We start from the raw sequence: 333,291 nt of genomic DNA, 5'->3' as shown, positions 1-333,291 counted from the left end.
GCGTTGCGGTACTTCGCGTTGAACGGGACCGACCACCGCAGCCACGCTGAGCAGGACGCTGCGATCGGTGACTACATCCGCTGGCGTAACCAGCACGCCGGACCTATCCGCGACTTCGCGGTCGGCTCGAAGATCCGGCGCCCGGATTACCTACCCAACGTTGCTTGACGCGGCACTAGGCAAATGCTGCCACGGCGTTCATCCAGTTGAACTTTGTATATGTCCAGGTGACAGCATTGGCTGGAAACCGTTGAAAGCTGGCATTCCAGCCTGTTCCAAGGCTGTGTGTGCGTCGTTAGCGTTAGTCCGTGATCAAAGACCTTCAACCGAATCAGGTTGAACCGCAGGCCATCGACTCGATACAGCCTGACCCGCGCCGCTGGATCGCGTTCGCGACAACGCTGGCGGCCGGCTTCATGGACCTACTCGATGTCACCATTGTCAATGTCGCGGTGCCGACCATTCAGGAAGATCTCGGTGCGCAGTACGCGCAGATCGAATGGATCATCGCCGCGTATGTTCTCGCCTTCGCCACGATCCTGATCACCGGTGGACGGCTGGGCGACCTCTACGGCCGCAAGCGGATCTTCATGGTCGGAATGGTGTTGTTCACGGTGGCGTCGGCCGCGTGCGGGCTCAGCTTCGGCCCGACGATGTTGATCGCATCCCGATTTCTTCAGGGCCTGGCCGCAGGTCTGATGGTGCCGCAGATTCTCGCGATTCTCCGGGAATCGTTCCCAAAGAAGGAGCGCGCCAAGGCGATTGCTGTGTACAGCGCAGTCTGCGGGTCGGCTACGGCGGTCGGCCTGGCGTTGGGCGCTGTGCTGGTGGAGTGGGATCTGTTCGGCCTCAGTTGGCGGCCGATCTTCCTGGCTAACATCCCGATCGGCATCATCACGCTCATCGCCGCCTGGCGATGGATGAACGAGTCCCGGTCAGTTGCCCCACCGCGCCTGGACCTGGTCGGGGTCGTGCTGGTCACCGCTGCCATCCTGCTGCTGACTTATCCGCTGACCGAGGGACGCCGACTCGGTTGGCCGGCATGGACTTTCGCCATGATGGGGGCGTCAGCGGTGGCGCTGGTGGCGCTGGTCAGCTACGAACGTCGACGTCAGCGCGGCGAGGGGTCGCCGCTGATCGACCTCAGCCTCTTCCAGTCGCGTCCGTTCACGCTCGGGCTTATCAGCTGGCTGTTGTTCTGGGTCTGTTTCGGCGGGTTCTTCCTCGTATGGACGTTACTCATGCAGGCGGGTCTGGGCTGGTCGCCGCTGCGAGCCGGGCTGACCTCGCTGTTCTTCGCGGTCGCCACCGGGGTCGGTGCGGGTACTTCGGCCAGTGTGTTGGCACCTCGGTTCGGACGACGCGTGCTGATCGTCGGCGGGCTTGTCACCTGCGCCGGATTCATCGGATACGGTGCGCTGGTTCAGCACTACGGCCAGGCGACCACGACGTGGCAGATGGTGATTCCGCTGGTGCTGATCGGCATCGGGTTCGGTTTCGTTGTCGCGCCGACCATCGACCTTGTGCTCGGCCAGGTACCCACCCGTGCCGCTGGCGCGGCCTCCGGATTGCTCAACACCGGGCAGCAACTCGGCATCGCGCTCGGTGTCGCGCTCGTTGGGATCGTCTTCTTCACGCAACTGGACAACGACTCCTCCCGCGGTGCCGAAGAGGCGGCCACACGAGTGCAGAGCGAACTCGCCGCAGCAGGTGTGTCCGAGTCGGCGCAGATCGAGATAGTCGACGGATTCCGGGCGTGCGTCCGTGATCGATCGGCGCAGGTCGATCCCACCGAAGAACCGGAAAGCTGTCGGGGTGCCGCCTCTGATCCCATCGTGACCCGAATGCTCGCCGAGGCTGGTGAACACGCCACTGCGATCAACTTCGCCAACACTTTCCATCACACGCTCAGGTACGGCGCGGGCATCATGCTGCTGCTGTCCTTCGGCTTCCTCGCGCTACCGCGGAACGCGAAACCTGTCCATGAGGGAACTGAAGATGCTGGTGCGTCAACGCAGTTGACGGTAGGAAACCTGTGAAACCAGGTCCGCCGGGCGAACGAACAGAGGAGACGGCGAAATGGTCGAGGCACGGGCGCAGCAGTTCATGCAATGCCTTCCGGAGGAATTTCTCGAATTTGCGATGGACGTGGAACGGTACGCCGAGGTCGATGACAAAATCGGCCGATTCGACTGGGTACGCCGCGAGGGAAATCTCGTTGAATTCAAATTCCGCCCAGCTATGCCGGGACTTCCCGCCCCTGCCCCGAAAATGATTGCGCAGGGGCGACTCATCCCCGGTCAGCGCGTCGATGTGGGACTCGCTCCTTTACCGGACAACAGACTGTGGAACAGGTTGATGAAGTTCACTGCGAGCTTTGTTTGTGAACCCACCCAAAACGGCACACTGGTGACCAGAACGATGACAGCAGAGCTCGTTCCGGCGGTGCGTTGGCTGATTGATCCGATCCTGCGCCGCAACCTCCCCGGAAACATCGAGATCGAGCTCGCGCAGGCCAAGGCCTATATCGAAAGGGTGCCGGGTCGCGACTGACGCCTGCTCGCGATCCGCTCAGCCGTTCAGGAATTCGAGACGGTTGCCGACCGGGTCGTTCGTGTGGACGCGGCGTCGTCCAGGAATTTCGGCCGGGTCGGCCCAATGGATTTCGTGACCGGCAGTGCTGACAGCGGTCGCGACGGCATCGACGTCGACGACAAAGCCAGGGTGAGCCTTGCGCGCGGGTCTGAACGGCTCCTCGATGCCGACGTGGAGTTCACCGTCCGGGCCGCCAACGCCGGGAACCGTGAACCAGCAGCCGCCACGTGCGGCAAGCGGCGGAGGCTTAGGGAGTTCGGCCCAGCCGAGGACTCCGGTGTAGAACGCACGCATGCGGCCTTCTGCTCCCGATGGGCAGGCAATCTGGACGTGGTGAATCATGGGCCCCCTCCTTGAATTACTCTGCAGGACAAGCGTACTGCGGGTCACCGCAGGGACCGCGGTCGATCCGTGTAGCGGTGGAAAGCCTGTAGGGGCTTGTCATTCGAAGTGGCGGTTCGACGAAAGATCCGCCCTACTCTGATACCGGCCTGGCCAGCACTTGGTCCAGAGCGACGGTGAGGAACCGCGCCGGTTCCGGGACCGGATCCATGACCCGCATCGCGACGATCGCGTCCGGTCGCACGAGCACTGCCCCATCATCGGATAGCCATGGTGCAGAAATCCGGTGCGTCGGTAGTCCAATGGCCGCTGTGGCGGCGAGCCAATGGTCGCCGGCGCCTACGAGCATGGTCCACCGGGACGCGACCAGGTCCAGCGTGGACACCCCGTCGACCCATGTGTGCGGAACCCGTGAACCTGGCGACCCGTCCAGCGCCAGCGAAAGGTCAACGGTGGACGGGAGATTCGGTTCGGGCTCGACAATCGCAGTCGAGCTGTAGCGCTGACCGATGTGAACGACCGACGCAGCCCATACTCCCGCCGACGTTCTGGCGGCGTCGGCCTCGGGTCCGCGCCCCCAGTGCAATTCGGGGTCGGCGAGCCTGCGCATCGCCTGGTCCAGCGTCGCCGCGGCGACCGGCTCGCGTTCCTGCGCGTATGTGTCGAGCAGGCCGACCCCGGCCTCACCGTGATGGACGGCGGCCAGCTTCCACGCGAGGTTGTGGGCGTCGGCGGCACCGGTGTTCAGGCCGAATGCGCCTAGGGGTGAGACGGTATGTGCGGCGTCGCCGACTAGGAATACTCGGCCTACGGCGAAGCTGTCGGCCAGGCAGCTGCGAGGTCGCCACGGGAGCACACTGCGCACCTCGACGTCCAGGTCCGGATCTCCGACCGCCGCGCGGACGATCGCGACACATCGTTCGGGCGTGAAGTCCTCGGGGCGCTCGCCCCCGTCGCAGGCGACGTGGAAGACCCAGCTCGTTTCGCCGTCCACGGTCGCCAGCAGGCCGGGCGCCGCCGGTGTGGTGATCGTGCAGGTGCCGAAGGACATCCCCCGCAGGTGGGGTCGAAGATCGGCGTGGAACAAGATGTTGATCATCGACTTGCCCAGGTCACCCGGACCGCAGATGCCTACGCCGAGGGCGGTCCGCACGGTACTGTGTGTGCCGTCTGCGGCCACCACGTACGCGCAGCGCAGCGAGTACCGCCCGTCGACCGTCTCCAGTTCGACGTCGACGCCGTCGCAGTCCTGCGCGATATCGACCAGGCGGGTCGACCAGCGCAGATCCACTCCGCGCCGCACCAACTCGGCCGTCACCACAGCATCGAGGCGGTCCTGCGCGCAGACACCGCGCAGCCTGAACGGCGTGCTGTCCAGTTCGGCGGTGGCAGGGGCAGGCATCGGGACGGTCACGACGTCGCCTGCGCCCAGATCTAGGACGGTGCTCGCCACCGCCTTGCCCGCAGCGCCCCGGAGGTCGACGGCGGCGGCATCGACGGCAGCGTCGAGACCGAGTTCGCGAAGGATCTCGACGGTACGAGGCCCGATGCCGGTGGCGCGCGGGTGTACCGACGGCCCGGACCGGCGTTCGACGAGCACGGCAGGGACTCCATGGTGGGCGAGTAGCGCTGCGGTGAGCAACCCGATGCTGCCACCGCCGACCACGAGTACCGGAAGTTGCGGATACGATGTATTCGTCATGGATACACCGTATCCAGAAGGTAGGATGTTGGTCAACGACGAAAGGAACCCACGCGATGAACCAGCCCGCTCCCTCGTCGGTGTGGACCAGGCCACGCCCTGAACCGCGCCGACAGGCGCCGGGGGTGGACCAGTACGTGGCCGCCGCGCTCGCCGTCGCCGACGCGGAGGGCTTGGACGCGGTATCGATGCGCCGGGTAGCGGGCGACCTCGGTTCCGGGACAGCCACCCTTTACCGCTACATCGTCAACCGCGACGAACTGGTGGACCTGATGGTCGACGCGGTGCAGGGGGAGGTCCGGCTTCCTGAGCCCGCACCCGACTGGCGCTCCGGACTGGGTGCCATCGCGCACGCGCTGCGCGCAATCATGCTGCGGCATCCGTGGTTGGCGGGCGAACTGGCGGGCAGGCCCTCTCTCGGGCCCAACTCGTTGCGATGGTCCGAATGCGCCCTGCGCGCCGCGGTCGCGCTCACCCCCGACATCACCCGTGCCTCGCAGGCACTCGGCACCGTGCACGCGTATGTGCTGGGCTCGGTGGCGACTCAGCAGGCTGCGCACCGTGCCGAGCAGCGCACCGGCCTGACCGTGGAGCAATGGCAGCGCAGTGTCGACCCATACATCAGCGATGTCATCGCGGCGGGTGAGCATCCGATGCTCGCGCGCCGCGTCCTCGAAGCGGAGGAACCCGACCCTGAGATCGAGTTCACGTTCGGCTTGGAGTGTGTGCTCGACGGTCTCGAGGCGCGGCTGGGTCGATGACCGAGCAGTACGTGCATCCGTATGATCAGCCACTGCCGCAACACGTTTCGTGCTGACGCCGTGTGTGTTCGACCACTTGGCGTCGTGTATCGCTGCAATCCCTACGCCGGCCCACATCACACAGGCATAGCGTCTCAGCATGACCGGCTCTTCGTCACCGAATCCGCACTACACGCTGCCCAACGAATGGGACTTCGCTGACGAACGCCTTGCGTTGCTCGGCGCGGCCTACGACCCGGACAGCATCGCGCTCGCTCAGCAACTGGGTGTGGGGGCGGGGTGGCGGTGTCTGGAAGCGGGGGCCGGCGGCGGGTCGTTCGCGCGGTGGCTGTGCAGTGTGGCAATGCCGGGTGGTCGAGTGGTTGCTGTGGACGCTGACCCGCGTCACCTGGCGGACCTCCCTGGCCGTGGCGGCGAAGTCGCCCAGATCGATCTTGTCACTGACGAAATACCCTCGGGCGACTTCGACTTCGATTTCGTGCACACGCGATTCGTGCTGCTGCATATTGCCCAACGGGACGTTGTCTTGGAGCGCCTGGTCCGGGCGTTGGCGCCAGGGGGTGTTCTCCTGCTCGAAGAAGGTGACGGGCTCGGTGTCCTGCGGGAGATGCCGGGCGCGTTCGGGGAGGTCTGGCGAGCTTTCGCGCGTGCGACCGAGGCGGCGGGTGCGAACCAAGCTTGGGCCCGGAACCTACCTGCGCAGCTGGAGGCGCTCGGGCTGGTCGACGTCCATGCCGAGGCGCAGATCCCGGTGTTTCGGGGCGCTTCGGCGATGGCGCGCATGTGGGAGCTGACGTGGGCTCAAGTCCACGAAAGCTTGATGGAGCAGGGGGTTTCACGCGAGGTCATTGCCACCGCGCGGGCCGAGTTGAGGAACGGGCAGCGATGGTTTTATGCCCCGCCGACGGTTCGGGTGTGGGCTCGGGCCCAGTCGTAAATAGTCGCGCGATCGCAGCGGTCGTGCTTAGGATCGTCGGCATGGCAACTCGGCTGGTTCAGGTGAATTTCAAGGCTCGTGATGATGCGGCGCTCGGGCAGTTTTGGGCGGAGGCGCTCGGGTGGGGGGTGTCCAGTGAGGGGCCTGGGGTGACCAACGTTGAGCCGGTGGGGTTTTCGTGGCCGGATCCTGCCGCTGTGTGCATCGATGTCGTTAGCGTGGCCGATCCTGAGACTGTGAAGTACCGGGTGCACCTCGATCTCGCGACTACTTCGGCGGAGCATCACGCGGAGTGGGTTGCGCGTCTGCGGGAGCTCGGGGCGACGTTTGCGGATATCGGGCAGGGGGATGTGCCGTGGACGGTGATGGCCGATCCGGAGGGCAATGTTTTCTGTGTGTTGGAGCCTCGGGAGATCTATCGGGATACGGGGCCGATTGCCGCGGTGGTGGTCGACTGTGCGAATCCTGGTGCGATGGCACAGTTTTGGAGCCACGCCACGGACTGGATCGTGTATGACGCGACCGACGATCTCGTGAAGTTGCGGTCCGCTCAGGGGGTCGGGCCCTATCTGGAGTTTGTTCGCAGGGAGGGGGAGCCGACCGTGTGGACTCGCGTGCATCTGGATGTTCTGCCGTATGCCGGGGACGATCAGGCGGCGGAGGTGGCCAGGATCGAGGCCTTGGGTGCGACGGTGGCCGATGTCGGTCAGGGTGATGTGTCGTGGAAAGTCATGGCCGACCCGGAAGGCAACCAGTTCTGCATCCTCGGTGGGGGCGCCTGATCGGTCACCGCTTGTCAGACTGTGCAGGCATGACCTATCTTCTCCGCGCCGAATAATCGTTTCGCCGAAACGAATAGTCGTGCACATGGAGGATAGATGTTCACACCGCCCACCCTGCGCGGCACAGATTTCGCGCGGCTGACCGTCGTGCTCGTCACCGTTGGTGCTCTGATGGTCGCCGCGGCCACCGCGACCGCGGATCCCCGGCTGGGGCCGTTGCCCGCACCCAACCCGGCCCTGGGTCCGGTGGGAACCGCGAGCCAACACGGTGACTCCGCGGCATCGGACGCGACACCCTTAGCTGGGCCGGGTGGGCGCCACGGCGACAACACCGTCACCGCGACCTTCAAACCTCTCGGCGGCAACTGCACGAATCTGCTGATCGGCGCGGACGGTATGCCGCAAGCCATGTGCAGCAAGACCGGCACCCTCGCGCCCGTCGTACATCTGCTCGACCCCGCGACCGGCGACAGCTTGGCGTCGCTCGAATTGCCAAGGGGTGGCATGTTTTCCGGTGTTTATGGCTACCTCGACAATGCCGATCGTGTCGTCGCGATCGATGGGGAACGCAACCTCGTGCGCGTGGCTCATGATCGACGCGACGGTGCGTGGCGGTTGTTCATCGCCGAAGCGACCCCGATCGGCCCCGCTGTCGACGCGCACTGTGGCGCGCCGGGCTGCGACACCGTCGTCGCGCCGATGGCCGACTACTCGGGCAAGGTGTGGTTCGCCACGCAGCGCGGCACCGTCGGCCTGGTCGACACCGGTTCGGGCCGAGCGCACAGCGTCGCCCTCGGTTCGGGCGAGGTCGTGACCAACAGCATCTCCACCTCGCCAGACGGTCTCGCCGTGGCCACCACGCACGCGCTGTACCTGGTGCGCGCCGGCGCCGACGGTACGCCGACTATTGCCTGGCGCAAGGACTATGACCGCGGGCCGGGTCGCAAACCAGGACAGCTCAGTTGGGGCACCGGATCAACACCGACCTTCTTCGGTCCCGGAACTGGCAGCGAGTACGTCGCCATCGTCGACAACGCCGCCCCGAAAGAGAACCTGCTCGTGTTCCACGCGGGCACCGGCGAACAGGTCTGCTCGATCCCGGTGGTCGACGGCACCGAGAACTCACCGATCGGCGTCGGCGACACTGTTTTCGTCGCCTCCACCTACGGCTACCCCTACCCGCCGCAAGCGACTCCGGGACCGAGCGTGCCATCGCAGGCCGATTTCGTGGGAGGGATCGTCCGCGTCGACGTCAAGCGCAACGGCACCTGCCAGCAGCGCTGGGCAGCCGACGTCCGCTCCGCCGCGGTGCCCAAAATTTCGCTCGCCGACGGTCACCTCTATACGGTCAGCCGAGTACCCGGCCAGGGCGGTGCCCCGGATCGATTCGATTACACCGTGATCAACGGCCAGAACGGGAAGGTCGAATCGACCCAAACCCTGGGCGCTGGACCACAATTCAACACCCTGCAGCTTCCGGGCAATATCGGCCCGAACGGGGTTCTGTATCAAGGCACTGTCGCGGGATACCTGCGCATCGCCGCAACCGGTCGATAGTGGAGGCCTTCCGCCCATGATGATTCGTACGATTCTGCCCGTGCTCGCGGTCGCCGCCGCGCTGACTCTCGCCACACCGAGCGCCACCGCCATGCCGGGCGACAATTCGCCGGGACAGCTTGTCGCCGTGGAGAATTTATCTCCGGTCGCATCTCTGCCGCAGACCGGGCGCTCCGGGAAACTGACCTATTGGACGCGAGGACCGCATGATTCGCCGATGATCAGCTCCGGTGCGGTCTACGTCCCCGCCGGCAACGCCCCGCCGGAAGGTTGGCCCGTGATCGCCTGGGCACACGGCACCGTCGGCGTCGCCGATCACTGCGCGCCCACCACCGCAGGCCGCTCCGAACGCGATATCGCCTACCTCGAACACTGGCTCGCACGCGGTTACGCCATCGTCGCGACCGACTACGTCGGCTTGGGCACGCCGGGCGTGCACCCGTACCTCGACGGAAAGTCGGCCGCGCACAGTGTGATCGACGCCGTGCGCGCCGCACGCGCGCAAGACGCGACGTTGAGTGCGCGCTGGGTGGCGATGGGGCAATCGCAAGGCGCACACGCCGCGCTGTTCACCTCGACCATGGCCACGCGCGAGGCGCCGGAGCTGGACTTTCGCGGAGCCGTCGCGACCGGACCGCCCTCACAGATGGAGAAGCTGCTGCCCACCGCGGGGCCCTGGTTTCCGCCCCTGCCCTTGCGCGGCACCGCGGCCTATTTCGCGTACATTCTCGATGGTCTCCGCGCGGCCAGACCCGAACTCGACATCGACTCCTACCTGACCCCGTTGGGGCGACAAGTACTCGACGGCATCGAAACCCTGTGCGTCCTAGAATCTTTCGACACCTACGCGGGGTTGTCGGTCGGTCAACTCCTGTCCCGCCCACTGGCCGACGCCGACCTGCTGGCCGCAGCAGGACAGACTCTCGCGGTCCCGACCGTCGGACACGACCGACCCATCTTCGTCGCCCAGGGCACCGCCGACCGCGACGTGCCCCCGCCGATGACCTACGCGCTGATCGGAGAACTCACCCTCGGCGGCGCCGACGTCCGCTTCCACCCCTACGGCACCGACCACAGCGGCACCATGGCCGCGTCCCTGCCCGACAGCACCCCGTTCGTCGCTGGGCTGTTCGCATCCTGAGCGTGGAAAAGGATTGGACGGGATTCGGATCCGGTTGCTACCGTGCTCGAGACCGTGAAAGCACGCAAGGAGGTGACACCCATGAACGCAGTAACCATGTGGGTGCTCCCGCTCGTGTTCACGGTTCGGCGATCGATGTAGGTGTCGCCGGGAGCGCCTGAATCAGGCAATCCCGAAAGGCAACACCATGCACTTCATCTCCCAGACATCGTCGAACGGTGTCATCGAACGTCACTTCCAGCTGGGCGACATCACCGGCGTGCTCTGGTCCCCGGAATCCGCAACGCCGGGCGCACCCCTGCTGCTGTCGGGGCACTCCGGCGGGATGCACAAGAAGGCACCCGGCCTGGTCGCCAGTGCGCTGCACAACGTGACCAACCACGGGTTCACCGTCGCCGCCATCGATGCCCCCGGACACGGTGACCGGCCGCGAAGTCCGGAGGATCAACACTGGGTCGAGGCGATTCATCGCGCTCGGGCCGCTCGCGAACCGATCGCCCCGCTCGTGGTCGAGTTCAACATGTCGGTGGCGCAACGGGCGGTGCCGGAATGGCAGGCCACAGTGGACGCCCTGCAGGCCTTGCCCGAGATCGGCACCGCAACGCCGATCGGCTACGGCGGTGTCTCGTTGGGAGTCGTGACCGGGCTGCTGCTGTCGCACGTCGAATCCCGCATCGCCGCACTGAGTTTCGGCGGGGTGTTCGTGGACGACACCCTGATCGAGGCGGCACGAAAGATCTCGGTCCCGGTCGAATGCTGGATTCCCTGGGACGAGAAGGAGTTCGACAACGCAGCAGGGGTCGCGTTCTTCGACGCACTCGGTTCGAAGGACAAGACGTTGCGCGCGTCGTCGGGCAGGCGCTACCCGGTGCCCGAATACGAGCGGGACAGTTCGGCTCAATTCTTCGCCCACCACCTCGGCAGCACGCCCTCGGCCTGACCGATCCGCACGCCCGGGCCGCGTCGACGGCCCGGGCGTGGGTGGTCAGCGGTGCAGGTCGAAACGGTCCAGGTTCATCACCTTGTCCCACGCGGCGATGAAGTCGGCCAGGAACTTCGGGGTGGCGTCGGCCGCGGCGTAGACCTCGGAGGTGGCGCGCAATTGCGCGTCCCAGCCGAACGCCAGGTCGACGCGGCTCGCGGTCCATCGCTGCTCACCGGTGCGGCGGTCGACCCCGATGAAGGTGCCGTCGTCGGCGGGGGCGGGCCGCCAGTCGGTGCTCATGTCGAGCAGGTTGCGGAAGAAGTCGGTGGTCAGCGCGCCCGGCGTCGTGGTCAACACGCCCAGCGGTGACTGCTTGTAGTTCACGTTCAACGTGCGCAGCCCGCCCACCAGCACCGTCATCTCCGGGGCGCTCAACGTCAGCTGGTATGCCTTGTCCAGCAGCAGGTACTCCGGCTGCATCGGTGCGCCCTTCTCGACGAAGTTGCGGAACCCGTCACCGAAGCCCAGCAGCGCGTCGAACGACTCGATCTCGGTCATTTCCTGGACGGCGTCGCCGCGCCCCGGCGTGAACGGCACCGTGACCTGGTGACCGGCAGCCTTGGCCGCGGCCTCGATCCCCGCGGCACCACCCAACACGACCAGGTCGGCGAACGACACCGCGACGTTCCCGGTCTGGGCCTGGTTGAAAGTGTTCTGCACCTGCTCGATCGCCGCGATCACCCGGGGCAGCTCGTCGGGCTCGTTGCGTTCCCAATTACGTTGCGGCGCAAGCCGAATCCGGCCGCCGTTCGCGCCGCCGCGCATATCGCTGTCGCGGTAACACGAAGCCGCCGACCAGGCGGTGTAGATCAGCTGCTGCGGTGTCAGGCCGGACGCGAGCAACGCGGTTTTGAGGGTTTCGATGTCGGCGGACCCGATCAGGCCGTGGGTGACCGGCTCGATCGGATCCTGGAACAACTGCGGTTGCTGCGGCACCATCGACCCGCGGTACCGGGTCAGCGGGCCCAGGTCGCGGTGGATGAGTTTGAACCACGCCTTGCGGAATTCCTCGGCCAGCTCGTGCGGGTTCTGCAACCAGCGGCGGGTGATCTGCTCGTACATGGGGTCGACCTTGAGCGCGATGTCGGAGGTCAACATGTTGGGCTGGTGGTGGCGGTGCTCGTCGAAGGGCAGCGGCACCGAGTCGGTGCCGGCGTTGTCCTTGGGACGCCACTGCCACAACCCGCCCGTGCCCACATACGCTTCCCAGTCGTAGCCGTACAGGTTCTCCAGGAACGTGTTGTCCCAGGTGGTCGGGGTTTGCGTCCACGTGACCTCGAGACCGCTGGACGTAGTATCGGCACCCACGCCGGTGCCGAACGAGTTCTTCCACCCCAGATCCTGCTGCTGCAACGGAGCCCCCGCGGGCGGCGGCCCGACCTTGTCCTGCGGGCCGGCACCGTGGGTCTTGCCGAAGGTGTGCCCGCCCACGATCAACGCCGCGGTCTCGATATCGTTCATCGCCATGCGTTTGAAGGTCTGCCGCACATCCACCGCGGACAACACCGGGTCAGGCACCCCGTTGGGACCTTCGGGATTGACATAGATCAACCCCATCTGCGTCACGGCAAGGGGCAGATCCAACTCCGAGGTGGGGGAGCGCCGCTGCTCGCTGGGCGCCATCCACACCCGCTCGGGACCCCACCAGGTGTCGTCACCCTGCCACCAATCCTCGCGCCCACCACCGAAACCCATCGTCTGGAAACCCATCGACTCCAACGCGCAATTGCCCGCGAACTCCATCAGATCCGCCCACGACAGCTTCTGCCCGTACTTCTGCTTCACCGGCCACAACAACCGCCGTGCCTTGTCGAGATTGGCGTTGTCGGGCCAGCTGTTGAGCGGGGTGAACCGCTGCATCGCGTGCCCGGCACCACCACGACCGTCCTCGGTGCGGTAGGTGCCCGCGGCGTGCCAGGCCATGCGGATGAAGAAAGGGGCGTAATTGCCGAAGTCGGCGGGCCACCAGTCCTGGGAGTCGGTGAACAGGGCGTTCAGGTCCGCCTGCACCGCCTTCAGATCCAAGGTGTCGAACTCTTTGCCGTAGTCGAAACCCTCGCCCATCGGGTCGATAGACGGCGGATTCTGTTGCAGCAGTTTGAGATTGAGCTGCCCGGGCCACCAATCGGGCACTCCGCCGACCGCTTCGGGCCGAGTGAACTCCGGCTTGTGAACCGGGCACCCGTCGCTGGTGGTGTTGCTGAAGTCGGTATTGCTGTGACTGTGTTCGGTGTCTGCCATCAGCTGTCCTTTCAGGGAACCGCACGGGGATCGCTGACAGCGATGACGCGGACACCGTCAGACGAGCCGAAGAGGGCAACGCGGTGGAGCTGTGTCCTGCCTGAACGGTTCCACCGTACTCAAGGTGTGCTGAAGGGGGTGTTCACCTGCGGTGATCGTGGGGAGTGTCGTGGGGTCGATGATTCGGGAAGGACCCGGGCTACCTTGTTGAACAATCCAGGATTCGACCGTCGTCTGTGCCGATGAGCAGTCGGCCGAGCTCCACGACGGTCAGCGCGGTGGGCACGACGGGCACCTCGGCGACAGCGAGATGTCTGCGCCACACTGCAGAGCCCGAACAAGGGTCGAGTGCCACTATCTCGCCGTCGTCGTAACTGACGTAGACGGTTTCCGCGTCGGAATCCAGCGCGGTGGCCTTGTGGTCCGTCCGGAAGACCCATGCCGTGTCCCCATTGGTGTTGCGCCGCACAACAAATGAGCCACCCGGCTGCAATCCTTGACCATCATGGACGGTGCCCGCATGGATGAGGTCACCCTCCGAGGTTTCCACGCCCGGACCGGCAAAGTGCGTTTCCCCCGGCGCCCACGAGAAGGGGAATAGCCGGGTAAATGCGGTGTCCATCGGCGCGCGCGGGTAGTCGCCAACCGGCATCGGTTCCAGGTCGGCCGCGGACAGCCACGCACCGGCTGGGTCGATGCAGGGTTCGTCATCCTCGGACATGACGTCGCAGAAATAGACGCGGCTGCCGCGCCGGATGCGCAGCTTGCTCCGCTCGTAGTTGGACCCCTCGGGGGCCAGCGCCCCGAGTCCGTCTGCGCATCGCACCAGAGACACTGGATGGGGGGAGCTCACGTGGTCGAGGCGCGTTCCGTCCGCGAGCGAAAGCCGGACTACCGACTGCGGCGCTTCCCGCCACGCCGGCGGCATCATCGTGATCCAGGCCGAACGCTCGTCGGTGGCGACCACGATGTCGCGACCGTCCACGTCACCCCTGACCGACCATTCCCGCTCGCCCGAGGGCAGCCACGACTCCAGTTGCCAACCTTCCAGTGTTGCCAATACCCGCCCATCGGACAGTTGCTCGACAGCGCGAATAGTGCGTCGCGGGTACCAGTTCGGGTTCAGATCTGAAATCCTTCGCCGGGCCGCCGCTCGGTTGTCGGGACGCGGTGCCGCCACTCGATCACCGGCCAGGTCATAGCCGGTGATCGAGTTGGGCGGTACGGATCGCCAGTCAGCCCGATGGACCACGGCGGTGTACCCCTCGACGAACGCATCCTTATCGTTGTCATCGTCGGGCGGCGCCATCAGTACACGCAGGTCGTGTTCGTCGATCCACTCCAGACCGAGGACCTGGCGACCGAAGTAGTTCTCGATGAGCGAGTTGGTCGCGCCTGTCTCCAGGTCCAACAGCAGCAGCTCGCCCTCGAAGAAGTAGCCGCCGTCATAGCGGCCCGACCCGATGACGAGCAGGGGCTGGTTGGGGTGAAAAGCCATGGCGTGCACGGGATAGCGTGCCCGGGCGAAGGCGCGGCAGACCAGGTTGTCGGTGCTGTACACGCCGATCGGCGCGGTCCGGGCTGCTTCGTCGTACGTACCGGCGACTGCCAGTAGATGGTGGCGCTCGTCGTCGACGGTGAGCACGGGATCGCCGACCTCGGCGAAGGGGCGATCTCCGATGATCCGGTCGATCTGGAATGTTGTGGGCACGGTGGCATCATGCCCGTTGAGGGGACCAACACCGAGGCTCCCAGCAATTTCCAGGGGCCTCGGCGCAGGGCGAACTACTTCCAGGACGGCAGGCAGCCGGCCGCGCGCAGGCGGGAGGCGAAGCTGGTGTCGACGCTGCTGCTGGATCCCGTGGCGGAGCCGGTGGTGGTTCCGGTGAACGCGGCGATGAGTTCGCCGCCCAGCCCGGCGCCGATGGAGCAGCCGAGCAGGTTGAGGTCGATGCTGATGATCTCGTTGGGCTCTGCGGGGTTGTCGGCGGCAGCGGCCGGTCCGGCGAGGCAGGCGATGGTGGCGGCGAATGCGGCCGCGACGGCACCGGCTTTGACAGAACGCATGTTTCTCCTGGCGGTTGGTTCGGCGAATTTCAGGGAGGTGCGGCCGACCGGGTCACGGTGGTGCAACTCCCCTGAACCACTTACCCACGACGAGAACCGTCGCAAACTTGCTCGACGCTTTCGGATCAGTCCAGGTAGGGCGTGAGGTGGGGGACAGCATCGGCGATGTGCTCTGCCGCGATGGGCTCGGCGATGGGGGTGAACTGCCAATCCCCTTGGGCGCGATGGAGTTTGCCGAACACGAAGCCGGTGTGGGCGCGGGCCACGGCCAGGTCTATGCGTGCGAGTTCGATGCCGGTGACGCTGTCGATGACACGGGTGAAGGCGTTCTCGATCTGCTCGAATCGCTGTCCGGTGTAGCAGGTGATCAGCAGCACGACGGTGGTGATGTCTCGGGCCAATCGGGTCAGATCGAGCACCATGATCTCGTCGTCACCGTCGCCGACGCCGTCCAGACTGTCACCCAGGAGGCGGATGGCACCGTCTCGCGAGGTCAGTTGTTCGTGAAAGGCGACGTCGGCGAAGCGGGTTCCGCAGAACGACAGTGCGGCCACGTTGAGATCGATGTCTTTCGGGCGCCGTCGAAACTTGCTCGCACGCACGGGATCCCAGCCCAGGCCCACGGTGATGTGGGTCAATGCGGTGTGGGGGACTGCTTCTGGCATGTGCGGCTCCTGGTCGAGTTGCTTTGCGCCAGTTGCCTTCCGGATCCCCGGCGGACCTACCCGCAAACATGCCCCACGCCTCCGAACTCCGCAACCGGGTGGCCTCTGCTACTCGCGGCGAGGGCGCAGGGCCACGACGAATGGCCACATTGACGCCACGACGCCGACAGTGGCGATCGTCCCCCACAGCATGATGAACGGCCCGTATTCCGCTACGCGGGACCAGTATCCGCAGGGGCCGACGTCTTGCGGGATGGTCGCGCATTCGGGGTGGCCGATGGCGGCGAAGGCCAGGGTCGCGAGGATCGGGATCGTGACGGCGATAGCGAGAACAAACGCCAGTTTTCGGGCTGGGCGGGGGAGAGCGGCCATGTGATCAGACCCTATGCTCAGCACCACCGAACACAGGAGGTTTTCATGGCTAAGGGCTACTGGGTGAGTGTCTACCCCGTCATTTCCGACCCGGAGCAGCTGACTGCCTACAACAAATTGGCCGGTCCGGCTGTCCAGGCGGCGGGCGGGCGCCTGCTGTCCCGGGGCGGTCGCGTCGTCGCGCACGAGGCGGGGATCACGCAACGTGTCGTGCTGATCGAGTTCGACAGCTTCGAGCAGGCCGTTGCGGCGTACGAGAGCGAGGCATACCAGCAGGCGCTGGCGGCGCTGCCCGACGGCTTCGAGCGTGATTTCCGCATCGTCGACGGACTCGACTGACCCGATGGTGGACTTGAAATCCATTCGCCCCCGGGCAGATTCGGTGCTGACGGCGCCGCGAGGACATGATCGCGGGCCCGACGAGGTCGGATGACCTTGTCGGGCGACCGCATTCTGTCCGGGTCAGGCGAGTGGTCGTCCCGTTGTGGTCGTGATGTGCTCGGGCAGTTGTTCGTGGTGATCACCGGTGTTGGGGGTCCCGGTGGGTTCGAACAAGAGGATGGATGCACCCTCGATGGACGACGGTTTGTGCTCGGTGCCGCGGGGAACGACGAACACCGACCCTGTCGGTAGCGTGACAGTGCGCTCACTATCGTTGTCGCGCAAGGCAATTCGTAGCTCTCCGTCGAGGACGAGGAAGAATTCGTCAGTGTCGTCGTGACGGTGCCAGGCAAATTCGCCGGCCACTTTGGCGATGCGGACGTCATAGTCGTTGACCTTGGCCGCAATTCGCGGAGACCACAGGTCGTCGAAGGCCGCCAGCGCGGTATGCAGGTCGACTGGGTTGTTGTTCACCTGATCCATCCTCGTAGAGGCGCCGCGGCCGGGGAAGTGCTATTAATTGCCCATGTCGCGTGGATCCTCGCATCGAGTGGTGGTGATCGTCGACGAGGGCTCCAACCCGTTCGAGCTGGGCATCGCGACCGAGTTGTTCGGACTGCGCCGCCCCGAGCTGGGCAGGCCGTGGTACGAGTTCACACTGTGCGCCGAAGGCGGCGCGGCGCGGATGCACGGCGGGATGTTCACACTGGGCGAGGTGGCCACGCTCGACGCGGTAGCCACGGCCGACACCGTGATCGTGCCCAACCGCCCCGATCCGGAAGCGGGCTGCTCGCCGGCCGTGGTGCTTGCCATTCAGCAGGCCGCGCGGCACGGAGCGCGGTTGGTGAGCTTCTGCACCGGAGCATTCACCCTGGCCGCGGCCGGGGTGCTCGACGGGCGGCGAGCCACCACCCATTGGCAGTGGGCCGAACGATTCGCCGCCCGCTACCCGAAGGTGCTGTTGGAGCCCGACGTGCTCTACGTCGACGACGGTGATGTGCTGACCGCCGCGGGCAGCGCCGCCGCGCTGGATCTCGGCTTGCACCTCATCCGCAGTGATCACGGCGCCGAGACCGCTAACACGGTCAGCCGCCGCCTGGTTTTCGCCGCGCACCGCGACGGTGGGCAACGCCAATTCGTCGAACGCCCCATCGCCGATGTCGCCGACGCTTCGCTGGCACCTGTACTCGCGTGGGCGCAGGCACATGTGGACCAGCCGCTGACCGTGGCCGACCTCGCAGCCCGCGCGGCGGTCAGCACCGCCACGCTGCACCGTCGTTTTCAGGCCGAGCTGGGAACTACTCCACTGGCATGGCTCACCACCGAACGCGTGGCGCTGGCATGTCGGCTGTTGGAGCGCGGCGAGCAGAACCTCGACCGCGTCGCTCGCGCCAGCGGACTGGGAACGCCCTCCAACCTCCGAGCATGCATGCGACGCCGAATCGGGTTGACCCCCACCGCATACCGCCGCAGATTCGGACCCGTAGTTACACCTTCGTCGGGGTGCGAGTCGGTCGAGGTCCTAGAAGAACTGCAACGAAGGTTCAGTCCGGCATCGGGCGTCGGTGGACGAGTTCCCATGCGTTGATCGCGACGTCCCACTGATCACCGGACAGGGCGGTCAGCGACATGGGGAACAGCCCGTCTTCTTCCTTTTCGATATGCGGCCGCAGCGCAGCCAGGGAGGCCAGTACCAGTTCCTGGCCTACCGCAGTGTTCAGGTCCGCCTCGGCCACTATCGCGGCCATCTCCCGATGCTCGAGCTCCAAGGCGTCGACATAGTCGGTGCACTCCGGCTCCGCTCGCATGACGGTGAACAGCCCTTGCTCCTCGCCTGCCCAGTGCTCGCGCAGTTCCTGCCGCAGTCGCAGCAGGTCGCGTTGCGCACCAGCGATCTCGCCACGCTCGAGTGCGCGCCGGATATCGCCGGCGAGGTTGACGATCGACTCGTGCTCGGCGATGAACTCCTTGATCAACGGAATATCGCGGCACCCGCAGTAGTGGCACATGGGGGGCAGTCCCTCACCGGGGCAGCGGGCTGTAGAACACCAGCGCGTTGCCTTTGTTGTCGTAGACCACGGCCCGGCGCTCGTGCGCGTCGTCGTAGGGGCCCCTGATAATGGCGCCGCCGCCGGACTCGACAGCCTTCGCGGCGGCGTCGACATCCGCGGTTTTGATGCCGACGACGATCTGGCCGGGCACCGGATGGTCCACCGCGGTGGCCAGCGCGAGGGTGACCGGGCCGCCGTCGAGAGCGGCGAAGTGCGCGCCGTCGCGGAACTTCAGCGGCATTCCGAGGGTCTCGCTGTAGAACTCGATCGACTCGTCCAGGTCGTCGGTCGACAAGATGATCATGCGTACGTCGTACTCAGACACGGTGTTCTCCTGTCACTGAACCGGATTCGCGCACCACGTTCGGGCGCACTCCATGATCGCTGCCCCGATAGTCGAGTTCCGCGACCGACACGATGTCGGCGACAGCGATGTGCCCTTACCGAGTCGACAAAGGCGAGCACAGTTTTCGAGTGGTTCCGTAGCGGTAACGTTGCGTTGGGTGCGACCAAACGTAAACGTAAATATATCAAGGTCATTCGGGACGGGCTGAGATCCTGACCGCCGATAATGTTCACTTATCGGGGGTCAGGATGGTGGGCTAGAGATTTGACTCTTCAAGGGGCGACACGGGTTTCGTTTCGTCTGATACGTAACCGAATGACGAAACCAACGCTACGATTCAGCGGTGTCGAGTGTATGCAACTACCCAGGGTGTGCCCGTCCTATTACTCGTGGGGGTGGGCCGGGGCGGCCGTCGGAATACTGTGATCACCCGGACCACACTCGGTGGCGGGCTTGGCGGGAAAGGCAACGGGAACAACAGGAGTCCGAGAGTGCGGCGGCTGCTGTCACTGTGACGACTCAGGGGCCGGTGACCGTGGCTCGGTTGCGGGCCGATGAGTTGCTCGGACAGTTTCGGGGGTTGGCTGAGCAGTTGGGGACTACGTTGACCGCGGCCGTGGCTGAGTTGCAGACGATCGGGGATCCATCAGTGGCTGAGGCGCAGGTCCAGGCTGTGCAGGCGGATGCTGCTCGGCGGATTGCCGAGGCGGAGATGGCTGCGGTGGCGGCGGAGCAGTCGCGGCGGGAGACCGAACAGGCTCGGGCGCTGGCGGAATCGGTGGCGGAGGAGGCGGTGGCTGCCGCGGAGAAGGCCGAGAAGGCGGTGGAGGAGGCACTCGCGGCCCGGGATGAGGTGGTGGCCTCGGTGGATGGGCTCACCCGGCAGGCCGCCGAGGATGTGTTCGCGGCGCGCAGCGAGGCCGAGGAACTGGTGCGGGCGGCGCAGCGGCGGGCCGCCGATGAGACAGAGAAGGCGAAACAGGAAGCCGACGACGCTGTTGCTCGCGCGCAGCAGCGGGCGGACGCGGAGGTCGCGCATCAGCGGCGAGAGGCCGAAGCGCGGATCGCCGCCGCCAATGCCGAACGTGACTTAGCGGTTCAGCGGGCCGCCGATGCCGATCGTGCGACCGAACGTGCCGAACAGGCCACCGCCGAACGTGTCGAGGCTGCGGCCGAAGCGCGCGAGGAATGGCGGCGGGCGCGCACCGAACTCGACACCGTGCGTGGCGAACTCGACCGCACCCGCGCTGAACTAGCGGAACTGCGCCGAACCACTACTGCCGAAACGCAGTTGCGTCGGGACGAAGCAGCGGCCGCGCTCGAACAGGTTCGTGCTGAAGCCGCGGAACGGTGGGCCGCGCTCGACGACGCCCGCCAGCAGACTCTGGCCCGTGCCGAACGGGCCGAAGCGCAACTGGACGAGCTTCTCGCCGTCGCGCGCACCCCGGTGTCGCAGACATGAGCGGGGTTGAGGGGGCGGGAAGCGACGGCCTGGACTACCGTACGCACATGACCGAGCAGCCCGGCCCTCTCGAATCCACGCGTGAGTTCGCCGCCATCGACATCGACGACATGCTCAATGCCGACGAGACCGACACCTACACCGGCCCGTCGTCGCGGATCCGGTTGATCGCGATCCTGGTGGTCGCGGCGCTGGTACTGGGCGCCGCCGCCACCACGCTCGCACTCCTGCTGGCCTGACCGCTCACGCGGGCCTAGCCAACGGAGTGTCGGGTTCACCGGAATTGCGCAGCGCCACGATCTGTTCGGGCACCCAGTAGATCCGGCCGAACTCGAACGCCTGGTAGACCCCGTCGTCGTGGGTGGTTTCGTCGGAGGTGGGCCAGCCGAGCTCGCCGTTCTCGTGCCCCGCTGCCGCCCACCGGTCACCGATCGCGCCGTGCACCCAGTACGCGGGTTGGTTCGCGCGCCGATACACGGTGCCGCCCTGGAAGGCCTGGGCCAGACCGGGACCAGCGCCTCGCGGGTCGGGCAATGCCGCATGTTCGGCGACGGGGTAACCCAAAGGGCCTGTCTCCCAGCCCAACTCGGCATATTTGGACATCACCGCGGTCGGGATCGCGTGAGCGTCGGTGGTCGGATGCCAATACACATAACCGTTCTCGAATTCGGCAAAGCGGCCCACCCCGTCCGGAGTGGCGAGCTCGCCGTCGGTGCGCCGCGCACCCAACCACGTCGATGCCGCCGCCCGCACATCGATCGCGGTCTGCACACCACCGCCACCACCGGCGAAGGACGCGACGTGCGCGGCGAACACATCCCACGGAAAGTTCGGGCCCACATCGGTATGCGAACCGATCCCCAACGCCCGAGTCACATACTGGTGATCGGAAATCCCGTCGGCGACGTGGTAATCCGGGGCGATCACCCGGGTCGAATGCCCGTGCCGCTGCGCGCTGCGCACCGCGATATACGCCGCGATCCGCAGATCACCGTCGATGGCCAGCCACTGCTGCCGCGACCACGCGACCCGACTACCCGCGAAACACAGATTCACCGTGAACGGATTCGCCGACAGCACCGACCACGCCGCCAGCTCCTCGGGCACCACCCGCACGACCACCGCGTCACGCAGCGTGTAGTGATAGGACACCCCGTTGGCCGGGTTGTTCAGATACGCGGCAAGGGATTCGGCGGTGCCGTTGCCTTCCTGGGTGTGCAGCAGGAAGTTGGTGACCCTGGCGCCGTCGCGGGGGGAATGCGAGGGTCCGAAGCGGTCGATTTCGGTGAACTGCGGGGCCACGGTCACCGGGCGGTCCAGGGCCCACTGCCCGAAATCGGCGGCGAGGATGTCGTTGACGTCCACCCGGGTGCCGTCGATCAACGGACCGGGATTACTCGGGGTGTCGATCACCCGCTGGTACAGCACCGCGCGCGGTTCTCGCTCGGTGCCCGACCACGCCCGCGTCTGCCACGCCCAACTGAAATCCCCACGCGCGCCGATCACCCCGTCTTCGATCGCCCACGCACACACTCGGGCATGCCCGTAGATCCCGGTCCATTCCCTGCCCAGTACCGAGTTCACGCCGCGGAAGAACTCCACGGCCGCGCCGTTCCACTGCGACAGGGTGATGTCCTCGTCGACCGCGAAGAAGATCGGCGCGTGCCGCGGTGCGCCCACGGCGAGATGCGTGGCCAAGGCCTGCTCGGCCATCCGGCGGCCGCCGTCGAAACCGGTGGTCCAGTCCGACGGGGTCGGGTCGCCGGGTTTGCCGTACTGCCAGATGGACACGATGTCCAGGCCCGCGGCGGTCAGCGCGCGAGCGTAGTCGGCGGTGATCGGCTTGGCACCGAAGTTCGCGCCGGGCCTGCTGGGTGAGATGTAGGCCAGCACCGCCGAATGACCGGCCGCGGCGATCGCGCGCGGATCGATGAGCCGCGCCGCGAAATCGACAGCTGTAGACATGATGGACCCCCTGTTGGACTTGCGTATCCGATGGAATTCCCGAGCTGGTGGAACGGTCACACTGTTTACGCTGGTACCCGAGGATCGGCACCTGGGTGATCGAGAAACTCACTGTGCACCATTCTAAATGGAACATTCAGTGTCGCACTGTGGTTCACCGACGAACAGGGTAGTACCCGAACCGCGGCCCGTTAGTCTTTCGCTATGGTGCCGCAGCTGATGTGGGGAATCCCGACGCACGGGTTCTTCGTCGCGCTCGGCGTGACCGTGGCCGCGGTGGTGTTCTTCGGCGAATGCCGGCGACGCGACGCGCTGCGGGAAGAGTCCCTGGTCGCGGTCACCGGGGCGTTGGTCGGCGGGGCGATCGGGATGCGGTTGACCAGCCTGGTCGAAACGTTGGATCCGTACGAGAGTTGGATGTTCGGGGCGCGCAGTGTGCTGGGCGGGCTGCTCGGGGCGTATGCGGGTGTGTTGATCGCGAAGAAGATCATCGGGTATCGGGAACGCACCGGTGATCTTTTCGCGCCCGCGGTGGCGTTGGGGATGGCGGTAGGGCGCATCGGGTGCTTGCTCACCGAGGCGCCGGGGCGGCCGACGGACCTGCCGTGGGGGATTCACGCGCCCGCGACGGTGCCGCAGTGTGCCGGGTGTGTGGCCGGTGTGGCGATGCACCCGAGTTTCGTCTACGAAATAGTGTTTCAGCTGGCCGCTTTCGGTGCGCTGTGGTGGTTGCGGGATCGGATCAGCGCACCGGGGGAGCTGTTCACGCTGTATGTCGGGGCGTATGCGATATTCCGGTTCCTGGTGGAATTCGCTCGGGCCAACGACACGGTGTGGCTGGATCTGACTCGGCCGCAATGGTTTCTGCTGCCGGGGTTGGTGTTGGTCGCGGTGCGGTGGACTGTCGGTTATCGGCGCGGGAATTACGATGAGGTACTTCGACGGAAGGTCGTGGCATGAATTTTCCTCCCGGACCACCTCCGAACATGCCACCACCGCCTCCGCATCAGGGCGGCAAGCCGCCGGGGCAGGGTGGTCAGGTCGCGGCGATGGCGTTGGCAGGCGCGATGGCGTTCATCGTGGTCAACGCGATAGCGGGATTCTTCGTGCTCATGGTGGCCAGTTCTATCAACGACAACACCGTGAGCAAGGTGCTGTTCGGGCTCATGGCGGTGGCCAGCGCGGCGTCAGCGTTCATCGGTGGCTGGTTGTTGATCCGGCGGAAGAAGGCGGCGCCCAAAGGGTTCGGGCTGGGATTGATGATCGGCTGGTCACTGGTCACCGTGTTCACCGCAGGGTTGTGCACCGCCCTCAACCCGGAGCTGTACACGGGCGTCCTCGGGATAGGGATCGGGTTATGAGCGGAATGCCGCTGCGGGGCGACCGGATCCTGCGCTATGTCACCGCGTTCTGCCCGCGCTGCCACGACGAACACCCCGACACCCCACTGCCCGAAGTCGCGCGGCTGTCGGGATGGTTGGCCGAACGTGACGGGAAGGTGTTCCTCGAAAGAGGCTGCGCGCAGCACGGCATGATCCGCACCCTCTACGACGAGGACCCCGAAATTCTGGCCTACCTCGAGGAATGGACCGCGCCCACCAAAGCCCACCTCCCCGACGTCGCGGGCAATTTCGATCCGGTGCCCTCGGCCTACCTGCGTGGACTGCCCGAGATGCAGACCCAGCACACCTGCATCCTCCTCGAAGACATCATCGACAGCTGTAACCTGCGCTGCCCCACCTGTTTCGCCGATTCCTCGCCCGAGCTGCGGGGTGTGGTGTCGGTGGACGACGTGCTCGCCAACGTCGATCAGCGACTGGCCCGCGAGAACGGGCGCCTGGACGTGCTGATGCTCAGCGGTGGCGAACCGACCCTGCATCCGCAGTTGGCGCGGCTGCTCGCGGAACTGACCGCGCGACCCATCACCCGAATCCTGCTCAACACCAACGGCTTACGCATCGCCATCGATGACGACCTGGTGGCGCTGTTGCGTGAACACCGCGACCGGGTCGAGGTGTATCTGCAGTATGACGGGGAGACCGCGCAGGCCTCCCGACATCACCGTGGCGGCGACCTACGGGTGCGCAAACAACAAGCACTGCACAGACTTTCCTCGAACGCCATCTTCACCACCTTGGTGATGACGGTGGCGCTGGGCGTGAACGACGACGAGATCGGTGCCGTACTGCGCACCGCCACGGACACACCGTTTGTGGGCGGTGTGTCGATCCAACCGCAATTCGGTTCCGGCCGTTCGGGAGTCATCGACCCGATGAACCGGCTCACCCACACCGGCGTGCTGCGCAGACTCGGCCCGCAAACCGACGGCCTGGTGACCTGGCGTGACCTGACCGCCCTGCCGTGCTCGCACCCGCACTGCTGCTCGGTGGGCTACCTGCTGCGTGATGATGCGGGGGACTGGCGGTCGCTGGTCTCGCTGATCGGCCACGACAGGTTGAAGCAACAACTGGGCCTGGTGTCGAACCGGATCGCGGACTCGTCGCTGCCGGCCGAACTGCGGTTGGCGGTGCGGGAATCGCTGCTGGGGTTGCTGTCGGAGCAGTCGTCGCTGTCGCACCCGGAGATCGGGAAGGTGTGGCAGAACATTTGCGAGAACTGCGATGTGGGGATGTCGACCCTGTTGACGTTGGCGTCCTCGGCGCTGCCGGGACGGCGTAAACGGTTGCGGACACTGTTGGGCGAACGGGTCGTGCGGGTGACGGTGAAACCGTTCATGGACATGTCGACCATGATCGAGGAACGGCTCACCCAGTGTTGCGTGCACGTGGGCACCCGCGCCGACGCCGATCAGTGCGCGCCGTTCTGCGCGGTGCAGGCGTGGCCGGCGTTGTCCGCGCAACGGTTGTCCGCGGCGGCGCCGTCGGGGCGGGCGTTGTTGCCTGTGGAGGTGCGGTGAGTCAGGGCGGGGTCTACTACGAGGAAGCGGTGCGCGGACAGCAACCGCATGACCCGTTGACGTTGTGTGTGGTGGCCACTGTCGCGTTGCTGACGTGGTTGATCGGGCCGTGGGCGGTGGTCGGGTTCGGCGCGCTGGCGTTCGTGGGATATTGGCGGGCGTGGCGTGCGGGGTTGCGGCGCAGTCGGTGCTGGTTGCGCGACACGCGGTTGGTGCTGGTGTATGTCGCGGCGATCGCGGGGGTGGGGGTTGTCGCCGCGCTGTGGTGACGGCGTGTCGTCAATGCTGGTGTGGCAGAACGGTGGCGGGCTGATCCGCGGCACGGTTGACTGATAGTCATGGCCTCCACTCGATCCAGCAGGCAGCCGCGATCACAGGTGCCCGCGCCCGCGACCCCGCCGGGCGAACTCGTCGTTGTCACGGTGCCGACGGGACCTGAGATCACGCCGATCGCGTTGCGGGAGAACCGTTCTGTGCGTGGGCATGTCGACGAAATGTTGCCTGCGTCAGCACATCTGGTGCCGATTTTCGGTCCGGACAACCGGCTCGCGGCTCGACTGGCCGACACCTCGCAGGCACCTGTCGCCGGCGAATATCTCAGCTACTACTCCGTGCGCGGCGAACTGGGCGACCTGGGCGAACTCGCGCATCGGCTACGCGAGGACGACACCGTCGCCGCCGCCTATGTGAAGCCCGCCGCCGAACCGCCGTTGGCACCGATGGCGGTGAATACTGTTGCCGCACAAGCCCCCTCGGTGACTCCCGACTACCGAGTCCGACAGGCCTACCTGGACGCGGCCCCGACCGGCATCGACGCGGTGTGGGCGCACGGCCGACCCGGCGGGCTGGGTACCGGCGTGCGGGTGATCGACGTGGAAGGCGCGTGGCGGTTCACCCATGAGGACCTGCGACACAACCAGGGCGGCATGATCGGCGGCACCGCGTCCGACGACGTGGGCTGGCGCAACCACGGCACCGCCGTCGCGGGGGAGATCAGCGGCGACCTGAACCCCTTCGGCATCACCGGCATCGCACCCGAAGCCCACATCCGCGCCATCTCGGTCTTCGGCATCGGCTCGGCCGCGGCGATCCGCTCCGCCGCGGACGCCCTGAACCCCGGCGACATCGTGCTGATCGAATTGCACCGTCCCGGACCACGATTGAACTACCAGGGCACCCCCGACCAACGCGGCTACATCGCCGTGGAATGGTGGCCCGACGACTTCGCCGCCATCCGCTACGCCGTCAGCCGCGGCATCATCGTCGTGGAAGCCGCGGGCAACGGCGCCGAAAACCTCGACGACCCTCTCTACAACACCCGCCCCGCCGACTTCCCCGCCACCTGGCGCAACCCGTTCCGCACGGTCGACTCCGGCGCCATCGTGGTCGGCGCGGGCGCCCCACCTCCCGGCCTGCACGGCCGCGACCACGGCCCCGCCCGCTCCCGCCTGGACTTCTCCAACCACGGCACCCGCCTGGACGCGCAAGGCTGGGGCCGCGAAGTCACCACCACCGGCTACGGCGACCTGCAGGGCGGCCCCGACGAAGACCTCTGGTACACCGACCAATTCAGCGGCACCTCCAGCGCCTCCCCGATCGTCGTGGGCGCCATCGCCGCCTACCAGGGCATGCGCACCACCCACCGCGCCACCCCCGACCAGATCCGAACCCTGCTGCGCACCACCGGTTCTCCCCAAACCCCCGCACCCGGCCGCCCCACCACCCAGCGCATCGGCACCTTGCCCGACCTGCGTGCCATGACCGCGAAAGGCTGATGCACGGAACACATGAATTACGCAGCGTAACAACGTAATTGGTATGCACCCTCGGTGTGCGCAGTGCATCACAACGTGATTTACTGTGCGGTTCGCTGGCACGGCCACGCGAACGACTCCCGGCGGGGATCCTTCCGTCGAGATGTCATGATCGAAGGGAATTTTCCTATGACACCGATGTCGCAGCGGGTACTGGCCACGTGGGGCGTCGCGGGCGCACTCGCCGCAGCCGTGGTCGCGGGAGCCGGCACCGCGCAGGCCGTCGAAGTACCCCAGTGGGGCAATGTCCGCTATGTGTTCTGCTCGAACACCCAGGACAACAACGACATCGTCTACTACGACGCGCTCGGCAAACGCGAGCAGATCGCCACTCTGGCGGACCAGACCGGCGACGTGTGGTGCAGCAACGTCGACGTGATGATGACCGAGGAATCGTTCGTGTGGTCGGCGATCTCGCACGACGACGCCAGTTACGTCTACACCGCGATCTATGTGAACGGCCGCATGATGGCTCGCGAGGAGAACCGATCGGACTACGGCTTCGTGTTCGCCCAAGCGATGTAGCCGAACAGCTCGCCCCCGCGCACCTGGATGTGATCGAAAAGCAGGTGTGCGGGGGCGGGGTGGCGTGGGAAGGTACGGGGATGGCATCGGCGAAGAGTTTTTCCGTTCGGTCGGCTACCGCAGGGGATTCGGCGGCGATCACGGAGTTGAAAGAGGCCGGGTTCGGGTTTCGGTTCGGGGGTGATGAGAGGGAATTCCAGGGGAAGGTTTTTCCGGTGGAGCGCGCGTTGGTTGCGGTGGATGACGGGCGGGTGGTGGGGCATACGGTGGATGTGACGATGACGGTGACCGTGCCGGGGGAGCGGGCGGTGCGCGCGTGTGGGGTGGCGGGGGTGGCGGTGGCGCCGACGCATCGGCGGCGGGGGATTTTGCGGGAGCTGTATCGGGCGCAGCACGAGCGGACCGAGGCGCAGGGGTTGCCGTTGACGATCTTCACCGCCAGTGAGGCCACGATCTACGGGCGGTTCGGGTATGAGGTGACCGTGGTCGATACTTCGGTGTCCATCGATACTCGGCGGGTCGAATTCCGGTCCACCACACCGGATCCCGGTGGGGTCACGTTGGAGACCCTGTCCGATGCCGCGCCGCGCATTCGCGAGATCTACCAGCGGTGGCAGCAGGTCACACCGGCGGCGCAGGAACGTCCGGAGGCGAAGTGGGACATGTTCTTCGCCGATATCGAACGCCATCGGCAGGGCACGACCTCGCTGTTCGTGCTGCTACATGCCGACGGGTACGCGCTGTATCGACGATCCTCGCGGGACGGTCGCGGGGTCGCGTCGGTGTGGGAATTCCGGGCCGTGACGTCCGACGCGCACGCCGCGCTGTGGCGGGTGCTGCTCGGCCTGGACCTGGTCGACATCGTCGAAGCCCCGATGGTCGAAGACGATCCGCTGCCGTACATGCTCACCGACCCGCGCGCGGTCCAGCTGACCAATCGCGGTGACGCCCTGTGGGCGCGGATCATGGACATCCCCGCCGCGCTGACCGCCCGCACGTACCGCGCCGACCTCGACACGGTCATCGCGGTGCACGACCCGTTCCGCGACGCGGGCGGCACGTTCGCCCTGCGTATCCGCGACGGCATCGCCGACTGCGAACCCACCACCCGAGAGCCCGCGCTGGCCTGCGATATCAACGTCCTGGGCGGGATCTACTTCGGTGGCCTGCGCGCGAACACCTTCGCCGCCGCCAACCGTCTGCGCGTGGACGACCCCGCGGTGCTGCCCGCGTTCGACTACGCGTTCACCGCCGACCGGTCACCGGAGCTGGGCTGGTTCTTCTGAAACGGGCGCATACATGTCGTTGTGGCACTGTCGGCGGGTAACGTAGGTAGCTGTGGATTCGCACGAGGTCGATTCTTCGGTTCGGGTGCGTGGCGCCCGGGTCCACAATCTGCGTGACGTCGACGCGGACATGCCCCGAAACGCCCTGGTCGCCTTCACCGGCGTCTCGGGTTCGGGCAAGTCGTCGCTGGCGTTCGGCACGCTGTACGCGGAATCGCAACGCCGCTATCTGGAGTCGGTGGCACCGTATGCCCGACGGTTGCTGCACCAGGTGGAAGCGCCCGATGTCGACACCGTGACCGGATTGCCGCCGACCGTCGCCCTGGCGCAACGCAGGTCGTCACCGTCGTCGCGCTCGACCGTGGGCACGGTGACCGCCATTTCGAACACGCTGCGGCTGCTCATGTCGCGCGAAGGCGACTACCCCGAAGGTCCGGCCAGAACAGGCCCCGGCCACTATCCCGAGGGCACCAACCGGCTGTATTCCGACGCGTTCTCACCCAACACCGTCGAAGGCGCATGCCCGCGCTGCCACGGCCAGGGCGTGGTCCACGAAGCCACCGAGGCGTCGATGGTGCCCGACCCGTCGCTGAGCATCCGCGAGGGCGCGATCGCCTCGTGGCCGGGCGCCTGGCAGGGCAAGAACCTGCGCGACGTGCTGGGCGCGCTGGGCTACGACATCGACATCCCGTGGCGCGAACTGTCGCCCGCGGCGCGCGAATGGATCCTGTTCACCGAGGACAAACCGGTGGTCACCGTCGACCCGATCCGCGAACCGCACCGCATCCACCGCACCTACCAGGGCACCTACACCGGCGCCAAACAGTTGCTGCTGCGCTCGCACGCCGAATCCAAGAGCGAGGCCACCAAGGCCCGCGCCGCGGAATACCTGCACACCGAGGTCTGCCCGCTGTGCGACGGACGCCGCCTCAAACCCGAAGCGCTCGCGGTGACCTTCGCCGGTCACAACATCACCGAACTGGCCGAAATGCCACTGAGCGACCTGGTCGAAGTGCTGCGGCCCTACACCCCCGGCACCGAAGCGTTGGGGGTGCTCACCCAGGACCTGACGTCGCGCATCGACGTGCTGATCGAACTCGGGCTGGGCTATCTCAGCGTCGACCGTGAGAGCCCGACCCTGTCGGGCGGTGAACTGCAACGATTACGGCTGGCCGGACAGCTGCGGTCGGGACTGTTCGGTGTGGTCTACATCCTCGACGAACCGTCCGCGGGTCTGCACCCCGCCGACACTGCCGCACTGACCAAAGTGCTGGGCCGACTGAAAGATTCGGGCAACAGTGTGTTCCTGGTCGAACACGATCTGGACGTGGTTCGCGAAGCCGACTGGCTCATCGACATCGGTCCCGGCGCGGGCGTGCACGGCGGCAAGGTGCTGTATTCCGGTGAAGTCGAGGGGTTGCGTGACGTCGCGGATTCGGTGACCAGGCCCTACCTGTTCGACGAGATCGTGCGCCCCCCGCGCGCCGCGCGCACCCCCAAAGGCGAACTGGAGTTGCGCGGGGTGACCAGCCACAACCTGGTCGACCTCGACGCCGACATTCCACTGGGCGTGTTCACCGCGATCACCGGCGTCTCCGGATCCGGCAAATCGACACTGCTGCACGCGGTGTCCACCGCCGCCGAAGCCGACCCGAACATCGTGCGCGTGGTCGACGTCGACCAGGCACCCATCGGACGCACCCCCCGCTCGAACCTGGCCACCTACACCGGCCTGTTCGACACCGTGCGCAAACTGTTCGCCGCCACCGACGCCGCCAAAGCCCGCGAGTACGGGGTGGGCCGGTTCTCGTTCAACGTCGCCGAAGGACGCTGCCCCACCTGCCAGGGCGAGGGGTACATCACCGTGGAACTGCTGTTTCTGCCCAGCACCTACAGCCCGTGCCCGTCGTGTCACGGCGCGCGCTACAACCCCGAAACCCTGGAAATCACCTACCGCGACACCACCATCGCCGAAGTGTTGGACATGACCGTGGACAAGGCCACCGAATTCCTCGCCGACGTGCCCGTGGTCGCGCGCGCCCTGCAGACCCTGCGCGACGTCGGCCTCGGCTACCTGCGCCTGGGCCAACCGGCCACCGAACTGTCCGGCGGCGAAGCACAACGGGTGAAGCTGGCCACCGAACTGCAGCGAGCACGACGCAACAACACGGTTTACCTACTCGACGAACCAACCACCGGACTACATCCCGCCGATACCGATATCCTGATGACACAACTGAATTCGCTCGTGGACAGCGGCGCCAGCGTGGTCGTGGTCGAACACGACATGACCGTAGTCGCGGGTGCCGACCATGTGATCGACATGGGGCCCGGTGGTGGCGGGCAGGGAGGTCAGATCGTGGCGCAGGGGACACCGGAACAGGTAGCGGCCGACGAATCCAGCCGGACCGCACCGTATTTGATGGAGCGGCTGGCATGAACCCCGGTGCGGATCGGGTCCGCACCGCGATGCTGGTCGCGGGCGGGTGCTCGTTCGCCCTGGGGGTGGCGTTGCTGCTGTGGCCGTCGCGCAACGAGTCGACGTTGGCCATGCTGTTCGGGATCTCGTTGGTGCTGAGCACCGCGGTGCAGGCGTATCTGGCGCTGATGGCGCGGTTGGCGTTCCTGCTTCGAGTGTTGGTGCTGGTCAGTGCCGCGCTCACCGGGCTGTTGGCGGCGTTGGTGTTCGGGGGCGGCAATATCGAACTGCTCGCGCTGTGGATCGGCATCGGGTGGGCGGTCCGCGGGATCGTGCAGGCGCTGGTGGCTGCGTGGGACACCAGCGTGGTCGACGGGTGGATGCACGAACTGTGCGGGCTGGCCACCCTCGCGATCGGGCTCATCGTCATCGGGGTCACGTTCCAGACGGTCACCGGACTCGCCACCATGGCCGGTGCGGGGCTGGTGCTGATCGGTGTCATGGAACTGCTCACCGGCGGGCTGGGGCGCGCGGCGGTGCGGGCGGCGCACGGGTCGGCCGCGACCGAAGAGCCGGTGCCCACGGGCCGGATCGCGACCGAGCTGTAGCGGATCACACACTGCCAGTTCGCCATTGGAGGTTTACGCGAACTGTCGGACAACGCGACATGGCGGGCAGTGAAGGCGGCGCTGAACTCTGCGCGCACCCCGCGTCGCGGCTGGGGTAACTGTGCTGGGCGCCGGTAGCGTGGCCCGCGGCGATGCGCACGGAACCGGCGCCGCCGCGTCCTCGAACCCGATGGTGAGCCCAGGAGAACAGTGGTGTCGCGCGTAATCCCCGGCGTAGCAGCCGATGCCGTCCAGCGCGAAACGCTGGCCATGCGGCGCATGACCGAGAGTTTGGTCGAAGATCTGTCCGAGGACGTGCCCGTGGATCAGGTGAAGTCCGCGGTCGGCGCCGCGCACGGCCGTTTCACCGGCAAACCGATTCGGGAGTTCGTGCCGATTCTGGTCGAGCGGATCGTGCGCCGGGAACTGGCCGATCCCGACCCGACGGTGCGGGTTCCCGCGCCCGCCACCACGGTGCGTCCCGCGGTGGTTGTCGCCGAAAGCGTTGTGGGGGAGTCGAATACGCGCGGGCGGCGGGTGAGCAGGCGTGCGGTGGTGCCGTTGTCGATCGGCGCTGTCGCGGTGGTGGCGGCGGTGGTCGCCGGTGTCGCGTTGCAGCCCGCCGACGCGCCGGCTGCTCCGGTTGCCGCGCCGGTGACGGTGGTGCGTGGGGTGATCGGGTCGGAGAAGATGTCGTTCTTCGCCGACGAGCGTGTGGTGAAAGTGTTGGCCGACAACGGTATTCGCGTGCAGGTCGAACCGGCGGGTTCGCGGCAGATCGCCACCACCGTGGACCTCGGTGCGTTCGATTTCGCGTTCCCGTCCAGCGTTCCCGCCGCGGAACGTATTCAGCGTCAACGCAACATCACCACCAAGTACACCCCGTTCTCCTCGCCGATTGCGATCGCTACCTACCGGCCCATCGCGGACCTGCTGACCGCCGCCGGGGTGATCGAGCCAGGCCCGGTCGCCACGTTCGACATGGACAAGTACCTGGAACTGGCCGCGGCCGGCGTGCAGTGGGACGACCTGCCCGACAACACCACCTACCCCGTGGCCAAGAACATCCTCGTGTCGACCACCGACCCGCGCAGCTCCAACTCCGCGGCGATGTACCTGTCGATCGCGGGCTACGTCGCCAACGACCACACCATCGTGCGCGGCGCCACCGCCGAACAGCACGTGCTGCCCACACTGTCGAAACTGTTCCTGGCTCAGGGTTACACCGACAACAGCAGCGAAGGCCCGTTCAACCAGTACCTCACCAACGGCATGGGCCCGACCCCGCTGGTCTGCATCTACGAAGCCCAGTACGTCGAAGCGGCGGGCAACGGCCGGATCACACCGGACATGGTGCTGACCTACCCGACTCCCACGGTCCTGTCCAGCCACACCCTGGTCCCACTGACCGACACCGGCGACCGGGTCGGCAAGCTGCTCACCGACAATGCCGATCTGCGTCGCCTGGCCGCCGAACACGGTTTTCGCACCGGCGACACCGCAGCGTTCACCTCGGTAGCCGCCGAGCGTTCGGTGCCGGTGGCCGCGGACCTGATCGACGTGGTCGATGTTCCTGCCTACGACACGCTCGAGCACCTACTCGACGGGGTTGCCAACTCCTACAACTGAAGTCGCGCGGCGTCGACGTTTCCACGGGTCAGCGTGCGAGCCGCGTCCAGAACTGTCCGCAGTCCGGCTTCGGCGTAGGTGGGCGAGTCGGCGCTGCAGAAACCATGCCCGAACGGCACGACCTCGACGCTGACCCGATCGATCGCCGCCAGTGACGGCGCGAGTTCGTGCGCGTCGAAGCTGGGCTCGTGTTCGGCGAAGACGAGGTGCGCGCGGCCCGCCGGGCGGATGTCGAGGTGGTCGCGAATGCGCGAGCCGTAGACCGGGAGTACAGCGTCGAACTGTTCGCTCGCCGACGCAATCCACGCGGCGGTGGCGCCGACGCTGACACCGACGCAGTACACGGCGTCGTAGTGCTTCGCGAGTCGGGCGGCGGTGTAGTCCAGGACGCGGGCCGCCAGGGCGGCGGGTCCGAGTGTGGTCATGAACCGTTCGTAGGCGATGGTCTGGTCCGCGCGGTCGAACGGATCGGTGTCCAGCAGGTGCGGTACGTAAATCGTGGCTTCGGTTGCCTCGCACAGGCGTTGGGCGAGGTCGACCATGCTGTCGGTCAGCCCGAAGACCTCGTGCACCAGCACCACCGCTGCGGTGTCGGCTTCCGACCGAATCACGGTGTCGTTCCACGCCCGCGCGCTGTCGCTCGCCATGGAGGAAATCGTAGCGGCCGGGGGTTGACACAGGTTCAGTGCACGACTGTACGCTCAGTGGTGTCAGGTATTCGAGCTGGCATGTACCGCGAATGGAGCTTCAGCAGATGGGCAAATACGAGCCCGGTCGGGAACTGATCAACGAGCTGTCGGTCGCGGCGCGGCGGACAGGCAGCGCGCTGGCGGGCATCCTGGGTGACGCCGGGCGCAAGAGCGCGCGGGAAGTGGTGGACCTGGCGCACGAGGGCAGTGAGCTGGTCATCGGGACATTGCGGGCTCGCGCGGACGAACTTCGTCGCCGTCAGTAGTGCCCTAGCCTAGGTGTGCCTGCTGCTCGATATCGCGCCGCATCAACGAAACCGGAGCACCGCCAACCGAACCGGCGAAGTACGAACCCGCCCATAAGCGCCGCCCCCGCCAATAGTGGTCGACCAGTTCAGGGAAGTCTTGGCGAATCCGTCGCGACGACACCCCTTTGAGGCTGTTCACCAGTCGCGATAACGCGACCTTGGGCGGGAAGTTCACCAGCAAGTGCACGTGATCGGACCCACCATTGAACTCGACCAGCTCGCATTCGAAGTCCGCGCACACCGCGCCCATGATCTCCTCCATCCGTTCCAGGTGGGTCGAATCGAACACGTCATGCCGATATTTGGTGACAAAAACCAAGTGAGCGTGGAGCATGAAAACACAGTGTCTGCCTGGTCTTATATCGCTCGATTGGGTCATAAGCCATTGATAGAGTGAGGTTGTGGAGCTTCGATACAACTTTCGCGTCTATCCGACGCCGGGCCAACAGGTAGCGTTGGCCCGCGCGTTTGGGTGTGCACGGGTGGTGTACAACGACGGGCTCCGTCTCCGCCAGGATGCGTTCGAGGCTGGGCTGCGGATCAGCGACGGCGAACTGTCCAAGCGACTCACGGCATCGAAGGCCACGCCGGAACGGGTGTGGCTGTCAGAAGTGTCGTCGGTGGTGTTGCAGCAGGCACTGGCTGATCTGAATACGGCCTTCCGCAACTTCTTTGCCTCGGCCACGGGTAAGCGCAAGGGTGCCAGGGTTGGCCGACCGAGATTTCGGTCGCGCAAGGACAATCGGCAGGCGATCCGGTTCACGAAGAACTCACGGTTCGCGGTCACGACCGGCGGTAAGTTGCGGTTGCCGAAGATCGGCGAACTCGCGGTTCGTTGGTCGCGGGTACTGCCGTGCGATCCTTCGAGCGTGTCGATCATCAAGGATGCGGCGGGCAGATACGTCGCGTCGTTTGTGGTTCGGGTCGACGATCAACCGTTGCCGCCTGTGGAGTCCGAGGTCGGTATTGACTTGGGGTTGACCACGTTCGCTGTGATGTCGAGCGGGAAGACGATCGAGAACCCAAGGTTTCTGCGGCGTGCTGAACGGAAGCTTCGCAAGGTGCAGCAGGGGCTGTCACGTAAGGAGAAGGGCTCGAAGAATCGACTGAAGGCCCGAATGAAGGTCGCTAGAGCGCACGCCCGAGTAGCTGATACACGCAAGGATTGGGCGCATAAGCATTCGACGCAGATCATCCGCGAAAACCAAGCGGTCTACGTCGAAGGCTTGAGCGTGAAGGGTCTCGCGCGTACTCGACTGGCGAAATCGGTCCACGATGCAGGTTGGGGCATGTTCACCCGCATGTTGGAGGAGAAGGCCAGTCGGTATGGCCGGACGGTGGTCAAGGTGGATCGCTGGTTCCCCTCGACCCGAATGTGTTCGGTCTGTGGGGTATTGGGCGAGAAGAAGCCGTTGCATGTGCGAATCTGGAAGTGTGGGTGCGGTGCGGTTCACGACCGTGATCTCAACGCGGCCATGAACATACTCGCGGCGGGACGCGCCGAGAGTCGAAACGCTTGCGGAGGGGTTGTCAGTCTCACCGCATAGCGGAGAGCGAGCCCCTGTGAAACAGGAACCCGCCGAGAGCGTCCGTCGTGGCGCTGGTAGGAACCCTGGTCTTCGGGCTGGGGAGGACGTCAACTGTAGCCGACATCCGGGAGAGAGGGCCTCATGACCGCCAGTTCCGCCGTCACCACCGGCACCCTCGAGGTGCCCGACGCCCGCCTGTACTACGAGGTCCGCGGGTCGGGGCCGCTGCTCGTGCTGGTCGGCGCCCCGATGAGCGCCGCCTCGTTCGCCGGGGCCGCCGAACAACTCGCCGCCACCAACACCGTGCTCACCACCGACCCGCGCGGCCACTTCGCCAGCCCCCTGAACGACCCGAACCAGGATTCCACGGTGCTCGCCCGCGCGGACGACCTCGCCCGGCTCATCACCCACCTGGACACGGGCCCCGCGGTGGTGTTCGGATCCAGCGGCGGCGCCGTCACCGGGTTGGCACTGGCTCAAACCCACCCCGACCTGGTCACCACCGTGGTCGCCCACGAACCGCCACTGCGCGAACTGCTGCCCGATGCCGACGCCCACCGCGCGCTGACCGAGGACATCATCGCCACCTACGACACCGGTGACGTGATCGGCGCCTGCCGAAAGTTCTTCGCCCAAGCCTCGATTCCCATCCCCGAACCGATGCTGACTCAGATCTTCGGCGGTGACCGCGACCCGCAGCAGGTGACCAGCGAACGCTTCTGGTTCGCCCACGAACTGCGCCACACCACCGGCTGGGTCCCGGACCCGCCGCTGCTGCGCGCGATCCCCACCCGCGTGATCGTGGGCATCGGCGCCGACTCGACCGGCCAGTTCTGCGACCACACCTCCCGCGAACTGGCTTCGGCACTGGGCGTGGAGCCGGTGCAGTTTCCCGGCGACCACACCGGATTCGCCCAGGACCCTGTCGCTTTCGCGGCTCGTCTGCAAGAGGTTCTCGACCTGCCGTGAGCGGGGTTGTTCGCTGCTGAGCGCGTCCGGCTCGACTGAGTTGGGCAGCTAACTATGGACAAGGAGCTGGTTCTTGGGTTACGGTTGAGTTAGTCAGGCAACTAACTCAGGAGTGAACGTGATTGTAGTGACCGGAGCAACCGGCAATGTTGGACGCGGCCTCGTGCAGGCCCTCGCCGCGGCGGGTGAGCAGGTGGTGGCGGTGTCGCGCGGCGCCACGGAGTTCGCGCTGCCCGATGGCGTGCGCCACCAACGGGCCGATCTCACCGCGGCCGACACACTCGCTGACGCGTTCGTCGGCGCGACCGCGTTGTTTCTGCACGACGGGGTTCCGGTAGTAATCGCGCGAAAAACAACGACAATGGCTGGACCTGCGGGTTTGCTGGCCAATCGGCTGTGTCCTGACTCACATTCCGTTGCATCGGTTCGGTGGCATGACACGCGGTCGCGGGTCGAGCACCAAGTCGGCTGGGGTGCGGATATCGAGGACCGCCAGCCATCCGGTCGACCCACCGGATGAATTCCAGTGCGCTGCGAGACACGTTCGCTCAGCGACTTCCGTCTAGGTCGGGTTACGAACGACCTCCCAGTCTGGTCCGATAGTGTCGCCAAAGGACCCTTTGACGACAGAGCTTGGAAGTGGTTTCAGAGCGGGCCGGACCCTGCGGAAACGCCCGATCGATCCAATGCAATCCGTTCCCGATTGGCGACAGGGTTTGACGACAGGCAGTACGGTGAATGGAAGCCAAATCGGTCGGCGAAAGGCGACAGTGCGATGGCCGAACTTGTCTACACGCGGGTGTCCACCGACGAGCAGAGCACCGACCGTCAGACCTATCTGCTCCGCGAGGCCGGCCTATCCGATGGCGCCGATGGCGTGAGGCTTTTCGCCGATCCGGCAACCTCGTCGAAGGTCTCCGCGCTCGAACGTGACGGATTCCGGCGGCTGGCCGGATTCGCGCGGCTCGGAGACCGGCTGACGGTTTCCGAGCTGTATGGGAGTCGGGGAGCAGATCCGCCCAATCCGGCGCTAAGCACGGAAACATCCAGCGGCGTTGACCTACAGGTGATTTCATGTCGTCGTGACCAATGAGGGCGACTACGGCCGGTTCGGGGCGCTGTCTCGTGTTGAGCTGGAACGGTTCTTCTACCTCGATGACGAAGACCGCAAGCTGATCGCGGGTCGACGCCGCGACTACAACCGATTGGGTTTCGCCCTTCAGGTCGTGACGGTCCGCCAGCTGGGCATGTTCCTGGCCGATCCGCTCGACGTGCCCGCTGAGCTGGTCGACTATCTCGCCGAGCAGTTGGGTATCGAGGACGCCTCGTGCGTGAAGCAGTACACCGAGCGGGACAAGACCAAACTCGAACACGCCTGGGAGATCCAGCACGAGTACGCATCGCCGAGACTGCGCCCCGACTGGCCGCGAACCTGTGCAGCGAAGACGACGGTGTCGCAGCCCAGACCGTGATCGACCTGGCCGGTGTCGCGTGGCCCGACGACGTCGAGCCCGCCTGGTGGCGCACACCCGTAGGCCGCGCGGTAGGGCGCAGTGTCGGCATGATCGACGAAGCCGACTCGGTCTCGCAGACCGTGGCCGCAGCGATGCTCGGTGTCGCACCGGGCACGGTCGCGTCGATGATGTCGCGCGGGTGCGACCTGGACCGGCATCCCGATGGTGGGATCACGCGTGCGTCAGTGATCGCCCGCATCCAACGCCTGGGCGACTAGCCCAATCAGTGTTCGAGCTTCACTAGGTCAGCGAGATCTCGCATCTCGTCAGTCAGGGTGCGGCGTCGGGTGATCACGTCGCTGACGATGTCGCGGGCGTACTGCTGCTGCGTGATCCACTCCGGAGCGATCTGCCCGAGGGTGCGCAGCTCGCCGACCGCGTCATCCCACCGGCCGAGCTGTGTGTGTGCGTTGGCCTTGTCCAGGCGGTGACGCAACCGGCCCGCTGCTGTCGGCAAGAAGGTGGCCGGCGGCGTGCGCTCGGCGATCGCCAGCGCCAGCGCGGGCTGTCCGGCGATGGCGGCGGACTCGGCTGCCGCGTGCTCCACGGTGATCGGTCCGAACTGGCGGGTGGTGCTGGCCTCGGTGAGCACCTCGCGTCCGATGCGCGCAGCAGCAGCGCGGGCCATGCCCATCGCGTCCTCGTGCTCACCGCCCCGGTTGTCCCGCACGCCGACGGTCGCGATGTAGAGCCACAGTCGACCCCATGCCGCCATCTGCCCGGTCGTGGCTCGCGAGAACCTGGGCTCGATCCGGTCGGCCCACTCGATCGCGAGCGCGCGCGCCGCCTCGAGGTGGCCCTGCCTCACCTCGCACCACACCCGAGTGGCGACCGCTGCGGCCGCGGTGGTCTCGTCGTCGGCGACATCGACCGCCCGATCGAGCACGAGTGCCGCGTCGCCCCACTGTCTGTTTTGGGTGAGCAGCCAGCCCGTCATGCCGAGCACGTGCGAGCGCAAGCCGCGGTCGCCCACGCCCGCCGAGTCGCGCAGCAGCGCAGGCAAGGCGGTGGCCATGGACGCGTAAGAGTGTGAGGCCATCTCGCCCTGCATCCGCCGCAGCTCCGCGCGCACCTCGCTGGCAGTGGCTGGCTCGGCGTCCGGATCAACCGCCGGGGGAGACGCGAGCGCGTGACGCACCGGGCCCCATAGGTCGACCGTGGCCTCATCGGCGGACGGGGCATCGCCCATCTCGCCCTGCACGGCCTGACCTCCTACTCCGAGGTCGAGGCGGAGTTGGCGGCCTGGGTCGCTGATCAGGCGTGGGTGAGCGGTGACGGACCGAAAGCGACGTTCGACGGCGCGCTCGACTGGTTACGCAAACGTCAGGCGCTGCTTCCCGGTCCCCGGACTTTGGAACGGTTGGTCACCGAGGGGCGCCAAGCCGCTGATCAACGGCTGTGGGCGCAACTGACCGATCAAGTATGCGCCGGTGCTGCTTCGGCGCTACTGGCATTGCTGGAACCGCCCGAGGGCAAACGCCGTGTCAGCGAGCTGGAACGGCTTCGCAAGGGCGTGTTCCGCAACAGCTCCAAGGGGATGGTGCAGGCACTGGACCGGTTGGCCGACCTCATCGCGCTGGGCGGGCAGTCCCTGGATGTGTCGATGGTTCCGCAGCGTCGGGTTATCGGGCTGGCCACCTACGGATTGTCGAGCAAGGCGCCTGCTCTGCGGCGTCTCGAACCCCGGATCCATCGGCTGGCGGTGATGGTCGCCACGGTGAAAACGCTGTCCGGCAGAGCAACTGACGATGTGCTCGAGTTGTTCGATTTGTTGATGGTCACCGACCTGATGTCGAAGGCTGAACGGGCCTCGCGTGAGGAGAAGCTGCACCGATACCCGCGGGTCTCGCGTAATGCGGGCAAGCTCGCTGCGGCGGTGAAGGTGCTGTTGGAGATGACCGAGGTGCAACCGGACCTCAGCTTGGACATGATGTGGGATCTGATCGAGAACACCGCGACCAAGAGCGAGCTCCGTGCCGCTGTCGCGGTGATCGATGAGCTCGTTCCGGTCGATGACGCCGAGCTCAACGAGCAACGCCTCGAAGAGCTGGCCGGTCGCCTGGCCACGGTCCGGGTATTCCTGCCACAGCTGATGCGCACCGTGGCGTTCGGGGCTACTGCGGACGGTGCGGCTGTGCTGGCAGCGATGACGACACTCGGTGAGCTGATGACGAAGAAGTCGAAACTGCCCGCGAGCTGGCTCGATGCCCGCCAGGTCGATCATGACCTCGTCGGCGGCGGGTGGAAGAGGCTGGTCTACCGCGAGGGTCGGCCACCGGAAACGGTCGACCGGGCTGCCTACAGCCTGTGCCTGCTGGAACAGTTCCATCGCCATCTCAAGCACCGCAACATCTTTGCCCCGCACTCCACGCGCTGGCGCGACCCGCGCGCCCAACTGCTCGTCGGTCCAACGTGGGAACGATCGCGCGAGGCCGGGATGAACGCGCTGAACCTGCCCGGCGATCCCGCGGCGTTGCTCGCCGAACATGCCGCCGCAGTGGACACCGCCTACCGTGAAGTCGCCGCCAGGTTGGACAGCGATGGTCCGGCGACCGTCGATGAGAACGGCCGTCTTCACCTTGCCGCGTTGAAGGCCGAACCGGACGCGCCGTCGCTGGTGGATCTGCGCCGGCGGGTCGAGGCCATGGTGCCCGAGGTCGACCTGCCCGAGCTGGTCCTGGAAGTCATGTCCTGGGTGCCCGGTTTCGCCGAGTCGTTCACCCACGCCTCCGGCAATGGTGCCCGTGTCGCTGATCTGGGCTTGTCGGTCGCGGCGGTGCTGTGCGCGAACGCGATGAACGTCGGTTTCAAGCCGGTGACCAGCCCCGGTGTGGACGCGCTGACGCGGGACCGTCTGCACCATGTCGAACAGAACTACGTTCGGTTGGAGACATTGACCGCCGCCAACTCCGAGCTGGTCAAGGCCCAGGCCGAGATCGAGTTGGCGCAGCTGTGGGGCGGCGGGCGGCTCGCCTCGGTCGATGGCATCCGGTTCGTGGTCCCGGTCCGCACCATCCACGCCAGACCGAACCCGAAATACTTCGGCCGCAAACGGGGCATCACCTGGTTGAACATGCTCAACGACCAGTCTGCCGGCCTGTCTGCCAAGGTGGTGTCCGGCACGCCACGCGACTCGCTGAACTTCATCGACGTCGTGCAACTCCAGCAGGGCGGCACGCGGCCAGACGACATCATCACCGACACCGGTTCCTACTCCGACATCGTGTTCGGTTTGGTGCATTTGATCGGCAAGAGGTACCGGCCGCAGTTGGCGAACCTGCCCGATCAGCGGCTGTGGCGGTTCGACCCCGGCGCCGACTACGGGCCGCTCAATCAGGCCGCGCGGGGCCGCATCGACAGCGACAAGATCGCCGCTCACTGGGAAGACATGTGCCGGGTCGCGGTGTCGATCAACGAGTGTGAGGTCTCCGCTCACGACGTCACCCGCATGATCTCCCGAGACGGGAACCCCACCCCGTTAGGGCAAGCCATCGCCCACTATGGGCGAATCTTCAAAACCCTGCACATCCTGCGCCTGGCCGACGACGAACCATACCGGCGGGAAGGCAAAGTTCAGGCCAATCTCGTCGAGGGCCGCCACGACTTGGGACGGCGGATCTACCACGGAAAGAAAGGGGAGATGACTCGCACCTATTACGAGGGCATGGAAGATCAGCTCTCCGCGCTCGGGTTGGTGCTCAACTGCACGGTGCTGTGGAATACGTTCTACACCAACCGTGCCCTGGAACAGCTACGCGCCCAAGGCTATCCGGTACTCGATGCCGACGCGCAACGGCTCTCGGCCTTCATCCGAAGCCACATCGGCATCGACGGCCACTACGCCTTCCACCTGCCCGATCTCGGCGGCACACACCGCAGGCTCCGTGATCCCGACGCCGCCCGTGACGACAAATGACGCGGGCGCGTTTGCCTGTCTCGTGAACGGCCGAACCCGGCTCCACGCTGGTGGCGTGAGGCCGGGTTCGTCATTCGTCGCCGATGTCAGCGTGGTGCTGCGATCGGCCAATCCGACGGGAGGTCCAGCGCTGCGCCGATGATCTGAATCGCGCTGATCAAGGCCTGAACTTCATCGAGCCCGGGTGCAGAGCCGCCCCGGCGACCTTCGATACCGAACGGGCAGACGAAGTTCCGGGGTCGTTCCGGATCCGGGCCGGGTCGGCCGATGACGACGCGCAGCGGTCCGTCGCCGGTGCGGACGGTGCGCGAAGCCACCGGGTCAGCGATATCGTCGATGTTCACCGGCTAACCTCCGACCCCGATGCCGCCACTGGAAATCCCAGATCGCTTTGCCCGAATACCGTGAAGTTCGCGCCAGCGGCGTTGGCACTCTTCAATTCGGCCCCGACCTCGATCAATGCCGAATACAGCGCCGCGAGCGCATCCGCGCCGGATGCCGAGGACGTGCGCACACCCTCGATGCGGAACCCACACCTGAAGCCGTCATCGGACGGCTTCGGCGCACCGAATTCGATCAGCACGGGTCGGTCACCGTCGGCAACAGTCCGGGATGCGATCACTTCACCGATCTCTTCACTCACCAGCATCTCCCTCGAAACGTCGTCGGGGCTCAGATGTTGCCCAAGCACTGTTGGTACACGATCCAGGCGTTCTCCCGGCAGAACTGCTTGAGCTGTTCGTCCGGAATGCCGTAGCAGTAGTTCATTTGGTCGTCGTAGAGGGCGTCGCAGTTCTCCTTCGGTCCCGCCGCCAGCACCAACAACACCCGAAGCGGGTCCGGTTCGGCAGCCGCGGCCGGAGCGGCCGACAATCCAGTCAGCGTCGCCGCAGCCACGGCGAGCGCACTGAATCCGACGAACAACCTGGTAATCATGAATCCCCCGATCATGTTGAGTTGCTATTGCCTCTGAATGTACGGGTCGCCGGGCCGTGGGGATTGCAGATTCCAGCGACTTCCCGGCATGTCCTCACTCCCCGTTCAAATCGGGATCAATGGCCACGGTGTCGGCGCGCTGCCGGGTCGCTGTCGGCTTGGAACTTCCGCAGCCCCGCGTCGGACACACGCGCATACTTGGCGAGGCTACGTACCGAACTATGTCCAGACAGCTTCATCAACACCGGCGTCGACGCACCGTCCTCCGCAGCGTGAGTGAGCCGGGAATGGCGAAACTGGTGCAGCGTATACGGACCGTCGCCGAAATGCTGAGTGTGGGCTTCGAACAACTCGGCCGCGCGCCGGTAGGACAGCCTTCCCCGCCCGGTCGACAGGTCGATGTCGTTGGTCGCGACCGAGGGCCGCGCTTTGCGGTCAGTTAGGAACAGTGGTCCGGTCTTGCGGCCGGCCAGCATCCGCGGCAACAACCTCGCGGTGCCGGTCTGCCACGCGATGACCTCCCGTGCACCGCCCTTGCGGGTCACCACTGCGCACCGGTTGCTGGTATCGAGTTCGGGTAGGTCGAGCATCAGTACCTCCTCGGCCCGCGCGGAGGATTCGTAGAGCAAATGCCACAGCACCCGTTCCCGCAAGGGCGCATCCGAACCCAGGAGCTCAGCGACGCGGTCGCGGCTCAACGCTTTGCTGGTATCAGGGGGTGCCGGTCGCGCTCGCAACCGCACCAGCGGATCACCCGCCAGCCAATCCTGTTCCCGCCAGTACCTGCAAGCCGAGCCCAGCGCGGTCAACCGGATGTTGAACGTCTTCGCCGACTTGGCGCCCCACACGAACGTGAACCAGCCACTCACCCGATCCGGCTCCGAACTCAGCACCGCGACATCGGTGTCCGCGCCGAAGTCGGTGACGAGGCGATCCAGCGCGGCGGCATAAGTCGCGCGGGTGTTCAGCGCGGGAATCGTCGCCAAATAGATCCGTACAGCGTCGGCCAGCCGAACCCCGCTCGCCGAACTCGGCAACCTGTGAACCCGCCCCATTTCGACCTCCAGTCGCACTACCGCACATAGTTTCCCGAGTCGACACGGCGCGGAAGGTGCATCGCGCCAGGACGACCGAGCAGTTATCGCACATAGTATGACACTATCTGCGGTAACTCCTTAGCGCCGGATTGGGCGGATTTGTTCCTCGACCCCCGAGTATCGCGATGGCGCCAGCATCGCCGCACTGGCTCGCCGACACCAGGTAAGTCGGGCCGCAATCCGCACCGCCGTCGCTGACCTGCTGCCCGACCGGCCCGAACAGTTGTCCCGAGCTGGTGACGACGAGCCGCGCCCGATCCGGATCGAGGTGCCCGGCAAGGTTGCCCACCACCTGAACGGCCACTTAGCCAGCCTCGGCGAACCCGAGCGCCAAGCCCTACAACAGGGCCGGGAGGTGCGGCGCGGTCAAGGATATAGCCTGCACGTCACAGCGCTGCCGCCCGTTCATCAGGCGCTGCTGGACGCCGCGCAATCCCTCGGCAGAAGCGGGTCGGCCGCCGACCGCAAGGCCATGAGGATCTATCGAGGCCGACTAGCCTCGATCACCTGATCAACGGAGACCGAATTGCCGGTCCACCAGCTCTGCGAGGCCGAGTCTTTGCATGAGCTCCGCCGCGACCTGCCATACCGTCGAGGAAGGCATAATCCGCGAAGTCGGAGTCGGCACAGGGTACCGAGCTGGCCTGGATGCGCAGCCGTCCGACTACCGGCCGCTCAAGGCGCACGACACTCTGTTCTGAGCCAAATTCACGGGCCTTGCGACTGGCGCGATTCCCTTGCAGTGGACGAGAACCCGCTCGCACTGGAGCGAAAGTAACTCGCAGACTACATGTTTCGATATGACAACCTCGCAGCCACATGCTGACCTGAGTCCAGTTCGTGACCGCGCCGGTATCCGATGCGCGACGTAGCGGAGCAACATCAGGGACTCTGGGATAGCCACACTGTTACTGAATTACGTACGGGGGGTAGGGAATTGTATCTTCACCATCTATTCAGATCCCATGTGCTGGGGCTGCTACGTGCGGTCATCGTCATCCTGGTAGGGGCTGTCATAGCTGCGCAGCTCGTGTCGGCGAACGCGCAGCCATCAACTTCTCCATCGCCTCCCGCTCCGGGCAAGTCCTGGAAAGCGACCGAAAACCCCAACACCACTGTTACCCCAGGCAAGATGCGTTCTGACCGAGAAGAGATCCCCGGCGGGTTCTCCAAAGCCGACGCGGACAAAGCCGAGACCATGGAGGCCGCAGCGGCGGGCAAAGCCGAAGCCCGCGCACTACTCACACCAGGATGTCAGGTCTATTGGCCATCGCCCTACGAGGTCTGCGGAGCGATCAAGGATAAATACAACTCCCTCGGCGGCCCCAACAGTTTCTTGCTATGGCCGACCACCAATGAGTTGACCCAGCCAGATGGGATAGGCCGCAGGTCGGTATTTACCAACGGCCCGATCTACTGGTCGCCAAACGGTGGCGCGCACCCGGTGGTGAACCATTTCTTCGCCGCTTGGCAACGCAACGGCTGGGAGGGCGGCGTACTGGGTTATCCAACCTCCGACGAGTTCGTGAACTCAGACGGCATCGGCCGTCGCCAGTACTTCGACGGCGGGACCATTTACTGGAAAGCGAACGAAGCGTATTACGTTACTGGCGCGATCCGCGATAAATGGGGCGAAGCTGGGTGGGAAGGTGGCTACCTCGGCTACCCGATCAGCGACGAGGCGGGCACGCCTGACGGGCTGAGTCGTTTCAATCGGTTCGAACACGGCGTGATCTACTGGACTGGAGCCTACGGCGCGCACCCTGTTAGCGGCGGACTGGTGGCCAAATGGCAGCAGTCGGGATTCGAACGTGGTCCTTACGGATACCCCACCGCCGATCAACAGCAAGTCGGCTCGTCGTGGCGTCAGGAATTCCAGTTCGCGACGATGGGCTACCCGACAGAGACTGCGGCTGGCGTCGTTCCAGAAGCCGGCGACGAGGAACCGGTCGTTCCGATGGGCCGTCCTACGACCTGGCAGGAGTTCGGCGACGATGCCGCGGCCGGCGCAGCAGGGAGTGCGGCCACAGGGGGCGCTGGGGCCACGTTCGTCTCGTGCGTGTCGGGACAATCGTGTCTGGTATCGGAGCCGGGCTCAACAATGCCGCCGGGTGCGGAGGACCCGACGCTGGATGGACCGGTGACGCCAGCTTCATTCATTCCGAGCGAATGTACGCTTCAGCCGTGGACCGGCACATGGCGGCTGACCCGTAAGAATGCTTGCATGGTTCTCAACGGTAGAGCTGAAGTCATCAATAAGGAGGGCGCCGTTGCTGGGGAAATTCCGTTTAATGTGAAGACGGGCATCCTGTCCTCACATCGAACTGGGGAGATGAACCAGGAGTTCAGGATTACGTTTGGAACATTTATTGGCAGCGTCGGCACTCCCACATTTAAATATCAACCGATCTATTCGGGGTTCGATCCTGGACAGTATAGTGTCGATGGCCCGTCCAGCGGTTCTTCGGTCAGCGCAGGACAGGTCAAGGTCATCGTCGTGAAGTGGAAGGAACACGACATGGCCGACTACGACGCGGTCGCACGTTCGATGTTGATAGACATATGGTTGGGAAATAATTCGCCAAATTTTACCGAGTCAACTTCTGGCAGGTTTCGAGCTGATATGTTCCGATGCGACACGACAATAAAAAATTCGCAGGGCAATTACCAGCAGGGTTGCGTTGTAGCGCCTTCGACTCCGCAGTTCAGCCTCGGTAGTAATACCGCCGAGCAGACCGGACACGTTCAAGCCGCTATCGCGTCTGGGCTTCCCGGTTCCGCCACGCCACTCCATCGCCAGGCGGATGCTGTCACCCGCGATATCAACCGCCAGACCGCATGTCCGGCCAAGGGCGCGATCCGTGACGGGCGTCGTCTCGACGGTCGATCATGCGATGAGTATCCGTTCGCATCGACCACAGAGGGGGCGGCGACCTCGGGTGGGGGCGGTCGAACTTTCAACCCCCAGTGTCATGTGCCTGATCTCGGGGCCGCCACCGGCTCAGCTGGTTTTAGCGTCTGCATGATCGACGCGCCGCAGAACTCGCTGGCGGGCAGCCTCCTGGGCGCCTTCTACGGCACGAATCGTGTCATCAACCAGGATCCGTTCCGAGTGCACGCTCAAGGAGGTTCTCTGCCACCGGCTCCGTGACGAGCTGTCTGTAAGGGCTAGAATTGTGGGCAATCGACTGGCTAGGAGTCAACGTGCAGGGGAAAGTGGTCGGCGCCACTGTGCTAGGCGCGGTGGTTGTGGGTGGCGTCGTTCTCGGCATCGTGCGTTCTGGCGAACACAGCAGCACACCCGCTATACCGACGACAGGACAGGACGTGAGCTCGGTGACTGATGCCCCGAAACCCGTTGACGATAACGAGGACGACTACGACGTCAACCTCGAGGAACCAGTGATCGAGCCGGGCAAACCCACCACCTTGGAGGAGTTCGCCCGAGACTCCCGAGAGGGAGTGACGCCCGGACACACCGAGGACGGCCCACAAGCAGTCGAAGGCCTACAAGCAAATGAGGGCCTGATCCTGCGGTCCCAGTCCAACCCCTAACAAGTGAATATCGGATGGGCCCAGACCGCGAAAGTGGTCTGGGCCCATCCGCGCTTGGTTGTGCTCCGATGTGACGGCGATGGAATGCCACGTCCACGCCGCTGCTTCAGAACAAGGTATCGCGGATCCTCAGCGGCCGGTACCCGGTCGGGCCGAGCTGCGCGAGCTCGGCGTCGATATCAACCTCGATGGCACCGAAGAAGTTGATGTTCTCGCTATGTGCCGGCGAGATGTGCGACAGCACGTCGTCGTCGATGCGGCGGCCCTCGCGGCGCATCTGGTCGACGGCGAGCCCATAATACTCTGTGGTCCACGCGATCACCGCGTTCGTGGCCAAAGTCAGGCACCACGCCTGTTCGGTCTGGGCTTCCAGGTGACGCGCCCGGAAGGCGCCTTCGTGGGCGTAGATCAGGTCACGCTTGAGCGCGTGGATCGACTCGCCCTTGTTGAGCTGGCGCGAGATCTTGCGCCGATAGTCCGGATCCGACAGGTATCGGGCCGCGTAGATCGTCCTCCGCATCGCGCCGTACTCCTTCAAAGCAGCGGCCAGCGCGTTCTGCCGGGTCGACGCGGACAACTTTCCCACCAGCAGCGACGCGGTCGCGTGCCCGAACTTCAACGACCCGGCCAGCCGTAGCAGGTCGTCGTAGTGCTCGGCGATCAAGTCCAGATTCAACTTTCGGGTCAGTAGGTGCCCCGCAGTAGGGAACCGGGCCTCGGCATCGGCACGTGAGCCCGGACGGTACAGAGTCACCCGCCCCAGATCCCGGATACGAGGAGAGAGCTGCATGCCCAGTAGATCGAACAACGCGAAGTTCACCAGCGTCACCCCGTGGGTGTCGGTGGCGTGTTCGGTGATCGGCAGATCCGTTGCGTTGCCTAGGATCTCGTCCAGCACGTAGTGCGCTTCGCGGCGAGTGGTGACGATCATCTTCGTCCCGTAGGTGGTGTGCTGATCGGTGACGTGGGTGTAGGTCGACAGGCCTTCATCGGCGAACCATTGATTCGCCACGCGAGCGGTGGTGGACTTGCCGCGCGTCGGGAACCGTTGGCCATCAGAGGAAGACAATGTGCCGGAACCGAAAGCGCTGGTCAACGACAGTCGTCGGTGGTAACCGATGATCGCCAGATTCGCCGCTCGCAGCGTCTCCTCCCGCACGTACCATTCCGCTGTCCAGGTCAGGATGTCGTAGGAGATGCCGGACGCTTCGGCCATGTTCGTCAGCCCGAGGTTGGTGGAGTAGGCCAGGAGGACAGCGATCAAGTTCCGTTTCAACTCCGGCGTGCGAGTCTGCTTACCGCCGGCGTGGGTGAAGCAGTCAAGGTAGCCGGTGCGCTTGTCCAGCTCGATCAGCAGCGACACGATCGGCGCGAACGGAAGCATCGCGGTCAGCTCTGCCTTGAGCGCTGTCGCCTCGGATGGAATGTCTTCCGCCGTCAAAGGCGAGATCACCAGGTCACCGTCTTCATCGAGGCGAACCGGGCCGTCGCCGGGCGCCAGGACCATCTCCAGCTCGCCCATCGCCTCGTGCCACTCCTCGACGATCGTTGCGAGCGCGCGGGCCGGATCATCGGATTTGTCGACCAGGCGGCAGAACTCGGCACGCTGGGGCTCCCACTGCTCGGGGGTGAGCAGATAGGCGGCCGGGTCGGCGTAGCGGCGTGACCCCGGCACGAACACGTCCCCGGTGCGAAGCCCGTCGCGCAGCCCGACAAGCACGCACAACTCCCAAAAGTGCCGGTAGGCAACGGCATTGCCCGTCTTACGGGCTTCGTCGAGATATCCGCGCCACTTCGTCGGCACGAACCCGGTCGGCGCCTCATCGAACACTTTTCGGCGGCCGGTGGCGTTCAGCTCGCGCAGCATGTCCACCGCGAGCAGCAGCTCGGTCGCTGAGGTGCCGCCAGCGAACCGCACCGCCGACAGCACCGCCGGGGTGAACCGTCGCAGATACGTGTACGACGAATCCAGGGCCGCGAGGTGCCCGTGATCGCGCGGCAGTCGCGGCCGGGCTTGCGCGATCGCGGCGCGCAGCCGCTCCCACCCGATACTCTCACCCCGGATCATGGCGCCGATGTCCTCGTCGGGGATCTGCGGGTCGGTCACGATCGTGAGCAGATCGTCTAGGAGCGCTTGCCGGTCCTCCCCGGTCTTTCCGCGTTCGGCGAGTTCTTCTTTCATCCGGTTCTCCGCGGCACTGAACTTCGCTGACAGCGCCTGATCGAACAGCGCCACCACCTCGTCGAGCACATCGACGGCTGACTGTGCCACCACCGTCAGCAAGATCGGATACCGACGCTCCGGTTCCCGACGCTCCAGCGCCTGCACGGTCAACCGCCGCCCCAGCGTGGCCAGAAACCGGCGTCGTTCGGCTGGCAACACCGACATGTCCAGGGTGTCCGCGCCCAGACCTCGCAGATACCCCAGCTTCTCCACCTCGTTGCGCACTGCGGCTGCCGACGCCTCTACCGGGCCGGTCGACAACCATCGCAGCCGCGACATCTTGATCGACGGCTCCATGACCAGCAGAGCATCCAGTTCCGCGCACCGCCGCGGCGTGAGTTCGTGCGACACCCGGTCGTAGGTTTCGCGCAGAGCCTGCTCGCGGGCGTGTACGACTCGGCGGACGACGGTGTCTGGGCTGGGACGGATCATCTTCGCCGACAGCAGATACTCACATCCCAGCCGGAACAGCAGTGTCGGTGAGTCGTGCTCCATCGCTCGTGCCAGAAGGAACTCGTCGAGTTCCTTCAGCTCCGCCGCGCTCGCCAGCCGCCACCCCAGATATTGCGCTACCAACCGTAAATGCTCGGTACGCGTCTGCGCCCGCTTGCCATACGAGCGGATCATCGACGCATCCACTTCCAACTGGTCCGCCAATCGCGCCACCGCAACCGGTGGCGCGTCGGCCACCCGATCCGGCACGAACCCCAGCCACGGCAGCGAACACAGCGCCACGGACAGTCCGAGTCGCTCCGCCGGGCCACGGCCCCGCCCCGGCGTCACGAACGCGACATCGGCCGGGGTCAGCGTGAAGAACCGGAACAATTCCTCGCGGCTGATATCGGGAAACTCCCGAAGACGCGCCAACTCCTCATCCGCGAACACCTGCGTTGCCACGAAACCTGACCTCCAGCACACCAATCGACGTCATCGGAAGCCAAGCCAAGCACCAACCGAGCCGACCCGCAGCCCGAGCTGTGACGGCACATATCTGCTGGTCAAGTCATTGTCGTTGTTTTTCGCGCGATTACTACCGGAACCCCACGACACCGGCATCAGCGCGCACCTGATGGACCCCCGAGCCATCCTCGCGCTCGCGAAAGCCGCCGGGATACAACGGGTTGTGCGGCTGTCGTCGCAGGGTGTGGTCACCCGGCCGGAGTCGGCCTCACATGGGCAGTTGGCGCATTCTTTCGAGGAAGCGGTTCGTGAGTCGGGGCTGGAATGGACCATCCTGCGGCCCGGCGGCTTCGCCTCCAACGCGTACGCCTGGGCGGAGTCGGTTCGCGACGAACGGGTTGTCGCGGCGCCGTTCGGGGACGTCGGGTTGCCGGTTGTTGATCCGTTCGATATCGCCGAGGTCGCCGCTGTGGCGTTGCGCGAAGACGGTCACGCGGGGCAGGTTTATACGTTGACCGGTCCCGCGCTGAGCACGCCACGTCAGCGCGCCGAAGACCTCGCCGCGGCGCTGGGTGAACCGGTCCGGTTCGTGGAACAGACTCGGGCACAAGCGAAGACGCAGATGCTGCACTTCATGCCAGAACCCGTCGTCGAGACCACCCTGGACATCCTCGGCAACCCGACACCCGAAGAACAGCTGATCTCGCCCGATATCGACAAGGTGCTGGGCCGTGCGCCGCACGCGTTTTCGGACTGGGCGCAACGAAACATGTTCGCGTTCAAGTAGAAGGGGAGTCTTACTCCGGTGCGGTGAAGACGCTGTGGGCGGCGCGGCGGACATCGGGGGCGGGGTGGGTGCGCAGGGTGGTGAGCAGGGCCGTCCATTCGGGTGTCCAACCGAACTTCGCACCGCATCGGGCGACGATGGTCAGGGCGGCCAGGGCAGTGGAAGGTGTTGGGCCGCCAGCTAGTTCGGTGCTGATCGTGTGGAAGGTCGAGGGGGCGGTGGTGTCGAGTTCGGTGCCCAGGCGTTGGCCTAGGTGGTGGGCGGGGCGGGTGATCAGGGTGCCGGTGGCGTAGGTGGCTGCTTCGTCGAGGGCAGTGATGATGCTGTCGGGGTCGGTCCAGCGGGTCGCTACGACGGTGAGTTCGATGACCTGGTCGGTCCAGAGTGGGTCGTCGGCCACGGTGGCGATGACCGGTGCGGCCAGCAGGCGGGCGTCGCCGGGGTGGTTGCGGACGATGGGCACGAATCGGTCGAGTACGACGGAAAGGCGTTGGTGAGCGGGCAGATCCCGGTCCGATGCGCGGAAGTCGTCGGTGCGTAGTCGACGCACGGCCGCCACCAACGCTGTCGGGTCGCTGTCGGCCTGGACTCCGGACAGCAATGCGCTCATCGCGGACTTCCAGGTGGCGACGGTGGACAGGTCGGTGACCAGGTCGACCAATACCTCCTGGGTGTCTGGAGCCCACCAACGCCGCCATGAAGCCAACGCCGTCAACGCCAGGGCGGCCGAACGGGGATCGGGACCCGCGGCCAGGTCGCGCACGAACGTCGCGAACCGTTGACGCTGCGGCACAGGCAGCATCCCCGGTCGAATGTCGAGAATCGCGCCGGCCACAGCGGGGTCAGTTGCTGCTCGACTCAGCAGTGCCCAGGTTTGTTCCTGGTCGAGCAGGAATCGGGTGGCGAACACCGCCGCTCGTCGGACGTCGCGATGGGCTTCGGGGCGGGCGGCCCGTTCGGCGATGATCGGCAACGCATCGGGGGCGCGAAGTTCCGCGAGCAGCCGGATGCCTTCCTTCACCGCGGTGATCTTGGGCGAATCGAGCAGCGGTGCAACAGCGTTGGACAGTCGATCCGGTGCGATCCACCGGGCGCAGGTGGACAGGCTGCTGACCGCGACTCGGGCACGATCGTCGCCCACGTGCTGTGCCAGCACAGCCATCGCGCGTTCGGGTTCGTCGCTGGTGCCCAGCGCGGTGAGCGCGGCCTCGGTGACCACGAGCTCGTCGTTGTCGACGAACCGCTGCAGCCTGGCGAAACTGTCGGGCAGGCGCCCGAGTTGGCGGACGGCGCGCGCCCGCTCGTGCGGAGTGGTTTTGGGGCCGCGGGCGTAGTCGTCCAGCAGGCGCGCGTACCGGTCGACGTGGTGCGGTGACCACCGGTGGAATCCGGTGAAGAACATCGGCACGAACACCACCTTCGCCGACAGGAACCGGCCCCCGGTCTTGGTGTTCAGCAGGGTGTCGAGCAGGTCGGTGCGCCGGTTGCCGATCAGGGCTTGGACCGACGACAACGTGAACAGGGAACGGTCGCGCGCGAGCAGTTCGTCCAGGTGGGCGTCGCGTGTGGTCGGCGCGGCGAGAGCGAGAGCAACGGCCGTGCGCACGGTCGAATCCGAGGACGTGCGACAGGCGCGCAGGACCAGACGTTGCAGGTCGGGCAGGTCGAACGCGCGGTGTTCCAGCCCGGCGGCCAAGCTCAGGCACAGTTCCCAGCGGTCACGATCCGCGTCGGCTCGAAGGCGGGGCAGCAGCGCCGCCAGGATCTGCTGTTCTGCTCCGCGCGGCAGATTGCGGTGCAGCCCCCACAGTTTCGGGTCTATCGACAGGTCGGCCAGCAGGGTCATGATCCGCAGTGCCGCGGCGGTGAACGCCGGTTCGGCGGTGGTGCCGCCGCGCACCAGCAGGGTGCGGGCGATCGTGCTCACGGTGTTGGACGTGGTCCAGGAGCGGTCGCGGGCGTGCAGCGCGTCGGAGGCCAGTTGTTCCAGACCTGGGAGGTGGTCGGTGGTCAGCAGTGACATGGGGATGCCGGCCACCGCGCGCAGGGCGGAACCGCGGACCGGGTCCTGTTCGTTGCGCAATCTGGTCAGCAATGCCAGCAGTTCGGTGATCACCAGCGGGTCGCGGCTTCCTACCGCCGCGGTGATCAGTCGTGGATAGGCAGCGGCACGCTCGTCGGCGGTGGGACGCCGAATCGCTTCGGCCAGTATCGGTTTCGCTTCCGCCCACGGCAGGCGGGCGGTCAGGCGGTCGGCGACGTCGGGCACGTCGGCTCCACCGGGACGCGACAGCAGTGTGCGGGCGATCTGCGCGCGAGCAGGGCCCGCGATCGCGTCGAGTAGATCCAAGTCGACAGCGGCGGGCGCGAGGCCGGGGCGGGCCAGGTCGGCGCCGGCGATCGCCGCACGTCGTGACGGGGGAAGCGTGCGCAGGAAAGCGAGTTTCGTGCGCGAGGCGAGATAGAGTTCGCGCAGTTGGTCGTCGGGCAGGAATTGGAAAGCCCGTCCCAGCGTCGGGCCTGCCAGTGCGCGACCATTGCCGCTGGGGTGCAGTATCAGGTGGCGCACGGCGTCGGGGTCGTGGCGAGCCAGCCGTCCTGCCACGGGATTCAGCGACGCGACCGGCACGTATTCGATCGCCGACGCGGCCAACGCGAGCAACCGGTCAGGGCTGTATTCCACCGCCGCGACGGGGTTGGCGGTCAGCCACGACCACAGTTCCGGCCACTCGGCCAGCCCTGCGCCCTGCGACCGGGCCTGCACGAAATCCATCACGACACCGATGTGCTTGCCCGACAACTTCGTCCAGTTGGACACCGCGTAGCCCAGCTCCGGCAGCCACTGCGCGACGACCGCGTCCGAACACGACGGCAGCACCCGTGCGGCCTCGACATCGCCGAACAACTCCCGCAGCACGGGTAGGAGCGCGTCGGCGATCTGCGTTCGATCCCCACGCCCCAGCGCCCGCCTGATGGTCTTCCTGGTTTGCTGCGATGCGCGGGGCAGTCGCCGCACGACCACCGCGGGATCGACCCCGAGCCGGATCAGCGAAGCCAAAGCCTGCCCTGCGATTTCCTGATCCGTCGAATCCAGTTGCGACAGCAGATAACCACGGTCCTGCCCGACGACAGCGAGATAGTGCGCGGTCCGCCGCCCCGACCGCCCTTGCTGCGCGACCTCGCCGAGCAACCGCGTCAACTCCGCGGTCCCCGCAAGCCGCCTCGCCGCCCCCGCCAGTGTCCGCATGCGCTGCGGCACCGACATTCGCGCAACGTCGTTCAGCAGTGTTGTCCCCGTACCCTTCATGCTGGCTACCGTATCGGTCAGGTCCGACAGGGTCGGCCTGGCATCGATTGCCGAGCACTGCGCAATGGTTCAGAGGTCGGTGGGTGGTGGTGCGGTCGGGCTGGAGACGTCGACGAGGTAACCGTTGGGGTCGGTGACCAGCATGCGGCGTTGGCCGTAGAACAGATCTCGGGGTGCCTCGACGATGGGGACGTCGAGGTCCTTGGCTCGGGCGTAGACGGGTTCCACATCGGCGACGACGATGGTGAGGTAGGAGCCGCCGAACGCGCCGCGGGCAGACTCGGGAACCAGTTCATGATCACGCGCGATGATGCCGATGGTTGCGTCCGATTCGGCGTCGCCGAGTTGCACGAACCAGTCGCTGTCGTAGGCGATTCGGAAACCCAGTAGGTCGACGTAGAAGTCACGCGTTGCGGGGAGGCGGTCACTGCAGATGTTCACGAAGCATCGTGAAATCGTCATATCGGCGACAGTAGCAAACGCCGAATTCCGGGGCGGTTCAATCGGACTCACCTGTTCAGTCTCCGACGGGCGGGAGACCGGCACGGGGCAGCGGCACTGACACTGTGCCAGTGCCGCTGCCCCATCGACTAGTGGCTCAGGTCGCGGAATCGACGTACTGCCAGTGGGAAGAACACCGCGATCAAAACCAGCGGCCACACCACCGCGAGGAACTCCGCGTGGGTTGCGGCCCACGAGGTGCCGTTCGTGCCGGGGTTGCCGAAGAGGGTGCGGACCGAGGTGGCTGTTGCCGACATCGGGTTCCATTCCACGATCGTGCCGAGCCAGGACGGCATCGAGTCGGGGGAGGCGATGGCGGTGGACAGGAAGCTGACCGGCCAGATCAGCATTTGCACCGCCTGCACCGATTCCGGCTTGCCGGCGACCATCGCCAGGTAGATGCCGATCCACAGCATGGCGAAGCGCAGCAGCAACAGCAGTCCCACCGCGGTCAGGAAGGAGGCGAGGCCGTCGTGCCAGCGCCAGCCCATCGCGTAACCCACCGCGATCATCACCGCCAGCCCGACAACCGATTGCAGCATGTCCGCGACGCTGCGGCCGACCAGTACGGCACCGGAGTTCATCGGCATCGACCGCAACCGATCGATGACACCTTTGCCGAGGTCCTGGGTGACCGACAGCATCGTCGCTTCGAGACCGAAGGCCATGGTCATCGTCAGCATGCCGGGCACCAGGTAGGACGTGAAGTCGCCGTCGACGCCACGTCCGCCACCGATCAGGTAGCTGAACATCAGCAGCAGCATCACCGGGAAGACCAGGCCGATCACCACCTGCGCGGGCTGGCGCACCCAATGTGCCAGTTCGCGTCTGGTCATCGTCGCCGAGTCGGTGATCGCCCAACGCAGCGTCGAACCGATGCCGTGCGTGGTGCTCACAGTCATGCCACGTTCTCCTTCGTCAGGTGCAGGAAGACCTCGTCGAGGGTCGGCTTGCGTAGTGCGATGTCCTCGGCCTCGATGCCCGCGGACTCCAAGGTCCGCACGGTTTCGGTGAGCGCCGCCATCCGGTCGGTGACCGCGACACTGATCTGGCGTCGGTCCTGATCCACCACCGCGTCGCCGGGTAGCAGTGCGGCTGTTCGGGCCAGGTGGGCGGGGTCGTGCAGGACCACGTCGATGCGGTCGCCGCCGATCTCGGATTTCAGCTGGTCCGCGGTGCCTTCGGCGATGACTTTTCCGTGGTTGATCACCGCGATCCGGTCGGCCAATTGGTCGGCCTCCTCCAGGTATTGGGTGGTCAGCAGGACGGTGGTACCGCCGCCGACCAAGGAGCGGACCGCGTTCCAGACCTCCGTGCGGCCGCGCGGGTCCAGGCCGGTGGTCGGTTCGTCCAGGAACAGAACCTGCGGCTGGGAGATGAGCGAGGCCGCGAGATCGAGACGTCGTCGCATGCCGCCGCTGTAGTTCTTGATGGCCTTCTTGCCGGTGTCGGCGAGCCCGAATCGGGTGAGGAGTTCGTCGGCTCGGGTTCGTGCTCGGCGCGCGCCGAGATGGTAGAGGCGACCGAACATCTCGAGGTTCTGTCGGCCGCTGAGTTCCTCGTCGACGGCGGCGTTCTGGCCGAGCAGGCCGATCCGTGAGCGCACCTCGTCCGCCCTGGTTCGCACGTCGATTCCGGCGACCTCGACACGCCCGGACTCCGGGCGAAGCAGGGTGGACATGATGCGCACGGCTGTGGTCTTTCCAGCACCGTTCGGGCCGAGAATTGCCTGGACGGTTCCGGCTCGGACCGTGAGATCGAGACCGTCGAGGGCCTGCTTGTCCCCGTATTTCTTGCGTAGGCCTTCGACGACGATCGCTTGATCGTGGTCATGCACGGTGTTCTCCTTCAGTCATTGATCAAACTTGACTAGAAGTCCACGGTACGAAGAATCGAGCGATTAGTCAAACTTGACTAATCACACCGACGATCCGGGGTTACGTGACTGGCTAAGCTGACCTCCGGGTTCCTAGTCAAAGTTGCCTAGAGGGAGATGTGCATGTCAGCGATCCGACTGCTGGTCCTGGGCGCGGTCCGTCAACATGGGCGGGCGCACGGTTACCAGGTGCGCAACGACCTCGAGTTCTGGGGAGCCCACGAGTGGTCCAACGCCAAACCGGGGTCGATTTATCACGCGCTCAAGCAGATGGCCAAGCAGGGACTGCTCGTCGCGCACGAGGTTGCGCCGAGCACCGTCGGCGGACCACCGCGCGTGGAGTACGAGATCACCGAAAAAGGCACCGAGGAATACTTCGCACTGCTTCGCCAGTCTCTGACCTCGTATGACCAGCAGATGGACATGCTCTCGGCCGGCATCGGGTTCATCGTCGACCTGCCACGGGACGAGGCCGTCGCGCTGCTGCGGGAGCGGATCGCGGGACTCGAGCGGTGGCGAAGCGGTGTGACCGAGTACTACACACCCGAACACGGCCCCGGACAGCTCGGGCACATCGGCGAGATCATGAATATGTGGGTGCACTCGTCCGACAGTGAGGCGGCCTGGACGAACGGACTGATCGAACGGATCGAGGGTGGTGCGTACACCTTTGCGGGAGAGGGTGAACCGTTCGTGGGGGTGCTCGCCGACGGCGATCCGAACCCGTTCACGACAGGTTCGCACCCGGGGGACCTCCAATAGCGGGGCAGCCGTTCACTAGCACAAAAGTGATCTGGACCACAAGATCCTCGAGGTCGGTTTTCGACCCTGTCAGTCCGGCCTTTGGGAGGGGGAGGTCGGGGGCAGCGGCTGGCAAGACTGGTCGTGGCCGCTGCACACCATCGGCCGTAGAGCACTTCGCGCACAACCAGTTCGGAGAAGGACAACATGGTGAAACTGTCGGGACAACGGGGGAAATGGCTGGCCGGCCTAGTCGTTGTCGGCGTCGCTGTCGGCGCCGGAACGGGCGGGGCGTTGCTGACGCGGGCTATGGACGATCGTAGCGCTGCTGCCGGTCTGCCCGAGGACCCCAACGTTCCGGTCGCGTGTGCGGACCGGCGACCGGCCGCGGTCGATCCGGGTAGTTACGGGATGCAGAAGGACGGGACTTTTCTGCACCCGTCGCAAACCTATGTGAACGAGGAAGAGCAGCATCCGTTCCCCGGTGGCGGTGAGGAGCTGTTTCCCGCGACCGACGGTTACGACCCGAACACGTACAAGAGCGACAACGTGACCGTCGAGGCGCACTACCCCGGCAAGAAGTTCACGCCGGATCCGTTCCATTCCTGGCAGAACATCGTGGACTTCGACGGTCGACGCTACATGTTCCAGTACGACCGCAGCGATGCCCGCGTCTACGACATCACCGACGTCAAGAACGTGCAGATCGTGGAGTCGCTGTCCCGCGAGGACGTGGGCGAGGTCGAAGGTAACCCCGAGGCCGTCGCAGGCAAGGACTGGGCCGCGCATGACATGTGGGGCGCCTCCACGATCCAGTGGAGCGCCAAGCACGGCGGCTACATCATGGTGCAGAGCTTCGAGATGAAGCGTCAGGTGCACTTCTGGATGGGTGACTCACCGGAGAACAGCAAGTACGCCAGCCCGGAAGGGGTGGCCGCGGCGCGCGCCGATACTCAGCTCAAAGGTTTCAAGGTCTACAAGCTGAACGGTCCGCGGAAGAAGGACTGGGAGCTGCTGTCCACGGTCAGTACCGACCAGACCCAGCAGAATCCGCTCGACTCGGACCTCACCAAGCCGCAGCAGGGTTCGGGCTCGCTCGACGTTCCGCACTGGGACGGTGGCCGCTACATGTTCATCTCGGCCGCGCCCAGCGACGACTGGTCGATGCAGGAGTACCCGACCTACCTATACGCCAACGGTTTCCAGGTCTGGGACATGGCCGACCCGGCCGCACCCAAGCTGCTGGACACCTGGCATCGCAATGGCATGGTTCGCGGTGAGGAAGAGGCCTATCGGTCCAATCCGCGCTGCGGCAACCGGACCTCGTGGATGGGTTCGCGTAACCCGCTCTACATCCCCACTCCCATCGAAAACGGTGGCAAGTACGGATTCGCGGCCATGGGTGGCTTCGGCATGTCGATCCTGGACATCTCCGACCCCACGAACCTGCGCGAAGTCGGGCACCTGGATATTCCCCCGTCAGTGGCGGGCACCGAGGCCGACAACATCGACGTGTCGCAGTTCGAGAAGACCGGCATGGTCTATCTGAGCGGTTACCCGCTGTCCGAGGACTGCTACGAGCCGTACAAGGACATCTTCCAGATCGACGCCTCCGATGCCACCAAGCCGCGCATCGTGGGCCGGCTGCCCCGTCCGACACCTCCGGGCGGCGCGACGGTGACCGACTACTGCCAGCGTGGCGGCAGCTTCGGCCCCAAGCGCAGCGGCTACTACACCTCGCCCGGTGAGCCCAAGGACGGGCTCATGATCTACGACTTCTACAACGCGGGTGCACAGTTCTTCGACGTCACCGATCCGAAGAAGCCGAAGATCGCGGGCTACTTCGCACCCCCGACCTTCGGTCCGGAAACCGAGGATTGGGCACGCAGCAACCCCACCCACGGCGTGTATGTCGAATACGACCGCAAGATCGTCTGGCTGATGACCAACGACGGGATCTACGCCCTGTCGTCGCCATCGCTGCTGGGCGCACCGAATCTCGCGGCACCGACGGAGCCTTTCCGTAACTCCGCGCGATAAGGCGGAACGTCTCGCAATAACGGCACGCCGCGCAGATTCACCGGTGGGTGATTCCGCGCGGCGTGCTGGTTCCATCGACGACACCGCTGTCGGGCTGCGGGGCGATCTTGCCCCGGCCGAGTAAGCTGCCCGCGGAGGCCGCTCCCAGCAGGCCGGTACCAGTGAGATCCGCGCGGGCGTGTCCACTCCGACCTGGGGGTACAACGGCGCGATCCTCGGCCCCACCGTCAGGGCGCGCCGCGGGGACACGGTGCGCATGGAGGTGACCAACAGTCTGCCCGACATGACCACCACGCACTGGCACGGGATGCATCTGCCCGCCCGAGCCGACGGTGGCCCGCACCAGCCGATCGAGCCCGGCACCACGTGGACCCCGGAATGGCAGATCGACCAGCAGGCCGCGACCCTGTGGTACCACCCCCATCCACACGGGTTCACCGGACCGCAAATCTATCGGGGCCTGGCTGGACTGTTCATCCTCGACGACGACGGTTCCGACGCCGCGCAGCTACCCGAGCAGTACGGGGTCGACGACATTCCGCTCATCATTCAGGACCGCCGATTCAACCCGGACGGAACCCTCGACGAGACCGACCGACCGGACATCGGCCTGCTCGGCGACACCACCATCGTCAACGGCATCACCGACCCCCAGTTCGCCGCTACCACCCGGCGGGTTCGGTTCCGCATCCTCAACGGTGCGACCATGCGCATGTTCAACCTGCGGTTCTCCGACGGTCGCGGCTTTCACCTGGTCGGCTCCGACGGCGGCCTGCTCAACGAGCCCACACCCGTGCACAACGTGTATCTCAGCCCCGGTGAACGGGTCGAGATCGTCGTCGACCTCGCCGTCGCCGACACTGTCACCTTGCAGGCAGTCAAGTTTCCGGACAATCTCGAGGTCGACAACAGCGACGCACCAGACTTCGGCCTCGACGACCAGTTCGACCTACTCGTGATCACCGGTCCCGGCCAAGGATCCGATCCGGCAGCATTGCCGAACGGACTCAACCCGACCCTGCTCGCGCTGCCCGACACCACCGGTGCGCGGACCCGGACTTTCGACATGGAATGGTTCCAGATCAACGGCAAACGCATGGATATGACCCGGATCGACGAGGTCGTCGACCACGACAACTGGGAAGTATGGATCGTGGCCAACAAGGACAACTGGCTACACAACTTCCACGTGCACGACACCCAGTTCCGGGTGCTGTCGCTGACCGACACCTCGACCACGCCGCTGACCGACGGCTGGAAAGACACCATCCTGCTCGCGCCCGGCGCGGTGGCTACCCTCGCGGTCCGGTTCACCGGCTACACCGATCCCCGCTGGCCCTACATGTTCCATTGCCATATGACTTACCACGAAGACCAAGGCATGATGGGCCAATTCGTCGTGGTGAAGCCGGGCCAGCAACCCGACCCCCAGATCGGATCCGGTCTGGACCGCCACCAGTACACGACCGAGACACTCGCGAGAACAGCCCCGGTGACAACACCGGCACTTCATCCACACCGCCCGTGCCCAGTACCCACGATCACGGCGGCGGGAACTGAGCGGCTGGGTGCGTAGCTGCTAACCGCGTGGGGCAGCGCGGGTTTTCGCGTTCGTGGGGTATCAGCGAATGAACAGGGCGCTGCGGTCGGCGAGGTCGAGGATGGGTTGGGGGAAGATGCCGAGCAGGACCGTGGCGCCTGCGGTGAAAGCGACGACCAGGGTGGTGGCGAAGGGGGCCGTGACGGTCGGGGCGTCTGCTGGGGGGTCGGTGAAGAACATCAGGACGATGACTCGGATGTAGAAGAAGGCGGCGATCGCGCTGCACAGGACGCCGAGGATGATCAGGGGGGTGTAGCCGGCTCCGGACGCGGCCGCGAAGACGGCGAATTTGCTGACGAAGCCGCTGGTCAGCGGCAGACCTGCGAAGGACAGGAGCAGGAGGGCGAAAACTGAAGCCAGCCACGGGGATCGGCGGCCCAGGCCTGCCCATTGCGACAGGGAGGTGGCTTCGTCGCCGGAAGAGTCGCGGACCAGGCTGACTACCGCGAACGCGCCGACGGTGCCCAGGCCGTAGGCCAGCAGGTAGAACAGGATCGCGGCGACGCCTGCGCGGTCGGCGGCGACGATGCCCACGAGCAGGAAACCGGCGTGGGCGATCGAGGAGTAGGCGAGCATCCGCTTGACGTCGGTCTGGGTGATCGCCATGACCGCACCCACGACCATGGTCGCGATCGCCACCGCCGCCAGCACCGGGCGCCAATCGTCGCTCAGCGCACCGGTTCCCACCATCAGCACGCGCATGGTCGCGCCGACGGCGGCGATCTTGGTGGCGGCGGCCATGAAGGCGGTGATCGGGGTGGGTGCGCCCTGGTAGACGTCGGGGACCCAGGCTTGGAACGGGACGGCGCCGATTTTGAACAGCAGGCCGACCGCGAGCATCGCGATGCCGAGCAGGGCCAGGGTGGCGTCTTCGGGTTGTTTGTCCAGTGCCGCACCGATTCCCGGCAGTGAGACCGTGCCGGTCTGCCCGTACAGCAGGGCAACGCCGTAGAGGAAGAAGGCCGAGGAGAACGCGCCGAGCAGGAAGTATTTCAGCGCTGCTTCTTGCGACAGCAGTCGCCTGCGTCGAGCCAGCCCGCACAGCAGGTACAGCGGCAGCGACAGCACTTCCAGTGCGACGAACATGGTGAGCAGATCGTTGGACGCGGGGAAAAGCAGCAGGCCACCGACCGCGATCATGGTCAGCGGGAACACCTCGGTGGTCGCGGCACCCGAGCGCACGGCGGCGAGTTCGTGTGCGCTGCCCGGCACCGCGGACGCCTGCGGGGTGAACGCGTCGACCCCTCGGTCCAGAGCGGCGGCCGCTCGACTCCAGGTGCCGGGTCCGCTGCGCGCGCGGGGCACGGCGCCGCGTTCGGCGATCAGCAGCAGTCCCAGCAGCGCGACCAACAGGATCGTGCCCTGCAGGAACAGGCTGACTCCGTCGATGGCGACCGAGCCCACCACCGCGGTGCCTTCGGACCCGCCAAGCAGCACCACGGCCACCAGCGCGCCGACGACACCGACCACTGCGAGGGTGAGCTGTGTCGGATACCGGTGGGGAAGTGGCACGAACGCTTCCACGAGCACGCCCACCACGCCGACCGCGAACACGATCAGCATCGGGGACAGCAGGTGGTATTCGATGCTGGGTGCGGGCGCGATGGCCGCCAGGTCGGTGATGGTCACGGAGTCCGTCCTCATTTGTGGCCGCCTGCGGGCGGGGTGGCCGCGCCTGCTTCGGGGGCGGGGACCGTCGGCGCGGGGTCGTGCTTACCGATCGTGGAAAGGGTGTGTCCCACTGCGGGATCCACCAGGTCCAGGATCGGTTTCGGGTAGAAGCCCAGGACCAGCAGCGCGACCAGCAGCGGCACCACCACGGCCAGTTCGCGCGGCACCAGGTCGCGCAGGTGCTCGTTGCCCTTTTTCAGTGGGCCGGTCATCACCCGCTGGTACAGCCACAGCACGTAGATCGCGGCCAATACCAGTGCGAAGGTCGCGATCACCGCGGCGACCTGGTACTTGGGGAAGGTGCCGATCAGGACCAGGAATTCGCTGACGAACGGTGCCAGGCCGGGCAGCGACAGGGTGGCCAGACCGGCGATGAAGAACGTGCCGGCCAGCACCGGTGCGACCTTCTGCACCCCACCGTATTCGGCGATCATTCTGGTGCCGCGTCGGGAGACCAGGAATCCGGCGATGAGAAACAGTGCGGCCGTGGACAATCCGTGGTTGACCATGTACAGGGTGGCCCCGGATTGGGATTGGGTGGTCATGGCGAAGATGCCCAGGATGATGAAACCGAAGTGCGAGATCGAGGTGTAGGCGATCAGGCGCATGATGTCGGTTTGGCCGATCGCCAGCAGCGCCCCGTAGAGGATGCCGATCACCGCCAGGGTGATGACCAGGGGCGCGAAGGTGTCCGAGGCCAGCGGGAACAGCAGCAGGCAGTAGCGCAACATGCCGAAGGTACCGACTTTGTCGACCACGGCCATCATCAGCACCGCGCTGGACGGGGTGGCCGAGACCGCCGCGTCGGGCAGCCACGTGTGCAACGGCCACAGGGGTGCTTTCACCGCGAAGGCGAACATGAAGCCCAGGAACAAGGCGTTGAGAACCGTTGTGCTGCCGCCGAGTTCACCGTTGTTGGCCGCGGCGACCACTATGCGCAGATCGAACGTCCCCGCCGACCCTTCGCCCAGTCCCGCTTGGGCGGTGAGCACGTACAGGCCGATCACCGCGGCGAGCATGATCAACCCGCCGAACAGGTTGTACAGCAAGAACTTCACCGCCGCGCGGGAGCGTTGGGCGCGGATCGCGTGGTCGGTGGTGCGGGTGCCGAAGCCGCCGATGAGGAAGTACATCGGGATCAGCATCGCTTCGAAGAAGATGTAGAACAGCAAGATGTCCAGCGACAGGAACGAGATCAGCACCATCGACTCGACCAGCAGCATCAACGCCATGTAGATGTGCGTGGTGCGGGGGCCTTCGCCGGTGGCGGTTTCGTCGTTCCAGCCTGCCAGGATCAGCAGGGGCACCAGGGCCGCGGTGAGCAGGATTAGCGCGGTGGCGATGCCGTCCAGGCCCAGGGTGTAGCCGACGCCGAACGCCGGGATCCATTCGTGGGATTCGACGAATTGGTACTGGTCACCGCCGGGTTGGAACCGTGCGGCCAGCACGACGGCCAGCGCGAGCACACCGAGCGAGACCGCGAAGGCCAGGCCGCGTGCGAGATTGCGGCGCGCGGCGGGCACCGCCAGGACCAGCCCTGCCCCGAGAGCGGGGGCGAGCCAGAGTGTCGTCAGCCAGGGAAACGAGTTCACCAGAACCTCACTGCCAGCAGGGCAGCGGCGAACAGGGCCGCGCCGGTGAACATGGACAGGGCGTAGGAGCGCACGAAACCGGTCTGCACCTTGCGGATTCGTGCCGACAGCCCACCGATCGAGGCGGCCAGTCCGTTGACGATGCCGTCCACGCCTTTCGCGTCGAGGAACACCAGCGCTCGCGTGAGATGGCGGCCGGGGCGTTCGAACACGGCTTCGTTGATCTTGTCGGCGTACAGGTCGTCGCGTGCGGCTTCGGTGAGCACGCTGACCGGTTCGGGCGCGACTTCGGGGATGGGGTTCTCGGCGTATTTGCGGTAGGCGATGGCGACACCGATCGCGACCGCGGTCAGGGCCAATCCGGTGACCACGGCCGGGGGGATGACGGGTTCGCCGTGGTGGGAGCCCACGACGGGGGTCAGCCAGTTGACCAGCGACGAACCCCACACGAACAGCCCACCGGCGAACACCGAGCCGAACGCGAGCAGGATCATCGGCCCGGTCATCACCGCGGGGGATTCGTGCGGGTGGGTGTCGGGCTTCCAGCGGCGTTCGCCGAAGAAGGTCATCAGCATCACGCGGGTCATGTAGAACGCCGTGAGCGCGGCACCGACCAGCGTGACCACGCCGAGCAGGATTCCGACCGCGCCGCCGTGGTCGAAGGCCGCTTCGATGATCTTGTCCTTGGAGAAGAACCCGGAGAACGGCGGCACGCCGATGATGGCGAGATAGCCCAGGCCGAAGGTGATGAACGTGATCGGCATCAGGGTGCGCAGGCCGCCGTAGCGGCGCATGTCGGTTTCGTCGTTCATCGCGTGCATCACCGAACCGGCACCAAGGAACAGGCCAGCTTTGAAGAAGCCGTGGGTGAGCAGGTGCATGATCGCGAACGCGTAGCCGGCGGGGCCGAGGCCCACGGCCAGGATCATGTAGCCGATCTGGCTCATGGTCGACGCGGCCAGTGCCTTCTTGATGTCGTCTTTGGCGCAGCCGATGATGGCGCCGAACAGCAGGGTGATCGCACCGACGGCCAGCACCGCGGCGCGGGCGGTGGGGGCCAGATCGTAGATCGGATTGCAGCGTGCGATCAGGTACACACCGGCGGTGACCATGGTGGCGGCGTGGATGAGCGCCGACACCGGGGTGGGGCCTTCCATCGCGTCACCCAGCCACGACTGCAGCGGCACCTGCGCGGATTTGCCGCACGCGGCCAGCAACAGCAGCAGCCCGATCGCGGTGAGGGTGCCTTCGCTGGCTCCGGGACTTGCCGCGAACACGGTGGCGAAGTCGAAGGAGCCGAAGGTCGCGAACATGACCATCATGGCAATCGCCAAGCCCATGTCACCGATCCGGTTGACCACGAAGGCCTTCTTGGCTGCTGTTGCTGCGGAAGGCTTGTGGTACCAGAAGCCGATCAGCAGATACGACGCCAGGCCCACGCCTTCCCAGCCCAGGTACAGCACCAGGAAGTTGCCCGCCATGACCAGCACGAGCATGGCGGCGAGGAACAGGTTGAGGTAGCCGAAGAATCGGCGTTTGCCGGGGTCGTGGCTCATGTAGCCCAGCGAGTAGATGTGGATCAGCGACCCGACACCGGTGATCAGCAGCGCGAAGCAGATCGACAGCTGGTCCAGTTGCAAGGTGAACCCGACTTGCAGGTCGCCCGCGGGGACCCAGTTGAACAGCTCCTTGTGGATGGCGCGGTCGGCGTCGGGGCGGGCGAGCATATCGGTGAACGCGACCACCGCGACACCGAAGGACGCCAGCGCCGCCGCGGTGCCCAGGTAGGGGCCCCACCGGTCGGTGCGGTGGCCGAACAGCAGCAGGATGATCGCGCCGACCAGCGGCAGGGCGGGCAGCAGCCACAACGTTGCGGTACCCATGTCAGAACTTCAGCAGGTTGGCGGCGTCGACCGAGGTCGACCGGCGGGCACGGAAGATCGTCATGATGATGGCAAGCCCGACCACGACTTCGGCGGCGGCGACCACCATGGTGAAGAACGCGATCACCTGACCGTCGAGGTTGCCGTGCAACCGGGAGAACGTCACGAACGCCAGGTTCACCGCGTTGAGCATCAGCTCCACGCACATGAACACCACAATCGCGTTGCGGCGCAACAACACTCCCGCGGCGCCGATGGTGAACAACAGCGCGGACAGGAACAGGTAGTTCTGGGGGTTCACCGCTTGCCTTCCTCGTCGGCCGCCGGATTGTCGATCTTGGTGTCACGCAGCGTGCCCACCGAGGCCACGGCGGCTTCGGTGTGGGCGCGGGTGCGACGGTGACGCAGGATCGTGGATACCGACAGTTCGGCGAAGGAACCGTCGGGCAGTTGGGCGGGGCTGTCCACGGCGTTGTGCCGTGCGTACACGCCCGGTGTCGGCAGCGGGGTCGCGCGTTCGCCCGCGGTGCGGAAGCGGTCGCGCGACATTTCGCGTTGCCCGCGCTTGGGGGTGAACTGGTCGCGGTGGGCCAGCACCATCGCGCCGATGGTGGCGGTGATCAGCAGTGCGCCGGTGAGTTCGAACGCCCACACGTAGCGCAGGAAGATCAACTCGGCCAGTTCCGCGATCACGTCCCGGTCGCCGAAACCGCGGCCGGGGAAACTGGTTCCGCTGTCGCGCAGGGCCGCGCCGATGCCGCCGATGAACAGCAACCCGAACCCGACCCCGACGATCGCGGCGGCAATACGCTGCCCGCGCAACGTCTCTCGCAACGACTCCGCGGAGTCCACGCCCACCAGCATCAGCACGAACAGGAACAGCATCATCACCGCGCCCGTGTACACCACGATCTGCACGACGCCGAGGAACAGTGCGCCCTGCGCGATGTAGAACACGGCCAGCGACAGCATGACCGCGGCCAAGCACAGCGCCGAGTACACGGCTTTGGCCGCGGTGACCATGCCCAGTGCGCCCAGCACCGCGATCGGGGCGAGCACCCAGAACAGCACGGCTTCGCCGGTGGAGGTGTTGGTGACTTCGGCGGCCACCAGCTGTGCGGTGCTCATCGCAGGACCTCCTCGTCCGAGGGTGCGGGACCGACGCGGCCCAGGTAGTAATCGGCGGCATCGGTGCCCGGTGCCATCGGGTGCGGCGCGGGAGTCATGCCCGGCTGCATCGGGGCCAGCAGCTGGTCTTTTTCGTAGATGAGGTCGGCGCGGTTGTCGTCGGTGAGTTCGTATTCGTTGGTCATGGTCAGCGCGCGCGTGGGGCAGGCCTCGATGCACAGGCCACAACCGATGCAGCGCAGGTAGTTGATCTGATAGACGCGGCCGTACCGTTCACCAGGGGAGAACCGTTCCTGCTCGGTGTTGTCGGCGCCCTCGACGAAGATGGCGTCGGCCGGGCACGCCCACGCGCACAGTTCGCAGCCGATGCACTTCTCGAGGCCGTCGTCGTACCGGTTGAGTTGGTGGCGGCCGTGATAGCGCGGCGCGGTGGGCACCTTCTGTTCGGGGTAGGACTCGGTATTGGGCTTTTTGAACATGGTCGCCGCGGTGACCGCGAAACCGGCGAGTGGTTCGAACAGGCTGATTTCGGCCTGGTCGTTCGCGGGCCGTGGTGGCATCGGCGGGACCGGGAAACCCAGGAACACCGATGAAGTCGACACGGGTTCCTCGGGCAGCGGGGGCAGACCCGCGGAACGGCCCGCGCGCAGGAACATCGCGATCATCGCCGCGGTGATCGCCAGACCGACGCCGACGAGGATGAAGTTCTGGCCGGGCAGACCTTCCAGGTCCAGCACGCGGGCGGCGGCCACGATCATCACCCAGACCAGCGAGGTGGGGATGAGCAGTTTCCAGCCCAGGTTCATGAACTGGTCGTAGCGCAGGCGGGGCAGGGTGCCGCGCAACCAGACGAACACGAACAGGAACGTCCACACCTTGAGGGTGAACCACAGCAGCGGCCACCAGCCGGAGTTGGCGCCCTCCCACAGGCTGATCGGGAACGGTGCGCGCCAGCCGCCCAGGAACAGCGTGGTCGCCAGCGCCGAGACCGTGGCCATGTTGACGTATTCGGCGAGCATGAACATCGCGAACTTCAGCGACGAGTACTCGGTGTGGAAACCGCCGACCAGCTCACCTTCGGCTTCGGGCAGATCGAAAGGCGCGCGGTTGGTTTCGCCGACCATGGACACGCAGTAGATCAGGAACGAGGGCAGCAGCAGGAACACATACCAGGTGCCCTCCTGTGCGGTGACGATCTCGGAGGTGGCCATGGTGCCCGACAGCAGGAACACCGTCGCGAATGTCAGCGCCATGGCGATTTCGTACGAGATCACCTGCGCGGTGGAACGCAGACCACCCAGCAGCGGATAGGTCGAACCCGAGGACCAACCGGCCAGCACGATGCCGTAGACGCCGATCGAGGTGATGGCCAGGATGTACAGCACCGCCACGGGCATGTCGGTGAGCTGCAAGGCGGTGTGGGTGCCGAAGATCGAGACCTCGGGGCCCATCGGGATCACCGCGAACGCCATGAACGCCGGGATCACCGAGATGATCGGGGCGAGCACGAAAATCGGCTTGTCCACGATCGCCGGGATGATGTCTTCCTTGAGCGCCATCTTCACGCCGTCGGCCACGGACTGGAGCATGCCGCCGGGGCCGATCCGGTTGGGGCCCACCCGCATCTGCATCCAGGCCACGACTTTGCGTTCGGCGTAGACCGCGATCAACGGCACCAGCATCAGGTAGACGAACACGCCCAGCGCTTTGACCACGACCAGCCACAGCGGGTCGGTGCCGAAAACAGTTCCGGCCGCCAGGTGCAGCACTGGATCACTCATGACGGTGTTCCTTCATCCTGTCGTCGGCGCGACGCAGGCGCACCACGGCGCCGGGTGTCACACCGAGTTCGGCGGCGACCGTGCAACCGGGCGAGTGCAGCGGCAGCCACACGACCCGGTCGGGCAGGTCCGTGATCATCAGCGGCACGCAGATCTCGCCGCGGTCGGTGTAGACGATGATGTGGTCGGCGTCGGCGGCTTCGATCTCGGCGGCGGTCGCGGCGGACAGGCGCGCCATGGGCGGGCGGGCGACACCGGCGAGGTTGGGTTCGCCGTCCTGTAGGCGGCCCGCGTCCAGCAGCATCCGCCACCCGGCCAGCACGGCGGTGCCGGGGCCGGGGACGGGGCGGGTTTGGCTGGTCAGTTCCGGGGCGGGGATGGGTTCGCCGGTCCAGGTGCCGAGCAGGTCGAGTTCGGTGCGCGCGGAGGTGGCGTCGGGCAGATTGATCGGGACACCCATCTGTGCTGCCAGGGAGTGCAAGACGCGCAGGTCCGACAGGGGGGCGGCGACGCGGCGGGTGGTGTCCAGCGAGGCGGCGGTGAAGGGGCGGGGGCGGCCTTCCCAGGTGCGGAAGGTGCCCGACTTCTCCATCGCGGTCGCTACGGGAAACACGACGTCGGCGCGTTCGGTGACGGCGCTGTGCCGCATTTCGAGGCTGACCACGAAGCGGGCGGCGTCGATGGCGGCCAGGGCGGCGGCGGGGTCGGGCAGGTCGGTGGGGTCGACGGCGCCGATGACCAGGGCGCCCAGTTGGGCGGCGCCGGCCAGGATGGCGGTGGCGTCGCGGCCCAGGGTGACCGGGAGTTCGCCGGATTGCCAGCGGTGTCGAACCTGTTGGCGCGCCGAGGGATCCACCACCGGTCGGCCGCCGGGCAGCAGGCCGGGCAGCGCGCCCGCTTCCAGTGCGCCGCGTTCGCCTGCTCGACGGGGCACCCAGGCCAGGGCGGCACCGGTGATGTCGGCCAGGCGGCACACGGCCGACAGGGCGCCGGGGCTGCCCGCGAGGCGTTCACCGGCCATGATGACCGCGCCGGGGGTGTGCAGCATGGCCAGCAGTTCTGTTGCGTCGGTGGAGGTTTCGGCCAGGATCGCGTTGATGATGTCGGCTTCGCCGCAGGGCGGTGTTTGGATGAGCGCACCCGACATGCGTTCCAGGCCGCGGGAGGCGAACGGGGCCAGGGCGATCACCTGCTGACCGCGGGTACGGGCGGCTTTGCGCAACCGCAGGTACACGATCGGCGATTCCTCTTCGGGTTCGAAACCGACCAGCAGAACCGCGGGGGCCCGATCCAGCGCGGCGAAGTCGACCTGCACGCCACGGCCGGCGACACGGGCGGCGAGGAAGCGTTCTTCTTCCTCGGAATGCACGCGGGCGCGGAAGTCGATGTCGTTGGTGGCCAACACCATTCGCGCGAACTTGCTGTACGCGTAGGCCTCTTCCTCGGTGACGCGGCCACCCACGAGCACCCCGGCATTGCCGATCGCGGCGCTCAGGCCAGCGGCGGCGGCGGTGAGGGCTTCGGGCCAGGAGGCGGGGGCCAGGACGCCGTCCCAGCCGCGCACCATCGGGGTGGTGAGGCGGTCGCGTTCGGTGGCGTAGGCGAAGGCCCAGCGGCCCTTGTCGCAGTTCCATTCCTCGTTGACCTGCGGGTCGTCACCGGCCAAGCGGCGCAACACTTTTCCGCGACGATGGTCGGTGCGTTGCGCGCAGCCCGACGCGCAGTGTTCGCAGACGCTGGGGGTGGACACCAGGTCGAACGGGCGGGCCCGGAAACGGTAGGAGGTGCCGGTGAGCGCGCCCACGGGGCAGATCTGCACGGTGTTGCCGGAGAAATAGGAGTCGAGCGGTTCGGCTTGGGCGGTGCCGACCTGTTGCAGCGCACCACGATCCATCAATTCGATGAACGGGTCACCGGCGACCTGCTGGGAGAACCTCGTGCACCGCGCGCACAGCACACACCGTTCGCGATCCAACAGCACCGCGGTGGACAGCGGGATCGGCTTCGGGTAGGTGCGTTTCACGCCGTCGAAGCGGGATTCGGCGCTGCCGGTGGACATCGCCTGGTTCTGCAGCGGGCATTCCCCGCCCTTGTCGCAGACCGGGCAGTCCAGGGGGTGGTTGATCAGCAGCAGTTCCATCACCCCGCGCTGCGCCTTTTCGGTGGCGGGGGAGGTGATCTGGGTGCGTACGACCATGCCGTCGGTGACCGGAATGGTGCAGGAGGCCATGGGCTTTCGTTGGCCTTCGATCTCGACCAGGCACTGGCGGCACGCGCCGACGGGGTCGAGCAGGGGGTGGTCGCAGAAGCGGGGGATCTGCACGCCGATCAGTTCGGCGGCGCGGATCAGCAGGGTGCCCGCGGGGACTTCGATGGTGGTGTCGTCGATGGTGACGCTGACCATGTCGGTGGGCACCACACCGCTGTTGTTCCCCGGCGCAATGGCAGTCATTGTTCCTCTTTCACTGGTGCCCACACGGTGGCGGCGGCCGGGTCGAAGGGGCAGCCGCCCAGTCGCTGATGTGCGAGGTATTCGTCGCGGAAGTACTTCAGCGAGGAGAAGATCGGGCTGGCCGCGCCGTCGCCCAGCGCGCAGAACGATTTGCCGTTGATGTTGTCGGCGATGTCGGCGAGTTTGTCCAGGTCGGCTTCGGTGCCCTGGCCTGCTTCCAGGCGACGCAGCAACTGCACCAGCCAGTAGGTGCCTTCGCGGCACGGGGTGCATTTGCCGCAGGATTCGTGGGCGTAGAACTCGGTCCAGCGCAGCACCGCGCGCACCACGCAGGTGGTGTCGTCGAAGATCTGTAATGCCTTGGTGCCCAACATGGATCCGGCGGCGGCGACACCTTCGTAGTCCAGGGGCACGTCGAGGTGTTCGTCGGTGAACATGGGGGTGGAGGAGCCGCCGGGGGTCCAGAATTTGAGGGTGTGGCCTGGGCGTACGCCGCCTGCGTAGTCCAGCAGTTCGCGCAGGGTGATGCCCAGGGGTGCTTCGTATTGGCCGGGGCGGGCGATGTGGCCCGACAGGGAGTACAGGGTGAAGCCGGGGGATTTCTCGGTGCCCATCGAGCGGAACCATTCGGTGCCGTTGCGCAGGATCGAGGGGACGCTGGCGATGGATTCGACGTTGTTGACCACGGTCGGGCACGCGTACAGGCCTGCGACGGCGGGGAACGGTGGGCGCAGGCGGGGTTGGCCGCGTCGGCCTTCCAGTGAGTCGAGCAGGGCGGTTTCCTCGCCGCAGATGTAGGCGCCGGCGCCGGCGTGCACGATCAGGTCCAGGTCGAAACCGGATCCGAGGATATCGTGGCCGAGCAGGCCCGCTTCGTACGCTTCGGCGACCGCGGCTTGCAGTCGACGCAGCACCGGGACCACTTCGCCGCGGACGTAGATGAACGCGGTCGCGGCGCGGATGGCGTAGGCGGCGATCACCACGCCTTCGATGAGGGTGTGCGGGGTGGCCAGCATCAACGGGATGTCTTTGCAGGTGCCGGGTTCGGATTCGTCGGCGTTCACGACCAGGTAGTGCGGTTTCGTCGTCCCGTCGGGGCCAGGGCCCTGGGGGATGAACGACCATTTCATGCCGGTGGGGAAACCGGCGCCGCCACGTCCGCGCAGGCCCGCGTCTTTGACGGTCTGGATGACCTCGTCGGGAGTTTTGCGCAGGGCTTCTCGCAGGCCTTCGTAGCCGCCGGTCGCGCGGTAGGTGTCCAGGGTCCACGACTGGGGGGTGGCCCAATGTTCGGACAGGACCGGGGTGAGGGTCGTCATCGCGGGTCCCCTTCTGCGGCAGCGCTTTCCAGTCCGGCCAGGGTGGGGGCGCCGGGTGCACCGTCGAGGGCGCCGGGGCGTTCGTCGGGGAAACCGGCCAGGATGCGGGCGGTTTCGCGGAACGTGCACAGGGGGGCGCCGCGGGTGGGGCGGACCTGGTGGCCTGCTTGCAGGGCGTCGGTGATCGCGATGGCCGATTCGGGGGTTTGGTTGTCGAAGAACTCCCAGTTCACCATCATGACCGGGGCGTAGTCGCAGGCGGCGTTGCATTCGATGTGTTCGAGGGTGACCGCGCCGTCGGGGGTGGTTTCGCCGTGCTTGACGCCCAGATGGTGTTGCAGCGCTTCGTAGATGGCGTCACCGCCCAGCACCGCGCACAGGGTGTTGGTGCACACGCCGACGTGGTAGTCGCCGGTGGGGGTGCGGCGGTACATCGAATAGAAGGTGGCCACGGCGGTGACTTCGGCGCCGGTGAGGTTCAGGTGGTCGGCGCAGAAATCGATGCCGGTGCCGGTGACGTAGCCTTCCTCGGCTTGCACCAGGTGCAGCAGGGGCAGCAGTGCGGAGCGGGGGTGTGGGTAGCGGGTGATGATTTCCTTGGCGTCCAGTTCCAGGCGTTCGCGCACGTGTGGTGGGTACGGTTCGGGACGGGTGGTGAGGCTCAGGAGAATCGGTGTGCTGGAAGGGGTTTCGTTGCTCATCTGTCCACTCCGCCCATTACTGGGTCGATGCTGGCGACTGCGGCGATGACGTCGGCGAGCATGCCGCCTTCGCACATCGCGGCCACGGCTTGCAGGTTGGTGAACGACGGGTCGCGGTAGTGCACCCGGTAGGGCTGGGTGCTGCCGTCGCTGACCATGTGCACGCCCAGTTCCCCGCGCGGGGACTCCACCGCCGTATACACCTGTCCCGCAGGCACTCTGATCCCTTCGGTGACGAGTTTGAAGTGGTGGATCAGTGACTCCATGGAGGTGCCCATGATCTTGCCGATGTGTTCGGGCGAGTTACCCAGACCGTCGGGACCCAGCTTCAGATCGGCGGGCCAGGCGATCTTCTTGTCGTCGATCATCACCGGGCCGGGGCGCAGCTTGTCCAGGCATTGTTCGACGATCTTGATCGACTCCGCCATCTCGGCGATGCGAATGACGTAGCGGCCGTAGCAGTCACAGCCCGTGGTGGTGGGGATGTCGAATTCGTAGTTCTCGTAACCGCAGTACGGGTCGGATTTGCGCAGGTCGTGCGGCAGACCGGTGGCGCGAAGGACCGGGCCGGTGATGCCGAGGGCCATGCAGCCGGTCAGGTCGAGGTAGCCGATGTCCTGGGTGCGTTTCTTCCAGATCGGGTTGGCGCTGAGCAGGTGTTCCATGTCGCGCAGGCGGCCGGGCAGGATGTCCAGGAGTTCACGGACTTTGGTGACGCCGTCGTCGGGCAGGTCTTGGGCCAGGCCGCCGGGGCGGATGTAAGCGTGGTTCATGCGCAGGCCGGTGATGGTTTCGAACACGTCCAGGATCAGTTCGCGTTCGCGGAAGCCGAACAGCATCGGGGTCAGCGCGCCCAGTTCCATGCCGCCGGTGGCCAGCGCGACCAGGTGCGAGGAGATGCGGTTGAGTTCCATCAGCAGCACCCGCACCACGGTGGCGCGTTCGGGGATCTGGTCGGTGATGTCGAGCAGTTTCTCCACGCCCAGGCAGTAGGCGGTCTCGTTGAAGAACGGGGACAGGTAGTCCATGCGGGTCACGAAGGTCACGCCCTGGGTCCAGTTGCGGAATTCCAGGTTCTTCTCGATGCCGGTGTGCAGGTAGCCGATGCCGCAGCGGGCCTCGGTGACGGTCTCGCCTTCGATTTCCAGGATCAGGCGCAGCACGCCGTGCGTGGAGGGGTGTTGGGGGCCCATGTTGACCACGATGCGTTCTTCGGCGCCGCCGTCGATCACCTCGCTGACCTGGTCCCAGTCCTGGCCCGCGACCGTCACCACGGTGGGTTCGTCGCGGCGAAAATCTGTGTCGGTCATCAGCTGTAGGTCCTCCGCTCGTCGGGCGGCGGTATGCGCGCGCCCTTGTACTCCACCGGGATCCCGCCCAGCGGGTAGTCCTTGCGTTGCGGGTGCCCGCGCCAGTCGTCGGGCATGGTGATGCGGGTCAGGGAGGGGTGGCCGTCGAACAGGATGCCGAAGAAGTCGTAGGTTTCGCGTTCGTGCCAGTCGTTGGTCGGATAGACCGAGAACAACGACGGGATGTGCGGGTCGGCGTCGGGGGCGGACACTTCCAGACGGATGCGGCGACCGTGCGTGATCGACATCAGCGGGTAGACCGCGTGCAGTTCACGGTCGGTGTCGTCGGGGTAGTGCACGCCGTTCACGCCAAGGCACAGTTCGAAACGCAGTGCGCTGTCGTCCCGCAACGCACCGGCCACCGCGACCAGGTGTTCGCGGTGCACGTGCAGGGTGAGTTCGCCGCGGAAGACCACGATCTTCTCGATCACGGTGTCGAAGGAGATCACTCGTTGCACCAGTGCCGCGCGCAAGGTGCCGACGAACGCGTCGAACCAGCCGCCGTACGGGGGTGGGGTGCCCGCGGGCAGGGCGACCGGGGTGACCAGGCCGCCGTAGCCGGAGGTGTCGCCGGTGCCGCTGACGCCGAACATGCCGCGACGGGTGCCGATCACCTCGTCTTCGGGCGGTTTCGGTTGGGGTGCGGCGGGTGATTCCTCCGGGATCTGTTGTCCCTGGGTGTTGTCGGTGTTGTCCGGGGAGTCGAAGGTCATCGCAGCAGGCCCTCCATCCGGATGGTGGGTGTGCTGGCCAGTGCGGCCTTTTCGGCGGCGCGGATCGCTTCTTCGCGGTTGACGCCCATCGGCATCTCGGCGATCTTCTCGTGCAACGCCAAGATGGCGTTGAGCAGCATTTCCGGGCGGGGTGGGCAGCCGGGCAGGTAGATGTCGACGGGCACGATGTGGTCCACGCCCTGCACGATGGCGTAGTTGTTGAACATGCCGCCCGAGGACGCGCAAACACCCATGGCCAGTACCCATTTGGGTTCGGTCATCTGGTCGTAGACCTGCCGCAGCACCGGGGCCATCTTCTGGCTCACCCGGCCCGCCACGATCATCAGGTCGGCTTGGCGAGGGGAGGCGCGGAACGCTTCCATGCCGAAGCGGGCGATATCGAATCGTCCTGCGCCGGTGGCCATCATCTCGATCGCGCAGCACGCCAACCCGAACGTGGCAGGCCACACCGAGCCTTTACGCAGGTAGCCGGCGAAATCCTCGACCGTGCTCAGCAGGAACCCGCTGGGCAGTTTTTCTTCCAGACCCATTATTTCCCACTCATTCCCAGCTGAGGCCGCCGCGACGCCACTCGTAGGCGTAGGCGACAGATACGTTGACGATGAACAGCGCCATCGCGGCGAGACCGAACAGCCCGAGCGTGTCGAAATGCACGGCCCAGGGGTACAGGAACACGATCTCGATGTCGAAGATGATGAACAGCATGGCGGTGAGGTAGTACTTCACCGGAAAGCGCTGTCCCCCAGTGTTTCCCGGGCCGCCTGCGATGGCGTGCGGGGTCGGCTCGATGCCGCATTCATAGGGTTCGAGTTTGGCCCGGTTGTAGCGTTTCGGGCCGATCAGCGACGCCATGATGACGGAGAACACCGCGAACGCACCGGCGATGGCGCCGAGTACGAGTGCGGGCACCTCGATATTCACGACTGCTTCCCCTCCTCGCTGGAGCAGGCCAAGGCATGGTGCCCGGCCGCGGACGGCAGCTTTCGGCGAGACGGGGCCGACAACGTTGTCCGCCGAACGGGGGCCCGCGCAAGGCTGTGCAGCGATGGCGGAGCGTTATACAAGAGCCCGTGCTCGTGTGAGCTAGAGCACAGACTACCGCCGTTTTGTGAGTCCGCCGCACGTTTCGGGGAGGGGGTTTGATCGATATCGGTACCGCGATTCATGAGCGATACGGGGGTAATCGGTTTCGGGCACGCGGGCAGGAACCACTGGCGTTACCAGTGGTAATAGACAAACCGGTGGTGCGGCGACTATCCGATGGTTCGGGACGATGCCCGGCGGGGTGCGGTCAGCGAGCGAGTAGGACGCCGGCGACCGCGTTGGTCAGCTGCATGGCGTCGATGGGATGCGAGACCGCGGCCTCGGCGCGCGACCAGTTGGCCAGCCACGCGTCGTCGGGGCGACCGGTGATCACGACCACGGGCGGGCACTGGTCGATCTCGTCCTTGAGCTGCTTGGCGATCCCGAGGCCACCTGTCGGCGCGGATTCGCCGTCCAGGATCGCCAGGTCGATGCCGCCCGCGTCCATCTGTTCGATGACCACCGGTGCGGTGGCGACTTCGAAGAAATCGAGCTCGGGGAGATCGGCTCGCGGCCTACGTCCTAACGCCAGCATGACCTGTTGGCGGGTGTCGGCATCGTTGCTGTAGACCAGCACACGCAGCGGGGTGGAACCATGGGATTCGGCCACGGTGGGATCGTACGTCCGGGTGTGGGTCGGCGGGGCGGGTTCGCCGGATTCGGCAGTTGGCCTGCGGCGCAAGCTCTCCGACGCAGGCCGTGCCAGGGGGACTACTTGTGATCGACGGATTTGTCTTCGGTGGCTGTGCCGTGTCCGTCGTAGCTGGCCAGCACGGAGTCGGATCCTGGGGTGGTCACGACCAGCGTGCGTAGGTGATCAGGCTGGGTCTTGGTCGCGTTGTTCTTTTTGGCGGCGGGCTTCGCGGCGTTGTTGTTCGGCGCGGTCGCGTAGGCCTCGCAGGAACGCTTCGTCGTCGTCGGGGTTGGTGGCTACTTGGCGGCCGGGGCGATCGTATTCGGTGAAGCGGGTGGTGGAGGCGGGGCGGGGGTCGGTGACGGGTCGGCCTGCGAACAGCCAGAGTAGGGCGCCGATGGTGGGGAGTAGGACTACCACGATGATCCAGCCCATTTTGGGGAGGTGGCGGATGCCGGTGTCGGGGCTGGTGACGATGTCGACCAGGCAGTAGACCCAGAGTGCAAGGGTCAGGAAGCCGATGACGGCGTAAGGCATCGCGGTTGTCCTCTTCGGGGGTTGGTGGCGGGGGTAGCTGTCGCCGGGACCCCCTGGTGTCAGGATGCCGCACTCTATGCTTTCGCGCGAATTCGGGGGCGCGGGTCAGTCGGGTAGCAGCGGGACGGAAATGCCTTCGCCGCTGCGTAACAGGGCGGCTCGGGTGACGGCGGTGGAGCCGAAGCGGCGGCGTAGGTCGTCGAGGGTGGCGTCGAGGGTGTTGTCGGCTCGGTGTTGCAGGGGCAGGGTCAGTTGCATGGTGTCGGCGTCGTCGAGGTTGGTCAGCGACAGGCCGATCAGGGTGATGCCGCGTTCGGTGATCAGGGGTTGGGCGGTGTGCAGTAGGAGTCGGGCGGCCTGGCGGATCGCGTCGGAGGAATCGGTGGCTTCGACCAGGGTGTGGGAGCGGGTGGCTCGGGTGAAGTCGTGGAAACGTAAGCGCAGCACCACTGTTCGGCACACGCGGTCGGCGGCGCGCAGGCGTCGACCCAGGCGGTCGGTGAGGCCGTCGAGGTAGGCGGCGATTTCGTCGGGGTCGCGGGGGCGGCTGCCCAGGGCGCGTTGGGCGCCGATCGAGCGGCGGCGGGTGCCGGTTTCCACGCGGCGGGGGTCGCGGGCCCAGGACAGGGCGAACAGGTGGCGGGCGGCGGCGGGGCCGAGGATGGCGCGCAGGTGCGGTTCGCCCAGTTCGGCGAGTTGGCCCACGCGGGTGATGCCGTTGGCGTGCAGGGTGGCGGAGGTGACTTTGCCGACGCCCCATAATCGTTCGACCGGTAGGGGGTGCAGGAAGTCGAGTTCTTTGTCGGGTTCGACCAGGCGTAATCCGTCGGGTTTGGCGACGGCGGAGGCGACCTTGGCCAGGAACTTGTTGCGGGCGATGCCCACGGAGATAGGCAGGCCGACTTCATCGGCGACCTGTGCGCGTAACCGTTGGGCGATCTCGATCGGTTCGCCGCTGATCCGGCGTAACCCGCTCACATCCAGGAACGCCTCGTCGATCGAGATGCCCTCCACGATCGGGGTGGTGTCGTGGAACACCGCGAACACCGCCTTGCTCGCCTCGGCGTAGGCGGCCATTCGCGGCGGGACGGAGATCGCGTGCGGGCACAGGCGCAGTGCCTGGCCCGCGTTCATCGGGGTGCGGATCCCGAACGCTTTGGCCTCATAACTGGCCGCCAACACCACCCCGCCGCCCACGATCACCGGTTTGCCGCGCAACCACGGCTGATCGCGCTGCTCGACCGAGGCGTAGAAGGAGTCCAGGTCGGCATGCAGGATCGAGGCGTGCGCGCGGGACTGGATGCGCGGGTGGCGTGGGGCGGCGGAGTCGGACACGAACATATGTTCGCATCGGGGTCTGACAGGTTACGGTTCGTCGATCGCCTGCCGGCCGAACCATCGGGGCAGGTGGGCTAGTAGGTCCTGTTGGTCGTGCCCGACCCAGACAACGTGCCCGTCGGGTCGAAGGAGGACCGCGGGGGCGTCGAGTTCTTCGGTGGTGTCGGTGATGTGGTCGATGCGGTCTGTCCAGCCGTCTAGCGAGAGGTGGCCGGTTCGGTCGAGGAGTAGACCTCGGCCTTGGCGCATGCGGTCGTAGAGGCGGCCTTGTTTCAGTGCGATGTCGCGGAGGCGGCGGCCCAGGAGCGGGTCGCCTTCGCCGAAGTCGTAGCGGATGCCGATGGCGGTCATTCGTTCGGTCAGGTAGCGGTTCACGTCGTCGAAGGTCATCAGGTGGGTCATCAGGGTGCGGACTGCTCGGGCTCCGGGGTCCAGGGACATCAGGTGCATCAGGGCGCGGGTGAGGTCGAGGACTTCGGCGCCGACGGGGTGGCGTTCGGCGTGGTAGGTGTCCAGGAGGTTGGGGGGTGCCCAGCCGTTGATGGTGGCGGCTAGTTTCCAGCCGAGGTTGACGGCGTCTTGGATGCCGAGGTTGAGGCCTTGGCCGCCGGCGGGTGGGTGGATGTGGGCGGCGTCGCCTGCGAGGAAGACTCGGCCGACGCGGTATTGGTCGGCTTGGCGGGTGCCGTCGCCGAAGCGGGACAGCCAGCGGGGGGAATGTGCGCCGAAGTCGGTGCCTGCGGTGGCGATAAGTTGTTGGGTGAATTCGTCGAAAGTGGGTGGGGTGATGCGGTTTTCGGCGACTTCGGCGGCGGGGGTGAGCACGCGGTAGAGGCCGTCGCCCAGGGGCATCGCGCCGAATCGTAGTTGGGTTTTGCGGACTTCGGTCATCACCTCGGTCAGGGTTTCCGGTGACGCGGTCAGTTCCATCTCGCCCAGCAGGGTGTCGGCCTGGCTGGGTTCGCCCGGGAAGGCGACGTCGAGGAGTGTGCGGACAGTGCTGCGGCCGCCGTCGCACCCGACGAGGTAGCGGGCGCGCAGGTGGGTGCCGTCGGCGAGGTCGACGGTGACCGCGTGGTCGTCCTGGCTCACGCCGACCACTTCGGTGCCGCGGCGGATGTCGGCGCCGAGTTCGGTGGCGTGGTCGGTGAGAATCTGGTCGGTGAGCGGTTGGGGGATGCCGAGGATGTACGGGTGGGCGGTGTCGAGGTGCTCGGGCACCGGTGCGGGGATGCCGGCGAATCCGCCGACCGGGTACGTCTGGCCGAGGGCGAGGAACCGGTCGAGCAGGCCGCGCTGGTCCATGATTTCGATACTGCGCGCGTGCAATCCGAGCGAGCGCACGACCTTGGTCGGCTCGATATCGCGCTCCAACACGACTGCTTGCACACCGTGCAGTCGCAGTTCCGCGGCCAACATCATGCCGGTCGGTCCGCCGCCTGCCACGATCACGTCGATCATCAAAGTTCTCCCCTTCGACCAAGTTTCCGCAGGTTGCGGGCTTGCCGCACGATTGTGCACCAGCACCGGGGCCTTGCCGCAAGGCCCGGGGTGCGCTATAAATTAGAGGTGGCAAGGAGTGGTTTTCCCTCCTTGCCATTGTCTTGCCCGGACAACGAGTTCCTCACCGCGGACCGGCCGGTACTGTGAAACCGGTTCGGGCAAGGTGTGAGGAGCGATCGGCGAGTGCGTGGTTTCGGGGATCTCGAGGCGGTGCTGATGGACCGGCTGTGGGATCGGGACGTCGATGCGACCACGGTGCGCGAACTGTTCGACGAACTGACCGTCGAACGCGAGATCGCCTACACCACGGTCATGTCGACCATGGACAACCTGCACCGCAAAGGTTGGCTGGCCAGGGAACGCGAAGGCCGCGCGTACCGGTACTGGCCCACGATCACCCGCGAGGAACACAGTGCGCGGCTGATGCACGAAGCGCTGCATGTGGGCGGGCGGGCCGATCTGGTGCTCAACCATTTCGTCGACCGGATCAGCGACGACGAATTCGCGGGCCTGCGTGCGGCGTTGCGGCAGGTCGCTGTTCGACGGACTGAGGCGAGCTGACCGAACTTGTCAGTGGGTTCTGATCTGATGGAGATGTCCAGGGGGTCGGCGACAAGGGGTCAGACATGGTGAGTGTCGGGTGGGATCAGGTGTTCGCGTGGCGGCTGGGCCGTCAGTTCGTGACGGAACCGGGCGGGGGTTCGGTCGGCGACATCGTGGGCCGGTTGGTGGGAGTGCAGGCGCAGGTGGCGTCGGCGGCGGAAATGGCTGTCGCGGTGCGCAGTTCCGATCCGCGCCCGTCAGGGGTGGCGCAGGGGTTGGAGGCGGGCGGGCTGGTGAAGACGTGGGCGATGCGCGGCACCTTGCACGCGATGGTGCCGCAGCTCGCGGCCGCGGCGTTGTCGCTGATCGGGTCGGCGCGCACGTGGGAGAAACCGTCGTGGCAGAAGGTTTTCGGGGCGACGCCGGAGCAGGTGGCGGCGTTGGTCGAGGTGGTGTCGGGTGTGCTCGCTGATCGGGTGCTGACGCGGGATGAGCTGGTCGAGGCTGTGCTGGCTGAACCGGGGTTCGATCATTTGGGTGAGCAGTTGCGGTCGGGGTGGGGTGCGGTGCTCAAACCGTTGGCGTGGCAGGGGGCGCTGTGTCACGGGCCTGCTCGTGGCACCAAGGTCACGTTCGCCTCGCCTGCTGATCAGGTTCCGGGGTGGTCGGGGGTGCCGGACCCCGACGAGGCCGCACCGGCGGTGATCTCCGCGTATCTGGGTGCGTACGGTCCGGCTACTCCGGAGGCGTTCGACGCGTGGCTCACTCGCAACAGTGTGCGAAAACCGGTGGTGCGTGGGTGGTTTGCTGCCATGGGTGACGCGGTGACCGAGGTCGATGTCGAGGGCAGGACCGGGTGGATCGGCAGCGAGTTCGTCGACGAGCTCGCTGCGGCGACGCTGGATGGCGCGATCCATCTGCTCGGGCCGTTCGACCAGTACGTGCTGGGTCCTGGCACCGGCGACACCGCGATGCTGCGGTCCGAACATCGCGCGAAAGTGAGCAGGACCGCGGGCTGGATCTCGCCGCTGGTGTTGGTCGACGGGCGGATCGCGGGGACGTGGGAGCGGGTCGATGACGAGGTGGTGGTGTCGATGTTCGAGAAAGGGAAGTTCCCGAAACGGGAGTTGACCGCGGCGGTGGAACGGTTGGCCGAGGCGATCGGCGCGCGGGGGCTGACTGTGCGCCGAGAATCCGGATAGTCCTCGCGCCTGACCAAGCGCTTGCTACGGTGGCTCGATGATCCCCACGATCGTTTGGGGCACCGGGAATGTCGGTCGCGCGGCTATTCGTGCCGTGGCCGCTCATCCGGCGCTGGTTCTCACGGGGGTGCTGGTGCACAACCCCGACAAGGTCGGCCGTGACGCGGGCATGCTCGCTGGTCTTGACACCGAGTTGGGAGTGCCGGCCAGCGATGACATCGACGCGCTACTCGCCACCGGTCCGCGGGCGGTGGTGTACGCGGCGTCCGGCGATATTCGGCCCGACGACGCGCTCGCCGACATCGTGCGGGCGATCCGGGCGGGGGCTGTTGTTGTGACCCCGGCGCTGTACGCGCTGTACGACCCGCGCAGTGCACCGGCGCAGATGCGGGAGCCGGTGTTGGAAGCCATTGCCGCCGGGGGTGGTTCGCTGTTCGTGTCCGGGGTGGATCCCGGGTGGGGAAATGATGTGTTGCCGCTGTTGATCAGCGGGTTGGCCGGCACGGTCGAGGTGGTGCGGTGTCAGGAGATCTTCGACTACTCCACCTACGACCAACCCGACTCGGTGCGCTACCTGGTCGGGATGGGTCAGCCGATGGAATATCAGCCGCCGATGTTGATGGCGACGGTACCGACGATGGTGTGGGGTGGGCAGATTCGGTTGATGGCGCGGGCGTTGGGGGTCGAACTCGACGAGATCGTGGAGACCGTGGATCGGCGGGCGCTGGATGCGACGGTGCAGACTACGCGGATGGGCGCGTTCGAGGCGGGCACGCAGGGGGCGGTGCGGTTCGAGGTGCAAGGGATCGTCGAGGGGCAGGCGCGCATCGTGATCGAGCATGTCACCCGGATTCATCCCAGTTGCGCACCGGATTGGCCGACACCCCCGGAGGGGGACGGTGCGCATCGGGTGATCATCGAAGGGTCCCCGCGGATCGAGGTCAGTGTCGAGGCCAGCGATGAGGGTGGCAATCGCGCGGCGGGTGGGAATGCCACGGCGGTGGGCAGATTGGTGAACGCGATCGACTGGTTGGTCGACGCGCAACCGGGTCTGTATGACGCGTTGGATGTGCCGCTGCGGGCCGCGGTGGGCAAACTCGGAAAGGCAGCACGATGATCATCGACATTCCCGAAGGCAAGGACCCGATCGGTTACGTGTGGGGTGAGATGGTGCCCGGGATCGGGGTTGCGGCGGCAGCGTTCTCGCTGTCGGTGTACGAGCACTCCACGCTGGGGCTGCGGGAATTCGAAGCGGCCAGGTTGCGGATCGCGCAGGTCAACGGGTGTCTGTTCTGTCAGGACTGGCGCACCGAACGCGACGGGCGCAAGGTCGAGGCGGAGTTCGCCGACGCGGTCTCGCAGTGGCGCACTACTGAACTGTTCGATGATCGGACCCGGTTGGCCGCCGAGTACGCCGAACGGTATGCCACCGACCATCACGGTCTCGACGAACAGTTCTGGAACAGGATGCTCGCGCAGTTCACGCAGGCCGAGGTGGTGGAGCTGAGTATGAGCATCGGGTCGTGGTTGGCGTTCGGGCGGCTGAATCGGGTGCTCGGGCTGGATACGGTGTGCGTGCTGCCCGGTCACTGATCGGCGGGTGCGGGCAGCATGCGCGAGCGGACCGGCGAACGGTTAGGCTGCGGGCCGTGGTGGAATCTACGGAACGGCCGCTTGTCGATACCGTGGCCTGGGTGCTGATCGAGAACGGTCGCATCCTGTGCGCTCGCCCGCGCGGCAAGGACGTGTTCTTCATTCCGGGTGGCAAACGTGAAGGCGCTGAGACCGACTTGCAGACGCTGGTGCGGGAGGTCGCCGAGGAACTGACCGTGGAACTGGCCCCCGAGAGCGCGGCGCACGTGGGCACCTATGAGGCCGCGGTCGCCGACGGGCACGACACCATTGTTCGGATGGCGTGTTACACCGCCGACTACCGGGGTGTGCTCACGGCCAGCAGTGAGATCGAGGCGCTGGCGTGGTTCGGGTTCGGGGACCGGGATCTGGTGCCGCCGGTGGACCAGTTGTTGTTCGACGACCTCGCGGCGGCCGGGTCGCTGCGGTGATCGGCGCGGTGGCACGCACAGCAGGATACGAGCTGCTGGGGTTGCCACTGGCGTTCACGCGGGTGCGCACTCGACTGCGGGTGCCGCGGCGGCTTTTGCGCGAACCTGTTGGCGGGCACCGTGTTTCGTTGGTGCGCTGTGTGATCCACTCGGTGCTGTCGGGGGGTGTGGGGTTGCTGGGGTGGTTTCTGGTGATGCTCAGCGTGCTGGCGTTGGTACGCGGGCTGGCCTATCCCCTGGTCACCTCCGGTGATTACGAGACCTCGTGGGGCGGGCCGACATTGGTGGGTGCGTGGGCGGTGCACGCCGGGCTCGCGGTGGTGATCGCGCCGGTATTCGTCGGCGTCATCGCGGCGTTGGGGCGGTTGCAACTGCGGTTGACCCGCACCGTGCTGGGTGGGCATCGATCGTGGTGGGCGATCCCGGTCGCGGTGGTGCTGGCCGCGGTGGGTGCGTTGTTTTTCGTGGCGTGGGTGCATCAGATCTGATCAGCGGGAGTTGGTTCCTGGGATTCGCACGCCCGCAGCGCGTAGCTTGGCTTCCACCAGCGCCGCCATGCGGGCCGGGGTGGATTCGGGCTCTTCGCCGTGGTGTCGGATCAGTTTGTAGCGTGTCGCGGCTTCGGTGCGGGCCTGTAGGCCGGTCACGATTTCCAGGTGGGCGGGGTTGGCCAGGTAGTGGTCGGCTACGGCGGTGGCGATCTCGTCCACGCGCGGGTCGTGTGGGGCCAGGGTCGCGGCTTCGGCGGCGCGGTGGTGCAGGGCGATGAACTCGGGGTCGTCGAGAGCGTTTTCGACGTTGGCGACGTAGTCGTCGAAGCCTTCGGGGACCAGGGCTTTGGCCAGCACCCACCCTTCCCTGGCCGCGGCCACGTCGGCGGGGGCGAACCCGAGTCCGGGCAGTCGGGCCAGCAGCGCCACCGCGCGGTCGGGCAGCAGGGTGCGGTCGCCGTCAGCGAGGCGGTGCAGGGTGTCGCGGCGGGCGATCAGCTCGTCGATGTGGTCGGACAGGCGCCGTTCGACGTCGGCCAGTTCGGTGGCGAACGTGGCCGCGTCGGCGTCGAGCAGGGCGCCGATCTCGGCCAGCGGAACCCCGGCCGCGGCCAGGGTTCGCACCTGCACCAGCCGCAACAGCTCGGCGGATCCGTATCGGCGGTAGCCGGAGCTGTCGCGGGCCGGTTCGGTGAGCAGACCGTTCTTCTCGTAGTGCCGCACGGTCTTGATCGTGACACCGGCGAACACCGCGGCCTGACCGATCGTGACGCCGTTGCTCTGCACTCTCAAAGTTGACCTTGATAACGGGTGTAGGTCAAGCGGCGGGGCCGCCGAAAACCTCCTCGATGAGTCGTTGGGTCGCCTGTTGAAACGGCTCGGACAGTGTCAGGTCGGCGTCGTCGACGTAGTTCAGCGCGGCGGTCATGGTCTTGCTGCCGTCGGCGGTGCTGTACATCAGCGCGGCGTGGCCGCCGTGGCCGCCGTTGTGGGTGATGACGGTGCCGCTGCGGGTGTGCTGCACGATCACGCCCAGGCCGTAGCCGACCTTGGATTCGGGGGTGAGCATGTCCGCCAGCAGCGGGGCGGGCAGCAGCTTGCCGGTGACCAGCGCGCGGATGAAGGTGTGGAGGTCTTTGCTGGTGGAGATCATGTCGCCGCCGCTGGAGATCCAGGAGGGGTCGGAGACGGTGACGTCGACGGTGCGCTGTTTGCCTGCGTCGTCGTAGCGGTAGTAGGCGTGGGCGTGCGGGCCGCCGAGTTCGGTCGAGTTCTCGGGAACCAGCGTGTCGGTCAGGCCGAGGGGTTCCAGGATCTGTCGCTGCATCACCTGCGCCAGCGGGTCCCCGGTGACCGCTTCGATCAGCAGCCTGGCGATCGCGTAGTTGGTGTTGGAGTAACTCCAGTCGGTACCGGGTTCGAACCGGGCGGGCAGGGCCAGAGCCTGTCGGACCAGGTCTAGTACGTCGCGGCCGCGGAGGCGGTTGTCGACCCAGTCCTTGCCGCTCCAGGCCACGACGCCGGGCACGATCGTGCCGTCCTCGAGCACTTCGCCGGTGAAGTTGAAGATTCCGCTGGTGTGCTGCAGCAGCATGCGCACGGTGATTCGCGGGTCGATGGCCAGGTGCGGCAGGTAGTGCGCGGCGGGGGTGTCCAGCGCGATCTGGCCTTCGGCCACGAGCTGCAGGACCGCGGTGGCCACGAAGGTTTTGGTGTTGCTGCCGATGCGGATTCGGCCGTTGCTGGGCGGTGGGGCGGTCTCGCCCAAGGCGGACAGGCCTGCGGTGCCGGCCCATTCGCGGTGTTCGTCGGTGACGCGCAGTTGGATTCCGACGAAACCGGTGTCGACGATCTCGTCGATGATTCGCTGGAAGTCCGGGTTGGCCTGTGCGGCATGGGAGTTGGTCTTGTTCGAAGTCATGACATGAGCGTGCACCTTGACCTCGAGTCAACCTCAACAGTGATCTGGGTCACATGGTCAGGCGTACTGCAGGTCGGCTCGGGTGATCAGGTTGTCGGCGATGTCGAAGCTGTAGTTGGCGTTGAATCCGCCGGTGCCGCCGGGCTGGAAGCGCACGAGCATGGTGGTGCCGCCGGGGCGGGGGGTGTTGCCCAGCAGGGTGTAGATGCCGCCGATGACCTCCGCGGCGGCCCAGGTGCGGATCGCGTCGCGGCCGCGGATCTGCCGGGAGACGTCGATGACCACGGCGTCGGGGGCGAAGGCGGCGGCGAGTGCGTCGGCGTCGCGGTTGGCTACGGCGTCGAGGTAGCGGCGGGCGGCGGGGTCCAGCGACTCGGTGCTGATCGAGGAGATCGGGGGCGCTGCCGGGGTCGTGGGAGACGGTTCGTCGGAGCAGGCGGCCAGCGGGCTGGCGCAGACAAAGGCGGCCGCGAGGGCTGCGCGGGTTCTCATGACAGCAAGTCCACCACAGGTTCCGCGCCGCCGCCCTCGCGACCGCGAAGTGTTCAATATGTTCGCGGGACAACAGGTTTCGGCATGCCGAGCTGCTCCCACCCGGTGACGGTGATCAGCCTGCTACCGGGGTGAGGGTGGCTTCGATGTAGTGGATGGTGCCGTCGGGGACCACGAACTTCTCGGTGATCTCCACGGTGGCCATGCGCACGCCCGCCAGGCCCGCTTCGAGGAAGTAGTGGGTGGTCACGGTGTCGCCGGCTTCGGTCATGGTGAGGTCGCGAATGTTCTGGATGGTCAGGTTGAACACGCTGGTGTTGAGTTCGTGGCTGAGTTGGGGGCCGGAGAAGCCGGTTTGCAGGCCCATCTCCACGCGGGTGGCGTGGGGGGCGAACGGGACCGCGCTGGCGTCGTGGGAGACCAGGGCGTCGAGGTAGGTGCGGGCGACTGCTTGGCGCGGGGTGTCGGAGGGGGTCACCTGGGCCGCGGCGGTGCTGGTGCCCAGTGTTAGCAGCAGTGCTGCGGTGGCGGTGAGGGGTAACAAACGCATGAGTGACGATAGTGCTTTGTGGTACGGCAGTACGCAACTCGCACAACGCAATCCGGGGCCGGGACCCCGGATTGCGTGCCGATTCTAGGGCGACTCCCGGAGGACCGCGGCGATCGTTGCCAGGGCGTGGTCTTCGGTCATTCGCCAATGTGTCGCTGCCACTGGGTGATTGCGCACGGGGGCGGTGGTGGCGTCGGTCCATGACGAGGCGCCGATCGTCGCGGTCGGGTCGTCTTCCGCGGCGGTGAAATAGGTGATGGTGCCGTCGAAACGGCGGGGGTGGTAGGCGGCGTCCAGAGCCACCGAGGTGATGGCCGCGTTGACGATGCGGTCGATGCGCGAGGGGTCCAGCGAGGCCTGAGGGGCCGACAGTTCGCACAGGGTGCGCGCGAGTTGGTGGGCGTCGAGGGGTTCGTCGGAATCCGCGCCGGCGAATCCGCCGAGCAGGTCGGCGGTGGTCACCGTGCTGTCGGTGGTGGACGCCGGTGCCGCCGAGGACAAGGTGCTGTCGAGCATGGCCAGCAGCGCTACCTCTTCGCCGTCTTCCTGCAGTTGCACGGCCATGGCGTGGGCGATGACGCCGCCCAGTGACCAGCCCAGCAGGTGGTACGGGCCCTCGGGTTGCACGGCGCGCAGGTGCTTGAGGTACAGCAGCGCCCACTGTTCGATCGAATCGGGCAGGGGGTCGGTCGAACTCAAAGCCGGGGACTGCAGGCCGTACAGGGGGCGGTCCAGGTAGGCGGCCAAGCCGCTGAAGGACCAGGCGATGCCGCTGATCGGGTGGATGCAGAACAGGGGTTCGCCGGTGCCGGTGGGGCGCAGCGGGAGCAGGATGTCGAACGCGGCGTCGGGGCCCGCGCTTTGGGCGCCGTTGGCACGCAGGGCTGCGATGATGCCCGCGGGGGTGGGGGCGGTGAAGATCCAGGTGACCGGGATGGTCGCGGCGGTGGCGGTGCCGAGTTGGGTGGACAGGCGGGTGGCGCTCAGGGACGTGCCGCCGAGTTCGAAGAAGTGGTCGTCCATGCCGACGCGGTCCAGGTGTAGGACGTCGGCGAAGATGTCGCAGACCGTGTGCTCGATGGCCGACTCCGGGGCGCGGTACGTGCGGGTGGCGAGTTCAGGGGTGGGCAGCGCGCCGCGGTCGAGTTTGCCGGAGCTGGTCAGCGGGATCTCGTCGATGACCATGATCGTGGTCGGGACCATGTAGTCGGGCAGCGCTTGGGCGGCCCACAGCCCCACCGTGTCCACGTTGACTTCGTGGCCGTGCTCGGCGAGCAAGTAGGACACCAAAATTGTTGTCCCCGACTCGAGTTCGTGGCCCATGGTGACTGCGAAGCCGACGTCGGGATGCGAGGTCAGCACGGAGTCGATCTCTTCGAGCTCGATGCGGTGGCCACGGATCTTGAGCTGGAAGTCGGTGCGACCCCGGTATTCGAGTTCACCGTTGTCGTTCCACACGGCAAGGTCGCCGGTGCGGTACATCCGGGTGCCGGGGGCGAAGGGGTTGGCGACGAAGCGGTCCGCGGTGAGTTCGGGGAGGGCGAGGTAGCCGGTGGCCAGCTGAACGCCTGCCAGGTACAGCTCGCCGGGAACCCCGACGGGGACCGGGCGCAGTCGCGCGTCCAGCACGTAGACCTGACTGTTCCAGACCGGGGCGCCGATCGGGATGGTCGTGGTGTCGGCGGCGTTCACCCGGTGGTTGGTGATCGAGACCGCGGCCTCGGTCGGGCCGTACACGTTGAACAGTGTGGTGTCGGGTGCGGCGGCTTCGAATCGGCGGGCGAGCGCGACCGGCAGCGCCTCGCCGATGGCCAGGACGCGACGCAACGACGGGGGCAGCTGATCGGTCAGCAGGGCGTCCAGCATCGAGGGCACCACGTTCGCGGTGGTGACTTCTTCGCGGCGGATCAGGTCGAGGAGGTAGGCGGGGTCGCGGTGGCCGTCGGGTGCGGCGATGACCAGGCGACCACCGCAGACTGCCGGTGACCAGAACTCCCAGACAGACACGTCGAAGGTGGCGGGTGTCTTCAGGACGACGGAATCGTCCGCGGTGAGCTCGAATTCAGCTGCCCACCAGCGCATTTGGTTGACGATCGCCGCGTGCGACACCGCCACACCCTTGGGCCGCCCGGTGGAACCCGACGTGAAGATCACGTAGGCGGTGTTCGCGGGGCGCAGGGGTGAGCGACGGTCGCGGTCGGTGATCGGGGCGGCACTGTGCGCCCACAGGTTCACCTGGTCGATGCACACCACGGGTGCGCTGTCGGTGGCGGTGAAACCGGTGTCGGTGTTGGACAGCACCAGCAGTGGTGCGGCGGTGTCGAGGATGTACTGGGTGCGTGCGGCGGGCTGGTCGGGGTCGATCGGGACGTAGGCGCCACCGGCGGTGCTGACCGCGTACATCGCGATGACCAGGTCCACCGAGCGTCGGATCGCCAGTGCCACCCGGGTTTCGGGGCCGACGCCTGCGGCGATCAGGTGGCGGGCCAGGCGGTTTACCCGGGCGTCGACGTCGGCGTAGGTCAGGCGGGCACCGTGCGCGACCAGCGCTTCGGCGTCGGGTGCCGCGGCGACGGTGGCGTCCAGCAGTGACACCAGGGTGGTGTTCGGATCTGCTTGGCGCGCAGTGTGATTCCAGGTGTGCAGGATCTGGGTTCGTTCGGCGGGGGCGAGCAGGTCGATGGTGTGCAGGGGTGCGCTGGGGTCGGTGATCACCGCGGTGAGCAGGCGGGTGAGGCGGTCCAGGAAGCCTGCGACGGTGGCGGCGTCGAACAGGTCGGTGGCGTAGGTGCAGTAGCCGGTGATGCCGGCGGGGGCGCCGTCGGCGGTGTACCGGTCGGCCAGGATCAGGTGCAGGTCGAACTGGGACAGTTCGCGGTCCAGTTCCACCGAGGACACGCTCATGCCGGGCAGATCCATGTTGACTTCGGCCAGGTTCTGGAACGACAGGCCGACCTGGAACAGGGGGTGGCGTGCGGTGGAGCGGGCGGGGTTGAGGACTTCCACCAGGCGTTCGAACGGGATGTCGGCGTGGGCGAAGGCCTGCAGGTCGGTGTCGCGCTGGCGGGCCAGCTGCTGGGCGAAGCTCGCGTCGCCGTCGACTCGGGTGCGGAACACCAGGGTGTTGACGAACATGCCGATCAGGTCGTCCAGGACCGCTTCGCCGCGGCCCGCGGTGGGGGTGCCGATGGCGATGTCGGTGGTGCCAGACAGTTGGGCCAGCACCACGGCCAGGGCGGTGTGCACGGCCATGAACAGGGTCGCGCCGTGGGTGCGCGACAGTTCGGTCAGCGCGGCGTGGGTGGGGGTGTCGATGGTGAACGGGACGCGGCCGCCCGCGTAGGACTGGATCGCGGGGCGGGGGCGGTCGCGGGGCAGTTCGAGCTGGTCGGGCAGGTCGGCCAGGGCGGTGCGCCAGTAGGCGAGTTGGGTGGCGGCCATGGAGGCCGGGTCGGTTTCGTCGCCCAGCAGGGTTTGCTGCCACAGGGCGTAGTCGGCGTACTGGACCGGCAGGGGCGCCCAGGTCGGGGTGTGTCCTTGGGCGCGGGCCGTGTACGCGATGACCAGGTCGCGGGTCAGGGGGCCGCCGGAGAAGCCGTCGCCTGCGATGTGGTGTACGGCCATGGCGAGGACGTATTCGTCGGGGGCCAGTTCGAACAGGGTCGCACGTAGCGGGACTTCGGCGGTGACGTCGAAGTCGGTCGACACCAGTTGCGCAACAGCGAGTTTCATCGCGTCGCTGGTGGCAGCTTGGGTGGGGTCGTCGGAGATGTCGTGCCACGTGACGGTTCGGCCGGAGTCCTCGGTGATGCCGTGGGCAGAGGCCACGTTCAGCACCGGGACGTCGGGGTGGTCAAGCGGCAGGACCACCTGTGCGGGTGCGTGGTCGACGGCCGGGTAGACCGTGCGCAGGATCTCGTGGCGGGCAACGAGATCGGTGAAGGCCTGCTGCATGGCGGTGGGGTTCAGGGCGCCGGACAGGCGCAGGACGACGGGGATGTTGTAGGCGGCGGTGCCGGTGTCGAAGCGGTTGAGGAACCACATGCGCTGCTGCGCGGGCGACAGCGGGATCTGGGCCGGGCGCGGTTGGGAGCGCAGGGCGGGGCGGCCGACGGCGCGGGTCAGACCGGCGATCTCGACCGCGCATTCGGCGACGGTGGGGGCGGCGAACAGGACTCGCACGGGGACTCGGATGTCGACTGCGGCGCTCAGGCGGGCGGTCAGGCGGGTGGCCAGCAGGGAGTTGCCGCCCAGGTCGAAGAAGTTGTCGTCGGCGCCCACGCGTTCGGCACCGAGAACCTCGGCGAACACGTCGGCGACCGCGCGTTCCAGGCCCGGCGCGGGTTCGCGGTAGGTGCGGGTGGCGAATTCCGGTGCGGGCAGGGCGTTTCGGTCGATCTTGCCCGCGGACGACAGGGGGATGCGGTCGAGCACGACGATCGCGGCGGGGACCATGTGCGGGGGCAGCATCGACGACGACCAGCGGGTCAGCGCGCCGGGGTCGATGTCGCGGCCGGTCACATACGACACCAGCGCGGTTTCCCCGGCGGGGTTCTGCGTGCCGACCGTGAGCGCGAAACTCACCTGCGGGTGGCGCGCCAGCACGGCGTCGATCTCGCCGGGTTCGATGCGGTAGCCGCGGATCTTGAGCTGGAAGTCGGTGCGGCCCAGGTATTCCAGCTCGTAGGTGTCGCCGTTGACCCAGCGCACGAGGTCGCCGGTGCGGTACATGCGTTCGCCGGGTGGTGCCCACGGGCAGGCGACGAAACGGTCAGCGGTGGCGGCACTGCGGCCACGGTAGCCGCGGGCCAACGCGGGGCCTGCCAGGTACAGCTCGCCCGACACACCCACGGGAACCGGGTGCAGGCGGGCGTCCAGGACGACCGCGCGCATACCGGGCACGGGGCGGCCGATGGTGACGCGGTCGCCTGCGCGCAGGGTGGCGTAGGTGGCGCCGATGGTGGCCTCGGTGGGGCCGTAGCCGTTGAGGAAGGCGCGGCCGGGCTGCCAGGTGGCCAGCAGGTCGGCGGTGGTGGCTTCGCCGCCCGCGGACACACACTGCAGGTCCGGCAGGGACTGCGGGTCCAGGGTGCTGAGCAGGGCGGGGGTGATGATCGTGTGGGTGACCTGCTCGGTGGTCAGCAGGTCGTGCAGGTCGGTGCCGCCCAGGGTGTCGGGCGGGGCGATGACCAGGGTGGCGCCGTGGTGGAAGGCGGTGCTGATCTCCTCGATGGACTGGTCGAAGCTGGGCGAGCACACGTGCAACATGCGGTGGTCGTGGCGCAGGCGCATCAGGGCCGCGGAGTGCGCGACCAGTGCGCCCAGGCCGGTGTGGGTGACCGTGACGCCCTTGGGGACGCCGGTGGTGCCGGAGGTGTAGATCATGTACGCGGTGTTGTCGCGGCGCAGCGGGGCGCGGCGGTCCCTGTCGTGCACCGGGGTCGAGGGGGTGGTGGCGATGCAGGCCTCGACAGCCGGGTCGTCCAGGATCAGCCAGCGCACGGATGCGGGCAGGTCGTTCGCTTGCGCGGTGACGGTGAGGCCGATGGTGGCGTCGGAGTCGGCGAGCATGTGGCGGACGCGGTCGGCGGGGTAGTTCGGGTCCACGGGCAGGTAGACGCCGCCCGCTTTGGCGATGGCCCACAGCGACAGGATCGATGCGTAGGAGCGGGGGGTGGCCGAGGCTACGACTGTTTCCGGGCCGATGCCCTCGGCGATCAGGACGCGGGCCAGTCGGGAGGAGTCGGCGTCGAGGGTGCCGTAGGTGTAGTCGATGCCGTTGTCGCGCACCGCGATTCGGTGCTGGCCGAAACCGGTGCCGCGGACCAGCAGGGCCGGAAGGGTGCCGATGGTCGTGGATTGCGGGGTGTCGCCCAGGTAGGTCAGGAAGGTGTGTTCGGCGTGGTCGCTCAGGGGCAGGTCGCCGGTAGGGGTGTGGGGATGTGCGGTGATGGTGGTGAGCAGGCGGACCAGGCGTTTGCCGAAGGTGTCGGCCGTGTGGTCGTCGAAAAGGGTTCGGGCGAAAGTCATTTCGATCGACATGGCCGATTTGGCCTCGAGCACCGACACGGTGAGGTCGCTGGAGTCGGTCGCTGGGTCGCGGTGTCCGAACTCGAGGCAGACCTGTGCCAGGGAGTCCACGCCGAGCAGGTGGGCCAGGTCGGTGAAGGGGATGCCCGCGTGGGCGACTGCCCGGGTTTCGGTGTGGTGTGCGTGCGCGAGCAGGTCGGCGAAGGGTTCGGTGGGGTCGATGGTGTTGCGTAGCACCAGGTCTGGGTTCGAGGTGGCGATCACGATGTCGTCGGAAGCGGTCAGTCGCGCCAGCAGCACCGACAGGGCGGCGCGGACCACGGTCGACAGGTGCACGTTCGCGGTGTCGGCGAGGTGGAGCAGGTCGCGGTGCAGGGTCGGCGAGATCGCGAACCGGGCGTGCCCGGACGTGGTGGCGTGGGGCTCGGTGGGCAGGGCCGGCGGGGCGGGCAGGTCGGCCAGGGTGGTGCGCCAGTAGCGGGATCGGGTGATCGGGTCGGTGGGGGCGGCGAGCTGGGCGGTGATGGTGCTCGCGGGGGTGGTCGGGGTGGCGGTGAGGGCGTCCAGGGCGGTGCGCAGGCGGTCGGTGATCGCTTGGGCGACGGTGTCGGAGACCAGGTCGCGGCGGTATTTGATCTGGACCTGGGTGCGGGCGCCGAGGAAGACCAGCACGGTGAGCGGGTAGTGGGTGTGGTCGGCGCCCTGCAGGTCGTCGATGGACAAACCGTCCAGGGCGCCGCCTGCCTGCTGCAGGCCTTCCACGTCGACGGGGTAGGACTCGAACGCCAGCATCGTGTCGAACAGTTCACCCAGGCCGGCCACGCGCTGGATCGCGCCCAGGCCTAGGTGGTGGTGATCCAGCAGCGACGCCTGTTCGGCTTGGACGGTGCGGATCAGGTCGCCGACGGTGTCGGTGGGTGTGAGGCGCACGCGCACCGGGACCGCGTCGACGAACAGGCCGATCATGTCGCCCACACCGTCCAACTGCGGCGGGCGGCCGGACACGGTGGCACCGAACACGATGTCGTCGCGGCCCGACGTCGCGGCCACGACCAGGCCCCAGGCGGTCTGGAACACGGTGTTGGGGGTGACCTCGGCGGCGGTGGCGAACGCGGTCAGTTGCGCGGTGTGGGCGGCGTCGAACTCGAACTCGCACAGGCCGAAACCGGTGTCGGTGGCGCGCGGCCAGGTCAGTTCGGGGGCCAGCACGGTCGGCTCCACGTCGGTCAAGAATTCGGACCAGGCCTGTTCGGCAGCGGTGCGGTCCTGGCGGGTGAGCCACTCGAGGTAGTCGCGGTACGGGCGCACCGGGGGCAGCACGGTCGCGTCGCCGTGGGTGGCGTACAGGACCAACATTTCCTTCATCAGCAACGGCATGGACCAGCCGTCGAGCAGGATGTGGTGGCCGGTCAGCACGAGATGGTTGCGGCCGGAACCGGTGGTGTACACGGTGAAACGCAGCAGCGGGGCGACGGTGGGGTCGAAGCCTGCTTGCTGGTCGGCGGCCAGCAGGGCGGGCAGGTCACTGTCGTCGGCTTCCACGATGTGGAAGGGGGCTTCGACGGCGTCGGCGACCAGTTGGACGGGGGTGCCGTCGGGGGCGGTGACGAAGGCCGAGCGCAGGTTGGCGTGGCGGTGCAGCACGGTGGCGGCGGCGCTGCGCAGGCGGTCGGTGTCCAGGTCACCGGTCATGTCGACCATGAGCTGGATGACGTAGGCGGCCACCGATTCGTCGAGCATGTCGCCCAGGGCCAGCAGGGAGTTCTGCAGCGGGGACAGCGGCAGGACATCGGACAGGCCGGGGTACTGCTGGCGCCAGGTGTTGAGGTCGTGTTGCGAAACCTGTACCAGCGCAACGTCGGACGGGGTCAGACCGCCCGCGCAGGGGTGTAGGGTGTGGTCGGCCAACGCGGTGAGCCAGGCGGTCCAGTCATCGGCCAGTTCCTGCACGTCGGACTCGGTGAGGATGCCGGTGGCGTAGCGGAAGTTGGCCTGCAGTTGCAGACCGGTGTCGGTGGTGACCGCGATCGCGTTGATGTCCAGCACGGTGTGCGCGGGCAGGTCGGGGTCGTAGTCGACCTCGATGTCACCCAGGTCCGCGGTGGGCAGCCACGCGGTGTCGTCGGTGGGTGCGGTGCCCGTGGTCGCGCGGCCCAGGTAGTTGAAGCCGATTTGACCGACATTGCCCGACAACAGGTTTCGGGTTTCATGGTTGCGGCGCAGCAGACCGAAACCGATGCCGCTATCGGGGACCGACAGCAGCTGTTCCTTGACGGTGCGCACCGTGGTGGCCAGGGCTTCGTCGTCGAAGGTCGCCGGGTTGATGGCCGACAGGTCCAGGGCTACGGGGTAGACGGTGGTGAACCAGCCCACCGTGCGGGTCAGGTCGGCGCCGGGGACGGCGTCTTCCTGACGGCCGTGGCCTTCCAGACGCAGGCGCAACGTGGGGGCGTCGATGCCGCGACGGGCCCGCCACACGCGCACCGCCAGGGCCAACGCGGCCAGCAGCGGGTGGTCCGCGCCTGCCCGGTACTGGGCGGGCAGGGTGGTGAGCAGCGGTTCGGTGAGGTCGGCGGGGATCTGCACCGTCAGCGACCGCATCGTCGCCTCGGTGTCGAGGGAACTGTCGACCCCGCGGGTGCCCAGCAGCGAGTCGGGGGTGGACAGGACCTGCTGCCAGTGGGCGAGTTCGGCGGTGCGGTCGGCGGTGGTCAGGCCGTGCGCCCAGCGACGGAACGAGGTGCCGGTCGGGGGCAGGGTGATCTGCTGGCCCGCGGCATGCTGGGACCAGGCGATGATCAAGTCGGGCAACAGGATTCGCCAGGACACACCGTCGATGACGTAGTGGTGCGCGGCTACGGCCAGGATGTCGCGGGCATTCTGCCTGCGGATCCAGGTGAAGGCGATCATGCGGGCTTGCGCGGGATCCAGGGCGGACAGGGCCGAATCCATGGCCGCGGTGCCGATTCGGGTCAGGTCATCGGCGTTGCCGGGGGACGCGTCGACTTCGGTGACCAGGGCGTTCACGTCGATCGCGTGCGGGGGCAGGACCTCGAGCTGCCAGTCGTCGCCGACTGCACGCAGGCGCGAGCGGAGCATGTCGTGGTGGCGCAGGACCGCGGTGAGAACGGTGATCAGGCCCGCGCGGTCGATGTCGTCGGGCAGGGCCAGGACCATGGTCTGTGCGAAGCGGTCGCTGGAACCGGTGGTCAGGAAATCGGCCAGGACCGGGGTCAGCGGGATTTCGCCGATGCCGCGGCCGGGCAGTTCCGCCAACACGGGGGTGTCCGGGCTGTCGATGGCGGCGATCTCGGAAAGCCTTGCCACAGTGCGATGTTCGAATACGTCGCGGGTGGTGAACACGATGCCCGCGGCGCGCGCGAGGGAGACCAGCTGGATCGACAGGATGCTGTCGCCACCGATCGCGAAGAAGGAGTCGTTCACGCCCACCGATTCCACGCCCAGGACTCGGGCGAACAGGTCGGCCAGGCGGGTTTGCATCGCGCCCGTGGGGGCGGCGGCGGGTGCGGTCACGGTGACCGGTTCGGGCAGGGCGTTGCGGTCGAGTTTGCCGTTGGAGGTCAGGGGCAGGGCGTACAGGACCACGATCGCGGACGGGACCGCGTGGGCGGCCAGACGTTGCGTGGCGTACTCGGTCAGCGCGGTGGGGTCGGGCGTATGGGGTTGCGCGGCAAGCACATACGACACCAGGGTGGTCGAACCGGCGGCGGTCTTGCGTCCCACCGTCACCGCGAAATCCACGGATTCGTGGCTTGCCAGTACGGCGTCGATCTCGCCGGGTTCGATGCGGAAGCCGCGGACCTTGAGCTGGGTGTCCGCGCGACCCAGGTAGTCGATCTCGCCGGTGCTGCGCACGCGCACGAGGTCGCCGGTGCGATACATGCGGGTGCCGGGGGCGCCCCACGGGTCGGGGAGGAAGCGGGCCGCGGTGGTGACGGGCTGGTTGCGGTAGCCGCGAGCCAGGGCGGTGCCGGTGAGGTAGAGCTCGCCGGTGACACCGTGCGGAACCGGGTTGAGGCGGGTGTCCAGGATCATGGCGTGCGTGCCCTGGACGGGGTTGCCGATCGTGATCGGTTGTCCGGCAGTCAGTTCGGCGTACGAGGAGATGATGGTGGTTTCGGTGGGGCCGTAACCGTTGAGGTAGCGGCGGCCGGGCTGCCACTTCGCCAGCAGTTCCGGGGTGGTCACGTCGCCGCCGACCGACAGCGATTCCAGGGCGTCCAGGCCGGTGGGGTCCAGAGTGCCCAGGACTGCGGGGGTGATGATGGCGTGGGTGACGGACTCCGCAGCTAGGAGGTCCGCGAGGTCGACGCCGCCTGCGATGTCGGCGGGGACCACGACCAGGGTGGCGCCGGTGGAGAACGCGCACAGCCACTCGAGCACGGACGGGTCGAACCACGGGGAGCAGATGTGCAGGAAGCGGTGGTCGGACTCGAGGTGGTAGCGGCGGACTGCCTCGTCTACCAGGGGTGCCAGGCCGGTGTGGGTCACGGTGACGCCCTTGGGCAGGCCCGTGGAACCGGAGGTGTAGATGGTGTAGGCCGGGTGGTCCGCCTTCAGCGGGGCGAGGCGGTCCGCGTCGGTGATCGGGGTGGTGGGGTGTGCGGTGCGGTCGAGGTCGGCCAGGGTCAGCCAGGTCAGGTCATCGGGCAGGTCTGCCAGGTGGGCGGGGGCGGTGATGCCCAGTGCCGCACCGGAATCGGTGACCAGGTGCTGGAGGCGGTGTGCGGGGTTGCGCGGGTCCATCGGCACGTACACGCCACCGGCTGCGGCGATGGCGAGGGCGGCGATGACCATGTCGGCCGAACGTGGAAGGGCAACCGCGACAGCGACTTCGGGGCCTACGCCGCGGGCGATGAGTTCGCGGGCGTAGCGGGCGGTCTGCTCGGAGAGTTCGCCGTAGGTGATCGAGTGGCCCTCGTGACGGAGGGCGATGCGGTCGGGGCCCAGTTCGGTGCCGCGGGCGACCAGGTCGGGGAACAGGGCGTGGTCAAGGTGGGGGTGCTCGGTGCGTGCGGTGAGGGTTTGTTGTTCGGTGGTGCTGAGGATCGGGAGGTCGCCGACGTGGGTGTGTGGGTGGTCGATGACGGCGGTGAGTACGCGGATCAGGCGCTGCGCGAAAACCGCGACCGTTTCTTCGTCGAAGAGGGCGCTGGCGTAAGTGAATTCGGCGTCGATACTCGTCGAAGATCGAGCACCGCGGTCATCGCTGTGGCGTTGTTGATCATCGGCGTTGCCCGACTCCTGAAGTGCGGCGATCTCTTCGCCGAACGGCGACGGAATACGCAGTGACAGAACGAGATCGCGGTCGACCGCGTCGGTGTTCGGGTATGTTCCGGTCGCCATCGCGAACCGCATCTGCTCAGGAGAGTCCACGGTGAAGATCGCGCGACGCGAACCATCACGCGCGAAAGCCTGACGTGCGCCTGCGGTGGCGTCGGCGATCAGGTCCTCGACACTGCCCGAAACACAGAGTCGCAGCATGAGATTCGTGTCCGGGAACTGGGGGCACGGAACGTCGATGGCGATGTCGTCGGTGCCCGACAGTCGGGCGATCAGCACCGCGAACGCCGTGTGCACCAGACTGAAAACGGTGGTGTCGCGGGTCTCGGCGAAGTCGCACATGCGCTGGTGGAGATCGGCGGGAATCTCGAAAGCGATTCCGGCGTCAGCCTTTACGGCCGTTGTGGGCCGGGGGCGGTCGGCCGGGAGGTTCAGGTCTTGGGGCAGGTCGGTGAGCACGGCGCGCCAGTAGGCGGACTCCGCGATCGGGTCGTTGCGCTGATCCAGGGTGCGCTGGAATTGGGCGGGGGTGTGGTCCGGTGTGTGGACCAGGGTGTCCAGGACGGTGCGCAGACGCTGGGCCAGCGCTTGCGCGATGCTCGGGTCGATCAGGTCGAGGCGGTACTGCACGCCGACGCGAATCCCCTCGCCCACCTCGACACCGACCGCCACCGGGTAATGCGTGGCGTTGGCCGCCTTCACGTCGACGATCTCGAGGCCGTCGATCGAACCGTGGGCGCGCTGCATTCCCTCGGTGTCCACGGGGTACGACTCGTACGCCATGAGCGTGTCGAACAGCTCGCCCGCGTTCGCGGCCCGCTGGATCTCGGCCAGACCCAAGTGGTGGCCGTCGAGCAGGGCGATCTGTTCGGACTGCAGCTGCGACAACAGGTTTCGCAACGGTGCGGACCGGTCGTAGTGCACTCGCACGGGAATGGTGTTGGCGAACAGCCCGACCATGCCATCGACACCGTCCAGTTGCGGCGGACGGCCCGACACCACGGCACCGAACACGACGTCGTCGCGGCCGACCGCGCCGGCCAACACCAGACCCCAGGCCGCTTGGAACAGGGTGTTGACGGTGACGTCGTTGGCGGCAGCGGCGGTTGCGAGCTCGTGGGCCTGCTCCGGGGACAGGTCGATCGCGCACATGCCGTGACCGTCGGCCAGCTCGGTCGGGGGTGTGACGGCGGCGGTGAGAACGGTGGGCTGGTGGCCCGACAGGGCTTCGCGCCACTTCCGCAACGCCGCGGAGCGGTCCTGGTCGGCCAGCCACGCGAGGTAGTCGCGGTAGGGGCGCACGCGCGGAAGGACCGCGGCCGCACCGTCGGTGGCGTAGCAGATGAGCAGTTCCTGCATCAGCAACGGCATCGACCAGCCGTCGACCAGCAGGTGGTGCGCGGTCAACACCAGGTGCATGCCGTCGGGGCGACGGAACAGGGTGAAGCGCAGCAGCGGCGGGGTGGTCAGGTCGAAACCGATGCGCGCTTCCGCGGCCAGGAATTCCATCGCGTCGCGGCCGTCGGTGTCCACGATCTGCCAAGGGACGGTGACCTTTTCGGCGACGAAGCCGACCGGGGTACCCGCGGCCGAGGTGCCGAAGGACGTGCGCAGGATCGCGTGGCGGTTCAGTACGGCCTGGGCTGCGCGGCGCAGACGGTCGGTGTCGACGTCGCCTGCCAGCTCGACGGCCAGTTGGACCAGGTACGGGTCGGCCGGGGAGACCTGGGCGAGGAACATCAGACCCAGCTGCAACGGCGCCAGCGGCAGCACATCGCTCAGGCTGGGGCGTTCGCTGTGCCAGGTGTCCAGTTCTTTCTGGGTGACCTGCACGAGGGGGACGTCGGCGGGGGACAGTCCGCCCGCTGCCGGGTCGCGCAGATGGTCGGCCAGGATCGTCAGAGCCGCGGTCCAGCAGTCGGCCAGTTCGCGTACCGACTGCTCGTCGATGATCTCCGACGCGTACGAGAACGACGCGCGCAGTTGCAGGCCGGCGTCGGTGCTGGTCGCCAAAGCGTTGATGTCGACGACGGCGGCAGCGGGCAGGGCCGGGTCCTGCTCGGCGGCCGGCTCGCCCCATTCGGCGGTGGGCAGCCAGCTGACGTCGGAATTCGCGACATCGCCCGCCGAGATGCGGCCGAGGTAGTTGAAGCCGACCTGGCCGAGCGGGCCCGCGAGCTGCGGGGCCGACTCCGGGTCCAGGTGGCGCAGCATGCCGAAGCCGATGCCCTTGTGCGGCACCGCGCGCAGCTGTTCCTTGACGGCCTTGACCGCGGCGGCCGTGGCCGAACCGCCGTGCCAGACGGCGTCGTTGTCGACTTCGCTCAGGTCCAGCGCGACGGGGTACATGCTGGTGAACCAGCCGACCGTGCGGGTCAGGTCGGCGCCGTCGAGCGCGGACTGTTCGCGGCCGTGGCCTTCCAGACGGACACGGGTCGCGGGGGCGTCGATGCCGCGACGCGACCGCCACGTGCGCACCGCCATGGCCAACGCGGCCAGCAGACCGTCTTCGGCGCCCGCGCGGTACAGCGCGGGCAGGTCGGTCAATACCGCCTCGGTGACGTCGGCGGGGACCTCGACGCTGATGGTGCGCACCGTCGACGCGGTGTCGGTGGCGTCGAGCGGGCGGTCACCCAGCAGCGGGTCGGGCACGGCCAAGGTGGCCTGCCAGTGGTCGAGCTCGTCGCGCCTGGCCGTCGCCTCGTCGGTCAGCCCGTGCGCCCAGCGCCGGAACGAGGTGCCCACCGGCGGCAGCACGACCCGTTGACCGTGCTGTGCCCACGCTGCGACCAAGTCCGACAACAGGATTCGCCAGGACACACCGTCGATCGCGGCGTGGTTGGCCGCCACGACCAGGCCGTGCGGGCCGTTCTCGCGGGCGAGCCAGGCGAAACCGATCATCCGGTAGGCCTGCGGGTCCAGCGAGGCCAGTACCGAATCCATTGCGGTGTCGGCGAATTCGTCGAGGTTGCTGTCGGCGGGGACGTCGATGCGGGTGAGCAGGGTGTTCACGTCCACCGCGCCCGGCGGCAGGGTGTGCAGCTGCCACTGTCCGTCGACCTGGCGCAGGCTCGCACGCAGCATGTCGTGGTGATCGATCACCGCGGTCAGGGTGTCCACCAACGCATTGCGGTCGATGTCGGCGGGCAGGGTCAGCACCATCTGCTGGGTGAATCGGCTGAACACGCGACCGCCGGCCACCGATGCCGCCAACACCGGCGTCAGCGGCATCTCGCCCACGCCACCGCCGGGCAGCTCGGCCAGGGTCGGAGCGGACTCCGCACCCAACACCGCCACCCGCGCCAAACCGGCGACGGTGCGGTGTTCGAACACCGCCTGCGGGGTGAACGAGATGCCGGCATTGCGCGCCCGCGACACCAGCTGGATCGACAAAATGCTGTCGCCACCGGCAGCGAAGAACGAATCCTCGGCACCGATCTGCTCCACACCCAGGATCTGCGTGAACAATTCGGCGATCGCGATCTCGACCGGACCCTCGGGCGCGCGCGAACCGACCGCACCGAAAACCGGTGTGGGCAGGGCGTTTCGGTCGAGTTTGCCGTTGGGGGTCAGCGGGATCTCGTCCAGGGTCATCAGGACGGTCGGGACCATGTGGGCGGGCAGGGACGTGCCCACGAAACGGGCGACGTCATCGGAGTCGACCGAAACACCGTCCCGGGCAAGCACATACGACACCAACACCGTCGCGCCCGAATCGGCTTTCGCCCCCAGGGTGACCGCGTACTCGATGTCGGGGTGAGTGGTGAGCACGGCGTCGATCTCGCCCAGTTCCACCCGGAAACCACGGATCTTCACCTGGAAATCGGAGCGGCCCAGGTACTCGAAATCGCCGTCGGGAGTGCGCCGAACCAGGTCACCGGTTCGATACATGCGCGACCCGGCACCTGCCAGCGGCGAGGCGACGAAACGTTCCGCGGTCAGACCGGGTCGACCCTGGTAACTCTGGGCCAGCGCGGGACCCGACAGATACAGCTCACCCGCCACACCCGTGGGAACCGGGCGCAAACGCGAATCCAGCACCGCCGCACCCACTCCGGTGAAGGCCGCACCGATGGTGATCGGCGCACCCGGCAGCAGTTCGGTGGTGCCGGTGGCCAAGATGGTGGCCTCGGTCGGACCGTAACCGTTGAAGAACGCGCGACCTTCCGCCCACCGGTCGACCAGGGTCGGGCCGAACGCGTCGCCCGCCACCACGACAACCCGCAGGTCGTCCAGGTCGTGCGCGTCCACCGACTCCAGCGCCGCCGGAGTGATCAACATGTGGGTCACGCGTTCGCGGCGCAACAGGTCGGCCAGTTCGTGGCCACCGAACACCGTCGACGGCGAAACCACCAGCGTGGCACCGGAATTGAACGTCAGCAGCAGCTCGAGCACGGACACGTCGAAGTTCGGGGAGCACACGTGCAGGACACGGTCGTCGGGGCCGACCGAATAGCGTTCCCTGGCCGCGGCGACCAGCGCGCCCAAGCCGGTGTGGGTGACGACCACGCCCTTGGGACGGCCCGTGGAGCCCGAGGTGTAGATGACATAGGCCGGATGCTGATCGGTCAGCGGGCGGACGCGATCGAGGTAGGAGATCGGGTGCGTGGGGTGCGTGGCGATGCGGTCGTGGTGGGCGTCGATTTCCAGCCACTCGACGGAATCGCCCAGCTTCTCGCGGTGCGCGGTGACCGTGAGTCCCAGGATCGTGCCGGAATCCTCGAGCAGGTACGCGATGCGCTCCGCGGGCAATGCCGGGTCGACGGGGACATACGCGGCACCGGTCTTGGCCACCGCCCAGATGGCGGCCACGGATTCGATCGAACGGGTGAAGCCCAGCGCGACGATGTCGCCGGGGCCGATCCCGCGCGCGAGCAGATCGCGAGCCAACTGGGACGAATACTCGTCGAGTTGGGTGTAGGTGAGCTCGCGACGGTCGCCGTCGACGGGGGAGAAGGACACGGCAATGGTGTCTGCCGCGGTGTCGACCGCGGCGGTGAGGAGTTGCGCGAAGAGGGGAGTGCTCGACTTCCGATTGCCTCGACTACGCGGCGTTCGGCGAACTTCACCCATTGCGGTACAACATCCTTCACGTGTCCTGCCCACAGCTCTGCGATTGACCCACGAACCCTGTCGGATTCGGTCTACCGGGGGCGGACCAGTGTCGAACAAGCACGAAAGAGTCGAATATCGGGGCGTTCGGCGACCATGACACCACAAGTCACCATCTTGTGACCACATGACCAGTTCGTTTTGCGACGTCAGGACCGATTCGACCAGAAATTTGTGCGGATGGCACAATCTTGTCAACGGTTTTTGTTCAACGGACGGAGATGGCCTTGGCGGCCTACGGATCGCTGGTGTGGGTCGGCCAGGCACTGGGGCCACTGACCGGCCCGATCACCGACGACCTCATCCGGGTCACCGAGCAGATGATCCCGCTCAACGACATCGCCGCGGACCTGGCCGACATGCGCGCCGCCAGCATCGCGGAAAACGTAGTCGCCGTGCAGTACGTCCTGGCCAACGGCATCGACCCCGCCACCGTCACCCCACCCGCCGGCGCCGCCGCCTACGCACAACGCCTGGCACGGCGCGGCGTGCCGCTCACGGTGCTGCTGCGCGCCTACGGGCTGGGCCAGTACCGGATCCTCGACGCGGCCATCGGACTGATCCTGGCCATCCCCGGCCCCGAACAACCCGCCCGCATCGCGGAACTGCTCCGATTCGCGGGCACCTACCTCGACCGACTCAACTCGTCGATGGGTCGCATCTACGAAACCGAACGCGACCGGTGGCTCAGCAGTCGCCAGGCGGCCCGGCAACAGTGGATCGCACGGTTGCTCGACGGCGGTGACGTCGACATCCAGGCCGCCGAAGAAGTGCTGGAATACCGCCTCGACCAGCACCATCGCGCCGCCGAAGTCTGGGCCACGGTCACCGGCACCGACGCCGGGCGCGCGCTCGAGCAGGCGCGACAACTACTGGCCGCGGCCATGCGGACCGGCGGCACCGAATTGGTGGCAGCGTCGGGCGATCGCGCCATGTGCCTCTGGTTTCCCACCGACCGGCCATTGGCCGTCGACGAACTCACCGAATACCTCGACGCCGCCGGACTGCCCGTGCGCGTCGCTGTCGGCCCCGCGGACCACGGCCTGCCAGGGTTTCGTCGATCCGCCCGCAGTGCGGCACGCGCCAAAGCACTGGCCGTCGCGGCGGGGGAGTCCGCGCCCACCGTCGTGGCCTACGACGCTGTCGCGCCGTTCGCCCTGCTCGCCGACGACCCGGACGAACTGGCGGCGCTGGTCCACCGCGTCCTGGGCCCACTGGCCGGCGACGGCGCCAAAGTCGCCCTCCTGCGCGACACGCTCGAGGTGTTCCTGGCCGAAGGCGGCAGCTACGCCCGCACCGCCCGCGTGCTCGACGTCCACCGCAACACCGTCCAATACCGCATCCAACAGGTCACCGGCCGCTACGGAATCGCGGCCGACACCGACACGTTCGAACTGCGGTTCGCGCTGGGTGTGTGCCGCTGGCACGCGGTGACTCGGGCAATCTGAATCCGCGCGGTTTGTGCTTTTCGCACAGCGACGCCAGGGTCCCCGCTACCCGACTGGCAGTCGATTACCCGTCGGCATTCGTCCAAAACCCATGCAACTCATCGACTTCAGTGACGCCTGCAACACTCGGTCCGAAACCTGACAGGCCGGGGGAGTCGGACTACAGCGGGTCCAGACGGGTGCGCAGCAGGCAGAACTCATTGCCCTCGGGATCGGTCAGGACGTGCCAGTGCGCCGTGCCGGGTTGGCCTACGTCGGCAGGCTTCGCGCCCAGCGCGAGCAGGCGTTCCAGTTCGGCGTCCTGGTCGCGGTCGGTGGGGTTCACGTCGATGTGCAAACGGACCTTGCCCTCGCGGGGGTCGGTGGTCGGGGCGAACAGCAGAGTGGGTTGTGGGCCGCCGAAACCTGTTCCGGCCGGACCTATTTCGATGTAGCCCTCGTCGTCCCGATCGAGTTCGACATAGCCCAGAACCTGACACCAGAAGGCGGCCAGCAGATCGGGGTCGGCGCAGTTGATGACGAGTTCGCTGAATCGGCAAGCCATGGGTCGCGAGTATGCCAGCAGATCTATCCCGCGCGCAGGGGGACGGTCGGGCGTAGAGTTGATAAATCGAGGCGACAGGAGTTGACGATGTCCGTACGCGTCAGACCAGCGATAGTTCGGACTGCCGCAATCGCGGCGGTCCTGGGTGCAGGCACGCTGTTCGGCGCCGCCGGTCAAGCAGCCGCCGAGGTCGAACCCGGCACTTATACGTCCACGACACTGTCGTCCGGCGTCGTGCTCCTGCAACGCGAGGGGCGCGTCGAGGGTGGGGAACTGGTCCTGATCGGGCGTTACCCGATCCATTCGACGCCCACCGGCGGTTACGTCGATCTGTTTCCCGGCCACCGAGTCGAACTGATCAGCGACGGACACGGCGGGTACACAGGCCCGGCGTATCTGGGTGGAGTGGTGATCGGCTCCATCGCACTGACACCCCGCTGACCGCTCGATACATCCGCACAGTCAGCGCGGTTGAGTGAACATGCCGTCGAGCACCGCACGCAGCTCGGTGTGGGCGGCTGCCAGGGCCTTCTCGCGTGAACGTGACGCGGCCACGAACATCGCGAGCTCGTTGAGCCCACCCAGCAGCAGATGCGCGAGCACCTTCGGGTTGTGTGCCGGGAGCAGTTCGCCCTGCTCGTGTGCCGCGACCAGCAAGTTCTTGACCAAGCCGAGCGAGCGTCCACCATCGATCTCGCGCCAGCGTGCCCAGCCCAGAGCGGCGGGAGCTTCCACGAACAGGATCTGACGGGTGCGCTCGTCGGCCAGCTGATCGACGAAAGCGTGGCTGACCGCCCGCACCCGTTCCACCGGTGAGCCTGTCAGCGCATGGGCCGAGAGAATGTCGACCAGGCCGTGATCGACTTCGCCGAAACAGGCCTCCATCAACCCGACCATGCCGCCGAAGTGGTGATATAGCGCTCCCCGGGTGACACCGGCGGCCTCGCAGACTTGCGCGGTCGTCACCTCGGCGAAGCCGCGCTCGGCGAACAACGCGGTGCCGACCGCGATCAGCTTCGCCCGAGTCTGTGCTGCGCCTGCTTCGCGAACCGTGGGCATCTTGCCTTCTCTCGATTGATGACATACACATTGTATGTGACATACAGTTTGTGTGTGCGAGCGAGGGAGTACCGGCAATGCTGAAGATGAAGTCCACCTGCGAAACGTGTACGGCGCCGTTGCGTGACGACGCCGAAGTGTTCATCTGCAGTTACGAGTGCACGTACTGTTCGACCTGCTCGGCGGGTCATGGGGTGTGCCCGAATTGTGCGGGGGAGCTGGTCCGGCGGCCGCGACGGACCACCGGCGTCGCTGAGATCGCACGGCGGGCACCGGCCCGACTGCGCCGCAAGGTCTGGGGGACCGGCCGATGAAGGTGATGTCGTTGCCCAACGGTGCAGATTTCAGCCGACCGCCGGTGGGCTGATCTGCCACTCGGCGGGCACCGAGGTGATCATCGGAGACGCTTACGGCGGGTGCCCGATGGTGGTGCGGTTCGCGCCGAGCGAGCGGCAGTGGCTGTTCTCGAATCCGGACCTGATCGAATTGCAAAGGGTGCTGGGCAAATACGTCTACCGATGAACAGTGCCGGACTACTTGACATAATGTGCATTATCGGCGTTTGAAGGCGGCCTGTCGGGAGGGGTTTTGCGTGTTTTGCGGTGTGTGCCGCGTTGCATGGTCTGCTGAAACGGCTCCCGGATCGCTGCCTGCGCGAGTTCGTTCGTGCGAGAACTTCTTCGCGGTGTGCGATTGTTGGCGTTTCACGATGCGGGACGGATTCGAGGAATTCCGGCAGATTCGCGGGTTTGACGATTACTCGACGATTACTGGCGATTCCTACTGAATGTCATTAGTCGCTGATTCGAGCCCGCACTCAGGGCCGATTGTGTTTTCGATACTCCGCAGTGGCACTCCCCTCCACTTCCCCCAGTACCTACTTTCGTCACAGTGACGAAAGTATTGATAGTGCCTGGATGCACGGAATCGCCGGATATGCGGCGATTCCGTGCCAGCGGAGGAATCAGGCGGGAACGGGAATGAGGCGACGGGATTCGTCGGCCTTTTCCGAACTGGTTTCGGGTGCGTTGTCCGCGTCGGCGGTGAGGTATTTGTCGGGCAGGGACAGTTTCGCGATGGTGCGCAGGGTCAGGCCGTATTGGCGGACCAAGCTGCCCGTGGTGTAGGGCAGGCGGTATTCGGCTGCCAGTTTACGGACCTCGCGTTGAATTTCGGGGAGGCGATTGCTGGGCAGGTCCGGGAACAGGTGGTGTTCGATCTGGTGGCTGAGGGTGCCGGTGAGAATACGCATGACCGGACCGACGTCGATATTGGCGCTGCCCAGGTACTGGCGCAGATACCATTCGCCGCGGGTTTCGCCTTCGAGATCGCGTTTGGTGAACTTCTCCGCACCGTCGGGGAAATGCCCGCAGAACGTGACGATCTGCTCCCACACGTTCTTGGTGAGATTGGCGGTGATGTTGGCGCGCATCGTCGATTTCCAGTTCCGCCTGGACAGCGCCGGGAACACGACATAATCCTTGAGCAGTTGCTTGCCGGCCTTCTCGACGATTTCGTCACGGGCGCGCAGGAACTCTTTCTTGTCCTTCTTGCCTGCCAGCACCCGCGGGATCTCCAGGTGATACACGCACATTCCCAACTCGTACAACAACGACACCGGGACCAGGTACACGAAATTGCCCAGGTGGTACGGGCGCCAGCGACGGTCACGGGTGATGCGCAGCAGTCCGTAACCTTCGTCGGGATCCATACCGAGCACGTTGGTGAATACGTGGTGCCGGTAGTTGTGCGCTTCTTTCCAGTGCGCAGCGGGCATGGAATGGTCCCATTCCCAGGTGGTGGAATGGATTTCCGGGTCGTTCATCCAATCCCACTGGCCGTGCATGACATTGTGCCCGATTTCCATGTTCTCGAGCACCTTGGACAGGGTGAGCAGGCCTGTCCCCCACCACCAACTGCTTTTGCGGCCGGAGTCCAGCAGCACCAGTCGAGCGGCGATCTCGCACGCGCGCTGCACGCGGATCATTGTCTTGATGTATTTCGCGTCGCGCTCGCCCAAGCTGGATTCGATCTGTTCGCGCAGCGCGTCCAGGCGCTTCCCGAACTCTTCGATGTCGGCGGGCGAGAGGTGCGTGTACGCCTCGACGTCAGATATAGCCATGTGCTGTGTTCAACCCCTGTTCTGGTGCCGCGCGCCGGGCGCGGTCCTGGTGAGGATACGAACCAGGGGGTTTGGTGCGGTGCTGAGTGCGGAAATTCGTGAGACGTAACAGGTGGGGTCCAGGATTACGGTATAAAGTCCAGACTTTCCGGGCCCGGACGGCTACGGGGCGGGTGCCGAATGCTTCGCGCCGAGGCGGTCCATCCCGCGCAGATCGTAGGCGTTGGTGGCGGCCGCGCCGAGGGTCAGGCCGATCGCCAGGCCTGCCAGGGTCATCCACAGGCCCTGCGCCATTCCTGCCTCGAGATGGCCGTCGAAGAACAGGATCGCGCGCACGGCCAGGTAGATCTGGTGCATGGGTTCGAAGGAGGCCATGTCCGCGATCCAGCGCGGGGTGGCTTCCAGGGGGATGGTGCCCGACGAGGACGGGATGCCGAGCACCACGAACACGATGAGGTTGATCATCAGGCCCGCAGTGCCGAAGGCGGCCATCACCGACAGGCCGGTGATCGCGATGGCGGCGATGGCCAACGCGCCGTAGAGGAACAGCATCAGCGGGCGTTCGATCGACATGTTCAGCAGCAGTCCGATGCCGAGGAACACCGCCGACGCGATCGGTGCGCTGATCGCGGCGATCGCCCACTTGATGAGCAGGGTGCGTGCCCGGCTGATCGGGGCGCGGGCGGTGTTCTTGTGCCAGGGGCCGTATTCGGCGGGGATGAAACCCAGCGAGGCGTCGACCAGCGAGTTGATCATCATCGCGCCGCTGAAGCCGACGATCAGCAGGACCAGGGTGTAGAAGAACGCGGCCAAGCCTTGGCCGGTGCCTTCGGGTAGCGGGTGGTACGGGGTGACCACGACGTCGATCGGCTGAGTGAGCTGCAGTTGGGCCGCCCCGCTGAGTGGGGTGGTGCCGATCGCGGCTTCGACCTGGTCGGTGAGTTGGGTGCCCACGGTGGTGTTGACCTGCGTCATGGCCTGGTCTGCGATGGTGCTCATGATCTGTGCGGCAAGGGTTCCCGCGCGGGGGTTGGTCAGCACGGAGATGATCGGCTGTTCGATCTGGCCGGGTACCACCGACGCGGTGCCGAGGATGGCCACGCGTTTGGTGAAGTCGCCGGGGATGACGATGGCGCCGTACACCTCACCGTTGCGCAGCTGCCGTTGGGCTTCGTTGAGGCCGACTTCGCGCAGGTCGATCTTGTCGGCGGGGATGTTGTCGTGCAGCGCGGCGGTGATCTGTCCGCCGATATCGGCGGGTTTGCCTGCGACGGTGTCGCCGACGTCCTGGTTGACCAGTGCGATCGGGAAGTCGTGCAGGTGTTTCTCGGGGTCGGCGGTGTAGCCGAGGTACATGGTGCCCAGCAGTGCGGCGAGGACGGCGACCAGGGTGATCGGGGCCAGCCACTCTCGCAGGGGCATGGTGCGGGTGCGCGCGGTGTTGTCAGTCATGGCGTTCGCCAATGTAGTCAGTGACTACAAAGTAGTCAACGCAAACATTTGCGGCGGCGTCGGATATCCTGCTCTCACCATGTCCCTGCACACGCCCTACCACCACGGAGACCTGCGCGCCGCCCTGCTGACCAGCGCCGAGGCGACGCTGCGCGAGGTCGGTGTGGACGGGCTGTCATTGCGTCAGCTGGCCCGCGACACCGGTGTGAGCCACGCGGCACCGAGCCGGCACTTCCGGGACAAACAGGCATTACTGGACGCGCTGGCTGTCACTGGGCTGTATCGCCTCGGCGCCTGCTTCGAGCAGACCGTGATCGAAGGACCGATCACCACACGCCTGCGCACCGTGGCCCGCGCCTACCTGCGTTTCGCCGTCGACAACCTCGAGCTGCTGCCCCTGATGTTCGCGCGCAGGAACTCCCCTTCGGCCGACATCCAGGCAGCGGTCGACCGGGCCTTCGCGGTCCCGATCGCGTTGATCGCGGATGGCCAAGCGGCGGGCGAGATCGTTTCGGGCGACCCTCGACGCCTCGGTGTCACCGCGCTCGCGGCACTGCAGGGCCTGGCCACGTTCGTGGGCTCCGGTTACACCGCCGACTACGACTCCGAACAACTACTGGACGACCTGGTCGACCACCTGACGCTGGGCCTACTCCCCCGCTGACTACTCCCCCGCGCGTGTACTCGCCCGTCTCCCACACCCGCAAGCTCGGTGACGTTGCAACCGCACGTCGCTCGAGCGCCAGTTCGCTCACGCGCGGCACGTCTTCGCGCTGGTGGGTACGGTGGGGATCGTTCGGGCCGAACGTTTGTCATGTGTACCAATCCGAAAGTCGACAGACGAAAGGAACCACTCCATGGCGCAGAGCACTCCGATTCAGGTGGAGAAGTATCTCGGGGGAGTCAACTATCCCGTCGGCCGCGACACCCTGGTCGCCACCGCCGAACAGCATTCGGCACCCGGCCCGGTCATCAGCGCCCTGCAGAGCTTGCCTGACGAGCAGTTCGCAAGCCCCATCCAAGTGAGTGAAGCCATCGGCTGATAGCCGAGCTGTCCCGCGCCGTAGTGGATCTTGCGCTACGGCGCGGGTGCTGGGGAACATTCACGAAGGGTTGTCGGGCCAGTTCTTTTCCATCCACTGGTCCGGTTTGGGGTGCGGGGCGAAGCCGTAGGGGCGGTATAGGTCGTGGGCGTCGCCGGTGGCCAGGGCCATGCGGCGTAGGCCCCAGGTATCCGCGTCGGCCATGATGCGGTCGAGTAGAAGTTTTCCGACACCTTTTCCGCGGTGGGCGCGGTCGACGTAGACGTCGGACAGCCACGCGAAGGTGGTGCGGTCGGTGACCAGGCGGGCGAACGCGATCTGGGTGCCGTTGTCGAAAACGCTGTAGGGCAGGGAGTTCTCGACCAGGCGTTGGACGCGTTCGCGGCTGCGGCCCATGGCCCAGTAGGCGTCGGTGGACAGGCGGTGGTGCAGCCAGTCGAGGTCGACGGTGGTGGGGTCGGTGGAGATTTCTGGCATCGGTTCAGAGTAGTCAGCCGAGAAACCCGAGCAGGGCCTCGACTACCGCGTGGGGCTGTTCTTCGGGGAGGTAGTGGCCGCAGTCGGCGATCTCGACGACGGTGACGTCGGTTCCTTTGGCGGGCATGAGGCTTCGCAGGTAGTCGTAGTTGCTCTTGTCTCCGCCGAGGGCCAGGATCGGTGCCGCGACACGGGCGTAGCCGCGTTGGTCGGCGATGTCTCGACCGAAGGTGCGGTACCAGCTGTTGCCGGCGCGGATCGCGTCGGCGCCGGAGTAGGCGTTGGCGTAGACCTGGCGTGAGCGTTCGTCGATGGCGGTCGGGACCTCGGCTTGGCGGTCGAACAGCCAGTCGACCAGCAGGCGCATGCGGCCGTCGCCGAGCAGCAGTTCCGGCAGGCTTTGAACCTGGTTGAACGCGAACCACCACAGATACGAGCGGGCACCGGCTTCGATCATCGAATTCACGTGCTGGTCCGGTTCGGGAAGCAGGCCGAACTGTTGCCAGCCTTCGTCGGGGTGCGGCACGTCGAGCAGCGCGATCTTGTCGGTGGCGTCGGAGTGGTTGGCCGCGTACGCGTACGCCACCATCGCGCCGATGTCGTGTCCGACGATGCTCGCCGATTCCCAGCCCAGATGGGCGACCAGTGCGCGGATGTCGGCGGCCATGGTCTTCTTGTCGTAGCCATCGACCGGCTTGTCCGACCCGCCCATGCCGCGCAGGTCGACAGCGATCACCCGGTACCGGCGGGCCAGTGCGGGCATCACCTTGTGCCACTGCCACCACGTCTGCGGCCAGCCGCCCAGCAACAGCAGCGGCGCCCCCGCACCACCGGCGACATAGTGCAGCCGGACACCGTTGACTTCGGCGGAATGACTGGTGAATCCGGCCTCGAGCGAGGCAGCCAAGGCGGCGTCGGACAATGTTTCGGTTGCGGTGGTGTCGGTCATGATGACGTCCTCACTCAATCGTTCGACCGTACGAATAATTCGTACCATCGTCGATACGAGATACTCGTACAATCACACCGCGGATGTCAAATGACCGTACGAAGACCACGTACAGTGAGGGGATGGCCGATCTGTACCACCCCGAGACCCGCGCCATCCAGCTCGTCGACGTGCTCGGCGCACTCGGACATCCGGTGCGGATGGAGATCATCCGCGCGCTGGCCGATGGCGAGGAACGTTTCTGCGGCGAAATCCTGCCCGCCGAACCGAAATCCAGCCTCACCCACCACTGGCGGGCGTTGCGCGAAGCGGGTGTCATCCACCAACGGCGAGCAGGCCGCAAGTTCTACATCACCCTGCGCCGCGCCGACCTCGACACCAGGTTCCCCGGCCTGCTCGACCTCACTTTCGCCGAACCGACCGGGTTCGACAAGCCTGACTCGAAGTAGATCGACTCAGTGATGAGGCGGCCGGGCTCAATTCGGGCCCGGCCGCGCTGCACTCAGGCGCCCACGTACTCGGCGAGGTGCTGACCGGTGAGGGTGGAGCGGGCCTTGACGAGGTCGGCGGGGGTGCCTTCAAAGACGATCTGGCCGCCGTCGTGGCCTGCACCGGGGCCCAGGTCGATGATCCAGTCGGCGTGGGCCATCACGGCCTGGTGGTGTTCGACGACGATGACGGATTTGCCTGCTTCGACGAGGCGGTCGAGCAGGCCCAGCAGTTGTTCGACGTCGGCCAGGTGCAGGCCGGTGGTGGGTTCGTCGAGGATGTAGGTGCCGCCCTTGTCGGACATGTGGGTGGCCAGTTTCAGGCGTTGGCGTTCGCCGCCGGACAGGGTGGTCAGTGGCTGGCCGATGGTGAGGTAGCCAAGGCCGACTTCGCTGAGGTGGGTGAGGATCTTGTGGGCGGCGGGGGTGCGGGCTTCGCCTTCGCCGAAGAAGTCGCGGGCCTCCTCCACCGGCATGGACAGCACGTCGCTGATGTTCTTGCCCGCGAAGCGCAGTTCGAGCACGTCGGCTTGGAAGCGTTTGCCCTCACATACTTCGCAGCGGGTTTCCACGCCGGCCATCATGGCCAGGTCGGTGTAGACCACGCCTGCACCGTTGCAGTTGGGGCAGGCGCCTTCGGAGTTGGCGCTGAACAGGGCGGGTTTGGCGCCGGTGGCCTTGGCGAAGGCTTTGCGGATGTGGTCGAGCAGGCCGGTGTAGGTGGCGGGGTTGGAGCGGCGGGAGCCCTTGATGGGGGCCTGGTCGATGGAGATGACCCCCTCGTCGATGGGGATCGAGCCGTGCACCAGCGAGCTCTTGCCCGAACCCGCGACGCCGGTGATCGCGACGAGCACACCCAGCGGGATGTCGACGTCGACCTTGTTCAGGTTGTTGGCGACCGCGCCGCGAATCTTCAACGCGCCATTGGGCTTTCGCACGGAGTCCTTGACCGCCGCACGGTCGTCGAAGTGGCGGCCGGTCACGGTGTCGCTGTTGCGCAAACCGTCGACGGTGCCTTCGAAGCAGATGGTGCCGCCCTTGGAACCCGCGGCGGGGCCGATGTCGACGATGTGGTCGGCGATGGCGATGGTCTCGGGCTTGTGTTCGACCACCAGCACCGTGTTGCCCTTGTCGCGCAACCGCAGCAGCAGGCCGTTCATCCGCTGGATGTCGTGCGGGTGCAGGCCTGCGGTCGGCTCGTCGAACACGTAGGTGACGTCGGTGAGCGAGGAGCCCAGGTGGCGAATCATCTTCACGCGCTGGGCTTCACCGCCGGACAGCGTGCCCGAGGGGCGCGACAGCGACAGGTACCCCAGGCCGATCTCGACGAAGGAATCCAGGGTTTGGCGCAGGGACTCGAGCAGCGGGGCGACCGACGGGTCGTTGACGTCTTTGACCCATTCGGCCAGGTCGGTGATCTGCATGGCGCACGCGTCGGCGATGCTGAGGCCCTTGATCTTCGACGAGCGCGCGGCCTCGGACAGGCGGGTGCCGTCGCAGTCCGGGCAGGTGCCGAAGGTGACCGCTCGCTCGACGAACGCGCGCACGTGCGGCTGCAAGGACTCGATGTCCTTGGACAGCATCGACTTTCGCAGTTTCGGGATCAGGCCTTCGTAGGTGAGGTTGATGCCTTCGACCTTGACCTTGGTCGGCTCTTTGTACAGCAGGTCCGCGAGCTGCTTTTTGGTGTACTTCTTGATCGGCTTGGCCGGGTCGAAGAAGCCGGAACCTTTGAAGATGCGGCCCATCCAGCCGTCCATGCTGTAGCCGGGGATCTTGAACGGTCCGTCGTCCAGGGACAGGTTCTCGTCGTAGAGCTCGGTGAGGTCGATGTCGTTGATCTGCCCCTTGCCCTCGCAGGTGGGACACATGCCGCCGGTGATGGCGAAGCTGCGGCGTTCCTTGACCGTGACCCCGTTCTTCTCGATCTCGACCGCGCCCGCCCCGCTGACGGAGGCGACGTTGAACGAGAACGCCTGCGAGGACCCGATGTGCGGGTCGCCCAGGCGGCTGAACAGGATCCGCAGCATGGCGTTGGCGTCGGTGACGGTGCCCACGGTGGAGCGCGGGTTGGCACCCAGACGCGACTGGTCGACCAGGATCGCTGTGGTCAGTCCTTCGAGCACGTCGACGTCGGGACGGGCCTGGCTGGGCATGAAACCCTGCACGAACGCGCTGTAGGTTTCGTTGATCAGCCGCTGCGATTCCGCGGCGATGGTGCCGAACACCAGCGAGCTCTTCCCGGACCCCGACACCCCGGTGAAGACCGTGAGCCTGCGCTTGGGGATCTCGATGCTGACATCGCGCAGGTTGTTCACGCGCGCACCGTGCACGCGGATCAGATCATGGCTGTCCGCGGGCTCGATGGTCTTCTTGGCCGTGCTCATGGCTCTCCTTCGATGAGTCGACATCGCCGAATGTCGAATCTACCGCCGCAGCGGCTTACGTAGCCTGCCCGAAGTCGACTTCGGCGGTCGGCGTGACCGCGGCGGTGCGGCCGGGCGCCTGTTGGAACTGCCAGTACAGGTTGGTGTGGGCGATGACTTCCTCGGGTTTCGGTGCGCCCCACCGGGTTTTGTCGCCCGCGGTATGGGCATCGGCGACCAGCGTGACGTCGTAACCACGCGTGAAGGCACCGTGGATGGTGGAACGGACACACGCGTCGGACTCGGCGCCGGTGACGACCAGGTGCCCGGCCCCCACTGCGGCGAGCAGGCCCTCGAGCGGGGTGTCCTCGAACGAATCGCCGTAGCGCTTGGGGACCAGCGGTTCGGTGTCGGCGCGGACGAGCTCGGGGACGTAGCGCCACGGGTCGGTGCCTTCCACGAGTTCCTCGTCGGAATGCTGGATCCAGAGGACGGGGACATCGGCGGCGCGCGCCCGTCCGACCAGGGTGGCGATATTGGCCACGACCTCGTCGCGGCGCGGCGCTTCGTCGACGACACCGTTTTGGACGTCGACGACGAGCAGTGCGGTGTGGGGACGATCGGGCAGTGTGGTCATGGCGAATCCTCGGGGACGGTCAGAGCGGGCGCAGGACGACGATGCCGGGAACGGTGTGCAGGTAGTCGGTCAACGGGGTGTCGACAACCTGGTTGTTCGCGGCCAGCGACGAGGCGTTGCGGAAGACGGGGCCGGTGGGGGTTTGGACGATGATGCCGACGTGGGTGACGTCCAGGCCGGCATCGGGGGTGTAGGCGCCCAAGAAGTCGCCGGTGCGTAATGCTGCGCGCACTCCCCCGTCGACTGCTGCCGAGGGAATGTGCGTGACCGCGCGGTCGACCACGGGTACTCCCGGCAGGTACAGCCCGCCGTCCGCTTTCGCGTTGAGTTGTTTGGTGGTGGTGACCGCGGCGGGGCTCAGGCTCGCGGTGATGTCGGTGGCGGTACGCCGTTCCCTGGTGGCCCAGTCGGTGAAGAAGTGTTTGCGCTGGGCGAATTCGACGCGCCCGTCGATGTACCGGTCGGCGACGAGCTCGGTGACGAACTGGTCGCGGGTGCCGGCGCGGGAGGCGGCGTCGATGTAGTCGAGGAAGGTGAAGCAGTCCACCCGGCGCAGGTCGACGACGAGTTGTTCGGGTTGTGTCGCGGAGCCGACCAGCATGTTCGCGCCGTAGGGGGTGCCCAGTAACCGGGCCGACAGTCGGTCGATCAGTTCGGGTCTGCTCAGTCCCGCCGATTCCGCGCGCACGGCGAGTAATTCGTCGATCTTGCGGGCGGAGGTCTCGTCGATGAGAGCCGGGTTGGCCAGGGCGGGCGCACTCGCGCACAGCAGCGCGGCGAACACGAGCAAGATCCGGACGATGTTGCGCAAGACGCCTCCAGCTGGCCACGGTGGATCGGGTGCGAGTGAGGTCCACCGTAGCCGAGGCCTCCGACACGAAACGCTTGTCACCGCACGGCCTGCCCGGCGATCGCCACCAGGTGCGTCGGCAGTGGCAGCGTCGAAACGGTGATGCGCAATGTTCGCGAACGGTCTCGGAACGACCGATCGGGGCATTGTTCGCGTATCGTTTTCGCAGGTAGTCCGTGTTCGCGGCGAGTTCGCGAAGGGGTTGCTCCCCGGGTGTCGTGGATGTGGTGGCGTACAGACAACAAACCGTGGCCCGTCCGGCGGAAGGGAAGCCGAAATGCGTGCGTTGACAGTGATTCCCATGCAGAAGCAGACATTGCGGGTGGAGGATGTACCCGATCCGGTCGTTGGTCCCGACGAGTTGCTCGTCGACGGGATCTCGCTGGGGATCTGTGGCACCGACCGCGATATCGCGGAGGGCAACTACGGCTGGCTGCCGCCGGGCAAGTCGCGGATGGTGCTGGGGCACGAGTCGTTGGGGCGGGTGAAGACGGCGCCTGCGGGTAGCAAGTTCGCGCCGGGCGATCTGGTGGTGGGGATCGTGCGCAGGCCCGACCCGGTGCCGTGTGGTGCGTGTGCGCGCGGGGAATGGGACATGTGCCGCAACGGCATGTATGTCGAGCGCGGGATCAAGGAGATCGACGGGTACGGGTCGACGCAGTGGTCGGTGCGGCAGGATTTCGCGGTGAAGCTGGACCCGTCGTTGGAGAAGGTCGGGGTGTTGTTGGAGCCGACCACGGTGGTGGCCAAGGCGTGGGATCAGATCGAGAAGATCAACCAGCGGGCCTGGTTCGAACCGCGCAAGGTGCTGGTCACCGGTGCGGGGCCGATCGGTTTGCTGGCGGCGTTGCTGGGTCAGCTGCGCGGGATGGACGTGCATGTTCTCGACCGCACCACCGGCGGGATCAAGGAGGAACTGGTCCAGTCGCTGGGCGCCACCTTCCATACCGGTACCGCGGCTGCGGTGGCCACCGCGATCAGCCCCGACATCGTGATCGAGGCGACCGGTGCGCCCGCGGTGGCGTTGCAGGCGATGGAGATCAACAATCCCGCCGTGATCATCTGTTTGACCGGGGTGTCCACGCCCGGTGTCGACAGTGAGGTCGATGTGGGCGGGCTCAACCGCAATATCGTGCTCGACAACGCGGTGGTGTTCGGTTCGGTGAACGCCAACCGCCACCACTACGAGCAGGGCGCGGCGGCGCTGGCCAAAGCCGATGAGACCTGGCTGGAACGGTTGATCACCCGGCGGCTGCCGTTGGAGCGGGCCCTGGAAGCGTTCGATCCCGGTACCGGCTCCGATATCAAGGTCGTTATCGACCTGGCCTGAGTGGGAAGTGGTTGTCCGCGACGGTCATTGCGCCGTCGCGGACCCCGGGACCGCGCACCCGTCGGGGCCGCAGGTGTCGCCGTCGGCGAGCAGTTGCGGGCCGGGCCGGTCGTTCCAGGCGGTGGTGAGAGCCTGGGTGAACATTTCTGGCGGTTGCGCGCCTGAAACAGCGTATTTGCCGTCGAACACGAAGAACGGGACACCGTTGGCGCCCAGCGCGGCAGCTTCGGCTTCATCGCGGCGGACCGCGTCGGCGTAGGCATCGGGGTCGGCCAGCACCGCCCGCACGGAGTTCTCGTCCAGGCCGGCGCGCACGGCCAGCGCGACAAGACGTTCGGTGTCGCCGAATACCGGTTCGGGTTCGGCGAAGTTGCCCTCGTAGAGCGCGTCGAGCATGGCTTCCTGTTTGCCCTGGTCCAGGGCGTAGTGCAGGAGTCGGTGCATGTCGAAACTGTTGCCCATGTCGCGACCGGACGTCTGATACGGCAGCCCCATCGCGGCGGCCTGCGCGCCGATCCCGCGTTCGTTGGCCGCGGCCTGGTCGACGGTGATGCCGTATTTCGCGGCGATCGCCGGGACGACCGGGCCCGAGGAGCCCGGCGGCAGGGTCGGATCGAGTTCGAACGACTTGTGCACCACCTGCACGTCGTCACGGTGTGGGAAGTCGGCCAGCGCCTCTTCGAAGCGGGCTTTGCCCAGGTAGCAGAAGGGGCAATTGATGTCGGTCCAAACCTCTACTGTCGTCATGCTGGCCTCTTTCGACGGGAGACGCCGGATTCGAGCTGATCATGGGCAACCATGGGCAATGTTACCGGGGACAGGAGTGGGGCGGGTGGAGCGCGAACGAGCGCGGGGGTGGGTGGCGATGCATGAAGGGTTGGCCGGGCCACGGTCACTGGGTGGATTGTGGGCGGTTCGGCACGCGCAGAGCGAAGCCAACGCGTGGTACGCCGATCCGGCCACCGAACAGCGGCCGATGCGCGGCACCGATTCCGCGGTGGAACTGACCGCGCACGGGCAGTGGCAAGCGGAATGCCTGGGCGACTGGTTAGCGGGGTTGGCCAGTGCGCAGCGGCCGACGCTGGTCGTGTGCTCCCCCTACTTACGCACCAGGGTCACCTGGGCGGTGATGGCCGAAACCGCCGCGGCACGCAACCGGCACCTGCACCCCATTCGCACGCTGGTCGACGAACGACTACGCGACCGCGAGATGGGCGTGTTCGAACTGCACCCCTACCGGGCGATCCGACGGCGCGCACCCGAGGAGGCCGCTCGCCGTGAACAGGTCGGAAACTGGGTGTATCGCCCGCCCGGTGGCGAATCGCTGGCCGACGTGGCGATGCGCGTGCGCAGTTTCGTCGACGAGCTGGATGTGGTGGCCGCGGGTGAACAGGTGCTGGTGGTGACCCATGACGCGGTGGTGGTGTCGTTGCGGTACATCCTCGACGGACTCGGTGCGCCGGTACCGGATTCGCTCGAGCCGGTGCCCAACGCGTCGGTGTCGCAGTGGCGGCGCGAGGGTCCGCGGTTGGCGTTGAGGGTGTGGGGGTCGGTGGACCATCTGGGGTGAACACCCCCGGTGACGTGGGCGCGCGTGTCTCCCGGCAGGCCGCACACGGCCCACTACATTGGCGCTATGTCGAACCAAGGCGGGTCGAACCAGAGCGGGTCCGAACGTGGCGAAACGGACCTCAGCGGGTTGAAACCCAGCGGATCGCAGGAGATCGACTGCGCACGGAGTTGCGATGACCGGCATATCGAAGCCGCGCTCACCTTCCTGACCGAATTGGGCACCTCGACACTGGAATCCGGTTACGCCACCGAGGCCACCCTGCTGATCGTGGGTTCGTGCGCCGCGGCATGGGGGCTGCGGGATGTGTCGGTGTGCGGGGTCGGCCGGGTGGTGATCGTGCAGTGCAGCGACAACAACGGCAACACGATGTCGCGGCTGGCGGAAGCATCGACGTTGGACGCGTTCGACTGTGACCGGATGCGCCGCATCAAAGACGTCGCCCGCCAGACCGTGGTGGAGCAGCTGCATCCGAATACCGCGTGCGAGCGGTTGAAGGCGGCTAATGCTGGGCCGCAACCGTTTCCGTGGTGGTCGGTGCAGGCAGGCGGGGTGCTGTTGGCGTTCTGCATCTGCCTGCAGATCGGCGGCCACGCACTGGCCGCGGTACTGGCGGCGGGCACTCAGCTGGTGGTGAACCTGAGCGGCCGCTGGTTCGGAAAGCATGGTGTGCCAACGTTTTTCACCGTCGCGGTCCAAGCGGCGGGGGCGGGCGCGTTCGGTGGCTTGTTCCACGGCCTGGGTTGGCTGACGGTGGCGCAAGCGGCGACGGTGGTAGCCACCGCGTGGGTGCTCATCGCCCCACTGCCGCAACTGATGTCGACCGCGATCGACGTGGTCAGCTCCGACAGTCTGACCGCGCTGGCCAGAGCGCTGGGCGCGGCGTTGATCATCGGCGGGATCACGCTGGGCGGGTTGCTGATGTTGGCGCTGTCGTGGCGTTTCGATCTGGGCATCGCCGGTGATCCGACTCTGCCGCAGCTGCCGGTGTGGTTGGGCATCATTTTCGCGATCCTGGGCGCGATCGGCAACGCACTGTTCAATGTGGGCGGACGAAATCTGCTGGTGCCCGCGGCGGTGGCCGGTTTGGTGACCGCGTCGGTGAACCAGACCCTGATCCATGTCGGACACCTCCCGTCGGTGTGGGCGGGCCCGCTCGCGGCCGTGGTGCTGGGCTTCCTCGCCGCCGCGACCGCGAACTGGTTGCGGTTGCCGATGTCGGCATTGGCGCTGGTCGGGATCACCGGTGCGCTGCTGCCGGGTCTGATCGTGTGCCAGGGATTGATCCTGTCGGTGTACCAGGTGTCGGGGATCGGGTACTTCGTGCAGGCGGGCGCGGTGTGTGTGGCGTTGGGGATCGGCGCGAGCTTCGGGGTGTACCTGTGGTCGGTGCTGGCGCGCAGCCCGTGGGCGGCGTCCACGGACTAACTGGTCCGCGGGTGGGACAATGCCCCGGTGGATGTCGCGATCGGTTTGGTTGTCCTCATCGGCTCGGCGACCGCGTTGGCGGCGCTGGCACGACGCTTCGGGGTGTCGGAACCGCTGGTGCTGACGTTGGCCGGGGTGGCCGCGTCGTACCTGCCGATGGTCCCGCAGGTGCACCTCGAACCCGAGGTGGTGTTGCTGGGCCTACTCCCCCCGCTGCTGTACACCGCCGCCCTGCGCACCTCCCTGGTCGACTTCAAGGACAACCTGCGCACCATCGCGTCACTGTCGGTGGGATTGGTGCTGTTCAGCACGTTCGCGGTGGCCCTGGTGGTCTGGTGGCTGCTGCCGGTGCCGTTCGCCGCGGCGGTGGCCCTGGGCGCGGTGGTCGCTCCCCCGGACGCCGTCGCCGCGACCGCGGTGGCCCGGCGCACCGGCATGCCGCGCAGCATCGTGACCGTGCTCGAAGACGAGTCCCTGTTCAACGACGCGACCGCACTGGTGGCGCTGCGCAGTGCGATCGCGGCCATGGCCGGCGCGGTCACGGTGTGGCAGATCGGCGGCGATTTCCTGCTCGCCGCGGTCGGCGGCGCGGTGATCGGAGCCGTGATCGCCACGGCGTTGGCGTTGCTGCGCAGACGGATCACCGACCCGGTGCTGGACACCTCGGTGTCGCTGCTGGCCCCATTCGTGGCCTACCTGCCCGCCGAGCACTTCCACGCATCGGGCGTGATCGCGGTGGTGACGTGCGGGATGATCCTGGGCCACGGCGCGCAACGCTGGCAGGGGGCGGCGTCGCGGGTCGCGGAATCCACCAATTGGCGCACCATCCAGTTCATTCTGGAAAGCGCGGTGTTCTTGATCATCGGATTGCAGGTGCGCTGGATCGTCGAAGGTGCCTGGCACAGCGGGCTGGACCACCGCACACTGATCGTCACCGCGCTGGCCGTGCTGGCCGCGGTGATGGTGGCACGACCGATCTGGGTGTTCACACCGGTGTTGGTAGCGAGGATGTTCGGACGCACCACCGAACCGTTGAGTCATGCCGCGGTGGTGTCGTGGGCGGGGATGCGCGGGGTGGTGACCCTGGCCGCGGTGCTGTTGCTGCCCGATTCGACCCCGCAACTGCCGGTTTTGGAACTGCTGGCGTTGGTCGTGGTGGGTGGCACCCTGCTGGTGCAGGGCAGTTCGTTGCCTTGGCTGGTGCGGTTGCTGCGCTTGCGTGGGCCAAGCCGCGAGGAGGACGCGCTCGCGAAAGCCGATCTGCTGCAACAGGCTTCGACCGCGGGACTGGCCGAACTGGACCGGCAGATCGGTCCCGACACCCCCGAACCGGTGATCGCGTCGCTACGTCAACGGCTGATCTGGCGGTCCAACGCCGCCTGGGAACGCCTGGGCAGGCCCGAAGCGGAACTGGTGACACCGACCGCGGAGTACCGGCGGTTGCGGCTGGCGATGCTGGCCGCCGAACGCGACGCGGTGCTGAAAGTGCGGGACGCGGGTGCGGTGGATTACGAAGTGCTGCAGCATGTTCTGGCCCGTCTGGACCTCGAGGAGTCGATGATCGACCGCTTCGACGAAAACGACGACCAGCGTCGCACCGAACCGCTGTCGACCGCCGCCGGCGCGCAGGGGTGCGTGCATTTGGACGAGGCGCCGCTGGTGACGCCACCCGCTGGCGAGCTGGTGTGCCAGGCGTGCCTGGACGAGGGCTTGCGCTGGGTGCATCTGCGCATGTGCACCGCCTGCGGCAATATCGGCTGCTGCGAATCCTCGATCGGCGACCACGCCAGCGTCCACTACCGCGCCTCACAGCACCCGGTGATGCGCAGCGTGGAACCCGGCGAAGCGTGGCGCTGGTGCTACGTGGACCAACTACTGGGCTAGCGACCAGCGCTAACTGCGGTGCGAGTAGATCAACCGGGCGTACTCGGCGAGCAGGTGATCCAGCTCGGTGGACTCGCCCGCGGCGGCCAACTGCTGGTACCCGATGATCATCGCCATCCCGAATTCGGTGACCACCGTGGCGGTATCGGTATCGCCGACCACCCCGTCGATCACCCGATGCACCGTGCGCCGACGTGACTCGTCCACCCGCTTCACCGTCACGTGCACCGACTCGTCGTTGGCCGCCCACGCGCGCAGTGCCGCTTCGGCACCGTGCTCCAAACCGCTGGCCAACACCGACATCGCGCGCACATCGGCATCGGCGTCACCGTGACCCACATCCAGGGCACGCAACTCGACCATCTGCCGGTTCTCCCAATGCTCCAGCAGCGTGTCGACGAAGCCTTGCCAGGAACCGAAGTGGTGGTAGAACGAGCCGCTGGTCACGCCCAATCGGCGGCACAGCACACCGATGTTCAGACCTTTGAAGCCGAACTCGGCGAGCACCACCACCGCGGTGTCGTAGTACTGCTCCTTGGTGACCACTCGGGACATCGCGATGCCGTTCTGTTCGTGCGGGCAGGGGCCGAAGAATGCGAACAGTACCCCATCGTATCGAGCCTTCGCGCGAACGTAACATCGTCCACTCTGTGCCCGAACCGGCAACGCGGCTATCGAATTGTCAAGTGGCGGAACGAAATACGTGACCAGAGACCCGAAAGTGTGTCCGAATGGAATAACAGAGCGTGCGCTCTGTAAACTATTGTTCATGCCCAGACCGCGCACTCACGACCCGCAGACGGTCCTGGACGCCGCCGAGACCCTCGCCGCGCGTTCGGGACCCGCCGCTGTCACCGTGCGCGCGGTGGCCGCCGCTACCGGAGTATCCAATGGCGCGCTCTATCACACATTCGCGTCCCGACAGGAGGTGCTGGCACGCACCTGGTTACGCGCCGCGCACCGCTTTCTCGCCCTGCAGAGCGCCGACATCGACCGCGCCGTGCACGCCACCGACCACCCCGCCCGCGTCGACGCGGTCCTGGACGCCGCCGAAGCCCCCGCACGACTGGCCCGACACCACCCCGACTCCGCGCGGTTACTGCTGCAGATCGACCGCGCCGAACTGCTCGACGGCGACATCGCACCCGCGCTGGCCCAGGAGATCGCCGACACCGAAAAGGCCCTGCTCGCCGCGATCAACCGGCTCGCGCGCGCCCTGTGGGGTCGCGCGGACAAGCGCGGCGTCGCCACCGTCACCACCTGCCTGGTAGACCTGCCCACCGCGCTGCTGCTGCGCCGCGACCGCCTCACCGACCCCCTGGCCCGAGCCCAGCTGCGCGCCGCGGTGCGCGCCGTCCTCGACCTCGGTCCCCACTGAAGACCTCGGTCCCCACTGAAAAGGAAACCCCGTGCCCACACTGCGTCACCACGACACGATCGCCGTTCTCGACCTCGGCGACGGCGAGAACCGCTTCTCCCCCGACTACCTCACCGAACTACACACCCACCTGGACACCGTCGTCGAGGAAGGCGCGCACGCGCTGGTGACCACCGCTACCGGCAAGATCTGGTCCAACGGTTTGGACCTGGACTGGTTGCAGGCCAACAACGATCGCGCCGCGGAATACGTCGAAGCCGTGCACACCCTGTTCGCCCGCGTGCTGACCCTGCCCATGCCCACGGTCGCCGCGATCGGCGGCCACGCGTTCGGCGCCGGTGCGATGGTGGCCATGGCTCACGACTACCGGGTGATGCGCGCGGACCGCGGCTACTTCTGCTTCCCCGAGGCCGATATCCGCATCCCGTTCACCAACGGCATGGCCGCGCTCATCCAGGCCAAGGTGACCCCGAAAACCGCCATCGCGAGCATGACCACGGGCCGCCGCTTCGGTGGTGCGGACGCGTTGGCCGTGGATCTGGTCGACGCCATCGCCGGCGAAGGCGAAGTCGTCGACACCGCACTGGCTTTGGTGGCCCCGCTGGGCGGCAAGGATCAGCCGACGATGACCGCGATCAAATCGGTGATGTTCGCCGATGTCCTGGACGCCCTGCGCCGCGGCCGGGGCTGACACACTTCACGGCAACCGCGGACCCTTACCGAGGTAGATATCGCCCCGATCATCCCCTGCCCACCCACCCCCGGTGTAGTCCCCGAGCACGAAACACGCGTCGCAGAACTGCTTCCCGAACACCGTGAGGTAGATGCTGCGATACGAACTGATCGCACGCATCTTCACCGACTTGTACGCCGTCTGCGCCACCGGTTGCGCTTCGAGGAAGGCGTAACGGCGGAAGTCCGCGACCGGTTCGGTGGAGAACCGCACCAACCCCAGTCGACTCAGGTTGCCCAGGTAGTGGTGGTCGCGTTCGGGCAGTGCGCATCCGGCCATCGCGGCGATCATGTTGATCCCGTCGGCCAACCGCTGTGACCCGATCCCGAACAGGGCCTTGGTGCGAATGTCGATGGCGGGCTGGGGTCCTGCCACGGCGAGGAATCGCAGGATGCGGGCTTCGTCGGGGGTCAGGTCGTGCAGGATCGGCACGAACGACGGGTGCAGTTCGCGCGGTTGTTGGGCGCTGTCCCACCCTTCGGTGATCATCGCGTCGCCCATGGCTTTGAGGTCGGCGGCGTCGACGGTGATTTCGACCGGGCCGTAGACCCCGGTGGCGGTGCTGGTCAGGCCCAGTGCGCTCAGCGCGGTGCGGCGGATCAGGTCGACGCGTTCGTCGAAGATCTGCGACATCGGTTCGCCGGCGCGGATGTCGTGCACCAGGTCGGTGGCGGTGTGCACGGCGCCTTTGGTCAGCGATTCCACGATGTGTCGCACCGACGATCCGGCGATGCGCGCCAATCCGAGCAGGTCGGTGGGGATGCCGGGTTCGCGGTCGGGTGGCTGCTGCGACATGCGATCACGCTCCGAAGATCAGCAGATGCAGTGCGCCGATGAAGGCGCCGAGGATGCCGCCGTGCAGGTACAGCAGCCAGGCGTCCTGTTCGATGGCGGTGTACAGCATCTCGACGAATTCCTCGGGTGGCAGTTCGCGCAGTTTCTCGGTGGCCAGCCGGTCGACGCTGGCGGCGGTGGTCTGCGAGAACTCGACGTCGTCGACCAGCCACGGTTTCATCTCCGTGGCCAGGTTGGCGCCCGCGGTGGCCTGGATGGCGTCGAATTGTCGCGCGCCCACCGCGAGTCGGGTGACCGACCGCAACGGGCCGAGCACCCGGTCGATCTCGACTTTGAGGAAGTGCGCGATCACCGCCCTGGTCTTGTCACCGCTGGGCCCGTCGAGCAGTTGCTCGGTGACCACGTCCAGGGTGACGATCTGATAGCCGATCGCGTGCCCCAGATCGGCGGCGGCCTGGTGCTGGCGTTTGGCGAATTTCGCGACCCGCCACGGGTATTTGTAGCGCGGCTGCGGCACGGCGGGTTCGAACACGACCTTGATCGCGATGATGTTGACCAGCACCCCCACCGCGGCCCCACCGGCCAGCACCCACGCCCACGCGGGCAGGAAATGCAGGATGCCGTACAGCCAGCCGGGCAGGTGGATCAGTGCGGGAGTATCGCCGTGCGGGGTGCTGTAGTGCAGCAGCGACAACCACAGCGCCACGATCACCCCGAACGGAAAGCCCAGCACGCCACTGCGTGTCATGAACCGCAGTTCCGGCGCGCCGAGCCCGTAGATGACGTCTTTGAGCAGTTCGGGCCGTCGCCGCAGATAGCCGACCACCATCAGCTTCACGTCAAGGAGCTGGTCGATGTTCTCGCCGATGAAGTCGAACGCGCGGTCGGTGATCGCGGGCAGTTCGGATTCGACTCGGGTGTAGACGGCTTCGCGGGCGCGCGGGGGCATGTCGGCCCACAGTTGCGGGTGCTCGGTGGTCATGATCGAGTCGACCATCGACCGCACGTTCGGCAGCGCCGCGTGCGCCACCTGGGCGGAGATCTTGCGCGGATCCATCTGGTCGAAGAAGTCCTTGGCGGTGCCGATCTTGGCCACCGCGTTGTCGACCATGAGACTGGCCATTTTCTCCGAACGGGCCGGAATGAAACCTTGGAAGCCGAGAATGCCGCCGGGGGCGAAGGTGGGCAGGATCTGCACTTTGCGGGGCAGCAGCGGGAAGATCGCTTTCAGCCCGGGCACGTAGAAGCCGGTGAAACGGACCGGCGCGAACAGCATGATCACCCCGGTCCAGTTGGTGATCAGCCCGGCCAGGGCGCTGAAGATCGGGATGGTGATCATGTCGACCCAGAACTTGCTCAGACCGGTGGTTTTCTCCCAGTCCAGCAGGCCGAAGAAGCCCGCCGCGGTGATCTCAGCATTCATCCGGCGTCCACTCCGTTGTGTCCGAAAACGCGCGTAACGGTCATCATAGGGCAGTGATCAGGCAGGTTCCTTCGTTCGCGGCTAAACCGGAGCAACCGCTGGAATCAGGTCCACACGCGCCGTTCGCGCCAGGCTCGTTCGAACGGCAACCGCCACGAGCGCGGTGTCACCAGTTGGTGGATGGCGTTGGGGCCCCAGGACCCGGTGTCATAGTTGCGCACCGGTGGCGGGTCCTGCAGCAGCGGCGCGGAGATCTCCCACAGGCGTTCGATGCCCTCGGCGGTGGTGAACAGGGTGTGGTCGTTGCGCATCGCGTCGAGAATGAGACGTTCGTAGGCTTCCAACACGTCGCCGGCGCGGTCGGTTTCCTCGAGCGCGAACTGCAGGCTGAGCTTGTCCAGTTTCATGCCCACGCCGGGGCGTTTGCCGTAGAACGACAGCGACACCTTCGACGAATCGGCCAGGTCGAAGGTGAGATGGTCGGGTCCGTGCGCGCCGACTCCCGAGCCCGGCGGGAACATGCTCTGCGGCGGTTCCCGGAACGCGATGGAGATGATGCGCTGCCCCTGCGCCAGGTACTTGCCGGTGCGCAGGTAGAACGGCACGTCCGCCCACCGCCAGTTGTCGATCCCGCAGGCCAACGCCACGAAGGTCTCGGTGTCGGAGTCTGGGTCGACACCGGGTTCGTCGTGGTAGCCGCGCACCTGCCCGCGCACCACTTTGCGCGGGTCCAGCGGCAGCATCGACCGGAAGACCTTGTTCTTCTCGATGGTGATCGCTTCGGAGTCCAGTGCCGTGGGTGGTTCCATGGCCACGAACGCCAGGATCTGGAACAGGTGGGTCACCACCATGTCGCGGAAGGCGCCGGTGGCGTCGTAGAACTCCGAACGTCCTTCGAGACTGAGCTTTTCGGGGACGTCGATCTGGATGTGGTCGATGAAGTTGCGGTTCCAGATCGGTTCGAACAGCCCGTTCGCGAACCGGAACGCCAAGATGTTGAGCGCGGATTCCTTGCCCAGGAAATGGTCGATGCGGAAGATCTGCGATTCGTCGAAGACTTCGTGGATGGCGGCGTTGAGGGTGCGGGCACTGTCGAGGTCCACGCCGAACGGTTTCTCCATCACCACCCTGGCGTCCTCGGTCAGGCCCGCCTCGGCCAGCAACGCAATCACCGCGGGGGCGGCTTTGGGCGGCACCGACAAGTAGGCCAGCACTTGCGTGTCGGGGCCCAGTGCGGCGCGTTGGGTGTCGACGGCTTTGCGCAGCGCTTCGGGGCCCGCGGTGAGCGGGACGTAGCTCAGGGTGTCGGCGAACTTGTCCCAGTCCGCGAGCACCCCACGGCGCGAGGACGCTTCGCAGGCGGTGTGAGCCAGCGCGCGAAACGACGCGTCGTCCAGGTCGTCCAGGGACACGCCGATGACGCGCAGTTCCGGGGCCAGGTGCGAGCGGGACAGGTGCAGCAGGCCCGGTAACAGTTTGCGGCGAGCGAGATCGCCGGTGGCGCCGAACAAGACGACGACGTGCGGGGCGGTTTCCGAACCTGTGGCCGACACCTTCTCCAGGGTACGGCGCAACCGACGGCAGGGTGGGCGTTCTCGACGGCCTGCTCAGTGGGTGGTGTTCACCAGCAGCAAGTTGGTGTCGATGTCATGGGTGACCTTGTTCGCCACCGACCCCAGAAGCCTTGCGGGCCCGCTCATTCCACGATTACCGATGACCACGAGATCGTATTTCCAGGCCGCGTTGCAGATCGCCTCCGCGGCGGGCACACCGGTGAGCACGTCACGACCGAACAGTTCCGGGTCGCTGACCGCGATTTCGCCTTCCACGTCGATCAGCGTGTTCCCGCCGTCTTCGTCGGTCTTGGCCGAGGTCACCAGGAACGGGCGCGCCCCGATCGCCAGCGACAGTTCGTACCCGCGTCGCACGGCGGTCAGCGAACTGGGCGAACCGTCGGTGGTCAGGCCGACCGTGGTCCACCGTTTGGGCAGTTTGCGGGTGAACACCACATCGGTCTGGCTGTGATGCGACACGTGATTGGCGGTGGAGCCCAGCAGTCGCGCCTTGGAACTGCCCAGACTGCCCCCGCCGATGACCAGCAACGTGTCGGGTTCGCGTTCGGCGGCATCCAGCAGCAACGCCCCCGCGGCACCGTCGAGTTCGGTGCGAAACACCTGCGATACCCCCGCGGCGGTCAGCGCTTGCGCGGCTTCGGCGGTGGTTTCCTCGGCCCACCCGGCGTCGGTGCCCGATTTGCGGCCCGCTTCCTTCCACACGGTCATCGCGGTCACCGGGATGCCGAGCCGGACCGCGAAATCGCCCGCGACCGCTACCGCCGTGCGCGCGGACTCCGACCCGTTGGTTCCCACGATGATGCGCTGGTAGCAACCCATGTGGCGCTCTCCGATCGACGGCAGGTCAGCTGCGCTGTGGCCCACAGTATAAGCGCAGCACACCGCGAGCAACCGGGACGAGCAGGGCGGATCACCGGTGGTGCGGCGCGGTGGGCAGGGGCAACTTTTTCAGGTGCAGGGCGTTGAGAGCCACGATCAAACTGGACCCCGACATGGCCATGGCCGCGATCTCGGGGCGCATGGTCAGCCCCCAGTGCGCGAACACACCGGCCGCGATCGGCAACGCGGTGCCGTTGTAACCCACTGCCCAGCCCAGGTTCTGGTGTTCTTTGTGCACGGTGCCGCGGCCGATCCGCAACGCGGTGGACACCGCGAACGGGTCCGAACGCATGAGCACCACGTCCGCGGTCTGGATGGCGACATCGGTGCCCGCGCCGATCGCGATGCCGAGGTCTGCGCGGGCCAGTGCTGGTGCGTCGTTGACACCGTCGCCGACCATGGCGACCTTTTTGCCGGTGCGTTGCAGGTCAGCGATCCTGTCGGCCTTGTCCTCGGGCAGCACGTCCGCGATCACGGTGTCGATGCCCAGGTCGTGCGCGATGCGTTCGGCGGTGCCCTTGTTGTCACCGGTCAGCATGACCACCCCGACACCGAGCTCGTGCAGGGCTTTCACGGCGTCGGCGGAGGTCGGGCGCGGGGCGTCGGCCAGTGCGATCACCGCTTGCGCGTGCCCGTCCACGGCGACCAGCACGGCGGTGTGGCCCGAGGCGGCCAGTTCGTCACGGTGCTTCGCGAGTTCACCCAGCGCGATGTGGTCGGCATCAAGCAAACCCTTATTGCCGATGATCACGTGATGCCCGTCGACGGTGGCTTTCGCGCCACGGCCCGTCACGTTCTGGAAGTCGGAGGCCGAAAGAGTCTGGGCGCCATGCCTTTTCGCGTAGTCGACAATGGCTTTGGCCAGGGGATGTTCGGAGTCGACTTCGACCGCGGCCGCCAGCGCCAGCACGCGTTCGGTATCGACACCCTGCGCGGTAACCACATCGGTGACCTCGGGTTTGCCCTTGGTCAACGTGCCGGTCTTGTCCATCACCACCACATCGATACGCGCCGCATCTTCCAGCGCGGTCGCGTTCTTGAACAGCACACCCCGTTTGGCCCCCAGCCCCGTGCCCACCATGATCGCGGTCGGTGTCGCCAACCCCAACGCGTCCGGACACGTCACCACCACCACGGTGATCGCGAACAGCAGCGCCTTGCTCAGCGGCGCCCCCACCAGCAACCACACCACCAACGTGGTCGCACTACCGAGCAGCGCCACCAGGGTCAACCAGAACGCCGCCCGGTCGGCCAATCGTTGACCGGGCGCCTTCGAACTCTGCGCCTGCTTCACCAATTTCACGATCTGCGCCAGCGCCGTATCCGACCCGACCTTGGTGGCGCGCACCCGCAGACTGCCCGTGGTGTTGATGGTCGCGCCGATCACCGGATCGCCGGGCTTCTTGTGCACCGGCAAACTCTCACCGGTCACCATCGACTCGTCGACCTCGCTGGAACCGTGCAGCACCGTCCCGTCCACGGCGATCTTCGCACCCGGGCGCACCAGCAGCACATCACCGACCCGCACGTCCGCGGTCGGCACCTCGGATTCCTTACCGTCGTGCAGCACAACGGCTTTGGGTGGCGACAGGTCCAGCAGGCTGGTCACCGCGTCACCGGCACCGCTGCGCGCCCGCATCTCGAACCAGTGGCCGAGCAGCACGAACGTGGCCAACATGGTCGAGGCCTCGTAGAACACTTCCCCGCCGCCGGTGCACGTGACATACAGCGAATACAGCCAACCCGTCCCGATGCCCACCGCGACCAACACCATCATGTCCAGGGTGTGGGCCTTCAACGCCGCCCACGCCCCGGTGAAGAAGATCGTGGAGGAGTAGAAGATCACCGGCAGGCTCAGGATCAGCATCCAGATGTCGGCGCGCATCCCGAACGGGACGGGCAGGTGCAGGCCGAACATGTGGGTGGCCATGGGCGACCACAGCATCACCAGCGTGGAGAACACCAACGCGACCAGAAACCGGTTGCGCATATCTCGGGCCATGCCGGCCATGGACATCGCCGGGTGGTCGCTGTGCATGTGCTGGTCATGCTTGGCATGGCAGACCGTGCGGTGCTCGTCGGCGGTGTGGTCTGTGTTGCCGCGCATCGCCGCTCCCGTCGCCGGTGGTGCGCGGCACGCCCCGCGCCTGCATTCCGCCGGACTCTACCGGGTGGCGGTCACGAATCAGCGCAGGTCGCGGGGGTGGTCAGCTAGAGGGTGATGCCCAGAAGCGCGTCGACCGCGTCGCGGATCAAGGCGGGCGCGTCGGTGTCGGCGCCGCCGTAGGCGATGGCCTGTTCGGCCCAGTTGTCGATCGCGTCCAGGGCTTTCGGGGTATCCAGATCGTCGGCCAGGTGCTGTCGCAACCGCGCGACCGTGTCCACCGCGGACGGTCCCGCGCTCAGCGACACCGCTTCACGCCACCGGTCCAGACGCGTCTGCGCGGCAGTGAGCACCTCATCGGTCCACATGCGATCGGACCGGTAGTGCCCCGCGAGCAGACCGAGACGGATCGCGGCCGGATCCACTCCGGCGCGGCGCAGCTTCGACACCAGCACCAGATTGCCCTTGGACTTGGACATCTTCTCGCCGTCCAAGCCGATCAGCCCGGCGTGCACGTAATGGCGGGCGAACCGGCGCGTGCCGGTGATCGCCTCGGCATGCGCGGCGGAGTATTCGTGGTGCGGGTACATCAGGTCCGAGCCGCCGCCCTGCACGTCGAACTCGGCGCCGATGCGATTGAGCGCGATCGCCGCACACTCGATGTGCCAACCGGGCCGACCGGCACCGAACGGCGCGGGCCACGACGGCTCACCCGGGCGCTGTGCCCGCCACAGCAGCGCGTCGATGACGTCCCGCTTACCCGCACGGTCGGGGTCACCGCCACGTTCGGCGAACAACGTCTCCATGGTGGCCCGGTCGTACCCGGACTCGTACCCGAACTGTTCGGTGGCGTCGGTGCGGAAGTAGATATCGGGGTACTCGGCATCGTCGACCTGGTAGGCCGCGCCCGCGGCGAGCAACTTCTGCACCAGCTCGACCACCTCGTCGACGGACTCGATGGCACCGATGTAGTCGCGCGGCGGCAGCACCTGCAGTGCGGTCATGTCCTCACGGAACAGCTCGATCTCACGGGTGCCCAGGTCGCGCCAGTCGATGCCGTCGCGGTCGGCGCGTTCGAACAGCGGGTCGTCGACGTCGGTGACGTTCTGCACGTAGTGCACGGTGTGGCCCGCGTCGCGCCAGATCCGGTTGACCAGGTCGAACGTCAGATAGGTGGCGGCGTGCCCGAGGTGGGTGGCGTCGTAGGGGGTGATGCCGCAGACGTACATTTTCGCGGTCTTGCCGGGAGTGACCGGACGGATCTGACCATCGGCGGTGTCGAACAACCGCAACGGCGGCCCTGTTCCGGGGACGGTCGGCACGGCGATATCAGACCAGGACTGCATGTGTTCGAGGGTAGAGCCCCCGTCGTCGCGCTGCGTTCGCGGGCCGGGTCATGGGGTACTCACGGTGCCGAATGGTGGCCCGCTACCTGCACACAAACGTGTTCGCGGCCCCGCGTCAAGGGTTGCGCTCAGGCAGATTCGCTGGTCGGGCGGGTAGCGGTGCGCGCTGTCGGAAACTGCCCGTGTTCCGCGACACACAACTACGCGAAGCGGACATCCCGGTCGTGATAATCGACGCCGATCGTGACTCTCGGCGCCACCGCTCCCCGACGTGCGGCGGACACCGAATCGATCAGATCACTGCTGGCGGCACTGCATGTGCGCCGAGTGCGGGCCCAGCGGACCCAGTTCCTGCAGCGCGAAGTAGGCGGCGCCGACCTCGTTGCTGGCCTTCACGGTCACGTCGGGCAGCGGCTGCCCGGCATGGTCGACCGACGAACACACGAACGTCTTGCCCGACCACCAACCGCCGGGAAGTGCCTGTGCGGGTGCGGCGACAGCGGCGACGGCACCGGTGAGCAGCAGGGCGGCAGCGGAAGTGGTCACGATGGAACGGGTCGACATAGGACTCCTCAGATCTCGCGGGGATAACGAAAGTGCTTGGAGCACACTAACACCAGCGCTGACCAGGTAACAGAGCGTCGGCACCCGCGCGGGTCCTGCCGTCAGAACGCGGGCCAGGGGATCGGGCGAGAGGAGTTGGGCACCGGCATCGTCGGCTGGTCCAGCAGCGCTGTCGCACGTTCGGTGAGCGCGGTGATCTCGGCGTCGGTGATGTGCGGGGCCAGCGAATCAGCCACGGCGCCAGGAAGATTCGCGGCGAAGGTGCTGATGTCGGCGATCAGTGACTCGTGCACCGGGCGGCCTGCCCAACCCCACAGCACCGTGCGCAGTTTGGGTTCGGTGTGCAAGCAGATGCCGTGGTCCACGCCGTAGACCTGACCGTCGACGCCTTCCAGCGCGTGTCCGCCTTTGCGGTCGGCGTTGTTGAGCAACAGGTCCAGCACGGCCATGCGTTGCAGGCGTGGGTCGTCGGCGTGGATGAGCGACACCTCGTTGCCCTGTTCGTCCAACGCGCGCAACACTTCACAGAACCCGTCGGGCACGGTTCCCGGCGTGCACAGGTCGACCAGGTCGGGACGTTGACGCAGGTCGGTGCGGTTGTCGACCGAGGTGACCCACCGTTGCACCATGCCCGGCCCGAAAGGCCCGTCGCGCAGCACGGTTTCGGGGATGACACCCCAACCCAGGTGTTGCGAGATCAGGTACGACGCGACTTCACGCCCGGCGAGGGTGCCGTCGGGGAAGTCCCACAGCGGGCGTTCGCCGCGCACCGGCTTGTACACCACCCGCAGTGGCGCACCGTCGGGTTCGGGTGCGGCGATCTCGCACACCAGCGTGAGATTGCTGGCCACTCCGATCCGCCCGACGATGTCGAGGTCGCCCTCGCCGATCACCTCACTCCTCTTCGAGCTCGGCCGCGCCGAAGATCTCGCCGCGCTTGTACCCGTTGGTGCGCACGCACATGTGCCCGCGCTGCGACAGCGGTTCCCCGCACAGCGGGCACGGTGGCCGCCCGGCCGCGATCACCCGCGCCGACCGCAACGCGAACTCGCGCGCCTGAATCGGCGTGAGGAACACCCGCACCGCGTCGGGTCCCTCCTCGGTGTCGTCCAGGACCACCGATTCGTCGACCTCGGTTTCGGTGATCGCCAGCAGTTCCACCACCACGGCGTTGGCGTCGGAGTCCCAGCCCAGTCCCATGGTGCCGACCCGGAATTCGGTGTCGATGGGGGTGACCAGCGGCGCGACATCGCGCACGTCGTCGCCCTCGGGCGGCACTTCGGCGCCGAACCGACGCGCGACCTCGTCCAGCAGCAGACCCATCCGGTCGGCGAGCACCTTGACCTGCTGCTTTTCCAACAGCACGCTCACCACCAGCGGATCCTGCACGGCCTGCAGGTAGAACGAACGATCGCCCGGTTCACCGACGGTCCCGGCGACGAAACGATCGGGGGTGCGAAATACATGGATTGCGCGTGACACATGCACCTCCTGATACGTGACCCTGATCGACACTCACGAACACACTCTCCGTCACGGAGAATCGCGGTGCCCCGCATTCCCATTATCCGCGCTCGCGGCCGCGGGCACCTCTCCACCGGGAGTCGGTGTGGCCGACGCTCCCGCGGCCAGCGCGGAAAGATCACCGCCGGTGTCGTTGAACTTCCATACCGAGGGCCCGTGCGGTGCGTACCGGACCACGCTGATCGAGGCCGGTTCGACCGCGATCCGCTGAAAACTGTCCAGGTGCAGGCCCAACGCGTCGGCCAGGATCGACTTGATGACGTCGCCGTGCGCGCACGCCACCCACAGCACATCCCGGCCCGCCTTCTCGGCCAAGGTGCGTTCGATATCGCGAATCGCGGCGACCGCGCGCTGCTGCACCTGCGCCAACCCTTCCCCACCGGGGAACACCGCCCCCGAGGCGTGCCCCTGGACGACCCGCCACAGCGGTTCGGTGACCAGTTCCGCGATCGGGCGCCCGGTCCAGTCGCCGTAATCGACCTCGATCAGCCGCTCGTCATGATCGGGTTCCAGCCCCAGCTTCTCCGCCAACGGCGCCACGGTCCGCTGACACCGCAGCAGCGGTGAACTGGCGATATGTTCGATCGGCAACATCGCCAACCGGTCCGCGACCGCAGCCGCCTGCTCGACACCGCGGTCGGTCAGTTCGACACCGGGGGCGCGCCCGGCCAGGGTGCGCGCGGTGTTGGAGGTGGACACTCCGTGCCGCAGCAGGATCACCGTCATGGGACCAGCCTAACCATCAGGGGCATTTCGCTCAGGTCGCGGAGACGACGCCCGCGGCGAGCAGGCCCATCACCGTGAGGCCGACGATGATCCGGTACCCCACGAACCAGTACAGCGAATGGTTGCTCACGAACTTCAACAGCCAGGCCACCGAGGCGTACCCGACGAAGAACGCCAGGATCGTGGCGACCAGCAACTGCGGCCCACTGGCATTGAGTCCTTCGCCCGCGGGTTCGAACGCGTCAGGCAGGCTGAACAGCCCCGACGCGGTCACCGCCGGGATGGCCAGCAGGAACGAGAACCGCACCGCCGCCTCACGCTTCAAACCCAGGAACAGGCCCGCGGTCGAGGTCGCGCCGGACCGGGAAACACCGGGAATCAGTGCCAGACACTGCGACAGACCCATGATGATGCCGTCGCGGGTGGTCAACTGCTCGATCGAGCGTTCCTTCTTACCGAAGTGCTCACCCGCGGCGATGACCAGCGCGAACGCGATCAACATGAACGACACCAGCCACAAATTCCTGGCCCCGGTACGGATTTCGTCCTTGAACAGGAACCCCAGCACCCCGATCGGGATGGTGGCGATGATCACGTACCAGCCGATGCGGTAGTCGAGTTCACGTTGGGTGTCACGTTCGTGCGCCTCGCGCGCACTGCGGTCCATCACCGGCAGTTTCGTGGTCACCCGGTCCCCCACCGCGACTTCGCGCTGCGACCGTTCCCGCCACCGCAGACCGAGGGTGGTGAACCAGGCCACCAGGATTCGCCAGATGTCCTTGGCGAAATACACCAGCACCGCCAGCTCGGTACCCAACTGGGTGACCGCGGTGAACGACGCGCCCGCGTCCTGGCCGAAGAACACGCCCGACACGATCCGCAGGTGTCCTGAGGAGGAGATCGGCAGGAACTCGGTGAGCCCCTGCACCAATCCGAGTACCAATGCCTGGAACCAGGTCATCGCCTCGCCCACCACGTCCTCCTGCTGACTCGCGCCCGAAAGACCGCGTCCTCCTGGGCTTTTGCACTGCGCGCGGCCCGCACGGCCGCGATCTCGCAGCGACCCTACCCGTCACCGCGCCGGGTCGCCGCCCGCGCACCCGCCCTGCACGGCACCGGCGACGCCCGCGCGGGTCGGTGAACGGGGCAGCGGCGGTGCGCGCATTAGGCTGTGGCCGTGACGAATGCGCGGGCGCGGTGATGGAACAGCGAACGGTGGGACGCAGCGGACTTCGGGTGTCGCGAATCGGGTTGGCGACCCATACCTGGGGAACACATACCGATGCCGACGAGGCGTCGGTGCAGTTGGCGGCGTTCACCGAAGCCGGTGGGACGCTGGTCGACCTGTCCCCGGTGTATGGCGAGGGCGCGGCGCAGGCGATCCTGGCGGACCTGCTGGGCGAGGTGGTGTCGCGTGACGAATTGGTGCTCAGTGGCAGTGCCGGGGTGGTGATGCGCGCACCCGGTGCCGGCGTCGGCGATTCGGTGCCCGCCCCCGCGGCGATGGGCCCGGTGGTGGATGCGTCGCGACGCACGCTGCTGGCACAACTGGACAAGACCCTGCTGGAACTGGGCACCGACCACCTCGACATCTGGAGCATCGCGGCCTGGGACCCGTACACCCCACTCGACGAGGTCGCGGCCACCCTGGACACCGCGGTGCGTACCGGCCGCACCCGGTACGCGGGGGTGCGCGGGTTCGCGGCGTGGCAGTTGGCCAGTCTGGCCGCGATCGCGCCGATCACCGCCGCGCAGTCGCCGTATTCGCTGCTCGCGCGCGGCACCGAGAACGAGGTGATTCCCGCCGCCCGTCATCACGGGGTCGGCGTCATCGCGTCGGCGCCGCTGGCGGGCGGGATCCTGACCGGCAAGTACCGCGACGGGGTGCCCGCGGATTCGCGCGGTGCCGACGAGGCCACCGCGGCGGAGATCCGGCGCAGGCTCGACGACGATCGAGCGACCAGGGTGGTCGACGCGCTGGTCACCGCCGCCGACGGTCTGGGCACGTCACCCCTAGCGGTGGCGCTGGCCTGGATTCGGGATCGGCCCGGGATCGCGAGCATGATCGTGGGTGCCCGTGACATCGGTCAGCTCACCGGCGTGCTGGCCGCGGAAACCCTCGAGTTGCCGCGTGCGATCGCGGCGGCCCTGGACGATGTGAGCGCCCGTTCCGAATGATGGCTAGCCTTACCTACATGAAACTGCGTGGCGTGCTGACGGTGATGCTCGCGGCGACCGTGCTCACCGGCACTGTTGCTTGCACCTCGAGCAATTCTGCATCGACTGCCAATTCCGGTGGTCCGGTGACCGCTCAGCTCGCCGACCTGGACCCCGTCCCGATCGGTGCCGCGCCCACCCCCGTATTGCCGGTCACCGTGAAGTCCTACGACGGCACCGACGTGACCGTCACCGATGTGTCGCGCATCGTCGCGGTCGACCGATACGGAACCCTGGCTCAAACCGTCTGGGCGCTGGGGTTGGGCGGCAATCTCGTCGGCCGCAGCACCTCCGCCTCGTTCCCGGCCGTCGCCGCGGTGCCCAATGTGGCCGGTGGCAACGGCAGCCTCAGCGTCGAAGCGGTGCTGAACCTGCGTCCGTCGGTGTTTCTCACCGACACCACCAGCGCGGCCCCCGCTGTACGCGAACAATTACGCGCGGCCGGGGTGAACGTGGTCTATTTCGACCCCGAGCGCAGCATGGACGGCGTCGTCCCGCAGATCGAAGCCGTGGCCACCGCGCTGGGCGTGCCCGACGCGGGCAAACAGCTGGGCGCACGCACTGCCGACGAGATCGCCACCGCGACCGCCCGCGTGCCACACCAGGATCCGCGACCCAAGATCGCGTTCCTGTACCTGCGCAGCACCGCGATCACCATGATGGCGGGCCGCGGCTCGGGCGCGGACTCGCTGATCACCGCGATCGGCGGGGTCGACGCGGGCACCGCCGCCGGGGTGAACGAACCGTTCGTGACCATCACCAGCGAGGCCATGATCGCCGCCGCCCCCGACGTGCTGTTGGTGATGTCGGACGGTCTGAAATCGGTCGGCGGGGTCGACGGGCTGTCGAAGGTCCCCGGTATCGCCCAAACCCCCGCGGGCCGCAACCGGCGCGTGGTCGACATGTCCGACGCGGTCGTGCTGAGCTTCGGCCCCAACACCGGCCGCGTGGTCTCCGCCCTGTCCGACGCGGTCTACGGCACACCGGCATGAGTGACGCTCCCGACCTGACGAAACCGCGCATCACCGATTCCACCCCGGACCCGCTGCCGAGCCCACGCCACCGAGGCACCCGGGTGACCGTGGTCTTCGCCGTAGCGCTGCTGGCATTGTTGGTGCTGGCGCTGGTGTCGGCAGTTCTCGGGCAGGTGCCGACCACCGCCGCGGAAGTGCTCGGCGGCGTCGCGCACCGAATCGGCCTGGACATCGGCCCCATGCCCGCCCATCCCGCCGGTGAAGTCACGCTCTGGGAGGTCCGTTTCCCGCGAGTCGTGCTGGCCATCCTGGTCGGAGCCTCGCTGGCCACCGCAGGCGCCTTGCTGCAGGGCGTGTTCGCCAATCCCCTGGCCGAACCCGGCATCATCGGCGTCTCCGCCGGTGCCGCGGTCGGAGCAGGCACCGTCATCGTGGTCGGTGGCGCGTTCGTGGCCGCCTGGTCGGTAGCCGCCGCCGCCTTCGTCGCGGGTTTGATCACCACCGCGCTGGTCTACGTGCTGTCCAGATCCAACGGCCGCACCGAAGTGGTGACCCTGATCCTCACCGGTGTCGCCATCAACGCCTTCGCCGGCGGGCTGATCGCGTTGCTGCTGTTCGTGGCCACCCCCGCCGCCCGCGATCAGATCGTGTTCTGGCAACTGGGCAGCCTCAACGGCGCCACCTGGCCGTCGGTCGCGATCGTGGCGGTCCTGGCCGGGGTCGGAATACTGGCCGCGATCCTGATCGCCCCACGCCTGGACCTGCTCGCCCTGGGCGATTCCGCCGCCCGTCACCTCGGCGTCGACGTGGAACGCCTACGCAGGCAGGTGATCGTGGTGGTCGCCCTGCTCACCGCCGCGGGCGTGGCGTTCAGCGGCATCATCTTGTTCGTCGGCCTGATCGTGCCGCACCTGGTCCGCATGATGGTCGGCCCCGGCCACCGCGTACTCGTGCCTCTGAGCGCGATCGTGGGCGCGGTGGTCCTGCTCGGCGCCGACGTCGTCGCCCGCACCCTGGTCCACAACGCCGACCTGCCGCTGGGCATGCTCACCTCCCTGATCGGCGGCCCGTTCTTCTTCTGGCTGCTGCGCCGCACCCGAGCCCGTGCGGGAGGCTGGGGATGACCCGTCGAAACTCCTGGCAAGCGATGTTCACCCGCACCCCGGACCTGCCCGCACGCCCCGAACCCGGCACCGTGACCCTGCGCGCTACCGGGCTCACCGTGCAGCGCGGCTCCCGCACCGTCCTCGAAGCCGTCGACTTCCAGGTGGCGGCAGGCGAAATCGTCGCCCTGGTCGGCCCCAACGGTGCGGGCAAATCCAGCCTGCTCGCCGCGCTGGCCGGTGAACTGGAACCGAGCACGGGCACCGTGAAACTCGAAGGCCACGCCCTGTCGCACTGGACCCCCGCCGACATGGCCCGCCGCCGCGCGGTCCTGCCGCAATCGCACACCCTGGGCTTCCCGTTCACCGCCCGCGAAGTCGTCGCCATGGGCCGGGCCCCCTGGTTGCACACCCCCGCCGCCGACAACGACGACGCCCTCATCACCGCCGCTCTGGCCGCCACCGACGTCACCCACCTGGCTTCTCGGGTGTTCCCGTCCCTGTCCGGCGGCGAACGGGCCCGCGTGGCGCTGGCCCGCGTGCTGGCCCAAGACACCGCCACCCTGCTGCTGGACGAACCGACCGCCGCACTGGACCTGGGCCACCAGGAGGCCGTGCTGCGCCTGGCCGCCGCCCGCGCGGCGCAGGGCGCAGCGGTGGTCGTGGTCGTCCACGACCTCGGCGTAGCCGCCGCGTACGCCGACCGCGTCACCGTCCTCGACGATGGCCGCGTCGCCGCCGACGGCCCCCCACGCGAGATCCTCACCCGCACATTGCTGACCACCGTCTACCGCCACCCCGTCGACGTGTTCGACCACCCGACCACCGGCGCCCAACTCGTCCTGCCCGAACGCGGCCACCGCTGACCCGTCCTGGTCGAACACCTTCACCGCAGCAAAAACACCGGGCGACACGCACATTCACGGCGACGGACGAGCCGAGCACCCCTGAGTAGGCTGACCGGCGAGGTCATTCGTCCACCGCGGTCACCATCGCCCGGCGATCGGTCTACTCATCGCTGACGAAGATGGCTCGCCGCATCGCAGAGGAGATCCGATGAGCCCCACCATCGCCAGTGTCGTCATCCCCGTATCCGACCTGGCCGCGACCAAAGCCGTCTACACCACCCTGTACGGCACGCCGCACACCGACGAGTCCTACTACGTGGGCTGGGCGGTCGGCGACGTCCAGATCGGCCTGGACCCCAGCGGTGACATCGCCGCGGGACCGGTCGCCTACACCGCGGTAGACGATGTCGACACCGCCCGTTCCGCCGCGATCGACGCCGGCGCCACCGAGCGCACCGCCCCGCGCGAGGTCAGCCCCGGCACCCGCATCTGCGTGCTGGAAGACCCCAACGGCAACCCGTTCGGCCTGATCGGAAAATAGCCCGCTGGATCGTGGCACGTCCACGGTCCTTCACCCGAGTTATTGACCTATAGGTTCAAAACAGCTACGGTTCGAGCATGGCCAGGCCTCAGAACTTCGACACCGACACGGTCCTCGACCGCGCGATGGACCAGTTCTGGACCCACGGCTACGCCAACACCTCCCCCGCCCAACTCGCCGACGCCGCCGGCATCGGAAAAGGCAGCCTGTACAACACCTTTGGCAGCAAACGTGCCCTGTTCGACATGGTTCTCGACCGCTACGGCCGACTCGGAGTCGAGATGGCGCGTGACTACATGTCCCGCCCGGGTTCCACCCGCGACTGCCTGCGTGAATACCTGCGCGCCTCAGTCGATCTCGACATGGCCTCCCCCACTCGACGCGGCTGCCTCGCCGTCAACACCGCCGCGGAACTGGGTGGCAACGACACCGCGGCCACCGATGCCTTACGTGGCATCGAGCAACGCATCGTCGCCACCCTGGCCGCGCGTATCGATCAGGGCCGCCGCGACGGCGACGTCCACCGCGACGTCGACCCGAATTCGGTTGCGGCCCTGCTATTCACGACCAGCGGAGGCTTGCGCCTGATGGCCAAGACCACTGACGCCACCCAGCTCTACCGCATCATCGACGTAGCGCTGACCACACTCTGAAACCCTCACGCCCACACTCCTTTTCGCATGTCCTAGTTATTGACCTGTAGTTCAAGAAAGGTACGAGAATGGATCTCGAACTCACCGGAAAGACCGCCGTCGTCACCGGAGCCTCCCGCGGCATCGGCCTCGCCGTCGCCGAAACCCTCGCCGCGGCAGGCGTGCGCGTGGTCGGTGCCGCCCGCACGATCACTCCCGAACTCGACAAGGTCGCGGCCGCAACGGTCGCCGCCGATCTGAGCACCGAACACGGCGTCACCACGGTCTTCGACACTGCGCTAGAGGAACTCGGCGGCATCGACATCCTCGTCAACAATGTCGGCGGTGGCGACCCCGAAGCACTCACCATGGGTGGTTTCCTCGACACCACCGACGACCAGTGGCACCACTACTTCGACCTCAACCTGTTCAGCGCCATCTGGTCCACCCGCGCCGCCCTGCCGAGCCTGCTCGACCGCCGCGGCACCATCATCAACGTCTCCTCGATCAACGCCCACCTGCCTGCGGCCGGCCCCGTCGGCTACAGCGAAGCCAAAGCCGCCCTCACCTCCCTCGGTAAACGCCTCAGCGAGGAATTCGGACCGCAGGGCGTGCGCGTCAACACGGTCTCCCCCGGCCCCGTCGGCACCAGGATCTGGCGCGACGAACACCGTGTCGGCGCGAAAATGGCTGCCGCCCATGGTATTTCCCAAGACCAGTTCCTGGCGGCGCTACCTGATCAGTTCGGCATCGCCTCGCGGCGCATCTCCGAACCCGACGAGGTAGCCGCCCTGATTGCCTTCCTCGCCTCGGGCCGCGCCGCCAACATTCTCGGCGCGGACCTGGTGATCGACGGCGGCACCATCAAGACGACCTGACTACTTCCAGATGATCTTCAGCAGTGCCGGTGTGAGGATCATGCGGATGATCGTGGCGTCGATGATCAGCGCCACGATCATTCCGTAGGCGATGTATTTCATCAGCACCAGATCCGAGAACCCGAACGCGCCGGTGACCACGATCAAAATGGCCGCCGCGGAAGTGATCACCCCGCCGGTGTGGGCCACGCCGTAGCGAATCGACTCCTGCGCGTCGGCCCCGGCCGCGCGCTTCTCCGCGATGCGCGACAGCAGGAACACCTCGTAGTCGGTGGACAAACCGAAGATCACCGTCACGATCAACGCCACCACCGCGAACATCAACGGCCCCGGCGTGAAGTGGAATATCCCGGCACCGTGTCCTTCCACGAAGATCCAGGTCAGCACGCCCAGCGTGGAGAACAAGCTCAGCGCGCTCATCGCCACGGCTTTGACCGCCAGGATCACCGACCGGAACGCCGCGATCATCAACGCCAGCGCCGCGGCGATCAGGATCGCCAACAGCAGCGGCAGCCCGTCGATCAACCCGTTGATGCTGTCGCGTTCCAGCGCGGGAATGCCGGCGACCATCACCTGCACGCCCGGCGGTGCGGGTAGCGATCGCAGCGCATCGATCACCCGGTCGGCGTCGCGTTTGTCACCCAGCCCCGCCGACAGCACGTTGACGTTGTCCTTGGTCGCCGCGGCGGGTTCGAATCGTCCGGTCAGCCCGGGAATCTGATTGGCTTCGAACCGGATATCGCCCAGCTGCTCAGGTGAGGCACCCACCACGATCAGTTTCAACGGCTCGGTGCGGAACCCGGGAAACAGGTGGTCGAAGTCCTCTTGGGCCACTCGCGCGGGGTTGTCCACGGCCAGGTATTTCTCGCTGATCCCCCCGAATTCGATGTGCCGCAACGGAATACTCAACGCCAGCAACCCGAGCACGATCGGAATGACCACCGCCCACGGTTTGCGCATCGCCCATCGTGCCAACCGGGAGAAGAACCCGGCGTCGATCTGGGCCTCGGTCTTGCTGCGGGAGAAGCGTTTCCAGCCCAACCAGTCCACACGGTGCCCGACGATGCTCAGCGCGGCGGGCAATGCCGTCACCGACAACAACGCCGCCAACATCACCGCGGAGATGCCACCGTAGGGCACCGACCGCAACACCCCGTTGGGGAAGATGAACAGCGCGCCCAGACTCACCGCGATGATCGCCGCGGAGAACAGCACGGTGCGGCCCGCGGTGGCCACGGTGCGCGCGGTCGCGTCCTCGACCGAGCGTCCGGCGGCCAGTTCCTCCCGGAACCGGGTCACCGTGAACAGCCCGTAGTCGATCGCCAATCCCAATGCCACCAGGGTCATCACCGCCGCGGCGAACACGTTGACCTCGATGTGGGCGGTGAGCACCCGCAAAATCCCGGACGTGCCCAAAATCGTGAGCCCGCCGATCAACACCGGCAGCAGCGCGCCGATCACCCCGCCGAACACGAAGTACAGCAGGATCGCCACGATCGGCAACGCGATGATCTCCGCGCGCTTGATGTCGTGCTGCATCCCGATATTGATGCCCTCGACCACCGGCTGCAGCCCGGCCAGCTGCACGGTCGTGCCCCCGGGACCCCCGCCCGGCACGCCCGCGTCCAGGTGCGGTTTCAGCGCCAGATAGTTGTTCACCGTGACCGTGCCGCCACCACCGGCCAACCCGATGCTGGCGAACGCGTGCTGTTTGGTCGGATCGGAGGCATTCGCGGAAAACGGGCTGTCCCAATAACTGTCGATCTTGTGGATCTGAGCGCCGTGCGTCTTGCGCAGATCAGCAAGCGCCGCGGTGACCGGTCCGCGCACTCCCGGGTCGTCCACGGTGGTGCCCGGGGGTGCGGTGTAGATGACGATCAGGTCGCCGTCGGTGTCGCGGCCGAACGTGTCGTCGGCCAGTTTCGACGCCGCCACCGACTGGCTGGACTCGTCGAACCAACCCTCCTGGGTGTACCGGTCGGTCAGGTCGCGACCGAACCACCCCGACACCAGCACCGCCGCCACGAAGAATCCGAGCACGAGAAAACGGTGGCGGTGCACGAAACGGCCCCACCGCAGGGATCGAGATTCACGCATGTCAGCCGCAGGCTGCTGTGCGGTAATCGGCCGAGCGCAGAATCCCGCACAGGTCGGTGCGCGAGATCTTCCACTTACCGTCCAACAGCACGAAATGCACGATGGTGGTGCGAACGTTGGAGCCCGACCCGTCCTTGTCCAGGCGCATGGTCGCGGTGAGCGTGCCGTCGCGGTTGTCGAACACCGGGTCGACCACGCCGTAGATCGCGTGCGGGTTGTCGCGCAACGCCTTGTACATGTCGGGGATGGCGTCGGAGAACGCGGCACCGTCCTCGATCAGTTCGGTGCGCTCGACATCGGGCAGGGCCGGGTCCAGCGCACGTTTGATCTGCGCGTCGAGTTCGGGGGCGCCGGGCAACGGCACGGTGGCCTTGCTGACCGAGACCGCGACGGAGGAAGACAGGGAGGCGTTGGCCGAGGACCGTGCGGCGTCGACCGAGGCCTCGTCGGAGCTCGACGCGCAGGCGGCGAGGGTGACGAGAGCCGTGAGGCAGGCGGTGGCCGCAGCGGCCCTGGCGAGAAGTGTGGATGACATCACCATCTACATACCATCAATGACGGCACTGATCCGCCCCAGGATGCCCCGAACTGTGGAGATGTCACCGGTGTCGGGGCTCGCGACCGGGGTGGCGGCGGGCAGCAGATCGCGCACGAAGGCACTGATGCTGCGAGCATCGCCGAGGTCGATATCGGTGACCTGAGCTGCGGCTTTGGCGACCACGTCGGCGGAGCCGGGCACGGTATCGCCCAGGTCGGCGCGGTAGATCTGCACCGACAGCGTCGCGCCGCGGGTGCGGAAGGCGAAGGGGTGGCCGTCGTCGGTGGTGCCGAAACCGTGCGCGAACGGGCCGACGGAGATGTCATCGATGCCGAAACCCGCGGGTGTCGCGTCGGTCATCGTGGGGATCTCCTGCCCTACCTGGCGCTCAATGTTGTCGACACGTCAACAGTAACGCGGGTCACTGACAGCTCCCACGCGCGCTACCCGGTCGAAGCTACTGGTGAGTCATCATGGTCAGATGGTGATCAAGCGTTCACCTCGTGCGGAATGAAGGAGTTCGGTGTATGCGCCCTCGCGGCTCGGTCGCCCCTGCGTTGTTCGGCGCGGTGGTTGTAGTGGCGTTGACCGGGTGCGGTAACAGCGGACCGGACGTGGCGACCAGGCCACCGGCCACCGCGGCGGTCTCCCCCGCCACGGTGAATCCCGCGGGCCAGGTCTACCCCGCCGCCGCCACCAAAGCCCTACTCGCCGAACGCGGCACCGCGCGACTCGCCGCCCTCGACACCGCGGGCACCACCCTGACGCTGATCGACCCCGCCACCGCGACCACCACCCGCACGGTGCCGCTGCCCGCCGCGGGCGTCTCGCTATCACAGGGCAATCCCGGAGAAGTGCTGATCGCCGCCCCCCACCGGGTGTTGCGGGTCGACGCGACCACGGGCGCCATCACCGAACTCCCCATCGACGGTGACGTGCACAGCGTGCAAACACGCACAGACGGCACCTTGGTAGTGGGCACCGCCGACGGCACCGTCCGCGAGATCGCCGCCGACGGCACCGTCACCCGCACCATCACGGGCCTGATCTCCGCCGACTACATCGCCGCGACCGGCGACAACATCACCGTGCTGGACCGCAAGCAAACCGCTGTGGTCGCGGTGGGCAAAGAAGCGCTGGGCCTGATGTTGCGCGCGGGCGACGGCGCCACCAACGCCGTCACCGACCCCCACGGCCGCATCATCGTCGCCGACACCGCGGGCGGTGAACTGCTGGTCTATTCGGCCGGTCCGCTCGTGCTGCGGCAGCGTTTCCCGGTATTATCGTCGCCTTACGCGCTCGCATACGACCCGCGCTCGGAACTGGTGTGGGTCAGTTGCACACAGAGCAACGAGGTCGTGGGCTACGACCTGTCGACCGGGATCGGTGTCGAAGTGGCCAGGTTCGCGACACTGCGTCAACCCGACGCGATCACCGTCGACCCCGCCACCGGCGACCTGTTCGTGGCCTCGGCCACCGGCGACGGTCTGCAGCGGATCGGCGCGACCGAGCGGAAGGCAGGGCAGTGATGGCAGCACCGCATCGCAACGCACGCTCGGCGGTCCCGCCGAGCTGGGAAACCAGCAACGACGACTACGAATACGTGCCGCTGCGCCTGCCGCCGGACGTCAACCGGGTCACCGCCTCGATGCGACTGACCATCTCGGCCGAATTCGGCGGGTGGGAACTGTCGCGGGTGCGCGCCTACACCGACGGCAGTCGCCGGGTGTTGTTGCGCCGCCGCCGAAATGCCGTCCTGCCTGTGCCCGAACCCGGATTGTGAGCCGACCATGTACGCCCTGCTGTTACGCCTGATGTTCCTGATCCCGCCCGAGCGGGTTCATCACCTGGTGTTCGCCTCGCTGCGTTTCGCCACCTGGTTCCCGCCCACCCGTTGGCTGGCCCGCAAGTTCACCGTGGTGCCCGACCCGATCCTGGCCACCACCGCGTTCGGTGTCGACTTCCCCGCACCGCTGGGTCTGGCCGCCGGTTTCGACAAGAACGCCGACGGCGTGAACGCTTGGGGCGCACTGGGTTTCGGTTTCGCCGAGATCGGCACCGTCACCGCGCACGCCCAGCCGGGCAACCCCGCACCGCGCCTGTTCCGGCTGCCCGCCGATCACGCCCTGATCAACCGGATGGGTTTCAACAACCACGGTGCCGCCGCCGCGGCCGCCCGCCTGCACGGCGCGCACCCCACTGTCCCGATCGGCGCCAACATCGGCAAGACCAAGGTCACCGAACCTGAGGCCGCGGCGGGCGATTACGCGACCAGCGCTCGATTACTCGGCCCGCTCGCGGACTTCGTCGTGGTCAACGTGTCCTCTCCCAACACCCCCGGCCTGCGTGACCTGCAAGCCGTGGAGTCGCTGCGCCCGATCCTGCAGGCCGTGCTCGACAGCGTCTCGGTGCCGGTCCTGGTGAAAATCGCCCCGGATCTGTCCGACGACGACATCGACGCCGTGGCCGACCTCGCGGTCGAACTGGGCCTGGCCGGCATCGTGGCCACCAACACCACCATCCGCCGCGACGGCCTGCGCACCCCCGTCGCCGAAGTCGAGGCCATGGGCGCGGGCGGCCTGTCCGGCGCCCCGGTCGCCGACCGCTCCCTGGAAGTCCTGCGCCGCCTCTACGCCCGCGTCGGCGACCAGGTCGTGTTGATCTCGGTAGGCGGCATCGAAACCCCCGATCAAGCCTGGGCCCGCATCCTCGCAGGCGCCACCCTGCTGCAGGGCTACACCGGCTTCATCTACGGCGGCCCCTTCTGGACCACCCGCATCCACCGCACCATCGCCGCGAAGCTGCGCGCCGGTGGCTACGCCAGCCTGTCCGACGCGGTCGGCGCCGAACACCGCGCCCACTCGGTGTGAGCTACCCGAAGTAGACCCGGCGCTGCGCGTTACCGTGCCCGAACAACTGCGGCGCGGTACGCGGGCCCCGGACCGACACCCACTGGGCCGCCTCCTCGGGGTCGCCGTTGTCCAACCGTCCGATCATGCGCTTGAACAGCCGAATGGCGGCTTGTTGCCACACGATCCCCAGTTCGTCGGCGTAGGCACTGATCTGCGCGTGCACCAACCGGTCGTGGGCGACGGCCAGATCGCTGATCAACTCGTCGAGTTTCATTCCCGCGTAAGCCTGTTCGCGGGTGAGCTTGCGTTCGGGCAGCCAGCTCAACTGCCAGATATCCGGGTCGGTGACCATACGCACGGCGTACTCGGGGCTGCGGGTGCTGCGCATGTCGTCCGGGGTCAGGTGAATGGTCATCGGATTCTCCGATTCCAACTGGGGAGCTCCAGGCTCCCGATTCCTCCAGATGCGCGAACGCGACCGACATGTCACGTCCGGCACGTGCATCAGCGGTGGCGCCGACTGCACCTCGAGCCCGCCATATCCTGCGTGAACTCGCTGTATCGCCAATTCCAGTGTGGCATTTGCCCTTCACTGCGGTCAATTGCCGTTGTACGTTGGTAATTGCCGGATTTCGGTGGTGGCAAACCCCGAATTCTGGCGATCGCAGTTCGGCGTCCGCCCCGAACCGGACACTGGTTTCCATCGAGAAGTTCACGGGAGGCAACGTGCCCACGGTTCCCCAGGATGCTCGCGTCGCCGCGATCCGCTCCATCCTGGCGCGACTGGGAAAGTACGCGGGCCTGAGCGCAGAACGCTTGCGCCACACCGAAATCGACGCTGCGCCCCTGCTAGAGCTGGTATCGGTACGACGCCATGCCCGCCGCACCGGGGCCACCGTCGAGGAGTCGATCCTGCCGGTGGTGTGCGAGGTAGCGCAGTGGCTGCCACCCACAGAACGCCTGATCGTGGACGCGGTGCTGTCGCTGGGCCTGTTCCGCGACCGGTCCGGCGTCGGTATCGATGTCGAACGCCTTTATGCAGATAACCTCGGGGAACGTCGAGAGGCATTGACAGAACAGTGGATTGCGCTGCACACCCTGCTCGATGTCGACCCTGTTCCCGAGGTGCCCACGGTCAAACGGTTGCGCACGTTCTCCGAGCACACCGCGTTCACCGCCCTGGCCGGACTGCTGGCCACCGACTCGGGCTATCCCATGGCGGGACCGTCGAGCGCGCAACCGACCACGGTGCCCGAGCGCCGCGGCACCGTCACGGTTTTCGGCGACGCCGTCATCGATCACCTGTATCGCGTCGACAACTTTCCCGCGGCCGATGACGCGGCCAGCGGCACCTTCGTCGGCCATCCCGGCGGCAAAGGACTCAACCGGGCCGTGGCCGCAGCACGTCTTGGAATCAACGTGCACTTGGCTTGCGCAGTCGGCGGCGACGAATATGGCCGCCGCATTCTCGAATTCATCAAGGACGAGGGCGTGAACCTGGACCTGGTCAAGGTCGTGCCGTTCGCGCCGTCGCTTGTCACCGCGGTGGTCATCGCCCCCAACGGTGAATCCCACATCATCGGCTGTCGGGACAGCAGTGTCCAACTTCAGGACGAGGACCTGCACCGTCCGGGATTGCGTGCGGCGTTGGAAGCCTCGGACGTGGTGGTCCTGAGCTTCGAGCAACCACCCTCGGTGATCGAACAGGTGCTGTCGATGGTGTCGCAGATGGACCCCAAACCACCGGTCATCGTGTGTCCGACGCCGGCGATGGCAGTTCCGCAAGGCCTGTACCAGTATCTGAGCGCGGTCGACTATCTCGTCGGCGCGGGCGCGGATCTGGCAGCCCTGCTGCCCGACGCGCCTGCCGAATCCACCGACGACGTCCCCCGATTGCTGAGGGGTCTGGGTGTGGGCACTGTCTGCACGGTGGAGAACTTTCACTGCGTCGTCGCCTCTGACACAGTCGAGGCCGTCATTGATCACTTTCCGCAGGTTCTCAAGGCCTCCGTCGGTGCTGCCGCAGCCTTCACCGGCGCACTGGCCTATCGACTCGTGAACTGCGAAACACCGCTGGCCGCACACGATTTCGTGTGGGCCACTGCGGCGATGATGCCCACCCAGAATTTGGGTGCGGTGGCGGTGTCGATGCCACCTGTGCACGAGATCGATCGGATCGTGCGCCTGTACGCACCCGTCGACGATGACACTCTTAATGCTGATGTGACACCCGGCTAACGTGTCGCACGCCACATACCGAGTACAGTCGCGCCGTTGCCATGATCATGCCGTCCACGCAGCGGGTTTCCCGCTGTCGGAACAGCCTCGGAGGAGCGCTTGACGATCACCGGTCCCGTCCGCAGCACGCCGATAACGGCGAACGGATGGTTCGCTGACACTGTGCCACCGGTGCATCAATTCAGCCGCAACGGCGCCCAGATGCCGGTGCAGGTACACACCATCGATAGCCCGTCCGACGGCGGCTACGTGCTCGTGTTCGGACAGCTGGGCGAAAAGCCCCTCGTCCGTGTGCATTCCCGCTGCCTCTACGGTGACGCGCTGGGGTCCGATGACTGCGACTGCGGCCCGGAGCTGGCGCTGTCGATGAACAAGATCCAAGCCGAAGGTGCCGGGGTGCTGGTCTACCTCGAACAAGAGGGTCGCGGCGCGGGCCTGATCTGGAAGGCCATCGGCTACCAGACAAGCGAAATGCTCCAGATCGACACCTTCGATAGCTACGAGCACCTCGGCTTGAACCCGGACACCCGCCGCTACGAGTTGGTGGCGAAGTCGCTGCTGAATCTGGGCCTGCACCAGGTACGCCTGCTGACCAACAATCCGGACAAGGTACGGGCGTTGACCGACGCGGGAATCGCGGTCGAGGTTCTACCCCTGGCGATCCAGCTCCACACCGAACGCGGACGTCGCTACCTCGACGCCAAAGTCCGCCGCCGCAAGCACATGATCCCGGGCGATTTCGCGCCATGGGCACCGCTTCCGGCCGCATCGACCGAGGTCGCCGATCCGCAGGTGGCCCAGGACCGGCCGCGATGGTGGCAGCGATCGCGTTTCGGCCGTCGGCGGTAACCCCCATCACAATCCCGTATGTCCGGTTACGATAAGTGAGCCACGCCACTGTCGATGTCCCTGTCTCGAGATAACGAGGCAGTTTCACTCGCATTGGCTCGGCGTCCAAGCTCGGCCTATGGGAACAGGGATATGACAGACATCGGTTTCGCGCACGCTTCGGGCGTCACGGTGCACACCGTGCCCGCCGCCTTCCAGCAGACTGCCGCTTTGCGGCCCGATCAGATCGCTTTGCGCACGGTCGGTGGTACTCAGGAGATCACCTGGTCCGAGTACGCGTCGCGGGTGCAAGCGTTGGCGGCCGGGTTGGCGAAACTCGGTGTGCGACATGGGGATGCGGTGGGCATCATGCTCACCAACCGGCCCGAGTTCAACCTGATCGACACCGCCGCACTGCATCTGGGCGCGGTCCCGTTCTCGGTGTACAACACCAGTTCGCCCGAGCAGATCGCGCATGTGTTCGCCAATGCGGGCAACAAGGTGGTCGTCACCGAGCAGGCGTTCCTCGATCTGATTCGTTCTTCCGGTGCGCAGGTCGAGCACACCGTGCTCGTGGACGGCACCGCCGAGGGCACGATCGCTCTGGCGACTCTGGAGACCGATCCGGCCCCGGATTTCGATTTCGACGCGGCCTGGAAAGCGGTGCAGCCCACCGATCTGGCCACGTTGATCTACACCTCCGGCACCACCGGCCCCTCCAAGGGTGTCGAGCTCACCCAGAAGAATGTGATCGCCCAGGTCATCGGCCTGGTCGCGGGTCCGCTGAAGGTCGGTTTCGATGACCGTGCGGTGTCGTACCTGCCCGCCGCGCATGTCGCGGACCGTATTTCCGCGCATGCGATGAGCCTGCTCACCGGCATCCAGCTGACCACGGTGCCCGATCCTCGCGAGATCGCCGCGGCGCTGCCCGATGCCCGGCCGACGGTGTTCTTCGGGGTGCCGCGGGTGTGGCAGAAGATCAAGACCGGGATCGAGAACAAGCTCGCGGTCGAGCCGAGCCCGGTCAAGAAGTTGTTGGCCAATTGGGCGATCGGTGTCGGTGTCGCGCAGGCGAAGGCGAATCTGGCGGGGCAGAGTCCGCTGCTGCTGGGCGTTCAGCACAAGATCGCGGATGCGCTGGTGTTGTCGAAGTTGCGTGCGGCGTTGGGTTTGCAGGAGTTGAAGTGCGCGGCGTCGGGTGCCGCGCCGGTGCCGCCGGAGACCCTGGAGTACTTCTTGGGCTTGGGTTTCGCGGTCAGCGAGGTGTGGGGGATGTCGGAGACCTCGGGTGTCGGCACCTTCACCGACCTGGACTCGCCGCGTCCCGGTTCGGTCGGGCGGGTGATGGACGGGGTGGAGTTGCGTTTGGATGCCGACGGTGAGGTGTTGATCCGCGGCCCGATCATCACGCCCGGTTACCGGAATATGCCCGACAAGACCGCGGAGGCGATCGACGACGACGGCTGGTTGCACACCGGCGACATCGGCACCCTGGACGCTGACGGTTACCTGCGGATCGTGGACCGTAAGAAGGAACTGATCATCAGCGAGGCGGGTAAGAACATCGCTCCGTCCAATATCGAGAACGCGATGAAGGCGGCGTCGTCGATGATCGGTCAGGCCGTGGCCATCGGTGAGGCGCGCGCTTACATCACCGCGCTGATCATGCTCGATCCCGACGTTGCGGCGTTGCGCGCCAAGGACTTCGGTGCCACCGATGCTACGCACGCGGAGTTGGCGCGTCGCAAGGAGATCGTCGACGAGGTCAGAGAAGCGGTGCTGGAGGGCAACCGGAAGCTGTCGCGGGTGGAGCAGATCAAGCGTTTCGTGATCGTGGACAATCTGTGGGAGCCCGGCGGTGACGAGCTGACTCCGAAGATGTCGCTCAAGCGCACCCCGATCTCGAACAAGTACGCCGAGACCATTGCCGAGCTCTACGCCGAGGCACCGCCCGAACACGTCATCAACGTGAAGTAACCACCGAAAACAGCGGTGGCCCTGGGGTTTTCCCCGGGGCCACCGCTGTTTTGTCAGTTCTGTTCGTACGTGCCGATCAGGGTGGCCCTGGCCAATGTGTGGAAGAACAGGTTGAACCCGAGGTAGGCCGGCGTGGAGTCGGGTCCGATCTCGAGTTCGGGCACGTCGACCGCGTGCACGACCACGTAATACCGGTGCGGCCCATGACCTTTGGGCGGGGACGCGCCGACGAAGCCGGGGAAGCCGCCGTCGTTGCGCAAGCTCACCGCGCCGGCGGGCAGTGTCCCGCCCTCGCTACCGGCACCGACGTCCAGCGACGTCACCGAGACCGGAATATTGGCCACTGCCCAGTGCCAGAACCCGGATGCGGTCGGTGCGTCGGGGTCGAACACGGTCACCGCGAAACTCTGTGTGTCGGAAGGGAATCCGGACCAGCTCAGCTGCGGTGAGATGTCTTTGCCGCCGGATCCGAACACCCCCGACACCTGATCGTTGGCCAACGGCTGACCATCGGAGATGTCGGCGGAAGTGACAGTGAACGACGGCACCGTGGGCAGCGCGTCATAGGGGTTGTAGCTCATAGAAAGACCTTTCCAGTCGAGGTCAGCTGTGCAAAAGGAAATGTTCCAGCACCCGAGTGCCGAATTCCAGCGACGCCACCGGCACTCGTTCATCCACCCCGTGGAACAGTGCGGTGAAGTCCAAGTCCGGCGGCAGTTGCAGTGGCGCGAACCCGAAGCAGCGAATTCCCAAGCGCGCGAACGCTTTCGCGTCGGTGCCCCCGGACAGCATGTAGGGCACGGTGCGCCCGTTGGCGTCGTGGGCCAGGACCGCGTCGTTCATGGCGTCGACCAGGTGACCGTCGAAGGTGGTCTCGTAGGAGTCCAGCTTGGTGATCCACTCCCGTTCCACATCGGGTCCGATCAGCTCGTCGACTTCGCGTTCGAACGCCGCCTGCCGTCCCGGCACCACCCGGCAGTCGATCACGGCTTCGGCGGTCTGTGGGATGACGTTGGCCTTGTATCCGGCCTGCAGCATCGTCGGGTTGGCGGTGTCGCGCAGGGTCGCGCCGATGATCCGCGAAATGGTGCCCAGTTTGGCCAGTTGGCCTTCGATGTCGGGTCCGTGCGGGTCGAATGCCAGCCCGCTCTCCTCGCTGACCGCGGCCAGGAACTCGGCCACCGAGTCCGACAGCACGATCGGGAAGGTGTGCCTGCCCAGTCGGGCGACAGCTTCGGCGAGGATGGTGACCGCGTTGTCGTCGTGCAGGAAAGACCCGTGCCCGGCGCGCGCCTTGGCCCGCAACCGCATCCAGCCCAGGCCCTTTTCGGCGGTTTCCACCAGGTAGAGCCTGCGTTCGGTGCCGTCGGGTCGCGGCACGGTCAGCGAGAACCCGCCGACCTCACCGACCGCCTCGGTGACGCCTTCGAACAGGTCGGGCCGGTTGTCTGCCAGCCACTGCGACCCCCATTTGCCGCCGTTCTCCTCGTCGGCCAGGAACGCGAACACCAGATCCCGTGGCGGCACCGTGCCTTCGGCTTTGAACTGGCGGGCCAGGGCCAGCGTCATGCCGACCATGTCTTTCATGTCGATGGCGCCGCGCCCCCACACGTACCCGTCGCGCACCGCGCCCGAGAACGGGTGCACGCTCCAGTCGGCGGCCTCGGCGGGCACCACGTCCAGGTGCCCGTGGATCATCAACGCGCCGCGATTCGGGTCGGCACCTTTCAACCGCGCGAACACATTCGCGCGTCCGGGGGCTCCCGATTCCACGATCTCGGTCTCGTACCCGACCTCGTGCAATTGCTGGGCCACCCAGTGCGCGCATTCCTGCTCGCCCTTGGTGGTGGCCAGGTCGCCGGTGTTGGAGGTGTCGAACTGGATCAGCTTGCTGACCAGCTCCACCACCTCGTCCTCCGCGCGCGACCGACCGTGGGAACCAGAATTCTCGCCAGATGCCGACACGCCCCCTTTCCTACCACCATTGGCACCTCCCCCGCGCCATCCGCCGGTCTTCGGGCCCTTGCGCCCCTGCTCGCGACCGTGGACTCGACGTGAGCGAAACTGCGCCGACCGGTGAGCGCCCATTCGCGCGAACTTCCGACCCGTGCTTGGCTGGCGAGATGACACCGCAGGTAATCCGGACCGGTATCCGCCTGCTGGCCGGTGCCGCAACGCTCGCAGCAGCGGTCGGCGTGGCACTGCATTTCATCCGGTGGCCGCTGGAACCGTTGGTGCTGGCCGCATCCGGGGCGCCCTATCTGATGTGCGGCGCGGTGATCGGCGCTGTCGGATTCGCCGCAACTCGCCAGTGGGTCGCGACCGGTGTGGCCGTAATCGTCGCAGGCGCGGGCATCGCCACCCAGGCACCGCTGTACTTCGCCGACCCCGGCGGCAACGGCCACCCGATCATGGCGATGCAAGCCAACCTGCTCTTCGACGGCGCCGACCCCGCCGTACTCGTCGACCAGGTCCGCACCCGCGACATCGCGATCCTCACCGTCAACGAACTCACCCGCCCCGCCGTCGACGCCCTGTCCCGCGCAGGCCTGGACCACCTCCTTCCCCACCGCTATCTGGCCCCCGGTCAGACAGCCAGCGGCACCGGCATCTGGAGCCGATTCCCCTTGTCGCACACCACCGAATACGACGGCTACGTCCTCAACCAGATCTCCGCCACCGCCACCATCCCCGACGTAGGCCCGGTCAACATCTACGCCTTCCACCCCGTCCCACCCGTCTACGACACCGCCGTCTGGGCCGACGAACTGACCCGCCTCAACGAAATCCTGCGCAACGCCCCCACCGACCGCCCCGCCATAGTGGGCGGCGACTTCAACGCCACCCACGACCACGCCCTGTTCCGTGCCATGACCACCGCCCCCTTCGCCGACGCCGCCACCCAAGCAGGCGCAGGCCACCTCCCCACCTACCCCACCGACAAACCGTTCCCCCCACTGATCGGCATAGACCACTTCCTCCTAGCCAACGCCCACGCCACCACCGTCGAAACCCTCCCCCTCCCCGGCGCCGACCACCGAGCCCTGATCGCCCGAATCGTCCTCACCCCGACCGGTTAGCCGGTCGAAACACCCTGCAGCAGAATAGATTTCGTAGAGGCGGGGCCTGCCTATCCACACGCATCGCAGTGGGTCCGCGCGCGGAACAAGGTCTTCAGAGTTCTGGATCTGCCAGCAGCACCACACGGTCAGCTGCCGGGTCGAACCCGAGCACCGGGTAGCCGTGCTGGCGGCCTTCGGCACACAGGAACACCGGCTTGCCGAGTAAGCGGCCCAGCGCACACAACAAGCCACACAGGGTATCCACGCCTTCCTGGCCTTGCAGCTCACGGAGGTTCACGTCGAAATCGATCTCGGTGGCCGACATCGGCCAAAAGATCACCTCCACGCCCGGCACGGGCCTGACCCGCAGCGTGACCGACTCCGCATCAACAGGACGCGGCAGCACGTCCGCCGCAGGCGGTAGCGGTCGCACGGTGCCGTCCTCCGCGTACTCCCATGCCCACCCGCTGGAACGGATCAGTTCGAAAACCGCCTGCCAGTCCTCGACCGAGGTGTCGGGCACCCACAGATCCGGCAGATCACCCATCAAGTTGGGGTCGAAGAAGTTCTTGACCTCGCTCCACAGCAGATCCGGCATCCGGCCATGCTGCCAGAGCGCCGATCGGACCGCATTCCGATTTCGTCACCTACCCGAGGCAAGGACCTGCACCCGGACCATTTGCCATGATCCTCACGTGCCCGATACCACCAGCAGCCCGATCTGCCGTCGCTGCGGCCGACCCGTTCGAGTGGGTCGCGACAACTACACAGTGTTCGAAGGGATGCATTACGTGTGCTTCCACTACGAGTTCGAGCACGACCTGTCCAACCCGGACGGCGACCCGGACGAAGACTGTGGTCTGCCTGGCTGTCCGTCGGCGGTGGCGGCAGGGTCGAATGACCGGATGGTCTCCGCAGTGCGTGCGTTGGTTGCGGACTGGTCAGCTGGTCCCCCCGCGCACTGGGACAATCATTCGTTGCCGGACTACCTGGAGGCGCTGGCCGGTTGGCTTGCCGATGCTGAGGGCTTTTACGCCAACCGTGGTGTCCCGATCCCGTGGAGCAGCTGGGAGGTCATGCAGACTGCCCTGCGCGCAGCGACGATCTATGAGTAGCGCGCACGCTCGGCCAGCCGCTGCTGCCACTGCTCCATGGCCTGTCGTAGTGCCGCACCGACGATGAGCACGAATTCCCCCGATAGTTCGAAGCGGGCGCCTGCGGGAGTATCGGGGCCTAAGACTTCGACTCCGCGTCGGGTGATGGCGGCGAGGGCGTTTTGCATGTGGACCGAGGCGGCGAGGTTGCGTAGCCAGATGTCGTCGTCGATGACGTAGCGTTCGCGGCGCTGTCCGGGGACCAGTTCACGACGCAACATGCCCTGCTGTTCGAGGAAGGCGACCGCGTTGGAGATCGATGCGGGGCTCACGCGCAGGCGTTCGACCAGTTCGGCGGCGGTGAGGGCGCCGGCGTCGGTGATCTGCAGGCAGGCAAGCACTCTGGCTTCCATGCGCGGCAGGCCCTGTTCGATGAGCAGGGCGGTGAACGATTCGGCGAAGTCCGCGACGGCCTGGGGGTCGCGTCCGTAGCCGTTGTCGGGGATCGGGGGTGGGTCCGGTTGGGGTTGTTTGTGTCGGCGGGCGCGTTGCTGGGTGGCCTGGTGTGCGCGGTGGGCGCGGTAGTCGTCGGGTCCGCCGTTGCGGGTGACTTCGCGCATCACGGTCGAGGCGGGTCGGCCCAGTGTCCGGCCGATTTCGGCGTAGCCGAGTCCTTGGGCCAGGCCCGCGGCGATGTGCTGGCGGTCCGCGTCGGTGAGTCTGCCTCCTGGCATCGCTGCTGGTCACCTCTCTGTTCACCGGTACTAGGCGTGGTCGCCTGTCCCACGCCCAGTATGCATTCACTCTCATCTCATTGCAATACGCAACGCGGTTACTCATTGCATTCACTGTCATATCCATTGCAATGCCAACACCTTTACGCACTCCCACATGGGTTTTGATTGAAATCAAGTGTTGACAGAACAGTGAACGCAACTTACTCTTCAATCATCAGTAAAGCCCGAACATCGCAACGCAAGGACATGGCAATGACTTCCTCGAACTCCACCGCCACCACCACCGCCTGGACCGGCATGGTCCCCATCGACGACACCGAACTCGCGGTCACCGACACCGGCGGCACCGGCACCCCGGTGATCTACCTCAACGGCCAGTTCGGCACCCAGGGCTACTGGCGCAAGGTCATCGCCGAACTGGGCCCCGGCTACCGTCACATCACCTTCGACGAGCGGGCCCGCGGCAAGTCCAAGAAGTCCGCCGACTACTCCTTCGACACCTGCGTGCGCGACATCCACGCGATCCTGGCCGCACGCGGCATCACCGAGAAGCCGATCCTGGTCGGCTGGTCCTACGGCGCCTACCTGGGCGCGCACTGGACCAGCCGCAACCCCGGCGCCGCGCTGGGTGCGGTGTTGGTCGACGGCGCCTTCCCCTACGACTGGCTCGACGAGGCCATGGAACTGCGCATCCGCAAACTGTTCAAGCGGCTGAGCTGGGTCCTTCCGCTGGCCCGCCCCACCGGCCTGGCGCCCCGTTTGACCGCGAAGCAGCAGGCCGACAGCAATATCGAACTGGGCAAGCTGTCCAGCGTGAAAAACCTGACCCCGGTCCTGAACGCCATCACCGACCCGGTGCGGTACGTGGTCGCGTCGGGAACCTCGTTCGGCAGCAAGGGCGACGAGCAGGAAAAGATCCGCACCGGCCTGGATGCCGTGCTGGCCACCAACCCCAATATCCGCATCAGCGCGAAGGTCCCCAGCAACCACGGCGCGATCCTGAAAAAGGACTTCCGCGCCATCGCCGACGCCGTGCGCGAAGTCGAGGCGACCTCGTCGGCAAGCAGCTGAATCTTCCAATCCCCGTACCGCACAACAACACACAAGGAGAACACCATCATGTCTGTCACCCTCACCACCCAGGAAAAGACCACCCTGCGGACCGCCGCGTACGGCGCCGTCTCCCTCCTCGCCGCAGCCGGCGGGGCCACCAGTAAGCCGCACAAGATCGCCACGGCCGGCAGCATCGCGCTGTCGTCGGCGACCGGCCTGGTCGGACATGTCCTGGCCGAGAAGTCCGGACGCATCGCCCTGAGCGGGTCGTCGGTCGCCGAACTGGCTGATCAGGTACTGCCCGCTCTCACGGCGGCGGTGGCCCTGCTCGGCGAGCACGACCCGGTCGAGGCCGAGAACTTCCGCAACACCATCGGCGTGGCCATCGACACCACCGCGCTGTTCCAGCCGCAGCCCAACCCGACGATGGCCGACATGACCGGCAAGATCACCGCAGCGCTCGCCGCCGCGTAAATGAACCATCCACTCGCACAACCACAACCGTGTCACAGGGCCCGTGACACGGTCATTGTGGTGTGAGCACGATGTCCACCCGCGCCGCCATCGCCTGACCGGCCGCCCGCAACGGCTGGGCGCAACGCAGCGTGCGGCCCAGAATGAAAGCTCCTTCCAGCGCGGACAGCATCGCCAGAATCAACTCGCGCGCCGCGGATTCCGCGACTCCGCGTCGGACGAAATATGTTGCGCCCTGGTCGATCCAGTCCCGCATCACCTCGGCGGCGACCTCGCGCAGGACCGGCTCGCTGTCGGCGACCTCCCCCGCGACGGTGCCGACCGGGCACATGTTCATCCACCCGGATTCCTCGAGTGCGCGAGCAGCGTCGGAGAACGCGGCGGGCACGGCCACCCGCAGATCTTCGTGCGGGTCCATCAACAACGGCAGCAACTGGATGTAGGCAGCACCGGTGCTGCGTAACGCCTCGGCCGCGATCTGCACCTTCCCCTGCGGAAAGTGGTGATACAGCGACCCCATCGGAGCACCGGCGGCGGCGGTGATCTGTTTGACGGTGATCGCGCTGTACCCGTGCACGCGCATCAGTTCGGCGACCGCGGTCACCAAGCGGTCGCGGGTGGTCGTTGACATCTGCTCGCTCACTCCTCCAGACTAGAGCAAACGCACTAGAGTGAATGCTCTAGTCGAAACGGAGGATGTCATGCCGACCGTCGAACTCGATGCGGGCCGTATCCACTACCGCGAACGCGGCGAAGGTCCCCCGGTGGTCCTGCTGCACGGACTGCTGATGAACCACACGGTCTGGGACGCGATCATCGACGACCTCCCCACCGGCTTCCGGTATGTGCTGCCCGACCTGCCGCTGGGCGCCCACCCCGAACCGATGAACCCCGGCACCGACCTGAGCCTGCGCGGGCTCAACCACCTCGTCGCCGATTTCCTCGCCGCCCTGGACCTGCACGACGTGACCCTGGTGCACTCCGACTGGGGTGGCGCCCTGTTCCTCACCGCCTACGGCCTCGACCGGCGCGTCAGCCGCCTGATCATCTTCCCCAGCGAAGCCTTCGACAACTTCCCACCGGGCCTCCCGGGCAAAACCGCCATCCTCGCCTCGACCCTGCCCGGCGGCATCACCCTGGCGCTGCGCCAACTGCGCATCGGCTGGCTGCGCCGCACACCCCTGATGTTCGGCTGGATGGCCAAATCCGACATCCCCGACGCCCTCGTCCACGCCTGGACCGAACCAGGATTGCGCAACCCACGCATTCGCGAAGACCTACTCGCCTACACCCGAGCCGGTTTCGACAAGCGTGAACTCATCACCAATACCGAAGCGCTACAACACTTCTCCGGCGAAGCCCTGATCCTGTGGTCCTCAGCGGGCAAGGTCATGCCTCGCGACCACGGCCCCCGCTTGGCCGCCCTGCTCCCGAACTCGCGCCTGGTGGAAATCGACGACGCCTACGTCCTGTCCATGCTCGACCAACCCGCCGCGGTCACCACCGCCATCACCGAATTCCTCACCACCTCCCCCATCAGACGGCAGTGACCCACATCACATAACGAACCTGTCAGGAAATCGTGAGCTGTCTCGTTCAGGGTGCACGCGAACCAGACAGGAGCGAATCATGAAGCACCGCATCGTCGTCCTCGGGGCCGGATACGCCGGAGCATTCTCCGCCGGGGCCCTGGCCCGCCGACTCCATTCCGACGACTTCGAGATCTCGATCGTCAACGCCGAACCCGATTTCGCCGAACGGTTGCGCAATCATCAGCTCGCCGCCGGTCAGGATCTGCGGCATCTGCCGTTGGCGGAGATGTTCGCGGGAACCGGCATCCGGCTTCATGTGGCGCGGGTGACCGGTGTCGACGTCGAGGACCGAACCGTCACGATCACCGACGGAAACAGAATTGACCGACTCGACTACGACACCCTGCTCTACACACTCGGCAGCACCGCGAACGACCACGATGTCCCCGGCGTCGACGAGCACGCTTTTCACGTGGCATCGCGCCCGGCCGCATTGCGACTGCGCGCCCACCTGAACGCCCTCGGCGCGGGCGCGAAGGTACTGATCGTCGGCGGCAACCTGACCGCGATCGAGGCCGCCACCGAGATCGCCGAATCCCATCCGGAACTGCGCGTCAGCCTGACCACCCGCGGCGAACTCGGCGGCTGGCTGGGCACCAAAGCCCGCACCCACCTGCTCGACGCCTTCGACCGGCTCGGCATCACCGTCCACCAGAACACCGCCATCGAGCGGGTCGAAGCCGAACGCGCGGTGGCCACAGACGGCACCGTGTTCACCACCGACGCGACGGTGTGGGCCGCAGGTTTCGCCGCCCATCCGATCGCCGCAGCCACCGGTCTCACCGTGGAACCCAACGGTCAGATCACCGTCGACCGTCAGATGCGCTCGGTCTCGCACCCCGACGTCTACGTCGCCGGTGACAGCGCCTTCGTCATCGGCGACAACGGACAACCGCTGCCGATGTCGTGCGCGTCCGCGGGATTCACCGGCATGCAGGCCACCGCCACGATCGTCGGAGACCTGACCGGGCGCACGATCTCGACGAAATCGCTTCCCTACGTGGGCAATCACATCAGTCTGGGTCGCAAGGACGGGTTGTTCCAGGTGGTCGGCGGTGACGCGCGATCCAAGTCGTGGGCTTTGCGAGGCCGGGCGGCCGCACGAGTCAAAGCGGCGGTTCTCGGAGTGAACCCCTGGAGCCTGAGCCATCCGACTTTCGGACTGCCCAGTCGCCGGTACCGCGCGGTCACCACCGTCGAACACGACGTGATCCCCGCCTAGAGTCGTGCTCATGGACACCGCCACCGTGGCGCATTTCGAGGCCAGCCGCCACCGGCTGGCCTCGATCGCCTACCGCCTACTCGGCTCGGCCGCCGACGCCGAAGACACGGTGCAGGACGCGTTCCTGCGGTGGCAGGCCGCCGACCGGACCTACGTCGACGTACCGGAGGCCTGGCTGACCAAGATCGTCACCAACCTCGCACTCGACCGACTCCGGTCGGCCAAAGCACGCCACGAACGCGCCGTCGGCACCTGGATGCCCGAACCGCTGCTGGACGGCGACCCGATGCTGGGCCCCGCCGACACCGTCGAACAGCGCGAATCGGTGACCCTGGCCGTACTCGCGATGATGGAACGACTGTCACCGGTCGAACGCGCCGTCTACGTGCTACACGAAGCCTTCGCCTACCGGCATGCCGAAATCGCCGACATCCTCGACCTCACCGTCTCCGCGAGCCAGCAACACCTGCACCGCGCCCGCACACGAATCACCGTGGCCCGCAACAACACCGGCACCGATCCCGGGTCCGCCCGCCGCATCGTCGAAGCCTTCGTCGACGCCGCCTCCTCGGGCCGCACCGAACGCCTGATCGCGCTGCTGACCGACGACGCGACCGGCATCTCCGACGGCTTCGGCGGCCGCGCAGCGAAACTGATCAGCTACGCCACCCCACAACGCCTCGCCCGCGCCATACAGGCCGGTTTCACCCCGACACCGGCCAAACGCCGACTCGCAGGCGGCACACCCTCGATCCACGCCGCCGTGGTCAACGGCTGCCCAGCCATCGTGTTCACCACCGACGACCGCGTCCTGGGCGTGGCGATCCTGGAAATCCGCGACAACAAGATCGCGACCACCCGCAGCATCGCCGCCCCCCACCGCCTCACCCGCCTCGCGCAACACTGGCACCGCGGCGACCACGAGACCACACTGATCAGCTCCTGGTAGGGATCACCGAGTAGCAGCGGACCCGGCAGCTGTTACTCATAGATCCGATACATCGCTCGCAGCGTTCGGGTGATTTCCGTCCGAAGTTCTTCGGGCGCGACAACTTCGACATCTGCACCGAACTTCAGCAGTTCGGGTACGGCCGTTTCGACCGACTCGATCGGCAGCTCGACCTCAGTCCAACCCGCGGCATCCGGTCCCACAGCTGTGCGCTGGGCGGCCGCGACCATGGCGGGCTCGAGTAGACCCGGCAACCGCTCGATACCGCGGCGAGACAGGCGCAGGGTGGCGGTGTCACGGTGGCGGCGCTGGTCGAATCGGATCAGGTAGTCGTTCCAGTGGGCGGCCAGGTCGAAACCTTCGGATCGGTCGAAAGACTCGGCGAGAACTTTCACCTCGAGGATGCGGGAGATCCGGTAGGTGCGCAACCGTCCCTGATTGCGGGCTACGAGATACCAGACGCCGACCTTGAGGACCAGTCCGTGCGGCTCGACGATGCGGGTGATCTCCCGCGGTACCGCCCAGCGCAGGTAGTGGATCCGCACGCATTGCTGATTCCAGGTGGCGTCGGCGATCGGTGACAGATGGGGTGTGTGGTCGGCGTCGCTGTACCAGGTCGACGAGTCGAGGTGGAACCGATCGGCGCTGCGGCGCGCACGATCGCGCACGTCGGCGGGCAACGCGGCCTCGATCTTGAGCTGTGCGGTGGTCGCCTCGGCAGCTAGACCCAACTGGGCGGCGGCCTTGGGCAGCCCCGTGAGAAACAGCGCCTCGGCCTCAGTGGCGGTGAGACCGGTCAGTCGGGTCCGATAACCGTCTAGAAGGCGGTAACCGCCCTCATGTCCGGGTTCTCCGTACACCGGGACTCCCGCGATGCCCAGCGATTCCACATCCCGGTAGATCGTGCGGACCGAGACCTCGAGGGTGTCTGCCAGTTCCTGAGCGGTCATCCGCTCGCGGGCTTGCAGCAGTAACAGCAGGGTCACCAGACGAGCCGCGCGCATACGGCGATTCTGTCAAAGTTCACTGACAGAAGATGTCAGTGCAGCTTGCTTACAGTTGCGACTATGACCTCTACACCAGACTCGGACGCCCGCGCTGTCGTGACCGAATTTCTCCACCGGCTGGCACAGGCAGACCCGAACCGGATCGCCGAGCTGTTCGCGGAAAATGTCGACTGGCAACTCGATTGGCCCGATGCGGGGCATCCTGCGGTGCCCTGGATCCGACAGCGGTCGACTCGCGCGGACGTCGCCGACCATTTCAGGGCACTGCACGACTTCCACGTTCCCGGCCAGGGTGGCGGGACAATCACCAAAATCCTGGTCGACGGTCCGGACGCCGTCGTGCTCGGCGAGATCAATCAGACGGTGAGGGCAACCGGCAAGAAATACACCGCCCGGTGCGCACTGCACTTCACCGTCGAAAGCGGTGTGATCACCCGCTACCACGTCTACGAAGACAGCCTCACCGTCGCGCAAGCATTTGCCGAAACCAGTCAGCGGGCAACCCCAAGTGACAACGCCGCCAACGCTTTCGGGGCTCCCGGCAGGTAGAACCGGTCCAGTTCGGTGAACTCGAAGCCCGCGTCGCCGATCAGCGCGGCGATGTCGCGGTTGAGGTGGCAGCCACCGGCGACGCGCTGCTGGATCGGGTTGAGGCGGTGCTGCCAGGTCTGCACCCATTCGTCGGGTGCGAGACCGTGTTCCACGAAATGCAGGGTGCCGCCCGGTTTGAGCACCCGGCGGATCTCGGCGAGCGCGGCCGACACGTCGGGGATGGTGCACAGGGTGAAGGTGGACAGCGCCGTGTCGAAGGTGTTGTCGGGAAACGGCAGCGACTGACCGTCCAGGCCTGCCTGTTCGATCGGAATCGGGCTGGCCGCAACACGTTTGGCGGCGATATCCCACGCCACCGACGCAGGCTCGACCCCGCTGACCTTGTCGACCGCGGCGGGATAGAACCCGATGTTGTTGCCCGAACCGAACCCGATCTCGACAACGTGCCCGTGTAATCCGGCGCAGGTGCGCTCGCGCAGTGGCCCGTTCTGGGCGGTCCCGCAGACTTTGTCGACGAGGTGCGGCAGGATCCGATCGGTGTAGAAACCCATGTTCCGATCATCCCCTGTCGGCGGCGTTTCAGCCCAGTCGTCGGTCGAAAACCTCGGTGCTCGCGCCGGTAGCCGGGTCGACCGTGACCACTTTCAGGTTCGCCGAGTTCGCGGTCAGGTCCATGACCATGAACCCCAGTTCGTTCTGGGTCTCGAACAGCGACGCGTTAGGGCCGGTGCGCGGGTGGCCGCTGGACGTTTTACCCGCCGCGCCCGACACGATCTGGCGGGTGCCCACGGTGGCCGGGGTCGGTTCCAGCACCTGCAGGGTGTGGTCGTGGCCCGACAGCAGGAACGACACCTTGCCCAGGACATGGTCTTCGAAGAAGCGTTTGGCGTGCACGCCGTTGATCGGTTCGATGGGCAGGCCCTCGTAGTTGCCCGCGTCGCCGTGTGGGCCGTTGCTCAGGTAGGGCTGGTGGGTGCAGGCGATCTTCCACTGCGCGGTGGATTCGGCCAGCGCGGTGTCCAGCCAGACGCGTTGCTGGTTCATGTACGGCCCGTCCACCGCCCAGTACGGGTCCAGGAACGGCGGGATGTAGGCGGCGAGGGGGTTGATGTCCAGGACGAAGAACTCCACGACCGGGTTCTGTTCGGGCACGCGCAGCGAGTAGTAGCGGCTGGGCATCCACCAGCGCTGCGACTTCGCGTGATAGGCCACTTCGTGGTTGCCGCGCGCGAGCCAGCCGCCGTCGCCGGGGAAGACCCCGCTGGTGTCGTGGTTGCCCAGCACCATGGCCCACGGGAAGTCCAGGCCCGCGTTGGGGTTTTCGAATTTGGTGGCGAACTGTTCGTCGTCGGGACCGTCGGGGCCGGTCTCGTAGATGTTGTCACCCAGGCCTACCGCGAGCGAAAACGGTTGGCGCGCATGGTATTCGCGTGCCGCGTCGGCCACGGCCCACTGGGTGCGGCTGCCGGTGCCGGCATCACCGGTGACCAGCACACGCACGTTGCGCCCGCCTGCCGGTGCGAACTTGGGCACGTCGGCGGGTACCGCGGACGCGGGGGTCAGGCCCACCAGCGACAGGCCCGCCATAACACCGGCCGCACCGGCCAGCACTTCGCGACGGCCGATTCCGGACGAGAACTGATCGGGCATGGCCACCTTCTGGCTGGGAGCTGTTGGACAATCGCGACGCAGCCTAGACGTTCCTCGACGGTGACAACGCGAATCGTGCGATCCGAATCTAGCGGTGTCGTTCGACGTCGACGTGAACACCCAGCAAACTTGGACGATTGTTCAGTTGGACGGTCGGTGCGACCCTACCGCGCCCGTGCACCCTCACACCAACAATTCCCCCAGGTCGGCCACCACCTCGTCCGCGCCGGCGTCACGCAACGCCGTCACCCCGGTCCCCCGATCCACGCCGATGACCCAGAACCCACCCCGATGCCCCGCCTGCACTCCCGACACCGCGTCCTCGATCACCACCGTGCGCGCGGGTTCCACGCCCAAAGTCGTTGCCGCGGACAGGAACATGTCCGGTGCGGGCTTGCCTGCCAGGTGTTCACGCCCGGCCACCACCCCGTCGACCACCACCTGGAACCGGTCGAGCAGTCCGGCGGTTTCCAGCACCAATACCGCGTTGCGGGAGCTGGACACCACCGCCATCGGAATTCCCGCCGCGGCCACCGCGTCGACCACTCGCAGCGACCCCGCGAACACTTCGACGCCGTCGCTTTCGATGATGTCGGTGAACCGCACGTTCTTCCGGTTGCCCAGCCCGTGCACGGTCGCGGCCTCGGGCGGGTCGTCCATCGCCCCGTCGGGCACGCGCACCCCGCGCGAGTCCAGCACGCACCGCACTCCCGCCGCCCGTTCCTTCCCGTCCACCAGTGCGAAATAGTCGGCGTCGGTATAGGGCGCGGCGGCGGGAGCCACGGTGGGCAGGAACTCGGTGAACAGCGCCGACCAGGCCCGTCGATGCACCGCCGCGGTGTCGGTGAGCACCCCGTCGAGGTCGAAAAGCACTGCCTGCGAGGCCAAGACGCGGGTCACGTAGCCGCGACCTCGACGGGAATGCCGGGTGTCAGTGTCACCGGGCGACCCCAGACGGTGATCTGTTCTGCGGGTCCTTCCCCGACCAATTCGAACCGCGCGTCACCGTGTCCCAGATCCGCGCGCACGGTGCGTCCACGCCAGTGCACCGAGAACCGCAACCGTTCCCAGGAGGACGGCAGCGCGGGCGAGAAATGCAACCCGTCCACCGACGCCCGGAATCCACCGAAGCCGTGCGTGGCGACCTGCCAGGTCCCCGCCGCCGACGCGATGTGAATGCCTTCTTCGGTATTGCCCTGGTTGTCATCGAGGTCCACGAACGCCGACCGTCCGAAATACCGTTCCGCGGTGCGCGAATCCCCCACCTGCAATCCCACGATCGCGTGGATCGACGGGCTCAGCGAGGATTTGTGCACCGTGCGCTGCTCGTAGAACTCGTAATTGTCCCGCCGGGTGGCCAGGGAGTATTCGTCGGGCAGCAAATGCATCAACATCACCACATCGGGCTGTTTGAGCAGTGAGGTGGTTTCGCAGTTGAAATGGTTGTAGCCCACCGGGTACAACGGCATGTCGTTGTCGTCCCATTCCACGATGGGCACGACCGTGCGCTCGAAGTAGCCGTCGAATTGTTCGATGACCCCGCAGTCGGGATCCACCGGTGCCCGCAGCCGGTCCGCGGCGGCCAGCCATCCCGCCGGTTCGCCCGGATCCAGCCCGATCGATGCCATCAGGGCGTCGAGCTGTTCGGGCCGTTCCCGTGACATTCGGTCGAACACCGCCGCCGCTTGCAGCAGATGCCAGTGCACCAGTTTGTTGGTGAAGGCGTTGTTGTCGACGTGGGAGTGGAATTCGTCGGGCCCCATGACCGTCCGGATGACCAGCGAATCGCCGTCTTCCACGCACCGCTGCACCCAGAATCGGGCACCTTCGAACAGGATCTCCGCGCCTTCGCCGAACAGATAATCGTCATCGCCGGTGACCTCGGCGTAGCGCATGATCGCGTAGGCGATATCGGCGGTGACGTGCAGTTCTTCTTCGCGCGTATAGAAACGGTCTTTCCCGTCAGGGGTGAATTGCGGGCATTCTTCGCGCCCGGTGTCCGCGGATTCCCACGGAAAGCGCGCACCGCCGGTCCCGTTGTCGGCGGCGACTTCGCGCGCACCGGGCAACGTGTGATGCCGGTATCCCAGCAACGCACGGGCCGCGCGCGGCTGGGTGAACAGGAAGAACGGCAGCAGCATCACCTCGGTGTCCCAGAACACATGCCCCCGATACCCTTCGCCCGACAGCGATTTCGCCCCGATACTCACGGTCGGGTCGTCGGGGTCCGCGGCGATGAGCAGGTGGTAGATCGCGAACCGCAACGCCTGCGTCACCCGATCATTGCCGACCACTTCGCAATCGGCGTCGGCCCACACCAGATCCCACGCCGCCCGGTTCGCCGCTGCCGCATCGTCGAAGGTGCCCGCGCGCGCCACGGTGTCCACGGCGCGTTCGCGCACCGGTTCCACGGCCTGATAGTCGCGACTGGTGGCGATCCCGACCAGCTTGTCCACCCGTACGGATTCGCCTGCACCGCAGTCGAATTGCCACTCGAAGGAGATGGCGTCATGGCGGCACCGTTGCTGCTGCTGCCGCCCGCCGTCCGCGGTACAGGTGAACGCGTAGGCGAGGTCGATACCACTGTCGATCGTGCGGCTTGCGATCACCCCGATGTCCCCGTCGAACCCCGCACCGGCCGACTTCAGGTGCGTGGACTTGGCCCACTTGTCCCACTTGCGTTCGTATCCGAACGAGGTCTGCTCGCGATAGGTAGGCAGACGTTCCAGATTGCGCCGGTTCGCGTCGACCCCGGTACGCACCGTCACCGCACCTGCCCGATCCAGACAGCTCACCTCGATCCGCAGACAACACAGATCACGATCGGCGGTACTGGCGAACCGCTGCGTGCGCAACCGAACCCGCGCACCGTCGGGCAGCGCGAACACGGTGTCGCGGTGCAGAACTCCGCACCGCAAGTCCAGTTCGCGTCGATGTTCGACAACGCGCACCGTCTCGGTGTCCAACCGCACACCATCGACGAAGACTTCACTGTCCAGCCAGTCCGGTGCGTTCACCAGATCGATCACCGGCGAGTCATACGCGTCGTACACGCCGGCGATGAACGTAACCGACAACGCCCCGGTGTGCCGTTCTTCGAGCGACCCCCGAGTGCCAAGACGCCCGTTGCCGACGGTGAAGATCGTCTCGAAGTAGTTGGCGCGCTGCGGATTCCACCCGTTCTCGACCACGGACCAGGTCGTGTCGGTCTGCGCCGGCGCGTTCACTGCCCCACCGCCTCGGCGCCGTAGGCCTCGCGCAACTGCTGGTTGGTTTCCAGCAGCGACCGGTACACCGACAGGTCCTTGCCCGAACACCGTTGCGCCCCCATCGCATTGCCGTACCGGGCGGCGGTGACGAAATCGCCCGCGGCCAGGTACCCGAAGGCCATCCCGGAGGCGAACGAGTCACCGCAACCGGTGGTGTCGATGACGTTCTCCACGTGGATGCGGGGCACGATCTCCTCCCGTAACTCCCCGTCGGGGTCGAGAAAATACATCGCGCAGCCTTCCTCGTCGAGGGTCACACACACCGCCTTCACCCCGCGGCGCAAACAGTGCAGGGCGAACTCGGGCAACTGCTCTTTGGGCAGCGGTTTGCCGAATTCGTCGGGGTCACCGCCGGGCGGCGGGAACCAGGCCCGGCCCGCCTCCTCCAGGTTCATCTTCATGATGTCGATGGTGGGCAGCCACGCGTCACGGTCGATCCACAGCCTGCTCACCCGGTACCCGGCGGCGGTGAGCGCGACGGTGGGGCCGTGACAGTCCAGCAGGATCAGGCCGTCGCTGTTGGCCCGAATGTAGGCCAGCGTGGGTTGAGCGACTTCGTAGTCGGTGATCGGTACGCACACGAAAGCGTCGGAATCCAAAGCGAATTCGACATCAGCGGGGGATATCGGGTGCATGAAACCGGTTTGGCGTTCGTCACGGAAATTCTGGTCACGGAACGTCAGTTCCACGACGTCGCCGCGGTCGCTGCCCGCGCGAATGCCGGTGAGGTCGACATTGCTGAACCGCGACAGCTGTTCGGTGATGGGGCCCAGATCGCGTTCGCGCACGTGCACGATCGGCCGCACCACATCGTCGGGGCCAAGCAACGAGGCCAGCGCGGCCACGGTGTAGAGCGCGCACCCGTATTTGTCGATGACCTCGCCGCGGTGCGTGACGACGTGGTCGAGCGGAATAGGACCGAGAACAGCGATTTTGAGGCCGGAAGAGGGCACAGAAGCAGACATGGTGGAGCTCCGAGACTGGTGAAGCGGGAGAGGTCAGGCGGTGGTAGCGGGACGGTCGAAACCGGCGGCTTCGTCCATGTCTTCCAACGTCATGCCCTTGGTCTCGGGCACGAACTTGGCCACGAACGCCAACGACAGCAGGGCGAACACCGCGTACATGCCGTAGGCGAAGCCCAGCGAGAAGGTCTTCAGGCTGGGGAACGACACGGTGATCGCCCAGTTGGCCGCCCACTGCCCGGCCGCGGCCAGCGACAGCGCCGCGCCACGGATCCGGTTGGGGAACATCTCGCCCAGCAGCACCCACACCACCGGGCCCCAGCTCATGCCGAAGAACACCACGAACAGGTTCGCCGCGACCAACGCGACCGGACCCCACGCACCGCTCAGATGCGGTTCCAGCACACCTTCGGCGTTGGCGACCTGGTCGGCGGCACCGAAGCAGACGGCCATGGTGGCCAAGGTGATGGTCATGCCGATCGAGCCGACCAGCAGCAGCGGCCTGCGCCCGACCTTGTCGATGAGCATGATCGCCACGATCGTGGTCGCGATATTGACCACCGAGGTGAACACGCTGATCTGGAACGACTGCGATTCCTCGAAGCCGACGGCCTCCCACAGCACGTTCGAGTAGTAGAAGATCACGTTGATGCCCACGGCCTGCTGGAACACCGACAGCATCAAACCCACCCAGACCACCGGGTACAGCCCGCCGCCGGGACGACGCAGGTCCTTCCACGACGGCTTGGTGTCGCTTTTGAGGCTGTCTTCGATGCGGTGGATGGTGATCTCGAGGTTCTTCTCACCGAACAGCATCGACAGCACGCGCCGCGCCTCGGGGATCTTGTGCGTGGCCACCAGGTAGCGCGGCGACTCCGGGATCGTGGACGCCAGCACCCCGTACACCACGGCCGGGATCGCCATCGACAGGAACATCCAGCGCCAGGCTTCCAGCCCGAACCACAGCGTTTCGCTCGCACCGCCGGCCAGTTCGGCGAGCAGGTAGTCCACCAGCAGGGCCAAGAAGATACCGAGCACGATGGCCAGCTGCTGCAGCGAGCCCAGGCGACCGCGGATGCGCGCGGGTGAGGTTTCGGCGATGTAGGCGGGCGCGATCACCGAGGCGACGCCGACACCGATGCCGCCGATGATGCGACCCAGCACCAGCGTCCACACGTCGGGGGCGAACGCGGTCACGATCGCGCTGAGGAAGAACAGGACCGCGGCGATCTTCATCACCTTGAGCCTGCCGATGCGGTCGGCGATGCGACCCGCGGTCATCGCGCCCGCCGCGGCACCCAGCAGCGCCGAGGCGACAGCGAAGCCCAGCACCGCGTCGGCGACGTCGAATTCGGTTTGGATTGCCGAGACCGCGCCGTTGATCACGGCACTGTCGAAGCCGAACAGCAACCCGCCCAGCGCCGCGACGGACGCGATCAGCACGACGCGGTTACTGGAACCCTCGCCGTCTGGTAGGGCGGATTTGTCGAAGGAGACTCCATCGTGCATCGGCCTCGTCCTCTCCACGGCGGGCATCATTGCCTCGCGAGTAGCAGTGTGAATCAGATCACAGTGTGCCCCGAATTGCATGACACCTGCAGGAATTCGCGCAATTGAGCCCAAATCGCCGTGTTGCCGTTCAGGACATGAACACCGAGCGGTCTGCATCGGCGATCGCCCGCGCTATCGCACCCAGTAAATGGGTCTGTGGGCCCAGCAGTGCGGGTCGGATGCGCAACGCGGCGGCAGCCGAGGGCACCCCGCACCGGTCGACCACCTGCTGGATCGAGGGGATCAGGATCTGGGCGGCCTGCGCGAGTTCGCCGCCCAACACCAGCAGTTCGGGGTTCAGGATGCTGCACAGCCCCGCCACCGCGGCCCCGACCTGCCTGCCGACATCGTCGAGCACCCGCACGAACGCCCGATCACCGGCGATCGCGCGGCGCACGACCTCCTCGATCGTCAACTCCCCCTCGGTCGGTGCCAGCAGCGACACCACATACCGCGCCGACACCAGCGTTTCCAGACACCCCCGGTTACCGCACCGGCACACCGCCCCGAATTCGTCGACGGTGGTATGCCCGATCTCGCCCGCGGTGCCCGCGACCCCCGCATACAGGCGCCCGCCCACGATCAGCCCCGCGCCCACGCCTTCGGACAGTTTCAGGTACACCATGTCGGTCGTGCCGGTCCCGGCGCCCCATTGGTGTTCGGCCAGGGCACCCAGGTTCGCGTCGTTGTCCACGATCACGCACGTCGGCAGGCCCAATGCGGTGGTGGCCAAACTGCTGGCGTCGATGCCGACCCAGCCGGGCAGGATCGACGGTGAGCCCACGCGGCCTGTGGTGCGGTCGATGGGTGCGGGCAGGCCCATGGCGGCACCGACCACCTCCGCGCGTTCGATGCCCGCGTCGACCAGCGTCTTGTCCAGCAGTCGCGCGGCATGATCCATCGACTGCGCCGCCGACAGGCCGACAGGCAGTTCGGTGCGGGTCTGCGCGACCACCTGGTGGGCCAGGTCGCTGATACCGACGGTGACGTGACGGTGCCCGTGATCCACCCCGACAACGAACCCCGTTCCACCGGTCAGTCGCACGGAATTGCGTTTGCCACTGCGCTTTTCGATGCGAAGACTGCCCGCGCCCGCGAGATCGCGCACGATGTTCGAAATCGTGGCGGGAGCCAAACCGGTCGCCCTGGCCAGATCAGCCTGGGTCGCCTGGCCCTGCCTGCGCAGCTCTTCGACCACCCGCGCCCGGTTCTGGTCCCGCAGCGCCGTCGGCGACCCCGGCCGGCCTTCGACGCGCCCGCTCATCGGGAACCGCGCTCGGGATAGATCGCCGTACGGAACATCTTTCGATTGTGCACCCGCGCCACGCGTGCCTGGGCACCGTGCGTTCATCTCGGTGTCACGCACACCCTTTAACGTCCCAACGATGACCGATGTCCAGACGAGTCCGATGCCCCGTGACGTCAGCGAGGTCGCCGATCTCGCCGATGTGGTGAACCTGGCCGACACCACCGGATTCACCGTCGACGACAGCGACGACGACGACCCGATCCTGCTCACCGCGCCCGGCGGGCTGGTCGTGGACACCTGGCGCGAGGGCTACCCGTACGACGAGCGTCTCTCGCGCCTGGAATACGACCTGGACAAACGGCTGCTGCAGATCGAACTGCTGAAACTGCAGAACTGGGTCAAGGCCACCGGTCGGCGCATCGTGATCGTGTTCGAAGGGCGCGACGCCGCGGGCAAGGGCGGCACCATCAAACGGTTCATGGAACACCTGAATCCGCGCGGCGCTCGGGTGGTCGCGTTGGAGAAGCCGTCCGCGCGCGAATCGACCCAGTGGTACTTCCAGCGGTACGTGCAGCACCTGCCCGCCGCGGGCGAGATCGTGCTGTTCGATCGTTCCTGGTACAACCGGGCGGGGGTGGAGCGGGTGATGAATTTCTGTACGCCCGAACAACATCGGCGGTTTCTGTCGCAGGTACCGCTGTTCGAGCAGATGCTGGTCGACGACGGCATCGACCTGATCAAATTCTGGTTCTCGGTGTCGCCGCTGGAACAGCGCACCCGGTTCGCGATCCGCCAGGTCGACCCGGTGCGGCACTGGAAACTGTCGCCGATGGACCTCGCGTCGCTGGACAAATGGGATTCCTACACCGCGGCCAAAGAGGAGAACTTCGAGCACACCGACACCGACCAGGCACCGTGGATCGTGGTCAAGAGCAACGACAAGAAACGCGCGCGCCTGAACGCGATGCGGCATGTGCTGAGCGGGTTCGAGTACGACAACAAAGATGTCGAGATCGTCGGCACCGCGGACCCACTGATCGTGGGGCGCGGGCGCGACGTCATCGGGTCGTGAAAACGCTAGCGAGTCAACGCGACTCGGTGCGCTTCGTGCATCAGCGTGATGAGCTCGTCGCGCTCTGACTCATCGAGAACGTCGAAGCAGGGCGCGATCAGTTCATCGGTCACCTTCTCCGCGGCCTCCCACCGCGTGCGCACGTCGTCGGTGACCGTCTCGAACGGCTCGGTCCAGCCCAGGAACTTCGCGTGAGCGGGCCCGTCGTGGATCGGTGAGCCCGCGACCAAGATCGCCTGCAACGGGGTGAGCCCGTTGGCCAACACCGCCACCAGGTGCAAGCCACCGCGCAGTTCGCGCAGCACATGCATCAACTGCAGCACCGCGGCCCGCCCGTCGGTGGGTACCGGCAGCGCCCGCCACCCGGCGAACAACGGCAACCCGGCCGACGGCGCGGCATCCACCACCCGCTGCAGCAGTGCGGCCAGCCGATCAGCGTGCTCGAACCCGGCAAGCTTGCGCTGCCCGAATTCCCGACACGCCACCATGTACCCCGCCGCGGCCTCCGCAGCAGGCATCGACACCGATTCCCAAGCGGCACGCACACACTCAGGCTCGAAGAACCCGAACGCCGCGGTCACCACATCGGCATCCACATCACCGAGCACCCCACCACGCCCCCGCATGTACGGCCCGTGAAACCCCGCCACCCCGGTCGTCTCCCCGAACGCCCTGACCTCACGCGAGATCATGAACGCCCCACCGAGTTCGAGCACCTGCTGCTTAACCGCCGCTGCCGTCATTGGCCTGCCACCTTCCGCTGTAGTTCACTCCAGGCAGACTTTATCGCCCAATAGCCAGATGTGACAGCCCTTCGCGACCGAAATCCCGGCGCCGCAACGACTACGGTGCTTGCATCAGGGTCAGCATCGACCTCTTCCGCACAGTGAAACCCAACGTCTCGTACAAACTGATCGCCGAGGTGTTGTGCGCGATCGCATGCAGAAACGGCGTCTCCCCCCGCGCCCGAATCCCCGCCCCGACCGCCCGAATCAACCGCGACGCGATCCCACGCCCCCGAAATTCGGCATCGGTACACACCGCGCTGATCTCGGTCCACCCCGGCGGATGCAACCGCTCCCCCGCCATCGCCACCAATCGACCGTCGACCCGCAACCCCACATAGGTCCCCATCTCGATGGTCCGCGGCGCGAACGGCCCCGGCTCGGTCCTGGCGATCAACGCCAACATCTCGGGAACATCAGCGGCAGTGAGCCTTTCGAGCCCGGAATCCACCGCCACCCGCAACCCCGACCCCTCCATCTGCACCGTGTCGAACTCCGCCGACACCGTCCACCCCGCCGGCGGCACAAGCCCTACCCCGCGAATCCCGGCACTGCCACCCGACCCGAGCGCCACCCCCAGATCAACCCAATCCTGGTCGTCCAAAACCGCCGGATGCCCGACGAACTGAGCCACCTCCGGGTCATACCGCCCGATCCGCCCCGTCCACCGCGCAAACCGCCGATGCTGCCCCCGCAACGAAGCCCGCACCGGATCATCCAACGGATGCACCGCGATCTCGACCGTCAACCCAACACTCCTCACCACCGAACCCGACCCCGAAAACGTTAGCCGACCACACCACCTCCGGCACCGATTGCGCTCACAACGATTCCCCCGCGAGGTGATCGACACCGTCACCCAGCAGCACCGCCCCGACCTGCGAAACAAGGCATTGGACGGTCCGGATCTGGCCTCAGCGCTCGCCGGTGTCCGACTCGGTGGGTTCGGGGGCTCCGCGCCGTCGGTCCCGCAACACCAGCACCGCCGCCGCGATCGCCCAGATCACCGCGAACGCCACCGCACGCATCAGACTCCAGTTGACCAACAGCATCACGATGGCCACGCCGCCGAAAATCGTCAACAGGCGGGATGTACTCGTCTGACCTTTCATCGCCCGATCATCCCACGGGCCGACCACCCCGACGGACCACGGTCAACCGGCCGCGACCTCGTCGTGAATGCGTGGTCGGCGAGCGGACCAGGCCAGCGCGGGCACGATCAACAACGCGATCCCCGCACCCAGGAACGCCAACCCCGGGTAGTCGGAGAAGGCCACGATGACCCCGGACCCGAGCCCGCCGCCGGCACCCGCGATCGCGATCCCCACGTCGACAGTGCCCTGCGTGCGAGCGCGGGTCGCCACCGGCGTCGCGTCCGCGATCATCGTGGTGCCCGCGACCAACCCCAGGTTCCAACCGACGCCGAGCAATCCCAGCGCCACCGCCAGCGCCCCCACCGAACTCGGCGGAGCCAACGCCGCAGCCAACCCGGCACCCACCAGCGTGGCCGCGGCCGCCACCGCGACCAGCCCCGCCCCGAACCGGTCCACCAGCATCCCCGACAGCAACGACGGCAGATACATCCCCGCCACGTGCACCGCGATCACGAACCCCGCCGCGCCCACGCCGTGCCCGTGATGCTGCATGTGGATCGGTGTCATGGTCATGATCGCGGCCATGACCAACTGGGTCACCACCATCACCGTCGTCCCGGCCACAATCGGCGCGGACCACCGCGGCGTCGCGGTCGTGTCGACAACGTCGGCGGGCTTCTCGGCGATCGCCTTGGCGAGCACGAGCGGATCCGGTCGCAACAACACCCACAACACCAGTCCCGCAAGCAGATACGCCACCCCGGACAGCACGAACGGCCCCGACAAACTCGGAATGCCCCACCGCACAGCAAGATCCGACATCGGCGTGGTCAGGTTCGGCCCGACCACCGCACCCACTGTCGTGGCCACCAGCACCGTGCTGATCGCGCGCGCCCGATGCGCGGGTCGGGCCAGATCGGCACCGGCGTAGCGCGCCTGCAGACTGGTCGCGGTGCCCGCCCCGTAGACGACCATCGACGCGAACAACAGCAGCAGACTCCCGGTCACCGCGCCCGCCACCACCCCGAAACTGCCCAGCGCACCGGTCAGATACCCGAACGTCAGCCCCGCCCGCCGCCCGGCTCGCTGCGAAATCCGGCCCACCGCGACCGCCGCACCCGCGGACCCCACCGTGAACATCGCCGCGGGCAACCCCGCCCACCCGGTGGACCCGAGCATGTCCTGCGCCAGCAGCGCCCCGACGGTGATGCCCGCGGCAAGCCCCGCCCCACTGAAGATCTGCGCCGCGACCAACACGGCCAGCGTGCGCCGTTGCGCGGGATGCTCGCTCATGAATCAACACTGCGGCATAGGTGGACGCCGGTCCAGCTGATGGGCACAGAAAGGTCCAGCTAGCGCGAACCGGCCTGGTTCACCGCCGCTAGCGCACGAAGGCCCCCAGTTTGATAGTCACCCCGGACTCGGCATCCTCGATCGACGTGATCGGCCACATCCGCCCGGGCAGCATCGTCCCCGCGGCCGTCGCGTACCCGACCACGTCCAAGGCCGAACCCCCGTTGTTGTCGTGCACGATCCCCGCCTCGGTGCGCACGCCGTCGGAGAACACCACATCGAAATCGTCCGCCATACGGTCGGCGTGCACCACCACGCCGGGAAACAGATGCGAATAGCCCACGGTGATCAGCGCGGGTTCGGCCATCAGTGCCCACACGGATCGGTCAGGTGCAGCCCCTCACCGACCTTGATCCGGCGATGCTCGGCGAGCACGATCCCCACCCCGAGCAGCAAGCACACCCCGCTGACGATCCCGGCGATCACCGCCCACCCGACAAAACCGGAACCGGCGGCGGTCAACGTGGCCGCGACCATCACGATGCCGATGCCCACGAGCAACAGCCCCGGCCAATTGAGGGAGTCCTGGACCAACTCCCCCGCGTGCGAACGCGTCGTGCGCTCGGTATCGGGGAACTTGTGTTGATGCGGATCATGGTAGGTAGTCATGGCACGCGTCCTTCCGTCGAAGGTCCTCCCCATCCGGCGCGTACCCCGCAATCACCGCGGCAAACAGGCTCAGCTCGGCAAACGCAACGCGCCGGGCGCGGAAGCGGGAACAGCGGGCCGAACCGGGACGACCGGATCGATCCGCTGGTACGTGGAACCGAGGTCGGGTCGCGGATCCGGCTCACCCTTGTTCGGCCAGAACGCCATCGCACGCTCGGCCTGCGCGGTGATGGTCAGCGACGGATTCACCCCGAGGTTGGCGGTGATCGCGCTGCCGTCGGCGACGTGCAGGCCGGGGTAGCCGTAGACCCGCTGGTACGGATCGATCACGCCGGTATCGCGGGAGTCGCCGATCGTGCACCCGCCGATGTAGTGCGCGGTGGCGGGGATGTTGAAGATGTCGGTGGCGATATTGCCGGTGTCGCCGTCGCATTCCGCCGCGTACCGGCGCGCGATGTCATGACCCAGTGGAATCCAGTCCGGATTCGCCTGCCCGCTGCCCTGCGCGGTCACCAACCTGCCGCGCTTGAGCGACGACGTCAGTGAGTTGTCCAGCGACTGCATCACCAACAGGATCACCGACCGCTCCGACGCCCGGTGCGCGTTCTGCGAGCGCGCGAACTTCAGCGGATGCAACAGCATCGTCAGCAGTAACCGCAGGAACCGGAACGCCCCACCGTCGACCATCGGCACCGTCTGCACGAACAGCGCGTTCTGCCCCTTGCCGTACGTGCACACCTCCACATGGGTCTGCGGCTCCGGATGAAACGACGACGTGATCGCCACACCCTGCGCGAAATCAGTGCGCGACTTGCTCTGCACGCCGATGATCGCCTCGGAGTTACTGCGGGTGAGCTGCCCGACTCGCGGCGACAGCTCGGGCAGCGTGCCGTCAGCGCGCAACCGGTGCAGCAGTTTCTGTGTGCCCAGCGCCGCTGCTGAGAAGACCACCTGCTCGGCAGTGAAGGTGCGCCGCTTTCTGCGCAACCAGCCGTTGGACTGCACCGTGTCCACGCGATAACCACCGTTGCCGTCGGGTGCTACCGACGTGACCGTGGTCAGCGAATGCACTTGCGCGCCATTGCTTTCGGCCAGGTGCAGGTAGTTCAGCGTGGTGGTGTTCTTGGCATTGTGCTTGCAGCCGGTGAAGCACTCCGAGCAGTGGATACAACCGGCTCGACGAGGCCCCGCACCACCGAAGTACGGGTCATCGACCTCGACGCCTTCGGATCCTTCGTTGAAGAACACGCCGACCTGGGTGCGATGAAAGGTATCGGCCACCTGCATATCGCGCGCAATCTGCAGCAGCACTTCGTCTTTCGGCCCGAGCTGTGGGTTCTCCACCACGCCCAACATGCGCTTGGCCTGGTCGTAATACGGGGCCAGCTCGGACTTCCAGTCGGTGATGTGCGCCCACGCCCGGTCGCGATAGAACTCCGGCAGCGGTTCGTACAGGGTGTTGCCGTAGATCAGCGAACCGCCACCGACACCCGCACCGCTGAACACCAGGCACTTGCCCAGCGCGCTGATCCGCTGCGGACCGGTCAGACCCAGCCGTGGCGCCCAGATGGACTTGGCGATGTTCCAGTTCGTCTTCGGATAGTCGTCGACGTTCCAGCGTCGCCCCGATTCGAGAACGCCTACGCGATAACCCTTTTCGGTCAAACGCAGCGCGGTCACGCTGCCGCCGAAACCGGAGCCGACGACGATCACGTCGTAGTCATATGTCACGGGACCACCTCATAATCGGCGGGATCGAACCGCGCCTGCTGCTTGTACTGAATCCCCAGCAGCGGCCAGTTGGTCGTGATCCGACCGTCCGCCTGGCGGTACCACGACGAGCACTTGCTCCACACACTGTCGGCCAGCCGCGCCTGAACACGTTCGTCATAGGCCCGCTCGACCTCGGGCCGCACCGTCAACGGCCGACCAGCCTGCGCGAGATGTTCGACATACCGGGCCAGGTAGGCGGCCTGCGCTTCGAGGAAGAAGATGATCGAACCGCCGCCGCTGTTGGTGTTGGGGCCGTACATCACCAGCAGATTCGGGAACCGGGGCACAGTCATGCCGAAGTAGGCGCGCGCGCCGTCGCGCCATTCCTCGGCCAGCGGGTGCCCGCCCGTGCCGGTGATCGTCATCGGGGCCAGGAACTCGGTGGTCGCGAAACCGGTCCCCCAGATGATCACGTCGATCTCGTGATCGCGCCCGTCGACCGTGCGCACACCCGTCGAGGTGATCTCGGCGATTGCCGCGGTGGTGACCTCGACGTTGGGTTCGGTCAGCGCGGGAAGATAGTTGTCGGAGAACAGGATTCGCTTGCACCCCACCGGATAGTCCGGCCACACCTTCTCGAACAGGCCCGGCGCGGTCTTGGTCTGCCTGCGCATGTGCCACTTCGACACCGCCTTGATCGCGGCGGCCAACGGTTTCGCATACACCCACGCGACGCTGAGCCCTTCGACCACGCCGTACCAGGTGCCACGCTCGGCGAGTTCGGTCACCGGCAGCTTCTCGAACATGCGCTGATGTCGCGATGAGAACTCGCGGTCCATGCGCGGGATGATGTAGGGCGCGCTGCGCTGGAACACCGTCAGCTTCTCGACGTGCGGTTGGATCTCCGGCACGAACTGGATGGCGCTCGCTCCCGTGCCGATCACCGCGACCCGTTTGCCCGTCAGGTCCACCTCATGGTCCCACTCGGCGGAGTGAAAACTCGTGCCGCCGTATGAGTCCCGTCCCTCGATCGCAGGTATGGAGGGTCGCGAGAGTTGACCGACCGCCGACACCAGCACATCGACCACCACCGATTCGCCCGTGCTCACACGGACCGTCCACTTCCCGGTCACCTCGTCGAACGCGGCACTCACGACCTCGGTGCCGAAACGGATGTGGCGGGCAACGTCGTACTTTTCGGCGACCTGCCTGATGTAGTCCAGAATCGCGGGCTGCCGCGAATAGCGGTGCGGCCAATGCGGATTCGGCTCGAAAGAGTACGAGTAGAACGGCGACGGCACATCGCAGGCGGCACCGGGATAGGTGTTCTCCCGCCAGACACCGCCGACCTCGTCGGCCTTCTCGAACACGACGATATCGTCGAAGCCGCGCTTCTTCAGTTCGATCACGGCCGCCAGGCCGCCGAACCCGCTGCCGATCACTGCAATGGACGGGGTCATGAGTCCAGATAAGCAGTTACGGCGTACGTTTTTCCGATTTCTGCCCATTCTGCACTGCGGACAGGCCGCTCCAACACAGCGCGACCACGGTCTCGACTGCGTCCTCCTTCGGAATCGGACGACCCGCGTCGAGCCACTGCCTCGCCGCGTTGTGGCTGGCGCCGACCACCCCGAACGCGCACGTGTACGCGCGAACGTCGTCCATGCCCGCCGCACGCAACTGCGCACTGACCAGCACCGCGCATTCACTCATCGCTTTGCGCACCCGCCACCGCACAGCCGGTTCGCTGGGCACGGGCGACTCGAAGACCAGGGTGTGCCCGCCCGCGTCCTCGTCGACGAAGTCGAAATAGGCCAGCACGGCGCGACGCACCTTGTCCTCTTGCCCGCTGGCGTCGGCCAGCGCATCACGGATGCCGTCGACCATCCGGTCCAGATAGCCTTGCAGCACAGCCAGATACAGGTCGAGCTTGCTCGCGTAGTGGGTGTACAGCACGGGCTTGCTCATGCCGGCCCGGTCACTGATGTCGTCCATGCTCGCACCGTGATAGCCCTGAACCACGAAGACCGCACGCGCGGCACTCAACGCCGTGAGTCGTCGTCGGGTTCGGGTCGGTGTCTCGGTGTCGGTGAGGTCGTTGTAGGTCAGTGTCATGACGCGACCCGTTCCAGCAGGAAATAGAAGTACTCGCCGTGCGCGAGCACCAGGTCGGGGCGCCCGTTCATGATGCCCATCAGGGTGCAGTCGTCGAGCCACTTGAAGTGGTCGAAGACCGCGCGGCCGTCGTAGACCATGGTCGCGGTGACCTCGCCGCGGAACTCGATGTTCCACAGGGTCGCCTCCCCCTGTCCCAGTTCGATGTTCGAGAACAGGGTGCCGTCGTCGCGTCGACAGATCAGTGGCTGCGCGTCGTCTAGGGCGAGGAAGTTCTTGCCGTACCAGCCGCTGGCGGGCAGCGCGCCGCACAGGGGGTGCCCGGTTTGGAAGGCGTCACCACGCCATTGCCCGAGAATGTCCTCAGCGCGAGCTGGGCGTAGCCGGGTCCACAGTTGGTCCAGATCAGCGGTCGCGACGTCGCGCTGCTCGCGCAGCTGCTGCCACCGTGGTTTGTCCGCGCTCATCCAGCCCTCATCTCACAAATTCCAGAACTGTTCAGTTCCGCATTCGACCATAGTTCCGAACGTGTTGGTCGACTACTTCTGCGGGCAGCCTGGCCCCCTCCCGTCTATGCGTCTTTAGTGTCTTGGTTTGTGGGCGGCGCGCCGTTTGATCGGATCGGCGAACACATTAGTAGATACATATATGTACGTATCACGATTTATTTTCTGCTTTTTGAGAGGCCTCGACTGAGTGCCACCGGCTTGCCCGAGAACACGACCGGCGTCACTACCCGGACATTTCAAACCTCTACTGCCCCTTGGCATCCCCTGCCCTGCAGCAGCTGTCCGACCGGTGACACCCCTCCCCCACTGCCAGCTATCTCAGGAGGCCGAGGTGGGTCAAGTCACGGACGTACTTGGCGATGAGATCCGTTGGTAGGTGTGGGATGTCGGTGCCTAGTTGCGCCTCGCGGACCGCCGCACGGAAGTTGTCTGCGGGCAGGGCTGAGCCCGGTAGGGGGCGGGCCGGGTGGCGGTAGGCCTGCAGGACGGGGAGGAGGGTGCTCTTGCGTTGGGGTTCGGGGAGGGTGCGCAGGGCGGTTTCGAAGCGGGCGAACCATTCGGCGTAGTTGTCGATGCGGTCGATGTGGTGGCCTGCTTCGGTCAGCCAGTCGATGAAGGTGTCGAGGGAGATGTTGTCGTCGTGGGGGTTGAGGACGTCGTAGGTGCGGTAGCCGGTGGTGGCGGTGGCACCTAGCTCCGTGATCGCGGTGGCGACGAAGTCGGCGGGTAGGCCGTCGTAGTGAGCGCGTTGTCGGTGGCCGTGGGAGTCGGTGCGGTAGAACGACTTCGGGGCCAGGCCGGTGACGAGCACGCTCAGTAGCAGGCGGGTGAAGACGTCGGGGACGTTGAGTTGGCCGCGGAAGTGGCTGTGCGCCAGGATCATGTCGGAGCGGAACACCGCGACGGGTAGACCGAAACGCTCAGAGGCCTCGCGCAGCAGCACTTCGCCGGCCCATTTGCTGTTGCCGTAGCCGTTGGCGTAGGAATCGTCGAGTCGGCGGACCGGGCTCATGGTTCGTACGTCGCCGTCTTCGGCGAAGGACTCCCCCTGTGCGGCGACGGCCACTGTCGACAGGTAGGTGACCGGTTTGCGGATGGTTGTCAGTGCCAGGCGGATGATCTCGGCGGTACCGACCACGTTCGGGCCGAACAGCTGGGTGTACGGGAGCATGTGGTTCACCAGCGCCGCGGAGTGCACGATCAGGTCGACGTCGGCAGCAAGGCGATCCCACACCGGTTGCGGCAGGCCGAGATTCGGTTCGCCGATATCGCCGGGCAGAACCTCGAGGGTGTCCTTCGCGAGAGTCTGGAAGTGGTCGCTGAGTTCGGTGTCGCCGGAGTCGAATGCCGCGTCGAGACGTTCACGCGCTGCGGTTGCGTCACCGCCACGGACCACGCAGATCACCGTGCCGCCCACAGGGGCGAGGCGTTCGAGCCAGGTCAGGAGGAGGAATCGTCCGAGATAGCCGTTCGCGCCGGTGATCAGCACCGTCTTCGCCGGGGCGGCTGCCGGTACCTGCGCGGCGGTGGTGACGTCGAGGAACTTCTCGAGCGTCAGGTCTGCCGCGCGAATCTCGGTGGCCGCCGGGCCGTGTACCGCATCGGAATCTGTTCTGCGCGTGCCGGGTTCGCGTTCCCGCTGCACGTAGTCGGCGATGCGCGCCAAGTCGCTGTCCGGTCCGAGCACGACGTTCACCGGCACGTCCACGCCGAGCAGTTCACGCAGCAAGTTCGAATATGTCAGTGCGGCAAGCGAATCCCCGCCCAGATCGCCGAATCTAGCGTCCGGGCGCAGGTCTGCGGAATCGCCGCCGAGCACAGCGCGCGCTGCACGGGCGACGGTGTCGTACACCGGCAGGACGGGGGCCTCGTGCCGCAGGCGCTCGAGTTCGTCTTCCTGACCGCGCGCTAGGTCGGAGTAGAGCTGTTCGAGGCGGTCGCCGTATCGCTGTTTCAGCTTGGGCCGCAACAGTTTCGCTATGCCCGACAACATTCCGTTGGCCGTGGAGAACGGTTCGGTTTCGATGAGGAAGTCACGCGGAATCTCATACGGCTCGAGCCCGGCCGACATCGCGGCACGCTGCAACGACGCGCTCACCGCGGCACGCAACTCCTCGCGAGGTCCTGCCAACGCAGCCTCGGTCGGCACCACGACTGCCAGCAGATACGACCGTTCACTGCTGCCGTACACGTAGATCTGGCGCACCAGATCGGCACCCTCGAACACCGCTTCCAGCCGCGACACCGTCACGAACTCGCCCTGGGACAGTTTCAAGACGTTGTTGCGACGGTCGACATAGACCAACCGATCCGGCGCCAACTCCGACACCACATCGCCTGTGCGACAAAACCCTTCGGCATCGAACACCTCGGCGGTCACCTCGGGACGACGGTAGTACCCCGCGATCATGGTGGTCGTCTTGAGCAGCAACTCACCGCGCGGATACGGCTTGTCGGTGCCGAAATACCCCAGCTCCGGCACGTCGACGAGCTTGTAGTCCAGCACGGGCGGCCGCATCACCTTCGTATCGAAGATGACCCCGCCGCCGGTCTCGGTGGAGCCGTAACCGTCGTGCAGACGCAGGTCCGACACCGACTCGATGAAGGCCCGCAGTTCGGGTGCGATCGGTGCGCTGCCGCAGGACGCCGACATCAAGCGTCCACCCAGGAACTGTTCGCGCAGTTCGGTTTTCATCGAGCCCTGCTCGGCTACCTCACGGCGGTAGCGCTGCGCGATCATGTCGCACACCCTCGGCACCAGGAAGATCTCGGTCGGTCGTGCCAGCGCGATGTCTTCGAACAAGGTCGAAAGGTCCGGCGCCGCAGCGAAATACGCGATACCGCCACGGGCGAGCACGCTGTTGAGGGTCAGCCGCGCCGCTATGTGGCTCATCGGCAGGAAGTTCACCGTGATCGCGGTCAGCGGCCGTCGCGGCTGCCAGCCCACCGCGACCAGGCGCTGGGTATACATCGCGCCCTTGGGTGTGCCTGTGCTGCCCGATGTGTAGATCAGCAGCGCGAGAGGGTCCGCGCCGTCGTCGGGCACGTGCAGTGGTGCCGGTTCGGCCAGACGGCCCTGGGCGATGGTGTCGTCGAGCGTGCTGAGCACAACGGCCGATCCCCCGGCGCACAGACGGGTCCGTGCCCGAGCGAGGGCATCTCGGTGATTGTCGTCGTCGGCGTGATGGTCGAACACGATCAGCGAACGCGGCGTGGCCCCGGCCAGCACAGCGTCGACCGCGACGTCCAGGTGCGCGGTGTCGACCGCGAACACCGTCGGCTCGGTCTCGGCCAGAATCGACCGCAACTGTTCCAGGCCCGCGCCGCCCTGCAACGGCACCGCGACCCCACCGAGGTGGATCGTGGCCAGATCCAGCACCGCGTAGTCGGCACTGGTGAACCCCAGCACTGCGACGAAGTCCCCCGCGACGATGCCGTCACGCTGCCAGGCCGCGGCGAGCGCGCGTGTGCGCTCCCATACTTCGCCGTAGGTCAGGAATTCGAACTCCGGCAACAGCTTTCGGAAACAGCGCCCGCCCGACTCGACCAGCTCGGTTCGCCGGGTACCCAGCGCCGGACGATCCACGTAGGCCGTCATGGCGGTCTCGACGATGCGCGAGATCGGCAGTCCGGGTGTTGTCACCCGGGCGTGCACGTTCTCGTCGGGCCGCGCCGCACGCAGCTGCTCGTCTTCGGCGTAGAGCGTTTTGATGCGATCCGCCAGTTGCCCGGCGTCGAGCTCCACAGTCACGCTTCACACTTTCGAATGCCTTGCCAGGCGGCACGTCGCGCGGCGTCCGGGTCGACGAGCACGCGCGGTGGATTGTCGATGATGCAGGTGGTTCGCTGCTCGGCCGTGTACTGCGTCCAGGGCGCCAACGGTTGCCCGGTGCGGGCGAAATTCAACCAGTTGTCCTGGATGTAGTCCTGCACGGCGAGGAACGCACGCCGGCCACCTGCCGCTGTCATCGCGCGGCCGACCGGGCCGTCGACCCAGCCGAAGACCGGAACGAGGTCGAGGGCGTGGGTCGCGCCGAAGCCGGCGAGATGCAGTGCGCGCGGCGCATAGTCGTAGCGATACGCGAAAGTCGGGGCGTACGCGCTGTGTCCCTCGAGCACGGCCAGTGTGGGGCGAAGGAACAGGTGGTCGCCGCCGATGCGCACCGCGGTCCGAGGGGCTGGATAGCCGCGGTAACTGCCGGTCACGAGCTGTTCCGCGCCGGGCTCGTAGCGTTCGAAGATGGTGGTGAGCTGTTCGGGAGTGTGCGGGATCGCCTTGGCGAAACGCTGGAACAGCGTGGCCTCGTCGCGGTTGGTGCCGATGATCAACGGCACCGGATGTGCCCGGCCCGCCGCGATCGCGTCCAGGGGCGCCTCGGGCAGGAATTCGCCGTCGGCAACGGGGGCGAAGGGGAAGTTGCCGGGCTCCTCGCGCAGGGATCTGGCCAGCGCACGGTCGCCCGCGCGGCCGAGCTCCTTCGCGGGCACGGTGCTCAGGACCGTCGCCGCGTCGGCCGCAGTGGCGCCCAACCGTTCCAGGCAGCGGCGGGCGAACCGGCGGGCCTGCTCGGGTGTCGATGTCCAGTCCGCGGGGGCGCTCTGCGCGATCGCCCGGTGGAACAGGCCGACCGCCGACGGCGTGGCCAGCAGGCTGACCACCGCGTGCGCGCCGGCCGACTCCCCGAAGATGGTGACGCTTTCCGGGTCGCCGCCGAACGCCGCGATATTGCGCTGCACCCATTCCAGCGCCGCGACCTGATCCCGAAGACCCAGGTTCGACTCGAAAGGTCGTTCCGGCGTGGAGAATTCGCTGAAGTCCACGTAGCCCAGCGCGCCGAGCCGGTAGTTCACCGACACCACGATCACGTCACCGCGGGCGGCCAACCGCGCACCCGAATACATGCTGGACGTGCCGAGCAGGTACCCGCCACCGTGGAAGAACACCATGACCGGGCGCGGTGTCGTCGACGTCGTGGCCGGGGCGGTGACGTTGAGCGTGAGGCAGTTCTCGCCGGTCGGTTGCCAGGTGCGCGGGCCGACACGGGCGCCCTGGGGGTTCTGCACCGCGGCGAAGCCGAACTCGGTCGCCGCCCGCACCCCTGACCACGGCCGAACGGGCTGGGGCGCGCGCAACCGCAACGGTCCGGTGGGCGGGGCGGCATAGGGCAGGGCACGCCATCGGGCGATCCGACGGCCCACGCGACCGCGCACGACTCCGTCGGCGCTCACGATCTCAGGGGACAGCATTCCCCGAATGTACGTGGTACTGGCGGTACCGCGCAGGTGGTTCGTCCAGCGAACTGTCTCGAAGTCGCATCGACACCGCCGATTAGACTGTGCTGATGACCGGCCCAGACCCGGAAACTGCCCCGCAACAGGCGAAACACACCCGCAGCATCGTCGCGCTCGACCACCTCGTTTCCACCTGCCGGGCCTGCCCGCGCTTGGTCGCCTGGCGTGAGGAAGTCGCCACCGTCAAACGCGCGTCCTTCCGCGACGAACACTATTGGGGTCGACCGGTGCCCGGCTTCGGGCCCGCCGACGCGGCCATCCTGGTGGTCGGGCTCGCCCCCGCGGCCAACGGCGGGAACCGGACCGGCCGCATGTTCACCGGTGACCCCAGCGGCACTGTGCTGTTCGGCGCCCTGCACGCGGTCGGTCTCGCGACCGGCGCGCACCCGGTCAGCCGCGACGACGGCATCGAGCTGATCAACACCCGGCTCACCTCGCCCGTGCACTGCGCCCCGCCACAGAACAAACCCACACCGCAGGAACGACACACCTGTGCCCCGTTCCTGAGCCGGGAACTGGAGCTGCTCAGCGGCACGCTGCGGGTACTGGTCGTGCTCGGCGCCTTCGGATGGCAGGCCCTGTTCGCGGTGCTGCTCGAGGGCGGCTGGAACGTTCCCCGCCCACGCCCCCGTTTCACGCACGGCGCGGAAGTCGTGATCACCCATCCCGACGGGCGCGCGGTCACCATTCTCGGCAGCTATCACGTGAGCCAACGCAATACCGCCACCGGCCGGGTCACTCCCGCCATGGTCGAAGACGTCCTCCTGCGCGCCAAGACAATCGCCGAGTCGTGACCGGAATCGGCGAGATCGTGACCTAGGATCGAGCAGTGCTGACTGTGTACACGATCGGCCATTCCACGCGGACCGCGGACGAATTCGTCGGTCTGCTCAACGATTATGGCGTCACCCAACTGGTCGATATCCGCACCGTTCCCCGGTCACGCCACAATCCACAGTTCGGCCGCGAAGTTCTCCCTGAAACGCTACAGGCGGCAGGCATTCGCTATGTGTATCTCGCGGCGCTGGGTGGGCTGCGGCACGGTCAAAGCAGTGATACCAATGCCGGCTGGCGCAACGCGTCGTTTCGCCAGTACGCGAATTACATGCAGACACCGGAATTCGCCGCGGGCATCGACGAACTCATCGACCTCGCGGGCGAGGCGACCACGGCCATCATGTGCGCTGAAGCCGTGCCGTGGCGGTGCCACCGCTCGCTGGTCGGCGACGCGCTGCTGGTCCGGGGCGTGCAGGTGCGCGACATCATGTCCGCCACCCGCGCACCCGACCACCAGCTCACCGACTTCGCCCACGTGGCGGGCACGACCATCACCTATCCCCCGCCGCCGGAAAATTGATATGCATCCATTTCATCTCGATATCCGCATCAGACGTTAGACACAGACGACAATCACCAAGCGCACGCGGTTCGGCCACAGTTCACTGCGATGGCAGGAGATCCGAAGATGAGTTCGCTGGCAATGAGCACCCTGGACGTCTCCCGGTGGCAGTTCGGTATCACCACGGTCTACCACTTCATCTTCGTTCCCCTCACCATCGGCCTGGCCCCACTGGTGGCCGGTATGCAGACGGCCTGGGTGATCACCGGGAAAGAGCACTGGTACCGCCTGACCAAGTTCTTCGGGAAACTGTTCCTGATCAACTTCGCCATCGGCGTGGCCACCGGCATCGTGCAGGAGTTCCAATTCGGCATGAACTGGAGTGAATACTCCCGGTTCGTCGGCGATGTCTTCGGTGCGCCACTGGCATTCGAGGCGCTGATCGCGTTCTTCATGGAGTCGACATTCCTGGGATTGTGGATCTTCGGTTGGACCAGACTGCCCAAACTGGTTCACCTGGCCACGATTTGGATCGTCGCGTTCGGTGTCAACGCCTCCGCGTTCTTCATCATCGCAGGCAACTCGTTCATGCAGCACCCGGTGGGCGCGAAATACAATCCCGAAACCAAACGTGCTGAGCTGGATAGTATTTGGGCGCTGCTCACCAACAACACCACCCTGGCCGCGTTCCCCCACGTGGTCGCGGGCGCGTTCTTGACCGCGGCCACGTTCGTCGTGGGTATCGCGGGTTGGTTCATGGTGCGCAATATGCGCAGCGGCGACGCCACGAAACAGGAAGAGGCCAAGACCATGTGGCGGCCGGTGGCCCGAGCCGGCATGTGGGTGGTGGCCGCGTCGATCGTGGTGGTGGGGATGACCGGCGATATCCAGGGCAAACTGATGTTCGATCAGCAGCCGATGAAGATGGCCTCGGCGGAATCGTTGTGCCACACCCAGACCGACCCGAAGTTCTCCATCCTCACCGTCGGCACGCACAACAACTGTGAAAGCGTTGACCACCTGTTCCAGGTGCCGTATGTGCTGCCGTTCCTGGCCAAGGACAAGTTCACCGGTGTGACCTTGCAGGGCGTGGAAGATCTACAGAAGTCCTACGTCGAGGACTACGGGCCCGGCAATTACCGGCCCAACCTGTTCGTCACCTATTGGGGCTTCCGCGGCATGGTCGGTCTGCTGGCGGGGCCGGTGCTGTTGCTGCTGGCCGGGCTGTGGATGACGCGCGGCGGTCGGGTGCCCGACAAGAAATGGTTCTCGTGGCTGTCGATCCTGGCCATTCCGACCCCGTTCCTGGCCAACAGCGCGGGCTGGATCTTCACCGAGATGGGCCGTCAGCCCTGGGTGGTGGTGCCTAATCTCACCGGCGACAAGACCATTCGCATGACCGTGGCGCAAGGCGTCTCCGATCACGCGCCGGGCACCGTCATCTTCTCCCTGGCCGTGTTCACGCTGCTGTACGGCGCGCTGGCGGTGGTCTGGTACTACCTGATGCACCGCTACACCGTGGTCGGGCCCGAACCGGGACCCACGGCCGCCGATGATCAGTCCGGTCCCGATGACGACGGTGGCGGCGGTAAACACCGCGCCGATCCTGTCGAACCGCTGTCCTTCGCGTACTAGGAGACCACGATGAGTCTGCAGCAATTCTGGTTCGTGCTGGTCAGCGTCCTGTTCACCGGCTACTTCATTCTCGAGGGCTTCGACTTCGGGGTCGGCATGCTGATGCCGATCCTGGGCAAGGGCTCCGACACGCGCAGGCGCGTGCTGCTCAACACCATCGGCCCGGTCTGGGACGGCAACGAGGTTTGGCTGATCACCGCGGGCGGTGCGATGTTCGCGGCGTTCCCCGAGTGGTACGCCAGCCTGTTCTCCGGGTTCTACCTGGCCCTGCTGCTGCTACTGGTGGCGTTGATCGTGCGCGTGTGCGCCATCGAATGGCGATCCAAGATCAACTCGCCGAAGTGGCGGTGGTGGTGTGACGTCGGTATCGGGATCGGTTCGTGGATTCCGGCGCTAGCGTGGGGTTGGGTGTTCGCCAATCTGGTGCGTGGGGTGCCGCTGAACGAGAAGCGACAGGTCGTGGGGTCGGTGTGGGACCTGCTCAGCCCGTACGCCCTGCTCGGCGCCGCCACCACCGCCATCCTGTTCGCGTTGCACGGCGCGATCTTCTTGGCGCTGAAAACCGGTGGCGATGTTCGCGAGGACGCTCGCAAGTGCGTGCGGATCCTGTTCATTCCGACCGTGGTGATCGTGGGCGGTTTCGGTCTGTGGACCCAGCTCGCCTACGGCAACGGCTGGACCTGGGCGGCCCTGGGCGCGGCAGTGGTCGGGCTGGTGCTGGCGGGCGGGGCCACCGCGGCGGGCCGTGACGGCTGGGCCTTCGTCGGCACCGCCGTCACCATCGCGTCGGCCACGATCCTGCTGGTGGGCTCGCTGTACCCGAACGTGATGCCGTCCACCATCAGCCCGGCGTTCGACCTCGACATCCACAACGCCGCCTCCGGCGCCTACACCCTGAAGGTGATGACCTGGGCCGCGCTGCTGTGCATGCCGGTCGTGCTGATCTACCAGGGCTGGACGTACTGGGTGTTCCGCAAGCGCCTCACCGTCGAACAGATCCCGGCCCCGACCGGGTTGCCGCTGTCGAAGTAGACGTCGGAAACAGAAACACCGCGCGCGTCACAGCGAAAAGCTGTGACGCGCGCGGTGTTTCGCGGGGAAGTTAGTTCGCGGGCTTCGGGTGGTCGGTCGGGGTGTGGACGATGTCGTAGTACTTCGACTTATCCACCGAGTCGGGATGCACGCGGTAGGTGAAATCCTGGTCGGTCAGCGTGACGATCTCTACTTCGCGGCGCGATTGTTCTTTGCCGTCAGCGTCTTTCGCGACCAAGGTGCGGGTTTTGCCGTCGGGTGAGACCGACCAATCGCCCTGCATCTTCGGCTTGTCGTCGAGGGTGAACATGGTGAAGGTGCCGTCGGGCGCGTAATAGGCGTAGCCGACATAGTTTTTGACCTTGTCGTCGTCCAGCGGTACCGCGCCGCCTTTCTCGTCCTTGGCCGAGGTCGTTTCCCACGGGGTGGCGGCCAAAATCGCCGAGGGGGTGCCGGGGGCGACGCTGGTGGCGACGCTGGTGGCGATGGAGCCCGAGGACGTGGCCGCCGCCGAACTGGTGGTGGTGGAACTCGAGGTCTGCACTGTCGTCGAGGACGCTTTGGAATCGGACTTGTCGTCCGAATCGCTGCACGCTCCGGTGAATGCGGCCGCCGCAAGAGCAAGAATCACGGGCGCAATCTTGTGGGTGAGTTTTCGCTGCTCCGTCATAGTTGCGACTTTATTCGGGAAGCACGCCGAATTACCGCAGGTGCGATGCCGCCGCGCTGCGTTCGGTGGCCGTCCACTGGTCGAACCGGGCTTGTGCCGCTTCGGCCGACGGCGCGCTGATCACGCGGGCGACCGCTTCCCAGGAGGCTCCCGCCGAGCGCACGAAACGGACGGCTTCCACGAGTCGTTGCTGGGCCGAGGCGGTGTCTTCGAAGGCCAGCCGCACCGGGATCAGGGCCTGCATCTCGAGCTGGTGGTAGTCCCATTCGGCCAGGACCAGCCCGGCGAGGTCGGGGTCGAGACGGCCGGTCGAACAGTGCAGCACGCGCGCGGACGGTGCGTGGTCGGCGACCTGGTCGGTGCGCAGCCAGGTGCGGCCGTGCCAGCTGTCACAGGAACACAGCGCGCGCCACCCGATCACCTCGTCGGGTCGACGTCGGCGCCGGGCGTCTGATGGCAGTGGTTGCGCGTCGATCGAGACGGTCGCGCGGGGTCTGCGGGCGTCGCTGTGGCCGCACAATCCGTCGGCGAAGATGTCGGCGACCCATCCACGGTGGCTGTCGAGCAAGCTGTTCATCCCTGACTCCGATGTCGAATCCGAAAAGCTCGATGCGTATGGGACTGCTACTCCCACACATTGACCATCGGCCAGTGCGACACCCTCGGCAATCACTTCGCCACATCCTTGTTGCGAGTCACATAATGCCTGGTCGCGGGCTGTGTCGCGAGTGCTACGCCCTGGTCGCCAGATAGATCGTGGCGGTGGATTCGCCTCGGGTCAGCGGGTTGGCGAAGGTGATGCGCTGCGCTTCGACGTCGACGAAGGCCGATTCGAGGGCCGCGCGGAAATCGTCGTCGGGGGCGTCGTCGGACCACATGGCGAAGGTGCCGCCCGCGACCACATGGTTCGCCACCGCGCGCAGGCCCGCACCGGTGTAGAAGTCGGCGTTCGGGCCGTGCAGCACGTGCTTCGGGGAGTGGTCGATGTCCAGCAGGAGCGCGTCGTAGGTGCGGCCCGGACGTGTGGGGTCGAAGCCGACCGATCCTGTTGCGGCGGCGAAGAAGTCCGCGCACACGAGTTCGACGCGGCTGTCGGCGGCCAAGCCGGTGGTGTCGGGCAGCAGGTCTCGCACGTGCCAATCGATCACCGCGTCGGAGTACTCGATGACAGTCAACTCTCGAATTCGCGGATCCACCAGGGCTTCTCGCGCGGTGTACCCCAAGCCGAGCCCACCCACGACCACGTCCAGCTGGTCGCCGGGCGTTCGCGCCAACCCCAGCCGCGACAGCTCCCGCTCGGCCACGGTGAACAGGCTCGACATCAGGTACTCGTCACCGAGTTTCACCTCGTACACGTCCGCGCGCACCGTCGGGTCGAATCTGCGCCGCAAACTGATCTCCCCGATCGGGGTCTGCCGCCAACCGAGTTCTTCGAACCGTGCGCTCATCGCCGTCACGGTAGTCCCCGCTGAGCCGATCCCCGACCAGCGACGCCGCGAGGTGTTTATCTGGTGGTGTGCGGGGCAGTCCCGTAGGTAGCGACAAGGAGCACCGCATGACCGAATCACTGACCCACGTCACCATGGGCTTGGGCTGGGACCCCGCGGGCGACACCGCGGCAACGGCCTTGGCGCGCAAGGACATCGACCTCAACGCCGCCGCGGTGGCATTCGCCGGTGACCGTTTCGTCGACGTGGCCTTCCACGAACAGTTGACCTCGCGCGACGGGGCGCTGCGGCACTACGGGGACAGTGTCACCGGGGACGGCGACGGGGAGAACGAGGTCATCATGGTGGATCTCACCCTGGTCGATCCCGAGATCACCACCATCGTGTTCCTGGTGACCAGCTACTCCGGGCAGCGGTTCGGTCAGATCGACAACGGGTTCTGTCGCGTGGTCGACAACGCGACCGGGATCGAAATGGTGCGCGTGAATTTGATGGAAGCCGGCGGGCATACGGGGCTGGTGTTCGGCAAACTGCATCGCGTGCAACAAGATTGGGCGTTCACGATGATCGGCGCGCCGATCGTGGCGCAACATGTCGTCAACGCTGTCCCGCAGCTGGGCCCCTACCTCTGAACCATTCCCTCACTCCGACAGGCGTTCTCGCGCGCGCAACCGGATCTCGAGCGCGTCGTAGACCTGGGCCACGTTGGCGTCGAATTCCTCGGCCAGCATCTCGATCAGGGCCGCGCCGATCAGCAGGACCGTGGTGAACACCACGGGCGCGATGGGGCGGGTCGCCTCGAGCAGCGGGCGGGTGCGGCAGGCGCCGCCGGTATGCCAGGCCTCGAGCAGCGCCAGCGCGCCCTGCAGGTAGATCGGCGGTTCCGGGCGCGAACTCAGCGCGGGTACGGCACGGTCGGCGGCGCGGCGCAGGATTCCCGGTGCGTCGCCGGGGCTCATCGCGTCCACCGCGCAGCAGGCCAACCGCAGGGCGCCGTCCAGCCGCTGCGGGGTGTACTGGGCCGATTCGGGGATGTGATCCCACGGTTGGCGCAGCACCTGCAGCAGGTCGGTGGTGATCACGGTCGGGCGCTGCACGGTTTCCGGGGCCGAGCTCGAGGTGTGATCCACGCCGAGCATGATCTCCAGACCGATCACCGAAGCCATGAGATCGTCCCGGCTGCACCGGGTTTCGCGCCGGTAGCGGCGGTCCTCGACCAGCAACCAGCCCACCGTTTGCGCGTCGGCGGGTCGCAGCATCTGCGCGTCGGCCTGCCAGCCGTTGATGGTGTCGCAGCGCGACAGCGCGCACACCAGGTCGGCCATGACGTGATTGCCGGTGACCAGCGTGGGCTGATGCCGCGTGCGCCGCGAGACCACCGGCAGCGCACCGAGCCGAGCCGACGGGGACACGAACGACATCGCCGTCAGCGCCGCGGCGGCGGTGCGCGCGGCGGACACCGCGTCGGCAGCATTGGTGCGCAGCAGCGCGCGATGGATCGAATCCGCCACCGGGTCGACGCCGAACTCCGCGTAGTGCAGCAGCAGCCACGCCAGCGGCATCTCACCCAGCACCGGTGCCAAGCGGGTGTTCAGCTCGTAGAGCAGGGCGGTGGACCGTTCCGGCGGACGCGAACGCGGCTCTTCGCCGGTGAGATCTCGCCATTCCAGCAGGGTCAGGTAATTCGGCAGCAACAGCCCGTCCACCAGTTCACTGACCTGTGCGATGACGAATTCGAAATCCAACTCCGACATCATGCACGGCGCGACCATCTGCTCGACAGGATTGCCGGAGAACGGGTCGATACCCGACTCCCCCAGCGCGATATCGAACAATAACTCCGCGTGCCCGAGCCTGCTCACCACCCGCCCGACAAAGGGAACGGCCCCGCTGTCATCCACCGCGGTGGCCGCACCGAGCAGGCAATTCACCATTGCCCCTTCGGCTTTCGCGTGTGCGCAGAATCGACGCAAGCGCTGATGGGCGGAATCCTGCGCGTCGAAACCGGTTTGCACGATTTGCTCGGCAACGGTGACAATGGCGGCATCCACCACATATTCGGCTCTGCCCAGCGCTTCGGCCGAGGTGGGCGCGGGGCCCGCGAAAAATAGTTGTTCACTGAACGCGTCGTCCATTCGGTGCCGCCTCATCACAACCTCCACTGAAGATGCGTTCTGTGCTGTCTGACACCTTTCCAGCAAATTGCCCGCAAGTCGCGGCTCACACCTTCACAAGGCGGTAACGGGATGAGCACCGACCGCGCGCCGCCATCCGGAAGATCCCGCTTCGGTCACCTTTGTGCCCGAAATCGGGCAGGAATGTTGGCGAACCGGGTCGCGCCGGGCATGATCGTCCGAGTGAATGACGGGGTACCCACCGACCTGGTGCGCTACGTAGTGGCGTCCACCGGTTTGCCGGAACGTGTGGCCGCCCGGGTGGTCGCCGATATCGTCGGCTACTTCGACGAGACGGCCGAGCAGTTCGTGCGGCGCAGGCACGCCGAGCTGCAGGCCCGCGAGGTGCGCAATGCCGAGATCTGGCAGCTGCTGGCCGGCGAGCTCGCGCAGCGTCCGGTCGCGGCGCCGACATTCACCGAACGGCAACTGCGTCGCATCGTCTACGGCTAGATCGTCTACAGATAAGGGGTAGTTCACGCCATGTGTGGAATCGTCGGCTATATCGGTCATCGGCAAGCTGTTCCCGTGCTGCTCGAGGGGCTGCACCGGCTCGAGTACCGCGGCTACGACTCGGCGGGTCTGGCTCTGCCGCATCGCGGGAAGTTGCGCGTGTCCAAGACCAAGGGGCGCGTGCAGGAGCTGCGCGACAAGCTCGACGCCGCTCCCCTGCGCGGCACGGTCGGTATCGCCCACACGCGCTGGGCCACCCACGGTGAGCCCAGCGACACCAACGCGCACCCGCACACCGACACCAGCGGTCGCATTGCCGTGGTGCACAACGGCATCGTCGAGAACGCCGAGCAGCTGCGGTCGGAACTGACCGCGCTGGGTATCGCGCTGATCTCCGATACCGACACCGAGGTTATCGCCCACCTGATCGCCCGCGAGCTCGACGGCACCGAGTCCCTCGAAGACGCCGTTCGTGTTGCGCTGCACCGGATTCGCGGCACCTACGGCCTGCTGGTGCTCGACGCGCGCCGCCCCACCGAACTGGTGGTGGCGCGCAACGGCAGCCCCATCGTGCTCGGCGTGGGCGATGGTGAGATGTTCGTGGCCTCCGATGTCGCCGCGCTGGTGCACCACACCCAGCGCGTGGTGTTCCTCGACGACGGCGAACTCGCCACGGTCCGCGAAGGCGAATTTCGTACCAGCACACTGGCGGTGGATCACGAGCGGACCGACAAGACCCCGACCACCATCGACATGGTCGCCGAGGACTATGCGCTGGGCGGGTTCCCCGACTACATGCGCAAGGAGATCGCCGAGCAGAGCGACGCCGTGCGCCGGGCCTTGCGTGGTCGCCTCGACGACCGTTTCGCCACCGCGCATCTGGGCGGGTTGAACATGGATGCGCGCGAATTGCGCAGCATCAGCAAGGTCGTGTTCCTCGGCTGCGGCTCGGCCTACTACGCCGGCCAACTCGGCGCGCAGCTGGTCGAAGAACTCGCCCGCATCCCCGCCGTCGCCGAACCCGCCTCGGAATTCCGCTACCGCAACCCGGTCGTCGACCCGGACGCGCTGTACGTGGCGATCAGCCAGTCCGGCGAAACCCTGGACACCCTCGCCGCGGTGCAGGAACTGCAGCGCAAGGGCGGCCGGGTGATCGGCGCGGTCAATGCGGTGGGCAGCGCGATCGCCCGCCAGTGCGGTGCGGGCGTGTTCCTGCACGCGGGCCCGGAGATCTCGGTCGCCTCCACCAAGGCACTGACCAACATGACCGTGTCCTTCACCATGCTGGCCCTACTGCTGGGCCGCGTCCGCGACCTGTCCGCCGCCGACGGCAACCGCATCGTGGAAGGCCTGCGCGCCCTGCCCGACGCCATCGACCAGGTCCTCACCGACGAAGACGCCATCGCCGAGATCGCCCACCGCTACGCCAAGGCCCGCAGCATGTTCTTCATCGGCCGCGTGCGCGCCTGGCCGGTAGCCCGCGAAGGCGCCCAAAAGCTCAAAGAGGTCTCCTACGTGCACGCCGAGGCGTACCAGGCCTCGGAACTCAAACACGGCCCCCTGGCCCTGATCGACCCCGAAATGCCCAGCGTCGTCATCGTCCCCGACGACGAACTCCTCTCCAAGAACCTGAGCACCATCGAACAGATCAAGGCCAGAGGCGGCCCCGTCATCGCCATCACCAACGCCGACCTCCCCGCGAACGTGGCCGACGAAGTAATCCGAGTCCCCAGGGTCGCACCAGAATTGGACCCGATGCTGCTCACCATCCCCCTCCAACTCCTGGCCTACCACACCGCCCTGGCCCTGGGCCGCGACGTAGACAAGCCCCGCAACCTCGCCAAAAGCGTCACCGTGGAATAGGAATTACTCGAATCATCTTGGTCCGCAGTCGCAACTCACGGCGGTATGCCCGCGCCGATTCGGCGGTGATAGACGCCGACGCCGAGCATCGTCGTGAGTGCGATGGTGGCCAGTGCTCCGAATATGACCGCCAGATGTACTGATTCCCCTACGGCGGCGATGGCAATGGGGGCTACGGCGCCGGGCACGCCAACGAGTAGCCGCCAGAATCCGAGGATGCGACCTGCCGCATGCTGTGGAATTTCCTCGAACACTGTCAGGTTCGAGGCCACGATCAGGGCGTTGTTGCACGCGAAGAAGATCGCCATCAGAGCCGTCATGGCGAGTGCGGACGAGGTGAAACCCAGCATCGCAAGGCTGGCAGCGACGCCCGACATGCACAGGTAACCGAGGGGTCTGATATTCCATTTCGGGAGTTCGGAGGTGGCTATGCTGGCGGCGACTCCGAATCCGTTTGCCAGGGCGAGCATCAGTCCGACCTGTGCCGCCGACGAGTGTGCGTTGGTCGTGGCGGCAAATACGAACAGAGCGGTTGTGCCAGGCGAGAATACGAGTGCCAGCGGCACCATCATGAACATGGTCGTTCTGGCGATGCCGTCCATTTTCCACAGCTCGCGAGCACCAGCGCGCATGGATTCGACGACGGACGAGGGCGTCGGCGCGTGGACCGCTTGAGCGGCGGCCGGGTTGATACCGACGAACCAAACGATCAGCGGCGCAAGGAATGTTGCCGAGTTCAACCACAGCAGGCCGGGAAATCCGAGCGATCCGACGAGCACAGCGGCGAGAGCAGGGCCCGCCATCAGCGAAATTTGGAACAGTGTGGTCAGCGTCGCACGTGATCGACCAGCGTTGTCAGGGAACATCGCACGAACGCCGGCCATCCATCCGGCGCGATAACAGTTGGAGCCGAACTGCACCAGGATTTCCGCGAGGAAAAGGACGCCGAGTGCAGAAACTCCGTTCAGTAGAACAATGTTGAGCGCGACCGAGGCTCCCAGCTGCAGCAACAGTCCGGGCACGACCAAGACTTTGGAGCCCCACTTATCGACTATATGGCCGAGTATCGGACTCGCCGCTGCGAAGATTATCGGCGAGACGGCGATGAGGGCCGCCATCTGAGTCAACGATCCCGAGATGCTGAGGACGAGAAGCGGAAGGGCGAACGCATACATCGTTTCGCCGATGTTGTTCAGCAGATTGCCCGCTGCGAAATATCGGAATCTCCGCGACCGCCAGGGAGAGGGCGCCCTCGTCGCCAATCCAGCTCACCCCCTTCGAGCAATCAGCTCGATAACAACACTAACTACTCGCCCGGCGACCCACTCCGCAAGCACGAGAACATGATTCAGATCACAGACCGAGCTGCGCACGTAATCTCGACGGACAGGTCCGCGCAACCTCGCGAACAACGTGACCGTGATCCCGGACCGGCTGGCAGGATCAGCGGTGTGAATACCGCGAACCTGACCCGTACCGAGACCGCCGCGCGATCCGCGGCGGTCACTGTCCATGACTACCGTGTCGAGCTCGATCTGTCGCAAGCCCCTGATCCTGATCGGGCGGGGTTTGCCACGACTACCACTGTTGCGTTCGATGCCACGGTCGAGGAAACGTGGCTGGATTTCATCGGGATGTCGGTGGAGTCGGTGACGGTGAACGGGACCGATGTCGCGGTCGTGTACGACGGGGCTCGGATTGCCCTGGGTGGGTTGGACGCGGCGAATGTGGTGGTTGTTCGGGGTACGGGTGCGTACAGCCGGTCGGGTGAGGGGTTGCATCGGTTCGTCGATCCGGTGGATGGGCAGACGTATCTGTACACGCAGTACGAGCCCGCTGATGCGCGACGGGTTTTCGCGTGCTTCGAACAGCCGGATATGAAGGCGCCGTTCACGTTTGCGGTGCGTGCGCCTTCGGGGTGGGAGGTGATGTCGAATCGGCCGTACGCGGCGATTCAGGACAACGGGGTGGTTCAGGACGTCGTGTTCTCGCCTACGTTGCCGATCTCGACCTATATCACTGCGGTAGCCGCCGGTCCGTATCACCGGGTCGAATCCCTGTGGGCGCGTGGTGAACTCACCATTCCGCTCGGGGTCTACTGCCGCGCGTCGCTGGCGAAGTACCTGGACTCCGACACCATCTTCGAGGAGACGTTGCAGGGGCTGGACTTCTTCGCCGAACACTTCGACTACCCGTACCCGTGGGGCAAGTACGACCAGGTCTTCGTGCCCGAATACAACCTCGGCGCGATGGAAAACCCTGGACTGGTCACGTTCACCGAGGCGTACGTGTTCCGTGGTGCCGCCACCGCCGCACAGTACGAGGGTCGAGCGAACACGATCCTGCACGAGATGGCGCACATGTGGTTCGGCGACCTGGTCACCATGGTGTGGTGGGACGACCTGTGGCTCAAGGAATCCTTCGCCGACTACATGGGCGCGCTGGCCAGTGCCGAGGCCACGCAGTGGTCCGACGCCTGGGTGGCGTTCGCGAATCGGCGCAAAGCCTGGGCGTACCTGCAGGATCAGTTGCCGACCACGCACCCGATCGTCGCCGACATCACCGATCTCGAGGCCGCCAAACTCAACTTCGACGGCATCACCTACGCCAAGGGTGCCAGCGTACTCAAACAGCTGGTCGCCTATGTGGGCCGCGACGAGTTCTTCGCCGGGGTGCGCCGATACTTCCGCTCGCACGCGTTCGGCAATACGACCCTGGCCGACCTGCTGACCGAGCTGTCGGCGGAGTCCGGCCGCGATCTGGCGGGTTGGGCGCAGTCCTGGTTGCAGACCACCGGGGTGTCCACGCTGACCCTGGAAGACGGCGAGATCGTGCAGACCGACCCGCGCCCGCACCGACTCGCCGTGGGGCTCTACGACTTCGACGCCGCGGGCGACCTGGTTCGGCGCGACCGCGTGGAGCTCGACATCGTCGACGCACGCACCCCGGTCACCCTCGCCCCCGCACCGCTGCGCCTGCTCAACGACGGCGACCTCACCTACGCCAAGGTTCGCCTCGACCCGGATTCGCTTGCCACCGTGGAACATTCACTGAACCGTGTCACCGACCCGCTGGCGCGCGGACTGATCTGGTCGGCGCTGTGGAACGCCACCCGCGACGGCGAACTCGCCGCACACCGCTACCTATCCATGGCCCGCGATTTCGCGCCCACCGAAACGAACATGGCGCTGCTGACCGCGGTGCTGGCCAACGCGTCGTTCACCATCGGCCACTATCTGCCCGAGAAGGCGCAGGACACGTGGCGCGCGGACTGGCTCGAATCCTGCTGGGCGGCAATGCTTTCCGCTGAACCGGGTTCGGGCGCGCAACTGGCGTGGGCGCGTGCGACAGCAGCAGCCGCCTCGGTCGACGGCCGCCGTGCCGCCGACATCCGCACGATGCTGCTCGATCGCGCCCCCGAGGGTCTGGCCATGGACCCCGACCTGCGCTGGTCGCTGTGGACGGCACTGTCGGCCACCGGCGAAGCCACGGCCACCGAGCTCGACGCCGAACTCGAACGAGACGACACGGCCTCGGGTGCCACCGCGCACCGTCGAGCACTCGCGGCGCGACCAGTAGCGGAAGTCAAAGCCGCGGCGTGGGATTCGGCGCTGAGCGACACCACCCTGACCAACGACCACCTCGACGCCACCATCGACGGATTCCGCGCCGGCCACCACCGCGACCTGATCGCGGGCTACGACACCGAGTACTTCGCGGTCCTGCGCTCGATCTGGGAGCAGCGCAGCATCGAGATCGCCCGCCGCATCGTCGTGGGACTGTTCCCTGCCGCGGATTCGCTTGCGGGCGTGGACGAGTGGCTCGCGGCCAACTCCGACGCCCCGAATGCCCTGCGGCGCCTGGTGATCGAGCAGCGCGACCACCTCGCCAGGGACCTGCGGGTACGTTCCACGAATTGACGAAACGTAATGAATTCCCGAGCCGATAATTCCCAATCATCGCCCGGTTAAACATCGCAATGACGTGCGTTACATTCGCCCATTCACCCCGAGTGGGCGAATATACCGCTCCCACCTGCACGGATACGTCCGTTCACACGATCGCAAACTGCTGTGGAACTCGCCCACGTCAACCCCTGTCGACCAATAACGGTTTAATAACCCTCACCGCGGTGAACTCTACTTACATGACCGCCTCACGTAATCGGACAACGAGTACGCCGAGCATGGATCTGACCAGCACCACCATCATGTTGGGCACCTGCGTGTTCTTCCTGGTCGGACTGACAGCACTGACCGGATCGCTGCCCGTAGCGATCCTGGGCGCCGCAGGCCTGGCCGCCGCGATGCTGACCATTCTCACCATGCTGGGCCCGAACGAGCTCTAGTTCACCAGGAGTGCAGCACATGTCCCGAAACACCGACAAAAGGACCTACGAACACGCCGAACCCCTGTTCGTACACCTCTCACTCACCGATCCCCGCAGCCCCGAGCACGACGCCGTGCGGGCCGACATCATCGAACTGTGCCTGCCGCTTGCCGAGCACATCGCCCGCAAATACGCCGGTCGCGGCGAGGCTTTCGACGACCTGCTGCAGACCGCGCGACTGGGCATGGTCATGGCCGTCGACCGCTACGACGTGACCACCGGGTCACCGTTTCTAGGCTTCGCCGTGCCCACGATCATGGGCGAGGTCCGCAGGCATTTCCGCGACCACATCTGGCCCGTGCACGTGCCGCGCCGCGAGAAGGAGCTGCAGAGCAAAGTACGGGTGGCCACCGATGACCTCAGCCGTCGCCTGCACCGCTCCCCCACCGCGCACGAACTGGCCGCCGAACTCGACGTGACCGTCACCGACATCACCCGAACCCTGGTCGCGGCCAACGCTTTCCACACCCGCAGCCTCGACACCCCCGCGCGCGACAGCGACGGCGAACCCGGCATGACCATCGCCGATTCCTTCGGCGCCGAGGACCCCCGATACCAGCTCACCGAAGACACCATCACCGTCGCGCCGCTGCTGTCGCAATTGTCCCCCGACGACCAGCAGTTGCTGATCTGGCGGTTCTACGACACCTTGTCGCAGGGCGAGATCGCGCAGCGCCTCGGTGTGTCCCAGATGAGCGTGTCGCGCAAACTCACCAAGTTGCTGAGCGGGCTGCGTGCGCAAACCGTCGACGAACAGCCGGTTCCCGCCGCCTGAACGCCCCGCTCACAGCGTCACCCATTGACTGCGACGCCGCCGACCTGCACTGTTGATATCGCAGTTCTTCGCGTGTCGTGGCGGCGCCCGCCCAGTAGGCGCTGATCACAAGGTGTATCAGCGTGACACTTGTCGGTGGGAAGGGTGCGATGACGATGCGCGGTGGACGGAATCGACGAGATCGGCAGATTCGCGAAGTACGGGAGATCCGCGGCACCCCCACCCACCAGACCGCCAAGTTCCTGCTGTCGGTACTGATGCTCGTGTGGTTCGGCGCGGGCCTGATCGCGGCGATGCAGCGCGACTATTTCACCAACACCCCCACCAACTGCGGTGACCTGGGCACGATCGGGCTCACGGTACTGGCGGGCCCGCTCAACTACCTCGGGGTGAACCCGAAGGTCTCCGAATGCCAACTGCCCGAACCGAGCCAGTAGGCGCCTGGATAGGCTGGTGTCGGTGGGCATACCGACGCGAGGAGACCGCACTATGTGGCCGAACGACTGGCCTTCATCCGCTGCCGCGATCGCGACCTCGGTCGACGTCGCGGTGACCGCCGCGCACGCCGCCGACGAGCCCGGATTCGTCGCCGCGACCGCGGATCTGGCGGAACTGCCGGCCGATCAGGTCATGGCGGTGCTGGCGGCGATCGTGCGCGAGTTGCTCGAGACCGCGCATCCGGACGGGCTCACCGGCGACGATGTGCGGGCGGTGTTGGAAGCGGTGGTGCGGCGCGCGGCGGGTTGGCATTCCAGTCTCGACGCGACAGCAGTGGTCAGCGTGCTGACCGGGGCGCTCGGGATCGACGATCCCGACGAGCCGGAGACTTCCCGCACGAACCCGCAGCCTGCGGCAGTGCTGCTGATCGAATACCTCGCCGACCTGAGCAAGACCCCGCCTCGCCAACCCATTCAGCGCGCGATCAACGAAATCGCCCGAGCCGAAACCGTCGAAATGCCCTGAGCTGTCTCAGGATTGGCGTCGACGCTGATGAACTGTCAGCAGCAGGTGATCGAAACGGGTTCGACAACCGGGCAGGTGCGGATTCAGCGACCTCACGTCTTCGACGATCTGCGCCGCGACCTCACGCAACTTGATATTGGTTTCCTGCGAACGCCACCGCAGCACCTTGAACGCCTGCTCGGCACTGATCCCATACATAAGAATCAGCGCGCCTTTCGCCTGCTCGATCTCCGCGCGCGCCTCGACAAGTTCGGGCACGGTCTCGTCGAGTACATCTTGGCGCTCTTCCTCGAGCCGGTCGGTGACGTCGATGTAGTGGCCCGTGGTCCCGATCACCTGGCCGTCGTCATCGACAAGATGATCGCCGACGATGAACACCTCGTGCGTCTCACCCGCGGCATCCACGATCCGATGCCGACCACAGACCGGGGCACCGGCATTGATCGCGGCGGTCACCGCCGAACCCAGGTCCTCCAGGTCATCGGGGTGCTTGTGCGACAGCAGCAACTCGGTAGTCGGCTCGACCTCCCCCGGCTCGTACCCGTAAATGGCCGCGAGCTCATCGGACCACTCCCACCGGCTGTCAGCAAACCAGAACCGAAACGACCCCACCCCCGAGCATGCCTGGGTACCGATCACCGTACTGATCACGGCCACTGCATCAGGCGCTGCCTGGTCACTCGAGTTCACCACCGAAGTATTCCCTACCCCCACCCCCCGCGATGCAATAGCCCACCCAATGGTGACCCCGACCACGCGTTTCAAGATCACCACGCTCCCAGCGTGGTCAATGTCCGATTTGGCCACGCTGAGAGCGTGGTGATCACTGGTCCAGTTAGGTGGCGGCGAATTGTCGGCGAATGGGGGTCACATGCCGGCGGCGGTGAGGCGGTGGTCGGCTTCCAGGAGCATCCAGGCGCTCAGCTGGACTGAGAGGTCGCGGCTGACGTTCGCCGCTGCGGCGGTGGGTTCGTCGGCGAGGTGAAGGAAGGTGCCCGAGTGGGCGGTGACTTCGCGGTTCCAGTCCGCGCCGAACAGGGGCAGGCCGTCTACCTCGGCGCGGTTGGACCAGGCGGCGCGCGCGCAGGTGTGCACGATGTGGGCGGCGGTCGAATTGTTCAGTGACAGTGCGGCTTCGGCGAGGTAGCGGGCGAGGATTCCCATGAACAGGCCGGAGTCGTCGTCAGCGGCCGCGATGATCACACCAGCGTTGGTGAGCCCGGTTCCGGCCGCAGCGACTAGCGCTTCGACTCGACGTCGGTGCATGAGATCGCCTGTGCGCGCGGCCAATTCGGTTTCGAGTCCGATGGCCACTCCCTGGCAGTAGGTGTGCACGGTCCGATCCACGCTGCCGCCGGGCTCGTGGACACCGTCGTAGATCAGCCCATTGTCGTTGTTGCGCAGTCGGTTATGCAGGAATTCGGCGAGCTGCCCCGCCATCGAAACCTCGCCGAGGCGAGCCAACGCAATACCGGTCGGACCGATCGCGGGAGTGTTGAAGTAGTTGTCACCCTCGCGCCACGGCACGGCACCGACGTCGGGATTCCACCCGTCGACCAGGTCTGCCCGCAGCTCCCCGATGGCGTTGTCGAAGCGAACGCCCAACAGCCGATCGGCACGGTCCAACGCGATGGCCAGCCACCCCATGTCGTCGTAGTACCGGTTGGTCCACCCGGTGATATTGCGGGTGCGAATACCACGCGCCAACGCGACAACCCGGTCGACCCGAGCAGGGGTGCGTTCGCGATGCGCGGCGTCCACCGCACAGTCCAGCAGCTGCGCCTGCCACCAGTAACACCACCGCCCGAACGACCGCTCCACCAGATCCGCAGGCCACACCAGCGCCCCGAGCTCCCGCTGCGGCAATCCCCACAGCGACCGAACATGCCGCGCCACGATCGCCCGCTCCGCCAGCTCAGCACGCTTCGCACACTCCAACGGACCCGCCGAAACGTCCCTTGTGATCGACCCCGCCCGCGTCGGCTGAGCGAACGCGGTGAGCACAACCCCGGCCCCACCCGCGAGCAACAGACGCCGCCGACTGATCTCCATCCTCGGCGACCTCCGCTCCGACTGCCCGACCGCGATATCGCCGACGCGCCGCCAGCCTCTCGCGCCGGAATGACCGGAGCTTGAAGCCCCGGTTACAGACGAAAACGTTCATCGAACCGTCAGGAATTCCCCGACACCCGTTCGAACCATCGCCGCGGGTTGTCGACCAGCATGGCGGTGATATCACTGTGGTCCACGCCGTGCTGTTCCAGCGCCGGGACGACGTCGTCGAGGACGTGCTGGTAGTGCCAGTTGGGCAGCATTTCCAGCAGTTCGGGAGCGATCCAGTCGGTGTGGCAGGCGGCATCCTGCGACAGCACCATGCTGGCGGCGTACCCGCGCCGACACAGCTGCGCGACGGTGTCCACGCGTTCATCGAAACCCACGATCACATCGACACCGAACCGGTCCATGCCGAGCAGGTACCCGGCCTCGGCCAGTGCGCTGAGGTGATCGAGGTCGGTGGTGTCGCCGCAGTGGGCCAGTTGCACGGCAGCAGGCGCCACACCCTCGCTGTCGAGGACCCGCTGCACGTCGAGTGCGGTGTGGGCGCCGGGGTGGGTGTGCACCATGATCGGCGTGCCGGTTTCGTGATGCGCCGCCGCCACCGCCCGCCGCCACCGCCCGCAGCACCCGCTCGACGCCGGGAGTCATGCCGTGCTGGTCGATCGCACACTTGAGCAGGCACGCTTTGACGTCGGTGCCCTGGATGCCTTCCCGGATATCGCGGACGAAGAACTCGACCATGGGTTCGGGCAGGTCTCCGAACTGGTTCGGGCCACGAAACGTGAAGTAGGACGGCACATCTCCGTAGGTATAGACCCCGGTGGCGACCAAGATGTTGAGGTCGGGGACCTGCTCGGCCACGGTGATGATGCGGTGGATGTCGCGGCCGAGACCGTCCACCGTCGGATCGACGATCGTACGAACTCCACTGGCCCGCAACCGTTGCAACCGACTGACCGCGTTGGCGATCTGCTGGCGTTCATCCCAATCCCGGACCCAATTGATCCGACTGTCGGGACTGAGAATGAACAAATGTTCGTGCATCAACGTGGTACCCAGCTCACTGATGGCGATATCGCCGAGCACACTGGGCACGGAATTCATGGCGTGCATAGCTGTTCCTTGTTCGGAGTTCAACAGTTGCCCACATTCGCGAAAACGGCGCTGGCCCGCACGATGCGTTTGTCCGCCACCGACAAATAGCAATTGGCGAAAGCCAAGCGGCCCCCGACCTTCTGCACATCGGTGGTACTGACCACGACATCACCGCGCGTGGCCACCCCGACGAAGTCGACGGTGAGGTTCGCGGTGATCAACTGGGCAGGCGGCTGCACAGACGAGGCGCTGGCGTAGCCGAGAGCGACGTCGGCGAGGCCCGCGAGCACACCTCCGTGGGCCAGTCCACGCCCGTTCACATGGCGGTCATCGATGGTCAGCGCGAACTCGAGTCCGTGCTCGCCCTCCCGCGACCACAGGGGGCCGATCAACTCCAAGAACGGGCTCGTTCGGTCATGCACGGCGAAACCAGGAAGTGGCGGCTCCATCATGCCTCCCATGGGTCGTTGGGCACGGAATTCATGGCGTGCATGGTTGTTCCTTGGTCGAAGTTCGGCGGAGCGGTTCGCGGACGATGGCGCGTTTGAGGATTTTGCCGGTGGCGCCTTTGGGGAGGGCGTCGACGAATTCGATGATGCGGGGGGTTTTGTAGGCGGACAGGCGGGCGCGGGACCACGTGGAAATGTCGTCGGCGGTCAGGGGAGATCGGGGGTGGCGGACGATGATGGCGGCTACTTCTTCGCCGTAGTGGTCGTCGGGGACGCCGATCACGGCTACCTCGATGATGTCGGGGTGGGCGAACAGGACCTGTTCGACTTCGCTGGGGTAGACGTTGTAGCCGCCGCGGATGATCAGGTCTTTGAGCCGGTCCACGATGTACAGGTCGCCGTCGGTGTCGGTGGTGCCCAGGTCGCCGGTGCGGAACCAGCCGTCGTCGGCGAGGACGGCTGCGGTGTCGGAGGGACGTTGCCAATAGCCTTTCATCACCGTTTCGCCGCGGATGTAGATCTCGCCGATTTCCGTCGGTGCGCACGGGTGGCCGGTGTCGTCGCGAACCTGGATTTGGGTGAAGGGCGTTGCGCCGCCGACGGATCCGACCTTCGGGGTGCGGTCGAGGTCGTTGAAGGTGCCGAAGGCCGTGGTTTCGGTGAGGCCGTAGCCCTCGAGGATGGTGCAGCCGAAGCGGGCTTCGAACTGTTCGATGACCGCGGCCGGCAGGCACGCGCCGCCGGAGATGGCGATGCGCAGTTGGGCGAAATCCGTGGGGTCGGCGTCGGATGCGCTGTGCAACATCGCATTCCACATGGTCGGGACACCGGCCATGACGGTGAGCTGGTCGCGACGCAACATCGCGATCATGGCCGCGGGGTCGAATCGCGACAGCAACGACAGCGAGCCACCGGCGGTGAAGGTGGTCATCATCACCGACGCTTGGCCGAACACGTGGAACAGCGGCAGTGCGGTGCCGGTGCGGTCCGCGCGCGTGGCCCGACTGCACGCGACGCCGATCTCTCCGGCCGACAACAGGTTTGACACGGTGAGCTGCGCGCCTTTGGGACGGCCGGTGGTGCCGGAGGTGTAGAGGATCGCCGCGGTGTCATCGAGGTCGCGGTCGCGGATCTCGGTGGATGCGGGACCGGAGTCCGCGCCGGGACGCAACGTCCGCACCGGCACGCCGCGCGCCTGTGCGGCGGCGGAGGCAGCGGGTTCCAGTGTGTGCCAAGCGATCACGAGCACGCACCCCGCATCCTCGAGCACATAGTCGATTTCGTGCTGAGTCGACATGGTGTTCACGGGCACGACCACCGCACCGGCCACCTGAATGCCCAGGTAGGCGACCACGAACTCGGGAACCGACGGTGCCACGAGCAACACCCGATCACCGACCGCAATGCCGGACTCCACCAGGATGGCGGCGTAATTGACACTGGCCGAACGCAATTGGTGATACGTCCAGGCGGTCACCTCACCGGGGGTATCGCTTTCACCGCGCAGCGCCACCGAGTCGGGGTGGGTGTCCGCGTGTCGGCGGACGGGGTCGAAGAGGTTAGCCATGTGTGGGTCCTGTCGTCATGGTCGGCGGCTCGCGCGCTCATCGGCGCGCGGATTGTCGACCAGCTCCGAGTGTGGCTCGTCGAACGTCATCACCTGCTGGTTTTCGGCGTAACAGGGCCAGCCGGGGTCACCGGTGGTGGCGAATGCGACCCAGGCACGGTGCATGTCGTCGGCGAGGCGTTGCGGCGGGTTCGGACCGGTGAGGCTGGTGGCTTCGGCCAGGGTGTCGAACACGAAGGGGATCTCGAGCGCGTGCATCGCACCCAGATGTTCTCGCCGCCACGCGAATTCGTAGAGGTAGGCGGGAGTATCCACGGCAGCTTGCAGCTGCGCGAGTTCTGTTGTCGGGCCGCGGAATACGGCGTCGGAGACCATGACTGCGAGCAGGTCGCCGGGGGTGGCTGTCGGGCGGTTGGCGGCATACGGTGCGATCGCCGAGGCGGAGATCCCGAAACGGGCCAGCGCGAACGGCAGCGCCAGTTCGGTGATCACGTCACCGAGCCCGGTCGGCACGGTGAACAGCCGGAACTCCTCGGCGGTGTAGCCGGCGAGCAACGGGATCCCCCGCGCGGATCCAGCCGCGATCGCCTCCACCGGCACCGTGGGAAGCATGACGCCGTCCACGACCGGGAAGAAGCTCATGCCCGCACCCGCGGTCAAAACCGACAGACCCCAGCGGGCCGGGTTCGGGTCACCGGCGAAGTCCGCGCGCACCGCCTCTTGCGCGGCCAGCAGCGTCGAAGGTGCCACTGCCGCAAAGGCTTCCGCGGTGGCGGCCACGCCGAGCACCTTGGCGAGTTCGCCACTGAGCAAACGGGCGTCGTCGACCGTTGCCGCCACTGCGGGGTTGCCGCTCTGCATGATCGCGCGAGCGAACAGCCCTTGCGCCGCAGGCGAACCCATCAACGAGGCGACACTCATCGCCCCCGCGGACTGGCCGAAGATCGTGACCCGGTCGGGATCACCACCGAACGCGCGCACATTGTCGCGCACCCAGGCCAATGCGAACAGCTGATCGAGCAGCCCACGGTTGTCCGGCGCCCCCTCGAGCACCGCGAAACCCGCAGCACCCAACCGATAATTGATCGACACGAGCACCACCCCGTCACGGGCGAACGCTGAACCGTCATAGGCGGGCACCGCGTTGGAGCCGTGCGCGAAGGCACCACCGTGAATCCACACCATCACCGGCAAACCGGCAGCACCGAGGTCGGGTGTCCACACGTTCACGTTCAGCGATTCACTGCCCGACACCAGGTTGTTGCCGAGAATCTGGTCGATTCCGGGCGTGTACGGACCCTGCAGGCACGTGGCGCCCACGGTGTCCGCATCCCGGATTCCGTCCCAGCCCACCGCGGGTTCGGGAGCACGGAACCGCGCCGCGCCCACCGGTGGTGCCGCATAGGGCACGCCGAGAAACGCACTCACGCCGTCGACGGTCCGCCCACGCACCGTGCCACCGCTGACCCGCACCACCGGCCGATCGGCGCCCATCACAGGTCGACCATGTCGTACTCGGCGACCCGGTCGGTCAGATAACGCAGGTGATCCTCACAATTGCCTAGCGTCTGGTCGATGGCGGTGAGCCGCGCGAAATAGCGCGAGATCGGAAACTCCGTGGTCATCCCGATGCCGCCGTGCAGCTGGACCGCCTCCTGCCCGACGAAGCGCGCCGACCGGCCCACCCGCAGTTTCGCGCGAGAGGCCACCGTCTGATCGATCATCCCGTCGGCCAACGCCGTCGACGCGTACACGGACATGCCGCGCGCCAACGTGACCGCGATATACATGTCGGCCGCGCGGTGCGTCAGCGACTGGAACGACCGCAGCGGTGCCCCGAATTGCTTTCGGGTACACAGATATTCGGCAGTGCTCCGCAAAGACTCGGTCATCGCACCGACCGCTTCAGCGCACAACGCGGCCTGCGCCCCGACGTGAGCGGCTTCGATCGCGTCCTCGACCCGGCGCGACGCAAGCGGTTGCGCCACAGCATGTTCGAACACGATGTCCGCCACGCGACCACCATCATGCGTCGCTCTGCCACGCACCTCGGCGTCGGCCGGGTCGACCAGAAACAGGCCGATCCCGTCGGGCCCGGTCGCACTGACCACGAGCAGATCCGCGACATCACCGAACAGAACCGGCGACTTATGCCCCGTGATCCGCCACGAATCACCCTGTCGCACAGCCGATGTGCTCGGCGTGCGCAACGGCCAGCGCGACCGCGGTTCCTCGTGCGCGAACGCCAGCCGAAGATCCCCCGTCGCGACCTTCGGTAGCAGTTCACGCCGTTGCGCGGGACTGGCCGCCTCGACCAGCAAGCTCCCCGGCAGGTACGCGCACTCCAACACCGGCACCCGCGCGGGACTTGCACCCAGTTCGGTCATCACGATCATCGCCTCGATCGGACCCGCCCCCTGACCGCCGTCGGCCTCGGGAATGGTCAGTCCGAGCAGTCCTAAGTCGGCGAAGGTGGACCACAGGTCGGTGGTGTTTCCCAGTGTCTGGTCGGCCAGGACGTTGTTCACGGTGTCGCGCAACATCGTTTGTTCCGCGGTCGGTTCGAAGTTCATGAGTTCACAATCCGAGAATCGTCGAGGCGATGATGCTGCGCTGCACCTGCGTCGATCCCCCGTAGATGGATGTCTTGCGACAGTTGAGGTAGGCGGCGGTGCTGCGGCCGGCCCACTGGTCGATGTCGGTGTGCAGGGCGCCGGGGCCCGCGACCTCCATCATCAGTTCGGTGGCGGCCTGCTGCAGTTCGCTGCCGCGCAGTTTCAGCACCGACGAGGTGGGCGCCTTCACCGCGGCCGTCGCCCCGATCTGCACCAATTCCAGTGCTAGTGCCTCGTTTTCGAGTTCGGCCAGTCGGGCGGCGAACAGCGGGTCGTCCAGCAGCGTGCCCTCGCCGGTTCGGGTGTGCTTGGCGCGCGCTTTGATCGTGGACAGCGCGACCTTGGTGCGGCCCACCGCGGCCATGCCGGTGCGTTCGTTGCCGAGCAGGAACTTCGCATAGGTCCAGCCCTGATTCTCCTGTCCCACAAGCTGTTCGGCCGGCACTCGCACCTCGTCGAGGAACACCTCGTTGACCTCGCGGCTGCCACCGATGAGCTCGATCGGCCGCACGGTCACACCGGGTGAGTCCATCGGGATCAACAACAGCGAGATCCCCGCCTGCTTTTTGGCCGCGCCGGGATCGGTGCGCACCAGGCAGAACATCCAGTCCGCGTACTGGGCCGCGCTGGTCCAGATCTTCTGCCCGGTCACCACATAGGTGTCGCCGTCGCGCGTGGCGGTGGTGCGCAGCGACGCCAGGTCCGAGCCGGCCTCGGGCTCGGAAAACCCTTGGCACCACCAGATATCGAGGTTGGCCGTCGCAGGCAGGAATCGGGCCTTCTGCTCCTCGGTGCCGAAGCGCGCGATGACCGGGCCGATCATGTCGACGTTGAACGTCAACGGTTCGGGCACCGACGCCAGCGCCATCTCGTCGTGCCACAGGTGACGCTGGATCGGCGTCCAGTCCCTGCCACCCCACTGCAGCGGCCAGTTCGGCACGGCGAGGTCGTGGGCGTTGAGGATGCGCTGGGTGGTGATCAGCGCTTCGCGGCTGAGCTCGCGGCCTTCGCGCACACCGTCGCGGATTTCGGGCGGGATCTCGCTGCGATACAGGCTCCGCAGATGGTTGCGGAAGGCGATCTCGTCGCCGGTCAGTGCCAATTGCATGGTCGATGTTCACTCTCTGAACTGGAACGAATGTCTCTTGACGTTCCATCAAAATCCAGTCTGTGTCAATCAGGTGACCGATATCCGCAGAGAATCATCCGTTTCAGCTTAACGGCTAGTAAAGCTGTGCTAGAACTTGTCGCAGTACAACGATGTTCTAGGAGCGCACATGTCTTCCCTGCCCCGAATCCGCCACCTCGGCCCCCTGAAACGCCTGGTCCTCGCCGCGACGCTGACCGGCCTCGCCGCCGCGGGCACCCCCGCCACCGCGCACGCCGCACCGCACTACCCCGTCCCCTACGGGCTGGTTCCGGCCGTCGCCAACTACCTCGACCGGGAATCCTCCCCACCCGGCGCCAACGACTGGAACTGCCGCCCCAGCGCGGAACATCCGGAACCGGTGGTGCTGGTGAACGGCATCACCGCCACCATGGCGGGCAACTGGCAGACCATGTCGCCGCTGCTGGCCAACAACGGCTACTGCGTGTTCGCCCTGAACTACGGCTTCGACCCCGCCGCACCGGCGCCGTTGAACCTGATCCCTGGCACGAAGACCATGCGGGAATCCTCGATCAACGAGCTCGCGCCGTTCGTGGATCGCGTGCTGGCCGCCACCGGGGCGCAAAAGGTCGACCTTGTCGGACACTCGCAGGGCACCGTGATGCCGCGCTGGTACATCAAGTTCGGCGGCGGAGCGGACAAGGTCGCCAAGTCGGTGAACCTGACCCCGCTCAATCACGGCACCCAAGCCGGTGGGCAAGGCTTGCTCGCGATCGCGTTGAAGGCGCTGGGCGTGTGGGACGACCTCGAATTGCGTTCGCAGGCTTTCGGTTTCGGCGCCAGCCTGCAGATGACGACCGGGTCGGAATACCTCGAACAGGTCAACTCCGGCGACGCCTACCCGGCCGCGATCGACTACACCTTCATCATGACCCGCTGGGATCAGGTGGTGGTCCCGCACACCAGCGGCATGGGGCCGATCGCCCCGAACGTCACCAATATCGTCCTGCAGGACCAGTGCCCGCTCACCCTGGTCGAACACGCGGGCGTCGGCGGCGATGCTGTTGCCGCACAACACATTCTCAACGCGCTCGACCCCGCGAACCGGGTCCCGGTCAATTGCTTCGGCCGCCCCCGCAACGGCTGACCCGCGACCATGACCGTACTGACGCTGTGGAATCGCCAAGTGGACCGGTACCCCACCAACGGAAAGCGGGCGACCTATCTGGCGATCACCGTCGCCGCCACCGTGGTGCTGTACTACCAACTCTATGTCCAGGGCGCGGTGGTGACGAAAGTCCTTGCCGACCTCGATATGTCGCTGAGCTACTTCATTCTCGGACAGGTCGTCGGCGGCCTGGTCGGGGTCGTCGGCTCGCTGGCGGCCGGCCTGGCCGATCGGTGGGGTCGCGCGAACCTGGTCGTCTACGGGTTGGTGGTGGTGTCGCTGCTGGTCGGCCTGGCCGCGCCCGCCGTCGACAGCGCGCTGGCCTACTTCGTGGTCTTCGGGCTGATCGCCGGGGTGGAAGGAGTCGTGCTGGTAGCCACTCCGGCGCTCATCCGTGACTTCTCGCCCCAGCTCAATCGGGCCTCGGCCATGGGGTTCTGGACGTTGGGGCCGGTGCTGGGCAGCCTGCTGGTCACCGTGATCTCGAGCAACACCCTCGACACCCATCCCCGATGGCAGTTCCAGTTCCAGGTGGCAGGCGTGGTCGGAGCGATCGTGTCGGTGATCGCGTTCGTCGGACTGCGCGAACTCGCACCGCGACTGCGCGATCAGCGCATGGTCAGCCTGCGCGACCGCGCACTGCTCGAGGCCCGCGCTCGCGCTATCGATCCCGATCAGCTCGCGCGTGGGCACTGGCGGCAGATGATGACCGCCCGCATCCTGATTCCCGCCTGGGCGATCAGTTCCTACCTGCTGTTCTACTACGTCGCGGTCGGCTTCCTGGTGCTGTTCCTGGTCACCACCTTCGGGTACAGCGATGCCCGCGCGAACGGGCTGGCCACCTGGTACTGGATCGTGAACGCCGTCAGCCTGCTGGTGTTCGGGATGCTGTCGGACCTGCTGGGCGTGCGCAAACCGTTCATGATCGTGGGCGGGTTGATCAGCGCGTTCGGTGTCGGCTGGTTCGCGGTGGCCACCGGCGACAGCGACACCGGCTACTACCGGTTCGCCGCGATCATCGTGGTGATCGCGGTCGGGTCCGGGATGACGTTCGCCACCTGGATGGCGGCGTTCACCGAAACGGTGGAGGCACGCAATCCGGCGGCCACGGTCACCGGGCTGGCGGTGTGGGGTGCGTGTGTGCGGGTGATCGTGGCGGTGTCGTTCTCCGCGCTGGTGTTCGCGATTCCGGCCGCAGGGGTGCTCGCGCACGCCGGGCCGCACTCCGATCCGGCCGAATTACACCGTGCCGCAATGGAATCACCGGGCCAGTGGCAGCGACTGTGGTGGGTGTGTCTGGCCGCGCAGCTGGTGTTCTTGCCTTCGGTGTGGCTGCTGACCGGTCGGTGGCGGCCGGCGTCGGCGCGTGCGGACACGCTGCGGCATCGGGCCGCGGTCGAGGAAGAACTGTTCAAGCTGTCGGTGCACCAGTGAACCCCGACGCCGTCGAAGTGAAACGGTAGTCTGCTGCATCATGACCAGGTCCGATTCGGAACCGGCGCTCGCCCGGCCGCGCCGTCGCTCCACGGCGGTGCGGCCGTCCGACGACACGCTGCTCGACGGGGTGCTGTCGGTGTTCGCCGCCCACGGTTTCGACAACGTCACCATGGATCAACTGGCCACCGCGGCCGAGACATCCAAGCCGACGCTGTACGCGCACTTCGGGAACAAGGATCAAGTGTTCGACGCGTGTGTGCGACGGGAAGCCGCCCGGCTGTTGGAGTGGATGCGCGAAAGCTACCGGCGCGCACAGGGTTTCGACCTGGATCGACATGTTGCGACCACCACGCGGGCACTGTTCGATTTCGCTGCCACGCACGGTGAGGGTTTTCATGTGCTGTTCGGGGCGGCGACCGCGGGACGGTCGCACGAGGTGCGCGCGGCCACCATCCAGTCGGTGACCGACACCGTGGCGGAGCTGATCCGGCACGAATACGGTGGTGCGGATCTGACGTGGGGTGCCAGTGCTGATTTCTGTGCGGCGGCGATCACCGATATCGGGGTGCGAGGGGTGCAGCAGGCGCTGGCACAGGAGCTGGATTTCACGGCGGCCGCGAATCTGACGGTCTCGATCATTGTCGCGGCCATGCGCCACTTGGACCCGGCCGCTGTGCGTGCGGTCGATGCGAGTGCGAGGACGCGTCCGGTCGATGCCGACCCGAGTATGCGTGCAGTCGAGTCCGGTGCGACGCCCGCTGAACCGTCGCCCCCTGGTACACGGGCCCTATCCCCCGCACCGCCACAAAATGACGTGCTCGACACCGCGATCAGCATCTTCCTACGCGGTGAACGACTCGAACTACACGCGGTGGCAACCGAACTCGGCATCAGCCGCACCACCATCTACCGCCGATTCGGCACCAGAGAAGACCTGCTCGGTGCCGCCATCGCCCGCCTGTTCGAGCGCGTGATCACCGCCGTCGACAACCGCTGCACCAGTCGCGGCGCACACCGCATCTCCGAGGTGTTCGACCAGGTGCTGCGCCGGTTGGCCGCGGACCCGGCGCTGCGCACCTACCTGCAGAACGAATCCCCGGCAGCACATCGGCTGGTCACCCAAGCCGACGGGGCCGTGCACCGCTGCAGTGTCACGCTGGTCGAACGGCTCATCCAACGCGCCCAAGAACACGACGACTACCGACCCCCGATCGACCGAACAACCCTGGCCTACGCCCTGGTTCGCCTGGGCGAAAGCTTCCTGTACAGCAACGCCGTCGATTCCGACGGCGACATCGACCACCTACTGCAGGTTCAAACAACCTTGCTCGGCGTGGCCCCGGTCTGATCCGAGGCCGAGTCGCGGCGACCGCGATCGAGCGCGGTGAACGCCGCCGCGGCCAGGATCATGATGGCCGAGACCAGCAGTGCCACGTCCAGGCCGTGATGGAATGCCGCCTTGCCCGCGGCGAGCACCTCGTTGACCTTCGACAGGTACTTCAGATAGGGGATGATGTCGACGCCTTCGGGGATCTTCCCCAGTTCCACGGCCTGGATGGCGTCGGGTTGCAGCGCGGTCGGCAACCCGAGTTCGTCCATGCGGGCCTTCAGGTCCGCCGACAGAAACCCGCTCACCAGCGCGCCGAGCACCGCGACACCGAACGCCGACCCGACCTGACGCATCGTATTGGTCACTGCCGCAGCCATTCCCGAGTGTTCCGCCGGCACGCCCGACATCACCGCCGAGGTCAGCGGCACCACCGCGACGCCGAAACCCAAGCCCGCCAACGCCATCGCCGCAGCCAGCGACGGATCGTGGAGTTCGCCCGACAGCATCTGCCGGGTCAGCAGAATGCCCGCCGCACCGACCACGCAACCGATGATCATCGGCATTCGCGCGCCCCGTTTGGCCACCCAGTAGCCCGCCACCAGCGAACCGATCACGATCGTGACAGCCATCGGCGCGAACACCCCCGCGGTGCGCGCACCCGAATACGACTGCATCACTTGTAGATACAGCGCCGTGAAGAAGAAGATCGAGAAGATGCCGAAGTAGACCGCGAACGCGACCACCAACGCACTGCGCACCGCGGGCAGTCGCAGGTAGCGAAAGTCCAACATCGGTGCGCGAGCCCGGGTTTCGACGAAGATGAACGCGGCCAACGCCAGACCGCCGACGGCGAACCATGCCAGCACCGACGGCGCGGTATACCCACGATCCTGCCCGGCGATCGCGGCATAGATCACCGACCCGAAAGCCGTTGCGCCCAACAGTGCTCCGGCCCAGTCGATGGGTTCGGGACGCGGGTCGGCGCTCTCGGGAACCGACCACAGCGCGGCGACCAGTGCCACCGCCGCGATCACCAGGTTGAACCAGAAGATCGACCGCCACCCGTACGCGTGCACCAGCACACCACCCAGCACCGGCCCCGCCGCCAACGCCAGACCCGACACCGCCGCCCACACACCAATTGCCTTGGCGCGCGCCCGATCATCGGGGAACACGTGCCGCAACACCGACAATGTCCCCGGTTCCGACGCCGCCGCCCCCAACCCCATGATCGCCCGCCCCGCAATCAGCACCGCGACACTGCTGGCCAACGCGGACACCACCGAACCGGCGCAGAAGATCACCAGCCCGACGATCATCACCCGCTTACGCCCCCACCGATCCCCCAGCGACCCGCCCGCCAACATCAGCCCGGCGAACACCACGGTGTAGGCGTTGACCACCCACTGCAACATCGTCACATCGGCACTGAGATCGCTGCGGATCTCCCCCAACGCCACACTCACCACCGTGGTGTCGAGAAAGGTCACGAATACCACTACAGCGACTGCGGTCAGGGCAACGCGCGGCCGCGCCACCCCGCCCCCCGCTTTACCCATCGGTCTCACGGGCACAGGGTACTGGGTGCGATCCCGCAGGTGCGAGCCGAAGTCGGTTTGCTTTGCGCGCTAGAGGTTTCGAGTGAACACGACCTGAAACAGTCGCGTCACGCGCGCAGACGTCGAACGTACAGTGTCTGGCTCGCGCGGGCGACGAGTTCGCCGTCGGCATCACGGATTTCGGTGCGATGCCCGGTGATCGACTTCTCGCCGTCGCCGGTGGCGGTTCTGATCGCGTCGACTTCTTCGGCCGACAGTTCCATGGTGCAGGTGACGGTTCCCCTACCGGGAGCGACGAATTCGATGCTGCCCGTGGTGTTCCAGATTCGGTAGCCGCGGCCGAGTTGGCCGTACGCCATGATGGCGAAGAACGGGTCCGTCATCGAATACAGGGTGCCGCCGAAGGCCGCGCGGTTGGGGCTGTTGCGGTTCCACCAGCGGACGGTGTAGGCCACGCGCACCGAAGTCCAGTCCGCCGCAAGATGTTTCACCCGCACCCCGCCGAACAGGTACGGCGGGAAGGCGTTGAACAGCGCGCGGTACAGGCGCGGTGATTCGCCGGGATACAGCACGCCCGCCGAAGGGTCCTCGGATTTCGATACGCCTGTGCTGGACATCTGTTGCGGATCCCCTCTCGAAGAGCGGGCCGAACACCCCCTGCTCGGCGACGATCATCGCACGGCCACAGCACCTGCGGTAGACGTTGCTTTCCGACCAGAAGGCCCCGGTGGTGGAAAAATCCACCACCGGGGCCCGAGGCGCAACGGTCAGTCGCGGAAGGCGTCCTTGACCTTTTCGCCCGCGTCCTTCAGGTTCGCCTTCGACTGGTCGGCGCGGCCTTCGCGCTCGAGGCGCCGGTCGTCGGTGGTCTTGCCGGTGGCTTCCTTGGCCTTGCCGGCGAGCTCTTCGGCCTTGTTTTTCGCCTTGTCCACAAAACTCATGTGTTCGTTCCTTCCAGACAGATCGCTCGACCACCTGTGTGGTCGTGGGCCGTCCGCGGGACCCATAGACGGCCTACCCGGGATCTCGAGAGGCAATCAGCGGATCGGTTCAGATTTCGACGGCCGCTCACGGAAGCAGTCGGCGACCAGTGCCTATGCGAAACTGGGGCAGTGAATGATGCGGGAGCGGGCAGCTATGTCGAACCGGGCGAATTCCGGCGCGACACCAACTACATCACCACGCGGATCACCGCCGACGGCCGTGACGGCTATCCGGTGGAACCCGGTCGGTATCGGCTGGTTGCGGCCAGGGCCTGTCCGTGGGCCAACCGCACGTTGATCGTGCGCCGCCTGCTCGGGCTGGAACCGGTGCTGTCGCTGGGTCTGTGCGGACCCACCCACGACAAACTGAGCTGGACCTTCGATCTGGACCCCGGCGAAGTCGACCCGGTCCTGGGCATTCACCACCTGCGCGACGCCTACCTGGCCCGATTCCCCGACTATCCGCGCGGGATCACCGTGCCCGCGGTCGTGGACATCGCGACCGGGCAGGTCGTCACCAACGACTACGCGCAGATGACCCTGGACTTCTCCACCGAATGGACCGAGTTCCACCGCCCCGGCGCCCCACAGCTGTATCCCGAACATCTGCGCGCACAGATCGACGAGATCAACCGAGAAGTGTTCCGCGACATCAACAATGGCGTGTACCGCTGCGGTTTCGCCGGCGACCAAGACGCCTACGACACCGCCTACACCCGACTGTTCACCGCCCTGGACCGCGTCTCCGAACGGTTGAGCACCCAGCGCTACCTGGTCGGCGACACGATCACCGAAGCCGACGTGCGCCTGTTCACCACCCTGGTCCGCTTCGATCCGGTCTACCGCGGCCATTTCAAGTGCAACCGCACCAAACTGACCGAGATGCCGGTGCTGTGGGCGTACGCGCGCGACCTGTTCCAGACCCCCGGCTTCGGCGACACTGTCGACTTCGGGCAGATCAAGGAGCACTACCACGCGGTGCACCGCGACATCAACCCCACCGGAATCATCCCCGCGGGACCTGACCTGTCGAACTGGTTGACCCCGCATCACCGCGAGGAACTGGGCGGAAGGCCGTTCGGCGACGGCACCCCGCCAGCCCCTCCCGTTCCGGCCGAACAGGTCCCCGCGATCGTCTGACGTTCAGCGCCCGGCGGGCTCCAACACGCGCAGGATCGGGTCGTAGGCCCAGTCCAACATGCGCACGGCGTCGTCTTTCGCGGCGGCGCTGCTGTGATCGGAACTGTGCAGCACGACGCCGATCAGCGGGATGCCCGCGCGGACCGTTTCGAACAGCAGGCAGTGACCGGCGGCATTGGTGTTGCCGGTTTTGATGCCGATCGTGCCCGGGTATTCCTGCAGCAGGCGGTTCGTTGTCTCCCAGTAGTGTTCGCGATTGCCGGGACCGGCGGGAACGTGAAAGTTCCTCGCGGCCACGATCTCTCGGAACAGCGGCAGGTTCATCGCACGCACAGCCAACGCGACCAGGTTGGCCGGGGTGGAGTGGGTGGAATTGTCGGTGGGGTTCGGCAGACCGCTGGGGTCGGTGAAATGCGTTCCCCCCAAACCCATTACGCGTGCGGTGTCATTCATCCGATCGAGAAAGCCCTGCTGGCCCGGCCCGAACGACTCGGCAACGGCGAAGGCGGCGTCGCACCCCGACGGCAACAGCAACGCGTACAGCAGCTGCCGCGCGGTCAGCACCTCGCCGGGCACCAAACCCGCGGTGCTTCCGTTGTGTTCGGCGCAGTACCCGGACGCCTCGTGCGGCACAGTCACCGGCCGCTCGAGATCACCACTGATGATCACCACCACCGCGGTCATCACCTTCGCGATACTGGCGATCGGCACCGGCGTGTTCGCCTCCCGCGACCACAACACCGTCCCGGTCAACCCATCCGCCAACGCCGCCCCCGACGCCTGCAACCCGCCGGGACCACTGGCCGCCCACGGCAGCAGCCCGTCAGCACTTCCCGTGGGCTGAGCGGCCGCAACCCCGTGACCAGCGGCAACGATCACAACGGAGGCAGTGACGGCGTGCAACACCTTGGCGAATGTCCGCATGGCGACATTCTGGCGCACATCCGCGCCCACCTGTGGGATTTCCGCTACGGCAGGATCGCGTCGATATACCCACCGTCGACCCGCAACGCGCCGCCGGTGGTCGCCGAGGCCTGCGTCGAGCTCAGGTAGACCACCATGTTCGCGATCTCCGACGGCTCGATCATGCGCTGGATCAACGATTGCGGACGGTGCTCGCGCATGAACTCGCGCTGCGCCTGGTCCCACGGCAACGACTTGTCGACCAGCCCGTAGACGAACTCCTCCACCCCGGCCGTGCGCGTCGGACCCGCGATGACCGAATTGACCGTGACGCCCGTTCCGGCGGCGTCCTTGGCGAATCCACGGGTCACCGCCAGCAGGGCGGTCTTGGACACCCCGTAGTGGATCATTTCCGCCGGCGTGACCACCGCGGAGTCACTGGCGATCTGAATCGCGCGACCCCAGCCCTGGTCGATCATGCCGGGCAGGTAGGTCCGGATGAGGCGGACCGCCGACAGGACATTGACCTCGAAATAGGTGCGCCATTGCGCGTCGGTGATCTCGCGCGCCGGTACTGATTCGAAAATGCCCAGATTGTTGATCAGAATGTCCACGGCGGGTAGCTCCCGCAGCAGGCGCTCGACGCCCTCCTCGGTGGTGACATCGGTGGCAACGCCGATGACATCGCCACCCGCACTACGCAATTGCGCAACAGCGGCATCCACGCGTTCACCGTTGCGCCCATTGACCACCACCCGCGCCCCACTACCGGCAAGGCCCTGCGCGATCGCCAACCCGATTCCTTGCGTGGACCCGGTCACCAACGCTGTTTTTCCGGTCAGATCGATAATCACCAGTCCACTCCTCCAGTGCGACATCGCGGCAAATAAGAACGCCTGACCTGCGCCACCCTAGTCGGCACCGGATCCCCGCCGCGAAATTCGGTTTCACCGAGCATTCGCTGGATAACCGAGAGAGAAGGTCGGTTCCCTACCGACACCGAACGAACATCACCTCGGAAGGACCCATCCATGCTGATGCTCACTCCCACCGCCATCGAAGTCGTTCGCAACATCACCTCCGGGGACGGCATCCCCGACGACGCCGGCCTGCGCATCTTCTCCGACGACGGCGCCGAGTCCTTGCAGATCGCCGTTGCCGCCGCACCCGCCGACAACGACAAGATCCTGGCCACCGACGGCTCCCGGGTCTTCCTGGACCAGCAGGCCGCGGCTTTCCTCGACGACAAGGTCCTGGACGCGGGCATCGACCCCGACAACGGCCAGAGCACCTTCATCGTCGCCACCCAGGACGAGGACACCCCCGAAAGCTGACCGGAGCGTTTCGATCGGAAACGTAGGCTTGCGGCATGACTGATGACGCCGACCGGTCGATCGACATCAAGCCACGCTCCCGTGACGTCACCGACGGGCTCGAGAAGACCGCTGCGCGCGGGATGCTGCGGGCGGTGGGGATGGGGGACGACGATTGGGTGAAGCCGCAGATCGGGGTCGCGTCCAGTTGGAACGAGATCACGCCGTGCAACCTGTCGTTGGATCGGCTGGCCAAGGCGGTCAAGGAAGGCGTGCACGCGGGGGGTGGGTTTCCGCTCGAGTTCGGGACGATCTCGGTGTCGGACGGGATCTCCATGGGGCACGAGGGGATGCATTTTTCGCTGGTCAGCCGGGAGATCATCGCTGATTCCGTCGAGACGGTGATGATGGCCGAGCGGCTGGACGGGTCGGTGCTGCTGGCCGGTTGCGACAAGAGTTTGCCGGGGATGCTGATGGCGGCCGCGCGGCTGGATCTGGCCAGTGTTTTCCTCTACGCGGGATCGACGCTGCCGGGCAATGTCGACGGCAAGGACGTCACGATCATCGACGCTTTCGAGGCGGTCGGCGCGTGCATCAAAGGGTTGATCACGCGCGACGAGGTCGATCGGATCGAGCGGGCGATCTGTCCGGGCGAAGGTGCGTGCGGTGGCATGTACACCGCCAACACGATGGCATCGGCTGCCGAGGCGCTGGGAATGAGCCTGCCCGGTTCGGCGGCACCGCCCGCACCGGATCGTCGCCGCGACGACTACGCCCGCAAGTCCGGCGAAGCGGTGGTTGCGTTGTTGCGCAAGGGAATTACCGCGCGCGACATCATGACCATGGAGGCATTCGAGAACGCGATCACCGTGGTCATGGCGCTGGGCGGGTCGACCAACGCGGTGTTGCACCTGCTGGCCATCGCGCGCGAAGCCGGTGTCGATCTCACCCTCGCCGACTTCAACCGCGTCGGCGACAAGGTGCCGCTGCTGGGCGATCTCAAGCCGTTCGGCCGCTATGTCATGAACGATATCGACAAGGTCGGCGGCATTCCGGTGGTGATGAAGGCCCTGTTGGACGCGGGCCTGCTGCACGGCGACGTCATGACGGTCACCGGCAAGACCATGGCCGAGAACCTCGCCGACATCGAACTCGGGCTCGACGGTGATGTCATCCGCGGCCTCGATCGGCCACTGCACAAAACCGGCGGACTCACCATCCTGCACGGCTCCCTGGCCCCCGAAGGCGCCGTGGTGAAAAGCGCCGGGTTCGACTCCGACGTGTTCCGTGGCACCGCACGGGTTTTCGACGGTGAACGCGCCGCCATGGACGCGCTCGAGAACGGCACGATCGTGGCCGGTGACGTGGTCGTCATCCGCAACGAAGGCCCCAAGGGCGGACCCGGTATGCGCGAAATGCTCGCCATCACCGGCGCGATCAAAGGCGCGGGCCTGGGCAAGGACGTGCTGCTGCTCACCGACGGCCGATTCTCCGGTGGCACAACAGGATTGTGCGTGGGACACGTCGCGCCCGAAGCCGTCGACGGCGGGCCGATCGCGTTCGTGCGCGACGGTGACCCGATCGTGCTCGACGTGGCCAACCGCACCCTCGACGTCGAGATCGACGACCTCGACGCCCGCAAGGTCGGTTGGCAACCGCTGCCACCCAAGTACACGACCGGTGTGCTGGCCAAGTACCGCAAGCTCGTCAGCTCCGCCGCACACGGAGCCGTCACGTCCTGATCAGCGCTGGTACATGCCCTCGATCTCGTCGGCGAAGCGTTCGGCGACCACGTGCCGCTTGACCTTCATCGTGGCGGTGAGCTCGCCGGATTCCTCGGTGAGATCACGCTCGAGCACGGTGAACTTCTTGATCGATTCGGCGTGGGAGACAGTGCTGTTGGCGTCGTCGATCGCCGACTGCACCTCGGCCAGCAGCGCCGGATCGGTGCGTAGATCGGCGGCCGACTTACCGTTGGCCGCCGCCCACGCCGACAGCGCTTCCGGGTCGAGGGTGATCAGCGCGGTGATGAACGAGCGCCCGTCGCCGACCACCACGGCCTGGGAGATCAGCGTGTGCGAGCGGATGCGGTCTTCCATCGGGCCGGGCGAAACGTTCTTGCCGCCCGCGGTGACCAGCAGGTCCTTCTTGCGGCCGGTGATCCACACGAAACCGTCCTCGTCGAGTTCACCGAGGTCGCCGGTGCGCAACCAGCCGTCGGACATCGCCGCGGCGGTGGCTTCGGTGCTGCGCCAGTAGCCGTCGAACACCACCCCGCCCGACAGCTCGATCTCGCCGTCGTCAGCGATGCGAACGGCGTTGCCGCCCAACGGTTGTCCCACCGACCCGACCTTCACCGCGCCCGGCACATTCACGCAGTGCGCGGCGGTGGACTCGGTCATGCCGTAGCCCTCGTAGATCGCGACGCCGACGCCGCGGAAAAAATGTCCCAGTCGTGGCGTCAGCGCGCCGCCGCCGGAGATGACGAACTCGCAGTCGCCACCCAGGGCCGCGCGCAGTGGCGAATAGACCAACCGGTCACACAGCGCGTGCTTGCCACGCAGCACCAGTGACGGCTTCCGCACGAATTGACCTGTGCGATCGATGTTTTCGCTCCACTGGATCGCGGTGTTCTCGGCGAATCGGAACATCGCGCCCTTGATCTTGCCGCCCTCCCGGGCCTTCTGATCGGCACCGTCGCGCACCTTTTCGAACACTCGCGGCACGCCCAGAATCGTGTGCGGGCGGAAGCGGGTGAACTGGCCGGTGATCGTTTTGAATTCCGACCAGTGCGCCTGGGTCATTCCGCCTTCGAACGCGGCCAGGGACACGGCGCGGGCCAGTACGTGGGCCAGCGGCAGGAAGGTCAGCATCCGCTGTCCCGGACGGGCGACTTCACCGATGGACGCGGTCAGGATGCCGCGCACCTCGGACAGGAAGTTGCGGTGGGTGAGCATGCAGCCCTTGGGGCGGCCGGTGGTGCCGGAGGTGTAGACCAGCGAGGCGAGGCCGTCCGCGCGCAGGCCGTCGAGGCGCTGCTGCAAGCTCTGGTCGGCAACGTCGGCGCCGTCGGCGATCAAGCGGGCTTCGGCACCCTCATCGATAACGAACGTTTCGCGCAGAGTTTCCGGTGCGCCGACGAGCAGTTTCTCGTGGCGGGGTGTTTCCACGATGGCCACCGCGGCGCCGGAATCCTCGAGGATCCACCGCACCTGATCCGCCGACGACGAGTCGTAGACCGGGACGGTGACCGCGCCCGCGGCCCAGATCGCGAAGTCCAACAGCGTCCATTCGAAACGGGTCGCCGACAGCAGCACCACCCGGTCACCGGGCTGAATTCCGTTGGCGATCAAGCCCTTTGCGACCGCGGAAACCAGTCGCGCGAACTCTTCCGCGGTGACGTCGACCCAGGTGTTCCCGGACGGACGCGAGAACAACACCCGATCCGGTGCGTTCTCGGCCTGGGTGAACACCGAGTCGACGATGGTCTCGTCGTCGGCGATGGTGAACGCGGGTGCCGCGGTGAACTCACGCATGCTGGTCTCCAGTGCTGTCATCGGGATGATGGAACCGCCGCAGCGCAGCGGCGAAGTCGGCGATTTCCTGGGTGGTCCAGTCCTGCATACGCTCGCCCAGCCGAGCCAGATCCTGCTCGATCGACGCCGCGTGCGCCCGACGCCCCAACTCGGTCAACGTCAGCGGATACCCGGCACGCACACTGCCCTCCCCCGCCATTACCCAGCCCGCGTCGATACAGGCCCGCAACTGCCGCGACACCGTCGACCGATGCACACCGAACGCCTCGGCCAACTCGGTGCCCCGACAGCCAGGATTGCGCTCGATATACGCCAGCGCCGACTGCTGCGCGAACGACGGAATCCCCGCCGAAACAGGCCGCCCCGCCACGACCTCGCGAACGATCCCCGTGAGCGCGTCATGAACCGCGACGAGCTGCGGAGACCTCCCTGCCGGATCCTGTTGCATGACGCAACTATAACCCCGAGGATTGTTGGGGTTGCGCCGAGGGGCGCCTGTCAGACCCGTCGCATGAAAGCCATGGTGTAGCAGGCGTTGTCGATTTTCCGGTCGATCACGCTCACCAACTGCCATCCCTGCGATTCCAGCATCTCCACACCATTGAGCAGGTGCACGACCGGCTCGACGACCGCCCGCTGATAATCACCCGAACCGAACAAGAAACCACCCGTTTGCGGCGAGCTCAACACCAGGTTGCGGCGCGGATAGGCCCGCAGGTCCACCGCACCGTTCAGCACGGCGATCACGTCGAAAACAGGTCCGGGCGCGGGGGCGGTCACACCATCATCGTGCTACACATCGCGAACTCGCGATACCGACGCTCCATCCTCAAGCCACCAGAGTGCATCGTCGGGACGACCCCGAGTCGGTAGCAGCCCTTCACTGGACCTCTGCGGCGTTTACGGCGGCGGATTCGGGATTCCACAGACTGCCGACCACGCCCCGGATCAGGTCCCGCAGGGTAGTTGCATGCGACGGGGCCGGAAGCGACTCCTCTGCCGCGACCTGCCGTCCCGCCACCAGTGCATTGATCACCCATGCAATAACCGCCCCGCCGAGGAGAAACGGGATCGTGAACAACACCAGCAACCGCAAAAGCCACAAATTTCCGGGTTCCAGTGACCATAGAACGGCGACTCGGACCGTCGCGCAGACGAACACAACCATCGCAGTCAACGACGCGACGACGACGAGAACAACGCCGACGTTGCTGAGATAGTTGACCCAGTTCGCTCCAGCACCGAGGGTCTCGAGCAGGATCACCCCACCAACGAACAGCCCACCCGCTACGGCTGCCCGCTTGACCAGAAACGACGAGTGCTCGGAGCGCGCAACGCGACTCAGTCGTGCGTTGACCGAGGCCGCTAGTTCTGCTCGGTTGGAAAATTCCGAGTCAGGCATGTCCTTGATGAGTTCCCAATCTCGCTTCAGATTCTCACGTCGATCGCGAGATGAGTACCGGTAGGCAACGAGCGGCGCGACCAACGAAGCGATCGCCGCCACGATTCCAACGATCAGGGTCACAGTCGGGTTAGCGGTCATAGACGGAGGGTAGATCGCCCCTCCGACATAGGTATTCGGTCAGGGTCGGCGCAAACGTCCAGTTACGCCGACCCTGTTCGTCGCGGATTCAGGGTAGGACCACGCAGCCTGAGCCGGTGTTGATGCCTGTTCCGACGGTCACGATCGTGGCCGCGGGGCCGCCACCGGAGAAGTGCACCGCTCTGATGGTGTGGATGCCTGGCGTTGCGGGGGTCCAGGTGGTTTCGGCGATTCCGGAGTTCGACGTCACGTAGTTGGGGTTGAAGCTGGCGCCGCCGCCTTCGTCGGTGAAGTAGACGATGTTGTCCAGGCCGCTCACCGCCGCGGTGACCTTGTAGCTGCAGCCCATGCCGAAACTCGTGGTGAGGCCGATGCTGAAACCCGGATCGACGGTGACGCTGATGGCGTCCGCCGACGCGGGCGGTGCGGCCAGTCCCACGGTCGCGGCGAGGGCCCCTATCGTGCTGACACCGGCTCCGATTACTCGCTGCCGACGTGTGGTGCGTGTGCGCGTGAACATTTCGGTCCCTTCTGGTTGGTGCGCCGCTGGACAGCGCCTCGCCTATCGATCCTGTGGCGAGGGCAGCACCGCGGCACGGGTAGTCCGCTACCCCACTGCGGCGACGGGCGGCGCCGACTACGTCAGCGGCAGGGTTCGGCCGAGCAGCATGTGACCGAGTTCCTCGCGGCTGACCGCTCCGGTGCGTTGCGATGCCCGGTACAGGTGGCCTTCGACGGTGCGCACGGAAACCGTAAGGCGTTGGGCTATTTCACGATTCGATAAACCTTGGGCTGCCAGGGCTACTATTTCGCGCTGTCTGCCGGTCAGCGGTTCCGGACACGACAGCGCACGGATCGCGGGGGTGAGCGCGGTCCGGCATTGTTCGGCGAGGCGGTGGGAGGTGGCCTGGGCGGTCAAGGCGGAGCCGCGCCGCTGAGCGTGGGTGAAGGCCGTGGATGCCTGGGCAGCGGCGTCCGCGGCGGCGACGGCATCGCCCATGGCTTCGTAGGAGCGGGATGCCTGTGCCAGTGCCTCGCCGTCCGCGGTCGCGAGGGCGGCGGCGTGCGCGGCTGCGGCTCGCGCGCGCGGTCCCTGCACGAGCGCGGCCAGTTCGGCCAGGCGTGCGGCCCGTGCGCAGTCGCCGAATTGGGTGGCGACCTGCAGGCACATCACCTCGTTGGCCAGCTGACCTCGCTCGCGCGCCGCGTCGGCCGCGTCGTGCAGCACCGCCACCGCGTGACTGGTCGCGCCCTCGGCGCCCACGGTCCACGCCCGCGCGACCGCTATCGCGGTGTCGGTGAATACGAAGTCCTGGTAGCGAACCGTCTCGCATTCGGCCAGCGCCGCTGCGGCGGCAGCGCTGTCGCCGGTTTCGGCGAGGGCTTCCGCCAGCCACATCAGACATGCCGCGCGCAGTCCGTCGGTGGTGTCGTAGGCGGTGGCCCCGGCCAGGGCCTCCCGTAAGGACCGGATCGCGGCATCGAGTCGGCCCAGCGCCAGGTGAGAGTGCCCGATCAGCAACGCCGTCTGCACGCGGGCCAGTCCGGGCGCGTCCAGCGCATCGGATCGAAGTTGCTGCGCACCGACCGAGGTGTCGGTGAGCAGACCTGCCAGTCGCAGTGCCCGCGCGTACAGGGCACCGATCCAGAACCGGAAGTGCGCTGTCTCGCCCGAACGGGCCGCCAGTTCGAATCCGCGGTCGGCCGCGGCGCCTGCTTCGGCGATCGCGCCGGTCGCCCCGAACGACAGCACCTGCGCGCCCAACGCCATCATCATGTGGAAATCGGGCAGTCCCGGCGTCCGAAGCGCGGTGCGGGCGGCCTCGATGGCGGCGTGTGGGCGACCCAGCACGGAGTCCGCCGACGCCCGGATGGCGGTCACGGTGGCCGCCGGTGGCACGTCTGCCGCGTCGAGGACCGCGCTGGCGTCGCGTGGTCTGCCCAGCATCCAGACCAGGTTGGCGGCGCGCAGACTGGCCACTTCGACGCGGTCGGGCTCGGGCAGCTCGGACCCGGCCAGTCGCGCGAATGCTGTTTCGGCACAACGACCTCGGGAGACCAGCATCAGCAGCTTCGCGTGCAGGATCTGGTAATCGACGCGCTCGCCCGCCTGCCAGGCCGCTTCGGCGAAGTGCACCGCCAGCGACGGGTCCAGCATTTCCAGTGCGGCGGCAGCGGCGGCGGCGAACAACTCGGGATCTGGCGGCAGGTCCGATTCCAGAGTCAGATCCGCCCTCGCGACGATCGCCTGCGGCGTGGCGCGCCCGTGCGAGGGTCCCAGTTGCGCGGCGAGCAGGCCGGCGAGTCTGCGAAAGCGCAGCGTGCTGCCTTCGGACCTGCGCACTTCACCGAACAGTGGGTGCGCCAACCTGATTCGCGGCGGATCGTCATCGGTGACGATGATCAGCCCCTGCGTTTCCGCGGCTTCGATCGCGGCGGAATTCGTCAACCGACTCAGCACCGTGGCATCCAGTGGCTCGCCCAGTGCCACGATGTCGACCACGTCGGCCACCTCGGCCGACAACGTTCCCATTCGCGAGTCGATGAGCTCACGCAACGTGCGCGACACCGTCGGTTGTCCGTGCCAGATCCACACCCCGGCACTGCGGTGCAACCGATTCGCGGTGAGTTCGCTGTCGATCAGTTCTCGCGTGTACAGCGCGTTTCCCTGGGTGAACGACCAGATCCTTCGTGCGCTGTCGGCCTCGACGGGCCCCGCGAGCACCGCTTCCAGCAGCGCCTGCAGTTCCTCGTCGCCCAGTGGCTGCAGTTCCAGCAGCGGCAGGGCTCGGTCCTTCCACAGGGCGGTGATCGCGTCCGGGGCGGGCATCCCGGTGCGCACGGTCAGCAGCACGGTGGCCAGGCGTCGAACCACGAGTTGGTGGACCAGAAACGCGGACAGGTCGTCGAGCAGGTGGGCATCGTCGACGGCCACCACGACCGCACCTGGATCGTCGGGGACGGTCAGTGCGGCGATGGCCCCGTGCACCAGTTGCATCGGGTCCGAACCCAGGTGGTGGCAGACGTCGGCGAAACATCCCAGCGGCAGCCCGCGCGCGGAAGCCGTCGCCACCGCCCAGTGCACCCGTGCATCGGTGGCGCCCAGCGCGTCGCGCGCCAAACGGGTTTTGCCCACCCCCGCGGCACCCGCGAGCACGAGCCCGGCAGTGCCGCCGTTCCCGCGGATCGCGGCCGCGGTAGTGCGCAGTTCTTCGTCGCGACCCACCAGCGGCCACGCGCTGATCATCACCGAATTATACGCGCGCGACCACGGCAGTTCCTAGCCTTTCGGATCCGCCTGCGGGCGTTGCGCGGCGGCAAGTTTGGCCTGGGCGATGGCCAGAAAAGTGGCCCAGGCCTGCGGTTCGATACCCACTTCCTGCGCGATCGCTTCGTCGTCGACACCCGCGTCTCGCAATGTCAGCGCCAGCGCGTACGGCACCGGCAACCGGTTGATCGCCGCACGCCGAGTCTGGTTGTCGCCCACGTTTCCAGGATGCGCGCGGATTCCGACGGTGGCGCGAGTGGTGCGCTACTCCTGAATGGGGTAGCGCACTACTCGTGCTCCGAGCACCGCCACGGACCAGGATCGAAGGATGAGCACAGCCACGACCGATCTGAGCACGCCGCCGACCGCATCCGGATCCTGGTTGCTGGGGTCGACCAGGGAGTTCTTTCGCGATCCGCTGGACAAATCCCTGCGTGGTTTCGACGAAGGCGGCGACGTGGTTCGGTACGTGTTCGGACTGCCCGGTCTTCGCCGCGAATATTTCATCGTCAGCGACCCCGACGGCGCCGCGCAGCTGTTGAACGCGCCGACCAACCAGAACTACCGCAAAGACAGCGGTTTCTATCAGCCGATGCGGGACATGTTCGGCAATGGGATACTCACCAGCCAGGACGACACCTGGAAACGGCAGCGACGGTTCATTCAGCCGCTGTTCACCGCCCGCAGCGTCGACGGCTATGCCGCCGTGATGGCCGAGGAAGTCGATCGCGTCGTCGCACAGTGGCGGCAGCGGCCCGACGGGGTCGTCGACGTGAGCAAGGAGATGACGCGGCTGACCCTGGCCATCGTGGCGCGCGTGCTGTTCGGTGAGGACTCCACCCGGATGGTGCCGATCGTGCGGTCGACGTTTCCGGTGCTGTGTCGCGCGGTGAAATGGCGGGGCATGTCGCCGGCACCGACGCCGTTGACCTGGCCCACGCCTGCCAACCGGCGAATTGCCCGCGCCCAGAAGCACATTCGTGCTGTCTGCGAGGAGATCATCGCGCACCGTCGCGCGGCCGACGTCGCGGGATCGGACCTGATCGGGCGCCTGGTTTCCGCTCGCGACGGCGATGATGCGCTGTCGGACAACGAAATTCGCGACCAGGTCAAGATCTTCCTGTTCGCCGGGCACGACACCACCGCGACCGCACTCACTTTCGCGCTGCATCTGCTGGGCAGCGCGCCCGAGGCCCAGGCACGAGTGCGCGAGGAAGCCGATCGGGTCCTGACCGGTTCACCCCCGACTGCCGCCGACATCCACGAGCTGACCTACACCACGATGGTGCTCAAAGAAGCCACCCGCCTCTACCCCTCGGCACCGTTTCTGTCCCGGCGCGCAGTGCGCGACAGCGACATCTGCGGCTACCACATTCCCGCCGGCGCCGACGTCACGATCTCACCGTGGGTCGTGCACCACCGCGCCGACCTGTGGCCCGACCCCTACCGTTTCGACCCGGACCGATTCGACCCCGACCTGGACAAACAACGTCACAAGTTCGCCTGGTTCCCCTTCGGGCACGGTCCCCGCGGGTGTATCGGCCAGCACTTCGCCATGCTCGAAGCCGCCCTGACCCTGGCCACCTTGGTCCGCGACTTCGAGTTCACCACCCCGCCCGGCGAGGTCGCGGTGACCTCCGATGTCGTGCTGCACCCGGTCGGCGAGGTGCCCTGTCAGGTCAGGATGAGAACACGAGTCGAGTAGCCCGCACGCGCAGGGAGTTCCGTGCCACAGTCACGCCCGAGCCGTCGATGTACTGGCCGCGTCGTACCCCGGCGTGCGTGCTCGCCACCACGAAACCAGCACAACGATGCCGACAATCGCCAGCACAATCGTGAGGAGAAACCGTGGGGCCGCGGGTAATACGGTGATGGCGAGGTCGCCGAGGATGTGGGCGATCACGAGGGGCCATACCAGTTTCACTCGGGTGTAGACGTAGTAGAGCAGCGCCATCCAGACCAGGCATTCGGCGATCTCCGCGGAGCCTTGGTAGAGGTGGAACGGGGTGCGCAGGGCGGCCAACACGAGGATCTGGGCCCACCATGGTGTGCGGAGGCGGTGCATGATTGCCAGCGGTAATGCCAGCAGCATCGTTTCCTCGATCACGCCCATGCGCAGGCTCCATTCCACCTCCTGCCAGACGCTCACCGGGGTGTCGCCGGTGGCGGAGACGCCGTGCCAGCCGGGGAGTACGCCGGTGGTCACTTTCGCGATCCATTGCGCTGCGAATGCCGCCGCGATCGCGCCGGGCCAACCCCATCGCACCGGGCGCGGGTCACGCCAGCCCAGTTCGGAGGGGCTCAGGCGCAGCCAGCGCCAGGCCAGTACCAGCGTCACGGCCGCTACCGGCCACATCAGCCATTGCGACCACTGGTACAGGGTGGAGATCGCGGCGTCGGGGTGCGGGATCCGGCGGTTCACCAAGGCGATCACGGCCACCGCGATCGAGGCACCGAAGGCGCACACGTAGCCGATCAGCTGCAAGGTCCAGGCGCGGACTGCCCAGCTTCTCGACGCGGGCGCGGGCGCGGGGGGCGTGGTGGCGGACATGGCCGACTCCGATCTCGTGTGCCCGGCGAACCGGCATAGTCACTGATTGTTTGCTGGAATCTTGACATGGATGTGCGTTCGGGGCGCGGTGGCACCTGCGGGCCCACGCGGTGACGTGCGGTCCGTGCGACAATCGCCGGGTGCACCTGTCGGAGGCCGCGGAGTTCGCCGAACGTCAGGTTGCCGGTGTTCGAGACGACCCGGATGGGCGTTTGCTGTCGCTGCGCCAGCTCTACGACGATGCCGAAACTCGTTCGTGGCGACTGCCTTTCCGCCGTGCGGCGACGGCATTCATGCAGTGGCAGTTGAATCGGGGACTGCTGCGACCGATGACCGATCCGCTGCCGGGAAGTCCGTGGTGGCGGGCGGTCAATGAGCAGCTGTTGCGCGACGGGTGGGAGGCGCGGGCGTTGGCTCGGGGCGTGGGTGGGGCGCCGTCCACGGTCAGTGTCGAACTGTGCACGCGGTTCATCGCCGAACCGACCTCGGCGAACTGGTATCGGGCGCACAATTCCAGCATCGTGGCCGGGTATCTCGCGAACCGGGCGTTGGCGCGGGACGAGAGTCGCACCGAACGGTTCTTCATGAATCTGGTGCTGGTTCGGGTGTTGTACGCCCACGCGCTGGTGTCGGCGCCGCGGCTGGCGTTGGGTTGGCTGTCGCCGGTGGCACCGGTGCTGGGCGATCCGCGGCTGGGGATGACCGGTTTGTTCCTGTCGATGTCGCGGATTCTGCCCGACCGGTATCCACTGCCCGACGACGTCGAGACCTACATCGATGACGAGCACGGCTTCGGACGCTTCCTCGATATCGGCATCATCGCGCCCCGCGTTCACCAGCTGTACGCGTGGTCGGCCACCGATCTCGGCCAACCCGAACTCGGCGCGCTGCTGTCGGGCGATGTGCCCGTGTATGCCTGGCCCGCAGAGGATTTCGCCCCCTGGTACCCGCCGCCGTCACGTGCGGCCAGAGCGGTTCGACAGTTCGTGCCTCCGGTTCGCGGCGCGCATCGGGCACGATGGTGATCATGGACCTCCGCATCTTCACCGAGCCCCAGCAGGGCGCCGATTACGACACGTTGTTGGCGGTGGCGCGTGCCACCGAAGAGCTCGGATTCGACGCGTTCTTCCGATCCGACCACTACCTCGCCATGGGCGATGCTTCAGGTCTGCCGGGGCCCACCGACGCCTGGATCACCCTGGCCGGGCTGGCCAGGGATACCTCGCGGATCCGATTGGGCACGCTGGTCACCGCTGCGACCTTCCGGCTGCCTGGGCCGTTGGCCATTCAGGTCGCGCAGGTGGATCAGATGTCGGGCGGGCGAGCCGAGTTGGGGCTTGGCAGCGGGTGGTTCGCGGCCGAACATGCCGCGTACGGAATTCCGTTCCCGGACAACAGGTTCGGGATTCTCGAAGAACAACTAGCGGTGATCACCGGGCTGTGGGAGACCAAGCCGGGCGAGACGTTCAGTTTCGACGGCACCCACTATCAGCTCACCGACTCCCCCGCCCTGCCCAAGCCCGTGCAGAATCCGGTGCCGGTGATCATCGGCGGCACCGGCAAGGTGCGCACCCCGCGTTTGGCGGCTCGGTACGCCACCGAGTTCAACATGCCGTTCGCGTCGGTTGCTGACAGCGCGGCGCAGTTCGACCGGGTGCGGGCCGCGGTGCGGGCTGCCGGACGCACCGACGAACTGATCTACTCCAATGCGCTGGTTATCTGCGTCGGACGCACCGACGCCGAGGTCGCGCGTCGGGCCGCCGCGATCGGGCGCGATGTCGACGAACTGAAAGAGAACGGGCTGGCCGGCACACCCGACGAGGTCCTGGACAAGATCGGCCGCTATCGCGAGATCGGTTCGAGTCGGATCTACCTGCAGACCCTGGATCTCACCGATCTGGATCAGCTGGAACTTATTGCCGCACAGGTGCTGTCGCAACTCTGAGGTCGGTGGCCGTTCGGTCCGTGACCTAACGGACCGTCGGCGCCTCGCTCAATGTCTCGCGCAGCACCGCCGCCTCCTGATCGAGGTGGTGCAGCAACGCTTGCAGTGCGGGGGTGCGCGTGCGGTGGGCCGCTTCGGTAGTGCCCACCGTGCGACCCACCGACGGCAACTCCACCGGCAACGCGGCCAGATGCTCGTCCCCGCGCAACACCAACTCGGGCAGCAACGCCACCATGTCGGTCTGCAACAGCAGCGCCCGCATGGTCAGAATCGACGTGCACTCCACCCGGTCCGCGGGCAGCGACAACCCCCGCTCAGCGAACAGCACACCGACCTCCCGACGCAGCGCGGTCTGCTCGACCGGCAGAATCCACGGGTACCCGAGCGTGTCGGTGAGGCTGATTTCGTCGGCCCCCGACAGCGGGTGCCCGGCGCGAACAGCGAGCCGAATGGGCTCCCGATACAGCTTCCGCTGACGCAACCCGTCCCCCTCGCCCGGAGCGGGCCCGACCCTGCCGACGATGACGTCGAGCTCACCGGCCAGCAGCGCGGGATGCAGAACGTCCAGGGTCCCCTCACGCACGATCACCGTGACCCGGGGCCGCTCCCGCTTGAGCCGCGCCACCGCACGTGGCAGTAGCACGTTCGCACCGGCCAATAAAGTGCCCACCGTCACCGTGCCGTCACGCCCCTGCCGCAGATCAGCGAGATGCTCTCCCGCCCTTCGCATTTCAGCGACCACCGCCCGGGCGTGCTCGGCCATCGCTTCGCCGTAGACGGTGGGTTGCATCCCGCGCGGCACCCGCACGAACAGCGGCACGTCAGCGATGTTCTCCAACTCGCGCAACGTCCGCGTCGCGGCAGGCTGGGTCAGGTGCAGAGTTTCCGCGGCCCGCACCACACTGCCGTGCTCGACGATCGCGACCAGCAACGTCAGGTGCCGAAACTTCAAGCGACCGTCCAGCAGGTCCATCGCAGCACTCCTTCCAGGTAAGTCCGAGCAGGTCCAGCCACAACATACCCACTTCGATATAGCAATGACGTCGATTGGCATTGGCTCGGCATATGTTGTTGGGCGCATGCTACCCACACGCTTCGGGACATCAGAGGTCCCGACCCAGCAACGGAGGTCTACAAGGTGAACTCACCCGTGCGGCATTACGTGGGAGGCAGGTTCGACACGTCGGGCGTGCCGTTCCCGCTGATCGATCCGGTCTCCGGGGCCGCTACGGGCGAGGTTCCAGCCGCACCCCGCGAGCTGGTCGACCAGGCGGTGCAGGCCGCGAAGGACGCGCTGCACGGCCCGTGGTCCACCTGGAGCCCGGCGCAGCGGTCTGCCGTGCTGCACCGGATCGCCGACGGCATCGAACAGCGCTTCGAGGAGTTCGTCGCCGCCGAATGCGCCGACACCGGCAAGCCGCGCGAGCTCGCCTCCACCATCGACATCCCGCGCGCGATCGCCAACTTCCGCGCGTACGCCGACCTCACCGCGGGTCGCAGCGAACAGTCCTGGCACACCCCCACCCCGGACGGTCGCGGCGCGCTGAACTACACCGTGCGCAAGCCACTGGGCGTGGTCGCGGTGATCTCGCCGTGGAACCTGCCGCTGCTGCTGCTCACCTGGAAGGTGGCCCCGGCGCTGGCCATGGGAAACACGGTGGTGGCCAAGCCTTCTGAGCTCACACCGAGCACGGCCTGCCTGCTGGCCGAGGTCATCGCCGACGCCGAACTGCCCGCGGGTGTGTTCAACCTGGTGCACGGTGGCGGCGCGGGCGAGGCCGGGCAGTGGCTCACCGAGCACCCGAGTGTCGACGCGATCGCGTTCACCGGGGAGTCGCGCACCGGCAGCACGATCATGCGGGCCGCGGCCGCGCACCTGACGCCGGTGTCGTTCGAACTGGGTGGCAAGAACGCCGGCCTGGTCTTCGCCGATGCGGACTTCGAGCAGGCCGTCCAAGGCACCCTGCGTTCGGCGTTCACCCACAGCGGGCAGGTGTGCCTGTGCACCGAACGCCTGTACGTGGAACGGTCGATCTTCGACGCGTTCGCGCAAGCGCTGGCCGAGGGCGCGAAGCAGCTGAGTGGTTACGGCCCCATGGTTTCCGCCGCACACCGCGACAAGGTTCTGGGCTTCCTCGACAAGGCCGCAGCCGACGGCCAGGTGCTCGCCGGTGGCAAGGCGCCGAAGTTCGAAGACGAACGGGACGGCGGTTTCTGGGTCGAGCCCACCGTGCTCACCAGCCTGCCGGAAGACCATCCCGCGGTCCGCGACGAGATCTTCGGACCCGTTGTGCACCTGGCACCCTTCGACACCGAAGAGGAGGCCCTGAACCTGGTCAACGCCAGCCCGTACGGCCTCGCCGCCACCGTGTGGACCGGCGATCTGAGCCGCGCGCACCGCGTGGCCCCCGCCCTGGACGTCGGCATCGCCTGGGTCAACACCTGGAATCTGCGCGACCTGCGCACGCCGTTCGGCGGCGTGAAGGCGTCCGGGATCGGCCGTGAGGGCGGCGACCACTCCCTCGATTTCTTCTCCGAGCCGATGAATGTGTGTGTGAAGTTGTGAGTGCCGTGACCCGAGCCGCCGAGCGCATCGACCAGGCGCGCCACAGCGGAATCCCGTGCGACCCCGTTCGCGACATCCTCCCGGCCGGAGACCTGGACGCCGCTTACGCCGTCCAGTCCATCCTGACCGATCGCCGCCTGGCCGAAGGCCGCCGCATCACCGGCTGGAAGATCGGACTCACCTCGAAGGCCGTGCAGGCCCAATTGGGTGTGGACACACCGGATTTCGGCCCGCTGCTCGATGACACGGCCGTGGCCGACGGCGCCGAGATCCCCTGGGGTTCGGTGCTGCAGCCCAAGGCCGAGGCCGAGGTCGCCCTGGTGCTCGAGCACGACCTCACCCACGAGCGCCACACCGTGGCCGACGTGATCCGCGCGACCGCCTTCGCGCTGCCCGCCATCGAGGTGGTCGGCAGCCGTATCCGCGACTGGGACATCACCGTCGTGGACACCATCGCCGACAACGCCTCGAGCGGCCTCTACGTGCTGGGCAACCGGCCCGTGCTGCTGCGCGACATCGACCTGCGGACCGCGGGCATGGTCCTGGAACGCCGCGGCGAGCCCGTGTCCACCGGTGCGGGCGCGGCCTGCCTGGGCAATCCGCTGCACGCCGCGGTCTGGCTGGCCGACACGCTCGTGCGACTGGGCCGACCGCTGCGCGCCGGGGACACCGTCCTCACCGGCGCGCTCGGCCCCATGGTCAGCGTCGAGCCCGGCGATGTCCTCGAAGCTCGCATCGACAATCTCGGCTCGGTGCGCGCGGCCTTCGGTCGCCCGGCAGAAGAAGGAGACGCCTGATGAACACCGCGGAACTGGCGCAGACTCTCGACGACGCGGCCCTGCACGCGCGCCCGCTGCCCGGCGGCGGCAGCGGACTGTCCGACACCGACCAGGCATACGCCGTCCAAGCCGCCCTGGTGGCGCGCAAGCTCGCTCGCGGCGAACAGATCACCGGCTTCAAGCTCGGTTTCACCAGCCTGGCGAAGATGCGGCAGATGGGCGTGTCCGACCTGATCCACGGCCGACTCACGGACCGGATGCACATCGCCGACGGCGGAAAGTTCGACGTCTCCGGGCTGATCCATCCCCGGGTCGAGCCCGAAGTGGCGTTCCTGCTCGGCGACACACTGCGCGCCGGCGGCGATCCCGCGGCGGCTGTCGCGGCGGTGGCACCCGCGCTGGAAGTGATCGACTCGCGCTACGACGGGTTCCGGTTCTCCCTGCCCGAAGTGATCGCCGACAACACCTCCGCAGCAGGCTATGTCGTGGGCGCGTGGAGCGACATGACCGACCTCGGCAACCTCGGTGTCCTGCTCGAGCTGGACGGACGCCTCGTCCAAACCGGTTCCACCGCAGCGATTCTCGGCCATCCACTGCGCGCCCTCGCCGCCGCCGCCCGCCTCGCCGGTGAGCTGGCACCCGGCACAGTGATCCTGGCCGGCGCGGCGACCGCCGCCGTGGCGCTATCGCCCGGCACCCACGTCCGAGCCACTGTCGCGGGCCTGGGCACGGTCGGTTTCACCACCGAGGAGGCCGCGTGATCGTCCCCGGTGCCGCCCCACCGCGCGGCCGTTTCCCGCACCTGCGCCGAGCGGGCGACCTGGTCTTCGTGTCGGGCACCAGTTCCCGCCGCCCCGACGGCAGTTTCGTCGGTGCCAGCGTGGACCCGATGGGCGTGACCGACCTGGACATCCGGGCCCAGACCCGCGCGGTGCTGGACAACATCGCGAGCCTGCTGGGCGCGGTCGGCGGCAGCCTCGACAATCTGGTGTCGGTCACCACGTACCTGGTGAGCATGAACGACTTCGGCGGCTACAACGACGTGTACGCCGAGTATTTCGACGAGACGGGCCCCAGCCGCACTACGGTCGCGGTCCATCAACTTCCCCACCCGCATCTGCTGATCGAGATCAGCGCCGTAGCCCACCTCCCGCAGACCAAGGAGTTGCGATGACCATGAACCCGTTCAATCTCCAGGCTTGGATCGAAGAACACCGCCACCTGCTGCAGCCGCCGGTCGGCAATGTGCAGATCTGGCAGGACGCCGATCTGATGGTGACGATCGTGGGCGGCCCCAACCGCCGCACCGACTTCCACGACGACCCGATCGAAGAGTTCTTCTACCAGTTGAAGGGCGACATGGTCCTGCGCGTGATGGAGGAGGAAGGGCAGCCGCCCCGCGACATCCACATCCGCGAAGGAGACGTGTTCCTCGCCCCGGCGCACCTGCGGCACTCCCCGCAGCGCCCAGAGGAAGGCAGCATCGGCCTGGTCGTGGAGTTCGCCCGCCCGCAAGGCCACCGCGACGCGTTCGAGTGGTACTGCATGAACTGCCACCACCTGGTGCACCGCAGCGAACTGCAGCTCACCTCGATCGTGGACGACCTGCCGCCGGTGTTCAGCGCGTTCTACGCCGACGAAGCCGCCCGCACCTGCGGACACTGCGGGACCGTGCACCCGGGCAAGGACTGGCCCGAGCAGCTGCGTCCGCGCACCCGTCGCGACGAGGTGGACAGCGAATGACGCTGGTAGACATCCACGCTCACGTCTTCCCGGAGATCAGCCGCGCCGAGTCGCGGACGCTGACCGGCTCCGAGGACGGCCCCTGGCTGCGCACCGGCGACGGCGATGCGGGAATGATGATGGCCGGGTCCGCCGAATACCGGCCCGTGCGCCGCACCCTGTGGGACCCCTCCGAGCGGGTGGCCGATCTGGACCGGCTCGGCGTCGACATCCAGGTGCTGTCCAGCACCCCGCTGATGTTCGGCTACGACCTCGAGTCGCAGCGTGCCACCGACTGGTGCCACACGGTCAATTCCCGGCTGCTGCACTACAGTTCGTACGCACCGAACCGGCTGGCCCCGCTGTGCCAGGTCCCGCTGCAAGACACCGAAGCGGCCTGCGCCGTGCTCACCGAGGCGATGGCCCAGGGCTTCCACGGTGTGCACATCGGCAACCACATCGGCGACCGCGACCTCGACCACGGTGCACTGCAGGAATTCCTCACGCACTGCGCCCACGAGAACGCGGCCGTGCTGGTGCACCCCTGGGACATGCCCACGGGCCCCCGTTTCGAGCGGTACATGCTCGCGTGGCTGGCTGGCATGGCCGCGGAAACCCACCTCACGATCCTGTCGCTGATCCTGTCCGGCTCGTTCGAACGCCTCCCGGCCTCGCTGCGACTGCTGTTCGCCCACGGCGGCGGCAGCTTCCCGTACATGCTGGGCCGCGCCGACAACGCCTGGCACCGCCGCGACATCGTCCGCGCCGACAGCCCGCACCCGCCCTCGCACTACACCGACCGCTTCGCCGTGGACTCGGCCGTGTTCGACCAGAGCGCGCTGCGCTTGCTGGTGGACGTGATGAGCGCGGAACGCGTGATGCTGGGCTCGGACCACCCCTTCCCGCTCGGCGAGGAGAACATCGGCGCCCTGGTGCGCGAGAGCACCCTCACCCCTGACGAACAGGCAGCAGTGTTGGGCGGCAACGCCATTCGCTTCTTCGGCCTGACCCCGCTGTTGAAGGAGGCCGTCCGATGAAGGCAGCTGTGATCGGATCGGGCAATATCGGCACCGATCTCCTCATCAAGATCATTCGCGGATCGGGGACGATCTCCGCCGGCGCGATGATCGGCATCGACGCGGACTCCGAAGGTCTGGCGCGGGCCCGACGTCTGGGCGTACCCACCAGTTCCGACGGTGTGGCCGGGCTGCTGGCCATGGACGGCTTCGACGACATCGACATCGTCTTCGACGCCACTTCCGCAGGCGCGCACCACCACAACGCGGCCGCGCTGGCACCGTTCGGCAAGACGATCGTGGACCTCACCCCGGCCGCGATCGGCCCGTATGTGGTGCCGTCGGTCAACCTCGACGAGCACCTGGACGCCCGCAACGTCAACATGGTCACCTGCGGTGGCCAGGCCACCATCCCGATCGTGGCCGCCGTGTCCGCGGTCGCACCGGTGCACTACGCGGAGATCGTCGCCTCGATCGCCTCGCGGTCGGCCGGACCCGGCACCCGCGCCAACATCGACGAGTTCACCGAAACCACTTCTCGCGCACTGGAACAGGTCGGCGGCGCGACCCGCGGCAAGGCCATCATCGTGCTCAACCCCGCAGAACCGCCGTTGCTGATGCGCGACACCGTGCACTGCATCGTCGACGACTGCGACACCGACCAGGTCGCCGCCTCCGTGCACGCGATGGCCGCCACCGTGGCCGCGTACGTGCCCGGCTACCGGCTCAAGCAGCAGCCACAGTTCCGCGCACTGGCCGCCGACGACCCCCTGGTCCGCCTGGCAGGCGGTGGGCGCCTGCTGGTTTCGGTCTACCTCGAAGTCGAAGGTGCCGCCCACTATCTCCCGGCCTATGCCGGAAACCTCGACATCATGACCTCCGCCGCGCTGCGCACCGCGCAGCGTCTGGCTGAACGGAGCCCGGCCCGATGAACAAGGTCTACGTCCAAGACGTCACCCTGCGCGACGGAATGCACGCGGTATCGCACCGCTACACCCTCGACCAGGTCCGCTCGATCGCGGCCGCACTGGAAGCCGCGGGCGTGGACGCCATCGAAGTGGCCCACGGCGACGGCCTTTCCGGGTCCTCGATCACGTACGGCCCTGGCGCACACACTGATTGGGAGTGGCTGGAGGTGGCGGCCGAAGTACTCACCAAGGCTCGCCTGACCACCCTGCTGCTGCCCGGCATCGGCACCTCCGAGGACCTGCGCCGCGCACACGCGTTGGGTGTCACGTCGGTTCGCGTGGCCACCCACTGCACCGAGGCCGACATCTCCGCCCAGCACATCACCCTGGCCCGCGAGCTGGGCATGGACGTGTCGGGCTTCCTGATGATGTCGCACATGGCCCCGCCGGCGGAACTGGCCGCCCAGGCCCGCCTGATGGAGTCCTACGGCGCGCACTGCGTCTACGTCACCGACTCCGGCGGTCGACTGACCATGGACGGCGTGCGCGAACGGGTCCGCGCCTACCGCGAGGTCCTCGACCCGAACACCGAGATCGGCATCCACGCCCACCACAACCTCGGTCTGGGCGTGGCCAACAGCATCGCGGCAGTCGAGGAGGGCGCCTACCGCGTGGACGCCTCGCTGGCCGGACAGGGCGCGGGCGCCGGAAACGCCCCGCTGGAACCGACCATCGCGGTCCTGGACCTGATGGGCTTCGAACACGGCTGCGCCCTGTTCCCGCTGATGGACGCCGCCGAGGACCTCGTCCGGCCGACACAGGACCGGCCCGTGCGGGTCGACCGGGAAACGCTGACGCTGGGCTACGCCGGGGTGTACTCGAGCTTCCTGCGGCACGCGGAAACAGCGGCCGCGCGCCACGGACTCGACACGCGCGACCTGCTCGTCGAGGCAGGACAGCGGCGACTGGTCGGCGGGCAGGAAGACTTGCTCACCGACATCGCCCTGGATCTCGTCCGAGCCGGCACCCCTACACACCACGACGGAGACACCTCATGTTGACCGAACGCGCCACTGCGCTGGACGCCGCCGACCCGCTCGCCCACGTCCGTGACCGCTTCCTGCTCCCCGACGGCGTCACCTACCTCGACGGCAACTCCCTGGGCGCCCTGCCCGCCGCCGTGCCCGCGGTGATCGAGGACGCGGTGCGTCGCCAGTGGGGCACCGACCTGATCCGCTCCTGGAACGGCAACGGCTGGTGGGAAGCCCCGCTGCGCACCGGCGACACCCTCGGCCGACTGATCGGCGCCGCGCCCGGCCAGGTCGTGGTCGGTGACTCCACCAGCGTCCAGCTGTTCAACACCCTGGTCGCCGCCGCCCGCCTGCGCCCCGACCGCCGACTGCTGCTCACCGACCCCGATCACTTCCCCACCGACCAGTACATCGCCGACTCGGTGGGCAGAATGCTCGACCTCGAAGTTCGACGGGTGCCCGCCCGTGAGGCCGCCGCGGTGCTGGCCGCCGAGGGTGCGAACGTCGCGGTCGCGGCCTACGCACCGGTGGACTACCGCACCGGCGAGCTGTACGACATGGCCGCGCTCACCGAGGCCGCGCACGCCGCGGGCGCGGTGATGCACTGGGATCTGTGCCACGCCGCGGGCGCGCTGCCGGTCGAACTCGATGCCATCGCAGCGGATTTCGCGGTCGGCTGCGGGTACAAGTACCTGTCCGGTGGTCCCGGCGCGCCGGCGTTCGCCTACGTCGCGCAGCGTCATCAGCAGGACTTCGACCAGCCCATCACCGGCTGGCACGGCCACGCGGAACCGTTCGCGATGTCGGGCACCTACACCCCCGGACCGGGCATCTCCCGCGCCCGGATCAGCACGCCTCCGCTGTTGTCGCTGCTTGCCCTGGAAGCCGCGCTCACCGCCTTCGACGGCGTGGAGATGAAAGACGTACGCGCCAAAGGGATTTCGCTGACCGGGTTCTTCCAGGAATGCGTCGACACGCTGCTGGACGGTCTCGGCTTCACCATGGCCACCCCGCGCGACCCCGCCCACCGCGGCAGCCAGGTCGCCCTGCGCCATCCCGAGGCGTACCCGCTGGTCGCCGCGCTCACCGCGCGCGGCGTGATCGGCGACATGCGCGCCCCCGACCTGCTGCGCTTCGGGTTCAACCCGCTGTACGTGTCGCACGCCGACGTGCTGCACGCCGTGCGGGAACTACACGACATCGTCACCTCCGGCGCTCACCGAACCCCCGAGTTCACCCAGCGCCCCACTGTCACCTGACCCTTCGAGTTCCCCGCCCCACCCCTGCAGAAGGACACCGCCGTCATGGCTGCACCACACAAAGCCCCCGCCTCCAACGATATTCGCCCACCGGAAGGTGAGGGGGCCACGCTGGTCCGCTCCCTCACCCACCGACAAACCACCATGATCGGCCTCGGCTCCGCACTGGGCACCGGCCTGTTCCTCGGCTCCGGATCGGCCATCTCGGCCGCCGGACCCGCGGTGATCGTGTCCTATGTACTCGGCGCCCTGCTGGTCGGCGTCATCGCCGTGCTCCTGGGCGAGATGTGTGCCGCGCACCCGGTCCAGGGTTCGTTCGGCACCATCGCCCAGACCTATCTGGGCCCGTGGGCCGGCTTCCTGAGCCGGTGGCTGTACTGGTTCAGCGCCGTGGTGGTCATCGGCACCGAAGTTGTCGCCGCAGCGCTGTATATCCGATGGTGGTGGCCCGCGGTACCGATGTCGGCGGCCATCCTGGCGATCGCCGCGGTGGTGCTCGCGGTCAACATCATCAGCGTGAAATCGTTCGGCACCACCGAGTTCTGGCTGTCCACGATCAAGGTGGTGGCGCTGTGCGCGTTCATCCTGTGCGCGGCACTGCTGGTGTTCTTCGGCATGCCCGACACGCAGGCCACCGGGCTTGCGCATCTCACCGATGACGGCGGTTTCATGCCCCACGGTGCGAGTTCGATCTGGTTGGCCATGTCGGTGGTGATGTTCGCCTACGCGGGCTTCGAGGTCGTGGCCATCGCCTCGGCCGAAGCCGCGGACCCGCAGCGCACCATCCGCACCGCGATGCGTCAGCTCGCCTGGCGACTGAGCTTCTTCTACATCCTGTCGATCATCCTGGTGATGGCGCTGATTCCGTGGCGTCAACTGGCCGACAGCGACGGCAGCGTCGAAACCAGCCCGTTCGTGCAGGTGTTCTCCGTGGTCGGCGTGCCCGCCGCGGCGACACTGACCAACGCCGTGGTGCTCATCGCCGCCATCTCCGCCGCCAACGCCCACCTCTACGGCGCGTCCCGCCTGCTGCACTCGCTGGGCGCCGACAAACTGGCCCCGGCCCCGACGGCCAAGCTCAGCCGCCGCGGCGTGCCCGCCATCGCGCTGGCCGCCTCGACCATGGGCATCGCCGCCGCGGCGCTGCTGGCCTTCTACGACGTGAGCGGGCTGTTCGGCATCATGATGTCGATCGCGATCTTCGCGCTCATGCTGGTGTGGCTGCTGATCCTGGCCTCGTACGTGGCCTTCCGTCGCCACCGCAACGCCAACCCGGAGGAGTTCACCGGGTTCAGCATTCCGGGCGGCAGCGTCCTCGCGGTGCTGGCCGCGGCCGGCGTGCTCGCCGTCGCCGCCACCGCGGTGAAGATCCCCGACATGCGCCAAGCGGCGATCACCGGCCTGGTCTTCGCCGCCGTGCTGGCCGTCTGCTACGGCCTGACCACGCTGCGCCGGTCACGGGTGAAAGAAACTGCCGCAGAGTAAGTTCCGCTGATACCGCAGGGCGCCGCTGTTTCGCAGCGGCGCCCTTCGGCGTATCCGGTCCGATCTCGTCGTGGCGAGGTCGCCGTTTCGCGAGGACACTGGGGATCCAGACGTCCGACTCGTCCCCAGGAGCACACGCGATGGCAACCGATGGACCTTTCGGCATCGACCCCGACGATGTCGAACGCGCACTGCGCGAAGCGGGAACAGAATTCCTCGACCTGCTCGGAAAGGCCGGCGGCTACCTCGACCGCGTCGACCAAGTCGACCTCGGTGCCCTGGTCGGCCAGTTCTTCGGACCCCAGCAACCACCCACGCCGAAACCTGAACCCGAGACCGCGGGCGAAACCGGCAGCGGAGTGTGGGCGATCTACACCATCGACGACACCGGCCAGGCCAACGTCGACCAGGTATTCCCCACCGAACTCGAAGCATTACGAGCCCACCGCGACAACACCGACGACCGCCGACGAGTCCGCTTCCTGCCCTACGGGGTTCCAGCCAGCGTGTTGGACGTGCCCTGAGCGCACCCGCCCGACGGACCGGTGTTTCCCCTTGCGACGGGCGCGTCAGACCGTGAAGACCGAGGCGCCGACACTGGTGCCCGCTTCGAGGTCGCGGTGCGCGCGCACGGCGTCTGAGAGTTCGTAGCGCTGGTTGATGTCGACCCGCAGGCGTCCCGCGGTGAGGTGGTCGTGCAGTTCGCCCGCCAGTTCCGCGCGTTCGGCCGAGTCGGCGATGTAGTCGGCCAGGGCGGGTCTGGTGACGAACAGCGAGCCCTTCACCGCCAGTTGCCTCGCCTCGATCGGCGGCACCGGACCCGACGCGGTGCCGAAGCACACGAGCAGGCCGCGCCGGGCCAGCGAGTCGATCGAGGATTGGTAGGTGCTCTTGCCGATGCTGTCGTACACCACGGGAACACCTGCGCCGTCGGTGATTTCACGCACCCGCGTCGCGACGTCCTCACGGGTGTAGATCACCACGTGATCGCAGCCGTTGGCACGCGCGACCGCGGCCTTCTCCTCGCTGGACACCGTGCCGATCACGTGCACGCCCAGCAACTTCGCCCATTGCGTGAACAGCTGGCCGACCCCGCCCGCCGCCGCGTGCAGCAGCACCGTGTCTCCCGCGCGCAACGGGTGGATGCGGCGCAACAGGTAGGCGGTGGTAAGGCCGCGCATGGTGGTCGCGGCGGCGGTGTCGAACGCGATGCCGTCGGGCAGGGCGATCAGGTGCTCGGCGGGCATGACCCGTTCGGTGCTGTACGCGCCGAGCGGGCTGCCGGTGTAGGTGACACGATCACCGGCCGCGAACTCGACGCCGGGGCCGACGGCTTCGATCACACCCGCCCCCTCCACGCCCAGTCCCGCGGGCAGCGCCGCCGGGTACAGCCCCGTGCGAAAATACGTGTCGGCGAAGTTGAGTCCGACCGCGGTGTGCCGGATCCTGACCTGCCCCGGCCCTGGTTGCCCGACCTCGGTGGATTCCCACCGCAACACGTCGGGACCACCGGTTTCAGCGAATCGAATAGCGTGTGCCACTGTGTGTTTCCTCCTCGAGGATGCACCTAACTGGGTGCTGCGGCACAGCGCAATCCTTTGGCTCACAAGGCAGAAAAACCTTGCTCTCGGGACACTGTCAGAGGTGTCGGAGGAAGCCGCCGTCCAGGCAGCCTGAGATCACCTGTCCGATGATCCACCCGCCGAACCGCTGCCCAGGATGCACAGCGGGTTCGCGACCATGGCCGCCTGGGCCGAGCCCGACGATGAACCGGTGATGCCGGAACCGACCGGTGGGGTGTTCGGCACCGGTGCTGCCGGGTTGCCCGAGCCGCCTGTCAGCATCGACTCGCCGTCGAGGTTCGCGGGGGCCGAGATATCGAGCAGGTCCAGCACGGTCGGCGTGATGTCGGCGAGGGTGTAGCCGTTGTTCTGAGTGCCCGCGGCGAAGCCCGGGCCGCGCGCGACAACGAAACTGGCTGTCTCGTCGGCACTTTGACCGCCGTGGCCGCCGTCGGGCTTGTGGCCGTGGTCGGTGGTGACCAGAATCGTCCACTGCTCGTCGGTGTGCGCGGCCGCCCGCGCGTCGACCGCGGCGGCGATCTTTCCGATCAGTGCGTCCGCACGGCCGATGGCGTCGCGGTATGCCTGCGGCCAGACTCCGCGCAGCGTGTGTCCGACGATGTCCACCTGGTCCAGGTGGGTGAACAGCAGGTCGGTGCCGTCCTCGATGGCGGAGACGGCCTGTGCGGTGGCGCTGGCGTCGGCGGTGCTCTCACACACGCCCGAACCGGTCGGGTCGATCTGCGTGACGGTGACCCGGTCCGCCGCCGGGCTGCCCGTGCGCGCGATCATGCCGATCGTGTCCCAGGTCCCGATCGACGCCGTCGACAATGCCGGACGCTGCCGCTCCGCCTGCGTGAACACCGTCGGATACGGCGCGAAAGCCCCTGCGTTGCAGGTGGATTCATTGTCCTGGATGCCGTGCTTGGTATCCCACACACCGGTCAGCGCCGTCGCCCATGACACGCACGACATCGTGGTGTGCGGAGCGATGGAGGTGCGCGCCAGGGTGCCCTGCGCCGCCAGGCGGTCGAGGTTGGGCGCATCGGCCGCGGCCACCTCACTCCACAGCGTGCCATCGATGCCGATGACCACGACTTTGTTCACCACCGGAGCGGCCGGGGCGGGCGCTGCGGCGGTGAGCGGGACAGCGGCCAGGGCGGCGGCCGCGAGGATGCGGTGTGTACGAGACATGCGCGGCACCGTAATCGCCTCGCGGCCCCGACACCCTACAAATTGGACAATTGACCGAGAACTTCTCGCCAACTGGGAATCCCGCTAGGCGACAATTCTCAGCGGGTTCTCCAGCAACTCCTTCACCTGTGCCAGGAACTGGGCCGCGACCGCGCCGTCGATGGCCCGGTGGTCCGCGGACAGGGTCACGCGCAGGATCTTGCGCACGACCACCTCGTCGCCGTCCAAGCGCAGCTCGTCGGCCGCCGCGCCCACGGCCAGGATCGCGGCTTCGGGCGCGTTGATGACCGCGGTGAACTGCTCGATGCCGAACATGCCGAGGTTGGAGATGGTGAAGGTGCCGCCCGACATCTCCGGCGCACGCAGCTTGCGGTCGCGGGCGCGGGTCGCTTTGTCACGGCTGTCGGTGGCGATCTCGGACACACTGAGCCGGTCCGCGTCACGAATCACCGGAACGAGCAGCCCGACCGGGGTCGCGACCGCGATGCCGATGTGAATTCCCTTGTGGCGCAACACCTTGTCACCCGCGAAACTGACGTTGATCGCGCGATTCTTCGCCAGCGCGACCGCCACCGCCTTGACCAGCAGATCGTTCACACTGACCTTGCCGTCGCCCGCCGCAGTCAGCGTCGCGTTGATCCGCTCGCGGAACGCGAACAGTTCGGTCACGTCGATCGCGATGGTCACGTAGAAGTGCGGCGCCTGCTGCTTGCTCTCGGTGAGGCGGGTCGCCGACACGCGCTGAATGTTGGTCAGCGCAACTTCCTCGAAGTCCCCTGACACGGGAACCTCTTGCGGCGCAACAGCACTCACATCACCTGATGGCGCAACGACACTCACGTCACCTGATGGCACCGCGGGAGTCACGACAGCGCCGGCACTGTGCGCGGCCTGCACATCCACTTTGGTAATCCGCCCACCCGGACCGGTCCCCACCACGGCATCGATATCCACGTCCAACTCGCGCGCGATCTTACGAGCCAGCGGCGAGGCCTTGACCACCTGCGTGCGCGGCACTCCTTCGTCGCGTCGGGTCTCGACAACCGCGGTGGTCGAGCCGAGGTCGGACACAGCCGGTGTCGACGGAACAGACTGTGCCGCAACGGGTGTGGTGCCGTCACCCACGACCGCGATCGGCTCACCGATCGGCACGCGAACCCCCGCTTCGGCGATGATCCGTTCGAGGACGCCGTCGTCGTAGGCTTCCAGTTCCATCAACGCTTTATCGGTCTCGATCTCGGCGACGATCTCGCCGCGGGCGATGGGATCACCCACCTTCTTGAGCCATACGGAAACGACGCCGTCTTCCATGGTGTCGGACAGCCGGGGCATGATGATGTCGGGCATAGCGTGTTCCTCAGTTTCTCAGCGCCGCCGGCCGACGGCCGCCAGGGTTTCCGTCACCGCGGTGTACAGCGATTCCGCGGACGGCAGGGCGAGCTTCTCCAGTGGCTTGGCATAGGGCAGCGGCACCTCGGCCATCGCCACCCGACGCACGGGGGCGTCGAGATAGTCGAAGGCGCCATCGGAGATCGAGGCCGCGATCTCCGCGCCGATGCCGTAGGTGAGCCAGTCGTCTTCGCCGATCACCGCGCACCCGGTCTTGCGGACCGACGCCACAATGGTGTCGCGGTCCAGCGGGCGCAAGCTGCGCAGGTCGATGACCTCGACCGAAATACCTTCGCCCGCAAGCCGTTCGGCGACCTCGGTGGCCACGGTGGCCATCCGGGAGTAGCCGATCACGGTGATATCGGTGCCCTCGCGGGTGACCGCGGCCTTGCCGATCTGGACGGGCGGCAGGTCGTCGGGCACCTCGCCCTTGGTGTTGTACAGCGACAGGTTCTCCAGGAACAGCACCGGATCGTTGTCGGCGATAGCGGCTTTGAGCAATGCCCTGGCATCGGCGGGCGTACTGGGCGCCACGACCTTCAGGCCGGGCACGAAGGCGTAGTACAGCTCGATGTTCTGCGAGTGCGTCGCACCCAGTTGCTGGCCGCCGCCGCCCGGAGTCCGGATGACGATGGGCACATTGGTCTGCCCGCCGAACATGCCGTAGATCTTCGCGGCGTGGTTGACGATCTGATCCAGCGCCAGCAGCGAGAAGTTGATCGTCATGAGCTCCACGACCGGGCGCAGACCCAGCATCGCGGCGCCGATCGCCGCACCGACGAAACCTTCTTCGGCGATGGGGGTGTCGCGCACCCGTTTCTCGCCGAACTCCGCGAGCAGACCGGCGGTGATCTTGTAGGAGCCTTCGAACACGCCGATCTCCTCACCGATCAGGAAGACGTCGTCGTCGCGGCGCATTTCCTCGGCAAGGGTGTCGCGCAGCGCTTCGCGATAGGTCATGACAGGCACAGTGGGGTCCTCAGTGGGTGAAGAGCGGATCGGCGGGCAGGCGACGGGAATCGCCGGGCACCGGGGTGGCGTAGGTGTAGTCGAACAGGCTCGACGGCTCCGGATGCGGACTGGCGTCGGCGAATTCGACCGCGGCGGCGACACCCGCGGCCACTTCGCCTTCGAGATCGGTCAGCGCCTGTTCGGTCAGCACCCCGGCCGCGAGCAACCGCCGCTGCCACAGCACGATCGGATCGTGCTCGCGGGCGGTGGCGACGGTGTCGGGACTGCGGTACTTGCCGGGATCCACCACCGAGTGGCCCTTGAGTCGATAGCTCACCGCTTCCAGCAGTGCGGGTGCGCGATTGCGGCGGGCGTCTTCGATGAGTTCGCTTGCCATGTCGCGCACGGCCAGCACATCGGTGCCGTCGACCCGTTCGCCACGCATGCGGTAGGCGGCCGCGCGCTTCCACAGATCCGGTTCAGCCGACGACTTCTCGACCGTGGTGCCCATGCCGGTCTGGTTGTTGATCACCAGGAACACCACCGGCAGCCGCCACAGCGCGGCGATATTGAGCGACTCGTGGAAGGCGCCGATGTTGGTGGTGCCCTCCCCCATCTGACACACCACGACGTCGTCGCCGTCGCGGTAATCGATGGCCAGCGCCGCACCGATGGCCAGCGGAACCTGACCACCCACGATGGCGTAACCGCCCAGCAGTCGGGTCGCGGTGTCGTACATGTGCATCGACCCGCCCCAGCCCTTCGAGGTGCCGGTGGAGCGGCCGTAGAGTTCGGCCATCACGCGACCCGGTTCGATGCCCTTGGCCAGCGCGTATCCGTGTTCGCGGTAGTTGGTGAACAGGTAGTCGGTGGGACGCATCGCGGCGCCCAGGCCCACGACGGTGGCCTCTTCACCGAGGTTCAGGTGGCAGTAGCCGCCGATCTTGGCCTGCTGGTAACTCTGGGCGGTGCGCTCCTCGAACCGTCGAATGAACAGCATGTCGCGGTAGAGGCCACGCAGGGTCTCTGGATCTTCCACTGCGACAGCGGAATCGATGTCGGTGGCCGCGGGTGCGGAGGTTTTCGTGCGCCTGCGAGTGGGTGTGCTCCGCGCGGTGGTCGTTGTCATGGTCGTGCTCCTCAACGCTTGCGTGGCGCGACGTGGACCGGCAGGCCGAGTCCGGCCATGGCCGCCTCCATGCCGATCTCGCCGAAGGTGGGGTGGGCGTGAATGGTGTCGGCCAACTCGTCGAGCGTGGCTTCCAGCGACATCGCCAGTGCGCCCTCGGTGATCAGGTCGCTGGCAGACGGGCCGATGATGTGCACGCCGAGCACTTCCCGATGCTGCTGCCCCGCAATGATTTTGACGAACCCCTCGGTCTCCCCGAAGGTCTTCGCCCGGCCCAACGCCGCGAACGGGAACTTGGCGGCGACGATCTCATGACCGGCGGCGCGAGCGGCCTCTTCGGTGAGACCGACGCTGGCGATCTCCGGGTGGGTGAACGTCGCGGCCGGGATCACCGCGTAGTCGATGTGAGCGTCGTGCCCGGCGATGACGTCGGCGGCGGTGATGCCCTGATGTGATGCCACGTGAGCCAGCAGCGCGCGCCCGGTGACATCCCCGATGGCGTACACGTGCTCGACCCCGGTCCGTAGTCGGTCGTCGACCTCGATGAATCCGCGTGTGTCCGTGGCGATTCCGGCGACCTCGAGCCCGAGTTCGGACGTATTCGGACGTCGCCCGACGCCGACCAGGACCACGTCGGCGTCCAGCTCCTGCGCCGCCGGGCCGCCGACCGACACCCGCAGGGCGTCACCCTCGGTGATGGCGGTGACCGTGGCGCCGGTCAGGACGGTGATCCCGCGCTTGCGGAACGAGCGACCTAACGCGTCACCGATCTCCTTGTCCTCCAACGGAACCAGACGATCACGCATTTCCACGACCGTGACCTGACTGCCGAAGGTGGCGAACAGGCTGGCCCATTCCGCACCGACAGCGCTGCCGCCGATGATCACCAACCGTCGCGGCACCTCGGTGAGGCCGAACGCGCCATCGGAGGTGACCACACCGGGCAACCCGGCACCGGGGATCGGCAGCTGCGCGGGCACCGAACCGGTCGCCACGATCACATCGCGCGCGCTCACCCGGCGAATCGGCGCGCCAGGGGCGGCGGCATAGCGGGGGCCGCCGTCGAAGATCGGCGAGCCACCGACCTCGTGAACCTCCACGGTGGTCGGCGCGACGAACCGGGCGTGGCCGTCGATCACGGTGACCCCGTTGGCCTTCAGCAGGCCCGCGACACCGTTGGTCAGCTCCGTGACGATGGCGTCTTTGCGGTTCCGCACCGCGGCGAAGTCGTAGCGCACATTATCGGCGTGAACACCGAATTCCGCTGCGGTGGACAGTGTCTGGAAAACCTCCGCCGACCGCAACATCGCCTTGGTCGGGATGCAGCCCCAGTTCAGGCACACGCCGCCAGGGCGCTCCTTCTCCACAACGCAGACCTTCAGGCCGCGTTGCGCGGCGCGAATGGCGGCCACATATCCGCCCGGTCCGCCACCGATCACCAAAAGATCGAAATCCGGCACTCGTGGTGCTCCTCAGCTCGAACGATCAACCCGTCCACGGTTCGGCTCGGGTCGTCCGATGAGTCTCACGGTCCACTGATGCACAAACAATCGACCGACAGCCCAGAGTTCAGGGCCTGCGGTTGGGCGCGTTGCCCAATCAGGCCCGGTTCGTGGGCCCGGTCATCGTCGGCGATCGAGGCGACCTACATTATCCAGAACGCCTCGCTCGAGGCCCTGGTGCGAACCCGGGCTCGGCGAGCACCGAAGCAGAGGAGTGTCCGTGCCAACCGACGACAGCGGCGATATTCGCGCGCTGGCCGAAGCGTGCCGCGCCGACCTTCCCGCGCTGACCGACAAGTTGATCACCGCCGTGTTCACCGACAACCCCGAGTGGAACGACTACACCTCGGTCCCGCGCGCGGAGTTACGCGACGCGTGCGGGCGCTACCTCGCGCGCATCCTCGACCGCCTCAGCACAGCGGCACCCGTCCCCGAGCCCGACGCCGTCGCGGCCGAAATCGGCGAACACCGTGCCGCACAAGGTGTTCCGCTCGAGGCGATGCTGCGAACCTTCCGGCTAGGCGGCCGCATCGTGTGGGAGGCGCTGCTCGACTGTGCCGAGACCGTCGCGGTCACCCCCCGCGAGATCCGCGCCGCGGGCACCGCCATGTGGACCGTCATCGACGGCCTGTCGTCGGCACTGTCCACGGCCTACCGCAACACCGAACTCGACATGGTCCGGCGCGACGAACGCCGCAAGCACGCCCTCATCGAGGACCTGCTCGCAGGCCGCGCCCACGACGCGACGTTCGCCGCGCGCACAGGCCGAGAACTCAACATTCCGCTGCACACCGCCTACCTGGTGATCGTGGCCGCCCCGCTACCGGATGGTCGCGCCGCCCTGTCGGACCCCGAAACGGTATTGCGGGCAGTGGGCATCCGCTCGATCTGGCACAGCCGCGCCGACACCGTGATCGGCCTGGTCTCCTTGGCCGACCGCGACGCCGACACGGTCCTGCACCACCTGCGACCCCTGACCCGCGGACGTGCCGCGGCCTCCCCCGCCGTGCCCGGCCTCGCCGACGTCGACTCCGCGCACACACTCGCCCGCGTCGCCCTCGACACCGTGCCCGCGGGCACCGTCGGCCTGGTCTCACTCAACGACCGCTACCCCGAAGCGCTGCTACTGCGGTCACCAGATCTGGCCGACCTATTGGTTGCCCGGGTGTTGGGCCCGGTCCTGGCCTTGCCCGCCCGAGACCGAGACGCGCTGATCGCAACCCTGTCGGAATGGCTGGCGCACAACTGCTCAGCAGCCAACGCGGCGGTGCGGTTGCACTGCCATCGCAACACCGTGCTCAACCGCCTACAGCGGATCTCGACCCTGCTCGACCGTCCACTGGAAGGCCAGCGCACCTATCTGGAGCTGTCCCTCGCCCTGACAGCGCTCGAGTCCGCACGCGGCGCGGCCTGATCACCTCAGGAAGCGGGCGCGCACCGCATTCAGCCTGGTGAGGGTGGTAACCAGGTATACGCTGTGAACCGGGCTAGACGCGCCAACAGGTGCATATTCTCGGGAGAGGACAGCGGCATGACGGAGGGCACCATCGACCTGGACGGCGCGGTCCAGCGGCTGTCTACCTTGCTACAGATTCCTACCGTCACCACGCAGGACGCCAACGACACCGACTGGACGCAATTCACACTCTTCCGCGAGACGCTCGAGACCCTCTACCCCGTGATGACCGCGAAATTGCGTCGGCAGATCTTCGCCGACCACACCCTGGTCTACCACTGGGATACCGGCTCGAGCGCGGACCCGATCGTGCTCATGGCCCACCAGGACGTCGTCGCCCCCGGCGACCCGGCCAACTGGACGTTCCCGGCGTTCTCGGGCGAGGTCGCCGACGGGGTGATCTGGGGCCGCGGGGCCATCGACGACAAAGGCCCGCTCGTGTGCATTTGCGAGGCCGTGGAAATCCTTCTCGCCCAAGGGTTCACACCCGACCGCGACGTCTACCTGTTGTTCGGCCACGACGAGGAAGTCGCGGGCATCGGCGTCCCCACCGTGGTGGAGTACTTCCGTGCGCACAACATCGTGCCCGGCCTGGTCATCGACGAGGGCGGCGGCGTGGCCGGGGACCTGTTCCCGATCCCCGAGAAGGTCGCCGTCATCGGCACCGCCGAAAAAGGGTTGCTCGACCTGCAACTCACCGCGGTCGACCCCGGTGGCCACGCCTCCATGCCCGGCAAGAACCCGGCCACCACCCGCATCGCGCGCGCCCTGGTGAAAATGGGCGACTACAACTTTCCGGCCCAGATCACCCCGCCGATCATGGAAATGCTCACCATCATCGGTGAACACTCCACCGGCCCGCTCGCCGCGGTCCTGTCGCGCGCCGACAGGTTCCAGCGCCTGATCGCCGCCCTGATGCCCCGATCCGGGCCGCTGATGAACGCGATGATCCGCACCACCGCGGTGCCGACGATGCTCGAAGGCAGCCAGGGCACCAACATCATGGCCGAATCCGCGTCGGCGGTGCTCAACATCCGCATCCTCACCGGCGAAACCGTCGCCGGCACCGTCGAGCGCATCCGCAAGGTCATCGACGACCCGCACGTCGAGCTCACGATCATCAACGCCTCCGAACCCACCCCGGCCGCGCGCACCGACGGTCCCGCGTTCGACCGCGTCAAAGACGCTGTCGCCGAAACCTTTCCCGGCGCGGTGATCTCCCCGTTCCTCGTCGTCGGCGCCAGCGACGCACGCCACCTCGCCCAGATCAGCGATTACGTCTACCGCTTCTACCCGTTCGAGCTCGACGAGCAGGCTCGCGGTTTGCTGCATTCGGTCAACGAACGACTATCGGTGGCATCCCTCGAACACGGGATCCGTTTCTACGAGGCAGTTCTGCGTCGCAGCCACTGAGCCGTCGCGTTCAGCCTTCGCCGCGCAGAATTCCGCGAAGCCGTTCGGTATCGGCCGGAGTCCAGCCCTGCGGTTGCAGGATCGCCGCCCAGGAATCGGCGATAGCCGCGTGGAAGGTGTGCCCGTGACCGTCGGGGACGTCGACCGACACGGCCATGTCCGCCGAGACCTGCAGGAATGTCACCACGGGGATCCAGCGGGTGCTGGGCAGGACGTCGCTGCCGCGTTGTTCGGACAGCCAGTCCGGCTTCTGGAACAGCAACTTCGGTGACCACCACGTGATGGGGTCGGAGGCATGTTGCAGGTACACCACCCGAGGCGACGGCCACGGGGCTGCCGGGCGTGCCAGATCGGCGGCGTCGGCGACGAATCGAACGGTGTCTCCATCGCGGTAGATCGGCAGCGTTTCCGGCGAACCCGGGTCGCGTCGCGCGGTGGTGTCGCCCCAGATGGAGTTGAGACCGGTAGGACCGACGAACAGGGCACCGTCGGTGCGCGCGGCGATGTCCTGCACACTGGCGAACGCGGCCTCACCGCCGAATGATCCGAGGCTCTCGCCGAACACGACCAGTTTCGGCCGGTGCTCGGCGGGCATGGTGTCCCACACCGCGTGCACGGCTTCGAACAGGGCTTGACCGGCCTGGCGTGCGCGTTCCTGATCGACGAGGAACGACAGCGCACTGGGCAGGAACGAGTACTGCATACTCACCAGCGCACTGTCGCCGTTGGCCAGGTATTCCAGCGCGGACGCGGTCGACTCGTTGATCCACCCAGTGCCGGTGGTGGTGGCCACACCGAGCACCGCCCGGTCGAATCCCCCGGCGCGCCGCAACTCCGCGACCGCGAGATCGGCTTCGGCACGCACGTTCTCCGCGGAATCCAGACCCGTGTAGACGCGGATCGGTTCGGGGGCGGGTCGGCCGCTGAACGCGGTCAAGTCGACGGGCGTGGGACCGTTGGTGACGAAAATGCGGCCCTGCCTGCCCAGGGAGTCCCAGCTCACCAACGAGCCGGGCCCGCCGGAGCGCTGCGGCAGCGTCGGCGCGGAAGTGTCGTCCGGGGACTGCTCGTTGGCGGCCTTGAACGACCGATTCAGCACCGACATCCCGGCCTCGGCCACCACACCGTTGACCGCGGCGACCAGCAGCAGTGCCACCACCACCGCGCCCACCACTACGGAAACGCGCGCGGGCAGTACCCGTTCCACGTGCCGCCCGACCCACCGAACCGCCGCCGCACACACACGCACGATCGCGAGCAGTATCGCGAACACGACCACGGCGACCACCACGATGATCGGATAGGCGTGCCACGGCAGGTCCTCCACGCCCATCAGCGCACGCAGTTCGCTCTGCCAGTCGGCATACCAGAGCAGCACGCCGATCGTGCCGACGACCGCCACGACCGCCAAACCCCAGCGCAATGCCTTCGGCGCCGACCCGATCCGACGTTCCAGCATCCAGCCGATCGCGGCGGTGACCGCCAGCCCGAGTCCGTAACCGAGCACGGCCGCCGCACCGGTGACCACGCCCTGGAACAGCGGCCCGCGCGGCAACAACGACGGCGTCAACGACAGCCAGGTCAACACCAGCACCCCGACTACACCACCGAAAGACAATCCCCGACGCGGAGACTCGGACACACGACTGCTTGCGACGTCATTCATGGTGTTCCCTTGTGAGTCACGGATGCCACATCGTTGCCGAGGATGAGCCTGTCGAACGAAAGCCGATCAGACGGGCTCGGACGAAATCATTCCTGACCGTAACACCAGACCCCCTGCTCAACACGCGTGTCAGAGCGGGCAGTCGCGTCGTGACTACCGCTGAACAGGGCGCGCCGCGTGTCTGCGGTCCACGCCGAAGCCGCGATCGGATCCGCTAGCATCGCGATCGAAGCGCTGGTCGAACCTCCCCGCGATGCCGATTGCCCTGCGGTCGCTGCGAAGACCGACGCGGCCTGTCCGCGACGCTGACCGAAGCTGCTCGACAGCGAGGAGAAGTGCGGTGAACTCGACGACCGGCCGACGTGACCAACACACACTGCTGGTGATCATCACCGCGACGGCACTGGCGTTCGTGCTGTTCGGTTTCGCAGTCGACACACCCGCACAGGTGGTGCGCGGCATCGGCGACATCGTGTTCGCGCGTGACCTGGTGGTCACCGACTTCGTCGGGGTCGGGGGCCTGGGCGGCGCGTTCGCCCAGGCGGGCTTGGTCACCTTGGTGGCATGCCTGGCGTTTCGGCTGACCGGTGCGCCGGTGAACGGGGACGCGGTGGCGTGCCTGCTGCTGCTGCTCGGTACTTCCCTGTACGGCAAGACGCTGCTCAATATCTGGCCGATCATCGCGGGTGTCGCACTGTATGCCGTGGTTCGCGGTGACCGGTTGGCCGACTATGTGTCGACGGCGTTCTTCGCCACCGCGTTGTCGCCGATCTTCTCGGTGCTGGTCTTCACCACAGCGCTGCCCGCGTGGGCCGGCATCGCGCTGGGCGTGTCGACGTCGGTGCTCATCGGGTTCGTGGTGCCGCCGGTGGCGCGGCGACTGTTCCACACCCATGCTGGATACAGCCTGTACAACATGGGATTCGTCGCCGGAGTTGTCGGCGCGGTGATCGTGGCGGTCTATCAGGCCTTCGGACTCGGCCCGCAACCGGAGATGGCGTGGACCTCCGGGCACAACACCGCGATCCTCGTTCTGTTGACGATCTGTCTGGTGGCCATGCTGGTCGCGGCGTTCGTCTGCGACCGCTCGCCGTGGCGGGCCTACGCACGCCTGCTGCGCAATGACGGCCGGGCACCGTCGGACTTTCTCGCCGACTACGGTGCGGGCGCGGTCTTGCTCAACATCGCCGTGATCGGTGCGCTGGCGGTCGGGTATGTGCTCGTCATCGGCGCACCCCTCAACGGTCCGGTCGTGGCGGGGATCCTCAGCGTGATCGGGTTCGGTGCCTGCGGCAAGCACGCGCTCAATATCGTGCCGATCGTGGTCGGTGTGGTGTTGGCCGGGTTGCTCAAACCGCTCGAGCTGACCGATCCGGGCATGATCTGGGCCGCACTGTTCGGCACGTGCCTGGCGCCGATCGCGGGACGGTTCGGCCCGCAGTGGGGTGTGGTCGCCGGATTCCTGCACGCCTCGACCGCGCAGGTGACCGGTGTGTTAGTGGTGGGGCTGAACCTCTACGGCAACGGGTTCGCCGCCGGTCTGGTCGCGGCGGTGGTGGCACCGGTCGCGGCGTTCCTGGCCCACCCGCGCCGCACGCCCGGCACTGTCGACAAACCAGTACCGGCGGCCTGAGCCGCGTTGGTTCATTCACCAGCGGCAGTCGCGCACGCACTACCGATGCCAGGCCTGCCACCACTGGTCCATCTCGTGCTCGATCGTGTGCGCCGCGTGGCTCAGTACCCTGGCCAGCGCACCCGGTCCGGCGAGGTAGGTGGCGGTCGGGCTCGGCAGCGTGTCGGGCCGATGCCCGAAAATCGCGACGGTGCCGATCACGCGGTAATCGCCCAGAATGCCAGGGCACGAACGCAATTCGGGGTCGGCGAGGTATAGTTCCTCGACCAGCAGCGGTGCCGCGGCGTAGGTGACGCGCTGGCTGGAACGCAGCGCCCCACCGCGCTCGCCACTTCGACCCAACACCACGACCTCCGACAACACCGCCCTCGCCCCCTCGGCCAGATCGATGGTGATGCAGCGGGTCAGATCCGCACCCTTGGAGATGACCAAAGGCGCTGCCTGCCAACGCAATACCCCGCCGCACGCTACTGTCACTCGGGCTGTCCAGCTCGCATTCCCGCCGCGGGCGTTGTAGGCGACGGTGCCCGAGGGCTCGACGAGTTCGAGTTCGACACCGGCGCCGACCGCGATGTCGAGCTCGAGGCGGTCTCCCGCGACGAGCATCGCACAGCACCCGACCAGCGCGATCCGCACCCGCGCACCATCGATACTCAACAGCCGCGGCGCCAGAAAATCCCCCCGATCCAGCATCTCGACGACCACTCCGGTCGCACTGGGCTGCACCGAGATTCGCGTCGGCAGCACCGGCGCGACGTCGGGCTCAGTGCTGGTGAGCGTGCTGATGGTCATGGACGTGTCCGTGCTCGTCATCGGCGTGGAAATGCGGCGCCATCGGACCCGGATCAGCCGGTACCAAAGCACCACCGCGGTGCGCGTTCAGCACCGTGCGCACCCAGTCGACGAGTTCGTCGATGCTGGCCGGATCGCGCTGACTCAACGCCACCACCGGCAGCCCGCCGCGCACGGCGCTGGCGTCACGCACCATCTGATCAGGGTCAACGCCCACGTGCGGGCCCAGGTCGGTCTTGTTGACCACGAGCAGATCCGCCCGTTCGATACCGGGACCGCCCTTCCGGGCGACGTCTCCCCCACCGGCGACGTCGATGCAGAACACCTGCGCGTCGACCAGGGCCGGGCTGAACGTCGCGGTGAGGTTGTCGCCACCGCTTTCGACCAGCACCAGATCCAAAGGCGCGAACTGCCTTTCGAGATCCTCGACTGCGAGGAGGTTGGGTGTCACGTCGTCGCGGATCGCGGTGTGCGGGCACGCGCCGGTCTCCACCGCGACGATCCGCTCCACCGGCAACACCCCCGCGGCCCGCAGCAGCCGGGCATCCTCGTCGGTGTAGATGTCGTTGGTGACCACGGCCATCTCGAGCTCTGACGCCAACCGACGGCACAGGGTGGCGATGAGCGTGCTCTTGCCGGTACCCACGGGCCCCGCCACACCCAAACGCAAGGGACGTGTTGACGGGTCAGACTTTTCAAGCATGGAAAATCCTCCTGTGTCGGTTCGCATGTTCGAGGGACCACTGCTCGATCTGTGGTGCGGTCGGCGCGGGCAGATCGGCACACCCGGTGACGGTCACGGCCAGGTCGGCGATGCGTTCCACGGTGTCTGCCAGCGCGAGCACCCAGCGCACGGGCTCGACCGGGTCCACGGCGATCAGTTTCGGTGCGGCGCAGGCGGCGGTCTGCAGATCGTCGTAGAGCGCGGTGCGGGCGGTCCGGATGTCGTCGAGTCCGGCGACCGCCGCGACCACCCCGAAGGCGACCGGGCGATACGGTGCCGCCATCGCGGCGAGTGCGGTTATGCACGGTTCCGCGGGCCACAACTGCTGTGCGAGCCGGGAGATTCCCCGGCCCAGTTGCACCGAGGCCGCGCGCAGAGCAGAACTGGAAGTCCTTGCCGCATAAGCACTGTGAATCTGATCGAGGTCGGTGAATTCGCTGAGTGCTGCCCGCCGAGCAAGCACTGCCGTAGCCGCCTCCACGCGCCCGACCGTGTGCAAGCGCGCGGTCAGGTACCGCGAGATCTGCGTCGGGGGCATCGCCGCGCGCAATGCCGGTTCGAGCCCCGCGGAATGGGCGTGACCACCCACCGGCAGGCGCCCATCCGCCAGCAGCAGATCGACAACGCTGCTCAAAACATCAGATAGCGTTGGGCGAGCGGAAGCTCCACCGCGGGCTGCGGCGGCACCGGAACTCCGTCGATCGACACGATGAAGGTCTCCGGGTCGATCTCGATGCGTGGCAGTGCGTTGTTTCGCGGCAGGTCCTTCTTCCCGATGTCGCGAGTCGGACGCACCGCCGCCAGCCTGCGAGTGAGACCGAGCCGCTGCTCGAGCCCGGTATCCAAGGCGATCGGCGCCACGAACGTCGTCGACAGGTGCGCCGCCGCCACACCGTGAGCCGCCAAACCGGGCCGCATCAACACCGGCTGCGGTGTGGTGATCGAAGCGGCCGGATCGCCCAACGGCGCGGCCACCACCGCACCGGATTTGATCACCGCCTCCGGCCGAATCCCGAAGAACGCCGGCTTCCACAGCACCAGATCAGCCATCTTGCCCGCCTCCACCGACCCGACCTCGTGATCGATGCCGTGCGCCACCGCCGGACAGATCGTGTACTTGGCGACATAGCGGCGAGCGCGCTCGTTATCGGCCGGCAACGTCGAATCACCGCGTCCGAAGCGCGATTTCATCACGTGCGCGGTCTGCCAGGTACGGCAGATCATCTCCCCGATGCGGCCCATGGCCTGGCCGTCGGTGGACATGATCGAGATCGCGCCGAGGTCGTGCAGGATGTCCTCCGCGGCCATGGTCGTGGCGCGGATGCGTGATTCGGCGAAGGCCAGATCCTCGGGCACTTTCGGATTGAGCGCGTGACACACGATCAGCATGTCCAGGTGCTCCACGACAGTGTTGACGCTGAACGGCATCGTCGGATTCGTCGACGCGGGAAGCACATTCGGCTGACCGGCCAACACCATGATGTCGGGCGCGTGCCCACCACCCGCACCCTCGGAGTGGAACGCGTGGATCCCGCGCCCCGCGATCGCATCGATCGTCTCCTGGACATACCCGGTTTCGTTGAGGCTGTCGCTGTGCAGGGCCACCTGCAGACCGAACTCGTCAGCCGCGCGCAACGCCGCATCGATCACCGGCGGCGCCGAACCCCAGTCCTCGTGGATCTTGTAGCCACCGGCCCCCGCGAGCGCGTCCTCCCGCAGTGCCTCAACGCTGGTGGTGCTGCCCTTGCCGAAAAGCAGGACGTTGACCGGCAATTCGTCCAGCGCGCGGTGCACCATCGCCAACGACCACGCACCCGGTGTCACCGAGGTCGCCTTCGTGCCCTTCGTCGGCCCGGCGCCACCACCGATCATGGTGGTCGTGCCCGCCGCGATGCCCTCGCGAATCTCGATCTCGGACAGGAAGTGCACGTGCGTGTCGACCGCACCCGCGGTCAGAATGCAGCCCTCCCCGGCGATGACATCGGTGCTGGGCCCGATCTCCATCCCCGCGTCGATGCCGTCCATGATCTCGCTGTTGCCCGCGCGCCCGACCGCGACGATGCGCCCGTCCCGGATCCCGACATCGGCTTTGACAATGCCCCCATGGTCCAGCACCACAACGTTGGTGACCACCACATCCAGGGCGCCCTGATCCCGACTGACCCGCCCCTGACCCATCCCGTCGCGAATGGTCTTGCCACCACCGAACACGACCGCGTCATACCGGTTGGTGCGATCGGATTCGACCTCGATCCACACATCGGTGTCACCGAGCCTGATCTGATCACCGGTGGTCGGCCCGAACAACTCCGCGGACCGATGCCGTGAAATCGCGTTCACCGCGTCATCTCCCGACCCACCCGGCCACCGAACCGGGTGCACGCCACGTTGCGGCTCACGCCCGGCTCGAACCGGATCGAAGTGCCCGCCTGGATATCGAGATGGAAACCGACCGTGACGGTGCGGTCGAACTCCAGCGCGGCGTTCGCCTCGGGCAGATGCAGATGCGAACCGACCTGAATCGGCCGATCCCCGGTGTTCACCATCACCACGTCGAGTTGGTCGCGACCGCTCTCGTCCGGCAAGGGAACCTCACCGAACCGGTACTCACCGGGGATCATCGAATCGGCTCGGTGATGGTGACCAACTTGCGACCGTCACGAAACGTCGCTTCGACCTGCACGTCCCCCAACATCTCCGGGATACCGTCCATCACATCCCCGCGCGTGAGCACCTGCCGACCCGCGCTCATCACCTCGGCCACCGACCGACCGTCGCGAGCACGCTCGATCGCCCAGCACGACAGCAACGCCACCGCCTCGGGATAATTGAGTTTCACACCACGCTCATGCCGGTCGCGCGCCACCATCCCCGCAACGCTGAGCAGCAGCTTTTCCGTATCCGAAGGATTCAGTCGCATATCGAGCTGTTCCGATCTCTGGAGTCCGACACCGAGATTCACACAACACACGAAACGTTCGAGCCACGCACACTGGCGTTTCGCCCACACTATCAATCAGCGGGCCTACAGCTGATCCCCTTCGCGCGAGGCGCCGGACCTTCGAGCAAACCGCCCGGTCCTGTCGTTTTGGCCAGATCACCCAACATCGTTGTGGCACATGTGATTTCGTTGACTCACCTCAGCGACGAGGGTTGACCGTGATTCACCGCAGCGCGTTCCACCGGGAGGTTCGGCATGGGTTACAACCTGACTGTTCAGACGGGAAATGTGTCAGGAGGGGGAACCGACGGCACAGTCAAGGTTCGCTTCAATCGCGACAATTATGGACTGACCGACTGGTTCACACTGGATCACGCAGGCAACGACTTCGAGGCCGGAAGCCGCGACACCTACCACATCGACGCGAGTGTCAACATACAGCCGGGGACCGCACTCGAAGTCGAGCTCGACCCCACGGGCCTGGGGTCGGACTGGCACCTGGAATGGATCACCGTCGTCGAAGACGGCACCAACAAGACCTGGCACATCGCCGCCAATACCTGGTTTCAGCGCAGCAAAGAGGTCACCACCACCAACACCGGTGGCGATCAGGCCACCCACGACGTGGCGGGGATTCTCAACCAACTCTTTCCGCTCACACCCGTCAACCCCGGCGACCAGCGAATCTATCTGTCCAGCTTCGACGGTCGAGCATGGAGCCCCTACCAGGCCTTGTCCGCCGTCACCGACAAACAGCCGACCCTGGCCGCGGTGGACACCACACTGTTCCTCGCTTGGAAGGGCCGCGGTGACCAGACCCTGTGGTGGACCAGCACCACCGATGGGCAGAACTGGCGCGAGGACCAGCAGCAACCGGAGGGATCGTCGTGGAGTCGGCCGTCTCTGGCGCCCAACCCCGCCAAGAACGGCGTCGTACAGATCGCACGCGGCGGCGATGGCAACACCACACTGTGGTCGTCCACTTTCGGCGACGGGGCTTGGCAGCCCAGCCGCAACCTCGGCATCGGGTCCTCCTCCGATGACGGCCCCACAGCGGCACAGCATCACGACGGGCTGTTCCTGGCGTGGCAGGGATCAGGAGGCGACCAGCAGATCTGGTGGTCTGCCTCGGCGGACGGCCTCACCTGACAGGAGCAACACAAGGTTCCCGACGCCACTTCGTCGGCGAGCCCGGCACTGTCCACCTTCAATGATCAGGTCCATCTGGCGTGGAAGAGCAGTTCCGACACCAAGATCTATTGGTCGATCTGCGATGGCAAGAATTGGAGCAAGCCGCTGTCGATCGCCAACGCGGCAACCCACGTCAGTCCCGCACTCGCCACCTACGACGGCCGGCTGTACCTGGCGTGGAAGGCGGCCGACGCCCCCGCGATCTGGTGGGCGTCCTATGACGGCAAAGCCTGGAGCAAGCCCGAACAGAACGCGAATGTGAATACCGGCGTCGGCCCCGCACTCGCGGCCTTCGACGGGAAGTTGTACATGGCCTGGACTCCGGTCCCGCCGCCGCCACCGGAACGGTCGTTCTTCGAGAAACTGGGTGACGCGGGCAGGGCGTTCGGCCCATTCCTCTGATCCTGAACAGGTCTCGGCCACTGATCCCGCGGCTCGAATTCTGAACGAAGAAGGCCCCGATCGTTTTGATCGGGGCCTTCTGTATGGCCGGTCAGCCGGTTCCGTAGAGCTCGGCATGCCACATCTTGGCGACTACTCGCTCGATCCCCTGGGTCAGGTGGCGCCGGTAGGTGGAGAACGGTAGCCCGAGTTGTTCGGCGGCCCGCTCCTGTGTCGGCGCCGGCCGCAGGTAGGTGCGGTCGAGAACGCGATAGAGCTTCTCGCCGCGCGAGTCCTCGCGCACCGACTCGACGATCGCGATGAGCAACTCACGCAGGGCGGCGCCGGTGTTCGGGCCCGCGTGATCAGCAACCACCTTCGACCGAAGCAGCGGATTTCGTTCGAGACCGCCGCCGCGGCCGAGCTCGCGCAACGCTGAGCGGACCGCGTCGGCGAACTCGGGCTGAGACAGCACCAGTAGCGGGTTGGGCAGTGCGAGTCGCGCGGGGACCGCGCCGATGACACGATCACTGGTCCGATCGAGCCACTCGGGAATGCCCACCCTCCGCCAGTCATGGGCGTACACCGCGTATCGACGGCCACCGACCTCGAATTCAGCCTCGTGCGCACGATGGAAATCGATATGGGACATGAAGGGCTCCCATGCCTGCGATGCCTCGAAAGCGCCGATGAAATCCCAGGTCAGATCCGGGCGGGACAACCAGAACTGCGTCGAGCAGGCCGTCACCACATTGATGGTCGATGACGGGAGTTGGTTCAGTTCCGCGTCGACGAGGAAGCGCCCCGCGTGCACCGGCTCGCCCGGTCGGGGCCCGCCATATCTGGTCGCGTAATCCCACATGGTGTGAGTGCCGGGGTCGGCGGCCAGCTCGGCCTCGGTCGCCTCGTGCAGGGCCAGCCGACAGAAATAGCCGATCGGCGCGCTGCCCGAAGCCCGGACCACGACGAACTGTTCGGGCTGGCGAGCCAACCAGAAGTCCACCAACTCGGCCTGCTCGGGGCCCTGATGCCGCTTCGTCATCGCCAGGATCGACTCCCGGTACTCGGCGCGGTACCGGTCGGGAAAGGCCCGACCGAAGCTCGACCAATCCCAATACGCCGAAATGGACGGGTTGTGGCGGTGCAGGAAGACCAGGTCGGCGACGGGCCAGCGCGCTTGCTGCGCGGTGGCGTCGAGCACCTCGATGAGGTGCGCGCGCACCCGTCGATGCACATCGAGGTAGGACTCAGGATCACGCCACCGCAGGTCGGCGTCGAGGACGTCGCGGGCGATCTCGTGCGGTGCCAGTCCGAGCGGCCCCGGTTCGATGATCGCCAGCCCGCGCAACCAGTCGAAGACATCGGCGCAATCGGATTCGCCGAGCGCGGCCCGCAGCAGCGCCTCGGTGGTGAACCGGACGTGCGCGCACACCTCGAGCGCGGCCCGATGACGCCGGCTCGGCACCGAATCGACGAACCGGGCGAGCAGCGCGCGGACCGCGTCGGGGGCCTGCACCAGCGCGGCGGGCAGTTCACCGGCGGTCTGCGCGAGCACGTCGACCAGCAACGACAACGCCAGCGGGTGGCCATGGGTGAGCGCCAGCAGCCGGTCGTGTTTGTCCGCGGGCACGGCGGCGACCCGCAGGTAGGCGCGGGCGTCGTCGGGTGCGAGGTTGCGCAACGAGATCGTCCGCAGCAGATCCCGCCAACCGGGGTCGTCTGACCACGCGCGGGCAGGTGGATGACGGCTGGCGATCACCACAACGACGTTCGTCGCCAGCGTGGGGAGCAAGGACTCGCGCAACCAATCCTCCAGTGGCGCAAGACGTTCGAAAGTGTCGATGAATACGACCGACGACGCGCTCGGCGACGGAGCCAACGCCGCGCGAAGCGCCGAGGGAGACGGCTCGACGGTGCGTCCGTCCACCCGTGTGGTCGCCGCGCCCGCGAGTTCGGCCAGCTCGACCATTTCCGCCAGCAGCGCGGACTTGCCGATCCCGCCCGGCCCGTGCAGGAACAGCACCGTGAACGGAGGTTCGTCCGCGTCCAGCGCCGCGCGGAACAATTCCACTTCGCCTGCCCGCCCGACGAACCGCCGCCGACGCGCTGATCGGAGCCGATCAGCCACGGTCATCGTGTCCTCGATCATGGCCTATATCTACCAGGTCCGATCATCGACGGGGCCCGCTCGCCGCAGCCGATTCTCACCGTGCGAACGCCGCCGGTCGCGCTGACGCCGTGTCCACCCGCTTGTGCATTCCGACCGACACCCGCGCCAGGGTGCCAGGGCGCAACAACCGCGCGGGATGGTCGAGCAGGGCCGAGACCCGCAGGAATCGCGCGGCGACGATCGGGTCGTGCCTGCCCACTTCCAGCAGCCGCCGGACATAGGCGTTGACCAGCCGGATCTGGAGTGTCCGGGTCCCTTCCACCAGGGGTTGGGTCAGGTCGGCGCCCACCGCGAGCCGCCAGGCGACATCCACCGCGGCGATCGCCTTGCGAAAGTACCGGCGTTCCACGTCGTCGCCGCCCGTGCGCAGGCACTCCCGCAACGCCATCACCTGCAGCGCGGCCGCCGACATGCCCTGTGCGTAGATGGGGTTGAAACCGCACAGCGCATCACCGGCGACGATCAGCGCGCGCGGCAGTCGGCGCGCCCGGTCGTAGCGGCGGCGACGGTTGGCGTCGTACCGGTAGGTCGCCACTGGGGACAGCGCCTGCGCGGCGCGCAATGCGTCGAGCACATGCGGTGGGGCGAACGCTGCCACGAACTCGACCAGTTCGTCGAAACTCGTGCCGGGGTGATGATCTCGATACCCGGTCGCGGTGAACAACCAGGTGCCGTCCTCGTTGGCGAGCAACGCCATCCCGATGGGCCGGTCGGGAGCAGGACCGATCAAGACCAGATTCTCCGGTTCGGTCCCCGGACGCAGCCGCAGCGACACACTCGAGTACCCGATGTGGACGGAAACCTCGTCCTCGGCGGGCATTTCGTAGCCGAGCTCGCTCAGCCAGGCCGGGGTCCGGGTACCTCGGCCCATGGCGTCCACAATGAGGTCGGCCGCGAGAACTTCCTCCGCGCTGCCCGCCGTGCGGGCGATGATCCTGACACCGGTGACCCGGTCGCGCGACTCGTTCGCGACTAGGCCGACCACATCGCGGCCGTCGGCGAACCGCAGTGCCGTCAGCGCCCGAACACGTTCGCGCACTCGGCCTTCCAGATGCGGCCTGGTCGGCAGATAGGTCCGCACACCGGGCTTCGCGTGCGCCGACAGACGGTTGCCCGCGATCGAGAAATAGAACCCGGTGTAGTCATCGATCACCTCGGTCCCGGCGGCCTCTAGCTCGTCGAGCAGCCCGGGAAACAGCTGCTCCAGCGCCTGTGATCCGCTGGGCAGCAACGCGTGCACGTGCTTGCCCTGCGGAACCCCGCGCCGTGTTTCGAACCCACCGTCGAGGCGATCTCGTTCCACCACGGTGACCCGGTCGTAGGAATCGGACAGCACTCGGGCGGCGAGCAGACCTGCCATGCTCGCACCGAGTACCACTGCGTGTTCACCTCTGCGAACCATCGCGCACCTCCTGCAGTCTCAGCGATGGTGCGAGCGTGCGACATTCAACTGCTCGGTTACCAGTCCATTTCGCTACCCAACTTCAACGGCCGAGCAGCTCGATGTCCCACATCGCGAGGTGTTGATGACGTGCCGACGGCCAACCTTGTTGTTGGGATCGGTCTCCAGACCCGAGCGCACGCCGAGCTAGAGCAGATTGGTGCTAGTCTTATTAGCACCATGTTGTGGCGCATCGATCAGAACTCAAAGGCAACGCTGCAAGACCAGATCGCAGCGTGCGTCCGCCGGGCGGTCAGCGCCGGCGAGTTGGCTGTCAACGAACAGCTACCGCCGGCGAAGGAGTTGGCTGCGGCATTGTCGGTCGACCGCAACACCGTCCTGGCCGCCTACCGGCATCTACGCGAGGAAGGGGTGGTGGACTTCCGGCGCGGACGTGGAGTTCGGGTGACCTCGACCGCCGCCAGTTCGGCGCCGGTCGAACAGGCCGCTCGACAACTGATCGAGGTCGCGCTGGCGCAGGGATACCGCAAAGCCGAGGTGCTCGGCTTGATCGAGGAGTTGATGTAATGCCCGAGTCGACGGTGTACACCTGCCGCGTCACCAACTGGCCGATGCTGTGGCTCGCTATTGCCGCCACAGTCCCGGTGTTGGCGATCGGCGCCTCGTCCAATGGGCCGTGGACTGGCGCCGCTGTCCCGGTCGCGGCCGGAGTCGTGCTCGTGATCGCCATGATCGCGACCGCGACCAGCCTGCGTGTGAGTACCGGCCCCACCGGTTTGACCGCCAGCTTCGGCGTCCTCGGTCTGCCTCGATTCGCCTATGCCGCAGCGACTATCGCCCACGTCGAGGTCATCGACATTCCCTGGTGGAGTCCGTGGAGTTGGGGGATGTTCTGGCTGCCGACGCGGGGCTGGCTACTGACATTGCGCAGTGGTCCCGCGCTGCGGTTGCGCCTGTCCGACGGCCGCGATGTCACCGTGTCGGTGACTGACCCCCAGAAGGCCATGTCGACGCTCGGCACTACCGCGACTCAGTGAAAGCCCATCTGCCGTGGCCAGAAAGGTCGGCATGCAGGCCGGAGCTCGGGTTGATGTTCGGATGGGCCGCAGTCGGACCTTTGGGATGCACCTCGATCGGAGCCTGAGGGGATCAGCTCAAGGTCTTCAACGCCGCCGCGTCGTAAGGCTTCAGCTCGTCGACCCGACCTGCGAGGACCTTGGCCGCCCACTCCGGATCCTGGAGCAGGGCGCGGCCGACCGCCACCATGTCGAACTCATCGCGTTCCATGCGATCGAGCAGGTTGTCGAGATTGCCCAGTTCGGCGCCCTGCCCGCGGAAGGCGTGGAGGAAGTCGCCGTCGAGGCCGACCGAGCCGACGGTGATGGTGGGCTTGCCCGTGAGTTTCTTGGTCCAACCGGCCAGGTTCAGGTCGGAGCCGTCGAATTCGGGCAGCCAGTAGCGGCGGGTGGAGGCGTGGAAGGCGTCGACGCCGGCAGTCACGAGCGGCGCGAGGATGGCCTCCAGTTCCTGCGGGGTCTGGGCCAGGCGCGCGTCGTAGGCTTCCTGCTTCCACTGGGAGTACCGGAAGATCACCGGGAAGTCGGGCGAGACGACCGCCCGCACCGCAGCCACGATCTCCGCGGCGAACCGCGTGCGGGCCACCGAGTCACCGCCGTACAGATCGTCGCGGCGGTTCGTGCGCTCCCACAGGAACTGGTCGAGGAGATAGCCGTGCGCGCCGTGCAGTTCGACGCCGTCGAAGCCGATGCGTTCAGCCGCCGCGGCAGCCTCGGCGAAAGCGCTGATCACGTCGTCCAGGTCACGCCGGGTCATCGCCTTGCCTGCACCCTCGGTGCCGTCGACGCGAATGCCGGAAGGGCCGACCGCGGGAGCATCGACGAACGGCGGTTCTCCCTGATTGCGGACCATGCCGATATGCCACAGCTGCGGCACGATCTTGCCTCCCGCGGCGTGCACGTCCTGCACGACCTTCGCCCATCCCGCGAGCTGCTCCGCACCGTGGAAACGCGGCACCCGGTCGCTCTGCCCGGCCGAATCGTGGCCGACGTACGTCCCCTCGGTGATGATCAGGCCGACACCGGCGGCGGCGCGACGGGCGTAATACGACCGCACATCGTCACCGGGAATGCCCTCCGGCGAGAACATGCGCGTCATCGGCGCCATCGCGATGCGGTTGGGCACGGTCAGGCCGTTCAGCATGACGGGCCGCGACAGGACCTGGGCCGTACGAGAGACGTCGGTGACGATCACTGGATACTCCTTGACAACATCGAAGGTTGAGAACTTCAAGCAATACCCCCACGCTAGAGGTAACTATTTGAGATAGTCAAGTTTCTGCGGCTAGGCTGGTCGGTATGGAAGAAGCACCCCACGTCGATACGGCCCAGCTCATGGAGCTGCTCTCGGTGTCACTGGGCGCCTACTACGGCGACTTCACCACCGCCGCGGCCAGCGAAAACCTCACCGCGAGCCAAGGCAAAACCCTGACCGTCCTACGCCGAGGCCCCGTCGCGATGCGCGCCCTGGCCCACACCCTGGCCTGTGACGCCTCCAACATCACCGGGATCATCAACCGCCTGGAAAAGCGCGACCTGGTCCGCCGCGAAACCAACCCCACCGACCGACGTGTCACAAATCTCGTCATCACAACCGAGGGTGAACGTGTGGTCGACGCCATTCGCGCGAAAATGCGTGTCACGCAGGACGGGCTGGACCGACTCAGCAACCAGGACCGGGACCGTCTGCGGGCGCTACTGGAGCAGGTTTTCGCTCCGCGACCCGTGTGACGTCACGAAGTAAAGCCGCAGGTCAGCTAGGCGATTTGGTTTACGACAGTGTGTCGGATAATCTTTTGGCACACCAACAAGTCCGGGTGGCGGAATGGCAGACGCGCTAGCTTGAGGTGCTAGTGTCCTTTAACGGACGTGGGGGTTCAAGTCCCCCTCCGGACACGTACAGAAGGCCCCGATCGTATAGATCGGGGCCTTCTTCGTTCAGAATTTGCTGTGGCCGGATCGAATACTCACGTCCACGCCCGACGTGCGAAGTCGGCGCGCGAGGATTTCCATCTCGACTCGTGTGCCCTCGAGCCCCGCCTCGCACAACTCCTCGGCCATGATCCGGGCCTGCACCAACGACAGCGACCTCGCGGAGCGCAATGCTCGCATCACCGTCACCAAAGACGCACCGCCAGTCTGGCTTTCGAGGACTGTCGGCCCATTCGCGGCCAGGATCGTGTCACGAAAGCCCGCGAGTGGCTGCTGGTAACCGCAGTCCGCCCACACGCACCCGCATTCCGAGCATTGGCCGTCTACGTCCCACCGGTGGTCTGCGCCCACCAGCGCCTCAGTGACGGTGGACTCTGAGGGCTTTCCGCACTCGATACACGGCATCGTGTGTGAGGCCGATTCGGTGATGGTCTCCATTGTCCTATCAGCTGATCCAGTACCGGCGAATGTCGCCACCATCGGTCCATGGTTCGACCGATTCCAGTGTGCCACAACAGGGTTCGATTACCCGCCGCGATCCGCGGTTGTTGTTGTCGCATGTGACCAGGATTCGGTCTATGCCGATAGATCAGGCAACAACGACACCGTGCTGAAGGATGGCGGTGCCGAGCCCGCGACGCGGTACTCCGGCAGACCCCCGTACCCGACGTGCCCATCTCGTAAGCGCAGTCTCTGGTTGAGGGCATGCCTGATCGAGTTTCCGCTTCGCGAAGCTTTCGCGTACGCCAGCGCCGACACCGCCTACCGGTGCTACGTCCACCTGCGCGACGGCTGGTACTACTGACTTCCGACCGGCATGGGCCAAGCCTGAGCCCTCACCGCCGACGAGGGCGAGCACCTCCGCACAGTCAGCGTCTTCGAGTACGACGACCACAACCCACGCGGCTGAGCGACCCAGCCCGCCCGATGTGCATGGCAACCGGAATCCGAGGCCTCAAACCGCACTGCGACGTTCAGGTCTGCCCCGAACGCAGATCGCCGCACCCCACGCTTGGACCACCGCCACAGCCAGCGAAAGCGCGAGTCTGTACTAGAATCGTGTCCATGAGCACCCTTGGGGGGACGGCCAGTCGCTGACGGTTGTTCCCGAAAAAGTCCGCGACGTAGGTACTTTCGTGTATGGCCTCGCTGATACACTACGCCAGGCTCTCGACATTGCATCTCGCGAGGTAGATGCGTGCGCTGGAGGGAGCTGGACCGGCGACTACGCTGAGTCGTTCGCGACCGCCTGGTCCGAGACTCGTTCGGGTGGTGTCGCCGTAATCAGTGCTCTCACAGAAATGGCAGAAAAACTAGGCGTGTCTGCCGATACGTATAGCCAGGCTGACCAATCGTTCAGTGCAGACCTCGGTGCATTCAGTCTAGATCTGCCGGGTCTGTGATGGGGTCGGAATTCTCGCTCGACCTCGACCATCTCGAAGACATTGTCGCCAAGGTGGCTGGACTGGCCAGCTTTGTCGCAGAGCACCTCGATGAGATCGACGACAGAGTTGCGACACTCGTCGGCACCGGGTGGGAAAGTGTCGCCGCGGATGCCTACCAAGTCGCACACCAGCAATGGGCAACTGGCGCACGGGAATTCGCGGAGGGCATTCGCGAGATGAGTGCGTCAGCTAAATCTGCTCACACTCAATATTCCGCAGCGATCGATACCAACCGGCGCATGCTTTCAGGTGAGTGAGTGAGCGATGTACGTCGATTGGGTATCTTATTATGCGGCTGGCAAGGAATGTCACGATCTAGCCACAGAATTGCGTGCAGCTGATAAACCCGTTCACGATTGTATGCGGTCCAAAGGTGCTGGCATGGCAGGAGACGCGCCCGGCTGCACCGAATGGGCAAGAGCATATGATGACCAAGCTCGTAAGGGTTTGCAGGCGTGTACGAACTTGGCCGATGCGCTGACAAACTTCGGCAATATCCTGTTTGCATCCGGCTATAATTATGGGATCAGCAACAACAGCGACCCTGCACCACCACGCCCGACGATCGTTTCGATGACGGAGTACAAGGTCGACCTCCCGTCGGCTACGACGGCAATCTCCGGAAACGGCGTCCACCGTAATGATGACGGCGGAGAATTCTTCGACCGGTTCATGGAGAACATCACTAACGAATTCAAGAAGCTGCCCAATGCTGATGTTGATGCACTTGGTGAGGTTTCCGCGACGTGGAGTGCGTTCGCGAACAGCGAAGCGTTAGCGGGTCTGAAATCCCGTGTTGAGGCTATCTCGCAGCGATTCGACAACCTCGATGCAGTCGAAAACCGAGCCCTGATACAGCAACATCTCAACACGATTGGGACGTCGGCTGATACGATGACGTTGGCTGCCAGCAATATCGCAGCGCCGTTGGGAGAATTCAAAACTAGCATCGTCGATGCCAACCAAGCTGTGCGTAGCGCTATCATTTCGTTTGAGTGGGCAGTCGCGCTATCTGTCGGCGTCGCTGTGGTTGGAGCGCTCTTCTCTCTGGGTGGATCCGTAGCGGTCGGCGCAGGCACCGCCGCTCTGGCCGCCACTCAGGCGACATCCGCGATCCGAACTGCGTTGAACGCCCAGAAACTTCTGAGAATTCTCGGATTCTCGGCCGCATTCGGTAGCGCGGTCGGCGCAATCACTGCTTTTGACGGGGTGCCCGACACCGGCGCAGTAATTACGTCGCTCGCAACTATCATCACAACAAAAGTACTCCTACTCGAAGTCTCCGATGATATCAATGGCGGTGCGGGCGCCTTCACGGTCGGCTCGCTGACCACCAGTGTCGGGAAGTTGGCAAAGGAATACGATGTAACTGAACGTGAAATCAGAGAGGCAATTCACAAGGTGAAAGCAGGTGGGGCGTGGCGCGGCAACGGCGCAGCTAAGAATCCCGACGTGGTGATCGACACCAAGACCGGTGAGGCGTATCCGAAAAATGCCGATGGTACGGTTTCAGAGGATAGCATCGGAAATATCACAGACTTCTTGCCCGAAGAATGATCAGCCATGCATTTCCGATATCGAAGGATTCTATATTGACTGAACTCGAGGACCGCTGGATACTGCCGCTTCGCGGCCAGGCGGTCATGTCGACCACGTGGCGAGACAATGCTATTGAACTGACTACCAACGAAGGTAGTGTTATTACCGTGGGTATCACTGCACTACTTTCACCTGGGCACGCAACCAAGAACGATCCTGACCGTAGGCCATTGATCACGTGGGATCGCTCTGTGGTGGAAGAGATGGTCTGCGCTCGTATCATTTCCTCGGTCGGATTCAAGTCCGGGACGCTCCGGGTAAAATTTGAGAATGGCTGGACGTTGCTCGCTCGGAGGGATGATGCAGTTGCCACTGCCAAGTTCGGCGATGGCAGGTCCTGGCGTCAAACGCCTTCCGGGGGGGTGCTGGATTAATCAATCGACAGCGCGCTCGGTGCTTGTCGCCAACTGTTCGCCACCATCGTCTCGCTCGCACGCGCATCAGCAACGCGCACGCGCGCAACAGGTCCGACTCGGCGGGGCCGGTGTGACGGATTCCCTTGGGGGAAGAGCGTCCGGATCGGCCAGGCGATCGGCGATGATCCGGACGGTCGCGGTGAACTTGATCTTGCCGGGATCGATACCCGGCACAATGGCGCGATTCGTCTGCTCGGTTACGGTCCGATGCGACACAGACGACGTACCCACACCGGAAAGGCTCTCGACATCGTGAGATGGAAGTGGCGTTCGGCCCCCGCCATCGATCGCGTCGCACTGATGCTCGATTCGCTCGACGGGTTGTCGGTCGGCGACGCGCTGGGCGCGCAGTTCTTCATTATGGGACGATCGCTGTCCGGCCTTCGTGCGGGTAATCCCCCACTGGGACAGTGGGATTGGACCGATGACACCGAGATGGCCTGCAGCGTGGTCGCCGAACTGCAACGGCGCCAACAGATCGACCAGGATCGACTGGCCGCGGGCTTCGCGCGCCGGTTCTCACCAGAACGCGACTACGGACACGCGACGGTCACCACGCTTCGGCGAATCCGCGACGGCAAACCGTGGAGGGAAACCGCGAGCGCGGCATTCGAGGGCCAGGGTTCCTGCGGCAACGGTGCCGCCATGCGGGTCGCCCCGCTGGGCGCGTACTACGCCGACGATCCAAAACGGGCCGTCGCCGAAGCGATCCGATCGGCACAAGTCACCCACATGAACCCCGAAGGCGTGACCGGTGCCGTCGCGGTCGCGGTCGCCGCAGCACAGGCCGCTCATGCCCGCAGCGCCCAAACCCCGACCGCCCCAACGGAATTCCTCAGCTGCGTCCTAGACCGTCTCGAACCTGGTGAGACAACACAAGGAATCCGTCGCGCTCGCACCTTGCTCGGCACAACTATCGCCGAGGCCGCACACGAGTTGGGCAACGGATCCAGGGTGAAAGCGCAGGACACTGTACCGTTCGCATTGTGGGCCGCCGCAACACATCTCGACAACTACCCGGCAGCCATCGCCGCGTGCATCGAAGCAGACGGCGATATCGACACCACCTGCGCGATCACCGGCGGCATCGTCGCGTCCTACACCGGCACCACTACCGAAAACGGCGTACCCCAGAAGTGGCTGTCGGCCCGCGAACCGCTACCGTCCTGGCTCACCATGATCGACCGCTCACGCCGCTGACCTCGAGTCCGACAGGATCGGGCTCGTCGAGCCGGTCGAGATCGCGACGCAGTCGCGGAAATGCCCACTCAGCGAACACCTTTACCGCAGTTCCCGCGCGATCGCCTCGGCCGCGCGGGACGCCTGTTTGGCCGCGAAGCCGATCTGCGACGGCCTGGGCACGAACCCGATGAAACGCAGACCCTCAGCCGCCGGCTTCTCACCGGTGACATGCGGTCGGCCTCGGTCGTCCAGCACGCCGAGATGACCGACGAGCTTGTCGAGTTCGCGGCGAAACCCCGTCGCGCAGACCATCGCGTCCGGGACGATCCGCGCACCATCCGCCAGTCGCACACCGTCCGCATCGAACGACTCGACCCCCGGAACCACCTCGATGGACCTGTCTCGGATCGCGGCAATGACGTCGAGGTCGACGATCGCCGGCGCCACGCCGAGCCGAGCGCTGCGGGCGAATATGCCCTCGTCGGGGATCGGTAGACCGAACTCACGCAGGTCGCCGATGGTCCGCTTACGGCCGAACCGGGCGATGGCGTCCGCGATCCGGACCGGGGCGTGGTAGAGCGGCGTGGCGATGAAGTCCCCCGCGAGGCCACCGGGGCCCTGGCGGAGCATGATGTTGGGCGGCGTGCGCGCCGAAAGCCAGACCTTCGCCGCGCCTCCGGTGGCGAGATCGTAGGCGATTTCCATTCCTGAGCAGCCCGCTCCCACCACGAGCACACGTTTCCCGTTGTACCGCACCGGGTTCCGGTACTGCGAGGAATGAATCAGCGCACCCTTCCAGTCAAGGCGTCCGGGCCAGTCGGGGATGAAGGGCTCGTGATCGAAGCCGGTCGCAATCACCACCTCGGTGGCGTCGATCGCACCGGTCGAGGTGGTCAGGCGCCAGTGCCCGTCCGTGCGGTCGAGCCGTTCTACGAGGCAGCCCAAGCGTAGCTCGATCCCGGCCGCGTGTGCGTGCCGCTCGAGATGCTCGATCACCTGGTCGCGTGTGGGAAAGGTCGGAGTGCCTTCGGGGTAGGCGCGGTTGGGCAGGTGCGAGAACTGCTTGCCGGTGTTCAGTCGCAGCCGTTCATACCGACTGTGCCAGGAAGAACCGACGCGATCCGCTCCGTCGATCACCAACGGCTCGAGGCCACGGTCTGCCAGCGCCACCGCGGCCGAGACGCCGGAGGTGCCGGCGCCGACGATGGCGACTTGATACCGGCTCATCGTGTCCTCCTAGAATGTCGGCTTGAACCGGGCAGCTCGCGCGGTCAACGTCATGACACCAGCATCGTCGCGGTTGCCCCTGCGTCCTATCCCAGAATTCTGGGGTAGGCGGCCCGTAACCTGCTGCGATACGCTTCGGACATGTCGCAGAGCAAGCTGCCACGCGTCCGCGATCACATCGCGCGGGCCGCCGCCGAGCAGCTGGACTGGGTGAGCTACAGCGCGCGAGTCAGCGACGCCCTGCGCACGGTGATCCCGCATGAGCGCTGCTGCTGGCACACCGTCGATCCGGGCACCATCCTGTTCACCGGCAGCGTCAACTACAACATCGGGTGCTCTGGATCCTGGTTGGCGCGCTACGAGTACGAGGTCGAGGACGTCAACAAGTGGTCGATTCTTGCCCACAGTGGCCGTTTGGCGGGGGCGCTGAGCCTGGACACCGACGGCGATATGTCCCGCAGTGCGCGGCACCGTTCGCAGGAGGCGTACGGGGTCGGTGACGAGCTGCGCGTCTCGCTGGTCTCGGACGGGATCTATTGGGGCGCAGCGGCATTCCTGCGCAATGCGGACGAGCCGTGCTACACCGCCGAGCACGTCGCCGCGATCGCCGCACTGGCGCCCGCGCTGGCGACCGGTCTGCGGCAGTCGATGCTGCACGAGGTCCAGGCCGCTGTGACGAGCCTGGACTACGGCCCTGGTCTGGTGATCTTCGATGCCGCGGGCAACCCGGAATCGGTGTCACCCGCCGCACAACGGTGGATCGACGAAATTGTCGAGGTCCCGGCGCCGTCGACGCCGTACGAGTCCAAGGTTGTGCAGGCCATCGCGGCCAGGGCGCGCGCGATCGCACCGGGCACCGATCCGCTCGAGCTTGCCGCGCGCTCGCGGGTCCGCACCCGATCCGGGGCTTGGCTATTGCTTTACGGGACAAGCCTTTCCGGCGCCGAGCACGGACGCACCGCCGTCATCATCCAGCCCGCGACACCACACGAAGTCGCGCCCGTCATCGCGATGGCCTACGGCCTGTCACCACGCGAATGCCATCTCACCACGCTGTGCATTCAAGGGCGCTCAACCAAGGAGATGGCGCACGCGATGTCGTTGTCGGCCTTCACAATTCAAGACCACATGAAGTCGATCTTCGACAAGACCGGGGTGCGCAGCCGCGGGGAACTGGTGGGGCAGATATTTCTCGAGCACTACGCGCCACGTTGGGAACCTGCGGCCTCCCCACCCTCGGGATGGTTCGCAACGGGCATCAGCTGAGTTCACGATGGTCGACCTCGGCTGACCCGGAGTCCGTCGAGCCGCAATCGCCTCGGGAAATCGCGCCCGAGTTCGGGTCGGTGTCGGCGCACTGAGTCGGTCGGCTGCCGCCTCGGCGAGAGTGCGAGGCGGCAGCCGATGTGTTCAGTTCAGGACCCGGCCGAGGAAGTCGCGGATCAGCGCGGCGATCTCGGGACCGTGTGTCTCCAAGGCGAAATGGCCGGCGTCGAGCAGGTGCAGTTCGGCGTCGGGTAGGTCACCCAGGAAGGCGCGGGCGCCGTCGGCACCGAAGATTTCGTCGTGTTCGCCCCAGGTGATCAGCGTCGGGGGGCGGTGTTCGGCGAAGTACTTCTGAAAACCGGGGTATCCGTCGAGGTTGTTCTTGTAGTCGAAGAACAGCTGCAGCTGGATCTCCTTGTTTCCGGGACGATCCAGGTAGGCCTGGTCCAGCGTCCACGTGTCGGGGCTGACCAGCGCCAGCCGGTCGGCCGGAACACCGTGCGTGTATTGCCATTTCGTGGCGTCGAGCTCGAGTAGCTTGCGGACTGCGGGTTCGTGGGTGACGCGATCGCCTGCGTGCGCGAACAGCACCTCCCAGAACGGAGTGAAGCCTTCCATGTAGGCGTTGCCGCTCTGGGTGATGATCGCGGTGATCCGTTCGGGGTGACGCGAGGCGATGCGCAGGCCGATGGGGGCGCCGTAGTCCTGGATGTAGATCGCGAACCGGTCGATGCCGAGGGTGTCGAGCAGTTCGAGGGTGATGTCGGTGAGCGAGTCGAAGGTGTAATCGAATTCGTCGACGCCCGGCGCGGCCGACTGGCCGAAGCCCAGGTGGTCGGGTGCGATCACGTGGTAGTCGTCGGCGAGGGCGGGGATCAGGTTGCGGAACATGGCCGAACTGGTCGGAAAGCCGTGCAGCAGAAGGACAGTGGGCTTGCTCGGGTCTCCCGCTTCTCGGTAGAAGATGGTCTGTCCCTGGATCTGGACGGTGTGGTGGCGGGTCTGGCTCATGATGGATCTCTCTTTCTAGACAGTCACCGGCTCGCGGTGGCGAACCGGGGTGATCAACAGGGCGGCGGCGATGGTGAACATCGCGCCGAGGGCGAAATAGCCGCGGTAGCTGTCGGTGAGGGCATGCACGACGGTGGCCACGCCGAGGCCGGCGGCGGCCGCGAGCTGGTGGGTCACCCAGGCGGGGGCCAGCGTGCGGCCCATTCGGGCGGGGTCGAGGCCTCGCGACAGGATCGCCATGGTGAGCGGGATGACCGGAAACGAAGCGATGCCGAACAGCACTGCCACCACGACCAAGACCTGCGGTCCTGGCACGAACATCGCGGCCAGCAGCGCCACCAGGCGCACCGAATACAGTGCTCGCAGTAGGGTTTCCGGTGAATGCTGCCGCAGCAGGCGCACCATCGCCGCCGAGGTCACCCCCGCCGCCAACGCCGCGAGCGCGACGAGCCTGCCGGCGCCGGTGACCGTCCAGCCCTGCTCCACCGCGTGTTTGGGCAGCATCAAGACCACCGCGTACAGGGTCGCCGCGTGTAACCCCAAGCCCACCAGCACTTTCCACTGATCGGCCAGCGACTGAGCCGCACCCGCGCTGGTAGCAACGCGCTGGTCGGCAGGCAGCACCACCGCGAGCACTGCGGTCACGGCCAGACCGATCGCACCCAATATCGCGAAGGTGCCGCGCACCCCGACCGGACCGAACAGCGTGGTGGCCAACCAGGGTGCGATCAGCTGTCCGACATTGATGCCGATGGCCGCTCGCGCCATGGCGGGCCCGGCGTTGCTGCCGTGGGCACGACCCAGCAGCGTGGTCACGGTCAGCGTCGCCGAGGACGCGAACCCCAGTCCGCCCAACACCATGTAGGCGGCCACGAACTGCCAGGTCCGCGTGACATCGGCCAGCACGAGATAGCTGCTCGAGATCAGCGTGAGCCCGCCGATCAGCACGAGCTTGGGCCCGAACCGATCGAGCAGGCTGCCGATGCCGTGCTGGGCCAGGCCGGTGATCGCGGTGCCCGCGGCAGCGGCGACAGCCAGCGCGGTGGCGGAGATGCCGTATTCGGCGACGGTCGGAGCGAAGAACACGCCCATCGTGAAATTCAGGCCGAACGACACGGTCATGGCCGCCAGGCCGGCCCAGGCGAGATGCTCACGCGGCATCCCTGTCATGCCGCCGTTCACGACTGCCCCTGTGCGCGTTCGATTTTCACGCTCAGCACCGCGAGTAGATCCTCGAGCAGCTCAATGGTGGCCTCGTCGACGAGGTTGCCCGCGTCGTCGAAACGTTCGTGCGAGCGGAAGGCGATGACCTCCGGCTTCGCCACGACGTCGCTGTTGGTCCAGACGAAAACCTGCCGCAACGCGAGTTGCGCACGGACCGAACCGAATTGGGTCGGCGCGGCACCCAGGATCGCGATCGGCTTACGCAGCAGCGGCAGCCCTTCGATCTTGGTCCAGTCGGTGCTCACCCAGTCCAGGGCGTTCTCGAGCACGCCGGGGATCGAGTAGTTGTACTCGGGCGTTGCGATCAGCAGCCCGTCGGCGGCGGTGATGCGGCGGCGCAGGTCGGCCACCGCCCCTGGCCGCCGGTCCGGAGTGTCGAAATCCCTGTCGTAGGGCGGGATCTCGCGCAGGCCGTCATAGATCTCGATATCGAGCCCGCCGCTGTACTTCTGGGCGGCGCGCAGCAGGGCGGTGTTGTGCGAGTCGGCGCGCAAGCTGCCGGACAGGGCAAGGACGGTGTGGTTGCTCATCGAACTTCTTCCGGGGAAGGTGCCGGGTCCGCTCGGGACCCGGCACCGGATGATCAGTGGGAGTGGTGCCGCACGACCGGCCAGTCGATCTCGGTGTCGGCGACCTTGTTGACGTAGTTGGTGAACACATTCAGTGCGACACCGGCCACGACCTCGACGATCTCGCCATCGGTGAGACCCGCGGCGCGCGCCTGGGCCAGATCCGAGTCGGCGACGCCGCCACGCGACTCGAGCACCGCGACGGTGAAGGCGAGCACAGCCTTGGCGTGATCGTCGGCCGAGCCGGCGTGCCGACTGCTCGCGATCTCCTCATGGTCGAGCTCGGCGACGTTCTCGCCGATGTAGCTGTGCGCGGACAGGCAGTAGTCGCAGCCGTTCTCCTCGGCGACCAGCAGCGCGATGCGCTCACGGGTGCCCGCCGACAGCGCGCCGCCCGCCAGCGCGGACGTGAGGGCGAGGTAGCCGGCGAGCACGGCGGGGCTGTTGACCATCACCTTGGTCATGTTGGGTGTGACGCCGAAACCCTTTTGCACGTCGGCGAGCAGTTGCGCGGCGCGGCCGGTGGCGGTTTCGGGCTGGACAAGGGGCAGACGAGACATCGGAGACCTCACTGATTCGGTGTGTACTAACCGTTGATAGAGCTTTCAACAGTTAGAGACGGCGTATTGATTCCCCACTCCGGTGAAAAGTTCGGGATTCGGGGGAAGCGCTGTAGGGGCGCACTGATAACGCTACGGCGCGGCACTGTCGCCACCACCGGACTCCAGCCGCCGAGCTGCGGACTATCCGCGCCACCACGTCCAATCGAAACGTTGTGGCCGAGTGGGGGTTTCCGACCTAATATCTGCTGGTGATCGACGGCACCATCCCGGTTCGCACCGCCCGCCTGATTCGGGCGACAGCACGCAGCGTCGGCGTCGCCGAGGGCGAACTTCGGCACCTGCCGGGCCCCGACCCCGCGGGCATCCCCGACGATCTGGCCCGTGTGCCGACCGAATCGACCTGGCGCATCTGGGAACTCATCGACGCGATCGGCGGACCCGGCGCCGGCCTGCACGCGGGCGCGGCAGCCGAGCACGGCCATCTGCCCGAATGGGACTATCTGTTCACCAGCGCGTCATCGCTGGCCGACAGCGTCCGCGCGGCCTTCGAACTACGGGCGCTGGTCACCGATCCCGGCGTCGAGTGGACCGTGCAGTCCGACGGTGGACTGTTGGTCATCCGGGTCGGTGCGATCGAGCCCGGTCCGGTGATCGCGCCGGTGGAGGAATTCGTGCTGTCGACCGTGCTGCGGCGGATGCGTGAGGCGACCGACACGCCGATCACTCCCGTCCACGTTGCGCTGCGTCAACCCGCACCACCGACCCGTCGGCACTTGATCGACGTCTTCGGCACCCGCCGTATCGATTTCGACGCACCGCACGCCCAGCTGACCTTCCTCGACATCGGCGCGCTGCCCACCGGCACCGACCCGCATCTGGGCGCACTGGTACGCAGGCACGCCGAGCTCACCATCGCGAACAGCCACCCGGTCCCTACGTTCCCGCAGGCGTTGCGCACGGCTGTTCTGGACGACCTCGCCGCAGGTGACCTCGACTTGGCAACTGTGGCAACCCGTTTCGCCGCCAGCTCACGCACATTCCAGCGCAGGCTCGCCGAGGCGGGCACCACGTGGCGCGACGAGGTCGACGCTGCTCGCCGAGAACGCGCGCAGCACCTACTGCGCACCTCCGACCTGCCGGTGCGGGCGATCGCCGCGCGACTGGGCTACACCGACGCCCGGACGCTACGCCGCGCGTTCCGGCGCTGGACCGGGCAGAACCCGGAGACCTACCGCCGCGACGCCCGGTCCTGAACAGCGGAAGCTCCGCCGCGCGTGGGCAATCCGGCTGGCTTGGTATTCGCCGCGCTGGGCGAGTCGATCGTCGCCCTGGGCGTCGGTCTGGCCGATGAGCCGATCACCGTCGCACTGGTGGCGATGGTCGCGCTGGGCCTTCGCTTGGCGTATGTGATGTGGTGGGCCTACTTCGGTTTCGATGACGAACGTGGTGAACACGCGCTGGCCGCGAGACCCACAACAGACCGGGTCAGGCCCGCGCTGGTCGCCCTCACCTACGCGGTCGTGATCTTCGACGACATGCGCATTCTTCGAGGGGGTCAGCACAGCGCGTATGCGTAGAGCTCGCCGACCTGGCTACCGTCGCGTGTCCAGAATGAGGTATCTCAGGTGCTTCGTGGCGAAGATGAGTTCGTCCTCGTAGTGCGGGTCATCCACGGCGGCCCTGCGGTAGATGCGAATTGACTTCTTGCCCAGCCTGATCGCCTTGCGTCGCCGACCGGCACGCGCCCAGGTCGCGCTCATACTGAGCATCGCCCCGGCGAGCGCGATGACCTCTGTCCGATCAGCGGCAACGGCCTGCCAATGCAGGCGATAGGACCGTTTACCGATCGCGAGCGCACCGGGTATGTCGCCGGTGTCGCGCAACGTGCCGCTGTGCCACAACGTCAACTCGGCGAGCAGGGTGAGCGTCGACTGGGTCCGCGGCGCTGCGTCCAGTAACTCGATCGCTTCGCGAGTCGCCTCGATGGAATCCGCCCACCGGCCCCGGTCGGAATCACAACGGCTGCGCTGAGTCAATGCCTCCGCAAACGCCGGGACGTGCTTCGGGTCCTCGGCGACGAGGGTGCGATACAACGCCACCGATTCCTCGCCGAACTGCGCGGCCGACGGGTCCTTGCAGGAGCTCAGGCCCATGCTCAACGAGGTCAACGCACGTGCCAGCTGTGGCCGATAGGCGGGTGTGGCAGCGGCGATGCGGCGGCACAGTTCGACGCATTCCGCCGCGGGTTCGCGTGCCAGCGACCAGGATTCGGTCCGGTAGTGGTCCCAGACCAACTGGTCCAGCATCGCGGCAAGGTCGGGTTCGTGGTCGGGGTTCTCCTCTGCCAGCACGCGGTACGCGCCGATTACCCGTTGCGTGATCGCGGTCGCTTGCACACACAGTCCGCAGGCGCGGAAGTCGTCGGCGAGCTGTCGGGCTTCGCGCAGGTCCCAGGGCATGAGCCGTTCACACAGTTCGACGACCTCGTCGGCCGCCGACCCGGCATCGAACGTGAGACCGTCGCGCATCGCGTACGTGGCGAAGGCGCCCAGCGCCACGGCGAGTTCGAACGGCCGGGCCTTGTCGACCTCGATCAGGATCCGTCTTCCGACGACCACGTCCATCGCGAAACGGTGCGCCTTCGACCACTTCTTCCGCTGCGCGCAGCGTTGCGCCTCGCTGTTGGACTGGGCGATGAACTGCTCGAGTTGCTCGGGCATGACCGCAGCCATGGCGCGCAGTTGGCGAGCCTCATCCGTGTTCGGCAGCCGTCGGTCCACCATGCACCTCCCCCGGGTGTGGTCGCTGCTTGTCATGGTAGTCCGAGTGGCCGTAATGCACTGGCCGACAATGCCGTTCGCACTCTGCTCAGGGATGCGACCACAGCTTGCCGCTGAAGACGCCCGCTACCGGAATCGGGTCGTTACCTATCCGGCTCCACAATGCGACGCCCTAATTCATTGGCGGACTTACCCTTTGAGTATGAGTCCGCCACCAGCGGGGCCGGCATTCGGTGTCGGTGAGCCGATCTTTCGAGTGGGTTGCACGCCGAGCACGGTGTTGATGCCCCTTGGCAACGCGGTCGGGATCGCCGCCGCGGTCGGCTGGCTCGATGACGCGCGGCTCGTCATGCCCGCGGGTTGGCAATGGTGGGGTGCCACGGCGATTTTCGGGTTCGAGGGGCTGGTGTACGCGCTGCTCGGGCTCGCGCTGCTGATCGTGGTCGGGGTGTCGCCGATCCGGCTGTACATCGGCGGGCTCAGTGAGATCGCGTCGAACGTCCTGAAGTTCTGGCTGCTCACCATGTTCAGCGACTGGGCGGGTTTCGGAGTGAGCGCACACGGCTGGTGGACGTTCGTCTGGGCCGGGGTGATCATCGCGGCCGTTCGCTTCGCGTTCGGCGCGCGCACCAGTTTCGACGAATAGGCACGGCCCGAGCCCACCCACTGCCCCACCCGCTACGGAAGGCCGTGACCGCTCAAGGCTGCGACATGGCGTGGGTGAGCAGGGCGACCAGCACCTGTTTGGTCGACTCGAGGTCGCGCACATCGCACAGCAGGATCGGTACCGTCGCAGTCAAATCCAGTGCGGTGCGCACAGCGTCGACGGTGTAGAGCTGCACGCCGTCGAAGCAGTTCACGCCGACGATGAACGGGATGCCGCGACGTTCGAAGAAGTCGATGGCGGCGAAGCAACCGTCGAGGCGGCGGGTGTCAGCGAGCACGACCGCGCCCAGCGCACCTTCGGTCATCTCGTTCCACATGAACCAGAACCGTTGCTGCCCCGGCATTCCGAACAGATACAGCACCAGATCGTCGGCGATGGTGATGCGGCCGAAGTCCAGGGCCACGGTGGTCGTGGACTTCTCGCCGACGCCGGACAGGTCGTCCACGCCCACGCCGGCCGCGGTCATGGTCTCCTCGGTGCGCAGCGGCGTGACCTCGCTGATCGTGCCCACCAAGGTCGTCTTGCCGACACCGAAGCCACCGGAGATCAGGATCTTCAACGTGGTGGCGTCCAGGGACACCTCGGGTGGGTCCGCCTTGGTGTCAGAGAGCCCGGATACCATCGATCACCCTTTGCATTGTGTGGACGTCGGGTCGGCCGGCCCGCGATGTGCCGGTGCGGTAGAGCATCAACTGTTGGTGGATCAGATCGCCGAGCAGCACCTTGACCACCCGCAACGGCAGGTGAACTCCCGCGGCGGCCTCGGCGACCGACAGCGGGTGTTCGCAGAATCTCAGCAGTTGCGCCGAGGCGGAGTCGACCCGTTGCCAACTCGACGGGTCCGACGCGGTGACCACCAGCGTCACCAGATCCAGTTCGATGCCCGAGTTGCTGCGGGTGCGTCCACCGGTGAAGGTGTAGGGCCGCGCGACCGGGCCTGCCTCGTCGTCGAACCACCACCGCTCGTGGTCGTTGTCCACCGTCATCGCTACCCTTGCCGACGTCGTCCGCCACCGACCGGTGCGGTCCGCGCCTCCACGGTCAGATGCGGACCCGCTTGCAGCACAACATGATTCATCTCGTAGGCGACCAGTCCGAGGTCGGCGTCCTCGTCGGCGATCAACACCAGACTCGCCCGCGGGCCCGCCTCGGTGACCAGCAGATACGCCCGACCCAGTTCGACCACGGTCTGCCGTGCCGGTCCCAGATCGAAATGGTTACCGACACCGCCGGCCAGGCTGCGGTAGGCCGAACCGATCGCCGACAGGTGCTCGGCATCGGCGCGCGTCAAGTCGGCACTGCCCGCGATCAGCAGGCCGTCGGTGGCCAACAGCACTGCGCTGCGCACGCCCGCGACACGGTTGACCAGGTCGTCTATCAGCCAGTCCAGGCCTGCGTTCGTTGCGTTGCGCACTGCTACTCCACTCCGTTGATCGAGAATTCGCCCGTGTTCGCCTCGAACCTCGCCTGCGCTGTGCCCCGCTGAAAGGCGGACAGGGCCGCGCTGGAACGCTCCACGTTCGGCGCGATGCCCCCACCGGGCGCGGGCCGCTGCCGCAATTGCGGGGCGATATCGCTTTGACGAACGCGGGTCGGCAGCGGCGGGGGTTCGGCGGCGACCGCGGGTGGCGGCGCGCGGTAACTGTCCGGTTCGGCGCGGTAGGTGACGGGATCGGGTGCGGTAGGCGGCGTGGACGCACCGGGCATGAACGCTTCGTACCCGTTCGGGGCGTACTCGGGAACAGCCGCCGGCGCGGGTTGCTCGGGTTGCGCGGGTTCGGCGAGCAACGCCGAGGGCAACAGCACGATCGCGTGGATGCCACCGTAGGCGGACTCCCGAAGTGTCACCCGCGCACCATGTTTGGCTGCCAGCGTGGCCACCACATACAGGCCGACCCTGGTCTCCCCGACCAGCGACAGCACACCGAGATCGCCCGGCTCGCTGAGCAATGCGTTGAGTTCGGCGCACCGCTTCGCGGGCATCCCCAAGCCTTGGTCCTCGACTTCGACGACAACGCCGCGGCCCGTGATCGCGCAGCGCACAGAGACTTTGGCCTGCGGCGGCGAGAACGCGGTGCCGTTGTCCACCAGCTCAGCCAGCAGGTGACCGATGTCGGCGACACACGAACCATGCAGGGCGACATCGGGAACGGGGCCGGTGTCGACCCGGGTGTAGTCCTTGGTCTCCGACACCGCGCCGCGCAACACATCCGCCAGCGGCACCGGTCGACGCCACTGCCTGCCCACCGATTCGCCACCCAGAATGATCAGATTCTCGGCGTTGCGGCGGGCACGGGTGGTCAGGTGATCGAGCTGGAACAGCCGGTCGACCAGTTCGGGATTGTCCTCGGACCGTTCGATCTGGTCGAGCAACTGCAGTTGACGGTGCACCAGCGCCTGACTGCGGTGCGCGATATTCGAGAACACCGTGCGCGCGGCACGTCTGGTCTGCACCTCGGCCACCGCCGCCGCGGTCGCGCTGCTTTGCGCCTTGTCGAACGCGCGCGCCACCTCGCCGAGCTCGTCGTCACCGAAATCGATACGGGGAACCGGGTTTTCGAGTTCGGCCGGTCCGCCCGCGTCGACTTGTGCCAGCACCTGCGGCAATTCGCGTTCGGTGATCTCGAGGGTCTGGGTGCGCAGCGCGGTGATGCGGCGAACGAGCCGGTTCGCGCCGAGGTAGGCGGCAAGCGCGGCACCCAGCGCGGCCAGCGCGACCACGACAGCGGCCGCGAGCGACCACCGCAGCGCGTCGCGTCCCTCCGCGCGGGCGACAGCGGAACTGTGGTCGGCTTGGCCGACGTAGATCGCGGACAGCACCGCGCTGACCTTCTCCGCGGCCTCGGCGCGCGCGGCGAAGTCGAACCGCTGGTCGGCGATGAGCGCGTCGTCGCCCGCGATCAGGGTCGTCCACTGCGGCGACCCGCGCAGTTGCGTGAACGCCGCGCGCGAGGCCTCGGTCCAGTTCGCCATCAACTCGTGCTGACCGACGCGATACAGACCCACCATCGCACCGAATTGGGTGCGCAGTTCCTGGTCGTCATGGGTGAATACGTAACCGGCCAGCGCGTTGGCCCGGTTGACCGCCTCGAGCAGGACGAACGTGTCGGAGGTGACGACCTGTTCGAACGCGGCCGCCGCGCTGTTGGACGCGTACGACAGCCGCTTCGAACTCACCGCGATGGTGTCGAAGATGTTGTTGTACAGCGCGACGTAGCGCCCCACATCAGCGTGACCCGCGTCGACCTGCGCGCGGGCGTCCTGCCACTGCGGGATGAACCCCATCGCGAGTTCGACCTGCGGCTGGATCTGGGGAACCGCGGCCAGAATCTGGTCGGTGTAGGCCATGAAATCGACGGTGGTCTTGTCGACCGCGGCCCGTGCGGCGATCATCGCGGGCCGCAGATCCTCGCGGCCTGCGAGATAACCCAGCGTGGTCGCCCGTTCCACCGACAGCGCCTTGATGTGCGCACTGGTCGCGCCCATCCCCGTGTCACGCTGATCGGCGTAGGACAGCGACGCCAGACCGCTTCGCACCAGGTAACCGCTGACCAGCGCACCGAGCACGAGCGCGACCAGACACGGAAGGAAAGCGATCCGGAGCAAACGCCCTGTGATCGAGTTCGATCGGGCGCGCGAAAACCGTCTCGTCATGCGCAGCACCGCGCCTTTCCACTCCGCGCGGCCCCCAACGTCGGCCGCCTACCGCACAACCCGCCAGTGACCCGGCGAGGCTGAACGTGACTTCGCCAGACGGTAGCCGACCACGTCGCGGCGCAGAATCGGTAAAATTACGTATCTGATGTGCGGACAACTAATTACCCCAGATACTGGGACCCGTGATGCGTGACAAGGTCGCCGATGTCGGCGACGTAACTTCCTTCGTGGGTCGAAGTTCCGAGACCGCGCAGATCACGCGATTGCTCGACCGTGCCCGACTGGTCACGCTGACCGGGCCCGGCGGGGTCGGGAAGACGCGCCTTGCCCTGCGAATCGCGGCAACGCTGGACCAGCGATTCCCCGACGGGGTAATACCTATCGAACTGGCCGAACTGCGCGACGCGGAGCTGCTGGACGAAGTGCTGATCGAGTCGCTCGGTCTGCACCGCCGGTCCCTCGAATCCGCGACGAACCTGCTGGTCGAGCACCTGCGGGAGCGGAAGATCTTGTTGGTGTTCGACAATTGCGAACACCTCGCGCACGGCTGCGCCGAACTGTTGTCCACCCTGCTCAGCCGGTGCGCCACCCTCACGGTGCTGGCCACCAGCCGCCAGGCATTGTCGGTGCGGGGCGAACATGTCTACCCCGTGCCACCGTTGGGACCATCCGACGCGCACCGGCTGTTCACCGATCGGGCCACGGCCGTGGTGCCGGGTTTCGCCGAATCCGGCGATGACGTCGCGCAGGTGTGCGAACGCCTGGACGGTCTGCCGCTGGCCATCGAACTGGCGGCCGCACGGATCAAGGCCTTGACCCCGGCGCAGTTGCGAGATCGGCTCACGATGTCGATGCTGACCGACCGCGTCGCCGACACCACACAGCGACACCGCACCCTGCGCGACACCATCGAGTGGAGCTTTCGGCTGTGCTCACCGAGCGAGCAGAAACTGTGGGCACTGTCCACGGTGTTCCATGGTTCTTTCGACCTGGAGGCAGCCGAATACGTTTGGGGTGGCCCGGTACTGGACCTGATCGAGGGATTGCTCGACAAATCGGTGCTGGTGCGCGGCGATTCGCACGGCATCGTGCGGTACCGGATGTTGGAAACGCTGCGCGAGTACGGGCGCGAAATGCTCGTCGGGTCCGGCGAGGAGGCGACAGTGCTACGCCGCCACCGTGATTGGTTCGACCAACTCACCTTGTCGGCCGACACCGAAGCCCTCGGTCAGAATCAACGACAGTGGTACGGACGGCTACGCGACGAGCACGCCAATATTCGTGAGGCCATCGCGTGGTCGCTGACCGTGCCCGGCGAAGCGGGCGTCGCCGTGCGGATGGCGTCGCGTTTCGAGGAGTACTGGGTCCTGCGTGGCGCTCTCGGCGAGGCACGGGATCGGCTGCGCCGCGCCGGCGCCGCCGCGCGTGCCGAACACGTCGACGGCCCCACGATCGCGTTCGCGTTGCGCACCGAGGCGATGTTCGCGATCTGGCAGGCCGATCTGGACGCGGCGCGACAACTGTTGATCCAGGCACGCGCCCTCGCGGGCGACGACGAGATTCTGGGCGCCCAGATCGGGCACGCGCAAGGATTCCTGGAACTACTGTCGCTCAACGTCGATGGTGCGGCCACGCTGATCTCCGACGCGGTGGCCACGTTCGACCGACATGCCCGCACGCCCGAACCGCACCTGCTGTTCCTCGACGGGGTCACCAAGTCGTTCAGCAGCGACCTCGACACCGCACGTGCCGCGGTGCAGCGGAACCTCGATGTGTGCACGCACGCTTGCGCCGAGTTCAGCCTCATCGGGGCACTGTTCGGCCAAGCGTTGGTGGAGGTGCAGTTCGGCGACGTGGAGGTGGCGTCGCGCGCGGCGACCACGGGTTTGCGGCTGGCCGACGGTTTCGGGTTCGAGCGGGTGGCGATGGCCGCCTACCTGATCGAGGCGCTGGCCTGGATCACGCACCGGCAGGGCGATCTCCCGCGCGCCGCGACGATCTTCGGCATCGCGGCAGGCGGCTGGCAGGACCTGGGCGCGTCACCCGATATCGCGGTCACGTTCATCCACCAGTCCCATCGCGACGCGACCCGAAAGACATTGGGCAGCAAACGCTTCGATGAACTGTGGCAGCGCGGCAAGAAGATGTCGATCGACCACGCCTGGAAGTACATGCTCGAACCTCGCGACGAGCCGGGACCACTGACCCGACGCGAGAACGAGATCGCGGCATTGGTCGCACAGGGCAAGAGCAATCGCGATATCGCCACAGAGTTGGTGGTCTCGGTGCGCACCATCGACACCCACATCCAGCACATTCTGGACAAGCTGGCCGCGAAAAGTCGTGTGCAGATTGCCAATTGGATGAATGAGGCTCAGATGTGAGGTCGGCAAGGGTCTCCATCGTCGGACGCCGTGCGACCCCGGCTCACAGGGGCTGGTGCGCGCCGCTGACATCATCGAAGCCTGCCAGCGCGACTGCCAGGTCGAGATTGTCGACATCTCGGAGTGTGCCGGTGCCGGGCGGACGCAGGCCTTGCTCGCGGCAAGCGCTCAGGATCCTGATGTGCACGGCCCAGGTCACCAAGGGTGATTCGGTCAGCACGGGCAAGACCGGTTCGATGCGATGGGCCAGTTGGGATACGGCCTCGGCACGGATGCTCTCGCGAAAATCCGCGCGCGCCAACTCGATCAGTCGGTCATCGAGTTCGCCCGGTGGTGTGTGTGCGGCGCAGGTGGCCAGCGCCTCGTAGCCGCGAGTACCGGCAACCTCGCCTGAGGCGACGAGATCCCAAGTGATCGTGGCAATTTCGTGTGATCGCGGCACGAACCGTAGGTAGTACACGGCGGATTTACGGACGCTCATGTCCGGATCGTGGGCGAGCGCGAGCAGCAGGTCCGCCTCGTGCCAGGTCGACAGCGCCCGGCAGCTCAATGCTCGCACCTGCGGGTCCGGATGGCCGGACAGGAAAGTGGCGAGGCCGACGCGGCCGGCAGTAGGCACACCGATCCAGTGGTAGCTGTGCAGTGCGTCCAGTCTCGGTGCCCACGCGCCGTCGGGGTCGGAGTAGGTGGAGAAGATCTGCGCCGCCACCGGCACGATCAGTTCGCGCGTGTCAGGTACCGACGCACCACCCGAAGTCGCAGCATCGAATTCGGGCGGTCCCAACAGGTCTGCCACGGGTGCGAGCCAGCTCGGAATCGACCGCTGCTCGCACTGGAAGCTGCCGAGCAGGTCATCCTTGGAATCCCTGGCGGCGTCGGCTCTTTCATCGACACCCTGGGCGATCTCGTGGAGCAGGCGCAGCGTGGCCCTGCTCTGGTAGCAGCGCAGCGTCTCTATCGCGGCGCAGGCGACACCGGTGTCGCGGTCGTCGGCGGCGCGATGCAGTGCCTGTTCCGCTGCCACCGGTTCCTCCCAGTACAGAACCTCGGCCGCAGTCCGTCGCACCCCCGGATCGGGATGGTCCAAGCCCTGAATCTTGTACTGCTGCCAACGCGGTTCCTCGAAGCCGAATTCGATTCCCGTCAACGCGTGCCGGTACAGCGGGTGGTGCGGATCGCGCGCCACCGGTTCGAGCAGATCGGCTTCGGTGCGCTCGGCCTGCCGCAACAGACACCCGCGGACCAGGTCGTCACCGGCGTTCCACCAGGCGCGCCACCGCGCACCTTCCGGGCACATCGCCGAGTTCTCCAACACCCGCAACGCGACCTGCCGCACCTCGGCGGGCCGGTCCCGATCGAGCCCGATCGCGGCCAACGGCGCAGCCGCCCGCACATCGCCCAACCGCTCGAGCACATCGCCGACTTCATCCCGGGCCGCCGCCGAAACAGCAGGATCGGACAACACCCGAATCAGCTCGAAGGTCGCCGACCGATCCTGCTGCTGCGCAACGCGCCCGTACTCCCCCACCACGCTCACCCGCCCATCATGCCTGCCACCCAGCCGGAGCCGTGGTGTCGAGGGCGGAACCCGCTCGACCCGAGTGCGGTGCGTGTATACCAACACACCCGCGGCGATGAATGCGGCGACGACGGCGACGAACACAACTTGGGGTTGGCCGAGGGTGTTGTCGCCGGCTACCAGGTTGACTGCGATATTGATCAGCCAGTGGCCGATCGACGCGGTCAGTACGCGCTGGCGGAAACTGCCGTTGCTCAGGTAGCCGAGGACGATGGCGAAGGCCATGGCCGAGATGAGGAAGCAGGCCGCGGCTACTGGTCCCGCTGCTAACGCTTGGACGTGCCACAGGGCCCAGGTCGCGCCGGTCATCGAGATCGCGGTGAACCTGGCCATTCGGGATTCCAGGATCGGTTGCATCAGGCCGCGCCAGCCGATCTCCTCGCCTCCCGCACCGAGGAGTTGGAGCAGCACGAACACAGCGAAGGGGAGGCCGCCGACTGTTGCCGGACCTGCGATGGCGGTGCCGGAGATCAGGGCGGCCATGGTGATCAGCAGCCACAGCGTTGCGCAGAGAACGACCATCGTCAGGATGTTCGTGCGAACTCGCCGGGCGGAAATCGCTGCGGGCCGCAGTCCGGCGATCGTCTTCCTGAACATCAGCCAGGTTGTCAGAGCGCCGAGGGCCGGGGCGAACTGGACCAGCGACAGCGCCGCGGGGTCGATTCCTGAATGAGGTTGTACCGCAAGGAGAACGGCCGACGCGGCCAGCGTGGACAGTACGTAGACCCCCACGGCTGACCAGACCCTCGCCGTCGTCGGGATGGCGACGCCGGGTCGCAAAGAACCAAAGTCGTTGGAACGCATGGGAATTACCGTGGCAGGCGATCGTCGCCCGCGAATCACCCTGACGTCGTATTCACCTGTCGTACTCAGGGACTAGCCGCGATCAACCGACCCGACCCGCAGTCAGCGATTCTTGCGGCTGGCTGTTTGGTCGATGCGGGGGTCTTCGGTGACCGCGTACCGCGTGATGTATTCGCTGAGAAACGCCTGCACAGTCGCGGTGGCCGGGATGGCGAGCAGGGCGCCGACCGCACCGAGCAGCGCACCGCCTGCCAGCACCGCGATCAGCGCGACCGCCGCGTTGACGTCGACGGTGCGAGACGTGATGCGCGGCTGCAGGATGTAGTCCTGGAAGAACTGGTAGAACACCGCGAACAGCGCGATCCACAGCACGTCGATGGGGTCGATGGTGAGCGCGACCAGGATCGGTAGCACCGCGGCGAGGTAGGTGCCGATCGTGGGGACGAAGGAGGCGATGACGCCGAACCACACGCCCAGCGCGATGGCGTTGGGCAGGCCCAGCAGTGCCAGGAACACCCCGTGCACGACGGCAGAGATGATGGCCAGCAGCACCCGCGAGTACAGGTAGCCACCGGTTTTGACGATGGCGAGGTCCCAGGCGTGCAGGACGGTGACCTGACGTTGCGGTGGCAGTACCGAGCAGACCGCGCGTCGCAGCTTCGGGCCGCCTGCGGTGAAATAGACGCTGAACAGTGCGATCACCAGCACCTGCGCGACCCCGCCCAGCACCGTCGTCGACACACCCCACGCGTTGTTGGCCGCGTCCTGCGCGTAGTTGCCGACCGTCTCGGATTCGTGCAGCAGGCGTTGGCTCAGGTCGTGAAGGGTGAAATGCTGGCTGAAGCGACGGTTGACCCACTCCACCCCCGAATCCAACAGCCGCGGCGCCTCTTTGACCAGGTTCGTCACGGTGTGCACCAGCAGCGTGACCAACGCGGCCAGGAACCCGAGCACGCACGCGAAGGTCACCACGAACACCACACCGGTGGCCAGCCCCCGATTCATGCCGCGCCGCGCCAGCACCCCGACGGCCGGTTCCATGGCCAGCGAGATGAAGAACGCGACGAGCAGAATGATCAAGATCCCGGTGAGCCGGTGAAAAGCCCAGTCCCCCAACAGGAACAGCCCGAACAGCGCCAACGCGAGCACCATCGCGCGCGGCAACCATCCGGGCATCCGCGCACGAGTGGGCGGCGAGGGCGTCTGGGTTTCCACGCGTTCAGTGTGGACCGTGTTTGTCGGCGAGTGCTGTAGCGACGTGGCCCGATCTTCGGGTGAGTCCAGCCGACCTCGACGACTGCTGGTTCGAGTTCGCCCTGCGCGAGCCGTCCCCAGTTCAGTTCGGCTGGTCGATTCCGAGCCTGATCGATGCGGGCCGACACACCTGCGCAATGGCGTCCCGTTCGGCGGCCGACAAGTTCGAGGCCGCTCCCGCATAGGAGGGATCGAATACCGTTGCGCCGTAACGCAACCAGTCCGGGTCTCGGTCGATGCCGAGGAAGTCGGCGAGTTCACCCAGCGCGCGTTCGGGTTCGGCGATCAGGTCCGCGTAGGACAGCGGGAGTACTCGTTGCACGGGATGCTGGTCCAGTGCGTCCAGTCCGGTGTCGATCAGGTCGGACCACATCCGGGCGAAGCGGGTGATCGGCAGGTTCAGCGACATCAGGTGGTCGCGGTCGTAGGCGTCGCCGAGGATCGGCAGTAGCTCCGACGGCAACGTGCTCGGGTCGAAACGCCAGGTGTCACGGTGCGATTCGTCGACATCGAGCAGTTCCAAGGCGTCTTGGATCAAGGCCATCAACCGGAAGCCGGTGTGCCTGCTCATCGACACCGCGGTGTCGGCGGCGTCACGATACAGGTGGACGAACTTCGCTTCGGGGAACGTTGCGCGCAGCCAGGGCACCCAACCCAGCGACATCCCGGACCGCTCGACCACGACCGTTCCGCCGAAGCGATGTGCCAGCCACCCGAACAGCTGACGGAAATGCTGGTCGACCGACTGGGTCGGCCAGGTGGCGATTTCGGTCTGCAGTTGGTCGTATACCGCGTCGGGATCGTGGGACAGGTGCGGCAGCGTCATCAGGCTGATGGCGGGAATACCGGTGGTGTCAGCGGCGAAACGGGTGTCGGGCAGCCGCGGGTAGATCAGTTCGGGCATGCCGGCGCCGCCACGCACCATCGGATCGAACAGCGGATGCGGGTCGGCGATCGCGCGCCAGAACGTCTCGGGCGACACCTTCTCACCGCGCGGCAGCGTGGTTCGCACGGCGAGGAAGAACTCGTTGAGGCTCAACACTTCTCGGTGTCGGCGCAGCACCTCGGACAGGGCGGTGGAGCCGCTGCGTCCGGTGGTCACGACGAAGGCCAGGCCGGCGATGGGCGCGACTTCGGATTCGAGCCGGTGCGGGAGAGGGTCGGTCACCGGCGAAACGACCGAGTGTGGTCGACGCGGCGGCTCGGATGAGGGCATTGCGGAGGTTTCGGGTTCCGGATCGGCCCCACTGCAACCGACTCCGGCGAGCAGATAGTCCAGGTCGACGACGATCTCACTGGTGAACCCGCCCAGCAGTTCCCGTGCGCGGGAATTGTCGAACAGCCGAGTGTGGATCAGGTAGGGGACGAATCCGCGGGCGGAGCGGGTCGCGCTGCGTTCGATCAGGTTCAGGTCGGTCGGCGGTTCGGCGACCAGTGTGACGTCCACCGGCGACAGAGCCCGCAGCATATCCAGCAGCACGGCATTGGGAACGTCCTCGTGATGCACCACGTGATAGGTGCTCAACCCGGTCGGCGCTGCCGCGGCCAGCCGGACCATCTGCACGGCCGCGTCATCGACCGGGATGAAGTTCAGGTGTCCGTCCGGATCGCCCACCAGCCGGGTCGGCGGCAACGTGGTGGTCCGACGGCGAGTGGACAGTCCGCGCAGCCGCGACCAGGATTCGACGTTGCCACCGATGGTGGAAATGGTGTGCGAGGGCAGCCCCGCCTGTTGTGGCCGGTCGGAGATCACAATGCTGGGCCGCAACACCACGGTGCGCCGTCCGGTGCGCTGCGCCCACTCGCGCACGAGTATCTCGGCCTCGTACTTGGCCTGCTCGTAGGGCACCTCGAAACCCGAGTCGTGGTGCAGGTCGTGCTCGTACCAGACGTCCACTCGTGTTCGGCCTGCGATGTAAGCGGTGCTGATGTGGAACAGATCCGGTTGCCGCGCACCGGTTTCGGTGAACTCGAGGACGCGTTGCGTGCCCACGACGTTGGGCTGTCGGATGACATCGAGTTCGGCGAGGAAGTTGGTGCTGGCCGCCACATGCCACACCGCGTCGACCTCGTCGGCGAGCTCGCGAAACCGTTGCTCAGTGAACCCGAATCGGGGCTGCTCCAGCTCCACCGGGACCGCGATACATCGTCGGTGCAGCTGCTCGATCATCGATGCGGGTGTGCCGAGCAACTCCCACGCCGTCGCGATCCGCTGCAACGGATCACTGCCGCCCTGCCGGGTGAGCAAGGTGAACTCGTCGGCGCTGTCGCGCAGCAACTCCCGCAGCAGATACGTTCCCAGAAAGCCCGTAGCACCAGTGATCGCATGCCTCATGAGACAACCCCCTTGCCCGCCCGGCAGCTGCCGGTAAGTGCCGAAATGCCAACCAGGACAAGATAACTGACGCGTGCAGGCCTGTCCTGACACGAGCGGCGTCAACGCGGTGGGTGCTCTGGGCACGGTTCGATCGGGCAGATCCGGGTCTACGCGCCCAGCTGACGGGACTACCCGAAATCGAAACCGAGTTCGGGGGGCGGGGATAGAATTGCCCTGATCAAGGGGGTGCACGATGAGGAAACGCCTGCTGCTCATTTCGGCTTTGCTCGGTCTCACTGCTATTCCGGGCACCGCCGACGGCTCGCCCATTCGCTATGTCGCGCTGGGTGATTCGTACACGTCCGCGCCCGGAATGTTCACCCCGGTTCCCGGTAGCCCGCCACTGTGCACGCGCTCGATCTTCAATTATCCGAATGCGCTGGCCGCGGCCACCGGGTGGGAGTTGATCGATCGCAGTTGCGCGTCGGCGATGACCGAGCACATGACCGTGGCCCAGTATGCGGACCAGCCACCGCAATTCGATGCACTCGATGCGAGTACGCAGATTGTCACCTATCAGGCCGGTGGTGACGACAATGGGATGTTCCAGACGTTGGTGCTGTCGTGTGTGGGGCTGAATGTGACCAACGCGTTCAATGTCGGTGCGCCCTGTCGGGATATGTTCGGTAGCCGGTTCGATGACGAGATCACCGCGGGCGCGCCGAAGATCGGGGCCACGATCGCGGAGATCCATACCAGGGCGCCCAATGCCGAGGTCTATGTTCTCGGCTATCCAGCGGTGCTCCCGGAGGTCGGCAGTTGCTGGCCGCAGGTGCCGCTCAGTGACGGCGATGTGGCGTACACCCGCGATATCGAGAAGCACCTCAACGCGGTGTTGCGCGAGCAGGCCGAAGCCAACGGCGCCACCTATGTGGACCTGTACACGCCAACCATCGGGCACGACACCTGTCGCGACGCGGCAACCCGCTGGGTCGAGCCGCCGATCCCCGGCCATCTCAACGCCAACCCGGTGCACCCCAATGCGGTCGGTCAGGTAGTCACCGCGCAGATCGTGCGCGACGCCATCGGCCGCTAGCGCTTACGTGCTGTGCGCGGGCTCCTCGACCACGGCGGTCGCCTTCGCGGGGGCCTTCGACCGGCGGGAAGTGACCAGGAACAGCACCACCAGTCCCACTGCCAACCACACATACGTGTCGCCGATGATGTGCTGATCCCACGTCCACGAGGTCTCGCGGTGTTCGCCGTCGGGCAGGAAACTGTGCGGTGCGATCACGAAGACCGCGGCGACCACCACGGAGGTGGCGTACCAGCCGCGAGCACTGCGCGCGGGCAGGGTGCGGGCGTGGCAGACCATGGCCAGCAGCGCGGGCGCGATCCAGACCCAGTGGTGCGACCACGAGATCGGCGACAGCAGCAGGGTGAACACGGCGTTCAGCGACAGCGCGATGGCCGGTGCGTCGGCGGCCTTGCGCATCGCGGCCACCACCAACACCAGCAGCAGCGCGCCCAGCACCAGCCAGAGAACATCGAACGGCAGCCCGGTGATGTGCAGACGGGCCATCACAGCCTGGATCGACTGGTTCGTATGGAAGGCCGAACCGCTCAGGCCGGATACATTGCCCAGTCCGCCGAACCAGTAGTTGGTGGATTCCTTGGGCAGGAACGCGAACGAGGCGACGGTCGCGATCGCACCGGTGGCCGCGGCGGTGGCGGCGGCCTTGTAGTCCTTGCGGACCAGGAAGTAGAGCACGAACGCGGCCGGGGTGAGCTTGATGGCCGCGGCCAGGCCGATCAGCATGCCGCGCGGGTAGCGGGTTTTGGGCAGCAGGCAGTCGGTGGCGACCAGGACCATCAGCAGCAGGTTGACCTGGCCGAAGTCGATGGTCGCGCGGACCGGTTCCAGCAGCATCGCCGCGGGGACCGCGCAGGCGGTCACCAGCAGGGCGGCCTGCTTGCGGTCGGGGTGGTAGCGGCGCGCGACCAGGTACAGGGTCCACGCCAGTGCGGCGACCGACACCACCACGTACAGGATCTTCGCCGTGGCCCAGGGCAGCAACGCGAACGGTGCCAGCGCGATGGCCGCGAACGGCGGATAGATGAACGGCAGGCCGATGCCGATCGAGGTCTTGGGCAGCTGCCCGTACATGTCGGCGCCGTCACGCATCGCCTCGATGCCCAGGCGATAGACCTGGAGGTCGATGAAGCTGCCGGAATACCGTTCGAAGGGCCAGATCGGCGTTTTCACGCACACGACCGAGATCACGGTGAGCAACACCGGCACCAGCCACCATGCTCGATTGATCGGGCGAGGGGCATGCTGCTGCGCGGGGTGGGTGGTGTCACTACTCATCCGCGGCGACTATACCGACTCGGGTGGGCCACCGGGCAATCGCCCGCGGCTGGCTGTGACGTGCGCAATAGCTGCGCGGATGCTCACTGCGCGAGGTTGTAGCGGATCAGATAGTCGGCCAACGCGGCGACGTCGTCGTCGGTCCAGTCCGCGAAACGGGACTGGAAGGCCTCGCGACGACGGCTTTCGGCCTTGCGCGCCACGGCCTCGCCCTCGGCGGTGGCGCGCAGGATGTGGTTGCGCCGGTTGCCGGGGTCGACCTCGCGTTCGAGGTAGCCGAGTTTCTCCAGCGCCCCCACCTGCCTGCTGACGGTGGACTTGTCGAGCAGGAACTGTTCGGCGAGGTCGGTGGCCAGGCAGCCGCCGCGTTCGCGCACCAGATCCAAGATGCTGTAGGCGACCAGACTCAACTCGGGGTGCAGCTCGGCGGCGCGCCCGCGGGCCCGGCGCGAGAAGGCGGTCAGTTCGCGCTGGATCGTGTCGACGGCCTGGGCTCTTGCGTTCTTCGCGTTCATAGTTGTACTATACAACTATACTTAGTTGCATTTACCAACTGTTTGGAGATTTCCTTCGATGACTCGCGCACAGTTCCGGCACATCGCCGGGCACCTTCTCACTCCCCTGCTGATGTGCCTGGGCATGGCGTTCGCCTACCTCGGCGCGTTCCACCAGCCTGCCCCGAACAATCTCGAGCTGGCCGTGGTCGGCGACTCCCCGCAGTCGATGGTTCTCGCGCAGACGATGAAGGACAAGGGCGGCCCCGGCCTCGATGTGATCACCGTGCCCAACCGTGCGGCCGCGATCAATGGGCTCAACAACCGCGAACTGACCGGCGCCTACGTGCCCGACGCGACGAAGCCGGAACTGCTGGTCGCCACGGCCAGCTCCGATACCAGCGCGATGGCCGCGGAGGTCGTGTTCCGGTCGGTGGCAGATCATCAGGGCGTGCCGCTGGTGGTCACCGATGTGACGACCAAGGCCGGCGGTGACCCGACGGGTCAGGGGCTGTTCTTCATGCTGGTCGCGTTGAGCGTGGGTGCTTACGGCAGCGTTGCCGTGATCGGCGCGGCCGGTGCGGCGCTGCGGATGCGCGTGCGTGCCGCGGTGGGTGTGGTGACGGCGGCGATCGTGGCGATGATCGCCGTGCTGGTCGCGGGCCCGGTATTCCACGTGATCGACTCCGACTACCTGAGCGTGTTCGGGATCGCCTGGCTGTACGCCTCGGGCATCATCTTGATCGGCGTCGGGCTGCACACATTCCTCAAGCGTTGGACCACGCTGGCGCTGATCACCCTGTTCGTGATGCTGAACTTCACCACGTCCGGTGGCGTGTACGGGCCCGAGCTGCAGAACGGCTTCTTCGGTGCGTTGCACTCGTTCTGGAACGGTGCGGACTTCCTCGAAAGCTTGCGCAACCTGCTGTACTTCGACGGTGGTGCCGGGTTCGGTGCGCGCCTGTTCGGGCTGTTCGCGTGGTTGGCCGTCGGTCTGGTGCTCGTGGTGGTGGCAGGTCGGTACGAAGCGCGTCACGCGCCGAAGCCGGTCGCGCCTGCCGCGGTCGAGGAGGAGATCGGCGAGTCGGTCGCTGTCTGACCGTTGATCTGTCGGGGGATGCCCCGGTGAAACCTGTTGCTTGTCGACGGGATTCGCCGGGGCTTTCTCGTTTCTCGCGGGGGCATCGCCATTGTGCGAATCGCCCACGTCCGCGCGTAGACGCGAGTACGGTGTAGCGCGAAACCGCGGACGTTCTGGTGCCGCGAGGGGGTTGCGAACAGTGTAGAGAGTGGGGCGTCACCGATGAATGATCCCGGCGTGCGACGCGGCGACCATGTCCCGCTCGACCAGCGTTATCACGGTGCCGATCCCATCGAATGGTGCGGTGCGGCGGTCTATCCCATGTACACCGAGGCGCTACCGGTCGGCACGACCGCGGTGCATCTTCGCGCACTGTCGGTGATGGCACCCGAGGACGTGACCGGGTTGGGTCTGGGTCTGTCGGTGCACGACGGGCACGTGAACCTGAACGGCAAAGCCCTGCCCGGAGTCGACATCTGGTACGAAGCGCTGGTCACCGGGATCGACATCACCGTGACCGCCGACGCCCCCGATGCCCTGTTCACCCTCACCCCCGTCTGGGTCGCCGAATCGGGCACCCACCAATCGTGGACCGGCAACTACGGCATGGTCGTGGACCTGCTCCCCGACGGCGCCTCGACCCTGTGGTGCAGCACCGGCCCCGGCACCCCCGACTTCAACGAACTGGTCGTCGAACTCACCACCGGCCCCGCCACCCGCGTGGACCCCGTCCCCGCAGCCGAACTCACCGCACCCCTGTCCCCCATCACCGCCGCCCCCCAATCCCCCGACGTCGGCACCGCCCTCTACGACCTGGGCACCGCCATGCACGAACGCGGTGAACACGATTCAGCCCGCCTGCTGTGGACCCAAGCCGCCCGAGCAGGCCACCCCGGCGCCGCCTACGACCTGGGCACCCTGTTCTACCAGGCAGGCGACGACGAAGCCGCACAACAATGGTGGCAAACCGCCGCCCACGAAGACCCGCGAGCGGCGGCCTCCCTCACCGCATTATTGGAACGACCGTGATGCCACGAATTCCAGCCAAGATCATCACCAGACATGCTGCGGTGCAGTAGGATTCGCGATGCGATAGACCGTTGCGCCTAGGCATGGGGGATTCGAATTGCCCGAGTTGACGATCTCGATTGCGGACACCACGGACCCCCAACAGCTACTGCGGTCCCTGTATGACGAAATTCTCGTCGATGACGAACTGCGGCCCGCCGAGAAGGCACTGGTCAGCGCGCAGCCCGACCCGTCGAAAATGGGTGCGGGGGAAATCATTCAGATGGTGCTGACCGACCCGGTGTTCATCGGCGGCCTCACCACCTGCATCACGGCATGGCTGGCGACCCACCGAACCAAGCTCAGCCTCGTTTTCCACGGACCCGCGGGAAAGACAGAAGTGTCAGTGGACGCGGGAACCTCGCTGGGCAAGAAGACTATTCGCGAAGCACTGGAGCGAGCACTTGACGGCAATGCGCCTGCCGGACAGTGAGCGATCGCGGGCCGTTTTGGTCGGAATGTCCGCGTATAAGAAGGCACAGGATTTCGGTGTTCTCGAGTCGGTGACGACCAATCTCAAACGACTGGAGAGCTTCCTGCGGGAACACTCCGCGCTGCAGCACGTTTCGACAGTTCCCGATCCGGAGAACAGTGTCACGGTGCTGGACGCGTTGCATAGTGCCGGCAGTGAGGCCACCGATCTGCTGCTGTTCTACTACGCCGGTCACGCGGTGCCGTTGGACAAGGATCTGGGCCTGACCACCGACAGTTCGCATCGGCGGTGGCCGGACGCCACGACCATCGCGTTCGACCTGATCCGGCGAGAGATCAGTGCCTCCCCTGCGGTGGTAAAGGTGGTCATTCTCGATTGCTGCTACAGCGGACGCGCGGTTGCCCGACGCCCGATGGGCAACGCCGATCTGCCCCTATTGGACTCCAACACCTTCGATATTCAGGGCGCGCTCGTGCTCGCGGCCACCGACGGCAAAACCGAAGCCGAGGCCGAAGGTCGGGACGGGTGCACCGCCTTCACCGGCGAACTGCTCGACGTGCTGCGCACCGGCCACCGGTCGTCCGATGAATTCCTGACCTTGGACCAGACCTATCAGCTGCTCGACAAGCGCCTGCGGCAACGCAATCTGCCGAAACCAGCTGCCGCAGTGAGCAATTCCGCCGCGCACCTGGCCTTGACGATCAACCACGGCAGGATCCTGGGAACCGCAGTCGATGCCGATACGGAGGGATTCACCCCGTCGCGCACTCTGGTGCGGGATTCGTCGATCCTGCACGATGTCGTCCAGCACGTGATCGACGGACGGCTGCCGATCCTGCGCTCGCTGAATCCGTACACGCTCGGCGTCACTCCATCGCCGGTGGGCAACACCGAAACGCACGGTGACACCGACTGGTACCTGGACCGTACCTGCAACAACGTCGACCAGCGGCTTCTCACAGCGATCCGCGCGGGCGCTGCGGCCACGGCGAAGAACACCGGCGAGAATCAGCTCGTTCTGGTCACCGGACCGTCCAAATCCGGAAAGACCCGCACCGCGTTCGAAATGCTGCGCAAAGCCATCCCCGACGCCCTGCTGGTGGAGCCCGTGCCCGGCCGGGTCGACGCGGTGGCTCATCATCCCGCCGTTCGCGATTCGATGACCCCGGTCGCGGTCTGGCTCGACGATCTGCACCGTTACCTCACCCACGACAACCCGATCACCAACGCCCAGATCCACGCCATCGCGCGGCGGCTGGGACCCACCGTGTTCATCGCGACCATCCGCACCGAGCGGTATGCCGAATTGCTGTCGGGGATCACCGAACCCACGCGCGAGACCCGATTGCTGCTCGAGCGCGCTCGCACGATCGAGTTGCGTCCCACGTGTGACGACGCCGCCGAGGATCAGCGCGCGCGGCTCCTGTATCCGAAACGGGACCTGTCGCGTGGGCTCGCCGCCCACCTCGCGGGCGCTCCCGCACTGCTGACCTGGTACCGCAGCGCCGAACCCATCGAAACCACGCTGGTTCGCGTCGCCATCGACTGGGTGCGCGTCGGCCGCCCCGACCCCATTCCGGAATCGGTGTTGATCGAGCTCACGGTCGAGGCGCTCGCCCAGGACTACGCGGAACTGGAACCGACGGCGCAGGAGATCAGGGATGGTCTGCGCAAAGTCCGCAACGCGCCCGCCGCGAACGGCCGGGTCGCCGCCCTGACCACCCACCCGCAGCCGGGCCAGAACCGCGCGTACACGCCGTTCGACTACCTCGTGGCGGCGGACGACGGGCAAGAGGGCGAACCACGCCGTATTCCGGAAGCGTTCTGGGACAGCGCCATTCAGGATGCCAGCCCCGAGCAGGCGCATGCCGTCGGCCTCGCTGCCGAGTCACGCCGGAATCCGCAGGCGGCGGTCGCGGCCTGGCTGGTCGCCGCGCAAGGCAACCATCGTGATGCCATGTTCGCGTTGGCCTACTACCTGGCCAACAAGATCGACCCGCCCGATCACGAGCTCGCCGATTACTGGGACGAGCAGGCCGCCGCGCATCCCGACCAGCACGGTGGGTCGCGGCGGCACCGCCGACGGGGGCCCGACCAGGGCGACAGGTTCCGCTGAACGCAGAACGGTCGGGAGCACACGAAAAAGCCGCCACTCGCGATGATTCGCGAGCGGCGGCTTATCGGCGTGCAGATCAGAGTGTCTGATCCGCTAGTGCCCCAACGCTTTCCGGTACGTCACGCACGGGCGTGAAATCGCGGGCAGCGATGTGTTGCGGGCGACGCTGGGGGGCCGCGAACGGTTCGACCAGGGCGTTTTCCACGCTGTTGAACACCAGGAAGATGTTCGAGCGGGGGAACGGGGTGATGTTGTTCGAGGATCCGTGCATCAAGTTGGAGTCGAACAGCAACGCCGAACCGGCTCGGCCGGTGAACTGGGTGATGCCGTAGCGGGCCGCGAGGAACGTGATGTCGTCGGGGGTGGGGATTCCGATTCGCTGCTCGCGCAACGACTCCCGGTAGTGCCCGGTGGGTGTTTCGCCCAGGCAGGGCACGAAGGTGCGGTGGGAGCCGGGCATCATCATCAGGCTGCCGTTGAACGGGTAGTTGTCGGTCAACGCGATCGACAAGCTCACCGCGCGCGGGGCGGGCATACCGTCTTCGGCGTGCCAGGTTTCGAAATCGGAGTGCCAGGCGAAACCGCTACCACCGAAACCGGGCATGTAGTTCACCCGAGTCTGGTGCAGGTACACCGGGGAGCCGAGGATCTGTTCGGCCAGGCCGACGATCCGCGATTCGGTCAGCAGTTCCGCGATCGGGTTGCTGAGCTGGTGCACCTGAAACACCGAACGGACCTGTCCCGCAACAGGTTCCACCACGACACGTTCGTCGCCGTAGAGCACGGGGTCGGCCGCGAGGTGTCCGATCTCGGCGCCGAACGCGGCCACTTCGTCGGGGGTGAGCAGGTCGGGGATCGTCGCGAAACCGTTCGCGTGGAACCCGGCCAGCTCCGGCGAGGTGACCTGCCCCCACACCGACGCGTCGGTGCGTTCGATGTGGGGGGCCGGTTCGGACAACCGCGTCGGGTAGCGGTCGCGCTGATCAGACACTGGCAGCGTCCTCCTCCTCGACGATCAACGGATACACCCCGTTCTCATCGTGTACTTCGCGGCCGGTGACCGGCGGATTGAACACACACAGCATCCGCAACTGGGTGCGGGCGGTGACCTGATGACGTTCGTGCCCGTCCAGCAGGTACATCGAGCCGGGCCCCAGCGGGTACTCCGTGTTGTTGTCGAGGTCGAGCAGACTGCCCTCACCCTCGACCAACCAGACCGCCTCGACGTGGTTCTGGTAGTGGAACTTGTGCACGGTCCCGGCTTCGATCGTTGTCTCGTGGAAGGAGAACCCGACCTTGTCGCCGCCGAGCACGATGCGCTTGCTGCGCCAACCCGGCCCTGCCACATCGCGTTCGGTGCCGGTGATCTCCGAGGTGGTGCGCACGATCATGCGGCACCACCACACACGGTGTCGATCGAGGAGACCAGCACCGACAGGCCCTGGTCGAGCTCGTCGCTGCCCAGCGTCAACGGCGGCAACAGTTTCACGACCTCGTCCATGGAACCCGAGGTTTCCACCAGCAGCCCCTGTTCGAACGCGGTGCGGCACACCTTGCCCGCCTGCGACGGATCGTCGAACACGATGCCGTGCACCATGCCGCGACCGCGGGTGGACACCCCGGAGTGGCGTGCGGCGACCGCGCTCAGCGTGCGGCCCACGTAGAGGCCGTTCTCGGCGGTGCGCTGAGCCAGCTTGTCATCGGCCCAGTACTCGCGCAGAGCGGCGGTGGCGGTGACGAAGGCGGGGTTGTTGCCGCGGAAGGTGCCGTTGTGCTCGCCCGGCGACCACACGTCGTGTTCGGGCTTGAGCAGCACCAACGCCATCGGCAGGCCGTAACCGCTGATCGACTTCGACAGGGTGACGATGTCGGGCGTGATGCCCGCGATCTCGAACGAGAAGAACGGACCGGTACGCCCGCAACCCATCTGCACGTCGTCGACGATGAGCAGGATGTCGCGCGCGGCGCACAGTCCGGCCAGGTGCCGCAGCCATTCGGCGCGGGCCAGGTTGACGCCACCTTCACCCTGCACGGTCTCCACGATCACCGCGGCGGGGCGATCGAAACCCGAGGAGCTGTCGTCGAGGACGCGCTGCATCCAGCCGAAGTCCTCGATGGTGTTGTCGAAGTAGCCGTCATACGGCATGGGGGTCGAATGCTCCAGCGGCACACCGGCACCCGCACGCTTGGCGGCGTTGCCGGTAACGGCCAGCGCGCCCAGGGTCATCCCGTGGAAAGCGTTGGTGAAGCTCAAGACCGTCTTGCGACCGGTCACCTTGCGCGCCAGTTTCAACGCGGCTTCAACGGCATTCGCGCCCGTCGGCCCGGGGAACTGCACCTTGTAGTCCAGCCCACGCGGCGACAGAATCGTGTCGCGGAAAGTCTCGAGCAATTCGCGTTTGGCCACGGTCGACATATCCAAACCGTGGGTGATGCCGTTGCTGCCGATGTATTCCAGCAGTGCCTTCTTCAGAATCGGGTTGTTGTGCCCGTAGTTCAATGCGCCTGCACCGGCGAAGAAGTCGAGGTATTCGCGGCCTTGTTCGTCGCGCAACCATGCGCCTTCGGCGGTGCTGAAGATGGCCGGCCAGTCACGGCAGTATCCGCGCACATTCGATTCCATGGCCTCGAAAATGCTGGTGTCGGTGGTCGTGATCATCGTCGTTCCTCCTGGCGCTGAGCGGGTGAGATGACATACAGCTGCTCGGCCTCGTGTGAATCGGGGAAATCGTTTTCGTCGAACAGGTCCTCGGTGCGCAAGTCCGCACCGCGTTCCCTTGCCACCGCGGCGAACAACGCCTGCGAGGCGGTGTTGTCGGGTGAGATCGTGGTTTCCAGCGTGGTGATGCCTGCTTCGGCGACCGAATCCAGCAGTGCGTGCAGGATTCCCGCCGCCAGGCCGCGGCCACGGAACTGCGCGTCCACGGCGATCTGCCAGACGAACAGCGTGTCCGGGGCTTCGGGGCGCATGTAGCCGATGACGAAACCGACCGGCTGGCCGTCGGCTTCGGCGACCAGCGAGGTCGCGGCGAAATCGCGACACCACAGCAGATAGGCGTAACTGGAATTGACGTCGAGTACCTGCGAATCGCGCGCGATCCGCCACAGCTGCGCTCCGTCTCCCAGCCGTGGATGACGCAATCTCGGTTCCGAACCAGGGGCCGCCGCGCTGGCGGCCGGCTCGATGGACATGGTGGACGTTGTCATATCTCTACTGTTTCCAAACGACTTTGCGGTCTATGTGTCGAACTCTTTGCGGTTGTATGACGAATCGTTTACTGCGTTTGCATATCGAGGCGATACCCCAAGCCGCGCACGGTAACCACGATGCGCGGGTCGGACGGGTCGCGTTCGATCTTGGTGCGCAGTCGGCGCACATGGACGTCGACGATGCGTTCGTCACCGAAAAAGCCCTGGTCCCAGACTCTTTCGAGCAGGACAGAGCGGCTGAGCACCCGGCCCGGCGTTTCCGCGAGCTCACACAGCAACCGGAATTCGGTGACCGTGAGATGAATCTCCTCGGTGCCGCGACGCACCGCTCCGGCATCGGCGGCCAAGATCAACGGGGCCTGCGGATCGGCGTCGAGCACGACCTCGGGCGTGCTGTCGCGGTCGGCGGTGATGCGGGCGCGACGGCGGAGCGCACGCATCCTGGCGGTGATCTCCTTGATTTCGAACGGTTTGCTCACGAAGTCGTCGGCCCCCGCCTCCAGGGCCGCGACCACATCGTGGGTGTCGTACCGGGTGCTGATCACGATGATCGGCACGTCATGGTCGCGACGGATCTCCCTGATGCAGTCGAAGCCATCTGCCTCGCCGCGCATCAGGTCGACGATCATCAGATCGGGTGGCCCGTCGTTTCGCAGCCGATCGAGGGCGTCCGCGGGCACGCCTGCCTCGGCGACGGCATACCCTTCGTCCTCCATCGCGCGGCGCAGATCGCCACGCATCTGGACGTCATCGTCCACGATCATGAGGTTCGCGCTCATTGTGCACATCCTTTGCTGACACGCCGGAGCGGCAGCCGGTACACCTGGGGAATTCGTGTCCCCAGACCGACACGCCATCCCGCCTTCGAGCTTGTTACCGATTTGTTATGTACCCAGTCTCTTCGCGGCGTAAACCCGTCGTAACAATCCGCCCGGTCAACAGGGGGTTCAGCGCGGCCGCCGCGATGGCATAGTCGAAGGCGTGACCCCGACTTTCGACGACATCGAAGCCGCCGCCGCCCGCATCGACGGACTGGTTCGCCCGATCACCGTCGCACCGGCTGGACCAGGGGCGGACCCGCTGTGGTTCGCACTGGAATTTCTGCAGTTCACCGGCTCTTTCAAGGCCCGCGGAGCCCAGAATTTCGTGCGCGCGCACGCCGCTGCGGGAACGTTGCCCGACGCGGGTGTGACGATCGCCTCAGGGGGCAATGCCGGGTTGGCGTGTGCGTGGGCGGCGCGTGAGGCCGGGGTGCCCGCGACAGTGTTTCTGCCCGAGACCGCTCCCCCGGTCAAAATCCGTCGACTTCGTGACTACGGTGCGCAGGTACGACTGATCGGTCCTGAGTACAAGCAGGCCCTGGCCGCGTGCCGAGAGTTCGCCGAGACCAGCGGGGCACTGGCCGCCCACGCTTACGACCATCCGCTCATCGCCGCGGGCGCCGGGACGTTGATGCGTGAGATCCATGCCCAAGTACCCGATCTGGACACGGTGCTCGTCGCCGTCGGCGGAGGTGGGTTGTTCACCGGAACAGCAATCGCCGCACAGCATTACGGAATCCGCACGATCGCGGTCGAACCGCAGGGCTGCCGATCCTTGAACGCCGCACTCGAAGCCGGCCACCCGGTAGACGTCACCGTCGACTCGATCGCCTCCGATTCCCTCGGCGCACCGAACGTGTCAACGATGGCTGTGGAAGCAGCCCAAAACCCCAGTGTGCGTTCGATTCTGGTACCCGACGACGCGATCCACGCAGCCCGCCGACAACTCTGGGACGAACACCGCATCGCCGTCGAAAACGGCGCAGCCACAGCCCTCGCCGCCCTACTCGACACCGGATCCGGCCCGGCCTACCAGCCCGAACCGGGCGAACGGGTGTGCGTGATCTTGTGCGGGGCCAACACCGACCCGAGTGATCTGGTCTAACGGACCAAGGCACGCAGCCTTGTGACCGGCTGATCAGCAGCGAAGCGGCCCTGCTCGGCCAATGCTTCCGAGCAGATCCAGGCCTAGGTCAACCGCCCGAACAACGTCAGATTCGATCCTCAGCAAAGCGAGCGCTACTGACGAGCACATGCGGTACCGCGCAGAGCCGACCTGTATGCTCGCTGAAAATTGGCTGATCAGGGGGGGAATAATGGCGTTCGAAGTCAATCCGGATAGCCTTCGAAGTGCGGCGGGCGCGGTAGCTATGGTTCCTGCTGAAGTCGACCGGGCACCCTATCTCGGCGCGGCGCCGAATGTGGGAAAGTTGCGCGGGTCCGTGATCGGGGGTGCGTTGAATCAGTCGGATCCGGCGAGCAAGCGCGCCAAGGACGTCGTGAAGGCGCGTTTCAACCAGTTCTCCAGTGTGCTGGCGATTTCGGCGGAGACCTTCCGCGATACCGATCTGGACGCTGCCGCACGGATCGCAGCAATAGGCGATATCAACTCCGGCGACCCGCACGCGGGGCGATGAACGGATGAGTACACCTGCCGAAGTGTTGAGTTGGGACGTCTCTGGACTGCAGTCGCTGTCCGACCGTGCCACCGGTATCGCCGACGCGCTCATCACCGTGTCGAACACCATGTACACCACGATCACCGAACTCGCGTGGCAGGGCGCTGCCATGCAGGCAGCGGAGACCAAGGCCGAACGGGAGCGGACTCAAATGCGCGCCATCGCGACGGCCTACGACGACCTCAGCGCCGCATGTGGAGGGGCGGCCCGCAGTATGGCGCACCCGCTCGCCGAGATCAGGACCATATTCCACCATTACGTCGTGCCACCCGTCGCCGTCGCCGACGATTGGTCTATCAGCGGCGTCAAGGATTGGAATTCTGAAGCAGGAGTGCAACTTTCGCGACTGGCGGGGTTGGTCTCCACTCTGAACACCGCTGATGCACAGTGGGGTGCGAAAGTCGCAGAAGCGAACGCCGAACTCGAGGTCATGGCTCCGCAGTCAGCGCTGAACGACGCAACGAAAGCAATTGAAGACACCAAGAAACAGGATTCACGCACGGATCCGGATCGCATCCGGACATCAGCGGCGGCGTTCCAACAGATGTTCGGTCGCGCCCCTACGAGCCCTACGGACTGGAAGACGGCTGAGGCGCTCAATCCGAGCAGTTACGATCCGAAATACCAGGGCGTGCCGCCGAGTATCAAGGTTGCCCGAATCGAGCCGGTTCCTGGCCAGGGAGTTGTCCGTGCCGCTGCATTCATTCCGGCGGCCGAGGTATTCAACGCGGATATGGGTGGACTCAACTACGACAAGGGCGACAACCGCGACGAAGATCCCAACTTCGATCCCGAACACGCGCGCGTCACCACGTACGTCGACTACGAAAATGGACTGATAATCACTCGACAAAACCCGTCGGTCGACAGCAATGGCGAAGTGCGAGTCGGCGTACCGGAAGTTCAGGCCCAGCAACTCCCCAACGGGGCGGTGATGATCCAATATGATGCGGGAAATCCATTTCGCACCACCTGGAGCAGGCCTGACCGGCCACACTGTAAACGGCGATTTGGTCATTTCCCCGAGTAGCGGAAACCCGGGGACGCCCAGGGTCGTTGCCGGTGGCGAGATAACCAACTACCCGTCTATCGAGATCTATCAGGACAACTCGACGGGCACCTCCCGTCCTGTACTGATAGACCCGGCCAATTCTGGTAGCCAGTGGGGGCCGGTCGGGAACCTGCCCTCATATCATGAGGTCGGCGGAGGTAAGGCCATGTTCGAGCCCTTCAAGGCTGATTTCGATGATCCGAATTGGGAGCGGAACACGCCGACACCGCTCGGCGATCCGAGCAACGTGCCAACGACCGTGGTGGTGCGGTAGTGGGCGACACCGACAACACGGGCCGCGGACTGGTCGCAGACTCCGCGTTCTGGCAGGCGGCGACCATTGCGGTGCCCGCGGCATCGGTGATGATCGTGACCCTGTTCGGATTTCTGGCTCGCTTGGCCGACGCCGCGTATCCGTCGCTCGACGTATCACAGCATCTGGTATACGGAATTCTCACTGCGGTCGTGGTCGTGGTTGCCGGTTGCCTCATCGTGCGTAGGACCGCACGGACGTTGGGCGCCGCGGTCGGCACAGCGGTTCCCGGCATACTCCTGACGCTGTCGTGGGTGGCGAGCATATGAGCGGGATTCCAGACAAGTACTTTCGCGCAGACTGGTTCGGCCCTGAGGGTTTTGCCGCAGCGGTCCTCGCGATGCTGTCAATCTCTCTGCCGTACGCCGAGTTGGTACCCAGAGACGCGACCTGGTTTATCGCTGGACCGCCCGTCACCGGGTTGCTGCTCATCGCACTCAGCGCCGCGGGTTTCCCTTTCAGCACCAGCCTTCGACGGCTAGGCGTGGGATCATTGGCCGCGTTCGCCGGATTCGTCTGCTCGATTCCCGGATTCTTGCTCGGGCTCGCCGTCGGTGGCATCTTCACGTAGGGGCGCATGGAACTGCAATTGGAAATTGTTGGCCAACCCATCTCAGAGGTCGAGTTGGGTTTTACGGCGACGATTCGAATCGGTTCGCCGATTGAGTTCGAACTGCAGATAGAGGGAGAGATCGCTTTCTCTACCGGCGACGGGAAGGTCATGAGCGCGCCGTCCAACAACTACGGTGGCATCAGCAAGGAGTTGCAGGCCACTGTCGGTTCGACGGTTACGCGGGCCGATGTCAGCGAAATCGATGGCTTGTCAATCGAATTGAGTTCTGGTGCTGTGCTCGAGGTTCCCGTCGACGAACGTTATGAAGCGTGGGGCATAGTCGGGCTGAGCGGATATCGCGTTATCTGCTTGCCCGGCGGGGAGCTTGCCCTCTGGTCCGCGCGCGACGGTGGTTGAACACCAATTCGAGTGGGCTGGTCTAGCGGACCAGTTCGTTCTTGACGGCGTAGTTGGTCATGGCGGAGTTGAGGCCGCGCATGGCGAGGGTGTAGCCGTAGGGGACGTAGCGTTGGCCCCAGTGGGCTAGGTGGATGTCTCGGGAGGTGTAGACCCAGAAGCGGTTGCGTTCTACGCCTTTGATGACCGAGGTGGCGGCTTGGTCGGGGGTGACTGCGTGGCGCATGAACAGGCCGATTGCCTTGTCGAGGGCGGCGTTGTCGCGGTCTACGCCGGCGATGTCGATGGTGTCGGCCATGGGGGTGGCCATGGCGCCGGGGACTACCAGGCTGACGCCGATCTTGTGGCGGCGTAGGTCGAAGCGCAGGACTTCGGAGATGCCGCGTAGGCCGAATTTGGTGGCGCTGTAGGGGGCGTGCCAGGGCAGGCCGAAGATGCCTGCGGCGGAGGAGACGTTGACCAGGTGGCCGCCGCGGCCTGCGGTGATCATCGGGGTGATGAATTCCTCGATGATGTGGATGGGGCCCATCAGGTTGATGTCGATGGTGCGGCGCCACTGCTGGTGGGTGAGTTTGTCCACGGTGCCCCAGGTGGCGATGCCTGCCACGTTCATGACGATGTCGACGTGGCTCACGGCGTCGAAGGTGTGCGCGGCCAGGCCGACGACCGCGGAGTGGTCGCTGACGTCGGCGGCGTGGGCCAGGTGCACGGTGGCGCCCGCGGCGCGCAGTTCCTCGGCGGTGGTGGCCAGTGCGTCCGCGGTGATGTCGGTCAGAACGAGCGACGCCCCTTTGGCGGCGGCCGCGAAAGCGGTGGCACGGCCCAGGCCGCTGGCGGCGCCGGTGATCAGGCAGGTCTTCCCGTCGAACTTCGTCATGGCCCCGACCCTACGTTTGGTGAACAGATGCGTCTACGGTGGCGATCGCGATGGTGGTCCAGCCGCCGACGTGGATTCGACTGCCTTCGCGCAAGGCGACCGCGTGTTGCGGGTCGATCGGGGTTTCGGCGCCGTCGAGGCTGGTTCCGTTCGTGGAACCGAGGTCGGTGATGGTGAGCGCACCGCCCTGATCGACCTGGATCATCGCATGTGCGCGCGACACTCCGATATCCGCGGGGGCGATGCCGAGGTCGATCTCGGGCGTGATTCCCTGCGAGACCGACCGTTTTCCGATCAGGAACCGGTTGCCCCGCAAGATGATTCGGCGTTCGGGGTAGAAATCGGGGAAGGCGACGCGTTCGACATCGGGGCCTTTGCGGGCTTGCACGCGCGTGTAGAACTCGCGGTCGGCGAAGACTCGGGCGACCCACACCGGCGCGCGTTCGCCGTCCTGGACCTCACCGGGCGCTTGCACTGGGGGATCGAGCCCAGGTTGTGAAGGGTCGGCTGGTCGTGGGGCGGGCGGCGGAAGCTCCCAGTCGTACCCACACCCTTCACAGAACCGTCCGCTGCTCGGCGTCGCACAGTTCGGGCACAGTCGCAGCTGCACCGGGTCGGGAATCGCGCCCAGCGCCGACCCGCACACATCGCAGTAGTCGGTGGACTGCGACTGGTGTCCGTCCGCGCACATCGCCATGTCAGTCGCCCTCTGGCCGCACTCGAACGGTTTTGGTCGAGTGGATGTCCAGTGCGAGGTCGTCGGCGGGGGCGACCTGGCCGCGCAGTTTCACCGTGCCGTCGGGCTCGACTTCCACGACGTTGCGCAGCAGTTTCGCGGTCTGCTCGTGGCCCGAAGCGGTGGCCAGTTCGACCGCGCGCCGCAGTTTGGCGGTGGCGGTGGTGACGTCGCCGTTGCGTCGGGCTTCCAGACCTTCCTGCACGGCCTGCGCCAGTTCGACCTGGCCGGTGTAGTGGGCCACGCGGGTGTTGATCCGGGTCGACAGAGTCGAATCGGTGGTCCAGATCGCGCGCACCAGACCCTGGCCGAGCACGTCGTCACCGGCGACCACGCTCAATCGCGCGGCCAGTTTCTCGCGTCCGGGCGCGGCGGGTTCCAGTTCGATCTGCAGGTGGTATTCGCGTTCCTCGGCCGCCCACGACGACAGCGGGTACTCCCCCAGCTGCGCGCCGACGTCGGTCCGTCGCCCGGTCAGGTCTTCCAACACCGGCGCGACCTGTTTGACCATGCGCACCCGCGCCCCGGCCGGCGTCCACACCTTCAGGGTCAGTTCCGGGATCACCCGCGCCGCCGACGAGCGCATCATCGCCGCGAAGTCCGCGGCCAGGTCTTTCGGATCGGCGACGATATCGGCGTCGCCGGACAGTTTCGACGCGATCGTGCGCAGCTCCTGTGCCACCCAGTCGTCGCCGACCCCGCGGCAGTCGCACACGAAAAGTCCTTCGGCGCGGTCGAGTTCGGTGGCCAGGGCCTGCGGGGTCTCGTGTTCGTTCTTGCCGTCGGTGAGCAGGATCGCGTGCGCCTGCGCGCCGGGGTGCGCGGCGGCCACGGTGCGGGCCAGCGCCAGCCACGAACCCATCGCGGTGCCGCCGTCGGGGCGCAGCTTATCCAGTGCGCGTTTGGCCGCGGCGCGGTGCGCGGAATCGGCGGGCGCGGAGGTGCTGCCGGTGGGGTAGACCAGGCGCGCGGATTCGGTGCCCTCGATGATGGCGAAGGCGGTGCCGTCGGGGATTTCGTCCAGGGCGGTGCGGGTGGCGGTGCGCGCGTTCTCGAATTTGCGTTTGTTGCCCATCGAGCCGGAGCAGTCGATGATCAGGATCTCCAGGCGCGGCGGCGGGGTCGCGGCGGCGGCCAGTTCGGGGCCGGTGGTCACGGTCAGCACCGCGTCGACCACCGACGCGCCTTCGGCGAGGAACTCGTTCTGGTCGACAGCGATCGAAATACCGGCGGTTTCAGCAGAACTCATGACTCTCCAGGGTGAGGCAGGGCTAGCACCGGAGCCAGCGCGACGGTGATGTTGTCGCTGCCTCCGCTGTTGAGAGCGAAATCGGCCAGGGCACGCGCGGCGGCCTGCGGGGAAGTTTCGACGGTGAAACCGGCCAGGGCGATCGCCTCGGGCAGGTAGTTCCACATGCCGTCGCTGCACAGCAGCAGGGTGCCGGCTTCGGTGGCGGTCATGCGCTGCAGGCAGCGTTCGGACCACGGTGCTTCGCCGCCGTCGGCACCGAGCCAGCGCATCAGGGTGTGGGCGCGCGGGTCGTTCATGGCCGCGGTTTCGTCGAGGGCGCCGGCGTCGACCAGGGCTTGGGCCCACGAGTCGTCGACGCTGAGTCGGCGTGAGGCGGTGGGATCGGCGGCGGCGAGCCAAAAGGCCCGGCTGTCACCGACATTGGCGACGGTGATGTCGGTGCCCACCGGGGTGGTCCGCACGATCGCGGACACGTAGGTGCACGACGGGGCGTATTCGGGGGTGCGTGACATGCCGCGCACCGCGGCGGTGGCGGCGGCCAGGCCTGCCATCACCGCGTCGGAGTCGCAGCGGCCCTCGGCCAACGCGGCCAGGGCGGCGTCGACACCGGCGCGGGCGGCGTTGCCGGAGGCGGCCTGGGGGTCCTGGGAGGTGGACACGCCGTCGCTGACCACGATCACCCGGATGCCGTCGCCTTCGCGCACGGCCGCGGCGACCGCGTCTTCGTTGCGGGAGTGGCTGATTCCGCGATCGGTGAGCACATACACCGAGCCCAGGTCTTCCTCGAACCGGTCCGGGACGGGCTTGGGGCTACCGCATTTGACGCAGACGCCACCCTCGTATCGACGTTCCCCGCAGGTGGAACACTGCGGCACCGCGACCGGATCATGCACGGGCAGTGCGACTTTGCGCACCCCGAGCTCGCGACCGCAGCCTTCGCAGAAGCGGAAGCCCGCCTGCGCAGATCCCGCGCAGTCCGCGCAACCCGGCGCGCTCACAGCGTGGTCCTGGGGCGCACCGAGTTCGCCTGGTCCACCAGGTCGAACCGGGTCCACATGTCCTGCGCTTCGCGCGCCAGTGTCCGCAAGCATTGTTCCATCCCCGTCCGCACGCCCTGCTCGGTGAATTCCACGTCCAACAGCTTGCCTGGTGTGGTCGGTGCGTGTCCCGACCGGATCCAGTTCAAGGCCGCCTCCAACACATACATGCGCACCTGCGCGGTGCGTTTGCGCGAGTCCAGGCGTAGTTGCTGGACCCGTTCGCCGGTGGTGCGCAGCAGTTGTTCGTCGAGGTCGGCCGGGTCTCGGTGCGTCAGTAGGGTTTCCACGGCAGAGACGCGCGCCTGGGTGAACATCGAGGAGGTGCGGTCGACCTGGTCCAGTACTGCGACCGCGCCGGTGCGGTCACCGGTGGTGTGGCGCAGGCGGGCGGCACCGAAGGCGGCGGACAGGTAGGTGTGGTCGGTGCGCCAGACCAGTTCGTACAGGGCCAGGGCCGCGGCGTCAGGGTTGTCGGTGCGCGCGGTTTCGAGTTCGAGAGCGGCGGCCATGGCGAGTTTGGGGGCTGGTTCGCCGGGCAGTGCCGCGTAGACGGATTCGAAATCCAGTGCCGCGGTAGCGAAGTCGCCGGTCAACAGGGCGGCTTGGGCGCGGTACCAGACAGGGCGCCAGTCGAATTCGAGGTCGGCGTCCAGGGCGGCCAGGCGGGTCAGCGCGGCTGCCGCGTCGCCTGCTTCGAGTTCGGCGCGGACCAGGCGCAGCGGGATCTCGATCGACTCCCCCGCCGCGGTGACCACCGCGCGTAGTCCTGCGGTCAGGGCCTGTTCGAGTTCGGCGGGGGTGGCGGCGTCGGTGGTGGCCAGCAGGGCCGCGCCGCTGTCGCCGGGGTCGACCAGGGGGGCGGGCAGTCCCGCAATGATCGCGGCGGGTTCGGGTGTGGCACTGTCGATTCCGAATACCGCGCGGGCGGGGCCGAACTGGGTCGACATGCCGGGGCGTGGCCGGCCGTCGCCGGTGGCGAGCACCTCGCGCAGCACACCGGTGAGCTGGTCGGCCATCTCGCTCATCGAGGCGAAGCGGGCCAGTGGGTCGGGGTCGGTGGCCCGTTGTAGGAATCGGTGCAGCGAATCGTGTTCGGCCAGTAGCGGTTCGGTGTCGGGGCCGGGGAGCGGGCCGAGGCGGCCGTTCACCGAGGGCACGCGCATCATCAGCACGGCCAGTGTGCGGCCCGCGGTGTAGATCTCGGTGGCCACGGTGGGCCCGGTTTCGGCGATCTCGGGGGCCTGGTAGCCCAGGGTGCCGTAGATGGGGCTGGTGCGGTCGTCCATCGCGATGACGGCGCCCAGGTCGATGAGCTCGAGGCGTTCCTCGGTCTGCATCACGTTGTCGGGCTTGAAATCGCAGTACGCCCAGCCGCGCGCGTGCAGATAACCAAGGGCGGGAAGCATTTCCAGCACATACGCGATTGCCTGCGCGGGCGGTAGGTAGCGCTGGTGTTCGGTGCGGTAGGCGCGCAGGATCTGCTTCAGTGAGGTGCCACCGACGTAGGCCATGACGATGTAGCCGGCCGCTTCACCGTCGGCGTCGATGTGTTCGGTGAAGTTGTGGATCTTGACGATGTTGGGGTGGTCGACCTCGGCCAGGAAGCGGCGTTCGGCTTGGGCGGCGGCCAGTGCGTCGGCGTCGCCGGTGTCGATGAGGCCTTTGAGGACCACCCAGCGTTTGTTGACAGCGCTGTCGGTCGCCAGGTAGATCCAGCCCAGGCCGCCGTGGGCTAGCGCGCCCGCGACTTGGTACTGGCCGCCGACGAGATCGCCTGCCCTTAGGCGGGGTACGAAAGAGTAGCGGGTGCCGCAGTGCGGGCAGAACCCGGAGGTGCGGCCGGGGGCACCGGCTTGTCCGCGGCCTACCGGCTTCTCGCATTTGCCACAGAACCGGTCGGATTCGGGGACCTGGGGGTCGTCCAGCACCGCCGTGGCGGGGTCGACGCGTGGGACCGGCGGGACCTCGACCAGGCCTGCGCCGAGTCTGCCGCGGGCCGCGGAACGTGCTGAGCCCGAACGACTTCGGACCGAACGACCCGATGCGCGGCCGCTGGCGCTGACTGTGGACGCGGACGGGCTGTGCTGCGGACCGGTCGCGCTGACCGTGGAGGCGGAAGAACTGTGCAGCGGACCGGTCAGCGTGGCCGGGGCGATGCCGCAAGTGTCGCAGTAGCCGTCGAGAATGGTTCCGGCACAGTCGGGTTCGCCGCAGGCGCCCGGATCCGACGGTTGACTACCGTTGTCTCCCGACACAGGCAGAGAGTTGACCGGCGTCACCGCGCGGTTCCCACTACGTGGTTGCGCGGTCGTGCGCCCCGACCGTGCGCCGACCGACCTGACCTGTGCCGCCGGCGTTGCGGTCGCGACGGGCGCGGTACCGCACACAGCGCAGTAACCGTCCTCGATCGTGCCGCCGCACCCCGCTTCACTACATGTCATGCTGTCCGCCCCGCTTTCTCCCCGATAATCGAACGATAGTCCGCGACGGCTCTGGTGACCGCGGCAAGATCACACGGCAGCCGGGCGAGCAGGCCGGTGGCGATCCGGTCGGCGGCGAGCACGTCACGGTCCTCGCTCACGCCGAGCCGGGACGCCTTGGCGCGGTAGGAGGTGAGTCGGCCGCGCAGTTCGGCGCGGCGATCGAGCAGGCCGCGCGCCAATTCCCTGCGCTGCGTTGCCTTTTCGACGGCTTGCTCAGTGCGCACGCGCAGTGCCAGGAGGTGTTCCACGGTCGGGCGGTCCGGTGTGTGGTCGAGGTTGTCGAGTTCGTCGCGCAGCCTGTCGGCCGGTTCGCCGCCGTCGGGGAGCTGCCCGGTGGTGACTTTGCGCTGGGCCTGGGTGGCGGCGTCGTCGGCGTGGTGTTGCAGTTCTTGAAGCACGGCGAGGTCGGTCCGCAGCTGCGCCACGGCGGCGGGCAGGTCGGCCGCGACGGCGAGATGTGCGCTGTGGCGGGCGGATTCGGTGTCGATCAGCGCCGTCAGGGCGGCCAGTGACGTGGCGATCTCGCCCGGTCCGAAGCCCAGTGGGTCGGTGCCCGCGCGTCGCAGCAGCGTCGTCAAAGGATCCGATGCCGCGTCCAAGGCACCGGGGGCCTGTTCGACGCGCTGTTGCAGCGGAGCGAGCGCGCCCAGCACCTGCCGGTCAACAGCCTCGACCTCGTCGGCGAACGCGGCGACGAAGGCGAACGCCGCACGCATCCGGTCCAGGCAATCGGCGATGCCCACCGTCACGATGGTCTCGCCAGGGCCGGTAAGTCCACGCTGCGCCAACGGAATCGGGATCCGCGACACTTCGTGCGGTCGACCGCGCAGCAACTCCGTGAGCTGCCCACGGACGCGATCGTCGACTTTGCGCCCGGCGCGCACCGCCTCGGCTTCGCCGACAATGGCGCGCACCCGCCCCAGGTCCTCCCAGAGTTCGCCCAGCGCCTTCTCCACCGGCGCCCAGCGCCGCGCGGTCTCCCCTGTCGGCGGGTAGCGGCGGACCAGCGCCAGGCCGGGGTGACGGTCGAGTTCGAGAAGGGTCGTGGTCACCTTCGCCAATTCCGCTGTGCGCGCGGCTAATTCGCGGTCGATCTCGGGAAGGCCGAGCAGTGGCCAGGTCATCGGACGTAACGGGCCGCGGGCGGGCCGGGTGACGGGCCGAGCGGGGCCAGGTGTTGGGCATACAGTCGCTGCCAGGTGCCGTCGGTGCGGGTGCGGTCCAGCACGCCGTTGACGAAACGCACCAGATCCTCGCGGCCTTTGGGCACGCCCACCCCGTAGGCCTCCGAGCCCAGCGGCGGGCCGACCACCTCGAGGTTGCGGTCTTGCGCGACCAAGCCCGCCACGATCGACTCGTCGCTGCTGATCGCGTCTACGGTTCCCTGCTGTAGCGCGACCAGGCAATCGGTCCAGGTGTTCACGCCGAGCACCGACGGCGGCGGCACCAAGGCGAGTAGCCGCGCGGCCGACGTCGCACCGTGCGCCACGCACACGCGCTTGCCCGCCAGGTCCTCGGCCGCGCGCATTCCGCTGTTGCGCGGCACCGCGATTCGTTGTCCGGTGCGGAAGTACGTGCTGGAGAAGTCGATGTCGTTGCGCCGCCCGCAGGTGATGGAGAACGCGTGCACGACGATGTCGACCTTCTTGTCCTTCAGCCACGAAATCCGGTCGGCGGCGGTGATCGGGACCAGCTCGATACGGTCGGGGTCGCCGAACAGGTCGCGGGCGATCTCGCGCGCGAGGTCGATGTCGAAACCTTCGAGGCGACCGGTGGTCGGATTGCGGAAACCGAACATGTAGTTGTGTTGATCGACGCCGATGCGCACCCGCCCGTTGGCCACGATCGCGGCCATCGAGGAGCCCGGGGGCATGGCGCCGGGCCGGGGCTGAACACCGGGTGCCACGGTCGCTTCGGCGTCACAATCGGTGGGGCCCTGCACAACTGGGACTTGGGTGACCGGCGCCGATCCGGGCAGTGGCGGGGAAATGGCGGTGGCCGGGATCGTCGACGGTTCGGGCGCGTCCGCGCATCCCGCGACGAGTACCAGCGGCATGAGTGCGATCAACAGTAGACGTCTCACAAGAACTCCTGCACTCGTGGCCAGAGCCCGCTGATGATCGCCGCGACCGCAGCGAACAGCAGGGCAAGCGTGCCGTACGGGCTCAGCAGCAGCGAGTTCCCGGCGGCGGCGACGCCGTCCCGCAGGTCGTCGCGCGCTTGGGCGAGGGCGTCGCGCAGTTCCTGATCGAGGCGGGCGAAGCTGGTGGCGCTGCTCTCGGGGTCGGTTCCGATCGACTGGGCGACCGCGCCGGGATAGTCGGCCTTGTCGTAGGCGGTGCGTTGGGCGTTGTGGCCGGCGTTCCAATTGGTCAGTGCGCGTTCGGCTTCGGAGTCGCCCACGCCTGCCGCCACGAGACGTTCGCGCAACAGGCCGAGGTGGGTTTGGTAGGCCTGTTCCTTGGTGGTGATGTCGCCACGGGTGATCAGAGCCAGGGTTTCGTCGGTGCGGGCCTGCTGGGCCAGGATGCGCGCGCCTGCCAGGTTTTCCACTCGGGCCCCGGCACCGGAACTGCCGGTGTCGAGCAGTTGCGCGGCGGTCAGGGTGCCGCCGACGGTCCACAGCAGGGCCAACAGGGCGGCGGCTCCCGCGAACGCCATTCCGGTGTTCACCAGGCGGTTCGTCCGCCGTAGCAGTACCACCGATCCCACCGAACACGCGATCAGGACCAGCAGGATGAGCACGATGCTCGTCCACGGCAGTGCGCCGACGCGCTGCTGTTCTTCGCGCACGGCAGTGAAGCGGGCTTTGCTCAATTGTTCTGCGTTGGGCAGCAATTGGGTCTGCATCAGGTTCGAGGCTTGACTCAGATACGCCGACCCGACCGGGAAACCTTGACGGTTGTTCGCGCGCGCGGTCTCGACCAGGCCGGTGTAAGTCGGCAGGTCCGCGGCGATACGGGCCACGATCGTCCGCGTTTGCGCGTCGGTGGCACCCACGGTCGCTTCGGCGAGTGCGGCAGCGGCTTCGGCGAGTGCCTGCTCGTAAGTGTCTCGTACCTGCGGTGATTCGATGCCGCCGGACAGGAACGCGGTCGCCGCGCCCGCATCCGCCGCCGACAACGACACATACAGGCTCTGCGCGGCGAAGGCCAGCGGCTCGGTCCGTTCCAGCACGTGGTCGGTGCGCGCGATCTTCGCGTCGAGTTGTTGTCCCACAGTCGATCCGGCGACGACGCAGGCCACCGTGGTCACCACGAGCACTACCCCGATCGCGCCTGGTGTTGTCGCGGCGAATCTCCGCAACCACGTCCCCGCGTCACGGAACGTCGCCGGTACGCGATATCCCACACCGTCCTCCTTCATCTCCCCGGGCGGTGTCTTCGATCGCGATGGTACGGCAGATGCTGAAAGTTCGCCTGGGGTAAGGAAATCGGCTGATCACAGGCAGCGAAAAGGCCCGCCACACCGGGGGTGTGACGGGCCTGATTCGAACGACTATGCGCTGACGGACTTCTCGCCGGGCTTGACGGCGGTGCCCGTCTTGCTGAACCGCAGCACACCATCTTCGATGGGTGCCTTGTGCATCAGCGTGCGGTCGCGGTAGTAGTTGTTGACCATCTTCCACGCGCCGCGCGTGCCCTGACGCGGCATTTCGCTGTTGCCACGCTGCACATAACCCGACGACAGGGCGCCGCCCATCAGCGAATCCTCGGCGATGTCCTCGGGGTTGGCGTGCACCTCGAAGGTGGTGTAGCCGCGGTCGCGCATGATGTTGAGCACCCGGCACAGGTACGCGGCGGCGAGGTCGGCCTTCAGCGTCCAGGACGCGTTGGTGTAGCCGATGATCATCAGGAAGTTCGGGATGTCGGAGTACAGCACGCTCTTGTAGGCGACCGTCTCGTTGAACTTCATCTGCTTGCCGTCGACGCTGACCGCGACCCCGCCCACCATCTGCACGTTCAGGCCGGTGGCGGTGACGATGATGTCGGCCTCGAGTTCCTGACCCGACTCGGTCAGAATGCCCTTCTCGGTGAACTTCGCGATCTTGTCGGTGACGATGTCGGCCTTGCCGCTCTTGAGCACCTTGAACAGATCACCGTTGGGCACCACGCACAGGCGCTGATCCCACGGGTTGTAGCTGGGGGTGAAGTGGCGCAGGTCCACCTTCTTGCCCAGCTGCAACCGGATCTGGGCCAGGAACAGCTTCTTGGCCAGCTCGGGGTTGGAGCGCGAGAGCTGGTAGCTGGCGCGCTGCAGGGCGATATTGCGGGCGCGGCCGATCTTGTACGCGATCTGGTCGGGCACGCGCGACTTCTTGAAACCGATCGCGACCGGGTCGTCGGACGGCAGCGCCTGGATCCAGGTGGGCGAACGCTGCAGCATGGTGACGTGCGCGGCGGTGTCGGCCATCGACGGGATCAGCGTGATCGCGGTGGCACCGGAACCGATGACCACGACCTTCTTGCCGGTGTAGTCCAGGTCCTCCGGCCAGTGCTGCGGGTGCACGATCTGGCCCTTGAAGTCGTCCTGACCGGGGAATTCGGGCTGGTAGCCCTTGTCGTAGTTGTAGTAGCCGCTGGCGCCGACCAGGAAGTTGGCGGTCCAGACCTCGGTCTCACCGGTGGCCTCGGACACGGCAGTGACGGTCCACAGGGCGTTCGCGCGATCGAAGTCCGCGGACACGACCTTGCGGCCGAAGGTGATGTGGTCGGTGACGCCGTATTCCTTGGCGGTGTCCTCGACGTACTGGCGGATGCTGGCGCCGTCGGCCAGGACCTTGGTGCCGATCCACGGACGGAAGCCGAAGCCGAAGGTGAGCATGTCCGAGTCGGAGCGGATGCCGGGGTACTTGAACAGGTCCCAGGTGCCACCGATGTTCTCGCGGCGCTCCAGGATCGCGTAAGTGCGTCCGGTCTGCTCGCGGAGAAGGTGACAGGCCGTGCCGATTCCGGACAGGCCAGCGCCGATGATCAGTACGTCGACATGCCGCGTCATTGAGGAAACTCGTTTCGTAGGGTCCGTCGACCCGAGCACCGTCGCCCGAGCCTGTCTTCGAGGTTACGTGTTTCGCATGGTTACGTCTAGTTCGGTCCGGCTGAGTCATGGCGTGTCGGGGGTTGCGCGCACGGTGAGCGGAATCCGTGACGTTCACGGTTGGGCAGGTCAGCATCGTGGCATGACTTCGCACGGACTGTCGTTCCACTGGTTCCTTCCCACCTACGGCGACTCACGCGGGCTGATGGCGGGCGGGCACGGGAGCTTCATGTCCGGTGATCGTCCGGCCACGCTGCGCTACCTCAACCAACTCACCGCCGCCGCCGAGGACAACGGTTTCGACGGGGTGCTCACGCCCACCGGTGCGTGGTGCGAGGACGCGTGGTTGACCACGGCGATGCTCGTGCAGACCAGCGAGACGTTGAAGTTCCTGGTCGCGCTGCGGCCCGGCCTGACCAGCCCCACGCTGGCCGCGCAGATGGCCGCCACGTTCCAGCGTCATTCGGGCGGCCGCCTGCTGCTCAATGTGGTCACCGGTGGTGAGCAGCGCGAACAGGAGGCTTATGGCGACTTCCTCGACAAGACGCAGCGCTATGCGCGTACGGGTGAGTTCCTGCACATCGTTCGCAGCCTCTGGGAATCCACCGAACCGTTCAGCTTCACCGGCGAACACCTGCGCGTGAAAGACGCCATCCTCAGCGCCCGCCCCGACCCGATCCCGCCGGTCTTCTTCGGCGGTTCGTCAGCCCCCGCGGGCCCGATCGCCGCCCGCTATTCCGACACCTACCTCACCTGGGGCGAACCCGTCGACGCCGTCGCCAAAAAGCTCGACTGGATCCGAAGCCTGGCCGCGATCGAGGGCCGCACCGTCGACTTCGGCCTGCGCATCCACGTGATCACCCGCGACACCGCCGCTGAAGCCTGGGCCGAAGCCGACCGCCTCCTCGCCGGCATCGCCCCCGGCGAAATCGAACGCGTCCAAGCCAACCTGGCCCGCAGCGACTCCGAAGGCCAACGCCGCATGGCCCAACTCCACAACGGCCGCACCGACGGACTCGAAATCGCCCCCAACCTGTGGGCAGGTGTCGGTCTGGTCCGTGGTGGCGCGGGCACGGCACTGGTCGGTTCACACGCCGAGGTCGCCGACCGCCTGCTCGAATACGCGGCCATCGGGATCGACCACTTCGTCCTGTCCGGGTATCCGCATCTCGAGGAGGCGTATTGGTTCGGGGAGGGTGTGCTGCCGATTCTGGAACGCAAGGGGGTGTGGACACATCCTTCGCGGCCCGCTTCGACGCCTACGGTTGCGCCGTTCACGGTGGCAGCCAGCAGCTGAATTCTCAGGCTGCGACGCACGATTCGGCGGCGAGTGAGGGAGCACGGTCCGATGGTGAACTCGCCGCCGAATGTCGCTAACCGTCGGCAGCCAGCGGACCCGTGCCAACTCGCAGTTCTGGTCAACGAGGCATCCGTCGTAGTCTCTGACGAGATTGTGGGGCATGTCCGAATGCTCATTGGCCATAGGGAGAGGGCATACGGTTGGCTGACAGACGTAGTTCGATCGGCGTCGCACAACTCATCTGGGTCGTTGTAGCGGGGCTGTCGGCGGTGCTGTTCGTCGTAGCGGTGGTCAACCTCAGCATCTGGCTTGCGACGCGGACGGATCACGACGTCGCCGTGACGTTGGCGCTGCCGACGGGCGTGCTACTGGGGCTAGTCCTGTGGATCCAGATACTAGGCGTGGTCTGGCGGTGGCGACGGTCATCCCTACAGCGGTCCGCTGTGAGAATCGCAGCGTCGATAGTTGATTCGAGTTACCGGCGGCTGAACAGGACCAACGGATTCGGCCAACACCGCGTCCAGATCGAGGCTCAGTACACACACCCAGAAACCGGCACTGAACATCGACTTCGACAGGAGTACATGTTCTCCGCCTTCGAGCGCCACCGTGCAAGAGAGTTCCACGAGCGGTTTCCTCGGGGCTCCCACCTGCCAATGCTTATGGTCGGGCGCCATGCCAGGTTTGATCTACGGGAGCGCCCAACCTGGACCGACATCTGGTGAGAAGCGGCACTGTGAACTAGACATCCGAACTATCGAGATGGCCACTGACACCGAATAATTCCGCGTCAGTGGCCGGACATCACGTCCCTTGGGTGAACGGGTTCACAGCTATTCAAGCCAGCTGTCAGGAGCTTGGTCCTCCTCGTCATAGTCGTCGTACACGTACTGAGAGCTCTGTGGTCGCGCGGGCGGCGTATCGACCTGCATCGGCGATGGTGCCGGGAAAAGCCGCCAGTCAAACAGTGGGGAGGTCTTCAGCTCGTACACCTCCGGCGGCAAAGGCTGCGCAAGTTCGATCTCTGACCACTGGCATTCTCCGCGCTGTACCCGGGCCGCGTACGCCTGCAGTTCGGACGACGCATCCGACATCATCGATAGGCTGAGCATGTAGCTGTCGTTCACCTCGGTCGGTTGGTCGAGGATCGCCTGGATATCGAGATTCTGGGCCCTGATCACGGCTGTATCCAGGTCGGCAATCGCTGCCATGACCCCCCGAACTGCTTCTTCAACCGCCGGATCGAGGTTCGGTTCCCGATCGGATGACCATTCCGGTTTCATGCATCCGCCCATGGATCTTTGCCGGAACCGGCCTCAAAGTCGGACTTTGGTCGATCCAAAGTGCTGTTCAGATCTGCAATCTTGGCGGTATCGGTTGCCACAGCCGCCGCCTTCAAATGCGGCTGAATCTTCTGTTCCAGCACCTCGGTAATCTTGGCTTTACCTGCTGCGGCCGGATCTTTGATTACATCCAACAAATGGATGACTTGATCCCTGAGGTTAACAATCTCTAGAACCATGTTCACTGTGCCCTTAATAATTTCATAAAGACGGGTCCCGATTTCGCGAATCTCATTCGCCGTACCAACAACTGGAATTTTATTGGCGACAAATTTGATGAGCCCTTCTACGCTGGTGATCTTGATGCGGGACTCAAGAAGTTCCCAAATCTTTTGAAGGACCCATTTCACGGCCTCGCGAATCTTATCTGCAACAACACCGAGAATTTCGCAGATAATTCTACCGACAGGACCTTCCCATTTCATTGCTGCAGCCTGGGCGACTGCCCAATCACCAAACGAAAGCCTGGCCTTGCCGTCCCAATGCGGATCCACCCTGGAGAGGCCGGCATCGAGATTTTTCCCCGATGCCTCCATGGCGTTTCCTGCGATCTTATACGCCTCGCCAATGCGCCTCACTTCATTCCAGTTTCCTGGAATAGGTTCCAGCGCCTTTCCCATGACATCAATCTCATTGCCCGCCATTCGAGTAATGCTCTTGATCGAGTCATTAACGTTTCCAAGAACAGGAAACACTTCGCCTATCAGTGTGGCAGTATCTTCCTTGTTTGCGGCCGGCTCTCCAAGATCGACCTTTTCTGGCTTTGCGTACGAAACAGAACCTTCGTACTCCAGCGTATAACCCGCAGATTCGGTCTCAATCGAAACAGGCACCGACTCCCTGGTATCCAGGCTAATCTTGTGCCTATTGAGAGCCTCGTAGGTCTGCTGGTCCTGATTATGGTACATCCATGCGGCGGACTTCAACTCGCTCGCCGTTTCGCCGGTGATGATGCCAATATCGCCCATCCGTTGGGACGTCGCTGCTGCGGCACCCGCGATGTGTGACAATAGTTCATCGATAATTGGTCCAGATAGCCAATCGGCGGCTGGACCATTCTTGGCGATGAAGTTGGACGCAGCCGTACAGTCTTCGCCGATCTCCTTGACAAGAACACCTAGTCCGCCGATTTCACCTGGAACGGCCTTGAACGTTTCGCCCATTGAGGCTTATTCAGCTGCGGCATAAGCACTTTCGCTGAGGAGCTCGTCGCCTCGATTCGCGAGCGACGGTCCTTGTCTGCCAAAATCGTTTTACCA

At 66.5% G+C, this 333,291-nt stretch carries 309 protein-coding genes, 1 tRNA gene and 3 pseudogenes; 141 read left to right on the top strand and 172 right to left on the bottom strand.

From position 1 onward, the window contains the following. The first annotated feature begins 308 nt into the window (after positions 1 to 308). Together ACFWU5_RS07915 and ACFWU5_RS07910 are read left to right on the top strand one after the other, a co-directional pair. Positions 309 to 2,039: an MFS transporter gene (locus tag ACFWU5_RS07915; protein WP_379266530.1), complete on the top strand. Its 1,731-nt coding sequence runs from the start codon at positions 309 to 311 to the stop codon at positions 2,037 to 2,039. Between the two features lie 40 nt (positions 2,040 to 2,079). After that, complete coding sequence (locus tag ACFWU5_RS07910) at positions 2,080 to 2,553, top strand: hypothetical protein (RefSeq protein ID WP_379266529.1); 474 nt, start codon at positions 2,080 to 2,082, stop codon at positions 2,551 to 2,553. A gap of 18 nt (positions 2,554 to 2,571) precedes the next feature. Here ACFWU5_RS07910 and ACFWU5_RS07905 read toward each other — a convergent pair whose 3' ends face one another. Both ACFWU5_RS07905 and ACFWU5_RS07900 read right to left on the bottom strand, forming a co-directional pair. Continuing rightward, positions 2,572 to 2,937: a glyoxalase gene (locus ACFWU5_RS07905; RefSeq protein ID WP_379266528.1), complete on the bottom strand. Its 366-nt coding sequence runs from the start codon at positions 2,935 to 2,937 to the stop codon at positions 2,572 to 2,574. Positions 2,938 to 3,070: 133 nt separating this feature from the next. Next, entirely contained in the window at positions 3,071 to 4,639 is a 1,569-nt protein-coding gene (locus ACFWU5_RS07900; RefSeq protein WP_379266527.1) for an FAD-dependent monooxygenase, read from the bottom strand. A 56-nt stretch (positions 4,640 to 4,695) separates the two neighbouring features. Here ACFWU5_RS07900 and ACFWU5_RS07895 point away from each other — a divergent pair, with 56 nt between their 5' ends. The 6 genes from ACFWU5_RS07895 to ACFWU5_RS07870 all read left to right on the top strand — a co-directional run bounded on the left by ACFWU5_RS07895 (position 4,696) and on the right by ACFWU5_RS07870 (position 10,757). Beyond that, positions 4,696 to 5,400 carry a TetR/AcrR family transcriptional regulator gene (locus ACFWU5_RS07895; protein ID WP_379266525.1) on the top strand — a complete coding sequence of 235 codons (705 nt, stop codon included), beginning with the start codon at positions 4,696 to 4,698 and terminating at the stop codon, positions 5,398 to 5,400. Between the two features lie 139 nt (positions 5,401 to 5,539). Then, positions 5,540 to 6,337 (top strand): class I SAM-dependent methyltransferase, encoded by a 798-nt coding sequence (locus ACFWU5_RS07890; protein ID WP_379266524.1) that lies wholly within the window; start codon positions 5,540 to 5,542, stop codon positions 6,335 to 6,337. A gap of 41 nt (positions 6,338 to 6,378) precedes the next feature. Further along, positions 6,379 to 7,119, top strand: coding sequence for a VOC family protein (locus ACFWU5_RS07885; RefSeq protein WP_379266523.1), 741 nt, complete (start codon positions 6,379 to 6,381; stop codon positions 7,117 to 7,119). Between the two features lie 96 nt (positions 7,120 to 7,215). Continuing rightward, positions 7,216 to 8,676: a hypothetical protein gene (locus ACFWU5_RS07880; protein WP_379266522.1), complete on the top strand. Its 1,461-nt coding sequence runs from the start codon at positions 7,216 to 7,218 to the stop codon at positions 8,674 to 8,676. Positions 8,677 to 8,692: 16 nt separating this feature from the next. Then, entirely contained in the window at positions 8,693 to 9,817 is a 1,125-nt protein-coding gene (locus ACFWU5_RS07875) for a lipase family protein (RefSeq protein WP_379266521.1), read from the top strand. 187 nt (positions 9,818 to 10,004) lie between these two features. After that, positions 10,005 to 10,757, top strand: a complete 753-nt coding sequence (locus ACFWU5_RS07870; protein WP_379266520.1) for an alpha/beta hydrolase — start codon at positions 10,005 to 10,007, stop codon at positions 10,755 to 10,757. A 45-nt stretch (positions 10,758 to 10,802) separates the two neighbouring features. On the opposite strand, the gene katG is transcribed toward ACFWU5_RS07870, so the two are convergent. The 5 genes from katG to ACFWU5_RS07845 all read right to left on the bottom strand — a co-directional run bounded on the left by katG (position 10,803) and on the right by ACFWU5_RS07845 (position 16,147). Next, positions 10,803 to 13,043 (bottom strand): catalase/peroxidase HPI, encoded by a 2,241-nt coding sequence (gene katG / locus ACFWU5_RS07865; protein ID WP_379266519.1) that lies wholly within the window; start codon positions 13,041 to 13,043, stop codon positions 10,803 to 10,805. Between the two features lie 199 nt (positions 13,044 to 13,242). Next, positions 13,243 to 14,754 (bottom strand): hypothetical protein, encoded by a 1,512-nt coding sequence (locus ACFWU5_RS07860; protein ID WP_379266518.1) that lies wholly within the window; start codon positions 14,752 to 14,754, stop codon positions 13,243 to 13,245. A 74-nt stretch (positions 14,755 to 14,828) separates the two neighbouring features. Next, positions 14,829 to 15,110 carry a hypothetical protein gene (locus ACFWU5_RS07855; RefSeq protein WP_379266517.1) on the bottom strand — a complete coding sequence of 94 codons (282 nt, stop codon included), beginning with the start codon at positions 15,108 to 15,110 and terminating at the stop codon, positions 14,829 to 14,831. Positions 15,111 to 15,235: 125 nt separating this feature from the next. Continuing rightward, a complete protein-coding gene (locus tag ACFWU5_RS07850) occupies positions 15,236 to 15,775 on the bottom strand; it encodes a TerD family protein (RefSeq protein WP_379266516.1) in 540 nt (179 codons plus the stop codon). Between the two features lie 108 nt (positions 15,776 to 15,883). Beyond that, complete coding sequence (locus ACFWU5_RS07845; RefSeq protein ID WP_379266515.1) at positions 15,884 to 16,147, bottom strand: hypothetical protein; 264 nt, start codon at positions 16,145 to 16,147, stop codon at positions 15,884 to 15,886. Between the two features lie 45 nt (positions 16,148 to 16,192). Here ACFWU5_RS07845 and ACFWU5_RS07840 point away from each other — a divergent pair, with 45 nt between their 5' ends. After that, positions 16,193 to 16,486, top strand: a complete 294-nt coding sequence (locus ACFWU5_RS07840; RefSeq protein ID WP_379266514.1) for a DUF1330 domain-containing protein — start codon at positions 16,193 to 16,195, stop codon at positions 16,484 to 16,486. Between the two features lie 123 nt (positions 16,487 to 16,609). On the opposite strand, the gene ACFWU5_RS07835 is transcribed toward ACFWU5_RS07840, so the two are convergent. Beyond that, on the bottom strand, positions 16,610 to 17,011 hold the full coding sequence (locus ACFWU5_RS07835) for a cupin domain-containing protein (protein ID WP_379266513.1): 402 nt from the start codon (positions 17,009 to 17,011) through the stop codon (positions 16,610 to 16,612). 43 nt (positions 17,012 to 17,054) lie between these two features. Between ACFWU5_RS07835 and ACFWU5_RS07830 the strand changes: the two genes are divergently transcribed. Beyond that, on the top strand, positions 17,055 to 18,116 hold the full coding sequence (locus ACFWU5_RS07830; protein ID WP_379266512.1) for a GlxA family transcriptional regulator: 1,062 nt from the start codon (positions 17,055 to 17,057) through the stop codon (positions 18,114 to 18,116). On the opposite strand, the gene ACFWU5_RS07825 is transcribed toward ACFWU5_RS07830, so the two are convergent. Together ACFWU5_RS07825 and ACFWU5_RS07820 are read right to left on the bottom strand one after the other, a co-directional pair. Beyond that, positions 18,073 to 18,537, bottom strand: coding sequence for a hemerythrin domain-containing protein (locus ACFWU5_RS07825; protein WP_379266511.1), 465 nt, complete (start codon positions 18,535 to 18,537; stop codon positions 18,073 to 18,075). The genes ACFWU5_RS07830 and ACFWU5_RS07825 overlap by 44 nt on opposite strands. A gap of 13 nt (positions 18,538 to 18,550) precedes the next feature. Further along, positions 18,551 to 18,883, bottom strand: coding sequence for a VOC family protein (locus ACFWU5_RS07820; RefSeq protein WP_379241991.1), 333 nt, complete (start codon positions 18,881 to 18,883; stop codon positions 18,551 to 18,553). A gap of 553 nt (positions 18,884 to 19,436) precedes the next feature. Here ACFWU5_RS07820 and ACFWU5_RS07815 point away from each other — a divergent pair. Both ACFWU5_RS07815 and ACFWU5_RS07810 read left to right on the top strand, forming a co-directional pair. Beyond that, positions 19,437 to 20,387, top strand: a complete 951-nt coding sequence (locus tag ACFWU5_RS07815; RefSeq protein ID WP_379266510.1) for a hypothetical protein — start codon at positions 19,437 to 19,439, stop codon at positions 20,385 to 20,387. Between the two features lie 47 nt (positions 20,388 to 20,434). Further along, positions 20,435 to 20,626 carry a hypothetical protein gene (locus ACFWU5_RS07810; RefSeq protein ID WP_379266509.1) on the top strand — a complete coding sequence of 64 codons (192 nt, stop codon included), beginning with the start codon at positions 20,435 to 20,437 and terminating at the stop codon, positions 20,624 to 20,626. A 4-nt stretch (positions 20,627 to 20,630) separates the two neighbouring features. On the opposite strand, the gene ACFWU5_RS07805 is transcribed toward ACFWU5_RS07810, so the two are convergent. Both ACFWU5_RS07805 and ACFWU5_RS07800 read right to left on the bottom strand, forming a co-directional pair. Continuing rightward, entirely contained in the window at positions 20,631 to 21,689 is a 1,059-nt protein-coding gene (locus tag ACFWU5_RS07805; RefSeq protein WP_379266541.1) for an N-acetylmuramoyl-L-alanine amidase, read from the bottom strand. Between the two features lie 9 nt (positions 21,690 to 21,698). After that, positions 21,699 to 22,352 (bottom strand): annotated as a pseudogene (locus ACFWU5_RS07800) (DUF1906 domain-containing protein); the annotation flags it as partial. Between the two features lie 204 nt (positions 22,353 to 22,556). Between ACFWU5_RS07800 and ACFWU5_RS07795 the strand changes: the two are divergent. The 10 genes from ACFWU5_RS07795 to ACFWU5_RS07750 all read left to right on the top strand — a co-directional run bounded on the left by ACFWU5_RS07795 (position 22,557) and on the right by ACFWU5_RS07750 (position 33,550). Continuing rightward, the gene (locus ACFWU5_RS07795; protein ID WP_379266508.1) at positions 22,557 to 23,312 is read left to right on the top strand and encodes a prolipoprotein diacylglyceryl transferase; all 756 of its coding nucleotides are present in this window, start codon (positions 22,557 to 22,559) and stop codon (positions 23,310 to 23,312) included. Between the two features lie 26 nt (positions 23,313 to 23,338). Then, on the top strand, positions 23,339 to 23,713 hold the full coding sequence (locus ACFWU5_RS07790; RefSeq protein WP_379266507.1) for a hypothetical protein: 375 nt from the start codon (positions 23,339 to 23,341) through the stop codon (positions 23,711 to 23,713). Positions 23,714 to 23,718: 5 nt separating this feature from the next. Continuing rightward, on the top strand, positions 23,719 to 25,269 hold the full coding sequence (locus tag ACFWU5_RS07785) for a radical SAM protein (RefSeq protein WP_379266540.1): 1,551 nt from the start codon (positions 23,719 to 23,721) through the stop codon (positions 25,267 to 25,269). Further along, positions 25,266 to 25,538, top strand: coding sequence for a hypothetical protein (locus tag ACFWU5_RS07780; protein WP_379241964.1), 273 nt, complete (start codon positions 25,266 to 25,268; stop codon positions 25,536 to 25,538). The genes ACFWU5_RS07785 and ACFWU5_RS07780 overlap by 4 nt, the downstream gene beginning before the upstream one ends. A 69-nt stretch (positions 25,539 to 25,607) precedes the next feature. Further along, positions 25,608 to 27,044 carry a S8 family serine peptidase gene (locus tag ACFWU5_RS07775; RefSeq protein WP_379266506.1) on the top strand — a complete coding sequence of 479 codons (1,437 nt, stop codon included), beginning with the start codon at positions 25,608 to 25,610 and terminating at the stop codon, positions 27,042 to 27,044. A 177-nt stretch (positions 27,045 to 27,221) separates the two neighbouring features. Next, positions 27,222 to 27,608: a hypothetical protein gene (locus ACFWU5_RS07770; RefSeq protein WP_379266505.1), complete on the top strand. Its 387-nt coding sequence runs from the start codon at positions 27,222 to 27,224 to the stop codon at positions 27,606 to 27,608. A gap of 80 nt (positions 27,609 to 27,688) precedes the next feature. Then, complete coding sequence (locus tag ACFWU5_RS07765) at positions 27,689 to 28,894, top strand: GNAT family N-acetyltransferase (RefSeq protein WP_379266504.1); 1,206 nt, start codon at positions 27,689 to 27,691, stop codon at positions 28,892 to 28,894. Positions 28,895 to 29,024: 130 nt separating this feature from the next. Then, positions 29,025 to 31,334 (top strand): ATP-binding cassette domain-containing protein, encoded by a 2,310-nt coding sequence (locus ACFWU5_RS07760; protein WP_379266539.1) that lies wholly within the window; start codon positions 29,025 to 29,027, stop codon positions 31,332 to 31,334. Next, positions 31,331 to 31,921, top strand: a complete 591-nt coding sequence (locus ACFWU5_RS07755) for a DUF308 domain-containing protein (protein WP_379266503.1) — start codon at positions 31,331 to 31,333, stop codon at positions 31,919 to 31,921. Before ACFWU5_RS07760 ends, ACFWU5_RS07755 begins: the two co-directional genes overlap by 4 nt. 213 nt (positions 31,922 to 32,134) lie before the next feature. Next, positions 32,135 to 33,550, top strand: a complete 1,416-nt coding sequence (locus ACFWU5_RS07750; RefSeq protein WP_379266502.1) for a three-helix bundle dimerization domain-containing protein — start codon at positions 32,135 to 32,137, stop codon at positions 33,548 to 33,550. On the opposite strand, the gene ACFWU5_RS07745 is transcribed toward ACFWU5_RS07750, so the two are convergent. Continuing rightward, positions 33,541 to 34,197, bottom strand: a complete 657-nt coding sequence (locus ACFWU5_RS07745; RefSeq protein ID WP_379266501.1) for a dienelactone hydrolase family protein — start codon at positions 34,195 to 34,197, stop codon at positions 33,541 to 33,543. The two genes, ACFWU5_RS07750 and ACFWU5_RS07745, sit on opposite strands and share 10 nt — an antisense overlap. A 107-nt stretch (positions 34,198 to 34,304) precedes the next feature. Here ACFWU5_RS07745 and ACFWU5_RS07740 point away from each other — a divergent pair, with 107 nt between their 5' ends. Beyond that, positions 34,305 to 34,505, top strand: coding sequence for a hypothetical protein (locus tag ACFWU5_RS07740; protein WP_379241970.1), 201 nt, complete (start codon positions 34,305 to 34,307; stop codon positions 34,503 to 34,505). 4 nt (positions 34,506 to 34,509) lie between these two features. Here ACFWU5_RS07740 and tnpA read toward each other — a convergent pair whose 3' ends face one another. Further along, positions 34,510 to 34,926: an IS200/IS605 family transposase gene (gene tnpA, locus ACFWU5_RS07735; protein WP_379241971.1), complete on the bottom strand. Its 417-nt coding sequence runs from the start codon at positions 34,924 to 34,926 to the stop codon at positions 34,510 to 34,512. A 22-nt stretch (positions 34,927 to 34,948) separates the two neighbouring features. Here tnpA and ACFWU5_RS07730 point away from each other — a divergent pair, with 22 nt between their 5' ends. The 6 genes and pseudogenes from ACFWU5_RS07730 to ACFWU5_RS07705 all read left to right on the top strand — a co-directional run bounded on the left by ACFWU5_RS07730 (position 34,949) and on the right by ACFWU5_RS07705 (position 38,777). Continuing rightward, positions 34,949 to 36,094, top strand: a complete 1,146-nt coding sequence (locus tag ACFWU5_RS07730) for an RNA-guided endonuclease InsQ/TnpB family protein (RefSeq protein WP_379241972.1) — start codon at positions 34,949 to 34,951, stop codon at positions 36,092 to 36,094. A 123-nt stretch (positions 36,095 to 36,217) separates the two neighbouring features. Continuing rightward, positions 36,218 to 37,045, top strand: coding sequence for an alpha/beta fold hydrolase (locus ACFWU5_RS07725; RefSeq protein ID WP_379266500.1), 828 nt, complete (start codon positions 36,218 to 36,220; stop codon positions 37,043 to 37,045). 112 nt (positions 37,046 to 37,157) lie between these two features. Next, a complete protein-coding gene (locus ACFWU5_RS07720) occupies positions 37,158 to 37,565 on the top strand; it encodes an SDR family oxidoreductase (protein ID WP_379266499.1) in 408 nt (135 codons plus the stop codon). 255 nt (positions 37,566 to 37,820) lie between these two features. Next, a complete protein-coding gene (locus ACFWU5_RS07715) occupies positions 37,821 to 38,138 on the top strand; it encodes a recombinase family protein (RefSeq protein ID WP_379241974.1) in 318 nt (105 codons plus the stop codon). Beyond that, positions 38,128 to 38,442 (top strand): annotated as a pseudogene (locus ACFWU5_RS07710) (DUF4158 domain-containing protein); the annotation flags it as partial. The gene ACFWU5_RS07715 and the pseudogene ACFWU5_RS07710, both read left to right, overlap by 11 nt. A 71-nt stretch (positions 38,443 to 38,513) precedes the next feature. Continuing rightward, on the top strand, positions 38,514 to 38,777 hold the full coding sequence (locus ACFWU5_RS07705; protein ID WP_379266498.1) for a hypothetical protein: 264 nt from the start codon (positions 38,514 to 38,516) through the stop codon (positions 38,775 to 38,777). 5 nt (positions 38,778 to 38,782) lie between these two features. On the opposite strand, the gene ACFWU5_RS07700 is transcribed toward ACFWU5_RS07705, so the two are convergent. Then, positions 38,783 to 39,760: a transcriptional regulator gene (locus ACFWU5_RS07700; protein ID WP_379266497.1), complete on the bottom strand. Its 978-nt coding sequence runs from the start codon at positions 39,758 to 39,760 to the stop codon at positions 38,783 to 38,785. 33 nt (positions 39,761 to 39,793) lie between these two features. On the opposite strand from ACFWU5_RS07700, the gene ACFWU5_RS07695 reads away from it, so the two are divergent. Next, complete coding sequence (locus tag ACFWU5_RS07695) at positions 39,794 to 42,475, top strand: Tn3 family transposase (protein ID WP_379266496.1); 2,682 nt, start codon at positions 39,794 to 39,796, stop codon at positions 42,473 to 42,475. An 86-nt stretch (positions 42,476 to 42,561) separates the two neighbouring features. Here ACFWU5_RS07695 and ACFWU5_RS07690 read toward each other — a convergent pair whose 3' ends face one another. From ACFWU5_RS07690 to ACFWU5_RS07675, 4 genes are all read right to left on the bottom strand, one after another. Continuing rightward, the gene (locus tag ACFWU5_RS07690; protein WP_379241976.1) at positions 42,562 to 42,819 is read right to left on the bottom strand and encodes a DUF6968 family protein; all 258 of its coding nucleotides are present in this window, start codon (positions 42,817 to 42,819) and stop codon (positions 42,562 to 42,564) included. Further along, positions 42,816 to 43,118, bottom strand: a complete 303-nt coding sequence (locus tag ACFWU5_RS07685) for a DUF6968 family protein (protein WP_379241977.1) — start codon at positions 43,116 to 43,118, stop codon at positions 42,816 to 42,818. The genes ACFWU5_RS07690 and ACFWU5_RS07685 overlap by 4 nt, the downstream gene beginning before the upstream one ends. Positions 43,119 to 43,147: 29 nt before the next feature. Next, positions 43,148 to 43,411: a hypothetical protein gene (locus ACFWU5_RS07680; protein WP_379266495.1), complete on the bottom strand. Its 264-nt coding sequence runs from the start codon at positions 43,409 to 43,411 to the stop codon at positions 43,148 to 43,150. Positions 43,412 to 43,527: 116 nt separating this feature from the next. Further along, positions 43,528 to 44,466 carry a tyrosine-type recombinase/integrase gene (locus ACFWU5_RS07675; RefSeq protein WP_379242524.1) on the bottom strand — a complete coding sequence of 313 codons (939 nt, stop codon included), beginning with the start codon at positions 44,464 to 44,466 and terminating at the stop codon, positions 43,528 to 43,530. A gap of 265 nt (positions 44,467 to 44,731) precedes the next feature. On the opposite strand from ACFWU5_RS07675, the gene ACFWU5_RS07670 reads away from it, so the two are divergent. From ACFWU5_RS07670 to ACFWU5_RS07660, 3 genes are all read left to right on the top strand, one after another. Continuing rightward, on the top strand, positions 44,732 to 45,019 hold the full coding sequence (locus ACFWU5_RS07670) for a hypothetical protein (protein ID WP_379242526.1): 288 nt from the start codon (positions 44,732 to 44,734) through the stop codon (positions 45,017 to 45,019). Between the two features lie 456 nt (positions 45,020 to 45,475). Further along, positions 45,476 to 47,659: a hypothetical protein gene (locus ACFWU5_RS07665; RefSeq protein WP_379266494.1), complete on the top strand. Its 2,184-nt coding sequence runs from the start codon at positions 45,476 to 45,478 to the stop codon at positions 47,657 to 47,659. A gap of 176 nt (positions 47,660 to 47,835) precedes the next feature. After that, positions 47,836 to 48,063, top strand: a complete 228-nt coding sequence (locus ACFWU5_RS07660; protein ID WP_379242534.1) for a hypothetical protein — start codon at positions 47,836 to 47,838, stop codon at positions 48,061 to 48,063. A 106-nt stretch (positions 48,064 to 48,169) separates the two neighbouring features. Here ACFWU5_RS07660 and ACFWU5_RS07655 read toward each other — a convergent pair whose 3' ends face one another. Beyond that, on the bottom strand, positions 48,170 to 51,184 hold the full coding sequence (locus ACFWU5_RS07655; RefSeq protein ID WP_379266493.1) for a Tn3 family transposase: 3,015 nt from the start codon (positions 51,182 to 51,184) through the stop codon (positions 48,170 to 48,172). Between the two features lie 109 nt (positions 51,185 to 51,293). On the opposite strand from ACFWU5_RS07655, the gene ACFWU5_RS07650 reads away from it, so the two are divergent. Further along, the gene (locus tag ACFWU5_RS07650; RefSeq protein ID WP_379266492.1) at positions 51,294 to 51,974 is read left to right on the top strand and encodes an NAD(P)H-binding protein; all 681 of its coding nucleotides are present in this window, start codon (positions 51,294 to 51,296) and stop codon (positions 51,972 to 51,974) included. A 10-nt stretch (positions 51,975 to 51,984) separates the two neighbouring features. Here the strand turns inward: ACFWU5_RS07650 and ACFWU5_RS07645 are convergent, their stop codons facing one another. The 4 genes from ACFWU5_RS07645 to ACFWU5_RS07630 form a co-directional block, all read right to left on the bottom strand. Next, on the bottom strand, positions 51,985 to 55,281 hold the full coding sequence (locus ACFWU5_RS07645) for a hypothetical protein (protein WP_379266491.1): 3,297 nt from the start codon (positions 55,279 to 55,281) through the stop codon (positions 51,985 to 51,987). A 69-nt stretch (positions 55,282 to 55,350) separates the two neighbouring features. Beyond that, a complete protein-coding gene (locus tag ACFWU5_RS07640; RefSeq protein ID WP_379242544.1) occupies positions 55,351 to 55,743 on the bottom strand; it encodes a VOC family protein in 393 nt (130 codons plus the stop codon). Positions 55,744 to 55,871: 128 nt separating this feature from the next. Continuing rightward, the gene (locus ACFWU5_RS07635; RefSeq protein WP_379242546.1) at positions 55,872 to 56,684 is read right to left on the bottom strand and encodes an ABC transporter permease; all 813 of its coding nucleotides are present in this window, start codon (positions 56,682 to 56,684) and stop codon (positions 55,872 to 55,874) included. After that, a complete protein-coding gene (locus ACFWU5_RS07630; protein ID WP_379242548.1) occupies positions 56,681 to 57,619 on the bottom strand; it encodes an ATP-binding cassette domain-containing protein in 939 nt (312 codons plus the stop codon). The genes ACFWU5_RS07635 and ACFWU5_RS07630 overlap by 4 nt, the downstream gene beginning before the upstream one ends. Positions 57,620 to 57,781: 162 nt before the next feature. Here ACFWU5_RS07630 and ACFWU5_RS07625 point away from each other — a divergent pair, with 162 nt between their 5' ends. From ACFWU5_RS07625 to ACFWU5_RS07615, 3 genes are all read left to right on the top strand, one after another. Beyond that, positions 57,782 to 58,420: a PadR family transcriptional regulator gene (locus tag ACFWU5_RS07625; protein WP_379242550.1), complete on the top strand. Its 639-nt coding sequence runs from the start codon at positions 57,782 to 57,784 to the stop codon at positions 58,418 to 58,420. Between the two features lie 186 nt (positions 58,421 to 58,606). Further along, complete coding sequence (locus ACFWU5_RS07620; RefSeq protein WP_379266490.1) at positions 58,607 to 60,439, top strand: hypothetical protein; 1,833 nt, start codon at positions 58,607 to 58,609, stop codon at positions 60,437 to 60,439. A gap of 166 nt (positions 60,440 to 60,605) precedes the next feature. After that, positions 60,606 to 62,015: a multicopper oxidase family protein gene (locus ACFWU5_RS07615; RefSeq protein ID WP_379266538.1), complete on the top strand. Its 1,410-nt coding sequence runs from the start codon at positions 60,606 to 60,608 to the stop codon at positions 62,013 to 62,015. A gap of 45 nt (positions 62,016 to 62,060) precedes the next feature. Here the strand turns inward: ACFWU5_RS07615 and nuoN are convergent, their stop codons facing one another. From nuoN to rox, 17 genes are all read right to left on the bottom strand, one after another. Continuing rightward, positions 62,061 to 63,683: an NADH-quinone oxidoreductase subunit NuoN gene (gene nuoN, locus ACFWU5_RS07610; RefSeq protein ID WP_379266489.1), complete on the bottom strand. Its 1,623-nt coding sequence runs from the start codon at positions 63,681 to 63,683 to the stop codon at positions 62,061 to 62,063. Continuing rightward, on the bottom strand, positions 63,680 to 65,302 hold the full coding sequence (locus ACFWU5_RS07605) for an NADH-quinone oxidoreductase subunit M (RefSeq protein ID WP_379266488.1): 1,623 nt from the start codon (positions 65,300 to 65,302) through the stop codon (positions 63,680 to 63,682). Before ACFWU5_RS07605 ends, nuoN begins: the two co-directional genes overlap by 4 nt. Beyond that, a complete protein-coding gene (gene nuoL, locus ACFWU5_RS07600; RefSeq protein WP_379266487.1) occupies positions 65,299 to 67,185 on the bottom strand; it encodes an NADH-quinone oxidoreductase subunit L in 1,887 nt (628 codons plus the stop codon). Before nuoL ends, ACFWU5_RS07605 begins: the two co-directional genes overlap by 4 nt. Before the next feature lies 1 nt (position 67,186). Then, positions 67,187 to 67,486, bottom strand: coding sequence for an NADH-quinone oxidoreductase subunit NuoK (gene nuoK / locus ACFWU5_RS07595; protein ID WP_379242562.1), 300 nt, complete (start codon positions 67,484 to 67,486; stop codon positions 67,187 to 67,189). Continuing rightward, positions 67,483 to 68,313: an NADH-quinone oxidoreductase subunit J gene (locus tag ACFWU5_RS07590; RefSeq protein WP_379266486.1), complete on the bottom strand. Its 831-nt coding sequence runs from the start codon at positions 68,311 to 68,313 to the stop codon at positions 67,483 to 67,485. The genes nuoK and ACFWU5_RS07590 overlap by 4 nt, the downstream gene beginning before the upstream one ends. After that, a complete protein-coding gene (gene nuoH / locus ACFWU5_RS07585; protein ID WP_379266485.1) occupies positions 68,310 to 70,094 on the bottom strand; it encodes an NADH-quinone oxidoreductase subunit NuoH in 1,785 nt (594 codons plus the stop codon). Before nuoH ends, ACFWU5_RS07590 begins: the two co-directional genes overlap by 4 nt. Then, positions 70,087 to 72,546: an NADH-quinone oxidoreductase subunit G gene (locus ACFWU5_RS07580; RefSeq protein WP_379266484.1), complete on the bottom strand. Its 2,460-nt coding sequence runs from the start codon at positions 72,544 to 72,546 to the stop codon at positions 70,087 to 70,089. The genes nuoH and ACFWU5_RS07580 overlap by 8 nt, the downstream gene beginning before the upstream one ends. Beyond that, the gene (nuoF, locus tag ACFWU5_RS07575) at positions 72,543 to 73,865 is read right to left on the bottom strand and encodes an NADH-quinone oxidoreductase subunit NuoF (protein WP_379242570.1); all 1,323 of its coding nucleotides are present in this window, start codon (positions 73,863 to 73,865) and stop codon (positions 72,543 to 72,545) included. The genes ACFWU5_RS07580 and nuoF overlap by 4 nt, the downstream gene beginning before the upstream one ends. Beyond that, entirely contained in the window at positions 73,862 to 74,566 is a 705-nt protein-coding gene (nuoE, locus tag ACFWU5_RS07570; RefSeq protein WP_379242572.1) for an NADH-quinone oxidoreductase subunit NuoE, read from the bottom strand. The genes nuoF and nuoE overlap by 4 nt, the downstream gene beginning before the upstream one ends. Beyond that, on the bottom strand, positions 74,563 to 75,876 hold the full coding sequence (nuoD, locus tag ACFWU5_RS07565) for an NADH dehydrogenase (quinone) subunit D (RefSeq protein ID WP_379242574.1): 1,314 nt from the start codon (positions 75,874 to 75,876) through the stop codon (positions 74,563 to 74,565). The genes nuoE and nuoD overlap by 4 nt, the downstream gene beginning before the upstream one ends. After that, positions 75,876 to 76,628 carry an NADH-quinone oxidoreductase subunit C gene (locus ACFWU5_RS07560; RefSeq protein ID WP_379242576.1) on the bottom strand — a complete coding sequence of 251 codons (753 nt, stop codon included), beginning with the start codon at positions 76,626 to 76,628 and terminating at the stop codon, positions 75,876 to 75,878. The genes nuoD and ACFWU5_RS07560 overlap by 1 nt, the downstream gene beginning before the upstream one ends. Then, on the bottom strand, positions 76,625 to 77,179 hold the full coding sequence (locus ACFWU5_RS07555) for a NuoB/complex I 20 kDa subunit family protein (protein WP_379242578.1): 555 nt from the start codon (positions 77,177 to 77,179) through the stop codon (positions 76,625 to 76,627). Before ACFWU5_RS07555 ends, ACFWU5_RS07560 begins: the two co-directional genes overlap by 4 nt. A gap of 10 nt (positions 77,180 to 77,189) precedes the next feature. Further along, positions 77,190 to 77,570, bottom strand: a complete 381-nt coding sequence (locus tag ACFWU5_RS07550; RefSeq protein ID WP_379242580.1) for an NADH-quinone oxidoreductase subunit A — start codon at positions 77,568 to 77,570, stop codon at positions 77,190 to 77,192. Positions 77,571 to 77,940: 370 nt separating this feature from the next. Then, positions 77,941 to 78,267, bottom strand: a complete 327-nt coding sequence (locus ACFWU5_RS07545; RefSeq protein ID WP_379243298.1) for a hypothetical protein — start codon at positions 78,265 to 78,267, stop codon at positions 77,941 to 77,943. Between the two features lie 282 nt (positions 78,268 to 78,549). Next, the gene (locus tag ACFWU5_RS07540; protein ID WP_379242584.1) at positions 78,550 to 78,903 is read right to left on the bottom strand and encodes a PLD nuclease N-terminal domain-containing protein; all 354 of its coding nucleotides are present in this window, start codon (positions 78,901 to 78,903) and stop codon (positions 78,550 to 78,552) included. Between the two features lie 105 nt (positions 78,904 to 79,008). After that, on the bottom strand, positions 79,009 to 80,244 hold the full coding sequence (gene dinB, locus ACFWU5_RS07535; protein WP_379266483.1) for a DNA polymerase IV: 1,236 nt from the start codon (positions 80,242 to 80,244) through the stop codon (positions 79,009 to 79,011). Between the two features lie 24 nt (positions 80,245 to 80,268). After that, on the bottom strand, positions 80,269 to 81,702 hold the full coding sequence (gene rox, locus ACFWU5_RS07530) for a rifampin monooxygenase (protein ID WP_379266482.1): 1,434 nt from the start codon (positions 81,700 to 81,702) through the stop codon (positions 80,269 to 80,271). A gap of 225 nt (positions 81,703 to 81,927) precedes the next feature. Here rox and ACFWU5_RS07525 point away from each other — a divergent pair, with 225 nt between their 5' ends. The 6 genes from ACFWU5_RS07525 to ACFWU5_RS07500 all read left to right on the top strand — a co-directional run bounded on the left by ACFWU5_RS07525 (position 81,928) and on the right by ACFWU5_RS07500 (position 86,040). Continuing rightward, a complete protein-coding gene (locus ACFWU5_RS07525) occupies positions 81,928 to 82,305 on the top strand; it encodes a BlaI/MecI/CopY family transcriptional regulator (protein ID WP_379266481.1) in 378 nt (125 codons plus the stop codon). A gap of 65 nt (positions 82,306 to 82,370) precedes the next feature. After that, positions 82,371 to 83,489: a winged helix DNA-binding domain-containing protein gene (locus tag ACFWU5_RS07520; RefSeq protein ID WP_379266480.1), complete on the top strand. Its 1,119-nt coding sequence runs from the start codon at positions 82,371 to 82,373 to the stop codon at positions 83,487 to 83,489. 37 nt (positions 83,490 to 83,526) lie between these two features. Then, complete coding sequence (locus ACFWU5_RS07515) at positions 83,527 to 84,606, top strand: dihydrodipicolinate reductase (protein ID WP_379266479.1); 1,080 nt, start codon at positions 83,527 to 83,529, stop codon at positions 84,604 to 84,606. Then, positions 84,603 to 85,082, top strand: a complete 480-nt coding sequence (locus ACFWU5_RS07510; protein WP_379266478.1) for a carboxymuconolactone decarboxylase family protein — start codon at positions 84,603 to 84,605, stop codon at positions 85,080 to 85,082. Before ACFWU5_RS07515 ends, ACFWU5_RS07510 begins: the two co-directional genes overlap by 4 nt. A 56-nt stretch (positions 85,083 to 85,138) precedes the next feature. Beyond that, on the top strand, positions 85,139 to 85,552 hold the full coding sequence (locus ACFWU5_RS07505; protein ID WP_379266477.1) for an NUDIX domain-containing protein: 414 nt from the start codon (positions 85,139 to 85,141) through the stop codon (positions 85,550 to 85,552). 8 nt (positions 85,553 to 85,560) lie between these two features. Further along, the gene (locus ACFWU5_RS07500; protein WP_379266476.1) at positions 85,561 to 86,040 is read left to right on the top strand and encodes a hypothetical protein; all 480 of its coding nucleotides are present in this window, start codon (positions 85,561 to 85,563) and stop codon (positions 86,038 to 86,040) included. On the opposite strand, the gene ACFWU5_RS07495 is transcribed toward ACFWU5_RS07500, so the two are convergent. The 5 genes from ACFWU5_RS07495 to ACFWU5_RS07475 form a co-directional block, all read right to left on the bottom strand. Beyond that, positions 86,041 to 86,829 (bottom strand): MerR family DNA-binding transcriptional regulator, encoded by a 789-nt coding sequence (locus tag ACFWU5_RS07495; protein ID WP_379243300.1) that lies wholly within the window; start codon positions 86,827 to 86,829, stop codon positions 86,041 to 86,043. 31 nt (positions 86,830 to 86,860) lie between these two features. After that, the gene (locus ACFWU5_RS07490) at positions 86,861 to 87,964 is read right to left on the bottom strand and encodes a serine hydrolase domain-containing protein (RefSeq protein ID WP_379266475.1); all 1,104 of its coding nucleotides are present in this window, start codon (positions 87,962 to 87,964) and stop codon (positions 86,861 to 86,863) included. A 57-nt stretch (positions 87,965 to 88,021) separates the two neighbouring features. Further along, complete coding sequence (locus ACFWU5_RS07485; protein WP_379266474.1) at positions 88,022 to 88,456, bottom strand: nuclear transport factor 2 family protein; 435 nt, start codon at positions 88,454 to 88,456, stop codon at positions 88,022 to 88,024. A 115-nt stretch (positions 88,457 to 88,571) separates the two neighbouring features. Further along, a complete protein-coding gene (locus ACFWU5_RS07480; RefSeq protein WP_379242608.1) occupies positions 88,572 to 89,006 on the bottom strand; it encodes a hypothetical protein in 435 nt (144 codons plus the stop codon). 84 nt (positions 89,007 to 89,090) lie between these two features. Then, entirely contained in the window at positions 89,091 to 105,413 is a 16,323-nt protein-coding gene (locus tag ACFWU5_RS07475; protein ID WP_379266473.1) for an amino acid adenylation domain-containing protein, read from the bottom strand. A gap of 266 nt (positions 105,414 to 105,679) precedes the next feature. Here ACFWU5_RS07475 and ACFWU5_RS07470 point away from each other — a divergent pair, with 266 nt between their 5' ends. Then, positions 105,680 to 106,900, top strand: coding sequence for a PucR family transcriptional regulator (locus ACFWU5_RS07470; protein WP_379266472.1), 1,221 nt, complete (start codon positions 105,680 to 105,682; stop codon positions 106,898 to 106,900). A gap of 160 nt (positions 106,901 to 107,060) precedes the next feature. Here ACFWU5_RS07470 and ACFWU5_RS07465 read toward each other — a convergent pair whose 3' ends face one another. Further along, positions 107,061 to 107,444 carry a VOC family protein gene (locus tag ACFWU5_RS07465; protein ID WP_379242614.1) on the bottom strand — a complete coding sequence of 128 codons (384 nt, stop codon included), beginning with the start codon at positions 107,442 to 107,444 and terminating at the stop codon, positions 107,061 to 107,063. Between the two features lie 87 nt (positions 107,445 to 107,531). On the opposite strand from ACFWU5_RS07465, the gene ACFWU5_RS07460 reads away from it, so the two are divergent. Then, positions 107,532 to 107,885, top strand: a complete 354-nt coding sequence (locus ACFWU5_RS07460; protein ID WP_379266471.1) for a hypothetical protein — start codon at positions 107,532 to 107,534, stop codon at positions 107,883 to 107,885. Between the two features lie 21 nt (positions 107,886 to 107,906). Here the strand turns inward: ACFWU5_RS07460 and ACFWU5_RS07455 are convergent, their stop codons facing one another. Beyond that, positions 107,907 to 108,503, bottom strand: a complete 597-nt coding sequence (locus ACFWU5_RS07455; protein ID WP_379266470.1) for a TetR/AcrR family transcriptional regulator — start codon at positions 108,501 to 108,503, stop codon at positions 107,907 to 107,909. 77 nt (positions 108,504 to 108,580) lie between these two features. Here ACFWU5_RS07455 and ACFWU5_RS07450 point away from each other — a divergent pair, with 77 nt between their 5' ends. Beyond that, entirely contained in the window at positions 108,581 to 108,817 is a 237-nt protein-coding gene (locus ACFWU5_RS07450; RefSeq protein ID WP_379266469.1) for a DUF1272 domain-containing protein, read from the top strand. 650 nt (positions 108,818 to 109,467) lie between these two features. Here the strand turns inward: ACFWU5_RS07450 and ACFWU5_RS07445 are convergent. Both ACFWU5_RS07445 and ACFWU5_RS07440 read right to left on the bottom strand, forming a co-directional pair. Continuing rightward, positions 109,468 to 110,625 (bottom strand): fatty acid desaturase family protein, encoded by a 1,158-nt coding sequence (locus tag ACFWU5_RS07445; protein WP_379242620.1) that lies wholly within the window; start codon positions 110,623 to 110,625, stop codon positions 109,468 to 109,470. A gap of 162 nt (positions 110,626 to 110,787) precedes the next feature. Then, complete coding sequence (locus ACFWU5_RS07440; protein WP_379266468.1) at positions 110,788 to 112,077, bottom strand: YhgE/Pip domain-containing protein; 1,290 nt, start codon at positions 112,075 to 112,077, stop codon at positions 110,788 to 110,790. Between the two features lie 79 nt (positions 112,078 to 112,156). On the opposite strand from ACFWU5_RS07440, the gene ACFWU5_RS07435 reads away from it, so the two are divergent. Together ACFWU5_RS07435 and ACFWU5_RS07430 are read left to right on the top strand one after the other, a co-directional pair. Continuing rightward, entirely contained in the window at positions 112,157 to 112,741 is a 585-nt protein-coding gene (locus ACFWU5_RS07435; protein WP_379266467.1) for a TetR/AcrR family transcriptional regulator, read from the top strand. Positions 112,742 to 112,934: 193 nt separating this feature from the next. Continuing rightward, a complete protein-coding gene (locus ACFWU5_RS07430) occupies positions 112,935 to 113,120 on the top strand; it encodes a DUF2795 domain-containing protein (protein ID WP_379242626.1) in 186 nt (61 codons plus the stop codon). Positions 113,121 to 113,180: 60 nt separating this feature from the next. Here the strand turns inward: ACFWU5_RS07430 and ACFWU5_RS07425 are convergent, their stop codons facing one another. Continuing rightward, positions 113,181 to 113,597 carry a GNAT family N-acetyltransferase gene (locus ACFWU5_RS07425; RefSeq protein WP_379266466.1) on the bottom strand — a complete coding sequence of 139 codons (417 nt, stop codon included), beginning with the start codon at positions 113,595 to 113,597 and terminating at the stop codon, positions 113,181 to 113,183. A gap of 13 nt (positions 113,598 to 113,610) precedes the next feature. Next, positions 113,611 to 114,564, bottom strand: coding sequence for an alpha/beta fold hydrolase (locus ACFWU5_RS07420; protein WP_379266465.1), 954 nt, complete (start codon positions 114,562 to 114,564; stop codon positions 113,611 to 113,613). 104 nt (positions 114,565 to 114,668) lie between these two features. Here ACFWU5_RS07420 and ACFWU5_RS07415 point away from each other — a divergent pair, with 104 nt between their 5' ends. Continuing rightward, positions 114,669 to 114,995 carry an ArsR/SmtB family transcription factor gene (locus tag ACFWU5_RS07415; RefSeq protein ID WP_379266464.1) on the top strand — a complete coding sequence of 109 codons (327 nt, stop codon included), beginning with the start codon at positions 114,669 to 114,671 and terminating at the stop codon, positions 114,993 to 114,995. A gap of 53 nt (positions 114,996 to 115,048) precedes the next feature. Here the strand turns inward: ACFWU5_RS07415 and ACFWU5_RS07410 are convergent, their stop codons facing one another. The 3 genes from ACFWU5_RS07410 to ACFWU5_RS07400 are packed head-to-tail and all read right to left on the bottom strand — an operon-like array spanning position 115,049 to position 118,848. After that, positions 115,049 to 117,421 (bottom strand): ATP-binding cassette domain-containing protein, encoded by a 2,373-nt coding sequence (locus tag ACFWU5_RS07410; RefSeq protein ID WP_379266463.1) that lies wholly within the window; start codon positions 117,419 to 117,421, stop codon positions 115,049 to 115,051. 55 nt (positions 117,422 to 117,476) lie between these two features. Then, complete coding sequence (locus ACFWU5_RS07405) at positions 117,477 to 118,037, bottom strand: isochorismatase family protein (RefSeq protein WP_379242632.1); 561 nt, start codon at positions 118,035 to 118,037, stop codon at positions 117,477 to 117,479. A 19-nt stretch (positions 118,038 to 118,056) separates the two neighbouring features. Next, positions 118,057 to 118,848 carry a DUF1460 domain-containing protein gene (locus tag ACFWU5_RS07400; protein WP_379266462.1) on the bottom strand — a complete coding sequence of 264 codons (792 nt, stop codon included), beginning with the start codon at positions 118,846 to 118,848 and terminating at the stop codon, positions 118,057 to 118,059. A gap of 340 nt (positions 118,849 to 119,188) precedes the next feature. Here ACFWU5_RS07400 and ACFWU5_RS07395 point away from each other — a divergent pair, with 340 nt between their 5' ends. Next, positions 119,189 to 120,217 carry a glucose 1-dehydrogenase gene (locus ACFWU5_RS07395; protein ID WP_379242636.1) on the top strand — a complete coding sequence of 343 codons (1,029 nt, stop codon included), beginning with the start codon at positions 119,189 to 119,191 and terminating at the stop codon, positions 120,215 to 120,217. Positions 120,218 to 120,241: 24 nt separating this feature from the next. Here ACFWU5_RS07395 and ACFWU5_RS07390 read toward each other — a convergent pair whose 3' ends face one another. Continuing rightward, the gene (locus tag ACFWU5_RS07390; protein ID WP_379266461.1) at positions 120,242 to 120,964 is read right to left on the bottom strand and encodes a DsbA family oxidoreductase; all 723 of its coding nucleotides are present in this window, start codon (positions 120,962 to 120,964) and stop codon (positions 120,242 to 120,244) included. Positions 120,965 to 121,082: 118 nt separating this feature from the next. On the opposite strand from ACFWU5_RS07390, the gene ACFWU5_RS07385 reads away from it, so the two are divergent. The 3 genes from ACFWU5_RS07385 to ACFWU5_RS07375 all read left to right on the top strand — a co-directional run bounded on the left by ACFWU5_RS07385 (position 121,083) and on the right by ACFWU5_RS07375 (position 125,099). Then, positions 121,083 to 121,787: a histidine phosphatase family protein gene (locus tag ACFWU5_RS07385; protein WP_379266460.1), complete on the top strand. Its 705-nt coding sequence runs from the start codon at positions 121,083 to 121,085 to the stop codon at positions 121,785 to 121,787. 66 nt (positions 121,788 to 121,853) lie between these two features. After that, the gene (locus tag ACFWU5_RS07380) at positions 121,854 to 123,215 is read left to right on the top strand and encodes a threonine/serine exporter family protein (protein ID WP_379266459.1); all 1,362 of its coding nucleotides are present in this window, start codon (positions 121,854 to 121,856) and stop codon (positions 123,213 to 123,215) included. A gap of 27 nt (positions 123,216 to 123,242) precedes the next feature. Then, positions 123,243 to 125,099 carry a Na+/H+ antiporter gene (locus ACFWU5_RS07375; protein WP_379266457.1) on the top strand — a complete coding sequence of 619 codons (1,857 nt, stop codon included), beginning with the start codon at positions 123,243 to 123,245 and terminating at the stop codon, positions 125,097 to 125,099. Between the two features lie 9 nt (positions 125,100 to 125,108). On the opposite strand, the gene ACFWU5_RS07370 is transcribed toward ACFWU5_RS07375, so the two are convergent. After that, complete coding sequence (locus tag ACFWU5_RS07370) at positions 125,109 to 125,654, bottom strand: TetR/AcrR family transcriptional regulator (protein WP_379242646.1); 546 nt, start codon at positions 125,652 to 125,654, stop codon at positions 125,109 to 125,111. 214 nt (positions 125,655 to 125,868) lie between these two features. On the opposite strand from ACFWU5_RS07370, the gene ACFWU5_RS07365 reads away from it, so the two are divergent. Further along, on the top strand, positions 125,869 to 126,477 hold the full coding sequence (locus ACFWU5_RS07365; protein ID WP_379266456.1) for a TetR family transcriptional regulator: 609 nt from the start codon (positions 125,869 to 125,871) through the stop codon (positions 126,475 to 126,477). Positions 126,478 to 126,508: 31 nt separating this feature from the next. Further along, positions 126,509 to 127,168, top strand: a complete 660-nt coding sequence (locus tag ACFWU5_RS07360) for an enoyl-CoA hydratase-related protein (RefSeq protein WP_379266455.1) — start codon at positions 126,509 to 126,511, stop codon at positions 127,166 to 127,168. Between the two features lie 6 nt (positions 127,169 to 127,174). Here ACFWU5_RS07360 and ACFWU5_RS07355 read toward each other — a convergent pair whose 3' ends face one another. From ACFWU5_RS07355 to ACFWU5_RS07305, 11 genes are all read right to left on the bottom strand, one after another. Next, a complete protein-coding gene (locus tag ACFWU5_RS07355; protein WP_379266454.1) occupies positions 127,175 to 128,005 on the bottom strand; it encodes an Abi-alpha family protein in 831 nt (276 codons plus the stop codon). Between the two features lie 4 nt (positions 128,006 to 128,009). After that, positions 128,010 to 129,428 carry a hypothetical protein gene (locus tag ACFWU5_RS07350; protein WP_379242652.1) on the bottom strand — a complete coding sequence of 473 codons (1,419 nt, stop codon included), beginning with the start codon at positions 129,426 to 129,428 and terminating at the stop codon, positions 128,010 to 128,012. Between the two features lie 104 nt (positions 129,429 to 129,532). Then, a complete protein-coding gene (zwf, locus tag ACFWU5_RS07345) occupies positions 129,533 to 130,981 on the bottom strand; it encodes a glucose-6-phosphate dehydrogenase (protein WP_379266453.1) in 1,449 nt (482 codons plus the stop codon). Positions 130,982 to 131,035: 54 nt separating this feature from the next. Next, positions 131,036 to 131,821, bottom strand: coding sequence for a universal stress protein (locus tag ACFWU5_RS07340; RefSeq protein ID WP_379266452.1), 786 nt, complete (start codon positions 131,819 to 131,821; stop codon positions 131,036 to 131,038). A 91-nt stretch (positions 131,822 to 131,912) separates the two neighbouring features. Next, the gene (locus ACFWU5_RS07335) at positions 131,913 to 133,988 is read right to left on the bottom strand and encodes a heavy metal translocating P-type ATPase (protein WP_379266451.1); all 2,076 of its coding nucleotides are present in this window, start codon (positions 133,986 to 133,988) and stop codon (positions 131,913 to 131,915) included. 104 nt (positions 133,989 to 134,092) lie between these two features. Continuing rightward, positions 134,093 to 135,331, bottom strand: coding sequence for a cysteine--1-D-myo-inosityl 2-amino-2-deoxy-alpha-D-glucopyranoside ligase (gene mshC / locus ACFWU5_RS07330; protein WP_379266450.1), 1,239 nt, complete (start codon positions 135,329 to 135,331; stop codon positions 134,093 to 134,095). 297 nt (positions 135,332 to 135,628) lie between these two features. Further along, a complete protein-coding gene (locus ACFWU5_RS07325; RefSeq protein ID WP_379242661.1) occupies positions 135,629 to 135,895 on the bottom strand; it encodes a hypothetical protein in 267 nt (88 codons plus the stop codon). A gap of 101 nt (positions 135,896 to 135,996) precedes the next feature. Beyond that, positions 135,997 to 136,788, bottom strand: coding sequence for an SCO1664 family protein (locus ACFWU5_RS07320; RefSeq protein ID WP_379266449.1), 792 nt, complete (start codon positions 136,786 to 136,788; stop codon positions 135,997 to 135,999). A gap of 1 nt (position 136,789) precedes the next feature. Further along, positions 136,790 to 137,377: a DUF3090 domain-containing protein gene (locus ACFWU5_RS07315; protein ID WP_379242664.1), complete on the bottom strand. Its 588-nt coding sequence runs from the start codon at positions 137,375 to 137,377 to the stop codon at positions 136,790 to 136,792. 51 nt (positions 137,378 to 137,428) lie between these two features. Next, a complete protein-coding gene (locus ACFWU5_RS07310) occupies positions 137,429 to 138,145 on the bottom strand; it encodes a histidine phosphatase family protein (RefSeq protein WP_379242666.1) in 717 nt (238 codons plus the stop codon). A gap of 31 nt (positions 138,146 to 138,176) precedes the next feature. After that, the gene (locus ACFWU5_RS07305) at positions 138,177 to 139,106 is read right to left on the bottom strand and encodes an undecaprenyl-diphosphate phosphatase (RefSeq protein WP_379243304.1); all 930 of its coding nucleotides are present in this window, start codon (positions 139,104 to 139,106) and stop codon (positions 138,177 to 138,179) included. 239 nt (positions 139,107 to 139,345) lie between these two features. Here ACFWU5_RS07305 and ACFWU5_RS07300 point away from each other — a divergent pair, with 239 nt between their 5' ends. The 7 genes from ACFWU5_RS07300 (at position 139,346) to ACFWU5_RS07270 (ending at position 145,338) form a co-directional block, all read left to right on the top strand. Next, positions 139,346 to 140,323 (top strand): aldo/keto reductase, encoded by a 978-nt coding sequence (locus tag ACFWU5_RS07300; protein WP_379242668.1) that lies wholly within the window; start codon positions 139,346 to 139,348, stop codon positions 140,321 to 140,323. Positions 140,324 to 140,340: 17 nt separating this feature from the next. After that, on the top strand, positions 140,341 to 141,354 hold the full coding sequence (locus ACFWU5_RS07295) for a hemin ABC transporter substrate-binding protein (protein ID WP_379266448.1): 1,014 nt from the start codon (positions 140,341 to 140,343) through the stop codon (positions 141,352 to 141,354). Continuing rightward, positions 141,351 to 142,460, top strand: a complete 1,110-nt coding sequence (locus ACFWU5_RS07290; RefSeq protein ID WP_379242672.1) for a FecCD family ABC transporter permease — start codon at positions 141,351 to 141,353, stop codon at positions 142,458 to 142,460. Before ACFWU5_RS07295 ends, ACFWU5_RS07290 begins: the two co-directional genes overlap by 4 nt. Next, complete coding sequence (locus ACFWU5_RS07285) at positions 142,457 to 143,305, top strand: heme ABC transporter ATP-binding protein (RefSeq protein ID WP_379266447.1); 849 nt, start codon at positions 142,457 to 142,459, stop codon at positions 143,303 to 143,305. The genes ACFWU5_RS07290 and ACFWU5_RS07285 overlap by 4 nt, the downstream gene beginning before the upstream one ends. 190 nt (positions 143,306 to 143,495) lie before the next feature. After that, entirely contained in the window at positions 143,496 to 143,828 is a 333-nt protein-coding gene (locus tag ACFWU5_RS07280) for a VOC family protein (protein WP_379266446.1), read from the top strand. Positions 143,829 to 143,905: 77 nt separating this feature from the next. Continuing rightward, on the top strand, positions 143,906 to 144,481 hold the full coding sequence (locus tag ACFWU5_RS07275) for a TetR/AcrR family transcriptional regulator (protein WP_379266445.1): 576 nt from the start codon (positions 143,906 to 143,908) through the stop codon (positions 144,479 to 144,481). A gap of 68 nt (positions 144,482 to 144,549) precedes the next feature. Further along, complete coding sequence (locus ACFWU5_RS07270; protein ID WP_379242680.1) at positions 144,550 to 145,338, top strand: oxidoreductase; 789 nt, start codon at positions 144,550 to 144,552, stop codon at positions 145,336 to 145,338. Here ACFWU5_RS07270 and ACFWU5_RS07265 read toward each other — a convergent pair whose 3' ends face one another. Genes ACFWU5_RS07265 through ACFWU5_RS07255 form a run of 3 tightly spaced genes read right to left on the bottom strand, consistent with a single transcriptional unit; the run spans position 145,339 to position 148,333 of the window. Continuing rightward, positions 145,339 to 147,435, bottom strand: a complete 2,097-nt coding sequence (locus ACFWU5_RS07265; protein WP_379266444.1) for an MMPL family transporter — start codon at positions 147,433 to 147,435, stop codon at positions 145,339 to 145,341. A gap of 1 nt (position 147,436) precedes the next feature. Beyond that, the gene (locus tag ACFWU5_RS07260; RefSeq protein WP_379266443.1) at positions 147,437 to 147,976 is read right to left on the bottom strand and encodes a hypothetical protein; all 540 of its coding nucleotides are present in this window, start codon (positions 147,974 to 147,976) and stop codon (positions 147,437 to 147,439) included. Further along, on the bottom strand, positions 147,977 to 148,333 hold the full coding sequence (locus ACFWU5_RS07255) for a hypothetical protein (protein WP_379266442.1): 357 nt from the start codon (positions 148,331 to 148,333) through the stop codon (positions 147,977 to 147,979). A gap of 167 nt (positions 148,334 to 148,500) precedes the next feature. Between ACFWU5_RS07255 and ACFWU5_RS07250 the strand changes: the two genes are divergently transcribed. Genes ACFWU5_RS07250 through ACFWU5_RS07240 form a run of 3 tightly spaced genes read left to right on the top strand, consistent with a single transcriptional unit; the run spans position 148,501 to position 150,843 of the window. Next, positions 148,501 to 149,502 carry a hypothetical protein gene (locus tag ACFWU5_RS07250; protein WP_379266441.1) on the top strand — a complete coding sequence of 334 codons (1,002 nt, stop codon included), beginning with the start codon at positions 148,501 to 148,503 and terminating at the stop codon, positions 149,500 to 149,502. Then, positions 149,502 to 149,756 carry a DUF5703 family protein gene (locus tag ACFWU5_RS07245; RefSeq protein ID WP_379242690.1) on the top strand — a complete coding sequence of 85 codons (255 nt, stop codon included), beginning with the start codon at positions 149,502 to 149,504 and terminating at the stop codon, positions 149,754 to 149,756. The genes ACFWU5_RS07250 and ACFWU5_RS07245 overlap by 1 nt, the downstream gene beginning before the upstream one ends. Before the next feature lie 7 nt (positions 149,757 to 149,763). Beyond that, positions 149,764 to 150,843, top strand: a complete 1,080-nt coding sequence (locus ACFWU5_RS07240; RefSeq protein WP_379266440.1) for a quinone-dependent dihydroorotate dehydrogenase — start codon at positions 149,764 to 149,766, stop codon at positions 150,841 to 150,843. A 1-nt stretch (position 150,844) separates the two neighbouring features. Here ACFWU5_RS07240 and ACFWU5_RS07235 read toward each other — a convergent pair whose 3' ends face one another. Next, positions 150,845 to 151,240, bottom strand: a complete 396-nt coding sequence (locus ACFWU5_RS07235) for a hypothetical protein (protein WP_379266439.1) — start codon at positions 151,238 to 151,240, stop codon at positions 150,845 to 150,847. Between the two features lie 311 nt (positions 151,241 to 151,551). Between ACFWU5_RS07235 and ACFWU5_RS07230 the strand changes: the two genes are divergently transcribed. The 3 genes from ACFWU5_RS07230 to ACFWU5_RS07220 all read left to right on the top strand — a co-directional run bounded on the left by ACFWU5_RS07230 (position 151,552) and on the right by ACFWU5_RS07220 (position 155,868). After that, entirely contained in the window at positions 151,552 to 153,063 is a 1,512-nt protein-coding gene (locus tag ACFWU5_RS07230) for a PfkB family carbohydrate kinase (RefSeq protein WP_379242696.1), read from the top strand. A gap of 171 nt (positions 153,064 to 153,234) precedes the next feature. After that, positions 153,235 to 153,912 (top strand): GTP cyclohydrolase II, encoded by a 678-nt coding sequence (locus ACFWU5_RS07225; RefSeq protein WP_379266438.1) that lies wholly within the window; start codon positions 153,235 to 153,237, stop codon positions 153,910 to 153,912. A gap of 132 nt (positions 153,913 to 154,044) precedes the next feature. Next, a complete protein-coding gene (locus tag ACFWU5_RS07220) occupies positions 154,045 to 155,868 on the top strand; it encodes an AMP-dependent synthetase/ligase (RefSeq protein WP_379266437.1) in 1,824 nt (607 codons plus the stop codon). Between the two features lie 53 nt (positions 155,869 to 155,921). Here ACFWU5_RS07220 and ACFWU5_RS07215 read toward each other — a convergent pair whose 3' ends face one another. Together ACFWU5_RS07215 and ACFWU5_RS07210 are read right to left on the bottom strand one after the other, a co-directional pair. Beyond that, complete coding sequence (locus tag ACFWU5_RS07215; protein WP_379266436.1) at positions 155,922 to 156,449, bottom strand: YbhB/YbcL family Raf kinase inhibitor-like protein; 528 nt, start codon at positions 156,447 to 156,449, stop codon at positions 155,922 to 155,924. Between the two features lie 22 nt (positions 156,450 to 156,471). Continuing rightward, complete coding sequence (locus ACFWU5_RS07210; protein WP_379242703.1) at positions 156,472 to 157,833, bottom strand: M20/M25/M40 family metallo-hydrolase; 1,362 nt, start codon at positions 157,831 to 157,833, stop codon at positions 156,472 to 156,474. A 158-nt stretch (positions 157,834 to 157,991) separates the two neighbouring features. Here ACFWU5_RS07210 and ACFWU5_RS07205 point away from each other — a divergent pair, with 158 nt between their 5' ends. Further along, positions 157,992 to 158,948 carry an endonuclease/exonuclease/phosphatase family protein gene (locus ACFWU5_RS07205; protein ID WP_379266435.1) on the top strand — a complete coding sequence of 319 codons (957 nt, stop codon included), beginning with the start codon at positions 157,992 to 157,994 and terminating at the stop codon, positions 158,946 to 158,948. A gap of 94 nt (positions 158,949 to 159,042) precedes the next feature. Here the strand turns inward: ACFWU5_RS07205 and ACFWU5_RS07200 are convergent, their stop codons facing one another. Beyond that, positions 159,043 to 159,528: a hypothetical protein gene (locus ACFWU5_RS07200; RefSeq protein ID WP_379266434.1), complete on the bottom strand. Its 486-nt coding sequence runs from the start codon at positions 159,526 to 159,528 to the stop codon at positions 159,043 to 159,045. A 97-nt stretch (positions 159,529 to 159,625) separates the two neighbouring features. On the opposite strand from ACFWU5_RS07200, the gene ACFWU5_RS07195 reads away from it, so the two are divergent. After that, positions 159,626 to 160,045, top strand: coding sequence for a hypothetical protein (locus ACFWU5_RS07195; RefSeq protein WP_379266433.1), 420 nt, complete (start codon positions 159,626 to 159,628; stop codon positions 160,043 to 160,045). Here ACFWU5_RS07195 and ACFWU5_RS07190 read toward each other — a convergent pair. Continuing rightward, positions 160,036 to 160,758: a helix-turn-helix domain-containing protein gene (locus tag ACFWU5_RS07190; RefSeq protein ID WP_379266432.1), complete on the bottom strand. Its 723-nt coding sequence runs from the start codon at positions 160,756 to 160,758 to the stop codon at positions 160,036 to 160,038. The two genes, ACFWU5_RS07195 and ACFWU5_RS07190, sit on opposite strands and share 10 nt — an antisense overlap. Positions 160,759 to 161,013: 255 nt before the next feature. On the opposite strand from ACFWU5_RS07190, the gene ACFWU5_RS07185 reads away from it, so the two are divergent. Continuing rightward, entirely contained in the window at positions 161,014 to 161,832 is an 819-nt protein-coding gene (locus ACFWU5_RS07185) for an alpha/beta fold hydrolase (RefSeq protein WP_379242713.1), read from the top strand. Between the two features lie 48 nt (positions 161,833 to 161,880). Next, entirely contained in the window at positions 161,881 to 162,288 is a 408-nt protein-coding gene (locus ACFWU5_RS07180) for a hypothetical protein (RefSeq protein WP_379266431.1), read from the top strand. Between the two features lie 52 nt (positions 162,289 to 162,340). Here the strand turns inward: ACFWU5_RS07180 and ACFWU5_RS07175 are convergent, their stop codons facing one another. Next, positions 162,341 to 162,931 carry a TetR/AcrR family transcriptional regulator gene (locus ACFWU5_RS07175; protein WP_379242717.1) on the bottom strand — a complete coding sequence of 197 codons (591 nt, stop codon included), beginning with the start codon at positions 162,929 to 162,931 and terminating at the stop codon, positions 162,341 to 162,343. 58 nt (positions 162,932 to 162,989) lie between these two features. Between ACFWU5_RS07175 and ACFWU5_RS07170 the strand changes: the two genes are divergently transcribed. From ACFWU5_RS07170 to ACFWU5_RS07160, 3 genes are all read left to right on the top strand, one after another. Then, the gene (locus ACFWU5_RS07170; RefSeq protein ID WP_379266430.1) at positions 162,990 to 163,838 is read left to right on the top strand and encodes an alpha/beta fold hydrolase; all 849 of its coding nucleotides are present in this window, start codon (positions 162,990 to 162,992) and stop codon (positions 163,836 to 163,838) included. Between the two features lie 79 nt (positions 163,839 to 163,917). Continuing rightward, positions 163,918 to 165,102: an NAD(P)/FAD-dependent oxidoreductase gene (locus ACFWU5_RS07165; RefSeq protein ID WP_379266429.1), complete on the top strand. Its 1,185-nt coding sequence runs from the start codon at positions 163,918 to 163,920 to the stop codon at positions 165,100 to 165,102. A 10-nt stretch (positions 165,103 to 165,112) separates the two neighbouring features. Further along, a complete protein-coding gene (locus ACFWU5_RS07160; protein ID WP_379266428.1) occupies positions 165,113 to 166,051 on the top strand; it encodes a sigma-70 family RNA polymerase sigma factor in 939 nt (312 codons plus the stop codon). 32 nt (positions 166,052 to 166,083) lie between these two features. Here the strand turns inward: ACFWU5_RS07160 and ACFWU5_RS07155 are convergent, their stop codons facing one another. Beyond that, positions 166,084 to 167,055 (bottom strand): helix-turn-helix transcriptional regulator, encoded by a 972-nt coding sequence (locus ACFWU5_RS07155; protein WP_379266427.1) that lies wholly within the window; start codon positions 167,053 to 167,055, stop codon positions 166,084 to 166,086. A 63-nt stretch (positions 167,056 to 167,118) separates the two neighbouring features. Between ACFWU5_RS07155 and ACFWU5_RS07150 the strand changes: the two genes are divergently transcribed. Beyond that, positions 167,119 to 167,607 (top strand): nuclear transport factor 2 family protein, encoded by a 489-nt coding sequence (locus tag ACFWU5_RS07150; RefSeq protein ID WP_379266426.1) that lies wholly within the window; start codon positions 167,119 to 167,121, stop codon positions 167,605 to 167,607. Here ACFWU5_RS07150 and ACFWU5_RS07145 read toward each other — a convergent pair. The 7 genes from ACFWU5_RS07145 to ACFWU5_RS07115 form a co-directional block, all read right to left on the bottom strand. Next, positions 167,550 to 168,161, bottom strand: coding sequence for a class I SAM-dependent methyltransferase (locus tag ACFWU5_RS07145; protein ID WP_379242738.1), 612 nt, complete (start codon positions 168,159 to 168,161; stop codon positions 167,550 to 167,552). The genes ACFWU5_RS07150 and ACFWU5_RS07145 overlap by 58 nt on opposite strands. Before the next feature lie 28 nt (positions 168,162 to 168,189). Further along, on the bottom strand, positions 168,190 to 169,260 hold the full coding sequence (locus tag ACFWU5_RS07140; RefSeq protein WP_379266425.1) for a metallophosphoesterase: 1,071 nt from the start codon (positions 169,258 to 169,260) through the stop codon (positions 168,190 to 168,192). 183 nt (positions 169,261 to 169,443) lie between these two features. Continuing rightward, positions 169,444 to 170,160 (bottom strand): HAD family hydrolase, encoded by a 717-nt coding sequence (locus tag ACFWU5_RS07135; RefSeq protein WP_379266424.1) that lies wholly within the window; start codon positions 170,158 to 170,160, stop codon positions 169,444 to 169,446. Then, positions 170,157 to 172,487: a glycoside hydrolase family 65 protein gene (locus tag ACFWU5_RS07130; RefSeq protein ID WP_379266423.1), complete on the bottom strand. Its 2,331-nt coding sequence runs from the start codon at positions 172,485 to 172,487 to the stop codon at positions 170,157 to 170,159. The genes ACFWU5_RS07135 and ACFWU5_RS07130 overlap by 4 nt, the downstream gene beginning before the upstream one ends. Continuing rightward, positions 172,484 to 173,494 (bottom strand): carbohydrate kinase family protein, encoded by a 1,011-nt coding sequence (locus ACFWU5_RS07125; protein ID WP_379242746.1) that lies wholly within the window; start codon positions 173,492 to 173,494, stop codon positions 172,484 to 172,486. Before ACFWU5_RS07125 ends, ACFWU5_RS07130 begins: the two co-directional genes overlap by 4 nt. Positions 173,495 to 173,527: 33 nt before the next feature. Next, positions 173,528 to 175,000, bottom strand: coding sequence for a sugar porter family MFS transporter (locus ACFWU5_RS07120; RefSeq protein ID WP_379266422.1), 1,473 nt, complete (start codon positions 174,998 to 175,000; stop codon positions 173,528 to 173,530). 130 nt (positions 175,001 to 175,130) lie between these two features. After that, positions 175,131 to 176,306 carry an ROK family protein gene (locus ACFWU5_RS07115; protein ID WP_379266421.1) on the bottom strand — a complete coding sequence of 392 codons (1,176 nt, stop codon included), beginning with the start codon at positions 176,304 to 176,306 and terminating at the stop codon, positions 175,131 to 175,133. A gap of 145 nt (positions 176,307 to 176,451) precedes the next feature. Here ACFWU5_RS07115 and ppk2 point away from each other — a divergent pair, with 145 nt between their 5' ends. Continuing rightward, on the top strand, positions 176,452 to 177,363 hold the full coding sequence (gene ppk2 / locus ACFWU5_RS07110; protein ID WP_379243311.1) for a polyphosphate kinase 2: 912 nt from the start codon (positions 176,452 to 176,454) through the stop codon (positions 177,361 to 177,363). Between the two features lie 5 nt (positions 177,364 to 177,368). On the opposite strand, the gene ACFWU5_RS07105 is transcribed toward ppk2, so the two are convergent. From ACFWU5_RS07105 to ACFWU5_RS07050, 12 genes are all read right to left on the bottom strand, one after another. Next, positions 177,369 to 178,106: a hypothetical protein gene (locus ACFWU5_RS07105; RefSeq protein ID WP_379266420.1), complete on the bottom strand. Its 738-nt coding sequence runs from the start codon at positions 178,104 to 178,106 to the stop codon at positions 177,369 to 177,371. A 100-nt stretch (positions 178,107 to 178,206) separates the two neighbouring features. After that, positions 178,207 to 178,896 (bottom strand): GNAT family N-acetyltransferase, encoded by a 690-nt coding sequence (locus tag ACFWU5_RS07100; protein WP_379266419.1) that lies wholly within the window; start codon positions 178,894 to 178,896, stop codon positions 178,207 to 178,209. A 166-nt stretch (positions 178,897 to 179,062) separates the two neighbouring features. Further along, positions 179,063 to 179,260 (bottom strand): hypothetical protein, encoded by a 198-nt coding sequence (locus ACFWU5_RS07095; protein WP_379266418.1) that lies wholly within the window; start codon positions 179,258 to 179,260, stop codon positions 179,063 to 179,065. Between the two features lie 42 nt (positions 179,261 to 179,302). Then, complete coding sequence (locus ACFWU5_RS07090; RefSeq protein WP_379266417.1) at positions 179,303 to 180,535, bottom strand: MFS transporter; 1,233 nt, start codon at positions 180,533 to 180,535, stop codon at positions 179,303 to 179,305. An 88-nt stretch (positions 180,536 to 180,623) separates the two neighbouring features. Further along, positions 180,624 to 180,902: a hypothetical protein gene (locus tag ACFWU5_RS07085; protein ID WP_379242764.1), complete on the bottom strand. Its 279-nt coding sequence runs from the start codon at positions 180,900 to 180,902 to the stop codon at positions 180,624 to 180,626. Continuing rightward, complete coding sequence (locus ACFWU5_RS07080; RefSeq protein ID WP_379242766.1) at positions 180,902 to 181,204, bottom strand: hypothetical protein; 303 nt, start codon at positions 181,202 to 181,204, stop codon at positions 180,902 to 180,904. The genes ACFWU5_RS07085 and ACFWU5_RS07080 overlap by 1 nt, the downstream gene beginning before the upstream one ends. A 69-nt stretch (positions 181,205 to 181,273) precedes the next feature. Next, positions 181,274 to 182,935 carry a GMC oxidoreductase gene (locus ACFWU5_RS07075; RefSeq protein ID WP_379266416.1) on the bottom strand — a complete coding sequence of 554 codons (1,662 nt, stop codon included), beginning with the start codon at positions 182,933 to 182,935 and terminating at the stop codon, positions 181,274 to 181,276. Continuing rightward, positions 182,932 to 184,377 carry a flavin-containing monooxygenase gene (locus ACFWU5_RS07070; protein WP_379266414.1) on the bottom strand — a complete coding sequence of 482 codons (1,446 nt, stop codon included), beginning with the start codon at positions 184,375 to 184,377 and terminating at the stop codon, positions 182,932 to 182,934. Before ACFWU5_RS07070 ends, ACFWU5_RS07075 begins: the two co-directional genes overlap by 4 nt. A 16-nt stretch (positions 184,378 to 184,393) precedes the next feature. Further along, complete coding sequence (locus ACFWU5_RS07065; protein ID WP_379266413.1) at positions 184,394 to 185,032, bottom strand: TetR/AcrR family transcriptional regulator; 639 nt, start codon at positions 185,030 to 185,032, stop codon at positions 184,394 to 184,396. Then, positions 185,029 to 185,499: a DUF4334 domain-containing protein gene (locus ACFWU5_RS07060; RefSeq protein ID WP_379266412.1), complete on the bottom strand. Its 471-nt coding sequence runs from the start codon at positions 185,497 to 185,499 to the stop codon at positions 185,029 to 185,031. The genes ACFWU5_RS07065 and ACFWU5_RS07060 overlap by 4 nt, the downstream gene beginning before the upstream one ends. 355 nt (positions 185,500 to 185,854) lie before the next feature. Continuing rightward, entirely contained in the window at positions 185,855 to 189,292 is a 3,438-nt protein-coding gene (gene car, locus ACFWU5_RS07055) for a carboxylic acid reductase (RefSeq protein ID WP_379266411.1), read from the bottom strand. Beyond that, the gene (locus ACFWU5_RS07050; protein WP_379266410.1) at positions 189,289 to 190,788 is read right to left on the bottom strand and encodes a carboxylesterase/lipase family protein; all 1,500 of its coding nucleotides are present in this window, start codon (positions 190,786 to 190,788) and stop codon (positions 189,289 to 189,291) included. Before ACFWU5_RS07050 ends, car begins: the two co-directional genes overlap by 4 nt. 95 nt (positions 190,789 to 190,883) lie before the next feature. Here ACFWU5_RS07050 and ACFWU5_RS07045 point away from each other — a divergent pair, with 95 nt between their 5' ends. From ACFWU5_RS07045 to cydB, 4 genes are all read left to right on the top strand, one after another. Next, positions 190,884 to 191,627 (top strand): uracil-DNA glycosylase, encoded by a 744-nt coding sequence (locus ACFWU5_RS07045; RefSeq protein ID WP_379266409.1) that lies wholly within the window; start codon positions 190,884 to 190,886, stop codon positions 191,625 to 191,627. Positions 191,628 to 191,662: 35 nt separating this feature from the next. Further along, a complete protein-coding gene (locus tag ACFWU5_RS07040; protein ID WP_379266408.1) occupies positions 191,663 to 192,190 on the top strand; it encodes a DUF488 family protein in 528 nt (175 codons plus the stop codon). Between the two features lie 123 nt (positions 192,191 to 192,313). Beyond that, positions 192,314 to 193,807: a cytochrome ubiquinol oxidase subunit I gene (locus ACFWU5_RS07035; protein ID WP_379266537.1), complete on the top strand. Its 1,494-nt coding sequence runs from the start codon at positions 192,314 to 192,316 to the stop codon at positions 193,805 to 193,807. A 9-nt stretch (positions 193,808 to 193,816) separates the two neighbouring features. Continuing rightward, complete coding sequence (cydB, locus tag ACFWU5_RS07030) at positions 193,817 to 194,839, top strand: cytochrome d ubiquinol oxidase subunit II (protein WP_379266407.1); 1,023 nt, start codon at positions 193,817 to 193,819, stop codon at positions 194,837 to 194,839. 70 nt (positions 194,840 to 194,909) lie between these two features. On the opposite strand, the gene ACFWU5_RS07025 is transcribed toward cydB, so the two are convergent. From ACFWU5_RS07025 to ACFWU5_RS07015, 3 genes are all read right to left on the bottom strand, one after another. Then, complete coding sequence (locus tag ACFWU5_RS07025; RefSeq protein ID WP_379266406.1) at positions 194,910 to 195,509, bottom strand: DUF4822 domain-containing protein; 600 nt, start codon at positions 195,507 to 195,509, stop codon at positions 194,910 to 194,912. Between the two features lie 31 nt (positions 195,510 to 195,540). Next, complete coding sequence (locus ACFWU5_RS07020) at positions 195,541 to 196,086, bottom strand: hypothetical protein (protein ID WP_379242788.1); 546 nt, start codon at positions 196,084 to 196,086, stop codon at positions 195,541 to 195,543. A gap of 154 nt (positions 196,087 to 196,240) precedes the next feature. After that, positions 196,241 to 196,957 (bottom strand): spermidine synthase, encoded by a 717-nt coding sequence (locus tag ACFWU5_RS07015; RefSeq protein ID WP_379266405.1) that lies wholly within the window; start codon positions 196,955 to 196,957, stop codon positions 196,241 to 196,243. 107 nt (positions 196,958 to 197,064) lie between these two features. On the opposite strand from ACFWU5_RS07015, the gene ACFWU5_RS07010 reads away from it, so the two are divergent. Continuing rightward, entirely contained in the window at positions 197,065 to 197,589 is a 525-nt protein-coding gene (locus tag ACFWU5_RS07010) for a TerD family protein (protein ID WP_379266404.1), read from the top strand. A gap of 9 nt (positions 197,590 to 197,598) precedes the next feature. On the opposite strand, the gene ACFWU5_RS07005 is transcribed toward ACFWU5_RS07010, so the two are convergent. Beyond that, positions 197,599 to 199,107, bottom strand: a complete 1,509-nt coding sequence (locus ACFWU5_RS07005) for a hypothetical protein (RefSeq protein WP_379266403.1) — start codon at positions 199,105 to 199,107, stop codon at positions 197,599 to 197,601. A 207-nt stretch (positions 199,108 to 199,314) separates the two neighbouring features. Between ACFWU5_RS07005 and ACFWU5_RS07000 the strand changes: the two genes are divergently transcribed. Then, complete coding sequence (locus ACFWU5_RS07000; RefSeq protein ID WP_379266402.1) at positions 199,315 to 199,584, top strand: hypothetical protein; 270 nt, start codon at positions 199,315 to 199,317, stop codon at positions 199,582 to 199,584. Between the two features lie 30 nt (positions 199,585 to 199,614). Continuing rightward, entirely contained in the window at positions 199,615 to 201,447 is a 1,833-nt protein-coding gene (glmS, locus tag ACFWU5_RS06995) for a glutamine--fructose-6-phosphate transaminase (isomerizing) (RefSeq protein WP_379242798.1), read from the top strand. Positions 201,448 to 201,482: 35 nt separating this feature from the next. On the opposite strand, the gene ACFWU5_RS06990 is transcribed toward glmS, so the two are convergent. Then, positions 201,483 to 202,709 (bottom strand): MFS transporter, encoded by a 1,227-nt coding sequence (locus ACFWU5_RS06990; protein WP_379266401.1) that lies wholly within the window; start codon positions 202,707 to 202,709, stop codon positions 201,483 to 201,485. A gap of 189 nt (positions 202,710 to 202,898) precedes the next feature. Between ACFWU5_RS06990 and pepN the strand changes: the two genes are divergently transcribed. The 5 genes from pepN (at position 202,899) to ACFWU5_RS06965 (ending at position 207,575) form a co-directional block, all read left to right on the top strand. Further along, positions 202,899 to 205,367 carry an aminopeptidase N gene (pepN, locus tag ACFWU5_RS06985; protein ID WP_379266400.1) on the top strand — a complete coding sequence of 823 codons (2,469 nt, stop codon included), beginning with the start codon at positions 202,899 to 202,901 and terminating at the stop codon, positions 205,365 to 205,367. Between the two features lie 227 nt (positions 205,368 to 205,594). Beyond that, positions 205,595 to 205,795 carry a hypothetical protein gene (locus ACFWU5_RS06980; protein WP_379242804.1) on the top strand — a complete coding sequence of 67 codons (201 nt, stop codon included), beginning with the start codon at positions 205,595 to 205,597 and terminating at the stop codon, positions 205,793 to 205,795. Positions 205,796 to 205,814: 19 nt separating this feature from the next. Continuing rightward, entirely contained in the window at positions 205,815 to 206,612 is a 798-nt protein-coding gene (locus ACFWU5_RS06975; protein WP_379266399.1) for a SigB/SigF/SigG family RNA polymerase sigma factor, read from the top strand. A 257-nt stretch (positions 206,613 to 206,869) separates the two neighbouring features. After that, positions 206,870 to 207,049 carry a hypothetical protein gene (locus tag ACFWU5_RS06970; RefSeq protein WP_379243315.1) on the top strand — a complete coding sequence of 60 codons (180 nt, stop codon included), beginning with the start codon at positions 206,870 to 206,872 and terminating at the stop codon, positions 207,047 to 207,049. Positions 207,050 to 207,101: 52 nt separating this feature from the next. Continuing rightward, positions 207,102 to 207,575 (top strand): hypothetical protein, encoded by a 474-nt coding sequence (locus tag ACFWU5_RS06965; protein ID WP_379266398.1) that lies wholly within the window; start codon positions 207,102 to 207,104, stop codon positions 207,573 to 207,575. 6 nt (positions 207,576 to 207,581) lie between these two features. On the opposite strand, the gene ACFWU5_RS06960 is transcribed toward ACFWU5_RS06965, so the two are convergent. The 8 genes and pseudogenes from ACFWU5_RS06960 to ACFWU5_RS06925 all read right to left on the bottom strand — a co-directional run bounded on the left by ACFWU5_RS06960 (position 207,582) and on the right by ACFWU5_RS06925 (position 216,467). Further along, positions 207,582 to 208,265, bottom strand: a complete 684-nt coding sequence (locus ACFWU5_RS06960) for a PAS and ANTAR domain-containing protein (RefSeq protein WP_379266397.1) — start codon at positions 208,263 to 208,265, stop codon at positions 207,582 to 207,584. A gap of 177 nt (positions 208,266 to 208,442) precedes the next feature. Continuing rightward, positions 208,443 to 209,627 carry a glycoside hydrolase family 76 protein gene (locus tag ACFWU5_RS06955; protein ID WP_379266396.1) on the bottom strand — a complete coding sequence of 395 codons (1,185 nt, stop codon included), beginning with the start codon at positions 209,625 to 209,627 and terminating at the stop codon, positions 208,443 to 208,445. Between the two features lie 119 nt (positions 209,628 to 209,746). Then, positions 209,747 to 210,737, bottom strand: a pseudogene (locus ACFWU5_RS06950) (phosphotriesterase). Between the two features lie 29 nt (positions 210,738 to 210,766). Further along, positions 210,767 to 211,150: a PaaI family thioesterase gene (locus tag ACFWU5_RS06945; protein ID WP_379242814.1), complete on the bottom strand. Its 384-nt coding sequence runs from the start codon at positions 211,148 to 211,150 to the stop codon at positions 210,767 to 210,769. A gap of 58 nt (positions 211,151 to 211,208) precedes the next feature. Continuing rightward, positions 211,209 to 212,744 carry a class I adenylate-forming enzyme family protein gene (locus ACFWU5_RS06940; protein WP_379266395.1) on the bottom strand — a complete coding sequence of 512 codons (1,536 nt, stop codon included), beginning with the start codon at positions 212,742 to 212,744 and terminating at the stop codon, positions 211,209 to 211,211. Between the two features lie 15 nt (positions 212,745 to 212,759). Further along, positions 212,760 to 214,238, bottom strand: a complete 1,479-nt coding sequence (locus tag ACFWU5_RS06935) for a carboxylesterase/lipase family protein (protein ID WP_379242818.1) — start codon at positions 214,236 to 214,238, stop codon at positions 212,760 to 212,762. Continuing rightward, positions 214,238 to 215,317 carry an acyl-CoA dehydrogenase family protein gene (locus ACFWU5_RS06930; RefSeq protein WP_379242820.1) on the bottom strand — a complete coding sequence of 360 codons (1,080 nt, stop codon included), beginning with the start codon at positions 215,315 to 215,317 and terminating at the stop codon, positions 214,238 to 214,240. The genes ACFWU5_RS06935 and ACFWU5_RS06930 overlap by 1 nt, the downstream gene beginning before the upstream one ends. A 4-nt stretch (positions 215,318 to 215,321) precedes the next feature. Then, positions 215,322 to 216,467, bottom strand: coding sequence for an acyl-CoA dehydrogenase family protein (locus ACFWU5_RS06925; protein ID WP_379242822.1), 1,146 nt, complete (start codon positions 216,465 to 216,467; stop codon positions 215,322 to 215,324). A gap of 169 nt (positions 216,468 to 216,636) precedes the next feature. On the opposite strand from ACFWU5_RS06925, the gene ACFWU5_RS06920 reads away from it, so the two are divergent. Genes ACFWU5_RS06920 through ACFWU5_RS06910 form a run of 3 tightly spaced genes read left to right on the top strand, consistent with a single transcriptional unit; the run spans position 216,637 to position 220,420 of the window. Beyond that, positions 216,637 to 217,614, top strand: coding sequence for an esterase/lipase family protein (locus tag ACFWU5_RS06920; protein WP_379242824.1), 978 nt, complete (start codon positions 216,637 to 216,639; stop codon positions 217,612 to 217,614). 9 nt (positions 217,615 to 217,623) lie between these two features. Next, entirely contained in the window at positions 217,624 to 219,069 is a 1,446-nt protein-coding gene (locus tag ACFWU5_RS06915) for an MFS transporter (protein ID WP_379242826.1), read from the top strand. 40 nt (positions 219,070 to 219,109) lie between these two features. Continuing rightward, on the top strand, positions 219,110 to 220,420 hold the full coding sequence (locus ACFWU5_RS06910; protein ID WP_379242828.1) for a QsdR family transcriptional regulator: 1,311 nt from the start codon (positions 219,110 to 219,112) through the stop codon (positions 220,418 to 220,420). Here ACFWU5_RS06910 and ACFWU5_RS06905 read toward each other — a convergent pair. The 3 genes from ACFWU5_RS06905 to ACFWU5_RS06895 form a co-directional block, all read right to left on the bottom strand. Further along, positions 220,387 to 221,961 (bottom strand): MFS transporter, encoded by a 1,575-nt coding sequence (locus tag ACFWU5_RS06905; RefSeq protein ID WP_379243317.1) that lies wholly within the window; start codon positions 221,959 to 221,961, stop codon positions 220,387 to 220,389. The two genes, ACFWU5_RS06910 and ACFWU5_RS06905, sit on opposite strands and share 34 nt — an antisense overlap. Positions 221,962 to 222,068: 107 nt before the next feature. Next, positions 222,069 to 222,578 carry a DUF4442 domain-containing protein gene (locus ACFWU5_RS06900; RefSeq protein ID WP_379242830.1) on the bottom strand — a complete coding sequence of 170 codons (510 nt, stop codon included), beginning with the start codon at positions 222,576 to 222,578 and terminating at the stop codon, positions 222,069 to 222,071. A gap of 150 nt (positions 222,579 to 222,728) precedes the next feature. Next, a complete protein-coding gene (locus ACFWU5_RS06895; protein ID WP_379242832.1) occupies positions 222,729 to 222,902 on the bottom strand; it encodes a CsbD family protein in 174 nt (57 codons plus the stop codon). A 171-nt stretch (positions 222,903 to 223,073) separates the two neighbouring features. Between ACFWU5_RS06895 and ACFWU5_RS06890 the strand changes: the two genes are divergently transcribed. Then, positions 223,074 to 224,084 (top strand): glutathione S-transferase family protein, encoded by a 1,011-nt coding sequence (locus ACFWU5_RS06890; RefSeq protein WP_379242834.1) that lies wholly within the window; start codon positions 223,074 to 223,076, stop codon positions 224,082 to 224,084. 3 nt (positions 224,085 to 224,087) lie between these two features. Here the strand turns inward: ACFWU5_RS06890 and ACFWU5_RS06885 are convergent, their stop codons facing one another. Together ACFWU5_RS06885 and ACFWU5_RS06880 are read right to left on the bottom strand one after the other, a co-directional pair. Beyond that, positions 224,088 to 225,008, bottom strand: a complete 921-nt coding sequence (locus tag ACFWU5_RS06885; protein ID WP_379242836.1) for a D-alanyl-D-alanine carboxypeptidase family protein — start codon at positions 225,006 to 225,008, stop codon at positions 224,088 to 224,090. Between the two features lie 44 nt (positions 225,009 to 225,052). Beyond that, positions 225,053 to 225,841, bottom strand: coding sequence for an SDR family NAD(P)-dependent oxidoreductase (locus tag ACFWU5_RS06880; RefSeq protein WP_379242838.1), 789 nt, complete (start codon positions 225,839 to 225,841; stop codon positions 225,053 to 225,055). Between the two features lie 177 nt (positions 225,842 to 226,018). Between ACFWU5_RS06880 and ACFWU5_RS06875 the strand changes: the two genes are divergently transcribed. Both ACFWU5_RS06875 and ilvD read left to right on the top strand, forming a co-directional pair. Beyond that, a complete protein-coding gene (locus tag ACFWU5_RS06875; protein WP_379242840.1) occupies positions 226,019 to 226,321 on the top strand; it encodes a hypothetical protein in 303 nt (100 codons plus the stop codon). Positions 226,322 to 226,356: 35 nt separating this feature from the next. Continuing rightward, on the top strand, positions 226,357 to 228,042 hold the full coding sequence (gene ilvD, locus ACFWU5_RS06870) for a dihydroxy-acid dehydratase (RefSeq protein WP_379266394.1): 1,686 nt from the start codon (positions 226,357 to 226,359) through the stop codon (positions 228,040 to 228,042). On the opposite strand, the gene ACFWU5_RS06865 is transcribed toward ilvD, so the two are convergent. The 7 genes from ACFWU5_RS06865 to ACFWU5_RS06835 all read right to left on the bottom strand — a co-directional run bounded on the left by ACFWU5_RS06865 (position 228,043) and on the right by ACFWU5_RS06835 (position 234,866). Further along, positions 228,043 to 229,836, bottom strand: a complete 1,794-nt coding sequence (locus ACFWU5_RS06865) for an AMP-dependent synthetase/ligase (protein WP_379266536.1) — start codon at positions 229,834 to 229,836, stop codon at positions 228,043 to 228,045. Further along, on the bottom strand, positions 229,829 to 230,284 hold the full coding sequence (locus ACFWU5_RS06860) for a MarR family transcriptional regulator (RefSeq protein ID WP_379266393.1): 456 nt from the start codon (positions 230,282 to 230,284) through the stop codon (positions 229,829 to 229,831). The genes ACFWU5_RS06865 and ACFWU5_RS06860 overlap by 8 nt, the downstream gene beginning before the upstream one ends. 50 nt (positions 230,285 to 230,334) lie before the next feature. Further along, a complete protein-coding gene (locus ACFWU5_RS06855) occupies positions 230,335 to 230,616 on the bottom strand; it encodes a hypothetical protein (RefSeq protein ID WP_379242848.1) in 282 nt (93 codons plus the stop codon). Between the two features lie 100 nt (positions 230,617 to 230,716). Beyond that, positions 230,717 to 231,379: a hypothetical protein gene (locus ACFWU5_RS06850; RefSeq protein ID WP_379242850.1), complete on the bottom strand. Its 663-nt coding sequence runs from the start codon at positions 231,377 to 231,379 to the stop codon at positions 230,717 to 230,719. Positions 231,380 to 231,467: 88 nt separating this feature from the next. After that, positions 231,468 to 231,899 carry a hypothetical protein gene (locus ACFWU5_RS06845; RefSeq protein WP_379266392.1) on the bottom strand — a complete coding sequence of 144 codons (432 nt, stop codon included), beginning with the start codon at positions 231,897 to 231,899 and terminating at the stop codon, positions 231,468 to 231,470. A 117-nt stretch (positions 231,900 to 232,016) separates the two neighbouring features. After that, the gene (locus ACFWU5_RS06840; protein WP_379242854.1) at positions 232,017 to 234,626 is read right to left on the bottom strand and encodes a LuxR C-terminal-related transcriptional regulator; all 2,610 of its coding nucleotides are present in this window, start codon (positions 234,624 to 234,626) and stop codon (positions 232,017 to 232,019) included. A gap of 33 nt (positions 234,627 to 234,659) precedes the next feature. Next, complete coding sequence (locus ACFWU5_RS06835) at positions 234,660 to 234,866, bottom strand: hypothetical protein (RefSeq protein ID WP_379242856.1); 207 nt, start codon at positions 234,864 to 234,866, stop codon at positions 234,660 to 234,662. A gap of 109 nt (positions 234,867 to 234,975) precedes the next feature. Here ACFWU5_RS06835 and ACFWU5_RS06830 point away from each other — a divergent pair, with 109 nt between their 5' ends. Beyond that, on the top strand, positions 234,976 to 236,352 hold the full coding sequence (locus ACFWU5_RS06830; protein WP_379242858.1) for a cytochrome P450: 1,377 nt from the start codon (positions 234,976 to 234,978) through the stop codon (positions 236,350 to 236,352). 30 nt (positions 236,353 to 236,382) lie between these two features. On the opposite strand, the gene ACFWU5_RS06825 is transcribed toward ACFWU5_RS06830, so the two are convergent. After that, positions 236,383 to 237,198 (bottom strand): type II CAAX prenyl endopeptidase Rce1 family protein, encoded by an 816-nt coding sequence (locus ACFWU5_RS06825; protein ID WP_379266391.1) that lies wholly within the window; start codon positions 237,196 to 237,198, stop codon positions 236,383 to 236,385. A gap of 140 nt (positions 237,199 to 237,338) precedes the next feature. Here ACFWU5_RS06825 and ACFWU5_RS06820 point away from each other — a divergent pair, with 140 nt between their 5' ends. Next, the gene (locus ACFWU5_RS06820; protein WP_379266390.1) at positions 237,339 to 238,223 is read left to right on the top strand and encodes a hypothetical protein; all 885 of its coding nucleotides are present in this window, start codon (positions 237,339 to 237,341) and stop codon (positions 238,221 to 238,223) included. Between the two features lie 2 nt (positions 238,224 to 238,225). Further along, positions 238,226 to 239,143, top strand: a complete 918-nt coding sequence (locus ACFWU5_RS06815; protein WP_379266389.1) for an LLM class F420-dependent oxidoreductase — start codon at positions 238,226 to 238,228, stop codon at positions 239,141 to 239,143. A gap of 25 nt (positions 239,144 to 239,168) precedes the next feature. Here the strand turns inward: ACFWU5_RS06815 and ACFWU5_RS06810 are convergent, their stop codons facing one another. Beyond that, positions 239,169 to 240,116 (bottom strand): LysR substrate-binding domain-containing protein, encoded by a 948-nt coding sequence (locus tag ACFWU5_RS06810; RefSeq protein WP_379266388.1) that lies wholly within the window; start codon positions 240,114 to 240,116, stop codon positions 239,169 to 239,171. 165 nt (positions 240,117 to 240,281) lie between these two features. On the opposite strand from ACFWU5_RS06810, the gene ACFWU5_RS06805 reads away from it, so the two are divergent. The 11 genes from ACFWU5_RS06805 (at position 240,282) to ACFWU5_RS06755 (ending at position 250,433) form a co-directional block, all read left to right on the top strand. Beyond that, on the top strand, positions 240,282 to 241,709 hold the full coding sequence (locus ACFWU5_RS06805) for a 2-hydroxymuconic semialdehyde dehydrogenase (protein ID WP_379266387.1): 1,428 nt from the start codon (positions 240,282 to 240,284) through the stop codon (positions 241,707 to 241,709). Continuing rightward, entirely contained in the window at positions 241,706 to 242,506 is an 801-nt protein-coding gene (locus tag ACFWU5_RS06800) for a 2-keto-4-pentenoate hydratase (RefSeq protein WP_379266386.1), read from the top strand. Before ACFWU5_RS06805 ends, ACFWU5_RS06800 begins: the two co-directional genes overlap by 4 nt. Further along, entirely contained in the window at positions 242,506 to 243,249 is a 744-nt protein-coding gene (locus tag ACFWU5_RS06795; protein ID WP_379266385.1) for a 2-keto-4-pentenoate hydratase, read from the top strand. The genes ACFWU5_RS06800 and ACFWU5_RS06795 overlap by 1 nt, the downstream gene beginning before the upstream one ends. Further along, positions 243,246 to 243,662, top strand: coding sequence for a RidA family protein (locus ACFWU5_RS06790; RefSeq protein ID WP_379242874.1), 417 nt, complete (start codon positions 243,246 to 243,248; stop codon positions 243,660 to 243,662). Before ACFWU5_RS06795 ends, ACFWU5_RS06790 begins: the two co-directional genes overlap by 4 nt. Next, positions 243,659 to 244,231 (top strand): 3-hydroxyanthranilate 3,4-dioxygenase, encoded by a 573-nt coding sequence (locus ACFWU5_RS06785; protein ID WP_379266384.1) that lies wholly within the window; start codon positions 243,659 to 243,661, stop codon positions 244,229 to 244,231. Before ACFWU5_RS06790 ends, ACFWU5_RS06785 begins: the two co-directional genes overlap by 4 nt. After that, a complete protein-coding gene (locus ACFWU5_RS06780; RefSeq protein WP_379266383.1) occupies positions 244,228 to 245,247 on the top strand; it encodes an amidohydrolase family protein in 1,020 nt (339 codons plus the stop codon). Before ACFWU5_RS06785 ends, ACFWU5_RS06780 begins: the two co-directional genes overlap by 4 nt. Then, entirely contained in the window at positions 245,244 to 246,158 is a 915-nt protein-coding gene (locus tag ACFWU5_RS06775; protein ID WP_379266382.1) for an acetaldehyde dehydrogenase (acetylating), read from the top strand. Before ACFWU5_RS06780 ends, ACFWU5_RS06775 begins: the two co-directional genes overlap by 4 nt. Continuing rightward, positions 246,155 to 247,195: a 4-hydroxy-2-oxovalerate aldolase gene (dmpG, locus tag ACFWU5_RS06770; RefSeq protein ID WP_379266381.1), complete on the top strand. Its 1,041-nt coding sequence runs from the start codon at positions 246,155 to 246,157 to the stop codon at positions 247,193 to 247,195. Before ACFWU5_RS06775 ends, dmpG begins: the two co-directional genes overlap by 4 nt. Then, entirely contained in the window at positions 247,189 to 248,424 is a 1,236-nt protein-coding gene (gene kynU, locus ACFWU5_RS06765) for a kynureninase (RefSeq protein ID WP_379266380.1), read from the top strand. Before dmpG ends, kynU begins: the two co-directional genes overlap by 7 nt. Before the next feature lie 45 nt (positions 248,425 to 248,469). Then, entirely contained in the window at positions 248,470 to 249,909 is a 1,440-nt protein-coding gene (locus ACFWU5_RS06760) for an amino acid permease (protein ID WP_379266379.1), read from the top strand. Between the two features lie 140 nt (positions 249,910 to 250,049). Then, complete coding sequence (locus tag ACFWU5_RS06755) at positions 250,050 to 250,433, top strand: hypothetical protein (RefSeq protein WP_379266378.1); 384 nt, start codon at positions 250,050 to 250,052, stop codon at positions 250,431 to 250,433. Between the two features lie 45 nt (positions 250,434 to 250,478). On the opposite strand, the gene ACFWU5_RS06750 is transcribed toward ACFWU5_RS06755, so the two are convergent. From ACFWU5_RS06750 to lpdA, 6 genes are all read right to left on the bottom strand, one after another. After that, positions 250,479 to 251,450 carry a quinone oxidoreductase family protein gene (locus tag ACFWU5_RS06750; protein WP_379266377.1) on the bottom strand — a complete coding sequence of 324 codons (972 nt, stop codon included), beginning with the start codon at positions 251,448 to 251,450 and terminating at the stop codon, positions 250,479 to 250,481. Positions 251,451 to 251,588: 138 nt separating this feature from the next. Then, positions 251,589 to 252,665, bottom strand: coding sequence for an alkaline phosphatase family protein (locus ACFWU5_RS06745; RefSeq protein WP_379266376.1), 1,077 nt, complete (start codon positions 252,663 to 252,665; stop codon positions 251,589 to 251,591). Between the two features lie 84 nt (positions 252,666 to 252,749). Further along, a complete protein-coding gene (locus ACFWU5_RS06740) occupies positions 252,750 to 254,012 on the bottom strand; it encodes a dihydrolipoamide acetyltransferase family protein (protein WP_379266375.1) in 1,263 nt (420 codons plus the stop codon). 18 nt (positions 254,013 to 254,030) lie between these two features. Beyond that, a complete protein-coding gene (locus tag ACFWU5_RS06735; RefSeq protein ID WP_379242894.1) occupies positions 254,031 to 255,014 on the bottom strand; it encodes an alpha-ketoacid dehydrogenase subunit beta in 984 nt (327 codons plus the stop codon). Positions 255,015 to 255,033: 19 nt separating this feature from the next. Continuing rightward, positions 255,034 to 256,134: a pyruvate dehydrogenase (acetyl-transferring) E1 component subunit alpha gene (pdhA, locus tag ACFWU5_RS06730; protein ID WP_379266374.1), complete on the bottom strand. Its 1,101-nt coding sequence runs from the start codon at positions 256,132 to 256,134 to the stop codon at positions 255,034 to 255,036. Positions 256,135 to 256,145: 11 nt separating this feature from the next. Further along, positions 256,146 to 257,594 (bottom strand): dihydrolipoyl dehydrogenase, encoded by a 1,449-nt coding sequence (gene lpdA / locus ACFWU5_RS06725; protein ID WP_379242898.1) that lies wholly within the window; start codon positions 257,592 to 257,594, stop codon positions 256,146 to 256,148. A 262-nt stretch (positions 257,595 to 257,856) separates the two neighbouring features. Between lpdA and ACFWU5_RS06720 the strand changes: the two genes are divergently transcribed. Together ACFWU5_RS06720 and ACFWU5_RS06715 are read left to right on the top strand one after the other, a co-directional pair. Beyond that, the gene (locus tag ACFWU5_RS06720) at positions 257,857 to 259,050 is read left to right on the top strand and encodes a PucR family transcriptional regulator (RefSeq protein WP_379266373.1); all 1,194 of its coding nucleotides are present in this window, start codon (positions 257,857 to 257,859) and stop codon (positions 259,048 to 259,050) included. A 117-nt stretch (positions 259,051 to 259,167) separates the two neighbouring features. Further along, positions 259,168 to 260,505 carry a M20/M25/M40 family metallo-hydrolase gene (locus ACFWU5_RS06715; RefSeq protein ID WP_379266372.1) on the top strand — a complete coding sequence of 446 codons (1,338 nt, stop codon included), beginning with the start codon at positions 259,168 to 259,170 and terminating at the stop codon, positions 260,503 to 260,505. Positions 260,506 to 260,515: 10 nt separating this feature from the next. On the opposite strand, the gene ACFWU5_RS06710 is transcribed toward ACFWU5_RS06715, so the two are convergent. Continuing rightward, complete coding sequence (locus tag ACFWU5_RS06710) at positions 260,516 to 262,147, bottom strand: alpha/beta hydrolase (protein WP_379266371.1); 1,632 nt, start codon at positions 262,145 to 262,147, stop codon at positions 260,516 to 260,518. 364 nt (positions 262,148 to 262,511) lie between these two features. Here ACFWU5_RS06710 and ACFWU5_RS06705 point away from each other — a divergent pair, with 364 nt between their 5' ends. Beyond that, complete coding sequence (locus ACFWU5_RS06705; RefSeq protein ID WP_379266370.1) at positions 262,512 to 263,804, top strand: DUF1576 domain-containing protein; 1,293 nt, start codon at positions 262,512 to 262,514, stop codon at positions 263,802 to 263,804. A gap of 39 nt (positions 263,805 to 263,843) precedes the next feature. Here ACFWU5_RS06705 and ACFWU5_RS06700 read toward each other — a convergent pair whose 3' ends face one another. The 6 genes from ACFWU5_RS06700 to ACFWU5_RS06675 are packed head-to-tail and all read right to left on the bottom strand — an operon-like array spanning position 263,844 to position 268,240. After that, the gene (locus tag ACFWU5_RS06700; RefSeq protein WP_379266369.1) at positions 263,844 to 264,596 is read right to left on the bottom strand and encodes an urease accessory protein UreD; all 753 of its coding nucleotides are present in this window, start codon (positions 264,594 to 264,596) and stop codon (positions 263,844 to 263,846) included. After that, positions 264,568 to 265,299 carry an urease accessory protein UreG gene (gene ureG / locus ACFWU5_RS06695; RefSeq protein ID WP_379266368.1) on the bottom strand — a complete coding sequence of 244 codons (732 nt, stop codon included), beginning with the start codon at positions 265,297 to 265,299 and terminating at the stop codon, positions 264,568 to 264,570. Before ureG ends, ACFWU5_RS06700 begins: the two co-directional genes overlap by 29 nt. After that, positions 265,292 to 265,954: an urease accessory protein UreF gene (locus tag ACFWU5_RS06690; protein ID WP_379266367.1), complete on the bottom strand. Its 663-nt coding sequence runs from the start codon at positions 265,952 to 265,954 to the stop codon at positions 265,292 to 265,294. The genes ureG and ACFWU5_RS06690 overlap by 8 nt, the downstream gene beginning before the upstream one ends. Further along, complete coding sequence (locus ACFWU5_RS06685; RefSeq protein ID WP_379266366.1) at positions 265,951 to 267,660, bottom strand: urease subunit alpha; 1,710 nt, start codon at positions 267,658 to 267,660, stop codon at positions 265,951 to 265,953. The genes ACFWU5_RS06690 and ACFWU5_RS06685 overlap by 4 nt, the downstream gene beginning before the upstream one ends. After that, a complete protein-coding gene (gene ureB / locus ACFWU5_RS06680; RefSeq protein ID WP_379266365.1) occupies positions 267,657 to 267,941 on the bottom strand; it encodes an urease subunit beta in 285 nt (94 codons plus the stop codon). The genes ACFWU5_RS06685 and ureB overlap by 4 nt, the downstream gene beginning before the upstream one ends. Further along, positions 267,938 to 268,240 carry an urease subunit gamma gene (locus tag ACFWU5_RS06675; RefSeq protein WP_379242917.1) on the bottom strand — a complete coding sequence of 101 codons (303 nt, stop codon included), beginning with the start codon at positions 268,238 to 268,240 and terminating at the stop codon, positions 267,938 to 267,940. Before ACFWU5_RS06675 ends, ureB begins: the two co-directional genes overlap by 4 nt. Before the next feature lie 276 nt (positions 268,241 to 268,516). On the opposite strand from ACFWU5_RS06675, the gene ACFWU5_RS06670 reads away from it, so the two are divergent. Together ACFWU5_RS06670 and ACFWU5_RS06665 are read left to right on the top strand one after the other, a co-directional pair. Continuing rightward, on the top strand, positions 268,517 to 269,410 hold the full coding sequence (locus ACFWU5_RS06670) for a PLAT/LH2 domain-containing protein (protein WP_379266364.1): 894 nt from the start codon (positions 268,517 to 268,519) through the stop codon (positions 269,408 to 269,410). Positions 269,411 to 269,710: 300 nt separating this feature from the next. Then, the gene (locus ACFWU5_RS06665) at positions 269,711 to 269,854 is read left to right on the top strand and encodes a hypothetical protein (protein WP_379266363.1); all 144 of its coding nucleotides are present in this window, start codon (positions 269,711 to 269,713) and stop codon (positions 269,852 to 269,854) included. A gap of 91 nt (positions 269,855 to 269,945) precedes the next feature. On the opposite strand, the gene ACFWU5_RS06660 is transcribed toward ACFWU5_RS06665, so the two are convergent. Together ACFWU5_RS06660 and ACFWU5_RS06655 are read right to left on the bottom strand one after the other, a co-directional pair. Next, the gene (locus ACFWU5_RS06660) at positions 269,946 to 271,982 is read right to left on the bottom strand and encodes an ATP-binding protein (RefSeq protein ID WP_379242921.1); all 2,037 of its coding nucleotides are present in this window, start codon (positions 271,980 to 271,982) and stop codon (positions 269,946 to 269,948) included. 55 nt (positions 271,983 to 272,037) lie between these two features. Further along, positions 272,038 to 273,405: an FAD-dependent oxidoreductase gene (locus ACFWU5_RS06655; protein ID WP_379242923.1), complete on the bottom strand. Its 1,368-nt coding sequence runs from the start codon at positions 273,403 to 273,405 to the stop codon at positions 272,038 to 272,040. A gap of 219 nt (positions 273,406 to 273,624) precedes the next feature. On the opposite strand from ACFWU5_RS06655, the gene ACFWU5_RS06650 reads away from it, so the two are divergent. Both ACFWU5_RS06650 and ACFWU5_RS06645 read left to right on the top strand, forming a co-directional pair. After that, a complete protein-coding gene (locus ACFWU5_RS06650; RefSeq protein WP_379242925.1) occupies positions 273,625 to 273,972 on the top strand; it encodes a GntR family transcriptional regulator in 348 nt (115 codons plus the stop codon). Continuing rightward, complete coding sequence (locus ACFWU5_RS06645) at positions 273,972 to 274,442, top strand: hypothetical protein (RefSeq protein ID WP_379242927.1); 471 nt, start codon at positions 273,972 to 273,974, stop codon at positions 274,440 to 274,442. The genes ACFWU5_RS06650 and ACFWU5_RS06645 overlap by 1 nt, the downstream gene beginning before the upstream one ends. Before the next feature lie 112 nt (positions 274,443 to 274,554). Here ACFWU5_RS06645 and ACFWU5_RS06640 read toward each other — a convergent pair whose 3' ends face one another. Further along, the gene (locus ACFWU5_RS06640) at positions 274,555 to 275,676 is read right to left on the bottom strand and encodes an NADH:flavin oxidoreductase (RefSeq protein ID WP_379242929.1); all 1,122 of its coding nucleotides are present in this window, start codon (positions 275,674 to 275,676) and stop codon (positions 274,555 to 274,557) included. 104 nt (positions 275,677 to 275,780) lie between these two features. Here ACFWU5_RS06640 and ACFWU5_RS06635 point away from each other — a divergent pair, with 104 nt between their 5' ends. Both ACFWU5_RS06635 and ACFWU5_RS06630 read left to right on the top strand, forming a co-directional pair. After that, the gene (locus tag ACFWU5_RS06635; RefSeq protein WP_379242931.1) at positions 275,781 to 276,212 is read left to right on the top strand and encodes a MarR family winged helix-turn-helix transcriptional regulator; all 432 of its coding nucleotides are present in this window, start codon (positions 275,781 to 275,783) and stop codon (positions 276,210 to 276,212) included. Between the two features lie 80 nt (positions 276,213 to 276,292). After that, a tRNA-Leu gene (locus ACFWU5_RS06630) sits at positions 276,293 to 276,377 on the top strand. Between the two features lie 42 nt (positions 276,378 to 276,419). Here the strand turns inward: ACFWU5_RS06630 and ACFWU5_RS06625 are convergent. Continuing rightward, positions 276,420 to 276,764, bottom strand: coding sequence for a hypothetical protein (locus ACFWU5_RS06625; RefSeq protein WP_379242932.1), 345 nt, complete (start codon positions 276,762 to 276,764; stop codon positions 276,420 to 276,422). A gap of 743 nt (positions 276,765 to 277,507) precedes the next feature. Between ACFWU5_RS06625 and ACFWU5_RS06620 the strand changes: the two genes are divergently transcribed. The 5 genes from ACFWU5_RS06620 to ACFWU5_RS06600 all read left to right on the top strand — a co-directional run bounded on the left by ACFWU5_RS06620 (position 277,508) and on the right by ACFWU5_RS06600 (position 281,073). Then, positions 277,508 to 277,816, top strand: a complete 309-nt coding sequence (locus ACFWU5_RS06620) for a WXG100 family type VII secretion target (RefSeq protein ID WP_379266534.1) — start codon at positions 277,508 to 277,510, stop codon at positions 277,814 to 277,816. After that, positions 277,816 to 278,115: a WXG100 family type VII secretion target gene (locus ACFWU5_RS06615; protein WP_379242934.1), complete on the top strand. Its 300-nt coding sequence runs from the start codon at positions 277,816 to 277,818 to the stop codon at positions 278,113 to 278,115. The genes ACFWU5_RS06620 and ACFWU5_RS06615 overlap by 1 nt, the downstream gene beginning before the upstream one ends. Before the next feature lie 124 nt (positions 278,116 to 278,239). Next, positions 278,240 to 279,415: a hypothetical protein gene (locus ACFWU5_RS06610; RefSeq protein ID WP_379266362.1), complete on the top strand. Its 1,176-nt coding sequence runs from the start codon at positions 278,240 to 278,242 to the stop codon at positions 279,413 to 279,415. Positions 279,416 to 279,450: 35 nt separating this feature from the next. Next, positions 279,451 to 279,831 (top strand): DUF6188 family protein, encoded by a 381-nt coding sequence (locus ACFWU5_RS06605; protein ID WP_379242938.1) that lies wholly within the window; start codon positions 279,451 to 279,453, stop codon positions 279,829 to 279,831. A 294-nt stretch (positions 279,832 to 280,125) separates the two neighbouring features. Continuing rightward, positions 280,126 to 281,073, top strand: a complete 948-nt coding sequence (locus ACFWU5_RS06600; RefSeq protein ID WP_379266361.1) for an ADP-ribosylglycohydrolase family protein — start codon at positions 280,126 to 280,128, stop codon at positions 281,071 to 281,073. Positions 281,074 to 281,154: 81 nt separating this feature from the next. On the opposite strand, the gene ACFWU5_RS06595 is transcribed toward ACFWU5_RS06600, so the two are convergent. Beyond that, on the bottom strand, positions 281,155 to 282,282 hold the full coding sequence (locus ACFWU5_RS06595; RefSeq protein WP_379242942.1) for a flavin-containing monooxygenase: 1,128 nt from the start codon (positions 282,280 to 282,282) through the stop codon (positions 281,155 to 281,157). 141 nt (positions 282,283 to 282,423) lie between these two features. Here ACFWU5_RS06595 and ACFWU5_RS06590 point away from each other — a divergent pair, with 141 nt between their 5' ends. Then, positions 282,424 to 283,548, top strand: a complete 1,125-nt coding sequence (locus tag ACFWU5_RS06590) for a helix-turn-helix transcriptional regulator (protein WP_379266360.1) — start codon at positions 282,424 to 282,426, stop codon at positions 283,546 to 283,548. 144 nt (positions 283,549 to 283,692) lie between these two features. Here the strand turns inward: ACFWU5_RS06590 and ACFWU5_RS06585 are convergent, their stop codons facing one another. Genes ACFWU5_RS06585 through ACFWU5_RS06570 form a run of 4 tightly spaced genes read right to left on the bottom strand, consistent with a single transcriptional unit; the run spans position 283,693 to position 286,912 of the window. Further along, positions 283,693 to 284,559 (bottom strand): alpha/beta fold hydrolase, encoded by an 867-nt coding sequence (locus tag ACFWU5_RS06585; RefSeq protein WP_379242946.1) that lies wholly within the window; start codon positions 284,557 to 284,559, stop codon positions 283,693 to 283,695. A gap of 15 nt (positions 284,560 to 284,574) precedes the next feature. Beyond that, a complete protein-coding gene (locus tag ACFWU5_RS06580) occupies positions 284,575 to 285,741 on the bottom strand; it encodes an MFS transporter (protein WP_379266359.1) in 1,167 nt (388 codons plus the stop codon). Next, positions 285,738 to 286,313 carry an NADPH-dependent FMN reductase gene (locus ACFWU5_RS06575; protein ID WP_379266358.1) on the bottom strand — a complete coding sequence of 192 codons (576 nt, stop codon included), beginning with the start codon at positions 286,311 to 286,313 and terminating at the stop codon, positions 285,738 to 285,740. Before ACFWU5_RS06575 ends, ACFWU5_RS06580 begins: the two co-directional genes overlap by 4 nt. A 53-nt stretch (positions 286,314 to 286,366) precedes the next feature. Beyond that, the gene (locus tag ACFWU5_RS06570; protein WP_379242952.1) at positions 286,367 to 286,912 is read right to left on the bottom strand and encodes a carboxymuconolactone decarboxylase family protein; all 546 of its coding nucleotides are present in this window, start codon (positions 286,910 to 286,912) and stop codon (positions 286,367 to 286,369) included. A gap of 251 nt (positions 286,913 to 287,163) precedes the next feature. Between ACFWU5_RS06570 and ACFWU5_RS06565 the strand changes: the two genes are divergently transcribed. Both ACFWU5_RS06565 and ACFWU5_RS06560 read left to right on the top strand, forming a co-directional pair. Next, on the top strand, positions 287,164 to 288,168 hold the full coding sequence (locus tag ACFWU5_RS06565; protein ID WP_379242954.1) for a helix-turn-helix domain-containing protein: 1,005 nt from the start codon (positions 287,164 to 287,166) through the stop codon (positions 288,166 to 288,168). A 21-nt stretch (positions 288,169 to 288,189) separates the two neighbouring features. Beyond that, positions 288,190 to 288,492, top strand: coding sequence for a low temperature requirement protein A (locus ACFWU5_RS06560; RefSeq protein ID WP_379242956.1), 303 nt, complete (start codon positions 288,190 to 288,192; stop codon positions 288,490 to 288,492). A 15-nt stretch (positions 288,493 to 288,507) separates the two neighbouring features. Here ACFWU5_RS06560 and ACFWU5_RS06555 read toward each other — a convergent pair whose 3' ends face one another. Further along, complete coding sequence (locus tag ACFWU5_RS06555; RefSeq protein ID WP_379266357.1) at positions 288,508 to 289,698, bottom strand: hypothetical protein; 1,191 nt, start codon at positions 289,696 to 289,698, stop codon at positions 288,508 to 288,510. 199 nt (positions 289,699 to 289,897) lie between these two features. On the opposite strand from ACFWU5_RS06555, the gene ACFWU5_RS06550 reads away from it, so the two are divergent. Then, positions 289,898 to 290,341 carry a hypothetical protein gene (locus tag ACFWU5_RS06550; protein ID WP_379266356.1) on the top strand — a complete coding sequence of 148 codons (444 nt, stop codon included), beginning with the start codon at positions 289,898 to 289,900 and terminating at the stop codon, positions 290,339 to 290,341. Between the two features lie 52 nt (positions 290,342 to 290,393). Here the strand turns inward: ACFWU5_RS06550 and ACFWU5_RS06545 are convergent, their stop codons facing one another. Genes ACFWU5_RS06545 through ACFWU5_RS06530 form a run of 4 tightly spaced genes read right to left on the bottom strand, consistent with a single transcriptional unit; the run spans position 290,394 to position 293,968 of the window. Then, on the bottom strand, positions 290,394 to 290,984 hold the full coding sequence (locus tag ACFWU5_RS06545; protein ID WP_379242962.1) for an ATP/GTP-binding protein: 591 nt from the start codon (positions 290,982 to 290,984) through the stop codon (positions 290,394 to 290,396). Then, a complete protein-coding gene (locus ACFWU5_RS06540; protein WP_379266355.1) occupies positions 290,965 to 291,348 on the bottom strand; it encodes a DUF742 domain-containing protein in 384 nt (127 codons plus the stop codon). The genes ACFWU5_RS06545 and ACFWU5_RS06540 overlap by 20 nt, the downstream gene beginning before the upstream one ends. Positions 291,349 to 291,350: 2 nt before the next feature. Continuing rightward, positions 291,351 to 291,776 (bottom strand): roadblock/LC7 domain-containing protein, encoded by a 426-nt coding sequence (locus tag ACFWU5_RS06535; protein WP_379242966.1) that lies wholly within the window; start codon positions 291,774 to 291,776, stop codon positions 291,351 to 291,353. Positions 291,777 to 291,778: 2 nt separating this feature from the next. Continuing rightward, the gene (locus tag ACFWU5_RS06530; RefSeq protein ID WP_379266354.1) at positions 291,779 to 293,968 is read right to left on the bottom strand and encodes an ATP-binding protein; all 2,190 of its coding nucleotides are present in this window, start codon (positions 293,966 to 293,968) and stop codon (positions 291,779 to 291,781) included. A 236-nt stretch (positions 293,969 to 294,204) separates the two neighbouring features. Here ACFWU5_RS06530 and ACFWU5_RS06525 point away from each other — a divergent pair, with 236 nt between their 5' ends. After that, positions 294,205 to 296,403 carry a LuxR C-terminal-related transcriptional regulator gene (locus ACFWU5_RS06525; RefSeq protein WP_379266533.1) on the top strand — a complete coding sequence of 733 codons (2,199 nt, stop codon included), beginning with the start codon at positions 294,205 to 294,207 and terminating at the stop codon, positions 296,401 to 296,403. Between the two features lie 43 nt (positions 296,404 to 296,446). Here ACFWU5_RS06525 and ACFWU5_RS06520 read toward each other — a convergent pair whose 3' ends face one another. The 3 genes from ACFWU5_RS06520 to ACFWU5_RS06510 form a co-directional block, all read right to left on the bottom strand. Continuing rightward, a complete protein-coding gene (locus ACFWU5_RS06520; protein WP_379266353.1) occupies positions 296,447 to 298,714 on the bottom strand; it encodes a type II CAAX prenyl endopeptidase Rce1 family protein in 2,268 nt (755 codons plus the stop codon). A 174-nt stretch (positions 298,715 to 298,888) separates the two neighbouring features. Then, on the bottom strand, positions 298,889 to 300,001 hold the full coding sequence (locus ACFWU5_RS06515; protein ID WP_379266352.1) for an AI-2E family transporter: 1,113 nt from the start codon (positions 299,999 to 300,001) through the stop codon (positions 298,889 to 298,891). A 121-nt stretch (positions 300,002 to 300,122) separates the two neighbouring features. Then, complete coding sequence (locus tag ACFWU5_RS06510; protein WP_379266351.1) at positions 300,123 to 302,375, bottom strand: SDR family oxidoreductase; 2,253 nt, start codon at positions 302,373 to 302,375, stop codon at positions 300,123 to 300,125. A 235-nt stretch (positions 302,376 to 302,610) separates the two neighbouring features. Between ACFWU5_RS06510 and ACFWU5_RS06505 the strand changes: the two genes are divergently transcribed. Then, positions 302,611 to 303,453 carry an SGNH/GDSL hydrolase family protein gene (locus ACFWU5_RS06505; RefSeq protein WP_379266350.1) on the top strand — a complete coding sequence of 281 codons (843 nt, stop codon included), beginning with the start codon at positions 302,611 to 302,613 and terminating at the stop codon, positions 303,451 to 303,453. Between the two features lie 3 nt (positions 303,454 to 303,456). Here the strand turns inward: ACFWU5_RS06505 and ACFWU5_RS06500 are convergent, their stop codons facing one another. Continuing rightward, positions 303,457 to 304,728: a glycosyltransferase family 87 protein gene (locus ACFWU5_RS06500; RefSeq protein WP_379266349.1), complete on the bottom strand. Its 1,272-nt coding sequence runs from the start codon at positions 304,726 to 304,728 to the stop codon at positions 303,457 to 303,459. Between the two features lie 83 nt (positions 304,729 to 304,811). Further along, entirely contained in the window at positions 304,812 to 305,243 is a 432-nt protein-coding gene (locus ACFWU5_RS06495) for a MarR family winged helix-turn-helix transcriptional regulator (RefSeq protein WP_379266348.1), read from the bottom strand. A gap of 58 nt (positions 305,244 to 305,301) precedes the next feature. Here ACFWU5_RS06495 and ACFWU5_RS06490 point away from each other — a divergent pair, with 58 nt between their 5' ends. The 4 genes from ACFWU5_RS06490 (at position 305,302) to ACFWU5_RS06475 (ending at position 309,920) form a co-directional block, all read left to right on the top strand. Next, complete coding sequence (locus ACFWU5_RS06490; RefSeq protein WP_379266347.1) at positions 305,302 to 306,321, top strand: hypothetical protein; 1,020 nt, start codon at positions 305,302 to 305,304, stop codon at positions 306,319 to 306,321. Between the two features lie 204 nt (positions 306,322 to 306,525). Next, entirely contained in the window at positions 306,526 to 307,332 is an 807-nt protein-coding gene (locus ACFWU5_RS06485) for a type IV pilus biogenesis/stability protein PilW (RefSeq protein WP_379266346.1), read from the top strand. Positions 307,333 to 307,429: 97 nt separating this feature from the next. Beyond that, positions 307,430 to 307,804: a hypothetical protein gene (locus ACFWU5_RS06480; RefSeq protein ID WP_379266345.1), complete on the top strand. Its 375-nt coding sequence runs from the start codon at positions 307,430 to 307,432 to the stop codon at positions 307,802 to 307,804. Next, positions 307,785 to 309,920: a caspase domain-containing protein gene (locus ACFWU5_RS06475; protein WP_379266532.1), complete on the top strand. Its 2,136-nt coding sequence runs from the start codon at positions 307,785 to 307,787 to the stop codon at positions 309,918 to 309,920. The genes ACFWU5_RS06480 and ACFWU5_RS06475 overlap by 20 nt, the downstream gene beginning before the upstream one ends. A gap of 76 nt (positions 309,921 to 309,996) precedes the next feature. Here the strand turns inward: ACFWU5_RS06475 and thpD are convergent, their stop codons facing one another. From thpD to ACFWU5_RS06450, 5 genes are all read right to left on the bottom strand, one after another. After that, positions 309,997 to 310,917 (bottom strand): ectoine hydroxylase, encoded by a 921-nt coding sequence (gene thpD / locus ACFWU5_RS06470; protein ID WP_379266531.1) that lies wholly within the window; start codon positions 310,915 to 310,917, stop codon positions 309,997 to 309,999. Continuing rightward, positions 310,904 to 311,311 (bottom strand): ectoine synthase, encoded by a 408-nt coding sequence (locus ACFWU5_RS06465; RefSeq protein WP_379242988.1) that lies wholly within the window; start codon positions 311,309 to 311,311, stop codon positions 310,904 to 310,906. The genes thpD and ACFWU5_RS06465 overlap by 14 nt, the downstream gene beginning before the upstream one ends. After that, positions 311,308 to 312,576, bottom strand: coding sequence for a diaminobutyrate--2-oxoglutarate transaminase (ectB, locus tag ACFWU5_RS06460; protein WP_379243323.1), 1,269 nt, complete (start codon positions 312,574 to 312,576; stop codon positions 311,308 to 311,310). The genes ACFWU5_RS06465 and ectB overlap by 4 nt, the downstream gene beginning before the upstream one ends. Then, positions 312,576 to 313,127 (bottom strand): diaminobutyrate acetyltransferase, encoded by a 552-nt coding sequence (gene ectA / locus ACFWU5_RS06455; RefSeq protein ID WP_379242990.1) that lies wholly within the window; start codon positions 313,125 to 313,127, stop codon positions 312,576 to 312,578. Before ectA ends, ectB begins: the two co-directional genes overlap by 1 nt. A gap of 68 nt (positions 313,128 to 313,195) precedes the next feature. Further along, positions 313,196 to 313,909: a response regulator transcription factor gene (locus ACFWU5_RS06450; protein ID WP_379242992.1), complete on the bottom strand. Its 714-nt coding sequence runs from the start codon at positions 313,907 to 313,909 to the stop codon at positions 313,196 to 313,198. Positions 313,910 to 314,111: 202 nt separating this feature from the next. On the opposite strand from ACFWU5_RS06450, the gene ACFWU5_RS06445 reads away from it, so the two are divergent. The 6 genes from ACFWU5_RS06445 to ACFWU5_RS06420 all read left to right on the top strand — a co-directional run bounded on the left by ACFWU5_RS06445 (position 314,112) and on the right by ACFWU5_RS06420 (position 317,964). Beyond that, entirely contained in the window at positions 314,112 to 315,056 is a 945-nt protein-coding gene (locus tag ACFWU5_RS06445) for a threonine/serine dehydratase (protein ID WP_379242994.1), read from the top strand. A gap of 211 nt (positions 315,057 to 315,267) precedes the next feature. Beyond that, positions 315,268 to 315,588 (top strand): hypothetical protein, encoded by a 321-nt coding sequence (locus tag ACFWU5_RS06440; RefSeq protein ID WP_379242995.1) that lies wholly within the window; start codon positions 315,268 to 315,270, stop codon positions 315,586 to 315,588. A 4-nt stretch (positions 315,589 to 315,592) separates the two neighbouring features. Further along, positions 315,593 to 316,660: a WXG100 family type VII secretion target gene (locus ACFWU5_RS06435; protein ID WP_379242997.1), complete on the top strand. Its 1,068-nt coding sequence runs from the start codon at positions 315,593 to 315,595 to the stop codon at positions 316,658 to 316,660. 225 nt (positions 316,661 to 316,885) lie between these two features. Beyond that, positions 316,886 to 317,263 (top strand): hypothetical protein, encoded by a 378-nt coding sequence (locus ACFWU5_RS06430; RefSeq protein ID WP_379242999.1) that lies wholly within the window; start codon positions 316,886 to 316,888, stop codon positions 317,261 to 317,263. Between the two features lie 71 nt (positions 317,264 to 317,334). Continuing rightward, complete coding sequence (locus ACFWU5_RS06425; RefSeq protein WP_379243001.1) at positions 317,335 to 317,565, top strand: hypothetical protein; 231 nt, start codon at positions 317,335 to 317,337, stop codon at positions 317,563 to 317,565. 6 nt (positions 317,566 to 317,571) lie between these two features. Further along, positions 317,572 to 317,964 (top strand): DUF6188 family protein, encoded by a 393-nt coding sequence (locus tag ACFWU5_RS06420; protein WP_379243003.1) that lies wholly within the window; start codon positions 317,572 to 317,574, stop codon positions 317,962 to 317,964. Positions 317,965 to 317,986: 22 nt separating this feature from the next. On the opposite strand, the gene ACFWU5_RS06415 is transcribed toward ACFWU5_RS06420, so the two are convergent. From ACFWU5_RS06415 to ACFWU5_RS06375, 9 genes are all read right to left on the bottom strand, one after another. Next, positions 317,987 to 318,841: an SDR family oxidoreductase gene (locus ACFWU5_RS06415; RefSeq protein WP_379243005.1), complete on the bottom strand. Its 855-nt coding sequence runs from the start codon at positions 318,839 to 318,841 to the stop codon at positions 317,987 to 317,989. Between the two features lie 10 nt (positions 318,842 to 318,851). Further along, positions 318,852 to 319,538 carry an FHA domain-containing protein gene (locus tag ACFWU5_RS06410; protein WP_379243007.1) on the bottom strand — a complete coding sequence of 229 codons (687 nt, stop codon included), beginning with the start codon at positions 319,536 to 319,538 and terminating at the stop codon, positions 318,852 to 318,854. A 1-nt stretch (position 319,539) separates the two neighbouring features. Further along, positions 319,540 to 320,826 carry a VWA domain-containing protein gene (locus ACFWU5_RS06405; protein WP_379243009.1) on the bottom strand — a complete coding sequence of 429 codons (1,287 nt, stop codon included), beginning with the start codon at positions 320,824 to 320,826 and terminating at the stop codon, positions 319,540 to 319,542. Beyond that, positions 320,823 to 321,827 (bottom strand): PP2C family protein-serine/threonine phosphatase, encoded by a 1,005-nt coding sequence (locus ACFWU5_RS06400; RefSeq protein ID WP_379266344.1) that lies wholly within the window; start codon positions 321,825 to 321,827, stop codon positions 320,823 to 320,825. Before ACFWU5_RS06400 ends, ACFWU5_RS06405 begins: the two co-directional genes overlap by 4 nt. Further along, on the bottom strand, positions 321,824 to 324,124 hold the full coding sequence (locus ACFWU5_RS06395) for a tetratricopeptide repeat protein (protein ID WP_379243012.1): 2,301 nt from the start codon (positions 324,122 to 324,124) through the stop codon (positions 321,824 to 321,826). The genes ACFWU5_RS06400 and ACFWU5_RS06395 overlap by 4 nt, the downstream gene beginning before the upstream one ends. 182 nt (positions 324,125 to 324,306) lie before the next feature. Next, positions 324,307 to 325,476 (bottom strand): hypothetical protein, encoded by a 1,170-nt coding sequence (locus tag ACFWU5_RS06390; protein WP_379243014.1) that lies wholly within the window; start codon positions 325,474 to 325,476, stop codon positions 324,307 to 324,309. Continuing rightward, complete coding sequence (locus tag ACFWU5_RS06385; protein WP_379243016.1) at positions 325,473 to 326,435, bottom strand: transporter substrate-binding domain-containing protein; 963 nt, start codon at positions 326,433 to 326,435, stop codon at positions 325,473 to 325,475. The genes ACFWU5_RS06390 and ACFWU5_RS06385 overlap by 4 nt, the downstream gene beginning before the upstream one ends. Next, positions 326,432 to 327,703, bottom strand: a complete 1,272-nt coding sequence (locus ACFWU5_RS06380) for a hypothetical protein (protein WP_379243018.1) — start codon at positions 327,701 to 327,703, stop codon at positions 326,432 to 326,434. Before ACFWU5_RS06380 ends, ACFWU5_RS06385 begins: the two co-directional genes overlap by 4 nt. Before the next feature lie 147 nt (positions 327,704 to 327,850). After that, on the bottom strand, positions 327,851 to 329,350 hold the full coding sequence (locus ACFWU5_RS06375; RefSeq protein WP_379243020.1) for a flavin-containing monooxygenase: 1,500 nt from the start codon (positions 329,348 to 329,350) through the stop codon (positions 327,851 to 327,853). 181 nt (positions 329,351 to 329,531) lie between these two features. Between ACFWU5_RS06375 and ACFWU5_RS06370 the strand changes: the two genes are divergently transcribed. Together ACFWU5_RS06370 and ACFWU5_RS06365 are read left to right on the top strand one after the other, a co-directional pair. Beyond that, positions 329,532 to 330,686, top strand: coding sequence for an LLM class flavin-dependent oxidoreductase (locus ACFWU5_RS06370; RefSeq protein WP_379243022.1), 1,155 nt, complete (start codon positions 329,532 to 329,534; stop codon positions 330,684 to 330,686). Between the two features lie 203 nt (positions 330,687 to 330,889). Continuing rightward, on the top strand, positions 330,890 to 331,414 hold the full coding sequence (locus tag ACFWU5_RS06365) for a hypothetical protein (RefSeq protein ID WP_379266343.1): 525 nt from the start codon (positions 330,890 to 330,892) through the stop codon (positions 331,412 to 331,414). A 108-nt stretch (positions 331,415 to 331,522) separates the two neighbouring features. On the opposite strand, the gene ACFWU5_RS06360 is transcribed toward ACFWU5_RS06365, so the two are convergent. Together ACFWU5_RS06360 and ACFWU5_RS06355 are read right to left on the bottom strand one after the other, a co-directional pair. Next, on the bottom strand, positions 331,523 to 331,972 hold the full coding sequence (locus ACFWU5_RS06360) for a hypothetical protein (RefSeq protein WP_379266342.1): 450 nt from the start codon (positions 331,970 to 331,972) through the stop codon (positions 331,523 to 331,525). Further along, a complete protein-coding gene (locus tag ACFWU5_RS06355; RefSeq protein ID WP_379266341.1) occupies positions 331,969 to 333,195 on the bottom strand; it encodes a hypothetical protein in 1,227 nt (408 codons plus the stop codon). Before ACFWU5_RS06355 ends, ACFWU5_RS06360 begins: the two co-directional genes overlap by 4 nt. Positions 333,196 to 333,291 lie beyond the last annotated feature (96 nt).

The sequence above is a fragment of the Nocardia sp. NPDC058640 genome (assembly GCF_042716995.1).
GTDB lineage: Bacteria > Actinomycetota > Actinomycetes > Mycobacteriales > Mycobacteriaceae > Nocardia.
Note: the sequence above shows the minus strand (reverse complement) of the source record. Positions and strands in the feature narration are given on the sequence as shown.

Coding starts and splice junctions, on each gene's coding strand:
- ACFWU5_RS07910 (WP_379266529.1), top strand. CDS start 2,080: ATGGTCGAGGCACGGGCGCAGCAGTTCATGCAATGCCTTCCGGAGGAA.
- ACFWU5_RS07905 (WP_379266528.1), bottom strand. CDS start 2,937: ATGATTCACCACGTCCAGATTGCCTGCCCATCGGGAGCAGAAGGCCGC.
- ACFWU5_RS07900 (WP_379266527.1), bottom strand. CDS start 4,639: ATGACGAATACATCGTATCCGCAACTTCCGGTACTCGTGGTCGGCGGT.
- ACFWU5_RS07895 (WP_379266525.1), top strand. CDS start 4,696: ATGAACCAGCCCGCTCCCTCGTCGGTGTGGACCAGGCCACGCCCTGAA.
- ACFWU5_RS07890 (WP_379266524.1), top strand. CDS start 5,540: ATGACCGGCTCTTCGTCACCGAATCCGCACTACACGCTGCCCAACGAA.
- ACFWU5_RS07885 (WP_379266523.1), top strand. CDS start 6,379: ATGGCAACTCGGCTGGTTCAGGTGAATTTCAAGGCTCGTGATGATGCG.
- ACFWU5_RS07880 (WP_379266522.1), top strand. CDS start 7,216: ATGTTCACACCGCCCACCCTGCGCGGCACAGATTTCGCGCGGCTGACC.
- ACFWU5_RS07875 (WP_379266521.1), top strand. CDS start 8,693: ATGATGATTCGTACGATTCTGCCCGTGCTCGCGGTCGCCGCCGCGCTG.
- ACFWU5_RS07870 (WP_379266520.1), top strand. CDS start 10,005: ATGCACTTCATCTCCCAGACATCGTCGAACGGTGTCATCGAACGTCAC.
- katG (WP_379266519.1), bottom strand. CDS start 13,043: ATGGCAGACACCGAACACAGTCACAGCAATACCGACTTCAGCAACACC.
- ACFWU5_RS07855 (WP_379266517.1), bottom strand. CDS start 15,110: ATGCGTTCTGTCAAAGCCGGTGCCGTCGCGGCCGCATTCGCCGCCACC.
- ACFWU5_RS07850 (WP_379266516.1), bottom strand. CDS start 15,775: ATGCCAGAAGCAGTCCCCCACACCGCATTGACCCACATCACCGTGGGC.
- ACFWU5_RS07845 (WP_379266515.1), bottom strand. CDS start 16,147: ATGGCCGCTCTCCCCCGCCCAGCCCGAAAACTGGCGTTTGTTCTCGCT.
- ACFWU5_RS07840 (WP_379266514.1), top strand. CDS start 16,193: ATGGCTAAGGGCTACTGGGTGAGTGTCTACCCCGTCATTTCCGACCCG.
- ACFWU5_RS07835 (WP_379266513.1), bottom strand. CDS start 17,011: ATGGATCAGGTGAACAACAACCCAGTCGACCTGCATACCGCGCTGGCG.
- ACFWU5_RS07830 (WP_379266512.1), top strand. CDS start 17,055: ATGTCGCGTGGATCCTCGCATCGAGTGGTGGTGATCGTCGACGAGGGC.
- ACFWU5_RS07825 (WP_379266511.1), bottom strand. CDS start 18,537: ATGTGCCACTACTGCGGGTGCCGCGATATTCCGTTGATCAAGGAGTTC.
- ACFWU5_RS07820 (WP_379241991.1), bottom strand. CDS start 18,883: ATGATCATCTTGTCGACCGACGACCTGGACGAGTCGATCGAGTTCTAC.
- ACFWU5_RS07810 (WP_379266509.1), top strand. CDS start 20,435: ATGACCGAGCAGCCCGGCCCTCTCGAATCCACGCGTGAGTTCGCCGCC.
- ACFWU5_RS07795 (WP_379266508.1), top strand. CDS start 22,557: ATGGTGCCGCAGCTGATGTGGGGAATCCCGACGCACGGGTTCTTCGTC.
- ACFWU5_RS07790 (WP_379266507.1), top strand. CDS start 23,339: ATGCCACCACCGCCTCCGCATCAGGGCGGCAAGCCGCCGGGGCAGGGT.
- ACFWU5_RS07785 (WP_379266540.1), top strand. CDS start 23,719: ATGCCGCTGCGGGGCGACCGGATCCTGCGCTATGTCACCGCGTTCTGC.
- ACFWU5_RS07775 (WP_379266506.1), top strand. CDS start 25,608: ATGGCCTCCACTCGATCCAGCAGGCAGCCGCGATCACAGGTGCCCGCG.
- ACFWU5_RS07770 (WP_379266505.1), top strand. CDS start 27,222: ATGTCGCAGCGGGTACTGGCCACGTGGGGCGTCGCGGGCGCACTCGCC.
- ACFWU5_RS07765 (WP_379266504.1), top strand. CDS start 27,689: ATGGCATCGGCGAAGAGTTTTTCCGTTCGGTCGGCTACCGCAGGGGAT.
- ACFWU5_RS07760 (WP_379266539.1), top strand. CDS start 29,025: ATGCCCCGAAACGCCCTGGTCGCCTTCACCGGCGTCTCGGGTTCGGGC.
- ACFWU5_RS07755 (WP_379266503.1), top strand. CDS start 31,331: ATGAACCCCGGTGCGGATCGGGTCCGCACCGCGATGCTGGTCGCGGGC.
- ACFWU5_RS07745 (WP_379266501.1), bottom strand. CDS start 34,197: ATGGCGAGCGACAGCGCGCGGGCGTGGAACGACACCGTGATTCGGTCG.
- ACFWU5_RS07740 (WP_379241970.1), top strand. CDS start 34,305: ATGGGCAAATACGAGCCCGGTCGGGAACTGATCAACGAGCTGTCGGTC.
- tnpA (WP_379241971.1), bottom strand. CDS start 34,926: ATGACCCAATCGAGCGATATAAGACCAGGCAGACACTGTGTTTTCATG.
- ACFWU5_RS07725 (WP_379266500.1), top strand. CDS start 36,218: ATGACCGCCAGTTCCGCCGTCACCACCGGCACCCTCGAGGTGCCCGAC.
- ACFWU5_RS07715 (WP_379241974.1), top strand. CDS start 37,821: ATGGCCGAACTTGTCTACACGCGGGTGTCCACCGACGAGCAGAGCACC.
- ACFWU5_RS07680 (WP_379266495.1), bottom strand. CDS start 43,411: ATGATTACCAGGTTGTTCGTCGGATTCAGTGCGCTCGCCGTGGCTGCG.
- ACFWU5_RS07675 (WP_379242524.1), bottom strand. CDS start 44,466: ATGGGGCGGGTTCACAGGTTGCCGAGTTCGGCGAGCGGGGTTCGGCTG.
- ACFWU5_RS07645 (WP_379266491.1), bottom strand. CDS start 55,281: ATGAAGGGTACGGGGACAACACTGCTGAACGACGTTGCGCGAATGTCG.
- ACFWU5_RS07640 (WP_379242544.1), bottom strand. CDS start 55,743: ATGACGATTTCACGATGCTTCGTGAACATCTGCAGTGACCGCCTCCCC.
- ACFWU5_RS07635 (WP_379242546.1), bottom strand. CDS start 56,684: ATGACTGTGAGCACCACGCACGGCATCGGTTCGACGCTGCGTTGGGCG.
- ACFWU5_RS07625 (WP_379242550.1), top strand. CDS start 57,782: ATGTCAGCGATCCGACTGCTGGTCCTGGGCGCGGTCCGTCAACATGGG.
- ACFWU5_RS07620 (WP_379266490.1), top strand. CDS start 58,607: ATGGTGAAACTGTCGGGACAACGGGGGAAATGGCTGGCCGGCCTAGTC.
- nuoN (WP_379266489.1), bottom strand. CDS start 63,683: ATGAGGACGGACTCCGTGACCATCACCGACCTGGCGGCCATCGCGCCC.
- nuoL (WP_379266487.1), bottom strand. CDS start 67,185: ATGGGTACCGCAACGTTGTGGCTGCTGCCCGCCCTGCCGCTGGTCGGC.
- ACFWU5_RS07590 (WP_379266486.1), bottom strand. CDS start 68,313: ATGAGCACCGCACAGCTGGTGGCCGCCGAAGTCACCAACACCTCCACC.
- nuoH (WP_379266485.1), bottom strand. CDS start 70,094: ATGAGTGATCCAGTGCTGCACCTGGCGGCCGGAACTGTTTTCGGCACC.
- ACFWU5_RS07580 (WP_379266484.1), bottom strand. CDS start 72,546: ATGACTGCCATTGCGCCGGGGAACAACAGCGGTGTGGTGCCCACCGAC.
- nuoF (WP_379242570.1), bottom strand. CDS start 73,865: ATGACGACCCTCACCCCGGTCCTGTCCGAACATTGGGCCACCCCCCAG.
- nuoE (WP_379242572.1), bottom strand. CDS start 74,566: ATGAGCAACGAAACCCCTTCCAGCACACCGATTCTCCTGAGCCTCACC.
- nuoD (WP_379242574.1), bottom strand. CDS start 75,876: ATGACCGACACAGATTTTCGCCGCGACGAACCCACCGTGGTGACGGTC.
- ACFWU5_RS07560 (WP_379242576.1), bottom strand. CDS start 76,628: ATGACCTTCGACTCCCCGGACAACACCGACAACACCCAGGGACAACAG.
- ACFWU5_RS07555 (WP_379242578.1), bottom strand. CDS start 77,179: ATGGGTCTGGAAGAAAAACTGCCCAGCGGGTTCCTGCTGAGCACGGTC.
- ACFWU5_RS07545 (WP_379243298.1), bottom strand. CDS start 78,267: ATGCTGGCGTTAGGACGTAGGCCGCGAGCCGATCTCCCCGAGCTCGAT.
- ACFWU5_RS07540 (WP_379242584.1), bottom strand. CDS start 78,903: ATGCCTTACGCCGTCATCGGCTTCCTGACCCTTGCACTCTGGGTCTAC.
- dinB (WP_379266483.1), bottom strand. CDS start 80,244: ATGTTCGTGTCCGACTCCGCCGCCCCACGCCACCCGCGCATCCAGTCC.
- rox (WP_379266482.1), bottom strand. CDS start 81,702: ATGATCGACGTGATCGTGGCAGGCGGCGGACCGACCGGCATGATGTTG.
- ACFWU5_RS07520 (WP_379266480.1), top strand. CDS start 82,371: ATGGTGAGTGTCGGGTGGGATCAGGTGTTCGCGTGGCGGCTGGGCCGT.
- ACFWU5_RS07515 (WP_379266479.1), top strand. CDS start 83,527: ATGATCCCCACGATCGTTTGGGGCACCGGGAATGTCGGTCGCGCGGCT.
- ACFWU5_RS07510 (WP_379266478.1), top strand. CDS start 84,603: ATGATCATCGACATTCCCGAAGGCAAGGACCCGATCGGTTACGTGTGG.
- ACFWU5_RS07490 (WP_379266475.1), bottom strand. CDS start 87,964: ATGACTTCGAACAAGACCAACTCCCATGCCGCACAGGCCAACCCGGAC.
- ACFWU5_RS07485 (WP_379266474.1), bottom strand. CDS start 88,456: ATGAGAACCCGCGCAGCCCTCGCGGCCGCCTTTGTCTGCGCCAGCCCG.
- ACFWU5_RS07480 (WP_379242608.1), bottom strand. CDS start 89,006: ATGCGTTTGTTACCCCTCACCGCCACCGCAGCACTGCTGCTAACACTG.
- ACFWU5_RS07475 (WP_379266473.1), bottom strand. CDS start 105,413: ATGGGTGAAGTTCGCCGAACGCCGCGTAGTCGAGGCAATCGGAAGTCG.
- ACFWU5_RS07465 (WP_379242614.1), bottom strand. CDS start 107,444: ATGGCTTGCCGATTCAGCGAACTCGTCATCAACTGCGCCGACCCCGAT.
- ACFWU5_RS07460 (WP_379266471.1), top strand. CDS start 107,532: ATGTCCGTACGCGTCAGACCAGCGATAGTTCGGACTGCCGCAATCGCG.
- ACFWU5_RS07455 (WP_379266470.1), bottom strand. CDS start 108,503: ATGCCCACGGTTCGCGAAGCAGGCGCAGCACAGACTCGGGCGAAGCTG.
- ACFWU5_RS07450 (WP_379266469.1), top strand. CDS start 108,581: ATGCTGAAGATGAAGTCCACCTGCGAAACGTGTACGGCGCCGTTGCGT.
- ACFWU5_RS07445 (WP_379242620.1), bottom strand. CDS start 110,625: ATGGCTATATCTGACGTCGAGGCGTACACGCACCTCTCGCCCGCCGAC.
- ACFWU5_RS07440 (WP_379266468.1), bottom strand. CDS start 112,077: ATGACTGACAACACCGCGCGCACCCGCACCATGCCCCTGCGAGAGTGG.
- ACFWU5_RS07435 (WP_379266467.1), top strand. CDS start 112,157: ATGTCCCTGCACACGCCCTACCACCACGGAGACCTGCGCGCCGCCCTG.
- ACFWU5_RS07430 (WP_379242626.1), top strand. CDS start 112,935: ATGGCGCAGAGCACTCCGATTCAGGTGGAGAAGTATCTCGGGGGAGTC.
- ACFWU5_RS07425 (WP_379266466.1), bottom strand. CDS start 113,597: ATGCCAGAAATCTCCACCGACCCCACCACCGTCGACCTCGACTGGCTG.
- ACFWU5_RS07415 (WP_379266464.1), top strand. CDS start 114,669: ATGGCCGATCTGTACCACCCCGAGACCCGCGCCATCCAGCTCGTCGAC.
- ACFWU5_RS07410 (WP_379266463.1), bottom strand. CDS start 117,421: ATGAGCACGGCCAAGAAGACCATCGAGCCCGCGGACAGCCATGATCTG.
- ACFWU5_RS07405 (WP_379242632.1), bottom strand. CDS start 118,037: ATGACCACACTGCCCGATCGTCCCCACACCGCACTGCTCGTCGTCGAC.
- ACFWU5_RS07395 (WP_379242636.1), top strand. CDS start 119,189: ATGCAGAAGCAGACATTGCGGGTGGAGGATGTACCCGATCCGGTCGTT.
- ACFWU5_RS07390 (WP_379266461.1), bottom strand. CDS start 120,964: ATGACGACAGTAGAGGTTTGGACCGACATCAATTGCCCCTTCTGCTAC.
- ACFWU5_RS07385 (WP_379266460.1), top strand. CDS start 121,083: ATGCATGAAGGGTTGGCCGGGCCACGGTCACTGGGTGGATTGTGGGCG.
- ACFWU5_RS07380 (WP_379266459.1), top strand. CDS start 121,854: ATGTCGAACCAAGGCGGGTCGAACCAGAGCGGGTCCGAACGTGGCGAA.
- ACFWU5_RS07370 (WP_379242646.1), bottom strand. CDS start 125,654: ATGTCCCGAGTGGTCACCAAGGAGCAGTACTACGACACCGCGGTGGTG.
- ACFWU5_RS07365 (WP_379266456.1), top strand. CDS start 125,869: ATGCCCAGACCGCGCACTCACGACCCGCAGACGGTCCTGGACGCCGCC.
- ACFWU5_RS07355 (WP_379266454.1), bottom strand. CDS start 128,005: ATGTCGCAGCAGCCACCCGACCGCGAACCCGGCATCCCCACCGACCTG.
- ACFWU5_RS07350 (WP_379242652.1), bottom strand. CDS start 129,428: ATGAATGCTGAGATCACCGCGGCGGGCTTCTTCGGCCTGCTGGACTGG.
- ACFWU5_RS07340 (WP_379266452.1), bottom strand. CDS start 131,821: ATGGGTTGCTACCAGCGCATCATCGTGGGAACCAACGGGTCGGAGTCC.
- ACFWU5_RS07335 (WP_379266451.1), bottom strand. CDS start 133,988: ATGCGCGGCAACACAGACCACACCGCCGACGAGCACCGCACGGTCTGC.
- mshC (WP_379266450.1), bottom strand. CDS start 135,331: ATGCAGTCCTGGTCTGATATCGCCGTGCCGACCGTCCCCGGAACAGGG.
- ACFWU5_RS07325 (WP_379242661.1), bottom strand. CDS start 135,895: ATGTCGACCCGTTCCATCGTGACCACTTCCGCTGCCGCCCTGCTGCTC.
- ACFWU5_RS07310 (WP_379242666.1), bottom strand. CDS start 138,145: ATGACGGTGATCCTGCTGCGGCACGGAGTGTCCACCTCCAACACCGCG.
- ACFWU5_RS07305 (WP_379243304.1), bottom strand. CDS start 139,106: ATGACCTGGTTCCAGGCATTGGTACTCGGATTGGTGCAGGGGCTCACC.
- ACFWU5_RS07300 (WP_379242668.1), top strand. CDS start 139,346: ATGGAACAGCGAACGGTGGGACGCAGCGGACTTCGGGTGTCGCGAATC.
- ACFWU5_RS07295 (WP_379266448.1), top strand. CDS start 140,341: ATGAAACTGCGTGGCGTGCTGACGGTGATGCTCGCGGCGACCGTGCTC.
- ACFWU5_RS07290 (WP_379242672.1), top strand. CDS start 141,351: ATGAGTGACGCTCCCGACCTGACGAAACCGCGCATCACCGATTCCACC.
- ACFWU5_RS07285 (WP_379266447.1), top strand. CDS start 142,457: ATGACCCGTCGAAACTCCTGGCAAGCGATGTTCACCCGCACCCCGGAC.
- ACFWU5_RS07280 (WP_379266446.1), top strand. CDS start 143,496: ATGAGCCCCACCATCGCCAGTGTCGTCATCCCCGTATCCGACCTGGCC.
- ACFWU5_RS07275 (WP_379266445.1), top strand. CDS start 143,906: ATGGCCAGGCCTCAGAACTTCGACACCGACACGGTCCTCGACCGCGCG.
- ACFWU5_RS07270 (WP_379242680.1), top strand. CDS start 144,550: ATGGATCTCGAACTCACCGGAAAGACCGCCGTCGTCACCGGAGCCTCC.
- ACFWU5_RS07265 (WP_379266444.1), bottom strand. CDS start 147,435: ATGCGTGAATCTCGATCCCTGCGGTGGGGCCGTTTCGTGCACCGCCAC.
- ACFWU5_RS07260 (WP_379266443.1), bottom strand. CDS start 147,976: ATGGTGATGTCATCCACACTTCTCGCCAGGGCCGCTGCGGCCACCGCC.
- ACFWU5_RS07255 (WP_379266442.1), bottom strand. CDS start 148,333: ATGACCGACGCGACACCCGCGGGTTTCGGCATCGATGACATCTCCGTC.
- ACFWU5_RS07250 (WP_379266441.1), top strand. CDS start 148,501: ATGCGCCCTCGCGGCTCGGTCGCCCCTGCGTTGTTCGGCGCGGTGGTT.
- ACFWU5_RS07245 (WP_379242690.1), top strand. CDS start 149,502: ATGGCAGCACCGCATCGCAACGCACGCTCGGCGGTCCCGCCGAGCTGG.
- ACFWU5_RS07240 (WP_379266440.1), top strand. CDS start 149,764: ATGTACGCCCTGCTGTTACGCCTGATGTTCCTGATCCCGCCCGAGCGG.
- ACFWU5_RS07235 (WP_379266439.1), bottom strand. CDS start 151,240: ATGACCATTCACCTGACCCCGGACGACATGCGCAGCACCCGCAGCCCC.
- ACFWU5_RS07220 (WP_379266437.1), top strand. CDS start 154,045: ATGACAGACATCGGTTTCGCGCACGCTTCGGGCGTCACGGTGCACACC.
- ACFWU5_RS07215 (WP_379266436.1), bottom strand. CDS start 156,449: ATGAGCTACAACCCCTATGACGCGCTGCCCACGGTGCCGTCGTTCACT.
- ACFWU5_RS07205 (WP_379266435.1), top strand. CDS start 157,992: ATGACACCGCAGGTAATCCGGACCGGTATCCGCCTGCTGGCCGGTGCC.
- ACFWU5_RS07200 (WP_379266434.1), bottom strand. CDS start 159,528: ATGCCGGATCTGCTGTGGAGCGAGGTCAAGAACTTCTTCGACCCCAAC.
- ACFWU5_RS07190 (WP_379266432.1), bottom strand. CDS start 160,758: ATGCCAGGAGGCAGACTCACCGACGCGGACCGCCAGCACATCGCCGCG.
- ACFWU5_RS07185 (WP_379242713.1), top strand. CDS start 161,014: ATGACTTCCTCGAACTCCACCGCCACCACCACCGCCTGGACCGGCATG.
- ACFWU5_RS07180 (WP_379266431.1), top strand. CDS start 161,881: ATGTCTGTCACCCTCACCACCCAGGAAAAGACCACCCTGCGGACCGCC.
- ACFWU5_RS07170 (WP_379266430.1), top strand. CDS start 162,990: ATGCCGACCGTCGAACTCGATGCGGGCCGTATCCACTACCGCGAACGC.
- ACFWU5_RS07165 (WP_379266429.1), top strand. CDS start 163,918: ATGAAGCACCGCATCGTCGTCCTCGGGGCCGGATACGCCGGAGCATTC.
- ACFWU5_RS07160 (WP_379266428.1), top strand. CDS start 165,113: ATGGACACCGCCACCGTGGCGCATTTCGAGGCCAGCCGCCACCGGCTG.
- ACFWU5_RS07155 (WP_379266427.1), bottom strand. CDS start 167,055: ATGCGCGCGGCTCGTCTGGTGACCCTGCTGTTACTGCTGCAAGCCCGC.
- ACFWU5_RS07150 (WP_379266426.1), top strand. CDS start 167,119: ATGACCTCTACACCAGACTCGGACGCCCGCGCTGTCGTGACCGAATTT.
- ACFWU5_RS07145 (WP_379242738.1), bottom strand. CDS start 168,161: ATGGGTTTCTACACCGATCGGATCCTGCCGCACCTCGTCGACAAAGTC.
- ACFWU5_RS07140 (WP_379266425.1), bottom strand. CDS start 169,260: ATGCCCGATCAGTTCTCGTCCGGAATCGGCCGTCGCGAAGTGCTGGCC.
- ACFWU5_RS07125 (WP_379242746.1), bottom strand. CDS start 173,494: ATGTCTGCTTCTGTGCCCTCTTCCGGCCTCAAAATCGCTGTTCTCGGT.
- ACFWU5_RS07120 (WP_379266422.1), bottom strand. CDS start 175,000: ATGCACGATGGAGTCTCCTTCGACAAATCCGCCCTACCAGACGGCGAG.
- ACFWU5_RS07115 (WP_379266421.1), bottom strand. CDS start 176,306: ATGAGCGGGCGCGTCGAAGGCCGGCCGGGGTCGCCGACGGCGCTGCGG.
- ppk2 (WP_379243311.1), top strand. CDS start 176,452: ATGCCCCGTGACGTCAGCGAGGTCGCCGATCTCGCCGATGTGGTGAAC.
- ACFWU5_RS07105 (WP_379266420.1), bottom strand. CDS start 178,106: ATGACGGCAGCGGCGGTTAAGCAGCAGGTGCTCGAACTCGGTGGGGCG.
- ACFWU5_RS07095 (WP_379266418.1), bottom strand. CDS start 179,260: ATGAAAGGTCAGACGAGTACATCCCGCCTGTTGACGATTTTCGGCGGC.
- ACFWU5_RS07090 (WP_379266417.1), bottom strand. CDS start 180,535: ATGAGCGAGCATCCCGCGCAACGGCGCACGCTGGCCGTGTTGGTCGCG.
- ACFWU5_RS07085 (WP_379242764.1), bottom strand. CDS start 180,902: ATGGCCGAACCCGCGCTGATCACCGTGGGCTATTCGCATCTGTTTCCC.
- ACFWU5_RS07080 (WP_379242766.1), bottom strand. CDS start 181,204: ATGACTACCTACCATGATCCGCATCAACACAAGTTCCCCGATACCGAG.
- ACFWU5_RS07070 (WP_379266414.1), bottom strand. CDS start 184,377: ATGACCCCGTCCATTGCAGTGATCGGCAGCGGGTTCGGCGGCCTGGCG.
- ACFWU5_RS07065 (WP_379266413.1), bottom strand. CDS start 185,032: ATGACACTGACCTACAACGACCTCACCGACACCGAGACACCGACCCGA.
- ACFWU5_RS07060 (WP_379266412.1), bottom strand. CDS start 185,499: ATGAGCGCGGACAAACCACGGTGGCAGCAGCTGCGCGAGCAGCGCGAC.
- ACFWU5_RS07050 (WP_379266410.1), bottom strand. CDS start 190,788: ATGCTGTCCCCTGAGATCGTGAGCGCCGACGGAGTCGTGCGCGGTCGC.
- ACFWU5_RS07045 (WP_379266409.1), top strand. CDS start 190,884: ATGACCGGCCCAGACCCGGAAACTGCCCCGCAACAGGCGAAACACACC.
- ACFWU5_RS07035 (WP_379266537.1), top strand. CDS start 192,314: ATGAGCACCCTGGACGTCTCCCGGTGGCAGTTCGGTATCACCACGGTC.
- cydB (WP_379266407.1), top strand. CDS start 193,817: ATGAGTCTGCAGCAATTCTGGTTCGTGCTGGTCAGCGTCCTGTTCACC.
- ACFWU5_RS07025 (WP_379266406.1), bottom strand. CDS start 195,509: ATGACGGAGCAGCGAAAACTCACCCACAAGATTGCGCCCGTGATTCTT.
- ACFWU5_RS07020 (WP_379242788.1), bottom strand. CDS start 196,086: ATGAACAGCTTGCTCGACAGCCACCGTGGATGGGTCGCCGACATCTTC.
- ACFWU5_RS07015 (WP_379266405.1), bottom strand. CDS start 196,957: ATGAGCGCACGGTTCGAAGAACTCGGTTGGCGGCAGACCCCGATCGGG.
- ACFWU5_RS07010 (WP_379266404.1), top strand. CDS start 197,065: ATGACCGAATCACTGACCCACGTCACCATGGGCTTGGGCTGGGACCCC.
- ACFWU5_RS07005 (WP_379266403.1), bottom strand. CDS start 199,107: ATGAGGCGGCACCGAATGGACGACGCGTTCAGTGAACAACTATTTTTC.
- glmS (WP_379242798.1), top strand. CDS start 199,615: ATGTGTGGAATCGTCGGCTATATCGGTCATCGGCAAGCTGTTCCCGTG.
- ACFWU5_RS06980 (WP_379242804.1), top strand. CDS start 205,595: ATGACCGCCTCACGTAATCGGACAACGAGTACGCCGAGCATGGATCTG.
- ACFWU5_RS06975 (WP_379266399.1), top strand. CDS start 205,815: ATGTCCCGAAACACCGACAAAAGGACCTACGAACACGCCGAACCCCTG.
- ACFWU5_RS06970 (WP_379243315.1), top strand. CDS start 206,870: ATGCTCGTGTGGTTCGGCGCGGGCCTGATCGCGGCGATGCAGCGCGAC.
- ACFWU5_RS06965 (WP_379266398.1), top strand. CDS start 207,102: ATGTGGCCGAACGACTGGCCTTCATCCGCTGCCGCGATCGCGACCTCG.
- ACFWU5_RS06955 (WP_379266396.1), bottom strand. CDS start 209,627: ATGGAGATCAGTCGGCGGCGTCTGTTGCTCGCGGGTGGGGCCGGGGTT.
- ACFWU5_RS06940 (WP_379266395.1), bottom strand. CDS start 212,744: ATGGCTAACCTCTTCGACCCCGTCCGCCGACACGCGGACACCCACCCC.
- ACFWU5_RS06935 (WP_379242818.1), bottom strand. CDS start 214,238: ATGGGCGCCGATCGGCCGGTGGTGCGGGTCAGCGGTGGCACGGTGCGT.
- ACFWU5_RS06930 (WP_379242820.1), bottom strand. CDS start 215,317: ATGAACTTCGAACCGACCGCGGAACAAACGATGTTGCGCGACACCGTG.
- ACFWU5_RS06925 (WP_379242822.1), bottom strand. CDS start 216,467: ATGCAATTGGCACTGACCGGCGACGAGATCGCCTTCCGCAACCATCTG.
- ACFWU5_RS06920 (WP_379242824.1), top strand. CDS start 216,637: ATGTCTTCCCTGCCCCGAATCCGCCACCTCGGCCCCCTGAAACGCCTG.
- ACFWU5_RS06915 (WP_379242826.1), top strand. CDS start 217,624: ATGACCGTACTGACGCTGTGGAATCGCCAAGTGGACCGGTACCCCACC.
- ACFWU5_RS06910 (WP_379242828.1), top strand. CDS start 219,110: ATGACCAGGTCCGATTCGGAACCGGCGCTCGCCCGGCCGCGCCGTCGC.
- ACFWU5_RS06905 (WP_379243317.1), bottom strand. CDS start 221,961: ATGGGTAAAGCGGGGGGCGGGGTGGCGCGGCCGCGCGTTGCCCTGACC.
- ACFWU5_RS06900 (WP_379242830.1), bottom strand. CDS start 222,578: ATGTCCAGCACAGGCGTATCGAAATCCGAGGACCCTTCGGCGGGCGTG.
- ACFWU5_RS06895 (WP_379242832.1), bottom strand. CDS start 222,902: ATGAGTTTTGTGGACAAGGCGAAAAACAAGGCCGAAGAGCTCGCCGGC.
- ACFWU5_RS06885 (WP_379242836.1), bottom strand. CDS start 225,008: ATGCGGACATTCGCCAAGGTGTTGCACGCCGTCACTGCCTCCGTTGTG.
- ACFWU5_RS06875 (WP_379242840.1), top strand. CDS start 226,019: ATGCTGATGCTCACTCCCACCGCCATCGAAGTCGTTCGCAACATCACC.
- ilvD (WP_379266394.1), top strand. CDS start 226,357: ATGACTGATGACGCCGACCGGTCGATCGACATCAAGCCACGCTCCCGT.
- ACFWU5_RS06865 (WP_379266536.1), bottom strand. CDS start 229,836: ATGCGTGAGTTCACCGCGGCACCCGCGTTCACCATCGCCGACGACGAG.
- ACFWU5_RS06860 (WP_379266393.1), bottom strand. CDS start 230,284: ATGCAACAGGATCCGGCAGGGAGGTCTCCGCAGCTCGTCGCGGTTCAT.
- ACFWU5_RS06850 (WP_379242850.1), bottom strand. CDS start 231,379: ATGACCGCTAACCCGACTGTGACCCTGATCGTTGGAATCGTGGCGGCG.
- ACFWU5_RS06845 (WP_379266392.1), bottom strand. CDS start 231,899: ATGTTCACGCGCACACGCACCACACGTCGGCAGCGAGTAATCGGAGCC.
- ACFWU5_RS06840 (WP_379242854.1), bottom strand. CDS start 234,626: ATGATCAGCGCGTGGCCGCTGGTGGGTCGCGACGAAGAACTGCGCACT.
- ACFWU5_RS06830 (WP_379242858.1), top strand. CDS start 234,976: ATGAGCACAGCCACGACCGATCTGAGCACGCCGCCGACCGCATCCGGA.
- ACFWU5_RS06825 (WP_379266391.1), bottom strand. CDS start 237,198: ATGTCCGCCACCACGCCCCCCGCGCCCGCGCCCGCGTCGAGAAGCTGG.
- ACFWU5_RS06815 (WP_379266389.1), top strand. CDS start 238,226: ATGGACCTCCGCATCTTCACCGAGCCCCAGCAGGGCGCCGATTACGAC.
- ACFWU5_RS06810 (WP_379266388.1), bottom strand. CDS start 240,116: ATGGACCTGCTGGACGGTCGCTTGAAGTTTCGGCACCTGACGTTGCTG.
- ACFWU5_RS06795 (WP_379266385.1), top strand. CDS start 242,506: ATGAACACCGCGGAACTGGCGCAGACTCTCGACGACGCGGCCCTGCAC.
- ACFWU5_RS06785 (WP_379266384.1), top strand. CDS start 243,659: ATGACCATGAACCCGTTCAATCTCCAGGCTTGGATCGAAGAACACCGC.
- ACFWU5_RS06780 (WP_379266383.1), top strand. CDS start 244,228: ATGACGCTGGTAGACATCCACGCTCACGTCTTCCCGGAGATCAGCCGC.
- ACFWU5_RS06775 (WP_379266382.1), top strand. CDS start 245,244: ATGAAGGCAGCTGTGATCGGATCGGGCAATATCGGCACCGATCTCCTC.
- dmpG (WP_379266381.1), top strand. CDS start 246,155: ATGAACAAGGTCTACGTCCAAGACGTCACCCTGCGCGACGGAATGCAC.
- kynU (WP_379266380.1), top strand. CDS start 247,189: ATGTTGACCGAACGCGCCACTGCGCTGGACGCCGCCGACCCGCTCGCC.
- ACFWU5_RS06760 (WP_379266379.1), top strand. CDS start 248,470: ATGGCTGCACCACACAAAGCCCCCGCCTCCAACGATATTCGCCCACCG.
- ACFWU5_RS06755 (WP_379266378.1), top strand. CDS start 250,050: ATGGCAACCGATGGACCTTTCGGCATCGACCCCGACGATGTCGAACGC.
- ACFWU5_RS06745 (WP_379266376.1), bottom strand. CDS start 252,665: ATGTCTCGTACACACCGCATCCTCGCGGCCGCCGCCCTGGCCGCTGTC.
- ACFWU5_RS06740 (WP_379266375.1), bottom strand. CDS start 254,012: ATGCCCGACATCATCATGCCCCGGCTGTCCGACACCATGGAAGACGGC.
- ACFWU5_RS06735 (WP_379242894.1), bottom strand. CDS start 255,014: ATGACCTATCGCGAAGCGCTGCGCGACACCCTTGCCGAGGAAATGCGC.
- pdhA (WP_379266374.1), bottom strand. CDS start 256,134: ATGACAACGACCACCGCGCGGAGCACACCCACTCGCAGGCGCACGAAA.
- ACFWU5_RS06715 (WP_379266372.1), top strand. CDS start 259,168: ATGACGGAGGGCACCATCGACCTGGACGGCGCGGTCCAGCGGCTGTCT.
- ACFWU5_RS06700 (WP_379266369.1), bottom strand. CDS start 264,596: ATGACCATCAGCACGCTCACCAGCACTGAGCCCGACGTCGCGCCGGTG.
- ureG (WP_379266368.1), bottom strand. CDS start 265,299: ATGCTTGAAAAGTCTGACCCGTCAACACGTCCCTTGCGTTTGGGTGTG.
- ureB (WP_379266365.1), bottom strand. CDS start 267,941: ATGATCCCCGGTGAGTACCGGTTCGGTGAGGTTCCCTTGCCGGACGAG.
- ACFWU5_RS06675 (WP_379242917.1), bottom strand. CDS start 268,240: ATGCGACTGAATCCTTCGGATACGGAAAAGCTGCTGCTCAGCGTTGCG.
- ACFWU5_RS06670 (WP_379266364.1), top strand. CDS start 268,517: ATGGGTTACAACCTGACTGTTCAGACGGGAAATGTGTCAGGAGGGGGA.
- ACFWU5_RS06660 (WP_379242921.1), bottom strand. CDS start 271,982: ATGATCGAGGACACGATGACCGTGGCTGATCGGCTCCGATCAGCGCGT.
- ACFWU5_RS06655 (WP_379242923.1), bottom strand. CDS start 273,405: ATGGTTCGCAGAGGTGAACACGCAGTGGTACTCGGTGCGAGCATGGCA.
- ACFWU5_RS06650 (WP_379242925.1), top strand. CDS start 273,625: ATGTTGTGGCGCATCGATCAGAACTCAAAGGCAACGCTGCAAGACCAG.
- ACFWU5_RS06645 (WP_379242927.1), top strand. CDS start 273,972: ATGCCCGAGTCGACGGTGTACACCTGCCGCGTCACCAACTGGCCGATG.
- ACFWU5_RS06635 (WP_379242931.1), top strand. CDS start 275,781: ATGGAAGAAGCACCCCACGTCGATACGGCCCAGCTCATGGAGCTGCTC.
- ACFWU5_RS06615 (WP_379242934.1), top strand. CDS start 277,816: ATGGGGTCGGAATTCTCGCTCGACCTCGACCATCTCGAAGACATTGTC.
- ACFWU5_RS06610 (WP_379266362.1), top strand. CDS start 278,240: ATGGCAGGAGACGCGCCCGGCTGCACCGAATGGGCAAGAGCATATGAT.
- ACFWU5_RS06595 (WP_379242942.1), bottom strand. CDS start 282,282: ATGAGCCGGTATCAAGTCGCCATCGTCGGCGCCGGCACCTCCGGCGTC.
- ACFWU5_RS06590 (WP_379266360.1), top strand. CDS start 282,424: ATGTCGCAGAGCAAGCTGCCACGCGTCCGCGATCACATCGCGCGGGCC.
- ACFWU5_RS06585 (WP_379242946.1), bottom strand. CDS start 284,559: ATGAGCCAGACCCGCCACCACACCGTCCAGATCCAGGGACAGACCATC.
- ACFWU5_RS06575 (WP_379266358.1), bottom strand. CDS start 286,313: ATGAGCAACCACACCGTCCTTGCCCTGTCCGGCAGCTTGCGCGCCGAC.
- ACFWU5_RS06570 (WP_379242952.1), bottom strand. CDS start 286,912: ATGTCTCGTCTGCCCCTTGTCCAGCCCGAAACCGCCACCGGCCGCGCC.
- ACFWU5_RS06555 (WP_379266357.1), bottom strand. CDS start 289,698: ATGGTGGACCGACGGCTGCCGAACACGGATGAGGCTCGCCAACTGCGC.
- ACFWU5_RS06550 (WP_379266356.1), top strand. CDS start 289,898: ATGAGTCCGCCACCAGCGGGGCCGGCATTCGGTGTCGGTGAGCCGATC.
- ACFWU5_RS06545 (WP_379242962.1), bottom strand. CDS start 290,984: ATGGTATCCGGGCTCTCTGACACCAAGGCGGACCCACCCGAGGTGTCC.
- ACFWU5_RS06540 (WP_379266355.1), bottom strand. CDS start 291,348: ATGACGGTGGACAACGACCACGAGCGGTGGTGGTTCGACGACGAGGCA.
- ACFWU5_RS06525 (WP_379266533.1), top strand. CDS start 294,205: ATGCGTGACAAGGTCGCCGATGTCGGCGACGTAACTTCCTTCGTGGGT.
- ACFWU5_RS06510 (WP_379266351.1), bottom strand. CDS start 302,375: ATGAGGCATGCGATCACTGGTGCTACGGGCTTTCTGGGAACGTATCTG.
- ACFWU5_RS06505 (WP_379266350.1), top strand. CDS start 302,611: ATGAGGAAACGCCTGCTGCTCATTTCGGCTTTGCTCGGTCTCACTGCT.
- ACFWU5_RS06500 (WP_379266349.1), bottom strand. CDS start 304,728: ATGAGTAGTGACACCACCCACCCCGCGCAGCAGCATGCCCCTCGCCCG.
- ACFWU5_RS06495 (WP_379266348.1), bottom strand. CDS start 305,243: ATGAACGCGAAGAACGCAAGAGCCCAGGCCGTCGACACGATCCAGCGC.
- ACFWU5_RS06490 (WP_379266347.1), top strand. CDS start 305,302: ATGACTCGCGCACAGTTCCGGCACATCGCCGGGCACCTTCTCACTCCC.
- ACFWU5_RS06485 (WP_379266346.1), top strand. CDS start 306,526: ATGAATGATCCCGGCGTGCGACGCGGCGACCATGTCCCGCTCGACCAG.
- ACFWU5_RS06475 (WP_379266532.1), top strand. CDS start 307,785: ATGCGCCTGCCGGACAGTGAGCGATCGCGGGCCGTTTTGGTCGGAATG.
- ACFWU5_RS06465 (WP_379242988.1), bottom strand. CDS start 311,311: ATGATCGTGCGCACCACCTCGGAGATCACCGGCACCGAACGCGATGTG.
- ectA (WP_379242990.1), bottom strand. CDS start 313,127: ATGACAACGTCCACCATGTCCATCGAGCCGGCCGCCAGCGCGGCGGCC.
- ACFWU5_RS06450 (WP_379242992.1), bottom strand. CDS start 313,909: ATGAGCGCGAACCTCATGATCGTGGACGATGACGTCCAGATGCGTGGC.
- ACFWU5_RS06440 (WP_379242995.1), top strand. CDS start 315,268: ATGGCGTTCGAAGTCAATCCGGATAGCCTTCGAAGTGCGGCGGGCGCG.
- ACFWU5_RS06435 (WP_379242997.1), top strand. CDS start 315,593: ATGAGTACACCTGCCGAAGTGTTGAGTTGGGACGTCTCTGGACTGCAG.
- ACFWU5_RS06425 (WP_379243001.1), top strand. CDS start 317,335: ATGCTGTCAATCTCTCTGCCGTACGCCGAGTTGGTACCCAGAGACGCG.
- ACFWU5_RS06420 (WP_379243003.1), top strand. CDS start 317,572: ATGGAACTGCAATTGGAAATTGTTGGCCAACCCATCTCAGAGGTCGAG.
- ACFWU5_RS06415 (WP_379243005.1), bottom strand. CDS start 318,841: ATGACGAAGTTCGACGGGAAGACCTGCCTGATCACCGGCGCCGCCAGC.
- ACFWU5_RS06410 (WP_379243007.1), bottom strand. CDS start 319,538: ATGGCGATGTGCGCGGACGGACACCAGTCGCAGTCCACCGACTACTGC.
- ACFWU5_RS06405 (WP_379243009.1), bottom strand. CDS start 320,826: ATGAGTTCTGCTGAAACCGCCGGTATTTCGATCGCTGTCGACCAGAAC.
- ACFWU5_RS06390 (WP_379243014.1), bottom strand. CDS start 325,476: ATGACCTGGCCACTGCTCGGCCTTCCCGAGATCGACCGCGAATTAGCC.
- ACFWU5_RS06375 (WP_379243020.1), bottom strand. CDS start 329,350: ATGACGCGGCATGTCGACGTACTGATCATCGGCGCTGGCCTGTCCGGA.
- ACFWU5_RS06370 (WP_379243022.1), top strand. CDS start 329,532: ATGACTTCGCACGGACTGTCGTTCCACTGGTTCCTTCCCACCTACGGC.
- ACFWU5_RS06360 (WP_379266342.1), bottom strand. CDS start 331,972: ATGAAACCGGAATGGTCATCCGATCGGGAACCGAACCTCGATCCGGCG.
- ACFWU5_RS06355 (WP_379266341.1), bottom strand. CDS start 333,195: ATGGGCGAAACGTTCAAGGCCGTTCCAGGTGAAATCGGCGGACTAGGT.